The organism is Labrenzia sp. THAF35 (assembly GCF_009363595.1).
Taxonomy (GTDB): domain Bacteria; phylum Pseudomonadota; class Alphaproteobacteria; order Rhizobiales; family Stappiaceae; genus Roseibium; species Roseibium algicola.
In genome coordinates, this window is the sequence record NZ_CP045380.1 from 3530602 (window position 1) to 3989138 (window position 458537).

Here is a 458537-nt window from a genome sequence, read left to right on the forward strand (position 1 = left end):
CATGATTTCGGACGGATGGCTATAGGTCCATCCGGCACCCATGGCGTTGGCGAGCATCTGGGTGATCTCCCAGTCGGAATAGCCGTTGCGCGGCGCCATCACCTTGCGCACGCGGTTGATGCGGCGTTCGGCGTTTGTAAAGGTGCCGTCCTTTTCCAGAAACGTGGAACCGGGCAGGAAGACATGGGCGTAGTTGGCGGTCTCATTCAGGAAGAGGTCGTGAACAATGACGCATTCCATGGCTGCAAGGCCGGCCGCCACATGCTTGGTGTCGGGGTCCGACTGGAGAATGTCCTCGCCCTGGCAATAGAGCCCCTTGAAGCTGCCATCGACAGCGGCATCCAGCATGTTGGGGATGCGCAAGCCCGGCTCGGCATCGATCTCAACGCCCCAGATGTCCTGGAAGATCGCGCGGACGTCCTCGTTCTTCACATGGCGGTAGCCCGGAAGTTCGTGCGGGAAGGAGCCCATGTCGCAGGAACCCTGGACGTTGTTCTGGCCGCGCAGCGGGTTCACGCCGACACCCTTTCGCCCGACATTGCCGGTGAGCATTGCAAGGTTGGCGATGCCCATGACCGTGGTCGAACCCTGGCTGTGTTCCGTCACGCCGAGGCCGTAGTAGATCGCGCCATTGCCGCCGGTCGCGAACAGGCGAGCCGCCTTGCGCAGTTCTTCCGCCGGAACGCCGGTCAGGCCTTCGCTGGTTTCCGGGCTGTGGCGCGGATCGCGAACGAAGTCGGCATAGGTCAGGAACTCGTCCCAGTCGCAACGATCGCGAATATAGTCTTCGTCGAAAAGACCTTCGGTAACGATGACATGGGCGAGGGCGGTTACCACGGCAACGTTTGTGCCGGGGCGCAGCTGCAGATGGTGGGACGCCTCGATGTGAGCCGATTTCACCAGATTGATGCGGCGCGGGTCGATAACGATCAGCTTGGCACCGGCGCGCAGACGCTTCTTCAGGCGGGAGGCAAAGACCGGGTGACCGTCGGTCGGGTTGGCGCCAATCACGATGACGACGTCGGTATGTTCGACGGAATCGAAATCCTGCGTCCCTGCAGAGGTCCCAAAGGTCTGGCCGAGGCCGTAGCCGGTCGGCGAGTGGCAGACACGGGCACAGGTGTCGGTGTTGTTGTTGCCGAAGACCGCCCGGGTCAGCTTCTGCACCAGGAAGGTTTCCTCGTTGGTGCAGCGGCTGGAGGTGATCACGCCGATGGACTTGCGGCCGTGCTTTTCCTGCAGGCCGCGCAGGCGGTTGGCGGCGAAGCTGAGGGCCTCGTCCCAGGAAACTTCCTGCCAGGGTTGATCGATGCTATCGCGGATCATCGGGTTGAGGATCCGGTCCTTGTGGGTCGCATAGCCATAGGCGAAGCGGCCCTTGACGCAGGAATGGCCGCGATTGGCCTTGCCGTGCTTGTAAGGCACCATGCGCACCAGTTCGTCGCCGTTGAGTTCAGCCTTGAACGAGCAGCCGACGCCGCAATAGGCGCAGGTGGTGACGACGGAACGTTCCGGCGTTCCCAGTTCGATGACGGATTTTTCCTGAAGCGTGCCGGTTGGGCAGGCCTGCACGCAGGCGCCACAGGACACGCAGTCGGAAGACAGGAAATCGTCGAACGCCGCCCCCGGCGAAACACGGCTTTCAAAACCACGGCCCTCGATGGTCAGGGCAAAGGTACCCTGAACCTCTTCGCAGGCCCGCACACAACGCGAGCAGACGATGCATTTGGCCGGATCATAAGCGAAATAGGGGTTGGACACGTCCTTCGGGATATACTCCGGGTTCGGCCCAACAGAGGTACGCTGTTCGAAGTGGTTGCGGCCCGGCTCGTAACGGACATCACGCAGACCAACCATGCCGGCCATGTCCTGCAGCTCGCAATCGCCATTGGCAGCGCAAGTCAGGCAGTCCAGCGGATGGTCGGAGATGTAGAGCTCCATCACACCCTTGCGGATCTGCTTGACCCTGGAGGACTGGGTGTGAACGACCATGCCCGGCGCAACCGGTGTGGTGCAGGAGGCGGGTGTGCCGCGCCGGCCCTCGATTTCGACCACGCAAAGGCGGCAGGAACCGAAGGCGTCGATGCTGTCCGTTGCGCAAAGCTTGGGAACCTGAAGACCGATTTCAGAGGCCGCGCGCATCACCGAGGTGCCTTCCGGCACAGTGACCTCGAAGCCATCGATGGTCAGCGTGACCGGAGCGCCTTCCTTTGCCGGAGTGCCCATGTCGCGATCATCATGGATGTTGGCGAGATCCGTCATTCGGCGGCCTCCTTCTGGCGGGCAAAATCTTCAGGGAAGTGGGTAAGGGCGCTCATGACCGGATAGGGCGTGAACCCACCAAGGGCACAAAGCGAGCCGTCTTTCATCGTGTCGCAGAGATCCGTCAGGAGGTGGACAGCCCCTGCATCGCCAGCATCGATCCGGTCGATTGTCTCGACACCGCGCACAGCGCCGATCCGGCACGGTGTGCATTTGCCACAACTTTCCACAGCGCAGAATTCCATGGCGAAGCGGGCCATCTTCAGCATGTCCGCCCTGTCATCGAAGACGACAATGCCGGCATGTCCAATGAGGCCACCCTGGCCGTCGAATTCTTCATAACCGAACGGCGTGTTGAACTTGGAGACGGGCATATACGCCCCGAGGGGGCCACCAACCTGGACAGCCTTGACCGGCCGGCCACTGGCGGTGCCACCGGCAATATCGTTGATCAGCTCACCCAGAGGCATGCCGAAAGCGGTCTCGAAAAGACCGCCGTAGCGGACATTGCCGGCGATCTGGATCGGCATGGTACCCTTGGAGCGGCCGAGGCCGAACCCGGCATAGAACTCCGCGCCTTTTTCCATAATGACCGGAACAGTTGCCAGCGAGAGCACGTTGTTGACGACGGTCGGCTTGCCGAAGAGGCCTTCAAGCGCCGGCAGCGGCGGCTTGGCCCGCACGATGCCGCGCTTGCCTTCCAGGCTGTTGAGGAGGGACGTTTCCTCACCGCACACGTATGCGCCTGCGCCAGTGCGAATTTCCAGGTCGAAAGCCTTGCCGGACCCGAGAACGTTCGTGCCGAGCAGGCCGGCCTTGAGACCGATCCTGACAGCGGCTTCCATGACTGCGATGGCGTCCGGATACTCGGAGCGAATATAGACGAAGCCCTTGGTGGCCCCTGTGGCGAGGCCGGCGATGATCATGCCTTCGATCAGCGTGAAGGGATCGCCTTCCATGAGCATGCGGTCGGCGAAGGTGCCGCTGTCACCTTCGTCCGCATTGCAGACAATGTATTTGCGTGCCGAAACTGCCTTGCGGACGGTGTCCCACTTGATGCCCGTGGGAAACCCTGCGCCACCACGGCCGCGCAGGCCGGAGTTGGTGACTTCCGTAACGATCTCTTCTTCGCCGAGAGCAAGAGCGCGTTTCAGGCCGACAAGTCCGCCATGGGCTTCGTATTCGGCGAGGTTGAGCGGATCGATCAGGCCGCAACGGGCAAAAGTCAGCCGGGTCTGGCGGGCGAAAAAGGGGATGTCTTCCACCGTGCCGAGACTTTCCAGCGTGCCATCCAGAAGAGAAGGAACGTCTTCGGCTGTGACGGCGCCAAAAGCCTTGCGGGTGTCGTCGATTTCGATTTCGACAAGCGGTTCAAGCCAGACCATGCCATGGCTGCCATTGCGCACCACGGTGACATCGAGACCACGGTTGCCGGCTTCGATTTGAATTGCTGCGGCAACTTCATCGGCACCCAGTGCCTTGGCAGCGCTGTCGAGGGGAACGAAGATCTTCATGCACCGGCCTCCTGGAGGATACGTGTCATGCGATCTTCGGTGACACGGCCGATGACCTTGCCGTCGACCATCGCGGCAGGGGCGCAGGCACACAGGCCAAGGCAGTAGACAGGTTCGAGACTGACGGCACCGTTGCGGGTTGTGCCGTGCCAGTCCAGGCCGAGTTTGGCCAGAACCGCCTCGCCAAGGGCTTCGCCGCCGACGGCCTGGCAGGCCTCTGCCCGGCAGATCTTGACGACGTGGCGCCCGGCGGGAGCCTTGCGGAAATTATGGTAGAAGGAAATGACGCCGTGAACTTCCGCCTTGGACAGATTGAGCGCCTCTGCAATCAGCTCGACCGCTGCCTGGGGCACATAGCCGAATTCCGCCTGCAAGCCGTGCAGCATGGGCAGAAGTGGACCTTCCAAGGTAATAAAATCTTCCATCACGGCCGAGATCTGTTCGGCCGTGGGCTCTCCCGTCGCATACGGCATGCGCGTCCTCCCGTATATTTCGAGGCGCATCACACCATTAAGTTTGATTTGATATCAATAATGATTTTCCGTTGATCGATTGGAAATCATGATCGAACATCATTTGACCGTTTCGGCTAACTTCCGGTCAGACCTCGGAAATACGCCTTGCTTCGGACAGAAGAGCCCGCAAAACCGGGGTGTGCGGTTCGCGATAGGGGGCCACGAGGCCGACAGTGTGACCGGTGTGAACGCCGATAAGAGGGATCGTCTTCAAGGGTTTTCCGGCTGTCAGAAATTCTGCGAGATCCGCTGGCAGGACGGTTATCCAGCCGCCGTCCAGCACATTTGCCACCAGCACGACCGTGGAATTGGACTCGATCCGGGCTTCCGGCATGATTCCGGCTTCACCGAAATGACGGTTGATGATCCGCCGGTTCTGCATGTCGGGCGTCAGAAGGCAGATCCGTTCCTCGGCCAGCTCCTTCCATTTGACCGACTTTCTGCCCGCGAAGGACGAAGCTTCATTGCAAACCAGCATATAGCTTTCATTGTAGAGCGGTTCGGTGCTGACCCTGCCGGTCGGTTCGTTGTCGAGGTAGGAAATGCCGGCATCGATATCGAGGTTCTCCAGCATCGACAGGATTTCCATCGAATTTCGCGACAGGATGGTGAAACGCACGTTCGGGTGCTTGTTGCCGAACCATGTCGTCAGTTTGGCTGCCCAGGTGAGGGCGGTCGGGATGACGGCTATGCGCAATTGTCCCGTCAGGCCGTCGCGGGAGAACCGCATCTCCTCGCGCAACTGGCGGGCATCCCCCACGATCTGTCGGGCCCAGACCAGGGCACGCTGGCCTTCCGGTGTCAGACCGCCGAACCGGGAGCCTCTGAAAAACAGCTGAACACCAAGCTGATCCTCAAGCTGCTTGATGCCGGTCGAGAGTGTCGGCTGGGCGATGCCGAGGCTTTCGGCCGCACGGCCGAAATGTTCTTCCCGGGCCACGGCGAGAAACATCTCCAGTTTTTCGATCATCACAAAGGCTCCGAACCGGTCAGTAATGGGTAGGTCCATGCTTCATGACATTTGACCAGGAGAATTGAAAGTGGCGTTTTCAATCAGAATTTTCGATCGATGTCTGCTCGTAGCTGCCCACGCCAGGTTGAACAATCTCGCTTGCGCTGCCGCCACCTGCTAAAGGTTGGTCATGAGTGGCACGGTCAGATTTGAAAAATGGCATCACCGGATCGACACAGCGGAAAATGCGCTGATCTTTCCGGATGGTTGCCGGGATGTGCTGGTGGTGCGTGAGCAGGGCAAGCGGGAAAAGGTTCTGCTGACGGACCTGGATTTCCAGCCACGCATCGCCGGACTCGCGGCCGGGACGCATATCATGGGGTTCCGGTTGCGCCCGGGTGGCGTCGTTGAGGACGAGGTTCTTCAGGCCATTGAACGCGACTGCGAGCGAGTGGAAGACATCCTCGGCAACGCACTTGACGAGACCAATGACCTGGATGACGTGATCGTTGCCCTGACGTTGCCACAGTCGACCGTCGAGCGGGCATCGAAACAGGCAGGCGTGTCGGTGAGAACGTTGCAGAGGCGGTTTCGGGAGCAGGGCCTGCCACCACCGGAATACTGGCGCTTGCTCGCACGAGCGCGCAGGGCTGCAGGACTGCTGGCGACGGAGGTGCCGTTGGTGGAGATCGCCGCTGTGTGCGGTTTCAGCGATCAGGCCCATATGACGCGCGACCTGCAGCGCTGGTTCGGACGGTCACCGGCGCAATTGCGCCGGGACCCTGATAGCCTGTTGCTGTTGTCTCAACCAGCACTGGGCAACTGGATCGGCGAGCAGATCTCCACGAGGTAGCCGAAAGGATCGCTCACATAGGATGTGATCTGCCCCCAGGGTTCCTCGCGTGCATCCTGCAACTTGTTTGCACCGGCGGCGACTGCACGGGCAAGGGAGGCTGCAACGTCATCCGTCTCGAACGCCAGTTCGAACACAGGTGACTTCGGGTTGGGGGTGCCGGGTGTCTTTCCGAGCTGGTTCATCAGTGCTTTGGATGAGAACGCGAGCTTTGTCTCGCCCGTCGCCAGTTCGCCGTAGTCTCCGGATTCATGAAGGAACAGACGTTCCAGTCCGAAGGCCTTCTCGTAAAAGTCGAGAGCGGCGGCGACATTCTCAACGTAGAGGATGGTGTATCTCAGAATCACTTGGGTCTCCCGGTCGGTTGGTTTGGCGCCAGCCATAGAAGGTTGGTGCAAGGCCGTCTTGAAGGATCACGACATCAGGGCCGATTGTCAGTCTGCCAGGATGCCGGCCAATAGCTTGCGGGTCGCGGCTTCATACGCTTTCCTGTCACCGCCATTTGCAATTGCCAGCGCCGCGCGGTCGAACGCGGAAGAGAGCAGGTCCGCCAAAGGCTCCAGGGGAATATCTTTCAGTGCACCGTGATTGGCTGCATGCCGCAAACCTTCCAGAAGCGTGGCACCGCCGGTCTGGCGATCGATCTCCGCCATTTCCGACAACCCGAGCACTGTCGGTCCTTCCAGCAGCATGATCCTTGCGCGGCCCGCAACGGACATGGCCGAGAAATAAGCGCTGGCGCCGGACATGAAGGCGTCGAGCGGTGTCTGGCCAGTGTTCGTCTGGCTGTTGATCTCCGCCGCGATCGCTTCCGATTCCTGGTGGACCAGCGCCCGCATCAGGTCAGCCTTGTCAGCGAAGTGATGATAGAGCGCGCCGCGGGTGACGTCTGCCGCCTTGACGATCTCAGGTGTTCCGGTTTCCGCATAGCCTTTTTCAACGATCAGCGCCCTTGCCGCATCCAGCAGGGCCTTGCGCGTTTCCGCGCGCCTTTCCGCCTGTGTACGGCGTTCACCTGATTTCTCGGAGTTTTTGTCTTGCATACATGCAGCCTGTATGTTAGTTGAAAAATACATACAGACTGTATGTCTTTTTGTGGTGGTTGGAAAGCCTCGGAAACAGCCGTAGGCCGGATGGAACAGGCAATCCACATCCGAAATTGGCGAGGAACAGGAGAAAAACGATGAAATGCACCCAGTATTATCCGGTCCTCATGACCGACAAGGTCGCGGAGACTGCCCGGTTCTATTCGGAAAATTTCCGCTTCAAGCCGATGTTTGAAGCCGACTGGTACGTGCACCTGCAGTCGGAGGAGGACGAAAGCGTCAATCTCGCGATCCTCGACCAGAACCACGAAACCATTCCGGAAGCCGGTCGTGGCCGGGGCGCAGGAGGGCTTCTGATCAATTTTGAGGTCGAGGATGTCGATGCGGTTTATGAGGCCGCCCAGGCGAACAGGTTACCCATTCTGCAGGTGCTGCGGGACGAGGCCTTTGGCCAGCGCCATTTCATCACGTGTGATCCGAACGGAGTGCTGATCGACGTGATCAAGCCGATCCCGCCCAGCGAAGAGTTCCTGAAGCAGTTCGCCGCTGAAGCTGTGCCTGCCTGACGCGTCGACAGTCATGCCGGTGAATGCGTCCGGAGTGAGGGAAGTCTCCCACTGCTGTGATCCGCTTCGGAGTAGGCCGGCATGAAAGAGGCGTGGCCGGAAACCCGGCCACGCCTCGTCATTTTCAAGACTGACTGTTGATGCGTCAGGAAGAAACCGGCGGACAGGAGCTACCCTGTTCGGCGCGCGACTTCAGACCCTGCAGGCTCTGCATCGTGTTCGGGTTGCCCGGCAGGACGAAGCTCTGCTCAAGAGCCGTGCGCACGTTGTTGATCACGGCAAGATCCTGAACAGCCAGCGTCTGGCAAGGCGTTCCGGTAAAGCGAACCCGGATGCGGATCACGCGTTGGCCGTTGTCGGATGGGCCGAATTCGGAATCGAGCGCTGGGTTCGCGCCGGTCATCGGCCGTTCCAGAACCACCATGTTCGGCTGGTCCTGCAGTACGACGGTGCCGCGTTCCTGGGCACTGGAGACCAGTGCGGACCGCACGCTTGCCGGATCGGCTGCGATATTTACCGATTGCGCGCCGGCCGGCACGTCCAGCCTTGGCTGATCCGGCTGTGTGGGGCGCTGAGAGGACCCGGACTGGCAGGCGGCAAGAGCAAGAGCGCAAAAAGCGGATAAAACGATACGTCGCATGGGCAGTCCCAAGGTTAAAATGGTCAACTTAAGAGCCGGTCTAGAACACGTCTTCACAAAGCACAAGAAAACTGCATGTGACCGCCACCATCTTCTGCCAGTAAACTGACACAACACTCCTAACGAAGCCTTGTGGCCTCACGGGGGCAGGGATTTCAATCGGTGAAGGTCAGAATGTATCGCCTGTCTTGAAACCGCCACCACCAAAACTTCCACCGCCTTTGAAACCACCACCGCCGAAGCCGCCACTGCTGCCGGACCGTTTGCCGGAACTTCCGCCAAAGCCGCCACCGAAGCCTCCCATGGATTTGGGAAGACCCGAACCGTTGGGGAACGCGACCTGACGTCCCTTCGGTTTGCGGCGTTTGTGCGAACGTTCCGCGCGGGCCCAGTATTCGGCACCGGTAATCGCACCCTTGACCAACTCGCCCAACAGGACGGTCGTCAGCTTCTCGTCAGAGAAGGTGGACTCCCAGCTGCCATAGCCACTGGAACGGAAACGCTTGATGACGTCTGCAAGTTCCGCACGACGTCGGCCAATATCGCGTTGCAGTTCCCTGTCCTGACGGATCTCGCGTGTAACCTGGTCGATGCGCTCCTTCAGATCCTCAATCCGTTGAACGATTTTCTCGTCTTCGGGCGAGGGGGTATCGAGCGCGGCGCGCCACAAATCCTTGAGGTCATCCGCCTGCAGAGAAACGGACAGATGTTCCTCCGCCTTCTGGAAGTCGGTGTCTTCCCCGCTGGAAAATTCGGCGAGGGCCGAGGACAGCGTTTCGATCCGCCTGTCCAGATTGTCGAGTTCTCCGTCGATACGGTCGATGTCCGCGCTCAGGGTTTCGATGGTGCCGACAAGATCCGTTCCGGCAGCGTCGGTCATCGCATTGCGGCTGAACTCCGCGAGCTTGTCCTGTTCTTCCAGTGCGATTTCGGCACAGCGCTCCGCATGGCGCGCCATGCGGTCCGGAATGCTGGTCAGCATCGCAAAATTGGCGCGGGCGTCGTTGAAACCGACAAGGCCGGCCACCCATCGGTCGAGCGAGCGCACAAGACCGCGGTGCGCGTATGCCGGCGTTCCGAAACCGCGTTGCCACAGATACATGAACAGCGGATCGGCCTCATAGGCCTTGCCTTTTTCCTTTCGGTCCTTTTCGGATGTAGCCGCCTTGGAGGCGGCTGCCTCCGCAGTCGCAAGAGCGGCTTCTGTCTTCTCGCGCTGTGCCTGATAACCGGCATCGCCTTCCAGACGGCCGTCGACAGCCTCCATCAACTCGTCCATCTGGTTTTCGGCGGCATCACGGGCGCTATCGAGCTCGACGCGCTTCTTCTGCAACTGGCTGCGGTCGCTTTCGCACTGGCGCAACTGGTCGGTCAGAACCTTGTAGTCCGCATTGCGCTTGTCCAGAAGCTTGCGGGCTTCCCGTGCGGCGCTGTCGAGGCGTGTGTTGAGTGCTCCGGCACTGTCGGTATCCAGTCGGAACCGGGCAAGGTCCCGGTAGGCTTCACTCTGGCGTTCCTGCAGGTCCGTCAAAGCGCGGGTCGAACGCTCGATCCGCTTGCTCAGCTCGGCTTCTTCACGGCGCAAATCGGCAAGCGACTGCTCGATGGTGCCCAGGGTCTGGCGTCCCGTCAGCATGCCGGTGCCTCCCGGTGAGGCGGTGCAATCCTAACCGCTACCATTTCGTAATTGCTCCGTCCTGAACGCCGCTGCGCCATTTGATATCCAGCTCTCCGCGCCGCTTTTGCCCCAGGACACCTTTTTGCACGATGCCGTCTTCCATCTTGTCGCGCCGAACGGCGTTGTAGATGGTTTCCGAAACGCGCTGGCCCCATTTGTCGACAAGTTCGGCCTCGCTGCTTTCCTCCGACACGATCCTGCGCTCCAGGATCTTGCCGTCCGCGTCCACGGCTTCGACCACGATGTAGTAGTTCTCGGTGTCTGGATTGGATTCGGGAATGCGGGAAACGCCGGTCGGCACGCCTTCGCGGGAAATGATCCGGACCTCGAACACTTCCTGCAGCCGTCCGGCAAGATCGCGCAAGTCGGCCTCCGCCTTGAAGGCTGCCTCGTTGTTGCCGTCCGAAAGGGCAAGGTTGCCGTCGGTGGCCAGACGTGCGGCGTTGGCTTCGATTTCGGTATTTTCGGTCAGGGAATCGATCCGCCCGACCAATTCGGTGTAGGTCGCGGGCAGGGCCTGAAGCCTTGCCAGCAGGTCCGCTTCCGCGCGTTGCGCCGGAAGCTTGACGATGAAGTACCAGGCCGCAATGCAAACGATGACGACAGCAACGACCGCCGCCAGCCATTTTGACCAGGTGCTGCGCAAGATGTAGATCATCGCCAGGGTGCGCTGGAAGCCTGCGGAAGGTGGAGAATAGACGAAGCGGTCGCGCTTCAGGTCCTCGACACCCGCCTTCAGGATATGGTCCGGAACATCGATGCCCTGGGACGCATAGACCTGACGCAGCCGTTCGACCATGGCGGCATCGCGTTCATCGGTCTTCAGCTCGCGAGCCACCTGACCTTCTTCATGACGCAGCGTGTCGACCACGTCCATCGCCATCATCAGATCGTCAAGCGGGGCGTCGGATTTGCTTGCCATGAATGCATGTCTTCTTGAAAAAGGGCGGGCCGGAGGGTCCGGCCTGCCGGATTATCGTCAGATCAAAGGGCCTTGCCCTGGGCGGTCAGCTTGGCAAGCCGCCGCTTGCCGTCTTCCACGGCGTTGCGGATTTCCTCGGAATTCTTGGTCGACATCTCGCGCATTTCGTCGATGATTTCGCGCGACTGCACCTGGAAATTGACGACGGAGTCGACAAGCTTTTTCACCGAGGCTGCGGCAACGGTCGGTCCATAGCCGGCTTCGAGCGCCTTTTTCTGCACTTCGTCGCCGATGTCCGCCAGCGTTTCCAGGCTCTTGTTGATGCCGTCCTTCATGGCGTTCAGCGTCTCGGTGCTTTCGTGCAGGCCCTGCAGGCCGGTGAACGAGGCGTTGAGTGCGGTGAGAACGGATTCATTGGTGGAGAAGAAACTGACCGACTGGGCGTATACGCGCTCCTTGGCGTTGGTCGTCTGGACCAGACGCGCCATGATGACCTCTGACGTGTTGTAGCCGATCGTCAGGTTGTCGGAGAGGTCCTTGGCGATCTGATACCGCTTTTCCTCGTCCTGCATTTCACGCAGCTTCTCGTCGCGTGCCAGTTCAAGGCGTGCCTTCTGCGCCGGGTCGTCACCGGTGTAGGCTTCGACTTCGCTGGAGGCAGCTTCAAGGGCACCCTTGGCAGCGTCCAGTTTGCCGGTTGCGATATTCAGCAGTTCCAGTGCGGTGACTTCCGCCTGTTTCAAGGCGCCGCGGAAATCGCGATAGGCTTCCAGAATGGTCTGTTCCCGCTCGATCTGGTCCTTGGTTGCCTTTGCAACGTCCTTGTAGGTACCCCGGATATCATCGAAACGATCGGAAATGGTCCCGCGGCGGAAGTCGCGCCACTTGTTGGACAGGTTCTCGGTGAAGGAGATCTTGCCGTCGGCAAGCTGATCGACCAGCGCCTTCGCGTCATCGCGGATGGAATTGAACGCCTCGGTGATCTGCTCGTAGCGTTCGCCGATATCCATCTGCTGAACCTGCGAGCGAACAACCTCGTTGAAATTGGAAGCCTGGGCCAGGGTCCGGGTGATGATCAGCACCTTGTCGGGAGAAAGATCGGTGATCTGTTCCAGAAGGGCGTTGATCGGTGCATCCTGTTCGCTTTCCGGCGTGATGCCGATGTCGCGGAGGGTCGACAGCGCACGGTCGAGGTACTGAAGCGGGGAAATGCTTCCTGCCGGAGCCGTTGCAGTCTGCGGGGTTTCAGGGGTTGCCGCGTCTGTCATGTCTGACCTCCTTGAAGGACGCGGCTTGTTTTCAGGTATTTTGCCGCAACGTCCTGTTAACGTCATAATTTCGCATGTTAGGGCAGGCTTACGCCGCTCTGTCAACGGCTTGGCACGTATTTCGGGCCAAAGCCGGGCAGCCTTGAAACCTGCCAGAGCCTTTCCTTAGGCCCGTTTTGCGACAAATGTGTTTCCATGGTGAAAGATCTGCCGAAATTCGCAAATAAGCTGATTGTTCGAATCGGACCGTGGATGGATGCAAATGCCTTGAAGCCCACCTGGCTTCCCAGGCAACGTGGTCAGTCTGTGAACCGGAACCGGGCCTTGTCCCAAAAGTGATGGCGTCTTCATGAAGTTTCTCAAGTGTATCCTGCTGGTTCTGGCCTTATCCATCACTTTTGCCGGCGGCATGCCGGCCGGAACGCTGCTTGCCCAGGAGGCCGGGCAGGTTCCGCCGGAGCCCCTAGCGCGGTCGGCCGAATTGTTCAGCCGGGCGGCAACGGCGCTGGAAGAAAGAAGCATTTCTCCCAAGACCCTCGATCAGCTCCGGTCTCAGCTCGTTGAGGTTCGGGACGCCAGCGCGGAGATCATAGATCGCGGGAACATTCGGGCGAGCGCCCTGGAAGCCCAGCTGAACAGCCTCGGTGCACCGCCTGCAGACGGGCAGAAGGAAGCTGAAGAAGTTGCTGCAAGACGTCTTGAGCTTACCAATGCGCTGGCGGCCGCAAATGCACCGGTCCGTGTGGCCGGCGAAATCAACAATCAGGCTATCTTCTACATTCGCCAGGTCGACAGGCAGCTTCGTGCGCGGCAATTTTCAACGCTGTTGGACAGGTATCCTTCGCCGCTTGCACCGTCGACCTGGGCCGCGGGCTTTCAGGAGATCGGGGAATTCATAAAGCGGTTCGAACGTGGTGTGCAGAACGAACTGGCCCGTCCGAGCGTCTCGAAGAAACTGCATGAGACGGTGCCGCTTTCCCTCGGTCTGGCAATTTTCGGGATATTGTTCCTGACGGTTCTGCAGCATCCGATTTCACGGGCTTTGAAGGTCTATTGCGAAAAGCCGGCCACTGGTGCAAAGGCGTTGATGCTGGCGGTGCTCTACAATGCCAGCTTTATCGTGCTTCCGACCATTGGTGCCGTCGCCCTGGTCTCCATCTTTCCCATTCTCGATATCTATCCGAACTCGGTTCGCACGGCGGTTATCGCTGTGCCGGTAATGGCTCTCGTGATGATCATAGCGAACTGGCTGGGGCACACGATTTTTGCCCCCGGGCAGGATCGCTGGCGTCTCCTGGAGCTGGGTGACCGGGAAGCAAAACTCGGGTTGCGTCTCTGCCAGGGGCTGGGCGTCTTCATGGCCCTTGAAGTGGCGGTCGAGGCATTCGAACTCGATAACGCTTTCGGTACGGCAGCGATTTCGGTGCTTTCTGCTCCCCCAATCGCGATGGCGGCGGTACTGCTTTGGTCACTTGCCAGCGTCATCAGGTCCAACAAATCCGTTGAAAGCAATGCCGAGGAGAGCGAGCAGACAGCGGAAGAGCCCGAAGAGGCAACAGTAAAGCCGCAGGAATCCGGCTTTCTGCTTTTCTTGTCGCTACTCATGAAAACATCCGCCGTTCTTGCCGTCTCCGTGACGCTGGTCGGTTATGTCCAGCTTGCCCGGGTGGCGATCCTGCCGGTGATCATGACGGTTGCGCAGCTTGGTTTCGGCTTCATGCTTTACCATCTCGTGCTCGTTGTCGTGAAAACGGCTATCGGCAAGCGAGAAGACGAACCTGCTCCGGTCCTCGTTGCCTTTGGGTTAATCTGTGTTCTGACACTGATTTTCGCGCCCCTGATCGCCATGACCTGGGGCGCACGCGGAACGGATATCGTCGAGGTCTGGTATCTGCTCACGAACGGCGTGCAACTGGGCGACATTCACCTGTCGCTGGACTCCTTCATCGTCCTGGTTGCCATTTTCGGCATTGGCGTTGTCGTAACGCGCTGGCTGCAGAACCTGCTGAAGGCGACCGTACTGCCGCAGACGCGGATGGACAGCGGTGCGCAGAACGCCGTGGTCACCGGTACAGGCTATGTCGGGCTCACGCTGGCGTCGCTGATTGCGATTTCCACCGCCGGACTGAACCTGTCCAGTCTTGCAGTCGTCGCCGGTGCTCTGTCGGTCGGTATCGGTTTTGGTCTCCAGACCATCGTGTCCAACTTTGTCTCCGGCGTCATTCTGCTGATTGAACGGCCTATCAAGGAAGGCGACTGGATCGAGGTCTCCGGACAATCCGGATATGTCCGCAAGATCTCTGTCCGTTCTACGCGCATCGAAACCTTCGACCGGCATGACGTCATCATTCCGAATTCGGACCTGATTGCCGGCACGGTCAAGAACATGACGCTGACCAACAAATCGGGCCGGCTCATCCTGCCGGTTGGCGTTGCCTATGGCAGTGATCTGGAAAAGGTAAAATCCATCCTGTTCGATGCGGCACGCGGACACAACACCATCGCACGTTATCCGACGCCGCAGGTTCTCTTCATCGGGCTGGGCGACAGCTCGCTGAATTTCGAACTGAGATGTTTCCTGAAAGACATCGGCAATGTGATGATTACCAAGTCGGACCTTTACTTCACGGTCTACAACGAGCTTGGCAAGGCGGGTATCGAGATACCGTTCCCGCAGCGGGACCTGCATTTCAAGGATATCGACCGGTTGGCGGCGGCACTTGAGCGCCGTCAGGCGCCGGAAGTGCCTCAACCGGTGGAAGACAAACCGTCCTGACAAGTCTGCCGGGCTTTCACTTCAAACGGATTGAAAGCCCGGCAGATTTTTTGGGTCCAGTTGGTTTCTCGAGAAAACGTGCCGTCAGACCAGTTCAGCAGCAATACGCGCGGCCAGGCGGGCATTGTTGCGCACCAGCGCAATGTTGGTGTCGAGGCTGCGGCCACCGGTCAACTCCAGGATGGCGCCGAGAACGAACGGGGTCACGTCCTTGCCGCGAACACCCTTCGCAGTGGCATCCGCAATGGCGGCATCGATATAACCGGTCATTTCATCCCGCGGGATCTGGTCGACTTCCGGTACCGGGTTGGCGATCAGGACGCCGCCATGATCCGGGAAACGGGACCGCATCTTCAGGAGCGAACCGATTTCGGCGGCCGAATTCAGGGAGTAGGGGGCCTTGAGACCACTGGCCCGCGACCAGAATGCCGGCAGGTCTTCCGTGCCGAAAGCAATGACGGGAACGCCCTTGGTTTCCAGAACTTCAAGGGTCTTGGGAATGTCGAGCAATGCCTTGGCACCGGCGGACACTACACAGACCGGCGTGCGGCCAAGCTCATCGAGGTCGGCGGAAATGTCGAAGCTTTCTTCCGCACCCTTGTGAACGCCGCCGATGCCGCCCGTGGCAAAGACCTTCAGACCAGCGGCATGCGCCGCCATCATCGTGGCGGCGACGGTTGTCGCGCCGTAGCGTCCGGTGGCAAGTGCGAAGGTCAGGTCGGCACGTGAACACTTCATCACGTCCTTGGCCTGTGCCAGGCGGTCGAGATCCTCATCGGAAAGGCCCACCATGATCTTGCCGTCCATCAGCGCGATGGTGGCCGGAACGGCGCCTTCCGCGCGAATGTCGGCTTCCACCTCACGGGCGGTCTCAACGTTCTTCGGAAAAGGCATGCCATGAGTGATGATGGTCGATTCCAGCGCAACGACCGGCTTGCCGTTCGCAAGTACCTCGCGCACTTCATCGCTGTAAACGATCAGATCCCTGATGGCGGAGGGCGTTGTCGGAGTGGTCACGGCGTGTGCCTTTCTGTTTTCGTCCGGCAGCTCGGGCCGGGTCAATTCTGCGGGTCTTATAGGCGCAAGGCGGAGCAGCGCCAAGATTGGAATTTGTCCATATGGTCAAAAGTTGGCGAGGGCGTCCCAGGAGAGCTCTTCCGCGAGGGCGCCGGTGCTGCGCAGGGTCAGGGCTGCAGCTGCAAGGCCTATAGGGACTGCTTGCTTCAGGCCATAGCCTCTGGCGAGCGCCGCGACCGTTCCGGCGCTTAATGCATCGCCTGCTCCGGTGACATCGACGATCTCTGTTTGAAGCGGTGCGAACCGGTGAAGTTTCCCGCTTTCGAGCACCAGCACATCAGATGCTGCGCTGGTCAGGACAAAACTCTTGAGACCGGTCTGCGACAAGGCCACCGCCAGGTCTTGAGAAGACGTGCCGCGGGAAAGCCCGGTAAGCGTGACCGCTTCGCCGCGGTTCAGCATCAGGCAATCCAGTTTGTCGAGAACCCCACGCAGCCGGACTGCCTTGGCATCCGAAACGGCATTGGCAACAAGACGCCCGGGCAAGGCACGCCCCGTCAACCGGACCAGCATTGCAGCGGGCAGGTTTGCATCCAGAAACCAGATCGTATCGTCCGTCGCGTTTGCTGCAAGATCGGCAACGATACCGTCGAAGAGATCCTCCGGAGCTTCGGACAAAACACGGTCGTCAACGCAGGCGGCTGCAAGATCACCTGCCGGATTATGCAGTGCGAGGTACTGGCCCGTTGCGAAACCTCTCCGGGCCTTCACATGCAACTCGAGCCCCTCCTGGCTGAGCTGGCGGGAAAGCATGTCTGCAGCGCCGTCTTCTCCAACCGCTCCCACAAGGCGTGTTCCAACCCCGAGCCGAACCAGCGCACGGGCAATGTTCGTGGCAACGCCGCCCGGCTTTGCGTTCAGCCTCGATGGAGTCGAGGTCTCGGGGCGGATCGGCTCGCTGGCATGGGCGATCGTATCGTAATGGATCGCACCGATTGCGATAACGGGGGAGGAGATGGCTGAAGTCACGTTCTGGACTGTCTCATGAAAAGCCGGCATCAGAACAGAAGCGTTCGATGCGCCGGTACTGGCAATCGTTGAAGAGGCGGGCTAGCAGATTAAGGCCGGGGCGGCAACTGGCGGCAGGCAAGCGACGGTGATTCTGCCCGATCGCGGAATCACGGGATGTTCCGATCAATAGATTACGCTAGGTAAGTTTTAAAATCGATAAGTGAGAACATATTGGAAACAAACAGCCATTTTCATTTTAATACCAATCGGTTTTGCCGACTTGTCAAATGAGAACAAAATGTGTACAAAGGCTCTCATTGAAACGGCGCGTCCATCGTGGAATAAGGAGCGTAAGCCATGTCGCAAAGTACACTTCGTCTCGTAGAAAGCAGCCAGATGGATAAGACAAAAGCGCTGGACGCAGCGCTCAGCCAAATCGAACGCGCCTTCGGCAAAGGCTCCATCATGAAGATGGGTCAGGGCCAGGTGGTTGAGGTGCAAGCCGTCTCGACCGGGTCGCTCGGACTTGATATCGCGCTCGGGATCGGCGGTCTGCCGCGCGGCCGTATCGTCGAGATCTACGGGCCGGAGTCTTCGGGTAAAACCACGCTTGCCCTGCATGCGGTTGCCGAAGCCCAGAAGACCGGTGGTATCTGCGCCTTTGTCGATGCGGAGCACGCGCTGGATCCGATCTATGCGCGCAAGCTTGGCGTCGATATTGACAATCTGCTGATCTCCCAGCCGGACGCCGGTGAACAGGCGCTGGAAATTGCCGACACGCTGGTGCGCTCCGGCGCCATCGATGTTCTGGTCATCGACTCGGTCGCCGCGCTGACGCCGAAGGCTGAACTCGAAGGCGAGATGGGCGACAGCCTGCCGGGCATGCAGGCCCGTCTGATGAGCCAGGCTCTTCGCAAACTGACCGCGTCGATTTCCAAGTCGAAGTGCATGGTGATCTTCATCAACCAGATCCGCATGAAGATCGGCGTCATGTTCGGTTCTCCGGAAACCACGACCGGCGGTAACGCGCTCAAGTTCTATGCTTCTGTCCGCCTCGATATCCGCCGTATCGGTGCGATCAAGGACCGGGACGAAGTCGTCGGCAACCAGACCCGCGTGAAAGTCGTCAAGAACAAGCTTGCGCCTCCTTTCCGTCAGGTGGAATTCGACATCGTCTATGGTGAAGGTGTCTCCAAGACCGGCGAACTCATCGACCTTGGCGTCAAGGGCAACATCGTTGAAAAGTCGGGTGCCTGGTTCTCCTACAACAGCCAGCGTCTTGGCCAGGGCCGGGAAAACGCCAAGCAGTTTCTGAAGGATAATCCGGAAATTGCCGATGAAATCGAACTGGCGATCCGCCAGAACGCCGGCCTGATCGCCGATGCGATCATTGATCCGGACGCTGCATCGGAAGAAGCAGAGGACTGATCCTCAGCTTCCGGTCTCCGTCTGCAAGAGCTCCGGACGTTTGTCCGGTCTTCCAAGGGCCTCCTTCCGCACTCCGGAAGGGGGCCTTTTGCTTTTCGGGACCCGCAACGGAGCGAAATTGGAAGAGGTCAGATCCCGTTGGAGCGGTTGTCCTGCGCATGAGGGCAGCCTTCATTCCGGAAATCGCCTGTTTCCCGGCAGCTTTCCGTTGGGTCGGGTCCGTGCAACCGCTGGACAGGGTTGGAGGTGAAAGTTAAAAGGCTGTTCCGGCGCGGATCGGCAACCCAGATCCAGCGCCTTCAAGATTTTCAACAGGCCCTCATGTGCGGGGCTGTGACCGATGCGAGATCCGAATGACCGGCGTAAATGAAATCCGCTCTGCCTTTCTGGACTATTTCAAGACAAACGGCCACGAAGTGGTCGAGTCCGGACCGCTGGTGCCGCGTAACGATCCGACGCTGATGTTTGCGAACGCGGGCATGAACCAGTTCAAGAACGTGTTCACCGGCCTGGAAAAGCGCGACTATTCCCGTGCGGTCACGGCGCAGAAATGCGTTCGCGCCGGCGGCAAGCATAACGACCTGGACAACGTCGGTTACACCGCACGCCACCACACCTTCTTCGAGATGCTGGGTAACTTCTCCTTTGGTGACTATTTCAAGGACCAGGCGATCGAACTGGCCTGGAACCTCGTCAACAAGGAATTCGGCCTGCCGAAGGACAAGCTGCTGGTAACCGTCTTTGCCGAAGACGATCAGGCGTTCGATCTTTGGAAGAAGATCGCAGGTCTCAGCGAAGACCGGATCATCCGCATCGCGACGTCAGACAACTTCTGGTCCATGGGCGATACCGGCCCGTGCGGCCCCTGTTCTGAAATCTTCTACGACCATGGCGACCACATCTGGGGCGGCCCTCCGGGCTCTGCGGAAGAAGATGGCGACCGGTTCATCGAGATCTGGAACCTCGTCTTCATGCAGTACGAACAGACGCCGGAAAAGCGTCTCGACCTGCCGCGTCCGTCCATCGACACCGGCATGGGCATCGAGCGTATCGCCGCTGTCATGCAGGGCGTTCACAACAACTACGACATCGACCTCTTCAAGGCGCTGATCGCGGCGTCCGTCAACGCCACGGGTGTGGAAGCAGAAGGCGACGCCACCGGCAGCCACCGTGTGATTGCCGACCATCTGCGGTCCACGAGCTTCCTGATTGCCGATGGTGTGCTTCCGTCCAACGAAGGCCGCGGTTATGTACTGCGCCGGATCATGCGCCGCGGCATGCGCCACGCCCATCTTCTTGGGGCGAGCGAACCGCTGATGCACAAGCTGGTTCCGGCGCTGGTGCGTGAAATGGGCCGTGCCTATCCGGAGCTGAGCCGCGCTGAAGATCTGATCACCGAAACGCTGAAGCTGGAAGAAACGCGTTTCCGCAAGACGCTGGAGCGTGGCCTCGGCCTGCTCGACACCGCAACCGAAGGCTTTGAGGCTGGGGGGCGTCTGGATGGGGAAACCGCGTTCAAGCTCTATGATACCTACGGCTTCCCGCTGGATCTGACCCAGGACGCGCTCAGAACGCGCGACATTTCCGTTGATACGGATGGCTTCGATGCTGCAATGGAGCGCCAGAAAGCGGAAGCCCGTGCGGCCTGGTCTGGGTCAGGCAGCGCTGCGACGGAAGCAGTCTGGTTCGCACTGAAGGAAAAGCACGGTGCCACGGACTTCCTCGGCTATGAGACCGAGACGGCCGAAGGCGTCGTTGCCGGTCTTGCTGCTGACGACAAGGAAGTTGCCAAACTTTCCGCAGGTGAAAGCGGTTTCGTGGTTCTCAACCAGACGCCGTTTTACGGCGAAAGCGGCGGCCAGGTGGGCGACACCGGCTGGATGCTGGCCAATGGCGTCAAGGTTGCCGTGACCAATACGCAGAAGAAGGCCGAAGGGCTCTTCGTTCATTCGGTCACCGTGGAAGAAGGCGAGCTGGTTCCGGGCCTTGCCCTGGAGCTGAAGGTCGACCATTCCCGCCGCAAGTCGATCCGGTCCAACCACTCAGCTACGCACCTTGTGCATGAGGCCTTGCGCGAGGTCCTTGGCAATCACGTCGCTCAGAAGGGCTCGCTGGTAACGCCGGAGCGCCTGCGGTTCGACTTCTCGCATCCCAAGCCGGTGAGCGATGAGGAGCTGGCAACGGTCGAGAGCTTTGCCAACGAGATCGTGCTTCAGAACGCGCCTGTCGACACCCGCCTGATGGCAGTCGATGATGCTATCGAAGCTGGCGCCATGGCTCTGTTCGGCGAAAAATATGGTGATGAGGTTCGCGTCGTTTCCATGGGGACCGCTCTCCATGGCCCCAAGCAGGGCAAGCCTTATTCGCTTGAACTGTGCGGCGGTACACATGTGAAGCGTACCGGTGATATCGGTCTGGTGACACTGGTTTCCGAAGGTGCGGTTGCTGCCGGTGTTCGCCGGATCGAGGCGCTGACCGGCGCAGAAGCCCGTGAATATCTGGATGCCCAGGACAAGCGCATGCGCGAACTGGCCAGCCTGCTGAAAATCAGCGCCGATGATGTTCCGGCTCGCGTGGCCCAGCTGGTTGAAGATCGCAAGAAGCTGGAGCGCGAACTGGCGGACGCCAAGAAGAAGCTCGCCATGGGCGGTGGAGCGGAAGGCGGCACGCCGGTTAAGGACGCCGGCGCGTTCAAGCTGATGGCGCGTATCGTCGAGGGGATCAACCCGAAGGATCTGAAAGGCATGGCCGACGAGGCCAAAACCCAGCTCGGGTCCGGCGTGGTCGTTCTGATCAGCGTTGCCGAAGACGACAAGGCTGCCATTGTGACTGCCGTCACGCAGGATCTGACCGACAAGGTCAGCGCCGTGGATCTGGTGCGGATCGGTTCGGAAGCGCTCGGCGGCCGCGGTGGTGGCGGTCGGCCTGATATGGCGCAGGCCGGTGGACCGGATGGGTCCAAGGCCGACGCAGCCGTTGCCGCAATCGAGGCGCACCTCACGGGGCTTTGATGGTCCTTCCGGCAATCAAAATTGAAAAGGGCGGTCCCATCAGGGCCGCCCTTGTTCGTTTAAGGCGCTCGGTCACTTCTCGGGGAGAAATTACGCGAGCCTCTCCTTGGTCATCCCGGACGCAGTGAAGCGAAGATCCGGGATCGGGGGTTATTGCTCTCGGCATGGCCTCTTGAGGTCCTGCAAGGTTCGTCGCTCCCCGGTCCCGGCTCGCGCTTCGCTTGGCCGGGATGACGACGGAGGGGATATTGGTAGTTTTGTGGGGAAGGCGGCCCTACTGGCGCTTTTCCCGCTCGCCTGAAGGCATCAGGTCTCTTCCTAGCTACCGAGTTCAAACAAACCCCTCTTTGGTCATCCCGGACGCAGTGAAGCGAAGATCCGGGATCGGGGAGCCCTATCGCTCTCGGCATGGCCCCTTGAGGTCCTGCAAGGCTTGCCGCTCCCCGGTCCCGGCTCGCGCTTCGCTTGGCCGGGATGACGATGGAGGGAGGCGTCGGTTGAGGTGGCCTGGTCAGGTCTGCCTCCGGCGGCCTGCCGGTTGGTTCAGTTCAGCAAAGCAGTCACTGCCAGCGCGGCTGCTGCGAAGAACGTCGAGACCAGCAACATTTTCAGCACGATATGGTGAGGCGTGGTTTCTGCGGCGCGAACCTTGTCGGTGTCTATGGTCATGGTGTCCTCCTTCCGTTCGGTTGGCTATCCATGGAGATGGGGCCTGCGACAAAATTGCCCAATCACGTTCCGCTCACCCCTATGCACAGCTTCGTGCGGCATGGTGAGGGCTGTCCGCGTGGAGAGCTTTGTCGTAGCCTGTCTTTCGGCTATTCATGAAAACGCGAGCAAAATCAGAAACGGGGGGCTCGGTGTCCGGCCACGAATTCAAACGGGCGCTCTATGAGGTGCTTGAGGACACGGGCAAACGCCGCATCGGCGCGCGCGTGCTGCGGAACTTCCTGATCGTCCTCATTCTGATCAACATCGCGCTTGCGGTGCTGGAAACCGTGCCGGAAATCCGCGACATCCTGAGCACGCACCTGCGTCTGATCCAGTTGGGCAGCGGACTTGTCTTTCTGGCCGAATACGTCATGCGTCTTTACGTGGCCGATCTCCATCCGCCGCTGCGCCGTTACGGGCCGGTGTTTTCCAGGCTGCGCTATGCGATGCAGCCGGACGCGATCATCGATCTGATCGGGGCCCTGCCGCTTTTGTTCGTGGTGTTCTTGCCCAATCAGGCCGTCACGATGGTCGTCATCCTGAGGCTGCTGCGCTTCCTGAAGCTGGCCCGGTATTCACCCGCGTTGCGTTCGTTGATTTCCGCCGTCGGCAACGAGCGCAGGGCACTGCTCGGATCGAGCATGATCATCTGCGGTGTGATCCTGATGGCTGCCACCTTGATGTATCTGATCGAGCATGACGACCAGCCGGAAAAGTTCCGCAGCATTCTGCACGGCATCTATTGGGCAATTACCACTGTGACGACCGTCGGTTATGGCGATGTCGTGCCGGTCACCAATCTCGGCAAGACGGTTGGGGGTATCGTCATGCTGATGGGCTACGGGCTGATAGCCTTGCCGGTCGGCATCATTGCTTCGGCCTTTGCCCGGGAAATCCATAGCCGGGATTTTGTCGTCACCTGGTCGATGGTGGCACGCGTACCCCTGTTCGAAGACCTGAAGGCGACGGAGATTGCCGAAGTTGCGAAGCTGCTGCAGTCGCTTCGCGTGCGCAAGGGCGGCACGATTGCCGAGCAGGGCGATGTTGCGGACAAGATGTATTTCATTGCCGACGGAGAAGTCGAAATCCGGCTGCAGCACGACACGGTCTATCTGGGAGAAGGCAGTTTCTTTGGCGAATTGGCACTGATCAATCAGACACCCAGAACCGCGAAAGTGGTCGCTTACAAGGATTGCCAGCTTCTGGTGCTGGAGGCGGAAGCCCTCAAACACCTGATGGACAGGGATGAAGGGCTGGCCAAGAAGATCATGGATGAAGCGCGCGACCGTGTGGCGGCGGGAAAACGCGTGCTGGGCGAGCTGGCGGAAGAGGAACTTCAGCAGTCGGGCGTGTTTGCATCCTCAGAGAACACCGACCAGGAGCCGGAGCTCTTCCAGGGGGACGATTCCAAGGACGAAGCCGACTCTGAAGATGACATGATGGAGGAAGTTGCCGGAACGCAGAAGGATCCGGCAAAGTAGGCCAGTCAGAAAGGCGCTCAGTAGGGTGTCAGGCCGCGGGGTACCTGGGCGTAGAGCAGATCGCCCTGCCAGAAGACATCTGTCGGGCCGACGACAAAGTCGACCAGGTTCCATCGGTTGAACTGGTACCGCAGCAAGGCGAAGGTGACGAGGCCATCCATATAGTCCGCCTGCGAGGCGAAGGTCGTGCGGGACAGGTCAATGGCGCCACCACCTGGGCGCTGCGGCGAGACCTGGACGAAAGCCCAGCCATGGCCGGAACGCATCCAGTTGACGACGAACTCGACCGGCGGTCCCACCCTTGCCTCCATCATCGGACGCATTGCATCGAGTATGTCCTTGCGCTCGGCAGTGCCGCGGGAGGGCTCGTGGACGGTTTGTGCCGATGCTGACAAACCGGCACACATCAGCAAAAGGCTGCTCAAGAAAACAATTACAAGCTTTTGAAACCTCATCAAAAAATCCCTTTCTTCATAAAATGATTCAATGTTGCGCCTGCCAGAAGGTAAATGGAACAACGGGCGTCGTGGAACGGCAAAAGACTAACATGTTTGCAGTGGATCTGACCTGCGGAAAAGATAAAGGCCTGACGCGTAATCGCGCTCAACCAGACAATCCGGTTTTTCTGAAACTGTCGCGTTCCTTGAACATCTGTAGCCATGAAGACAGCTTCGGCGCCGAACGCAGCAGCAGCAGGCCTTCTTCTGAAAGCTCGAAGAGAGCAAGCATCGGGGCCGCATGGCAGTCGGCAAGGTTGAGCTGATCCCCCATCAGGAATGGGCCTTCCGTCACAAGCGCTTCCAGTGTTTTGACGATCGTTCTTGCCCGGCCGAGCGCCGAGGCAATCTTGACTTCATCCGCGGGGGCGCCGCCAGAGGGCTTTGACACCCGTTCGACGAAGATGTCCCAGACGAGGGTCTTGTAGGCGTAATTGTCGAGGATGGAGAGAAGCTGAGCCATGCGCGCCCGTGGTTGCGGAGAGGCTGGCTGAAGCGGAGGCCCGTCGAAGGCTTCGTCGACGTAGCGCAGGATGGCCGCTGTTTCGAACAGGGTGAAGTCGCCATGCTTCAGTGTGGGGATCTTGCCGAAAGGCTGCAGCTCAAGATAGCTTTCCGGCGGTCCGCCCGGGGCAAACACATCGATCGGGACAAGCTCGTAGGCGATCCCTTTTTCGATAAGTGCCATTCGGGCCGAGCGCACATAGACCGAATAGTCCGCGCCATAAAGTTCAATCATCGAGACCCTCCGTTCAAACGGTCGAGACGCAGCCTGTCACGGTTGTCGGTCAGGCGCCACACACTGGCGAAGGTAGCGCCAAGGACACCGAGGCCGGTAGCGCCGCCAAGCAGAAACATGATCATGAGCTGATATTTGACTGCTTCACGCGGATCGACACCGGACAGGATCTGCCCTGTCATCATTCCTGGCAATGACACGACGCCTGTTGCCGCCATGGCGTTGATGATCGGCGTGAAACCTGACCGCAGTGCCTGACGGGAGAGGGGGCGTGTCGCTTCCCAGCGGGTGCGGCCCAAGAGCAACTGGGCTTCCACATCGCGCCGCCCGCGGGCAAGCGACGTGTGAAGCGTATCAAGGCCGAGGCTGACCCCGGTCATGGTGTTGCCGAGCACCATGCCGAAAAGCGGCAGTGCATATTGCGGCATCCAGACCGGATCGGGGCGGATGAGCCCTGCCAGGGCGTAGATCGTGACGAGGGTGCCTGCGACCAGCATGACGGCAACGCCCAGCCCCGGGCCCCAGAGGCCAGCCAGGCGACGGTCTTGCCGAGCCCAGATTTCGCGCCCTGCAAAAGCCAGCATCACGGCAGCAGCCAGCAATGTCCACAACAGGGATCCGGCAAAGAAGATTGCCTTGAGGACAAGCCCAACCAGGATCAGCTGCACGCTCATTCTCAAGGCCGAGATGATGAGCGTGCGGGTGAGGCCGAGATCAAGCACGATCGAAAAAACCGCGTTCAATAGCAGGAACACCGAGGCAGCCACGAGGTCCCAATAGGTGAGGGCGAGATAACCGGTCACGCGGGTGCCTCCTGGCCAGCACCTACCGTCAGCTGGCCTTTGTCCATGACAAGCCGTCGTGCCCCGAGCCGTTCGGGCTGGCCGGGGTCGTGCGTGACGATCAGAAGGGCGCGATTGGCAGCAAGCTGGTGTTTCAGGAGAGTTTCGACCAGGTCAACGGAAGGCGGGTCCAACGCGGAGGTGGGTTCATCCAGGAGAAGAACCTGCGGTGCTGTCTGGAGAGCGCGCACAAGGGCAAGGCGTTGGCGCTCACCGGTGGAAAGCCGGGTGACCTCCCAGGCAAGCGCATCGGCAAGACCAACCTGGTGCAGCAGGTTGGGAAGGTCGGAAGTTTCGGCAAAATGATCCTGAACACGGTCCGCCCACCAGCCGCTTTCGGCAGGCACGTAAGCCACCTTTCGGCGCCATTCAGGAGCCGGTATGGATTCGCGCTTCGTGCCATCCAGGGCAACATGGCCGGCGCTTTCATCGAGATCGGCAATTGCTCTGAGAAACAGGGATTTGCCTGCGCCGGAGGGACCTGAAATCGCAACGGCTTCGCCCGCTTGCAAGGCAAGGTCCAGGGGGCCGATCAGAGGCGTCTTCAATTCGCGGATCGTCAACACCGTCCTCTCCTCTGGCTACCGGCCAGGTGAGCCTAGCGCGGGCCGGGAAGAGGGACAATCGGCAGGTTGTTGTTGGGCCGAAAAGCAAAACACCGCGGACAATGTCCGCGGTGTCGCTCCTTCGGCCTTCGCAGGCCAAGCTTTAGTGGGCGGCCATGGCCTTGGCCAGGTTCTCGTCGATCTTGTCCAGGAAGCCGGTGGTGGTGAGCCAAGCCTGATCCGGACCGACGAGCAGGGCAAGGTCCTTCGTCATGTGGCCGGCTTCCACCGTGTCGATACAGACCTTTTCCAGCGTCTGGGCGAAACGGGCAAGCTCCTGATTGTTGTCGAGCTTGGCCCTGTGCGCGAGCCCGCGGGTCCAGGCGAAGATCGAGGCGATGGAGTTGGTCGAGGTGCTCTCGCCCTTCTGGTGCTGGCGATAGTGGCGTGTGACCGTGCCGTGGGCGGCTTCCGCTTCCACGGTCTTGCCGTCCGGTGTCATCAGAACGGACGTCATCAGGCCGAGCGAGCCGAACCCCTGGGCAACCGTGTCGGACTGGACGTCACCGTCGTAGTTCTTGCAGGCCCAGACGTACCCGCCGGACCATTTCAGAGCGGAGGCGACCATGTCGTCGATCAGCCGGTGTTCGTACCAGATGCCGGCTTCCGCGTACTGGTCCTTGAATTCGGCTTCGTAGATTTCCTGGAACAGGTCCTTGAAGCGGCCGTCATAGGCTTTCAGGATCGTGTTCTTGGTGGAGAGGTAACAGGGCACCTTCCTGTTGAGCGCGTAGTTCAGCGAAGCGCGGGCAAAATCGCGGATCGAGTCGTCGAGATTGTACATCGCCATCGCGACGCCGGCGGACGGCGCGTCATAGACTTCGTGTTCGATCACCTGGCCGTCTTCCCCGGTGAAGGTGATGGTCAACTTGCCCTTGCCGGGGAAGCGGAAGTCGGTGGCGCGATACTGGTCACCAAAGGCATGGCGGCCGACGATGATCGGTTGGGTCCAGCCCGGCACCAGGCGCGGCACGTTCTGCATGATGATCGGCTCACGGAAGATGACACCGCCAAGGATGTTGCGGATCGTGCCGTTGGGCGAACGGTACATGCGCTTCAGGCCGAATTCCTCAACCCGCGCTTCATCCGGTGTGATCGTGGCGCATTTGACGCCGACGCCATGTTCCTTGATGGCGTTGGCCGCATCGACCGTGATCTGGTCGTCGGTCTCGTCGCGTTTCTGGATCGACAGATCGAAGTAGAGCAGGTCGATGTCGAGATAGGGGTGGATCAGCTTGTCCTTGATAAAGGCCCAGATGATCCGGGTCATCTCGTCGCCGTCGAGCTCGACGACCGGATTGTCGACTTTGATCTTTGCCATGGGACGCATTGCCTCGCGGGTCTGGAAAATGGGACGGTGAAACGGAAATCTGAATGGTGCGAGTTGTACCTGATTTCTATTGTGTGCGCTTGTATACAATGTTGCGCCGCGAGGCAAGGGGGCTGTTCAGTTTGCCCCGGACCATGCCTCGAAGAAGGTTCTTTAATGGAGGTCTTCACAGGTGTTCCGAAGATTGCCCAAGGTTTGCGGCTAAAATTCGGACCTAAGGTTTTTCCTGATGCTCCCGGATTTCCTGTGCATGCGGCCTTACCAGATCGGCCACCGTGACCTGCCCAAGCTTCTCCTGAAATGTTTCGCGTGCCGCCTTCAGCGCGGCTGAAGTTGCCTGGTTGGCGGCCTGTTCCAGAAGGCAGGTGGGGGCGTCGGCGGATTGACCGACGGCAAAAAGCTGTGGTGAGCCGAGGGCGGCATAGACCTCTGCCAGAGAGATGCTGTCCAGGCTCTTGGCCAGCACCCAGCCGCCGCCATGGCCCTTGGTGGCCCCGACGAAACCCGCTTCCCGCAGCCCCGCCATGGTGCGCCGGACCAGGGAAGGGTTGGTGTTGAGCATCTTCCCGATCTGGTCGGACGTCACCGGGTCTTCAGTCTGGTCCAGATGCAGGAGCACGTGAAGCACGCGCGGCAATCGGCTGTCGGTTCGCATGGAAATCTCCGTTTGGAAAACCTTATGCCGGATTCGATTACGTGACAATTCAAGGTACATGAGATTGACGTGTGTGAATATGTGACTTTATAAGTAACAAACTCGAATTCACGCCTTGCCAGGAGTTCTGAATGTCCCTTTTGTTTGACGGTGCGACCAGGGAGAGGCGCAATCGTTGGGCGGCGCTCGCCGCGCTCTACCTTGCCATGTTCATGAATATTCTCGATGTGTCGGTGGTCAATCTGGCGCTGCCGTCCATCCGCCAAGGACTTGGCGCCACGGACACCCAGTTGGAATGGGTGCTGGTTGTCTATGTGCTGGCCTTTGCCGCCGGTTTGCTGCCTTTCGGCCGGTTTGGAGACGTGGTCGGCAGGGGGCGGGTCTTCCGCTGGGGTGTCGCCGGGTTTACCGCCAGTTCCCTGGCATGCGGACTGGCGCCCGATATAGGCACCCTGATTACCGCCCGCGGCCTGCAGGGGCTTTGCGCGGCGATGATGGTGCCGCAGGTACTTGCCATTGTTCACGTGATCTTTCCGGCAGAGGAAAAAGGCAAGGCCATCGGCCTGTTCGGCTCCATCAGCGCACTTGGGGCCGTGGCGGGGCCGCTGGTGGGCGGGGCAATTGTGGCGGCCGATATCTTCGGGCTGGGCTGGCGGCCGATCTTCCTGATCAACCTGCCTGTCGGGTTGATCTCGCTGGCCGGCGCTCTTCGCTTTCTGCCGCACCTTGAAACCGAAAGCCGGGTGATGCCGGACTGGTCCGGAACGTTTCTTTTTGCCCTCGCAGTGCTGGCGCTGGTGTTTCCGCTTGTGGAAGGCAGGCAATTCGGCTGGCCGTTCTGGTGTTTTGCCTTGATGGGGCTAAGCGCAGTTCTGGCTGTCCTGTTCTACCGGTTGCAGGTTCAGAAGGCTCGCCTCGGCCAGGCGCAGCTTCTGCCGGTGCTTCTGACAGGGGACCGCGTGTTTGTTGCGGGTGTCGCGTTTGTCGCGCTGTTCTTTTCCGGTCTTGCAGGCATGTTCTTCATGATGGCGCTCTTCCTGCAGGCAGGCCTTGGACTATCGCCCATGACAGCCGGGCTCATCCTGGCGCCGCATCCGGTTGGTGTCATCCTTGCATCCGCGATGACAGGCCGCTTCGGATCCCGCTATCAGGCGGTAAGGATCAGCCTTGCCATGCTGGCGGTCTTCTGCGGTCTGGTGGCGGTGCGCCTGCTTGTTTCCGATGGACTATCGGCAAGCCTGCTGGTGGTGCCATTCCTGATTGTCGGACTTGGTACCGGAACGACGATTCCAGCATTGTTCCAGCTCGTGTTGTCGCGGGTTTCCGGACCGGATGCCGGAGCGGGGTCCGGCGTTCTCCAGGCCTTTCAGCAGATCGGCATGGCGCTTGGTATCGCAGTGCAGGGCCAGATCTTCTTCCAGGTTCTGGCGGCTGGTCGTAGTGAGGCTCTGTACCGGGATGCTGCGGCTGCAGCGTTGCTCTATCCGGTGAGTTCGTGTTTCGCGCTTGCTGTGCTTGCCGTTGGTCTTGCCTGTAAATTCCGCTCTGGATGAACTGCGTGGTCACGGCTGCTGATAGCGGACAGCAAAGGCGCGTGCGGGCAAGCGGATTTCTCCGCCGGTATCGAGTTGACCCTGGAGCTTTGCTTTCAGCTCATCACGTTTTTCCCGTGGCAGGTTCATGCAATAGCCGGGTGCGGGCCCGGCGCCGAGCGTGAAGGGATGCCAGAATTCCTCAAACGCCGGAAACACGGTGTCGACTTCAAGGGTGTGAACACTGGCACCCGGCAACCGGGCTTCAGTGCAAAGTTGGCGGAGCCCGTCCGGAGTGCAAAAGGGAAACCGAAGCGCCTCATCAAGTTCTTCGGCTGCGGGATCGATTGAAGCGGCTGCTTTCCAGAAGGCGTCAATGAAGCCCATGCCACCTCCCGGGTAGTCCCAGACATAGAAGGATATTTTTCCGCCAGGGCGGGTAATGCGACGCAACTCGGCAAGTGCCTGCAGCTTGTCCGGAACGAAGTTGAGCGCGAGCGCGGACGTTGATACGTCAACGGAGTTGTCGGGAAGCGGCAGGTCCTGTGCAGACCCGATTTCAAAGCGGGCTCTCTCGTCGGTGATTGCATCCCGCGCATGCATCACGAAACCTTCCGAAAGATCGAGACCGACAACCGATTTTGGCTTGGCCATATCGAGTATGGTTTCGGTCAAGGCTCCGGTGCCGCACCCTATGTCCGCCCAGTCTGCATCAGCAGGCGCGTTGAGCCAGGACACGAACTCTCTTGCGATCAATCGGCTCCATCTGCCCATGTAGTGATCGTAACTGCGACCTGCACTCCAGGAATCGTGTTTCGCATTGCCGGACATGTCCTTGGCCTCCCGCCCAGGATTGATATTCCAGATAAGAAAATAGTGCCTTTGAAAGTGAATTTGGACAACGGCAATCTATCTAGCGCCGGACCTAAACCGCGAGAAAACCGCTCAGATGGGGCAGGACATTCGAGAGCTGCAGCTCAGATCCTGATCGGCGGGCGAACCGGCGCACTTCGATCCGGCGATTGAAGGCCGCACCAGGTTCACCAAGCGGCAGCTGGGCTTCTGCAATCCAGGTGTCCACGTAGGGCCGCGCCTGCACTGCGCCCGTGCCAATATGCCGAATCCGGTCCCGGTAAAGTAAAAACTATTTTTAGTTGCCCTTGCTCGACAACAAACCACAAAAATTGCCCACGAACCGACAACGTCAAGAACAGTATGTTCGGAAGCTGCCCAGACGCGCGTCGATTTGGGGTGTTGGTTGAAAATCGCACCTTTCGGTACAGAAATCGGGCCACGTTGAGAGTGTGATCGATTCAAATCTTCCGTAGATGCCGGTCCGGCTTGGTAATTCTACGCGGACAGCGTTTCTCGTGAATTCAGTAGTGCCTAGGAAATTTTGACGAGCAATTTGGCCGGTGTGAAAGAAATAGATGCTCGTAGGTTCAATAGTTCCTGAATAGGGCCGTGTTTCCTCTTTCAGGTTCAGAATTTGTTGAGGCGGCTGCCGAAACACTGCTGGTATCGGGTCGCAGTTCGACCCGGGCAACGCAATGGACCGAAGGGGCTTGTTTCGTGCTCGAAACCGTTCGATCAAGAGGAAACGCGCTGTTCAAGCGCGTCTTTGTGCGGGCAACGCTTTATGGCGTGTTCGGATTGCTGGCTTTTTCGCTGGTTCTGATCGGCATCGATTATCTGACCCAGACGGACAAGATCGAGGAACGCCTTGCTCGGACTGCTCACGACAAGGCGCTGTTTGTCACCAATATTGCGGCGCGCGAAATCGCCAACAAGAACTATGGTGAAGTCGAGCGGCTTTTGAATGCGATTGCGGGCGACAAATACATTATCGCAGCCAAGGCCTATAGCCGCTTCGGTCAGGAGTTCGCCAGCGATTTTACCTCCGCAGAACCCTCCAGCGCCGTGCAGTTCAACGAAGGCGCCCTGAATGTCGCGCAGTCGGGCAAGGCTCAGTATTCGGAAACCGCCGATATGATCGAATACATCCTGCCGGTTTCCCGCAGCGGGGAAGTGGTGGGGTCCGTGCTGGTGCGTATTTCGAAGCACGAGCTTGCGGGCGTTCTGAGGGAAAAGATTGTTCAGGTGGTGTTGATCCTGGCGGTTCTTCTTCTTGCCTTCGTTCCGGTGATTGCTGCGCTGATGTACCGGGCAACGGCAGGTGTCAGCCGCGTGACGCAGGCAGCCAATGAGGCCGCTGCCGGTTACCTCGACTGCAATCTGGAAACTGATGCACCAGGCGAGGTGGGGGACCTGCAAACCGCGTTCCGCGGAATGATGGTCAAGCTGCGCGAGAATATTCTGCGGATCGAGGAACTCGCCTACACCGATCGCATTACCGGTTTGCCCAACAGGGCCAAGCTGGACAATGTCGCGATGACGCTGATCGATCTGCGCCCCAAGGAAACGGGCAGCGTTCTTTACATCGGACTGGACCGCTTCAAACTGATCAACGACATGCACGGACACGCCGTAGGCGACAAGCTGTTGCGGCTGGTCGGCAACCGGTTGGCTGTCCTGGTCGACGAGCTGGCCAAGCCACTGACGTCAAAACCCCCCTGCGTTGCCCGGTTTTCAGGCGACGAATTCGTCGTACTGTTACCCAGCGTCGATGATCTGCAGACGCTTGCCAAGTTGTCCAGAACGATGGTCGAGCGGCTGGGCGGGGCCTACAGAATTGGCCGGCTTTCCCTTTCTCTGACTGTCAGCGCGGGAATCGCGAGATACCCGGAGCACGGTACGACGGCCGAGGAAGTTCTGCGAAACGCCAACATGGCCATGTATGAAGCAAAGGGTGCCGGCAGGGCTCAGTCGATCGCCTACAACGATATCATTCGCGAACGGATGACCGAACGCGAACAGATCCGGCACAGGCTGCAAAGCGCACTGAGAGACCGCACGCTATCCGTTCACTACCAGCCGAAGGTCGACATTTCGTCCGGCAAGATTGTCGGTTCAGAAGCGCTGCTGCGCTGGAACGATGCCGAACTCGGGTCCGTACCGCCCTACAAGTTCATTCCCGTGGCAGAAGAATGCGGTCTGATCGTTCCGATCGGAGAATTCGTGCTGGCATCCGCGCTCTCCGACATGAAATCCCTGCACCGGCAGAACGTCGATGTATCTGTCGCCGTGAACGTTGCGCCGGCGCAGCTGCAGGCAAAGGGATTTACCGGCAGAATGCTCGGGATCATCGGCGAGAGCGGGTTCTCGACGGAGAAGCTGGAACTGGAAGTGACGGAATCGAGTCTTGTCGACTATTCGCAGAACCTTCTCGATCAGATCCTGCCGATCAAGAAAGAAGGCGTCAAATTTGCAATCGACGACTTCGGCACCGGCTATTCCTCGCTGCACAGTCTCGCAAGCATGCCGTTCGACACGCTGAAGATCGACCGGTCCTTCATCATGGACATTGCCAATTGCGAGGATCGCCGGACCATCGTTGAGCTGATCCTGATGCTGGCGAGGCAGCTCAATCTCAACACAGTTTCCGAAGGGGTCGAGACCCAGTTGCAGATGGATTACATCAATCTGTGGGGTGGGACTCTCGGCCAGGGCTACTTGTGGAGCCCGGCAGTGCCGTTCGGCGAGTTCTCGCGAATGGTCATGAAGCGGGAAGAAGAGGCGAATGCGGCCGAGCCCTGGAGGCAGGCAGCCTCCTGAACTCCGATGAGGGATGTCCTGATGGCTGTATGTGCCTAGTCGTGTACGTCGACCAGACCTTCAAACAGAGCGCTCTTTGATCCGTCGGACAGGCATTCCACGGTCAGCGCCTCCGTGAAGGCCTGCTGGTCAGAGGCTTCGACGGGGCTTTCTGCGAGTAGCGTCAGGATCTCGTTGCCGAGACGCAACAGCTCCGGACGGACATCCTTGATCAGGTCGGGTACGTTCTGCGGACGAGCTTCGCCGCTCTCCCAGCGTTCGATCCAGCAGGTTTGAATGTCCTTGGCCGCATCGATCTGCGCCTGGAAAAACAAGGTGACATTGTCAGCCGACAGGCCGTTTTCGACTGCCTTTTCGCGGGCAGCATCCAGCACCACCTTTTCCCTCGGCAGATCCTCGACAGGTTTGTCGTTATCCGCTTTCCAGGCTGCAACCGACTGCATGAACGACAGACGTTCGTTGATGGCGCCGAACAGCTTGTCAGGTGCCGCCCAGCCAGGAGTGACGGTGGCAGCAAGGAGGGATACCGCAAGAGCGGTCAGGGGAATCGATTTCAACATGGCCGAAGACTTTCACAGGTCACCGCCTGCGGCAAGTCTTTGGTTGTGGTCTACTTCTTTTCAACCGAGCGGCTGATCTCGGTGATCACGCCGAATGCGACGGCGGCCATGATCTTCAATAGTCCGCTGTCGAGCGCCTGTTCGCGTGTCAGATTGCCAAGGAAAAAACCCGGTCTTGGTTCAGTGACTGCACCAAGAGTAACGCCGGCCAGAAGTGCCAGCTGAATGCAGCCAAGGAAAAAGACGACACCAGCGATAAGCGTTCCCAATTTGGTAAAGGGCATTGCAAACTCTCATGATGTGCTTTGTATGCGAGTGAGGTTATCTTTCGTTAGGGTTTCTGCAAGTAAAAATCACAATTACCCTAAATACAGAAAAGTTTAATAAACAATGGTTTTGATTTTCATCTTTGATTTGGGTGCTTCAAATGTCATGTTTTTCAGGTGGCTGACGCAATTCCCTGAAGAAGTATTTTGAGATCTGAAGCTTGTTGGTAGTGCTAATTCGGCTGATTTCGGTGGTGGTCTTCAGACGGCAAAATTTCGGTGCAATGTCGCATTCAGACCGAATATGGCGAAAATTCGCTTGCAGAATATCGCCAATCCTTGCAAATCTAGACGATGCGATGGTTTCGCCCGAACAAGCGTAAGGGCGGATGAAATGGGAACACGGTGAGGCGTACCCAACAGGGACCAATACCGTGGCTGCCCCCGCAACTGTATGCGACGAGCAAAGCCCTTCAAGCCACTGGAGCGATCCGGGAAGGCGGGCAGCGCAGAGACTCGCGAGCCAGGAAACCTGCCATCCAGCGGTCCCATCGGGGCCGGTTCACACCATCTGCTCGCGCACGGAGGGTGCGCAAAGGAGAAATGACATGCATATCGAACCGGGCATCGTCGACGGTGCCAAAATCGTACTCAGCTACGGTACCGCGGCTGCTTCCTTCGGCCTTCTGGGCAAAATGGCTCTCGACACGATCCGCAAAAGCGGCGTTCTCAGCCTTGCCGTCCGCTCCGTCATCACGACGGTTGCCGTGTTCTGCTTCTTCGAAATCCTGCCGCATTACCCAGTTGGTGTTTCCGAAGTTCACTTTATCCTGGGCTCCACCCTGTTCCTGATGTTCGGCGCAGGTCCGGCAGCAATCGGCCTTGCTGCAGGCCTTCTGCTTCAGGGGACGCTGGTTGCTCCTTTCGACCTGCCGCAGTACGGCATCAACGTCACCACGCTGCTTGTGCCGCTGTGGGCTGTCAGCATGCTGGCAAACCGCATCATTCCGGAAAAGACAGCCTATGTTGACGTTTCCTACGTTCAGGCACTGGCTCTTTCCACCACGTTCCAGGCCGGTATCGTTGGCTGGGTTGCTTTCTGGGCATTCTACGGCCAGGGCTTCGGTGCCGAGAACATGGCTTCCGTCGGTTCCTTCGGCTTTGCCTACATGCTGGTGATCCTGGGCGAGCCGCTGGCCGACCTGGCTGTTCTGGCCGCTGCCAAGACATTGGCGCCGCTGACCCGGAACCTTGCTTTCGAAAATCGGCTGCACAACGCGGCTTAAGTCTTCGGGCTTTTACCGAAATCAAGTCACGAAGGGCGGCCCTGGGGCCGCCCTTTTTGTTTGTCGTTCCCACGCCTTGACAACGAACAATCAGAGCTTCGTTGCCTCGGTGGAGCGGATCTTCTTCCAGTTGGCTTCCGCCTTGGTGATCGTGCCGGACTGGTCTTTCTGGAACTCGCGGAAGATGGCCTCGTTCAGGAACAGGTAAAGCTTGCCGTCCACAACGGCCGCGAACTGCGGATCGCCGTCGAACTTCTTGCCGACTGAAACACCGAAGGTGCAGAAGCCGCCGTTTTGCGGCAGGTACTGATCCGGATGCGCGGTGAAGGCATCCATGGCTTCCTGGGATGCGAAGTAATAGGCAACACCGTCGTGGACGGCCGTATATTGCGCGGTTCCGTCAATGCGGTTGCCCAGGCTGACAAAGGCCACGGGATCGACACCATGAAGACCGAGCGGGCTGCCGGCGGCCGTCAGGCCACTGGAGGTGTTGTATTCGTCCGCGGCCATTGCCGGGGCAGAGAGAGCGGCAAGAGACAGCAGCGTTGCGGCAATGGCGGATTTCATTAAGGACATGTTCTACTCCTGAAAGGGTATGAAGGTTGAAGGCCGGATTTGCTCCGGTGCCTCTACCTTGCGTCCGAAGCTCAGGCGTCTCCATGTTCGCAAGTTCCCGAGGATTTGCAGATCGTCCGGATTGCAGTTCAAAAAAAGACACCGGCGTGAGGGCCGGTGTCATTGTGCGTGGACGGGGGCTGTCAAGCGGCCTGCGCAACCGTTTCCTGCGGTTTGGCAAGGCTGACCACTGTCAGGACGGCAATGGCGTTGACCAGGTAATAGGCGAAGTCGAGGCCGGTAAAGCCAAGTGCGAAGGGAGCTGCCAGGAACACGATGCCGACGGCAAAATCGACCGCCAGATGAACCGAATAGGGCAGAATGCGGATGATGCCGGTCTGGTGATCCGTCAGGATCGTCAGGGCCAGGGCCGCAAAGCCTGTCAGGAAGGATAGCCAGAAGGCGATCGGGTTGGATTGGCCGAGATCAAGGAATACGGGCAGGGCAATAAGGCCGATCGCGACGGGATAATCGAGATAGGCGTGCATGGTCTTGGTGACGAAGCGAACAGACATCTTTCAAGTGCTCCAGGTTGGTTTCCTGCGGGCGGATTGCCCACGAGCCCAAAGATGTTGGTCGACTTCAGTTCTATCCATGCACGAAAGTCCCTGAAAATTGACCGATCGTCCGGGAGCCTTGCGCTTTGCGGTGTTGAGGCAAAAATGCGGGAATGAGACTTCAACCGGAACCGGCCTTTCATGAAACATGACGCCCTGACCCAGATCCTGGATGCCTTGAAGCTACGGGGATCCGTCTATTTCCATACCTGTTTTTCGCCGCCCTGGGCCGTGCGGGTGCCGGCCTTCGGCAATGTCGCGCGGTTTCACATGGCAATGCGTGGTGGCTGCTGGCTCGCGGTAGACGGTGTTGACAAGCCGATCCGCCTTGCGACCGGTGACCTGGCCGTCATTCCGCACGGGGCCGCTCATATCCTGAGCGATGAACCGGGCCGTCCCGCCGCCGAAGTGGACGAGGTCGTGCGGCAATCCGGTTATACGGGGGAAGGTGCGCTCTATTACGGCGGTCCGGACGAGGAACTGGCCTGTAAACTGTTCTGTGGCCATTTCGAATTCGAGGAAGGCTCGGTCCATCCGCTGCTCGATGCCTTGCCATCGGTCATTCATCTGCCCAACACACAGACGATGAACGCCTTCTGGCTGGAAGCAGTGATGCGTTTTGTTGCCAGCGAGGTGCGCGCCGGGCAGCCGGGGTCCGAGGCGATCATCCACCGGTTGACGGAGATCATCTTCATCCAGGTGGTGCGAACGTTCGTCGACAGGGAGGGGGACAGGGCCGGATGCCTGGCGGCGGTGCTCAACCCGAAGCTCGGGCGCAGCATGTCCAAGATCCATCTGGCGCCGGAAAAGCCCTGGACGGTGGAGAGCCTTGCCCGGGAAGCCGGCATGTCCCGGACGGTTTTTGCGGACAGGTTTACGAACCTCGTCGGCATGACGCCGCTGGCCTATGTCACCCACTGGCGCATGGAACGGGCACGGCGCGACATTCGGGAGACGGATCTGCCCCTGATCGATATTGCAGAAAATATCGGCTACAGCTCGGAAGCCGCCTTCAACCGGGCCTTCAAGCGTCAATTCAACCAGACACCCGGACAGGTGCGACGGCAAGGCGCGGCGGTGCCGGCCTGATGTGAATCAGTTGGCGGCCAGATAGGCCGGCAGATCGGCAACGCTCTCCAGAACGGCATCCGCCAGGGTTTCCAGGTCGTGGCGCGCGCTTGTGCCCGTCAGGACACCGATACAAAGTCCGGCGCCCGCCGAACGGGCCATTTCCAGATCATGCGTGTTGTCACCGACAACGGCGATCCGGTCCAGTGCAAGACCTGTTGCCTCGGCAAAGCCGCGAACCATGCCCGGTTCCGGCTTCGGGCCAAAACCCGTGTCGTAACCCGTGACGAAGGCAAAACGGGGCGCAAGCCCGGTGCCGGCGAGAAAGGCCCTTATGGCCGCTTCGCTGTCGCTGCTGGCAACACCCAAAGTGAACCCGGTTCCGCTCAAGGTCTCCACAGCTTCCGGAATGCCAGCAAGGGGCGCAGCATCATGCATGCAGCCGATGAACACCCGGTCGAGGTCTGCGGTCAGCGGGCCTTCCTGAAAATCGGCACCGCAGGCAATCCAGGCAGCCGCAATTTCCGCAGAGTTGCCGGCTGCAAGCAGAGACCCGGCCGCGGACTTTCCGGTCACCAGATCCATGCCGGTCTGTTCCAGGAGCCTGTCGGCCAGGGCGCGGTCGCCTCTGGCTGCATGGAGCGAGGTTTCGCGATAGGCCGGTGCCCATGTCGCGTCGAAATCCAGGAGGGTGCCGTCCTTGTCAAACAGGATGGCGGTGATGTTGCCTGTAGGGTTGTTCAAGTCCGGTCTCCCGTGGATTTCAGGTTGGACCGCAATGTGTCGAGGGCGGATTTCAAATCCTCGAAAGCCTTTTCCGAAAGACCGGAGGCCTCGGCAACACAATGCGGCACGGCAGCCGCCTTTTCCCGAAGCGCGTTACCCTTGGCTGTCAGGCAGACATTGACGACGCGCTGGTCTTCCAGATCGCGGACGCGGGAGACAAGCTCCATTGCTTCCAGGCGCTTAATCATCGGTGTCAGCGTGTTGTATTCCAGGCTGAGTGCGTCGCCGATATCCTTGACCGTTCTCTCGTTTCTGCGCCAAAGCAGGGTCATCACCAGATACTGCGGATAGGTGAGGCCGAGCTCTTCCAGCAAAGACCGGTAAAGGTGATTGAAGGCCAGATTGGCCTCATAGACGGCAAAACAGAGAAAATCGTCGAGATCTCCGCCCAAGGCGTCCGGACCGGTGTTCTTCAAGGGCTTCGAGGCGCCTTTGTTTTCAGTGCGTTCTGACATGAAACGTTCCTAAGCAGCATTTTTTTTCTTGGCAAGCGTTGACAGAGCGAACTTGCCGATACATATACATCGCACACGATTAAATCGTGCACGAGTTAAATGGAGATCATCCGATGGGAAACAAGATCGTTGGGCCGCAGGTCAACCGTCGCCAGGCGCTGATTGGCGGCGGTGTCCTTGGGCTTGGTCTGGTGATGGCACCGAAGTTCGGTGCCGCAAAACAACTGCTTGAACAGGAGAATCTGAAAATGACGACTTTCACGACATCCGATGGTGCTGAGCTTTTCTACAAGGACTGGGGGCAGGGGCAGCCGATTGTCTTCTCCCACGGCTGGCCGCTGTCGGCTGATGCCTGGGACGCACAAATGCTGTTTTTCGGCCAGAACGGTTTTCGGGTGATTGCCCATGACCGCCGCGGCCACGGCCGCTCCAGCCAGCCATGGGACGGCAACAACATGGACCGCTACGCGGACGATCTTGCCGAACTGATCGAGCATCTGGATTTGAAGAACGTGATCCTGATCGGTCATTCCACCGGTGGTGGCGAGGTTGCCCATTATGTTGGTCGGCATGGCAATGACCGGGTCGCCAAAGTCGTTCTCGTCGGTGCTGTGCCGCCGCTGATGCTGAAAACGGCAGACAATCCGGACGGCACGCCGATGGAAGTGTTCGACGGTATCCGCCAGGGGACCGCCTACAACCGGTCGCAGTTCTTCAGGGACCTGACGGTACCTTTCTATGGTTTCAACCGCGATGGGGTCGACACCAATCAGGGTCTGCAGGAAAGCTTCTGGCTGCAGGGCATGGCCGGTGGCATCAAGGGTCAGTACGACTGTATTCGCGAGTTCTCGGAAGTCGACTACACTGGTGACCTGAAGGCCATCAAGGTGCCGACGCTGATCGTGCATGGCGACGACGACCAGATCGTGCCCATCAAGGCTTCTGCCCACCGGGCGGCGGAAATCGTCGACGATGCCACCTTGAAGATCTATGAAGGCGGTGGCCACGGTCTTGCACAATTGCAGGCCGAGGAGTTCAACAACGACGTTCTGGCATTCATCCGCGGATAAGCGGTATCGGTAAAAATGGGCGGCTCGGTGAGCCGCCCTTTTTCGTTACCAGCCTCAAATCGTCTCCCCGCACGGAGCACAGCAAAGATACAGGCCCGGAACTGCGGCTCGGGAAGGTCAACTAAGGCAACCGATCGTCATGAGCCCCCGGGATGTCCTGCACCCAGGCAATAGCGCTTTTCGGGGCTAGTGTCTGACTGTTGCCCCACGCTCGTTGAGAAGCAGATCGAAGAGAAACGGCACATTCATGGAGCCGAAACGGCTTGCGCGTGCGACACCTTCGTCGGAGATCTCCACAATGCCGAACATCTTGTAGAGGCGGAAAAGATAGTTCGAAGACTGGTCCAGATCGAAATCGTAGCGTGGATCGGAAAAGAACATCCGGAACGTGTGCAGCGCCTCGAGCGGGAAACCCGTGTGATGCTCCCGCAGATTGTCGAATTTCGTGCAGAAGTCTTCCAGCGTTTCCCTGTCGCCATCCAGCTCTTCCATCTGGATGCGCTGCGCGATTACAAAGTCGGCGATATGTTCCTTGCCGTAGTCGGTTAGCCCGCGCTCGATCAGGTGCCCCTGCATCTCTTCGGGCAGGGGCTTTTCCGTGGTCCTCATGTAGCCGAGGTGTTCCAGGCGGGCATAAAGTTCGTTCGTGACGCTGCCGGACCCGGTCAGAAAGACTGGTTCGTGCTCATCGTCCATGAGCTGTATGGCGCCGCGCAGGGTCGAAAAATCGCCATCGCTGAGCGCATGCACCAGAAAACTCGTGTCCGGCCACCATTTGGCGGATTGAGGGTCGTTTGTCGCCGAGAAGAGCGTGAACTCTTCCCCGGCTCCATTCCGGACAACCGGCTGATGGTTTTCGTTTTGAAGGACCATTTGAAATCAGCTCCCTGGCGCAAAAAAAGAGGGCGGCCGGAGCCGCCCTACTTCTACCCAAGGGTGTATTTGCAAATCAACCGATAATGGCGTTGAGCGTTGCGCTCGGACGCATGACGGCGTTCACCTTTTCCTGCGGGGCATGGTAGTAGCCACCGGTGTTGGCGGGTGAACCCTGAACGCCGTTGAGCTCGGCAACAATCGCATCTTCCTTGGCAGAGAGCGCTTCGGCGATCGGTGCGAAATGCGCCTTCAGCTCGGCGTCCTTGTCCTGTGCGGCCAGTGCTTGTGCCCAGTAAAGCGCGACGTAGAAGTGGCTGCCGCGGTTGTCCAGGCCACCGACCTTGCGGGACGGGGACTTGTCGTTGTCGAGCAGCTTCTCGACGGCCTTGTCAAGCGCGTCCGCCAGAACCTGTGCCTTGTCGTTGCCCTTGACGTTGGCCAGGTGTTCCAGCGATGCACCGAGGGCACAGAACTCGCCCAGGCTGTCCCAGCGCAGATAGTTCTCTTCCATCAGCTGCTGAACGTGCTTGGGAGCGGAGCCGCCTGCGCCGGTTTCGAAAAGACCGCCACCGTTCATCAGCGGAACGATGGACAGCATCTTTGCCGAGGTGCCGACTTCCAGGATCGGGTAGAGGTCGGTCAGGTAGTCACGCAGCACGTTGCCGGTGATGGAGATCGTGTCTTCACCGCGGGCGATACGCTCGGTGGAATACTTCGCCGCATCGGCCGGAGCCATGATCTGCAGGTCGAGCCCGGAAGTGTCGTGTTCCGGCAGATAGGCTTCCACCTTCTTGATCAGTTCCGCGTCATGAGCGCGGGTCTTGTCCAGCCAGAAGACACCCGGCATGCCGGACAGACGAGCGCGGGTGACGCCAAGCTTGACCCAGTCGCGGATCGGGGCGTCCTTGGTGCGGCATGCGCGCCAGATGTCGCCTTCTTCAACGGCATGTTCGATCAGGGTGTTGCCGGCAGCATCGACGATGCGGATGGTGCCGTCATCCGGAGCCTTGAAGGTCTGCGGATGCGAGCCGTATTCCTCGGCCTTCTGGGCCATCAGGCCGACGTTCGGCACGGTGCCCATCTTGGCCGGATCGAGCGCGCCGTTTTCGCGGCAGAAGTCAATCACGGCGGAGTAGACGCCGGCATAGGAGCTGTCCGGGATCACGCACTTGGCGTCGCCTTCCTTGCCGTCCGGGCCCCAGCCCTTGCCGCCTGCGCGGATCAGGGCCGGCATGGAGGCGTCGATGATGACGTCGGAAGAGACATGCAGGTTGGTGATGCCCTTGTCGGAGTTCACCATGTACATGGCCGGGCCGTTGTCGAGAGCGGCCTTGATGTCGGAATTGATCTCGGCGGCCTTGTCGGCCGGCAGCGTGGCGACCTTGGCTTCCAGATCACCGATGCCGAGATCCGGATTGACGCCGAGCTCGGCAAAGGTTGCGGCGTGCTTGTCGAAGACGTCCTTCAGGAACGCCCGCACACAGTAACCGAAGATGATCGGGTCGGAGACCTTCATCATGGTTGCCTTCATGTGCAGCGAGAACAGGATACCCATGTCCTTGGCATCCTGGATTTCCTTTTCCAGGAACGCGAACAGCGCCTTGGCGCTCATGTAGGTGCCGTCGACGACGTCGCCTTCGTCCAGGGCAAAGTCGCCCTTGAGAACCGTGGCGGTTCCGTCCTTGCCGACGAATTCGATCTTCGCCTTGCCTGCGGATCCGGCAGAAACGGTCACCGACTTTTCGTTGGAGAAGAAGTCGTTTTCACCCATGGTGGCGACGTGGGTCTTGGAAGAGGGCAGCCATTCACCCATGCGGTGAGGGTTCTTCTTGGCGTATTCCTTGACGGCTTTCGGCGCGCGGCGGTCGGAGTTGCCTTCGCGCAGCACCGGGTTCACGGCAGAGCCCTTGATCGCGTCATACTTGGCCTTGACGGTCTTTTCCTCGTCCGTCTTCGGCTCGGACGGATACTCAGGCAGCTTGTAACCCTGGGCCTGAAGTTCCTTGATGGCGGCGTTGAGCTGTGGCTGCGATGCCGAGATGTTCGGCAACTTGATGACATTGGCGTCCGGCTGCTTGACCATTTCACCAAGGACCGCAAGATCATCGGACTGCTTCTGTGCGTCCGTCAGATACTCGGGGAAGTTCGCCAGGATACGGCCTGCGAGGGAGATATCCTTGGTACCGACGGTCAAACCGGCTGCCTTGGTGAAGGAGCGGATGATCGGCAGGAACGAGGCGCTGGCCAGTTCCGGTGCTTCGTCGACCTTGGTGTAGATAATGTCGGCCATGACAGTCACATTTCCTAGCGTTCGAACATTGGTCAAAGGAGTGGTGCGGGACCGCTCCCGATGAATTTCGACATGCGTATACAATTGTACGCAATCAATTGAAAGCCCTCCGGAAGGCGAAGGGTGTGAAGTCCGCAGGTGTTCTAGCAAAGCCGTTGGAAAAGGCAATCAGGAGTGGAGGGAGCGGCATCGGCCATGGCCTGATTTTCAACGGGCAGACCGGCGTTCCGGCGGAGGTTGGCCGGCAGTTATGGGCAATCTGCCGGAGCTTTCCGATCGGTACCGGAATATCCATTAGGCTGACGGAAAGGACCGCCCGCGTCAGGCTGACTTGCGAACGAGGAAGCCTTGCAGGTCGGCAATGTTCATTGGTTTGCTGAAGGCATATCCTTGAACGTAGTTGACACCGAGCATGCGCAGCTTGTTGATCGTGTCTTCCGTTTCGACCCCTTCGGCAAGGGCTTCGATGCCGAGCCCGTGTGCCATGTCGACGATTGTCTTGATCAGCTTGAACTGCTCCGGATTGCTGGACAGGGGAGAAATCAGGGCCCGGTCGATCTTCAGAAGATCGGGTTTGAGCTTTGTGAGTGCGATAATCGATGCGTGGCCGGTGCCGAAATCGTCGATTTCTATTCGAATGCCGAGCTTGCGCAGGGCGTTGACGGTTTCGACTTCATCGTCCGACAGCGTATCGAAGAAGACCGACTCGACCAGCTCGAATGCGATTTCGGCACGGACCTTCGGCAGGTTCTGGATGTATTCGGCAAGTCCGGGTTCGGCCAGCCTCTGGTAGCTGACGTTGAAGCTCACCTTCGGGAAAACGACCCCCGTACGTTCCTGGGCCAGGATAAGTTCGATTGCTTTCGACATGATGTGGCTGTCGAAGGCAGCCGCCTTGCCCGCTTCCTGAACCGCGTCCAGGAAAGCTGCGGGACCCAGAATGCCCTGCTTGGGATGGTTCCAGCGGGCGAGCACTTCAATCCCGACAACAGCACCTGTCCGGGTGTCATGCTGGGTCTGGAAATAAGGCTCGAACTCGTCGTTCTCCAACCCGTAGAGGACCGCTTCGGCGGTTTTCATCAGATGCTGCGCATCTTTCTTCAGGCCCGGATTGAACATCACGGCCCTGTTCTTTCCGGCCTTCTTGGCCTCGTAAAGCGCTATGTCCGCGTCGACCATCATGCTGTCGAGCTTGCCGCCGCTTATGCTGGAATGGGTTACGCCAACCGAGGCGCCCACGCGAAGCTTGGTTTTCGAGACGACATGGGGGCGTTGCATCCAGCTTTTCAGTCCCTCAAGAAAATTGCTTTGCTGGTCTGCGCCGATCGCAGGTGACGCCACCACGAATTCATCGCCGCCAATACGAGCGATGATCGAGTTGACGGGAGCAATCGCATTCAGTCTTTCCCCCACCAGCACAAGCAGCTTGTCGCCGGCTGCATGGCCGACTGTGTCGTTGATGTTCTTGAAACCGTCCAGGTCGATCTGGAACAGGGTCATGTCGGGCAGGGTGCCGTCGTCCTGGTGCAACTTTCCGATGGCGTGGCGAAGTCCGCGGCGGTTCAGCAGGCCGGTCAGGTCGTCGTGGATAGAGCGATGGTGCGCTTCAAGCCTTGCGCTTTCCATGTGGTCAAGAAATCTCTTGAGTGAAGCGGCAATATAAATGCCCCCCAGGCAATTGATCGTTCCCAGGATGTAGTGGTTCATCAGATGCCACCAGGAATAACTGGAGGAAGGCCAGACAAGTTCCGGGTGGAGGAGCGTCAGCACCGAATGATGGACAAGGGCGGCAACAGTGGTCATCAGCACCGATCGCCAACAGACATAGGCAATGATGATCGACGTATTGATGAAATAGAGCATATGCACTTCAAGCATATACTCGCCATTGTGGATGTCGGAGGCGACGTAGAGCCCGAACATCCATGTGGAGTTGATCGCGACAGTCACGATCAGCCGCGTGCGCAAGGCCGACGCGTCGGCCATGACAGTTGCCGTCGTGACGGCACCGATCAGGGCCAGAGGAAGGGCAACAAAAAGCACTGAGCCGCCGGTAAGATAAGATGCGATAACGGCTATTGCTGCAGCCAGCCAGAAGTACCAGACGAGTATCCAGCTCACAGCCTGGCGAAGTCGCTGCACGTTCAGGGCCGAAACATCGACCCAGAAATTATTCAGAAACGAAGGTTTCATTCGACCGGTTGTGCCTCCGATAGTCTGGGGCCGTGCTGGTCGATACCGCACAACCGTGCAAATTCGGCATTGAGCAGAAAGAGTGCGTTGGAAGATTTCAGACTTTGCGACTGTTGCGCGGATTGCGGAATGGCAACCACCATCCAGTCGAAAGGTCCGGGTGCTGCGATGGGGGTTCCGGTAAGCGCTACCGAAGTGAAGCTTTGTCGTTCAGAAAACCAGGGCGGAAATACAGCCACTGCCTGCAGTCCCACCGCACCGGCGTTCTTGGTCACAAGCAGCCCCGCACTGAACAGCACGGCAACGCAAAGCATTGAAACCGCTGGACAATAAGTCCGGAAGAGGGTTGCAGATTTTCGCACGAAATACACCCGAATTGAAACGTGAAAAGCAGTATCCCATGCACTTATTGAGGGTGTGTAAAGTTGATTTTGTATCTTTCCTGCAATTTATCTCAAATATTAACAATAAGATTTTTGTGTACCTGGGTAATATTTGCAGTGTTGTTTAATCGTAGGGGTAATCGCGTGATTTCAGGATGTCTGGACTTCCCGGCCTTGGGAAAGCGTTGGGTCATCCACACGCACATGTTTCAATCTCAGGCTTTGACGCTTTCCAGCGCCAGGTTGTGGTGCCGGTGAACCGGCTTCCCCTCGGAAAACGAGAGACCTTCCGAGCAGTGGCGGAGATGCGTCTGACAAGACCAAGATGCACGGAACACAGTCGGACCTCAAAAATCATCGCATTTATCGGAGGAATGAGGCAGACCGCAGCTGTGGTGCAGGCCTTTCGGTCTTTTCATCCGACGTTCCTTCCGCTAAATCCCCGCTTCATGAGCAAGAATGCACACATCAGAGACGAAGCCCGCGCCGTGACCGCCAAGCCGCCGGCAGTGATCCTTTGCGAGCCGCAGCTTGGCGAGAACATCGGCACGGCGGCAAGGGCGATGGCGAATTTTGGTCTGGTGGATCTGCGGATCGTCAATCCGCGCGACGGCTGGCCGAGTGAGAAGGCAAGAGCCGCGGCAAGCCGGGCGGATCATGTTATCGACAAGGTGCAGGTTTTCGACAGTGTCGAGGCGGCTATTGCCGATCTGCAATTCGTCTTCGCCACCACGGCCCGCTCGCGTGAAGTGCCCAAGCCTGTGCGGGGGCCGGATGAAGCTGCCAAAAAATCCGTCGAACTTGGAGAACAGGGTGCCGCGACCGGTTATCTGTTCGGCCGAGAGCGCTGGGGCCTCAACAACGAGGAAGTGGCTCTCGCCGACGAGATCGTCACGCTGCCGGTCGATCCGGATTTTGCCTCGCTGAACATTGCGCAGGCCGTGCTGGTGTGTGCCTATGAATGGCGCAAGACCGCGACGTCCGGCGCATTGCCCTTTATCCTGTCGGAAGAAGTGCATCCACCGGCGAAGAAGGACGAAGTGCTGCGTTTCTTCGAGCACCTGGAAGGGGCACTCGACAAGGCTACCTTCTTCCGTCCGCCGGAGCGGCGGCCGCATATGGTGCGTACGCTGCGCAACATCTTCCAGAAGGCCGAGTTGACCGACCAGGAAGTGCGCGCGCTGCGCGGTGTCGTGGCCTCGCTGGAAAAACGGGAAACGCGACCGCGCAAGGACAGATCAGGTTCAGGCAGCGAAGAATAGAGGCAGATCTTGCAGGGTTCGGGGCCGGTACTCTTTTTCGATTCAGGTCTTGGCGGGCTCACGGTGCTGCGCGAAGCGCGATATCTGCTGCCTTATGAGCCGCTCCTTTATGTCGCCGACGATGCGGCCTTTCCCATCGGCCGCTGGCCGGAAGCGGAATTGAAAGAACGGATCGTATCCCTTTTCGACGATCTGATTGCCGAACACGGCCCCAAGGCGGTGGTGATTGCCTGCAATACAGCCTTCACGCTCGCAGGGGACGCCTTGCGAGAGAGACATCCAGACGTGCCTTTTGTCGGCACTGTTCCGGCAATCAAGCCGGCGGCGGAGCGCACCTCCTCCGGGCTGATCTCGGTTCTGGCAACGCCGGGCACGGTGCGCAGAACCTATACACGAAGCCTGATCGAGAGTTTTGCCAGCCAGTGCCATGTCCGGCTTGTCGGATCGGACAAGCTGGCGGAACTGGCCGAAAAACATCTGCGTGGCGACACCGTCTCCGACGCAGACCTTCTGCCGGAAATCTCTGACTGTTTCCTGGAACAGGACGGCAAGCGGACCGACATCGTCGTGCTGGCCTGCACCCACTATCCGTTTCTTGCCAACCGTTTCCGCAGGATTGCTCCCTGGCCGGTCGACTGGCTGGATCCGGCGGAAGCCATCGCCCGCCAGTTGGTCCGAGTTCTGGGGGAGGGGGCTGCAAGTGAACCTTCCCGCCATCTGCCAGATCGGGCGATCTTCACCTCGGGCACGAAGGATGCGGGGGTGTCACGGCTGCTGGCCGGGTTTGGCCTGGTACTGGACTGATTGGCAGCGTAGTCGCACGGGCCTTTTTTCCTGGCCATCGGTCGCCCGGATCGAGCCACACAGCAGCACAAGGCATCATCCCGAACGTGCCCTCCTATGAGAGGTGCGCTCAGAGCCGTGTCCCGCCGGTCAGGTGAGAACGTGCAACGTGTTCCCTGAGAAGTGTAGAAGTGTGGCTTGGCCTCACGCAGCCAGGCATTTGACGGCCAGGCCGTCGTCGGAGCGCTTGGCTGCGCGCTTCAGTTCCATGATCTCGTGGTTGAGCGTATCGGGATGCAGCGTCAGGCCCTTGGGCAGGCTGAGGATCGATATGGAACACTGCAGCAGCGGGAACTGCCGCGTCGTGCCGAAGCGGTCCTGGGCTTCGATGAAGCCGCGTTCCCGGTGTTCAGGCTCATAGAAGCTTTCGACATCCAGGCGGAATGCACGTTTCAGCGCCAGCATGCGCGCAGCAACATCTGTCTGGTCGACATTCTGGAAACCGGCGAAGAAATCGTCGCCGCCGATATGGCCGTAAAACGTGCCTGACCCCGAAATATGGCGCTGCAGCAGTTCGCTGAACAGAATGATCGCCCGGTCGCCCTGGCGATAGCCATAGGTGTCGTTGAACGGCTTGAAGTTATCGAAGTCGAAATAACACATGTGCCGGTCGTACGTGCCCTTGCGCCCGCTTTCGGCAATGAACCTGGAAATAGCGCCATTGCCCGGCAGGCGGGTCAGCGGGTTCTGGTCCTGCGCCTCCTGAAGACGCTTTTCGTGAATGATCTTCAGGAGAGACGTGGCAGACAGGAAACCGGCATAGCGGAAGTTTTCGGTGATGATGATGCCATCCGAATTGATCGAGGAGGCAAAGGTCACCAGCAGCATGTCCGCATTGGAATCGATGTCGGCGATCGGGCAGGCGCGCACAAAAGAGCGCAACGGGAAATCGAGGGCTGCCTTGGCATCGTCGTCGTCCGGTGCGCCTGCGTAAAGATAGGCTTTCAGGTCGCGTTCGTGGATCAGGCCGCGCGGCTCGTTGTTGGCATCCACAACCGGAACCACACTGGCCTCCTGGTTATGGACCACCATGTCGAGCAGATCGTTCATGGAAGCGTTCGACTGGATGGTCGGTACCTTGATCAGCTCGTTGCGGATCCGGTCCAGCTCCTCCCGGCGCTTGCGGCCGACACCCGGCGCGCGCACATGGTCATAAAAGAGCTTGGCGGAAGAAGCTTCCTGGAAGGGCTTGGCGACGAAGTAGCCCTGGATCAGGTCGCAGCCGGCTTCCCGGCAGGCCTTGAACTCGCTCTCCGTTTCAACACCTTCGGCAATTACCCTTGCGCCCAGCACGTGCGCCAGGTTGGCCACCGTGGTGACAAACAGCTTGCGCCTTGCGTCGCAATCGATGCCGTTCAGGAAGAAACGGTCGATCTTGACGTAGTCGGGCGACATGTCGTGCAGCAGACGCAGCTCGGAAGAGCCTCGGCCGAAGTCGTCAAGCGCGATCAGGAAGCCCAACTGGCGCAGATCGTTGACGGCATGGTGGGTAACGTCGGTGAAGGTCTGCTGGTGCCGTTCGGAAAATTCCAGGCAGATCTGGTTCACCTGCAAGCCGGCTTCCGCCACAAGGCCTGCCAGCCGCATGCGCGGATCGTTGTCCTGGCCGAGGTCGCGTCCATCCAGCTTGAAATAGAGTTTGGTGCCCTGGGCGATCTTCAACCTGCCGAAGCGGTTCATCGCCTTTGCCAGAAGATGGGCCTCCAACTGGGGCAGATACCCTTCGGCGTGGGCAAAATCGATCAGTTCGTCAGGAGATTGCGCACCGACAAGATCGCAGTTCCGGATCTGGGCCTCATAGCCGTAAACAACACCGGTGCCGATATCGACGACCGGCTGAAGGGCATAATCCAGTTTCGCCAGCGTGTCCTTCGGCGTACGACAGAGCAAGCCGGGCGCTTCCGGAACTGTCTGAAGAACTGGTTGACGATTCGCTGACATTCTAGATCCTATTGCCGAGGTCCGGCCGATAAGCTTCCGTTGTTTGATGGGGTCTCGGAACAGTCCGTTGCACTGATATTATTCGCTATGGTTGCAACGGCGATTGCATAGTGAAAAGCTGCAATTAAAAATCTCTAAATGTATGCATTGTTTTCCCCATTTTGTGGACGCTACGTCATAAATTATGGCAATGAATTCCATCTGAACCGTTAAATATGCCTGCTTGTCCGACAAAATAAGCAGAATTGGCCGGGTTTGGCGGGTCTTTTCCGAAGCGGACCGGGTGCACGGATTGACATTTCAAGGCTCTGCCTGTATCTCCGCGCGGTCCGGCAGACAATGTCTTCCGGATCTACGCACCCGTGGGCATCCGGCCGGCGCCGTCTAGCCGGGTCCCTGTCGATCTGACCTTTCCGTCGCAAGACGGGTTGTGACGATAAAGGAGGGCGCGTTTCCTTTTAAATAACAACGCGAATTCAAAGGAAACCGCGATGTCGAAGCGCCATAGCGTTAAGTACAAAATTGACCGCCGGATGGGCGAAAACATCTGGGGTCGTCCGAAGAGCCCGGCCAACAAGCGTGAATACGGCCCGGGTCAGCACGGCCAGCGCCGCAAGGGCAAGCTGTCCGACTTCGGTGTTCAGCTCCGCGCAAAGCAGAAGCTGAAAGGCTACTACGGCAACATTTCCGAAAAGCAGTTCCGCAAGGTTTATGCTGAAGCGTCCCGTATGAAGGGTGACACTTCCGAAAACCTGATCGGCCTGCTGGAGCGCCGTCTGGACGCCATAGTCTACCGTGCGAAGTTCGTCCCGACCGTTTTCGCAGCACGTCAGTTCATCAACCACGGCCACGTGAAGGTGAACGGCAAGCGCGTCAACATCTCGAGCTACCAGATCCGTCCGGGTGACGTGATCGAAGTTCGTGAAAAGTCCAAGCAGCTCGCCCTGGTTCTGGAAGCAACCCAGTCCGCAGAGCGTGATGTTCCGGATTATATCGACGTCGACCACAACAAGATGACCGCGACCTACTCCCGCGTTCCGGGCTTCTCTGACGTACCGTACCCGGTACAGATGGAACCGAACCTGGTGGTCGAGTTCTATTCGCGCTAATCAGCGCCGAATACGGTTTGACGGAAAGGCCCGCCTCTGGCGGGCCTTTTCTTTTGCCGGCCTTTGTTTGAGGCGGATGCCGGGCGTCAGATGTCGTTGCGCGGTATTCGAAGAACCTGGCCCGGGAAAATAACGTTTGGACTGCTCAGGATGTGCTGGTTGGCATCGAAGATCGGCTGATAGTCGCTAGTGCCATACTGGTCTTGCGCGATCTTGGTCAGGGTATCGCCCGACTTCACCGTGTAGGGCTGCCAGCCACCGTATCCCGCCAGGATCCTGGGGCCGAACAGGACAGGGACGACGACGGACGGGCCATTTTCGTTGCCGGTGTCGTCGGCCAGGGTCAGGAACAGGCGATTGAGCTGAAACTGGTTGGTGTCCGGGATATCGATAAATCCCTGGAACTGCTTGAGGCCGAGTGAGCCGACCTGGGTGAAGGAGGCATATTCGTCGTGTCCTTCGGAAACCCGAATGCTCAAGGTTCCTTCGAATGCGGTCGCATTACCCGCGATCAGTATTCTTGATCCCACCAGATCAAACGGCTGTGGTTGCTGAATATCCAGAGTTACAGTCATATCAATACCTTCCGCGTAAAAAGTCTCAGGTATCTTCCGCTGCCCCCAGCCGGCTTTGACAAGGGTACAACGTTTTGGCGGAAAAACGATAGATGCAGCTTTACCGGGGGTCTGCGCTCACGGCTGGAGACCCCCGGTCTTGGTGGATTTGCCCGGCCGCTCTTCGTCGGTCAGGGCCAACGCCGGTTATTGAACCCCGATTTCCTTGTAGTAACGGGCAGCGCCCGGGTGGAACGTGGCCGTGCCGAGTGTCTGGGCGGCATAGTCTGGCGACAAGGCCTTGGCCCAGGGGGCATCGGTTGTGATGCTGCCAAGGTTTTCCCAGAAGGCCTTGGTGATCCGGTAGACGAGTTCTTCGTCAAGGTCCGCACGCACACCGATCCCGACTGCCGTGTCGTTGGACATGACCGGACCGTCATTCACCTGGTTCTCGTAGAGACCTGCCGGAATTTCAGCCCGCTGGCGGAACTTGCCGAGGAACTTGTCGACCTCTTCACCCTGATCGTCTTCCGGTCCGATGAAGCGGACTGTCTCGGTTTCGGTGAACTGGATGAACTGCTGGCACGGGTCGATACAGCCGTTGACGTACATTTCCACCTTGCCGTCCAGGAAGGACTGGAAGCCGGTTGCCCAGTTTGCCTTGATGGCGTCGTAGTCCTCACCGGCGACTAGTCCGGTGGTGGCCTCGATCCAGCCCTTGGCTGCGTTGTAAGCACCGCCACCTTGCGGTCCGAGGAAGACCGTTGCACCTTCGATGTCGTCCAGAACGGTGATGTCGCTGTCACCACGAACGGCGAAGTGATACTGGCCGTAGGGGAACCACATCAGCACCTGCACATTCTTGGCAAGTTCCGGGGCTTCCGGCTCGTTCTTGTACATGGCCGCACCGTTGCTCATCAGGATGTGTATGGTCGGCGAGATCATGTACATGTCGAGATTGCCGCGAGCGGTTTCCATCTGGTGCAGCGTTGCCGCGCCACCGCCGGCGACTTCGATGGAAACATCATCAAGCTTGTCCGTCACGATATTGGCGAAGGTCGCCATGGTGATTGCCTGACCGAGGCTTGGCTCGATGGTCTGCATCTTGAGCGTGGTGTCTTGAGCCGACGCAGAGCCAGCCAGTATCAGGCCCGCAAGGGCTGTAAAGGCAAATCGTTTCATTCCGTCCTCCCGTGGAAAATTGCTCTTTTCATTGTGATGGATTGGGCGCGGCGGCTGGGCTCCGGTGCCGCATTGCGTGAAAGGCGAGGTCCGCCAGGGTCAGAACCGCGGCTGCACCGGCAATGGCCACGTTCGGCACCAGAACCAGCAGGCCGAGGCAAATGCGCAAAATACGCTCCCAGTACGGCAGGCGCCCCCGGTCGAACCCGGCCAAAGCGGAAGCGATCGACCACATGGCGAGCGCAAAAGCGACGATGATCCAGAAGAACGCTCCCCAGGAGACTGTCGTGAGATCGACCATCGCCTTGCTGTCCGGCGCGCCGGTGCCGAACCAGGCGAACAGCACCTGCAGCTTGTAGAGAACCGCCGGGTGATAGACGAAGACAAAGGGGATGAGGAAGCCGGCAATGCCGATCCGGGCGGCTTCGAAACCCGTGCGGATCGGGTCGGCCCCGGCAATCGGGGCGGCGGCAAAGGCGGCGAGCGCAACGGGCGGGGTAACCGTGGACATGACCGCAAAGAAGACCACGAACAGGTGCAGCGTCAGTTCGGGGATACCAACCGCATCAATGCCGGAAGAGAGCGCGATCACGATAATGAAATAGGTTGCGCCAGGCGGCAGACCCATGCCGAGCACGATGGCGCCGAGGGCAACGACCACCAGTACGAGCGGCAGCGGCCCGCTGGCGAGCTGTGTCAGCAACAGCGCAAGGCGACCGGCAAAACCGGACACCTGGATCAGGCCGACGATCAGTCCGATCGCCGTAACGATGACGACGATCGTAGCCGCCATGCGACCCGCATTGACGAACGCCTGCCAGAGGCGTGTGCGGGACCGGAATTCGCGGAACAGGACCAGCGCGGAGACGATGGCGGCAACAAAGCCGTAGAACCCCGCCTTGGGTACGGAGGGCTGGCTGAACAGGAAATAGGTAAGCACACCCAGTGGTACGACAAACACGAGGCATTGCACCCATTCCTTACCTGTGAGTGGCGGCCGTTGCTCTTTCGGCAGGGCCCCGATGCCAAGACGCCGGGCCTCGAAATAGACCGTCAGGAAGGTGGCGAAGTAGAACATGATCGCGGGCAGGATGGCGGCCACAACGATGTAGCGGTATTCCAGCCCGATCTGTCCGGCGACGAAGAAGGCGACAACCCCCATCACCGGCGGCATGATCTGACCGCCTGTGGAAGCGGCAGCTTCCACAGCCCCGGCAAAGGCCGGCTTGAAGCCGGATTTCTTGATGACGGGAATGGTCATCACGCCGGTGGAGACCACGTTGGAAATCGCGGCGCCGGAAAGCGTCCCGAATAGGGCGGAGGAGGCGACCGCCGCGTGAGCGGCACCACCGACGAGCCCGCCGGTGAGCCGGTTGGCGATCTTCAACAGCAGGTCGCCTGCACCCGAGGCCATCATCACCGCACCGAAAACGATGAAGATCAGCACGCTGCCGGAGACGACCTGCAGGGGCTGACCGAACTGGCCACCGGTCTGGGCCCAGAAGTTCAACACCATGGCGCGAAGGCTCTGCCCGAATGTGGAGTCGGATCCGGCCAGAATGCCGGTCCAGTCCGGCAGGTAACCGCGAATGAAGAAATAGACCACCCAGAACAGGCAGAAGGCGACGATGAAGCCGCCGAACATGCGCCAGGTCAGATAAAGCGTAATGGCGGTGGCGATCGGGAACATCACGAAGTCGATGGGGCTGGCGCTTGGCAGCGCACCGCCGTCAGTCGCGAAGATCTTCAGCATCCAGGACACAAAGGCGGCGAGCGCAAGCAGCGTCAGCGCCCAGTTGAGCCAGCGCCAGGCGCGGCCCCGGTGCAGTGTCAGCAGACAGATGGCAAAGGAAAAGACGATTGGCAGGCCAATGATCAGCCCGGTCGGCAGCAGGAAGGATCGTTCGAACGAGCGGTAACCAGCCCCGAGCCAGTGGTCGCGAAGCAGAGCGCGCTGATCGCGGCGCGACAGTTCATCGAAGCCTTGTGTTGTGGTCTCGATGAACCAGCGGACAAAATCCGTGATCGGGCCGGAGGCCGCATATGTAACGATCACGAGCACGAAAAGCACGGCGAGACAGTCGGCAATCCACTTGTCGCTGCGGGCAATAGCCGGGGTGTCGCCTGTTGCCGTGCTCACCTCAACGTCCTCCCTTTTCGGACGAAACATGATCCTGCAGGGCAGGGCCGCGATAGGCCTCGGTCAGTTCCTCCGGCACTTCCGATCCATCCTTCAGGAACGGAAGAATACCGCGCCGGGCGGACTTGCCGCGCATGGCGGCGATATCGGCATCCGACCGCGTCACACGCTGCGACATACGCCGACCCCAGCGGGCCAGTAGGTCGTACATGCGGGCGATCTCGGCCTCATGGCCGTCGACCTTGGCCAGGTCGTGGAATTCTTCCGGATCGTTCTCAAGGTCGAACAGAATCGGCCGGAAACCGCCTTCGGCATGGATCAGCTTGTAGCGGCCGTCGAACACCATGAAGAGACGGGCATCCCTGGTGGTGACGCCAAGGGAGGCGCACATGGGGGTGACGGAATAGTCGTATTCGCTGATGACCGCCTCTCGCCAGTCGGGCGTCTCCCCGCGCAGCCAGGGGCTCAGACTGCGGCCTTCCAGAATGTGACCGGCTTCGACCCCGCCGGCAGCTTCCAGAAATGTCGGGGCAAGGTCGATGGCTTCTACCAGCGCATCGCAGGTTGTGCCTCTTGTGGCATCGGCTTCGGAACGCGGATCGTAGACGATCATCGGGATCTTTACCGAAGGCTCGTGGAACAGGTCCTTTTCGCCGAGCCAGTGGTCCCCGAGATAATCGCCGTGGTCGGAGGTGAGCACGATCATCGTGTCCTCCATCCGGCCGGTCTCTTCCAGGTAGTCCATGAGCCTGCCGAGCTGGTCGTCGCATTGCTTGATCAGGCCCATGTAGGCGGGGATGACCTTCCGGCGCACGTCGTCCTGCTGAAAGGCGGCCGCAATCTTGTTGGCCATGAAAGCCGCGTAGACAGGGTGAGCGTTGTCGCGCTCGACATCGGCGCGGATCGCGGCGGGAACGTGGTTCTGCCCGTACATGTCGTGGTAGGGCGCCGGCACGATATATGGCCAATGGGGCTTGATGTAGCTGACATGCGCGCACCAGGGTGTAGTTGCCTGTTCGATGAATTCGAGCGTGCGGGTCGTCAGCCAGGGTGTTTCGCTGTCTTCCTCGCGGATATTGGCGGGCTTGTCCGCATTGTCGAACATCCAGCCGGACGCCTTGTCGCCGTTTTCGACGCCGGCGTTGGCGAAATCCGCCCAGGGGTTCTCTCCCGCATAGCCGCGGGACTTGAGGTATTCGTTGTAAGGCGAACGTTTTTCGTCATAAAAGCCGTCCGGCCCTTCGCCCCAGAGCCCGTCGTCCCGCACCCAGACATCAAATCCGCACTCGGCCTGCCGGGCACCTATGATGCTGTCCGGGGACAGCCCCAGCCGGGTCATGCCTTCCGCATCCACTTTCATGTGCGTCTTGCCGATAAGCCAGCAGTCCATGCCGGCCTTGCGCAGGTGATCGCCGAGCGTGTGTTCGCCGACCCGGAGCGGGAAGCCATTCCACTGTGCCCCGTGGGAGGACGCATAGCGCCCGGTGTAGAAGCTCATCCGGCTGGCGCCACATATGGGGGATTGCACATATGCGTTGGTAAAGCGCACGCCCCTGGCGGCAACCCGGTCAAAATTCGGTGTGTGCAGATACGGGTGTCCCGCGCAGCTCAGATAGTCGAAGCGCAGCTGGTCGTACATGACGAACAGGATATTCACTCAGATGTCCTCCCAAGGTGCCGCTTCTGCGGCCTTCTTGAGCGGAAGACTAGCACTCCGGAGGTATATCCCTCAATTAACTCGAACTCATGGATATAACTTCAGGTTATATCCATTCATGTCTGGGGAGCGCAATTGCGGCCTTCTTCGCGAACGATGTCTGCAAAGGCGAGGGCAGCAGGCGTCAGCAGCCTTTCCTTGGTCCAAGTAAGGGCAATATCCACCGTCAGTATGCTCAGGTCGACAGGCAGCGCCGTCACGGACCACTGTTCCCTGACCTCGTCCACAATGAGCGATGGAAACGAACAGACGATGTCGGACTGTTCCAGAACGGACAGAATACTGAGGATCGAATCGGAGCGGATGACAGGGGCGGGCCCTTGCAGACCGTGCAGGCGGAAGAAGTCCTGAAAAAGAGGGCGGCGGCTGCTCGGGCCGATAACGGCCCATCGTGCGTTCAACAGGTCTTGCGGTTTTGACAGGTCCTTCAGGTAGGACTGCTGGCCCGCAAGGAAGGTCACCGATGTCGTCAGCAGCGGTTCGACATGAAGCCCTGCCTTGGGCTGTCCGTCAGGAGCCGGGCCGATGACGAAATCCGCTTCGCCCGACCTCAGCGCGTGAAAGGCCTTCGGGGCGTGGCCTCCGGTGATGTTCAGCTCGATGCCCGGAAACCGGTTCTGAAACCGGCGCAGCACAGGAGGAATGATCTTCAGTGCGGCAAGCGGCGAGACCACCACTGAAATCATGCCGACATATTGCCCGCGTGACTGGGCGACATCTTCCGAAAGCTTCTGCAGGTCGCTCTGGATGCGGCGGCAGCGGTCGATAACGGTCTGGCCTTCCAGTGTCGGCACGATGCCGCTCGGCACCCGGTGAAACAGAACAACGCCGAGGTCGCCCTCGATCTTCTTCAACGCCTTGGTGATTGCTGGCTGAGATTTTCCAAGGACCTTCGCGGCGGCCGCCAGGCTTCCAAGGGTCGCGACAGCGTCGATCAGTTCCACATATTGGGCTTTCACGCCATGGGCCTTCCGGTTGATTTCTGGCAGTGCCAGACTGTGCCAAAGTTCGGTTGATCAGGCTACAGAACGCTGCATTTCGGCTTGGGACAAGGGGCGGAAACCGCCGTTATCGGGTTTGCAGCAGGTGCTGGTACTTGCTCTCATGGTTTTCGCAACAGGTGTGATCAATTCCATTTGGTTATCGGTCGATCCTGTCTTCCCATTATTCTTGGCAACGGACTTTCACTAGGTTCCCTTAGGTGGGAGTTGACGTCCGTCGCCGGTCGTCGGTCCCGTCAAGTGGAGGAGACATCAATGAACAAGATACACAAGGGCCTTTGTGCAGGCCTGCTCGCGTCCGTCTTTGCTTTCGGTGCGCTGCCCGCGCAGGCCGAGACCTACATCGTTGCCGTTGGCGCGGCTTCCAACAGCTTGCAGGGCCGCAGCGCGCAGAAGTTTGCCGAGGAGCTGCAGGCGCGTCTCGGCGATGCCGACAAAGTCGAATTCTATGCCGACGCGCAGCTGGGCGACGAGAAGGAGCTGATGCAGAAGCTGCGTCTCGGTACCGTGCAGTTTACCCTGATTTCGTCCATCATGACCAACGTGGCGCCGGAATTCGCCCTGTTCGACATGCCGTTCCTCGTCAAGGACCGCGAGCATCTGAAGGCCATCGACGCCAATCTGGTCAAGACGGAGCTGGCCCCCAAGGCTGAAGCCGCAGGTCTTCACGTGATTTCAACCTGGGAAAACGGGTTCCGCCAGATCACGAACAATTCCCGCCCGATCAACACACCGGCCGACCTGGACGGGCTGAAGATCCGTACACCGTCTTCCGAGTGGCGTGTCGCGATGTTCAAGGAGTGGGGCTCCAACCCGACTCCGATGGCATTTTCGGAAGTGTTCGTGGCACTGCAGACCGGCACGATGGACGGGCAGGAAAATCCGCTCACCAACATTGTCGGCGCCAATTTCCAGGAAGTTCAGAAGTATCTCAGCCTGACAGGCCACGTCTATTCGCCGACCTACCTGACGACGGGTGCCGGCACCTGGGGCAAGCTGCCGGAAAACGTCAAGACGGCCGTATCCGAAGTTGCAGCTTCGGTGCAGGACTGGTCGCTCAATGAAGGCGAGACTGCGGACAGGGAGCTGGTCGACAAGGTGCGTGCCGCCGGGGTCGAGGTGAACGAGGCCGACAAGTCCGCTTTCATCGCAGCGTCTGCGCCGATCTACGAGGCCTTTGCAGCAAAGGTTGAGGGTGGCGACAAGCTGGTGGGGCTGGCGCAGAGCCTTGCCGACTGATCAAACAAGACACTGACAAAACAGCCGGCCGGGTCAACCGGCCGGCAATTTCTCTGGGAGGAGCCATGATTGCTTTGTTCGAGCGCCTTTTGTTGCGCGCAATCGAGGCTGTCTGCATCGCACTTCTGCTCGCCTTGACGGGAGCGGTCATCTACTCGACGACAATGCGCTACCTGGGGGCTTCGCCGTCCTGGTACGACGAACTGGCCAGCGTGATGCTGGCGTGGTTGACCTACTTCGGCGCGACCTACGCTGTCTTCATGCGGCATCACATGTCCTTTTCCGGCCTGGTGACTGCCATGCCGAGAGGGCTGGCGGTGGCCTTGACAGCCTTTTCGGAACTGCTCGTCATCGCCTTCTTCGCAATTGTTGCCTGGTACGGCTATGCGGTTCTGGCGGTTGCCAAGTGGGATTCACTCCTCAGCCTTCCGTGGATGACGCTCGACATCGTGCAATCGGTCATCCCCATCACCTCAGGTCTCATGATCATCGGAACGCTGCTGACGCTGCCACGCACGCTGCGCGACGCTGCCGCCGGGGTTGATCGGGAACACGCGGAAATCGAACACGCAATTGCCGAGGCTGAAGAAGAGGCCCAGGCCATGCACGCACGGGAGGGCACGCGATGATCCTTCTTCTGACAACAATCGTCCTCATCGGACTGATCCTGATCAATGTGCCGATTGCCGTGGCAATCGGGATTGTCGCTCTCGGCGGGTTCGTCCTGACTTCGGGTACGGACCGGCTCTACGACATGGCCATCGCGCTCTATTCGGGCTCAACCTCCTTTCCGCTGATCGCCATCCCGCTGTTCATCCTTGCCGGCAATCTGATGAACACGTCAGGCATTTCCGTCAGGCTGATCAATTTTGTCACTGCTCTCATCGGCTTTGTCCGGGGCGGGCTGGGCATGGTCAACATCGGTGTTTCGATGGTCTTTGCCGAAATTTCCGGGTCAGCCGTGGCCGATGTGGCTGCCACCGGTACGGTGCTGATCCCTGAAATGAAGAAACGCGGCTATTCCCGGACGCTTGCGGCGGCAATCACCTCGTCTTCGGCGTCCCTTGCCATCATCATTCCGCCGTCCATTCCCATGATCCTTTATGGTGCAATTGCGGAAACTTCGGTGCTGAAGCTGTTCGTGGCCGGTATCGTTCCGGGCGTTCTCGGCGGCGGACTGCTGATGATCGTCACCTACATTCTGGCAGTTCGCTACAACCTGCCGCGCGCCGAAGGCTTCGACCTTCGCCACGTTGCCAGGACCTTCCGGGAAGCGTTCTGGGCGCTCACCATGCCGGTGATCATCCTGGGCGGCATATTCTCCGGTATCGTGACGGCAACGGAAGGCGCCGGGCTGGCGGTGCTGGCCGCCCTGGTGATCGGCCTGTTCATCTACCGGGATCTCGATGTCCGGCGCCTGCGCAAGACCATGCTGGAAGGTATCAGCCAGACGGGTGTGGTCATGCTGCTGGTGGCAACATCCGCCGCGCTGGGGCTGTTCCTGACGCAGGCCCAGGTGCCGCAGCAACTGGCCGCGCAGATCACCGAACTGACCACCAATCCCTTCATCGTGCTGGCCTTGCTCAACCTGCTCTTGCTGGTGCTCGGCATGTTCCTGCACGGGGCGGCAGCAATCATCCTGGTCGTGCCGGTGGTCATGCCGCTGGTGAATGCGGTTGGCATCGACCCGATCCATTTCGGCATCATGGTGACACTCAACCTTGCAATCGGTCAGCAGACACCGCCGGTCGCCTCGGTGCTGATCACGTCCTGCTCGATTGCCAAGGCGGGCATCTGGGAAACGTCCCGTGCCAACCTGCCGTTCATCGGCGTGCTCGCCCTGATCCTGCTTCTGGTGACCTACGTTCCCCAGGTTTCCCTTGCTTTGACGGAGTTTATTCAATGACGACGCCCAAACCGCGTTTGGTTCTGACCCTTGGCGACCCGGCGGGTATCGGCTCTGAACTGGTCGCCCGGCTTCTCGCCGAGGAGGAAGCCCGCCAGGCGGCGGATATCCTGATCCTTGGAGACGAGGGAGAGCTGAAAACCGGCATGGAGATCGCCGGTGTCCGTTTCGACTATCAGGTCGTCTCATCGGCTGTGCTGCCCGAGCAAGGGTCCGGGGTTCCGGCATTCCTGCAGGTTGGCAAGGCTCCGGAAGGTGGCTGGAAACGTGCCGAGGTGAGCGCGGAAGGTGGCGCACATTGCCTGGAAACACTTGGCATGGGGGTCGACATAGTTCGGGCAGGCAAGGCGGATGCGCTGGTCTTTGCCCCGCTCAACAAGGCATCACTTCATTCGGCCGGCATGAGCCAGTCGGACGAGCTGCACTGGTTTGCCGACCGGCTGGGCCACAATGGCAGTGTCTCGGAACTCAACGTGATGGACGGTCTATGGACCAGCCGGGTAACGAGCCACATCGCCCTGCGCGATGTGGCTGACCTCATCACCGAAGACAAGATCATCGAGGCTGCACGGCTGATCCATTCGGCCTTGAAGGATGCCGGGTTCGAGAGCCCGCGGATCGGTGTCTGCGGCCTCAATCCGCACAATGGCGACAACGGCAATTTCGGGACGGAAGAAATCGAGATCATCACGCCCGCAGTCGAACGGGCCAAGGCGCTTGGCCTGCCTGTGGAAGGGCCTTATCCCTCCGACACCATATTCCTGAAAGCGGTCGCCAAGGAACTCGACGCCATCGTGACGCTCTATCACGATCAGGGGCAGATCGCGATCAAGCTGCTGGGCTTCTGGCAGGGGGTGACGGTGCAGGGCGGCCTGCCGATCCCGATCACCACACCGGCACACGGAACCGCCTTCGACATTCGCGGCAAGGGAACGGCCAATGTCGGCCCGATGCGCAACGCCTGGAACATCGCCTGCGCCATGGGAACGCGGCGCCGGACTTCACGAATTTCCAATTGAGTGGATCAGTCATATGAAAATCAAATCCGTACGCACGCGCGTCTGGACCTGGAAAGGTCCGACGGTCCCGCCGCAGGGCAACTTCTGCACCAACGCTTCCGATGCCCTGTGGATGAAGGGCGATGCCATGTCGTCCTTCCGCTTTCACCAGTGGCTGACATGTGAAGTCGAGACGGAAGACGGCACAATCGGCATCGGCAACGCCGCCTTGGCTCCCTCGGTCGTCAAGAAGGCCATCGACGACTGGTATGCACCACTGGTGATCGGCGAAGACCCGTTCGACTATGCCTACATCTGGGAAAAGATGTACCGGCGCAGCCACGCCTGGGGGCGCAAGGGGATCGGCATGACGGCTATCTCGGCCATCGATATCGCGATCTGGGATCTGATGGGCAAGCTGGTCGGCAAGCCGGTTTTCAAGCTTCTGGGCGGCCGCACCAAGGAAAAGATCCCGGTTTATTATTCCAAGCTCTACGCCGGGTCGATCGAGGCGATGCAGAAGGAAGCCGAGGAGGCAATGAAGGGCGGCTACAAGGCCTTCAAGTCCCGCTTTGGCTTTGGCCCCAAGGACGGCATGCCGGGCATGCGGGAAAACCTGAAGCGGGTCGAAGCGGTTCGCGAGGTCATCGGCTACGACAATGACCTCATGCTGGAATGCTACATGGGCTGGAACCTCGACTATGCCAAGCGCATGTTGCCGAAACTTGCTCCTTACGAGCCACGCTGGCTAGAGGAGCCCGTGATCGCGGATGACGTTGCCGGGTATGCCGAACTCAATGCTATGAACATCGTGCCGATTTCCGGCGGCGAGCACGAGTTTTCGGTGATCGGCTGTGCCGAGCTCATCAACCGCAAGGCCGTCAGCATCCTGCAGTATGATACCAACCGGGTTGGCGGCATCACGGCGGCGCAGAAGATCAACGCCATTGCCGAAGCTGCCCAGATCCCGGTCATTCCCCATGCGGGCCAGATGCACAACTACCATCTGACCATGGCCAACACGAATTGCCCGATCAGCGAGTATTTTCCGGTGTTCGATGTCGAGGTCGGCAACGAGCTCTTCTATTACATCTTCGAAGGAGACCCGAAAGCCGTGGACGGCTATCTGCAGCTTGACGACGATCTGCCCGGCCTCGGCATTACGATCTCGGACAAGCATCTCCAGCATTTCGACATTGCCGAGTGACCTTTCGGGTTTCCTGCTCCGGCCCGCAAACCGAGGCAGGAAGCTCATCCATTATCCTCAAAGACAAAAGCACGTAGCCCCATGACCCCTTATTCCGGTATCTGGCCTGTCGCCCCGACACCCTTTCACGAAGACGGTTCGCTTGATGAACCGGGCATGCGCCGCGTGCTGGATTGCCTTATCGACCAGGGCGCGGATGGCATCTGCATCCTGGCGAATTTCTCCGAGCAGTTCCTGTTGTCGGATGCAGAGCGCGAGTTGCTGACACGGCTTTGCATCGAGCATATCGACGGCCGCGTTCCTGTCATCGTCACGATCAGCCATTTCGCGACACGGATCGCGGTAGAGCGGGCGCAGCTTGCCAAGTCGCTTGGCGCAGCCATTGTCATGATGATGCCGCCCTATCACGGTGCTCTTTTGAAAGGGAACGCCCAGCAGACGTTTGATCAATTCGCTGCCGTTGGCGAGGTCGGCATTCCGATCATGATCCAGGATGCGCCCCTGTCCGGCGTCGACCTGCCGGTGCCGCTTCTGGTGAAGATGGCCCGCGAGATCGAGATGGTGAAGCTCTTCAAGATCGAATGCCCGCAGGCTGCCAACAAGTTGCGGTCTCTGATTGCTGAAGGCGGCCCTGCCATCGAATGCCCATTTGATGGCGAAGAAGGCATCACGTTGCTGGCGGATCTGGACGCAGGCGCGCGCGGATCGATGACCTCGGGGATGATCGTCGACCAGATCAAGCCCGTCATCGAGCTCTATCACGCGGGCCAAACCGACGAGGCAGCAGATGCCTATGCGCGGGTTCTGCCCGTCATCAATCACGAGAACCGCTTGTGCGGCTGGCGGTCCTGCAAGGCGGCGATGGTCGAAGGCGGTGTCATCAAATCCGATTTCTGCCGGCATCCGATTGACCCGCTGCCGCAGCCGGTCCGCGAGAGGCTACTGACGCTTCTGCGCCGGCTCGATCCCCTGGTTTTGCGCTGGGGGCAGTGAGGAAAACTCCGGGGCGGTCAGCCGCCGTTTGATCCACCTTGAGACATGAGGCCGGGTATTTGACTGTCTGGAAAGGAAAAAATCCGGTATCGATTGAGACCGCCAAGCGGGTACGCAAACGACTGAGCGGATCGATCGATATGCATGGAACCTTCGACATGGCGATCCTGTCTCGCCTGCGGTTCAAACAGCTTGCCCTTGTGGCGAGCCTGGAAGTCACGACCAATCTGCACGAATCCGCGCGCGAGCTGAACCTTTCCCAGCCCGGGGCGACAAAACTTTTGAAGGAAGTGGAGGAGACGCTCGGGGTCACGCTGTTCGAGCGTCTTTCCAGGGGAATGAAACCAACGGCCTATGGCGTGGTGGTCGCCCGGCATGCCCGCCAGATCATTTCCGAGACAGGGCGGCTGAAGGCGCAATTGTCGGCGATGCAGCGCGGCGAATATGGCAAGGTGCGGCTTGGCGCGATCATGGAAGCCTTGCCGGGGCAGGTATCCGAGCTTCTGATGAACCTGATGGAAACCAATGTCGGCCCGCAGATCAGCCTGATGGTGTCGACTTCCGACAATCTCATTTCCGCGCTCAACGAAGGTGCGCTGGATATCGTACTGGGGAGGCCGGTGGAACATCTCGACATGACCGGCATCCGCTTCGAACCGCTCTGGCAGGAGAGGCTCGCTGTCGTGGCGGCGCCGTCGCATCCTCTGGTGCCAAGCAAACAGCTCAGTCTGGTGGATCTTGGCGATTTCAGCTGGATCCTTCAGCCAAGGCCCAGCCCGATGCGCATGTCGATCGAGCTTGCTTTTGCTCATGCGGATCTGCCCGCACCGCATTACGGCCTTGAAACGTCGTCGATGCTGATGACGACGCTGGCGGTCGGAAAAAGCGACATGCTGGCCGTTCTGCCGCAATCGGTTGCCGACTACTATCAGGAAAACGGCCTGATCCGGATTCTGCCGGTCAGACTGGAAGAGCACATGAGCCGATACGGGCTTTTGATCCCGAACAAGGATGAATTCGACCCGGAAGTCGAGGCCCTGGTCTCGCTCATTCGCGCCTCTGTCTGACCGGGAAGGGGAAACCCTCCCGGCCGGTCTTTTTTTGGTCAATACTCCTGGGTCAGACGATCCCGCCGCCGGCCCCGGAAACTTCCGGGCGGATCTCCGCGACCTTCTGGCGGTATCCTGCACTCCGGTAGGCCGCAACAGGGTCGACAGCGCCGCCGTTTTCCAGTCTTGCCATTGCCAGGATCGGCTCGACATCGGTGCGGAAAGCGGCTTTCAGCGTGGTTGTCGCCATCAAGGCGTCATTCGTGTCCTGAAAACCGTCCAGGGCAGACCTGTCGACCAGCAGTGCCTGGGCATAGGCGCGCTGCACCTCCATCGCGGAGACCATCAGGCTTTCGATGGGGTCGGTCACGTTGTGAGACTGGTCGAGCATATGCGCGGGATCGAAACCAGGCGCCTTCCGCGTTTCGGCGTCCACCAGTTCGTTGAACACCAGGAACAGCCGATACGGGTCGATGGAGCCCGTATCCAGATCGTCATCGCCATATTTGCTGTCGTTGAAGTGGAATCCGCCGAGCTTGCCGAACTGGATCAGCCGGGCAACGATCATCTCGATATTGGCGTTGGGGGCATGGTGGCCGAGATCGACAAGGCAGTAGGCCTTCTCACCCAGTTCCTGCGCGATCATGTAGTTGGTGCCCCAGTCCTGCACCACGGTGGAATAGAAAGCCGGCTCATACATCTTGTGCTCGGTGAACAGCCGCCAGTCGTCCGGCAGTTCCGCATAAATGGCTTTTGCCGCGTCCAGATACCGCTCGAACTGACGGGTGAAGTGGGTCTGTCCCGGGAAGTTCGATCCGTCGCCGATCCAGATGGTCAGGGCTCTGGAGCCGATGGCCTTGCCGATCTCGATGCATTCCAGATTGTGTTCGACAGCCTGTCTGCGCGTGCCGGCATCCGTATGGCTGAGCGAGCCGAACTTGTAGGAAAGAGGCTGACCGTCCTGATCCTGAAAGGTGTTGGAGTTCATGGCGTCAAAGCCAAGCCCGAGCGAACCTGCCTTGGCCTTCAGCTCCGCCGGGTCGGCCTTGTCCCAGGGAATATGCAGCGAAACGTTTGGTGTTGCGCGGGTAAGCTGCTGGATGACGCTGCAATCTTCCAGCTTGTCGAAGATATGGCGTGGTTCGCCCTTGCCGGGAAACCGTGCAAAGCGCGTGCCGCCGGTGCCGACACCCCAGGACGGCACCGCGACGCCATAGGCGGCGACCTTCGCCTTGATGGCATCGATGGAGACGCCGCGCCGGTCGAGCCTTTCGCCCAGGGTTTCATAGTCACGCTTCAGGTCGGCTGTGCGGGTCTCGTTTTCCCCGGCGACCAGCGATGTGTCGATCATCATGAGAAGATCCTTTCCTGCCCGAAGAACCTCATCCTGAGGAGGGCCGCGAGGCCCGTCTCGAAGGATGGGCCGCTTGTCTGGAGTGTGCCGCCCATCCTTCGAGACAGCGCTTCGCGCTTCCTCAGGATGAGGTCTGCTTTGTGGATGTGACGTTTACCGCGTGAAAGCCTGAACATTGCCGGCGTCGACGTTGATGATGTTCCCGGTCGACTTGGCGGAAAACTCGGAGGCGAAAAAGTAGGTTGCCTCGGCGATGTCTTCCGGCAGGACGGAGAGTTTCAGCAGCGAGCGCTGGCGGTAGTGTTCCTCCAGCTCCGACGTGTCCTTGCCGTAGGCTTCTGCGCGTTCCTTCAGCCAGTCACCGGACCAGATCTTGGACCCACGCAGGACAGCGTCCGGATTGACCACATTGACACGGATCCCCTCCGGAGCACCTTCCAGGGCAAGGCAGCGGGCAAGGTGCAGTTCGGAAGCCTTGGCTGTGCAATAGGCACTGGCACCGGGAGACGCGGCGAGGCCGTTCTTCGATCCGATGAAAACGATGGAGCCGCCGACCCCTTGCGTCTTCATCACCTTGAAGGCCTCACGGGACACCAGGAAATAACCGGTCGACAGGATGGACATGTTCCGGTTCCACAGGTCGAGCGTGGTGTCCTCGATCGGGGCGGAAGACGCGATGCCGGCGTTGGAAACGAGAATGTCGACACCGCCGAATTCCAGCGCCGCTCGGGCAAAGCTGTCTGCCACTGCGTCTTCACTGGTGACATCCATCGTCACCGTGCGCACGACGTCCCTGGAATAACGTGAGGTGAGATTGTCGGCGGCGGCCCCGAGTGCGTCCGCGTCGATGTCGGCCAGCACCACACAGGCGCCTTCGCGCAGAAAGCGTTCAGCGGTGGCTGAGCCGATGCCACCGGCGCCGCCGGTGACCAGCGCGATCTTGCCTGCAAGGCTCTTGGGTTTGGGCATGCGCTGCAGCTTGGCTTCCTCCAGAAGCCAGTATTCGATGTCGAAGGCTTCCTGTTCCGGCAGGCCGCGGTAGGTGGAAACGCTGGAAGCGCCGCGCATGACGTTGATGGCGTTGGTGTAGAACTCGCCTGAAATGCGTGCCGTCGCCTTGTCCTTGGCGAAGGTGATCATGCCAACGCCCGGCACCAGGTAGACAACGGCGTTCGGGTCGCGAAGGGCGGGGCTGTCGTCGTGCTTGCAGCGCTCATAATAGGCCGCATAGTCGTCACGGTAAGCTTCTGCAGCCTGACCGAGCCCGGCAAGCGTTGCCTCGATGTCCGGGGTCGCGGGATCGAAATCGACCACGAGCGGGCGGATCTTGGTGCGCAGGAAATGATCCGGGCAGCTTGTGCCGAGGGCGGCAAGGGCTTCCATGTCGTTGGCGCAGACGAATTCCAGCACAGCGTCGCTGTCGTCGAAATGACCGACCATATGCTGCTTGCCGGAGACCATCCCCCGGATTGCAGGCATCAGGCGGGCGGCAACGGCGCGCCGGTCGGATGGGGCCAGGGCGCGGTGTTTCGAGCCGCCGAAAGCATCTCTTCCTGCCGTCTTTTCCTCAAACCAGGCAATCGCCTTGTTGATGATTTCCAGTGTGGTTTCGTAGCAGGTCCTGGCGTCGTCAGCCCAGGTAAAAAGGCCATGGCTTTCCAGAACGACCCCGCGGGCGTCCGGATTTTCCAGGCAGAATTTTTCCAGCCACAGGCCCAGTTCATAGCCTGGACGCTTCCAGGGAAGCCAGCCGATGTCGGCGCCGAAAATTTCCTGCGTGATTGCCTTGCTGTCGCTTGCCGCTGCAATGGCGATGATTGCGTCCGGATGCATATGGTCGACATGACTTTTCGGCACATAGGCATGAAGCGGCGTATCGATGGAGGCGGCGCGCGGGTTCAGGTTGAAGGTGCAATGGGGCAGGCAGGCGACCATCTCGTCTTCGAACTCGACACCACGATAGAGCCCTTTAAGTGCCCGCAGCTTGTCCATGTAGAGCGTCGCAAAACCATCCATCTTGATGGTGCCGACATCGCCGCCGGAGCCCTTGACCCACAGTACCTCGACCTGATCGCCGGTGAGGGGATCCTTTTCCATCGCCTTGGCGGAGGTGTTGCCGCCACCGTAGTTGGTGATGCGCTTGTCGGAGCCCAGGAGGTTGGAGCGATAGAGCAGCAGCTCCGCTTCGCTCATGCCGGAAGCCTTCTGGTCATCCCACAGGTTTGCAAGCCGGGAACCGGCAGCGGAATTCAACATCTTTTCCTCCCAGGTAAGCCTGACGGCTTGCGTCTCGTTGTTTAGAAACTCGCTTGAACGGATCAGGTTGTCAATCAAAAACGATCAATATCAATCATATTGCGCTGCAAAATGATCATTTTTGATTTTTTATGATTGACATTGACCGGTGTTGGTGGAAACGTTTGATCAATGGGAGGACCAGATGCACGAGAAAGAACGCCACAGGATCATATTGTCCGCAGTCCAGGATCGTCCGGTCGTGACGGTGCAGGAGCTGGTGGCGTTGACGGATTCCTCAGAAGCGACCATCCGTCGCGACATTGCCCAGTTGCATGTGCAGAAGAAGCTGCGCCGCGTGCGGGGTGGGGCGGAGAGCATTCATCCGCCGCAGTTCGTCGGGCTGGCGGGGCGTCCGTTCAGTGTCAACGAAACGATCAACATCGCTCAGAAACGCGCAATCGCGCAAAAGGCGGTGGAGCTGTGCGAGGATGGCGATGCCATCATCATCAACGGCGGCACAACCACCTTTCAGATGGTGCATCCGCTGGCAACCAAGCGCTGCCAGGTGTTCACCAACTCGTTTCCGATTGCCGAGCATCTCCTCAAGAATTCCAAGAACACCATCATGCTCTCGGGCGGGGTGATCTATCGCGAACAGAACATCATCCTGAGCCCCTTCGACAATGACGTGACCCGGAACTTCTACGCGACGCGCATGTTCATGGGCGCTCAGGGGCTTGGGCCGCTTGGGCTCATGGAGGCAGATCCGTTGCTCATTCAGGCCGAGCAGAAGCTGATCGGCCAGGCGGATGAACTGGTGGTTCTGGCGGATTCGTCGAAATTCAGCGCACGTTCCAGCCTGATCCTGTGCCCGCTCGAGCGGATTTCCACCGTCATCACCGATGACAGGATCCCAGACAGCGCGGCCAACATGCTGGAACAGGCCGACATCCATCTGATCGTGGCGGAAACAAGCGCCGCACAGACCAAGGCAACCTCGAACGGGTAGCCGGCACACTGTCCGGACCTTGGGAGGGGCCGGCAGCACTTTAGGGAGGAAGACCATGAAATTGCTCAAGTCACTTCTGGCGGCAACAGCAGTCGCCGCCGTCTGCATCGCCGCACCGGCCAGTGCCGCGGAAAAACGCATCGCCCTTGTCGTCAAGGCACTCGGCATCGGCTTCTTTGAAGCTGCCGCCAAGGGCGCTGAAGAGGCCGCCAAGGAACTCGGTGATGTCGAGATCATCTACACCGGCCCGACCGACACGACCGCAGAAGGTCAGATCGAGGTCATCAACGCGCTGATCGCCCAGAAAGTGGATGCCATTGCAATCTCCGCCAACGATCAGGACGCCCTGGTTCCGGCACTGAAGAAAGCCATGGACCGCGGCATTACCGTGATTTCCTGGGACAGCGGCGTTGCGCCGGAAGGTCGCCAGCTTCACCTCAATCCGTCGTCCAATCCGCTGATCGGCAACATGATCATCAAGCTGGCAGCCGATCATCTGCCCGATGGCGGTGATGTCGCCGTCCTGTCTGCGTCCGCAACCGCCACGAACCAGAACATCTGGATCGAGGAAATGAACAAGGTGAAGGACAATTATCCGGGCATCAACGTGGTCGCGACCGTTTATGGTGATGACCTTGCCGACAAGTCCTACCGTGAAGCCCAGGGCCTGATGCAGACCTATCCGGACCTGAAGGCGATCATCGCGCCGACGTCCGTGGGTATCGTTGCGGCCGCTCAGGCGGTCTCCGACGCCGAAAAAGCCGGTCAGATCAACGTGACCGGGCTCGGCCTGCCGTCAGAAATGGCTGGCCACCTCGCGTCCGGTGCATCCAAGTCGTTCGCCATCTGGAACCCGATCGATCTCGGCTATTCGGCAACCATGCTGGCTTACAACCTGTCCACCGGCGCCGCGGAAGCAAAGCCGGGTGCGGAAATCCCGATGGGACGTATGGGCACGCTGACGCTCAACGACAGCAACGAAGGCGCGATGGCGGACCCGTTCGTCTATGACAGCTCCAACATCGACGACTTCAAGGACATTTTCTAAGCTGGTCGCCAGGACCGGACGATAGAAACATGTCAGACCCGGTGCCATGCGCACCGGGTCTTTGAAACCAGCAACGAAACTCCAGGCTCCGGGAAATGGTCATGCTTGCGAACACGCAGGGCATAGCGGACACGCATCCGCAAACGGAAGACGGCGCGGGGCCGGTACTGACGCTCAGCGGTATCTCCAAGTCGTTCCCGGGCGTGAAGGCGCTTTCCGAAGTATCGCTGGAGCTGTTCCCGGGGGAAGTTACTGCCCTGGTAGGCGAAAACGGCGCGGGTAAATCCACCATCGTGAAGATCCTGACCGGCATCTATCAGCCGGACGAGGGCGCAATCGCGATCAATGGCACACCGGTCTCCTTTCCCACTGCCCAGGACGCGGGCCGGGCAGGGGTGACGGCGATCCATCAGGAAACTGTCCTTTTCGATGATCTGTCGGTGGCAGAAAACATTTTCATCGGCCATGCGCCGAAAACCCGTTTCGGGCTGATTGACCGCAAGGAAATGCTGCGCAAGGCACAAGCGCTGCTCGACCGGATCGGCGCCAGGATCGATCCGAATGTCACGCTGAAGGATCTCGGTATTGCCAACAAGCACCTGGTGGCGATTGCCCGGGCGCTCTCCATCGACGCCAAGATCGTCATCATGGATGAGCCGACCGCCTCGCTGTCCCACAAGGAAATCGAGGAAACCTACGAGCTGGTGGAACGCCTGAAGGCCGAAGGCAAGGCGATCCTCTTCATCAGCCACAAGTTTGACGAGATCTTCCGCATCGCGGACCGCTACACGGTTTTCCGGGACGGCCAGATGGTCGGCAAGGGCAAGATCGAGGCTGTTTCCGAACAGGAGCTGGTCAAGCTCATGGTCGGCCGGTCGGTCGACCAGGTTTTCCCGAAACGGGCACCGCAACTGGGTGAGGAAGTGCTGAAGGTTGTCGGCTATTGCCACCCGACGGAATTCGAGGACATCGGCTTCACGCTTCGTGCGGGAGAGATCCTTGGGTTTTACGGCCTTGTGGGGGCCGGGCGCAGCGAATTCATGCAGGCGCTGTTCGGCGTGACCAGGCCTTCCAAAGGGGCAATCCGGATAGACGACAGGATCGCCGTCATTCGCGATCCGAACGAGGCCATCCGGCAGGGCATCGTCTATGTCCCGGAGGATCGGGGCAAACAGGGGGCCATCAAGGGCCTGCCCATTTTCCAGAATGTCTCGCTGCCGTCGCTCAAGGAAACCTCGCGCAAGGGGTTCCTGCGGCTTGCGGAGGAATTCAAGCTGGCCCGTGACTACACGCGGCGGCTGGACTTGCGCGCAGCAGCTCTTGACCAGGATATTGGCGAACTGTCTGGCGGCAACCAGCAGAAGGTTGTCATCGCCAAATGGCTTGCGACCAAACCTCGGGTGATCATCCTGGACGAACCCACCAAGGGCATCGACATCGGGTCCAAGGCCGCGGTGCATGAATTCATGGCGGAACTGGCCGCCGAAGGTCTGGCGGTCATCATGGTGTCGTCCGAAATTCCGGAAATTCTCGGCATGTCCGACCGGGTGATTGTCATGCGGGAGGGGCGTATCGCCGCCGAATTTGAAGGCGCTGACCTGTCGCCCGAACATCTGGTGCGGGCGGCTGCCGGCATCACGGAGGTGCGCACATGATCCGCTCGCTGATGAAATCGCGCGAGACCATTCTCGCCGGAGCCATCCTGGTTCTGGTTCTCGCTATCGCCACTCGCTTTCCCGGCTTCGTCGCGCCGTCCAACCTGGCGAATGTCTTCAACGACACGGCTCCGCTGATCATTCTGGCTCTCGGCCAGATGGTGGTGATCCTCACCCGGTGTATCGATCTGTCAGTCGCCGCGAACCTTGCGCTCACCGGCATGGTGGTTGCCATGCTCAACATGGCCATGCCCGGTCTGCCGGTGCCGGTTATCCTGGCCCTGGCGATCTGTCTTGGGGCCTTGATGGGGCTCGCGAACGGACTGCTTGTCTGGAAGCTGGATATTCCGCCCATTGTCGTCACCCTTGGCACCATGACCATCTACCGGGGCATCATCTTCGTCATTTCCGGCGGGGAGTGGATCAACGCCCATGAAATGAGTGACGCCTTCAAGGCCTTCCCGCGTGAGGTCGTGCTTGGCCTGCCGGTTCTGTCGTGGATCGCGATCGCAGTCGTGATCGGGTTTATCGTTCTGGTCGGGCGGACACCACTTGGCAGGGCTTTCTTTGCCGTTGGCGGCAATCCGCATGCGGCGGTCTATACGGGCATCAATGTCGGCCTTACCCAATGCGCGGCCTATGTCATTTCCGGCGCGCTTGCCGGCCTCACCGGCTATCTCTGGGTTGCCCGCTATGCCGTTGCCTATGTCGATATCGCCGGCGGCTTCGAGCTTGAGGTGGTCGCGGCCTGCGTCATCGGTGGGATCTCGATTGCAGGCGGCATCGGGTCTGTCGGCGGGGCTCTTCTCGGTGCGCTGTTCCTCGGTATCGTCAAGAACGCCCTTCCGGTGATCAATATCTCGCCCTTCTGGCAACTCGCGATTTCCGGCAGCGCAATCATCATCGCCGTAGCCTTCAACGCCACGTCCAACCGGACCAAGGGCCGGGTGATCCTGAAAAAAGCGGAGCACGCAGCATGAGCCTCGCCACCCCAGACACCGGCGCGCAGGGGCGTCAGATTCCGGACAGGCTGAAGTCGCCGCTGCAGCGGTTTATGGTGAGCTGGGAACTGCTACTACTCGTGGTCGCCGTCGCCGTCTTCACGCTGAACAGCTTTGCCTCGCCCTATTTCCTTGATCCGTGGAACCTCTCCGACGCGACCTTCAATTTCACCGAAAAGGCGATGATCGCCTTTGCCATGGGGCTTCTGATCATCTCCGGAGAGATCGACCTTTCGGTTGCCTCGATCATTGCACTTTCGTCCACGGCCATGGGCTTTGCCGTCCAGATGGGGGCCGATACGCCGGTTCTGGTGTTGATCGGCCTCGGCACAGGGCTGTTGTGCGGTGCCTTCAACGGCTTTCTGGTGACGGGCTTCGGCCTGCCGTCCATCGTGGTGACCATCGGCACCATGAGCCTGTTCCGCGGCATTTCCTATATCGTGCTCGGCGACAAGGCCTACACCGGCTATCCGTCCGACTTTGCCTTTTTCGGGCAGGGCTACGCCTGGTGGGTGATCTCTTTCGAGTTCGTCCTGTTCGCTCTGCTGGCCATAGTCTTTGCCGTCATCCTGCACAAGACGAACTTTGGCCGCGCGGTCTATGTCGTCGGCAACAACCCTGTCGGCGCGCTTTTTTCCGGTATTCGCGTGCCGCGGGTCAAATTCGCACTTTTCCTGCTCACGGGCCTTATGTCGGGTGTTGCCGCCATATGCCTGACCTCGCGTCTCGGGGCGACAAGACCATCGATTGCCTTCGGCTGGGAGCTTGAGATCGTGACAATGGTGGTGCTGGGCGGCGTCAATATTCTCGGTGGCTCCGGCTCTATTCCGGGCGTGGTGATCGCCGCCTTTGTGATGGGCATGGTCACCTTCGGGTTTGGCCTGCTCAACGTACCGGGCATCGTCATGTCGATCTTCATCGGTCTGCTGCTGATTGCCGTCATTGCCTTGCCGCGCATCGCCCACCGGGTTCTCGCAAAGCGGAAGGCCTGAACCATGGAAAAATATGCCTTCAAGATGAAGCTCAATCCGGGCATGGAAGCGGAATACCGGAAGCGCCATGACGAAATCTGGCCGGAACTGGTGGCCTTGTTGAAAGACGCAGGCATCAGCGACTATTCAATTCATCTGGATCCCGAGACCGACATCCTCTTCGGCGTGCTTTGGCGCCAGGAAGGCCACAAGATGAACGATCTGCCGAACCACCCGGTGATGCGGAAATGGTGGGCACATATGGCCGATGTGATGGCGACAAAACCGGACAACGAACCAGTGGCAACACCGCTCACAACCGTTTTTCACATGGATTGAGCGTTGATGGCAGCGATCCGGAATGTGGGCGTCATCGATATTGGCAAGACCAACGCCAAGGTCGCCGTGGTCGATCTGGACCAGCGCAGGGAACTTGGCGTTCTGACGCGCCCCAACTCGGTCCTGCCGGGGCCGCCCTATCCGCATTTCGACCTCAAAGGCCACTGGGATTTCATCTGCGACGCGCTGGCGGAGCTGCACAAGGCCCATGGTATCGATGCCCTGTCGGTGACGACGCATGGTGCCAGCGCCGTTCTTCTGGACGCGGAAGGAAGCCTTGCCGCGCCGATGCTGGACTATGAATTCGCCGGCCCGGACGACCTGGCGGCCGCCTATGATGTGATCCGGCCGGACTTCGCGGAAACCGGGTCACCCAGGCTCGGCATGGGCCTCAATCTGGGGGCGCAACTCCATTGGCAACTGAAAACGGACCCGGGTCTGCTTGACCGGGTGGCGACGGTTCTGACCTATCCGCAATACTGGACCTACAAGCTCACCGGGGTTCTTTCCAACGAGGTAACTTCGCTCGGTTGTCATACCGACCTGTGGTGCCCGTCCGAAAACCTGTTCTCCTCGTTAGTGAACCGGCTCGGTCTGGAGGAGAAGATGGCTCCCGTGCGCAAGGCGGGTGATCGTCTCGGGTCGGTCCTGCCGGAGGTTGTGGCCCGGACCGGATTGCCGAAGGATATTCCGGTCGCCTGCGGCATTCACGATTCCAACGCGTCGCTTTATCCGCATCTGATCCTGCGACAGCCTCCGTTTTCGGTCGTCTCCACCGGCACCTGGGTGATCGTGCTGGCGATAGGCGGCGGCCGGGTGCTCCTCGATCCGTCCCGCGACACGCTGATCAACGTCAACGCTTTCGGGGATCCCGTGCCTTCGGCAAGGTTCATGGGTGGACGTGAGTTCGACATGATCCTGAAGGGACGTGAGAAGGGCTGTTCGGAAGAACAGATTGATACCGTGCTTTCTCGCGAGATCATGCTTTTTCCCGCTGTCGACCCACGCTCCGGCCCTTTCCAGGACAGCGAGTATCACTGGAGCGTGGATGAATCGCTCCTGACCGACGGCGAATGCTTTGCGGCTCTGTCCTTCTATCTGGCGCTGGTGACGGCGGAGTGCCTGGCGATGACCGGTGCAGAAGGTCCAATTGTTGTGGAGGGGCCGTTCGCTCAGAACGGGCTTTACCTTGACATGCTGGAGGTTGCGACCGGGCGGCCGGTTGAAGCATCGGCTGGGTCGCTCACCGGAACCAGTATCGGCGCCGCGTTGCTGGTGGCGGACGGTGATACGGAAAAACGGCCGCAGGCTGGCCCACGCGGACGCGGCGGCGAACGTCTCTCTCGGCTGAAGCAATATGCAGAGAAGTGGCAAGAACAGCTCCAGTGAGCGAACTGCCATCCCCTGATACGCACGGCTTTTCCCTTTTCCCGGCAGCCTTGATCCGCTATGTCAGCGCAAAGACAGCGAACCCAACAAGCCGCCGAGCTTCTCAAATGAACGATATTGCCGACAGTACCGACATCGACGTACCCGCGTTGCTTCGCAATGCACCTGCGAGCGTTGAGTTCAAGAAGCTGAGAAAGCGCCTCTTGCGCCAGGCGCGTGAGGCGATTGCCGACTTCGGGATGCTGCCGGAAGGGGCTTCCCAGGAAAAGCGGCCGAAGTGGCTGGTCTGCCTGTCGGGTGGCAAGGACAGTTACACGCTGCTGGCGGTGCTGATCGAACTGAAATGGCGTGGTCTGCTGCCGGTCGACCTGATCGCCTGCAATCTGGATCAGGCTCAGCCCGGTTTTCCGGCGGACATCCTGCCGAAATTCTTCGAGGACAACGGTATCGAGCACATCATCGTGCGCGAAGACACCTATTCCATTGTGACCGACAAGATCCCCGAACACCGCACCTATTGTTCGCTGTGTTCGCGCCTGCGCCGCGGAATTCTCTACCGGGTCGCACGGGAGCAGGGCTGCGAGGCCATCGTGCTCGGCCATCACCGGGAAGATATTCTGGAGACGTTCTTCATGAACCTCTTCCACGGTGGCCGTCTGGCCTCCATGCCGCCCAAGCTGATCAACGACGAGGGCGATCTTCTGGTGCTCCGACCGCTTGCCTATTCTGCTGAAAGCGACATCGCACGCTTTGCCAACGGCATGCAGTTCCCGATCATTCCCTGCAATCTCTGTGGCTCGCAGGACGGCCTGCAGCGCGAGGAAGTCAAACGCATGCTGCAGGGCTGGGAAAAGGCAACCCCCGGCCGCCTTGGTGTCATGGCCCGCGCCCTCGGCCACACCCGGCCGTCGCATCTCCTCGACCGCTCGCTCTACGACTTCGTCAACCTGCGCCCTGCCGAGGGCGGGGTAGAGGTGAGCGGCGAAGCCGAAGAGCCCTGTGGCGCAAGCCTGGCGATGACGGCAAAGCTGTTCGCAGCGGAGTGATCTTCTGAGGCGCATCCGCGGTAACAACGGCGTTCAGATAGCCCTATTCCTTATCCCCCACGCTCCCCGTCATTGCCGGACTTAATCCGGCAATCCACTCCGCGGCCTTTCCAAATGGATAGGCGTTGCCGTGTCGTGTTGCATCGGCATGGATGCCATGGTCGAGCCATGGCATGACGAGGGTGTGGCACGGAAAGGGATGATCTCGCAGCTCAGCCTGCTCCGTCATTGTCACACGTCCTTGGCTTGTCATCCCGGTTTGTCGCACGAGCGACAAGACCGGGATCCAGTATGCCTTGCGATTGGACTTCTAAAAAGAAATGTATTTCAATATCTTATCGGTTTTTCGCTGGGGTGAGGCCTGTGAGCGCGGAGACGTGCATCTATTGAAAACGATATGAGCCTCTTGCCCACTTCCAGCGCGCAGGTGAGCGTTTGACCTGACCGGAATAGCCACCGGCCTATGCTGCAAACAGGTCTCGCAGCCAGGTTTCCACCCGTTGAACCGCCGGTTTTCGCGGAGAGGAATTGTCCCGGTTCAGCAGGTAATGGGTGCGCATGGAAGGCAGCCCCGGGTCCAGAGGGGTCGTCAGCCGTCCGCTTCCCGCCAGCCGGGCTGCAACCTTGCTCAGCAGCAGGGCGACACCGCCGCCGGCAGCCGCCAGTTCAACCGCCGCGAGGGAGGTGTCGACGGTGACGCCCGAGTGTCCGGATGGCTGCGTGAGGGACTGAGCTTCGAAAAAACGTGGCCAGTGATCGTCGAAGCCGAGAATGTGAATGCGTGGAAGATCCATCAGATCCGCCGGTTCCTTCAATCTCTCGGCCAGCCCCGGATGACACACCGGCACGATCTTTTCCGGTCCCAGCGGTTCTGCATGCGCACCTGGCCAATTGCCTGTGCCGAGGCGGATCTCGATGTCGGTGCCGGTCTCAAGGGCTGTGTCGGCCCAGATTGCCGACAAGAGCCGAATGTCCAGTTCAGGATGGGTCTTCTGAAATGCTGCCAGGGCAGGGGCGATGATGAGAACAGTTTCGGAAATCGGCGCCCGAATGGTTACGGAGCCGGCCGTTCGGTTGCCGAAGAGGCTGTCCGTGGAGACGGCAAGGTCCTGCAAGGCCTTGCGTACCGACGGCAGATAAGCCCGGCCGCTGGCGGTAAGCTCCAGCTTTCGCGTCGTGCGTTGGAAAAGCTGATGGCCGAGCTGGGTTTCCAGTGCGCTGATGTGCGTGCTGACAGCGGCCTGGGTGAGGCCGAGTTCCGCGCCCGCTGCGGTGAAGCCGCCCAGCCGGCTGACGGCTTCGAAGCTTCTCAGCCATACGAGATTGGGGAGTGCCGACATTCTCTTCATTCATAAAAATAGTTTGGTAATTAGCTGAATTAATATCATTTCTCTATTTCATAGGCGAGGCGCAAAGTGAAGGCATCAAACCCTGTTTCACGAAAGGCGCTTCTCATGCGGGTCGGTTTCATCGGATTGGGCAATGTCGGCGGCAAACTGGCTGGCAGCCTGCTGCGCAATGGTCTTGAGGTCATGGTGCTGGACCTCAATCCGCTGCTTATGGAAAGCTTTGCGGCCAGGGGAGCCCTACGCGGCCAAAGCCCGAAGGAGCTTGCAGAAAGCTGCGATGTCGTCATCACCTGCCTGCCCAGTCCGGCAGCCTGTGCTGCGGTCGTGGAAGGTCCGGACGGTATTCTGGAAGGTATTGGCCCGGGCAGGATCTGGGCGGAAATGTCGACAACGGATGCCGGCGAAGTGCGTCGTCTGGCAGGGCTTGTTGTCGCCAGAGGGGCGGAGGCGATCGAATGCCCGGTTTCGGGCGGCTGCCACAGGGCTGCTACCGGAAATATCTCGATCTTTGCCGGGTGTCCGCGTGAAACCTTCGAGCGCATGCTGCCGCTCCTGACCGTTCTGGGGCGGCGCGTGCTGCACACCGGCGAGATCGGCTCGGCATCTGTTCTGAAAGTCGTCACCAACTATCTGGCAACGGCCAATCTGGTGTCTTTGGTCGAAGCGCTGACCACCTGCAAGGCAGCCGGAATGGATCTTGGCACGGCTTACGAGGCAATCCGGATTTCCTCAGGTAATTCGTTTGTCCATGAAACGGAGAGCCAGGTCATCCTCAACGGCTCGCGCGACATCTCCTTCACCATGGATCTTGTTGCCAAGGACATCGGCCTGTTCCAGAAAATCGCAGACGATCATCAGGTTCCGCTGGAAGTGTCGCCGCTTCTCAACCGGATTTTTGCAGACGGGATCGACCGCTATGGTCCGCGGGAATTGTCGCCCAACATCATCAAACGCCTTGAAGATGCAACCGGTCTTGATATCCGGGCACCGGGTTTTCCGGATGAGATGGTTGACGAGGAGCCGGAAGAAGCCGGATATGAGGTTACGCCAAGAAGTGGCGACGACATGAAACTGAACAGACGGGAAGCAGCAGGCGGATGATTGAAAAGCGGCAGTTCTATATCGGTGGATCCTGGGTCGATCCGGTCGAGGCAAAAACGCTCGAGGTGATCAACCCGGCGACGGAAAAGCCGGTTGCCGTGATCTCCCTGGGCAGTGCCGCCGATGTGGACAAGGCGGTTGCTGCAGCCAAGGCCGCTTTTGCAGGCTGGTCGGAAACAAGTGTCGAGGAACGTGCCGCGCTTCTTGAGCGTGTCATCGCGATCTACCAACGCCGGTCGGAGGAAATGGACGAAGCGATCCGGCTTGAAATGGGGGCGCCGCGCAGCTTTGCGCGCGGCAGCCAGACACCTGCCGGATCCGGCCACCTGGAAGCGACACTGGAAGCCCTGAAGCATCATGTGTTCGAACGTCCGAGCCCGCGTGGCGGCAGCGTGCTGCGGCACGAGCCGATTGGCGTTTGTGGCTTGATCACACCCTGGAACTGGCCGATCAACCAGATTGCGGCAAAGGTCGCGCCCGCGCTTGCCGCTGGTTGCACCATGGTGCTGAAGCCAAGTGAAATTGCGCCTCTCTCCGGGCTTCTCTTCGCCGAGATCCTGGATGAGGCCGGCTGCCCGGCTGGTGTTTTCAATCTGGTAAATGGCGATGGACCGGGCGTCGGATCTGCAATGTCCTCGCATCCGGATATCGACATGATGTCCTTTACCGGTTCGACCCGTGCCGGCGTCGCGGTCAGTCAGAATGCTGCACCGACGGTCAAGCGTGTTGCTCTGGAGCTCGGCGGCAAGTCGGCCAATCTGCTCTTTGCGGATGCGGACCTGGAAACGGCCCTGCGCACGTCGCTGTCGGGCTGCTTTTCCAACACGGGCCAGTCCTGCGATGCACCGACCCGTCTGCTCGTGGAGCGAAGCGTCTATGACGAGGCTATTGCGCTTGCCGGAAAGATTGCGGCGGAAACCAAGGTCGGGGATCCGGCGGAGGAGGGAGATCACATCGGGCCGGTGATCAGTGACCTGCAATACGAAAAGATCCAGGGTCATATCGAGCGCGGTCTGGCAGACGGTGCCCGCCTTGTTGCCGGAGGTCCAGGCAAACCGAAGGGGTTCGAGACAGGGTATTTCGTTCAGCCGACAGTGTTTGCCGATGTTACCAACCAGATGTCGATTGCCCGTAACGAGATCTTCGGGCCCGTGTTGGTGATGATCCCGTTCGACACGGAAGAGGAGGCTGTCGCGATTGCCAACGATACGCCTTACGGCCTTGCCGCCTACATCCAGACCGGCGATCCGGAACGAGCGAAGCGCGTAGCCCGCAAACTGCGCGCAGGCAGCGTCTATATCAACGGCAACAGCCCGGACTGGGATGTGCCGTTCGGCGGTTACAAACAGTCCGGCAATGGCCGCGAATATGGCGAATTCGGCCTGGAAGACTTTCTGGAACTGAAAGCCATTACAGGCTGATACCAGGCAGCGGACGCACCAGCCATTGCTGATGGCTGGAGATGGCGAAGGGACCGGCTGGCCGGCCCCTTTTCCGCAAGCGTGTCTTGAACCTTACAAAACGACGATCTGGGATCCGTCAGCAACCCGGCTGTAAAGATCGATGACGTCCTGGTTGATCAGGCGGACACAACCACTGGAAACGGCAGAACCGATGGTCCAGTATTCGCCCGTGCCGTGGATACGGTAGAGCGTATCCTTGTTGCCCTGGAAGATGTAGAGCGCTCTTGCACCCAGCGGGTTTTCGATGCCCGGGGGCATGCCGCCGTTACGCCAGCTCCATTTTTCCAGTTCCGGCTGCCGCTGGATCATCTCTTCCGGCGGTGTCCATTTGGGCCAGGCGGCCTTGCGGGCGATCCGCGCACGGCCGGACCATTCGAACCCGGCACGACCCAGGCCGACGCCGTAGCGCATCGCCTTGCCGTTTTCCTGGACGAGGTAGAGGTAGTAGTTGCTGGTATCGACGACCAGCGTACCGACCTTCTCGCTGGTCTGATAATCGACCTGTTTGCGGTAGTAGCGTTCCGGTACCTTCTTCAAATCCGGAGCCGGGATCGGAAACTGCTCTTCCGGCATCGCACGGTACATGGCAAGGACGGACGGATCCTGCCAGGGGGCAAGTGGCTGCTGGGGAGCGGTCGTCATACAGCCGCTGACGGCGAGCCCTGTAAGGCTCGCCGACCCGGCAAGAAATGATCTTCTTGTAAGGTTCGTCATTTGAAGGCTACTGGCCTGTTTCTAGATAAGGGACGGGAGGATCGGCCGGATTCTGGCCGAGGGTGTAAACCGTGTATTGCGCCGTCGGGTCGTCGCCCATGCCGAGCGACCCCTGGGGCATGCCCGGAACCGCGATACCGCGAATGTCCGGACGCTCCGACAGCATTTTTTCAACCGCTTCCAGCGGCACGTGTCCTTCGATGATGTATTTCCGGTCACCGCCGGTCACCGCCGTGTGGCAGGCCTGCATGTCATCCGGAATGCCTGCCTGCGCCTTGATGGAGCTCAGGTCTTCCATATCGTGAACGGCGACCTTGTAGCCGGCAGCCTCGACGGCCTCGGTCCACAGCTCGCAACAACCGCACCAGGGTGACTTGTAGACCGTGATGGTGTTGTCTTCCGCAGCCCAGGCGACCGAGGACAAGGCCAGGAACCCACCGGCAAGTGCAAAAGCGAATGGTCTTCTAGACATGATCGGCCTCCTTTCGTGCGTGCGCATGGCACGGCTTGCCCATGACACGATGCAGAATCACATGCATGGCGACGCAGCCGAACATCGGCACGGCCAGCAGCAACGCTTCACCAGCCGTCAGTCCGGTCGGTGCGGAAACGATCAGCAGACCAGTCACCACCGCCATCAGCAGGCAGCAGCCGAACATGAAGAGATTGTTCCTGTTCAGATTTTTCCGAATTCGAAATGCAGGCGCGGCATAGGATGCCTGTGTACCGTTTTCCTGAAGACTCATGATTTTTTCCTGTCTTTCAGGCGAACTGTTCTCATGCCGGTCAATTGTGCCCCGGCAAGATGTCGTTCAACCTTCCAATAGTGTTGGCTAAGCCGGAACTTTGTGTTCCGTTGGATTGTCAGCCTTTAATGGGAGGTTGATCTTCCGCGTACGGCAGAGCGTCCGTCAGGACGGGAGGTGACGTGGTTTCCGGCCCGGTCACCGCGGATTGGAATTGCAGTGCCACAACGGAGAAATGAGACAGGCAATCCGGGCCGCACCCGAAGGGTTTGGTGGTTTTTCCGGTCTGGCTGTCCGGTTGGCAACATTGGGCATGATGCGCGGTAAATTGCACCGTCTTTGCGGCCAGGTCCGTTTCCACCGCCATCGAGCGTTCCAGAGCGCGAATGCTCTTTGGAACATGCGTGTAGGCTGCGGCGGTTGTGACCCCGGCAAAAAAGCAGATCAACAATGTGATCAAGACGTTGCGCATTCAATCTCAGTACCCGACAGGGGTCTCAATTTCCATACCTTGGCTGCTCACAAGCGCGTAATCGCGAATTGAGGTCAAACCGTGGCTTGCCACGAAGTCTGCCCCGGGTACCACCTATGCGTTTTTTGCAAGTGTCGGCGACTGGGGCGCGCCACACAGGTGTGAGCAGAGGGGGCGCATGCATGTGCACTGGACAGCTCGCCATGTGTTCCATATCTCTTTTTTCATGACCGTGCACGCGCAGCAAACCTCGAACGACTACGGGATCCTTGTGGAACCGCTTGCCGGCGAAGTGACGGCCTGGCGGGGGGACCAGTTGCTGGCGCGGTCTTCAAAGGCGCGGGTGATGTATGAAACCCGGCTTGCACCTGCGATCTATTTCCCGCGCGACGACGTTCTGGCAGACCTCGAACCGGCTCCGGAGCGCAGAACCTTCTGCCCGTTCAAGGGAACGGCTAGCTACAGCCACGTCCGTGTCGGCAATGAAACGCTGGAGAACGGCGCCTGGAGTTATCTCAATGCGTTGCCGGAAGGTAAGGCTGTTGATGGACTTGTGGCCTTCATGCCGGGTGTGGCGAGCCGGGTCGATTTTCAGGGCGCCCCGATTGATCCGCTGCCTGTCGGGAACATCACAGGGCCGACAGTCGATTGGCTGCTGCGCGAAGCCTGGGCCGCGAAAACGCCGGAAGAACTAACAGCCGCCCTTGGCCGGAAACTGGTGGAGGACGGGATAGCCGTCTGCCGAATCAGCATCCTGATATGGTCACTGCACCCGATGATTGCCGGCCGTCATTATGTGTGGACGCGCGACGACGATACCGTGCAGAGCTTTGCTCCGTCCTACGAGACACTGGAGAGCCCGGCCTTTCGCCTGAGCCCGCTTCAACATGTGGCCGACGGTTTGGGAGGCATTCGGCAAAAGATCGATTCGAACCCCGACGAGTTCAATTTCCCGATCATGGAAGACCTGAGGCAGCAGGGCGTTACCGACTATGTCGCCATGCCGCTGCCTTTTTCCGACGGGCGGATCAATGTGATGACCCTCGCTTCGGATCATCCTGCCGGTTTCACCACGGCAAACCTCGGACTGGTGTTCGAATGTTCGGCCCTTATCAGCCGGCTTTTCGAGGTGTTTGCGCTGACCTCCAATGCGACGTCCCTTCTGGAAACCTATCTGGGCAAGCGGACGGGCGCGCGGGTTCTAGGCGGCGATATCCGGCGTGGGGACGGTGATGTCATCGACGCGGCGATCCTGTTCTGCGACCTCAGGCATTCCACCAGGCTCGAAACGGAGCTTGGCCGGCAAGCCTATGTCGGTGAACTCAACCGGTTCTTCGAGGTCACGACCGATATCGTCAACGCGCATGAAGGCGAGGTCCTGAAGTTCATTGGCGACGCAGTGCTGGCGATTTTCCCTGCGGGCGTCGGCCTGGAAGAGGCCTGCCGGCAAGCAGTTGCCAGTGCCGAGGAGATCGTTCGCCGTCTGAAGGTGCCAGACCCGGACACAAAGGGCATCTCCATGCACTGTGCCATCGGCATCGCCTTTGGTGAGGTCACCTACGGCAATGTCGGGTCAAGGGAACGGCTTGATTTCACGGTGATCGGCCATGCAGCCAACATCGCGGCGCGACTTGGGGATTACGGCAAGGTTATCGGGCAGGAGATCGTTGCGACGGCGGAAGTGGCCCTGGAAGCAGGGCTGCCTTCGATCCCGCTCGGATCGGTCGACCTGCACAATGTCGCCGGGCCTGTGGCAGCGCATGCGGTTACGACGTTGGATGACTGAGCAAAAGACCTGAATTCCTCAAGTCGGCCAGCTTGCAAAGACCTTTGCCGCTCTTGTTTCGAAGATCTTTTCGGGAAGCCGCAACGTTTCAGGGGATGCCTGTCACCATCTGCCAAGTGCTGAGCGAGTGAACGCTCAGCCTGAAGCGCGCCTGAATTCAGCGGACGGTGTGTTCTCCGTCAAATCCGCCCATCGGCTGGTTGCGGACAAGGATTACGAGGCCTTCCTTGCTGGGCTCGGCATCCTTCAGTGCAACACCGCCGTAGTTGGCGCAAAGTTCTTCGGCGCTCTTGGCTTTGGCTGGTGTGAACATGGTGAGCGCCTGGCAGTCGACGCGGCGCAGTTCGCCGTCGGTCTTTACGCCACCGGACATGACGATTCCGGCTCCGACAAGTGCCAGAACGAAAGTGGAGGTGGCAGCAACTGCAATCTTGTTCATTGTCCCCGGTCCCATTTCCCGGCTCCGTTGTTTGATGGAGCCCTGCGATATGGTCGGAGAATGGCGGAACGCACCTGTACTCACCCTGAAATCCGCATTCACCTTGCGTTCAGCTTAGGTGATTCGGCAATTTTTGCCGAGATGGCGCCTGCATTCGACCGCAACCGATTCCGGTTAACATTGGATAAAGTGCAAGTCCAAGTGGTTTTGACGGGGTTTGAGCCCGATTGGCATCATTATGATTTACCCGGCGAATGGTTCCGGAGTGCCTTATGGCACCCGTCATTCCGGACAAGTCCGGCGAAGCTGCGCGCCGATCCGGAAACCAGATGTCATCGTGAGCAAAGCGAACTCTTTATTTCAATGGAAGGCCGCGCCTCGGGCGCGAAATATGTCTGGATTCCGGATCGGCGTTCGGCGTTGCCTCACTTGTCCGGAATGACGGGAAGGTGAGGCGCAACTCAACACGCCAAAAAGCGCATCTTGAACCGTCGCCCGGCTCTCTCCCTCACCATCGTCATCCCGGACAAGCGAAGCGCGAGCCGGGATCGGAGAGCCACCTGCGGTCAGGGATCCCGGTCGTTTCATGCCGCAGCCCGGCGCTCCATTTCCGGATTATCACCAGTGCGGGAACCCTCTGAGACACGAAAAAGGGGCGGTAGAACCGCCCCTTGAAAGCCTCGATCGGAACTTGCAGCCGGCTCAGGCGGTCTGCTGAGTGGTCTCGATGCCTTTTTCGGTGAGAAGGCCCTGCAGTTCCTGATTCTGGAACATTTCGCGGATGATGTCACAGCCGCCGACGAATTCACCCTTCACGTAAAGCTGCGGAATGGTCGGCCAGTTGGTGAATTCCTTGATGCCCTGGCGCAGATCGTCGTCTTCCAGAACGTTGATGCCTTTGTAAGGAGCGCCAACATAGTCAAGGATCTGTACGACCTGACCGGAAAAACCGCACTGCGGGAAGTTCGGCGTGCCTTTCATGAAAAGCACAACGTCGTTGGTGTCGACTTCGTTCTTGATCCAGTCCTGGATGCTCATGGGTCCGTCCTTTGTCTCTTTGCCGCCTATCTGGCGAGATCCGGCGGCAGATTCAAGTGCTCGCGCAGCCTGCGCGGCAATGTGTCAACTCAATCCGGTGCCTTGGTCTGAAGGGCGAGGGCGTGCAAAGCGCCGCCCATGTTGCCTTTCAGTGCCTCGTAAACCAGCTGATGCTGCTGCACACGACTTTTGCCCCGGAAGGATTCCGAGACAACATTCGCTGCATAGTGATCGCCGTCTCCAGCCAAATCCCGGATCTCGACCTGAGCGTCGGGCAAAGCCGCCTTGATCAGGGTCTCGATCTCATTTGCGTTCATCGGCATCGTGCGTCCGTCCTGTTGTTAAGTTCCTGAAGGTCAAACGGCTTATGCCGTTGCCATGTAATTCGGGAACCAATCTTCGTGCGCTTTTTTCAAGTTTGCAACGGATATGGTGAGAATGCCCTCAACAGTCAAATCCGTGCCACCGGTGGTGCCGATTTGTTGAACGTCGATACCGCCGTCCAGAATGTCTTCCAGAACGGCTTCCACCTTGTCCTGGGAAACGGTGACGACGTAGCGTCCCTGGTCTTCACCGAAGAGCGCGGCATGGGCCGGACCATCGATCTTGACCGTTGCGCCGATGCCGCTGGACATCGCCATCTCGGCGAGAGCGACACCCAGGCCGCCGGAAGAAATATCGTGTACAGCCGTCAGACGGGCCGCGCCGATGAGCTGGCGAACCAGCGTGCCACGGCGCTTTTCTGCCGCCAGGTCGACCGGCGGCGGAGCGCCTTCCTCACGACCCAGAATATCCGCGAGATACTGGGATGCGCCCAGATGGGTGCCCTTGCCACCGATGAGCAGGATTGCGTCACCTTCGTTTACGAAGGCCGCACCTGCGCGCACCGTGACGTCCGGAAGCAGTCCGACACCGCCAATGGCCGGGGTCGGCAGGATCGCTTCGCCGTGGGTCTCGTTGTACAGCGACACGTTGCCGGAAACGATCGGAAACTCGAGTTCCCGGCAGGCTTCGCCGATGCCTTTGATGCAGCCGACGAACTGGCCCATGATTTCAGGCTTTTCCGGGTTGCCGAAATTCAGGTTGTCGGTTGCAGCCAGCGGTTCGGAGCCGACGGCGGTCAGGTTGCGCCACACTTCGGCAACGGCCTGCTTGCCACCTTCAAACGGGTCCGCCTCGCAATAGCGCGGTGTCACGTCAACGGAGAAGGACAGGCCCTTGCGGGTGCCTTCCACGCGGATGACACCGGCATCACCGCCCGGCGTCGCGGCCGAATTGCCCTGGATCAGCGTGTCGTATTGTTCATAGACCCAGCGGCGGGACGAGCCGTTGGCGTTGCCGACCAGGGTCTTGAGAGCTTCGGCATAGTCCGCCGGTTCCTCGATTTCGGACGCGGACAGAACGGGGCGCTTTTTCGGCTCGACCCAGGGACGGTCATATTCGGGAGCTTCGTCACCGAGTTCCTTGATCGGCAGATCGGCGACGACTTCGCCCTGGTGCTTGACGATGAAGCGCAGCGTGTCGGTGGTCTTGCCGACGATAGCGAAGTCGAGGCCCCATTTCTTGAAGATGGCTTCGGCTTCGTGTTCCTTTTCCGGACGCAGAACCATGAGCATGCGCTCCTGGCTTTCCGAAAGCATCATTTCGTAGGCGCTCATCTGTTCTTCGCGCACCGGAACCTTGTCGAGGTCCAGCTCGATGCCGAGGTCGCCGCTGGCGCCCATCTCGACGGCAGAACAGGTAAGACCGGCCGCACCCATGTCCTGGATGGCGATGACCGCGCCGGTTTCCATGAGCTCAAGGCAGGCTTCCAGCAGGCATTTTTCGGTGAAGGGATCGCCAACCTGAACGGTGGGGCGCTTTTCTTCGATCGTATCGTCGAACTCCGCCGAAGCCATGGTTGCGCCACCGACACCGTCACGGCCGGTCTTGGCGCCGAGATAGACGACGGGCAGGCCGACGCCTTCGGCCTTGGCCAGGAAGATCGCATCCGATTTTGCAAGGCCTGCCGCAAAGGCGTTGACCAGGCAGTTGCCGTTGTAGCGGGCATGGAACTCGACTTCGCCGCCGACTGTCGGAACGCCGAAGGAGTTGCCGTAGCCGCCAACACCGGAAACGACGCCGGAGACGAGGTGACGGGTACGCGGATGATCGGGTTCGCCGAAGCGCAGGGCATTCATGGCCGCAACCGGTCGCGCGCCCATGGTGAAGACGTCACGCAGGATGCCGCCGACACCGGTCGCAGCGCCCTGATAAGGCTCGATGTAGGACGGGTGGTTGTGGCTCTCCATCTTGAAGACCACGGCCTGGCCATCGCCGATATCGACCACACCCGCGTTTTCACCCGGGCCCTGAAGCACGCGCGGACCTTCGGTCGGCAGGGTCTTCAGCCATTTCTTGGAGGATTTGTACGAGCAGTGCTCGTTCCACATGGCTGAAAAGATGCCCAGCTCGGTGAAGGTCGGCTCGCGGCCGATCAGTTCCAGGATGCGCTCATATTCATCCGGCTTCAGACCGTGGGAAGCAATCAGGTCGGGCGTGATCTTGATGTCGTTCGGGATCATGACGTTTCACTGTTTTTGGCCAGTGTTTCTGGCCAATGGGTGGGGCCGCGACGGCACGGGCAGACGATGATGCCGCCGTTTAGCAGATTGTCCCCCAATTTGGGAGCCTTGCGGTGCAAAGAAATTCGACAAATTTGAACGCGGGCGATGCGATTGGCCTTGCAGACGTTCTTCCACCTGACAGCGCAGTGCCTTCCAACCGGCACAAGTTCGAATTCAAGCCCGGTAGCAAGGGAAAATCCGGTTCGTAAAAGTCTCACCGGCAAAGCGGAGATGGCTGCAATGCGGGTGTTTCAGTGCATTTGGGTGCGGCCTTGACAGATTTGGACGATTGTCCTAATTCGATTTTAGGGCAATTGTCCTAATCGTGCCGGGCGCGTTTGAATGTGCCTGTTCTGAAAACCGAAAACCCTGTCAGGCAATCCGTCCTGCTGAAACGTGGAGGAGCAATCCTCCACGAACGGAATCGCCTTGCCGGTCGTTCCTGCATGCACGGGGTTTTGAGAGGAAGGAATTCCACTGGTGCAAGACTTGATGAATCAGACCCGAAAGCTTTTTGCCGCCACACTCATGGCCGCGACCCTTGCCGGTTCACCGGTTTTCGCGGCAGGCGATCAGGTGGGGGAAAGTCCATGGGGACCGGAAGACGAGATCGGCACGCTCAACATGATGAGCGATGCCTCCCGGTTGGAGATCTTGCAGCGCATCGATACGGGCAAGATTTATGATCTCGGTGTTGATCTCTTTGTCGGCATGCCAGATTGTTGCAGTGCCGCCTTCGGCGATCCGACCTACCAGATGATGATGCTTCATACGCCGGCGCGCGGGGATGGCAGCAAGGAGCTCCTTTCGCATTCCAGCGAAGCGATTTCGATGAATACCCACACGGGAACCCATATCGACACGCTCAGTCACTTCGGATTTCACGGGAAAATCTGGAACAACGTTAGCGCCGACGAGGCGCAGGGTGTGCGCGGGTGGGCGAAATCCGGTGCGGACAAGTATCCACCCATCATTGCGCGCGGCGTGCTGATCGACGTTGCGAGGGCCAAGGGTGTGGATGTGCTGCCGGCGTCCTACGCCATTACGGTGGATGATCTGAAAACCGCGCTGGATGCGCAGGGAACCAGCTTGCAGGAAGGTGATGTGGTGCTCATCCGTACCGGCCAGATGCAGCATTGGCCGGACAGGTCGAAACTGGCGCTGTTCAGCCAGTCAGGGCTTGGCCTTGATGCCGCAAGGTGGCTGGCCGAGGAGCAAAAGGCGATGGTGCTGGGCGCGGATAACCTGGGTCTGGAAAGTTTCCCGTCCACCAACCCGGACAATTTCGCACCTGTTCATTCCTATCTGCTGGCGCAGAAGGGGGTCTCGTTTATCGAGCTCCTGTGGCTGGAAGACCTGGCAAGGGACGGGGTGCATGAATTTGCCTTCATCACCTCGCCGCTGAAACTGCGTGGCGCCACCGGCTCGCCGATCCGCCCGATTGCGGTCCCCATCAGAAGCAGTCGTTGAAGTTGTCCTTCTGGCCGGTGGAGCAAAAGCCTCCGCCGGCTTGGGCTGGCAGGAGAAGATCTCCCCATTGCGCTAGGTTCGGCCTTTCTGAGGAAGTTCACCCGAGGGCGTTGTGGAGGACGTAACCTGTATAGCCGGCATAGGCCAGGAGCATGATGGCGCCCTCGCGCCGACAGATACGGCCGCCCGTCATGGCAAAGACCAGAAGGATCACTGTAGCCCCCAACAAGACCCAGATGTCGAAGCTCATGATTTCCTGCGGGACCTGGAGGGGGGTGATAACCGCGGTAATGCCCAGAATGCCCAGGATATTGAAGAGGTTGGAGCCAAGGATGTTGCCAAGAGCAATATCTGTCTGACGCTTGAGAGCTGCGATCACCGAGGTGACCAGCTCAGGCAGGGACGTGCCGACCGCGACGATGGTGACGCCGATAACCGCGTCGCTGATGCCCGCAGCCTGCGCAAGGCTGGTTGCTCCGGAGACCAGAAAGTGTGCTCCGCCCAGGATCATTACCAGTCCGCCAAATGCCATCGCCAGATTGAGTAGCAGGTTCAGCTGTCCGGCTTTGGGAGCGACCAGCTGGACTTCCCCCCTGTGCAGCTCCGCCGAAGGCGTATGCGTGCCTTTTTCCATCCGGTAGGTGACAACAAGATAGACCGCCAGTGCGAGTATCAGGACCAGGCCTGCTTCCCGTCCAATCAAGCCGGACAATGCAAGGCCCGTGAAAGCGAGAGCTGCCAGAGCGTTGGCCGGACCGTCGCGCAGCAACGCTTTGGGGTCGACCAGCAATGGTGAGATGACGGCTGTCAGCCCCAGAATGAGCAGGATATTGGCGATGTTCGAGCCGGCGACGTTGCCGACTGCAAGGCCGGCAGATCCGTTGAGTGCCGCCAGCACGCTCGTCATCAGTTCCGGTGTCGACGTGCCGAAGCCCACAAGGACCAGGCCGATCAGAAGTTCGGAGATGCCGAAGCGCTTTGCAAGGCCGACAGAACCGCGCACAAGCACGTCACCACCGGCCACGAGGAGAACCAGGCCGAGCGCAATTTCAAAGACAGTCATTTTGGAGATCCCGAGGACACGTCGCTGGCAGATGGTGTGCCGGATTGCACCGCACAATGGCTTTAGAAGTGCCGCGCAAACTTTTTTCGCGCGATAGCAAAAGGACTTACCATGGCGGCTACCGGTCTAGCCCTTTGGCGCCGGCTGGATATCCGGATTGACGTGATAACCGGGGCCGATGGTTAGCGGTTTTGACGGCATCGCCTTCGGCGCGACACTGGATTTAAGACCCTTTTCGTGGCGCTCTATTTCCTCGCCCGTCTTTGCGTCGATGACATGAAGAACTGCCGCATAGGTGCGTTCGGCTTCAACATCTCTGAGGGACGGTGTTTCGAAGCTGTAGTTCCGCTTGGCGTGGGAAACGGCCTTTTCGACCTCGATCTTGCCACCTTGCGGGCTTTCAAATTCGGCAATGAGCCGGGTGCCAAGGGGCAGGGGTTTCACGAGGCCAACCGTTATGCCCGCCCGAATGTCGGCGATGCGGTAGTTGTAGATGAAGCCACCGCCGGTGATTTCGGCGAAGCTGGCGCTTTCCAGGATGGACTGATTGTAGCGGTAGACGGTTCCGAAGACGGCAATGCAATAGACAGCCGCTGCCACGCCGGCCAGTTTCACCCACAAAGGCACAGACCCTGTCATCACAACCTCCCGGTAGTCGGTTCACATTGTCAGCAGCGCCGGTGCAGGACAAGGAAAACGTGTTTCCGGTATCAAACGGTGCGAGGCAGGCAAACCGGCGGTTTGCTTACCTGCGGAGAGCGTTGCCGTTGCCATTGCGCCTCAGACAGTCCTCGATCGCCTCGACCAACTCCGCACCGTAAAAGGACACCCGTCTTTCATTGTCGTTTCCCGTCACAGGAACTGAAAGTGTCAGCGTTGGCGCAAACCAGAGATCGCGGCGATATGCGTCCGAGACTGCGGTCCAGGGGATGAGTATCGGCTTGTGGCCGATCCTGAAGACAAAGATCGGGTACATGTGGAGCCCACCATCGGACAGGGTCACATCCACGCTGTTGCGGTAGTTGCCGAAGAGACCGAAGCGGATGGTGCGCCAGCTCCAGGTGCGGCCTTCCGGCTTCTGGCTGGCCGGGTAGGCTTTTGCCAGTCCCGCCCAGCCGCCTGTATGGGCAATGACAAAGACGATCACGGACCAGAACAGGGCGAAGACGACTGCGAAGGCTGGCAGGATCAAGAAGAGCAAGCTGGTTTCAGACATGTTTCTCCGCCTTCAGAGGGTCGCTATTCGAAACTGTCGTAGCAGGCGCCGCTGTCCTCCAGCAAATTTTGCAGGATCAGCAGACCCTTCGCGGTTTCCTGCCGGGTCATCGGGTTGGTGATGCCGATGCGAACGCGGTGATAGACCTTGCCGGATCGGCCGGTCTTGAACTCGTCTTCATCGTCAATCAGCACATTGGCGGCAGCGGCCGCCGCCTTGAAAGTGCCGGAGAGCCAGGGTTCGGGAAGCTTCAGCCAGAGAAACGGCGCGTCGGCGGCGGCAAACATGTCGTAAGCGCCGAGATATTTCTGTACCAGTTCGAAACGGGCGGAGACTTCCGCGAGGATTTTCTGGCGGAATTCGTCGGCAGCGCCGGACAGAACCAGCCGGGATGACAGTTCCGACAGGAGAAAGGATATGCCGCCGGTCAGCATCTTGTGGGCGGTGTAGATCCGCTGTGCATGAGACAGCGGGCTGGAAACCCAGCCACCGCGCACGCCTGCTGTCACGGACTTGGACAGCGAGCCGACATGAAAGGTACGCTCCGGTGCCAGTGCGGCAAGCGGGGGCGGCGAGGTTTCGCGCAAGGAACCGTAGACCTCGTCCTCGATGATCCAGAGATTGTACTGGCGGGCGATGGTTACAATGTCCGCACGACGCTGTTCACCCATCATGCCGAGGGTCGGATTATGCATGGTCGGCATCACGAACAGCAGCTTCGGGTGTTTCTGTGCGCAGACCCTCGCGAGATCTTCGGGCAGGGGACCTTCGTCGTCCCGCGCGATCTGCACCGGCCTGCGGCCGGAGAGAGCCGCGCCACGGGCGATCGAGCTGTAGGTCAGTTCCTCGAAGGCGACCTGATCGCCAGGTGCGGTCGTTGCCGCGATGATTGCCATGATTGCCGCCTGGGCGCCCGTCGTCGGCACGATGCTGCCTTCCGGTGGCTGCCAGCCGGCACGGGACAGCCAGATCCGCCCGGCCTGGCGCCAGCTTTCCGGCACGGAGCGGGTGTAGCTGGCAATTTCGTAAGGGGCATCACGGGTGATGTCTGCCGTCAGCCTTCCGATGACGCCGGCCTGGCCGATCTCGGGAGCGGATGTGCTGTCGAAGCGGATTGCCTCCGGCGAAGGCACCATGACCCTGGTGCCGCCAAAGGCGACATCCTTAGGCATGTGCATCGCGCCCTGGGTCCACGAAGAGGCGGACATGTCATGCGCGGCGGAGCCGTTGGTCTGCTGTGTCGGCCGGTCAAGGTCCGGTTTGGTGTCTTCTTCGAGTGACGGTTCATAGGTGCTGCCGAGCACGAATGTGCCGCGCCCGACTTCGCCGCTGACGAGGCCACGCTGTCGGATCAGGGCGTAGGCGCGTCCTATGGTGCCGACAGTGACACCCAGATCATACGCAAGGTCGCGCTGCGGCGGCAGTTTGGAACCGGCACCAAGCGCGCCAGTGGCAATATCCTCGGCGATGCGGTCTGCCAGGCGGATGTAGAGGGGCCCTTGGCCCTCGGGAATCTCTGGGTGCCAATTTGTCATGGTGACAATTTAATATATTGCATCCCGAATGGAGTCAATTCATATGATTGTAGCGCAACAATGCGCCCAATTGATGCAATTGTCACCCTGGAGATGTCTCAAATGAGTTCAATCGAAACAATATCCGGGCGCCCGATATCGCGGCTCCGGATTCCCGGCGGTTTTACCAAAACGGCTTTCAGCTATCTGAAGGATTGGTTTGTCAGGCGCCGGACCCGCCTGGAACTTCTGGAATTGTCAGACGCGGCCCTTGAGGACCTCGGACTGACCCGGGAAGCTGCGCTTGCCGAGGCAATGCGCCCCTTCTGGGATACCGAAAGCCGGCGCAAGGGCCGGTATTGATGCGGAGATCTTTGGCGATCCCCCCAAACAAGGACCTGCTACCCCTGGCGAGTCTTTTTTGATGCCGGACACGATGCAGCCCGTGTCCGGCATCCTTGTTTTCAATTCCGTATCAAGGTGCCGTCAGACTGCACCGGTATATTCGCCGCGTGCCGGATAGTCGTTCTTTTGAACGAAATCGAGTGCACCGACCATTTCCTGGAAGTGCGGACGCACGAAAGGCATTGTCTGGACGGAGGCGAAATAGAGCGTGCCGTCCGGTCTGACAAGAAAGACGCCCGGTTCGGAAAACAGCGCAGGCTCCTCGATGCCGATCGAGGTGGTGCCGCGGCTGGTTGAAACATAAAGTCCCCATTCCCTCGCAACACTCAGCGGCAGGCCGTAGCCAAAGCGCAGATCTGCGTGACCGACCTTTTCCGCCATCTTTTCCGTACGGTCCTTGTCGTCCGACGAAATAGCGATCGTCTTGACGCCCTTGGCCGCGAAGTCGGCGGTCAGACGGCCGAGTTCCTTAAGGTAAGTGGCGCAGATCGGACAATGAAGGCCGCGGTAGAACACTACCAGCGTTGCAAAGTCGGCGTTATCCTTGGACAGATCAAAGGTGCCTGAGCTCAGGGTTTCGACCGTGAGGCCGGGTACCGGTTGGCGTGGAACGAGCATGTTTTCCTCATTTGGCTAGGCAAGGCTTCACATTTCCCTGCGGATGGCTGTAAGGTAGTGAACGCAAGCGCTATAAACATTCAAAAAATATGCTCAGGAGTACGGAAATGTCGGTCCCATATCGCACGTCCTTTAATGGAAGGCTGGACCGGCTGTCTTCGCTCATCGACCGGCTCCGCGTTCAGGTTGACATTTCACTGGCAGCGGACGGGAGCGAAAGCGATGCCAACCTGAGGGTCTATGAAAGTCCTGAGAGAGGGCTGAGACTGGTTTTCTGCCCGGAGCGGGACGGATCTGCCGTGCGTGCCGGTATGGAAGCAGCCCCCGACGAAACGTCGCTTGTCGCTGCCCGGATCACGATATCAGGTGTCGGCAGGCAGCTGGTCAGTGCCTTGCCGGACTGCATTTCCGTGCCGATGTCGGAAGATCCATATCTCACCGCTGTCGTGACGCCGCTGATCGAGGAGGCGACTATGCCCAGGTGCGGTGGACAGGCTGCCTTCCAGCGTTTGTGCGAAGTGGTGGTGATCCGTCTGCTGCGTCATGCCATGGAAGAAGGCAAGGCCGATACCGGCCTCCTGAACGGTCTTGCAAACCCGCGGATCGCAGCCGCTCTGGTGGCAATCCACGAGGTGCCCGGAGAACACTGGACGCTGGAAAAACTGGCCGAAACCGCCGGCATGTCACGCACCCAGTTCGCAGTGACGTTTAAGGAACTCGTCGGGACGACACCCATGGGTTATCTCTCGAACTGGCGGTTGGATATTGCCCGCTCGGAGCTGGAAACCGGCAGGCAGGTCAAGGCCGTCGCGAGCCTCTGCGGCTTCGCAAGTCCGGCGGCCTTTTCCAGGGCCTTCTCCCGCCGTTTCGGCTATTCCCCCAAACAAAAGCGCAGCCAGGCGGCCTGAACCGTCTGTTCGCTGAACCTCACTAGCCCCCGTTTTTGTCATCCCGGTTTGGCGCAAATCGCCAAGACCGGGATCCAGTAGTCGCGGGAGCTGGCAGGATAATGCGATGTGACCGACGCAGTGGGTTACTGGATCCCCGCCTTCGCGGGGATGACAGGGGAGGTTAGGGCAGTTTGGGTTCGTGAAGCGCTGGCTGATTGGGGCGCGCGAGAGTACAGCATTCACTGATCGATGATCAGGCTACAGCGACTTTCCCAACCCGCTTGTCATCCCGGTTTGGCGCAAAGCGCCAGGACCGGGATCCAGTAGTCGCGGGAGCTGGCAGGATAATGCGATGTGACCGACGCAGTGGGTTACTTGATCCCCGCCTTCGCGGGGATGACAAGGGAGGTGGAGGGCGGCTCGGGTTTGTGAGGTGCTGGCGGATTGGAGTGCAGGAGGTACTGCTTTCGCTCATCGATGGTCAGGCTACAGCGACTTTCCCAACCCGCTTGTCATCCCGGTTTGGCGCAGAGCGCCAAGACCGGGATCCAGTCGCTTTCAGGGCAGAAGGAATGGGCAATGCGGTCCAGGCAGCCGGTTACTGGATCCCCGCCTTCGCGGGGATGACAAGGAAGGTTAGGGCGGCTCGGGTTCGTGAGGTGCTGGCAGATTGGAGCGCGAGTGGGGACCGCATTCATTCATCGATGGTCATGCTACAGCGAGTTTTCCAACCCCGCTTGTCATCCCGGTTTGATGCGCAGCGCCAGGACCGGGATCCAGTAGTCGCGGGAGCTGGCAAGATTATGCGATGTGACCAAGGCAGCCGGTTACTGGATCCCCGCCTTCGCGGGGATGACAAGGGAGATGAGGGCGGACTTGGTTCGTGAGGCGCAGGCTGATTTGAGCGCGAGAGTGTACCGCGTTCACACTTCGATGGTCAGGCAACTGCGACTTTCCCAACCCCGCTTGTCATCCCGGTTTGGCGCAGAGCGCCAAGACCGGGATCCAGTAGCTTTCGGCTGAAGGGATGGGCAAAGCGGTCCAGGTAGCCGGTTACTGGATCCCCGCCTTCGCGGGGATGACAAGGAGGCTGGGGGTAGGGTGCGCCCGGCGCAGCGGAAATCAATGTGGACGGTACGAACCAACGCCACGTCGCCCAGTGCAGCTCAACCGCGATCCTGAACCGGTTTTTCCAGGGCGTAGAGTTCGTCGTTGATGTCGTCGACCTTGCGGGCAAGCAGCGCCTGGGCGTCCTTGAGGCCGAGGTTGTAGAACCTGGCCCCGAGGGATGGTGTCAGGAAATCGATCAGCAATTCGGCATCCATGTTGCCGATGTCGATGTCCAGGTCTGTTTCGAGATAATGCTTGATCTCGGAGGCGAGGCGGGTTCTGGCGTCCTTGTCGAGTGTCAGGTCCGTCATGTCCGCCTCCCGGATGGCTTCAGGCTGCTTCCAGCAGGCTTTCGAACAGGAGGCGCCCGTCGAGGCCGCCATTGAGCGGCTCGATCAGGTTTTCCGGGTGCGGCATCATGCCCAGAACGTTGCCTTTGGCATTCATGATGCCGGCAATGTTGTTGATGGAGCCGTTCGGGTTGGTGTCGCCCGCATAGCGGAAAACGACCTGGCCGTTGTCTTCGATCTGCTTCAGCGTGTCAGCGTCGGCGAAGTAGTTGCCGTCGTGATGGGCAACCGGGCAACGCCAGACCTGACCTTTTTCGAACTTCGAGGAAAACCTCGTCGCGGTGTTGACCGTTTCCATCAGGACTTCGCGACAGACGAAGGTGAGGCCGGCGTTGCGCATCAGGGCGCCGGGAAGCAGGCCTGCCTCGGTCAGGATCTGGAAGCCGTTGCAAACGCCGAGTACGGCGACGCCGCTGTCGGCCTTGGCAACAAGGTCCTTGAGGATCGGGGAGCGGGCTGCAATTGCACCGGAGCGCAGATAGTCGCCGTAGGAAAAGCCGCCGGGAACAACCACAAGATCCACATCCGGCAGGGTGCTTTCCGTGTGCCAGACGCTCTGCGGCCTGGTGCCGGTGATCAGTTCCAGGGCGTGGAACATGTCACGGTCGCGGTTGGAGCCGGGGAAAACGATGACTGCGGTTTTCATGTGGGCAATCCAGTCGGTTCAGAGCAGAACAAGTACGGCAACCAGGGCCGCGATTGCGGGCACCAGGATGAATATCGCCGCTTTGGTGGCCATGAAGATCAGGGCCGTGCGGGTATCGTCATCCATCGGTGGTGCCCCGGTGTCGAAGTTTCGGTCAGGCGATCTCGATCGCGTAGTTCTCGATGACGGTGTTGGCGAGCAGCTTTTCGCACATCTGCTCCAGTTCAGCCTTGGCGGCTTCCTTGTCGGTGCCGGTCAGTTCGACATCGAACACCTTGCCCTGACGAACAGAGCCGACGTCGCCGAAGCCGAGGCCGCCGAGCGCGCCTTCGATGGCTTTTCCCTGAGGATCGAGAACACCGTTTTTCAGGGTGACGATCACACGTGCTTTCATGATTGGGATCCCCGCAGCAGACTGCAGATTCTGCAGTTGAATGACTTTGGGGCTCCCCATACACGAGGAGCCCCATTTGCGAAAGGCCTGTGTGCAGAAAACCTGCGATTTACGGCAGGCGTTTGATCGTTGTCTGCTTCAGGAAGCGGTCGAGATTTGTCTTTGCCCTGGAGCTTGATGTCGCAAAGGAGGCAACGGTGCTGCCGCGGTCGTTTTGAATGATGATGCGTGCGGCAACATAGACGTTGCCTTTGTCCGTCCGGTACCTGGCAGTCATGTCGAAGCCGGAATAGGATTTGGTGACGACACGGCGATTGGTTTTGAGACGGACCTGCCCCTTCGAGGCCACGTTCGCAATGTTGCCGACGGCATTCATCAATTCGGCAGAGATCAGGTTTTGCCGGATGGCCGATTCCGTGTCGCCCTTGACCTCGATCGGACCCACAACGACAACTTCAGGCGATTTGCAGGTGGATGGCAGACAAACATAGACGGCCTTGTTGCCGTTCTGCTTGCTGGTCCAACCCTTGGGTGCAAAGCTGGAGGATATGCTGCCGGGCTTCAGGCCCGTGGTTTGACAGGCTGCAAGAAAGCCGCACAGAAGTGCAATCGATACGGCTTTGAAAATGAAAGAAAATCTAAAAGACATAACGCCCCCTCGTTGAACAAGGGGGCGTCATAGTTTGCAATACCTTTGGTTGCAATACTGACGTTAGGGCCGTTAGCGGCGATTGCGCCGGCCTGTGTCAATACTGCATCAGCAGCGCGTCTTACTTGACCAGGGTCGGTCCGGAGCCCGCCGGACGCTCGCTGGTGATCATGATCCCCAGCCGCTTGGCAACTTCCTGATAGGCTTCCAGCATGCCGCCCATGTCGCGGCGGAAGCGGTCCTTGTCCATCTTGTCGTTGGTCTCGATGTCCCACAGGCGGCAGCTGTCCGGGGAAATCTCGTCGGCGACGACGATGCGCATCATGTCGCCTTCGAACAGACGGCCACATTCGATCTTGAAATCGACAAGACGGATGCCGACGCCCAGGAACAGGCCGCACAGGAAATCGTTGACGCGAATGGCAAGCGCCATCATGTCGTCCAGTTCCTGCGGGGTGGCCCAGCCAAAGGCGGTGATGTGTTCTTCGGCGACCATCGGGTCGTTGAGCTCATCGTTCTTGTAATAGAACTCGATGATGGAGCGCGGCAGCTGCGTGCCTTCTTCCAGGCCCAGACGGGTAGCGATGGAACCGGCGGCGACGTTGCGCACGACCACTTCCAGCGGAATGATCTCGACTTCCCGGATCAGCTGTTCGCGCATGTTGAGGCGGCGAATGAAGTGAGTCGGGATGCCGATGGCATTCAGATGATTGAAGATATATTCGGAAATCCGGTTGTTGAGCACGCCTTTGCCGTCAACAATCTCGTGTTTCTTGTTGTTGAAGGCAGTCGCGTCGTCCTTGAAGTGCTGAACCAGGGTTCCCGGTTCCGGACCTTCGTAAAGGATCTTGCCCTTACCTTCGTAAATGCGCCGGCGGCGGTTCATAGGCTATACCGTATCTTTTAGAGAAACCTTTGACGGAACATGCTTACCTTGTCTGAAAATCCACCGGGACGTTTGTCGTCAACCGGCCGATGCTTGAAGGCAGCAGGCCCTGTTTTGCGGCGCGGAACTTAACCGAAGCCGGGCAAAAGTACAATCTTATGTTTCCGGAGAGTTCGCAGGGCGGTTATGCTTTTGACGCATGAGTGTACGTACTGCGTTGATTTGATCGGCTTGCGGGGATATGCAAGAGACCAAATCAGCCCCATATGGGGGGAAGTGCATCAGCGCAGTTCAGGAGACGATGAGTATGAGCACATTCGACAAGCGCGAGCAGGGGTTTGAAAACAAGTTTGCGCATGACGAGGAGCTGCGGTTCAAGGCAACCGCACGCCGCAACAAGTTGCTGGGTTTGTGGGCGGCAGGTCTTCTGGGCTTTGAAGGCGAGAAGGCCGACGAATACGCCAAGGAAGTTGTCCGGGCCGATTTCGAAGAGCCGGGCGAGGAAGACGTTTTCCGCAAGCTTCGCGAAGATTTCGACGCAAACAAGGTCGAGCAGTCCGATCATCAGATTCGTCGCACCATGGACGAACTGATGCACACGGCTGTCGACCAGTTGCAGAAAGAAGGCTGATCGAAGCTTTCTTCGATTGTCAGTTTCAAACGCCCGCCGGAAACGGCGGGCGTTTTTGTTTTGACGGGCGTGATCATTGGCAAGTTGGGGCTTTTCCAGCCTGGCAGAAGAAAATCCCCATCTCCCTTTGCGTCAACCAAGCTCCCAGAATTGCAAAAACAGCGCTTGCGGTTGTGTCGGCGGACGGATTTGATACCTCCTCTATCGGAGGAGACGACCCGTGTCAGATAATGCCTTTCTTGCCGACAAGTTGCGTTCCGGAAAAGCCGTCATTACCGGCTGGTCCCAATTGTCCGCGCCCATGGTTCCGGAGTTGTTTGCGCGCTCGGGATACGAGGCGGTTACGCTCGATCTTCAGCACGGCATGTATGATTTTGCATCGGCGTGCGAGGCGATGGCAGCCATTGCTCTTGCCGGGGCGCACCGCATTGCCCGCATTCCCGTCGGTGACAACGCCCTTGCGGGACGGCTGATCGACATGGGGGCCGATTGCATCATCGCGCCGATGATCAATTCCCTTCGGGACGCGGAAACCTTTGCGCGGGCTGTCAAATATCCGCCGATCGGCGAACGCAGCTGGTCGCCGTTTCGGGCAGCCATGCTGAGCGGCCAGACGCGGGACCAGTATCTCGAAAACGCCAATGCACAGACCCTTGCCTTTGCCATGATCGAAACCCAGGACGCGATCGACGCGCTGGACGAGATCCTGAGCGTCGACAGTCTTGATGGCGTGTTTGTCGGTCCGAGCGATCTTTCCCTTGCGCTGTCGAAAGGCGCTTCGCTCGATCCGAACGGGGCACATACCGGCGAAGTTGCCGGTGAGATTGCGGAAAAGGCGCTCGCGGCCGGGAAACTTGCCGGGATATTCTGCCTCAACGCCGACAAGGTCGAGGAAGCCTATAATCAGGGGTTCCGGTTGATGTCACACGGCGTCGATACGCTCTTTCTTGATCATTCCGCCAGGGCTGCGCTCAAGGAAGTGGCCTGGCTGGCGGAGCAGGGCACAGGACCCGCCGCCGGATATTGATTTGCTCTTCTTGCGGAAGCTTGACCTGGGTCAATGTCATAGTTTCGATATTGCGAAAGTATTCAGATATCGAAACCGCGACGGTTCTGAGCTTCAACGGCAAAGTTGATTATGTCTCATAATCAACCATTGTTGCCGCTGTGGCTCAGGACGGAGAACCGCCGCTTTCCCGATGGGAGATCCTCATGTGGAAACTGGCAATGATCCTGTTCATCATCATCGGCCCGACGCTTGCCGGTCTTGGGGCACTGGTTCCGTTATCGATCTACGGTGTCGGCACATTCAATGCTCTGCTGCTGGTCGGCGGCGCGGCGACAGGCGCCGCGATCGCCGTTCCGGTGAGCTATTGGGTGGCCACGCGCCTCGGAGCGTTGATGGACGCTTCCTCTGCACGGACCTGACAGCCGTCAGCCGAGCTTCTTCATGAAATGGGCAAAGGACATCATGCCTTCCGGCCAGGGGCCGTGGCCGCTTTCCAGGTTGATGTGACCGGCGGCTCCGGCGTCCTGGAAGGTGGTGCCCCAGACCTTGGCGAAATGCTCGGCGCGGGCGTAGTCGCAATATGGGTCGTCCCGGCTGGCGACAAGATGCGCGGGGAAGGGCAACGGATGTTCGGGAATGGGCTTGAAGTCCCCGCCATCGAATTCCGCCACCAGCCCCTCGCGGTCCCAGTCGGAAGGAGCGACGAGATAGGCGCCGGCAATCTTGTCCTTCAGCGCATGGGCACCGTGGGCAACCAGGATGCAGCCAAGCGAGTGTGCGACAAGCACAACGGGCCGTTCGGCGGCATCAACCGCTTTCACCAGCGTTTCCAGCCATTCCTTCTTGTTCGGACGATGCAGCTCTGCCTGTTTCACGACCCGGGCTGTCGGCATCTTGTCGCGCCAGCGCAACAGCCAATGGCCCGGCAGCGTCTGACCGTAACCTGGAACAAGCAGAATATCGGTGTCTGAAATTTTCACGGGCTACACCTTTTGCGTGGCTGTCGAAGATGTGCCGCTGTCTCGCAGTTTTTCCGGGCACTTGTCAATCGCGGCAAGGAAGGAGCCGGATGTTCTGAAGGCTGGAAGAAGCAACCGGCAAGCTACCGGCCTTCGGACCTCAGCGCCGTTTGCGTTCAAAGCCGTCGAGGTGACGGCTGAGGCAAATGAAAGGAGCCGGCCCAAAGGACCGGCTCGATGTTTGTCGCCGTCAGCTTGAATCACGGCCCATAGGGCGAGACGCACACACGGCGTGGTCCGTGATAGGGCTGGAAGCTGTTGTCGCCAGGGCGGTAAGACCGATAACGCTGACCACACCACTGATAGTGCGCGGGGCTGTAGCCACGGCCGTAGCGAGGCGGGGCGGCGTAGCGCGGGGGGGCTGCGTAGCGTGGTGGGGCCGCATAGCGGGGGCCGGGAGCAACGCCGAAGCCGAAGGCAAAAGCAGCCGGCGGGAACCACCAGCCGTTATACTGGCGATAGCCTTGGCGATATTTCCGGTAACCCCGGTGCCCGTTGTAATAGTGGCGTCCGTTACGATTGTTGTAGCCACGATGCGGGTTATGACCTCTTCTGTGGTCAACCTTGAGGACGTTCGCCGGGGCTTCCGAATGCGTCTGAACCGGCGCCGGCGCGGTCTTGAGCAGTGGCAGCGGAGCGGCGAAGGCCGGCAAAGCCAGGCTCACCGCAAGACTGCCGATGGCGGCGTGACTTAAAACGGATTTCCAGATCGACATCACATACTCCATGCTAATCATGGACATAAAACGTGGAGCGCCCGGCTTCGTTCCCCGAAATGGTCATGCTCCGTCATTTGTGATCGCGAAGATCTCAGGAAAGTGGGCCGTAAAAACCGTGTTTCAGGGCCCGGGCCCAACCCGGACGCCCGTTCTTTTCTGCTTCGGCGGAGGCTGTGTCCCAATCGTATGTCAGGATCTTTTCCTGAAAGTTCCATGCTCCGTGATTGTTTGTCATCAGGGCATAGCGGGCATGCGGACTGCCGGCTTCCATGACATGCCGGTGCGGATGGTCGTCTTCGTAGGACGGCAAGCCGACGCTGCCCGGATTGAGCAGGATCTGCCCGGTTTTCTGGAGGCGGATGACCCTGGGAATGTGCGTGTGACCGCAGCAGATGACGGGAGCGGTTTCGCCCTTCAACTCGTCCAGCAAGGTCTGTTCGTCCGGCAGGTGTCCCTTCGGCCCGTCCACCTTTTCAGTCAGGTAGCGGTCATCGTTGTCCGGGGTGCCGTGGCACAGGAAAATCTCGTCTGTCAGGCGTATGGTCGGCTGGCTTGTTGCCAGCCAGTCGCGGCTTGCCTGGGAAAGACGCTCAGCGGCAAAGACGTCGGTCGGTCCCATTTTGTCGATCGGATCGTCCAGGACGATGCGGTCATGGTTGCCGCGAACGGTCGGCCAGGCAGTCTCACGCAGGATGGCGGCAGTTTCCTCCGGCCAGAGCGGACCGGAAATGCAGTCACCCAGATTGACGATCAGGTCCGGTGCTTCCAGTTTCAGGTCTGCAAACACGGCTTCAAGGGCCAGGACATTGCCGTGAATGTCCGAGACGACGGCGATTTTCATGATTCAGCTATCCTGACGGCCGATCCGGCCAAGGTGAGTGATCTTGAACCCTTCAGGGCTCTTCAGGCCGTAGCCCAGAACCCGGTCGAACGCAATGTGGGCGGTCCAGATGATCGCGATCGGAGCAAAATCCCAGAAGGCGTAGGGATCCAGATCATAATCCGTGAGCAGGACGCCAAGCCCCATCAGGAGGGCCGGGCCGATGTAGGTGTGAAAGAGATTGTAGATCACGGCGCCAACGCGTGGATTGGCCAAGTAGCCCAGCATCGACAGGTCGGGCACCAGAATGAGGATGACAAACGTCAGCCACGGCGCCCCTGTCCAGAAATAGAGGATCAGCGAAGCAATCAGGATGAAAAGCGCTTCGAGGCGCTGCCAGGCAACAAGGGATTTTTCGCCGGACATCGCTTTACCTTCCGCGGAAAGAGAAGGGGAGGCCGATGCCTCCCCGAAGCCCGACTACAGACCTCGGATCGTCATCCCGGACGCAGCGAAGCGGAGATCCGGGATCGGGGAGCCGAGGTCTATCGGTCAAACTTCCTGTGCGAATACAAAATTCTGTGGCTCCCCGGTCCCGGCTCGCGCTTCGCTTGGCCGGGATGACGACGGAAAGCAAATTTACGCCGCCAAATGGCGGAAGCCTCACGCTTCGCCGAACACCCGTTCAAAGATCACATCGACATTCTTGGTGTGGTAGCCGAGGTCGAAGCGGTCGCGGATTTCTTCTTCGGACAGATATTTGCGCACATCCGCGTCGTTCAGAAGTTCGGTCAGGAAGTCGACCGAGGCAGCACCGGCCACCTGGTAGCTGTCCCACACCTTCATGGCGTTGCGCTGGACCAGACGGTATGCGTCCTCGCGCGACGAACCAGCCTGGGTGAGGGCGAGCAGGATACGCTGGGAGTGCACGAGGCCGCCGAGACGGTCCATGTTGCCGATCATGCGCTCCGGATAAACCAGCAGCTTGTCGATAACACCGGTCAGGCGGGCCAGAGCGAAATCAAGGGTGATGGTCGCGTCCGGGCCGATCATGCGCTCGACGGAGGAATGGGAAATGTCGCGCTCGTGCCAGAGAGCCACGTTTTCCATTGCGGGAATGGAGAAGCCGCGGACGATACGGGCAAGACCGGTCAGGTTCTCGGTCAGGACGGGGTTGCGCTTGTGCGGCATTGCCGACGAGCCCTTCTGACCCTTGGAGAAGAATTCTTCGGCTTCCAGAACCTCGGTACGCTGCAGGTGGCGGACTTCCGTTGCCACGCGCTCGATGGAGGAGGCGATCACGCCGAGGGTTGCGAAATACATCGCGTGACGGTCACGCGGGATCACCTGGGTGGAGACCGGTTCAGCCTGGAGGCCCATGGCCTTGGCGACGTGTTCTTCCACGGCCGGGTCGATGTTTGCGAAGGTGCCGACCGCACCGGAAATGGCGCAGGTGGCAATTTCCTCACGAGCTGCCAGCAGGCGCTTCTTGCAGCGGTCGAACTCTGCATAGGCTTCGGCCATCTTCAGGCCAAAGGTTACCGGTTCGGCATGGATGCCGTGGGAGCGGCCGATGCAGACGGTGTCCTTGTGTTCCATTGCCCGGCGCTTGATCGCGGCAAGCAGGGCGTCCATGTCGGCCAACAGCATGTCGGTTGCCTTGACCAGCTGGACGTTGAAGCAGGTGTCGAGCACATCGGACGAGGTCATGCCCTGGTGCACGAAACGGGCATCCGGGCCAACGATTTCCGCCAGATGTGTCAGGAAGGCGATGACGTCGTGTTTGGTCTCGCGCTCGATCTCGTCGATGCGGTCGATGTCGAACGTGGCGCTGCCACCCTTTTCCCAGATGGTCTTGGCCGCTTCTTTCGGAATGACCCCGAGCTCGGCAAGTGCGTCGCAGGCATGGGCCTCGATCTCGAACCAGATGCGGAACTTCGATTCCGGCGACCAGATGGCAACCATGTCGGGACGGGAATAGCGCGGGATCATCGGCGAATGGACCTCGTATGTGGAAAATCTGGCTGCGGAATAGCAGAGGGGCGCTGCCCCTTCAATGCGGAGACGCGGTTTTTGCTTGCAGCAAAGTGCCCGAATGTGAATTTTACGGTGCACACGAGCGCGATGCGACTGTCTTTGAGGAGACACGGATGACAATCTGGCGGCCGGCTAACACGATTGCGGTCAAGGCTCTTGCCCTGATCTGGCAGGATGACGCGCTGCTTCTGTCAGACGTGCGGAACGATACGGGACGTATCACCGGCATGCGGCCGCTCGGCGGCACCGTGGAGTTTGGCGAGCCCTGGCGCGATACGCTCCAGCGCGAGTTCCTGGAAGAACTGGGAGCAAGGATCACTCTGCTCGACGAGTATATCGTCATGGAGAACATCTACGATCATCATGGCGTCGCAGGCCACGAGATCGTTTTCCTGTGCCACGCCCATTTTACCGACAACAGCTACTACCGGACCGATACCATCGTTTACGAGGTGAATGATGACACGGTCGGGACGGCACGCTGGATCACGCTTGACGAGCTGGCCGCAAAGGGTCTTGAACTCTATCCCTCCGGTTTGAAGGACAAGCTGCCAGGGCAGGCGGGGAAACCCGTGCCGGGCCGCCGTTTCAGCTAGGCTGGATCCTGAAAGGCCTCACGCGCCGTCGCCGTATTCCATCCGCTCGTCAGCCTTTTCCTCGGCCATGTAGAGATCGAACTTGTCCTGGCGAAGGCGAAGGCGCACCGCCAGGATGTAGACCGCGACTGCCAGAGCAGAAACCACGGCGATATCCGGTCCGACCGGCAGGTAGCCCGCGCCGCCGCCGAAGGAACCAAGCCAGGAAATGAGCACAAGACCTGCAAGATAGGGAGCAAGCCAGGCTGCCTCGCGCCAGTCCAGGCTGTCGAAGCCGCCTCTGCTGTTGCGGTAGATCATCAGCAGGAAACCGATGACCAGGCAGACGCCCAGATGCAGCATGGTGTCCCAGCCGCTCCAGTAGATGATCAGGCTGGCGACGACGAAGGCAAGACACCCGGTGACAGGAGCGGCCGGCAGCACGAAGGCGCGCGGGGCGTCGGCCATCAGCTGGCGGAAGGCCAGCACGGCGACAGGGCCGACGACGAAAGACAACACGATGGATGACGTGTTGAGGGCGAGCACTTCGTTGAATGGCAGAATGAAGAAGAACAGAGCCGAGACCACGAAGTTGATCAGCAAAGCGAACAGCGGCACACCGCGCGCCGAAAGAGTTTCCATGAACTTCGGAAAGAGACCGTTCTGGGCCATGGCAAGGCCGAGGCGGGCATTTGAGCCGACGGACACAAGCGCCGAGGCAAAACTGGAGATGCGGGCACTGCTGTCCAGAATGCTGACGATCCAGAGCGCGCCGACGGCGGTCGCAAGGGCCGCCATGGGGCCCAGCTCGCCCGGGAAGCTGAGCGCCGCCCAACCTTGCTTGAGCTGTGACTGATCAAGGGCGCCTAGGAAGGCGAGCTGCAGCCCGCCGTAGATCAGCAGGCAGACGACCAGGCTGATCACCAGCGCCAGCGGCACGTTCACCTTCGGATTGCGGGCTTCCCCGGCCATGTCGATCACGTGGCGGAACCCGATCAGGGCGAAGATCACGCCGCCAGTTGAGATCGCCGACAGGATGCCCTTCAGTCCCTCGGGGGCAAAGCCGCCGTATTCGCTGAAATTGGCGTATCGGAACTCGGAGGTGAGGATTACGGCGGCCAGTCCGGCCGGAACAAGGATCTTGACCCAGGTGAGCGCCGTGTTGAGACGGGCAAAGAAGCGGACGCCAAAGGCATTGAGAACCGTGAAGACCGCCAGCAGGACGCAGGCAACCGCCAGACCGGCAGGGCTGAGGAGTCCGTCTGACCCGTAAAGCCAGGGCGCAAGGCTCTTCGAGTAGCGCAGTACTGCCTCCACCTCGATGGTGGCGGTGGTGTTGTAGCCAACCCAGGCCGTCCAGCCCATTGTCATGGAGACGACCGACCCGTGGGAGAAATGCGGCACACGGCCGATGCCGCCTGCAACCGGCAGGATCGCCGCGATCTCGGCGAAGGTCGCGGCAAGAAGCAGCATCGCGAAGCCGCCAATCATCCAGGCGATGAGTGATGACGGCCCGGCAGCTTGCGCAGCCATCAAGGGCGCGAACAGCCAGCCAGATCCGAGAATTCCGCTGATTGCCACAAAGGTGAGGCTCAGCAGACCGATACTGCGTTGCATATGCGCCAAGACGATTCCCCCAGTCTTTAACGGGGAGAGCTTAACCGAGGGAATGTCTCGACGGAAAGACGCGTTGCGGAAGTAATTGCTTAGCGACCGGAAGTCGTGGGTGAAACCGGTACCTGTACCCCATCTTTCGAGACGGACCTGGCGGTCCTCCTCAAGATGAGGAAGTGCTTGTTGGAGGTCTGAGATGAAAGCTGTCTCTGAGCCTGAAAACATCAGAGCTCTAGAGCATTAGAGCGCCAAAGCGTTCCACCACCTCATCCTGAGGAAGCGCGAAGCGCTGTCTCGAAGGATGGGCCGCTTGTTCAATTTTTTGATGCGGTTTCACCCCGTTTCGACAGCGCGGGAAGCAGGTCGAACTCACCTTTGATCAAGGCTTCTTTCTTGTCACGCCGCCATCCTTTTACCTGGCGTTCGCAGGCAATTGCGTCGGTGAGCTGCTCGAACTGGCAATTGAACACCAGTTCAACCGGTCGGTAGCGCGCTGTGTAACCGTCGTACTTTCCTTGCTGATGTTCACTAACTCGGCTCGCGAGATCCTTTCGTGTGACGCCTGTGTAATAGCTGCCGTTCGAACATCTGAGGATATAGAAAGTAACCTTCATCGATGCTGGATATCATGGCTTGGACAAATAATGGACGGGCCGGTTGGGGGGGGGGCATCTTTCGAGACGGACCTGGCGGTCCTCCTCAGGATGAGGGTGTTTGTGTGGGATGTCTGAGGTGCAAGATGCCTCCCAGCCTCCCAGCCTCCCAGCCTCCCAGCCTTGATGCCTCCCTCCACCTCATCCTGAGGAAGGCCAAAGGCCTGTCTCGAAGGATGGGCCGCTTGCTCAGCCTGTGAAGGCGTTTCCTCTATAAAAACGGTTGCCTTTAGGATGCCTAGTCCACGACGTATGACCCGGGCACTCGATAAGAGCTAGCGCCGCCTTCAAGCCTCTTCCGCGGCCTTGCGGATCGCCGAGATATTGCCGGCATAGCTTTCCACCGTGCCGCCCTTGAAGACTGCGGACCCTGCCACCAGCACATTGGCACCAGCCGCTGCAACGAGGGGGGCGGTTTCGGGGGTGACGCCACCGTCGATTTGGAGGTCGATCGGACGATCGCCGATCATCTGGCGGATGCGGCGGGTCTTTTCGACCTGCGACTGGATGAATTTCTGACCGCCGAAACCCGGGTTGACCGTCATCACCAGAATGAGGTCCAGCCGGTCGAGAACATATTCAATGACGCTTTCCGGGGTCGACGGGTTCAGCGAGACACCGGCCTTCTTGCCCAGATTGCGGATTGCCTGCAGAGACCGGTCGAGATGCGGGCCGGCCTCGGCATGAACCGTGATGATGTCGGAACCTGCCTTTGCAAAGGCTTCCAGGTAGGGATCGCAGGGAGCGATCATCAGGTGGGTGTCGAAGATCTTGTCCGTGTGCGGGCGCAGCTTGGCGATGACATCCGGGCCGAAGGTGATGTTCGGCACAAAGTGGCCGTCCATGACGTCGAGATGGATCCAGTCGGCTCCCGCTTCCACCACGTCGCGGACTTCCTGGCCGAGTTTGGAAAAATCGGAGGCGAGGATGGAGGGGGCAATCTTGATGTCGCGCGGCATGGCAAACTCCCGGACAGGCCAGACGGGCCGTTATCGTCCCGTTTTCTGATGTTGCCGCCGCGCTAGCACTTCTGATGCGACTGGGCAAGATACCCGAGCCGGCCTCAATCGGTTTAGAAGCTCAAAGACGTCCCGTTATCGCCAGATATCTGCGGTCCGGTCCTTCGAAGCCGAGGCTGTCCATCTGGATGAGCACGGCAAAGACGGGCGGGGCTTCATCGGGGAAATGGGTGACGATGCGCTCGATCCGGTAAGCCAGTGGGCAACGGCGGCTTTCAGGCACGCTGTTGTCCTCGTTGAGGATGCGGGTGACACCATTGTGGACCATGGTCAGGCGGAAGCCCTTGGTCTCGGCACCGTAGCTCTGGCACTGGACATTCGGCAGGGGGTATTCCGACAGGGTGAGGTCGATTGGATCGTCACCGGACAGGAAGGTGACGCGCGGGGCAACCAGCATCTTGTGGGGATCGGATGTCAATTCGGTGCGAGGATTGAAGCCGACCGTCTGGCCTTTACCGGCAATGGCCTTGTCCTGGAGCAGCGGCTGGGCGGCAAGACGGTTCTCCGCCCTGGTCTCCGACAGGGCGTTGTCGGCTGCATCGCCCGGACCCGTGTCGACATCCTTGCGCAGGCGGAAGGGGGACGGCGGCACCCAGGTATCGCCGATCACGTCGACAACGAAGATCTCAGAATAGGGGAAGCCGGATCCGTCCTGGACGCCGAACTGCTCAAAGGCGAAGAAATCGCCGTTCCTGGAAAAGCCGAGAAGCTGAAGCTCTGCGGTGTCTCCAGCCATTGCGGCCGGGGCGAGGCTCGCACCGGCAAGCAGGAGCGTTGCGGCACACAGAAGACTGCGGCCCGCCGATGAGCACAGGGATTTGACGGTGGTTGGCAGAACGGACACGGCACTTTCCTCACGCGAAGTGTTTGACCTGGCAAGTGGTAAGCCTAGCATGTTCGCCTGTCAGGTGTGCTACGTCACAGTTTTCACGTTCAGACGGCAGAACACCCGCACAAACGGTTTCAGGAACAGGGGCAGGATGTAGATCGGAAACTGGCCGACAGCGAACCAGAGCCAGGTGAATTCCGGCAGGGTGCCACCGAAGGCGGCGACCATCAGTCCCATGTTTCTGGTGCCACAGGTATGGGCGATTGCATAGGCGTCTTCTCGGGTCGCCGGTGAGAACAGCAGCAGGCTGAGCGCAATCTGTACCAGTGCGAGGCAGAAGGTGATGGCGGTAAGGCCCAGCGTGAACAGTGGTTTTGCGGCAAAGCTTGCGGCGACACCGTCCATGGCAGCTATGGCAAAGACCAGCAGCAGCAGCACATTGAGACCGCTGATGTGGTGGGAAGAGCGAGCCAGGCGCTCTTCACCGGCCAGTTTGCGAAAGGCGATCGAGACCGCAAAGGCGCCTGCAAGCAGCAGGGAGAGCTGGATGGCTAGCCCACCGACGCTGAGAGGCAGGGCAGGCCCGAGCATCAACTCGCCGATGAAGGGGGCCGTCAGCGGGGTGATGATCAGAGCGGCAACAGAAAGCGCGAGACTGAGGGTGCCATCAAGGCCGAGCAAATAGATGAAGGCAGGAGCCGCCATCACCGGGGGAGCGGCGGTTGCGATGAAAAGGGCCAGCATCACATCGGGGCCAAGAGCCTTCAGGCCGGAGAGGTCGATCAGCAGCCACGTCAGCAGGGGCGCGCCGAGCATCATCCACAGGAGGGCGGCAATCAGAAGCGTGGGGCGACGCAGGCGCATGCGGATCGCGAAGGTGTCGACCCGCAGAAAAGCCAGGGTCAACAGGCTGAAGACGGCAACGGTCAGGTAGGGCCGCAGATAGGCGGACAGCGCCGGCAAGGCCATGCCGATGAAGATACTCACAGCAAGGGCGGCCGTTCCGTTGCGCCCGATCCATGCCAAGCCTGCACCACACCATCGAATCATCTTAAGTTGTCCTTTGAACCGCGAGTTGTGGCAGGCACTTCCGCGCCTCTTAAAGGATCCGGACCTCGGACGCCAGTATTAGGGCACCGTCCGGAACAGGCATGACAGCAAAAACCAGGCAAACGCAATCCTTCGACGTGATGGTGCTCGGCGCCGGTATCGTCGGTGTGTCAACGGCACTGCATCTGCAGCGGCTGGGCCTGTCCGTTGCGCTGATTGACCGCAAGCACCCGGGCGAGGAAGCTTCCTTCGGCAATGCCGGGATTGTCCAGCGCAACGGCTTCGTACCGCATGCGGTGCCGACGAATCCGCTCACGCTTCTGGGGATCCTTTTCGGCCGCTCAAGTGCCGTTTCGCTGGATATGGCCACCGTACTGCGGATGTTGCCGTGGCTGCGCCAGTTCCACGCAGCAGGCAATGCCCGCGGGGTTGAGGCCTATTCGCGGGCGATTGCTCCGTTGAGAGCCTTCGCCGTCGAGGAGCATCTCGACCTGGCGCATGCGACCAATGCCAACCGCTTTTACCGCCAGGGCGGCTGGCTGCATCTTTACCGCTCGGAGACTGCCTTCCAGGCAAGCGAGACCGAACGCCAATACGCGCGGGTGTTTGGCGTTTCCTATCGGGAAATGTCGGCTGGCGAGATCGGAACGCTGGAGCCTGGCCTGACGGCGCAGGGGCTGAGAGGCGTTCATTGGCCGGAAAGTTGTTCGGTGTCCAATCCCGGTGCCGTGGTCGATGCTTTCTGGCGGGGATTCGTGCATGACGGGGGCGGGTATTTCCGCGCCGATGCGATGAAGCTGAAGCAGGAGCGTGGCGGCTGGCAAATCGAGGGGGAACGCGGCACATTGTTTTCCCGCCAGGCAGTGGTTGCCCTCGGCGCCTGGACCGCGGATCTGCTGGCACGCCTTGGAGAAACCTATCCGCTTGCAGTCAAGCGTGGCTACCACATGCATTATCGTCCGTTGTCCGGGGCGTCCCTGTCACGGCCGGTTGTGGATGTCGAAAACGGCTTCGCCCTGACACCGACGGATAATGGCATTCGCCTGACCACTGGCGTCGAACTGGCCGAGCGCGATGCCGCGCCCAATCCGGCGATTGTCAAGCTGGCGAAACGACGGGCAGAGGAAATTTTTCCGCTTGGACGGGCGTTACAGGAACAGCCGTGGATGGGAAGCAGGCCATGTCTGCCGGATTCGCTGCCCGTGGTTGGTCCGTCTGCAAAGATCCCGGGCCTGTGGCTCAACTTCGGCCATGCTCATGACGGTTTCACGCTCGGGCCGGTGACGGGACGGCTGCTGGCCAGCATGATTGCGGGCAAGCAGCCTTTCCTGGACCCGGCGGGGCTGTCTGCGTTGCGGTTCGCCACCTGAGCGTCTAACCTGGTGGCCGATCAAGGTCGGATGTCAGCTCTCGCGCAAGGGCAGGGCGACGGTATCCTTCACCGTATTGACGACGATGCGAGACTGCACATCGGACACGAGCGTATTGTCCAGCAGCTTCAAACGCAGAAAATTGTCGTAGGTTTTGATATCATCCGTCACAACCTTGATAAGATAGTCGACGGCACCGGTGATGCGCTCGCACGTCACGACCTCGGGCCAATGGTGGACCAGCTTGTCGAAGGTTTCCATGTTCTCGCGGCTGGGAACCGCAAGCTTGACGAACGAGTAGGCCACGAAGCCAAGACCCACGGACTCGCGGTCGATGATGGCAGTGATCTGGCGGATGATTCCCTGTTCCTTGAGGCGCTTGATCCGGCGCCAGCAAGGCGTCTGGCTCATGCCCGCTTCCTTTGCCACTTCGGCAATGGAGAGCGACGCATCCCGTTGCAGTACACGCAGAACACGTATGTCCGACGGGTCGAGAAGATATTTATCTGTCATTGGATATTTTAGGAATTTTTGTTCTGCCTCTGGGTGATTGGCCGTGACGATAGCACAGAAATTGCCTGAGAAAAGGATGATATTACCTATTATGTGAGGTTGCCGCCGGGGGACATTGCCCCAGATGTCGGTTGAGGAGGAATTCGGATGAACGTGCACATGCCAACCGTTACCCTGGAGGACAAATACGTCGCCACGGAAGGACGGGTCTATCTGACAGGCATACAGGCGCTTGTCCGGCTGGCGCTCGATCGGGCGCGCATGGACCAGTTGGCCGGCCTGAAAACGGGCGGCTTCATTTCCGGCTACCGGGGATCGCCGCTTGCCGGTTACGACACAGAGCTGATGCGGGCTCATCGCCACCTCAAGGGGTATGACGTCGTCTTCAAGCCGGGTGTCAACGAAGAGCTGGGCGCGACCGCAGTGTGGGGAAGCCAGAAGCTGCGCGGCGAGGGCGGTGTTGGACGGGCGACCTCTTACGACGGCGTCTTCGGCATCTGGTACGGCAAGGCGCCGGGCGTCGACCGTGCCGGTGATGTGCTGCGTCAGGCCAACGCTTCGGGCACCGACCGGAACGGCGGGGTGCTTGCCTTGGCCGGCGATGACCACCTTGCTAAATCCTCCATCCTGCCGGCGCAGAGCGAGTTCTATTTCGAGCATGCGGAAATTCCGGTCCTGAACCCGGCCGATATCCAGGATGTTCTCGACTACGGCCTGCACGGCCTCGAAATGTCCCGCTTCACCAGCCTCTGGACGGCCCTGATCTGCGTTGCCGACACGATGGATGCATCGGCAACGATCAATATCTCTCCGAACAGGCTGCGCATGGTGCGTCCGCTGGAAGGCGATCCGCGCAAGGACTATCACCAGAACCGCGATCTTCTTCTGGGCAACCGCCTGGAGACAGAGCGGCTGGTGCGCGATCTTCGTATTCCTGCGGCTCAGGCCTATGTGCGGACAAACGGTCTGGACCGGGTCACCTTCGGAACGAGGACCAATCCCAAATACGGCATCGTTGCTTCCGGCAAGGCCTACCGGGATCTGCTGCAGGCACTCGACCTGATGGGCATTACAGAGGACTTTGCCAAGGCGCTGGGCCTCGGGGTTTACAAGGTGGCAATGAGCTGGCCTCTGGAGCCGCTCGGCCTGCGTGATTTCGCCCGTGGCACAGAACGTTTGCTGGTGGTGGAGCACAAGCGCGCGTTCATGGAATCCCAGATCAAGGACATCTCCTATCACTGGCCGGAAATGAGCCGGCCGGAGATCTGGGGCAAACGCCGTCCGGACGGGACACCGTTCCTGTCCGACGTTCTGGAACTGTCCGTTGCCGAGCTGATCGAAGGCCTCATGACCTGGCTGCCGGGCGATGTGGTTTCGGAAGAAATGCGCGCCGTTGCCAACCGGATGACCAAACAGGCCATGTGGGCCCAGGGCCATGCGGAACGCGCTGCCCGTATTCCCTACTTCTGCTCCGGCTGCCCGCATTCCACGTCGACCAAGACACCGGAAGGCTCCCGCTCGCTGCCGGGCATCGGCTGCCACGCGATGACGGAAATGGCCGGCCGGACAACGGAAGGCCAGATTGCGATGGGCGGCGAGGGTGTCCTGTGGGTCGGGCAGCAGCCTTTCTCCGGCGACAGCCACGTCTTTGCCAACGTCGGCGACGGCACCTACTTCCATTCCGGCATCCTGGCGATCCGGCAGGCGCTCGCCTCCAACGTTCCGATCACCTACAAGATCCTCTACAACGACGCGGTTGCCATGACCGGTGGCCAGAAGGTGGATGGCCAGCTGACCGTTCCGCAGATCACCCGTCAGCTGGAAGCCGAAGGCGTCGAGCGGATCGCGGTGGTTTCGGAGAATCCGGACAGCTACGGCTCCTGGACACCGCTTGCCCCGGGAACCAAGATTCACCACCGCGACGAACTGATGGACGTTCAGGAAGAGTTCCAGACCTTCAAGGGCGTGTCGGTGATCGTTTACGACCAGACCTGCGCCGCGGAAAAGCGCCGCCGACGCAAGCGCGGGCAGTTTCCCGATCCGGACATGCGCCTCTTTATCAATGACCGGGTATGTGAAGGCTGCGGCGACTGTTCCGTGCAGTCCAACTGCCTGTCGGTGGAGCCACTGGCAACACCATTCGGTGAAAAGCGCGTCATCAACCAGTCGAGCTGCAACAAGGACTTCTCCTGTATCAAGGGGTTCTGCCCGTCCTTTGTCGAGATCAACGGTGCTGCACTGAAGAAGCCGAAGAAGGCGGATGTCGATATCGAAACCCTGGTGGAAACCCTGCCGCTGCCGACACTTGCTTCGCTTGACCGCACCTGGAACACGCTGGTGGCCGGTATCGGTGGCATGGGTGTGACCACGATCAGCGCGATCCTGGCTATGGCGGCCCATGTGGACGGCAAGCAGGCCTCCACGCTGGACATGACCGGCCTTGCCCAGAAGGGTGGCCCGGTGACGTCTCACGTGCGTTTTGCGGCGGGCAACAGGTCGATTGAAGGTCCGCGGGTTCCGGCAGCCAGCCTCGACCTTCTGATCGCGAGTGACATGGTGGTGGCCGCGAACGCGGATCAGCTCGCGCTCGCCCATCGTGGTCACACGATGACCGTCGCCAACACCAAGGTGGCCCCGACTGCGGAATTCGTGCTGAAGCAGACGCTTTCCTTCGATGAAAAGCAGATGGACAGCGCCCTGCGCAAAGCCTCCGGCACATATCTGCCCGTCAATGCTGCAGACATTGCCGAGAAGCTTCTGGGCGATTCCATCTATGCCAACATGCTGTTGGTCGGCATGGCTTTCCAGAGTGGCGCGTTGCCGGTCTCGGACTATGCCATCGAAACCGCGCTGGAGCTCAACGGCGCGTCGGTGAAGAACAACATCAAGGCGTTCCGTGCAGGCCGCGTGCTGGCTGCAGATCCGGAAAAACTTCTCAAGGCCCTGCCGTCGGAAGCAAAACAGCGTGTCTTTACCGTCGAAGAGAAGATTGCCTTCAACGCCCAGGAGCTGACCGCCTATCAGGATGCGGCCTACGCGCAGCGTTATCTGGACCTGGTCGGCAAGGTCAAAGAGGCTGACGAAGCGCATGGTCCGGGCACGTTCCGCCTGACGCAGACTGTGTCCGACATGCTCTTCAAGTTGATGGCCTACAAGGACGAATATGAAGTCGCGCGGCTTTATAGCGATCCCGCCTTCAAGGAGAAGATCGCACAGCGCTTTGAAGACCCGAAGAAGCTGAAGGTTCATCTGGCACCGCCATTCCTCGCGCATCGCAAGGATCCGAAGACCGGCCGTCCGCAGAAGATCGCCTTCGGACCCTGGATCTTCTCCGCGTTCAGCTTCCTAGCGAAGTTCAAGGGCATGCGCGGCAAATGGTACGACCCATTCGGCCGTACGGCGGAACGCAAGGCCGAGCGCGCGCTCATCAGCCAGTATGAGGGCGATATTGCCGAGATCCTGAAGCGGCTGCCGGAAGGACACTACGGCCTGTTGGTCGAGCTCGCCCGGGTTCCGGATCTTATCCGCGGGTTTGGTCCGATCAAGGATGACAACATCGAAAAGGCGACTGAAAAGCGCCGTGTGCTTCTGGAGCAGCTCGACAGAAGCAACGACGGCGGTTCGGACAACAAGACCGGCACCAAGGAGTTTCTGGCGGCAGCCGAGTAAAGGCCGATCTGGAACAGCAAAAAACCGGCGCCGCAGGGTGCCGGTTTTTTTATGTCTTTTGCTCCGGGTGAGGGCGCTGCAATCCTGAAACAGAAGGCAAGTCCATGGACGAGCTAGCGCCAGGGGCCGCTAATGATTGGCCGTCGCCGGTTTTCTTCGCGGGCTCTCAAATCGTTGTCGCTGAGGACATCGAAAAGAAGATCATCCGGAATGGATTGATGGCTGGGTCGGCGGAAAAGGGCGTTGCCAAGTTTCCGTCGCAGGAGGGCCGCCAGTTGATAGAGACCGCGGGTGCGGGAGGGCGGTATGGCGGCGACACGGGGAAAACGGACCACGGAGGACATGGCTGGCTCCAATAAAGAAATATATTACTTCCTTTATTTAGATTGCGCCTGGTGAAGGGTCAATAAGAAAAGGAAAATATTTCTTTATCTCGTGCGCTGCCGATGGGTACGCCCCTGTCGCGGGACCTTGCGGCGCAGCGAATGTATTTAAACCAGTCGCAATTTCTGACCTTCGGAGGCTATTGAAACGGCCATTGAAAATCTTTTTTCGGAAAAAATATTCGGATTTCAACGGGATAAAAAGGTGACTTCGAGCGGGGAGCGAAGCGGTCAAAATTGTTACATTTCAATGACATGTAATGAATACATGCGATATAGTTAGAATTGTTCTCAAGTTTTAAAAAAAGACAATTACATTCTGGAAAAGCGCGTTTCGACCTTCTTTAAAACTCATCGTCATTTTCTGTACCAACGCCAAACCGGCACACTTGTGAAAATTGGTAATGGAACATGACTGAAGCGTTGAAAACAGAACTGGTGAACTTCTCGGAGCTGACCGGTGAAGCTGGCAGCGCCCGGAGGGCCGAACTGGCCCGGCATGTCGCAACCCTGTTTGCCCTGACCTCCGATCGGTGCTCCGACGAGCAGGTGGATATTTATGACTCCGTTCTCTTGCGGCTTGTCGACATGGTGGAAGACGAAGTTCGCCGTTATGTCGCTGACCAGATGTCCAGCCTGAGACGCGGTCCGGAAGAAACCATCCGCCGTCTGGCAGATGACGAGATCGAGGTGGCCGAGCCGATCCTGCTGCGCTCCACCGTGCTGCGGGAGGCCGATCTGATCAAGATCGCCGAAAAACGCGGCAATGCGCACCGGTTCGCCATCGCACAGCGTGAAGTTCTGTCTGAAGAGCTGACCGATGTGCTGGTGCGTCGCGGTGATCTGAAGGTCAAGCGCAAGGTGGCCAGCAACGACGGCGCCTGCCTGTCGGATGCATCGATCATGGCCCTGATCAGCGATGCTGCCTCCGATGCGACGCTGCAGCTTTCCTTGAGCGAGCGTGCGGATCTTGCCGAAGCGCATATCGCCAGCCTGATCTCGGTTGCCAGCGAGGAAGTTCGGCGGAAGCTACATGCGGCCGGCCGTGGTCACGAAGCCGAGCGGGTAGAGGAAGCAGCCGATATCGCGGCACAGCGCATGTCCAACCAATATTGGCTTGGCCGCTACGACTTCGAAACAGCGCGCAGCCGGGTACTGCTGCTGGCCAAACGCGGGATGGTCAATGAGGCCGCCCTGCGCCGGTTCGCCTCGGAAGATCGGTTCGCGGAAGCGGTTGCCACCTTTGCCTGGCTGGTGAGATGCGGTGTCGAGGAAGTCAGCCACTGGATGGTGCGCCCCGATCCGGAGCCGTTTGTCATCCTTGCCAAGGCTTCCGGCTTCTCCTCCATCACCGTGGGTTCCCTGCTGGCCATCGGCCCTTGGCGTCACCGCCTGACACCGGATGTGCGCAGCGACGCCATGGCCATGTTCGAGCGCATGACGATCGCCGAAGCCAAGCGCAAGATGGCTCATTGGAACAACACCGTTCTGCACTGACACAATTAAGCAAGGCGCCTCCTGCCTGCACGTAAGGCCCGGTTCGAAAGGATCGGGCCTCTTCTTTTTCAGCCCTTTGCGAAAAGCCGGCTTTCTTTCAAATGGCACAGATCCGTGCCAAGAAAGAGGGGGATCCTTTTCGCGACTCGTCCCGGGGCTGACATGCGCTTTTCACAACTAACCAATCGCCTATCCTGTCTTGCCGATGGCGGCCGCAAGAGGCCAGGCAAGGCGTTCCTTCTTCTGTCAGGTCTGCTTGCACTCTTTCTGTGTCTGGGTGGTTTGCCCTCAGGGGCGCAGGCACAGGGAATACCCGGGCTGTTTTCCGGAAAGGGCTCTACCGAGACCGGTACCGGGGCTCCGGCTGCTGAAACGACGACAGATGGAAATGCGAAGCCGGAAGCGGCTGGCTCTGAAGTGGCGCCGGCCGACGGCGCGGGTGAAGGCGCAAACCTTCTTCAGACCGTGGACGAGTTCACCGAAGATGCCGTCGAGGCCCGGGATGTCCTCAAATCCATCGTGCAGAAAATTCCCGAGATCCAGGATGTGATGGTGGAGACCCTGCGCGCCCAGGGGGGCGAACGGGGTCTCAACTGGATGTCGTCGACGCTGGTGGACATTCTGATAGCCGTTGTTCTCGGCCTTGTGGCCTCTTCCCTGGTGAACCGGTGGGGCCGGCGGCAATTCGCGTCCTGGTACCAGCCGGACGCGACGACACGGGCTGACAAGATTATCTATCTTTATGCCCGGGCGATCCTGATGTTCGTCGGTGTCGGGCTCTTCTTTGCCGTAGCGGCCGGGGTATTTCTTCTGGTCGGAACGGGCATTGATGCATCCAACAAGACCGCACTTGTGGTTGTCGGCACCATGGCGGTTTTTCTGGCGCTCCGTGTTGTCTGGCTGAATGTGCTGGCACCCGACGCGGAGAGCCACCGGTTGCTGGCGCTTTCCAATCAGGAAGCGACCGGGCTCTACAGGACGCTGCTGGTCGGCTCCGCCATTTCCCTTGCGGCGGTTGCCTTCTGCCTCTGGATGGAGCGACTGGGTCTGTCGCCTGACATTCACAAGCTGGCATTGATTGCAGCCTCCGCGCTGTCGATGGTCATCCTGTCCGGCATCGCGATTGTCTATCGCAGGGTAATCGCGCGACTGATCCGGGGAAAGAAGGGGGCTGAAGCGCCGATCTGGCGAAGGGTTCTGGCCAGCGGCTGGCACTTTGTTGCCGTTGCCTATTTCTTCCTGGCCTGGGGGATTTCGGCAGTGCGTATCCTGCTCGACTTGCCGGACGCGATCGGTCTGGTCGGTGCGCCGCTGGAAGTGCTGCTGATGGCTGCGGTTGCCTATGGGCTGCTGATCCTGCTCATCGACCGGGTTCTGTTGCCGCGGCTGGACACGGCCGCCGCACAGGAGAAGATTGCCGAGGACATCAAACGTGCCGAAGCAGGCGAGGGCGGCGAAGAGGATGTTGCCAGCACATTGGCCCAGGCGCGCGCGGAAGCTGCCGAGCGGGAAGCGAGACGCTCACCCTTCCGGGACCTGTTCGACCGGGGCGCCACTATTCTGGTCGTGTTCACCTCGCTGGACATGCTGGCTTCCAAATGGGGACTGCCGCTTGCTGGCAGCGGCTCGCTGATCGGTTCCTTCGTCGAGGTGCTTCTGGTCATGTTTCTTGGCTACATGGCCTATGAGGCCGTGAAAATCGTCATTGACCGGGAAATTGCCAAGGAAGCGCCCGCCGAGAAAGACGAAGAGGCGGAAGTGGGCGGAACCGGTGAGAGCCGGATTTCCACCTTGCTGCCGATCTTTCGCAATTTCCTGCTCATCACGATCGTGGTGATCGCCACGATGGTGATCCTGTCGCAACTGGGCGTAAATATCGCGCCATTGTTCGCCGGTGCCGGTGTCGTCGGTCTGGCAGTTGGATTCGGGGCTCAAACCCTTATCCGGGATATCTTCTCCGGAGCTTTCTATCTGATCGACGATGCCTTCCGGAAAGGGGAGTACATCGATATCGGCAGCGCCAAGGGCGTTGTCGAAAAGATCTCGATCCGGTCGATGCAGCTGCGACACCACCGCGGCGCGCTTACGACGGTTCCCTTTGGCGAAATTCAGAAGGTGGAGAATTTCTCACGAGACTGGGCGGTGATGAAACTTGCGTTCCGCGTTACCTACGACACCGACGTGGAAAAGATGCGTAAGATCATCAAGAACTTCGGTAAGGAGCTGCTGGAGGACGAGTATTTCGGGCCCATGTTCCTGGCGCCGCTGAAATCTCAGGGCATCATGTCGATGGAAGACAGTGCCATGATCGCGCGTGTCAAGTTCACCACCAAGCCTGGCAAGCAGTTCGAGCTTCGCAAGGTCGTTTATGCAGGTCTGCGCGATCTGTTCGAAAAGAACGGGATCCGCTTTGCACATCGCCAGGTGACCGTGCGTGTTGCCGGGACCGACGACGACGAAGAGGCAATGCCGCCTGCTGCCAAAGAAGCTGCTGCCGCAGGGGCTGCTGCGGCTGGACTATTGGGCGAAGAGGCCGATGGGGAAGGCCGCGAGGGAGCGGAGGACCGGCTTTAGGGTATGGCCGCTATTAAGGATCATTTGATTTGAGGCGGACCGATCCGGTCACATCCGCAGAACGCGAAAAAGGCGTCGCCCGCATCCTTGAAATCCATATAACCCACGAGAAAATTACTACTCATCCGCATATTGAAAGAGCGCCTGCAGGGACTGGTCGCCAATCTGGCCGTCAATTTTGCCATGATAGACCCCGGCTTCCTTCAACCGGCGTTGAACGGCCTTGTTGAAGGAGAGCGGGTAGGTGTCGGACTTGGTCAGAAACCAAAACTCCGCCTCGATCCTGCCGCCGGACTTGATCGCCTTCATGAGCCAATCGATGGCAATCTCCCTCCGTTCGCTCTTGAAGGTGCCGTTTAGGTATTGAAGGGTCAATTCCCGCATCGCAATCGGGTCGTCAGCCGCGGCCGCCTTTTCCAGCAGTTCCCGAGCCCGATCGATGTTCTTGTCGCCGCCGCGGCCCTTGAGATACATCCAGGCGAGGTTGGTTGCCGCCAGGCCTTCGTCGTCCGACGCCAGCGCGCGCTGGTACCAGTGGCGGGCCTTGAAATCGTTCTGCTCAATTCCTTCGCCTCTGTCATAAGCTCCGGCGACATAAAACGCGGCTTCCGGGTTGCCGGCTTCGGCTGCCTTCTGGAACCACTCGAACGCCTTCGCCTCGTCATAGTCGACGAGGTTGCCTTCGCTATAGGAATGCGCGAGCAGGTTCATGGCATTGGCGTTACCCAGACGGGCGGATTTTTCCAGAAGCCGCAGCGTTTCTCCCGGCTGCCATTCGACGCCTTTGCCGAGCTCATAGGCGACGGCCAGTTCGACCATGGCTTCGGTGTTGTTGAGCTCCGCCGACTGCCGGTACTGGCGGGATGCCTCGGCTTCGTTGCCCGAGCGGTCGAGGACCTTGCCGTAAAGCAGCCGAAGCAGGGCGGAGTTGGGAAAGAGCGCGACCGCGTCATAACAGGCTTGCACGGCCTCTTCGGGATTGCCGAGCCCTATATCTGCGTTCTCGATGGCCAGGCATGTCTTGACCGGCCTTGAAGCTGACTGCCGCGCCTTGGCATCCTGGTTGTCGGCAATCGAGGGATGCTTGTGTCCGAGGGCGTTGTTCAGCAGCTTCAAAGCGTCCTCGGCGAATTGCCCGTTCGGATAGCGTTCCAGGTATAGCCTGACTTCATCCGGATTGTCGCCGTAGCGGACGGCTTCCCACAAGGCTTCTTCGCTCGACGCAAGTGCCAGTTTGCCCTGTTCGGTGGGGTTGAAGGTGAAATCCAGAACCAGGGATGAATTTTCCCAGGGGATCTGGGCTCCTTCCGTGGTTTCAATCACATCCGTCCGCACCCGCCGCAGCATGCGGGCAATGTCCAGATCAGGGGTGGAAATGTGCGTCAGCAATGCCTTTGTAAAAGGGCTGTTTCCGTCTGTTCCGTCAAGGGCGACATTGCCTGGCTCCGTTGCGTAGGCGATAAGCGTGCCTGGTCCGGCATCGACCCGGGCGAGCCCCTGGCCTACCTCAACCGCTCTATTCCCCATGGCGCCGGCAAGGGTGAGTGCGAATGGATTGTCACGGCAGGCATCAAGCAGAATGATCCTGGTTTTTGCCGAGCCGTCCATTTGTTGTAGAAGCGATTTGACGGCGATCAGCTCGGCGCTGATGTCGCTTTCTTCCTGCAAATGGGCGTCGGAGGGGACTAGGTAGTTTTCGCCGGCAACCTGGATTCCGTGCCCGGCGTAAAAAAACAGTGCGACGTCAGCTCCTTCCAGGGATTTGGAAAACATCCGGATTGTTTCCAGAAACGAGGAACGCTGCAGATTTTCCTGCTGCAGGACCTCAAAATTCAGCTCTTTCAGGGCTTCACCAAGTTTCCTCGCGTCGTTGACCGGGTTTTCGAGCGTGCTGGCCGAGGAATAGGCCGCGTTCCCCACGATTAGCGCGACACGCTTTTCGGCATGTGCGGGAACCGTGAAAAGCAGAACGCTGAAAAAGAGGTAAATTGATCTCTTCACGGGGCCACGCTCGAAAAACAATTGAACACTCCCAGGCAAAAGCTTCTTCGATCATTTCGTCAAACATGTGTACTGGCGGAAATAAGGCGTCCGGATTTCCTGAAACGGGAAACGAAGTGGCCAGTACCAGGATTTAAGCGGCTTCCCTTGGCGGAAGCAAGCAAGCTTTCTGTGTATGGAGTGGCTATTGAAGCCTGGATGAAGGCAGCGGCTCTTTTTCTTTCGGTACGCCTGTTGGAAACGACCAAAAGACGGAAGCATACCTGCCGAATGCACTCTGCCGGTTAGAACAGGCTTCACTTGCCCGCCTAGCATGAGATTTTGAGCATTTCGCCTTGTCCTTTGTGTTCCGCAGGACAGAATCTGACACTTGCGGCGAGACCGCCATAATGGTGTGCTTCACCTATCGGATCGCAAATGTGAAGGGGGAGACTATGCTGAAACCAATGTTTCTGGGAACTGCGTTTGCGGTTGCCCTGTCATGTCAGGCCATTGCGGGGCCTTTGCAAGACAAGGCGGCTGAAGCGGAGGCCGCGCTTGACGCCGGCAAGGGCGGGGAAGCCATCTCTTTGATGCGCGAGGCCCTCTTCGACGTTTGGTCGAAAGCCACCATTTCCATTCCAACCGCCTTGTTCGTGATGGCCCCTGCCGACGGCTTCGGCATCTATAAACCCCGGGAAGATGCAGCTTTCGGATCGGACGAGCCGCTGCGCATCTACCTGGAGCCGGTTGGCTTCGACTGGAAACAGCAGGATGGCCTTTTCACATCTCTTCTGACCGTCGACTTCGACCTCGCGTCGCCCGATGGCAAGGTGCTGGCTGGGCAAAAAGGCTTTGGCCGGTTCGACTTCAAGAGCCACGTGCCCAATACCGAATACATGGCCAACCTGACCCTGAATGTCAGCGGGGCTCCGGCGGGCGACTATGTACTGGAACTCACCGTCAACGATGAATTCAGCGGCAATTCCGCGAAAGTCCGGATGCCCTTTTCAATCAAGTAGGTGCATTGGCAACGGGGTGAGGGGCGAACTATTCGCTTTTGTGCGCCAGGTCCGTGGACCTCTTGACTGAAATCCGATATCGGTCCCGGCAGGCACCAGGAAGAGGCTTGCCATGACTTGAGCTGCCAACCGGCAGCCGGGATGCGCCACCCTTCGCGATCGAGGAAACCGGGCCCAGGCATGAAGCTCTACGACTGTTTTGTCTTCCATAACGAATTCGACCTTCTGGAAATCCGTCTTCGGGAGATGGGGAACCATGTCGACAAGTTTGTCCTGGTGGAAGCGAACCAGACGCAACGCGGTGGTCCCAAGCCGTTCTACTTTGCTGAAAATCGCGAACGGTTTGCGCCCTGGTCCGACAAGATCATCGATCTTCAGGTCGAGTTTCCCGATGAATTGCCACCGGCGCTCGGCGTCTACAAGAACCGCCGGAAAGCGGACTGGGAACGCGAGAACTATCAGCGCAATTGCATTGCACGGGGACTGGACGCCTGTGCGCCGGACGACGTCATCCTTCTGTCGGATGTCGACGAGATCGTGCGGGCGGATGTTCTGAAGAAGGTGCTGGACGAGAAGCTCTACAAGGGGCGGCTGCTGGTGTTCGAACAGAGCCTGCACAAACACCATCTCGACCGTATCGTTCCCGGCAAGACCTGGCTGCTGGGGTCGCGGATGATTGAAAAGAAATACCTGACCACGCCGCAGCAACTGCGCCGGACAAAGGCCCGGATGACGAAAAAGTCCTACGTGCCGGGTTTTGTCGCCCAACCGCTTCTCAGGATCCGCAACAACAACCTGTCGGGCATCAGCCGCCCGGTGAAAATCCTGTCCGATGCAGGCTGGCATTTTTCATCCATGGGCGGCGTGGAAGCCTTCCGGACCAAACTGGCATCTGTCGTCCATGGCCAGACGGTCGATACCAGCGATATCGAAAGGCTCTATGCGAAAGAGCTTGTCGGCACCGAGATCATCCCGTGCGAAGGCCTGCCGGGCTGTGTGCGTGAGGGGCGCTTCGATCACATGCTGGATCAAGGTGCTGTGCCTGCGGAAAGCTGACGAGTTCAGCCGAATTCGGTCATTGGTAATCGGAAACCTGATCCGTTCGGGAGGGCACGCTCGATGATCGAAACCATGTGACTATTCCGATCGAGCTTCTACACGATGCGGGCTGGAGGCTTCCTCGCCCAAGGCGAAGGTTTCGTCTTCTTGTGGGAAATATTCACATGAAGCCGATTTGGAGCCTGGCCTGGAGAAGGTATCCATGAACCTTCCGCCGCTTTAGCGACTGACGGCACCGATAGGAGCGGTCACGGGAACAGTTTCAGCGGCGGACAGTTGCCGCCAGGATACTTCCAGAGAGGGTGGTCGAGCCTGCGACCGGTGTTGTTTCGTGTGCTGCCGATCCGCGATATGAGAGCAAAATATTCTCCCTCTTTCTGCATTTTTGCTCTTTCTTCTCCTGCAATCGCTTCCACATTCCGGCACTAAGGCCACTCACTCATCATGCCGGAAAGGAATTGATATGAGCTGGTTCAAAGCGATTGCCGCGGCCGCAGTGCTGCAGGTACTTACCCTTTCTCCCTCGCAGGCGGGTGACAACCTCGATGCGATCAAATCGGCAGGTGTCCTGAAGATCGGCACCGAAGGCACCTACGCGCCTTTCACCTTCCACGACGGGGAAGGCAAACTGGTCGGTTTCGATGTCGAAATCGGCGAGGCCGTTGCCGAAAAACTTGGCGTCAAGGCCGAGTTCATCGAAGGCAAATGGGACGGTCTGATCGCCGGCCTGGACGTCAAGCGCTACGACGTGGTCATCAATCAGGTCGGCATCACCGACGCCCGCAAGCAGAAATACGATTTCTCCGACCCCTACATCGCCTCCAAGGCAGTGCTGATCGTTCGCGACAGCAATGACGACATTAATGGCTTTGAAGACCTCGCCGGCAAAAAGGCGGCTCAGTCCTTGACCAGCAATTTCGGCAAGCTGGCGGAAGATGCTGGTGCGGAACTGGTCGGCACCGACGGGTTCGACCAATCCATCCAGCTGGTGCTGACACGCCGCGCCGATGCGACCATCAACGACAGCCTGTCCTATCTGGACTTCAAGAAGCAGAAACCGGATGCGCCGGTGAAGGTTGTCGCCGAGAAGGCAAATGCCGACTATTCCGGCATTCTGGTGCGCAAGGGTGATCCGGAACTTGTTGCCGCCCTGAATTCGGCGCTGGCCGACATCAAGGCGGATGGTACCTACCAGGCAATTTCCGACAAGTACTTTGGTCAGGACGTGTCCAACTGACATGATGAAGGCCGGTCCATGCAGATCTAGACCGGCCGTTCTCACCTAAACGAAAAGCGCCGGGCGTTCGCGCCGGGCGCGTTTTTTTGGAGCTTTATCGTGCCTCACTGGCTTCAGTTGATGATCGATTCCCTGCCGACGCTTCTGTGGGCTGGGGTCAAATTCACCATTCCGCTCACGCTGTTGTCCTTCGCACTGGGGCTCAGTCTTGGTCTGACCACGGCTGTCACACGCCTGTTCGCGCCGCTGCCGCTGGTGCTGGTCGCGCGCTTTTATGTCTGGGTCTTCCGGGGAACGCCGCTGCTGGTACAGCTCTTCGTGATCTTTTACGGCCTGCTCAGCATCGGTATCTTGCTGGATGCGTTTCCAGCCGCCCTGATCGGCTTTACGCTCAATGTCGGTGCCTATTCGTCGGAGATCATCCGGGCTGCCATTTCCTCCGTGCCGAAGGGACAGTGGGAAGCCGCGTTTTCCACCGGGATGACATGGCGCCAGGCGATGATGCGCACGATCCTGCCGCAAGCCGGGCGCGTGGTGGTGCCGCCACTGTCGAACACTTTCATTTCGCTGGTCAAGGATACGTCTCTGGCCGCTGCCATCACGGTGCCGGAGTTGTTCCAGTCGGCGCAGCGCATCGTTGCCACCACATATGAGCCACTGATCCTCTATATAGAGGCTGCCCTGATCTATCTTGCCATGAGTTCCGTGCTTGCCTGGCTGCAGGAGCGGCTGGAAGTCCGGTTTGCGCGATATGGCGGCATGCTGGAGACCTCAAGATGATCGAGCTTTCCAATATCAAGAAAATGTTCGGTGAGGCGCTTATCCTCGACGATATCTCGCTGCGTTTTCCCGAAGGCAGCGTCACCGCGCTTGTCGGCCCGTCGGGCGGCGGCAAAAGTACTTTGCTGCGCTGTATCAATCTGCTGGAAATACCGACCTCCGGCAGCGTTCAGGTCGGTGAACACAAGATCACGTTCAAGCCGGGCGTTTCAGTGCCGCAGGCATCGGTTCAGAAGATCCGCTGCGAGACGGGCATGGTGTTCCAGAACTTTCAACTCTTTCCGCACAGGACAGTGATCGAGAATGTGATGGAAGGCCTGCTGGTGGTTCAGAAATGGCCCCGTGAAAAGGCCCGGCAGCGGGCATTGGATCTGCTCGACAAGGTCGGCATGTCGCACAAGACCGACGCCTGGCCGGCCAATCTTTCCGGCGGTCAGCAGCAGCGTGTTGCGATTGCCCGTGCTCTTGCACCTTCGCCCAAGGTGCTTCTATGCGACGAGCCGACTTCCGCGCTGGATCCGGAACTGGCCGGTGAGGTGGTCGACGTACTCGGTCAGCTTGCCCGGGAAGGGACCACCATGGTGATGGCGACGCACGACCTGCGACTGGCATCGCAGATCGCAAATCATGTCGTCTTTCTGGAGGCCGGGCAGGTGGTGGAAACCGGAGACGCGGACGCGATCTTCCGTCATCCCGAGCGCGAGCGCACCCGCCGGTTTGTTTCCTCCATCAACGCCGCACAGACGCTCTAGGTCAGCGCTCCCGCATAGCTCAGATGCGGGAGGTGGTGCAATTCGGCGTGTCACGCGAGGGCTGGGCTAGTGCCCTTGCCCGAACTCAAGACCGCGTAAGGCAGCTCACCTGACCTGAAGTGGCTCGTTCCATTTGTGCTGATGGCCCGCTCAGCGGATGCGAGGTGGTGCGCAGGTCGGCTCTCGTTTTTCTCCTGCGGGCGTAATTTCGACGAATACGGACCAATCAGTGTCGTATTTGTTTTGATCCCTTGCATGGCGCTTCGATTTCATATAAAGATATCTTTATATCGACATTGATGGCGAAGCGCATGACCGAAGAACAGACCCTGTCCGTTGACGATACCCTGGCCGCCCTGAGGGCTGTCGGCGAGGCGACGCGCCTGAGGCTGATTGCGCTTCTGGCGGAAAGCGAGCTGACGGTGAAGGATGCCACGGCGATCCTCGGACAGAGCCAGCCGCGTATCTCCCGTCATCTGAAGCTGCTTGCCGAAGCGGATCTCATTCAGCGGTTCCCGGAAGGGGCCTGGGTCTACTACCGGTTGGCGGATGGTCCTGAAGGCCAGCTTGCACGCGATCTTGTTGCCCGCATTTCCCTGGAAGACCCGGTGCTGGCGGCGGACCAGGAACGGTTCCGGGCGATCCGCAAGGCCAAGGCGGACGAGGCGGCTGCATATTTTGCAGCTCGCGCGCTCACCTGGGACCGGGAGCGTTCGCTGCATGTTTCCGAAGACGATGTCGAGAAGGCGATGCGCAAGGCACTGGGCGACAAGCCGTTCCAGTCGTTCCTCGACCTTGGCACCGGCACCGGCCGGTTGCTGGAAGTGTTTGCAGACCAGTATGCGACGGCACTCGGTGTCGATGCCTCGCATGACATGCTTGCCGTTGCCCGCGCGAACCTCGCCAAGGCCGGGCTTTCAAACGCCCAGGTACGCCATGGCGATGTTTACGCACTGAATGTGCCGCCACGGTCCTTCGATGTCGTGGCGATCCACCAGGTGCTGCACTTCCTTGAGGAACCGGCAAGGGCGCTCAACGAGGCTGCTCGTGCGCTACGTCCCGGCGGCCGCCTGTTGATCATCGATTTTGCTCCGCATCAGCTGGAGTTCCTGCGCGAAAAACACGCGCATCGTCGCCTGGGCTTTGCCCATGACCAGATGGAGCGCTGGCTTGAAGCGCTCGAACTGGACCTGGAACAGGTCACCGATCTTGTTCCGGGAGACGGCAACGACACCAACCTTACCGTAACCCTTTGGCTTGCGCGTGACCGCCGAATTGTCACCGACCTGCCTGCCCGAGACACGTCCCGAGAGGTCGCCTAACATGACAACCTGTTCCAACCGCCGGTCTCACCAGGCCGCACCTTCGCCAATCACGGCTTCGTTCGAATTTTTCCCGCCGAAGTCCGACAAGATGGCGGAGACGCTGTGGCAGACGGTTCAGCGACTGGCGCCGCTCAGCCCGTCCTTTGTTTCCGTGACCTATGGTGCCGGCGGTTCCACCCGCGAGCGTACGCATCGCACTGTCGAGCGGATCCTGAAGGAAACCGACCTTGCACCGGCGGCACACCTGACCTGTGTCGGTGCGGCACGCAGCGAAATCGATGCGATCGTCAAGGACTACTGGGATCTGGGCGTGCGTCATCTGGTGGCGCTGCGCGGTGACCCGCTCGACGGCATCGGCTCGCGTTATGTGCCGCATCCGGAGGGCTATGCCTATGCGACCGACCTGGTTGAAGGCGTCAAGAAGATCGCCAATTTCGATATTTCCGTCTCCGGCTATCCGGAAAGGCATCCGGAAAGCGGCAATTGGCAGAAAGAGATCGACAATCTGAAGCGCAAGGTCGACGCCGGTGCGGACCGGATCATTACCCAGTACTTCTTCGACAATGACCTGTTCGATGATTACCTGGACCGGATTGCGGCCGCCGGCATCAATATTCCGGTGATCCCGGGCATTCTGCCGATCCACAATTTCGAACAGACGATGGTGTTCTCCGCCAAGTGCGGCACCTCCATTCCGCAGTGGCTGGCTCGGCGTTTTGCCGGCCTGACCAACGATCCGGAAACCCGGAAGCTGGTTGGCGTTTCGGTTGCCTGCGAACAGGTGATGGACCTGGTCGACCGCGGCATCAACGACTTCCATTTCTACACCATGAACCGGGCCGACCTGACCTTTGCCATCTGCCACATGCTTGGCATGGGGCAGCCGGAAACCAAGGAAACCCTGGCGGCCTGAGGGAGGCGAGGCGGCCGGGCCGGGCGCAGAAACGAGCCAGTTGTTTTTGATTTAGAGCGGATGCCCCCACACTTGACCCCTAACCGTTACTTGGGTGGGGCAGGGTTGGGGGTATCGGCGCAGCCGGGACACGCTGCTGTCTTCAGGACAGGAACGGCCGGAAACCAAGCGGGAAGCGGAGCGAGATGATCAAGTTAAGCACTGCCGATGCCATTGAATCGACCGCCTATGCGGTGTTGCGCGAGAAGGGCTTCGAGCTTCATGTCGTCGACATGGGCGCGGACAACAATCGTCTGATCGTCGCCACCGATAAGGACCACGAGTTCCGCGGGCATTCGGCCCTCGAAATTCTCGGGCTCCTGGCCGTTTATGAGGCACGCGGCGAAGACTGGCACCCGACCGAAGACGACGTTCACAGCCGCACCAAGTTCTGGGACGCCTCCTACAACGATACCGACCGGGACAGCTGACGCGCTGTCCGGTTGCACAGTTAAATCACGCCGGCTTCCGCCGGCCAAACCAACAGAAATTTCCGGAAGGAAACCCCGTGATCAAGTCAGACGCCTTCGAGCGCCTCCGTGACCTCGCCAAGACCCGTATTCTCGTCCTTGACGGTGCCATGGGCACGGAAATCCAGCTTCTGAAACTGGATGAAGCGGCCTACCGCGGTGACCGCTTCAAGGACTGGCCGAGCGACATCAAGGGCAACAACGATCTGCTGAGCCTAACGCAGCCGGACGCGATCCGGAAGATCCATGTCGATTATCTGGAAGCCGGTGCCGACATCGTCGAGACCAACACCTTCTCCTCCACGACGATCGCTCAGGCCGACTACGGCATGGAAGAGCTGGCCTATGAGCTGAACTTCGAAAGCGCGAAACTCGCGCGTGAAGCCTGCGACAAGGTCATGGCACAGGATTCGTCCCGGCCGCGTTTCGTCGCCGGGGCGCTTGGCCCGACCAACCGGACAGCGTCGATCTCGCCGGATGTGAACAATCCGGGCTACCGTGCTGTTTCCTTTGATGATCTGCGCATTGCCTATGCCGAAGCTACCCGCGGCCTCATTGCGGGTGGTGCCGATATCATCCTGGTGGAGACCATCTTCGACACGCTCAACGCCAAGGCGGCGCTGTTTGCCATTGACGAGGTCTTCGAAGAAACCGGCAAGATCCTGCCGGTGATGATTTCCGGTACGATCACCGATCTTTCGGGCCGGACGCTTTCCGGACAGACACCGGAAGCCTTCTGGAACTCCGTCCGTCACACCAGCCCGCTGACCATCGGTCTCAACTGCGCACTTGGCGCCAAGGAAATGCGTGCGCATGTGGACGAGCTCGGCCGCGTCGCCGACACGCTTGTCTGCGCCTATCCGAACGCCGGCCTGCCGAACGAATTCGGTGAATACGACGAGAGCCCGGAACACATGGCCGGCCTGATCGAGGAATTTGCCTCGGCGGGTCTCGTCAACGTTGTCGGCGGCTGCTGTGGTACCACGCCTGCGCATATCAAGGCGATTGCGGACGCCGTTGCGGACAAGAAACCGCGCGAGATCCCGGACATCGATATTCACATGCGTCTGTCGGGCCTGGAGCCGTTCGTGGTGACGAAGGAGACCAACTTCGTCAACGTGGGCGAACGGACCAACGTGACCGGCTCGGCCAGGTTCCGCAAGCTGATCAAGGAAGGGGACTACCCAACTGCGCTCGAAGTAGCCCGTCAGCAGGTCGAAAACGGCGCGCAGATCATCGACATCAACATGGACGAAGGCCTGCTCGATTCCGAGGAAGCCATGGTCACCTTCCTGAACCTGGTGGCCGCCGAGCCGGATATCGCCAAGGTTCCGGTGATGATCGACAGTTCCAAGTGGACGGTCATCGAAGCGGGCCTCAAATGTATCCAGGGCAAGGGGGTCGTGAACTCCATCTCGATGAAGGAAGGCGAAGAGGAGTTCATCAAGCACGCGACGCTGGTCCGCCGTTACGGTGCTGCCGTTGTGGTGATGGCGTTTGATGAAAGCGGACAGGCCGACACCTTCGAGCGCAAGACAGAGATCTGCGCGCGCTCCTACAAGATCCTGACCGAAAAGGTCGGCTTCCCGCCCGAAGACATCATTTTCGACCCGAACATCTTTGCCGTCGCGACAGGCATCGAGGAACACAACAACTATGGCGTCGACTTCATCGAGGCGACTGGCTGGATCCGCGAGAACCTGCCGCACGCCCAGGTGTCAGGCGGCGTATCGAATCTGTCGTTCTCGTTCCGCGGCAACGAAGCCGTGCGCGAGGCGATGCACTCGGTGTTCCTCTATCATGCCATCAAGCGTGGCATGGACATGGGCATCGTGAATGCCGGTCAGCTTGCGGTCTACAATGATCTCGATCGCGAGCTGCGCGAGCTTTGCGAGGACGTTGTCCTCAATCGGCGGCAGGACAGCACCGACCGGTTGCTGGAAGCGGCCGAGCGCTGGAAAGGCGAGGGGGGCAAGAAAAAGGAAGCCGATCTCACCTGGCGTACCTGGGGTGTTGCCAAGCGCCTGGAACACGCGCTCGTTCACGGCATTGCCGATTACGTGGAAGAAGATACCGAAGAAGCCCGCCAGGCCTTCGACCGGCCGCTGCACGTGATCGAAGGCCCGCTGATGGACGGTATGAATGTCGTCGGCGATCTCTTCGGATCCGGGCAGATGTTCCTGCCGCAGGTGGTCAAGTCTGCCCGCGTCATGAAGAAGGCGGTCGCCTATCTGATGCCGTTCATGGAAAAGGAAAAGGAAGAGCTTGGCCAGACAGGTCATTCTTCCGCCGGCAAGATCCTGATGGCGACAGTCAAGGGCGATGTGCATGACATCGGCAAGAACATTGTCGGCGTCGTGCTCCAGTGCAACAACTTCGAGGTGATTGATCTCGGCGTCATGGTGCCGGCAGCGAAGATCCTCGATACCGCGCGTCAGGAAAAGGTCGACATGATCGGGCTGTCCGGCCTGATCACACCGTCGCTGGACGAAATGTGCCACGTTGCCGCCGAGCTGGAACGTGAAGGGCTTGATGTGCCGCTGCTGATCGGCGGGGCGACCACGTCCAAGATCCATACAGCGGTGAAGATCCACCCGAACTATGCCCGCGGCCAGGCAATCTATGTCACCGATGCGGGCCGGGCTGTCGGTGTTGCCTCCAAGCTGATGAGCGAAGGTGGCCGCGCGCCTTACTATGCCGATGTGCGTGCCGAATATGCCGATATTGCCGAAAAGCATGCAGCCGGCAGGGGCTCTCAGCAGCGCACGTCGCTGAAAGCCGCGCGGGACAATGCCTTCAAGGCCGACTTTAATGGCAAACAGCCGGTTGCGCCGAAGAAGCCAGGCACCACTGTCTATGACGATTTCCCGCTGGAGGAACTGGTGCCGTTCATCGACTGGACGCCGTTCTTCTCCACCTGGGAGATCAAGGGCCGTTATCCGGCGGTACTGACCGACAATCGCTACGGCCCGGCGGCCAAGGCGCTTTTCGACGATGCCCGGCGGATGCTCGATGAAATCGTTGAAAAGAAGCTGCTGACGGCACGCGGTGTTGCAAGCCTGTGGCCGGCCAATGCGGTTGGTGACGATGTGCGTGTCTTCACCGACGAAAGCCGGAGCGAAACGCTGGCGACCTTCCACACGCTGCGCCAGCAGATGAGTCGGACTGCAGGTGGCCGCGCCAATATCGCCCTCAGCGATTTCGTTGCGCCCGAGGCCAGCGGCATTGCCGACTGGATTGGCGGATTTGCCGTTACCTCGGGTCATGGCGAGGACGAGCTGGCGGCGCGTTACGCCAGGGAGTCGGACGACTATAACAAGATCCTCTCCCAGGCCCTGGCAGACCGGCTGGCGGAAGCCTTTGCCGAGAAGCTGCACCAGATCGTACGCAAGGACATTTGGGGCTACGCTGCCGCCGAAGACCTGTCCATCGACGATATCATCGCAGAAAAATATCAGGGTATTCGTCCGGCACCGGGCTACCCGGCCCAGCCGGACCATACGGAAAAGGATACCTTGTTCCGGCTGCTCGATGCGGAACGCCTGACAGGCATCCAGCTGACAGAGAGCAGGGCCATGTTGCCGGGGTCTTCCGTTTCCGGGCTCTATTTCGGTCATGCCGACAGCCATTATTTCGGTGTCGGCAAGATCGAGAGGGACCAGGTGGAGGACTACGCCGCACGCAAAGGTTGGGATCTGGCCTACGCGGAACGCTGGCTTGCTCCGATTCTCAACTACGATCCGGCGCGGATGGTCGCTGCCGAGTAGAGCCCGCACCACCAGAACCGACTGGAAACAGATGGCCTCCCGCGTGTCGCACGCGGGAGGCCATTTATTTTCTCCAATGAATTAAATGACGTAAGGAAAATAACACAAATTTTTGAGAATATGCACACTGTGCACTCTTGTAATGTGCACGCAGTGCGCTAACATATGCTCTATCAGGTGAGCGCCGATAAAGGTTCTGCGCACACCAAAGGAGAAAAAAACATGACTGTGCAAATCGCTAGAATTTTGCTGGTTCAGCATCGCCAGGATTACAACCGGGACCGCCTTGCGTGGTTGCCGGCGCGGCTTTATCGCTCCTGGCGTGAAGCCCTTCCGAAGGTTCAGGAGACCATCCGGTCTCTTTGAGCTGGGCCCACCCCGAAATTGGCCCCAAGAAACAAGAACAAGATCACTGGGCGCCTCGTTTGCCCCTGGCGTCTGCCCACTTCCTTACAAAGCCCGGCTTCGGCCGGGTTTTTTGTTGATCTGTGGATGAGCAGAAAGGGGCAGGGGTGTTGCTCAGGGTACCGGAAACAGTTTCTTCAGTTCCGCTTCACCTTTCGGCGAAATATGAACGATGCGTCCCGCCGGTTCGCGGCGCAGCCAGCCGCTTTCTGTGAAGCGCGTCAGAAGAGCGGCCCCCAGACCTCCCGCCAGATGATTGCGCCTTTCGCTCCAGTCCAGGCAGGCACGGCACATCGGGCGACGGCTTGCTGTGAGGGCACCCAGGTCAATGCCGATGCCTGAGACGAAACCTTCACCATCTGCGGTCAGGGCGAGGCCGCCCTTGTCCGTCGAGACGGCAAGGAACCCGCGCTTCTGCAGGCTGTCGAAAATACGCACCGCCATATCGCCGGCCAAATGGTCGTAGCACACACGGGCGGCCCGCATCTGCGGGTCTCTGGGGCCGGTGCGGGTGCGCAGGTGACCCTTGCGGGCGGCAAGGCCCATCACGGCTTCCAGCACGGCTCCAACTTCCGGGCCCGCGAGCGTGAAATAGCGATGCCGGCCCTGCTTGGCCTGGGTCAGCAAGCCGCCTTCCATCAGTTTCTTCAGGTGCGAACTGGCGGTCTGGCCGGTGATGCCGGCTTCGGTTGCCAGTTCCGTCGCCGTCAGGGCCTTGCCGCTTAACAGCGCGCTCAGAATGTTGGCGCGGGCCGGGTCACCCATCAAGGCGCCGATGCGGGCAATGTCCGGTCCATCCTTCATCGGATCTCCTTCATGGTTCGATCTGTGTCGAAGCATTGCAGACATGGACCGTGGCACACAAGCGCAATCGACACAGCCTTGAAGGAGACCTTGGTGATTACCTGTTTCATCCGCTATCACATCGACCCGACGAAAAAAGCCGCCTTTGAGCAATACGCGAGAAACTGGGGGCAGGCGATCCCGCGTTGCGGTGCGGGTCTCATCGGCTATTTTGCACCCCACGAAGGCTCGACGACGCTGGCGTACGGTGTTTATTCCATCGAGAACCTTGCGGCATATGAAGCCTACCGGGCGCGGCTTGCCGCGGACCCGTTGGGGCAGGAGAACTATGCTTTTGCCATGAAGGAAAAATTCATCTTGCGGGAAGACCGCACGTTTCTGAAACTGGCGTCCGCACCGCATGGCATGGGAGAGAAACTCAAATGATTGCCGTCATCTTCGAAGTGATCCCGCATGCGGACAAGAAACAGGCTTATCTCGACATGGCTGCCGAGATGAAGCCCCTGGTCGAACAGATCGACGGGTTCCTGTCCGTCGAGCGATTCCAGAGCCTCACCAATCCGGAGAAATTACTGTCGGTCTCCTTCTTTCGCGATGAAGCCGCGCTGAATGAATGGCGGCAGCTCACGCAGCATCGCAAGGCGCAGCGTGCCGGACGGAACAGCTATTTCAAGGATTATCGGTTGCGGGTGGCGCAGGTGCTGCGCGACTATGGCATGGACGAGCGCGACGAGGCTCCCGCCGATAGCCGCGACGTGAACGGTTAAGCCGGCAGCCATGCAAAACAGATCCATCGAACTGGCGCTTTTGGGCGTGCTCGCCCTGCTCTGGGGCTCGTCCTACATGTGGATCAGCCTGGCGCTGCCATCGTTTCCGCCTGCGACGCTGATTGCCATCCGTGTGTCTCTTGCTGCGCTGGCGCTGCTGGCCATCATGGCTGCAAGGGGCATTCGCATGCCGCTGGACAGGCAAAACTGGAAGCAGTTCTTCATCCAGTCCCTGGTCAACAGCACAGGACCCTGGCTGATGCTGGCCTGGGGCCAGCAATATGCCGGGACGGCCGTCTCCAGCGTTCTGAATTCAACCTCGCCGCTCTGGGTCTTCGCCTTTTCGTTCCTGCTGCTGAACCATGGCGAAAGGCCAGGTGCCCGGCAACTCACCGGCGCCTTGTTCGGCTTTGCCGGTATCGTGCTGATCGTCGGTGTCGGTGCGCTTGAGGATATCGGCAGGAACCTTGTGCCGCAGCTTGTCGTCCTGTTCGGGGCTGCGCTCTATGGCATCGCGGCCCTGCGCGGCCGTGTCTTTGCGGGTCTGCCGCCCATAGTGCCGGCTGCGGGAACGCTCATCTGCGCATCGGTTGTGCTGGTCCCGGCAAGCCTCATCGTCGACCGGCCCTGGCAGTTGACGCCGGATACGACCGGCATCGTTGCCGCGCTGACGCTCTCGCTCGCGTGCACCGCGCTGGCATTTCTGATCTATTTCCGTCTGCTGTCGACCCTTGGGGCAATGGGAACGGCCAGTCAGGCTTATCTGCGCTCAGGCGTAGGTGTCTTTCTCGGTGTCGTATTCCTGTCGGAGACACTGGATCTGGAGACCTTTGCCGGAATTTGCCTTGCCATTTTCGGTGTTGTTCTGATCAACTGGCCACGTGCGGTGAAGCGTCAAGACGTTTCGGCTCCAGTATCTGCCGCCAAGTAAGAGGGCATTCGGTCGGCAGGAAACTGGGCGGCCCAATCCGTGCGCATGGTGGCAGAGACTTGCGAGGAGGTGTCCATGAGTGTCCTGACCGTATTCGAGGCCGGTTCCAGGCCATCGCGACGTGCAAATCCGGATTATTTCACTGGAACGGTCTGGCAGGACCCGGTGATCGAGGCGCCCGCGCCAGCCCGCGTGCGCGCACTGCGGGTGACGTTCGAACCGGGGGCACGTACTCACTGGCATACCCATCCGCTCGGGCAGACCCTTCAGATACTGGAGGGGGCAGGTTTTGTGCATCTGTGGGGGCAGGAGAAACTGTCGATACTGCCAGGTGATGTCATCTGGATCCCGCCTGGCGTCAAACATTGGCATGGTGCCGGACCGAACACCTCACTTGTCCATCTGGCCATACAGGAAGAACAGGACGGTGCGACGGCGGAGTGGCTCGAACCGGTCGATGAGGCCACTTACGCCGGTGGCCTTCAGGCAAGGCGTTGAGCACCCGGTGCCGAAGTTGCCCCGGCTCCTCTCGGCGAATGCCTTGCGTTCATCCGCGGCACGGGTGCCGGAGCATATTGTGCTTGCCGGCAGACTCTGGTCAAAAGGATGTTTCCATTCATGAAGTGATTGCCCGATGAACATTGCCATTGTCGGGGCCGGGATTGGAGGACTGGCCACAGCCATTCTTCTGGAGCGTCTGGGCCACCGGATTTCCCTGTTTGAACAATTCCGCAAACCGGTTCCCATCGGTTCGGGCTTGATGATCCAGCCTGTCGGGCTTGAAGTCCTGGAACTGGCTGGTGTCGCGGATGTGGTGCAGAAGCACGCAACGCCGATCAAGCGTGTGCTTGGCAGGTCATCGCAAACCGGCAGACGGGTTCTTGACGTGGACTATGGCGCAGTGCCGGGGCTTGGTATCCACCGGGCCGCTCTGTTTTCCGCGCTTTATGAAAAGGTGCTGACCCGTGCGCTTTACTGGCACACGGATTGCCGGATCACCGGTCACCAGGACGGGAAACTGCGTTTCGCCGATGGCAGCTTTTCCGAGGCCTTCGACCTGATCATCGATGCGTCGGGTGCAAATTCGGTTCTGTCGCCGCTGAAAGCACGCGCACTGTCGTTCGGTGCGATCTGGGGAACTGTCGACTGGGTTTCCGGCGGTCTGCCCGAGGATCATCTTTCCCAGCGCTATCGCGGTGCAGACCACATGATTGGTGTGTTGCCTGTCGGCCTCATGCCGGGACAGGACCGGCGGAAGGCTGCGTTCTTCTGGTCACTTCGCCACGACGCTTATGAAGACTGGCTCAAGGGCGGGCTGGCAGCCTGGAAGGACACGGCGCTGTCGATCTGGCCCGATGCCGGACCCTTTCTGGAGCAGATCACGGATCCGGAGCAAATGACCATGGCGCGCTACAGCCATGGCACCTTGCGCCAGCCCTGGGGTGACAGGATTGCCTTTGTCGGCGATGCCGCCCACCGGGCGAGCCCGCAGCTCGGGCAGGGCGCGAACATGGCTCTGCTGGACGCTGCCGCCCTGGCAAAGGCATTGGAGACCCTGCCACTTGACCAGGCTCTCCCTGCCTACGGCAAGGCCAGACGTTGGCATGTGGGTGTCTATCAGGCGTTCAGCGCGATGTTCACGCCGGCCTATCAAAGTGACAGCAAGTTGCTGCCCTTTTTGCGCGACAATGTGCTGTTTCCTGTCAGCCGGATCCCGCCCGTTCCATCGGTGCTGTCGCATCTGATCTCTGGAACGCTTGTGCCACGCGGTATTTGACCCAGTCTATTTGCCCGCCCCGAGCGGCAATCTGACGTCGGCCTGAAGACCGCCTTCCGGACGGTTCTTCAACTCGATCCGGCCGCCATGTGCATGGATGATCGAACGGGTGATCGCCAGACCCAGACCGATGCCGCCTGTTTCTTCGCTGCGGGATTCTTCAAGCCTGACAAAGGGTTCGAAGACGTCCTTCAACTTTTCCTCGGGAATGCCAGGACCCTTGTCGGTAATGCGGATGATGGCTTCGCCGGCGGATCTGGCCGCGTGGACCGAGACGCCGTCTCCGTAGCGGATCCCGTTCTCTATCAGGTTCCTCAGGGCCCGTTTCAAGGCCACCGGACGGCAAGGAAGCACGATGCGTTCTTCCGTTTCAACGGTGCATTTATGGCCAAGGTCCTGCTGGTCGCCTGCAAGTGCCTCCAGGATCGCACCAAGATCGGCGTTTTCCGCTGTTTCCGCCTGGGCGTCGTCCCTGGCGAAACGTAGCGCGGCTTCCGTCATTGCGGCCATTTCTTCCAGGGTTTCGATCATCTTGTCGCGGTTTTCCTCGTCCTCGATGAACTCGGCCCGCAGGCGCAATGAAGTGATCGGGGTTCTGAGATCGTGACTGATGGCGGCCAGCATCCGTGTGCGGTCCCTGACAAACCGTGTCAGGCGGTCCTGCATGTCGTTGAAGGCGTTCGTCAGCGAGCGGACTTCGCTCGGCCCGCTGGGTGTCAGTGGCTTCTGTTGTTCGCCGCGGCCGAACTTCTCGGCAGCCACGGACAGTTCCTTCAAGGGCCGGGTCACTCGGCGGACGGCAAAACCGATAATGAGCACCATCAGCAGGGCCGTGATCGACAGCTGCACGACCAGAGGCAGAAAATCGCCAGCTGGCGGGCGATAGCTGGTGGCGACATTCAGCCAGCGCCCGTCACTCATCTGGATAGACAGCGACAGGTCTTCCGGCTTGTTCATGATCTTGCGCAGTTTCGAAGGGCGTTCGTGCCGCGGCTCGTCGCGCCACTTCGGATGATCATCGTCGTCTGCCTCGCGGCCACGCGGTCCACGTTTTTCGTCGGCAAGAATGTTGAGATGCACAGTCTGGCCGTGTTCCAGCCTTTCGGCCATGTAGCCCTGCAGGCGTTTTTCGAAACGCGAGTTGCCGGGCGCCGGTGCCAGCGGCTTGTCGCCAAGCCAGAACACTGCGAACCGGCTGCTGCTGGCCACAAGGATCCTGTCCTGCAGGTTTGCAGGTGTATCTTCCATCAGCTCCGCCAGGGAAACAGCGCGCGACAGAAGGTTGTCACGGGCCGCCGCCACGAGCGCGATGCGCCGCTCGTCCTGGAAGATCCAGATGCTGAAGGCCTGTGCCGCGACGATGGCTGCGAGCAGCAGAATGATCAGCTGCGAGGCGAGGGTGCTCGGCCAGAGACGGGACAGGATCGGGCGGGGCGTCGGACGTGTCGTCATTCGGCCGTGTCTCTTACTTCCGCGGTGAACATGTAGCCGCCGCCCCAGACGGTCTTGATGAGTTTGGGGTCTTTCGGATCGATCTCGATCTTGCGGCGCAGGCGGGAGACCTGGTTGTCGATGGACCTGTCGAAGACAGCGGGTGTCCGGCCGGTTGTCAGGTCCATCAGCTGGTCGCGGTTCAGCACCATTTTCGGACGTTTGAGGAAGGCGCACAGCAACTGGAATTCACCGCTGGAAAGGGCCACGGAAGTCCCTTCCGGGTCCAGAAGCTCTCGACGCGAGACATTCAGCGACCAACCGTCGAAATGAAGCCTGTCGTGCTCGATCGGATCGCGTTCCTTCGGCACAAGCGATGTACGGCGCAGAACCGCGCGAATGCGCGCGAGCAGTTCGCGGGGGTTGAAGGGCTTAGTAACATAATCGTCGGCACCGATTTCCAGACCGATCACCCTATCCGTGTCGTCTGCCATCGCGGTCAGCAGGATCACGGGCATGGAGCCGGTTTCCACCAGATGACGGCACAGGGACAGTCCGTCCTCGCCCGGCATCATGATATCCAGCACGACAAGATCGATGGACGCTGCCTTTAGGGTCTTGCGCGCCTGTGCGGCATTTTCCGCCACGGTTGCGCGCAGTCCGTTCTTGACGAGGTAGCGTGCAAGGGTTTCGCGGATGTCGCGGTGATCGTCCACCACCAGGATATGCGGGCTCGGATCGCTCAAGTGTCTCTCCAATCTGGCCTGCCGGGAATGGTCTCAAACCGGCCGGGCGCTGTGATCCTACTGTTTCTAAGGTAAAAATAGTCTCCGAAACGCGCTTGCGCGACCGGAACTTGTAACAAAGTGTGTCGCAGTGCCCATCCGGGACAGATGGCGACACTTCGGGCCCATTCGGACGGTATTCCTGCGACAATTGCTGCCTACCTTCAGCTCATCAACGAACCAAGGAGTTGTTGGAATGAAACCGTTCAAGAAGATTGCAATTGCCGCCCTGGCTGCGAGCGTCGCGGGTACCGCGCTGACGGCCGGCCTGTCCGCTTCCGCCCAGAACGCGACTGCAAACCAGGACGGGGGGCAACAAATTCAGCAGACCGACGGACAGCGTGTCGCGCTTATGGATGGGCGCGGTGGTCCGGGATACGGCTTTGGCCGGGGTCATGGCATGCGCGGTGGCAAGGAACGCGCCGAGCGGCTGTTCGAACGTTTCGATGTCAATGAAGACGGTGTCATCACCAAGGCTGAAATCGAGGAAGTCCGGACGCAGGAGTTCACATCGGCCGATACAGATGGCAACGGCGAGATCAGTCTGGAGGAATTCAAGGCCGAATTTCTCACCCGCTCGAATGACCGCATGGTCAGGGCATTTCAGTTCCTCGACCGTGACGGCGATGGCACTGTAACACAGGAAGAAGCGGATTTTCTCGCCAACCGCATGTTCAACATGCTGGATCGTGACGGCAACGGAACCGTTGAACGTGTTCGCGGTCCGCGTGGCCCTATGGCCGACGATGACGACGATGATCGTGGCCCGCGCGGCGAAAGAGCAGAGCGGGGTGAGCGCGGAGAGCGAGCAGAGCGTGGCGGCCGTGGTGAGCATGGCTGGCGCGGTGGTCCGCAAATGAGACAAGGCGGACACCACATGGGTCGTGGTGGTCACGGCGGCCCGGGAGGCATGTTCCTGGGCATGTTCGACACCGATGCGGACGGCAAGGTGAGCCGCGAGGAATTCGATGCAAGGCGCGGTGAATTGTTTGCTCTGGCCGACACCAACGGCAACGGCTCGTTCACGCTTCAGGATTTCGGTCCGCTGTGGCTTTCGATCAACGAGAACCGGGTGGTCGACATGTTCCAGCGTGCCGATGCCGACGGCAGCCTCGGGATTACCGCGGAAGAACAGAGCAAACACCAGGACCGCATGCTGGAGCGCGCCGACCGAAACAACGACGGCGTGATCACCAAGGCGGACTTCAAGGGTGGCCGGAAAGGTGGCCATGGTCCGGACAAGGGCCACGGCTGGAAGAAAGGTCACGGCCATGGTGATGGCGAAGGTCGTGGTCAGGGGCAAGGTCAGGGCCAAGGTCAGGGATGGGGTAAACACCACCGCGGCTGATCTGGCGCAGAACACCTGAAAAACTCCGGCCGATCACACCGGCCGGAGCCGTTTCCCACCCCCGGCGGCCCACCCCGCGCACGGGAAACGGATAAGGGAGCCGTCCCTCGCGGCTCCCTTTTTTTGTCGGTTCGGTTTTAGGGTAACTTCAAGAAATTTCGGCAATAGTCGTTCCGGTTTTCAAGGGGGACAGCATGGCCAAACCGACGTTGAATGAATTCGTGACTGCCAGAATAGCAGCGGGACATCTCAGTGAGGATGATGTCATCAACGTACGCCGCTACGTTTACGGCGACATGGCTGTGTCCGTTGAAGAAGGCGAGGCTCTTTTTCGACTGAACAATGCCGACATCACCTATCACGGCACCTGGTACGAACTCTTTCCCGAAGCCATCCTCGATATCCTGGTGCACCAGGCAAAACCCGAGGGCTATGTTTCCGAGGACAAGGCTGCCTGGCTGGTCACCCAGATCATGGCGGACGGTCATATCTGTGGCAAAACCGAGCTGGACGCCGTACTGCATGTGCTGGAAAAAGCCCGCGAAGCACCGGAAAGTCTCGAACAGTTTGCACTGCGGGCTGTGGCGGACAGCGTGATTTCGGGGAAAGGGCCGACGCGCTCGGGCCTGGACCTCAAGCCCGGCGTCATTGCCGAGGCTGAAGTGGAGCTGCTGCGTCGGGTGCTCTATGCCGGTGCCGGCAGTCGCGGCGTTGCCATTTCGAAGGCTGAAGCCGAGGTACTGTTCGATCTCAACGACGCGACAATAGAGGCGGAAAATGCTCCCGGCTGGTCGGAGCTCTTTGCCAAGGCAGTTGCCAATTACATGATGGCGATGTCCGGTTTCACGCCACCCTCGCGCAAGATTGCCCTCGAGCGTGAAAACTGGCTGGAACAGCCCGGCGGATTTGAAGGTGGGCTCGGCGGTTTTTTCAAGAAGATGTTCAGCGGTGGTGTCGGCGGCATTCGTGACGCCTATGGCGACACGCCTGACCCGTTCACCGCCCGCGGAAATGAGATGCTTGCGGAGATTGCCGCCAATGAGGTGGTGACGGAAGACGAAGCCAGCTGGCTGGTGGAGCGCATAGGCCGCGACGGTATCCTGCATGAAAACGAGAAGGCCCTGCTGCGGTTCATCCGGGAAGAAAGCCCGAACATTCATCCCTTGCTCCGGCCATTGCTGGAGAAAGTTTGACCGGGTACCAGTCCGGCCAACGTTTTTTGTTCCATCCCGGCTTCTTGGCACGTCGTCAATATTGCAAGGATGCCGCGGTCCGGTTACCTGAAGGTTGTCGAAAAAGGCGTGACCGGTTGGGCCTGTCGCCCGGGTAAGCCCCGGTCCCTTCACACGTGAAGGCTTTGTTCGGTCAGGCGGCATAAACGCCGTCCGGCAAGAACCCCCGACTGTGGCGGCGGAGGTGCCGCCCCCTTCGCGTTTGCGAAGTCGAGGGAGCATGTCATGACGATCCCATTTGAAACGCAGGGTTCCACGCGCCCGATCGGGTACTGGATCCGCTCTGCCGATAGATGTCTTACCAAGGCGATCGAGGCCATCCAGTCTGAGCTGGGGCTTGAGCAAGCCGACTGGCAGGTGCTCAATACACTTGCCGAAAGTGCAGCAGGAATGCCGTTTGGCCGGCTGAGAGAGACCTTTGATCCCATGCTGGAGGTAAGGGACTTGCACAAGGTTCTGATCAGTCTTGCAGACCGGCGGCTTCTTCGGTCCGAGGAACATTTCTGGCGGCTTACCGACAAGGGCAGGGATGTCCACAGAAGTGCGAGGGAACGCCAAACCGCCTTGCGGAGAAAGGCGATGCAGGGAATCTCCGAGGCTGATTACAGCCTTGTGGTGAATGTTCTGGCCAGGCTCGTCAGCAATTGCCAGAGGCCAGAAGACACTTGAATGGAGACGCGAACCTCTGCAAGTTGCCGTCGCCACTGGCCAAACGGCCAGCCGAACCAGATGGAGCCGGACATGACGCAAGAGACTTTTTCACTCAAGGGGACATGCCGTTGTGGTCACACGAGCTTCGAGGTTTCCGCGCCGCCGCTGATCACCTGTGCCTGCCATTGCAGAGGGTGCCAGCAAATGAGTTCCAGCGCCTATTCCCTGACTGCGATCATGCCGGCGCCCGCGTTCAAGGTGACCGAAGGTACGCCGGTCAAAGGGGGATTGCAGGGACCAGAGGCGGATCATTACTTCTGCCCGGACTGCAAGACCTGGATGTTCACGCGTATTCCCGGGTACGACGAAATCGTCAATGTCCGCTCGGTCCTGCTCGACGACCTCCACTGGACAGAACCCTTCATGGAAACAATGACTGCCAGCAAGTTGCCTTGGGCGGAAACGCCTGCAAGGCACCGTTATGAAGGCTTTCCGCCGCCGGAAGACTTCATGAAGCTGATGGGCGAATTCGCCGCCCACCAGCTGGCAACCAGATAGCAGGTCGGCCAGGTCAGATTTCCTCGGCAACGTCGATCCGGTTGCCGTCCGGATCGGCGAAGACGAAGGCTCTGAGGCCGTAGTCCTTGTTCTGGAGGCGCTTGACGATGCGCAAACCATGGTGCTCGCAGGCCCGGCAGGCGGCGTCCGCGTCGGACACCATGATGTGGGCCTGATTGAATGGCGGAGCCCGGTAACCTTTCTGGAGTGTCAGGTGCAATTCGGCCTCGTCCTTCTTCAGGATCATGAAGCCAACCGGACTGCCGTTTTCGAACACTTTTTCCAGGCCGAAGATTTCCCGGTAGAGCGTACGGGAACGTTCAATATCGCTGACGCCCAGTGTTGCGGCGATGCGGCCGAGCCGCAGCTGCGAGGAAGTGTCGGTGGTCATGGCTTACCCTTCTGTTTTCAATGACGGACAGCAAGGCAACCGGTCGGTGCCGGTGAGAACCCGCCTATCCGCAATCTCAGGGCGGTGCCTGTGGGGGAACGGCTTCCGTTCAAGCGGAAGCCGAACGGTTTTCTAGTCGAGGCCGTAAATGCCGGCAATGTCGTGAAGCATCAGCTTTGCAGCCAGAATGCCACCGGCGGTGTTCCAGATCGCATCGCTGACCTGGTGCACCTTGCCCGCCTTGACGGCAGACAGGGACTGCCACAACGGATCGGCAAGCACTTCTTCTTCCAGAGACGTGCCTTTGCCATCGCCTGTGTCATAGGTGAAATAGAAGATCCGGTCGCCGTCCATATCCGGAATGCTCTCCTTGCCGGTGCGGATGGCAAATTCTTCCACATTCTGGTTCGCCGGCCGGTGAAAGCCGATGTCTTTCAAAAGCACACCGGAGAAACTGTCGAGCTGATAGATGCGGATCTGGCCGGGCACGAAACGGATCACGGAAACTTCCTCGTTGAGGTGGTCACCAAGTTTCTCGCGAAGGTCTGCGACTGAAGCATCGTAATCGGCGATGGCTGCATCCGCTTCCTGCTCCTTGCCGAGTGCTTCGGCATAGAGGCGGAAGTTGATTTTCCAGTCACCACGAAGCTCCTTGGACATGACGGTCGGGGCGATTGCAGTCAGCTGCGGATAGATTTCCTCGTGCCGCTGCTTGTTTGCCAGGATCAGGTCGGGCTCCAGAGCCGCGATCAGTTCCAGGTTCACCGCGCTTTCCTTGCCGACAGGTTCTGCTCCGTCCATGGCATCGGAAATATGGTCCCACCAGGGATCGCCATTCCAGGAATTGGCCGCGCCCACCGGCGTCACGCCCAGTGCCAGCAGCGCTTCCGTGCCTTCATTGGTAAGGACGACAATCCGTTTCGGGGCGTCCGGAACCGTGACGGTGCCCATGCTGTCGGTGACATCACGAGCAATCGCAGGGGCCGATGCCAGCATTGCAAACAGCGGCAGGGCGCACAGCAGGCGTGACCAGATCTTCATTAGAACGACTCCAAAAAGTTGAATATTTGCCTCCAGTATTAAACCCGTGTATGGACGGGCCGTTGATTTGTCAATCGGAGGGGAGAGGGCGCATGAGGCGGCCGGCGATTGCATTGTGTCTGGCGCTGTGCGCGGCTGTCATTTTCAGCCTGCATGCCGGATTGACCTTCTATGCGCCTCATACGGTCCTTTCCGCGCTCTTGGGGGGGGAGGGCGCAGATGCGCTGATCGTGACGACGTTGCGTCTTCCAAGAACCGCGATCGGGGTGGTTTGCGGGGCCTCTCTCGGCCTTTCCGGCCTGTTGATGCAATCGGTTACGCGCAATCCGCTGGCAGAGCCGGGACTGCTCGGGGTCAATGCAGGCGGTGCGCTTTTCGTGACCTTCGGGGTGACGGTCTTCGGCGTGGCAAGCCTTGCCGGTATCGGCATGGCAGCAGTGATGGGCGCATTGGCGGCAACGGCCCTGGTTTTTTCGATTTCAGCGTCTACTGGCGGTGCAGGCAATCCGGCAACCACGTTGCTGGCCGGATTTACCGTCGCCGCCCTGCTGGCGTCCTTCACGCAGACCTTGCTGCTGATCGACGAAAGCGCTCTTGAGACACTGCTGTTCTGGCTGTCGGGCAGTTTTTCCGACAGGCCGATCGGGTTGTTGCAACTCGGGTTGCCGTTGCTTGCCATCGGGGTCGCAGGCAGCCTCCTTCTGGCAACACCGCTGGATGTGTTGCGCCTCGACGATGCCAGTGCCCGGGCTGTGGGTGTCAATGTTGGCGCAGTCCGATTGACGGCGCTCGGTCTTGCAGCCCTGCTTGCGGCGGGGGCGGTGGCGATGGCAGGGCCGGTGCTGTTTCTGGGGCTGGTTGCGCCGCATCTTGCCCGGCGCCTGACAGACGGCGCCCTGCCGTCGACACGGCAGTTGATCGTGCTTTCCCTTCTGACCGGTGCCCTGATCGCAGTCCTTGCCGATATTCTTGCGCGTATTGTCGTTGCGCCCGGTGAAGCGCCGATGAGTGCCGTTCTTGCGCTTGTCGGTGTGCCGATGCTGGTACATCTGCTTCACAGGCGGAAAGGGCTGGCAGCGTGATGGCAGGCGCATTTCCACTTTTCAGGCTGCTGCCGGTCATGCTGCTCGTGTTTGCGTTGACGCTGGCAGCAACGGGCATCGGGTCCAGCTTCATGCCGCCGGAACGTGTTGTCGCGGCGCTGGCCGGGCAGGGCAGCCGCATGGATGAAGTAATCGTCTGGACCCTCCGCTTGCCCCGTGTTGCCCTTGCCATACTGGCCGGAGCGGCGCTTGCCCTTGCGGGCGCCTTGCTGCAGCGGGTCGTGCGCAATCCCATGGCGTCGCCCTCGGTTCTGGGCATTACCGACGGCGCGGCGGTTGGCGTCGTGCTGTTCTTGTGGCTGTTTTCTGATCAGGCGAACAATCTGACAGTCTCCATTCACTGGCAGCCTCTGGCCGCCATCGCCGGGGCGGCCGTCTTCGGTGCCCTGGTGATCGCATTGGCATCGCTCGATCGGGCAGGCAGCAAGCCGCTGAAGATCATCTTGTACGGTATTGCCCTCGCGGCACTCGCAAAGGCCGCGGTCACGCTGTTGATTATTCTCGGGCCTGTCTACAGGGCAAGTCAGGCACTGACCTGGCTGACGGGCTCGGTTGGTGCAGCCCACTGGCAGGACGTTCTGGCGGTCGGTGTCGGCCTTGTCGCAATCATCCCGGTGTTGTTGTGGCAACGGCTCACACTGCGGCAACTCGTACTTGATCCTCAAAGCGCTGCCGTGACCGGTCTGTCGCTGGACAAGGCCCAGTTCTGCCTGCTGGCAGTTGCCGTTTTCCTGACGGCCATCGCAACGGCCCATGTCGGTGCCATCGGTTTTGTCGGTCTGGTCGCGCCGCACGTCGCGCGGATCTTCCACGGTCAGTTCCGGTCCGGATATCTGGTTTCCGTGGCTCTGACCGGGAGCTTCCTGGTGCTGGCAGCCGACACGCTGGCCCGGATTATCGCGCCGCCGCTGGAATTGCCCGCAGGCGCGTTGACTGCGCTCGTCGGTGCGCCGCTGTTTCTCTATCTGCTTGTAAAAGGACGGCAATCCCATGCCTGACACTTTGGCCAGTCTCGATCGTGTCAGTGCCGCATATGACGGCGCCCTTGCGCTGGACGAGGTCTGCCTCGACCTGCCCGACGGCAGGATCATTGCCTTTTGCGGACCGAACGGCAGCGGCAAATCGACTGCCCTGAAAGTGATGCGCGGTCTGCACCGGCCGGATGCCGGCAATGTGGAAATCGTAGGCAGGGCGATTGGCGACTGGTCGCAGAAGGATCTTGCGCGCCAGGTCGCCATGTTGTCCCAGTCGCCCGATGCCCCGTCGGATCTTTCGGTTGAGGATCTGGTGCTGATGGGGCGGTTTGCGCATCGAAGCCGGTTCGGCGGCCCATCGGCAGCGGACAGGGCTGCCTGCGACCGTGCGCTTGAAATCACCGAAATGGCCGAGCTGAAAACCCGGGCTCTCGCCCAGCTTTCCGGCGGGCAGCTGCAACGTGCCTGGGTTGCCATGACGCTGGCGCAGGATACGCCCCGGATCTTTCTGGACGAGCCGACCAACCATCTGGACATTGCCCATGCGTTTGAGTTGCTAGACCTCGTCAAGCACCTGAGCCGCTCCGAGGACCGAAGCTTCGTCATTGTCCTGCATGATCTCAACATGGCCATGCGCTACGCCGATCACGTTGTGCTGTTCGAAAAGGGACGGATCGCCGCCAATGGGCCGACAACGGAAGTGCTGACGGAAGCGACCGTCTCTTCCGTATTTGGCATCGCCTGCAGGATTATGCCCCTGGACGGGTTGGAACGACCGGTCATCGTTTCCTGGGGCAAGGCCACCGGGGCGGGCGTTTCCGGCCAGTCGCCCGGCAAAATGCGCAAAATCTGCACATAGGCTGACAAAGGCCTGCAAGCGGGTTTGGCACAACAGGTGCCATGACCCGCCTGGCAACCTCTTCCCCGACCTCACTGGCCTTCCTCCTGGCCTCGCTGATCCTTGCCTATGAGCCGCTACGCTGGCTGGTCGGCACATGGACTGACCCGTCCTACCCATCGACCGGCGCGCTCTATCTGATCGCGGTGGCAGCCCTGGTGCTCTGGTCGATGACGAGCCCGGTTCGGCAGAATTCGATCGGGCACCGGCAAATGGCAGTGCTGCTCCTGTTGGGGGCGGCGTTGATCCGGCTGGCAAGCCAGGTTCTGGCGATCAACGTGGTCGGCGGGTTGGCGCTGGCAATTGATGTCTTCGCGCTGGCGACCCTTTTGCGGACAGGGGAGAGGCAGCGTGCCGTTTCCCCCTTCTGGCTGTCCGTCCTGTTTCTGCTCACTCTGCCGGTCGAGCGCATTCTGCAACGGCTGCTCGGCTATCCGCTCCAGGAACTGTCGGCCAAGCTTTCCTGCAGCGGTCTCGGCCTCTTCTTTTCGGACCTCTCGTGCTCAGGCATCCGGATCGGTCTTGCCGGCAAGGACGTTCTGGTGGACCTGCCTTGCTCGGGCACATCCGGGCTGATGCTCGCCATGGCCTTCCTGGTCATCCTGACTGCGCTATACCGGCCAAACCTGCTGACTGCCGTGCTCTGGATTGGCATCACGCTCGGGCTGGCTCTGATCGGCAATTCTCTGCGCATCGCTTTGCTTGCCGTCGGCATTGCCTATCCGGAAAGTGTCCTTGAGGCCGATGTCATGGCGCAGCCGCTTCACGACATTATCGGTTATCTGACGCTTCTTCTGTCGATGGCACCGGTGCTGGCGTTTTACAAGCCACGTCCCGCTGAGTGGCGAGCTGTCCAGGCTGTCTTCAGCTTGCCGGTGATGTCGCGGCCCTTGCAGAAGATGTCTGCACTGGTGTTCCTGAGCCTGGCCTTGTTCATCGTCAGCCTGCCGAGGCACGCGCTTGATGTCTCGGCTTCATCCCGGCCGCAGCCATTGCCTTTGACACTGGCGGGTGAGGTCGGTGTCGACGAGGCGCTGTTGCCGATCGAGGAGCAATACTTCCTGCAATATGGTGGCCACGCCCAGAAGCGGCGCTACGGGCCGATGGCACTGACGCTGGTGCACACCTCTTCGCCGCTGCGCCATCTGCACGCCCCGGACGATTGCCTGCGCGGACTCGGCTTCGACGTGGCCTTTCTCGGCAGCCGTTTCGAACCGGTTCCGACAGCGCTCTACCGGGCCCGGTCGAAAACCGGAGGTGACTGGCGCGTTGCCGTCACCTTTACCTCCAGCACCGGCGAGACGACCCACAACATCGCCGAGGCGATCTGGCTGTGGCTGAAACGGCCCGGCACCACCTGGACCAGCATTCAGCGAATTACCCCGTGGACACTAGACGAGCCGCAACGCGCCGCCTTTGAGGCCGCCGCAGGGGCTGCGCTCGATCTCAACACCCGCACTTCCGGTATTTTCCCTGCCCAAAAGGAGAAACGCATATGACGTTCCTGTCCCCATTGGCGTCTGCCAGTTCTCTAAAACCAACTCTGAAAGCCACACTGAAAGCCACTTTGGCAGCCTCACTGGCCATCGTCTTTGGCACGCTTTCAGCGCTGCCGGCTTCAGCTGAGCCAGACCTCGACGATCTGTCCGGCACCGTGGTTGCCACTGCCGGTGGCAAGGAGATCCATCTGCCGCTTCTGAAGGCCGATTACAAGGTCGAGGTTGAAGGCGATGTTGCCCATGTGGAACTGACGCAGACCTTCCTGAACCCGACCAAGCTGCCGCTCAATGCGACCTACCTGTTTCCGCTGAACCAGAAGGCGGCCATTCACGCCATGCGGATGGATCTCGACGGCGAGACCATCGTGGCGCGGATGAAGAAGAAGGAAGATGCCAAGGCAACCTTCGAGAAGGCGAAGCGGGAAGGCAAGGCCGCTGCCCTTCTGACGCAGCACCGGCCCAACATGTTCACCCAGGATATTGCACATCTGATGCCCGGTCGCCCGGTGAAGGTGACACTGGAATACGCCCAGACCGTCCCCAAGATCGACGGCGCCTATGAGCTGGTAATGCCGATGGTGGTGGGGCCGCGTTACGAGGGGCTGGGCGCGCAAGCCGCCCTGAAGCATTCGCAAAACATCGCGGACAAGAGTGTGCCGAGGGACGACAGTCCAGGATACGGCGATACCGAATATGCGAGCGATGAACCCGCCTTTGCGAAACCTGCTGCCTTCAAGCACAGTGAAACAGTCTCCGGCTGGCAGATCGACAAGCTTCCGGCCTATCCGGAGGTCATCGGGCAGAATGCTCCGAAGGAAATCGATCCGAGGCGGGTGTCGCTGGAACTTGCTCTCAAGGCACCGATGCCTGTCTCGCGGCTGTCGAGCGATACCCATGCACTGGAGGTTTCCAGCCAGGGCGAAATGCGGACAGTCCGCTTCAAGTCCGGCAGGGCCATCGACAATCGGGATTTCGTTTTGCGTTACGAGCTTGCCGCACAAAGCGATGTTGCTGCCGGTGTCTCGTCCAGGTACGAAGCCGATGGCGGGGGCTATTTTTCGCTGCTGATCGAGCCGCCGAAACTGCCGGCTGAAGACATGATTGGCCAGCGCGAGCTTGTCTTCGTGCTGGATACATCAGGGTCCATGAGCGGGCAGCCGATCGAAGCGAGCAAGACCTTCATGACGGCAGCGATCAGGTCTCTGCGCCCTGATGACTATTTCCGCATCCTCCGCTTTTCCAATAACACCTCCCAATTTGCCGCAAATGCCGTTCTGGCAACGGAGCGAAACAAGCGGCAGGCCTTGAAGTTCGTGGCTGGCCTTTCGACCGGTGGCGGGACGGAAATCAACCAGGCCGTAAACACCGCCTTTGATCAGGCACAACCGGAAAACACCACACGCATCGTTGTCTTTCTGACCGACGGTTATATCGGCGACGAGGCGACCGTGATCTCGAGTGTCGCGAGCCGTATCGGCAAGGCGCGTATCTATGCCTTCGGCGTCGGCAACTCGGTCAACCGGTTTCTGCTGGATGCGATGGCCACGGAGGGCAGGGGCTATGCCCGCTACGTGGCTTTGGGAGAAGACGCGGGCGAAGCGGCGGAAAGCCTTGCCGCAAACCTGAAAACACCGCTCCTGACAGACATCGCCATCGACTGGAACGGTCTCAAGGTCGAGGGACAGAGCCCGGCCAGGATACCCGATCTGTTCGAAGGCGGCTCGGTGCGCGTGATGGGGCGATACGCTGCCGGCGGCAAGCATACGATTTTCATCAACGGTCTGGTCAACGGACATGCTGCCAGACTGCCGCTTGAAATCGACCTGAAGTCTTCTGTCGACGGCAGTGCGGTTTCCAGTCGGGCCCTGCCGCTGATCTGGGCGCGTGAGCAGATATTCGACAAGGAGCGCGCCTATACGATCGGTGGCAGTACCGACATGCAACTGAAGCAGGAAATCGTCGATCTGGGCCTGACCTATTCGCTTCAGACCCGGTTCACGTCCTTTGTCGCCGTCTCTGAAAAGGTGATGAACGGCGCACCGGCGACCGCCTCCCACCGAAACGTGCCCTTGCCGCTAGTTGCAGGCGTTTCGACCAATGCCTATCCGTCCTTGAACCTTTCCGGCAGTTCCGCGCCGGAACCGGAAGGCATATTGGGAGTGATGCTGGTCCTCCTGGCTGTGGCTGCCCGGTTCCGGCTTAAACTGGCAAATAGCTTCCGCAAGTTGCGGGAAAGGGTTCGGGGGTTCCGGTCACGCGACGAGGAAGCTGCGTCTGGCGAGCTGGATCTTGCCTTGCCCCGTACGTTGCGCCGGGACGGTTGGTGGCTGGAAACCTGATCCGTGCTTCGCTATTGGTAACGCTCCCGCAGGCAACTGCGGGGGCCATTTTTCGGGAAGAGACATTTGCCAGGTCAAACCATTCTTGTTGTCGATGACGACCCGCATATCCGGGACGTCATCTGTTTCGCGCTTCAAAAAGCGTCCTATGTGTTCGAAGTTGCCGCTGACGGGAAGGAAGCGCTCGACAAGGCGCTTTTATGCAATCCATCCCTGATCGTTCTGGACATCGGCCTGCCGGAAATGGACGGGCTGGATGTCTGCCGGCACCTGCGCCGCACGTCGGAGGTTCCGATCCTGTTTCTGTCGGCACGCGATGACGAGATCGACAGGATCGTCGGCCTGGAACTGGGTGCCGATGACTATGTGACCAAACCTTTCAGCCCGCGCGAACTGATCGCCCGCGTCGGCGCGATCCTGAAGCGCTATGGCGCCCCCGCGGCAGCCGAAACGGTTGAAGACCTGCCAGCGCTGCGTTTCGGTGCGGTCGAACTTGACCGGTCGCAGCGCCATGTGACAGTCGGTGGAACGCCTGTCACGCTCACGGCCATCGAGTTCGATATCCTGGCTACCCTGCTGGCCCGGCCGAAGATCGTCTTTACCCGCGAGCAGATCCTCCAGAATGCCTACCGGGACAATATCCACGTCTCCGATCGCACCATCGACAGCCACATCCGCAACATCCGCGCCAAGCTTGGAACCGTTGGATGCGGCGATGCCATCGAGACCGTGCACGGCGTCGGATTCCGGCTTGGGCCCTGCCGGGTCGAGAATGGAAACGGCGGATGATCCTGTCGCGCACCTTCCGAGACAAATGGCGTCCGCCGCTGTCGCTCGTGGTGGCGGGGGTTCTTGGCATCATGCTGCTGGTGCCTCTCGCAGGTGTCGCCTTCTTTCGCGTCTATGAAAACCAGCTCATTGAGACGACAGAAGCGGAGCTGATCGGGCAGTCGGCGGCAATTGCCGCGGCAATGGCGCAGCGCCTTGAGGAGATCGGTGGCGCCGACCTGCCTTTGGGGCCGGAGGTTGCGAAGGCTACGGAGGTGCCAGGCAGTCGCAGCATCTATCTGCGAAACCCGGGCGGAAGCTGGACGCCGCAACTTCCGGAACTCGATCTCACGCGCACAAATGTCTTGCCCGGGAGAGGGGCGCCACGGCCGGCTGCCGAACCACCGCTTCTCGAATATCTGAGTGCCGGACAAGCCGTGGACCGCATCCTGCAGGAAACTCAGAAGAAGACCCTGGCCGGATTCCGGGTGCTGGATTTCAATGGCGTGATCATCGCCGGACGTGAGGATATCGGCCTGTCGCTTGCCCATGTGGAGGAGATCAAAAGAGCGCTTTCGGGTCATTATGCCAGTGCGCTGCGCGAGCGCATCGTCGACAATCCGCAGCCGATCTATTCCATCAGCCGGGGAACCAGTGTTCGCGTTTTTGTCGCGATGCCGATTATCGTGAGCGACCGGGTCGCGGGCGTTGTCTATGCCTCGCGAACACCCAGCAACATTCTCAAGGAAATGTTCGTTAAGCGCGAGGCCGTCTTCTGGGTCGTGGTCTTTGTGCTGGCTGCGACTTTTGTCGTCGGTTTCATTTTCGCGCGCGCCATCACCGGACCAATCAAGGCACTGACACGGCGTTCTCTGGCGATCGGTAATGGCGAGCGGGAGGCATTGGTGCCGCTTGCCATTCACGGCAACCGCGAGATCCATGCGCTTTCAGAAAGCATGCTGGACATGTCGCGCAAGCTGTTCGATCGGAACGACTATATCTCCACCTTCGCCAACCACGTGACTCACGAGTTGAAGACGCCGCTGACCTCTATCCAGGGTGCGGCGGAGCTGTTGAAGGACGAAGGGGCAGAACTGAGCGAAGCGGACAGGGAGAAGTTCCTGGGCAATATCCTGCACGATACCGAACGTGCCTCGAAGCTCTTGAACCGACTTCGAGATCTCGCCCGGGCCGACAGCGTCGAGATCGGCGGGAGTTGTCGGCTGAGCGAAGTTGCCACCGCGCTCAGGAGACGCTTCGAAGGGCTGGAAATCGACCTGTCCGGCGATGCGGATCTGCCGATGTCGGCGGAAAACGCCCGGATCGTTTTTGAAAACCTGATCGACAACTCCCGCCGCCACGCCGCGTCCAGGGTATCGATTGTTGCCGTGCCCGACGAGAAAGGTCTGACGGTTCAGGTGCAAGACGATGGCGAGGGCATTTCCGAAGGCAATCAGGACCAGGTCTTCGAACTCTTCTTCACCACCCGGCGGCAAAGTGGGGGCACCGGCATGGGGCTTGGCATCGTCCAGGCGCTCTTGAAGGCCCATGGTGCAGCGATCCGACTGCTGCCGGGTGCCGGTGGCGCAACCTTCGAGCTCTCCTTTCCGGTGAGGCCGCCTGCCATTAGTCCGGCCAGCGGGAGCTGAACACTGCGGCCAGGTGATCGAGCAGTGCACGCACACGGCGGGTCAGGTGCCGGTTGGGTGGGTAGAGTGCATAGAGGCCGAACGTGTCGGTCTTGTATTCCGGCAGCACGCGCTCTAGCCGTCCGTCTGCCAGGGCGTCCTCGATGGCATAGAGCGGCGCGATGGTGAGGCCGAGACCGCCCATTGCCATACGGGCCAGGGCTCCGGGCGAGTTGGAGCGGACGGCACCATGCAGCCGGATGACCTGCTCTTCATCCCCGGAATGAAACCGCCAGGTGTTGAGTTCGGTCTGATTGCTGTCGACAAGGCAGACATGGGTTGAAAGGGCTCTTGGGTCCTGCGGTCTGCCGTGCCGCTTCAGATAATCCGGTGAGGCACAAAGAACCAGCGGCATGCCGGCCAGCTTGCGAGCGATCAGGGTGGAATCCCGCAAGGCTCCGATGCGGATCGCCAGGTCTAGACCTTCCTCCACCAGGGCAAGCCGGTGATCGGTCAGGCGCATATCCACTTCGACATCCGGATGCTTGCGCAGGAAAGGGACAAGCGCCTCGCTCAGCCTCGTGCTGCCGAAGCCGGTCGGGGCCGTCAGTCTGATCTGGCCGGCCAGGGCGCCCTGACGTTCACGCACAAGCGAATCCAGATCATCGATCTGCTCCAGGATCGGCCGGCAATGCTCCAGATAGGCTGCGCCGACGTCGGTCAGGGACACACTGCGCGTGGTCCGGTTGAAAAGCTGGGTCTTCAACTGGCCTTCCAGATGCTGGACATATTTGCTGACAAGCTTGGTCGATAGGCCCAGCCGTCGCCCCGCGCTTGTGAAGGACCCTTCCTGCGCGACGGCGATGAAGGCTCGCATGGTTTCGATCTTGTCCATCACTATTGTCCTCGGCGGGTCCTGCTCTCGTCAGCTGTTTATCCCTCATTTGTACATAATCATTGAATGAATTCGAAGATTATTTCCATTCAAGTCAGGAGGCATATTGCAGGCAGCGGACCGGACCAAGACGCTTCGGCCGCAGAAAGATCCTTCAAGGCAAGAGGAAGCTGGCGATGTCCAACGCAATCAAGATCCACCGTTTTCCGCTCTCCGGTCACTGCCACCGGGTGGAACTCTTTTCCAGCCTCACCGGCATCAATTACGAGTTGGTCGAGGTCGACCTGGCCAATGGCGAGCACAAACGCGATCCGTTTCTGAAACTCAATCCTGTGGGCCTGGTTCCGGTCATCGAAGATGGTTCGACCGTGCTTTCTGACTCCAACGCGATCCTCGTCTACCTGGCACGCAAATATGCGCCGGACTGGCTGCCGACAGATCCGTATCTGGAAGCGGAAGTTCATCGCTTCCTGGCCTTTGCCGCCGGTGAACTTGCCAGCGGCCCGGGTGCGGCGCGGTTGATCACGGTCTTCGGACGGCCGCTTGATCCGGAACGCGCGAAGTCTGTCGCCAAGGTGGCTTTCGATAATCTGGAAGCCCATCTGGATGGCCGCGAGTGGCTCGTTGGCGATCGGCCGACGATCGCTGACATCGCCATCTACAGCTACACGGCGCATGCGCCGGAAGGCAACGTTTCGCTGGAGCCCTATCCGCGCATCCGCGGTCTTTTGAAGCGCATCGAGGATTTGCCGGGCTTTGTGGCCATGCCGGCTACCAAGGCAGGCCTTGCCGCGTAACGTTTCCCGGAGCTGCAGGTCCTTGCGAGCAAGGGCCTGCGTCTGGCGTTCTCGAAGGTACCGAAAGGATTTGACGATGGCTGAGATCGATGAGACTGCAAACCGGACGGTCATCCCTTCTCCGTTTCATGACGGCGAACGCCAGGTGCAAGAACGACTTGGCGACAGGGACGTGGAGCGCTGGGCGCGTGGTGCCATCCGCGGCTTCATGCCTGATCAGCATCGGGCCTTCTTCGAGGACCAGCCATTCATGATCGCCTCGGCGCGCGATGCTGCCGGTCGCCCCTGGGCGACAGTGCTGGAGGGCTGGCCCGGATTTGTGCGCTCACCCGATCCCGGGTCGTTGACGATTTCAGCGCGTCCTGTCGCAGGAGACGCTCTGGAAGAGGCATTTGTCGCAGGTGCGGATGTCGGGTTCATCGGGATCGAACTTGCGACCCGGCGGCGCAACCGCGTCAACGGGACAGTCGCGTCAGCAGGGTCCGACGGTTTCCGGTTTGCTGTCGGGCAGTCGTTCGGAAATTGCCCGCAATATATCCGGGCACGGGATGTGCGCTGGAGCACGGAGGCTGCCTCGGGAGAAGCAGTTCGTGGATCGCGTTTGAGTGCGACGCAAGCAGCGTGGATCAGGTCTGCCGATACGTTCTTCGTCGCAACCGGGTACCGGGGAGAGGGAGATGACGAGGCCTTTGGCATGGACGTGTCTCACCGGGGTGGTGAACGCGGCTTCGTGCATGTTCTGGATGATCGCCGGCTGATGTTCCCCGACTATGCGGGCAACAGGTTCTACAACACGCTCGGCAACATTCTGGCGGATGCGCGAACAGGGCTGTTGTTCCTGGATTTTGCAAGCGGCAGCCTGTTGCAGGTTACCGGCCGGGCAACGATCGTTTGGGATGCGGAAGAAGTGGCGAAAGTGCCTGGTGCACGTCAACTCGTGTCCTTCGAGGTCGACGAAATCGTTGAGCTGACGTCGGTCTTGCATTTGCGCTGGCAGAAAGATGCATCGACAATCCGGTCATTGAGGCTTGCAGAGAAAATCCGGGAAAGTTCCGACGTGACCTCGTTTGTGTTCGAGGCTCGCGACGAGGGAGCTTTGCCTTCGTTCAAGGCCGGTCAGCATTTGCCGATCGAACTCAGCCTTCCTGCCGGCCATGGCAAGATCCAGCGAAGCTATTCGCTTTCCGGCGATCCGTCCGAAGGCCGCTATCGAATATCCGTGAAGCGCGAGCCGAACGGACTTGTCTCGCGTCTCCTGCATGACGTGCTTCAGGTTGGCGGATACATAGACGCTGGAAGGCCGGCTGGCGATTTTTCGCTGCCGGAGACGAATGACCCGGTGGTGCTGGCAAGTGCGGGCATCGGTATCACGCCGCTCCTGAGCATGCTGCATCATCTGGCAGGTGAGGATGGGAGCCGTCCTGTGTGGTTTGTCCAGAGTGTCAGGGATGGCGATCATCATCCCTTCCGGCAGGAAGTCGAAAGCCTGACGGCGGGGAGGCCGAACATTCGGCACGAGATCCGATATAGCCGCCCACAGACTTCGGACGTTTCAGGTCGGGATTATGATGCGGTCGGCCGGATAACGGCACAAGAGCTGCTGGACTTGTCACCCAAACTGCAGACGCAATACTTCCTGTGCGGTCCGTCTGCCTTCCTGGCTGATCTGAAGTCCGGGCTGGAACAGCTTGGTGTTTCGCAGGAGCGGATCCACTTCGAAGCCTTCTGAGGGCGATCCGGGCGTATCAGTCCGGTCGTCAACCTTCCGGGGTGAAGTCGACATGGATATGGTTGCCGTCCGGGTCCCAGACGTTGATGGCAACCGTCCCCGTGCCGGGCTGAACGGAGCGGCGATAACGTTCGCCGCGTTCGTTCAGTCTTGCTTCGAAAGCCTCCAGACCGGAAGCGGTAAAGGCGAAATGTTCCAGTTTCAGCTTGGCTTCGGATCCGGTTGCTTCCGGCCCCTCAACGCCGACCAGATGAATGGCTGCATCGTTACCTGCGTAGAGCCAGGCGCCTGGAAAGAGAAAATCGGGACGCGGTCCGGGTTTCATCCCGAGTATGTCGCCATACCAGGCGATCAGTTCGTCGAGCCGCGTGGTGCGAAGATTGACGTGGTCTAGCTTTCCGATCTTCATGCGCTGGCCTTTCCAGAGCGGTCCGTTTGGTCCGGTAAGTGGTGATTTGCTGTCTGACCCTCGAGGGCTGGCAAGTCAATGCCGGTCGGCATCCAGGGAACCGGGCAAGGCACCGCGAAACACCTGCCGAGACTGTCACAATTTTTAGCAAATAGTTAAGGTCAGGCAAGGCTTTCGGCTCCGAAGACCACTCGTCCGGTTCAGCGTGAAAAAAACCTTCTGCAACTGAAAATTTCCTATTGCATCGGGGGGCGAACGGGCGCATATACGCCTTGCCCAAATTCGCACGTGCCCGTGGTCGTCCATGGGATGTTCAACAAGACATCTCTTAAGGGGCCGCTGCCAGACAATCCGCCAAGGGGCGGGGCAGTTGAGATCCGGACGGCTTAAAGCAACGACGTAAGAGGGCTTTTTTGGTCTCTGCCGGGGTTTCCAACCTCCGGCGTCACTGAAGAGGCACTTGTTACATCATTGCCCGACGTGCGGTTCGGTTCTCCCGATCCAATCAACGGCATTTCCCGACGCGGGAAAGCTTTGTGCTGCTTGGCAGTCGCATAGCCCAACCGTCGCTGCAGTCAACCCGGCCTCCGGTTCCATCCCGGGGGAGGCCCGGTGCGCATTGCAGCACACTGCGACGTGAACGCAGCGCGCACGCCAAGGATTAGCGCGCCTGCGGCTGAGATTGAGAAAGAGGGGAGCCCCCCAATGAGCGACCGTATCCGCGATTTCCTCCGCCGACGTGACGAAGATGGCCCGTGCGTTGTTGTCGATCTCGACATCGTGCGCGACAACTTTGAAGCTTTTGCCAAGTCCCTGCCGGACACCTCCGTCTACTACGCAGTGAAAGCCAACCCGGCACCTGAAATCCTGTCGCTCCTGGAAAGCCTCGGCTCCTCCTTCGATTGCGCCTCCGTCGGCGAAATCGAAATGGTGCTGGCAACCGGCGCATCCGCCGACCGCATTTCCTACGGCAACACGATCAAGAAGGAGAAGGATATTGCGCGTGCCTATCAGTATGGCGTCCGCCTCTTCGCCGTCGACTGCGTCGAAGAAGTTGAAAAAATCGCCCGCGTTGCCCCTGGCTCCAAAATCTTCTGCCGCGTCCTGTGCGACGGTGTCGGCGCCGAGTGGCCGCTCTCCCGCAAATTCGGCTGCGACCCCGAAATGGCGCCCGACGTCCTCGAACACGGGCACCGGCTCGGCCTTGTCGCCCATGGCGTTTCCTTCCATGTCGGCTCCCAGCAAGCCAACCTCACGGCGTGGGATCTCGCTCTCGCCATGGCAGCAGGCGTTTTCCAGGAAATGGCGCTCCGCGGCATCGAACTGAAAATGGTCAACATGGGTGGGGGCTTCCCGACCCGTTACCTGAAGGACGTCCCGGGCGTTTCGACATACGGCGAAGCGATCTTCCAGGCGCTGTGCAAGCACTTCGGCAACCGTCTGCCGTCCACCATCATCGAGCCGGGCCGCGGCATGGTCGGCAATGCCGGCATGATCGAAGCTGAAGTCGTGCTGATTTCCCGCAAATCCGCAAGCGACGAAGTACGCTGGGTCTATCTCGATATCGGCAAGTTCCACGGCCTGGCCGAAACCATGGACGAGGCGATCCGTTATCCGATCCGCACCCCGCGCGACGGCGACACCACCGCACCTTGCGTGCTGGCTGGCCCGACCTGCGACAGCGTCGACGTTCTTTACGAAAAGACGCCGTACGAACTGCCGGTGAGCCTGTCCATTGGCGACAAGGTGCTGATCGAGGCCTGTGGTGCCTACACCACGACCTATTCCACGGTCGGCTTCAACGGCTTCGCGCCGCTGGCGTCCTTCGTCATCTGAGGCAAGTGCCATGATTGATATTGTGGACGAGGCGCCGGATCACACCGGCGCCCGCGAGGGTCTGGTTGACCTTTGTTTCGGCGAGGACCGCTTCAGGAAAACCTCCGAGCGTCTGCGTGAAGGCCGGCTTCCGGTCTTCGCATTTTCTGCAATCGACGAATCTGGCAAGCTCGTTGGCACGGTAAGGCTCTGGTCTGTGGCGGACCGCAACGGCTCGCAAAGCCTGTTGCTCGGACCCCTTGCCGTCGATCCGGGTTGCCGGGGGCTGAAGGTCGGAGACCGCCTGATGCGGCACGCCCTCAACCAGGCTGCCGTGCTTGGCCATGGATCCGTGATCCTGGTCGGCGATCAGCCGTATTATACCCGCTTCGGTTTTGCTGCGGGCCTTCTCGACAAGGTCGGGATGCCGGGACCGGTGGACTATCACCGTTTCCTCGCACTGGAGTTCACTCCAGGGCACATTGACGGCCTGGAGGGTGTGCTTTCGGCATCCGGTGTAATGGATCCAATGGCAGTGCCGGCTGCCCGGGAAGACGTCTTCTCGGTTTCGCAAGCAATTTGAAGCTTTAGACTTGGAGACGGCGGCGAAGTTTTTCGCCGCCGTCTCTTGTTTTTTAAGCACAGGCTTGATTGTTTAAAAATAACAGGGTTTGAGACAGTCATTTGTCTTTCCTTGAACGGGCTTTCACCGAGAAGACTTGAAATTCCTGCGGAAACCAGCCACACCTAACGAAGGCGCAATAAGTGCGCCTTGCTGTTTGAAGGATTTCCCAACGGGCCGGACCCTCTGGAAGCGATGTGGGCGGCATATCGGATAGGATTGGAGTTACGCATATGACCGACGACACCAACGACGGTGCGCCGAAGAAGCCGGCAGTAAAAGCTGCCGCAAAGCCAACAACACGGCGCAAGACCACATCGCGTACGCCTGCTTCCAGAGCCGCATCGGCAAAGCCGGCAAGCTCCAAATCGACACCTGCCAAATCACCGTCTGCGAAGCCGGCTGCAGCCAAGGCTGCGCCCGCCAAACCTGCTGCCGCGAAACCGGCGGCTGCGAAACCGGCTGCTGCAAAATCTCCGGCCAAAACGGCCTCTGCAAAGCCTGCTGCTGCGAAACCCGCAACCAACAAACCGTCCGCTTCCGCCACCAAGGCAGCTGACGCGAAAGCGCCCGCAAAGTCTGTGACGGCCACAAAACCTTCGACAAGCAGGACACCGAAACCTGCTGCGGCAAAAGCGGCGGCCAAGCCGGCTGCCAAAAAAGCGGCTCCGGTGAAACCGGAAGCAGCGAATGCTTCCAAGGCGAAGACAGCCGCTCCTAAAGCTTCTGCACCGAAGGCAGCAGCTTCGAAGGCCGCTGAACCGAAAGCAGGTCCCACAGCATCAGCAGGCGCTGTTCACGGAACAATCACCGGCCCGCTTGTGATGATCGGTCTCGGTTCCATCGGCAAGGGAACGCTGCCGCTGATCGAGCGTCATTTCAAATTCGACAAGAGCCGGTTTACCGTCATCGACCCGGTTGATGGTGATGCCAAGCTGGTGACCGACCGGGGATACCGGTTCGAAAAAGTCGCCCTGACGCCTGAAAACTACAAGGACATACTCACGCCTTTGCTCACGGAGGGCGAGGGGCAGGGTTTTGTCGTTAATCTGTCTGTCGACACTTCATCGCTGGACCTGATGAAATTCTGCCGCAAGCTTGGCGTGCTCTATATCGACACTGTGGTTGAACCCTGGCCGGGGTTCTACTTCGACGACACCGCAACGGCAGCCGACCGGACCAATTATGCACTTCGTGAGGCCGTACGACGCGAAAAGAAGAAACATCCTGGCGGCACTACGGCAGTTTCCTGCTGCGGCGCCAATCCTGGCATGGTCTCGTGGTTCGTGAAGAAGGCGCTGGTGGATATCGCCACCGATACCGGCGTCAAGTTCAAGGAACCGTCCAGCCAGAAGGGCTGGGCCAAGCTGATGAAGAAGGTGGGTGTCAAGGGCATCCATATTGCCGAGCGTGACACCCAGCGAGCCAAGGAACCGAAACCTTTCGGCGAGTTCTGGAACACCTGGTCGGTGGAAGGTTTCCTTTCCGAAGGTTTCCAGCCTGCGGAACTCGGCTGGGGCACGCATGAAACCTGGAAGCCTGCGAATGCCAAGAAGCACAAGAAAGGCTGCAAGGCGGCGATCTATCTGGAACAGCCGGGCGCCAACACCCGTGTGCGGACCTGGTGCCCGACGCCAGGCGCGCAATATGGCTTCCTCGTCACGCACAATGAAGCGATCTCCATCGCCGACTACTTCTCCGTGAGCGACGGCAAGAAGGTCAGCTACCGCCCGACATGCCACTATGCCTACCATCCTGCGAACGTGGCCGTGCTCTCGCTGCATGAACTGTTCGGCTCCGCAGGTAAGGTTCAAGAGACGCTGCACGTTCTCGACGAAAGTGAACTGCAGGACGGCATCGATGAACTCGGCGTCCTACTCTACGGTCACAAGAAAAATGCCTATTGGTATGGCTCCCAGCTGTCTGTCGAGGAGGCCCGGGACCTTGCGCCGTATCAGAACGCGACCGGTCTGCAGGTGACTTCGGCCGTTCTGGCCGGAATGGTCTGGGCGTTGGAGAACCCGGAAGCGGGCATCGTCGAGACGGACGAGATGGACTACAAGCGCTGCCTCGAAATTCAGCTGCCGTATCTTGGCCCGGTCAAAGGCTATTATACGGACTGGACACCTTTGGAAGGGCGGCCTGGCTTCTACAAGGAAGATATCGACACCAAGGATCCCTGGCAGTTCCGTAACATTCTGGTGCGATAACGAAAAAGGGCAACCTTTGGTGAAAATAGCCGCCGGATAACTCCGGCGGCTTTTTTGTTGTTTGTTGGAATTCGGAAAGTCGCCGAACGCGAAAACTTTGTGATCTACATAACATTCTTGAAATAGATCTTGGCAGAATATACGTCATAGGGTGCAACCATTCGGCGAGGACAAGTTGAAAGTCGATCAGGCAAGACTGAACGCTGCCATCCGGGGCCTTTATGAGGCCGCGGTTACGGCGGAGCTCTGGAAGCCGGCGATGGAAGAGGTGACTGACGCCCTCCAGGCAAAGAGTTGTCACTTCTTCTCCAACAACCTGACAGATGCGGGGGACGACCTCTTCGTCACGGTTCGCATGGATCCTGATTTTCACAAGGATTACATGGGCACTTACGCAGAGCTTGATGTCAGGTATCCGCGCATCCTGGATGCACCGGTCGGAAGAGTTCTGCACGGAGATCTCCTGTGGACTGACGAAGAGCGGATGGCCAGTCCCGTCTATCACGAGAACTTGCTGCCTTTCGAACTCTACGAGGTAACTGGCGCTCAACTCGCCATGCCCGATCGCTTGAGCTGGCTTGGCTTTTCTCTCTATGAAGAGGAGCCTTGGGAAAAAGATCAGCTCGAGGCTCAGCAGCTGATCCTCGGCCATACACGGCAGGCCTTGCGGATCCATCTGACACTGGCTGAAGCAAAAGCGAATACGGAAACGCTCGGCAATCTCCTGACGGCACGCGGGCAAGGGATAATCCTGGTGAACGCAGGGGGCAGGATCGTCTTCGCGAACGATCAGGCCGAAGCCTTGCAGCAAGAACAGGTTCTGAAAATGAGCAGCCGGGGTCTTGTCTTCCGGGACAGGGCCTTGAACCGGCGTCTTGCGCTTGCACTGGATGCCCTTCACTTCCGTTCGAGCGTCCCTTCGGGCGAGACCGTTACGCTCACCGATACAACGGATCATCAGATCGGGGTCCGCTTCCTGCCCGTTCCCGGAGGGATCGGTGGTGGCGGCTCGATGCTGGCTGTCCTGTGTATTCCGCTCCACATGCAGCATGGGCCGGACCCATCGGAGATCAGGCAATTTGCCGGATTGTTCCGCCTGACACCTTCCGAGGAGCTTGTGGTTGGCGCAATCGCTTCCGGGCAGGATCTGTCGCAACATTGCGTTGAGCGCGGCATTTCACTCGACACCGCAAGAAAACACCTGAAGAATACAATGGCCAAGGCCAACTGCCGCTCGCAGAAAGATCTTCTGCGGCTGGTCGAGCGGTTCTGCTTCTTCCGTCTTCGCTGACCTGCGAAGCTCTTGCCATCCGGAATGCCTGACAGATTTATCCTGGATCCGTTGTCGCTGATCTTGCCGGACCCGGGCCGCCTTGCCTTGTTTCCCCCGGTTCATGTCAAGACCGTTTGCGCCTGCTGTTCGGGCAGTGTCGCTGGTCACAGGAGGCCGGGAAGGGGATGAGCTAACAAGAGACGGTGACAGGGCTCGTGTCAGGTTCAAACGCTGGTGACAACGGTTGCCATCTACCCGAACCTGACGGGCAGCCGACCGTGAAGGAACCGGGCGCAAAACGAACCCGGGCTGTTGAGACATAAAAAGGACAATGACAGTGCTGAACTCCATGGAAACGACTTCGCGAACCGATGCGCATCCTCTTGGACCGGAAAGCCGTCATGCCGGAACCACCAGGATCCTGCACTGGATGATTGCCGCTTTGGTTCTTGCGACATGGCCACTGGGTTACGTGATCAAGTTCGTGAAAAGCGATGTGTCCCTGGATTTCTACCTGCTGCACGAAAGTTTCGGCTTTCTGGTGCTCTGGCTGATGCTGGTTCGTGTCGGCAACAAGCTTGTTGCTCGAAAGCCGGCGGAAGAGGGCCCGGCTCTGGAACGACTGGCGGCCAGCGTCGTTCACGGGCTTCTCTATCTGTTCCTGATCGTCATGCCGGTCAGCGGGTTTCTGGCAACAAACGCCCACGGATTTCCGCTGAGCTGGTTCGGCCTGGTTCCGGTCTGGAGCCCGATCGGCAAGTCACCAGACATTGCGGGGACACTGTCGGCCATTCATTCCTGGAGCGCATGGGCGTTGCTGGCACTGTTTGCCCTTCACATTGGCGCGGTACTGTTCCACCACGTTCTGAGGCGTGACCGGACACTCTACCGGATCCTCTGAACCGAACAGCCAGTGCTGGGTAGCGCTGGCCGCTTCCTCGTGTGGTAAGCGTCAATCGATGAGCCGGACCACCTCCAGGGGCTCAACTCTGCCTTTTACCTGATGCTGGCCGATGGACCGGTACTCAACGGTATTGCCAAGTCGCTTGGCGATCTCGCTGGAGACGAGGATCACTACATCGGAGCTGCCGTCGATCTCCTTGCCGAGGCTCTCCAGCCGGGAAGCGGCGTTCACCGTGTCGCCGATGACCGTGTAGTTGACCCGCTCCGGTGCGCCGATATCGCCGACCACGAGCGGGCCCATGTGAAGGCCGATGCGAATACGCACAGGCGCTTCACCGCGGGCAACGCGTGCCGTGTTGTCCTCCCGGATGGCACGGGCCATGCCGATTGCCGCTCGGGCGGCAGGCTCTGCCGGATTTTCCAGCCGTTCCGGAGCACCCCAGAATGCCATGACACTGTCGCCGATGTATTTGTCGATGGTGCCACCTTCCTTTGTGATTTCGGCGCCGAGCAGGGACAGGTGATGATTGACGAAGGCAGCTGTTTCGGTTGCCGTCATGCCTTCGGAGGCCGAGGTGAAGCCGGCAATGTCGGTGAACATCACCGCGACTTCTCGTTCTTCCGGCGGCGCATACGCCCGGCCTTCACGCAGGAGTTTCCTGACCAGTGTTTTGGGTACGTACCGGCTGAAAGCGGTCAGGCCGCTGACCATGGAATTGAAACCGTTGGCCAGGTCGTCCAGTTCGCGCACGAAGCTGCCTGGCAGGTGCTCGGCAGAGTCCAGTTCAAGATCCGCGACGGCCCTTGCCCCAAGCGCTGCCCGACGGATCGGCTGGCCGATGCGGTGGGCAAGAAAGCCGGCGCCGATCAGCGACAGTCCGAGAAGGGCGATGCCGATCAGTATCGCATCGCTCAATTGCTCAAGCGGCTGCTCGAGAACCTCCGCCGGAAAATGGGCGCCGATTGAAATCGGCAACCCTGTCGGGCCGAGGTCCGGGCTTTGGAGGACGACAAACCGCTTGTTGCCAAGGGCATCATAGCCGGCACGCATTTCGTGTCCCTGGCGTATCCCGTATCCTGATGCATCGACTGTTTCAGTCGATTTGAGGGTTTGCAAAAAAGTGTCCGGGACGTTCTCGAGTTCAATCAGCGGACTTGTCGGCGACAGAAGGTTGAAGACCTCCGACAACGCAGGATGAGCAATCAGACCGTAGGTCTGCGGGTTGATCATGAACACCTGAACCAGGCCGGTGGAGATGTCGCTTGTGACTTCCGACAAGCGCTCCATGGACATGGCCATCAGGACGAGGCCTTCGTAATCACTGCCGTCAGGGCCGTCGGACAGGATCGGTTGAACGTGAGCGATATAGGTGTGCTGGCGCTGAGGATAAAAGGCAGGGCCAGACCAGAAGGGGGCTGTCTTGCCCCTTGAAGACGAGATCAAACCCGCAAGGGCATGCGTTTCGTCGGCCTTCGGCACGAATTGGGGTACGAGAATTCCGTCAGCACGGCCCCGGTCGACCTGGATGAAATTGCCGTTCCTGTCGGCGACGATGACAAAGGAGACATGCTCCATGGCCGACAGCGCACCGAACATGTAGTCGGCGACTTCCTGAGGACGGCGCAACAGGATGCTGCCGGTGGAAAGCGCTGCCGCGGTAAAGGAGCTTGCTTCCTCGACGGCTTCTATCTGGGCGGAAAAGGCCTGCTCCAGGGAGTGCATGCCCGAGTTGATCAGCGAGCCGCCCAGGTTGCGCACGACCTTTTCGGACGTGGCCGCCTGAACGATCAGGACAAGCGCAGCGGTGATGAAGACAAAACCACCGATGACCGTCGTGAGCGTCGGCGTGATGTGAAGGCGCCTGTTAAAGGGCAAGTGCTTGGCCTGCGTACTGAATTTCGACGCAATACCCATACCCTGATAACGTGGCGAGGCAAAGCGCGGGTGACCGGATGAAACCGTGAGGATTGCAACGGATGATCGGCTCGGTGCTAGCCACGCAGCCGAACGACCTCGACCGCTGCCGATTTCCCCTTGACCTTGTGCAGTCCGATGGCCTCCTGCTCGATGCTGCTGTCGAGACGCTTGGCGATCTCGCTGGAGACGAGAATCACAACATCGGCGTCGCCGTCGATCTCCTTGCCGAGGCTCTCCAGCCGGGAAGCGGCGTTTACCGTGTCGCCGATGACTGTGTAGTTGACCCGCTCCGGTGCGCCGATATCACCGACGACAAGCGGTCCCATGTGAAGGCCGATGCGAATACGAACAGGCGCTTCACCGCGGGCAACGCGTGCAATGTTGTCCGCCCGGATGGCACGGGCCATGCCGATTGCCGCACGGGCGGCAGGCTCTGCCGGATTTTCCAGCCGCTCCGGTGCGCCCCAGAATGCCATGACACTGTCGCCAATGTATTTGTCGATGGTGCCGCCTTCCTTTGTTATCTCGGCCCCGAGCAGGGACAGGTGATGATTGACGAAGGCAGCTGTTTCGGTTGCCGTCATGCCTTCGGAGGCAGAGGTGAAGCCGGCGATGTCGGTGAACAGCACTGCAACCTCCCTTTCTTCCGGCGGGGCATCCGCCCGGCCTTCGCTCAGAAGTTTCCTGACAAGTGTGCCCGGAACGTAGCGATTGAAGGCTTTCAAGCCGCCTAACATGGCATTGAAGCCCTTGGACAGGTCGTCCAGTTCCCGGATGATGCTGGAAGGCAGCGGGGCTACGGTCGAAAGGTTCAGGCCCGCCACTTCTCTTGCCGCGACCGAAGCACGTTGAACCGGTCTTGCAATCCGTCTCGCCAGCAAAACCGCGCCAAGCAGCGACAGCACGAGCAGTCCGCCACCAACAAGTAGCGCCATCAGCAGTTGTTTCAGCGGCTGGGAAAGGTATTCGGCCGGAAAGTGAACACCGATCCTGACCGGAAGCCCCAAAAGGTTTTCGTTCTTCTGTTCAAGGATCACGAACCGTTCGGCGCCGTCAGGGGCAGTGCCGGAATAGACAGCCAGTTTCTCGGAAATGTCGAAGGACTCATTCTTGACCCTCGGCATGTCCTTGAAGCCGGCCAGAAAGGCATCGGGCAAACGATCGACATTCAGAAGAGGCATTTCTGCTGTCAGGTCATCGAAGGATTTGTGAAGGTCGGGATGGGCGACGATTTCGTCTGATCCCTCCTTCATGAGAAAGACGGTTATGTCGTCTGTCGAAACGTGCCAGGTGATCTCGGACATTCTGTCGAGCGACATGCCGATCATCAGGCTGCCACGGTAGGTCTTGCCTTCGTGCAGCGGGCGCACAAAGACGTAATAGGTGTGCTCGCGGTTCGGCATGTAGAACGGCTCGCTCCAGAAAGCGCCAGACTGGTTTTTCGCGCGTTCCGCCAGCGGAGCCAGGATTGGGATATCCTTTGCCAGATTGACGTTGCCACCCAGCAGCTTGCCGTCCGCATCGCCTCTGTCGACATCAACGCCTTCGCCATTTTCGTCTACCAGAACCAGAAAGGAGACCTGCTCCATCGGGGCGAGTGCGCCGTAAAGGTAAGACAGGATGAGATCGGGGTCGTCGACCGGCAGTTCCTTGCGCTCATAGGTCAGTCGGGTGAATTCGGCAGTTTCGGTGATGGCATGAAGCTGCTCGACAAACGCCGTTTCGGCTGCATCCATGCCGATATCGACCAACTCACCGCCCATTCTCCTGACGACTTCCGAAGAAGTGACAGCCTGGATGAAGAGGATCGCAGCCGCGGTCACCAGCACGAAACTGCCGATGACGGAGGCAAGGGTCGGTGTGATGAAGAGTTTCCTGCGTGCTGGCACCGTGACGTCCCGATTGTGAGTTGTGTCGTCGTAAGCCGATATCTCTTTCAAATTACGCCGCGCGTAGCAATCGGGGAACAGCACAGGAAGCTTGAAACCTGTTTCAGATACAAAAAGACCCGCACGGCGAAACCGTGCGGGTCTTGTCTTATCGTCTCTGAAAAAGCTTGCGTCAGGAGGTCTTTTCTGCCCGGTCGAACGTGTGACCGTAGTCCACGGCAATCTCGTAATCCGGATCTTCAAGGACCGAGACTTCGACAAGGTCGCCAGCCTTGGCCAGCAACTTCTTGCAGTCCGGCGACAGGTGGCGCAGGTGCAATCGCTTGCCAGCAGCAAGGTATTTCGAGGCGAGGGCGTCAATTGCTTCCAGGCCGGAATGATCGACCACGCGGCTGTCGATGAAGTCGACGACAACGTCCTCGGGATCGTTCAACGGATCGAAGAGATCGGCAAAGCCGGTGGTGGAGCCGAAGAACAGCGGGCCGGTCAGACGATAGACCTTCCAGCCTTCCTTGCTGGTGCCGATACGGGCACGGATCCGGCTGGCTGCATTCCAGGCGTAAGCAAGCGCGGAGATGATCACACCGACCACAACAGCGACCGCGAGATCCGAATAAACGGTGACGCAGGTGACAATGACCATCACAAGTGCGTCGATCGGCGGGATCTTGTGCATGATCTTCAGGCTGGTCCACGCGAAGGTGCCGATGACCACCATGAACATTACGCCGACCAGGGCTGCGACCGGGATCCGTTCGATCAAGGGCGAGGCGATGACGATGAAGGACAACAGGAAAAGAGCTGCGGCAATGCCGGAAATCCGGGTGCGTGCACCGGATTTCACGTTGATCATGGACTGGCCGATCATGGCGCAACCACCCATGCCACCGAAAAAGCCGGTCACGACGTTTGCCGTGCCCTGTGCAAGGCATTCCTTGGACGCGCCGCCCTTGGTGCCCGTCAGGTCAGCCACGAGGTTCAACGTCAGCAGGGATTCAATGAGGCCGATGGCTGCCAGGATCACGGCATAAGGCAGGATGATCTGCAATGTGTCGAGCGTCAGCGGCACCATGGGAATGTGAAAATCCGGCAGGCCGCCGGCGATCGAGGCGAGATCGCCAACCGAGCGGGTGTCGAGGTTGAAGCCGAGCACGAGTGCGGAGACAACCAGAATGCCTGCAAGCGGCGCAGGGAAAGATGATGTGATCTTGGGCAGGAACCAGATAACAGCCATGGTGAGGGCTATCAGGCCGAGCATCAGATACAGCTGGGAGCCTTCCATCCATGTCAGTCCGCCAGCGCCATCTGGAACCTTGAACTGGCCGAGCTGTGCAAGGAAGATCACGATCGCAAGGCCGTTGACGAAACCAAGCATGACCGGATGGGGCACCATGCGGATGAACTTGCCCCACTTCAGCAAGCCCACCACGATCTGGATGAGGCCCATCAGCACGACGGTGGCGAAAAGGTATTCCACCCCGTGCTGGCTGACGAGGGAGACCATCACCACGGCCAGTGCGCCGGTCGCACCGGAAATCATGCCGGGACGACCACCGATACAGGCCGTAATCAGACCGACAAAGAACGCCGCATAGAGACCTACCAGCGGATTGACGCCGGCAACAAAGGCAAAGGCCACGGCTTCGGGAACGAGCGCCAGGGCAACTGTAAGCCCGGCCAGAAGTTCGGTTTTGATGCGGGACGCATCCATTTTCAACGGTTGTTCAGGCGCAACGGCCTCCGCGCGTGCTGACACGGGCTGCTCCGGATATTTGGTGTGGTTTTTTAGGTCAGCGCCAATCCCTGCCCGGATTTCCACTTTTGACCTGGATCAAGTTGCCACCTTCTAATCGATTTTTTGCAACGCAGCAAGGCGGGCCAGGCAGGAGCAGCCATGCGTTGACCGGGGTTCTTCCTTGATAAAGGTTCGATGGTTGCCTGTTGAGCCAGTAAAGCGCGTGTATGACAGGAGTTTTCCGTTAAGGAAGAAGGGTTAGTTCTTTCTGGATACAATTTACGATATTGCAATAATACGAGCGATAATATTTGATGAAATTGGGTAACAACTTTAATTCTCTGATTATTTGGGGTTGTTGTTGTGTCAATTTCTCGTATCTGTTGCGTTGCTTTTTCCTTTTTGCTTGCGGTGTCAGCAGGCGCCGCACACGCGGACGAGATGATCATGGCCACCGATGACTGGCCGCCCTTCCGGATTTCGGAGGGAGATACCTTCATCGGGCTGGATCTGGACCTGATGGACGAAGTTGCCAGGCGCACAGAAGCCGAACTCCGGATTGCCAAGATGCCCTGGGGGCGGGCGCTCACCGAAATGCAAGGGGGCGGCGTCGATGTCATGACCGGGCTGGCTTTCCGTCCGGACCGGGCGGAATATATCGCCTATACCGATACGCCTTACTTCAGATGCACGACCGCCTTCTACACCATCAAGGGACAGGCCGATAAGATCCGGAGCTACGAAGACCTGGCGCCATACCAGGTCGGCTACGTGTTGCATTCGGCCTACTTCGAAAGGTTCGACAAGGACCGGTCTTTGGACAAGGTCGGCGTTGCGCAGGAGCAGATCCTGATCGACATGCTGATGAAGAGGCGTTTCGGTATCATGATCGGTACGGATTGCCAGGTGGATTACCTGATCAAACGTCAGGGGTTCGCCGACAAGATTGAAAAGGCGCCGTATAATCCGGGAAACTCGGTCGACCTGTATCTCGGTGTTTCCAAGAAATCGGGTTGGGCGGCAAAGCTTGATGAACTGAACCGTGTCATCAAGAAACTTGTCGACGAAGGCTTCATCGACAAGATTGCAAAGGACTATTACGGCTCGCACTCCTAGCGTTGCCAACTCCTCTGATCCTTGAAGTCTTTTCCTGACTGGCAGAAGGAGAGACATGCAAGCGCACGTTATTGGTTATTCTCAATAGATTGTACAACCGCATTGCAATCAGCTTGGAAAGTCTGCAAATTGTCCCGTAGGGTTATTGCTCTAGATACGGGACTGCGGAGGACGTGGCCGCAGTCAGACGGCTTGTTGTGAACGAAATTGTCGTGCAGGCAGCTTAAGGAGGGCGGAATGCATCGGCTCATGTTTTGCGCCATGCTGAGCGTTCTTCTTCTGATGTCCAGCGCCCGGGCACAGGACGTTCTCAAGCTGTCCGGTTTTGAAGCCCCAAACCTGACCCCCGTTGCCGAGAGTATTCTAAGTCAGGCCTATGGGGAGTTGGGCATCCGCATCCAGACGATTATCACCAGCCCTCGCAGGGCACTGCTGGATTCAGCTTCCGGCAAGACCGACGGTGAACTGGTGCGGATCAGGACCATCGAAGCCGATCACAGCAGCCTGTTGCGTGTCGATGTTCCGATTATCCTGGCTCGGACCTTCGCCTATGCGAACAAGCCTCAGCTTCGCGGCAAGTCCTTCAAGCAGCTCCAGCATTTGCGGGTTGGCCATGTGGCGGGCGCACGGTTCGCCGCTGAACTGGCAGATGGGTTTGCCGAGGTATGGACCGCAGATACGCCCGAACAATTGTTCGAGATGCTCCAGCGAGACCGGATCGACCTTGTCATTGCCGGGGAGGGCACGGGGCGGCGCATTATCCGCGACCGAAAACTGGTGGGTGTCTTCCCGTTGCGACCGTCTTTGCAGGAGGTCGCATTCTATCATTATCTGCATGAAAAACATGCGGATCTGGTGCCCAGGATCGAAGCAGTTCTGAAAAGAATGCTGGCGGTGCCAGTGGGTGAGGAAACCGACGGTGTCGGTGAGACGACGCCGGAGAAAGATGGACACGTTCTGCACAAGACCGGCTTGAGCTGAAGGTTTTACGCAGGCTGCACGGCTGACGAGACGCTGCGAGGAACACTATGCGCACGAAGAGGCTCATCTGTCTGCTGGTCGGGTTCCTTCTGGCTACTGCCGCTTCCGCGGGCGAGAGAATTGTGCTGTCCGGGTTTGAGGCTCCCGGTTTGACCCCGGTGGCGGTCGGTTATCTGCAGAAAGCCTATTCGAGCCTTGGGATCGAACTGGAGATTGTCGAAAACACGCCAAGCCGGGCTCTGGTGGAATCCACCTCCGGCAAAACCGATGGTGAAGTGATCCGGATCGGCTCTGTGGGGGACCGTTATCCGACCCTCGTCAGGGTGGATGTGCCGCTGCTTTCTGTTGTGGCCTACGGTTACACCAACCGCGCAGACCTGAAGGACAAATCCCTGGAGGAGCTTAAATCCCTGCGGGCAGGGCATGTGCGTGGGGCTGTCTTTGGCGAAATGGCGGCCAGCGGGTTTGCAGAGGTCTGGTCGGCTGAAGAACCGGAGCAGCTGTTTCTCATGCTGAAACAGAAGCGGCTCGATCTGGTTTTCGTCCGCGAGTTGAGGGCGAAGGAGATGATAGAGAGGTTCGGTCTTGAGGATGCTTATTCTCTCCCGTCCAGCCGCAAGGAATATGCCTTCTACCATTACCTTCACGAGCGGCACCGGGATCTTGTGCCTCGGGTGGAGGAGGCCTTGCGCGCCGTCCTGAGTGACGAGGACAACGATACCGGGGATGGCCCGAGCTAGGCGGGCCAATCCGCTGATCCGGATTACTGCCCGCCGGATGTCCGGTTAGCTGCCGGTTGCTGGGCCTGGCCCAGGCTTGCACCGAGAAGGGCGGCCGCACCGGCAAAGCCGCTGTCTCCACCGACAACTGTATTGGGAACAAGCTTGCCGACGAGGCCAACCAGCTCCGGTTTGCGTTCCAGCGAGGTCAGCAGTTTCTCCAGCGCCTGCAGCAGAGCTACGCGGTCCTGGCCGAGAACGTCGACCTGCGCTCTCTGGCCTCGGGCAAGTTCCTCCAGATACTGGCGCTCGGCGCGGCCGAGGGCAGCGCGTTCCTGTTCGCGCTGATTGGCCACCTGCACAGCTATCTGGGCCTCCACGAGGCGGGGCTGTTCGTCCGCCGTGGAACGTGCCTGTTCCGTTTCGATGCGTTTTTGCTGCGCATCCGTTTCGCGTTCGTAGGCGGTGGATAGCTGATCGGCCAATTGCACGCGCAGGCGGGAGACCAGCAGTTCCGGCGGGATGGCCGGTTCACCGAGACGGATCTCGCGAATGTCGACGCCGGCCTTGTTGCCTTCGATCTTGATCTGCTGCTCGATGGTCTGTTCCAGGGCATCGCGGTTTTCGATGAGATCAAGAACCTTGGTCGGGCGCACGGTGTAGGTCGCGGGCTGCACCGGCGTTCCGTCGGCATTCTTGTCCTGCACGCGGATCGAGGCACCGGCGACGTTCCTCACGATCGAGCGGATGGCCGGTGTCAGGATGCGGTTTTCAATCTCCTCCAGTCCGCCGACGGAGCCGACGACCACGGGTGCATTGTCAGGGTCGACCTGGACGAGGGCGCGCAGTTCCAGGGGAATGTCCCAACCTTCCACCTTGACATAGACCGCCCGGTCGGCGGCGTCGCTGGGGATCTGTTCCTGCACGGACCGTTCGTTCTGCTGGATATTGCCCTGTTGATCGACCGAGAGATCGATGATGCGTTTTACGTAGCCGCCCTTGTATTCCCAGGTCTGGACGCGGGTATCGACCAGCGTCACTTCATAGGCCTGCCGGTTGAGGTAATAGGCCCCGGGGAAGAGCGGGTCTTTCCAGATGCCGACGCAGCCTCTGGGTACCAGGGGAACGGTAAGCGCCTCGCGGGAAACAGAGGAGGCAGAGACTTCTTCCTCGATGCAATTGATGCCGGGCTGACTGACATTGGACTTGACCACCCCCACGTGCCCGGCGGGGATAATCGTCGCGTTGGTATTCTCATCGAGGCGAATGTCGAAGAGATACCGGTTCAGACGGTATTGCCCGGGCTTCAGCACCGTTTCCTGCGGTCCGCGCAAACCGCCCTTTGTCAGGAAGCTGTCGGCCTTCAGCATGTCGCCGACATCCGCATCTGCAATTGCCGGTGCCATGAACATGCCGGAGGGCATGGCGTCGCCGTCGAGTGCGGTCAACTGGCCATAATAGCCTTCGGGAATGGTGACGACGTCCCATTCCTCGAAATCGTAGAGCACCCGGACAAGCGGAATGAAATGAAAGCCGGGCCCGAGGATCTGGGCCTGCGGGCCTTTTTCGCCGTCCAGGGCAAGGATGCGGCCCTCAGGCAACTCCTCGAACGCATAGATCCTCTTCAGGTGACCAACACTGTTGGCGTCCACCAAGATGAAGGAAGAGGACAGGAGCATGAAGCCGCCGATCAGCACCAGAATGATGCCCATGAACCGGCTCGAAAAAATTTGAACCAGCCTGTGACCGCCGGCTGGAACTCCGGCTCTTCGAAGAATGATGCTGGCTCCCAGAAGGATTGCCACAATTCCAATAATCACGCCGAGCATCACGTTTCCTCCGCCAAGGTTCCGATGCGGAACCTATCTGACTGCGGGTGATGGACTGAGTCAACGACACTCATATGACATGTGGTGGTCGAACTGCGCCTGAGCCTCGTTCAAATGAAAAAGCTCGACGGCAAACGCGGGTAGGATTAGAACCGGCGAAAAGACGCTCGGGAGGAACCATGAAGCCGACCAATCCGGTCTTCACCGGCATTGCCACCACCGTGTTCGAGACCATGTCGCGCTTGGCAATGGCGCATGGGGCCGTGAACCTCGGACAAGGGTTTCCAGATGTCGAGGGGCCGGTGGATATCCGGCAGGCGGCGGCTGATGCGTTATTGCAGGGGCCGAACCAATATCCGCCCATGCTGGGAATACCGGACCTTCGCCAGGCCGTTGCCGAGGCCAATCGCCGTTTCTACGGTCTCGAGGTCGATCCGCAAACCGAAGTGATGGTGACTTCCGGTGCGACCGAGGCGTTGGCGGATTGCATTTTCGCGCTGGTATCCCCGGGTGACGAGGTCGTGCTGATCGAACCGCTCTACGATTGCTACCTGCCGCTGGTGAAGCAGGCCGGCGGCATTCCCGTGCGCGTCCGGGTGACCCCGCCCAACTGGTCGCTGGATGCTGAAGCTCTCAAGGCAGCCTTCTCCGACAAGACCAAGGCAGTTCTCATCAACAACCCGATGAACCCGACGGCCAAGGTGTTTTCAGACGAAGAGCTTGAGTTGGTCGCCTCTCTCTGCCGCCAGTATGATGCCTATGCGATCTGTGATGAAGTCTACGAGCACCTCGTCTTTGACGGTCATCGGCACACACCGCTGATGGCGCTTGACGGCATGCGCGAGCGCACGGTGCGGATCGGCTCTGCGGGCAAGACCTTCTCGCTCACCGGCTGGAAGGTCGGCTATGTCACCGGGCCTGCCGCGCTTATGGACCCGATTGCCAAGGCGCACCAGTGGGTGACCTTCACGACACCGCCACATCTGCAAAAGGCTGTTGCCTATGGCCTGCGCAAGGACGACAGCTACTACGATGGCCTGTCGCAAGACCTTGCCGCAAAGCGCGACCGCATGGCGGCAGGCCTTGCCGCCCTCGGATTTTCCGTTCTGCCTTGCAATGCAACCTACTTCCTGACATGCGGGTTCGAAGGGTTGGGGCTTGGACGGACCGATGTCGAGGCGTGTGAAACCCTGGTCACGGCCGCCGGTGTTGCGGCAGTTCCCGTGTCTGCCTTCTATGGATCGGATGCGCCCGAGGGCTACATTCGCTTCTGCTTCTGCAAGCAGGATGCCGTGATCGACGACGCGCTCGCCCGTCTTTCCGCATTTTTGACTGCGGCCCGGGCCGAATCCGCTTAGCCTGATAGTGTGAAACCTTGGAAATGAGAAACTTCATGGACAATCCGGCTCTGGTCGACGTCACCCGCGGCACCGTGATCGAAAGCCTGCATCGGGGCAGCATCGCCATCGTCGATAGCGCCGGAAAGCTGGTTTTCGGTATCGGCAATGTGGAAGCCCGGGTGTTTCCGCGCTCCGCCATCAAGGCACTTCAGGCATTGCCCCTGGTTGAATCGGGAGCGGCGGAAGCGCTCGACTATTCAGATGCCGAACTGGCACTTGCCTGTGCGTCTCATAACGGCGAGGAAGTTCACGCCAATTCGGCAAGGGTCATGCTGATGAAGGCAGGCCTTGCCGAAGACAATCTCGAGTGCGGCCCGCAGTGGCCCCAGCGGATGGAAGATGCAGCCAAACTTATCCTGGCTGATGAATCGCCCTGCGGCCTGCACAACAACTGCTCAGGCAAACATGCCGGTTTCCTTGGCCTGGCAAAGGTGATGGGTGTCGAGACACGCGGCTATGTAAACGCGGAACACCCCGTGCAACGTGAAGTTCGCAATGTGATGGAGCAGATGACCGGCGACACTCTGTCCGAGGATGTCTGCGGAACAGACGGCTGTTCAATCCCGACCTACGCTTCACCTTTGCGCAGCTTCGCGCGCGCCTTTGCCGCCTTCGGAACCGGTGAGGGGCTGGAGCCGCTTCGGGCAGAGGCTGCCGAACGGCTGTTTGATGCCTGCATCAACGAACCTTACATGGTTGCCGGGACAGGCCGTTTCTGCACCAGGGTGATGGAAGCTTTCCGTGGCCGAGTGTTCGTCAAGACCGGAGCCGAAGGTGTCTTCTGTGCTTCCATTCCCGAGCTTGGTTTCGGTGTCGCGCTGAAATGCGACGACGGAGCAACCCGGGCGTCCGAAGTGATGATGGCAACCGTTCTGGAAGCGATGCTGGAGCTCAATGATGATGAGGCAGCTCTGCTTGACGGACTGGTGAACCCGCCGATCCTGACCCGGGTCGGTATCCAGGCCGGACACATCAAGCCGCGCGAAGAGTTCCTGACCGAGTTGAAAGCAGCGCTGCCTTAACAAGCCGGCGCACTCTCAGGCTTCATTCCTGGCTCTCACCTGTTTCCGTCTAGTTTCAGATGCCGCTATTGCGGCTCTTGAATCAGAAGCGTGTGACGGGTGCTTATGATCTGGCTCAAAGATCTTTTTTCATCAGCACCTTGTTGCCGTTTCTTTCCAATTCACTCCAGCCCAGGTGCGCGTAAAGAGCAACGTTCTCAGGCATGGCGACATGGGTTGCCAGATGTATCTCGGTGGCTCCGCTCTCACTGGCGAAGACCTCGATGGTTTCCATCAACAGACGCCCGATGCCCATGCCCCTGCTATCCGGATCGACGGCTATGTTCATGAGATGAGCACTTTGGCCGTGGAGCCCCAGGATTGCGCAGCCGACAATGCGGCCATCCGTTTCGGCGACGAAGACCTGGTTTTGCTCGATGTCTTCCTTCAGGCCGGAGGAGACGTCCGGCAGGTCCGGCAAGGTTGATTTTACCGGTGCATAGGCCCTGTCGATGCATGTTTTCAGGGCCGGGACGTCTTGCAATTTGGCCATGCGGATGGCTGGTTGAGCGCTTGGTTCTGTCACAGGAGTTGTCTCATGGCACATCGTCCCGATTTGTCTTTCCGTTTCACCCACGCGATCACGCGCACGCCCGCCGACAGCGTGGCCGACGGCATCCGTGCGGTGGACACGGGCAACCCGAGTGGCGAAAAATTCAGGGCAGAACATGAGCGTTATGTCTCGGCCTTGCAAGAAGCCGGCTTGACGGTTGACGTTCTGCCGCAGCTTGAAACCTACCCGGACAGTTGTTTTGTCGAGGATCCTGCCTTTTGCCTTCCTGAAGGCGCCATCCAGCTTCGGCCGGGCACGGCCAGCCGGGAAGGCGAAGGCGCGGAGATCCGTGCGGCGCTGGAAAGCCGGTTCGGCAAGGTTGTTGACCTGCCAGGGAACGGTCATGTCGACGGCGGCGATGTCCTGATGCTCGACGACGTCATCCTGATCGGCCTGTCCGCCCGCACTGACCGGGAGGGTGCCGATGCCTTTGCCGGATTGCTGGGCGAGTGGGGCTACAAGGCCGAAGTCTGCGAGACGCCCGATGGCGTGCTGCATTTCAAGACAGCCTGTTCCACACTTGGCGACGGCGTCATCCTGGCGACCAAGGTCATGGCAGACAGCGGCTTTTTCGGTGACCGGGAAATCGTGGTCGTTCCGGAAGGGGAAGACTATGCTGCCAACGTCATCCGTGTGAATGATGTCGTGATGGTGCCGGAAGGCTACCCGAAGACATTGGCAGCCATCGAGGCGGCCGGTTTCACGACCGTCGTCCTGCCGACCCACGAAGCCCGCAAGGTCGATGGTGGCCTGTCGTGCCTGTCACTGCGGTTCGCCCTGGACTGATTGCTCCAGAGCTTTGCAGTTCTGACAGCGGTTTGTCTTGGGCCTGGGAACGCGCGTAAGTGCGTTCTCGGGATGAGTTCATTGAGATGTATCTGGCTTTCGAAGTCCATGGCATCCATGCCGTTCCGTTTCTGCTCGTAGGGTTTTTACCCGAGGCATGGAGAGAGCGGTCGACAGGATGTCTCAGAGAATAAGCGCGTTTGTGCCGGGCGGTCGGGTCAGTCAGACCGCTATCTGGTTGCCGTGAACGGTAAGATTGTCGAATTCCGAAACATTGTTCAGTTCACCGGTCGCTTTTTCGAGCCAGCGGTAGCCGTTGATCGCGCCCTGATGCGAACCTTGAACGATGTTGTTGGTGATGACGGCAGCGCCCGCGCCATCGACCACGGTTACGGCGATACCGGTGCCGCAGTCCCGAACAACGTTCTGGGAGGCTGCGATGTTGCGCATATAGGGACCCCAGCCGAGCATCAGGCCGAATTTCGGTGCGCCCTCCACCACATTGCCGGTCAATGTCGTATCCGCTTCAACGGCAATGCCGATGCCGAAGCCGGCCACTTCCGGCGGGTAGGGGCCTTCCTTCTTGATGTTGCGGATCAGGTTGCCGGAGCAGACCGCCATACGGCCGCCATCCATGAAGTTGGCGATGGATATGCCGATCGTACCGCCGTCAACGATATTGTTGGCAATGACCGCTCCCTGGAAACCGAACTCGGAATAGATCGCCGTTTCTCCGGAGCGCAGGCAGGAATTACCGATGATCTGGACGTTGGAACCTGCATTGGAGCGGATTGCGGAGAAGGCGCAATCCGCCACGCGGTTGTTGGAAACCATGACGCCATGAGCGCGGAATACATTGATGCCGTTGCCGAACTGGCCGGTGCCGCCGTAGCGGGCGCCGATACGTTCCACCCGGTTGCCGGAAACGATGGTTCCGTCCTCGCCTTCGCGCCAGCGGTGCACCCAGATGCCGCCGTTGGCGCAGTCGGTCACCGTGTTGCCGGTTATGGCAAGGCCGTTGGCCTCGTTCGAGCGCAGTCCCGCTTCTGCGGCACCGGAGATCCGGCAATTTTCGACCCGGCCTGAACAGCGGTCCAGCAACAGTCCCATCTTGGAAGAACCGGTGATCTCGCAATTGTCCAGCGTGACGTTCTTGACGTTGATGAAATGCAGCAAGCCCTCGGTGAAATCGCCGATGGATCGATTGGCGCCATCGAAGGTAATCCCGGTCAGGCCGACATTGGCAACATCCTCGGCACGGATCAACTGACCACCGCCACCCTGGTAGACGAGCCGTGTTCTGCCGGGAACCCCGACAATCAATGTGCCAGAGGGAAGACGCAGATTGGCGACCGGATAGGTGCCGGCAGGCAGGAACAGCGCGCGGCCACGCTCAACGGCACGATTGACGGCATTCTGGAATTGAGCGGTCTGGTCATCTGCCGCGTTGGGCAGAAGACCAAGATCTTCTGAGTCGATAGAACCGCGCAGGTCGGCAACCTTCATCTGCGCCGTGGCGACTGTCCCGGAAAGACACAATGCTGTCCCGGCAAGAAACGCGCGTCGGTTCAGTTTTGAAAGATTACGTGTCATCGATCCGGCCAATTGCTTTCCGACGTCCCGGATTGGGATGCGTCTCAAGTGTCTATGGCTGAAATCGCAAGAGCCGTGCCGGATTGGCATTTGCGAGATCACACACTGTAACCGGCGGAAAAAAAGAGACCGGCCAGGCATATGGCCTGGCCGGTCAGGTAACCGGTCTACAGGGGCAGAAGAGACCGGTCAGAGGCGATTAGAGGCTGCTCGGGTCAACGCTTTCCAGACCAACCCAGTTTTCGTCAGCCTTGGAAATGAAGCCCGGTACGTCCTTGTTCCAACGTTCCTGGATCGACGGTGCGAGGTTCAGGTAAAGCTTGTTGTCGACGATCTTCCACAGGTCCGGGTCACCATCGACCTTCACGCCCATGGCAGCACCGAAGGCGCAGAAACCGCCGTATTGCGGAAGATATTTTTCCGGGTTCTGCTTGAAGAGATCGCGGTTCTCTTCAGAGGCGAAACGGTAGGTGGCGCCGTTGTGAACTTCTGTAATGGCAATGTCGCCGTCCTGCGGAGCGCCGTTGACGAAATAGGAAACCGGATCGACACCGCGTAGGGCCAGGCCGGTGATGGTGGCGTTGACGTCAAAACCGGCACCGAAAGCGCTGGAAACAAGCCCGGTGACGACGACCAGGGCGGCAACTGAGCCGCGAATGAGGTTTGCAAACATCTGGAGACACTCCCAAGGGGTTGAATTGGTCCGGCAAAGACGTGTTCAAGCGATCTTGAAATAGGAACCGATTGGTTCCTAATCGGTCGCACTTGACCAACCCTGCCGGTGGTTCCTAAATAGAGTTGGGAACCGAATGGTACAAAACACAAGCGCGTGACACGCGGTTGAGTTTTTTGTGAAGTGGCTTGACGGGAGATCGCATGGCAAGACCTCGGGAATTCGACGCCGATGAGGCATTGGAAAAAGCCATGGAGCTGTTCTGGGACGTTGGCTATGACGAAGCCTCGCTGTCCGAACTGCTCGATGCCATGGCCATTACGAAGGGTTCTTTCTACAAGGCGTTCCAGGACAAGCAGTCGGTCTATCTGGCGGCACTCGACAGGTACAACGATCAGGTTGTCAGCAACACGGTCGCTTTTCTTGGTGCCCCTTCAGAAGGGGCGGGACGGGACCGGATACTTGCCCTGTTCGGCCGCATTGCCGACCTCGCCCAGAAAGATGGCGACAGGCTTGGCTGCTTTCTGTGCAATGCCCTGGTCGACAAGGCGGGGGGCGCAGAGGCAGAGGCAAGGCTGCAGGCGATGACAAGGCGTCTGGAAAACGGTTTTTACCGCGCGCTTCGGGACGATGGGCTTGAGGGGACAGAAGCTCGCGGCACCGCGCGCGGCGTACTGACAGCCTATTTCGGCTTGCGGGTTCTCGGCCGGGCGGGATTGTCCGCCGACATGGCGGCCGACTGCATCCGCCAGGTCGAGAGATTGCTTGGCCGTGTGCATTGAGGCAGGGGCAGGAGCTGGAGCAAGTGGTATATTGAAGCTCGGGGACTTTTAAGCCGCGAAATACTGAATTTCAGATAACCCCATACCACCTCATCCTGAGAGAGCACGAAGTGCTGTCTCGAAGGATGGACGACACATTCCGGAGCAAGCGGCCCATCCTTCGAGACGGGCTTTCAGCCTTCCTCAGGATGAGGGAGATGGGATGAGGGGAAAGTTCTTCAGGAGCGTGTCCCGAGCTTCCCCCTATCGCAGGCGCCTTGCCAGTTCGCGCAGAATGCGGACCGCGGCTTCCTCAATGACAGGGTAGGCCGGTCTCGTATCGCGCGGACCTTTCGGCAAAGCCGGAACGTGAACGAAGATGCTGGCAATGCCTGAGCCGATGGAATCCCATAAGGTGGCATTGCAGAGATAGGTTCCGGCGTTGGTGGAAAGCTGTGCGGGCGCACCTGCGGCAAGCGCAGCATCGCGCAGGGCTTTGGCAGGCAGGGTTGAGCTCCGCGCGCGCTCTTGAGAGATTGCCAGTTCCGGCCTCGCCGGTGCTCTGCCCAACGCATCCGGACGCACACGTACGGCTTTGTTGACGGCCCTTGTTTCAATATTGATCGTTCGCCGCGTCCCGTCGACGCCGAAGTGCACGATGGCGTCCGGTGAAAGGGTGGTGCGGAGCCGGTCTGTGACAACCTCACGCCCTGCCCAGGTTGTCGGCAAGACATGGAAGACGAAGTCGACACCTGACTGATGCGCCCCAATGCGTTTGGCGAGCCGTCTCATGAGGCGCTCCGTCGGATTGACGGGTGCCCCCGGGAACGGCGAAAAACCGGTCACAAGAACGGTCTTGCGTCCTGAAGTGTTCATTCGCCAAGCCCCATCAAGGTCGCTAATTCGTCCACCGCGAGCGAGACAGCGGTCTTGCCGCCGCGCACTTCCTCCTCCAGGGATTTGAGACGGTCGGCGGTACGCGTGTTCGATGTCAGGGCTTCCATCATGCGCTGCTGAAGCATGTCCCACATCCAGGCGACTTGTTGGCCGCTGCGTTTTTGATGCCATTCACCGCTGGCCTGCATGCGCTCGCGAAACACCGTGATCTGCTCCCACAGGTGGTCCAGCCCTTCATTGGCGAGGCCAGACACCGTGATGACAGGCGGCGTCCATGTGGGCGACTTGGGAGCAAGAATATGCAGGGCTGCGCGATAGTCCGAGGCAGCGGTACGGGCACGGGTAGCGCCGTCGCCGTCGGCCTTGTTGACGGCGATCATGTCGGCAATCTCAAGAACGCCCTTCTTGATGCCCTGAAGCTCGTCACCGGCGCCAGGCAGCATCAGGACCAGAAAGAAGTCGACCATGTCGGCAACCGTGGTTTCCGATTGCCCGATGCCGACGGTTTCAACCAGGATCACGTCGTACCCGGCGGCCTCGCACAACAGCATGGTTTCGCGCGTCTTCGCGGCGACCCCGCCAAGTGTGCCGGCGGAAGGCGAAGGGCGGATGAAGGCGTTCGGATCCACCGCAAGCTGCGCCATTCGTGTCTTGTCACCCAGGATCGACCCACCGGTACGGGTGGATGACGGATCGACCGCCAGAACGGCGACCTTGTGCCCTGCGGCTGTCAGGTTGGACCCCAGCGTGTCGATGGTCGTGGACTTGCCGACACCTGGCACGCCGGTGATGCCGACCCTGAGAGCCTTTCCTGTGAGGGGTAGCAGTTCTTGAATCAGATGCTGGGCAAGGCGGCGATGCTCGCGCTTGCGCGATTCCACGAGCGTGATGGCGCGGGCAAGCGCAGCGCGCTGTCCGGCTTTCAGACCGTCCGCCAGCTTCGCGGGGTCGAGATTTCGTGCCGTTGTCATCATGCCTCAAGGTGTTAGCGCAGGATTCGGCAAACGTCACTGCCGCCAAAGGGTGAAGACGCCTTCGCGACGCGTACTGACGGCGCAAAACAGCGCCGAAACGGATGGAAACATTGAAACCCGCAGGCAAAAACGTGTTAGATACACGCCACTTCGATGAAATTCATTTTTGGTGCTGCATGACACCCTTGTCCTATCTGAAAGCCCCGTTCTGGGTTCTGGGTCTCGCCGGAACCGACAAGTCTCCGCGCAAGAATCCGCTTCTGGGAAGCGAGAGGCTGAATACCTGGGGCCTGCACAAGAAAAGAGTGCAGCTTGCGGCCGATCTTGCAGCATACAGACGCGCGAAGCTGGCGCATCTGGTTGATCGGGACCAGCAGGCTTTCTTCGATGAGAACGGCTATTTCCTGGTCAAGAACTTCCTGCCGGAAGAAACTTTCCGCCAGCTCAAGGAAGAAGTGTTCAACCAGCCGTTCGAATCGCGGGAGATGCGCCAGGGCCAGGCAGTGACGCGGATGACCTTGCTGCCGCCGGAGGTGTTGCGCAAAAACGCTGCGTTGGCTCAGGCGGTGCGTGATCCGCGTGCGATCAACATGATCCGCTATGCCGCCTCGCAGGGCGGACAGCCACTCAACTTCATTCAGACGGTCCTGGTAGAACCGTTGAAGGTGAAGAAAAAAGATCCGCAGTCCGATGCTCACGCCGATACGTTTCACGCGACGTCCAAGGCCTGGCTATTCCTGCAGGACGTCGGCGAGGAAGACGGGCCCTTCTTCTTCGTCCCGGGCTCACACAAGCTCACGAAGGAGCGGCTGGAATGGGAGTATGAATGCTCCCTGAGCGCAGCCAAGGACCTGAGGTCTCACCATGCCAGCGGGTCTTTCCGGATCAAGGCGGATGAGCTTGCCTCCCTTGGCCTGCCGCAGCCCAAGAAGATGGCGGTGCCGGAAAACACGTTGATCGTGGCCGATACTTTTGCCTTTCACGGCCGTACGCCGTCCGACAAACCGACAGTCCGTTCGGAAATCCACTGGCACATGCGCCGTAATCCGTTCCTGCCGTGGACCGGCGGCGACCTTAAATCCATGCCGGGTTTAAAGGATCGCGGCATGCCAGTTCTGATGGATCTTGCGGATGTGGCTGAAAAGACGCTGAAGCAGCGCAACGTGTGGCGCAAGGTGGGCGAAGTCATGGTGCGCTCGCAGCCGCACGTGTGAGGGCTGAGGTGTCTTCTGATTTCTTCGTTTCAAAGATCCGATAGTCAATTGTTCCCATCCAACCTCATCCTGAGGAGGACCATCAGGTCCGTCTCGAAGGATGGGACACCTGCTCAAGAGTGTGCCGCCCATCCTTCGAGACAGCGCTTTCGCGCTTCCTCAGGATGAGGGGGAAATTGGGGGTGATCTGTCGGAATGAACCTGGCCGGCCGTGTAACCGTCAGCTCTTCGGCGTCCAGAGGATCCGCTGGAGCTGTGCATCGAACAGGTCGTTTTCAGCCGGAAGGCGGTCAAACGGGCCGTCGTAGCCCGGGATCGCGTAAACCAGTTCCACGTTCGGATGGCCATCGGAATGGCAGATTGCCATACCACGCCACAGGTTCTGGCCGACACGGCAATCGGCACGTGAGGAGCCGATTTCGGAGAAGGTCATGCCGATCCGTTCGCCGTTCGGGCCCTGCAGGTGGTGTGTCACACCGTGGACGGTGCGGACCTTGCCGTTCTGACCCTTGAACACCTGCAACACCTGAAAGCCGTCACTGTTGAAAGCTGCAAGTGCCCACTCGGTGGAGTTTTCGTTGGCGGTTTGAATGCCTTCGGTGGTGAAGCCGGGCAGGGCTGCCTCAATGGCTTTCTGGCCGTATTGGGTTTCACCTGTAATGCCGCCGACATGATCTTCGGCGATTTGCACCAGCGTGATGTTGGATGTCCGCACCAGGCGCCCGGAAGTGCCGTCCAGATCCGCCGTCGGTGCGCAGGCCGCTCCCGTAAGTGCGAAAAGGCAGGCAAAACCGATAGCAGTTAGACGCATGATGATACTCGGGCTGATTGGGCTGCGCCGAAGTGCGCAGAAGCGATACGGGATTTACCAAGTAACGTCTTGTTTGCAAAGAGAGCGATGCCCCCTGTGGACAGTTCCCGAAAGTTGCAGGCAACTGCCGCAGGGGCATCAAGGCTTGCGTTTCAGCGTGCCTGTCAGGTCTCGTCCCGGTTGATCCATTTGGGTGCGGAAGGGGGCGTATAGTTTTCGAACTGGCGGATCATATCCAGCGGAGAACTGGCGATCTGCGCCATGTCGCGCATCACCTGTTTGGTGAAACCCTGCTCTGTCTGGTGATCTAGGAAGGCGATCAGGTGATCGTAATAGCCTTCGGCATTGAGGAAACCGCAGGGCTTCTTGTGATAACCGAGCTGGCCCCAGGTCCAGACTTCGAAAATTTCTTCGAGCGTACCAACGCCGCCCGGAAGGGCTATGAAGGCGTCGGACAAGTCTGCCATCATCGCCTTGCGCTCATGCATCGAATCCACGAGATGCAGTTCGCTCAAACCCTCGTGGCCGATTTCCTTGTCCTGAAGAGATCGCGGCAGCACACCAATCACCTTGCCGCCGGCTTCAAGTGCCGCGTCGGCAACGGTGCCCATCAGGCCGACCTTGGCGCCGCCATAGACAAGCGTGTAGCCCTGTTCGGCGATGGCGCGTCCCGTTTCGCGCGCAATATCCGCATATGCCTCGAGAGCGCCGTAGCTGGAGCCACAAAAGACGCAAATGGATTTCATGTCTGTTCTCCGGTCACTGAGGTGGCAGGCTCTGCCCTCAGGAATTTCGATCGTGTTCGATCCATGACACGCGGGCCCGCGGGCCCGCGTGTCATCTTCAAGGTCAGTCTTTGGCCAACTCGTCCAGAACCCGGGCCCAGGAACGGATGCCCTTGTGGAAGCTGGTCAGGTTGTATTTTTCGTTCGGCGAATGGATCTGGTCATCTTCCAGACCAAAGCCGATCAGCAGCGAATCCATGCCCAGCATGCGCTTGAAATCACCCACGATCGGGATCGAACCGCCCATTCCGATCAGCGCAGCATCCTTGTCCCATTCCGCCTTGAGGGCTGTCTTGCCCTTCTCCAGCGCAGGCATCGCAAAGTCGAGCCTGACGGCAGGGCTGCCTTCCTTGGCAATGAAATCCACCGTGCAGTCTGCCGGGATCTTCGAGCGCACGTAGGCGCGGAAAGCTTCCTGGACCTTGTCCGGGTCCTGATCGCCGACAAGGCGGAAGGTGAACTTGGCATGTGCTTCGGCCGGAATCACGGTCTTGGAACCGGCACCCTGGTAACCGCCCCACATTCCGTTCACTTCAACGGTCGGGCGGGTCCAGAGGTGTTCAAGCGGCATGCGGTCCTTTTCACCGCGCGGATATTTCAGGCCGACCTCGCCGAGGAATTCCTCGACCGAGAAACCGAGCTCGTCCCACATCTTGGTGACTTCTTCCGGCATGTCGATGACGCCGTCGTAGAAACCGGGCAGGGTCACCTTGCCGTTCTCATCGTGCAGGCCGGCAATGATCGAAGCGACGATGTGGTTCGGGTTTTGAGCCGAGCCACCATAGGAGCCGGAATGCAGGTCGCGGCTGGCCGCCTTGACGATGATCTCGTCGCCGACCATGCCGCGCAGCATGATGGAGATTGCCGGTGTTTCAGCGTCCCACATGCCGGTGTCACACACGAGCGCAAGGTCGCAGGACAGTTCGTCCTTGTTGGCTTCAAGGAATGGATGAAGCGACGGCGAACCAGACTCTTCCTCACCTTCGAACAGGATCGACACGTCGAGCGGCAGATCGCCGGTTTCTTCCAGGTAGGCGCGGGCCGCTTCCACGAAGGTCATCAGCTGACCCTTGTCGTCGGCGGAACCGCGGGCAACGATGATCTTGCTGCCGTCCGGCTTTGTCTCGATGGCAGGATCGAACGGATCGCGCTTCCACAGGTTCAGCGGATCGACCGGCTGAACGTCGTAGTGGCCGTAGAACAGGACATGTGGTCCCGGCTTGCCGGACTTGCGATGACCGACAACCATCGGATGGCCGGTCGTGTCGCGTACCGATGCTTCAATGCCGATGTCGTTCAGTTCTCTTGCCAGCCATTCCGCAGCCTCGCGGCACGGAACCTTGAAAGCCGGGTCGGTGGAAATGCTCTTGATCTTGAGGAGGTCGAACAGTCGGTCGAGGCTGTTGTCGAGATTGGCATCGATGCGCGCCAAGACCTTGTCGATGGAACTCATGACGGATCCTTGAATTTTTGAACAGATAGGAGCAGGCCCGATGGACTCGGGCAATGTGAGAAGGCCCTAACAGGCCATATCGGCGCGCGTAGCGCAATTGCTTATTCAGGAAGCAGAAGACGGCCCGCAAAGCGCCAGCCGCCGATCCATCAGGCGGCGTGGATCTCTTTCTCACCGGTGGCAGGTGCTGTGTCACCGGCCGTCTGTTCGTCCTGCAGACCCTTGTCTTGCGACAGATAGACGGTCGAGGAGGGATAGGCGATTTCAGATCCGTTGGCCTCGACGATCTCCCTTATGCCGAAGAGCAGTTCTTCCTGGATTCCCTGAAACGCTGCGACGGTGGCTGCCTGCACATAGGCATAGACGTCGACCGTGACAGCGTAATCGTCAAAACCGATCAGACGCACGCGAAGCGGATCTTCGATTACCTTTTCGTGGACGAGGAGATAGTCGTGGATCGCTGCCAGAACGCGCTTCAGCGATGCCGGGCTCGTCTCATACCGCAGTTTGAGCTTGTGTCGGAAGTGAAACTGGTCGCGATAGCTGTAGTTGATGATCTTTCGTTTGGCGAGATCGGCATTGGCAACGGTAATGAGTGTTCGGTCGAGCGCCCTGATACGGGTTGAACGGATGCCGATGGATTCCACGGTGCCCGCCAGATCGTCGAACTGGCAGAACTCGCCGACGCGCACCATCCGGTCAGCATAGAGAATGATACCGCCGATCAGGTTTTCGATTGTCGGCTGGGCGGCAAGGGCAATTGCAAGACCGCCCACACCGAGACCGGCGATGACACCGTAGATCGGAATGCCGATCTGAGTTGCGCCATACCCGAGCACGATCAGCGCGATGGCAAGGGAGAAGACCCGGAAGCCGGTGCGCAGAAGGCTGACGTCAAGTCCGTCTCTTGCAGCCCCGGCACTGCTGGAAAACCAGACGTAGAACAGCTGCAGAAGCTGATAGACCATCCAGGCGGTCGCCGACCAGATGATGGCTGTCGTCGACGTTCCGACTGCCACCAAAGGCATGCCTGTGATGTTGATCTGATCTTCGCACACATAGCGGAAGAGACTTGCGGCAAGGATCACGACAACCGGATTGAGGATCGCGTGGACGATGCGGGTACCTTCGTTAACGGAGACCGCACGCCACCTGCGCCAGCGAACGTAATATCCGAACACGACCGCGTAGAGGACGAGAAGTCCTCCAAGCGCCAGCCACTGCCAATACGCCTGATCGGCAAAATGGTACTGAAGCAGGTCAGGCCCGGCTTCAATGACGTCATACCAGAGCGGTGCAATCAGGTTGCCGGGGGTGTAGGTGTAGTATTCAAAGAGGTCTTCCCCGCGATCCGCGGTGATGGGCAGAACCCGTACAACTGCATAGTCTTCGGGAATGCGTTCAACGGAGGACCTGGAAAACAAGTACTGTCCGCGCAGTTCCCCTTCATCCTGGCGCAGCAGGTTGATGCTGGTGCCGGGAATGGTCCAATGGTCAGGCAAATCCGCCGCGTTGCCGGCCTTTCGCGAGCTGCCTGCAGGCGAGCCGGGAATGTCTTCGAAAAGCGGCGCCGGGATCCTGTCCAGGATCTCCTGAAGCTGCAGTGCAATCTCGACGCTGGCATTTTCCCGGGAAGTCACGGGAATGCCGCTGAGGTCGAAAGTCTGCGCGGCTTTTGAAAGTAGCGCACGTACCAGAACCAGTTTTTCCTCTTCGCTGTCCGACAGGAACAACCGGTTGCTGTCATCATAACTGTCCCGAACCGACATCCAGAGCGTGTTCACTTCGTTCATGATGTAGACGAAGCTTTCCAGTGTCGCACGCGGACTGGACGTGTCGGGTGGAGAAATCGGGTTGTCGCGCAGGTACTCCCGGGCGCGGGCCACCCGATTTTGATCCAGTGATCCTGCCCGCTCTTCCGTACTGGTGGGGGCTGCGCCGGGCTCCTGTGCACGGGCCATCGGTGCGCCGGTCAGGAGAACAGCAACCAGGGACAGCAGGAAAAGCAATTGCAGAGCCGAACCGAAGAGGCGCTGTTGCAAGCACTCAGCTTTGTATTGCGGTTGTGGCCGATTTTCTCGGTAACGCATGTTGCCCCGTCTGCCGTTGTTTCAATTGCAGCCTTAACGGGAAGGGGTAACTATCCTGTTACTCAGGGGATAATGGGGGGCGCATCACTCCTGAACCGGATTGGTGTAATCGCTTGCGGTGAGGACAATTTCCACCCTTGCAGGCCCGATGACATCTTCCAGCCGGGCGGAGAGAATGTCGCGGAACGTGTCTATGTCTTCGGCACGAACGGGTTTTTCGGGGTCGAGATAGACGGCCACCCAGTGCATGCGCCCTGCCTGAAGGACAGCTGCCCGATGCAGGCGATAGCCTTTTTCGCGGGCAAGGTCCCTGGCAGCCCGGGCGACCTTGGCATAGGTGCTGCTGGGGGCGCTGACGCCGGCAAGGTCTGCCAGCGTCGTGCGGAAGGTCGAAAGCGGCTGCCAGATGATCGCCAGGATCAACACCAGAACGATGACGGCATCACCGATCGGGACAAATGGTCCGAGAACCGTATCTTCCAGATAGGGCAGCGACAGAAGGGCTGCTCCCGATCCGACGCTGAGCGCACCGTCGATGAGGGCGGCGCGGGCTTCGGTCTTCAGGATGGCGCTGCGCTTGCCGGTTTTCCGGTAGGCACGGTGAAAGTTGAATGCAAGGCCAAGGCAGATGCTGACGATGACGACTGCGTAGACCGCGATCGGACCAAACACCAGTTCCGGGACAACGCCTCCGGAAAAGAAGGTCCAGATTTTCGAGATGGAGACAAAGGCTGCGAAGACCAGCACGCCGATGAGGATGAGGCTCCGGAAGGTGACATAGAGTACCTCGTCGAAATCGTGTCCCCAGGGTCTGGAGCGAGTTGGTGGCAGGCCAACCCTTGCCCCGATACGAGCGGCCGCAATGGCGGAGATGAAGTTGACCGCCGAATATAGACCGTCCACCAGCATGGCGTCAGACCGGGATACCCAGGCGGTCAGAAGGCCGGCAACGGCCATGAACAGGTTGGCCCATTTGCCGATGACAAGCGCCTTGCGCTCGGTCTCCAGATTTTGGGCCGCGGTTGCCGGCATCGCTTTGTCTAGTTGCCTCTCTTCAGCGAACCGAGCAGGCCCCGAACCAGCGCACGGCCGAGCGAGGAGCCGAGACTTCTGGCTGCGGACTTGAGCCCGGCTTCCAGGGCCGTGTCACGCTGGCCACGGCGGTTGCTGCGCCGTTCCCGGCTTTCCTGACGCGGCCTGTCATCGCGTCCGAAGTCGGGCAGCTGAAAACCGGATCGCGAGCGCCGTGGCTCGCCATGTTTCCTGGCGTAGCTGTCTTCCTTTTCCTGACGCCGCTGTTCCTGTCTCTGCGCTTCCTGCGCGCGTCCCATCAGGACTTCGTATGCCGACGTCCGGTCGCGGGTGCGCTCATAAGTGCCAAAGACGGGGCTGGACTGGATCAAGGACCGTCGTTCGGCCTGAGTGACGGGACCCAGCCGCGAACAGGGTGGACGGATCAGCGTGCGCTGAACAACGGACGGAATGCCTTTGCCTTCCAGGGTCGAGACCAGTGCTTCGCCGACACCGAGTTCCGTGATGACCCGTTCGGTGTTGAGATCCGGGTTGGGACGGAAAGTTTCCGCAGCTGCTCTGACAGCCTTCTGGTCACGCGGCGTGAACGCGCGCAGGGCGTGTTGAATGCGGTTGCCAAGCTGGGAAAGAACGGTCTCCGGTACGTCCAGCGGGTTCTGTGTAACAAAATAGACGCCGACACCCTTGGAACGTATCAGCCGGACTACCTGTTCCACCTTCTCGATAAGTGCCTTGGGAGCATCGGAAAACAGAAGGTGGGCTTCGTCGAAGAAGAACACCAGCTTCGGCTTTTCCGGATCACCGACTTCGGGCAGTTCCTCAAAGAGTTCAGATAGCATCCAGAGCAGGAAGACGCCATAGAGCCGGGGAGCGGACATGAGCTTGTCCGCAGCGAGGATGTTGACGACACCCCGGCCGTCCGGCGCGGTGCGGATGAAGTCACGGATGTCGAGGGCCGGTTCTCCGAAGAAGTGTTCTCCGCCCTGGCGCTCCAGCACCAGAAGCCTGCGCTGAATCGCCCCGACGGACGCCTTGGAAACGTTGCCGTAGATCGTGGAAAGCTCGGAGGCACGTTCTGCCACGTGGGCAAGCATTGCCCTGAGGTCTTTCAGATCCAGCAGCAGCAGGCCTTCATCGTCGGCCAGCTCGAACAGGACGTTCAGTACACCTTCCTGCGTATCGTTGAGTTCCAGCAGTCGGGCGAGGAGCAGGGGCCCGATCTCGGAAACGGTGGTGCGGATCGGATGGCCTTGCTCGCCGAGCAGGTCCCAGAACACCGTGGGGAACGCTTCGTAGGTGTATTCGTCGGCGATCCCGACATCGCTGGCGCGTTTTTCAAGAAAGTCCTTGGAAACACCCGCGGTTGCAAGTCCGGACAGGTCGCCCTTGATATCGGCGCAGAACACGGGAACACCGGCCTTGGAAAAGCCTTCGGCAAGGATCTGCAGCGAAACGGTCTTGCCGGTGCCTGTTGCTCCGGCAATCAAGCCATGGCGGTTTGCGAGCTTGAGCGTGAGGGTTTCTTCCCTGGTGCTGGCGCCGATGAAAATACTGTCTTTGACCGTCACGATTACCCCCGAATCCCTGCATCTTGCCGCAGCCTAGAGCCTTTCGCTGCCAGATTGAAACATTCTGTTGCCGGGCGGCATTGGACGAGCGTGCGGGCTGCATGCGGCATAGTCGAGCAGAAAAGACATTGCCCATCGACGTGGGCACCTCGAGACTTGTATAGAGAAGCCAAACGGGCGCCGGATGACAGGGCGTCAGTCATTTGATCAGGAGATTTTCATGGACGAGCTCATCCAGCGGATCATGGCAGCAGCAGGCATCGAGGAAGATGTCGCCAAGAACGCCATCGGCATCATTCTGGGCTTCTTGAACAAGGAAGGTCCGGAAGACAAGATGCAGCTCATCTTCGACGCTTTGCCCGGAGCGAAGGATCTTGTCGATGCGCGTGCGGAAGCCGGTTCCGGCGGCGGGTTTTTGAGTGGTCTTGGAAGCATGATGGGCGGTGGCATGGGCGCCATGGCGGCACTCAATGAATTGACAAATGCGGGCCTCGACATGGATGGCGTGCAAAGTGTTGTCAAAGAACTCGTCTCCTATGCTAAGGAAAAAGCAGGGGACGATGTTGTGAATGAAGTGGTTTCACAAATTCCGGGACTGAGCCAGATCGTCTGACTGTCCCAGGTTCGGTTGCCGGTTGATTAGGGAGTTCTGAGCGCATGTCTTATTCCATCGATGAAATCGAAGGTATCGGCCCAACCTATGCTGCAAAGCTGGGTGAAGTCGGCATCAAGACAACGGAAGCTTATCTGGAGCGTGCGAAGGACCCGAAAGGTCGCAAGGCGCTGGAAGAAGAAACCGGCATCGACGGCAAGCGGATCCTGAAATGGGCCAACATGGCGGATCTGATGCGCATCAGCGGCGTTGGTGAGGAATATTCCGAACTCCTGGAAGCTGCCGGCGTCGACACGGTGAAGGAACTGAAGCATCGCAATGCCGCCAACCTTGCGGAGAAGATGCAGGAAGTGAACGAAGCCAAGAAGCTTGTTCGCCAGGTCCCGAGTGAAAGCCAGGTTACCAAATGGGTCGATCAGGCCAAGGAATTGCCGCCGATGATGACCTACTGAGGTCGGCAAGCCGAAAAATGAAATGACAAAAAAGGCGTGCGGAAAGCGCGCCTTTTCCTTTTGGTGATTGGCATTTTGACCTTGTTGCCCGGCGTGCGTGCCTGGCGTGGTCTCATCTGACCCATGTTGTTTTGCATCCGAGCCAGAACAAAAAAGGCGCACCGAAGTGCGCCTATTGTTAGCCCCTGGAAGCTGTTGGCTGGAGAAGCAGCGTTACACGCTGATCTGGCCGTAACGAAGCGCTTCGACCACGGTGTGGGTCTTGTTGGAAGCGTTCAGCTTGACACTGGCATTCTGCAGGTGAGCGTGGACAGTGCGCTGGGAGATGTCGAGCACGTCTGCAATTTCGCCGGCTGTCTTGCCATAGGCTGTCAGTTCCAGAACCTTGCGCTCACGGGTCGACAATGCGCCCGGTCGCTGTCCGGAAATCACGCCAAGTTCGCGCAGGCGCGAGAAGGCAGCAGCTGCTAGTGCTTCCAGATTGGAAAGATCGTATTTGTTGACCTGAAGAGCAGGGCCGCTTGCAAACACGAATGCCTGGAAAGGATAGAGTTCCGTTACCGGGATGACGAGAACCTGACTTCCTTCCCCGGCTGACGCGAGAAGGTCGGAATGTTCCATGTCACCGGCGGAGATTGTCCAGACGCGAGCCCGGTTTGAACCGAGGCCAAGCATCAAGGCGCTGTCATTTGCAGAAAGCGAAGTGCTTTCAATTCCGTCATTGCGTTGATCGGGCCACCGGAACCGTTGTACGAGGTTGTCGATCGGGCGGTTCGGCATCGGCAGGCCGGTAATGAGGATATGCGTCGCCCCCATGCGTCGAAGGTTCGATTCCAAAATATCGAGAACATGATGGGCGGCATTTGCTTCCGAGATTGCTCTCAGCTTGCTCTTCAATTCCGTTTGATCAAGCATTGTGCACATCCTTTGCGGCTTGGGTGGCCGCGTCTTTGCGGGTGTCCGTACGCGAGCCGGAACATCCGCTGATGGGTGAAACCCGTTCCCGCCAAACCTATTCAGGTAAGTGTCGGATCCGGACGCCGCGCATTTCTTATGAGGGTAGAATTTCCCATGCGTCAGCACCTATACGCTACAATACAATTGATGATCGTACCAATAGGGAAAACTGGCAAATTTAGCTTATTCCGCCAAAAAATTGACAAGTTGGCGCCTAGAAGAGGCCAAATTGTCTTTCTGAGAAGTGTTTAACGTCTTCGTAAGTGTAAGTCGAAAAACGCAATTTGTAGATAAATTTTTATTTTGCGCGTCTAATTAATTCTACGAGCGAATCGCAAGTCGGAACTGGCTCCCGGTTTCACCTGATTCAACTGTCCGAGACCTTGTGATCTTCAAATCCTTACCCATTCTGCTGAGTTGCCAAGCTTCGGGCCCAGGGACTAAAACGGGGCCAGGGAGTACGTGCGATGCCGAACAGCTTTACTGGACCTGAAAGTTTTTATTCTGCCGACGCGGAGGCCTGGTGGGCTGCCGTCGACAAAGCCCTGAAGGGGAGCGCCCGGCAGAAGCTTTACGGGAAAACCGAAGATGGACTGGATATCGCGCCGCTTTATGAGCGCAGGACAGACAGTCCGGCGCGCGCCCTTCGGGCTGCCGCAGGCGACTGGTCGGTGGTCCAGCGGATCGACATTCCCGATCCTGCCGCCGCAAACGCACAAATTCTGGAAGATCTGGAGGGTGGCGCGAGCGGCCTTGACCTGATTTTCCGCGGTGCTGCCGCATCATACGGCAATGGCATCCGGGTAGACGATCTATCCGGTGTCGACCGCCTCCTGAAAGACGTCGAACTGGATCTGATTGACCTGCGCTTTGAGGCGGGACGGGAAAATGTCGAGATTTTCGCCTCCATTCTGGCATTGCTCGAAAAACGCAAGATCGATCCGGCAAGCGTTCGCCTGACGGCCGGGATCGATCCCTATGGCTGGGTGGCAGTCAATGGTGTCGCACTTGCCGACATGGAAAACGCCTACAGGCATTTCCGCGATCTGGTGGTCGCAGCGCATGATTTTGGCAGCCCGGCACGGGTAATGAAGGCCGATGGCCGCATATGGCACGAAGCGGGGGCAACGCCTGCGCAGGAGCTTGCGCTTGTTCTGGCTTCCGCCACAGCTCACATGCGCTTGCTGGAAGGCACGAGACTGGAACCCGAACAATGGGCTGACAGAATTTCCTTCAGCCTGATCGCGGAAGCCGACCAGATCGGAACTATTGCCAAGGCCCGCGTGATCCGCTCGCTCTGGGCGTCGGTACTGGACGGTGCAGGACTGCCGCAAGCGGCCCTGCCGTTGCATATGTCGACTTCCTACAGAATGCTGACTCGCCGGGATCCCTGGGTCAATCTGCTGCGCAACACCGTGGCAACCTTTGCAGCCGGTGTCGGTGGTGCAGACAGTGTCTGTGTCCTGCCGCATACGCTGGCTGTCGGTTTGCCCGACGGCTTTGCCCGCAGGCTGGCGCGCAATACGCAGTCTATCCTTCTGGAAGAAAGCAACCTTGCGAAGGTGACCGATCCGGCCGCCGGCTCTGGCGCCATTGAAGACCGGACGGATACAGTTTGCGAGGCTGCCTGGAGCCTCTTCCAGGATATCGAGGCGGCCGGTGGCCTGTTCGAGGCGGTGCGCACGGGCCTCGTGCATGATCGCATCGGGGCTGCCAGGGCCGGTCTTGCCAAGAACATCGCCACCAGAAAGCGTCCTATCACCGGCGTAAGCGAGTTCCCGGACCTTGCTGAAAAGCCTGTTGCGGTGCTGAAATCGAGCAAGGAAGATCTTGCAGGCGTGAGCGCACCGCGTGAGGACCTGCCGGAACCGGGAGACGGCGAGCGCTTTGCGACACTGCGCAAGCTAGCCCTTCAGGGAGTGCCCCTGAGCGAGCTGGGCATGCGGCTTGACCTTCTGCCGCGCGACTATTCCCTTCCGAAGCTGGAAACGGCCCGGATAGCGGAGCCCTTCGAACAGCTTCGTAGCAGGTCAGAAGCCTTCGAGCAGGCCGCGTCGACAACGCCAGCGGTATTCTTGGCGTCTCTCGGCAGTCTGGCCCAGTTCTCGGCGAGAGCCACCTGGACGGCAAACGCCTTTGCGGCGGGCGGGTTGAAACCCGTCGGACCGGCTGTCTATGGTTCGCTTGAAGATCTCGTTGAGGCCTTCCGGCAAAGCGGGGCGATGCTTGCCTGTCTCGTCTCTACGGACGATGTTTACGAGGCACAGGCGGAAAAAGCAGCTCAAGCCCTGAAAACGGCAGGGGTGGATTACCTCTACCTTGCAGGGCGCCCTGGAGACCGGGAAGATGCCTATCGCAAAGCCGGTGTCGACGCTTTCGTCTTTGCCGGATGCGATCTGCTTGCACTCTTGAAGGATGCATTTGACCGGCTGGAGACCCAACAAGGGGTCGAGCCGAAAGATCTGGAGGTCCAATCATGAGCAGGATCCCGAATTTCGCTGACAAGCCGTTCCGGAAAATCGTGAAGGCTGCGGACGCCGGCTCGCAGGAGAGCTGGCAAACGCCGGAAGACATCGTTGTGCCGCCTGTCTATGGGGCGCAGGATCTTGAGGGACTGAAACATCTGGATACCTGGCCGGGCCTGCCGCCATTTCTGCGTGGTCCTTACCCGACGATGTATGTCCAGCAGCCCTGGACAGTGCGCCAGTATGCCGGGTTCTCAACGGCCGAAGATTCAAACGCCTTTTACCGGCGTAACCTTGCCGCCGGTCAGAAGGGCCTTTCGGTGGCCTTCGACCTTGCCACGCACCGCGGCTACGACAGCGATCATCCGCGTGTTTCGGGTGATGTCGGCATGGCAGGGGTGGCGATCGATTCCATCTATGACATGCGTACGCTCTTTTCCGGCATTCCGCTGGACAAGATGAGCGTCTCCATGACCATGAACGGCGCGGTGCTGCCGGTGCTGGCGCTTTACATCGTGGCGGCGGAAGAGCAGGGCGTTGCCCAGAAGGACCTGTCAGGCACCATTCAGAATGATATTCTGAAGGAGTTCATGGTCCGCAACACCTATATCTATCCGCCCAAGCACTCCATGCGGATCATCTCGGACATCTTCAAATACACGTCCCAGAACATGCCGCGCTTCAATTCGATCTCCATTTCCGGCTACCACATGCAGGAAGCGGGGGCGACGGCGGATCTGGAGCTGGCCTATACGATTGCCGACGGCATCGAATATGCCCGCGCTGGTGTCGCCGCCGGCATGGACATCGACCAGTTCGCACCTCGGCTGTCCTTCTTCTGGGCGATCGGCATGAACTTCTTCATGGAAGTTGCCAAGCTGCGTGCCGCGCGCCTGATCTGGGCGACCCTGATGGAAGAAAACTTCCAGCCGAAAAACCCGAAATCCCTGTCGCTGCGCACCCATTCGCAGACCTCCGGCTGGTCACTGACGGCACAGGACGTCTTCAACAATGTCATTCGAACCTGTGTGGAAGCCATGGCGGCAACGCAGGGGCATACGCAGTCGCTGCACACGAATGCGCTGGACGAGGCGCTGGCTCTGCCGACCGATTTCTCCGCACGTATCGCCCGCAACACGCAGTTGTTTCTGCAGCAGGAAAGCGGCACGACGCAGGTGATCGATCCCTGGGGCGGTTCCTATTACGTGGAGAAGCTGACGGCAGACCTTGCCGAGAAGGCCATGGCGCACATCCGCGAAGTGGAAGAGCTTGGCGGCATGGCGAAGGCCATCGAGAAGGGCATTCCGAAGCTGCGGATCGAGGAAGCAGCCGCCAAGACACAGGCGCGCATCGACAGCGGTGCGCAAACCGTGGTCGGCGTCAACAAGTTCAAGCCTGAAAGCGAACAGGCGATCGACGTTCTGAAGGTCGACAACGCCCAGGTGCGCGCCGCCCAGATCGATAAGCTCAAGCGCCTGCGTGAAGAGCGCAACGAGGCCGAGACCCAGGCCGCCCTGGAAGCGTTGACCCAATGTGCCGCGTCCGGTGACGGCAATCTGCTGGATCTTTCGGTCAAGGCCGCACGGGCCAAGGCGACCGTGGGAGAAATCTCCCTGGCAATGGAGAAGGTGTTCGACCGGCACAAGGCCGAGATCAAGTCGATTGCCGGTGTCTACAAACGGGAGGCCGGAGCCATGTCCGGAACCATCGAGAAAGTCCAGAAGCTGGTGGAAGCCTTTGAAGACAACGATGGCCGCCGACCACGTATCCTGGTCGCCAAGATGGGGCAGGACGGACACGACCGCGGTCAGAAGGTGATTGCTTCGGCGTTCGCCGATCTCGGTTTCGACGTTGATATCGGGCCCTTGTTCCAGACCCCGGAAGAAGCTGCCCGCCAGGCGGTCGAAAACGATGTTCACGTGGTCGGCGTGTCATCGCTGGCGGCGGGCCATCTGACACTGGTGCCGGCTCTGAGGCGGGCGCTGGCGGAAGAAGGCCGGGAAGACATCATGATCGTCGTTGGCGGTGTCGTGCCTCCGCAGGATTATGACGAACTCTACAAGTCCGGGGCGGCGGCGATCTTCCCACCGGGAACCGTGATTGCGGAAGCGGCCATCGGTTTGATCGGCAAACTCAACGAGCAATTGGGATATGGCTCCGCTGAAGCAGCTGAATAAGGCCCGTGTCGGCAGTCGTCAGGTATCCTGGAACTTGCTCACCGGGACCGGTGGTTCCAGGTACATGCCGAAGAGGTAAGGACCCATGCGCCAACGGATTTCCGTAAAGACCCGGGTCAATTCCTTGTCGTCATCGATCAGCACCCGGTCCGGCACCGGCAGGTCCGGGTCCTGAACGACGATGCCGATGTCGCCGTTCTCAAGGTCGTAAAGCGTGCATTCGCTCAGGTGCGTGCTGTCGAGATTGAGCAGCTTGCCTGATCGCAGCCGCGCTCTTGTTGCAGGCACCGGCCTGCCTTCAAGGGGGGAATTTGATCGCGTCATGGCTAAAGACTGCTCGCTCCGTCGGACCTGTTGAAATTACGGAGGATGTTCTAGGCAGCGTAGCTTGCGCAGGACTGGAAGGTGTTTCGGGCCCGATGACCTTCCGGCCGACACTGCCCAGGGCCTGCGGTGTCGCAGGGACTGTTTCCAATTCACGCGGGCTGACATGCTGAAGGACACCATCAAGACCTGGGCAAAACGCATCAAGCGAGATCTCCATGCCCTTTATCTGGCTGGAAGGGACCCGAGGGTTCCCTGGTATGCGAAGGCCCTGGCCATCGCAACCGCAGCCTATGCTCTGTCACCCATTGACCTGATTCCGGATTTCATTCCGGTGATCGGATATCTCGACGATCTGCTTCTCGTGCCGCTCGGCATCTACCTGGTGGTGAAGCTCATTCCACCGCAGGTGATGGAGGACTGCCGGGTGGAAGCTGACAGGAGATCGGAAAAGCTGCCTGCCAGCAAAATGGCGGCAATCCTGGTTCTACTGATCTGGATCGGTGCGGCGTTGGCTGCACTTTTGTGGTTCTGGCGGCGTGTTTCTGTCTAATCTTCCGGAGTTTTTTCGGGCTCGTAAATCAGAATGTCGCCGGGTTGGCAGTCGAGCACGTCGCAGATCTTTTCCAGGGTCTCGAAACGGACACCCTTCACTTTTCCGGACTTGAGCAGCGAAACATTCTGCTCGGTGATGCCAATGCGTTCGGCAAGCTCCTTGGACCGCATCTTCCTGCGGGCGAGCATTACGTCCAGTTCAATGATGATGGGCATGAAGGGACCCCCGGCGCTGTCGCTTGCTTATTTTTCGATTTTCTTCTGCGAGCTGGACGGCCTTACGCAAGAGAGAGATGAGCAAGGCATGAGTGTCCCGAGAATCATGCCTGATATTTCACTGCCATCAGCCACGGCGTCAACAATCCTTTGTTCTTGTGAAAGCTTCCGGCGCGCAAACGCGACTGGCCGTGGATGACCGGGAGCCTTGTTGCTTGCAAAGGCTGAGAGAAGGTGCGGAGGCTGAAGACATCTGCCCATCTCGGTGCCACCGTGCATGAGGCCGAGTTGCCGGAGACAGGCAACGCCATTGATGTTCAGCATTCGCAACGCTCCATGGTCCACCTCAAATGAACTGCTGGTTCTCGTCTGCAATCAGGGCAGCCTCGCGAAGGATCCAGCCGAACAGCAGCATCAAGGCACCAAGGACGAGAAAGAAGATCTCGCCACCGTCCAGACTGATGTCGACTGTGCGCTGGCCCGGGGGAAAGTCATAGGTCAGGAGGACCGAGCCGATCGGATCGCTGATCAGGTCGAAGACCGCGAACACGATAAGCCAGATGCCGAAGGAAAACACGTTTGCAAGCGTCTTCGGCGAGAAGAACTCCATCTTCTGAAACCGCTTGAAGACCTGGCGGATATTCCAGCCCACCGCCAGCAGCAGACTGAAGGCAATGGCTGCCAGTATGGATATTCCGATGCGCTGCACCTGCGGAATGTCACCCAGCATGCGTTCGGTATCGGCGACATCAAATGTTTCTTGCGCACCGATCATCAACTCGTTCGGCAGGGCGATACCGATCGTGACGACCACGCCCAGACCCAGCAGGATCAACAGGATGATGGTGACAGCCCATTTCATGAACGCGGATACACGCCGGATCCGCGTCAGTCGCTTCTCCCGTTCCGCCCATTCGAGTTCGCTCATCGGTTACTCCGCATCGTGTCATTGCGGCATCGTATCTAGTTCATCTGTCGGGAAAACACAAATTCAAAAACATTGCTATTGACAAAAAAATTATTGCAATCAATTTTCAAATTATCGTTTTACATTAATTTTTTGAATTTGTGAGGCGATGAGATTGTCATACATGAAGTGAGATCACTGATGGTAAGTTCCTTTGCCAATTATGTTTTTCGTGCGCCGCCGGCCATCGGGCGCGGTCGCTCCAGGCAACGCCCCGGTGTGATCAGGCGTGTTCTGCGGAGCCACTGGCTGTTGGAGCCGCTGGTTCTGTGCGCCGTTCTTGGTGTGCTTGTCGTTGGGGCGAGTGCTGCCGATCTGGAGACTTTTGACGCTCCTGTCTATTCGCAAGCGCCACAGTCGCTCTGGGCTGGGCCTTATCTCGGCTTTGAAGCAGGTGTTTCGCAGACCGTGACAGACGTCAAATCAGGCGGTCGATCGAAGGATTTTTCGCGGGTCGACGCATCGTTCGGTCTTTTCGGCGGCTACAACTGGGAAGTCTCCCGCTTCGTCTTGGGTGTCGAAGGCGGTGCAGCCTATCTCGGCGGCCGTGAAAAAGGCAACCATCCGACGCTGGGCACCATCGAGACAGGATCCAAGTGGACGATCAATGCCAAGGCCCGGGTCGGCGTGCCGATCAACAACGTCATGCCTTATCTCAGCCTCGGTATTGCCGCGACAGAACACAGCCTCAAGGCGAACGGGACGGAGAGAAACTCCGTTTCGATTGGTCCGGTGATCGGCGGGGGTGTCGAGGTTGCGGTAACGGATGCGTGGCATCTCAGGGCCGACTACTCGATGACCGGGATCCTGGACGAGAAGGCCGGATATGGCGGTGCGAAGGTAGATCGGACGGCCGGTAACCATCGGCTCATGATCGGGCTCTCCCGTTCGTTCTGATCTGTCTCCTGACAAGCCAACCCTGTCGGGCAATTTGTCCGGCAGCGTGGAACGGCTGCGCTTTTCCCACTGAGCGCAGCCGTTTCCCTTTGTCTTTGTGGGCTCTGCTATCCGTAGACCAGGTTCGGCAACCAGGTGATCAGTCCGGGGAACAGCATGCACAATGCCAGTCCAAGCACCTGAAGCGCCAGGAAGGGCAGGGCAGATTTGAAGATGTCTGTCATCGGAATGTCCGCCGGAGCGACGCCTCGCAGGTAGAAGAGTGCGTAGCCGAACGGTGGTGACAGGAAGCTCATCTGCATGTTCACCAGATAGAGAACACCGAACCACAGCACCAGATCGTCCGGGCTGTCGAGCCCGAAGGAGGCTGCTCCGAGCGCCTTGATGATCGGCACGAAGATCGGCACGCACAGGAGCAGGATGCCGACCCAGTCCAGGAACATGCCCAGGACGACAAGCACGATCTGCATGATGATCAGAATGCCCCATGGGCCGAGGCCGGTGGCTTCCAGCGCGCCTTGCACGAACTGCTGACCGCCTTCCAGTACATAGAGACCAACGAAGATGGTCGCGCCGAACATGATCCAGATCACCATGGCCGAAGCCTTCAAGGTGGTCAGCGAGGCTTCGCGCAGTGTCTGCCAATCGAGATTGCGGTGGATGGCGGCCACGACAATGGCGCCGAAGGTGCCGATGCCGGCTGCTTCCACCGGAGTTGCGACGCCGGTGAAGATCACGCCCAGCACGATCACGATCAGCGCGATCGGCGCAGACATGTTCGACAGCAGCCGGACCTTTTCCTTGAACGGAATACGTTCTTCCTCCGGGATCGGCGGGCCTTTTCTGGGGTCGATCATGCAGCTGACGATCACATAAAGGATGTAGAGCCCGGACAGCAGCAGGCCGGGAATGACCGCGCCGATGAAGAGCTCACCAACGGATTGTTCGGCCACGACGGCGTAGATGATTGCCAGGATCGACGGCGGGATCAGGATGCCAAGCGTTCCTCCGGCCATGATCGAGCCCATGGCGATCTTCGGATCGTAGTTTCGCTTCAGCATGGCGGGCAGGGCGATGATGCCCATCGTGACAACAGCCGCCCCGATGACACCCACCATGGCCGCCAGTACGGTGGAGGCGATGATGGTGGCAGCCGCCAGGCCGCCCTTCACGCCGCCAAGCACCTTGTAGATGACATCGAACATGTCGTTGATGATGCCAGCCCGTTCCAGCATCGATGCCATGAATATGAACAGCGGGATTGCCGATAGCTGGTAGTTGGTCATCAGCGGAAAGATGCGCGACGGCACGATGTTGAGCGCCCGCTCGTCACCCAGGACGAACAGGAACACACAGGCGAGCCCTCCCGTAACGAAGGCCAGCGGCAGCCCTGCCATCAAGAGGACCAGCAGCGAGCCGAACATGATGAGTGTCAGCCACTCGATTCCGATTTCAAGTCCCATCGATCAAGCCCTGCCCATCACTGCGCGGATGTCCTGCGCGAATTTGGAAATTCCCTGGAGCACCAGCAGCAAACCGCCGAGCACCATGACCCACTTCATTGGCCAGAGCGGCACTTCCCATTCGTTGAAGCTGATTTCGCCCCAGCGGATGTTCGGATCGGTCCATTGGGCCAGGTTCCAGCTTGCAACGACATCGCTGAAGCCGATTTCACCGCGCGCCCAGTCAGATACCAGCGAGTTGCCGGAGGGAACCGCGATGGCATCGAAGGCGAAGATCCACGAAGTCACCAGCAGGGTGCCGGCGAAGATGAAGAAGAAGACGGATGTAAGCAGATCGACAATTGCCTTGCGGCGCGGCGACAGCGGCGCATAGAAGACATCGACCCGTACGTGGGATTCCGTCAGCATGGCGTAGGAACCGGCGATCAGGTACTGCATGCCGAACATGAGGTACATCGCCTCGTGAGCCCAGTTGGTCGGGCTGCCGAAGACGTAGCGGCTCATGACCTCGAAGTAGTAGACAAGAACGGCGATCACCGCCCAGTAGCTGACAAACTCGCCACAGTAGAGCGAGAGCCGGTCAATCCAGCCGGTCCAGCCGGAAGAGACGTGATCCGCATCGTCCTTGCGCTCGGCTTCTTCAAGCTCCTTGAGCTTCTTTTCCGCCTCGCTGAGTTCCGGGTCCGGTGGCAGGTTTTCGTTCGCTTTGGAAACCAGCCGGGGCAGGAGGAGTGCGTCGACCGCCACACCTGCAAGCAGGAGCCAGAAGGCGTACTTGGCAACATTGCCCCAGAAATCGAGGGTTTCGCGAGCTGTTACGGCAGCTGGGCGGGCGGTCTCCAGAGTTGCTTCGGCCTCGGCCACCCGGGCCTTGCCCTGTTCGACACGTTGTTCGGCGCGCTGGACATCCCGTTCCGCGCGGCGCTTGGCAAAGCTGCCTTCTTCGGCCTGCGCTTCCGCCTCGGCGAGCTTTTGGCGCAAGGCAGGAAGATCGGCCTCTGCGGTCTTCACCCTTTCGCCTTCGCGCTCGAGCGTCCGCTCCGCCTGTCGCACTGCGTTGGCCATATCCGAGACAACCGCGCGCGCATCCTGGCTTTGTGCGTTGGCGTAGAGGATCAGCACGAACACCGGGATATAGACCAGGCCGATCAGGCTTTTCAGGTAAAGCCGATGCAGGCCCAGGATGCCGCCGGTGACGAGAATGAAATAGCCGAGCACCAGCGAGTAGCGCCGTTCAGTCGGCTTCGGCCGCTTGGCAAGGGCAGCGGCGATCAGCGGAAAGATGATCAGCCCCAGCCAATAGGCCCAATGCGGCAGGGTAAAGTCCAGATGAGGCATGCCTCTCCCTTCCCCAGGGGAAACAAGCCCCTGTTGAGTTGAACAGGACCCGCGCGGCTGGCCGCGCGGGTCCGTTTCCCGAGACGTCGTCTGGGATCAGAGGTCGAGTTCGAGGCCTTCGACCTGCTCCGGCGTGACGTAGCCGAGTGAACCGGACATCATGTAGTCGAGCTGAATCTTGAAGAGGCGCGCGCTGTCCTTGTCCCGGTTCGCATAGTTGAACCAGATCGGAACGGCGACTTCGGTCATCAGTTCGACATCGTCCTGGCTGAGCCGGGTGATTTCGGTGCCGTCGGCCTCGAACTTCGCCCAGGCTTCCTGGTCTGCCTTCTGGATGGCTGCATGGTGCATGTCGGAATAGACGTGTGTTTCCATCTCGACGAATTGCTGCATCTGCGGGCTGAGCGCATTCCAGGCATCCATGCCGACGGTGATGTCCATAAGGTCGACCGGCTGATACAGCGACATGAAGCCCGGAGGGCCCATGGAGATGTATTTGGTGACCTGGCTGAAACCGAGGGCATAGTTGACCGCCGGACCGACATAATCGGCGACGTCGATGGTGCCTTTTTCAAGTGCCGGGAAAATCTCCGATCCCGGAAGCACCGTCGTTTCCGCGCCGATCTCGGTGAAGACTTCGGCGACCATGCCGCCGGGCAGGCGCATCTTGCGGCCGCGGAAGTCATCGATGGAGCGGATCGGCACCTTTGAATGGATGATGTTGGGGCCGTGATGCACCGGTCCGACAAACATCATGTTCTGTGCGGCGTAGAGTTCACGGGCGATTTCGAGACCGCCAAGGGAATAGTAGAACACGTCCCATTCGTGCGGGTTGCGCATACCGAGCGGATAACTCGTCAGGAAGGTGGCCGCGGGGATGATGCCCTGCGCATAGATCGTGAACGGGTTGACCGCGTCCAGAACGCCATTCTTGACGGCGTCGAACAGCTGGAAATCGCCAACGACGTCGTTGGCGCCGAATGGCTGGAAGGCGAGCTCCCCGCCTGTCTTTTCGGCAATGGTTGCGCACCAGTCCTTGAAGATCTGCAAACCGGCACCGCCTGGCCAGGACGTCTGGATTTTCCAGGTCGTCGTCTGGCCTTGTGCCGAAGCGATATGCGGCGCAGCGAGTGTCGCTGCTCCGACCGTGCCGGCACCTGCGAGCGTCCGCAGGGCCTGCCTGCGTGTCGTAAGTTGTTTCATGGTATCCTCCCAAATAGGTCTGGGAGCAAATGAGCGCTCGCGCGGGGAGTGTTTCAACGCCCCTTCTTCTTCGCGGAGACAAACCAGCTGTTTGTGTTCTTAAGCAGTTGTTTTGTAACTGGTTCGGGATGACCTCGAGGAAGTCTGTCGCTCTTCTTTTCCTCCCAACCAAGGGAAGGATATTACACTTACAGAATCCTGCAACCTTGCCGGACGCTCAAAACATCTTTTCCTTTTTGGAAAAAATGGCCGGAACTGTTTTGAAAATAGAGAAACACAAAGCTGACGCTGTCTCCTCTTCCTGAAGGGAAGTGGTGTCAGGTCAGCCGAGTGTGGCGAGCCCTGTCAGATCCGCCAGAACCGCCTTGGGAGAAAGGTCCGGATATTCGTCAGGCATGCCCATCCGGTTCATCCACACGGTACGGAACCCGAATGCGGTAGCACCGGCAATATCCCAACGGTTTGAAGACTGGAAGGAAACCTCTTCCGGATAGATCCGGAAATGGGTCGTGACCATTTCATAGACCTGCGGATCGGTCTTGAAGGTTCGAAGCGCGTCGACGGAAAAGATCTCGTCGAAAAGTTCCGTCAATCCGGCGGCCTTGGCGGCAGCTTCGAGCATGGCCGGAGATCCGTTGGACAGGATCGCGATTTTAGCGCCGGTTGCCTTGAGGTTGGTCAGCACCTGCGGCACTTCCGGGTAACAATCAAGTTCCCAATAGGCGCTGAGAAGATCTTCGCGCAACGACTTGTCAGCGGAAGGCACCAGGGCGAATGCGGTGTCCAGGCCTTGCTGGGTCAGTTCCCAGAAGTCCAGATACTTGCCCATGAGGGCACGCACCCAGGAATATTCAAGCTGCTTTTCCCGCCAGAGAGACGACAGTCTCTGGGCATCCGGTCCGAGCTTCTCCGCATGTTTGCGGACGGCGGCATGCACATCGAACAAGGTTCCATACGCATCGAACACGTAAGCTGCATGCGCCATCTTCAAGACCTCCAAGCCCTTTCACGAAACCGCGGAAGAGAACAGCCTGCGGCCTCCTGCGTCAAGCGCAGCTATCTGCGACAAAGGTCGCAGGCAGGACTTATACAACAATTGTGCCCTGCTATTGGACTGGAGGCAGGGTGATTGCGCCATCCTCTTCCACCGGCCAGAACGGGTTATAGGCAATCTCGAGCAGGTGACCGCCGGGGACTTCCACGTAAGAGGAATACCCGCCCCAGAAGGCTTTCTGGGGTTCCTTGACCGATCGGGCACCCGCGGCGAGCGCTTTCAGGAAGCTTGTGTCCACCTCGGCTTCCGACCTGCCGTTCCAGGCGAGCGTCACCGCACCGGTGGGGCTGCCGGTAACAGAGCGTCCGATTTCCTCTTCCAGGGAGGCGCGGCCATAGAGGGCAAATACACTGCCGGGAACCTGGAAAAAGACCACTTCTGGGCCCGGCGAGGAATGAACCTGCCATCCCAGGCCGTGTTCGAAGAAGCGGCGTGCCTCGGCAACGTCTTCAACCACGAGCGTCGTCACTGAAATGCGCTGTTCCATCCTGAACTCCCAAAATTGTAGCGGGAACATATAGTGAACTTTGTGTAACGAGAGTCAATGGTCCGAGGGCGGGGGCATTGTTTCCAAGCCAAAGGTCGGTGAGGGGATCCACATCTTGTCATTGCAGAACCCGACTTGAAAAATTGATGTCGCTCAAGTGGGTGTTTTGGTGATTTTTATCCTGATTTCACCGTATCTTGCGAAGAATGACAGCAACTTTCCTCAATTTCGCGGTAAGCTATTGACCTGCCGGGATGAGCGGTGTTGTTTCGGCGGACAGACTGCACAACCGCAGCGCAGAAAAGGGAAGAGACATGAGCGGATGGAGTGACACCTGGACCTGGATCGACGGGACTTGGCACGAGGGCAATCCGCCGATCATGGGCCCGCGCACACACGCTTCCTGGCTCGGTTCCAGCGTTTTTGACGGGGCCCGCTTCTTTGAAGGTGTGATGCCGGACATCGATCTCCACTGCAAACGCGTCAACGACAGTGCCGTGGCGCTGGGCATGAAGCCGACCATGAAGGTTGGTGAAATGGTCGAGCTCACCAAGGAAGGCTGCGCCAAATTCGGTGGTGACCAGCAGATCTACGTCAAGCCCATGTACTGGGTCGAAAGTGACGGACCCGGGGTGATCGTGGGCGATCCGGACAGCACGCGGTTCTGCCTGTGCCTGTTCGATGCGCCGATGGCACCCAAGGATGCGGCGATGAGCATCACGCTGTCTCCATTCCGCCGTCCGACTGTTGAATGCATGCCTGTCAACGCCAAGGCCGGCTGCCTTTATCCCAACAATGCGAGAGCGATGCTGGAGGCCAAGGGGCGCGGCTTCGACAACGCGGTCGTTCGCGACATGCTGGGCAATGTCGCTGAACTGACATCGGCCAATATCTTCATGGCCAAGGAAGGCAAGGTACACACGCCGGTTCCCAACGGCACCTTCCTGAACGGCATTACCCGTCAGCGCGTCATTCAGCTGCTGCGGTCCGTTGGCTATGACGTTTTCGAGCGCACCATGGACTATGGCGAATTCCTGGAAGCCGACGAGATCTTCTCGACAGGGAACTACAGCAAGGTAACGCCGGTCAAGCGGATCGAGGACCGCGACCTGCAGCCGGGTCCGATCGCGGCTCGCGCAAGAGAACTCTACTGGGAATTCTCCCACGCCTGAGTGGAGAGTGTCATCTGACGACCAGAGCCGCGGCTACCACAAGCGCCGCGGCGGCTGCCAGGGATGAAGCAGTAAAGGACCCGGTCAGATGGTGCATCTGACCGGCAACCCAGGGCCCGGCCATCTGCCCGACGCCAAAGCTTGCCGTCAATACCGCAAGCATCTGACGGATTGCTGCCGGTCCGTCCCGGCTGACTTCGCGCCGTGCCTCCATCAGGCCAAGCGCAGTGATACCCATGAAGGTTGCCCCGAGGAGCGCTGCTCCGAAGAGGAAGAGCGCAGGCGCTGTGCTCACCGCCGTCAAGGCAACCCCTGCCGCTTCCAGCACGCAAGCAAGAGCGAAGCCCTTTCGAGTGCCCATGCGGGCGGCAATCCTGTTCCAGACGTAAATTGAAGGTGCAGCGCACAGCCCAACTGTCAACCAGACGAAGGCTTCGGTTGATTGAAGCGCCGGATTGGCGCGTGCGATCGTATTGACGAAGGTCGCGGTGATGACATAGCCGAAACCGAACAGACCGTAGGCCAGAATGAGGCGGATGCGACTGGCAGAGCCAAACGGAGATGCCGGCGGAGATGCCGGGGCTTCGTCGGGGGAGCTTTGCGCAGGTGTGGTAACCGGCTGGGGAGACGGCTCGGACGGCACCAGAAATGCAGCCACCAGAAGAAAGCAAAGCGTGGCAGCGCCACTGGCCAGCCAGAGCCCACGCCAATCTGCCCCCAGATGCGCCAGAAGGGCGACCAGAACAGCGGAAAAGGCAATGCCGCAGCCGACCCCGGCAAAGTGGAGGGCGCTCAAACCGCCGCGACCGGCTGCCGTCAGCCGCTCCAGGATCAGGCTGGTTGAAAAGACCAGCGCAAAGGCGCTTGCGACCCCGCTGGCGAAGCGGATCAACAGAAACAGCGACAGGGAAGTGGTCAGCGCCATGGCGGCACTGGTCAGGGCGCTGGCAAGAAGCCCACCGAGAAACCACAGCCGGGGATTGCCGGGCAGGGACCTTGAGGCGCCGGCAAGAGCTCCGGCCAGGTATCCGAGAAAATTTGCGGACGCGATCAGGCCGGCATCATCAGGTGGCAACCGCAGGCCGTCGGTCATGAAGGGCAGGATCGGTGTATAGACGAACCGGCCAATGCCCATCGCGGCTGCAAGGGCGAGCAGACCACCGAAAGCCAATGCGGCAGGAGAGCGCGAGATGGGTGACATGGGGTTCCGGTCGTCAGGCGATTGGTGAAAACTGACATGCAGTCGTTGCTATCTTGCACGATCGCCCTGCTTTGTCATTTCCAGGAACGAGTTCCGGTTGCGTTGGTCTAGGGCAGGGTGAAGGCGATCAGTTTCCGGTGCGGACACCAGGGGCGACAAGCCGAGTATTGGTGCGCATTGCCTTTCGCAGGGCATTGGTTCGCACCGACTGGACCTTGGAACCGGGAGCCCGGGTCATGCAGGCCTTATGGATACAGTCGCAATGAACCATGCTCCACCGTAGCAACTGTTCGGGTAGCCGCAGGTCTTGTCGTTACATCATCAAATCCAGTTGTTTTAGCATTCGCCGAGATCACTGCCGTTTCAGAGCCTGGTCTGAGAGGTGTGTTGGTGGTAGGGAGAATGTTTCTTGAGAAAATAAGTGATATTTTCTATTTATTATTCAATATAATACTAGATATAAATTAAATAATGATCGAAATATGCTGAATATTATTAGATAATTCTATATTTTTTAAGTGATTTCGTTAAAAATGACGATGATTTTCTTTGGAAAATTACTGGTCACATTCCCGTGAATGGCGCAACTGCAGCCGCGTGGACGCGTTCCCCTCGTGGGAAGTGTCAATGGCAGATCGTACGTCCTAAAATAAAAAGAAAAAATTTCTTTATTTTAGGGATCGGCGCTTGCCGTGACGGCCCAGCAATCCTATTTTGCCGCTCGACGCGGCCGTTCCTGAATTCATTCTTGAGGCAGGAACGTCGCCGCCGGTCACCGACCTTTTAAGGAGTTTGTCATGTCTTTCGAATTGCCTGACCTGCCGTATGCATATGACGCGCTGGCCCCTTACATGTCTGCTGAAACTCTCGAGTTTCACCACGACAAGCACCACCAGGCCTATGTCACCAAAGGCAACGAGCTGCTCGCCGGCAGCGGCCTGGAAGGCAAGTCCCTGGAAGAAATCGTGAAGGATAGCTTCGGCAAGAACGCTCCGCTGTTCAACAACGCCGGTCAGCACTACAACCACATTCACTTCTGGAAGTGGATGAAGAAAGACGGTGGCGGCAGCTCGCTTCCGGGTGCGCTGGCTTCCGCTATCGACAGTGATCTTGGTGGTTTCGACAAGTTCCGCGCCGACTTCATCGCCGCAGGTGTTGGCCAGTTCGGCTCCGGCTGGGCCTGGCTCGCAGTCAAGGACGGCAAGCTGGAAATCATGAAGACCCCGAACGGTGAAAACCCGCTGGTACACGGCGCAGCGCCGATTCTCGGCTGCGATGTGTGGGAACACTCCTATTACATCGACTATCGCAATGCGCGCCCGAAGTACCTCGAAGCTTTCATCGACAGCATGGTCAACTGGGACTACGTGCTGGAAATGTACGAAGCTGCAACGAAGTAATTCGGGATACATCCCGTTTTGCGGAACCCCGGCCTGAACAGGCCGGGGTTTTTTGTTTGGCTGTTTCGTCAGCGTTGACGCTGTGTTCACCGAACATGGCGCACTTCACGCGACCGTGATTTTCAGACCGAGCGGTACATGGGCTGTACTCGCACTGGTGAATCATTGCCGAAGGCAATTTCCACGAGAGGGAGAGAACGATGCGAATGATCAAATCGGCTGTTGTATTGGGTCTTGCGGCCGGGATTGGCCTTGCCGGTTCCATTGCTCAGGCGTCTGACGATCCGATTGCGACCCGGCAGGCCATCATGTCGTCGGTCGGCGCGGCTGCCGGGCTCGGTGGTGGCCTGATGAAAGGGGAGATCGCCTATTCTCCTGCTGCCGGTAAGGCTGCCATCGCAACGATGAATGCAGCAGCCCTGACATTCGGAGACTATTTCCCTGCTGGCTCCGATCAGGGTGAAACCGGAGCCGCTGCGGCCATTTGGGAAGATCCGGACGGATTTTCCGCTGAGCTGGCCAAGTTTGCGGACGCGACTGCAAAAGCCTTCGAAGCATCCGGCAAGGACGGTCCTGCGGATGTCGAGGCTTTCAAGGCTGCGATGGGCCCCGTGTTCGGCTCTTGCAAATCGTGCCACGAAACTTACCGTAAGAAAAACTGACCGGCGGCATTCCGGGGTCTACCGCACACAGACTGCAACAGGCAGGCTCCAGACTGTGAGACAGATCAGCGGCTTTTCACCTTGCCCGGGTTGAAGAGCCGCTGTTTTGGCGTTTCGGTGCCAGGAAGACCCAGGGAGACCTCATGAAAAAGGCTGTCATCGTCCTCGTCGTTCTTGCGGTTGTTGCGGCAGGTGCGGGTTGGTTCCTGTCCGCGCCGACGAAGCTGAGCGAAGCCCAGCTTGCCGCCATTGCCCAAGGGGATGCGTCGCAAGGGGAACTTGTATTCTGGGCCGGCGGTTGCACGTCCTGCCATGCGGCCAAGGATGCCGCAGGAGACGACAAGCTGAAGCTTGGCGGCGGCCTTCGCCTGGAGACGCCGTTCGGGGTGTTTGTTGCCCCGAACATTTCGTCCAGTACGACAGACGGTATCGGAGCCTGGTCGCTTGCTGATTTCGCCAATGCCATGACGCATGGCACATCGCCGGACGGGCAAAACTATTACCCGGCGTTCCCTTATACTTCCTATGCCCGTATGTCTGGCGAAGACATCGGCAATCTATTTGCCTTCATGAAAACGCTGCCGTCCGTCAACGGCAAGACGCCACCTCACGAGCTCGGTTTTCCGTTCAATATCCGTCGGGGGTTGGGGCTGTGGAAACGGCTGTTCCTGGATCCGTCACCCGTCATAGCCGCCCCTTCAAGCGGGAACGAAGTCGACCCTGCCCTTTGGGACCGCGGGCGGTATCTGGTGGAAGGGCCCGGCCATTGCGGTGAATGCCACACGGCTCGAAATTTTGCAGGGGGACTGGATCTGGCGAAATGGCTCGGTGGCGCACCGGCTCCCACAGGAAAAGGCCGTATTCCGGACATTACGCCGGTTGATGGTGGTTTCGGCAGTTGGAGCGCAAGCGATATTGCCTATTATCTGGAAAGCGGCTTCACGCCTGAATACGATTCCGTCGGCGGTGAAATGGTGCATGTTCAGGAAAACATGGCCAAGCTTCCTGCCAGTGATCGTGAAGCGATAGCCGCCTACCTGAAAGCCATCCCGCCCGTTGCGCCGACAGCCAACTGACGACACCACGCGGACATTTTGTCATTCCATGATTCAATCGCAGCAAATTTCAATCGTACCCGTTTCAACCGAAAGCGACCTGGCGCCGATCCGGCACCTGTTTCGGGCCTATGTCGACTGGCTCGGCATCGACCTTTCCTACCAGGGCTTTGAAGAAGAGCTTGCAGGTCTGCCGGGGAAATACGCGCCGCCGTCCGGGGCGCTTTTCCTGGCGAAGGATGAGGAAGGCTCGGTTCTCGGTTGTGTTGGCCTGCGAGCGTTCGGAAAAGACGGCGCGTGTGAAATGAAGCGGCTCTACGTCCTGCCGGACGGACGCGGCAAGGGTGTGGGTGGTGCGCTGGTGGAGGCTGTAATTGCAGCGGCGGTTGCCGCCGGCTACCGGGAGATGCTGCTGGACACGCTGCCAAGCATGACGGGTGCCATCAAGCTCTATAAAGCCGCGGGGTTTGAGCAAGTTGGCGCCTATTACGATACGCCGATCCTGGAGACGGTTTTCTTCAAAAAGCAACTGAACGGGTGAACAACTGACGCTTTCAAACAAAACCACCTGCGAGCAGGTGGTCAAGTTTCGCTTTTTATTATTGGGTCGTTTTGCCCGTGCACAGTTATTCAAGAAGTTGGAACGGGTATCTCCATCAAGTTGTAGAGCCGGTCCATTGCTATTCAACTAAGGTATAATACGTATTTCTCAATCCGGTTGCAAGTCGTTCATCGATCAGGTTGCAATGATCGCTTCAACTTCGACCCTCAACTGTGGGTGAAACAGAGCGGCAACACAGACCAGCGAGCTGGCAGGAACCTCATTTTCATAGAGTTCTGCAAGGGCTGACCGGATTTCCGGCAAGTCGGTCATGTCGGTGACGAACACGGTTACTTTCACCAGATCTTTCAGTGATCTTCCATAGTGGGCGGCGATCGTGTGCAGCTGAGCGAACACCGCCTTGATTTGCGGGCCGGCCGAATCGGCCTGAGCAGGTGTGCCGAAAGCTGTGAAACCGGATGTATAGACCGTCTGTCCATGCCGAACGGCGTGAGTATAGGGGCCTGCCGGCAGGCCCAGTTCCTCGAAATTCTGTCGGGCAAGAGGCATCGTTTTTCCTTTTCTGATTACGGCAGGCGGGCTGAAAGGAACAGCGTTGCCCTTTGCACGGGCGGGCCAAGAAAGAAGGCGATGACGGCAGCAGCGGGCCAGGCCAGACGGAAGGCATTCATCCATTGCCAGAAGAACCTGTCGCTCCAGCCGAGGTTCAGGAATGTGACCCAGCACGACATCAAGAGCGACAGACCCAGTGACATCAGCAACGTCGCGATCAATCGGTTCTTCATGACTGACTACCTTTTGATCGCTTCGCTGGTGCCGATTTCGCCCAGTTCTTCAATGTAGCTGACCTGTGTCAGGTTCTGCGCGAGATAGGCCTTGGTGTGCGGCATTTCGAAATGGGCGGCCAGGGCGTCCTTGTCAGTCCAGCTTTCCCACAGGGTGAACTTGTCGGGATCCTGCAGGTTCTGCCGGATTTCAAAGAAATTGCAACCGGGTTCGTGTTGGGTTTCAGCCACAAGTCGGCGCAGTTCCGTCTCTGCCCTGGTCCGCTCCGCACCTTGTTGCAGTTCGATACCAGCGCTGATGAAGTAATTGCCCATGAGTGTCTCCGTTGCGTTTAAGGACGAAGACAGATTTATTGATTTCTCTAATCTCAATCTATATCGAATAATGAGAGTTTAAATTTTGAAAATGAAATCATGCTCGACGACATCGCTTTGTTTGTTCATATCGCGCGTAATCGAAGCCTGGCAAAGGCTGCCGCGCATCTCGGATTGCCTGCGGCAACGGTGACCCGGCGCCTGGCGAAGCTGGAGGAAACCATAGGCACGCAGCTGGTCTTCCGCTCCGCGCGGAAGTTCGATCTGACGGTGGCGGGTGAGGCGTATTTCGAGGCCTTTGCCGACCTGGTTCAAAACGCTGAGACGACATTGGACGGGTTAAGCACCGATCTGCACGGTCTTCGGGGAGCGTTGAAGGTGGCGGCGCCTACCAATATTTCCATCGGCATCCTGCAGCCCATGTGGTCGGATTTTCTCAAGACCTATCCGGAGATCCAGCTGACGCTGACGCTCAGCAACGAGAACAAGGATCTGCTGGAACACAGGGTCGATATTGCCCTCCGGGCCGGACCCCAAACCGATGAGCGGCTTTACCAGAAGCGTCTCGGGGTGGTGGCAACGGTTCTCGTTGCGGCGCCTGCTTATCTTGAACAGGCGGGTGCCCCGGAAAGTCCGGACCAGATCGGCCGGCACAAGGTGGTGCGGGTGTCCACGCTTCCGCAATGGCAACTGACAAATCGGGAAACAGGCTGCCGCGAAACCGTGCCTGTCGATGCACGTGTGGTTGTCGATGACATCAGTCTTGCCCGGCAGCTGGCCGGCGACGGTCACGGGCTCGCACTGTTGCCTGTGAGCGAGATTTCCGATGACCTGATTTCAGGCCGCCTCACACCTGTGCTCGCAGACTGGCAAGGGCAGCAACGGGATATCTTTGCGGTATGGCCCACCGGGCGGCTGCTCAACGCCCGGGCGCGCTGCCTGCTTGATTACATGGAACCGTTCATGGCAGCGCTTCCCGTGTTTCAGGGAACTGTCGTCCAGCGTGATCCTGCAAGATCCGCTTGATGTCCTACGCTGTGTAGGGATTGCAGCGGATGTAGCGCGGCTGATCGATGTAGCTGGACATGACCGCAAGCCATGCGTTGCATTCGCCTTGAGTCTTGAAGCAACCGGCCTGGGAGATGATGTATTTCTGGCTGAAATTGAAGACCTTGCCACCGGCAATGCCTTTCCAGCCGCTGCCGGTAAAGGTGCGGCAGTCATAAGCTGTGTTGTAGGTGCTGGGGATGTCCTGCCGGTTCTTGGTGAAGGTGGGGGAGAACAGCAGCGTTTCCACTACGTTGCCGCCGGTCGTGTCATAGGACTGGCATGCGGCAAGGCTCAGCGTGGCGGCCATGACCGGAACCAGGCGCAACCCCTTTTTCAGCCCATCAGCAAGGCGGTGCGGAAGTGTGCGGTAGCAGGTCATCACGGGCTCCAGTGAACAGCATCGGTACGGTCCAGGACCGTTCAATTGATTGATTTGCAACAACTCTCACATGAGCCGAAGACTTGGTCAAAATCAAGTCACGTTCGCTCGGGTGGTACCCGCAAGGGCGTGTGAAAGGAATTTAGGTTCCCGGGCGTGCGAACTGCTCCGCACGCCCGGAAAATCCTCGGGTCTGACGAAGTGTCAGGCCTTGTCGGTCACCAAAAGGGCAAAGGCCTGGGTTTCGGCGACTTCCTTCAGCCGGTCGAAACGGCCGGAAGCGCCGCCATGACCGGCTTCCATGTTGGTTTTCAGCATCAGCAGCTTGTCACCTGTGCCGGTTGCCCGCAGCTTGGCAACCCATTTGGCCGGCTCCCAGTAGGTCACGCGCGGATCGGTCAATCCGCCTACCGCCAGGATGGCCGGATAGGCCTTTGCCTCGACGTTGTCATAGGGCGAGTAGGACGCGATGTAATCGTAGGCTGCCTTGTCCGTGATGGGGTTGCCCCATTCCGGCCATTCCGGCGGCGTGAGCGGCAGCGTGTCGTCCAGCATGGTCGACAGAACGTCGACAAACGGAACTTCGGCAATGATGCCGCCGAATTTTTCCGGTGCCAGATTGGCAATCGCCCCCATCAGCATGCCGCCGGCCGAGCCGCCCTGAGCGACGATACGGTCGTGCGATGTGAAGTTTTCCGCAACAAGATGGTCTGCTGCGGCTATGAAGTCGCTGAAGGTATTCTTCTTGTTCTCGCGCCGCCCATCCTTGTACCAGTGGAAGCCCTTGTCCTTGCCGCCGCGAATATGGGCGATGGCGTAGACGAACCCCCGGTCGACCAGCGACAGGCAGTTGGTGTTGAAGCTCGCCGGAATGGTGATGCCGTAGGAACCATAGCCGTAAAGCAGCAGAGGTGCGGAGCCGTCGAGCCTGGTGTCCTTGCGGTAGAGCACAGACACCGGCACGGTTTCGCTGTCGGCTGCGGGAGCCATCAACCGGCGGGTGACATAATCGTCCGCATCATGGCCGGAAGGCACTTCCTGTTCCTTGCGCAGAACACGCTCGCGGGTCTCGACATTGTAGTCGAAGGTCTGCGATGGCGTTGTCATCGAGGAATAGGTGAAGCGGATCGTGCTCGTGTCGAACTCGTAGCCGCCGCCAAGGCCGAGCGAATAGGCTTCCTCGTCGAAGGCGATGGAGTGCTCGATGTTGTCTGCAAGCCGGCGGATCACGATGCGCGGCAATCCGTCTTCGCGCTCCAGCCGCGTCATGAAGGACTTGTAGACGCAATGCGACAGGATCAGGCATCCTGCCTTGTGAGGCACAAGATCGGACCAGTTTTCGCGGCCGGGATTGCCTTTAGGCGCAGTGACGATCTTGAAGTCCTCGGCGCCGCCTGCGTTGGTCAGGATGTAGAGTGTGTCGCCGTGATCGTCGATGGAATACTCGATACCGGTCTCGCGCTCTGCGACAAGCACCGGTTCGGCGGTCGGGTCGGTGGCCGGGATCATCCAGACTTCGGAGGTCTCGTGATCATGAATGTCGATGACGATCGTGTCGCCCGACTGGGTCTTGCCGACGCCCATGAAGAAGCCGGCATCCTTTTCCTCGTAGACGAGAACGTCGCTCGCCGGATCGGAACCGACTTCGTGACGGAAGAGTTTCGAGGGCCGGTGGTTGGCGTCGAGGCGAACGTAGAAGACATAGCGGCTGTCTTCCGAGAAGACGCCGCCGCCGCCCGTATCCTCGATGGCGTAGTCGAAATCCTTGGCAGACTGGGCGTCGCGCAGCTTCAGTGAATAATATTCCGAGCCCTTGTCGTCATAGGCCCAGGCGATGAGCTTGTGATCCGTCGACTGGCTGACGCCGCCGATCCGGAAATATGTCGTTCCTTCGGCTTCCTTGTCGCCATGGAGAAGAACCGTTTCCGCGCCGCCGTCACGCGGGGTGCGAAAGAAAACCGGTTGCTGGCCGCCGGTTTCATACTTGAGGCCGTAAGCGAAGGGGCCGTCGGGAGCAGGAACCGAGCTGTCGTCTTCCTTGATGCGGCCGCGCATTTCCGCAAAAAGCTTCTCCTGCAGAGCCTTCGTCGGCGCCATCTGCGCTTCGTGATAGGCATTCTCCGCTTCCAGATAGCTGCGGATGTCGGCATCCAGCACGGACGGGTCTTTCATGACCTCCTGCCAGTTGTCCGCCCTCAGCCAGGCGAAATCGTCCTGGCGGGTAATGCCGTGGGTCTCAAGGGTGAGGGGGCGCGCTGCGGCGCGCGGGGGAAGGGCATCCTGTTTCATGGATCGGAGGTAAGATTTTTGAGCCTTGAAGGCAAGGGTCAATACTGCCGAGGCGGCAGGGTGTTTCCGCCTCCTGGCCATCCTGTCGTGCTTTCGGACAAGAGCGGCGACCCGCAAAAGTCTTTGACATTTTTCAGGCGTTCGCGCACTTAGGAAGAGATGGTTCCCGACTCCGAACTCCGGACCGGGATTAAAAGGGAACACGGTGCGACGAGCCCGAAAGGCTGCAAATCCGTGACTGCCCCCGCAACTGTGAGCGGTGAGCAAACCTGAAAGCGCCACTGGGGAGACCCCGGGAAGGATCAGGCAAGCAATGACCCGCAAGTCAGGAGACCTGCCATTTCACCTTAAACCTTAACCCGGGCGGGGTGCCCCGGAGGAGTGAGTGACATGGCCAATCGGCACCTGCCGGCAAAGTTGCACATTCGGTTCCTGACTGCCCCGCGAAATCGCGGAGGGCGATATGAACCGGAAATTTTCTGCTGAATTCTCAAGACTTGCCAACCTCCTGACCGAGGCTGATCCGCTGGCGACGCGCGCAGCACGCGCGATGGTTCCCGATGGGCTTCAAAAATCTGTTGTCAGCAAGAACATGGGTAATGTAATAACATTACATGATGATTGTGCCAAACGTACCCGATCCGGCCGTGCCCTGTGCAACGAGGAAAGCAATGCCTTTGCTTTTCCGCAGCCTCCTGTCGGTTCACTGGCAGAAGCCGTGGAGGCGCGTCATGAGCAATGATCCGCACAAGATATTTGTCTGCACGACCTGTCGTCACAATGGGCAGACTTGCCATCCCGGATATGGGCTGATCTGCAAGCTGAAGAGTGCAATGGCACAGGCAGTGCCTGTCGTTGGAGACGAATTCGAAATCAGTGGAACAGCCGACATGGAGAGCTGTTCGAGACCTTGCACGCTGGCATTCAAGGCCACCGACAAGGCGATCTACCTCTTTGGGGACATTGAGGACGATACGGACATCGACGACCTGGTCGACTACGCCAATCGGTATCGCCAGATTGAAAATGGATGCGAGGTGACCGAGGAAAGCCACGGCAAGCGCTGGAGCGCATCGCAAGGCCGGCTTCCGGCAGCGATGATCGTTTCGGAAGCTGACGGGACGGCGTTCTCATGACGGGGATCGATCTGTTTGTCCGGGAGGTCAGCTGGAAGACGGGGCAGGGCAAAACCATTCTGCATCCGCTCAGCTTCGGTCTGCCTGCCGGTGAGGTTCTTGGAATTGCCGGCGCCAATGGTGCCGGCAAATCCACCCTGTTGCGGCTGCTCTATCGCTTCCTGAAACCGAAAACGGGCGAAATCCTTCTGGATGGCACGGATCTCTGGCACATCAGTGCCAGGGAGGCCGCCAAAACGATCGCCGCCGTGCTTCAGGAGCAGCCGACCGACTTTGCCTTGTCCGTGCGCGAGATCGTCACACTCGGTCGGCGTCCCCATGCAACCGGTATTGCCGGCGCAGGCAAGCGGGACGCCGAGATCGTCGATGACTGTCTCGGGAAAATGGATCTGCTGTCCTATGCAAAAAGAGCCTTCGGCACATTGTCCGGGGGGGAAAGGCAACGGGTGATGGTGGCCCGGGCGCTGGCGCAAGAACCAAGGCTTCTGGTGCTGGATGAGCCGACGAACCATCTGGACATCCGTCATCAGCTCGAGATCGTCGAGCTGATTGCCGATCTGGACATTACCATTGTCACCAGCCTGCACGACCTCAACCTGGCAAGCCGTGTCTGCGACAAGGTCTTGCTGTTGCATGAGGGCCGACTGGTTGCCCAGGGAATGCCGGAGACGGTGCTGACCCCCGGCAACATTGAGCAAGCCTATTCGGTACAGGTCCGTCTGGAGCAACTGTCTGCCAGCCGCGAGCGCTACCTGACCTTCCATCTTTGAATTTCTGGAGACTTAATATGAAAAAAATTGCCCTGGGCCTCGCGCTCACCTTTCTGTCTGTACCGGCAATTGCGCAAACGACGGTGGAAAGCTGCAACCGCACGGTGACCTTCGACACGCCGCCCAAAGCAGCCGTTTCGAATGACGTCAACCTGACCGAGATGATGCTGGTACTTGGCCTGCGCGACCGCATGGTTGGATATACCGGCATTTCAGGCTGGAAGACGCTGGACGCGGAAATGCGTGAGGGCGTTGCCGAACTTCCCGAACTCGCGTCGAAATATCCGAGCAAGGAAGTGCTGATCGGGGCCGACGCCGATTTCTTCTTCGCCGGCTGGAACTACGGCATGAAGGTGGGTGGTGAAGTGACGCCTGAAACGCTGGAGCCGTTCGGCATCAAGGTCTACGAGCTGACCGAATCCTGCATTCATATCGGCGACAAGCCGAAGGCGTCTCTGCAGGATCTCTATAACGACCTCCTCAACCTCGGAAAGATCTTCGGTGTTGAAGACACCGCGCACGATCTTGTTGCGGCCTACAAGCTGGAGCTGGACCGGATCGCGGCAACGGTGCCTGCTGGTGAAGAGCCGCTGCGGGTCTTTGTTTACGACAGCGGCGAGGACAAGCCCTTCACCGCCGGACGATATGCCATGCCGACAGCGCTTATCGAGGCAGCCGGCGGCGTCAACGTGATGGACGATTTTGAAAAGAGCTGGGCGACCGTCGACTGGGAAACCGTGGTGGAAAAAGACCCGGACATGGTCGTGATCGTCAACTACGGCGAAGTGACGGCTGACCAGAAACGCGACTTCATGAAACACAATCCCGCCCTGGCCAATATTGCAGCCGTCAAGAACGACCGTTTTGTCGTGCTGGACTATGTCGAGGCAACCCCGGGGCCGCGGAACCTCAAGGCCATCGGAAAGCTCACCGAAGCGTTCTGGGGAGAGTGAGCCTTGCAGAAGATGCTTCGAACTGCCGTTGCAGGCAGAAACGATAGACCGGCATGAGCCTGCTCACGGCCAAAAGCGCTGGCCTGCGCCGGTTGCGGGGGAATGGGGTATTGCTTCTGGCCGGCGTGCTGGTGTTGGCTATTTCCATTGTAGCCGCCATCGGTGCAGGTGCGGTGCCGATCCCGGGCAGCACTGTCTTCAAGGTCCTCGTCAACGGCGTGGTGCCCGGCTATTTCGACGTGGACTGGTCCAAGGGCCGGGAGGCTATCGTCTGGGAAATCCGGTTTCCGCGGGCGCTGCTGGCCGGGTTTGTCGGTGCCGGTCTGGCCGTTGTCGGGGCCGCCCTGCAATCTGTCACGCGCAATCCCCTGGCCGATCCGCATCTGCTCGGCATTTCGTCCGGTGCAGCGGCTGGCGCCATTCTTGCGCTGTTGCATACTGGTCTTTTCCTGGGGCTGATGACCGTTCCGCTGATGGCATTCGCCGGAGCATTGGCGGCAACTTTTCTGGTGCTCGGGGTGACGCGGTTTGCATCTGCAACCAGTGCCGACCGGCTGGTGCTGGCCGGTGTGGCCGTGTCCTTCATCATCATGGCGATCGCCAATATCCTGATTTTTCTGGGAGATCCGAGGGCAACGCATACGGTTGTCTTCTGGATGTTGGGCGGTCTCGGTCTTGCCCAATGGGCTCAGCTGCCGTTTCCGCTTGGCATTCTGCTGCTGGTGGCGCCGTATTTTCTGCTGCGGTCTGCCGATCTCAATGCGATGACCATCGGCGATGAAACCGCGTCGACGCTCGGCATTCCGGTTGCCCGTTTCCGTCTCACGGTATTTGTGCTGGGTGCTCTGATCACCGGTGTGATGGTAGCCTTTTCAGGCATCATCGGCTTTGTCGGGCTGATGGTGCCGCATATTGCCCGCTTCCTAGTAGGGGGCAATTATAGCCGGGTTCTGCCGGCATCGATGATGCTTGGCGCAATCTTTCTGATCTGGGCGGACATCATCGCACGAACGCTCCTGTCCCCCGAGGATATGCCTATCGGCATTGTCACCGGGTTGATTGGCGGCATTTTCTTCGTGCTCCTCCTGCGCTCCCGCACGGGTCAGGCACACTAGACCCTCGCACGGACCGCTTTCGGCCGTTCAGCCGGTCCTGGTTGAACGGCCGCTGGTCAGAGCGAGGCTCAAGGTTCGTTGTGGCAGATCTCGACGGTTTCCATCAGGCAGCATTCGTATAGTGTTGCTTTATCGAGACCAAAACGGACCCACATGGACAAACTTCCCACCAATCTTGCGGAATTCACCCACATCCGGATCATTATCGGCATGGTGATCGGGTTGGGTGTTGCGCGGCTGCTCAATGGCCTTGCGCGGTATGTTCAGCATCCCCAACGCGAAGAGATCTACAGCGTGCACCTTGGGTGGTCGTTGTTCATGCTTTTGTCCGTCGTTCACTTCTGGTGGTTCGAATTCGCACTTGGCCGCATTCAGGTCTGGACGTTCGAAAGCTATCTGTTCGTCATCGCCTTTGCCGCACTCTATTTTTTTATTACCGCCGTGCTTTATCCGGACAAGATGGGCGAATACGCCAGCTACAAGGATTATTTTCACGCCAGGCAGACCTGGATCTACGGCTTGCTTGCCCTGATGTTCGTGCTCGACATCGTGGACTCACGGCTGAAGGGGATCGATTATTTCAACGATCTTGGAACCGCGTATCTGGTGCGTCAGATCGTGATGATCGTGCTGGTGCTGGCCGCGACGAGGATCCGCAAGTCCGCTTATCACATCGGTCTCGTCAGCGTTGTCCTGCTGTCGCAGATCTGGTTGATCACCAGCAACTTCAGCGTCCTGAAGTAACTGGCGTCCGCTGGCCGTTCATCGGAACCTCGGCCTCAAGCGGCTGCGCCCGTCGGCCTCATCTTGCCGCGCATGAAGATGAAGATCATCACTGCCATGTTAAGGAAGTTCCAGGCGATACCGTTCAGGAACGCGGCCTGGTAGGAGCCTGTGAGGTCATAGATCCAGCCGGACAGCCAGCCCCCGAGGGCCATGCCGAGAATTGTCGCCATGATCACCAGGCCGACACGCTGTCCAGCTTCGCGGGCCGGCAGGTATTCTCGCACGATCACGGCATAGCTGGGCACGATGCCGCCCTGCGACAGACCGAAGATGAGGGACACGAGGTAGAGCGAAGCCAGGCCGTTGAAGGGAATGAACAGGAACAGCGCCGCACATTGCAGCACGGAACCGATCAGCAGGGTCATGACACCGCCGATCTTGTCGGCAATATATCCGGATGCCAACCGGCTGATGACACCGGCACCGGTCATCAGTGCGATCATGTCCGCTCCGGGGGCAACGCCATAACCCAGATCGACGCAATAGGCGACGATGTGAACCTGTGGCATCGACATGGCGACGCAGCATGCTAGACCCGCGACCACGAGAAGAGCCTGCAGGACGGCAGGCGGCAGGCCGGTGTCCTGGCGACCGAAACGGGCCGTGGCCGCACCGGTGCTCAGGGATGTGTCCGGAGGCGGCCGGCGCAGCAAAAGGGCCAGCGGCACCATGGCGACAAGGCAGATGACGCCGATGAGGATATAGGTCTGGCGCCAGTCGGACGTCGCAAGGCTCCACTGGATCAGCGATGGCCAGAGCACACCGGCAAGATAGTTTCCGCAGGCGGCGCAGGCGACCGCAAAACCGCGCCGTTTCAGGAACCAGTGGGAGATATCGGCGATCAGCGGGCCGAATGTGGCCGCGGTGCCCAGACCGATCAGCAGACCCTGCGCCAGAGAGAAGCTCCAGACATCCGGCGCAAAGGCGGCCAGAACGAAGCCGGCACCGAGTGATAGAGCAGAGCCTATGACGGGTATGACAATACCGTAGCGGTCGACGACGCGGCCAAGCAGGTAGTTGCCCGCAGCAAACCCGAACATCGTCGCGGTGTAGGGCAGGGACGCTCCGGCACGATCGATCCCGAAATCCGTCTGGACGGCGGGCAGAACGATGACAACCGCCCACATGCCGGCACCACCAAGGGTGCTCAGCAAAATCGAAATCGCCAACCGGAACCAGGCGTAAGGCCCGTCCTGGACGTATGGATCGGATGCGTTGGCAAGGGACATGATCGGGTACCGGGAAAGTGCAGAACCATCTGCCTAACAGGTTCGCCGATGGGGAACCAACAAATATCCTTGAACCAACCGACCACAAATTCAAATGATTGCACGAAGGCGGAGAGGCCGCCTTCGTGCAGGAGCAGACGTTTAGCGGACGTCAGGCGTTCGCTTTCAGACTTTCGGAGATGAAATCACTCAACGAGCGGGTCGGATGACCTATCAGGTTCTCCAGGGCCGTGGAAGTCGTGAAGAGCTCGCCTTGAGACGCGCCTCTGTCGGAATCAGCGAGGACATTTGCAAAGCCTTCCGGCAGACCTGCCTGAACCAGGATGCCGGCATAGGTTGCTTCTGGCAGGTTGTTGAACGGTATCTCACGGCCGGACTGGCTGGAGAGCTCTGCTGCCAGGTCGGCAAGACTGAACGCAGGTGATCCGCCAAGTTCCAGTGCTCGCGTGCTCAGGTCGCTGCCGGCAACGGTGCGGGCTGCGGCTTCTGCGTAATCTTCGCGTCCAGCGGCGGAAAACTTGCCGTTACCGCTTGCGCCCGCAACGGCACCATGGGCAAGGGCGGCCGCTACAGTGCCGCCGAAATTCTCGATGTACCAGCCGTTGCGCAGCACGGCATGGGCAATGCCGCTTTCGCGCAGCATCCGTTCCGTTTCGGCATGTTCCACACCCAGCTGGAGGCTGGACTGCGGAACGTTGAGAAGGCTGGTGTAGACGATGAAACGGACGCCGGCTGCCTTGGCTGCATCGATGACGGCCTTGTGCTGCGGCGCCCGCTTGCCGACCTCCGATCCGGAGATCAGCAGAAGACGCTCAACACCTTCCAACGCAGCCGGCAGGGTGGCGCTATCATCGTAATCAGCCTTCACCACCGAAACCTGGTCCGTGGCAAGATCGCCGGCTTTTTCCAGTGAGCGGACAAGCGCGCGAACTGGCTCGGCGGTGAGGCCGGCAAGATGTTTGAGGACAAGACGGCCCAGCTGACCATTGGCACCCGTGACTGCGATCATTGTGTTTCTCCTTGAAGGTTGATCGTTCGAAAATGCATCGGATGCTGCCCATGTAGACGGATCACTTACTTTTTGTTAGTACGTACAAAAAGGTTAGTTTTGAGATTTATCGGATCTCGGACAAAAAATTGGAAAACAGGATGAGTGATACGGCAGAAATACCCCCCAAGTGCGTGCTGAACAGCGGCGCGCCCTTGTCCGACTTGATGCAGCAGGGGGAACTGCTCAACCAGAACTGTCCATCACGCGAAATCCTGCGGCATCTGACGAGCCGTTGGGGCGTGTTGGTGCTGATTGCGCTTCTGGATAAAGATCAGCGGTTTTCAGAACTTCGCCGCACCGTTGGCGGCGTCAGTGAAAAGATGCTGGCGCAAACGCTGCAGACATTGGAGGCCGACGGGTTCGTCAACCGGTATTCCCACCCGGTGGTGCCACCGCATGTCGATTACAGCCTGTCCCCGATCGGCCGGGAGGCTGCAGAGAAAGTGCGAGAATTCGCTGACTGGATCGAGGTCAATATTGCCAGGATCCTGTCCGCCAAGTCCGGCCATCGGGAGGCCGTGGCAGCGGAATAAGGATTTGAGGCGTTTTTCCTGCCCTTGATGGGGAGATGAACCGTCAGTGGGTATAGCGGTCGACGATCTGCCAGTATCTCGGATCGCGCCACACCCTGGAGACGGCAGCCGACAGTTGGCCTCTGATCTGCGGGTCGAGATCCTTGTTGGCCGCCAGCCACTGGATGCCGTGGGTAACCGGAGCGCCGATGACGAGACTTCCCGGGTCGTATCCCTGCTGGCGGAACATGTAGCTCGCCCGAACAGACATGGTGTACCAGGCATCGATCCTGCCGGTCTTGAGCATGACGCTCATCTGTTCGGCTGATGGTATTTCCTCAACGTTGCGAACACCGAACCGCTGGAGGATCTGGCTGCGCTGGCTGCCGAGATGCACCCCGATGACCTTGCCGCTCTCAATAGCCTTTTCAAAGGTATCCAACGGCTGGTCGAGCGTTACGAATGCGCTTTCCGTATAAAGCAGGGGGGCGATGTACTGGAATTTCTCACTGCGGTTCCTGGAATAGGCAGCAGTGAAGAGAAGTGAACCGGGCGTGTTTTCAGCCAGCAGCTGCGCGCGCCTCCAGGGGGCGAAGCGGATCTTGATATCCAGGCCGGCCTCTTCTGCAACAAGCTCCATGAGCTCGACTGCAATGCCCTTCTCCTGCTCATTGATGGAGAGAGGGGGCAGATATCCGGTGAATGCGACCAGCTCTTCTGCGGCGGCTGGTGAAGACAGGACCGGTTGGCTGGCAAGTCCCAAACCGAGGCCGAAAACCAGTGCGCGCACGCAGGTGCAAGCAAAACTCCGTAGTACAGACAAGTCCCACCCCGATGTTCTTGAAGTTTGTGATGCTATTATTATCAGGGGTGTGTAACTGAAATCTAAAACTGGAAACTGTTCTTGAAACGGGCTTTTTAATGCATGCATTAGATCTGCCCGCCCCGAAGCTGTAGCCGAGGCGGGCAGATGAACGGTCTATTCTGACTTGGCGGGTGGCCGGCCGCCGTGAACGAAATTCATTGCATGGCCATTGAGGCAATAGCGCAAGCCTGTCGGCGGTGGCCCGTCCGGGAAGACGTGACCCAAATGCGCGTCGCAACTGCTGCAACGGATTTCGGTTCGGACCATGCCATGGGACTGGTCTTCAAGTTCCCGGATCGCATTCGGGTCGACCGCCTCGAAAAAGCTGGGCCAGCCGCAGCCGGAATCGAATTTTGTATCCGACATGAACAGCGGCGTTTCACAGCACACGCAATCGTAACGGCCGATGAGCTTGTTGTCCCAGTAGGGACCGGTGAAAGGGCGCTCGGTGCCGGATTGGCGGGTCACATAGAACTGCTCGGGTGTAAGCTGCTCCATCCATTCGGCGGTGGTCTTCCTGATGGGGGGAGATGCTTTTTCGTGGCGGGTGGTTTCGTCGCTCATTCGGCATTCCTTATTTGATGTTTTTCCCAGAAATAGGGGCGTGCACAGGTTGCTGCAAGCCGGAGCAGATAACGGTTTCGTCAATCGTCACCTGCGGAGCCAGGCCGGGTTTCATCCGTTCATGGATTGGAAGGTGCTCTTGATTGTCGCCGTGAAAGGTCCGGGGCTAGCGAGCCAGGTGGCTTAAGGACGTCTTCACCCGGTTACCGCCTTCCTGTCTCGCCTGAAAAACGCAGTTTTCGGCAGCGGCGAGGAGAAATTCCGAGCTTTCCGAGACCCCCGTCTGTTCCACGACCGCGCAAGCCGCACCGACGGAGGCCGTCATGACGCCATTGCCGGCGGTATTTTCCGGGTTGGGAATGCCAAGGTCCTGAATGGCCACGTGCAGATACGCACTGATAGTCTCGGCGCCCATTTCGTGAGTTCTTGGCAGGAGGAGAGAAAATTCCGCCGTTGCCGTTCGTGCGGCGATATCTGCCGGACGGCGCGCGGTCTCCTTCAGGGTATCGGCTACCCTGGTCAGGCAATCCTCGGCAGCGCTCGGTCCGAACCGCTCGACCAGAGCTTCGAAACGGTCGAGAGACACCTTGATCAGACTGGTGTGGGTCTTTTCACGCAAGGCGATTGCCCATTCCCGTTTCAGGCCATCCTCGAAGGCACGGCGGTTGAGAAGTCCGGTGAGCGGATCCGTCTGGGTTGCCGCATCCAGCAGGCTTTCCAGCTCCTTGCGTTTGGAAATGCTGCGGAAATAGACCGCGAATGCGTAAGGCTTGCCGGCGGCATCTTCCAGAAGATGCGTGGTCACCTCCGCCCAGACCATCGGGCCGAAGGCGGAACGGAGCTGAAGATCGGCATGGGGAAGGGGGGCGTCGGCATCACCGCTGCCGGAAAGGATCCGGTGCAGAAGATCTGCATCGGTGTTCGGGCTGGCCAGATAGACCAGGTCGCTCAGGTGATCGACCAGTTTGTCCGCACTCCATCCGAACATGCGCTCGGTTGCGGGAGAGATGAAAGCAGGCGTGCCGTCCAGTCCGATCAGAACAATGGCTTCATTGCCAAGTTTGACGAGCGTTTCAAAGTCGATGTTGGACGGACGGAGCAGATCCGTTCCCGAAGGCGTATCCCTATTGCTACCCAACACCATCTTCTGTGCCTCGCTCGAATTCCGTGGCAACGCATTCCCGAATTGAAACTGAACGGTATTCACGCTTTGAAATCAAGTGGCAAGCTGACTTTCTTGGGTGCAGACGGAGGTGGTTTGACCCGAGTGTGAATGTTGTCGGGTGTATTGCGGGCGCGGATACCTCAAGTTTCGGCCGTGATACGTTTTCAGCACAGAATAAATCTGTGAGATCCCCACTTGTCAGTCCTGCCCCTGACAAAAGCGCTCATGTGACGCGGGTGAATTTACCGAAAATCGACAGACATACGCTTGAACACGTAAATTCAACTGCCTAAGACATGTCATAACCCATCGGGACCGTTATTATCCGGCGGATCGGGGCTGATTCGAGCAGGCCCGTTTCCGTCGTTTCTTTAAAAACCGTGACGAAAGATCAGCATGACGCCAGCCTTGATCGACGACACCACTCTCTATGCCGTCCTCGCGCCCTTTGCTGCGGCTGTGGTTGCGCCTTTTCTGACCCGCTGGTTCAAGCACAATGCGGCCTGGCTGCTTGCAATCGTGCCGGCCTTGATCTTCCTGCATTTCACAGGGTTCGTCGAACCCGTGTCAAAAGGGGAAAGCTTCGTTGCGGCAAAGGCCTGGGCGCCCAGCTATGGCGTGAACTTTTCCGTCTATGTCGACGGATTGTCGACGCTGTTCGCCTTGCTGATTTCAGGCATCGGAACCTTCATCATTCTGTATGCCGGCGGCTATCTCAAAGGCCACCCGCAACAGGGCCGGTTCTTCTCGTTCCTGTTGATGTTCATGGGGTCGATGCTCGGCCTCGTGCTCGGCAACAACCTGATTTCCCTGTTTATCTTCTGGGAACTGACGTCGATCACGTCCTTCCTGCTGATCGGCTTCGATCACCTGCGCGCCGCGTCCCGCCGGGCCGCGCTGCAGGCGCTCGTGGTCACGGGCGGCGGCGGTCTGGCCCTGCTGGCCGGTTTCATCCTGATCATCTCCGCCACGGGCGAAATCGAGATGTCGGTGCTGCTGGCCTCGCCGGACATCATCAAGGATACCACGCTCTACGTGCCGATCTTCCTGCTGGTTCTGGGCGGCGCGTTCACCAAGTCGGCGCAGTTTCCGTTCCATTTCTGGCTTCCCAACGCCATGGAAGCGCCGACACCTGTTTCCGCCTATCTGCATTCGGCAACCATGGTGAAGGCCGGCGTCTATCTGTTGATGCGCATGCATCCGCTGCTGGGGGGGACAGAACTCTGGACAACGGTCCTGCCGCTGTTCGGTGGCATAACACTGCTGGTGGGCACGGTCCTGGCGGTGCGCCAGACCGACCTGAAGCTGATGCTTGCCTACACGACCGTGGCATCGCTCGGGCTCCTTGTCATGTTGACCGGGACCAGCCAGGAAAAGGCGCTCGAAGGCGCTGTCCTTTATCTTCTCGCGCACTCCCTGTTCAAGGGCGCGCTCTTCATGGTCGCCGGCACGATCGATCACGAAGCCGGTACGCGTGACATCACGAAACTGGGCGGCTTGCGTTCGGCCATGCCGATCACGTTTGCAGCTGCCTGTCTTGCGGCGCTTTCCATGGCCGGCCTGCCGCCTTTCATCGGCTTCATTGCCAAGGAAGTACTTTATTACGGCACCTGGGGCTGGCTGGAACTCGGTCTGCCCATCACCATCACTGCTGTCATCGGCAATGCCTTGATGCTGGTGATTGCCGCCGCGGTTGCAATCAAGCCCTTCCTGGGTCCGAAAGTGGAAACGCCGAAACATGCGCACGAGGGACCTGTTCTGCTGTTCGCCGGTCCGGTGTTCCTGTCTGTGACCGGCCTCGGGCTGGCCCTGATTGCGCACACCACTGGTGAACTGTTCATCGGGCCGACCCTGTCTTCACTTCTCGGCAAGACGACGCAAATCGAACTTCATCTGTTGCCGACGTCGATCAACGCGCCGCTGCTGTTGTCGCTGGTCACCATCGGTCTCGGGATTGCTCTGTTTACCCAGATCGACCGCCTGCGCGGGCTGATCGGCTCCGTCCTGACAACGATCGGTTGGGGACCGGACAAGGGGTTCGACCAGTTCGTGGCCGGTATTGTCGGATTGTCCTGGCGGATCACACGCCTGCTGCAGTCGGGCAAGATGCAGACCTACATGATGCTGACCTTCATCTTCACGGGCGCTGCGGTGTTGTTGCCGGGCTTCCTGACGGACAGCCTGCCGGCGATGCCGAAGATGCCCGACTATCGCTTCTATGAATGGGGCATCCTGCTGATCGCCTTCTTCGGGTTGATCGCCGTACTTGTCGCCAACACCCGCCTGACAGCCATCGTGTCTCTTGGCATCCAGGGCTTTGCAGTTGCCTTGATCTTCATGATGTTCGGCGCGCCGGATCTGTCCTTCACCCAGTTCATGGTGGAGACGCTGTCGGTCGTCATCCTTGCTCTGGTCATGACCAGACTGAACCTGTCGCCCAGTGACCACCGGCATGGTCTTGCCGCGATTGTCACGGGGATCGTCGCGATCGGTGTCGGTCTCGGCCTGACGCTGACGCTGCTTGCAATCACGCAGCAGCCCTTCGACAGCCGCTTGTCCGACTTCTTCGCCCAGTTCAGCCGCTCCATTGCCCATGGCCGGAATATCGTCAACGTGATCATCGTCGACTTCCGCGGCTTTGATACGCTGGGTGAAATCGCCGTGGTGGTTCTGGCCGGGCTTTGTGTTCTGGCGCTCATCCGGGTGCGGACGAAGCCCGAAAAACCGATCGAGAAACCGAAGACGGTCGCACCGCCCACACCGGCCCAGACTGGGGAGGCTCACTGATGCGTACGATCATCTTCCGCACCATTGCGCCCTATCTGTCCGCGCTGATGGTCCTGTTTTCGATCTTTGTGCTGCTGCGCGGCCATAACGAGCCGGGTGGTGGATTTATCGGCGGCCTGATTGCCGCATCGGCGTTGGCGATTTTTGGTATCGCCTGCGGTGTTGCTTCCGTTCGCCGCGCCATCGTGTTCCACCCGATGGGGGTATCCGGTTTCGGACTGTTCCTGGCGGCTGTGGCAGGCATCCCGTCGATATTCAAGGCGCAGGCCTTCATGACCAGCCAGTGGCTGGAGGTACATGTTTTCGGCGTGGAGATCGCCTTGTCGACGCCGTTGTTCTTCGACATTGGCGTTTACCTGGTGGTGGTGGGTGCCATCGGCTCCATTGCATTGGCGCTTGAAGAAAGGGAGGCCGACTGATGGAAACCGGCGTTGTCATCCTGATTGGCCTGTTCTTCACCGTGGCCGTCTACCTGATGCTGTCCAAGCAGCTTGTGCGCATTCTTCTGGGTATCGCCATTCTGGGCAATGCCGTGAACATGCTCATCTTCACCAACGGGCGCCTGACGCGCGAGGTTCCGCCGCTCATTCCGGAACATCTTTATGCTCCGGAAACCGCGACGGCCAATCCGCTGCCGCAGGCGCTGGTGCTGACGGCAATCGTCATTTCCTTCTCGTTCTTTGCGTTCCTGCTGGTGCTGGCCTTCCGGGCCTACCAGGAACTTGGCACTGATGAAGTCAACGAAATGCGCATCGCCGAACCCGAACACGACCAAACTCCGCCGCAAGGGTACTAAGCTACATGGCCGGTTCTTCCGTTTCCGTCGATCTTTCCCAGGCCATGGTCACTACGCCCGTTGCGGCGGGTGACTGGCTGGTGGTCGCGCCTTCGCTGATCACAATCCTGGGCGGTGCGCTGTGCCTGATGCTGCGCAAGAACACCGATCTGCAGCCGAAAGTCGGCATAGGTTTCCTGGCACTGCTGGTGCTGGCCAACCTTGCCCTGCTGATCCGGGTGCTCGATCAAGGTGTCATCACCATGGTGATGGGCAGCTGGCTGCCGCCGTTCGGCATTGCCTTCACAGTGGATACGCTTGGTGTCACGCTGTCACTGATCGGCTCAATCGTGGCCTTCTGTGCGGGTGTTTTCGGCGCTGCCACCGTTGACAGCACTGGACGCAGATATGGTTTTTATCCATTCCTGCTACTGCTGATGACGGGTGTTTGCGGCGCTTTCCTGACCGGGGATGTGTTCAACCTCTATGTCTGGTTCGAAGTACTGCTGATTTCGTCCTACGGACTTCTGGTCCTCGGCAACGACAGGATCCAGCTTGACGGCGCGGTCAAATACGGTGTCCTGAACCTGATCGGCACGAACCTTTTCCTGATCGCGACAGGTCTGCTTTACGGAATTTTCGGCACGCTCAACATGGCGGACCTCGCCATGAAGGTTGCCGCCCTGGAAAACCCGGCTTCCGGCACACTGGCAACGGTTGCCGCGCTCTATTTCCTCGCCTTTGCCATGAAAGCGGCCGCGTTCCCGGTCAATTTCTGGCTGCCTGCGTCCTACCACACGCCCAATGTGGTGGTGTCGGCGGTATTTGCAGGCCTTCTGACCAAGGTCGGCGTTTATGCGCTGATCCGCATCTTTGTTCTGATCCTGCCGGCCTCCCGCGGCTATATGGCCGATGTGATCGCGCTGGTTGCCATCGCCACCCTGCTGACAGGGGCGATCGGAGCTCTGGCGCAGAGTGAAGTACGGCGGCTGCTCGGCTACGTGGTCATTGCCGGTATCGGGTCGATGCTCGCCGGTGTTGCTGTTGGTTCGACGCTGGCAGTCTCGGGTGCCATTTTCTACGCGGTCCATTCGATCATCGTCATGACGGCACTTTATATGGCAGCGGGCATCATGAACATGATGGGTGGTTCTTACGACCTGAGGCAGCTGGGTGGGCTCTATCAAAAGAGTGCGGTGTTCGCAGCCGTATTCCTGGTACTTGGTTTTGCCGTTTCGGGTCTGCCACCATTCTCCGGTTTCTGGCCCAAGGTCATTCTTGTGGATGCGGCCTTCGCAGACGGCCGGACCTGGCTGGGTGCTGCCATTCTTGTCAGCGGGTTCCTGACAACCATGGCGATGGGCCGGGTCTGGATCTTCGCCTTCTGGCGTGGTGGACCTGAAGGCACTACTGACGGGCAGGCCGTTGCCGTGACGGGCGAGGGCGGCGCGCAACTTTCTGGAGCCGCAGTCTGGTTGCCACTCGGCATCCTAACTGCGCTTGTTGTCTATTTCGGCCTGCAGCCGGAATGGATGCTGGAGCTTTCAACGCGAGGGGCAAGCGGTATTGTTGAACCGCTCGGCTACCTGCGTTCAGTCTTTGGGGGCCAGGGATGACCAGTCTCTTTCTCATCAACATTCTTCTGATGCTGGCTTGGGGAGCTGTCACGGGCAGCTTCTCTGAAGTCAATCTGGCCTTCGGTTTCGTGCTCAGTTTCGGCGCGCTTTACCTGATCCGGGAACAGGTCGGTACTGCCGCCTATTTCCAGCGGGTTTCCAAGGGCTTCGGTCTGGCTGTGCTCTTCGTCTATGAACTGGTGCTGTCGGCCTGGCGGGTTGCGATCATCGTGCTCAAGCCGAAGATCAAGTTGCAGCCGGGCATTATCGCGTTTCCGCTGACAGTGGACAGGGACTTCGAAATCACGATGCTGGCCAATCTGATCACCCTGACGCCGGGCACATTGTCCGTTGATGTCTCCGACGACCGGAAGACGCTTTATGTGCACTGTATCGACGTGCCTGACCCGCAAGCCACGATCGACGACATCAAGAATGGTTTTGAACGCAAGATCCTGGAGGTGTTCAGATGACACCGTTTGAGACCTTTTCTTCCGGTTTCCTGGAAATCAGCGTCAAGATCGCGCTGGCTCTGTTGACGATTTCCTTCATCATCATCGTCGTGCGGACGGTCAAGGGACCGAGCCTTCCGGACCGTGTTGTCGCCCTGGACATGCTGGTCGCGGTGGGGATCGGCTTTATCGCGGCCATCGGCGTTTCCACCGGCTTTTATCTTTACATCGACATTGCGATTACGCTCGGCCTCGTCGGCTTCCTGGCAACCGTCGCTTTCGCACGCTTCGTCCTGAACCGCGGCCTTGCCGGCGACAAGACGATCATGGACGAAGTCGAAGAGAGCATTAAGCGCAGGGAGGCGGGACAATGAATGCTGCCGTTGAAATCATCACCGGTATTATGCTGGTCGTCGGTGCTTCCTTCGCACTGGTCGCATCGATCGGTATCATCCGTCTGAAAGATGTTTACATGCGAATGCATGCGGCCTCCAAGGCGGGTACTCTGGGGTCGGGAGTGATGTTGCTTGCGCTGGCAGTTCATGCTGGCGATCTGGCCGTTGTCACACGGGCAATCGCCGGAGTCGTATTCTTCCTGCTCACCGCCCCAATTTCGGCTCATTTGTTGGCAAAAGCTGCATACGCAGCCGGCTACCGTCCCTGTGCCGATACCAAGGAAGATGCCCTTGCAAAAACTGTCCGGCCGAAAAGCTGAGGCATGGTGTGCGGCAATGGTCCTGAAAGACAGATTTCCTGACAATACTATCGGTTCATTGTCGAAATAGGTGCGTTAGGTATAGCCAATATTTGTACAATTTGATTTTTATTGCTTCTGATCGATTTTTATTTGAATTACGGGGTTGTCGTTCAACGAAAGCGGCGATATAAGGCTGTGACGATTGCCTGCAAAGTAGAATCGTTTTTGATTTCTGGGCCCGCAAGTAACTGAATTTCTAGTTCCGCTTTCGGCAGACATTTTTTGCAGGTAAACCACAAAGCTAATTTTGAAATCAGTAGAGAACGGGTGAAATATGACTGACAGTCCGGTGGATGCGAATCTGATTGATCTTACGGCAGACATCGTCTCAGCCTATGTGAGCAACAACACCGTTGCGTCAACAGATCTGCCAGGCCTGATCAACGAAGTTTACGGCGCGCTGCAGAGAACTGCCAGCACTTCCACCGAGCCGGAGCCGGAGCCGCTGAAGCCTGCCGTGCCGGTGAAGAAGTCGGTCATGCCGGACTACATCATCTGCCTGGAAGACGGCAAGAAGTTCAAGTCGCTGAAGCGCCACCTGCGCACGCACTACAACATGACCCCGGAAGAGTACCGCGAGAAGTGGGACCTGGGTGCCGATTACCCGATGGTTGCACCGAACTATGCGGCTGCCCGTTCGGAACTGGCCAAGAAGATGGGCCTCGGCCAGCAGCGCAAGCGCTCCAAGTAAATCCTTCGGCCCAGGTCGAGTACAAAAGAGCTGCCCATGGGCAGCTCTTTTTTTGTTTTGTGATGGAGATCTTCAGCTGATTGCGGAGGGCGCTCGGTGTGAGCGCAACTGAAGCACTTGCCGAAAGAGCAGAGTGATCAAATTGAAGGGTTCTCAGGCTGCTGCCAGAGCTCCTTGCGCGTCGCTGCGGATGCGCCCGACCATCGATTTGAGACCGTTGGAGCGCTGCGGTGTCAGGTGCTCCTGCAGACCCAGTTTGGCAAAAATACCTTCGACGTCGGTGTCAAGAATGTCCTGCGCGGTCTTGCCACTGAACAAAGAGGTGACGATGGCCACGAGCCCTTGCACGATAAGCGCATCGCTGTCGCCCCGGAAACTGAGCACAGGTGTGCCGTCGCCTGTCTTGTCGATGGAGGTGATCAGCCAGACCTGTGACACACAACCGCGCACCTTGTTGGCATCGGTCTTTTCGGCGTCGGCAAGATCAGGCATCTCCTTGCCAAGGTCGATGAGGTATTTGTAGCGATCTTCCCAGTCGTCGAGAAAATCAAACGTCTCAAGGATTTCGCTCAAGTTTGTGGTCATGGCACCGGTCTTTGAAGGTCTTGTCCGCCTTCATATAACTCGTGAGCGGCAAAGTGCAAATGCCGGCAGGTGCGAGAGAGGGGGGAGAATAAAGATACGCCGCAGATGAAATGGGCAGCTTTCCATCTGCGGCGCAGCGGAACAATCCGCTGAAGTGAAGCCGTCTTTGCGTTGCTGCCGTGCAGCAGCGCTCCAGCGGGGGCGCAATCGGCCGTTTTCAGATCCAGGAGGTCGTAGGATCTTGAACGACCAGTGTGCTCAGGTCTTTTGGCCTGAGCGTGGTTTGGGCCGTGGCACCGGCCCAAGCACTGCCTCTTTGGAAGAGACGTTATCAAAGACCGGCTGCCAAGATGGTGTGCCGGCGAAAACCTGGGGTTCCTGGCCAGAAGGCTGGCCGGACGTCGTGCCAGCACTCGGTACGGGCGTCGAGCCGGTCACCAGCTGTTCGCTTCCCGATTTCTCGGCAATCTGCGTGTCGAGAAACTCATAGACAATCCGAGCGCCGTCGCGTGCGCGGCTGCCGATTGCCGTCAGTGCATCGCCTCCCGTTTCGCAGGCCTGCGGATTGCGTCCGCAAAAGCCGCCGATGTCCGACATCGTTGCCTGTGCCGCCAGGAAGGCCGACACCGGATCGATGTTTTCCGTCGAAGTGTCTTCCTGATCTGACCCGAGGGGAATCAGGACGAGCACCAAGGTGAGCCAAAAGGCCGTCCTCAAGAGAAAGAACATGTCGCTACCCATAGTCTGTTCTGTCTTGCGTGCCTTTGTGCCGTTGGCACGCTTGTTATGAGGACACATTACCAGCGACATGAGAATCCCCGGTTGAGCGGGAAAAGCCAATTTTCATAAAATAAATCAGGTATTTAAATCGTATTTTCTGAAATATTGATTCAAATTTTAGCTAATTCCGGTCAAGATATTGAGGCCAATGGGTTTTTCGGAAAAAAACGCAATTTGGATTCATCCTTTATCGTTCCTTAAGTGCTGCAACCGACAATGGCCGTACAAAAGGTGCGAGCGGATGTTTCCGCGATTGTTGTGTGGTAGAGTAGATTGCGTAACCTTCTGAAAAACATGCAAAATATCTGGGGGCATTGGGTGGCTCGCGTGGATGGAATGATTCATCCCGAAGCTGCTTCTGATCCTTTTCTTGCACCGTTGCATCGTTCGTTTCTGCTCAGCTGTTTCGTCAGCGGCGCTGCGGCTCTGGTGGTACTGCCACTGCATCTGGCGCTGGCCGGACCGCCTCAGGCAGCCACTCTTCTCGCGCTCGCCTGGATGCTGAGCCAATGGCCTCTGGCACTTTATCTGTCCCAGTCGGGGGCGCTGTCCAAGGCTGCCGGTCTTTCTGCTTCCCTGTTCGCGGTGTTTGTTGCCGGCGTCTGCGCGGTTACCGGCGGTGCGCTGTCCTTTGCGCTGGCTTGGTTGCTGGTGCCGCCGATGGAGGCTGCGCTCGCAGCAAGCCGGCGGACGGCACTCGCCGTGACGGGGCTTTGCGGTGCCCTGGTCCTTGCCCTGATGTTTGTTCCGCTGCCTGTCCTTCCGGCTTCCGGATTTCCAGGGCTGGCGACGCCGTTTGCGACGCTGGCGGCTCTGCTTTATGTCGGTTTGCTGTCGCTACGCATCGCGCTTGACCGGTCTCTTGCGCAAAAAGTTGTGAGGGCAACGGAGGAAAGACGCCTCCAGATCAGTCAGAGTGTCTCCGACATCTATTGTGAACTCGGGCCTGACGGTGGCCTCAAGGTCATTGGTGGCCCGGTGAAGGATGTGCTCGGGCACCTGCCGGTCGAAAGCGGGGAGGACTGGCTGTTTCCGCGCCTTCACGTTGCGGACCGGCCGCTTTATCTGACCTGTCTTTCCGAAGCCCGTTTGAGTGGCGCCACAAGAACCTTCGAGGCACGTTTGAGGATTGGCGCAAATCGTCCGGGTGAAGCAGGGCAGGCCGACTACCGGCGTCTGGAGGTGCAGCTGCGCGCCAGCCGGCAGAACAGCCCGTCTTCTGCAAACGGAGCGGCACTTCTGCTGACGCTTCGTCCTCTTGAACCCATCGATCCGTCGGCAGGCAAGACCGCGGGATTCGCCACAGACGGAAGCGCACGCGCGGACCGAATTTCGCGGGACATGCTTGAAACGGCGGGCGTTGAAGCTTCGCAGGCGCTGTCGGACATTCTGGCGCAATCCGAACGTCTCGAGCGCCTGGGGCGTGATACTTCCGATCCTGTGCTCAAGTTGGCGGTACAGTCCCTGCGGCAAACCGGCGAACGGGGCCTGGCCTCGCTCACTGCGGCTCTGGATCTGGTTCCGGCCGACAGATCTCCCGGCGAACCGGAGATTACCGGTGTTGATGTCGAAGCCTGTCTGGTTCAATGCATGGACATGGTCGCAAGGGTGGCCGTGCGTCGCGGTGTTGCTCTGGAAATGGAGCCCGGCCAGGACAGTCCGCTGGTTGCTGCCGACAGAAAATTGCTGCGGCAGGCACTGTGTTTCCTGCTGGTGGATATGGTGGAAACTTCCGAGGCTGGCGCCGTGGTGAGCGTTGGTGTCGATCTCGGTACAGGCTACACCGACTATGTGTTTTCGGTGAAGAACCGCCAGTCCAGCCTTTGCTGGAGCGCCGAGGCCGCGGCAACCGTGCTGGGCGTTTCCAGGGCCCTTCTGGAGCGCATGGGCGGCAGCCTGACTGTTCAGACCATTCTGGGACAGGGGGAAAGCGTGACTGTGACCCTGCCGCTTCGGACGCAAGCGCAGCAGAGCGCCGGTCGGACCGGCGAGGTGCTCTGTGTCGAGCAATTGGCAAGATCGGCATAGGCGCAATGGCAAGAGCAAAGAAAACGACAAAGCAGACCAAGGCGCAGCAAGCAAAGTCGTCGGAATCCCTGATGGCGAAGGCCGGTCATATGGCGCTCGACAATCCTGTCGCAGCGGGTGGTACTGTGGTGATGGGGCTGACGGCATGCCTGATCGTGGCCAATGCGGTCGGCTTGCAGCCTGGCCGGCATCCCGCGCCGCTGTTCACGACACGAGATCGACCGGATACAATGCAGCTGCCGGAACCGGATGGCAGAAGTCCCGGGCTTCAGGTGCAGGAGATCTCCACCCTTGTACTCGACCTGCAGATCTCCCTGCGCAAGATCGGCCTGTACGAAGGCCCCCTGGACGGACTGAACGGCCCGGCGACCGAGCGTGCCATCCGTGGTTTTGAACGTCACGCCGGACAGATCGAGACCGGAGAGGCAACGGAAGCGCTGCTTGCTCTGGTGCTGATGCAGGGAGAAAGCCCCGTAACGTCCGTGAATGGTCCCGTGCCTCGTCCGAAGCCCGGGTTCTCGGGTACGACAAGACAAGACGGCGCTGAAGTTCTTGATGCCGGTGCCGACGACAGTGCCGATGCCGGTGTAGAGTCCGATCCGAAGTTGATGAAGATTCAACAGGCGTTGTCCGAACTCGGCTACGGTCCGCTGAAGGCGGACGGCGTGATGGGAGCCAATACCACCGCTGCCATCAGGCGGTTTGAATTTGACAGGGGCCTGCCGTTGACGGGCGAACCCGGCACCAAGGTCATCGAGCGCCTGGAAATGGTCAGTGGCCGGTCGCTGTCCGGCTAGATTGCCGGACGGCAAGTTGCCGCGTAAGCGCAACTGTCGTAGAGCAGGGCCTTCCTTCTCCATCTTCGGGAGTGCCGGCGGGTTCGGCAGAGGCGGTCAGCATGCGGGTTACATCTGAGTTTTTCGTCAGTGCACTGGTCCGGCGCGTATTCGGCGAGGGCGGCTTTGCAGCTGTTTCCAGGAAAGGGGCTCCCGAAGCCGGTGCGGTCTTTATCTGTGTGGACCGTCTTGACGGTAGCTTCGACTTCTATGGCCCGGCGCCGCAAGCCATGTTCAGCAGTCTGCCGCAGGGGCGCTTGTTCGAAAGTGTCTTCGAACGGGCGGACAGGGAAACGATAGACGCGCGGCTGGCAAGCGAAGCGCGAATGGATCCGGACTATTGGCTGGTGGACATCGAAGCACGCGACGGCAGGATTGACCTGCCATTGGTGCAGGATGAGCCGAAGCCCGACACGAATCTCTTCCGCTTTTAGTGCAGATTTAAATATGGGCGTTCAGCCCTCCCGCAACACAGTGCTTGAGCGGGTGTTCTCAGGAACGGTTCGACTTGCGAGTGGTTTCGGCTTGAGCGAAACCAAACTTCTGTCCGTCCGTTGTCGCCGTATCGCGGCGCGAACCGTCCTGATATTGCGAGTCAAGCTGTGCAGATACGGGCTGAGTGACCTGGTCATGCAGGATCCACTGGCCGACCAGCACCTCGGCAGCGCCCTGGCTGAGCGTGCGATGGAGGCGCAGCAGGCCGCGCAGTCTTTCCAGTGACAGGTTTTCACCCAGCATGCGGATCATCACGGTCGTGACTTCGGACGCCGACATACCAAGCGCTTTCAATGCAACGGTCAGACCTTCGGCCTGATCGTCATGCATCAGCAGATCGCAAGTGGTCTGTGGCAGTCCGAGCCCCTGGCCCAGGAGATCCGCAAAACGGGACCGCTGCTGGAAAAGGGCTTCGCTCACCAGTGCGTCCCGCAATTTGAGGCGCGCGGTGTCCGTGCGTCTGTCGGTTGCGGAACCAGGGGTTTGTGCCTGTTTGACCAGGCTGGTCATCTCCGCCGCGGCGATCGCTTTCGATTTGAGCGGAGCTGGTAAATGCAGGAATTGTCCCATAAGTCCATCCGGGTTTAATGCGTCCTGACCTGCCAATTCTAAACCAAGAGTGGCAACGATGTCACTACGACAACTGAGTTTTGCCTGATGAGCTTGTGTCAGGGTGACGTCTTCCCGGTCGAGAAGGATGCGGATTACAGGGGCTCCGGCGTGTTCGCACAATGTCGTGATCACCGATTCGCGCAAGGATGGCCGGTTGGCGACCGCTTTGCGGAGGGAATCCGGACCAGCCTCCGCAACCTTCAAAAGGAGATCCACAGAAAGCCTCGGACTGTAACGAAGGGCCGGATAGGCCGTCAGTTCGTCTTCGTCGGATGCGAGCTGCGTCAGGAGGTCGTCGGGTATTTCCGGATGCGCAGCCAGCAGATTTGCGATCCGGCGCCTGTCCGGCAGTGAGGTTTTAGGCAGGAAGTTTGACGCCAACTCCAGAAAAATGCGTTTTTCTTCAACATCATGCCGAGTGCGCCCGGCAAACAGCTCACTTGCGGCAAGAAGGACACCACGATCATCGCCCTTTGTGGACGCGGATTTGTCCGGAGAAGCGGAATTCGGCAAAGACTGACTGAAATGTTGGGTTTGGCGCATGACACCCGTCTACAAAATACGAAAGACCGGACCACCGGAGGAACTTGCTTCGTTCAAATTGCAGGAAAAGCGTTAGCATGCTGTTAACCCTGACAGCTTCTTAATGAAGAGCAGGAAGTAATGCGTCGCCCGTTTGACCGTTCCCCGCCGGTAATACGCCGTCAGGGGAGATCGGAACCGAAGGAGGAGACGATGGGCACCTTGTTGGACTTTACATCAGCTCAACGCCCCGCAGCACGTGTGGGCTATCGTTCCAATCAGCGCCGTATGGCAAGCCGAGAGACCTTTGGAGAAGTTATCCTCTTCCCAGGTGTCCGGTACGAGCGCCATGACCTTGATCTTGCCGCACGAATCGCGACCATCGGAAAAGCGGCCGGACCTGCTGGCTCCGACAAGGACTGACGGTCCAAGCCTCTCCAGCCGCGCAGGAGAAGTTTCTTTTTAGCGGCCTGGAGAAGCGCCCGATGGGCAAAGGCAAAGCGGAACAATCCGCCACCGCATCCCTCGCGGAGAGCGGTCGCAGATCAGGGCAGGGCGCCATTGTCGTCGCTGCCGTGCTGATTGCCGTCAGCCTTGCTGCCTGTACGCGCCCGACAGGGGATTTTGATCGTGCCAGGCCTTCCGTCATTCATGACAGGGTGATGCCGGCGGCGGGCGACGAAGCGGCACGCCTGCGCGGTGATCCGGTTTCCAAGTTCAACTACACGAACGACGAAAAGCTGATGCGCAACCGCGGCTGGACGCTGATCCGTCCGCCATGGACCAAGGACTGGATCGGCGGGACCATGGTTGAACTGTCGCGAACACGCGTTCTTCCGGAAGTTGAGGGGCGCGTGCCGTCTGATCTTTACCTGATCTATCTGCGCTCAGACAAATTCCAGTCTTCCGATGCCCGCTACGACAAGATTGCCGCTGACGCATCCGGCGATGCGGAGTTGGTGATGCCTTTCTGCGAAGTGGCCTTGCGCGTGAAGGCCGCTGACGACGAGCGGCTGCGAGTTCTGCAGAACAAGCCTGTGAAGTCCGAGGAAACCTATGAGGGCGCGAAGGCGCGCGTCTGGGAAAACCGGGTGATGATCAAATGGGTCGGTCAGGCGCTGCGGTATCGGATCATCGCCTACAAGAAGGCGCTCGACGGACTGGAGATCGAAACGCCGACCCGCGATCGCGTCTGGAAGGTCAATAACGCCATTCGGGAACTGGAAGGCCAGGTTCGCATTGCCGAAGCCGGTTGCGATCCGGACAAGCGTTATGGGGACGACAAGCCTGTTCGCAGGTCCCGGATCTATACCGGGTGGGGAACTGAACGCGCGCCGGTCGTGAAATAGCCCGCTCCCGAATTTCAGACCCGAATTCTGACATTTTATTGAGTGCTATATTCTGCCCACGTCAGATCTACTGATGCGCGGATACATTTTCGGCTGTAAAGGCGGTACTGCTTTTCCACAGGCTGCAGGCGCGGTCGTTCAAGGTCTGACAAAACATCTTTGAGAAGACTTCTGCACGGGTTCTTTTGCAAGAAACCGACCAGAATATATTTCGTAAGCTAAGCGTATTCAAAATTTTTAAACGATACCGCTCGGTATTATTTTTTTACCAAACCACGACATTCAAAATCTCGTTTTACTTGTTCTGCTTCACTTTTTATCAGATTGACTTGCCTTTAGGGCATGCGCGCATAAGTTTTGTTTATTGCAATGCAAAAAAATGTGAACACTGAAAAAAGAGACGTGATCACAAACTCTTAGCCTAATTTTCGTCGTTTTTCCGGCAAAAGGATGTCTTTGAAGGGGTTTTGTGGCTTGCCGTTCTTCAGGCGTCGAACTAAACCGTTTAGTTTACAGGGTAGTCACTCCCGGGAACCTGAAGGTGGTCGAATGAGTCCGAACATCACGCTTCTCGTCAAAGAAGCGCTCTCCCATCAACATGCCGGACGCATTGGAATCGCGCTCAGCATGTTTGAGGAGATACTGAAGCTCGACCCCAAGAACCCGCAGGCAAATTTTTCGCTGGGCATTGCTGCTTACCAGAACGGTGACGTGGGGCTTGCTATCGAGATGCTGCGGAAGGCTGAGCGCAAGGCCGGCAAGCACCCGCAGGTGCATCAGTTGCTCGGTCTGGCCCTCATGAACGCTGGCGATCTGGCCGGCGCGCTGAAATCGCTGAAAAAAGCCGTGGCCCTTGCACCTAAAGCCGCTGATTTCCATGCCCATCTCGGTGACCTCTACACGCTCAAGCGTCAGCCGGTGCTGGCACGACAGAGCTTTCAGCGTGCATTGGCGATCGATCCGGAAAATGGTTATGCCCTTGTCGGCATGGGCCAGCTCGATATCACTGTCGGCCAGATTGACGAGGCTGTCGCCTGGTTCGAAAAAGCCATCGCATTGGGCAAGGAACTGCCCTCCGCCCTTCACTGCCTGACGATGGCACGCACCTACAGGGAAGAGCCGGCTGAACTTGCCAAGATCGATGACCTGTTGAAACAGGCAAGCGCACTGCCTGCTCCGGAGCACGCTCACCTGCATTGGGCGGCCGGCAAGATCCATTACGACCTGGGAGACACCGCGCGCGCTGCCCAGCACTACCGCTCCGCTCGCCGGTTGCGCTACCAGTCGTTCGATCAGCAAGCTCATGAAGAACGCATCGCCTTCATGAAGGAGGTGTTCAACGAGGCATTTTTCGCCGAACGGACGGAATTTGAGGATCCCTCGGAGCGGCCGGTTTTCATTTTCGGCATGCCGCGATCAGGCACGACCCTGGCCGAGCAGATCGTGAGCCGGCACTCGCGCATCGTCAGCGGTGCGGAAATTCCGTATTTCCGCTTGCTGCAACAGGACCTGGGTTTGCGGGGGGCGCCAAGTGTTGCCCTGGAAAACCGGTTGAAGAGCCTCGGGCCGCGTGAGTTCAAGCAGTTTGCAAGGCAGTACCTTGCAGAACTGAGTGCAATCGACCGGCGAGCAGACCGTGTCACCGACAAGATGCCGCATAATTTCGAAGTGCTCTGGCTTATGAGCCTTCTGTTTCCGAAAGCGGCTTTCATCCATTGCGTTCGCTGTCCTGCGGACACATGCGTTTCGCTCCTGTCGCATTCGCTTTCGCCCGCGCATAACTACGCCATGACGCAGAAGTCATTGGGCAGCTATTTCGTCGCCTACGACGGTCTGATGAAACATTGGGAAAAGGTGCTGCCGGTCCGCATCCACACGCTTTCCTACGAAGACCTGGTTCATAACCAGGAAAAGGAAAGCAAGGCGCTGCTGGCGTGCACAGGAATGGACTGGGAAGAACAATGCCTGGAGTTCTATAACGGCGACAGTCCCGTGACGACGTTCTCCAATCTCCAGGTACGGAAGCCGATGTTCAGATCATCGATCGGCCGCTGGAAGCGTCACAAGGATCTTCTGGGAGACCTGTTCGAGGCGCTCGGTCCGTTGTCACCGCTCAATGAGGCAGCACCGGTTGGCAATAGTTCCAGCTACGGTCAGCAACAAACGCTTGCAACCGGTATGCCCGACAACGACATTTCTCACCTGCGGAACGCGGTTTCTCCGATATCGTGACCAGTTGCGGCGTCGGGGCGTGACAGCGTCCCGGCCTGACCGGTTTTCATGATTGCAGGTATCTTAGCGAATGGAGCCGCAGCTTGCGGCCCTGAGAGCGCGGTCGATGCTGTCCGCCCGTGTCGGGTGGGGCACATAGGCCCGTAACAATGCAAAACCGCTTAGCGGCTCTTCCGTTTCAATGACGATGAGATCTTCCAGGTTTTCCGGTGGGTTCTCCCGCAGGATCGACAGCTGTTCCGTTGTCAGCACCAGCATTGACAGGCGCTCGGCACCCGCGGTGCGGTTGTTGAGGCTGTAGACGGCCTCTCCAGCCGCATTGAACAGTCCTATGGACCAGAAGGGAACCGGAATGCTGGCATCAAAGAGAACCGGCCCGTCAGCGAGCTGAAACCGGCAGGCAGCGTGCTTCATGGCCGGATCGAGATCGGGCAGGGCTTCCTCGCCGGGGTGGACGTCCGGCAGCAGATTGAACTGCCGGTCCGGCCCGTGGTTGCCGATGTTGTCATAGGCACTGTGCAGAACGTTCTGGGGGATGCTCAACACAACCAGGATGTGAATGATGGCAGCAAGACATAGCGTGGCCAGCAGGCCAACCGACAGGGAAAAACGTGAAGAAAGGGTCATGGGCAGCCCAACCTGTCGATGGTCGGCATGCTGACGCCATCTAGGGCTGCACCTGTCGTGACCGGAGCGTCATAGACCCTGAGCACGAAGCGCAGACCGTCGGCGGCCCTTGCATCGCTCGCCAGGGGCAGCCAGTTGCCGGAGTGGGGGCGGGTGGCAGCGACGATCTCGAAAGTGCCGTCCGCGTTTCGCAGCAAGGTGTCACTTGCAAGGTTCACCCGGCCAGATATCGTCTTGACCAGGTGGCCGTGGCCATCGACCGCGGTCATGGTCCAGAGCCGTGCAGACGGGGTCTGGCCTGCGATACGGTACTCACATGTTGGGTCAAGCTGGTGGCCGTTGCTGTCTTCGCGCGCGACCAGAGCAAGCCCTTCGCCCGATGCCAGGGGAATGACGGCGCCTCTTGTGTAGATCGCCACGGAATAGGGATCGGCTTCGGAGGTGCCGGCTTTCGGATAGGCGTGCCACGGGCCGATGGTGACCGCATTGAGCGGTTGTTCCCGCTCGATGATCAGATAGGCGGAGCTGATGCCGAGCAAGGAGGCCAGAACGACGACAAGCGTCACCGTGGCGAGTGTGCGAAAAGGATTGCCCCGATGCGAGCGGATGGCACGGGGAAGCCTTTCGTCATACCAGTCTGCCTCGCCATGTGCGGGCCGGAATCCTGTATCGCTCATTGCACCGCCGCGACATCGGTGTTGGCAGGCCCTTGAGCGGGGGCGGCATCGGCGCTCTTTTGTTCAAGCAGCAGGCGCAGATCCTGGCCGATCTGCAAGAGGAGATCCTGGGTGCGCCGTTTCAGGACCCGTGGCTGCGCAGTGTCGCTGGTGTCTGTAGCCAGCCTTGCCGGTGCGGTTCGGGCCAGACGCGGCAGGCTTTCCGGATCGACACCGGGCATCCGGGCAAGCTCGATGCCATTGTGGGCAAAGGCGTTGTATTTCTGCCAGGCCATGGCAGGAAGGCTGCCGCCGGTGACACGCCGCGTGGAGGTAAAATCGTCGTTGCCGAACCAGACGGCCGTGGCAAAGTTGCCGGTGTAGCCGACAAACCACGCGTCACGGTAAGCGTTGGTGGTTCCGGTCTTTCCGGCTGCGACCACACCGTCAATCTGCGCCCGGCGTGCCGTGCCGGCCTCAACCACATTGACCAGGATCTCGTTCATTTCCTGAACTTTCTCCTCCGGCAGGACACGAACTGCAGGCGGCTCGTCGCGTTCACGCCGGTAGAGAACCTTGCCGGCGCTGTTCTTGATCTCCAGAACCGCATAGGCCGCTGCCTTGGTTCCGCCATTGGCGAAAACGGAATAGGCCGATGCCATGTCGATGACGGAGACTTCAGATGAGCCGATTGGCAGCGACACGGAGTTTTCCAGTTCGTGGGTCAGGCCCATGCGATACGCCGTATCGATGATTTTTTGCCGGCCGAAATCAAGCGAAAGGATCACCGGAATGGTGTTGATGGATTTGGTGAGCGCGGTTTTCAGCGTGACGGCACCCCGGTAGCTTCTGGAGTAGTTCTTGGGCGACCAGTTGCCGATCCAGACCGGCCGGTCGGAGACCACGCTGTCCGAGGAATAGCCGTTCATGAAAGCCGTCATGTAGACGAAGGGCTTGAATGAGGATCCCGGCTGGCGCAGCGCGTTGACGGCGCGATTGAACTGGCTTTCGCCATAGGAACTGCCACCGACCATGGCAACGACGGCCCCGTCCGGGATCATCGAAACCATCGCCGCTTCGCGAGCGTCGCGCAAATTTCCGTTTTCCCGAAGCACGGTTTCCACTGCCAGATCCGCCTGGCGCTGCAGCGCCGGGTCCAGTGTGGTGCGTACGGTCACGATGCGGTCGCGGGCGAGTGCCGGATACCGGCGTGCAAGTTTCTTGACCTCTTCAAGCGCCCAGTCGAGGAAGTATTCCGGCAACTGTTCCTGAGACCTGTCGACAGCCAGGGCCGGATTACGGCGCGCGCCGATCACCTGGCCTTCGGTCAGGAAACTGGCCTGTACCATGTTGGACAGGACTTCGTTGGCACGCGCGCGGGCTGCAGGCAGGTTGATGTGTGGGGCGTATTTGGTCGGTGCCTTGTAGAGACCTGCCAGCATGGCACTTTCAGCAAGCGTCAGCTCACGCACATTCTTGTTGAAATAGAATTCGGAAGCGGCCGTCACCCCGAAGACGCCGCCGCCCATGTAGGCGCGGTCGAGATAGAGCTTGAGGATTTCCTGCTTGGAAAGGTTCGCTTCCAGCCACAGCGCCAGGTAAGCTTCCTTGATCTTGCGGCTGAGACTGCGCTCGTTGGTCAGGAAGAGGTTTTTGGCCAGCTGCTGGGTGAGCGTCGAACCGCCCTGGACAACACCGCCTGCGCGTGCGTTTTCGACCATGGCCCGGAAGGTGCCGAAAAAATCAATTCCGAAGTGGCTGAAGAAACGGCGATCTTCGGTGGCGAGCGTCGCCTTTATCAGGGAGTCTGGAATTTCCTCAAGCGGGACGCTGTCGTTGAGAACGATCCCGCGTCGGCCGATTTCCTTGCCGAAGCGGTCCAGGAAGGTCACCGCGAAATCGTCCGTGGTCTTCCAATCGGCATAGCGGGTTGCCTCGAAGGCTGGCTGGGCGAAGGCCAGCACCACGATGAAACCGGCAAGACCGTAAGTCAGGCCGTCAGACGAAAGCTCGGCAAGAACGCGCCAGATGCCCTTGGCCCGGAACCGCCGCAAGAAGGCGTCATAGCCTTCGAATATCCGGCGGATAGCTGTTCCGCTCTTCCACAGGGCCGTGTCGATAAGGGCATCGATCGCCAGGAAAAAGCGGCGAATACGATTGCGCTTTTTCGGCGGCTTCTGCTCCGGCGGATTGCCGGTTTCGACATCATCTGATTGCGGTTTGTCCGTCACGCGAACAAGGTCTCCGGATCAAAAAGGACCGGCCCAAACTAGCCGTTTTTCGAGGTCGTGCAAACTGGTTGCCAACGTGCCCCTTTCATTGGAACAGTTTACCTAAAGTTCTTGCAATTTCATTGAGGAAAAACAGCCCGTTTTTTCGCCCGGGTTGCCCGACAGCCTGTAGCATGATAGGCGCCGATTGTTCCGGCCCAAGAAAGGCGCACAAGACTTCATGATTGTGGACGATACCTCACGCGAGCTTCCGTTCTGGAAAACCCGCACACTGGAAGACATGACGCAGTCCCAGTGGGAAACGCTTTGCGACGGCTGCGCACGCTGCTGTCTCAACAAGCTTGAGGACTGGGACACCGGCGAAATCGTCTGGACGGATGTTGCCTGCACGTTGCTTGATGGCACCAGCTGCCGCTGCAAGGATTACGACAACAGAGCAACCATCGTGCCGGACTGCATTCAGCTCACACCGGGTGAGGTGAGGACACTGACCTGGCTGCCGCCAACCTGTGCCTATCGGCTGGTGCGGGAAGGCAAGGATCTCTACTGGTGGCATCCTTTGGTGTCGGGAGATCCTGAAACAGTCCATCAGGCGGGCATTTCCGTTCGCGGGCGGACGATCCCCGAAGACGGCATGGCTCTGGAAGACTACGAGAACCACGTCGTGTTCTGGCCGGGGGAAATGCCGGAAGACCGGAAGGGTTGAGCTAACCCTGCCGCTCAAGATGCGGTCACACTATTCGAGCCCGCTTTGATCACTCTCATTGTCTGATCAGGAAAGCTTCGACATGGCGGTGGAGCCGGTGTTCCAGTTCCGCCCTGTCAGTCAGTTGATGGCTTTTGACCAGGATGGCTCCATGGATCATGAAGGCAATCAAGCCATCGACCATTTCCTTGGGTGACCGGTCCTGCCTCAGCTCCGGCTTCAGGCTGGCCCCCTGTTGCCAGAACGTCAGGAAATGCTCCAGTTCCGCATCGAGGGCGTCCAGAGTTTCGACAAATTCAGCAGCGCAATTGGGTTTGGTCACACCGATATTGTCCAGGAACAGCCGCAGGATTGTCGGGCTGTCGGTGATGACGTCGATCAGGGCCATCATGCGCCGGGTCAGCAGTCCGACAGGGTCGGACAATTGGTCGGGTTCTGCTGCTTCGTCGGACGTCGCCGCACGCAGGGCATTCAGCCGGTCCAGCAGCACGTAGGACAATAGGCCGTCCATATCGCCGAAATGCGAGAACACGGTCCCCTTTGCGACACCTGCCTCCTGAGCAACCGCTTCCGCGGTAACCAGGTCCAATCCGTGTTTTTGACTGAGATCGCGTGCGGCAGCCAGTACCCGTGCCCTTGTGGCAATGCTCCGCTGTTGTGGTTTGCGTGTCATGATTTTCCGTTAAAATGACCGTGGTCAAAAAATATCTTGACGGATGTGATGCGGAATGTCAAAAAATGACCACGGTCAATTTTGGCGTTTGACGCCTGCAAGCTCACAAGGTTGGACATGACAAGAGTACTGGTATTGGAGGGACACCCGGCCAAGGACACGTTTTGCGGCGCCCTCGCGGCGGAATATGCAAATCATGCGCAAAAGGGTGGAAACGAAGTGCGGGTCAGGCATCTGGCCGACCTGGACTTCGACGCGGATTTCGGAGTGTCATCCTTCAAGGATGCGAAGCCTCTGGAGCCTGACCTCGAAGCACTGTGGCAGGATATCCTGTGGTGTGAACATTTCGTGCTCACGCACCCATTGTGGTGGGGTGGTCTGCCGGGCAGGTTGAAGGGGTTGTTCGACCGGATCCTGCTGCCGGGCATGTCCTTTCAATACGTGAAAGGCAAGCCTCTGCCTGAGAAACTGCTCAAGGGCCGCACCGCGCAGGTTCTGGTGACTTCCGACACACCGGGTTGGTACTTCACCTGGATTTACGGTGCCGGTGCCAAAAAGCAGACCGAGAAGCAGATCCTCGATTTCTGCGGTCTCAAGCCCAAAGGCTACCATATGTTCTCGCCGATCCGCGGCTCGAGCGGCGAGGCAAAGCGGAAGATGCTGGCGCGGGCCGCTGCTCTTGGTCGCAAGGTTGCCTGAAGCGTTTTGCATCGGTCATGGTGGACGTTCAAACGGCCTTCGTTGAACGTCCTCATGTTGCCCGCGAGTGATCCTAGTTTCCAGCTGCCGCCTTCTCGGCGGCTTCCGTTTGCCGACGCTGCTGTTCGTTGAAGAACACGACGTAATACTGGTAGATGTTGCCGACGTAATCGACAGGTTCCCGGCCGATTTCGGAAGCCACGATCCATTCGACGTTGTCAAACCACTTGTCCGGGTCAAAGCCCTGTTGCTTGGCTTTCTCGCGCAGCTTGGCAAACCGGCTGGGGCCGGCGTTGTAGGCCGCAAGCGCAAAGAAGGTCTGGTTGGCATCCCGTGTCTGAAGACCGGCAAAATACTGGTTGGCAAGGTACCGAAGATATTTGACGCCTGCCTGAACGTTCTTGTCCGGATCTGCATCAATGCCGCTGATGTTGATCGGGTCGCCCTTGGCCGTAGCCGGCTTGATCTGCATCAGTCCAACGGCGCCCGCGCGGCTGTGCGCTTTCTGGTCGAAACGTGATTCCTGAAAGCTTTGCGCGGCGATCAAAAGCCAGTCGATCTCATACTCGTCGCCGTACTTTTGAAAAATGGTTTGCAGACTGGCGAGGTCGTTCTTGTAGTCCGCGCTGCGCATGTCCCGGAGGTAGTCGGCCTCTTTCAGATATCGCTTGAGGATGATGTTGCCGAGCAGGGTGCCTTTTGTCACGGTGGCGGCGAAGGCATCGACTTCCTTCAGGAGCTCCGGCGCATTGTTGCGAACGGCTATGGCAATCTCTCCATCCGTGCGCACGGCTGCCGAGGGATGCATCTTCAGGCCGTCCAGAACTTTCAGCCAGAGTTCGGCCTTGTGCTGGTCCACGATCACCATGGAAATGGCGCCGGCTGACACCATTTCCAGAAGATCCTCGTCTTCCATGTGCTCGTCAGCGGTCACAATGTCGACCGGCTTGGCGCCTTTTTTGCCGAGCGTATCGTTAAGTGCCTTGAGGCTCTGATAATAGGAAGATGAAGCGCGGACGTGAACGGTCTGACCTGACAAGGCTTCAGGTGAGGGAAGGTCGGCAACCCCTGCGGCGGTGACCGGTACTTCGTGCACATCCTTCAGCAAAGGGGACGAAAAGGCGACCAGATCTTCCCGTTCGCGGGTAATGGTCAGATTGCCGATCGCGATGTCGCCTTTGCCCGCGGCAAGATCTGAAAACAAGTGATCTCTCGGGGTCGGGACAAGTACCAGCTTTGCATCCTTCGCCTTCTTCTCGTGGATCTTGTCCAGGTATTTGTCGAACTCGGTCATGAGATCAACCGAGCTGCCGCGCTGAACGCCCTTGTCGATGAAGTAACCGGTCTTTGAAAACGGGATCAGGACCCGAATGTAGCCACGCTTGAGCAAGGCGTCGAAGTCGCCGTCGAACGGTTCAAGCAGTTTGTTTTCAAGCGTTTCGGCAAGGCCCGTGCCCATCGCGCTTGCCAAGGTTGACTGGCTTGCAAGGCCCGCTACCACAAGAGCCATTGAAAACATCAGGTTCAGGAGATGTGGCAGGAAGTGCCGGATCGGTATCATGAAGCCCCCACGGACAATTTCATCCGCAGAGTAAAGGCTTGAAATCACTCCCGATCAAGCGCCAAGTCGTACCTGAGCCCTGGAAGCTTTACCTTTTAAATGTCAGCGAAACCGTACCGACCGTAATCCCGGCCTTCATGACCTTGGCGGTGTTCCTGACCGTGTTTCTGTCGACCTGTGTCAGCGTGTCGTCAAAACGAAGCAGCAATGGCCCGTTCTCAGTCTCCAGGCTCGCGACGTAGGAGAAACGAAGGTCTCCATTTTCATCCGTACGAACGTTTGCCGGACCCAGTACGTCGGCTCTCTGGCCGATGTATCGGTCTTCGGCAACCTTCTGGAAGAACCAGGTCTTGGTATCACGTTCACCGTCTTCGTAGACGAAGTCCTCGCGAAGCCGGAGCGTAAAGGTCTTGCTGTTCCAGGTTCCTGTCAACGTGACGGTGAATGGTCGGTAGACACCGGTGATCTTGCTTTCAAAAACGCCCTTGCCCACCGTTTTTCCGCGGAAGAATTCTTCCAGCACCAGGGATTTGGCGTCGGCCGGAACAGAAGCAGCGACACCTATGGCGAACATGGCGAGAAGCAGAAAACGGTGAACGCGGGTCATGATGGGCAGAACCTCCTTCAGGAAAATCTGCCCAGTTTACGCAGGTCGGCGCGCGCCGGATCTGGTGACTAGCTTCCGAACCGCTCTCGCCACGTTGGGACCGGATCGTCGGTTGCCGGGGACGCATTATAGACGCCGCGAGCGATGGCACGTGCCAGGCACGAAGCGGCTGCCGCACCGAGCTGAACCATGTCTTCCAGTCCGTTTTCCATTCGGCGTTGGCCCGTGGAGAGGGCGAAGACGAGATCGCCATCAAGCGGTGTGTGGGCGGGCCAGAGAGCCCGCGCGAGCCCGTCATGCGCCATGACCGCGAGGCGTTTCGCTTCGCCCTTGGTCAGGATGGCATCGGTCGCGACAGCTGCGATCGTGGTGTTGGCACCGGCCTTGAGGCCGTCAAGTTTGGTGCGGACCGTGATGCTGTCCGGCGGCAGCGGATGCGCCATTCCCAGGCCACCGAACTCATCGCCGATTTCAAAGGGGGCCGCCCAGAAGTGCGCGCTGTCCCCCACGGTTGCCCGCCCAAGCGCGTTCACCGCGACAATGGCGCCGACCGTAATGCCGTTTTCCAGTACATGGGAGGCAGACCCGAGGCCGCCTTTCAGATTTGCGGTGGTGGCTCCGGTGCCGGCACCGATGGAGCCTAGGGAAAAATCATGGCCGATTGCATCAAGTGCAGACCGGCCGAGATCCCGGTAAGGCGCTGCCTGTCCCCAGCTCTTGTCGCCGCCGTTCAGGAGGTCGAACAGGATGGCGGTGGGAACGATCGGAACGCGGACCGGGCCGACCTGGAACCCGTAACCCAGTTCGGCAAGGCGTCCCTGGACACCTGCGCCGGCATCCAGACCAAAGGCGGACCCACCGGCCAGCACGATGGCGTCGATCTTCTCGACGGTCTGCTCCGGCTCCAAGAGCGCGATTTCACGGGTGCCAGGTGCACCGCCGTGAATGGCCACCGAGGTGACCGCGGGTTCGTCCGGCACGAGCACGGTCGCCCCGGATTTCAGTTCAAGATCGGAAGCATTGCCGACCTTGAGGCCCGGGACATCGGTGATCAGGTTGCGTAAACCGGCCATGGGCAGACGGTCCTCGATTAAAGGTGGACGATAAGGAGTGTGATCGGCTGCGTGTCAGGTGTCGAGGCTTTTGTAGCCGCGGCGGACATAGAGAAGGGATTTGCCGGGATCGGTCATCCGAAGGTCGGTCACGGTGCCGACGATGATCGAATGCGTCCCCATTTCGGTGACTGAATAGACCTCGCAATCGACGCTGAGACGCGCGCTGTCGAGGGCGGGGCAGCCTGTGGCCAGGCTTGTCCAGTCGCCTTTCTCGAACCGTTGCGGCATGTCCAGCTTGTCTCGCCCGGCAAAGGTGTCGGAAATTTCCTCGTGATCGTCGCTGAGCGTGTTGAGGCAGAAGCATCGGTTTTCGAGAACCGCGCCATGAATGCGTGTTTTCCTGTTCAGGCAGATCAGAATGCTGGCGGGCTCGTCGCTGACTGAACAGGCAGCCGAAACGGTTGCACCCATGCGGCCTCCGGGGCCGTCAGTGGTCACCACGTGAACGGCAGCTGCAATCCGGCTCATGGCTTCCCGAAAAATGGCGGTCTCCAGAGGAAGCCTGTCCTGGTCTTCGGATTCTGAAGAGGTTGGGGACATCAAGTCGGCTCCTGGGCGGCTCAGCGGGAATCATTCGTCTGTCGGACGCGGACGGGAGTTTAGGCGGCCACGGAAAGGATGCCTAGACCATGCTGTGCCCGACATGAGGCAGACGGGTTTTTCTGATATTTCAAGGTCAACACCTTATGAACGCACGTCGGAAGGTCTCGTAAACCCCTCCAACCGAAGTCGTGGGCCGGAAAGCTCATGAATTCATATGGGGCAGGTGTTCCGCATTTGCCACCTAAGCCACAAGTGCGGATTGAGCTGCAGACCGGGCCGCGCTAGGGGTAGGGGGCGATCACCGGATCTTGGGGAGACGAATGACCTTTCAGCAGTTTCTGGCCAGTGCTGGCCTCCTGGCTTACAGCGTCGTTGCGACACCTGCTGTCGCCGACATCCGGATCGCTGTTGCCGGGCCGATGAAAGGGCAGTTTGCTGCTTTCGGCGAAGAAATGCGTATCGGCGCGGAAAAGGCGGTTGCCGACCTCAATGCGGCCGGCGGGGTCAATGGCGAGACGCTGGTGCTGGAAACTGTCGACGATGGCTGTGATGCGGACCAGGCTGTGGCCGTGGCCAACCAGTTGATCGGCAGAGACGTTGTCTTTGTTGCCGGCCACCTTTGCTTCAGCAGCTCTATTGCAGCCTCTGAAGTCTATGCCGGAGCGGGGATCGTTCAAATGTCACCGGCAACGACCTTGCCGAAATTCACCGATGAACGGCAAGGCGAAGGCATTTTTCGTCTCGCCCCGAGGGATGACCGGCAGGCGGACGTGGCCGGCAGGTTGCTGGTGAATGAATTCGGCGACAAACGAATTGCAATTCTGCATGACAAGACAGCCTACGGCAAAGGTCTTGCCGACGCGGTCAAGGCGGTCGTGAACGAGCTGGGAACCAGCGAGAGCATGGCGTTGGGGTTTGACGCAGGCGGTGACGATTTCCGCAGCCTCGTGTCGCAACTGAAGCTTCAGGCTGTCGATGTTGTTTACCTTGGCGGTTATCACCCGGAAGCGGGGCTGATAAAGCTGGAGATGGACCGTCAGCGGTTGGGCGCGGTGCTGGTGGCCGGTGATGCACTGATGACGGAGGATTTTTGGTCCGTCACAGGTGAGGCGGGGAATGGAACCTTGCTGACCTATCCGGAGATCCCCCGGGATCGCCCCGAAGCGCAGGAACTGGTTGCTGATCTGGAAGCGGCGGGAGGTTCCGCGGATCGCTTCACATTGACGACCTATGCCGCAATTCAGGCCTGGGCACAGGCTGTCGAGGTCGCTGGTGGTACGGCGTTGCAAGGCGTGGCGACTGCTCTTCAGGAAGGAACCTTCGACACGGTGCTTGGAGATGTAACTTTCGACGGCAACGGCGACAGCAATCTGCCGGACTACATTGTCTATGAGTGGCGCAATAGTGTGCCAGAAGCCCGCTAGATCTGCCCCATAATGCAAGAGCACGCGGCCCTTGCAGGCACGCGTGCTTCTCAGGAATACAAGGCAAATGGTGTAGGTCAGCTACGTTTTCCGGTGCCTCTGATCTCGAGATTGACCTTGTCGGCGTAGATCGGCAAACCGGCATCCATGCCATAGAGACTGCGGAAAAACCCGCCTGACACTTCGAACCCGACCTGACCGTTTGCCTTGCTGTCGGTAATCTTCACCGAAAGCTTGGTGCGTTTCTGCTTTCCGCGAAGGTTCAAGACGCCTTCGACTTCCGCCGTGTTCTGGCCGGTAATATGAACCCGGGTGCTCTGGAATGTGGCCACCGGGTGGTTGGCGACATCAAACATGGCAGAACTCTTCAGGAAACCTGTAACCTTGTCGTTGTTAGTGTGAACACTTCTCAGGTCGACCTTTACGACGACACGGCTCTTCTCCGGGCGGTTTTGATCAAGTGTCATCTTGCCGGATACGGTCTTGAATTCACCCGTTACAGGACCGCGTCCAAGGACCCGGACAGAAAAGCCGGTGGCCAGTTGAGCCGGTGACAGCAGGTAGGTGCCAGTCAGGGATCCGGCGAATGAAGGCAAAGGTGCCGCGGCGAGTGCGACAAGACAGGCGAAGGTTGCGACGGTTTTTCGAAAGGGGCGTTTGAAGCCGCGTGTCGTGGCAGATGTTTGGGTCATTCGACAGGTCCTTGAACAAGATCAACGATGCAACTGGTGCGGCCATGTTCCGCAAGTTTTTCAACTCAGGCTCTCTCTCCGAGCCATGGACGCACTATCTCATGAGGCTCCGTCAGACGCGGTGACGCCTGTCACAGGCAAAGATGCGGTTGTTCGACCGGTATTCGCTCGCCCCCAGATACCAGTTGGCTGGCCGTATTGTCTCTTCACGTTGGAGTGCTGATTAACCTTTTGGTAAGAAAATAGGCCTGTCCCGGTTCTTTCAAGGGAAGGGGCAAGGTAATCTCGGCGCAACTGCACGGAGTTTGTAATGCGCCTGGTCTCCTTGTTCCGCGTTTTCATACCTTTGGTGATGCTTGTTGCAATTAGTGTCGCGCCGAAGTCTGCCAATGCCGCCGAAGTGGTGGGCTTTTCCGATGCCCGCTTTCGCGCTGGAACAATCGTCATCAAGAATTCCGAAAAACGGCTTTATCTGGTGCTCGGCGCCAACAGGGCGATCCGCTACAAGGTTGCAGTCGGCAAACGGCAAAAATCCTGGACCGGACAGGCATTCATAACGGCTAAATATGTGAAGCCCGACTGGGCGCCGTCGGACGAAGTCCGTCGAGACTTTCCGCATTTGCCAACGGTCATTCGCGGTGGTGCGCCCAACAACCCGATGGGCGTTGCCGCCATGACGCTGTCCAACGGAAACTACGCCATTCACGGCACCAATCGGCCTGGCTCCATCGGGCGCGCGGTTTCTTATGGCTGCATCCGGATGGCCAACCACGACATCGAGGACCTGTTTCAAAGGGTAACGGTTCGCACACCTGTGGTGGCATTGCCCTGAACCAGCCGAGTGCACTCGTTGGCTAGCCGGTAACTGGCGAGGAGATCAGTCTTACCTGTCCCGCTTGCGGCTGCGTCCGGACGACGGTGCCGACCAGGCATTTTCGGGGGGCTTCTTCCGGTCCAGATAGGTTCCCAGCATCAGGACGACACCCAGCAGCAGGCAGCTTGTTCCCGCGAAGAACAGCTCGAACGGGGCCTGCTCGGAGGGGGAAATCTGCATTTTATGAAGCACGACCGTGCCGATGATCATGGGCAGCAGGTAAAGAGCAAGCGCGGTGAACTGACGGTGGAAATTTGATCTGCCCGGTTGCATCACACTCTGGAAAGGAGCCTGATTGCGCATCTGGACCAGGAGGTCTACCGACACCAGCCACATGCCGAATTGCGTGATCATCGACAGTTCGTTCCCCCACAGAAAGAATGCATAGACTGTTTCCGCAAAGCCGAACGACAATACGGCCAGGCAGACAGACACCAGAAGCAGCCTGACGACCGTATGCCGTTCCTGGGAAAGCTCGAAACTGAAGCAGCAAAACAGGAACAGAGCCGTTTCAATCGAGAACCGGCCGTACATATTGACCGATTCCAGTGAATGGGACAGCCAGCTGTCGGCAAATAGCGTGATCTGATCCGGAAACAGGCTCTCGGCAATACGAAGGCCCGAGAGCAGGATCATCAGGCAGCACAAGGTACCCCTGAGCCAGACCGAGCGCGCCCATTGCTGGCGAAAGAAGATAGCTCCGGCCAGAATGAGAAAACCAAGTGCTGTGATTGGATGAGTAGACGGTTTTGGGCCGGAAAAGGGATCGCCGGAAGAAAGATAGACGTTGTGTCCGAGACCAAACAGGATGACGAGCAGAAGCGAACAGCCAATCACTTGATGGTAGACTGTTTTGTCGAGATCCTGATTATTGTTCCTGGTCATAACGCGGTAGCAAATTCAAGAAGTAACGGTTGTTTCACACCACAAAAGTGTAGCGCAGTTTAATCGCGGTTTCGAGGCCAAGTTCATGCGGCAGCGCACACCCTGCCGCAGAGGCAGCATGTCGCATTTAGTTTCATGAAATTGAATATATGGTGGATCCGAGGCCTGTAAACGACCTCTCAAATGACCCTGTCAACTTCCAGTGCCCCAACACGAAGCTGGCAGGGTCTCTTTGTTAGTGCCGTCATTTTAAGGCAGAAAATCACCTGCTTCCAACCTGCATGAAACCAGGCCAGTCAGGCGCCGTCATCCTGACTTTTGAATGTCAATTGGACACGTCTGCGCAATGGGCTACCAGTTTACGGTTTCAGCCAACGCTTCGGATTGGCACTGCTGTCGCGACCACCTGAACCTGTCAACGCAGCGACAAGATCGGCAACCGCGTCGAGCGAATGAACCGCCCTGAATTCGTCCACATTCGGCAGCATGGCGCGGATACCCTTTGCCTTTGCTTCGAAACCTTCGAAGCGCAACAGGGGATTAAGCCAGATTAGACGACGGCAAGAGCGGTGCAGCCGGTCCATTTCCCGCTCAAGATCCTCGTCCGTATCACGCTCCAAACCGTCGGTGATCAGCAGTACGGTCGGCTGCCCCGACAGGACGCGGCGAGACCAATGCCGGTTGAAATCATGCAGCGCAGAGGCGATGCGGGTGCCACCCGACCAGTCCTCGACACCTGACGAGCAAGCTTCCAGGGCCTCGTCAGGATCCTTCATGCGCAATTGTCTCGTGACGTTCGTCAAACGTGTGCCAAACAGGAATGTGTGTACATCCCGCCGTTCCACGGTCAGACCATGCAGGAAATGCAGCAGAAGCCTGGAATACTGGCTCATGCTACCGGAGATATCGCAAAGGGCGACAAGCGGTGGCCGCTTTTCCGCAGGTTTGCGGAATTTCAGATCAATTATGTCGCCACCGGCCCGCATGGAGGCGCGCAAGGTACGGCGTGGATCGACTTTTCCTCTGGACGACGGCTTGAGGCGACGAAGCCTGATCTTGTCCAACGGCATTGTCATGGCCCTTAGCGCCAGCTTGGCCTCGGTAATTTCATCCGACGTCATCTGGGCGAAGTCCTTGGTCTGCAGCAATTCCTTGCCGGAGACGGTGAACTTTGCATCGATCTCGATCTGGGGAACGGTTTCCTCGGCGACGCGCTCCTGCGCTGCCTGAAACGCCTGCGAGACCCGTGTCTGGCCGGCTTTCGGTTTTTCAGGCTCACCTCTGGGCGGGGCGACCGGCGACAGGATCGCCAGCATCTTCTCGATCAATCCACGGCTTTGCCAGTAGATCCGGAAAGCCTCGTCGAACAGCACCTTCTGTTCGCGTTTGCGCACGAAGACCGCATGCAGTGTCCAGTAGAGGTCCTCACGGTTTTCGATGCCGGAGACTTCCACGGCCGCAACCGCATCCACCACGGAGGCGGGGCCGACGGGAACGCCCGCCTTGCGCAGCGTTCGCGCGAAATAGACGATGTTGTCCGTGATCCGCGATCGCAACTCAGGAGAGGGTGTCATTGCAGCCTCCCGGATGAGTGCGATGGGCCCCTTGTACTCTTGTCACCTGTTCAAACCGCCGGCATGGATTGCTGGTGAGGAGCGTCCTTGCGGATGTCGTCGATCATCTGGCGCACTTTCGAGCCACGGACGCGTTCGATGTCGTCCTGGTATTTCAACAGAACGCCAAGCGTGTCGGATGCCATGTCCGGATCGAGCGCCATTTCGTTGAGTTCGGAAAGAGCTGTTGCCCAGTCCAGCGTTTCGGCGACACCCGGCTGTTTGAAGAGATCCTCGTCGGCGCGCAGCTTCTGCACGAAGGCGACCACTTCGCTTGCAAGGCGCTGGGCGGCGCCGGGAACCTTGCGGCGGACAATCTCCAGTTCACGCTCGGCATCGGGGTAGTCGACCCAGTGGTAGAGACAGCGGCGTTTCAGGGCATCGTGAATTTCACGCGTGCGGTTGGTGGTGATGATGACGATGGGCGGCTCTGCTGCCTTCACGGTGCCGAGCTCGGGAATCGTCACCTGGTTATCGGCCAGAACTTCCAGAAGAAAGGCTTCGAACGCTTCATCCGCCCGGTCGAGTTCGTCGATCAAAAACACCGGCGCGCCTGCCAGCGAAGGTTCGAGCGCCTGCAGCACGGGGCGCTTGATCAGGAAGCGTTCGTCGAAAATCGATTTGGAAAGCTCGGAGTGGTCAGTGTCACCGGCTGCTTCCGCGACACGGATTTCGACCATCTGAGCGGGGTAGTTCCACTCATAGACCGCGGAGGCGACGTCGAGGCCTTCATAGCATTGCAGGCGGATCAGGTCTCTTCCGAGTGTCGACGACAGGACCTTGGCAATTTCCGTCTTGCCGACACCGGCTTCGCCTTCCAGAAACAGGGGGCGTTTCATCTTCAGGGCCAGATGCAGAACGGTGGCAAGCGACCGGTCGGCCACGTAGCCCGCCTGATCCATCAGGGCGAGAGTGTCGTCAATGGAAGCCGGCAGCTGGTTCATGTTTCCTCCGGTGAACGGGTGCTGATCCCGGTTATATAGAGATACAGGCGTCGAGAACATTGGTGTTGAAGGCACATTTTCCGTGGCCACCGTGTTCCCCCTAATGGGTTTCTGTTTCCGAACCTTCTATAAAAGCGAAACTGATTCAAGGGAGGGAAGTAGAGTGTCGCGCAGCAAGCCGTTTTTTGGTGTCGCCGTCATCCTGTTTGCAACATCGTCTGCCTTGGCTTCTGACGGAGCTTATCCGACGGATCCGGTGAGCGTTGCGACCGGCCGGGAGCTGGCGGAAATCCATTGTGCTACCTGCCATGCAGTCGGCAGGGACGACCAGAGTGCACAGGCTGGTGCGCCTGCCTTTCGTGATCTTTCCAGCCGGTATCCGCTGGAAAGCCTGGAAGAACCATTGGCGGAAGGCATCGTGACGGCACATGACAACATGCCGGAATTCGCGCTGGAACCGGATGACATCGACGCCTTTCTGGGGTATCTGACCACCATTCAAGTGAAATGATGCTCCTTGCGGCCCAAGGCTCTTGTTGTTAGCAGTGCCTGTAGAGTGCTGCTAAATTGCTGTTTTTAAACAGCAAATATCCAAAAGTCGGGTTTGGTTAACCAGATTTCCGTGACAATCTTTCTTTGCACAGAAGAAAGGATTGGCATGAAAACCAGCTCCAACTTTGAAAAGCGCCTTCTCGGCTATGGACTGATGACGGCGGAAATCCTCTACCGTCTGCCTGATCATCCGAAGTTGCTGCAGAGTTTCCTGTGGCAAACGGAAGATCTGGCGCCGAAATTTCCCGAACTGACCAGGTTTCTCGTGTTCTGGGAACGGGAGATAGAAGGTCGCATCCATTCCGTTCGCGTTGCGCATCAGACCCTGATCTCGCCGGTTGATTTCCGCTACGCGGACGGAGAAATCGTGGTGCACTGAGATAGGCGGGACAGGAATCAGCGCGCGCTGAGGCCAAGTCCTTCGCCATCACGCATGATGGCTTTTGACTGAGGGGTAAATTCGGATCCGTCCCCCTCATGCAATACGAACCCCGGCATCAGCCGTAAGGGGGCCTTGCTGGCGCGAATGGCGCGCAGCAGAACACGTGTTGCTGCCGCTTCCGGTCTTGGACGAAGCGGAATGACTTCGATTGCGCCGAACCGGCCCTTGAGAACGCTCAACAGTTCCTGCAGACCGTCGGCCCGAAAGATGACGGTCAGGCTGCCGCCTTCCTTGACAATATCCGTTGCTGTTTTCGCCCATGGCTCCAGTCCCCGGTCATCGAGCATATGCGCGCCGGCACGAGCACTGTTGGGCGATGCCCGGAAACGGTCCGCCTCATAGTAGGGTGGGTTCATGATGGCATGGTCCGCCATTGCGGGGGTAAGACCGGCTGCGTGGCGCGCACTTCCCTTGGCCGTAATATCAGCCTCCAGAAGGGAAACACGGGCGGAAAACGCGCCATTGGCGGGGTCTTCAAGGCCGCGACGGGCAAGGGCAAGCACGGTCTCGTCTATATCGACCAGCGTTACCCGAATATCCGGCAAGCGCGCCGCGGCGCAAAACCCGGCGGTGCCGACACCTGCGCCAAGGTCTATGACATGCCCCCGGGTACCATCGGGCAGGGCCGCCGCCAGATAGACCGCGTCGAGGCCCGCCCTGTGCCGGCCACGCTTGGGCTGATGCACATAGACCTTGCCGCCAAGAAAAGCGTCATGGGTTGTTTCCTGAGATGTGCATTCGGTGCTGTCCGTCGGCGAAGTCATGTCAGGCCCGGTCGCTTTCCGGACGCAGTTCATGTTCCAGACCGGCGTCTCGCACCAGCTTGCGCGCCATCTGGATCTGGTCTGAATCGACAAGAATGCGGCGCGGGATCATGGCCAGCGAACCTTCCAGAATGCTCATGTTGCCGTCTGCGACAAAATGTTTGATGCCGGCATCTTCAAGAATCGATTCCAGAAAGGAAATCAGGACGGGATCGTTTGTTCTGACTAGTTCTTCCATAAGATTCCCGGCGTTAGCGGTCCATGTCCTGCGGTCGAACGGAAAGCCCCATCCGACCGGTTTACAGCAAAACCAGCTGATTGCGGCATTTCAACAGTTTGTCAATGGATTGGCGGCTTGCCCCGAAGGCGTTCGCAACATATTGTCCGCACAAATATTCAGGGAGTGCCATTAGTGGCCGTTGTTGCAACTTATACAGACGATCAGCCGCGCCGTCCGAGCATTCAGCCGCTCGTTGATCTGGTGTCCGGCGGCATGGGCGAGGTCAACGATCTGATCCTGTCGAAGGCAGGGTCGAATGTTGAATTGATCCCGGAAATCGCCAAGCACCTGATTTCCTCCGGCGGCAAGCGGCTCCGGCCGATGCTGACGCTGGCCTGTGCCGAGATGTTCGGCTACCAGGGCGATGGTCATGTCACGTTGGCGGCCAGCGTGGAATTCATGCATACCGCCACGCTGCTGCATGACGATGTCGTGGACGAAAGCGACATGCGTCGGGGCAAGCTTGCAGCGCGCAAGGTCTGGGGGAACCAGGCAAGTGTTCTTGTCGGCGACTATTTGCTTGGACAGGCCTTCAAGATGATGGTCGATGTCGGTTCGCTGGAAGCGCTGCGCATCCTCTCCACGGCATCCGCAGTCATTGCGGAAGGCGAAGTGCTGCAGCTTGGCGCAGCAAAGAACATCGCCACGACCGAAGCAGACTATCTGCGGGTGATCGAGGCCAAGACCGCCGCTCTGTTTGCCGCTGCTGCCGAAGTCGGCCCCGTGATTGCCGGGCAGTCAGTGGAAATGAAGCGGGCCGCGCGGACCTACGGCATGGAACTCGGCTATGCGTTCCAGCTAGTTGACGACGCGCTCGACTATGGTGGCTCTTCCGCAGATCTCGGCAAGGATGTCGGCGATGATTTCCGCGAAGGCAAGATCACACTACCGGTGGTGTTGGCCGTTGCCCGTGGCACTGATGCAGATCGCGACTTCTGGAGACGTTGCCTGGAAGGCGAGGAAATCCAAGATGGTGATCTGGAACAGGCCATCGAGCTTTTGAAGAAATACGACGCCTTGTCTGAAACGGTCGAGCGGGCGAAGGACTACGGCAACAAGGCTCTTGCTGCACTGGACACGTTGCCGTCCGGTGCGCATAGCGATGCGCTGGGTGATGCTGTTGCCTTCTGCATCTCGCGTGTGAGCTAACGCTTACAAGTATTTGTTTTTCTGACGAAATTGAAACGCCGCCATTTTTGAAATGGCGGCTTTTTCTTTGTTTTCTAAAAGCCAACTCTGCGTTCTGTCAGGAGAGCGGCCCGGAGGCGATCCACCAGTCGGGATGGCTGCTGCGCAATGCACGTTCGACGTCCATGGCGGCATTCAACTCACACAGGCCGAAGCAGGTCGCACCGGAGCCGGACATCCTTGCAAGGTCGACGCGGGTATCGGCTTCAAGTTCGGACAGAACCTGACCGATTTCAGGACACAGACCCTTGGCCGGGTCCTGCAGATCGTTGCGGCAGCTTGCCAGATAGGCGACTAGCGAGGCCAGCGTTTCAAACTTTTCCGGCATGAGATCCATGGGAGCGTTGTCCCGCTGTTCCATGGACTTGAAGACTTCCGGAGTGGATACGCCAACCCTCGGGTTTACAAGCACGATACCGCAAGGCGGAAGGTCCGGACCGGCACTCAGGTCGCCGCCGATGCCGCGCATGATCTGGGGTTCCGGAAACAGGCAAACCGGTACATCCGCCCCAAGCGTCAGCGCCAGCGCGTGCAGATCTTCCTCGGCAAGATAGGTGCCGGTGAAGTCCTCCAGAAGGCGCAAGGTGGTAGCGGCATCGCTGGAGCCGCCGCCGATGCCGGAAGCGACAGGCAGGCGTTTGGTCAGTGTCAGACGAACCTGTGGAACATCAATACAGGCCTTTTCGGCGAAGCTGCGCACGGCCTTCAGGATAAGGTTGTCTTCGACCGGGCCCGTCAGGTCTCGCGCAAACGGGCCTTCGACTTGCAGGTCGAGCTCACCGGCAGCTTCTATTGCCAGTCTGTCGCCGATCTGGGGGAAGACCACGAGCGAATCCAGCAAATGATAGCCGTCCGGCTGCTGACCTGTAATATGCAGTGCCAGATTCACCTTGGCCCGGGCCAGCTCCACCCGGGGGGAAGACTTTGAGGCGAGGGCCATGGGTGTGTCCGGTTAGCCGCCGTTTTTGCCGGTCTCGGCTTTGGCGGCATCCGTTCCCGGAACCTCCTTCAGGCCTTCGGCAATCTTTTCCAGAATTTTCGGCAATTCCTCTGCGTCCGGACCCAGGTCGCGGGCGTGGTTCCACTGGAACCTTGCCTCGTTGCGACGACCAACCATCCAGTAGGCATCGCCCAGGTGATCGTTGATGACAGGATCCGCCGGGCGAAGCTCGATAGCCCGCTCGAGTTCCTTCACCGCTTCTTCGTAGCGACCAAGACGGAAATAAACCCAGCCAAGGCTGTCGACGATGTATCCGTCTGTTGGCCGCAGTTCGACGGCTTTCTTGATCATGCCCAGGGCTTCATCCAGCTTCAGACCCTGGTCGACCAGGGAATAGCCGAGATAGTTGAGCACGAGTGGCTGATCCTCGTTGAGTTCAAGCGCCTTGCGGAAGTCGGCTTCGGCAAGTTCCCATTTTCCCAGTCTTTCCCGGGCGATACCGCGGAAATAAAGCATCAGCCAATGCTGACTTTGCAGTTCGGAAATGGTGTCGATGCCCTTGGTGTAGGTTGCCTCGGCGTCCTCGTAGATTTCGTGTGCACGCAGGATGTTGCCAAGTGCGATCACGGCCTCAAGATCCGAGGGATCCTGTTTGATAAGCTCTTCCAGATGGCTGCGGGCTTCATCCACCATCTCCAGGGCATTGTAGTTCATGCCAACCTGGATTTCGGCTTCGCGCTTCAGCACGCTGTCATCGGGCACCATCATCAGGGCTTCGATGGCCCGTTCCGGCTGCTCCATCCGCTCAAAGACACTGCCGAGAGCAATGGCTGCAAATTCAGCCTTCGGATCGAGGTAGAGGGCAAGCTGCAGATAGGAGGTGGAAAGCTCTTCACCGCCATCGCGGCCGATTACGGCACCAAGGCCATAGAGGATTTCCGCCATGCCGGCTGCCGGATCAGTAACGAGCGGCGGAATGATCTCACCGCTGCTGATAGCCTCGCGGGTCTGGTCAAGCTTGGGGTGACCGCGGAATTGCGCATCGTATTGATCGAGTACATCAAGTGCTTCCTTCTGGCGTCCGTTGGCGGCCAGAAGGCGGGTGTAGGCGTCCACGACGCGCAAGGCACCCTGGTCAATGGCATAGGCGCTCTCGGCGGCTTCCAGTGCTTCCTGGTTACGCCCGGCGGCAAACAGAAGATGTGCCTTGTGGGTGGACTTGAACACTTCGAACCAGTCCGGTCCCTCAAGTCCGTCAATCATCGCGACGGCTTCGTCGATCTTGCCGCTGCCATAAAGCGTCCAGGCGCGGGAGATGCCGATGGAAAGCTGCGCGAGCGGGCCGTTCCGGCCCCGCTCAAGTTCTTCGTTGGCCTTTTCATAGCGGCCGTCCAGCATCTCCTGCGCACCGAGCGTCAGCTGTGCGAGGAAATTCTGCAGACCGGCGCTTTCCAGCTCCTTGGAGTAGACAACGGCCTGTTCGACATCGCCGTTGGCCAACTTCAGGAGGAAGGTGCGTTCGAGCAACATCGTATTGCTCGGGTCGGCGGCCAGGGTTTCTTCGTAAAACGCCGCTGCCTGGGCGTAGTCTTTCTGGAAACCGGCGAGGCGGCCGGAAAGGTAGCTGCCGGACAGCGTGAACGGCAGATCGGACGGTGTGCCAAGAGTTTCCGGTTCGGTGCTCGTTTCGGCAAGTGCGGTAGCGGGAAGAAGGGCGAGCACGCTGACCAGCGCAAGCAGTTTCCGGCGGAGAGGACTGCGATCCCTGGTCGAAACGGCACCGGTCGGATTTGTCATCATTGTTCGCACTTCTGTCCCTGAATCTGGTGGGTTTACTGCTTATTACCTTTGACAATGGCGTCTTTAAGGCTGACCGGCAAGGCGCCCGGGATAACTTTCTGCGGGTTTAAATCCTTTTGATTTTGCTCAACGTCGGAAATGCTAAGACTTACGACCAATCATAACCGGTTTCGCTGAAAAAGGGCTTGAAGACAAGCAGTTGCCGTAGCAGGAATGTGCGGTGCAAAAAGATCTGGTGCCGGTGCGGCCCGATTGCTGCCGGAATGATAATGCGAGTTGGCTGCGTGCGAGACGCCGCAGACCGAACTAGGCGAGGAGAGTATCAGATGACCAAGTGGGTCTACAGTTTCGGCAATGGTGCTGCAGAAGGTGCAGCGAATATGCGTAATCTTCTCGGTGGGAAGGGCGCAAACCTGGCCGAAATGAGCAGCCTGGGTCTGCCCGTGCCGCCGGGCTTCACCATCACCACGGAAGTCTGCACCTGGTACTACGAGCATGACAAATCCTATCCGGACGCTTTGACGGCACAGGTTGCCGAAGCGCTGGACAAGGTCGGCGAGGCGACCAACCGGAAGTTTGGTGACCCGGAACGGCCGCTGCTGGTTTCCGTCCGCTCCGGCGCCCGTGTTTCCATGCCCGGCATGATGGATACCGTCCTGAACCTCGGCCTTAACGACCAGACAGTCGAAGCGATCGCACAAGAGGCGGGAGACAGGCGTTTCGCCTACGACAGCTACCGCCGCTTCATCCAGATGTATTCCGACGTGGTGCTGGGCCTCGACCACCATGAGTTTGAAGAAATTCTGGAAGAGTACAAGGAACGCAATGAACTGACGCTCGATACCGAAATCGATGCGGATGCCTGGCTGGGCATCATCGAGAAGTTCAAGGCGCTGGTGGAAGAAGAACTGGAAAAGCCGTTCCCGCAGGATCCGCAGGAGCAGCTCTGGGGCGCGATTGGCGCGGTCTTCAGTTCCTGGATGGTGCCGCGTGCCGTGACGTATCGCCGCCTGCACGATCTGCCGTCGTCCTGGGGAACTGCCGTCAACGTTCAGGCCATGGTGTTCGGCAACATGGGCGAGAGCTCCGCGACCGGCGTCGCCTTTACCCGGAACCCTTCCACAGGCGAAAACGCCCTTTATGGCGAGTTCCTGGTCAATGCACAGGGCGAGGACGTGGTTGCCGGCATCCGGACACCGCAGGATATCACCGAGAAGGCCCGCATCGGGGCCGGGTCTTCCAGCCCGTCGCTGGAAGCGCTGATGCCGGAGGCATTTGCCGAATTCCAGACCTATTGTGCCAAGCTGGAAGCCCATTACAGGGACATGCAGGACCTGGAGTTCACGATCGAGAAGGGCAAGCTTTGGATGCTGCAGACCCGGTCGGGCAAGCGCACCGCCAAGGCGGCGCTGAAGATCGCGGTCGACATGGTAGCCGAAGGGCTATTGGGTGAGGAAGAGGCCATTGGCCGCGTGGAGCCTGCTGCGCTCGACCAGCTCCTGCACCCGACAATTGATCCGAAAGCAAAGCGCGATGTGATCACGACCGGCCTGCCGGCCTCTCCCGGCGCAGCATCCGGTGCCATCGTCTTTTCCTCCGACGAGGCGGAAAAAGCCAAGGCGGAAGGGCGCAAGGTCATTCTTGTTCGCGTGGAAACCAGCCCGGAAGACATCCATGGCATGCATGCGGCCGAGGGTATTCTGACCAGCCGGGGCGGCATGACAAGCCACGCGGCCGTAGTGGCGCGCGGCATGGGCAAGCCTTGTGTCGCCGGGGCTGGGATGCTGCGGATCGACTATCGCAACGGTGTGATCAATGCTGCCGGACGGCAGTTGAAGGAAGGTGACATCATCACCATCGATGGAGCCACCGGACAGGTTCTGGTTGGTGAGGTCGAGATGCTTCAGCCGACGCTCTCCGGCGATTTCGGCACGTTGATGGGCTGGGCCGACAAGGTGCGCCGCATGCGCGTGCGCACCAACGCGGAAACGCCGCAAGACGCCAAGGTTGCGCGGGAGTTCGGCGCTGAAGGTATCGGCCTTTGCCGCACCGAGCACATGTTCTTCGAAGGCGAGCGTATCATTGCCGTGCGCGAGATGATCCTGGCCGAGACCGAAGCCGGACGCCGGACAGCACTTGCAAAACTCTTACCGATGCAGCGGCAGGACTTTACCAATCTCTTCGAAATCATGCACGGCCTGCCGGTAACGATCCGTCTGCTGGATCCGCCACTGCACGAATTCCTGCCGAAATCGGAAGAGGAACTGGCGGACGTCGCAAAAGCCATGGGTGCCGATCCGGAGTTGCTTCGCGACAGGGCGCTGGCACTGGAAGAATTCAACCCGATGCTCGGCCATCGCGGCTGCCGTCTGCTGGTTTCCTATCCGGAGATCGCCGAAATGCAGGCCCGGGCCATCTTCGAGGCGGCTGTCGAGGCTGCCAAGGTAACCGGCGCACCGGTGGTTCCGGAAATCATGGTTCCGCTGGTCGGCCTCAAGGGAGAACTCGACCTCGTACGCCAGAGCATCGAGGCCATGGCAAAAGCCGTGATGAGCGAAACCGGAGCGGAACTGACATACCAGATCGGCACCATGGTGGAACTGCCGCGCGCCGCCCTGAAAGCGGCGGAAATCGCACAGTCTGCCGAGTTCTTCTCCTTCGGTACCAACGATCTGACGCAGACCACCTTCGGTATCTCGCGCGATGATGCGGCTTCCTTCCTGGGGACGTATCAGACGCGCGGCCTGCTGGAGCAGGATCCGTTCGTCTCTCTCGATCAGGAAGGCGTGGGTGAGCTTATCAAGATCGGCGTTGAACGCGGCCGCTCGACCCGTCCCGACATCAAGCTTGGCATTTGCGGGGAGCATGGCGGTGATCCGGCCTCGATCTCCTTCTGCGAAGGCGTCGGTCTGGACTATGTCTCCTGCTCACCGTTCCGTGTGCCGATTGCCCGCCTCGCAGCAGCTCAGGCGGCCTTGAAGTTCAAGTCCGGAAGCTGAATGGGGCGGAAAACTCCGGTCGAGGCCAAGGGGAGTGCGGTGTGAGCGATGCCTACCCCAAGCTGGACGTCTTGCGCGCGGGTGGTAAGAGGCAGCTCGCGCGGGTTCTCAGCCGGCTGGAAAGCCATGCGGAGGATGCCGAAACCGCCGCTTTTCTGGATTCGGCCGCCGGTGAAGCCTCCGCGAAAGTGTTGGGCCTCACCGGTCCGCCCGGCGTTGGCAAATCCAGCCTGACCGACGCGCTCATCAAGGCATGCCGGACGGCAGGACAGACTGTGGCTGTGCTGGCCATCGATCCGTCTTCCGCGGTGACCGGTGGCGCCCTTCTGGGTGACCGAACCCGCCTGAAAACCGATCCATCCGACGATGGCGTCTTCGTCCGCTCCATGGCGGCGCGGGATCGCCTCGGGGGCCTCTCCGATCATGCAGTTGCGGCAATTGCCGTTCTCCGGTGCGTGTGCGACTGCGTGATCGTTGAAACCGTTGGTATCGGACAATCGGAAGGGGATCTGAAGCAGGCTGTCGACACGGTCGTTCTGTGTATCCAGCCCGGATCGGGTGACAGTCTGCAGTTCATGAAGGCCGGCATCATGGAGCTGCCGGATATCGTGGCTGTCACTAAGGCAGATATGGGTGTGCTTGCCCGTCGGGCTGCCTCGGATGTCGCGGGCGCCCTGTCGTTGAGCGATACCGACAGCACTGCAGGGTGGAAGGTGCCTGTGTGCGAAGTCTCCGCGCAAACCCTCAGCGGTGTTGATGATCTGGTTGACCACTGGACGCGCCACCATGCGCACATCGCGTCAGGTGATGCCTTGCAACGCCAACGCAAAGCGCAGCATGTTGCCTGGTTCAAGGATATGGTGCGTGCGGAATTCGGTCACGCTGGCCTGAAGCTGGCTGCCGGGGTAGAGCAGGACTGGCTGACATTGGCCGAGACGGCTCCCTTTGCGAGCTTTCACGGGTTTGCCGCCAGGCTCCGTCCGTTGCTGGGTCTTTGAGCCTGGTAGCGTTTAAAGGTCGTTCCAGAACAAATCGAAGGGCTGACGGGCAGGCATTTGCCCGTACGAAGTGTCGTCAAGCTTCCGCCGCGCGTACCTGATAGCTCAGGTCTGTACCGTAACCGGGCGTACCGACGCGGTGAAATTCGTCCAGGAACGCCGTCAGGGCGGTGTCCGTCAGCGGGCGGGAAATGTAGTAGCCCTGCATTCGGTTGCAGTCGTGTGCCTGCAGGAAACGGATCTGTTCCAGCGTCTCGATGCCTTCGGCAACAATGGTCATGCCAAGCGCTTTGCCGAGCTGGATGATCGACACCAGAATGGCCTCGGCTTCGGCGTTGCCGTTCATGTCGGAAACGAAATCCCGGTCGATCTTGAGCGTGTCGAAAGGGAAGCGGCGCAGGTAGCTGAGGCTGGAATAACCAGACCCGAAATCATCGAGCGCAACCTTCACGCCCAGGTTCTTCAGCCTGCGCAGGGCCTTCAGCACCGAATCGTTGCGGCCCGCGAAAACACTTTCGGTGACTTCAATTTCCAGGCGCTGTGGCGGCAGGTTGTTGGCGGCAAGGATCGCCATCACCTTTTCGACGAACCGCGGATGCTTGAACTGGTTTGGCGAAACGTTGACCGAAACGGTGATGCCGGGCCATTCGTGCGCCTTGGCACAAGCCTTGTTGAGCACCCAGATACCCAGTTCGTTGATCAGGCCGGTTTCCTCGGCCACCGGAATGAACTGCGCCGGGGAAATGACGGTGCCGTCTTCCTTGGTCCAGCGGGCCAGCGCTTCGACGCTGACGATCCGCTTGGCCGATGTGTCGGACTGCGGTTGGTAGGCAAGTGTCAGTTCGTCGTTCTTGAGCGCCAACCGAAGTTCGCGGGACAGCCGGTCCTTGGACTGGACGTGATGTTCCATGTTCGGTTCGAAGAAGGAACGGCGGTTCCGGCCGTTCGCCTTGGCATCATAAAGCGCGATATCGGCCTTGCGCAGCAGCTCGTCCGGATCGTTGCCGTCGCGCGGGGCAATGGCAGCGCCCATCGAGAGGCTGGCGTGAAGTTCACGGCGCCCGATCATGATCGGACGGCCGATTTCGTCCTGCACCTGGTCGAGGATGTATTCCAGCCAGACATCATCTTCGCAGTTCTTGATGACCATCGCGAATTCGTCGCCGCTGATGCGCGCAACGATCCCGGTTTCGGGAATGACGCGTTGCAGTCTCTGGGCGACCGCAGTGATCACCTTGTCGCCGGCGGAATGGCCAAGCGTATCGTTGATGTCCTTGAAATGGTCGAGGTCGATGTAGACGACGGCCGTATTCGTTCCCTTGGCAACGCTTTCGTCCAGCGTGTCCGTCAAAAGTGCATGGAACCGCGCGCGGTTCGGCAGTCCGGACAAGGCATCATGACGCGAGGAGTGGACTGCCTTGGCTTCGCTGCGTGCAAGACGTTTGGTCATCTGGCGGGTGAAGATGGTCACGGCGATGACCACGGCCGCAATCATGAACGCCGCCAAGGCCAGGAACGGATTGATCCGGCGTATCATCTGGCTGCCGGGCTCGGTTGTCTGCCAGGCGATCAGGCCGACATCCTGTCCAAGCGGGGACTTCAGCTGAAACCTGCCGACGCCATCGCGCTGGGTCTGGTTGTTGGCGAGAACAAACCCGTCAAGGCGAGACATTTCCGAGATTTCCGTCAGCTTCTCACCCCTCAAGGGTACCAGACTTACCAGCACTGACGGCGGGAAACGGACCCGGGAGATCGACTGGATCTGCGGCATGATGGCGGCGGCACTGAAGAGATACGGTTCGCCCGCCAGGGAGACGAGGCCGGTTTCGGCAATCGACCGGCGCGCGTCGCTGCTTTGCGGAATGAAACTGTAGAGCCCGGATGGTGTGCGGCGGAAGGAAATGATGTAGCGGGCGCGCACCTTGGCAACGGCGGGCTTCAGTTCCTGAAGCAACTCCTGCGTCATCCACTTGTTGGTGTGGTTCTGCGCGTAGACATATTGCACGCCGTAATCGCGGTTGATCAGGATCGACTTGGAAAAACCGTGGTTCTGAAACAGCCAGTGCATCAGGTTGTTGTAGATCCAGCCTTCGTCCGGGTTGATCTGATTGACCCGGTGATAGGCTTCGTCCCAGATCACGACGCCGTTCTGCTGCTTGACCATGTAATTCTGGGTCAGCTGCAAAGCGCCGGAAATGAGCTTGTTCTGGGATTCGACAGCGGTTTCGTCCGACAGGCGGGCAGACCAGTGCAACAGGCCGAAAATACCGACAACGGATATCATGACGATCACGACCATCGGAATAATGATCGCGTTTGCTATCTGTCCGCCGGAGTTTTTAGACGAATTGTACATATACGAGCCCGATTTCTTTGGCCCGAGTATTGTCGATCTGGGTTAAGGAATGCCGCAAATTCTAAGTAAATTAAGGGTAAAGTCTCGAAACTCCCGATCCGGTTTTGCAAACAGTCTTAAAGAGCTTAGCTGTACGGGCCCCAAGACTTGGCCTGCCGGTTGCTCGAACAGCTCAAATCAGCTGTAAGCTGCGGAAGCTGACGTTTGTACGCAGACCAACGATGATATGGTCATGCACCTCGATCCCGAGTGGGCCGGCAATATCGACGATTTTCTTGGTCATCTGTATGTCGGCGCGTGATGGGGTCGGATCGCCCGACGGGTGATTGTGGACAAGGATCAGGGCCGTTGCCGAAAGCTCCAGGGCACGCCGGATCACTTCGCGCGGATAGACCGGGGTGTGATCAACCGTGCCTGTCTGTTGAACCTCATCTGCGATAAGCGCATTTTTCTTGTCGAGAAACAGGATCCTGAACTGCTCTACCGGGGCCAGCCCCATGGAAACCTGCAGGTAGTCCATGACCTTCTGCCAGCTGTCGAGCACCTGCCGTTTTTCCAGACCGGCCTTGTGAAAGCGGATGACCGATGCATGTACCGCCTGAAGCGCATCTATGCTGATGTCGGACAGCCCCGGAATTTCCTTGAGCCGTTCCCTGGGGGCGGCAAGGGCTGCCGGAAAGGAACCAAAGCGCTGAAGCAGTGCTTTGGCGATCGGCTTTGTATCCTGGCGGGGCAGGGCGGAAAATAACAGGAATTCCAGGAGTTCATAATCGGCGAGACCCTGCTCGCCGGTTTTACGAAATCGTTCCCGCAGCCGCTGGCGGTGTCCCTTGTGGTCGCTGCCGGTTGCGGCCGGTGCTTCACTGGCGGTCGTCGTCTCTTTCATGAGCTCCTGCGTCAGCCGCTGTCAGATGACGGCGCATCGCCGGTAAACGGATCTCAGGCCGAACAATCAGTCCGTCTGCAGGCCCGGCTTGTGGATGCCTTTGGGGGACGTGGTGAAGATCTGGCAACCTTCAGGCGTGATGCCGATGGAATGTTCGAACTGTGCGGACAGGGACCTGTCCCGCGTGACGGCCGTCCAGCCGTCGCTGAGAACCTTCACGTGCGGACGGCCCAGATTGACCATCGGTTCGATGGTGAAGATCATGCCCGGCTTCAGTTCGACGCCTTCGCCAGGACGCCCGTAATGCAGGATGTTGGGGGTGTCGTGGAACAGAAGACCAAGACCGTGCCCGCAGAAATCGCGCACGACCGAACAGCGTTCAGCCTCGACAAAGGTCTGGATGGCAGCACCGATATCACCGGTGGTGTTGCCCGGCTTGGCAGCCTCGATACCGCGCATCAGCGATTCATAGGTCACGTCGATCAGGCGCTCGGCGGCGCGCTTCAACTGGCCGACCGGATACATGCGGCTGGAATCGCCGTGCCATCCGTCCAGAATGAAGGTCACGTCGATGTTGACGATGTCGCCCTCGCGCAGGGCCTTGTCGTTGGGAATGCCGTGACAGACGACATGGTTGATCGACGTACAGGAGGACTTGGTGTAGCCGCGATAGTTCAGCGTCGCCGGAATGGCGTTGTGATCCATGCCGTACTGGTAGACGAAGTCGTCGATTTCCTGGGTGGTCGTGCCCGGTTTGACGATGTCGGCCAGCTCGTCCAGACAGGCAGCTGTCAGCTGTCCGGCGCGCATCATGCCTTCAAAATCTTCAGGGCCGTACAAACGTACCTGACCCGTGTTTTTCAAAGGGGCTTCCGAAGCGTCGATATAGCTGACCATGGGGTTTACCGTGTCTCACAATTATCCGGTGCCATTCTAAGCCCACAAGGCCCCGTTCGGCACCAATTATCCGTTACCTGTTCTCATACCGCCCAAAGCGCCTATTTTCCAGCTTCTGTTCCCGCAAAATCAGGCTGACGGGGAAACTTCCCGCCTATGCGCTGAAAAGCGGCAGTGCCTTCTTGCGCTTTTCGGGCAGGAGAGCTAGGGGAAGGGAAAAGCGGGCGTGGTGGAATTGGTAGACACAAGGGACTTAAAATCCTTCCAGTATCGGTTCGACTCCGATCATGGGCACCATGAATTCAATAACTTAGTCTCTTTTTCGTGATCATTTTCATCCGTATCTGACTTACACATCTGTTACACAGTCTGGTAGAATAAAAGCCGGAAAGTGAGGGTGAGAGTCAAAGATGGAAAAGCACACCATTTTGGGCGGAAAAGTCAGCATCTACCGGCGGGAAAACAGCCGGAAATGGCAATGTTCCACTTACCTCATGGGCAAGAACCGGCGCGTCAGTACGGGAGAGGAAAGCCTTTCTCTGGCCAAGGAGATCGCCGAGGACTGGTTTTTCCGGCTGAAGGCCAAGGAAAAAGGCGGAACGCTTAAGGACGAGCGAACCTTCAAAGAAGCGGCGAAACGCTACCTTGAGGAATACGACGTTGTGACCGGGGGAGCCCGCAACCGGGTTTATGTAGCGGGGAACGAACGCCGCCTGCGGCTTTACCTATTGCCGTTTTTTGGCGAGTTGGGGTTATCGGAAGTGACGTCAGGCAAGGTGCAGGAATATCGTGTCATGCGCCACAACACAGCCTCGGAAGGTAAACCACCCGCGAAGAATACGTTGCATCAGGAGATCGTCACGCTTCGTCAGGTGCTCAAGACGGCCATACGGCACGGCTGGCTCACCCACCTGCCGGATCTGTCTATGCCGTATCGCTCCGCCGAGAAAATTTCTCACAGGGCTTGGTTCTCAGCAGACGAATACAAACAGCTTTACACCGCCACGCGAAAACGTGCCGAACGGCACCGCGATGGGCGGTATCAATGGCATGCTGAACAGCTGCACGATTATGTACTATTTTTGGCCAATACTGGCCTCAGGCCGGACGAAGCCAAACGGCTTCAGGTCCGGGATGTCGAAATCGTCCACGACGAGGAAACCGATGAAACCATCCTGCTCATTCAGGTAAGGGGCAAACGTGGGGTCGGGTACTGTAAGAGCACGCCCAATGCAGTCTTTCCGTTCGAGCGGTTACTGAAACGCAACCTGCCGAATCCGGATGATCCGGTATTTCCGGGTAACCACGTGATTATGTTCAATGCCATTCTGGACGAAGAAAAGCTCAAGTTCGACCGGGAAGGGAATAGGCGAACGGCTTATAGCCTGCGGCACACCTACATCTGCCTGCGTTTAATGGAAGGTGCAGACATCTACCAGATTGCCAAAAACTGCCGGACCAGCGTGGAAATGATCGAGAAGTACTACGCGTCACACATCGCCACCAGCATCAGCGCAGCAGCTGTGAACGTGAAGCGTAAGGCCAAATCGAAGAAACAGATCATCGAGCACGCCAAGCGGAATGCGCACCGGTCGGTTCATTTGGCTGAGTAAGGCTTTTGGATTGGCGAAACCTTCCTAATAAGTGACGAAAATTGCGCACATCGGCATTCCAAGGTTCAATGGGTACCTTTTCACGCGTTCCGAAACTGCCTTTTCATCCGATCATTTATGTATTCACACTGTCAAACTATATGTGGTAGCTTTACAATCTCAAATTGTGAAGTCACTCCAGCTGTGGAGCCAATGCATGAGCGATCTAAAAGAAATATTGTCTCGTCTTTTGGATAAGGAGCAAGAGTTAGAGAATGAGATTTCAGAATTAGAGGATAGGTTGTCGGATGAGGATAACGAATCCGGTGAGGCCTTGCTTGACGATTTAAGAGACCAATTGGAAAAAGTAAGAGAAACCAAAGATGATCTTATGCAGGACATCTTGGATGAGGACACAGATTACGAAGCATAAACCTTGGATAGTAATATAGCCCGCGCAATGAAGATAATCGATGAGCTTCGAAGCTTAGTGCGTGAGCTTGAAGGGTGTAAGGGAAACAATAAGGTTCGCGACGAGGCAATAGATAAACTCATAGTGCTCAAAACCAAGGAATTAGATATTCAAGAGAAAATCATAAGATTCTACAGAAAGAGAGCATTTTCAAAGGCGAAATAGCGTTCTTTGGTTCGAGTTATTTCCCATATTTACTGCTTTTGATGCTCGGCGCCGGATTGTAAGTTTCAAACAATTCTTCGTAGTCGCGAGATTTGTGCAGGACACGCATAATGGCTGTTTCGCCCTGCCACTCCATAAAGAAAACAACATGAGAGCCGTGGGGGAGGCTTCGAATACCGTCCCCGAGTTCGCGACGTAAGCGCCCCATTCGGGGATTGTCACCTATCGTGTTGAAGGCCTCATAAAGATCGTAAACATAGGTCTGAGCCTGTTGCTCGCCCCACTTTTCTTCTGAGAAAATATAGATGTCCTGGATGTCGGTTTCGGCGTCTATTGAAAGGAAGAAATTCCGCACTAAGCCTGCTTTCGTTGCTTGGCTTTGGCAATCACTTCGTCGGCGCTTGCGCGGCTGACCCGACCTGATTTTACGGACTGGACGCCTTGTTGAACATCGCGACGCAGGACTTCCAGCTTCAGATAATGCTCTTCGTGCAGCCGCAAGGCATCACGGACAACTTCGCTGGCATTGTTGTAAGGACCACTGGCAATTTGCTCAGCGACATACTCCTCCAGTTTTTTCCCAAGTGAAAAATTCATGTCAACACCTCCATATTTTCTCTATGAATCTTGACACAAGTAAAAACTATTAGCAACTATTTACATAATATAGCTAGTCGACAGAGAGCCGAACACGCTCGAAAGCGTTGTTCGTTGCAACGAGCGATTTAGAGAAATGCAGGTTTTTTGAAGATTGGTGCGGACGGCGGGACTCGAACCCGCACAGCCTAGGGCCGAGGGATTTTCTTACCAGCTACGGCTTTCGCCGCCGCCTTCCGGCGTTTGTGGTCTGGACTATACCTTCACCGTAGCAAATGCCTTAGGTGCTGCCCGTCTAGTCTCTACACCTTCCTCTTGCGAGGCTTGGCTCGGGATTGCCATCTGACAGGGTTCCCCGAATTTGAGCAGTTCTACATCCGGTGTTTCCACCGGAGCACTCAATTTTGACTTAAGTCCCTTGTGTCTACCGATTCCACCACGTCCGCGTGATGCTTCCTGCTAGCAGAGCGCTCTTTTAATCTCAACTCGAAATTGGCTGAGGCGAAGGCTCCGGCAGTTGCTGTGGTTGTTCCTCGGTGCTTGTCGCTATCAACGAGGCTTCAAGTTTCGCAATGCGAGCATCGAGTGTTGGGTGTGTCGAAAGCCATGTACCAACGCTGGGCGCTGACATCATGACTATTGCCTGGTGATGAGTTTGCGGAGCTATTTCTGATGCCTTCAACTTTTGAAGAACAGCAATCATCGCCTCTGCCGAGGTGAGGCGAGCGGCAATCGCATCAGCTGTAAACTCTCTGTTGCGGGAGAATCTCAGCAGTTCCAACTCGGAAAAGGGTGTGAACACCCATCGGGCTATTTTCTTCAGTCCCCGGAAAATCAGGAAAAACGTTAAAGCATCGCGTATCCCGCAGGCATAGGTCATGCGCGCCATATCCTTACTGGCGATGTGGCCAAGCTCATGTGCCAGCACGGCGTCCATCTGTTCGCGAGAAAGCTTTTCGATGGCTCCCTTGCTGACAGCGATCATCGCATTGTTGGGATTGGTTCCCATTGCAAAAGCATTGATATCGTCGCTTGCGTACCAGCCTACGTAGGCAATCGGAGGTAAGCCGAGCTTCTGTGCCATATCCTGAACCGTTTGTGCCAGTGGATGATCTTTGGTCATGAACATCATGCCAAGCCTACTGGCCGGGGTTCCGGTTTGCCCTATCGTCAGCTCGGTAAACAGCAGTCCACCGACGAAGGCCCAAATTGGGGTGCCAACCAGCACAAAGACGGTTCCCACTCCATAAAACGCGATCACAAGGGGCCCCAGTATGAGCATTGCAACAGGGCCTCCCACTGTCAGAGCGGTAATAGACGCGAGAAACGTGAGGACCAGAGCCCAGACAGCACCCAGTTCAGCTCCGGCGATCATAATCAAGACGGTCGGCCAAACAGGATGGCGGCTAACTTTAATAGGAGTTGGCGTCATTGTGGCTCCTCGACGGTTTGCTGATGAAACCAGGGTGTTAGATCGGTCTGAAGTGGATGGCTGAGATCTCGCAAAAAATGGATGGCCTTACGCCCTTGGGCCGAACCTCGGAGAAAACCAATAACTTCGTCCGGCGTTAGCAATCTTCTGGCCGTCAGATGAAGGTTTTCAGAAATGGAATAACCGGCGGAAGGAGAGGCTCCCGCTGTTGTCGTGCTTGAGATATTCGGAATGTCGTAGGCGATTGTGCGGTCACTGAGATAGGTCGAAATCAGGTCTGCAGTGTAGGGATCGTCCGTGCCAAAAAACGTCTTGGCTTCGACCTGCAGAAATGATTTCCACGTCGTCGGATATTTCTGCTCCAGCGTTGGCAGGTCCTGGAGAAAGAACCACAGGCGCACTCCAGCGCTGGCGTGGGTTCTGAGAGCCGAGACAAATCGTTCATCCGGTGCGAGTGACAGGAACTCATCAAGCACGAACAGGACCGGTGTGTGCGGTTTCTTCGGTGTGAGAACCATCGCATCTAGCGCTGCGGCGAACACCATCCGGACAAAGGTGGAGAAGGGAGTGATCTTCGAGAACGGCAGGACGAGGTAGACGGTTGCCGTTTGGTCTTTGAGCTTCGCAAAGTCAAATCCTGAGCGGCTGGTCGCCTTTCGAAGTCCCGGCGTATCCCAGATGCGTAGATGGGTGTTCAGGCTGTCCAGCACACGGGGTTGTCCCGTATCGCGCGACTTTGTCTGAAAATTTCGGGCGGCATTCCGGATTGAAGGCGGCAAAATCTCGTTGCTCATCGCTTTCAAAAGGCCATGAAACTGCCCATCCAGTGTGGATAGCGCATCACGCAAGGTGCCGAGATTGCGATGACTTGGCGGTGCAAATCGTGCGGAGAATTCTACCGCTGCCGCTAAAAACCCAACTGCCTCGTTTTCGAAGAATTGCTGCTTGTCGTCGTTGGTGCGTGGATAGAGGATCTCGGCTATTTCAAGCGCTGATTGGCTGTCAATCACGCTATCGAGCGGATTGTACGCGTCGGTTTCCGGAATGCCTTCGACCGCAAACGGGTTCAGCACGTAAACAGGACCCATCTGAGATCGCCAGGCAGCGGTGTGCTCGTAAATCTCTCCTTTGGGATCGAGAACCACCGCCGAGCCGCCGTGTGTTCGCAGGTTCGGGATAACCTGCATGGCGCTCTTGCCAGTTCGGGTCGGGGCGACGGTCAGAAGATGGCTTTCGCCGTCCCAATTGATCGGCATGCCATCGAAACGACCAAGATTGAGGGTTCGTCCGCTTGCCTGCCTGAACAGGCCGGCTTGCACAACGTCCTCCCGTGTTGCCCAGCGGGAAGACCCGTGGATGGGCGGCGGATTGCGCCGCATGGCCTCCTGTTTATCCCTGAGGGCGTAAGCCTGTTGCGCTTGTTCCAGAATGGGTCTGGGATCGCGGCCAGCGGCTACAGCCTCTGTCGCCGCCTCAATGGTGATCGGATCAAAGCCTTCCTGTTGAAGTCGGCGTTTGAGATTCCAACTGGCCAGCCCACGACCGAATTTCATTCCGAATTTCGCTCCGGTGGTCACACCTCGCATTTCGTTGCCAAGCATGTCCCCGAGGTCAAACGGGTTCTTCGCCATGAACACCCCCAGTTAGCTCATGGATTGCAATGCGATTATTCGACAACCTTGAAAAGAGTCAACAAATACGTGTAGCTAGTTGTACAGCGCACTTACATGTTGCCCGACCTGTACTACAGGTTGGCCAACATTGCGGCGTTCAGAGCGCGGCGAGGGCTTAAGGCCGCGCTCCAAACGCCGAAGTGCGGCAAGGGGGAATCCCCCTTGCAACCCCCGCGCCGTGCAAACCGGAACGGATTTGGGATAGCAGAGGGTGGTGTGCATGCAGGATGGCAACATCCATTGCCACATTGACAATCTTGCCCGGCGCAACACGGACGGGAACGAACGGATCGCGGTTGCCACAGCAGCCTACAATGCCGGAGAGCGTTTGTGGTCCGAGCGGGAACAGCGGCACGTCGATTTCAAGAACCGCGAAGACGTGGTGTACACGAAGATCCTCCTGCCGGAAGGAGCGCCGCCGTGGGCGGCGCGACGAAACGATCTCTGGAACAGGGTGGACATGACCGCCAAACGGCGCGATGCGCGTTTGGCCAAATCCATTGAAGCGGCCATCACGCGAGATGTCCCCGAGCGGCTGCGTCCTGCCCTGTTGGAGGCCTTCGTCAAACCTTTCGTAGACCTTGGCTGTGTGGCGGACATAGCCATCCACGAAGACGGCACGGACCACAATCCCCATGTCCATATCCTGCTGACAACCCGAGTTCTTGAGGAAGACGGGTTTGGCGGAAAGATCGTCGCGCTGGAACAGCGGGCGTTCGTCAAACAGGTGCGCAAGAACTGGGCGGACCTGACCAACACTATTCTGGAAAAGATCGGATCGGCCCACAGGGTCGATCACCGCAGCTACAAGGCCCGAGGCATAGGGGCGGTACCGACCCGGCATCGCGGCCCTGATCCGATGGAGCGCCGGAACAAGCGTGAACACGCGCGGCGCGTAAGAGGGGAAAAGGAAATGAAGAGTCCCGACAGTTTTGAGGGTCAGCAATACCCTTTGCTTTCGCGTCGGGAGACCTGGCCACCGGAACCGGTGGTGTCTCCCGATATGACGCCCGAGGAGCGGGATGAACATCACCGCTACTGGCAAGACAGGAAACTCGACCGGCTGGAAGCCGCGTCTCTATCTGAACCTGCTTATGAAGCTCCGCGTAGCGGTCCTGAGACCAACAGGAAACCCGCCACGCCCGAACATTCCGAAAAACCCTGGTACGAGCAGGCGCTGGACAATGCTTATGGAGAAATCGGCGACGGGGTGAACAGCACCCGGATTGCCGCTTTCGAGCAGAGCGTCGTTGAGCGTGCCGTCATGCAGGAGTACTCAGATCGAGAGATCGAAGCGCTTCAGGCAGCTGGGAAGATCTCACCGGAGGTGCAACGCATCGCCGGGGATCTCATTCTTAACCAGCGCATGCAGGAAATCCGCGAGCAGGATCAGCGAGAAAAGATGCGCGTCTTGCCGACCGAAGTCCGCGAGAAGATCGAAGCGCTTCGTCCTGACCGACAGGATTATGATCCTGATAGACCCGTCCCCGGACCCAACGGCGAGATGATTTCGCAGCGGGAACGCGACATCGCCTATGAAAGGATGCTCGACGAATATCTGCGCGAAGAATCCGAGCAGGAGCATGAGCGTTAGAGGAGGCGCCGGATCTCGGCAGTTAGCGGTGCAAGCTCACCATCGAAGCTTCGGATCATCGCGTTCAGAAACTCCTCGGGCCGTAAGTTGTCTTCATTCAACTCGAAGCCCGCATTGCGGGCGAGCATGGTGAGGAACACCAGTTGGATGCGTCCGTTTCCTTCGCGAAACGCGTGAATAGCGTTGATTTCCGCAAGGAACCAGGCCGCACTTTCGGCAAATGCATCCTCATCCGCTTCGTTCGCAAGGAACTCGCGATCCGCTAGCTGCTGAAAAAGCCGGTTGGCTTGCTTTTCAATGTATTCGGGATAGCAGAACCAGTTTTGACCCTTACCGGTACGGATTTTTCGGCATTCGCCGGCCCATTCGTAAACGTCCTGGAAAAAATGCCTGTGCAGGGACTTGTAGTGCTTGAAATCGAAATTGCCTTCCGGCAGGTCTTCCTGAGCCCGTGAATCGAACATCAGCTGCTCGAATTCATCGAGTTCGTCCTGGTCCTGAATGTCCGGAATATTCCTGAGGACGTGTGTGCCGGGATAGCAGAGTGGATCTTCGACCGCGTTGTAACGTACCACGTTCAGCCTTTCTTGAAGGCCTTGGTGATCTCACTGCGGTAGGCGTCGCCCTTCAGCCCTTTGGCGGATGCCTTTTGGGTGAGCACTTTTGAAGCCAAACTCATTTTAAGCCCTTCGACTTCAGAAAACTTGGCGGCTTTGTTACTGCCAATCGGTTTTGTTACGAATTGGCCGTTTTTTGCCGACCGCATGCCTGTCTTTTCTACTTTCGCCATACCTGATTCTACCATTTCTGCCGCTTGGTTGCCTACAGATTTATGGCGTCTCGCACCAGTGTTCCTGTCTACCCGATTCCTGAAGAGGGCACGAAGCGTCTTTCTCGCGTGATGGGCGCGGTCAGTGGGCATCGGAGCGTGCGCAGGTGATTTCACAGGGTTTCCCATTCCTTTGAATTCCGTCCCCCCGCTGGCCGGATCAGTCGCCAGACTGGGCCGAGCCGTGCCGCTGTCAAGAGATCTTCCGCCGCAAGCGGTCTCCCGAGAAGATCTCTTGACAGCGTCCCTTGAGGCTCGACCCGAAGCGTCGGCGACCGGCCGCACGGGGTGGCCGGACAAACGAACAAGGGACACCACCAATGGCAAAATCCAATGCACCCAAAGCTCCGACCCACGAAGTTTTCCACGTTGTCGGCGAGAAAGAGAAAGCCCGCTGGACCAAGATCGGGATCGGCTGGAGCCACGCAGACGGCGACGGGTTCAACCTCATCATCAACTACACGCCGCTGGTCCAGGGCCGCACCGTGGTCCGGAAAATCAAGGCCGAACAGGAGCACGCAGCATGAGCGCGGTCCTGACCACCACCGGGGCGAAGGCATCGTACTTCGCCCAGCCTTACAACCTCGGTGCCGTCGGCTTCTATTTCGAGGATCTGGAAGATTATCAGTCTAAAGCCGAAGGACTCCGGGACGACTGCGGGAACCCGGTCGAGGAGTTCGAACTCCAATACATCGATGGCGATCATGCCCGTTTGTTCAGCGCCCTGAACATCTCTCAGGCATACCTCTCCGACTGGTTCGACCTGCTGGACGAGCTTGGTGACGACGAAGACCGCTATCTCATCGCCTGCCATCTGGCCGACATGGGGTACGACATCGGTGAACTGTCCCGGCGCTGGGACGACTATCGCGTCTATCGCGGGACAGCGGGGGATTATGCCGAAGAGATCGTCTCCGAGTGTTACGAGGTCCCCGGCAACCTCGCGTTCTATATCGATTACGAACGGTTGGGTCGTGACATGGTGCTTGGTGGCGACATCACCGAGCTTGAGCACGATCTGATCCTGATCGGAGGGTGACGCTATGGCTGTCACCTTCCAAGGCTACTGGCCGTCACATCCCCGGTATTACTTCCTCGGTGGCCCCATCGTTATGCCGTGCGCGATCAAAGCGCTTGCGACGTCATCGGACTGTCACGGCTATCGTACCAACGAGATTAACGAGGCAAACTGCCTTGCCGAACCGAAACGTTCCTGGACACTTGATGTCATTGAACGGGACGTACTTGCGCAGTTGCGTGCCGATCTATCTCGTTATCGAATGTTGGCACATCGACTGCGTCTTCGTCGGTCTGCGAAAGGTCTGTCAGACACTCTGGTTACCTGCGACGACCTTGATATGTCTCTGAGTATCGTATTCTCGCATGTCTACAACGGGTACGCGCACGTTGTGGCACTTGAAGAGATACGCAACCGTCAACTGACCTTGTTGTGAACCTTGCTCCGGTCCTGAAAGCCGTGGAAGCGGGCATGTGAGCGTTGCTGCTTTCGCGTAAAGCGTGCATCATTACTTGCATGATACACGTGGCCCGCCGCATATCGAGATAACTGAATCGCATCTGGTCTGTTGGATCGCAGAGCGGACGACGTGTCCAACCACAACAATTGAACGTACTTACATACAATGGATAGTGAGCAGACACCAAGTATCGAAAAGGATAAGTCAGAGGACGCATCAATTTCCGAGAAAAGGCCAGTGCCGAAGTGGAAGCAGCGAGCGCGGAAGATGGTTTGGCCGCTTCACGCCCGCTTCCCTAATTCCATCCCCAACCCCTACGGTGAAGATAAGGCCTACGATAGCAAGTGTGATGCGGAAGGAAATGCCAAATCAGCAATTGATGCGGGGGTTTCGCTCAAACTCGGCTGTATCATGGTCAGCGAGATATTTGGCCCGAATGAAATCGAGGCTTTATATGAAGGGCTTGAGAAGATCGGCTGGGACAGAGAAAGAGTGCCGGTGCGCGATGACTCTAACATTGCCTGGCTGAAGAAACAGCGTTTCTACGGAAGCGAAGGGACGATGCCGCTGGGTTGGGTGCATCGCCCCGAAGATGCCAAGAAATATGTTGGCGTAAGATATACAGCCGAATTCCCGAAGGAATTTTCTTCCCTTCTAGTCAACATCTCGCAGCTAACGCCTTCAACTACCTGCTTGAGTGTCGGATTTATTCTCACAGAGGATGCGTCTCTCGAATACGCAAATGCAATAAACGAGCCTGCGAAGACGACTCGCGTTCCCAAAAGACGCTCCAACGCATATTCAATCATGCAGGTCGAGCATGTGAAGGAAGAACGCGTTCGGCACATAAGAGAAAAATACCGGAAGGTCGGCATCTCGTGGCTGTCTAAAAACTTTCCCGGTTTTTTCAGTGAGCATTGTGAGAGCAGCCACTCTCCAACGGTAGAATTTCTGTTGTTGGACGGATTCACGCCATTCGACAAAGACGCAGCGAAAGACCGAGGCTGGGGCCACTGGTCTCGCTTCGTCAACATTGATAATGACTTCGGCAGTTGGACGTCTTCATCTGCGCCATCCTTGAGATTTTCGTTCGATGCTGGACGTCGCGACAACATCCCAAATCATATGACTGTTGCACTTCGCTGGGACGTATTGACCGAAGAGGATCTAAAGATCTACAGCGGCGACTCTTTGGGCAACCGAACCTATTTCGCCACACAACACCTTAATGGCATTATCGCCAAATATGCGCTTGCGAGCTATCTTCGTGAACTATTGCGGAGCTTGAAGGAAACTCGTCAGTCCTTGTCGGTGCGTTCGAAGGCGCGTCCTTCCGCAAGTGAAGTCGAGCAGATTAGTGCCTTCTTTAGGCGATCCATCGGCGTTCCATCTATCGCGCGCGAAGTTCTGGCACTTTCCGAGAACGATGCGTCTTTCCGGTGGAACGCGAGTGGCTTTACGCAGGTAAGTCACTGGGATGAAAAGAAGCCATACGAAATCAAGGAAGGCTTGAAATCGTTTCTTGGTCGGCTCTCGCGGCAGCTTCTGGAAGAAGATCAAGATACTCGTGAATTCCTAAATCAACTTTCATCAGCTATGGGAACCAAGGAAAGCATCGCGGCTCAACGGCGGATGGAGCGGGTTACGAAAATCGCACTGGCTGTAGCAGTGGTTTCCATGATCGTTGCGATTTTCACAGCTATTGACGCAAAGACGTTTCCGGAAGGAACGCCCTTTTCGAAGGTAGTGTGCGGACTCCCAATTTTAGAAAAGTATTTACCTGAGTGTCCCATATAAAAATTGCAACTGCAGGTTTTATTCTATTATAGCAATTTCTGCTTAGGGCTGGAACCTTCCAGAGCCTCCATCGACGTGAATGTCCACTCGTCTGGTTTCATGACCGAAAGCTGACATTCCGGACGTGGCCGAAGACTTCGTTCTGAAAACAATTATTTTTTGAAGACCTGTTTCATGGTCATCAGACTTTAGGTGAAAGAGTGAAAAGCGGGATGCTAGTGTGGCATCTCTACGACGGAAACCCCGGGAATGCTCTTACGCGCCAGCTCCACCAAATGCTCATGGTGCGTGAAAATGATGGCCTGTCCGCTGCGACCGATTTCCGCGCAGAGGTTCAATGTGGCAGACGCACGCGCGTTATCAAAGGTCTCCATAATATCATCAAGGACCATGGGAAGAGGGCCTGGATCGCGGGCGAAACTGCGATACCCGGCAAGACGCAGAGCAAAATACAATTGGCCCATGGTCCCGGTGGACATACTTGCAACCGGGACAGGATCGCTGCCGGGCTTTATGCCGACGAGCTTCTCGCCCTCGGTTTCACTCCAGACCACGACTTTTTCCCATTCCTTGGCTGTTATGGTGACGAAGGCTTCTTCCACATCCTTGAGCATAGTGCTGCGACGTTCGGCGGCCAGGCTTCTCAACGCGCCCCGTGCTGCCAGAACCCCGAGTTTTGCGGCAGCGGCCTGGCGGGCACTGCTTCGCAACTCTTCGAGGATCGTGGCCTGTTCCGTGATTAACGCGCTGTTGTCAGCGGCGTTGTAGGCCTCGTCATAGAGGCGTTTCTTTTCATTGGACTGATCGCGAGCGGCATCTCGTACTGTTTGCGCATCGTCGAGTTCTTGTTGCAGTTCTGCCTCTCGCGTTGCGTTCGGCAAACGCGCCAACTCTTCGTCGAAGAGCGTATGGTCCACGCCGTTGCGTGCTTCACTGCGAAGCTGATCCGCATTCGCGCGCTGTTGTCGCAATTCGTCGCGTTCTGCCAAATGTTCAGCTCGCTCCGTTGGGGGGAGTTTGCCACCGCCTTGCCCTTCAAACAGGTTCTCCAACTGGGTTTGCGCTTCGTCACGCGCGGCAAGTGCACGCGTCCGGCCTGTCACTTCCTTGTCGAGAAGCTCCTGTTCTCGTTTTCTCAATCGATCCGCTTCAGCGGCTGTGGTTACACGCGCACGAGCGCGATTGATCACGGGGAGGGGATCGTCTTTTGGACTGAAAGTCTCCCCGAGGATCTCCGCCAATCGTGTGGCACTCTTTGCCAGGGTGGCAACGGCGCGTTCGAGGGCATCAACACGCCCCGCCAGGCTTTTGTGATTGCCGTGAAGCTGTTGCAGCGTTCGCAGCTGCGGCAGCGCTGTCTTTATGCCGGTGGCCGAGCGATCCGGAAGAGGCAGTGCCGAGGTCAGCGTTTCCAAGCGGTTCAAGGCTGCTTTATGATCTGTCTCGGCTTGAGATATGGCTTTCTCGTAGTCGGCAATGTTACGTTCCCCGCGACGCCAGTTCTCCCATGTCTGACGGACATTCTCCTGAAGTGTGAGAGCCTTGCCAACCCGCTTAGGAAGGTCACTTTCTTCACCTTCGATGTCGACAAGGCGGGCTGCTGCCTGCAGATCGTCGAAGGCTGCCTTGCGGCGCTTAGTGCCGTCTTCCAAGGCATTTTCTGCAATCGTAACATCCGTTGCGATCTCAGCTGCTGCCGTCAGGTCGGGAAGTCTTGCGGCGAACGCGGCCGGCCCCGTATCGGCGGGAAAGCCCAGGGCTGTTGCAAGTGATCCAACTCGCTTCGTCAAGGCGTCGCGTTTCTCGGTAAGGGCTTCGAGCTTGTCTTTTGCCGTCTCACGTGCGGCTTTTGCGGTGCTTTCCAGCTCGCGCGAGTTGGCAAGTTGTTTTCGCGCCTCCGTGCCCATCAGATAATTCGTTCGGGCGCCATCATCAGCATGCATGGCCTCCTCAAAACGCTCTGCCGTTTCGTCGGAGAGACTTCCACGATGGGATTGCCAGGCTGTGTCACGCTGACGACGAGTTTCTTCCGTTGCTGCCGCGTCAATCGAATCCGGTGCGCTTTCGTCGGCTTCGCGTTTCGCGCGCGCTGCTTTGTAGTCCGCTTCGCGGCCTTCCAAATCTTCGGTGGCGGACGCGATGTTGGCAGTCAGGGTGTTCCATTCCCTGAGGACCTCATCGAGACTTTCACGAGCAGGCAGGCCGTTCTCAATAAGTGTCTGCCAGGAGGCTGGCAGGCCAGACACCGCTTTGGCAAGTCGGGCGCGTTCCGAGGCGAGGTTGTGTTCAAGGCCTGACACGTCTGACACTTTCTGCCATGCGTCAAACGCGATCTGCAGGTGAGACAAGTCCTTCGGTTCGGCTGGAGCATCCCCCAACTGATCGCGTGCTGTCTTCAACACGTTTGATGCCGCTCGCAGCTCGCCTTCAGTGGTCTGACACGCCTGTACCGCATCTGCGAGTGTCTCCAGTTCTTCGGTCGTCAGGACCAGGGCCTCTACAGGCTCGTCAAATAGCGCCAACGCCGTCAGAATCTGTTTTATCTGGCGTGCCGCGTCATCGCGCTCACCCGTGCGCTTTTCCAGATCCGATCTGGCCGTGTCCGCCCGCGAGGTGAGGGAAGCTCCGTCGATCCTGATTTGGTCCAGCTCTGCGAGTTCCGCCACAAGATGTCCGGCAGCCGGATCAGCCTCGTTTTCTGAAATAACCGCTTCATGGCGCGCAATTCTGTCATCGGCGCTTGCGATACTCTCTGCTTTCTCCGACAGGGTTGTCACGAGTGTGGCTACGTTCCCAACCATGCCCTTTTTCAGATCCGGGCCTGCGGGATAATCAGCAAGGGTTTCGTCGATGTTGCGAATTTTTTCAGTCTGCTCGTACCATGTCTGAGAAGCTTTACCCGCTGCCTGGCGATTTCGGGCACGGACAAGTTCGACGTCCGCCTCTTCGAATGCTTTTCGGGCCTCATCTCGGTCTTGGCGAAGGCTTTTTTCACGATCCGGGGTCAATCGCGTTGTTTTCAGGGCATCACTGATTTCTTTCAACCGGTCTTTGCCGGTTTTGAGCGCGGTACTCCGCCCGCCTTTCTTGTGAAACTGCTCGGCACGTGCCGTCATGGCTTCCAGCGTCTCTGCCATATTGGTCAGTCCCGACACACCTGCGTGCAACAGCTGTCCCAGGTCGCCCTTGGCGCCAGCGATCCGCTCACCACCTTCGCGAAGACCTTTGTCGTTCAGTGAGAAACGTTCGACATAGTCATCCTCTCCTAGCCCGTGGAGCGCGCTCGATAGAATGGTTTCTTCGACAGGGCGGTCCTGATGATCAAGCAGGGACTGGGCGCGCTTGCCGTTGCGGCGCAGGACTGTTGCTCCACGTCCGGGTATTTCCAGTTCTGCACCAACGAGAAGATCACTGCGGTCAAATTTGAAAGCGTAGGGGTGGGTTCCGGATTTCATACCAAAGAGAAGTTCCAGAAACCCGTTGAAGGCCGTGGATTTTCCGGATTCATTCGGCCCGTAGATGACCGTGACGTCAGGGTTGCCGTCGGTAGGACGAGGGAGCAAAATCTCCGCACCGTCAAAGCGGCCATAGCGGATGAGATCAAGTCGGTTCAGTCTCATTTCGCGGCTCCCGCGTGCAGAGACAGCGTGACTTCGCCTATGGCTTCCTGCAGAAGGTCATCCAAAGCGTCTTCTGCCAATTCGTCGGTGATTTCGCGAGGCAGGGCATTTCTGAGTTCTTCGAGGATCTCTTTGCTGGCGAGCTGGAAGCCCGGTTCGGTAAGCTCTTGCTGCATCAGGCGCACCAGGTCATCCGCCCTTGCATCGACCAGCTGCTTCGGGGTCGTCACTTTGTTTTTGTCGACAAACACGCGATCGATGTTGTCGAGCACTTCGTCGGCAAGGGCCATCAGCATGTCAGCCGTGTGATGAGCTGTGGTCGCCCGTAGGCGGACCGCCGTGTGGTGATCGGGATCCCGAAGGCCTTCAAGCTCGCTCCTAAGTAATCTCAGAATTTCCGGGGCATCGGAACAATCGGTCAGATCCAGCGGGCATTCCACGAACCTCAGGTGTCCGACCTGATGTCGCTCAAATTCGGGTGTGTCGTCACCAAGTTCGACAATCGCGACAGTGCCCCCCGTGCGTTCCCCGAAATGGCGTGGCTGCGGGATACCCGGCATGACAGCGAGAACCGAACCAGACGACCGCTCGAATGGTGCATGGATGTGTCCCAGGCACCAAAGATCATAGCCATGGACCAACAGATCCTGCTCGGAGCAGGGGGCATAAGGATCATGTCCGGGGGAGCCATCAAGGGATGTGTGCATCAGCCCGACGTTTTTCTTCCCTACTACAGGTGCAGGGTAGTCGGGCAGGAAACTCTTTGACAAGTGGGCTTTGTCGAACGACAGCCCGTGGAACCACACGCCGGCGATTTCAACGCTGGGTTCACCCTTGTGCAGCAGATGAATATTCGGGCCCAAGTCTCCGTGGGCATGGTGATCGAGAAGCGCATCGTGGTTGCCACGGATCAGTACCGAAGAGATACCGGCGTCGGCAGCCCGCGTCAGTTGCGAAATCAGGAAGGCTCGGGTTTTCAGGTCCGGCTGGTCGTTGTCAAAGATATCGCCCGCGAGGACCAGCACGTCGACGTTCTCCGAGATGGCCAGATCGACAATGCGAATGAACGTATCACGGCTTGCCTGTTTCAATTGATCGCCGAGTTCCGGATTGCGCATCGCGGCCGAGCGGATCGGCGATCCAAGATGAATGTCGGCTGAAACGAGGACACGCATTTAAATTCAGTTATTTCCCAATATCAATTAGCCAGACCAAAGTCCGTTTCTAAAACGATAGGTTGTGGAAGCTTTTTTGTCCAAGCCAAATGTCAGATTTCTAAGCCGATAAATTGTCAACTCGCTAGTGCTAATGCGAACGAAGCACCAACCAAACCCACCTCATAAGGCGGGCTTTGGCGGTAAGGGCCTGGAGGATGTAGATCCAAATCGGGAACAGGGTGGGCATCACCAGGCGATGATCAGTTCGGGGGCTAAGTCCAACTGAAGCGGAAACTGTTCCGCCTAATCAGAAGCGCGTTTCACCTGAACTGACTTTGGAAAATATGGAGATATTCGGTCTAACTCTGCTTTATCATTCATCAATCTGACGCAAACAAGGTTCTTTTTCGTTCGGGAAGCTGCCACATATAGAAGCTTCCTCGACGCAATATCTCTTTTCGTAGATGGGGCCTCATCCGTAAAACAATTTACAAAATCGTATTCCGTCGTCCATCCGTACTCGTCTATTACGAGCAGTACGTTCTCTATACCGGTCCCTTTCGTCTTATGCATCGTGGCGAAGCCACCGTCATTTTCCTCATAGTCATAGAAGGACAAAACTTCATCAAAGCGAAGTTCGTCTGAAAACAATGCAGTGAAGAATGCCTTTTGCTTAAGTTCGGTGGCTCGGTCGTCGTATTCGGATTCGATTAGATCTGCATCGAGGTTCTTTTTGGGCGCAGCCTCAATTTCCTTGAGCATCTGCGGTTTAGTTCGATGACCGCTAGCGTGTAGCGCTTCAAAAGCCGCGAATACGGGATCGTCCTTAAGGCGTGCCAACAACTCGTCACGGCGCGTTAGAAAAGCTGCGTGGCTTTCTGAAATTTTTATCAACCCGGCCTTTGCGGCGAATTCGACAGCTTTGTAAGCGGCAAGGTCTTCGGCAGTGAATGCACGTAGCATCTCGTCAAGCTTGGTTTTGTCAGAGACCGAGGAAATCGAAAATCCCCGCTTTCGAAGACCAGTGATCAAGCGATTGTAGGCGCGCCTGTCCCCGGGTAAACTCTGATGAAGTGTCGTTAGATTAACTATTTCGTCGAACTGCAGTCTATCAAGCGTTTTGCGTATTTGGTCTCGGGGCTCGGAGTACCGATCGTCAAATATCTGATAGAGCCGTCCAAACCCCACATCGTTGGCAATCGATTTGTTCGTGAGCTTTAACTGTACGTAACCCGGAAAATCTTGGCTGACTTGTGCAACAAGCTCATCGAGTGCTTTACGAAACAACGCGGCATTGGTCGCTTTATCTTGTGCCTTATCGCCCGTGTCGACTTTTTCTGGAGCGAAATCATAGAGCAGCATTACGCTACCCTGTCGGCTTTCTCGGGTTTCAACCGTCCCGTCATCGAGAATTTTGAGAGCTATCTCTTGATTTAGCCCGTCTGTGCGAAACTTATTGGCAAAGGTTATGACCTGAGGAGAGCAACGGTAATTATCGTCCTTCTCGACAAGAACAACTTCCTCTGCATCTATGTGTGCTTGAGCGCTCCCTATACCGCTGGAGTAAATTGCCTGTTCGGAATCTCCAAACAAACCAATAGTCGCTCTTTTTTCTTTGGGTAGGCAGCGTAATAACACGCGAATAACGTCTGCGTTCGTATCCTGATATTCATCAATGAAGACGCAATCATGTCGATCCGACACAATCTTTCCCAGTATTGGGAACTCATCAAACATCTTGCAGGCAATAACGATTAAGCCGTCATGCCCGAATGATGGCTCGTTGAAATTGTCAAATTTGGTTTCGTTGTAAAAGAATTCATCGGGTTTTCGGGCTGCGAGTTTTGCGCGGATTTCGTGGTTCAGCTCAGCGATCAACTCGTTCATCTGTGCGATGTATGTCTCCGGGTCCTTATCGTAATCCCGTTTCCCGGTTACCTTCGGAGTTAGTTCGCTTAGGACAGTTTGGCGGCGGCTCTCCAATTTCTCGTAAGCCTTCTTGTAGCGCTTATGCTCCTCGGACTTTCTGAGCTTTTCGTCTCCGCCATAGTTTTCGTCTCCCAAGCCAACAAAAACAGGAAGCTCGAACAGGGTCGGGAAAACATGCTGAATGTTCCGCTTGTATGGCGAGATTATCCCGCCCAGAAATGAGTGGATGGTTGAGACCTTTATGTCAGCTGAAATACGCTCAGCGATCTCGTCGGCAGCTTTATTCGTATGCGTTATGCATGCGATTTTGAGCTTCTGATCGACAGATAGCACCTTTTGGACAACTCTTTTAAGGCTCTCGGTTTTACCGCTTCCCGCGCCGCCCTGAAGGAGAAAGTTCTCACCACCGAAAACGAGTTCGGCAATTCGATCTACCGGACTCATTTTTTGTGAATCCATTCCAGACCATCCATTATATATTGGGGCGTTTCCCAGGTTTCGCCTTCAACCAGCGCTGCATATAGAAGCGATCCCGCAAAATCAGATTTTTTACTTAGAATTCTTTCCGTGAGGGCGTAATAATCGCTCCCGCCAAAATTATCGATGTCCTGGACGTTTTTGAGCCCTTCCAACTCATCTTTTTTATTTTTTATTTTCTCAAAATTCTTTGCGATGAATGCGTCTTCGAAGCTTCTTGCATGATAGCCGTTCTCTTCCATTTGGTAGGCAAGTTTGATGTGCCCGTCATTAGGTGCGGCTTTGCCATTCAGCAGATGCTTGTGCCATTCTTTGTACTCATCGACCTTGTCAATTGCCGGAGCCGAAAAGAAGTGCTTGAGGGTTTCATTTGAGGTGTGCGTGGAGCCTTCGACCTTATGCGCTTTATAGGTCGGCTTGCCGGTATTTTCATTCGGCTCGGCTTTGGTCGTGTCGATATCTGTAATGATGAGGGTACGGACACCAATGAACTCAAGGAAAGGTGCAAACGCTCGCGCGTTCGCACCAACTTCCAGTACGGAGATGTTCTGAGAGGACAAGCCACCTGTCTCGGCGGCTTCTTCATTCTCTTTATCGTGCATCTCAATAAACAACGGGAGCAGGATGCGTTCGGTTGTACCTTCGATGAAAATTGCCTTATTCGCAAAAAACAGCTCTGCCGAGTTGATGGTAAGGTATTGCTTCAAGAACTTGAACAACGCTTTTCCGTCTGCGCCAAGCTTATCGTATTCCTTGCTGAGGTCGGTATGAAAGTTCTTGATAGAGACCGGCCCAGTGGCCGACGATCTCGATAGATAGCGAATGTCCTCAAAGTCGGATTTCGATACAATATGTGAGGAGTGCGTGGTTACTAGTGCCTGTAAGCTGGGTATGGTTGATACGAGGCCACGGATTTTGTCCGCAAACACATATTGCATCTGCGGGTGCGTATGAGCTTCGGGTTCCTCAATCAACAAGAGGTTCAACGGCGCCCCCCGCTTTGCAAAGTCGTCACGGCAAAGTTCGATTTGCAGGAGCAGATACAAGATATTCAGATAGCCAAGGCCGCTATAGTGCTCTGGAAGAAAATTGTCTGTGTCGCCGTAAATAACTTGCGATGAACTCTCTATTAGAGACTGAGACTGAATATTGGAGACCACTTTCAAGTCGCCGAGGTCTAGAAAATCGCGTGAATTCTTTAGAAAACTGCCGAAAACCTCCTCATACTGCTTGCCCAACTGTGTGTCAATTTCAGCCAAAGTTGATCTAAGCTTTTCTATGCTACCAGCTTCGGGCTTGTCTGCGCTGGCGTCCACTTCAGTCTCATCGTCAGCATCTGCTTCAATATCTCGCTTACGGAAGAATTTGGTCGATATGGCAGAAAGCGGTTTTGCACCACGCCCGGCATCTTCTGAGCTTGCAACGTTTCGACGTGCGTGGATGACTTGGAAATTTAAGAGGGCGCGAAGGCTGGTGCGCTCCTTCTCCTCAAGCTGATTGCGGTGAGACAAATAGTACGCTTGTTCACCCTCATGTCCGTCATCGTCAAATGCATAGACTTTTACGTCGAGGAATTTTCCGGAAAGGTTGTTTTCGATGAACTTCTTGCGCTCTGTTTCGTTTGCCGGGAGAACGCGAAGAAGCTTTTTCTTTTCAATGGTGCATTCGAAAAGAATGTTCGCGTGTCGCCTGTCTGGATCGAGGTCCAGCATAAACTCAGAGAGAATTCCCAGATCATCTGTCTCGGTATAGGCAATTCGAAGAACCATTCTTATTGTGAGTTCTTCGACGTTCGTCTCGGCGTCTATCTTGAAAATAGCTTCGCGCAGGCCAAGCGGGAAGTCTGTGAATGAAAACGTGTCCGGTCTTTCGAGAAATTTTTCCAGCAATACTGCGAACGAAGTCTTTCCAGTATTGTTTTTTCCTACGAGCAAAGTGGTTTTTTCTCGCAAATCAATGCAGCAATCCTGCAGCAACCGGAAATTTTCAATTTTAATCTGCTCGATATGCATGTCTCTAACGCAATTTTTTGCTCGCCGAAGCGCTTTAATATATTTGATTCAACTTACAATAGCACCCGGGGTTCGGTGGAGCAAAGGTTAGTCGCTCTCTTTAGTTGTGCCTTATTGATCAGTGGCTGGGGCCCCCGAAAACTCACCCCTTTCCAGAATTCGTCGCCGGTTGACACAAAACTGATGCTAGCAAAGGCGTGAATGTCACCAAGCAGACAAAAGCAAGACACCAGCCACACCTAACCAAACCCACCTCATAAGGCGGGTTTTGGCGGTGAGGGCCTGGAGGATGCAGATCCAGATCAGGAACACGAGGGGCATCACCAGGTGATGACCAGTTCGGGATACTCGGTGACGATGGAGGGACGGAACGGGTCCTGAACGACAAAGGCCGGGCGCCACATGTAGTGGAACTGTTCCCGGTCCAGCCACTCTTCGAGGGCTTTGGCGGCATCGGTGTCGGACAGGTCGAACGGGGCGTCCTGCGTGATGCGACAGTTCCGGAATCCCAGCGATGCGGCTTCGTGGATGGTGGCGGCGACGCTAGCGGGTTCGAACAGCAGGTCAGCGAGTTCGTTACGTTGGTCGGTGGCCATCAGGTAAGAGCTTTCGGCACGTTTCATCAGAACGCCCTCCCGAGATACGTATCCGTGATCTTGAGGCGTGCGTGGCCCAACTCGGCAGAAATCTGGCGTCGGGCGGCGCGGTCGGCAGCCTGTTCGGCTTTGGTCATGTCCTTCCAGAGTTTGCCGCCGGCGAGCGGGCAGGGCAGGCCAGTCAGGGTCTGATAGCGCTTTTGGGCATAGGCATGCCGGAACCCATGAATGTTACGGTACCCCGCCTTATGGGTTTGGTACTCGTAGCGTTTCATATGCTCGACGTAGCTGAGGTTCGGCGGGATCAGCGAGCCACGTCCCTTGATGAACGTGGAAATCCGGTAGAGGGCTTCACGCTGTTGCTGCGTCGTGATGGGGATCGTGCGGGCACGGCCCCCTTTGGTCCAACTGGCCTGCAGGGCAATGTGGTCCGCACGCATGGCCTTGTGCGGCTGGAACTTCATGGCCTCTTCGCGCCGCAGTCCGAAGGCGACCTGCAGGATGATGGCCGCGCGGACATAAGGGCAGTCCAGTTTCCGGAATTTCGTATGATCGAAGGTCTTGGCACGGTTGCGTTGGGATTCATTGCGTTCGGCGACCCCGTAATGGGAATTCTCGCGGTGAACCACGTTGGGTTTACCGATCTTCTCCGCCCACCAGCGCAGCCAGGTCAGGCGGTTGCGGATGCTCGCTTCCGACTTGTCGTCATCCAGCCAGCGTTCGACCAGGGCGTCGATGTGTTTGGGTTTGAGGGATGCGGCTGCGGGAAGGCGGTAGCCGATATCCCGGAGTTCCTTTGCCATCGCGGTCAGGCCGCGACGTCTGTTGGTCTGCGTGCCAAACGAACCGTCCCGGTTCCGGTGGCACAGGTGTACTAAGCTCATGGTCAGGTCGTCCATCGTGCTCAATTCCTCGTAAGGTGAGTGTTGATGGCGATGGACCTGTCCGTAGACGTGGTCATCCCGCGAAGGTCATTCGCGGCAGGGCCGGAATGCTGCATAGTCTCCTTGTGCGGTTAGAGCCTCCCGAACTGGTCGGGTGACCAGTCGATGTGGTGTGCCCTGTTGGGCAACCGTCACCGACAGTCGGTGACGGGAATAGGTGCCTCGCCGCGGCGGGGCGCGAATATCGTGTGTGAGCATGGTGCTCTCCTGTTGGTTGGGAAAACGGTGAGGTCAGATGGATCAGGCAGTTGCGTGATCTGGAGGAATTGTGAACGCAAGCGAGCAGGAAGTTCCAGCAGGTCGTGCAGAAAATGACCACGTCCGCAAGCTGTTGGAAGGGTGGTCATTTGTGTGTCGTGTGGGATCGTTTGGCGGAAAGTGGCGGCTTGCTTGGGGTTGGGCGGGGCCGTCACTCCCCGACAGGTCGGCGAGTGACGGCCCCTCTACCGCCGCACGATCGGACATGGGATGTCCGATGTCGTCCCGCTGGTGCTTCGCCTTTCACAGGCGTATCACGCCCTCAAATCGTGAACCCCACGGCGGGATATCGGCACTGTGACCTGCCTCCGACGTTCCGCAAGCCGTGTGCCGCCGCTGCGCGGTCTCCCGAGCACAGGCGTGCAGACCATCGTTTCCGGCAGGTCGTATGGTGCCGTCCGCCTCAGGGGGCTCACGGGTTGCCGGCGGGCAGGGGACAGGTTGTGCTCCGCGTGGCAGGACGACGCGGCGGCCGGTGCCGCTGAAGGTCGTAAGAACGTTTTGAGAGTGTGGGGGGATTTTGGGGAGGGAAACGCCTTTCCCTGTCTTCAACCCACTGGCGCGGTTTTACGTCCCTCCCTTCTACGGGAGGGCCCGCAACGCCCCGGAAGAGGGTGTTGAAAAGACTACTATAATTCAACGGTTGTGTGGATTGTCAGATCCTGAAACGCCCCGGCTTTGTTTAGAGACCGTTACAGTCTGCGATGCGCCTGTGTACTCCATCGCCTCAACGCGAAAGCCACACCTGCCCCTTGTGAAAAGCCTTTTGAGAGGGGCGGCGCGAGATTTCTTGCTTGGAACACGCTAAAGTAGATTTTGTTATTGCAGCGCAAACGGCAAGCAAGGAAGTGCAGCCCATGTCCGAGATTATCTTCTACACAAACCCAATGTCTCGGGGGCGTATCGTGCGCTGGATGCTTGAAGAATTGGGACAGCCTTACGAAACGCGCGTGCTGGACTACGGCCCGCAAATGAAGTCACCTGACTTTCTGGCGATCAATCCGATGGGCAAGGTGCCAGCTGTGCAGCACGGACAGTCCGTAGTGACCGAAGCCGCAGCCTGCTGCGCGTATCTCGCCGCAGCCTTTCCCGATGCGGGCCTCGCCCCTGAGCCTGGTACTCCTGAGAGCGCTGCTTACCTACGTTGGATGTTCTTTGCTGCTGGACCCTGCGAGGCAGCGATCACCAATACCGCTTTTGGCTTCAATTTGCCCGACACCCCGCAGGCGCGGGGACGAGCCGGGTATGGCTCGCTGGAGGCGGTTTCCGATGCGCTTGCCGTGATGCTGTCGGACGGACGGAAATATGTCGCAGGAGAGAGGTTCAGTGCTGCAGATGTCTATGTGGGTTCGCAGATCCTTTGGGGAACGATGCTTGGTTCTCTACCCGACAGACCAGGGTTTGCAGAATATATTGAGCGCTTAACAGCACGCTCTGCGGCGGTTCGGGCGCGGGAAATTGATGCTGCACTGATGCCGACGTCGAACTGATCGGTCGAATTTGGAATTCCAAAAATTATCGCCGTGACACAAGTATCCCCAGATACAAAAGTGGCCACAGTGACTGATGTCACCGTGACCAGTTGAAAACAGCATCGGTGGGTGATGCTGTTGTGTTATCTGCAAGATTGGGGGCTGTTCAAAACGGCCCGCACGTTCATCACCCGCATTGCCGGGCTCACGGAATAGCCTCGCGGTAGCGCTTCGATGATCAGGTTATAACGGGTTGCGTTGCCCGTACTTCCTTCGTGCACGATAAAGCGTTCATATCCCGCTGCTGCGACACGTTCAGCTGCTTTGCGGTCGAGGAACGCGGCATATTCTTCATATCCGGCGCAGGCGGCAGGTCTGCGACCTTCCACGGTAAAGGTGGCAGCATGTACGGCAACGGTTGAGAGACCAAGAGCAATCAAACACGACGGCAAACGCATTGGAGGTCCTCCGAGAAATCGGGTGGGGAAGGGTGAAGCAAGCTAACTATGCGAAAACCATAATTCGCATATATACGCGAAAATCGCGTATAAGGTGATATATTGCATTTTTCCGGCTGTCAACGCGCACGCGAGTCAGCCATGTCAAAAAGCCTGTACAGCGATAACAATCAGCGTCTGTGCGCGATTCTTCGTCGGGAACGGGTCAGGAAAGAACTGCACCAGAAAGACCTGGCGGAGCTGATCTCACGGAACCAGAGTTTCGTGACCCGGTACGAGTCTGGTCAGAAGACACTCGACGTGCATGAGTTTCTGTCGATCTGCCAGGCGTTGGATTACGATCCACATCTGGTCATTGATGAATTGCTGTCCTGGTCGGCAGGTCAGTATGGAGACAAGTCTCCGCGCGCAATGTCGGATTGAGTGCCAATAAGCTGCCGTTAGGTGAGAGCGATGCCTGGGGAGCGTGTAAAAGAGACCCTTGCTTTACCCCACCAACCACGCCTGAGCGAACCGATTTTTGGGAGGAAAAATATTGTTCCAAAGGCTTTTTAGGAGAGTGTTCTGGTCCGCTTTAGCCATTCTGTGGTTATTGTCACCTGTTCATGCGGCAGCGACCATTCGCGTTATCGATGGCGATACGATTGAACTATCCGGTACCGTATATCGACTACACGGTATTGATGCACCCGAAGCTGGGCAAACCTGCAAGACGCCAAGTGGTGGATCCTGGAAATGTGGTCAGGCGGCGATCGATGCCATTGAACGCCTCGTTTCTGGGAAGCTTATTGTTTGCGATCGGCGGGATCGAGATGTCTACGATCGGATAATCGGTGTTTGTACGGCTGACGGACGGGACATTAACGCGGACATGGTCTCCATGGGCCTGGCCCGGGCGTTTCGAAATTTTCCACGGATTATGTGAACGAGGAAGAAGAGGTGCGAAAAAGGTAAGCTGGCGTATGGCAAGCGGAATCGATGACACCATGGGACTACCGGGCTGTACGCTGGACCGAGACCGAACAAGCGTCGCCTAATGGCTGTCCGATAAAGGGTAACATTTCCAAATCTGGGAAAATCTATCGCGCTCCATGGTCTCCTTGGTATACGAGGACCAAGATAAGCGTCAGCAAAGGTGAGCGTTGGCTCTGTAGCGAGGCAGAGGCAATCGCTGCCGGATGGCGCGCTCCCTACTGGGGAAACTAGTGCTACTGCACGGAGGTTTCGTTGCGACGTCCGATGCTAATTTCAATGCGCCGTCGCGACTCCACGTCACCAGCCTGGCCCGTCGTCAGCAGGTCGCCGGGCAAGACCAGTTGAGCATCTGACATCGGTAGAATGGCAGCTCCTTTGAGTTTGCCGCTGTTCTTGAGAACGTTCACTATCGCAAGCGCACGGGCCATTCTTAATGCGGCGAATGGATGAATGCTGGACGGGAATAAGAAGGGGTATGCAAGAGTACATTGATCCCCCCCGATTGGTTGCCTGAAGCAAGGCATGCGCGCAGTGGCCTGGTGATTAGGGGATAGGATCTGAGGCGTGATTTGTAAAAATACCGTTTTCTTGTTTTGAACTCAAAGATTTTAGCTCTGGAAAAAAACGACGCCGGTTGATTTTACAAGGACCCATTTTTTGATGCAGGAATAGGTTGCGTGGCAGTTCGTTGTAACTATCTGATATTTATTGTATATTTTTCTGTTAGGAAATCGAATTTACATAGGTCTCTTATTATACGGGAACTTTACAACCATACCGGATGCATGTAACAAATTATATCTGCTAGTTTAAAATGTTGCGAGTCTTCATATTTTTTCGTAATGCGTCTCGCTCCCAAATGAAAAACCTAAATAATAACAGGTGTAAATATTGAGTTTTTAGAAATGAATTATGACGAAATAGTTTTCTTGATGAGTTGATAAATTAAAGTTAAAGGTAGATTTTTCCTACTTGCGGAAAGATATATTTCAAATTTACCTATATGGGGGTATTCAAAGCACAATATTCTAACAAAAGTTGTAGTGACTTATTGAGGAATTGGCAATTGAGAGCCCTAGTGAATAAGGCAATATTGAAATCAGCAGGCGAAAGCGCATTTCCATGTGTCAGGGGCTGGTTGTGGGTTGTTTCGCTTTTAACAACTGCTGTTTTTGGGGTGACCGCGGGAAACACGCAGGAACCAGAGATTGCATTGGGCCATGAGACTCGCGAATCCGCGGGAACATACTTTCATCTTTATGCCGAGTATCAAGTGGGGGAAGCGGAGAGGCTTGTATTCGATCTACAGGTTTCCTGCGGCAAACATACCTTTGAAAATGGACGGGTTGTTCGAGGTTATTTGCCCGCTCTTTATGCCAAAAAGACCGCATCCAATTCCGTGGTAATGCTGGCAATTCCTCGCGCGTGCGATGCAATTCGGTTTTCTGAAACAGATAAAGAATTTAGTGCAAGCGAAATGCATGCCTCTTGGGAACTTGTTCTCGACGGTAATTTTATTCCCTTCACGATCTGGTTTGAGGATGCAGAAGATCTGACGTACGGCGTCGGTTATGCCTTGGCAGAGTCGTTCGAGAATTTATCGTCTCCTCTAAAATTAATCGACGCTCGCATAGAACCATCAAACGAACACGCCTTTTCAAAATGGCTCCAGTCTGATAGCGGCAATCTTCTCGAGGAGTACCATATAGGTCCTCAATTTGTCACCACAGATGCGAACCAGTCTTACTGGGCAGTGTTCGATCCTGGCAAAGCGATTGTTCCGACAAAGTGCTATGGTGTAGCTGTTGTTTCACATTATGAGAAGGCTAGTTTATGGCTAGCGAGGCGCTTATTCCCCGGCAACGGGAGACGGTATTGGCTCGCACCTCAAGATCTTCCAAATACCAAAGCTCAAGGAAGTCCCAGCAAAGAAGAACTTTTTCCTCACTCTTCGGATCAATTTTACGGAAACAGTCCCTCAGTTGAATTTCAACTGGGTATTAATTTTATACGCCGCAAGAAGATCCGGAAAAAAAATGAATATTCTGTTCGGTTTTGGTCTATTGATGTACCAGAGTACTATCCTGCGATACGCTCGGACGCTTACCCTGTTGCTGGAAAGAACTCTTTTCAAAATAATGGGCTGAAAATTACAGTGGAACTTTTACCGGAAACGCGAGGTTTGCTCGCTTGTTACTCGAAATTTAATCCGATCGAATATGGTGACGCAAATCCACAAGATCTCTACGAATATTACTTCGGTCCGAATTACCAGTCGAAAGTGAAGAAATTCGGTAGGCTTGTCGACCTAGAAATCCGGGACGGTGGTGAGCCAATTCTATTCCATGCAATCCCTGCTCTTTCATTTTTGCCACATTTTCTTATAGCGGACGAAAGCGCTGCCGAGTTCGTCACGTTCGAATTTTTTGGAGGTGGCCATGTCCGCTAAGTCTGAAAAATGGTTTGGCATTCTAATGGTTGCACTTTTTTTAATACCAGTTCTAGTGGTGGGATTTGTATTTTTTATGGGCTTGTTTCCCTATATTTATATTGGAATCGGATTTTCTTCTTGGTCTGGCGGAGAAAGAAACTATGTGAATCAAGGTAATTTTTATAGAATTACAATTGAATACATTGTTGATGATGTTGAACCACTTTCCTTTAATTTAGTTGCTGCATGTGGGTATGATGATTTCGAAGGGGCCACTTATTTGGACAGAGTGCTACCCGCTCTGTATGGTAAGACAACGCGAGACAATCATGCCGTCGTTGTAAAGATTCCAGACTTTTGCAGTGAAGTTTCGGCCCGAACTCTTGGAAAAGCAGGAGGTGGGGATGGCTCTTTCTTGCCTTTTACAATGTGGTTTGACGATGCAAACGACATGGCTGTGGGTCTTGGTTATTCCTCAATCTTCGCCTTTCAAAACTCAGCTGCGCGGCTGAGTTTCGTTAGTTCGCGCGTTCGCTACGCAACACGGGAAGAATTTGAAGACTGGTACGAATACAACAACAACAATTTACTCTCACCCAAATCGTTTCGCGTTGCCAAAGAACAAAGAGCAGAAAGAAAATCCATTTTCCCTGATCATTGCTTCGGGATTGGCTTTGCTCATGGGAACGATCAAGTACAATCACTTTTGGAAGCTTATTGGCCTGAGGATCACCCAAAATACTGGTCACGGTTGCAAGTTGGGGATGAAAATTGGCGCGAGTTGAATTCGGAACTTTGGGGTTCCGAAGTGGCGCAGTTTCAGATGTACAATTTGGTTGGAATACGAGCTAAAGATATGATTGGCCATGCTGATTGGTCAGCTTCTAATGCTAGAAGAGGATATTCCAGCCTTAACCTTAGTAAGTTAAGTCAATACTTCCTTTTTCGTGAAAAGCCGACTGAGCAGTATCCTGTATACTTCTACAGAGTGACTTCCGGTATGAAAAACATACCTTCTGATTCAAAGGTTTCAGCAAAAGTCGATTTAACGCCAGAACTCAAGGGATTCGTGAGTTGTTATGCATCTCAGCTTTTGCCTTTGCCGAAAGTCTACGAGAGCGCAGAATCAGAGTTAACTAATAAGCCAACTCATCATGCGCCTGTATTCCTAGTCGACGTGAACGGTGAATTTATTCTTTCCCTAAAGAATCGGCACTCCTTTTCAGATTACATCATCGTAGAAGATCGGTCGATCGGAAAGCTTATCGATTTCTCCATTGCTCATAGCACTTGGGTTTACTAGAGGTGGTCCATGTTTACACTTAAGTCTTCGAAAAAAAGCGCACTTACTCAAGAGATATTTCCAAATTACGAATTGATATACTCAGAATATGGAAAAACCTCTGGTAATTTTCTTTCCAAAGAAGATTTTATCCGATTTGACAATGCAATAGATAGTCGAATGCTGAGTTCGTTTCAAATATTCTATACTCCCGCTTATCAGAGCAGAGAGGAAGAGTTATTCCGGAAAAACAAATTCCTTTTTGCCAACATAGAACATCTTTTGCGACATACTTTCTCAGATGACTTTACAGACCAAAATATTGGCCGAACTACGCAAAACTCGAATGATACTACTGAACGTAATATCACAAAGGATTCCGAAAGAGACTACAGCGATACACCCGTATTCCGAGATAGTGGTTCTCTTGTAACTGCTGAAGCAGCTGCACCTTCATCTCACGACGAAGTTCACTTGAAGAATTCAATTGCTCCTATAAAAGTGTCAGACTTCAGTGCGGAAGCACAGAGCCATGTTGGCGGAAATAAACTCCAGGACAATGCGGTTGACGGAAGTGTTATAAACGCTGCTAATCCTGAACCGGTGTTGGTCAAATACAGTACCAGCAAATCAGGGAAGATTTACCAAAAAAATGATGGAGCTTCGCTTGAAATCTTGGAATTTGACGCGGTTAGCGAAAGGAGTAACTTTTCAAAAAACGTTACTGAGCAAGAACTAAATATTGCAGAACAGAGGTTGTTTATTGCAGGCGAAGAAAACTCATTCTCAACGATTTCAGCCTCAGTTACCTCGCCGGTTAACTTCACTTTTCAAGACAAAGCAATTACTTCCTTGTTGGCCGAGCAGGTTTATAGAAGAAATATACTTGACATTGAGATTACTGATGGTGACTTCCACACTCTATTTGACAAAGAACTACGTTCTTACTCTGGTTTTCAAGATATACTGAACCCAGAGGACGTTGCACTCGAAAATCGAAGGTATGAATTTGATAACGGATACGTCTATGCAGTCGATGCAGCTGACGGCTCTGGGTATGATAATGGGTTTGTTGCACGTGTCGTCGAAATTGGCGGGATTCATTATATTGTTTTCCGAGGTTCCGATGCTTCCTATGGAAGCATTCTCGGACCGGTTTTGGCTGGCGCGTGGCATGCGCAAGGCAGCGAAGTTGAGGCTGAACCTGGTGATTTCCAGGACCCATCGCGTGCGATCAATTACGCAGACTGGTATTGGAATGGCGCCCAAGGTGTGGGAACCATCGATAGAAATGCTCAGATTTTTAACGCGCTCGAGGTTGCCGAAGCCGTACGGGAAGCCGTTGGCAACGACGACAATATTGTCGTTACAGGGCAAAGTTTAGGTGGCGGTCTTGCTGGGGTTGTTGGCGCTGTTACTGGCCTCAAGACAATTACTTATGCTGCGGCATTTTTTGGGAAGCAAATTAACGAAATTGCACGCTTGAATGCAGCGGAAATGTTTTTAACGACTTTCGATGAAAGTGTTTTTACTGATGATTTCAATAATCTTGATTTATATGAGAAAAAAGTTGTACTTTATTACTTCTTTGAGAACCTGATCTCAGCGGGAAATTTTGTTGACGATTTTTCGTCTATCTCACTTTGGGGTGGGGTTCTGAATGCAAGGGTTGACCCGACACTAGTGTTCTCTAGTGATAGCCAGTCTTCAGTAGATTTTTTTAAGCAGTATTATTCCGACAATTATCAAATTTTTGTTCAACAGTACCAACAGAATGTTGATAATAGTCAAATTTCAATACGTAATGAGGGGGAAATATTAAGCCATGAAGCAATTGCAGATAAATTAGGATTTGGAGATATATTTAATCTTGGAGCGGAATATATAATAAGCACAGGAGAAGATATTTCTTACTCCTTCGGCCCAGATGGAGGGGTTAATCTTTCAGTAGCTGCTTTTGACGTTTTAAGCGTAACTACAGGTCTTCATTCTTCCGTTCTGCACGCAATTGCAACAGTAACTGCAGAAAGTGAAGACAGAAATATATCCTATCTTTATCAGACAGATGAAGCATTTTGGGACAGTATGCTGGTTCACACTGGTATTGCGGGGGCACAGGATCACGAGAGAGCCGATATTAATGTATCAAGTAAATTGGAGCCTTCGGGGGCGAATGTAGGTATACTTCTGCGTGCATTAATTCAAACGATAGATGTTGATGCAAATGGTACAATTAATAAAAATAATGATTTTTACGATTATTTTTACGAAATTTTCGGCGAAAGGATGCGCGCTGGTATTGCGGCAGATGGCTTGAAAGAGGCAACCGGAAATGCACTTGGTTCGGATGTCTTGTCTTTGCATGCTGGCTTGGTCAAGCTTGGATTGCAGACTATACGCGATGGCCTACAGAACCAAACTACAGTGGATGCCTTTAAAGCTAGGTTCGCTGAGCTGAATGAGATCACCGATGAAGAAAAGACCTACTATTTCGCTGGCGATAACGAGAATGCTGTAATTTTTAATAAGTCGGCAATAGACGTCAATAGAGATAGTAATTCTGAAGATCCAGTATTTGTAGAGAAGTTAGACAGCGGTGTTACGCAAGCGTTTGGTGTCACAGATATCGAGTCTGAAATCGTTAAAGTATTGATTTCAGGCGATATAGATAACGTTCACGATATAGTTTTTGGAAATACGCTTTCTGATTGGTTTGAGGGCACTCAACACATCTCAAATTTTGCAGACGATTTAAATTTGATACGAGATTTATTTGTTGCCGGTACAATTACGCTCAATCTCGACTGGGAAATCGTTGTGGCCCAGGCTGGAGAAGACAGCCGTGGATTGATTTTTGACGCAAGCATTGATCACGAACTCGCTCCAACTTGGTCAAGTAAGTCACATATAATTTTTGGAGGAGAAGGGTACAACCATTTAATTGGTGGTATTCTTGACGATATTATTATTGGACGTGACGATGGAAATAATCTTGTAGGTGGAGCAGGAAAGGATTTTCTCATCGGTGGCGCTGGAGTAGATGAATTTGATGGTGAAGAAGGTGACGACCTCATCGTTGGTGGCGCCCAGAATGACGTTATCTTCGGAAGTACCGGCAATGATATAATTTTTGGTGGCGATCTTGCCAGCAAGCTGCATGCCGGAGTGGACCGGTTGGATTTTACACAGATTGGTCGCGCACTAACTGTATCGTTTATTCAGGAAAATGAAAGTAGTTTGCACGGTATCGCTGTAACAGGCGAAGAGATAGGTAGCACGGCTTACTCTATCGACGAACTCTTTCTAGGACATCTAGACGATATTGTTACCGTTGAAGATCTTGAGATTGCTGCTCAAGACTTTGAGTTGATCATAGACGGTGGCGATCAGGAAAATACTGATACGATCAATTTTTCGGCTCTTTCAGAAGGTGTTACCTTGACCTCAAACGGTGTGGGTAGCGTGAAACTTGATGACAAGAACCTGACCTTCACAAACTTTGAGACGTTTAATCTTACCTCGAAAAATGATGTCTTCAACATCATCAGCGCCAGCGATGACACAAGCCGAGGGTCTGTCCTCCAAATCAACACAGGTGCCGGTCAAGATATCGTAAATGTTACGAATAGTGTTGATGTTACGGCGCTGCAGTCCCTTGGTGAAGAGGCTGAAGAGGTTTTGGTTGAAACCGGTTCCGGAAATGACGTTGTTACCGTGGTTGGTGCCGCTACCGTTAATCTGGGCGATGGACATGACCTGGTGCTCGGAGCCGGAAAAGGGACTGTTATCAATCTTGGTCCTGGCGGAAGTAGTGACCGTGATGCGGTTGACCTAGCCAATACACGTGGTGCGCTCATCCAACAGGCTGACGGATTTGATACCGTATTTGCTTACGGCTTTCTTTCGACATCGGGTAGTTATTTGCGCCATGTCGATTCAGAAAGTGCGTTTTTGTACGCAAAAGGTGGGGCGGTAAAAGTAGGTCTAACCAGCGATGGTGGAATAGCTGTAGGCGATATCACTTCAAGCTACGGTGACGACGACAGTTTCCTTTACATCGCCAATTACAATAACAACCCCCTCGCAGCGACCGCGGATTTGACAGCCGGCATTCGCACAGGAGAATTTGAATTCCACTCTTGGCGACTTGCCGATTTTCCCGAAAGCGGGATCGGTGCCGCAGGGCAAATGAGTATGTGGGATTACCTGCATGCTCTCATCAAAGATATTTTTTCCGACGCCGCCGTAGGGGGCGTTGACCCTCTCGTCTTCGATCTCGACGGCGACGGGCTCGAACTCTCTGCTATGGTCACAGGTGTCAGCCCTATGTTTGACATGGACGGGGATGGATTTGCGGAACATAGCGGATGGGTTTCACCTGACGACGGTTTCCTTGCTCTCGATGCAAACGGCAATGGCAACATCGACGATATCAACGAACTGTTTGGCGGAGCCGGCCAATCAGGATTTGAAGCGCTTTCTGCTTACGATCTGAATGAAGACGGTGTCATTGACAACCAGGACGCGGTTTATTCCGACCTTCGAATCTGGCGGGACCTTGATGGTGATGCGGTCACAGACGAAGGCGAGCTATTTACGCTTGCCGAACTCGACATCGCGTCAATCAACTTGACGGCGACCGACGATGGTAGTCAGAACGCTTCGAATGTTGTCGCACGCACCGGAAGCTTTACACGCGGAGATGGCTCAACCGGGACAGTTGGAGACGTGGAATTCCGTGTCAACAACTACGACACCACCTTTACAGGCGATACCTCCATCGACACGGGCGTCGCTGCGACCATGCCGCAGCTCAAAGGGCACGGCACGCTCGCTGATCTCCAAGTGTCGATCACGCTGGATGGAGCTGGTGGATCACTGGCGCAGACAATCAACAACGTTTTGCCAACACTTAACGTGGTCGATACCGATCTGCTGACAGAACGCGCGTTCGCCATATTGACGGCCTGGATGCAAGCCCCACCCGCAGGACAAACCTTTGGCCCCAATCCTGATACGCCAGTACTGATCAATCGATCGGATAGTGGCGTCGAAGCAATTGATTTCGCGATCCACGTCACGGAAGAAATTACTCATCAGGACGGTTCCACAGAAACCGTGACCTATTGGAAGAGAGCAGGTGGCACGACAATCACCGATGAAAACGGCGATATCATCGACTATCCGTCCTTCGAGCAGGTCATGGCTCATCAACCTGGCGGAGAGGAGGTCTCCTGGGAAATCGTCTCCAGTGACGAACTCGACTTCATGGAGCGGTATTTCGGCGAAGACATCCCGATCGACCGCGCGGAGGCTTTAACGGGATCCGCCATTGCAGGTCTCGGTAACTTGCTGGGGCGCACCGAACTTCTCGTTGAACAGCTTGCGCTTCGCCTGGCGATGCAAGGGGGGCTGAAAGATTACTTTGTCGGAGTGGAATATTCTGTCGAAACAGACAGGTTCTCACCCACCACAGACCACGAACTTATCCCTTTTTTCAAAAAGATCTTTGAAGCTTCACCTAGTGACGCCGCTGGCACCGATGCCTGGCTCGATGCCTGGAAGCCGCTGATCGACACACTTCTTTCCGACTATGACAGGCCTGGAGGCAACCGGATCACCGAACCGTTCCTGTTCACAAATGTTGTGGCAGCCTACGAGACAATCGGGCTTCCGGTCAGTCTTGCTGTAGCAGCTGAAAGTCTCGGCATTTCACAAGACGTAGTCGATTACGGTTCTGGGGAGCGTACTGGCACCAACGACAATCAGATCTTCTATATGTCCTCAGGAGATGATGTTGTCGAAAGCAAATCTGGAAGCGACGTATTTGTCTTCGGTGAGAATTTTGGTCATGACGTTATAAATGACTATGAAGAAGGCAGTGACAGTTTCGATACGATCCGCTTTGCCCATTTGACGCCAGACGATATAATCGCAACGCGTGAAGACAAGGATTTGATCCTCACGGTTATCGAAACTGGTGACACCGTTCGCGTGACCGGACAATTCCACAATCTGAATTACTCCCTCTTTGGGGGGATGGTCGGCCCATATCAAGGCATTGAGGAAATCGTCTTTGCAAATGGCGAAGTGTGGGGGCAGGGAGAAATAGCCCAAGCCGTTTCTCATCCTCTCGAGAGCGACGATAGCCTGATTGGCACAGATCACATGGATGTTCTGGACGGAGGTGCCGGCGACGACTTCCTGCAAGGGGGCAACGGCTTTGACATCTATAGGTTTGATGTAGGCTATGGAAACGACACCATTCGCGATAGCCAAATGAATGTGCTGTCACCGGGAGAGGATCTCGTGCAGTTCGGCGCAGGGTTCTCCCGGGACGACATTTCGTTTTACAGAAACGGCAATAGTAGCGACCTGATCATCAATACCTCGAGTGGCGACACTCTCACCATCAAAGGCCAGTTTAACGGCGGTCTCGCTCTGGGAGAGGAAATTTGGATCGAACGGATCGAGTATTTCCAGTTTACAGGGGGAGATCAGGGTTTCGACCATGCCGACATCATGCGGGAGCTTGTTAGCCAGGGAAAAACCGATGGTGATGATGTCATTTACGGCTTTACCTTCGATGACGTGTTGGACGGCGGAGCTGGTAACGACTTCCTGAGTGGCGGCGACAAGAACGACACCTACATCTTCGATTTCGGCTACGGCTCTGACATTTTCGATGAGGGTATTCTCGACCTCAATTTCGACAGCGTTGATAAGGTTCAGCTTGGGGCGTCTGTAACCCAAAACGATCTGACTCTCGAACGTGACGGCAACAGTGCCGATCTCGTTGTAAAGCTGTCTGATGGTAGTCAGTTCACTATTCAGGGCCAGTTCTACGGTCTTAATACCTCCGGGAGCCACATTCGCGCGATCGAGACAATCGAATTCGCCGATGGCTCCTACTGGAACCAGGAATACATCTATAATCATTTCCTGGAACACACAGACGGTGACGATACCATCTATGGGTTCTGGCGCGATGACGTCATGGACGGTGGTGCTGGCAACGACTATCTGAACGGTGGAGATGGCAACGACACCTATCTGTTCGGTCTTGGCTATGGACAAGACGTCATCTACGACGGTTTCGTGTCGGTCTTTACAAATGATAACGACCGATTGCTGTTTGGTGAGGGGATTGGCAAAGACGACGTCGTCTGGTCCCGAAATGGATCGTCTCACGACCTGATCGCAACCCTGGTGGACGGTAGCCAAGTTACAATCAAAGATCAGTTCGGCTACAACAACTTTGGTCACCGTCAATTCGATATAGAACAATTCGAATTCGCGGATGGCCAGACAATGACCATTTGGGACATCCAACCTCTGTTACTGCAAGGGACAGAGAGTGATGATGTTCTCTATGGTTTCGCCTCAGAAGATGTGTTCGATGGCGGTGCTGGCAACGATACCTACTATGGCGGTGAATACAGCGATACGTATCATTTCGGCGTTGGCTACGGCCACGACCGAATTATTGACCAACAAGTCTCTATTTTCATCGACAACACCGACAAGATTGTCTTTGGCGACGGTATTACAGTCGCAAATGTGACTGTCAGTTGGGCTGACAACAATTTCAGAGACCTGAAACTCTCCCTGAGCGTCGACGATAGCATCACCATCGAAGATTATCGCTCCGGGTCGTTGCTATTCAACGTTGTCGAGGAATTCCACTTCCAAGACGGGACTGTCTGGCAAACCTCAGACCTCTTTGCCAAGTACCTTCAAGACGGGGTCACGGGCGGCGATGATGTCGTGTCCGGATTCTCGGTTGCAGATGTCATCGATGCAGGGGCAGGCAATGACACTATTTACGGCCAGAACGGTGATGATGTCCTCATCGGCGGTCTCGGGGATGACACGCTGTACGGCGGGAAGGGCGATGACACCTATCGCTATGCTCTTGGAGATGGTCATGACCGTATCATTGAGGCTTGGGGGAATGGGTTAGCTGACACGCTTGAATTTGGGGCAGGCATCACAACAAGCAATATTACGGTGTCCCGTACCCCAGGTGATCTCGAAGATATTCTGCTAACATTCGGTGACGGCGGTACGATCCTGCTGGAACAACAATTCTCATTGCTGCCAAGCAACGGTATCGAGTTGTTCAAATTCTCCGATGGTACCGTTTGGACCGCGGACGACTTGGCCGTTCAACTCGCTGACAACGCCTGGACTGAGGGGGATGACACTATTTATGGGTTCAGCGGGCAAAACGACTTCCTGTATGCGGGCGCCGGCAATGACATAGTTTACGGGTATAGTGGCTCCGACACCATCATCGGGGGGCTTGGAGATGATACTCTTGAAGGTGGTAGTTACTCGGACACTTACCTTTATGACTTAGGCGATGGAAACGATACCATCGTCGAAAACTACAGCAATGGATCGGCGGATAAACTGATCCTCGGAAGCGGTATTCTGGAAAGTGACGTCATAGTCACCCGTGGCACGAGCGACTTGAACGAAGCGACACTTACGTTCAGCGATGGTGGCTCCATTCTGCTCAAGTACCAATTCCAGAGTATTACAGACAGCGGTGTCGAACTGATTGAGTTTGCTGATGGAACCCAATGGAACCGTTCCGCTCTTCAGGCGAAGTATTTCGAGAGTTTCGACTACAGCCTTGAAAACACCATCTATGGATTTGGGGATGCCGCCGGTGACACAATTGATGCCGGTGCCGGGAACGATACCGTCTACGGATACAGTGGCACAGATACCATCCGAGGTGGGGCGGGGGACGACTACCTCGATGGTGGAAAATACTCAGACACGTACCTGTATGACCTAGGGGATGGAAACGATACCATCGTCGAAAACTACAGCAATGGATCCGCGGATAAGCTAATCCTCGGAAGCGGCATTCTGGAAAGTGATGTCATTGTCACCCGTGGCACAAGCGACTTGAACGAAGCGACACTTACGTTCAGCGACGGTAGCTCCATTCTGCTCAAGTACCAATTCCAGAGTATTACAGACAGCGGTGTCGAATTAATTGAATTTGCTGACGGAACCCAATGGAACCGTTCCGCTCTTCAGTCGAAGTATTTCGAGAGTTTCGACTACAGCCTAGAAAACACCATCTATGGATTTGGGGATGCCGCCGGTGACACAATTGATGCCGGTGCCGGGAACGATACCGTCTACGGATACAGTGGCACAGACACCATTCGTGGTGGAGCGGGCGATGATTACCTCGACGGTGGTAGCTACTCCGACTCCTACATTTACAAGCGAGGTGATGGCCACGACACGATCTCAGAAGGGATCAGCAACGGTTCTAACGATACGTTGGTTCTCGAGGACATTAATCCCAATGAAGTTCGCATTTCATTGAATGGCAATCACGTGACAATCGTCATCTCTGAAAGTGCTCCAGGAACTGGTGATGGCGGGTCAGTTCTGCTGGAAAACTCCTTGAACGACTTTTATTCTAGAGGTGTGGAAGAAGTCGTCTTCGCCGACGGTACGATTTGGAACCGCGCCGATCTATTGACAGTTCTCAATACTGGAACTCCTGGTGACGACACCCTGAATGGCAGCAATGGAAATGATGTCATAAACGCGGGTGCCGGAAACGACACAGTGTCGGGCGGCGCAGGCAACGACGCCCTCCACGGAGGCGACGGAAACGACGTTCTCAACGGGGGCGACGGTGACGATGCCCATTATGGCGGCGCCGGCGATGACATTATCATTGGCAATGGTGGTGCAGATACATTTGACGGGGGGGACGGTACCGACACCCTCGAATTTACCTACGCCTCTAGCAACATAAACTTCGACTTGGCAGCTGGTCTGGTCACTTTCACGAATGGCGATCAGGAAAGTATCGTCAATTTCGAGAATCTCATTGCCGGTAGCGGTAATAATATTATCGCTGGCACAGTTGGAGACAACATCTTCACCGGCGGAGCGGGGTCGGACACCTTTGTCTTCCGTGCGGCCGAAACTGGCCATGATACAGTGACCGACTTTGCTGCAGGCGCTGGCTCGGCAGATGTTCTGGAGTTCGAAACAGGCATTTTCGCGGACATCGCGGCGGTCATAGCTTCTGCCTCTGACGATGGCACGGACACGACAATTGCGATTGACGACGATACGTCAATCACTCTGCAGAACGTGCTCGTTAGTCAGTTGCATCAGGATGACTTCCAGTTCGTGTAAACGAAGCTGAACCTGTCAGACGCTTTTCAAGCCTTGAGGAGCGTCTGACTTCTTCCTCAGGAATATCCCTCCACGGGCGCCTTCTCGCACGTCTGAGTGCCATGTTCCCCCTGAATTCTGCCTGAATAGGCCCCCTGAAGACCTTTGAAACCCATGCCAAACTCCAAGCAATCTTCTTCCGGTTCCCAGGCGTCGAGGGAGAACCCGGTTACCTCGGCCTTCCGCCCGGTCTATGCGGCCTTCTGGGGTGTCGCGCTCGTCAGCTTCGTCATCAACATCCTGATGCTGACCGGACCTGTCTTCATGCTTCAGGTCTATGACCGGGTCCTTGCCAGCGGATCCATTCCGACACTTGTGGCGATCGGTGCGCTGGCCATAGTGCTCTATGCTTTTTACGGCCTTCTTGAGGGTGTGCGCAGCAGGCTCTTGGCCCGGTTGGGGCAGCGGGTCGATGCGAGACTGTCCGGGATCGTCTACCGCATCTCGAATGTCCTTCCTGTACGCCTGGGACGCAAGGCCGCCAAACTGCGTCCGGTGCAGGATCTGGATACGGTAAGGCAATTCCTGTCCGGACCTGGGCCCGCGGCTATTTTCGATATTCCATGGCTGCCGCTGTATCTCGGGATCGTGTTTCTATTCCACCCGGTCCTTGGGTTTGTGGGGCTTGGTGGCGCATTGGTGATCGTTGTCCTGATCGCCTTGAATGAACTGATGTCCAGGACGCCGGCACAAGAGGCTGCCAGCCATGCAGGGCGTCGCTCCGCCGATGTGGAAATTGGACAGCGCAATTCCGAGGTCGTTACCGCGATGGGCATGCAGGATGCCCTGACATCAAGGTGGGAGACGCAGAACAGCGACTATCTGGAAACCCAGCGGCGGGCTGCCGATCGTACAGGTTTATTCGGCACAGCGATCAAAACCATCCGCTTCATTCTCCAGTCAGCCATTCTTGGTGTCGGCGCGTGGCTGGCAATCAAGCAGGAAATTACACCTGGCGTCATGATTGCCTCTTCCATCATGACCTCAAGAGCACTGTCGCCTATCGAGCAAGCCGTTTCCCAATGGCGCGGGTTTGTTGCTTGCCGCCAATCTCTAAGGCGTTTGCGTGAGGTTTTGTCGGTTGCTGAGACCGAGGCCGACAAGATGGATCTGCCGTTGCCGACAAAGAAGATTTCCGTTGAGCAGGTGTTTTGCGGCCCATTCGGTGAAACCGTGCCCTTTGTCCAAGGTGTATCGCTCGACCTTGAGGTCGGGGAGGGTCTTGGAGTGATCGGTCCTTCCGGATCCGGCAAATCTACTTTTGCGCGGGCGCTGGTGGGGGCTCTCGCGCCACTCAAGGGTGTCATCCGTTACGACGGGGCCGAGCTTGGCCAGTGGCCGAGTGCGAAACGCGGAGAGTTCATTGGCTATCTGCCTCAGGATCTTCAGCTCTTTGATGGCACCATCGCCGACAACATTGCCCGGTTCCGGACAAATGCATCGCCTGACCTCATCATTGAGGCGGCACAGCTGGCTGATGTGCACGATCTGATCGTCGGCCTTCCGGAAGGCTACAACACTGTTATTGGCCGCAGCGGTCGCATGCTGTCTGCTGGGCAGCGGCAACGCATCGCACTGGCTCGGGCACTTTATGGCAATCCCTTCCTTGTCGTTCTGGATGAGCCGAATTCCAACCTGGATGCAGAAGGCGACGGAGCCCTGTCGGGAGCCATCAAGGCCATGCGGGACAAGGGATCCATTGTCGTCGTGATAGCCCATCGTCCAAGCGCAATTGCAACGGTTGACAAGATCCTTTGCCTGAAAGACGGCAAGATGGCCGGGTTCGGACCGAAGGACGAAGTGCTCAAGCAAGTGGTCCAGCCTGTTCCCAACACGCGCACCAGTGTCGGTGCGAGGGGATGACGATGTCTGATCAGATCGAGGCTCCAGAACAAACCAGCTCTACCAACGCCGACGACATGCTGCGTCACACGGTGCGCAATCACATGCTGTTTGCGCTCCTATTGACCATCGTCATCATCGGCGGGATCGGTGGCTGGGCAGCCTTTACAGAAATCTCCGGAGCGGTTGTGTCCTCCGGCACAATTGTCGTTGAGAGCAACACCAAACAGGTCCAGCACCGGGAAGGCGGAATTGTTCGTGATATCCGCGTGAAAAATGGTGACGTTGTTGAGGCCGGGGATCTTTTGATCAGACTGGACGACACGGTGACCCGCGCCAATCTCGCAGTCGTCACGAAACAGTTGACTGACCTGACTGCGCAGGAACTGCGCCTCGCGGCGGAACGAGATGACTTGCGAGCCATTGAATGGCCTGAACAGCGGATCGCCAGTCTTGGTGACGTTGAAAGAGGTCAGCAGCTTCTACTGGAAGCCCGGCAAAATTCCAAGGAAGGCCGAAAGAACCAGCTTGAAGAGCAGATCCGTCAGTTCAACAAGCAGACCGAAGGCCTCGAAGCGCAGGTTGCCGCGAAGACATCAGAAATTGAACTGATCGGGGAAGAACTTGGTGATCTAGGTGGCCTTCTGGACAAGCAACTCGTTTCAAAGAGCCGCGTAACGGCGCTTCGCCGCGAAAAGGCGCGTCTGGACGGGGAATATGGAGACCTGATTGCGCAAATCGCTCGCACCAGGGAAGCGATCAGCGAGCGGCATATTCAGATCCTTCAAATCGAAGAAACCTATCGGGCCGAAGTCCTGGAAAACCTGCAGGAAGTCCGCTCCCGGATCGCGCAACTTGAAGAACAGAAGATCGCAGCGGAAGACGAGCTGACCCGTGTCGATATTCTGGCCCCGCGCAACGGTTATGTGCATCAGCTCACCGTCCACACGATCGGCGGTGTCATCGCTCCCGGTGAAACCATCATGCAGATTGTGCCGCGTGAAGACCAACTCATCGTAGAAACCCAGGTTCGTCCGGTCGATATCGATCAAATGTCCCCAGGCCAACACGCGAGGGTTCGCTTTCCCAGCTTCGATCAGCGAACAACGCCGGAATTGAATGCGGAGCTGCTGACCATCTCCGCAGATTTGAACCAGGACGAGCGAACGGGCATGAGTTTCTACGTTGCCCGGCTTGTGATCGATGAGAGCGAACTCACCAAACTTGGTGACCAGGCCCTTGTGCCGGGCATGCCTGTCGAGACGTTCCTGCAGACCGGGGACAGGACCGTGCTCAGCTACCTGGTGAAACCAATCCGCGACCAGATAGCCCATGCTTTGCGGGAGAGGTAAACAATCTAATCTGTAAGCCTTTTGGCTAAATTTTCGATCTATGTCCGATGCTGGGTTAAGCCGTTTATGCGTCGTGTTTTTGTTTCCCGAGAACTTTTCGCATGAACAACTCGTTCTCCACCATGATCTCCTGATGGACCTTGTCGTTCGGAAAGGGCTTCGCTGCGGTGAGGACGTTTTGGCGAAGAAACTCGGAGATTGGCAGCTCCGGCTCCTGGTCGCGCTGGAAGACCTTCCGAAGCAGCGGAAGGTTTTTCAGTTTGGCAATCCAGCGGATCATGCAACCATCTTGCGGGAGAATTGGCATGTCGGCAAACAAAACGTCACAATCTTACATTGAACAATCTCTGGAAGAGACACGTGCCAAGCGTGAAATCGCCACCGAGCGGCTTGTTCGACTCTTTCACGAAACCTTCGAGGATGGCGACCGGGCTGTTCGTGCTTACGGCCAACAGGTCGGTAAGCGGGGTATCGAACACGTCGTGCGTAAGGTGCAACTGGATGACGGGTTTTTCGGCAGGCATTGGCACTTTGGCTGGATACGCGGAGGTCTGTTTGCAGAAGGAAACCGCAAGAAAGCGCTCGAACACCTGCAGCAGCTCCCAGATGCCATGCGAGACCACCACAGTCTTGTGACGCAGGAGTGGGATCTGGAATACGCATTGGAGAGATCGCGCGAGCGGGAAACTGGAAAGCGGGATCGGGAAGAGGAGTTGTTCAGGCGGGAGCCGGAGAGGGAGCGGGATAGGTAAGCTCGTTCTAAATTTCGTGAATTTTCTCGACAACACGGAGTGTGTTTGCCCATAATAATACTACTTAGACGATAGATTGTTAGGGAGTATTATGGACGAGTTCGAGCAACAACCTTTTAGTGATGTAGAGTTCGCGGAAAATCCGGAGCAAAGATGTCCGGTTATTCTGCTGCTGGATACCTCGTACTCGATGTCGGGCAGGCCGATCTCCGAGTTGAACGAAGGTTTGGCAACTCTCCGCCAAGAATTGCTCAATGATCCCATGGCAGCCAAGCGCGTTGAATTGGCGATGATTACCTTCGGCCCTGTCGAGGTGAAGTCGGATTTTGCGACCGTTGATCATTTTTACCCGGAAACTTTGGAAGCTGATAACGCAACACCCATGGGCGAAGCGATTGTCACCGGGCTGGACATGCTGCGCCAGCGCAAGGACCGGTACCGCGAGTACGGCATAAAATACTACCGGCCTTGGGTTTTTCTTATCACGGACGGTGCCCCGACCGATAGCTGGGCGGAAGCGAAAAAGCGTGTTCATGCGGGGGAAGAACGTAAGGAATTTATGTTTTATGCGGTCGGGGTCGAAGATGCCGACATGGGCGTTCTCGGTGAGATCGCTACACGTGAACCGCTGAAACTCAAAGGTTTGGCGTTCAAGGAATTGTTCAAGTGGCTTTCCAGCTCGCTGAGCGCCGTTTCGCGCTCTAATCCCGGCGATGCCGTTCCTCTGGAAAATCCGACAGCGCCCGATGGCTGGGCAGTAGCAGGTTAAAAACGTGGCGTGGAAGTGGGCGTCCGCGTCCGTCATCGGTACATCACACGTTGCGAATGGCGACAGGCTTCAAGATGCCTATACCCTTGCGCGGGTTGGCGAAGATGGTCTGCTTGCAATCGTTTCGGACGGCGCCGGTAGCGCTGAATTCGGCCATTTTGGCGCCTGGCTTGTCTGCCGATTTTTGAAGGTCCGATTTCGCGAGCATTTTCAACAGCAAAGCGACTTGCCGAACGATGACCTGATCTCGGACTGGGTTGATGAACTCAGAGATCAGATTGCCGCGATAGCTCGCCAGCGCGAGAGTACGCAAAGGCAGTTTGCGGCAACCTTGGCCGCAATTCTGGTTACCCCGGAAGAAGAGTTGACATTGCACATCGGGGATAGTGCGGTTGTCGGTCGAAATGGCGATGAATGGGACGTTCTCTGCTGGCCCGAAAACGGGGAATATGCCTCCAGTACGTATTTTGTGACTGACGATCCAGAGCCGCGAATGACAATCCGGCGTCAACCTCGGACGCATGATGCCTTTGCCGTATTTTCAGACGGTGTTGGCGATCTCGCGTTGTCACACGCGGATCAAGTTGCCCACACAGGGTTTTTCAAGCCGATGATACGTCCGGTGGACGCAGCGCAGGACGAAGGGCGACTTAGAGACCTATCTGTGAAACTATCCTCATATCTCGGTGGTCCGTCGGTTTGCGAACGCACAGACGATGACAAGACGCTGCTCCTGATTTCCGGAGTCTGACCGTGCCAGAAATCGTCATCGGAAAGGACCGTGCTTCAGTCTCCGAACTTATCGGTAAAGGGGGGGAGGGCGAGGTCTATGCCGTAGAAGGCCAGGCCGGATTAGCCGTCAAGATCTATAACCCGAATTTACGCTCCAAACGCGAAGAAAAAGTCCGTGCGATGGTGGGCGAAAAGCTCGCGGTTCAAACGGATCTGGTAGCCTATCCCGGCGACATCGTGACGGACCGTCAGGGCTACTTTCTTGGCTTCGTAATGAGGCTTGTGTCCGGCTACCGACCGCTGCACGAGTTGTACAGCCCGAAATCGCGTCAGCAGCACTTTCCGAAAGCCGACTACAGGTTCCTGGTGCATACCGCTCTGAATGTCGCGCGGGCGGTCGGGAAGGTCCATCAAACGGGATGCATCATTGGAGACCTGAACCATTCGGGCGTGCTGGTCGCGCAGAATGCGACCGTCGCACTGATTGACGCGGATAGCTTTCAATTCCAACTGAACGGCAGGTCATACCCTTGTGTTGTTGGCGTCCCGGACTTCACACCACCCGAGTTGCACGGAAAGAGTTTAGCCAACGTCACGCGCACCGTCGAACACGATAATTTTGGCCTGGCAATTGCGATTTTCCATCTTCTGTTCATGGGACGTCATCCCTATGCCGGGCGGTATAGCGGCCCCGATATTTCGATGGGTGATGCGATTGCACAAAACCGATTTGCTTTCTCGCTGGCTCGTCAGGCTGCAACGCAAACGTCACCACCACCCGGCGCGCTGACGCTCGACCTATTTCCTGCGTCGATTGTTCAAAGCTTTGAGAATGCCTTTGGGGTAAACCCGGCAAAAAGGCCGAATGCCATTGAATGGATCCAGGCGCTTACCAGCTTGGAAACGTCTTTGAACCGTTGCGGCCGGGTGAAGACGCATTTCTACCCGACACAGGCGCAGGGTTGTGTTTGGTGCAGAATGGCGGCGAACAACGGTTTCGACATGTTCCCCGACTTCTCTGTCGCTATGCCCAATATTCCGTCGGATTCCCGAGGCACGGAGCAGGCCATCCGAGAAATCCAGGCCTTTCGTTTTCCTGCTGCTGCAGATCTTCTTCCCAATTTGGGTGCACCTTCAGGCGCAAGCAGTACCTTGCTTGCAGCCAAGAACAGCAAACAGGGACGAACTTTTTTCGGATTGCTCATACTGGCAGGGGCGGTCGCAGGCTTTGCATATGCGCCGGCTGCGTTCATTTTCTGGATCGGCATCGCGTGGTGGGGATGGGTCACCCTTTCCGACCGTAGCATCAATGAAGCTCCGTTTTTGCAGGCGTTTAGAAGCGCTGACGAGCGGGTACAGCGTGAATTGAAAGCCTTCTTGCAACGGAATGGCCTGACTGAGGTTGTGAAAGTGCGCGGCGACCTCGACGCAGCGATTGCGGCATATAAAGGGCACGATGTCGCCTTGAACGCTGAGCTGGTTGTCTTGAAGTCCAACCGTGAATCCCGCCAGCGACAGGCCTATCTTGATCGGTTCTCCGTGCGTCGGGCAGGTATATCGGGAATTGGTCCTGCGAAGACAGCGACTCTCGTGTCCTTCGGAATTGAGACTGCGGCGGATGTGAACAGCCACGACGTTTTGCGAGTGCCAGGTTTCGGTGCGGTTACGACCCAGAAGCTTGTTGAATGGCGGCGAGGGCTTGAGTCACGCTTTCGGTATGATCGAACACCGAATGCTCAGGACGTTGCGGATGAACGGGCTTTGCGCGGACGCTTCGCGGCCGAAAAAGCCAAACTCGAATCCACCATTCGCAATGGTCTGGGAATACTCCGGAACGCGAAGGCCCGCCTTGATGCACTTCCCGCCAAAGCACGTGGTGACCGAGTACTCCTAGAAGCTCTACAAGCTCGGGGGCAGGCGGAACAGGACTTAAAGATTTTGGGTGCGGCGGTTCCGGCGTCGACGGTGACACTGACAGTCACGCCGCCACCACAACCAAGGCCGCAGCCGACAAACACGCCGCGTTCCAGCGCAAATACTGCAACGCGTTCGGCGGGGACAGGCAACGTCCGAAACTGTCCGCGTTGCGGCTCAGTCATGCGTCGGCGATCCGGGCGGTATGGACAGTTTTGGGGGTGTTCGCGTTATCCTCAGTGTCGAGGGACACGTAACTAAAGTAGAAAATACAAACCAGATTAGTATTGCATAGCCTGCACAGGCTTTAGCTACGCAAAAGATCAAAGATCTCATCTGCGATTTCGTCAACTGTATGCATTGCTGTGCTGCGTGCAACTTTATCAGCTAACGACGGGCTGAAATCCATCACCTGCTGCTTCGTGATTTCATGCCATATAGGCAGCAATATTTGCTCTCCGGTGACCGAGCGCGTGACAATTCCATCTAATTCGTAGTTCGTCCAACCTTTGTTTATAAAAGAAGGCGAAATGACAACAAGTCCAACGCGACTACGGGCTAAACCTGCATCAATTTTCCTTCTCAGGCTGTCGCCAATCTTCAGTGCAAATTCATCGTACCAGACCGAAAGCCCTTTCTGCTGAAGGGCTTCTGCCAAAGAACGAACAATCGCATCTTTATCCTCAGAGGCGTGTGAAATGAAAACATCGTAAGCTTCCGAACTTTCTGAAACAGCCGGTGGTGTGTCACGTACAAGTTCAGGCAAGGAATCCAAAGGAGCTTCACGAATTTCAGGGAGAGGGCCAGGAAGAATACGGACAGACGCTCGCGTTGACCCGCGAAGTCCTTGCATGTCAATCGCCACATGCCAATGACCGCTGCTCGGCATTTGAAGGCGAACTGGCGATTTCCGTGCTAATCCGCCAATAAATTGGTGGCGACGTCCGTTTCGATAGTTCGAAAAATTGGAACTGTTCATGAGGCGAACATTTGCACCGCTCGTGAGACTGATTTCAACAATTTCTCCACGTTGCCTGTTCCCAAGGTCATTATGAATGAATTGCATAAAATAGCCTTCCTTTCTTGCTCGAAAATATCCTTTGAAAACCAGCATTGGCGGAAGTGGACGCTGCTCTGCATCTCAGGATAGTAGCAGCTTCGCATTGCTCCGGATTTCATTGATCGTTCGGTCGGGTCGGGCGAGCCTAACAATCAACAGAATAGTAGCGCCTAGATGAGAACAAAAAAAGAACAAAAACTTCTTTGATCAACGGCGCAAGGGCCACTTACCTAGGCTTCAGCAAATCATACGGCCTAAACCACGCTCCTTGGTTGTCCGTTCATGCAAATGATATCCCAAAGCGTGTGCCTCAAGGTCTAAAGTAGTGACCTTTCCTTCGGTTAGTCGAGTTTCTTCACGAGTGATTGGCGAGCAATTTCGAACCCCTCGCTGCTGGCTTCTCCCATTTCTGTTCGAAGACGCTTTTTCTTTTCATCTGATGGGCCATGGATGATCGCGGACCGCACGTCGTAGAAGTGTTTGACGGTCTTTCTGAGAAGGTCTTTGGAATTATCGTCGGTTCCCAGCAGATCCGCGATCGCATCTTGCAGGTCACCGCTTATGCGTTTGGGGGAGGGTTTGAACAGGCGTTCAAACACGACGGCCAGGTCCAGAACTTTGTCTTCTTCCCCGTAGCGACCATCGCGGCTGAGCGCTTCGGCCAAACGTTGGATGCATGGTGCGAGGTCAGGGTAAGCGGTGTCCCGTCGTTTTGCGAACAGGGACAGGGTCTCTTCAATCACCGCCGTGTCGGTGATGTCGTCTTTCTGGAAGGGATCGTACAGATGATTGATGGGGCGGCCTCTGTGGGTGGTTCCCGCACGGTGGGGGACGCCAAGCAAGTCACATGCAGAGCGTTGAACAGCGCCTTCCATCGAAGTGATCCAGGTGAGGGGCTTGCCGGTGCACACGGCTAACAAGTTCGCGAACTCCTGTGTCCACCGATGAAACAAAGGCGGGGGCATCCGTGGGGGTCCCATTAGCTCGGAGTTTTTGGGGCGGATCGAGGGTTGCCACCGGAAAGGATGGACAACGGCGCAGATCGTCTGCCAGCGCCGGCTGCGCATGTGATCGGGAGCAAATTCCTCAAGCCACTCCTTGTCGACGTATTCGGTGAGCAGCGCGTAGGGCATCAGGACATAACCTTCACCAAGCTCGACATTGTCGCGGATATGAAGCCCGTGAAAGAGGGCGATATCCATACCAAGATCCAGATCACTGGAAAGCGGGGAGGGACGTGTTGCGGATGCAAGTTGCAGGAACGCGTTCAAATCGGCGGCGGTTTCTTCAAAGGATCGCTTTTTCCGGGCTTTCCTAAGTTTCATCTGGCCGACGATGATCTGGGATAATCCGGTCAAGGAGCTGCCATTGAGGACGCAGATATGAATATCATCGTTGCCGATCAACCGGCCGAGCGCATGGGCTAGTACCGGGTGAGAGCGTAAGACCCCGCGCACTGTGTTGAGGGCAGCACGGAGAGGTTTGTAGTATTCGGTGTTTCCGAACTGTTCGGCGTGTCGTGCGGATTCGTAGAGGTCGAAGAGATCGTCAGCCGGAAAAGGGGTCTCGTCCTGACCGTTAAAGGTGTTCTGTGTCGGAAAGCCGTTTGTTCGCCAATAGTTTTCGAGGAAGGGTTTTTGAATCGAGGAGAGGCGTTCGAGCGCTGAGACGAGGCAAGTTTGCCATTCAATTTCGTCGAAAGGTTGTGCGCTCAAAACTTTCCTATCCTAATCTGCAAAGACCTCGTCATTCGGACAGTTGTCGGTAGAAATGTCACAGTAGTTTTTTCTCCCGCGCCGTCTGTATGTGTGTTTACATAAAACTTGGTGTTTTATAGCTGATCTCAAAACGGTTAATTTGTGCTCGGTGAGTAATTTAGCGCTTAGTATCATGACGGTATTAGCGAAAATCTAATTTGATACCGTTCATCTAGCAATCAATAGAGGCCGCAGACGCTCTTGATACGCCTTGAATTCGCTCAAGAGCCTTTCGACGTCGTTTCACGCCTGCGGTACCTCATTCTAAATTGAAACGAGCCACAAATTCTTGCTATTGTTTGACGCAGTACAGAAGCACAACGTGCTTTGGCGCAGTTTCAGCTCCGCCGACTTCATGTGTGAATTGTGGGGAGTCATACTCAACACCAATTCTGCCGTGTGCACCTGCTGGCCAAAGTGACTGGGCTTTCCCGTCGGTCGGCTCAGCTCCGATTTCAAGATGACCTCCATGACTGTGCGCTCTGAATGTATCATCCCATTGAGTCCCTACGGGTTTCCAAGTTGACGGCTCATCTGCTTTTACCCTCGGGTCGTTTGTCCCGTTTCTGTCGTAACCGCGTACGAACATGCCCTCAGCTGGTGCGTACACCGCCCAGCCAGGAGGGCAAGAAGGGTGTAGTGCAGTCTTTCCGGGCATCGTTGAAAAGCCAACCACAGCGCCATTTAAAGCCTCAAGCTTTTGCGTTAGGTCAGCTATCCGATTTGCAATTATCTCTTCTTCATACCCTTTTATGGCTGTAGTGAATTCCAAATTTCGACAGTCGTTAGCTGCATTGCAGAACGACACAACTCCCTTTACTGCTTTGTGAACCTTAATAACGTCATCTGATAATGAGCATGAAATGGCAATTTCAGAAACAAGTTCTTTGCCGACAGCATTTTTCCCGCCAGTTGTACAGTTCACAAAATCATTTGTTGGTTCGATACCTTGAAACTTGAGTGCCCCTGGTGCAGCGCCGCCTACCCGATTGATATCGAGAATTAGTTTGTTGCCCGAAAAATTCGTTGTCACACTACCGTAGATGTAAGTTATATTCTTTACAATATTTGCGCAGTCTACAACATTCTTGGCAAGAATGCCTCCAGTGGAAATGTCAACGCTATTATAATAATCGTCTCGTAAAGATTCTCGATGATCTGAGCAAATTTTCTCAAAATCAGATTTAGTATAACCGGAATTTGAGCCAGAACTTCCGCCAATTCCAAAACTGCTAGCAACCCTCTTGAATGAGGCGCTAAACCCTCTGGATCTTGAAGAGAAGTTTGATTCAAATTTGTCTTTTTCACTGCAGAAAAGATCAATTTCAATTCTTGCTTGCTCGCGCTTCGTGGTGGACGATGAAGTGTCAATCAGTCCTGAGAGTGCGAGGTTATTGCAAACCGCAAAAGCATCTTGACCGTTTGCTGGGTTGTTTAGAGCAAGAAACGAAATAATCGCTGGAATTCCCATGTTTTTTATAAAGCTCTTCATGTTTACCTCCTCAATGAAGATGCCTTAAGGATAATTACTTAAAGGTGTTTCTTCTCACGCTAGGTTTCCCATTTCTGTAGGTGGGTAGAGAAAAAAATATATCTTCTTTTACTGCGAAAATCTGTTGGGGAGTGCTGAGGCGTTTGAAGCACCAAAAAGTTGTTCAAGTTTAGCGAGTAATTTCCTCAAAGGCAATTCCGTAAGTAATGGCTGAAAGCATAGAGTTGCAGAGCAATTTACTTCGGTGCATTGATTGAAGCGTGTTGTGTCGGCGTAGGCTGGGTATCCGAGCTATTGCGTGTCTATAGGTTGGTTCATTTGCCTGATTTTTAAGTTACAGGCCCGTTGTCAGCGTCAAGGCGGCCGTTCGGCCCCGCTGCGCGGCAAGGCCTTGACCCTGCCTGCCGGAGCCTGTGTCTGGCTTGGGAAGGGCAAATGGATTGGTGACGGCGCGCGCGCCGTGCGCCTTCTTATGAGAAGGTCCGGGCATACCGTCAGGCGTGCGGGGTGATGAAATTTGAGCTAACGTCAAGTCTATGGAAAATTCCCGAGAAAAGGTCGCCATCGTCATAACTAGCCTGCAGCAGGCTGGTATTGATTGTCATCTGTTTGGTGGCTGGGCAGAGGAAGTGCTTGGTTTGCGTGCTCCATCTGCGCACGGTGATATCGATCTGCTTTATTGCGGAACGGACTTCAAAGAATTCGACACCGCATTGCGTGAACTACCTCAATTTGAAGAGGTGCCGCAGAAGCGCTTTCGCCATAAAAGGGCGTTCCAGTTCAGTGGAACGCTCTGCGAGTTCACGCTTGTGCAGGGAGCCGATAAGCAACCTCTCACCTTGTTTTGGGGTGACGTTCCATTCGTGTGGGAAAGTCCGCTGTTGCATGCTTCCTCCATAGAAGTTGGAGGGCAACCGGTGTCAGTGGTCTCGGCTGCGAATCTCAAGCGATACCGCGAACACCATAAAGAAACAGAACCTCATCGGTGGAGTGAGCCCCAAGCTCTTGAGCCTCACGAGTAGCCACCTCAGAAAACTCAAGCCTTTGGGTGCCGCTTAATGCGGCAACTTTCTGATTTTTGTGTTAAAACTCTTACACAGTATCTTACACATACACACAAAAAATAGAAAAAAAGATAAATAAAACAATTCATTAGAAGACGGTAACTAGGACTTAAAATCCCTCGGCCCTAGGCTGTACGGGTTCGAGTCCCGTCGCCCGCACTACCGGCCTTTGGCCCACTTGAGCGGCGGCCTGGTTCGAGGGTCCCTTTTGCACCTGTCCTTCTTCCCTGTGCTCTTGCCTTTTCAGCCGGTTGAGCGCAGATTTTGTGTCCGACCCTGCTAATCCATCCCTTCGCCTGCAATCTGCAGATTTTTCCGGATTGTCACGGATCCGTTGAACGACTGTCACAATTTGCGCCCGAAAGAGCGCTAGATCATCGGTCGATCAACCGGAAACGCGTTTGCTTCCGGCCCCAGTTCACTCCCGCTCTCGCGGTGTCATATCTCATTGCGGTCCGCTACCGGGCCATCCTTGAATTCGTTCGACCTGCTCGCCGGAAGGAGTTTCCATGACTTATGCCGACAATCGCGTGCCCTCCGGCAGTGCCCTGACAGTTCTGAAAAACGCCCGGCTGGTGCTCGCCGATGAAGTCGTCAGTGGTCACATTGCCTTTTCCGAAAGTGGGATCGTCTCGGTGGACCAAGGCAGCGCGCCGCAAGCCGGGTTCGATCTCGAGGGTGATTACCTGCTGCCAGGGCTGGTCGATATTCACACCGACCACTTCGAAAAGCATGTCTTTCCGCGTGCACACGTGCGCTGGGATCCGCTCAGAGCGGCGATGGCCCATGATGCTCAGATTATCGGCAGCGGCATCACCACCGTGTTCGACAGCCTCTGCGTGGGGGCGACGATCAAGAACCCGGAGCGCCGCGAAATCCTGGCGCCAATGATCGACGCCCTGGAAACGCTTCAGTCCGGAGGCATGCTCAAATCGGAGCATCTGGTGCACCTGCGCTGCGAGATTACAGATGGCGAGACCACGCGCCTGACGGAAGAAAACATCGGCAAGGACATTGTGCGCATGGTGTCGGTGATGGAGCACCTGCCAGGCCGGCGCCAGAGCAAGGACGTCGAGGCCTATATTCACCGCCGCATGGCCGACACGGGCGAAACACGTGCCGTTGCCGAGCGTGAGACGCAGGAGCTGTTGAACTTCTCCGACGAAATCAGCTCGAAGGTTCGTCCGGCTGTGGTCGCGCTGGCGCATGCACACAAGCTGCCGCTGCTCAGTCACGACGATACGGAACTCGAGCACATCGATGAAGCCCTCGGCGAGGGCATCAGTGTTTCGGAATTTCCCTGCACACTGGAGGCAGCCCGCAAGGCCAAGAGCCACGCAATGCACGTCGTCGGTGGTGCGCCCAACGTCATTCGCGGCGGGTCCCAGTCGGGCAACATCGCGGTCAGCGCACTGTTGGCGGAAGATCTCGTCGACATCCTGGCTTCGGACTACGTCCCGCGCTCGCTGCTCGACTGTGCGTTTCTTGTGGGGCTGGACGATGCGTTCCACGCCGACCTTCCGGCAGCTATCCGGATGGTTTCGAAAACCCCGGCCGAGGTTGCCGGACTGTCAGACAGAGGCGAGATCGCAGAAGGAAAACGCGCCGACCTGCTTCACGTCGGCGTCCTCAACGGACATCCCTTCATCAAGCAGGCCTGGCGGAACGGACAGCGGGTGCTCTGATCATTCGACTAAAATTCCTCCTCCGTCATGCCATGGCTTGACCATGGCATCCATGCCGTTTCCGAGGTGAGCATGAGGCGCTGATCAGGATTTTCCGAGGTCTTGCTGATTGGGAGGCATGCAGCGGAAAAAGGAAACTCGGCGGGAGGAGAAAAACGCTGCTTCTCCCCCAGGTGAAAATTACTTTCGCCCCGGTTCCGGGCCGATGATCCGCCGCCGCAGGAAACCGGAGAAGCCGTCGATCAGATAGACCATGAAGATGATCAGGAAAATGATCGTCCAGGCTTCCGGCCAGCGGTAGGCGTGGATGCGGTCGGCGAGGAGGAAGCCGATGCCTCCGGCGCCGACAATGCCCAGGATGGTGCCGGTGCGTGTGTTGGATTCAAAATTGTAGAGGATGATCGACAGGATCACCGGCAGGGCCTGCGGCAGAACCGCAAAGCGGATTGTCTGCAGGCTGCCGCCGCCGGAAGCGCGCACGCCTTCGACCGGCTTTTGGCTGGTGTTCTCTATGGCTTCCGAAAAGAGCTTCGAAAACGTGCCGACTTCCGAAACCGCGATGGCCAGAATGCCTGCCAGCGGCCCGAGGCCGAAGGCGCGGATGAAGACGAGTGCGAGGATCAGCTGTTCGATCGCCCGCAGAGCGTCGAAACCGCGCCTGACACCGAGCCGGAGCCAGGACAGTGGCAGGATGTTCTTGGCGCCCAGGAATGCCAGTGGAAACGCAACCAGGGCTCCCAGAAGCGTGCCCATGAATGCCATGGCGACGGTTTCTCCCAGGCCTTTCAGAACTTCCTGCCATTCCGCCCAGCTTGTCCAGATGTGAGGTGGAAACATGAAGGCGAGCACATCGCCAAAGCGGGTCGCCCCGTGAAGGAGTTTTTCAGGCGCAAAGCCGAAATCCCACAGGCACCAGCCGGTCAAAAGAAGGAAAGCCGACCAACCGGCGAGACGGATCAGGCGCGTCCGGCACGGCGTTGAAAAGGCGCCTGGAACGAGCGTTCTGGCGCGGGCGATATCAGGAGATTGTGCGGTCATGATCAGATGCCTTTTCCGGTCAGGCCGATGATGCGGTGACGCACCTTTTCGCTCAGCATGTCGATGACGATCACGGTGAGGAAGACGATCAGGAACAGCGCCGAAAGATCGGTGTATTCCTGCAGGGACATTGCCACGCGGATCTCCTGGCCCAGGCCACCTGCGCCGACGAAGCCGATGATGGAGGAGGACCGAACGTTGATCTCGAACCGCAGCAGCGTGTAGCTGATGATGTTCGGGACAACCTGGGGAACGATGCCGTAGCGGATCTGGTCGAACCAGGTGCCGCCCGATGCCTTGATGCCTTCGAGCGGGCGCATGTCGGCATTTTCGTTGGCTTCGGAATAGAGCTTGCCGAGAGCGCCGGTGGCATGAAGACCGATGGCGAGAACACCGGCCAGCGGGCCGACGCCAAAACAGAAAACGAAAATGAGTGCCCAGACGAGATCCGGAACAGTCCGGATGATTTCCAGGAACCGGCGGGTGACGTTCAGGACCAGTCTGTTGGGGGAGAGGTTTCGTGACGCCGGGAAACTGAGAAGAAATGCACCGACGATGCCAAGCAATGTTGCCATATAGGCGATCAGGATCGTTTCCAGGAGCAGCCAGAGCCAGACCTTCCAGCGCCAGAACCAACCGGCAAGATCCGCCCCGAGTGTCTCGCGGTGAAGCTCCGGCAAGGTCTTGTAGAGATATTCTCCAAGCCGCGGCAAACCTGCCCAGATCTTCCACATGGACACACGGTCGCCATCGGGCAGGGTGACGTCGGTCATGTCGAAGAAACCGCCTAACCACGCTGTTGCGAAGAAGCAGAGTGCGAAGACCGTGGTCGAGACGAGGTTTACCCGGAGGGCTGACCGGCGGGCGGCAGCATAATCGATTTCGAACCGGTCAATGGCAGGGGAGAGCGCTGTCATGCCTCTAGTTCCAATGATTTTGGGCAGGAGGCGCTGACGCCGCAGCTTTCTGCGCCACAAGTTTTTCCTGGCGTCATCCCGGGAGACGCGAAGTGCCGCCCGGGATGACGATGGTCGGGTCGTCGGGAGAAACCCGGATCAGCCGGTTTCCTCCCTCGCTCTGAAAAGTCAGCCGCCGCGGCGCTGTTTCTTCAGCCAGTCCCGCATTTCGACGATCCACTGGTAACGGTCGTGATCAACCTCGATCCACGCTTCCTGGGTGCTGTCTTCGCCGCCGGTCATTTCGATGAATGCCAGCGTATCCTTTTCCGGGATTTCCATGACCGCGGTGCGCATGGCATCGATCAGGCCCTGGGGCAGGTTGCTGCGGGCAGCCAGCGGACCGGAAGTGATTTCCGGTGATTTCCAGATGGTGCAGATCGCGTCCTTCTCGATCATGCCCTTGGTGACCATGCGCTGCGGAATGCCGTCTTCCTCGTTGGTGATGTAGGTAGCGGCAGCGTCATACTGCTTGTTGTAGACACCAAGCACACCGGTTTCATGGGCCCCGGAGAAGGGAATGGCACCGAAATAGGTTTTCGGCTCGTAGCCCTGTTTGCTGAGGTTGAAGTAAGGCACGGCATAACCGGACGTGCTGTCCGGATCGGCAAAAGCCAGTGTCTTGCCCTTCAGGTCGTCAAGGGTCTTGTAGCCGCTGTCGCAACGCACGGCGACGACCGAGAAATAACCGGTGGAACCGTCCTTCTGCAGGCGGGAGACAAGCGGAACGACACCGCCGTTGGTTTCGGTGTAGGCAGCGGCATAGGAAGACGAACCGAAGAAGGAAAATTCGATCTGGTCGGCCGCCATGGCCTGGATCACGCCGTCATAGGATCCGGCGGTGAAGATTTCGACATCGACGCCGAGTTCGTTCTCCAGGTACCTTTCGAAAGGCGTGTAACGGGCAATCCGGTCCTTTTCGTTTTCACCGGAAAGGATGCCGAACTTGACTGTCTTGTACTGGTCCTTCCAGCTGTCCGCCAGGGCCGGGGAGGCTGCAAGAACGGCAGCGGAAACGGCTGCTGCAAAAATGGCCTTCATCTCAAGTCTCCTTTGGTGCCGGCAGATCCGGCGATTTGCGCGGCAAAGGCCGCTTCAAGAGCGAGAGCGGATGATCCGCTTCGCGAAGGTCAGGCCCCGACAGCCTTCATCGGTGGCCGGGAAGTGGTTGTCGAAAGGGAGGTGGAGGTGACTGCTTCGTTGATGTCACCGGAAAGATCGTCGGATCCGTAGATTTGCCGAACCCTTTCACTGGTCAGGGTGTCCGGCGTGCCGTCGAACTGAACCCGCCCGTCCTTCATTGCGATGATCCGATCGCAGTAGGCACGGGCGGTGTCGAGCGTGTGCAGATTGACCAGCACCGTGAGACCGTCCGTCCGGTTGATTTCGCGCAAGGCGTCCATCACACGGCTGGCGTTGGCCGGATCAAGTGAAGCAATCGGTTCGTCGGCCAGCATGATGCGCGGGTTCTGCACCAGCGCCTTGGCGATGGCGACGCGCTGCTGCTGCCCGCCGGAAAGGGTTCCCGCGCGTTGCAGCGCCTGGGGCACAAGGTCCAGCCGGTCCAGGGCTTCGATGGCGCGGGCGCGGTCTTCGTCAGTGAAGGATCGTGTCATGGAGCGCAGGAACCCAGTGTGGGCGATGCGGCCAACCATGACATTGGTCAGCACATCCATGCGCTCGACGAGATTGAACTGCTGAAAGATCATGGCGCAGGACGCGCGCCAAAGCCGCAGATCGCGACCCTTCAGGGCCGTGATGTTCTGTCCCTCGTTGAGGATCGTCCCCCCGCTGGGGTCGGCCAGCCGGTTGATCATGCGCAGGAACGTGGACTTGCCGGCACCGGACCGGCCGATCACGCCGACCATCTGTCCCTTGGGAATGGCGAGGGAGACACTGTCCACCGCGGTCAGGTCTCCAAAGACTTTAGATAATTGCTCAATGACCAGCATCGGGCCCTCCGAAAAACGGAGAGCGAACTAGCAGACATGTGCCGAGAACAGATGTCTATACGATTATACTTTTATGAAGTTTTACGACAGAGGCATCGAGAAAATTTGCCGGAAAACAAATAAGATCAAGATTTGTTTGGAAGTTCGAAGTTAAAGAAATTTTCTGCTTCGTAGATCCATCTTTCTCTGATGTAAATTTCGTAAAATTTACATAATACAGTCACGTTCCGCGGTGCGCTTGTCGTTACGCTCCTGTTGCCTTGCCGGCTTTGTTTCGGCTGTCTGAGGAGTTCCTGTCATGCGCTTTTTGAAATCCGCCGCACTCGCGGCTGCCGTTCTTGCCGTTTCCCTGTCTTCTTCCCTGGCCGACACGTTCAAACTGGCCGTTACCGACGTGGAGGGCCTGGAGCGGCTGCAGGTTGAATGGGGCCCGTTCAAGAACGCCCTTGAAAATGCAACAGACCACACCTTCGAGTTTTTCCCGGTTACCAGCCGGACCGCGGCGGCTGAAGCCTTGCGCGCCAAACGTGTCGACTTTGTCGTAACCGGTCCTGCCGAGTACATCGTGATCAACAAACTGACCGAAGCCCGTCCCCTCATAGGTCTTGGCCGTCCGGATTATTTCTGTGCCGTCGTCGTACGAGCCGACAGCGGTTTCACGCGGCCGGCCGATCTCAAGGGCAAGAAGGTGGCCTTCGGTGATATCGGTTCCACCTCGAACATGCTGTGCCCAATGCAGCTGATGGCCGATTATGGCGTCGATCCGGTCAAGGACATCGAGAAGCTGCATACTTCGCGCAACATTGCGCATGAAGCCTTGAAGAAGGGTGATGTAGCCGCCATCGGGATCAATCACAATTCGTGGATTGGCACCCGCAACAAGGATGACAGCGTCCCGAACGGCTTTTTCCGGGTAATCGCCCGTTCCGGCGATCTGCCGAACGACATGATCATGGCCGGAGCCCATGTCGATCCCGCGACAGCGCAGAGCCTGCGTCAGGCGATCCTCGACAACAAGAAGTCGATCATCGCCGCGATACTGCAGCACGAGGAAAACGACAAGTATTCGGGCATGGATCTGGTGGCGATCGAAGATGGTGCCTACGACCTGGTGCGGTCCATGTACACCACCGCCGGTTTCCCGCAATACGACAAGTTCATCGGCGAATAATGGCGCAGCCTCTGCTCCAGTCCGCCGGCGCAATTGCGCCGGCGGTCCCAGCCCGACAGCCCGTGACGGAGACGCCGTGTGACCTGAAGGTCGAAGGCCTTTGCAAGTCTTTCGGCAAGGACCGGAGCGTGCTGCGCGAAGTTTCCTTCTCCGTGGGCCGTGAGGAAGCGGTTGCCTTGATCGGTTCAAACGGTGCCGGAAAATCGACCGCTTTGCGCTGCGCGCTGCGCCTGATCGAGCCGGAAGCCGGTTCGGTTGTGTTGTTCGGTGAAGACATTTCCTCCGCGCGACAGCGCCAGCTCAGGCGGGTTCGCGTCGAAGTCGGTTTTGTCTTTCAAAAGCACAACCTGGTGCCTCGTGTTTCGGCGTTGACCAACGTAATCCATGGTAATCTGGGCCGCACTGGTGGCATGCGCGGCTGGTCGCAGTTTCTCGCCAAAACGGCCTTGCGAGACCGGGCTATGGCGTGCCTCGAAAGGGTAGGGCTCGCGGACCATGCATTGAAAAGGGCGGACCAGCTCTCGGGCGGTCAGTCCCAGCGGGTTGCGATCGCGAGAGCCTTGATGCAGCAGCCCAGAATGATCGTCGCGGACGAACCCGTTGCCAGCCTTGATCCGGTTGCCGGCCAGGAAGTGATGGACCTTTTCCGCCAACTCACCCGGGAGGAGGGGATCACGCTCCTGTTCACCTCGCACAACGTGCAACAGGCGCTCGCCTACTCCGATCGGGTCCTTGCAATCCGGCAAGGGGAAGTCGTTCTGGACGAGAAGAGCAGCAACCTGAGTGTTGCGGATCTGGGAAGGCATTATGGCTGATCTCCTGACATTGAAACGCTCCCGCATGCCGGGTCGGTTCGAACGCCCGGGTGCATTTCATTTTGTCGCCTATGTCGCGCTGCTGGCCTTCGTTGTCTGGTCGTTTCAGGGGGCAGGCTGGTCGCTTTCCGCGCTGGTTTCTGGTGGTCCAGCGCTGGTCGACTTCCTGTCGAGGGCCTGGCCGCCTTCGCTGGAAAGGTTGCCGCAACTGTCAAAGGCGTTGCTGGAAACGTTTCAGATGGCGCTCGCGGGCACACTTATCGGCATCGTCCTCAGCCTGCCGTTGGCGATCCTGGCCGCAAAAGGCCTGACGCGGCCGTCGATGTTGTCCCGGGCTGTCTATACCTGTGCCCGTTTGCTGGTTGCCCTCTTCAGGACGGTGCCGGATCTGGTCTGGGCATTGGTCTTTGTCATTTCGGTTGGACTTGGCCCATTCGCGGGCACGCTTGCGATTGCCGTCGACACCATCGGTTTTTGCGGACGCTTCTTCGCAGAAGCCATGGAGGATGTGGAGAAAGGACCAACCGAGGCGCTGACAGCGGCCGGTGCAGGGCGTTTCGACACGATCTTCTGTGCAGTGGTACCTGCCGCGATGCCCTCCTTTATCACCACCTCGCTGTTCGCGCTTGAAAAGGCGACACGGTCCTCAGTCGTGCTTGGTCTTGTCGGGGCAGGGGGTATCGGCATCGAACTCAAGGTGGCCATGGACTTTTTCGACTACCAGCTCGCGATGACCATCATCCTGATGATCTTCGTGCTGGTTCTTTGTGTTGAGCGGCTTGGCACAATCGCCCGCAGCCGGATACTGGAAGGATCGTCTCAATGAGCGACACACACACTCTGGAAAAAACCGATACCGCCCATCTCGCGTGGGACAAGCGCTGGCAGACAGAAGAAGGCCGCGCGGATTGGCTGCGTCCGGAGGCGGACGTTGCCGGTCTGATCGAAAGACTTCAGAAGCAGGGGCCGGTGAAGGCCCTGGATCTGGGCTGCGGGGTTGGCCGACATGCGCTTTCCTTTGCCCGCGCCGGGTTCGAGACCCACGCGATGGATCTTTCCGAAGCCGGGCTGGCCGAGCTGAAAAAGAGCGCGGCACTGGAAAGCATGCAGATTGCGACGCATCTGGCGCCGATGACGTCGCTGCCTTTTGAGGACGACAGTTTCGACTATGTCCTGTCCTTCAACGTGATCTATCACGGTGATCCGTCGATCGTCAGTACAGCCATTTCGGAGATTGCCCGGGTGTTGAAACCCGGCGGAATCTACCAGGGAACCATGTTGTCAAAGCGCAACGCGAACTTCGGGATCGGGACGGAAATTGCCGCGGACACGTGGGTTCGTGAGGGGGATGACGACAAGGATCACCCGCATTTCTATTGCAATGCGAGTGAGCTGGTGTCGCTTTTCGACCGGTTTGAGCTGAGCTACCTGGAAGACAAGGTGCACTCGAAGCCCGGGTCGTGGCACTGGCACATGATCGCGGAACTCAACCGCTGAACGAGCCGGTCTCGGCGGCGGGCGTTATTCGCCCGCCGGTTCCGGCAGCGGTTCGTCCGTCTCCGGATTGAGTGTCTGGTCGGCATCGGCGGTCGGCTGACGGGTAAAGCCCTTGAGGTCCGCAAATTCGCGGGCGTCCCGCTGGATTTCCACCGGGCTGAGGGCATAGCCGGTCGCCAGTTCGGCGAGCGAGCGCAGCGCGTGCATGTGGATGCGCTCGTAGCCGTGGCTGGCATCAACACCAAATGTGATCAGCGCCGTGCGCACGTCCGCACCCGCCTCGATGGCGGTTGCCGCATCCGAGCGATAGAAGCGGAAGACATCCTTCTGGAACTTGATGTCGTTGTCCCGGCAGAGTTGGACCATCTTGCGGGTGAGATGATAGTCGAATGGTCCGGTCTGGTCCGCCATGGCGATCGTGACGCCGAATTCGTCCGAATTCTGCCCTGGGGCAGTGGTGCCGTTATCGATGGCAACCAGCGACGCGATGTCTGGCGTCAGGATGGACTGAGCGCCATGACCGGTTTCCTCTGCAATCGTGAACAGCCAGAACACGTCGACCGTCGGTTCGATGTCGGATTCCACCAGCGCCTTGATCGCCGCCAGCATCACCGCAACACCTGCCTTGTTGTCCAGGTGGCGGGAAACGATGAAGCCGTTTTCCAGGAACTCCGGCGCCGGGTCTATGGAAACAAAATCGCCGACGTCGATACCAAGCCGGTGCAGGTCGTCTACCGACTTGGAATAGGCGTCTACGCGAAGTTCGACATAGGGCCAGCCGACCGGAAGTTCATCCACGCCGTTGTTGTAGGTGTGCCCCGACGCCTTCAGCGGCAAGATGGTGCCGGTGTAGGCGCCGCTTTCGGAAAAGATCGTCGTGCGGGCTCCTTCCGCGAAGCGAGCGGACCAGTGGCCGATAGACACCAGCTCCAGTCGGCCGTTGTCTTTCAGCGATTTTACCTGGGCGCCAAGCGTATCGAGATGCGATACGAAGGCCCGCGCGGGACGGCGCGACTTGCCGGACACTCTCGCCCGAACACCGCCACGGCGGGTAATTTCGTAAAATACCCCAAGCGCCTCCAGTTCCTTGGAAACGTGACGGACAATTTCGTCCGTATAGCCCGTCGGGCTTGGGATTTTCAGAAGTTCCTTCAGTCGATCGTTCAAATAGGAAATATCGATATTCAGCAAGGTCATGTTCCGGCCCGGTTCAAGGTCGTCCTGACGGGTTGAGGCACCGACAGGGGAAACAGGAAGTCCACGAAGCGTTCTGCGGTTGGCTGAGGTTCGTGGTTGGCGAGCCCCGGCCGCTCGTTCGCCTCGATAAAGCGGTACTCCGGTTGTCGCGGGTCTTTGACCATCAAGTCAATGCCTGTCACCGGAATTTCAATTGCGCGCGCTGCCTTGATCGCGGCTTCGATCAGGGTGTGATGGGTTTCACCAGTCACATCATGAATGGTGCCACCGGTATGAAGGTTGGCCGTACGGCGGACCGGCAAGGTCTTGCCTTCTGGAAGAATATCTTCCAGCTGAAATCCGTTGGCCGTGAGGCAGCGCAGAACCTCGTCGTCCACTTCGATCCTTGATTCCCCGCCTGTTGCCGCAGATCGGCGGCGGGACTGGATTTCGATCAGTTCTCCTATCGTGGCCTTGCCGTTTCCGGTGACTTCGGCCGGTTTGCGCAGGGCGGTCGCAACTACCTTGTAGTCGATCACGACAAGCCGCAGATCCTGACCGGTCACGAATTCCTCCACCAGAACATCATTGGAGTAGGTACGGGCGACTTCGACCGCAGCCATGACGTCTTCGGTCGTTGTCAGTCCGATGGCGATGCCCTTGCCCTGTTCTCCGCGAGCGGGCTTGACCACAACCGAACCGTACTGGTCCAGAAACGCGGCGATCTCATCAGCGGATCCTGCCAGGATCTGGTCAGGCACGTTTACACCGGCCCTTTCGACGATCCGGCGCGTGGTGGCCTTGTCGTCGCAGATGGACATGGCGACGGCGCTGGTGAATTCGCTCAAGGATTCCCGGCAGGCAACCGAACGGCCCCCGTAGGACAGGCGGAAGAAGCCGCCTTCCGCGTCGATGATCTCCGCCTGGATACCGCGCCGCCGTGCCTCGTTCACGACAATGGTGGCGTAAGGGTTGAGCTTGTCTTCAACGGCAGGGCCGGCGAACAGGGCCTCGTTGATGGTGTTCTTGCGCTTGATGGTGAAATAGGGAACCCGCTCGAAGCCAAGTTTGTCGTAAAGGCCAATGGCAAGTTCGTTGTCGTGAAGCACCGACAGGTCCATATGCGGTGCGCCTTTGCCCTTGAAGACCTCCGCCATGCGCCGGACCAGGGCTTCCCCTATGCCCGGAAACCGGGCCTGTGGGGAAACTGCAAGGCACCAGAGCGAACTGCCGAGATCGGCATCATTGGTGGCCCGGCTGTGGTCGACGCCCATTGCCGTGCCGACGATGACCCCGGTCTCGTCTTCTTCCGCCACGAGTACCGTAATGGTGCGCGGATCGAGTTGCGACCAGAAGAACTCCGGCGGCACCGGCACCATGCCGCGGGTGAGATAAAGTTCGTTGATCGCCTCCGCATCACTGCGGGAAGACAAGCGCCGTACCGTAAAGCCCTTGCGACGATTGCGCGCCGGCCGGTAGGTCGCGAGGTCCAGGCGGAACGTATGCGAGGGGTCAAGGAACAGCTCCTGCGGGGCCGAGCCGACCAGTACATGCGGATCACGCACATAGAACGCGATGTCGCGTCTGTCCGGTCGCTCGTTGCGCAGGACCTCGACCAGTTTCTCGGTTTCGCCATAGGTGTTGGCAAACACCAGCCGTCCCCAGCCGCAATCGATGAACCGGTTCTTCTGGGCTTCCGTCTCGTCCAGCCGGTATTCCGGTTTGAGCCCATGCTGGCGCATGCGCTTCAAGCGGTGGTCAAACGCGCCCTTCGGTCGCGAAGGTTCATTCTCGGCCATGTTCAGACCTCCTGTGCCTGCAGCCACATTTCCAGAAGCGCAACCTGCCAAAGCTCTGAACCACGCAAAGGCGTGATGTATTTGGTCGGGTCGGCATACAGTTTCTGCAGGTAAACCTCGTTGAAGAGGCCTCGTTCCCTGGCGGCCTGACTGGAAAGCGTGTCGCGCACCATGTCGAGGTAGTCACCCTGGATGTATTTCAGCGCAGGCACCGGGAAATAGCCCTTCGGACGGTCGATGACGGCGCTCGGAATGACCTTGCGCGCAGCTTCCTTCAGGACGCCCTTGCCTTCCTGTGCGAGTTTGAACTCGGCAGGAATGCGTCCGGCGAGCTCGACCAGTTCGTGATCGAGGAACGGAACGCGCGCCTCAAGGCCCCAGGCCATGGAGTGGTTGTCGACACGCTTGACCGGGTCATCCACCAACATGACGTTGGTATCGAGCCGCAGGGCCTTGTCGACCGGATCGGCAGCGCCGGAGCGGGCGAAATGCTCTTCGACGAAGGCAAGGCTTTCATCCCTGGCACAATGGTAGGCGGGGGAAACAGCCTCTGTCATCTGAGCTTCGGTCCGGTCGAAAAAGGCCGTGGCATAATCGGAAACCGGACTGTTTGAGCCGCTGAGCTTCGGATACCAGTGGTAACCGGCAAAGACTTCGTCGGCACCCTGGCCGGACTGGACCACGGTGATGTGCTTGGAGACCTCACGCGACAGCAGATAGAAGCCGATATTGTCATAGGAGACCATCGGCTCGGACATCGCCTTGATCGCTCCGGGCAGGTTTTCCTGAAGCTCCGAGGAGGGGATGAAGATCTGATGGTGATTTGTTCCGTAGTGTTCGGCAATCAGGTCCGAATACTGGAATTCGTCGCCCTTTTCGCCATGTGCTTCTTCAAAGCCGATGGAGAAGGTCGCAAGACCCTTCTGGCCTTCCTCGGCCAGCAGGCCGACGATCAGGCTGGAATCGACGCCGCCGGACAGGAGAACGCCGACAGGCACGTCGGCCACCATGCGGCGGCGAACGGCTGTGCGCAGGCTTTCCAGAACTTCGTCGCGCCAGTCGTCGGCGCTGCGGGCAAGATCTTCCGCCGTCTTTTCAAAACGCGGTTCCCAATAGGTGTACTCGGAAGAGGTGCCATCAGCTTCAAGCGTCCGCACCGTGGCCGCGGGCAGCTTGCGCACGCCGTTCAGGATCGTGCGCGGCGCGGGAACGACAGCGTGCCAGCTCATGTAGTGATGCAGCGCCACCCGGTCGATCGACTTGTCGATGCCACCGCCTGCCAGAAGTGCAGGCAGGGAGGAGGCGAAGGCAAGACGCCCGTTCGCTTCGCTCAGGTAAAGCGGCTTGATGCCGAACCTGTCGCGGGCAAGGTGAATGCGGCCGCTGTCATGCTCGTGTATGGCGATGGCGAACATGCCATGGAACCTGGAAAAGCAATCCTTGCCCCACTCGGCCCAGGCCTTGAGGATGACCTCGGTGTCGCTGGTGGAGAAGAACGAATAGCCGCGGCCAATCAGGTCGGATCGCAGTTCCTGATAATTGTAGATGCAGCCGTTGAAGACCAGGGACAGGCCAAGCGCCATGTCGGTCATTGGCTGCGTACCACGTTCGCTCAGGTCAATAATCTTCAGGCGCCTGTGGCCAAAGGCGACCCGGCCGCGCTGCGTTACACCCATACCGTCGGGGCCGCGCGCCGCCATGGCGTCCGCCATCCGGCTGACCCGGACAACGTCTGCCTGACTGCCATTGAAAACCACTTCGCCGCAAATGCCGCACATATTGAAAAAAATCTCCGTTTTGTAACTGGACGTGCACTATATAGAGGTCTAATCATTAGAGTTCAAATTAATAGAGGTGTAATAATGCAGGCGATGCAGGCATCGCAAGTGGTCAAAGCTATCCGGAAGATCGTCCGGGCCATTGACTTGCGCTCCAGAGAAGTGTCCAGACTGACCGGGCTCACGATCCCGCAAATCGTTGTTTTGCAAGGGATTCGGGATCTGGGTGAGGTGACGACCAAAGCCCTTTCGGACAACGCTGACCTGAGCTCGGCGACCGTGGTAACCATTCTCGACAAGCTGGAAGAAAAGGGTCTTGTCGAGCGGTACAGATCCGTCTCGGACCGGCGAATCGTCCATGCCAAGCTGACGAAAAGTGGAAAAGAGGTTGCCTCAAACCTGCCTGGCCTTCTGCATGAAGAGTTCGTGCGAAAGTTCGATGATCTGAATGCCGAGGACCGGATGCACCTCGTTTCTTCAATCGAGCAGATTGCCGAAATGATGAACGCGCACAAGCTGGATGCGGCACCCATCCTGATGACGGGAAAGCTCTCGGGGTAAGACACCCGGGCAAGATCAGGCTCGTTTTTTGGATGACCGGTCGGAGTCGTTCATGATGCCGGATGCTTTCAAGGTCGCCCTGAAGCTCTGCAGCTGCGATTGAATGAGGTTTGCCGGTACGGCCGGGGAGCAATAATAACCCTGAAGACCGTCGCAGTGATGGGTCACTGTCAGCGCGAATTCTCCTGCAGTCTCGGCACCTTCCGCTATCACACGCAAGCCCAGGCTGCGTCCAAGCCGAACGATCGCCTCAAACAGCTGTTCGCGTTGCGGGTGCGTATCCGCCCCGGAAATGAAGGCTCGGTCGATCTTCAGCTCCTGGAATGGCAGCCGGTGCAGATAATTCAGGGAAGAGTAACCCGAGCCGAAATCATCCAGGGAAAGCTGGACACCAATCTGCTGAAGTTCTGAAAGGATGTTCAGAACCAGCTGCTCCCTGGTGTCGACAAAGACGTTTTCCGTCACTTCAAGACACAGGTAGCTAGCAGGCAGGCCATAGTCGTTCAGGGTCTGGCGAACCGTGTCGGCAAAATTGGACTGGCGGAATTGAAGTGGTGATACGTTGATGGAAACCTGGCCGAACTCGAAACCGGCCTGCCGCCACTCTGCGGCCTGCTTGCACGCCGATTCCAGAACATATTGGCCAAGGTCCAAGATAAGGCCGGTCTTTTCCGCAATCGGAATGAACTCTCCCGGCGGGATGAGGCCACGTTTTTCGTGTGGCCAGCGGAGCAGGGCTTCCAGGCCAATGAGACGGCCGTCGGCAGGGCAAACCTGGGGCTGATAATGCAATACAAGCTGGCGGGTTTGAAGTGCAGCACGCAACAGCGTCTCCGTGAGCATTTCACTCTGGACGCGGTCGTTCAGGGGCGGAGAAAAGAATTCGTATCGTGCACCTGCGTTCCGCTTTGCTGCCCGCAAGGCAAGTCCCGCCATACGGTGAGCCGTTTCAGCGTCCTCTGCATCTTGCGGCAAAAGGGCTATGCCGATGCTTGGTTCTACACGGATTTCGCCTTCTTCCAACTGGAAGGGGACGGACAGCATGTCGATTGCCTGCACCGCGTAGTCTTCTGCAATCGCGCCCTTGCTGTCAAAGGGCAGGAGAATGCAGAAATCGTCTGCCGAAATTCGAGCAATCTGCGCGCTCGGGCCGAAGATATTTGCAAGACGTGCGTAGGCCTGTAACAGGACCCGGTTACCTACCTGCTGGCCGAAGGTGTCGTTCACCTTGGCAAAGCCATTGAAATCCAGATGGATCAGTGAGGCCGAATAGGTGCCGGACCTTGCCCGTTGCAAGGCTTCGCTCAGATCCGAGAAGTATCTGGCACGGTTGCCTGCGGTGGTCACAGGGTCCGTATAGGCAAGCTTGTGAAGCTTGTCCTGCAGGTCGGTGACCCTCTCCAGACCATGCGCCAGATCACCGATCTCGTCCCGCCGGTCCGTGAAGGGAATGCGTTTTGGCTGGGTGCCGGTGGCCAGTTCATCCGCTGTCTTTGCCAGGCGGCGCAGTGGCCGCAATTCGAAACGCAGGAACAATCCACCCACGAGGATGACAGCAAACAGGATGACAATGGCTGCAGAGGCCATGCGTGTCTTCAGTCGGTTTTCTGCCAATGTCAGGTCGTCTGCCCAGCCGACATCAACTGCGATTGCACCGACAAGCTTACCGCCATCGGTGACAATCGGCGTCATATAGGCGAGGCGGAACCTGCCCTGAACCGGAACATTGCCAGCAAATGGCTGGCCTGCAGATAGACTGGCAAATGCGGGGTGGCCTTCACTGATGGAAAAAGCCGGCGGGGGCTCACCCTTGGGGTGGCTGAAGGTTGTGGCGAAGCGGTCGAAGGATCTGGTCTCGCTCGACCAGCTGAACAAGTTCGCCGCGCCCTGATTGGTCTTGCCTATGGTTTCGATCAAGCCGTCCAGCTTTTCGCTCGGCTGGAGCAATTGTTTGGCAGAAGCTTCGGAAACGCGAATGACGATCGGCTCACCGCTATCGGCGAAAACCGGATTGAAGCTTTCATTCGTGCCGTAATGCAGCATTGAAGCAGCGGCACGTGCGGCCCGGTCCAGCCTGATGGTGGCATTTTCCTGAGTGCTTCTGGACAAATCGAGATAGGCAAGCCCTGAAACCAGCCCGATGCTGCAAAGCACCATCACAACCAGGGTGAGGCTGATCCTGAATACAAGCGAATGTAGTCCGAGCCGTTCTATTGCACCAAATCCTTGTCAATTTCACGTATAGGAAGCTGGATTGGCAATTAGCACGTAAAAGTAATTCTTATTCGCTACGAAATCCTGAACAGGGCTAAAAAAATTGGCAGTTTCCCGCGCTGTTCCTGCGTAACGTGCCCGTGCACAGACGCCAATCAACTTCGCCAGGCGGTTCCTAAATGGAAGGACAAGCTCTATTGGCGGTGTGAGACATGCCTTTTGTTGACCGAGACCCGGATGGTCATCCCCGTCATCTTCCGGGGAACGCGCGCCAAAGCCATTGGAAAATCGGCAGAAAGGCGTTAGGACGAGTGGTTGGTGCGGCAATTCGCGGATCGGCCGACCGACACAGCGTTTTTCGGGAAGACTGATACTTGATTTCTCTCAGACCAGTTTTGAATGTTCTCGGATTTCTGTATGTCGGCCTGGCAACTGCCATGCTCATTCCCGCTATCGTGGACGTTGCCCAGAAAAATGCCGATTGGCAGGCCTTTGTCTTTTCCGCACTTCTGACCGGCATGATCGGCATGCTGTTGTCTCTTGCCGTCGGCGGATCGCTGCGCGAGGGACTGGACACACGGCAGACCTTCGTTCTCACGACGCTTGCGTGGACGACGTTGCCGGCCTTCGGCGCGCTGCCGTTCCTGTGGCTTGGCATCGGCTATGCGGATGCGGTGTTCGAGGCGGTATCCGGTTTCACCACCACGGGATCCACCGTTCTGACCGGCATCGACAGTCTGCCGCCGGGCCTCTTGGTCTGGCGGTCGCTGATGCAGTGGATGGGCGGTGTCGGTATCATCGTTATGGCCATCGTGTTGCTGCCGTTCCTGAGGATCGGCGGTATGCAGCTTTTCCAGAGCGAGAACTCCGACCGGTCTGAGAAGATTGTCAGCCGGTCGGTTGAACTGATCCGGTTGATCGGTCTTGCCTACCTGTTCCTGACATTCCTGTGCATCGTCGCCTATCTGGTCACGGGGATTGAGCTGTTCGATGCCTTCAATCACGCCCTGACCACGATCGCGACGGGCGGTTTTTCCACCCATGATCAATCCTTCGGCTATTTCACCAATCCGGCCTCGGGTTGGGTTGCGATCGTTTTCATGATCATCGGTGCCTTGCCGTTCGTGCTGATCGTCCAGGCCTTGCGCGGTCATCCGCTGCAGCTCTGGCGAGATCCGCAGGTAAGGGCGTTGCTGGGGTTTCTGGCTGTCGTGGCTTTGACGCTGACCGTCTATCTCGGCCTCAACATGCACTTTCCCTTCGATGAAGCGCTGTTGAGGGCCACCTTCAACGTGGTTTCCATCGTGACTGGAACCGGATATGCGCTGGGCGACTATTCGCAATGGGGCGCGCCGGTTGTCGGGATCGCGTTGCTGCTGATGTTCGTTGGCGGTTGTACCGGTTCAACGACCGGCGGCATCAAGATTTTCCGCTTCCTGGTCTTCTTCGGTACCGTCCGCGCGCATCTGCGCCGCATGGTGCGTCCGCACCGGATCATGTCGGAAGAGTACGGCGGAACAAGACTGACGCCTGAACTGTCCTTCTCGGTTCTGGCCTTCCTTGTTGTCTACATGGGGTCGGTGGGCATCATCACCGTTGCCTTGTCCTTCTTCGACCTGGATCTGGTTACCGCCATTTCCGCCGCGGCAACATCCGTGGGCAACGTCGGTCCGGGCCTGGGGCCGGTTATCGGCCCGGCAGGTCATTTTGCTCCGCTGCCGGATGGCGCCAAGTGGCTGTTGTCCTTTGCCATGCTGGTCGGCCGCCTTGAGCTGTTCACAATCCTGGTTCTTCTTGATCCGGATTTCTGGTCAAAGTGACCTTTAAGCTCACCTGAACGAACGGGGCCGTCCGGCCCTGATCTGCACGAGAGAGATCTGCCATGAAGTTTTCCGCGCCCCTTGTCAGTGGCCGTCTGGTCAAGCGCTACAAGCGTTTCCTTGCCGATGTTCTTCTGGACGACAATGGCGGTGCGATCACGGCCCATTGCGCCAACCCGGGCTCGATGCTCGGCTTGAAGGAGCCGGGATCTCGTGTCTGGCTGTCGGCGTCGGACAACCCAAAACGCAAGCTCAAGTATTCCTGGGAAGTGATCGAGGCTGACGGGGCTCTGGTCGGCATCAACACGGCACACCCCAACAAGCTGGTGGAAGAAGCGCTGGAGGCAGGGCGTATTGCCGGACTTACAGGCTATCAGACGCTGCGCCGTGAAGTGAAATACGGCAAGAACTCACGTGTCGACATTCTGCTGGAAGGTGCAGACGGCGCGAAGACCTACGTGGAAGTGAAGAACGTCCACCTGATGCGTAAAGCAGGACTTGCTGAGTTTCCGGACAGTGTCACTGCCCGCGGGGCCAAGCATCTTGTGGAACTGGGCGACATGGTGGCCGAGGGGCACCGCGCGGCAATGGTGTTTCTGGTCCAGCGGCCCGATTGCAGCCGGATGAGCCTTGCGGACGACATCGACCCTGCCTATGCAGCCGCCTTTGCCGAGGCCCGACGCGCCGGAGTGGAGGCCTTTGCAATCGGTTGCGATGTCCGGCTGGACGGCATTGATGCAGTCAAGCCGGTCGAAATCATCGCCTGAGCGAAGCCAAGCCAAACCAAGCCAAATTGGGCGGCAGCTGTTACGCCTGCCGCACGACAATCGGCGTGCCGTTTGGCACACGGTTATAAAGATCGATAATGTCCTGTTGGAGCAGGCGCACGCAGCCGGACGACACGGCCTTGCCAATGGACAACGTTTCCGACGTGCCGTGCAGGCGGTAGAGCGTGTCGCGATTGCCTTCAAAAATATAAAGTGCTCGCGCACCCAGCGGGTTGTCGAGACCCGGCGGCATGCCGTTCCTGTATTTCTCCAGTTCTGGCTGACGGTCGATCATTTCAGCCGGCGGCGTCCACTTGGGCCAGGCCGCCTTGCGTGCGATGCGTGCACGGCCACCCCAGGCGAATCCTTCCCGGCCTATGCCGACGCCATACCGCATTGCCTGGCCGCCCTCCATGGTCAGGTAGAGAAATCGGTTGGGCGTATCGACGATGATCGTGCCCGCAGGTTCGGGAGCGGCATAGGTGACCAGTTGGCGGTAGTAGACCGGATCGATCTTCGACAGATCCACTGCCGGTATAGGGTAGGGCTCTTCCGGCATTGCCCGGTACATCTGAAGGTACTCGGGCGAGATGCGCACAGCTCTTCCCAGACCATCGGCTGGGTAGCCAGGTCCTGCAAGTTGTCCGGTTCTTTGGCTGGATGCGCAACCGGTCACAAGAGCGGCAGCAGCGGAGGCGAGGAACAAACGTCTGTTGAGCATTCCGTTTTCCGAAATAAGCTTTCGTAGCGTGTAACGACTATGTTTTCGGAAGGGAAACGCATGACAGGCGACAAAGTTCTGATTTGCCGAATTTTTGTTTCGGCGAGCCGAGAGATCTAGCCGGAATGACTTGAAGGCAGACGCAAAAAGACCGGCCAAACGCCATGTCTGACCGGTCGATTGTCGATTTACAAACAGGGTTCCAGCCGAAACGTGGCAGGACCTTCAAAAGTTCGCGAAGTCTGGATCAGCCCGCGGTTTCTTTCGAAAGCGGCGGCTGGAACTGCCAGCCCATGTCCCAGGGGAAATAGATCCAGGTGTCCTGGGATACTTCGGTGATGAAGGTATCGACCATGGGCACGCCGACCGGCTTTGCGTAAACAGTCGCGTAGTGTGCCTTCGGCAGCATTTCACGAACCACTTTCAGGGTCTTGCCGGTGTCGACCAGATCGTCGATCACCAGAACACCGCTGCCTTCACCGTCTTCCAGGTCGATGACCTTCGGGTCGATCGGCTTGATGACCTTGAGCGAACCCTGGCTGTCGTAGTCGTGATAGGACGCAATGCAGACGGTTTCGATGGTGCGGATGCCAAGCTCACGCGCAACGATCCCGGCCGGTACCAGTCCGCCACGGGTGATGCAGACGATCGCCTTCCATTCGCCTTCGCTAGAAAGGCGCCAGGCAAGTGCGCGGGAATCTCTGTGAAACATGTCCCAGGAAACGGGGAATGCTTTGTCTTGGGCTGGGTTTTCCATTTCTAGTCCTTCAGATTATCCCGACAGGTCGGCGACAGCTTCCGCGACATCCCTGACCGCGGCCATCAGTATCGCCTCGTCCCGCGAGCGGATCACGATTTGTGTGGTGAACTTGCCGTCCGTCGCTCTCGGATAAGAGCCAATCAAGGTTTGCGGATGCGCGTCCTGAATGGCAGCGAGGCGCTCGGCGATGCGGCTTTCAGGCATGTCTGCGGCAACGGTTTCCGACAGCATCTTCTTGCCAGTCTTCAGCGAGGGCGCAAGCGCGTCCATCATCGCCTGCATGATCGACGGCACGCCTGCCATCACGTGGACGTTCTCGATCCGGAAGCCCGGTGCCTTCGAAACCTTGTTTTCGATGAGGTCCGCGCCTTCGGGGATTCGTGCCATCCGCTGGCGAGCCGGGGTGAATTGGCCCGGCGGGTAGTGGGGTTCCATGATTGCGACAGCGCGCGGATCAAGGTTCAGTGCAACACCAAAGGCGTCGGCGATGCTTTCGGCCGTGATGTCGTCGTGTGTCGGGCCAATGCCGCCGGACGTGAACACGTAGTCGTAGCGCGCCCGCAGCGCATTGACGGCACCGATGATTTCCGGCTTTTCGTCCGGAACAATGCGCACTTCCTTGAGGTCAATGCCAAGCGCAGTCAGGTAGTCGGCGAGGAAGCCGATGTTCTTGTCCTTCGTGCGGCCGGACAGGATCTCATCCCCGATGACCAGAAACGCAGCGGTTACAACGTCATCTGCCCTCTGACCGGTCATCTTCACACTCCCTGACACATGGATGGGGATTGGCTTTATCCCAGCTTGACGCCGGGCTCAAGCGAAAGCGGGTCTATTGCCCGGGAGTCCAGCCATAAATATCGTCAAACCTGGCAGCCAGACTGGTTGGTTTCGACAGGCGCAAAACGGTGTCGCGGGCGAAGGCCATCGCGCCACCGTAGTGGAATGTTCGGGCATTTCTGAAAGAAATACCCTGAATGTGCTGGACCCGTTGTTTGCGTTGCCGCTCAAACGCCCTGAAGGCAGCGGGAATGTTTTCGACGTCCTGATGCATATGCTCAGCCAGGATTGCCGCGTCCTCGATGGACATTGCCGCCCCCTGCGCCATGAACGGCAGCATCGCATGAGCGGCATCACCGATCAGCGCAATATTGCCATGGGTCCAGGGGCCTCCAGCGTCCACGCTGCACAGGGCCCATTTCAACCAGGCGTCAGGAAACGTGAGAAGATTGCGAACTTCCGTTGGCCAATCCCGGAAAATCTTCAGAAGGGTTTCCTTGTTGGCCTTTGCAGACCAGGTCTCGTCCTCCCAGGCCTCTTCGACCAGCCCGACGATGTTCAGTTCCCGCCCACCACGAACCGGGTAATGCACCAGATGGGCGCTCTTGTGGAACCAGAGGCCGGCATCGCGGCGCCAGCGCTCGGGCACCGCATCGATCGGGACCGTGGCCCTGTAGGCGACCTGGCCGCTGTAATGAGCGTCTTCATGTCCGGGAATGAGCCGCCTGGTCCTGGACCAGACCCCATCAGCGCCAACGAGAGCCCTGCAATGAAGATTTCCCGAGATCTCATCGTCCTGGAACACGCAGGTCAGGTGCTCGTAGGGCGAGGATTCCAGATCGATAACTTCGCTTGAAAGGCGGAGGGAGATACCGTCACTGGCCTGGACTTTCTCCAGAAGCACGCGCTGGAGATCTGCCCGGTGGATTTCCCAGAAAGGATAGCCGTGTCGCTCTTTAAGGAAAGTACCCATGGTCACTCTGGCGAGCTCTTCGCCAGATTTTGCCGAGAAAATTTTTACGAAGTCCGGGGCGTAGGCATGTGGGGTGAGGTCTTCCAGCAAGCCAAGCTGATCGAGCACCGAGCAGGCGTTGGGAGAGAGCTGAAGGCCGGCGCCAACTTCCGAAAGTTGCCGAGCCCTGTCCATGAGAACAATTTCATGCCCTTGAGCATGCAGGCAAAGGGCGGCCGTAAGACCGCCAATCCCTGCGCCGGCAATAATGATCGGAAGACCGGTCTCACCATTCGTGCTCATGGACAGACCAATAAATTACGCCGCTACAGGCGTCCAGGTGCAGTCTGAAGGCGAGGATTCGGTTGCCTGCAGTGTCTTGTCGAACTTGTAGAGCGTCGAGCAATAGGGGCAGACCACTTCGTTCTCACTACCCATGTCGAGGAAGACATGGGGATGATCAAACGGAGGATTTGCACCGATGCACATGAATTCCCGTGCGCCGATCGCCACCGAATCGTGTCCGCTGGAGTTCTGGAAATGCGGGACGACATGATCCGCCATGTTGAAATTCCTCTGTCTCTAAAGGGTTGAACCCCGATAGCAAATTTTGCGGACCATATCCATTTGTAAAATATATGGGTAGACCCGGAATCTGCGATCCACAACCGCAGCAAGGCTCCACCTGGAGCCGGAAATGGGCTTTACCTTCGCTGCCCAAACCCCTTACTCTACCGTGAAATTGTGTTTTCCGTTTACGTAAGGGTTAATGTCTTAGATGCCTCAGTTCGAGTTCGATGGTGTTAGGATCGCCTATGAGGATAAAGGTGAGGGGGACCCGATCCTGCTGATCCACGGGTTCGCGTCCAACAAGCAGGTGAACTGGCAGTATCCCGGTTGGGTCGATTTGCTGGTCGGCGATGGTAGGCGCGTGGTTACCATCGACAATCGCGGCCACGGCGACAGTCAGAAGTTCTACGACCCGGCAGCTTATGGTGCACCGGTGATGGCGGAAGATGCCAAACGCCTGCTCGACCATCTTGATATCGAACGTGCCGATGTCATGGGCTACTCGATGGGCGCAAGAATCTCGGCATTCCTGACACTCAATCACCCGGGCAGGGTGCGTCGTGCGATCTTCAGCGGTCTGGGCTACGGCATGATTTCCGGCATCGGAGATCCGGAGCCGATTGCGACAGCCCTTGAGACCGACCGCATCCAGGACATTTCCGATCGCACTGGACGTGCCTTCAGGGCCTTTGCGGAGCAGACAGGGTCCGATCGCCGGGCGCTGGCGGCCTGCATGCGCTCCTCGCGGCAGAAAATCAGCGAGGAAGACGTCGCGCGCATCGAACGTCCGGTATTGATTGCCGTCGGTACGAAGGACGATATCGCCGGGTCACCGCACAAGCTGGCGGCCTTGATTCCGCATGCGGAAGTTCTGGAGATCCCGGGCCGAGATCACATGGTTGCGGTGGGCGACAAGGTGCACAAGCAGGGCGTTCTGGCGTTCCTGAACAACATTGAAGCGTAAGGCTTGATGCCACCGGAGGCGCAAGCCGCGCTGTGGTGTGCTGATCGGGTATCGAGGGAGGTTGCATGGGTCCGAAGCGTGTTGAATTCCAGGGCGCGGAAAAGAACGGTCTGGTGGCAGATCGCTACGGGGTAGGGGACTTGCCTGTGATCATGCTCCACGGCGGCGGCCAGACCCGGCATTCCTGGGACGGTGCTGCACGAAGGATCGCGGATCTCGGGCACCCGGTCTATTCACTGGATCAGCGCGGACATGGCGAAAGCGACTGGGTTGCCTCGGGAAACTATGCATTCGACGATTTCGCCAGGGATCTCGTGGCTGTCACCAGTCAGGTTGAGGCCTTGCACAAGGCGAACCCGGTTGTCGTTGGTGCGTCGCTTGGCGGCTTTGCCGGTATGCTGGCGGAGGGACAGGAAAACAGGGGCGGTCTTTCCGCGCTGGTTCTGGTGGACATCACGCCGCGGATCGACATGGGTGGTGTCGCCAAGATCCTGGGCTTCATGGGAGACAGGGTCGATGACGGCTTTGCCGATGTGGAGGAGGCCGCTGATGCGATCGCCCGCTATCTGCCCAACCGCTCGCGGCCCAAGGACCTGTCCGGCCTCTCAAAGAACCTTCGCCTCCATGCAGATGGCCGCTACCGCTGGCATTGGGACCCGGCTTTCCTGAAATCAAAGCATCATCAGGACGAAGACAGGGCGGTGGAGTCGCAAGAGCGCATGCTGGCTGCGGCGGGCAATCTTTCCGTGCCTGTTCTCCTGATCCGGGGGCAGAACTCCGAATTGGTGTCCATGGACCATGTTCGCGAGTTCCAGGCGCTGGTGCCTCACTCGAAATTCACCGATATCCGTGATGCCGGACACATGGTTGCCGGTGATCGCAACGACGTTTTCGCCGGGGCGGTAGAGGACTTCCTGATCGCACTCAAAACCGATGCCGCGATGGCCTGAGGCAGGTTTGCCGACAAGTCGTCGTGACGCGTTCGGGTGTTCGCTGTGAAGTGAAAACGGGAGTCGTTTCAACTGGCTGGCAGAAGAGGTTGAGAGGTTGATTCAGCTTCGGGGCTTGGCTTGCGATCCTGTCAGACGCCAGTGAACACCGGCGATCTCTTTTCCAGAAAGGCCCTGCAGCCTTCGCGGTAGTCGGCACTGTCGATACAGACCTGCGCATTTGCAAGGTCAGCCGTTGCGTCCGCCTGACTGCCGGGCTGGGCGAGGCGATTGATGGCTTGCTTGGCTGCCTTCAGTGACAAAGGCGCATTGGCGCAGAGTGCCTTGCTCAGCGCGTTGATGTGCTGGTTCAGATCCATGTCATCCACCACTTCATTGACAAGGCCCATGTCCAGCGCCTTTTCGGCCATCAAGCGCTCGGCCGAAAACAGCAATCTCTTGGCGTTGGAAGGTGAAACGGCTTCCAGAAGATCCCCGAGCGCTTCGGGCGGATAGGCAAGACCGAGCCTCGCTGCAGGAATGGCGAAAAAGGCGGAACGGGCCGCGATGCGCAGATCGCAGGCGAGCGCAAGGCCCAGGCCGCCGCCAAGGCAGGGGCCTTCAATTGCCGCAATGACCGGGACAGGCAGCGCCTTAAGCGCCTTGAAGGCGGCAACATTTATGTCGTCGTATCTCTTGGCGGCTTCCGGCGTCGAGCGGATAGCTTCGAATTCCGATATGTCAGCGCCCGCGCAAAAGCTCTTGCCACCGGCACCGCGCACGATGCAGACGCGCAGGTCCGGATCCCGTGCCAGCTCTGCCAGAAGACCGGGAATTGCCTGCCATGCGGCAAGAGGCAGCGCGTTTTTTCTGTCGGGCGCATTCAACACAAGCTCTGCAATCTGACCGTTGCGGATCACCATCGGGTTGCCGGAAGGGGCTGATTGGGACGTTTGTGTTGGCATGATTTAACCTCAAATTGCGATTTTAGTTAGCAAGATGCTGAAAATCTTCAGGTATCGGGGTTCATTCGAAACGGTCATATCTGATATCAGGAAGTTTGATTTGGGAATATCAGACGACAGTCCTATTTTAAGGACCACTCGTGACGGCTTGAAAAGGAGACAGGCCATGTCGGCACCGATCAGCAAGACCGGTTTGAAAGAAGTTCCGACCCATGATCCGGTCTGGCATCAACTGAGGGATGAAGCACAAGCGATGGTCGCGGCAGAGCCGGCCCTGTCGTCCTTCGTCTACGAAACGGTTCTGAACCATGACAGCCTGGAAGAGGCCGTCGTTCATCGCCTTGGCGACCGGCTGGGCCGGGACATTGTTTCCGCATCATTGATCCGGCAAACCTATCTTGAAGCCCTGGCAGACGAGCCGGAGCTGGCAAAGATTTTCCGGGTCGACATCGTTGCCGTCTTCGACCGCGATCCGGCATGCTTCCGTTTCCTGGAGCCGGTCCTTTACTTCAAGGGCTTCCATGGCCTGCAGACGCACCGGCTGGCAAACTGGCTGTGGCGTCGTGGCCGGAAGGATTTTGCCCTTTATCTGCAAAGCCGCAGCTCTGAAGTTTTTCAGATCGACATCCATCCGGCAGTTCCTGTCGGGCGCGGTATCTTCATCGACCACGGTACCGGCATTGTTGTTGGCGGAACCGCGGTGATCGAGGACGATGTCTCGATCCTGCAGGGCGTCACCCTTGGCGGCACCGGCAAGGAAGATGGCGACCGCCATCCGAAGATCCGCCGCGGTGTCTTGCTGGGGGCGGGAGCCAAGGTGCTCGGCAACCTGGAAATCGGACATTGCTCGCGCATTGCCTCGGGGTCCGTGGTGCTTCAGGACGTGCCTGCAAACACGACGGTTGCCGGGGTTCCGGCCAAGATCGTCGGCAAGGCAGGGTGCGCAGAACCGGCCCGCAGCATGAATCAGCTGCTCGGTGAAGACGCCGGCCAGACGAATTGAAATTCCGGTTTCAGGAAGACGGGGAAAGCTTGCGGAAAGGCTTTGGCATTTCCGTTGGCTCCTGTAGGGTCCGCGCCAGATTGATGCTGAAGGCAAAGAACAGGAGAGCGCCGTGAAACCCGATGAAATCCGAAAGATCGAAGCCTATCTGCGTTCGAAGTTCGAGAACAAGACCATCAAGGTGCAGGCCCGCCCGCGCAAGGACGACTCTGCTGAAGTTTACATCGGTGATGAATTCATCGGTGTCATCTTCCGGGACGATGAGGATGAAGATCTGAGCTGGAACTTCCAGATGGCAATCCTTGAAATTGATCTGGACGAAGTCTGAGTTTCAGACTTTTCGATCGTAAAGTGAAAAGGCGGCTCCCCTGGTGAGCCGCCTTTTTCATTTCTCCGCCATTCGCTCAAGTCAGGTCATTGCATCCGGTAACCTTCGATGCTGGCAACGATGTCGCCGTCGAGACGGCGCCAGTCCGGCAAAAGCGATTGATCGAAGCTGTAGCGCAGCTCCAGACCCGAGGCGAACACGATGGCACGGTGGCAACCGGCTTTTCCGGAAGTGCTGTCTTTGCGGCATCGTGCGATGAAGCCGTTTTGAACGGTTGGATCGTAGACGATGAGATCCGTCGCAGGCGCGCCACGCGCCGACAATTTCAGCACCTTCAGTCCAGAAGGCCCCTTCATCTCGCCGCCGCGTGCAAGACGCCTGTAGAACGGATCAAGCCTTGCCCGCAGGCTCTCCCGGCCGGGATTGCTCTCAAGGTCAACCTGGATCGTCGCAGGGGTGTCCCATCCCGTATCGCTGTTTTTCGTGGCGCTGGAAGACCAATGCAGGTTCAGGCGAAGTGTTTCAAACGCGGCTTCGGAACCAAGGGCCTGCCGTTTCTGCGAAGCCGTCGCGATCAGGTTCAGGGGAAGCTCAAAGCGGGTCGTGCCAACCGCAAAGCGGACGGGCTGGTCCTGTCTGATGCCTGCCTCCATCGGCCAGCCGGATGACCAGGAGTAGATCTTCCCGCCAACATGAGCCGTGCCCAATACACACATTGCCAACGCCAGCCAAGTGAAGTGGCGGGGATCGGTTCTGATCGGGCCTGGCAAGGAGACAGGTATCACGACTTCAGTCCCTTGATTGGCTGTGCACATATATGGGACAGGTTGTCCTGAAACGGCACAGGTGTCCCGCTTGGGGAAGGCGTTGACGCTGCTCGAAGTGGCTCAATTGAGGGGATTTCGCTCATTTGCCGTTCCGGCACAGTCTTTGCTCTTGACCCTTTACGAATTCTTAATCACTTTCCGTGCGAAAGAGTTAACAAGGGGTTAACGGGCGTGCTGTTCAATCTTCTAATCGTTGGATATATCGCATGCGCCGGATTTGTTGCGTCCGGTGTGCTGGGCAGCCTTTATCAGCTGATCACGAAGCAGCCGCCGAAGTTCGCCTTTGACGGAGAGGGCATCCTGTCGTTTATCGCCGGCGTTTTTGTCTGCGTGTTCGCTGGACCCTTCATCATCATGCGCAATGCCATTCGTGGACGCAGGATCGAAAAGCGGCCGTTGGGTTGGCTGGTCGCGTCTTCGACGATTGCCGGCATGTGGAGCATGTGTTCCGGTGTTATGGTGATCAACGTTGCCCTGATCATGATTGGTTACACCTGAGGTCTCATGCCGGTCTTTGCTCTTGATGGACGTACCCCTGTTTTTCCGGAAAACGGAGAATACTGGATCGCACCGAATGCGACGCTGATTGGCGATATCATTCTGCAGGAAGCTGCAAGCGTCTGGTTCAACGCGGTCCTGCGTGGTGATAACGAGCCGATTACCGTCGGCATGCGCTCCAACGTCCAGGACGGTTGCGTCTTTCATACGGACATGGGTTACCCGCTGACCATCGGCGCCAACTGCACGATCGGCCACAAGGCAATCCTGCATGGCTGTACGATCAAGGACAATTCGCTGGTCGGAATGGGCGCGACAATTCTGAACGGCGCTGTCATCGGCTCCAACTGTATCATTGGTGCCAATGCCCTTATTGCCGAAGGCAAGGAAATTCCGGACAATTCTCTTGTGGTGGGCGTGCCAGGAAAGGTCGTGAAAACGTTGCCGCTGGAAGCAGCGAACGGGATTGCGAATTCCGCCGACGGATATGTGCGCAACTGGCGACGCTTCAAGGCCGGCCTGCGGGAACTCTGATCCGCTTTGATCTTGACCCCTTCGACCCGATCCCGATTGAGCTGGGCCTGAAAAGGCGGGAACCGGCCTGCGGGGGGCGGGCCGGTTCCCTGGATCCGGTCGTGGTAGGGATGGGGAGGGTGGGGACGCGACCGGATCGTCCTAGAGGCCGGCTGAAGCCGGACCAATCCCAATCCTAGTTGGACACGCTACTGACAGTCGTCACGCGCGTGTCTGCAATACCTGTCCACTGCACAGGCGAGCTGGCGGACTGGCGTTTGATGTAACGGTAGGGTGTCGAATACCAGGGCAGCACTGCCTCGATCTGGTTGTCGAGGATCATGTCGCCATGGTCCGTACGTACCGTCAGAACGGCATGACCCGAGTTCTGGGTATCTTTTGCAACGGTGATCAGAAGGGCGCTTTTCGGCCAGCCGGCTTCGATCAGGACCCGTTGCTTTTCAAGGACGTATTCTTCGCAGTCACCGTATCCGTTTACCGGATAGGTCCAGTATTCTTCCTGGCCGAACAGGTCCTGGTCGGTCATAGGATGAATCCGGCGATTGACTTCCTTGTTGATTGCAATGAGTTCGTTCCAGCGGGCTTCGTCCAGCTTCACGACAACCGGCTTGTATGTTTCCTTCGGACAAGCCGAGACGTTGTCACGGCAGAACTGGTCATAGCCGACGGGTGCCTTGACAACCATTTGCATGTCCATAAAGCGGCCCGGTTCTGCCTGTGCAACCGATCCCATGGCGGTGCAAGACAGCAACATTGCAGATGCGAGTAGAGTTCTGTGAAGTAATTTCATCGTAACGCCCTCCCCAAGGCTGACGCAACGATGACTCAATGATTTTTACTTGGAGAAAATCTCCAAAGTAAAACTTTATTTGTATTTTATGTGTGTTTGAGTTTCTTTTTATCGTTATTTGAATTTACTTTAATTCAAGTTGGAGGAAAATTTTCGTAAAATTTGATGCATCCTCCAGAAGTCATTGAATTAGCGAGAAATTGGTGTTTTTCGAGTGGTGCGAAATCGGTTTTCAATCGCCTGGTTTTCGGTCTGGAGCGGGCCTTGTGCCCGTCCTCAAGGGTGAGAAAAGGGCATGAAAGTTTTTTGATTTTTTTGGATCTGGCCACCAGAAAAGAAACGCGACTACCCGGAAAATTGCGCAGAAACGAAAAGACCCGGCAAAAAGCCGGGCCTGTCTGAATGGTTTTAAGCACTTGCGATTGATGAGAAAGCTAAAGTCAGCTTTCCTCTGGTGCCGATATGTGATGTTCCAGCAATTCGCGGCTTTGAACAGCAGCAAATTCGACGGCTATGCCACCTTCGATGCGGCGAATGACGCGTGCATGCATCTTGCCGAGCGTGATGGCGTCGCCCATCTCCGGTACGATGTCCGTGGCGATGGCCGCGCCGGACAGGGATACGTCTATGATGCGGCAGACATGTTCCGAGCCGTCCGGCAGGATCATCTTCGTCATCGGGTTTTTGGGCACGAAGCGGTCGTGGCGGCGGTCTTCGGGAAGATTGAGTTCGTCCCGGTTCGCAAGCCACGTCAAAACATTGGCGATCTTGTCGCGTTTGCGGACCGTATTGCGCAGTTCAACCGCAAAGCCACCATCGATCAGGCGGGAAATCCTGCCTTCGACGCGGCTCAGGTGGTCAAGATAGGCAATCACGCGTTCGCCGACCCTGCCGGTGACCGGTGTAATCATGGCCATGCCGCCCGGCGACATGTCGATAACCTGACAAGGATATTCGCGCCGATCTTCAAGCATGAAGCGGCCCAGTATATTGACCTGGACCCGTTGATGGCGCCGGCGGTCAGTGACTTGAAGCGATCTGCTTCCTTCGGTTGCTGTTGCCACTCCGGCGCTCATGCCTGTTCTATCCAAAACGGTGCGCAAATCGCATTGTCCCCGGCTGAGATGCGATTCAAAAGACGTCTTTCAAAGCACTTTAGATAGCTGGGGTTAACGATGTGTAAGAGTGTAGCTCAGAAGGCGCACAGGTCCAGACTTGTGATCGATAAAAATGCGGGTACGGCCGTGATGTTCGGAATTCGAGCGCTCTCTGGCGAGAAAGCACAATAACGCGAGAGTAAAAATCCGGAAGGAAGGACTTCTTTTCAGCTGAATAGAGGCTGCAAACCAGCCGGTGCCGAACATGAATTCGGGCCAGCTGATTCTTGGCCGGCCCGATTTCGTAGGTGAACAGGGATGTTACCAGACTTGCTATGTTGTGCGGGTCAGGACTTGCCGCCGGAATAGACGGTCAGATGTCCGACCTTGCGCTCCGCACCGCTCGGCAGGGGCGGTGTCGGCATGGCGATGCCCTCGGCGGTAAACCGCGGCAGGATCGGGTTGAGCGTGGAAGCAGGGGAATCCACGAAATAGGGGCGCTCGTCCGGCCAGACCAGGCGCAGGCTGCTGATCGACTGGCTCAAAATGGGATGCAGGCCGATCCAATAGGGTTTTTCCATCGGAGTACAGCTTCCCAGGACACGGATCCTGCCTTCACCTGGAACATTCAGCGGCACCAGCAGCATTTCCATCTGCAGGATCTGTCCGCGTTCCGTATGGCCGTTGATGCCGATTACGGCCGCGGCCGCATCTTCGGTGATGGCGGCGATCAGGCTTTCCAGGGCTTCACGGTCTTTCACGCTCCAGCCGCGCAGGAAGTTGCGGCCCTTGAGTTCCCGGCAATGTGCGGAACACAGACGTGTACCGGCGAGGCGGTAGCGCACATCCCTCGAACCGTTCGTCTCCAGAATGAAGGTGTCACCAAGAAGGCCGCGGATCTCACCCGGATCGACTTCACTGCGGTTCGGTGCAGGACGGGCGCCACGAAGATTGTCCCAGTAGTTGTAAAGAGTTTGCGTTACGCCGTGTTTCATCTGGTTCGCCTCTTTGCCATTCTTGCGCCCGGTGTTTCGTCTCAAGACAGTTCTTGTTTCAAAACGGGACGAAAATGCTTCCCTGTTGGTTTTTGACCTTTACAAAGCAGGGCGCGTGCCAAGTGCTTGTTGGCGCGAAAGCTTGAGAGGCGGTCAGAAATTAAGGTTAATTTTCGGTAAAACTTGTATTGAAGGCGGTTGCCTGTCAGCTTAACACTCAGTTCACATAGACAGCGGGTGGGAGGAAACTGTTGTTGCAGGTCAGGCCGCGGGCCGATAGGTACAGCCGCCAAGAGCTGCCTCGGTAAAACAAGCGCCGGCCAAAGTGAACAACTGTCCTGAACGGGCGTCGTGGGGACGCGACCGGTTTTGGGGGGCATCGCAAAGCGCTGGTCACCTTTAGGTGGCCGGCGCTTTGTATTTTCAGGCTTTTTGGGGATTGTGACCGGTGAAGTCGAAGTCACTATTTCCCGGTTTCGCATGTTCTGGCGGTCGAACCACTCTTGTTTTGTCTTCGATCTGGCTTAGAAGAAAGACAGGAAAGGCAGAGGGTCCATGAACGTTTACCGCATTGATGAAGAACGCGCCCGGCGCGAAAAAGCCCAGAAGGAACAACCTCCCCAACGGCCGTCCGGTCCGCCCGTGTTCAATCTGCCCGGGATCATCGTCTGGCTTGGCGGTATCTTGATTGCGATCCATGTTCTGCGTGGGATGATCCTTCCGGCGAACCTGGACAATCTGATCATCGAACTTTTTGCATTCTGGCCGGTAAAATATGCCTATCTCGGCAGTCTGCCGCCTTTTGATCTTCTCTCCAGCCTCTGGGCCTTCGTCACTTACAGCCTGCTGCATGGTGGCGCCATGCACATCATCTTCAACCTGCTCTGGATGGCGATTTTCGGCAGTGCGGTTGCCAGGCGGTTTGGCGTAGGCCGGTTTCTGCTGTTTTCGGCGGCCTGTTCCGTTGGCGGAGCGCTGGCTCATCTTGCCACCCACTGGGGGGAAGGGGCGCCGATGATCGGAGCATCCGCTGCCATCTCCGGCCAAATGGCTGCGGCCATTCGCTTCGTTTTCGAGCGTGGTGGCCCGCTGGGTGCGATCCGCAGCAACGATCCGACGGCCTACTTCGTACCGGCGCAGCCGCTTGCGGAATGCCTTCGCAATCAACAGGTTCTGGTTTTTGTCGCGGTATGGTTCGGGCTCAATCTTTTCTTCGGTCTGATGAGCGGTCCCGTTGCGGGACAGCCGGCAAGTGTTGCCTGGCAAGCTCATATTGGTGGATTTGTCGCCGGACTTGCCCTGTTCCCGCTGTTTGACCCCGTGCCGCAGCGGCGGAATTCCTGACGCGGAGCGAAAGTACCTTTAAGACGCAAGGTCAACAGTTTGCGCGATCTGATTTTTTTGCCATGATACCTGACGACTGGAGGTCGTCCTGTCGGATTCGAATGGACGTCCGGCCCCAGTCGGTGCGAAAGTGGTCGAGCAGCAGGAACATCTCCTTCCGGAGACCGGCTGGCAGACTACATTAAGGTCGATCAACTATTGACGTTTGATCGCTTCCGATTGAGCGTCGGTTGATCTGGTCCGGTAAAACGGACCGATTGATGCCATGGGAGGTGATTGAATGACCGTAGCCGCTATCCTGAGTGGGAAAGGCCACGATATTATCACAGCGCGCAGCGACGCGTTGCTCAGCGAAATTTGTGAAACCCTGGCAAAACACAAGATCGGTGCCGTGGTCGTTTCCGACAAGGAAGGTGCCGTTGACGGCATTGTGTCAGAGCGGGACATCGTTCGCGTGGTCGGTACGCAAGGCGTGTCGGCGCTGAAAACACCGGTTTCCAGTGTCATGACCAAGAACGTGGTTACCTGCTCCGAAGAGAACAACATCAACGAAGTCATGGCTCGCATGACACAGGGCAGGTTCCGCCATATGCCGGTCGTGAAGGACGGCAAGCTGACCGGTGTGATCTCCATCGGCGACGTCGTGAAGTTCAAGATTGCGCAGGTTGAACTCGAAGCCGAGCAGATGCGCAGCTACATTACGATGGCCTGACGTGAAAAAGGCTGGCTTGTCAGCCAGCCTTTTTGTTTCGACGAGTGATTTATCAATCTTGCCGTGTTGCCAGAAACGCGGTGGCTTCCTTCAGCATTTTTTCGGGTTTTTCCCCGTGCCATGCCGACTGGGACATGTCCGGCAAGCGATGCGCAATGCCCTTGTGGCAATCGATGCAGGTCTTTTCACCCGTGAACAGGAAGCGTTGGTGCGCCTCAGAGGCCCTCCCACTCTGACGGGTTATGTCCATGGAATCGGCGGAATGGCAGTTGCGGCATTCCAGAGAATTGTTCGCCTTGAGCCGGGCCCATTCGTGCTGGGCCAGTTCAAGCCGGTGTTCCAGAAACTTTTCCCGCGTATTGATCGTCCCGAAGATCTTGCCCCAGACCTCTTTTGAGGCCTGCATCTTGCGCGCGATCTTGTCTGTCCATTCATGGGGGACATGACAATCCGGGCACGTGGCTCTCACGCCCGAGCGGTTGGAGTAGTGGATTGTCGTTTTAAGCTCGGCAAAGACGTTGTCGCGCATCTCGTGACAGCCCGTGCAGAACTTCTCGGTATTGGTCAACTCCAGCGCGGTGTTGAAACCACCCCAGAAAATTATGCCCATGATGAAGCCGCCGAGGGTCAAAAAGCCGAGGCTGTAGTGCACGCTCGGGCGGCGGATGGTGGTCCAGAGCCTTTTGAGGAAGGCCAGCATCATTTGGCCCCCTCTTTGGATTTCACATATTCGAGCACTTCATCGACATCGACAAAGTCGTTCTCGACCAGAGGCCGGGCGTCGGTCTGCGGCACGTGGCACTGATTGCAGAAGTACCGCCGAGGAGTGACGGACGCCAGGAACTGGTTGTCCCGGTTCATGAAATGCGTGATCGACACCATTGGCGCCTGGCTGACTTCGATGGCTGTACGGGAGTGACAGCTCAGGCACTTGTTGGAGTTCTTGTCGATCTGATAGCCCTCGATCGTGTGAGGGATAAGCGGTGGCTGCTCGGGATAGTTCCGCACCTGGCGAATGTCGGAGTTCACCGGCTTTGGCATCGGGGCAGGCGTCCCGTTTTCCGCCAACGGCGTTGCGGGGCGCATGGTGGCGATGTGTTCCTGGGCGGCTGCGGCAGCTGCGGCAACCAACAGGGCGGCGCAGGCAAGGCCGATTGCAAAGCGTTTCATGGCTCACCTCACACTGCTTCTACGCGCACGGCGCATTTCTTGAAATCGGTCTGCTTCGACAGTGGATCGGTCGCGTCCAGCGTGACCTTGTTGATCAACTGGCGGGCATCGAACCAGGGCACGAAAATCAGCCCCTTGGGCGGTTTGTTGCGGCCTCTGGTTTCGACGCGGGTGAGAATTTCCCCACGTCTGGATTTGATGCGCACTTCCGCACCGCGCCTCAGGCCTAGAGCCTCGGCATCGTCCGGATGCATGTAGCAGAGGGCATCGGGCACGGCCTTGTAGAGTTCAGGCACGCGCTGCGTCATCGATCCGGAGTGCCAGTGCTCCAGAACCCGGCCGGTGGACAGCCAGAAGGGATACTCCTCATCCGGGCTTTCGGCGGGCGGTTCAAAGGGCAGGGCGAAGGCGACCGCCTTGCCGTCCGGTTTCCCATAGAAATCGAACGCGGCTCCTTCTTTCACATAAGGGTCGTATTTGCCGTTGTAGCGCCAGCGGGTTTCCTTGCCGTCCACCACGGGCCAACGGAGCCCGCGTACTTGGTGGTAGGTGTCGAAATCCGCCAGGTCGTGGCCGTGTCCGCGGCCGAACTGGGCGTATTCCTCAAACAGGCCTTTCTGGATGTAGAAGCCGAACTCGTCGGATTCACGGTTTTCGTAGTCTTCCGCCCGCTCGCTGTTGGGGAAGGCGTTGACGTTGCCGTTTTCGAACAGAACCTCGTACAGCGTCTTTCCCTTGTAATCGGGATTGTCGGCCAAAAGCTCGGGCGGCCAGACTTCGTCTGTTGTGAAACGTTTGGAAAACTCAACCAGCTGCCACAGGTCGGACATCGCCCCTTCCGGTGCGTCGACGAGCTGGTGCCAGAACTGGGTGCGGCGCTCGGCGTTGCCGTAGGCACCTTCCTTTTCCACCCACATTGCGGTTGGCAGCACAAGGTCGGCGGCTTCTGCCGTCACAGTCGGGTAGGCATCGGAAACGACGATGAAGTTTTCCGGATTGCGATATCCGGGCAGGCCTTCTTCCATCATGTTCGGGGCGGCCTGCATGTTGTTGTTGACCTGCACCCAGTAGCAGTTGATTTCGCCGTCCTTGAGTTTCCGGTTCTGCAGAACGGCATGTGCACCGATCCAATCAGGAACGGTTCCTGCCGGCAGTTTCCAGATCTTTTCGGCTGTTGCCCGGTGCTCCGGATTTGAAACCACGAGGTCGGCAGGCAGGCGGTGAGCGAAGGTGCCGACTTCGCGGGCGGTGCCGCAGGCAGACGGCTGGCCGGTCAGGGAGAAGGGGGAATTGCCGGGCTGGGCAATTTTACCGGTCAACAGGTGGATGTTGTAGATGAGGTTGTTCATCCACACACCGCGGGTATGCTGGTTGACGCCCATGGTCCAAAGGGACATCACCTTGGTGTCCGGATCTGCGTAAAGCTCAGCGATCTGCTGAAGCCGCTCCTTTGAAATGCCGGACTTCTCCGCGGCGAAATCCAGTGTGTAGGGTTTCACGAATTCGGCGAATTCCTCGAGAGACATCGGCTCGGAATCGCCGCTGCCGGCATTTGCTGCAGCGGCTTCAAGCGGATTTTCCGGTCGCAAGCCATAGCCGATGTCCTGTGCGCCCTTCCGGAAATTGACGTGGTTTGACACGAACTCCTGGTTCACCGCGCCGGACTGGATGATGTGGTTCGCAATATAATTGGCGATGATCAGATCCGTCTGGGGAACGAATACGCCGGGAATGTCCGCCAGATCGAAGCTGCGATGTTCGAAGGTGGAAAGCACGGCAACCTTGACATGGGGATGGCTGAGGCGCCGGTCGGCGATCCTGGTCCACAGGATCGGGTGCATCTCGGCCATGTTGGAGCCCCAGAGCACAAAGGCGTCCGCGTTTTCAAAGTCGTCGTAGCAGCCCATGGGCTCGTCAATGCCGAAGGCACGGATGAACCCGACGACCGCAGACGCCATGCAGTGGCGAGCGTTGGGGTCGATATTGTTGGAGCGGAAGCCGGCCTTCATCAGCTTGGAAGCCGCATACCCTTCCCAGACCGTCCATTGGCCCGAGCCGAACATGCCGACAGCCTTCGGGCCCTTGGCCTTCAGTGTCGCCTTCCATTTCTCGGCCATGATGTCGAAGGCCTCGTCCCAGGATACCGGTTCGAAGTCGCCGTCCTTGTCGAACTTGCCGTTCTTCTTGCGCAGGAGAGGTGTCGTCAGCCTGTCCTTGCCGTACATGATCTTCGACAGGAAGTAGCCCTTGACGCAGTTGAGGCCCCGGTTCACCTCCGCTTCAGCGTCGCCGTGGGTTGCAACCACGCGTCCGGCCTTGGTCGCGACCATGATGGAGCAGCCGGTGCCGCAGAAGCGGCAGGCTGCCTTGGACCACTTCAGGTCGGTCAGATGCGCATGGGTAACAAGGTTCTGTGCGGCCGCAGGCACCGGTAGTCCCGCTGCCGCGGCGGCGGCCGCCACAGCCTGCGCCTTGATGACATCACGTCTGCTAATTCCGCTCATTGTGTGTCTCCTTGAAGGGAGGTCGGTGCCGCCTCGGGCGCACCGTCTGTCTGGTGGTAAACAAGGGATGCGCTCACAACGCCGGTGAGCAGCTGGATATCCGTGAGGGCCTGTACAATTTCCGCTTCGTTCGCGGTTTCCAGTGTCACGATCAGGCGTCCCTGATCATCGGAATGGGCGATCTCGGCGCCGCCGAGTGCAAGAATGTCCCGCTCGACATCGGATATCGCTTCGGTCCGCGCATGAACGAGAAGACTGGCTATGTGGACTGTTGTGCTCATGCTGTCTGGGCATCCTCTTTGGGATGGACAATGGCCAGTGCATCCTGCGGACAGACTGGGAGACAGGCTCCGCAGCCCGTGCAGGCATCTGTTTCGATGCGAAGCCGGCCAAAGGGGCGTTTGGTGAGATCTATGCGGATTGCCGAAGTGGGGCAGATATCCCGGCACACCTGGCAGGCAATGCCGTGATCCTGCAGGCAACCCGGCTGAAATTCAGCCTTCATCGGCCAGGCCGGCGTGCGCTTCGTGTCAAAGACGTCCTGTGCGCAGGCTTCTGCGCATTTGCCGCAGAAAGTACATTCGCCGCCGTCGAAGACAACTTCCGGCCGCCCGGTGTCGTCCGGCCTCAAGATGGATTCGGGGCAAGCTTCGCTGCAGGCGTTACAGCTTGTGCAACGCGCAGCAACCAGGGCTTCGTCCGTCCAGGGTGGGCGAAGTCTCTGGATCTCCGGTTGGCTGGGCAGTTTCAGGAATGCTCTGCGGCTGGCCGAAAAATGAGGGTCGGGAGACATGGCATCAGCCCGTCGGCGGCCCAAGGACCAGCTGTGACATCCAGATGATAAAGCCGTAGCCGCCAACAATTGCGACGGAAAGCGCCGGGGCAAGCAAAACGGCCAACAGGATGAACGCAATCCGTTCGTCCCGCTTGCTTGGAACAGTATTGTCCGCCATAGCCTCTCCCTCAGCTTGCGGTCGATAGGGAATCAGGCACGGGGTTTTGATCTTGTTGTTCGCGCCTGATGAAAACTTAGGCGCAAGAGAGGTGGTTGAGATATACGTGATACTACTTAAAAGTTTGTTTCAAAAATTCGCAACTTAATATGTTTCAATGACTTGCAGCAGGGGGGCGGCAAGGTTGCTGGCCCTGGAGGCCAGGTTCAACTCTTGCCGTAAACTTCGTCGGGATCGTAAACCCGTTCGGTTTCTACCCGTTCCAGACGCACCGTTCCGTCGTCGCTCTTCACGGTTTTTCTGTAGAAACAGGAGCGATATCCGACGTGGCAGGTTGCGCCATTGCCGGCAACCGAAACCTTCAGGACCAGGGCGTCCTGGTCGCAATCGGTCAGGATTTCATGCACGGTCTGGATCTGGCCGGAGGTTTCGCCCTTCTTCCAGAAGCTCTGGCGAGAACGGCTCCAGTACCAGGCCTTGCCGGTCTCGATCGTCCGCTTCAGGGCCTCGGCGTTCATGTAGCCAACCATGAGCACTTCGCCTGACGCCACATCGGTGACGACAGCCACAATCAGGCCGTCCCGGTCAAACTTCGGCATCATCAGATCGCCGTTTTCGACCGTTGCCTTGTCGCCGCGCTCAGTCAGGTGGGTATTGCACATGGGAAGAAAGCCCTTGTCGTCTTGATAACGCAAGGGCTGAAAAGTCAGAGACCCTTGCCACGTACCAGAGACATGAATTTCGCCTGTTCGGCGGGATCGTCCTGGAATACGCCGGTAAACTGGGTGGTGATCGTGGAAACACCGGGTTTCTGGACACCGCGCATGGTCATGCACTGGTGTTCGGCTTCCAGCATCACGGCCAGGCCACGCGGGGCCAGAGCGTCGTCAATGACCGATGCGATCTGCGCAGTCAAGTTTTCCTGCGTTTGCAGACGCTTGGCGTAGATGTCGACAACACGTGCCAGTTTGGAAAGACCAACGACGCCTTCTGCCGGGTAATAGGCGATATGAGCTTCGCCGATGAAAGGCAGCATGTGGTGTTCGCAATGGGAATGGAACGGGATGCCGCGCACAAGGACGATATCCTTGTAGCCGCCAACATCTTCGAACGTCCTTGCAAGATGCTCTGCCGGATCTTCGAAGTAGCCACTGTAAAGCTGGCTCAGTGCCTTGACCACGCGCTTCGGTGTTTCCACCAGACCTTCGCGGTCCGGGTCGTCGCCGGTCCAGGCCAGAAGCGTGCGCACTGCAGCTTCTGCTTCTTCACGGCTTGGCCGATGCAACTGATCCGGCGACTTTCTTTCGAAGGTTTTTTCTACCGGCTTGAGGACAGCGTCCATGGGGATCCTCGCAATTTTACCCTTGTCACTCGTCATACGGCGCCCGCTGGTGCACAGATCAGAAGGTTCGGGCTTTTCAAGCCGCGGACCCTTATCATACTCCAGGCAAAAAGCGAACGCACAGTTTCTGAGCGGGAGGAGCCGGTTTCTAGCGTGCAAACGTCATGCGAAAGACCAACTGCGACCACTCTGCCCCTTGCGAATTTGCCGTGGCGTCTGATGTATATATATGAAAGCAGTGCGCCATCAATGTGTCGCGCATCACAGGCATTCACGAAGAGGCGAGTTATGCTCGACGACATTTATAACGCGAAGATCCTCGAATTCGCCGGAAATATCCCGCGGATCGGCCGTCTCGAGCATCCGGACGCAAGCGCAAAAGCTCATTCCAAATTGTGTGGCTCCACCGTCATTGTCGACCTTTCCATGAAGGACGGCGTCGTCACGGATTTTGCTCACGACGTCAAAGCCTGCGCGCTTGGCCAGGCGTCTTCGTCAATCATGGCTCGAAATATCATCGGCGCGCGCGCAGATGAGTTGCGCGAAGTGCAACAGACCATGCGCGCCATGTTGAAGGAAGGTGGCGAGGCCCCCACAGGCCGCTTCGAAGACCTGAAGTTTCTGGAACCGGTCCGCGAATACAAGGCGCGCCATGCCTCGACGCTTCTGACCTTTGATGCCGTTGTCGATGCGCTCGACCAGATCGAGGCGAAAGCCAAGGAAGACAGTGCGGTCGCGTGACCGCAGTTCTGCGTCCGATGTGTTCTTGCCATAACGAACCGCGAAAGCCGGATGGCCGATTGTCACCAATCGGATATGCAGCGATTGGGCTTATCTGGCTTTACCGCCATTCCCTGTCGCTCTTCATGGGGCGCACCTGCCGCTACGCGCCGACTTGCTCCGATTACACCGAGCAATCCATTCGCCGCTTCGGTTTTTGGGCCGGGGGGTGGGTTGGCTTGTCCCGGGTTCTTCGGTGTAATCCCTGGGGCTCCTCTGGTTTTGACCCGGTTCCCGACACCTTGCCGCCAGATGCGCACTGGTTTTTGCCCTGGCGTTACGGTCATTGGACCGGCAAGCACATACCGCCGGAACATCGTCTGGACTAATCTCTCATCTGATCTGTTATTGACCCAACGTCAGGTTGGTGCAACGCTTGCCTCTCATGCCAGAAGGCGGAGGGAAGAATGAGCGGACGCGACTTCCATTTCGTGATGATCAAGCCGACCCATTACGACGACGACGGTTATCCGATCCAGTGGCTTCGCTCTGCAATTCCTTCCAACACGCTCGCCAGCCTGAACGGGCTCGCAGAAGCGGCCCGCAACCGTCTGGTTCTAGGGAAGGATGTCCGCATCCATCTTCATACCTACGATGAAACCAACAAGCGGGTTAGTCCGGAAAAGATTGCCCGGGATATCCGAAAAGCAGGCGGAAAGGCCCTGATCGCGCTGGTCGGTGTTCAGTCAAACCAGTTTCCCCGGGCGACCGACCTTGCCCGCAGGTTTCTAGGTCTTGGTCTGCCGGTTGCCATCGGCGGATTTCATGTCTCCGGCTGCATATCCATGCTGGATGAAATGCCGGAAGAGATGGTTCGGTTGCAAAAGGAAGGTGTCGTCTATTTTGCCGGAGAGGCCGAGGATGGGCGGCTGGACGATGTCTTCCGCGATGCCTTTTCTGACGATCTGAAGCCGCTTTACAATTTCATGGCGGACTTGCCGTCGCTGGAGGGCGAGCCGACCCCGATCCTGCCCACCCAGCACATTCGCTTCACGGCCGGATCGCATTCCAGCTTCGATCTTGGCCGCGGTTGCCCTTTCCAGTGTTCCTTCTGCACCATCATCAACGTGCAAGGTCGCAAGAGCCGGTTTCGGTCCGCCGACGATCTGGAGCAGATCATTCGCGATAACGTTGCACAGGGGATCGACCGATTTTTCATCACCGACGACAATTTCGCCCGCAACCGGGAATGGGAGCCGCTGTTCGACCGGCTGATTCAGCTTAGGGAGCAAGAGAGTTTCGACATCAAGTTCATCATCCAGGTGGACACGCTCTGTCACCGGATTGACGGTTTCATCGAGAAAGCGACGAGGGCAGGGGTCAACCGGGTCTTCATCGGGCTGGAAAACATCAATCCGGACAATCTCATGGCCGCAAAGAAGCGGCAGAACAAGATCACCGAATACCGGGAGATGCTGCAGAAATGGCGGGCCCACGGGGCGACCACCTATGCCGGTTACATCATCGGTTTTCCGGGGGATACCAAGGAGTCGGTCCTGCATGATGTCGAGATCATCAAAAAGGAGCTTCCGCTCGATCTGCTCGAGTTCTTTTATCTGACGCCGCTTCCGGGATCCGAAGATCACAAGGTGCTTTTAAGCAAAGGCATCTGGATGGATCCAGACCTCAACAAGTACGATCTCAATCACCGGGTGAGCCATCACCCAAAAATGAGCGATGAGGATTGGGAGGAGGCCTACCGGCAGGCCTGGGCAAGCTACTATTCGGATGGCCACATCGAAACGGTGCTGCGCAGAGCCGCGGCGCATCCCAAGGGGCGTCCGGGCAACAAATTGTTCCTGATGATGTGGTTCAAGCTGATGGTCGAACGCGAAGGCGTTCATCCGCTTGAGGGAGGTTATTTTCGCCTGAAATTCCGCACAGACCGACGCGGTGGGCTGCCGCTTGAAAATCCGCTGGTGTTCTATCCGCGGTATCTTGCCGAAATCGTCGCCAAACATTGGGTCTATCTATCTGCCGTCTGGCGGGTTTACCGGATCTACCGGAGGGTCAAGGCATCGCCTGACAGGCGGACGTATTCCGATCTTGCCATTGCCCCCATGAACCGGAGCGAAGAAGAGGATCTGGCGATGATCCGGGAAACACGCGGCGGCGCGGAAGCGGTTGCCAAACAGCTTCGCGATGCCGCGCTTTCGAAGGCCGGAAAAGACAGGGCGAAGGCAGCTTCGGCCCTATGATGGAGAGGCCGTAGCCTTGCGCCGAAGCAGCCGCCAGCCGAAGGTCATGCCCATCGCGGCAATGATGATCGCAGCCGCTCCGACAAGCTGCAGCGGTTTCAGCTGATGGCCGAAGGCTACATAGTCGACAAGGATCGCCACCACCGGATAAATGAAGGAAAAGGCACCTTGCAGATAGGTCGGCAGCTTCTGCACGGCGCCATACATGAGGATATACATCCCCCCCGTGTGAACGGCGCCAAGCGTGACAAGCGAGCCCCAGGCCATTGTACCTTCCGGCAGAACGTTCCAGCTGACGAATGGGGCAAGCATCAGGATGCCGACACAGACCTGTACCAGGGCGATCAGCTGTGGAGGCGTTCCCGTCAGCTTCTTGGTCAGCAGGGCTGCGACAGCCCAGAAAAAGGCTGCGCCGAGCGAGAGTGCTATGCCGAGTGCATAATTTGAACCGGCGTATTCGACAGCGCCGGGTTTTGCCTGGACGATCAGCAGGACACCGGCAAAGGCAATGACCAGCCAGCCGAGCTTGTTGACGGTGATCCGTTCTCCCAGAAACAGAATGCCGAAGCCGACCAGGATGAACGGCTGGGTATTGTAGACAGCGGTTGCCACGCCGATGGATGCCTCGGAATAGGCAGTGAAGAGCATTGCCCAGTTCACGACGATGGCAACGCCCCCTATGGCGGCAACGGCCAGTTTCTTCCAGGTCAGGTGCCGGCGGAGTAGGCCCTGGGCAGAACAGATGACAAGCAGTGCCAACGCACCGAAGGCGCAGCGCCAGAACACAACGTCGATGGCGCCCTGGCCGGAAAGGACCACGAAAAGTCCTATCGTTCCCAGAATGGTCATGGCGGCGGTCATTTCGGTGGCGCCGCGCAATGTCTTGTCCATTTTTGCCTCCAAGCGTTTCAGGATGGCCTTCATTCTGCCAAGGAGATGGATGCGAGTACTTTTGATAAATCAACAGAAACTGGTATTGTTTTGTGAAATGTAAGCTTATCTGCCGATTGGTGTTTCGAAATGAAGATGGATGAGACGGACATCAAGATCGTTGAAGCCTTGATTGACGACGCGCGCATGTCGTTGAAAGACCTGGCCACTCACGTGGGATTGTCGTCGCCCGGTGTTTCGGAGCGGATCCGCCGTCTGCAGGAGCGCGGCGTCATTCGCGGCTTTACCGTGGATATTGATCCAAAGGTGCTTGGATACAGTCTGCAGGCGATCGTGCGCATTCGACCGCTGCCTGGAAAGCTGCATATTGTGCAGCAACTCATTCAGGAAATTCCCGAGTTTTGCGAGTGCGACAAGGTCACGGGAGAAGACTGTTTCGTCGCCCGACTTGCCATTCCTTCCATCGATCAGCTCGACGGAATTCTGGACCGGATTTCGGACAAGGCGGAAACCAGCACCTCGATTGTCAAATCCCAGCCGATCCGCCGCCGTCCGCCGCCCTTGGCTGTGGCTGAGAAGGCCTCTTGAGGCCTGCGTTTCCGGGCCGTTAAGGCCTGAATGCAAAATGTGTTGCCGCAACGAAAATTCTCAAAGACAGCACCTGCAAATCGGTGTATTCCGCAAAGGCCGCCGACCGGTCCGTGCAGTCTCTAAACTGCCTCAGGGCCGTCGCCAATGTTGGATGGAGACCGGGTGCGGCGCACCGGCCTTTGGGTCTTTCAAGGCACCATGGACAAGGCTTCGCCCCAGGCCGAAACCGGGGATATTCTCATTCGCACTGCCGAGCCCGGCGATCTCGCCGAGCTGTTTCGCATTGAAAACGCTGCCTTCGCTGGAGATCGCATTTCCCGGCGAAGCTTCAGGCGATTTCTGGAGAGCCCTCGTGCACGCCTTTTGGTCGCAACCGGTCCAGACGGACTGGTTGGGTACGCGCTGCTGCTCTTGCGCCAGGCAACCGCGCTGGCGCGGCTCTATTCGCTTGCTGTGGATCCGGGCTGCCGGGGGCAGGGGCTTGGCGCAAAGCTGCTGGAAGCGTCCGAAGTTGCCGCTTTCGACAGCGATCGCATTGTGCTGCGGCTTGAAGTGCGTGCGGACAATGAGGCGGCCATCGCACTCTATCAGCGCAGCGGCTACCGGATGCTGGGCAGGGTAGAGGCCTATTACGAGGATGGCTGCGCAGCGTTGCGCATGGAAAAGCTGCTCCATGGTCCGGTGCTGGGCACCGGCAACGCGCCATATTACTCGCAGACAACCGAATTCACCTGCGGCCCGGCCTGTGCACTGATGGCGGCCCGGCATTTCGACCGGTCGGTTCCGGCAGAACCTTTGACGGAACTCACCCTCTGGCGGGAGGCAACGACGATCTATCTCGCCTCCGGTCATGGCGGCTGCGGTCCCTTCGGCCTGGCCAATGCGCTTGCGCGGCGCGGGCTTTCGGTCGAGGTCAGGCTGTTTCCCGACGAACTCCTGTTTCTCAATTCGGTTCGGAACCCGGAAAAGCGCAAGGTTCTGACCCTAGTACAGGAAGGCTACCGCTCGGAAGCCGCGCAGCTTGGTGTTGCCCGTTCGGAAAACCCCTTGGAAGCAACAGCACTGGCGACCGAGATATCAGCCGGTACGCTCGCGATCGTGCTCATTTCGGGCTACCGCATGTTCGGCCAGAAAGTGCCACATTGGGTGCTTGTGCATGATGCGGACGATCGCCACCTCATTATTCATGACCCGTGGCTTGAGCGCGAGCGCCATGAAAGTCCGGCAGATGCTGCCAATCTTCCAATTCCCTTTGCCGAATTCGACCGCATGGCCCGCTGGGGCCGCAGCGCGGTACGTGCCCAAATCCTGATACGAAAGGACGCCTGATCCAATGTCTTCCTGGGTCATTCTGGTCGACAACCTCAAAGACCTCTCCAACACGGAAACGCCGCACAAGGTCATGACCGTGCGGGAGTATCTGACGCACCCGAAACTGTTTACCGGTGCCAAGCCGACCATTCTCAATCTGTCACGCTCCTACGCTTACCAGGGGGCAGGCTATTACGCGTCGCTTCTGGCTGAAGCACGCCAGCACCGTGTGGTGCCGGTTGTCGAGACGATGATCGAACTGTCCCGCAAGCAACTCTATCAGCATGCCTTGCCGGAGCTTGAAGACCGGCTGAACCGCTGCCTTCGCAAGATAGCACCGGAGGCCGCTGGTGCGGTCTCTCGGCTGCTGATCTATCTCGGCCAGGTTGGCGACCCTGCACTTGAACCCTTCGCGCGGCTCTTGTTCGACTGGTTCCGCGCACCTGTGCTGGAGGTTCTGCTGGAAGAGGGCGAATGGCGCAGCATCAGGCGCATCCGCGTGCTGGCGGTAAATGACCTCGAAGCGGAAGAGCGCGCGCAATTTCTGGCAGCGGTTGAAAGCTATACGACACGTCCCTGGCGGGCGCCGAAACAGCGCGCCCTGATGAAGTACGCGATGGCTGTTCTGTCCGATCCCAAGGAAGAGTTGCCGCCATCCTCCATCGCCTCTTTGAAGCATATGGCCAAGGTGGCGGCGCGCCACGGGGTTGAAGTCGTGCCGATCGGCAAGGGTGATCTCGACAAGCTGGCGCAGTATGATGCGCTGTTCATTCGCGAGACCACCAACATCGACAATCACACCTACCGTTTTGCCCGGCGCGCCGTGCAGGAAGGTATGCCGGTGATCGACGATCCGGTGTCGATGATCCGCTGTACCAACAAGGTCTATCTGACCGAGCTTCTGGCAAGTCATGGCATCGCGACGCCCAAGACCATCGTCCTGTCTACCCTGAAGGAGGCGGGTGACCTGGAAGCCAAGCTCGGCTCTCCAATCGTTCTGAAGATCCCTGACGGTTCCTTCAGCCGTGGCGTGTTCCGGGTGACGGGTGCTGAACCCATCAAGGAAAAGCTGAAAGAGCTTTTCCAGGAAAGCGCCATCCTGCTGGCGCAGGAATACTGCCCGACGGACTTCGACTGGCGCATCGGTGTGCTGGACGGAGAACCGCTGTTCGCCTGCCAGTATCTGATGGCCAAGAAACACTGGCAGATCGTGCGGCACGAGACCGGCAAGAAGGCCGTCGAAGGCGGGTTCAAGACAGTTTCCATGGCCGAAACGCCGCCAGCAGTGATCGATATCGCGGTTCGGGCTGCGCGGCTTATCGGTGATGGTCTTTACGGCGTCGATCTGAAAGTGATCGGCGAGCGGGTGGTGGTCATCGAGATCAACGACAATCCCAATCTTGATCACGGGGTTGAAGATCTGGCGGAAAAGGACGCTGTCTGGGATCAGCTTATCCGTTGGTTCGTACGCCGCCTGGAGGCGCGCTAGGGCAACACCGCCGGCCAAATCAAGGGAAATGCTTCGGAAAAGGTTGCCGGATTAGTTTGAATCCCGTATGCCCGGCCCGTTCCATTTCCTTTGAACAGCTTACCTGCCTTGTCTGCAGGAGTGAGCAGGAGAAAACCGATGATTGAACTTACTTTCCCCGACAATTCCGTGCGCGAATACGCGGCAGGCACCACCGGTCTCGCCGTCGCCGAAGGCATTTCCAAGTCGCTGGCCAAAAAGGCCGTGGCAATGGCTCTCGACGGGGAACTGAAAGATCTCACCGACCCGATCAGCGGCAATCACCAGATCGAGATTGTCACCCGCGACGACCCGCGCGCCCTTGAACTGATCCGCCACGATGCGGCCCACGTCATGGCCGAAGCCGTGCAGGAACTTTGGCCCGGTACCCAGGTGACCATCGGTCCGGTGATCGAAAACGGCTTTTACTACGACTTCAAGCGCGTTCACCCGGACACGGGCGCCGACTGGCCGTTCACGCCGGAAGAGCTACCGGTTATCGAAAAGAAGATGCGCGAGATCATCGGCCGCGGTGCGCAGTTCACCAAGGAAGTGTGGAGCCGCGACGAAGCGAAGCGCTATTTCGCAGCCAAGGGCGAGGACTACAAGGTCGAGCTCGTTGATGCGATTCCGGAAGATCAGGAACTCAAGATCTACAAGCAGGGCCAGTGGCTGGACCTGTGCCGGGGGCCGCATATGGTCTCCACCCGGCAGATCGGCGATGCCTTCAAGCTGATGAAGGTGGCCGGGGCCTACTGGCGCGGCGACAGCAATAACGAAATGCTGACGCGCATCTACGCAACGGCGTGGCACAGCGAGAAGGAGCTCAAAGCCTACCTTCACATGCTGGAAGAAGCTGAAAAGCGCGACCACCGCAAGCTGGGCCGGGAAATGGACCTGTTCCACTTCCAGGAAGAAGGCCCGGGTGTAGTCTTCTGGCACCCGAAGGGCTGGGACATGTTCCAGAGCCTGATCGCCTACAAGCGCCGGGTTCTGAAGGACACCTACAAGGAAGTGAACGCACCGCAGGTGCTGCATACGTCGCTTTGGGAAACTTCCGGTCACTGGACCTGGTACAAGGAGAACATGTTCTCCGTGCAGTGTGCCGATCCGGAAGCCGAGGACGAGCGTGTCTTCGCGCTGAAGCCGATGAACTGCCCTGGTCACGTGCAGATCTTCAAGCACGGGCTGAAGAGCTACCGCGATCTGCCGATGCGCCTTGCCGAGTTCGGTGCGGTGCACCGCTACGAACCGTCTGGTGCACTTCATGGTCTGATGCGCGTGCGCGGCTTCACCCAGGACGATGCCCATGTGTTCTGTACCGAAGAGCAGATGGCGGATGAGTGTCTCAAGATCAACGACCTGATCCTGTCTGTGTATGAAGACTTCGGCTTCGACGAGATCGTGGTGAAACTGTCCACCCGTCCGGAAAAGCGCGTCGGCACCGACGAGGCATGGGATCATGCCGAGGCGATCATGTCCGATGTGCTGAAGCAGATCGAAGCCCAGTCGGGCGGCCGGGTTAAGACCGACATCCTGCCGGGTGAGGGTGCTTTCTACGGTCCGAAGTTCGAGTACACCTTGCGCGATGCCATCGGCCGTGAATGGCAGTGCGGCACGACGCAGGTCGACTTCAACCTGCCGGAACGCTTTGGTGCCTTCTACGTCGACAAGGACGGCGAGAAGAAGACACCGGTGATGATCCACCGCGCGATCTGCGGGTCCATGGAACGGTTCCTGGGTATCCTGATCGAGAACTTCGCCGGTCACTTCCCGCTGTGGTTTGCGCCGCTGCAGATCGTGGTGGCAACGATCACTTCGGAAGCCGACGATTACGGCCAGGAAGTGGCGGATCTGCTCAAGGCGAAAGGCCTCAAGGTCGAGACCGATTTCCGCAATGAGAAGATCAACTACAAGGTCCGCGAACACTCGCTGGCCAAGGTGCCGGTGATCATCGTGTGCGGCATGCGTGAAGCCGAGGAGCGGACCGTGAACGTTCGCCGTCTCGGTTCCAAGGACCAGACCCCGATGGGCCTCGACGAGGCGATTGCAGCGTTCGTTGAAGAAGCGACGCCGCCAGATCTGAAGTAAGGTTTTCCCTGGCATTAAGGGAAAATCTGACAGCTTGCACATTGCCCTGGCATCAGGGCAATGTGCTGTCACAATCATGAAACAGGGTGTCTGGTATTGGGTTCCGGATTTGCCACCGTTTCATCAGGGTCAAGACGACTGCCGTGAACTACGCTGAATTCAGTTATGCCAATCCTGAGCATCCACCGCTGAAGCGTTGGACCATCCGCACCATTGAAGGTCTCTCCGGCCGGCGAAAGCTGGTCAACATCTACGAGGTGTGGAAGGAAACGATGGTCGGCACGTCCGACTATATCTGGAATGACCTTCTCGGCCTGATCAACCTCAACGTTTCGGTTGCAGATGGCGAATGGCCGCCGAAGGATCTGCCGGAAGGTCCACTGGTGCTTATCGCCAATCATCCCTACGGCATTGGCGATGGTCTAGCGATCCTGGCACTCGCGGAACAGCTTGGCCGCCCGTTCAAGATCCTGATCAACAACGAGTTGCTGAAGGTGCCGGAAGTCCGGCCGTTTTCGCTGCCGGTCGATTTCGAGGAAACCAAGGAAGCGCTCAAGACCAATATGGCCACTCGCAAGGAGGCTCTGCGCCTGCTGCAGGAAGGCACGACCATTATCGTTTTTCCTGGTGGTGGCGTGGCAACGGCTGCCAAGCCATTCGGCCGTGCGGAAGAACTGCCCTGGAAGACTTTCACGGCAAAAATGATCCGGTCTTCGAGAGCAACCGTCCTTCCGCTTTATTTCGACGGGCAGAATTCCTGGCTGTTCCACCTGGTCAGCAAATACTCGCTGACCCTTCGTCTCGCGCTGCTTGTGCGCGAGTTTCGCCGTATCCTCGGGTCTGTGATGACCGCACGCGCGGGCAGGGCAATTCCGTTCGAAACGCTTTCGGGATTTGGCGATCAGAAGGAGATCATGGATTTCCTGCAGACCAAGGTCATGGAGATGGCGCCGCCCACACGGACCCGGCGTTTGCTTGGCCGACGGCGTTAGACGTCGCTACCTGGTCAGATCTTAAAGTCGCCGGGAACACGGCGCAGGTCAGTTGTTGATGCTGGACTGCTGCTGGCTGGCCAGTTCGCTGATGGAAGTGACCACTTCAACTTCCCGGTCTTCACCCGGTTCCACCTGGAACGTGTGAAGGTAGGTGCGGCCATTGTTGCGGGCGAGGGCTTCGTACTCGCCTTCTGCCAGCACGAAATCAGGGAAGGCGCCTGTCGCCTCGACCACGACATCCCCCCCCGGGCTCAGGACGGACCATGTCGTGTTGGCAATTGCTTCGCCGCCACGTTCGTTGACCAGTTTGAGCGTGATACCGGCGGCCTTGTGGAAGATTGTCGCTTCAGTGAGCTTGCCCGGCAGCACCTGAATATCGGCCCGGACGACAGCGTTCACATCGCCGTATTTGCTGACAACATGATAGGTGTTGGCGCTGAGACGGAGAATGGAGCCCGGCTTGACGTTGCTGGCAATCAGGTTGCGTTCGCCGCGCTGATTGAACTCCATGCCATAAAGATCGAAGGCCACGGCGCGCCCGTCGAGGTCTTCACCATCCTTGAGTGCCGCACCGAATTTGATGCCGCCCGCATTGAGCGTCACCATCTTCGACTGGACTTCCTTGCCGATGACGATGCGGTTGGTTGCCTGGGAGAAGCCGTAGGCGGTGTGAATCAGGTAGGTGCCTGGGTCGAGCCGGAATTCGGCATCACCACCTTGCGACGTTGCAACAAGTTGCAGGCGCCCGTCGGCATTGGTCGTTTCCGAATAGATCCGCCAGATGAGCCCTTCGTTCAGCGGAGGGCTGTCGGGCGTCAGCTTTGCCATCAGGTAGAGAGCGCCCTGCCGCAAGCCGCCCTTGATACCGGGGGATGATGCCCTGGCCGGCGCGTAGGGGACAAGCGTATCGGAAAAGAGGGGTTCCGGCTCGCGGTCGAGCAGGTTGATGATGGGTTCTTCAGGGGCAGCAGACGGTGCGTTCGGGTCCGGTTTTTCCGCAGGGGCCGGCGGTACGTCAGATGTCTGCGCCAAGGTCGCAGGAGCAAGGCCCATCGAAAGGACGGCGCTCAGCATTATCGAAAATGCAGTGCATCTGACTGCACGCTTCAAAGCCGATTGGCCGGAGAGGGGGGCTGAATTCACCATGCCTACGTCGTTATCATTTTGACTCGCAGACTTTTACCAGTCTTTTGAGGCATTCGTCACCCGAAACTGACCTTGGAGATCCGGTCCGGTTTGCCTGGTGCAAGTGCACCGGATGCAGGGTAACGACTATGTTTCTGTTTCCAGTGCGTTTTTTGGAATTCTCGGTGCAATCTGACCGATCACGGGCCAAGGACGATTTTCCCGAGATTCACCGCACTGCAGCGTTGTCCCTTAATGCGCCCGGAAATTGGGCAAATTCAAGACGCCGCGATCAAAGTTGACAATTACGGTCAATGAATTAGGTGGATCGTACGATTGCAACAGGCCGACAGGATCTTTTCATGCCGAGTAACAGCGCCGGATCGCCGGCAACTCTGGACTTTCTGCGACAGCGGCGCTCCCACCCCTCTGTTACCATGACAGCCCCGGGGCCGAACGAAGAACAGATCAACGACATTCTGACCATTGCAGCGCGTGTGCCAGACCATGGCAAACTGGCGCCCTGGCGTTTCGTTCTCTACAGGCCGGAACAGGGACGCACGATCGGTTCCTGGCTGGCGGACCGGTATGAAGCACTCAACGGACCGCTCGACGGCGAGCAACGCCAGAAGGAACTGACCCGCTTCACCCGTGCGCCATTGGTGATCGGTGTTCTCAGCCAGGCAGCCGAGCATCCGAAAATCCCGATCTGGGAACAGGAGCTTTCTGCCGGCGCCGTCTGCATGAACCTTCTGACAGCCGCGGCAGCTTCAGGATTCGCGTCGCAGTGGCTGTCCGAATGGTTTGCCTTCGATGAAGATGCAGCCCGTTACCTTGGCGCGCGAGACGGAGAACGGTTTGCGGGGTTCGTACATATCGGAACTCCGACACAGCCACCTTTCGAGCGTCCGCGCCCCGACCTTGCCGATATTGTATCCACCTGGACAGAGACCGACTGACCCATGTTCTACGAAACGGAAAAAAACGACCACGGCCTGCCGCATAACCCGTTCAAGGCTATTGTCGCACCCCGGCCGATTGGCTGGATCTCCACACTCGACAAAGACGGCAAGGCCAACCTTGCACCCTACAGTTTCTTCAACGCGGTCTGCGATACACCGCCGATCGTGATGTTCTCTTCCACCGGCTACAAGGACAGCGTCTCCAACATCGACGCGACAGGGGAGTTCGTCTGCAACATGGCGAACCTCGGCCTCAAGGACGAGATGAACCAGTCCTCCGCCTCCGTCGCACATGAGATCTCCGAGTTTGATCTGGCCGGATTGGAGATGGCTGCCTCAAGACTGGTGAAAGCGCCTCGCGTTGCAAAGGCCGTCACTGCGCTGGAGTGCAAGCACCTTCAAACCCTGCGATTGAAGACGCTGACAGGAGACGACACCGACAGCTACGTCGTTTTCGGTCAGGTTGTCGGTGTCCACATCGATGAAAGCGTCATTGTCGACGGCAAGGTGGATGTAACGCTCTACAAGCCGCTATCCCGGCTTGGCTACATGGACTACGCCGTGGTGAACGAGGTGTTCCAGATGGGCCGACCCAAAGTTTAACGATTATCCGAACGATCATGACCGAAAAGGGCGCCGGCAAAGTCGGCGCCTTTTTATTGTGACTTGCCGACTCATGGAAAACGGCGTTATTCGAATGCAGTAGTCGATGTTTTTCCTGGTGCGTTTTTCCAAAGGAAATGGCCGGTAGCCTCTTGTCTGTCCACATAACCGGCTTTCGACATAAGTAGTTCTGACCAGGCACAAAAGAAAAAAGACTCGCCTGTAGTTGCTTAGATCCCCACCTGTGTGTTGTTAAGGTTTTGTTAACCTTTTGGGCGTGAAAGTTAACGCTGAAAGTTAACGAAGTGATAATTTGGTTCCGTCGAGGAGACAGGGTCATGCGAGTTGCTGACACCGCCTCGATCGCGTCTAGGATCGAGCTTGCGTTTCAGTCTGCGAGTACTTCAACGGGGACGTCATTCGACTACCTGGTGAAGACAGCTGCGCGGGAATCGTCATTCAACCCAACGGCAAAGGCCAGAACATCCAGCGCCACCGGGTTGTTCCAATTCATTGAATCCACCTGGCTGGAGACAATGAAGGAAGCTGGTCCGAAACACGGTCTTGAAAAATACTCCGATCAGATTCAACGCTCCAAGAGCGGAAAGTTCTATGTAAGCGACCCGCAAATGCGGCGGGAGATTCTCGACCTTCGGAAGGATCCGGAAATCTCGTCCATGATGGCAGGGGCGCTCACGCAGAAGAATTCCCAGTACCTGGAACGCAGAATCGGGCGCGAACCGAGCGACGGCGAGCTCTATATGGCTCATTTTCTTGGTGCCAACGGCGCAAGCAGATTGATTGATGCGGCCGGCGCCAGCCCGGACATGCGAGCCGACAAGGTTTTTTCCGCTCAGGCACGCGCCAACAAACCGATCTTCTATCATTCGAACGGCAAGGCCCGCTCGATGCAGGAAGTTTACGAGGTTATCGTTTCCAAGCACGATGCCGTCACGATGATTGCGCAGGCCAGCACCAACAAGGACCTGCGGACATCGGGAGAACTCACGCAGGTCGCCACGCTGCCGAATGCAAAGCCTGCGGACGGCGCTGCGACGATCAACCAGAAATCCTTCGATCATCTCGCGGGAGATCCGGCAGCCGCCTTCGCAATGCGAACGAAACCCGCTGGCCCGGGCCAGATCGCGAGAGCTGACAACACAGGCCCTCAATTGCCTCAGGGCGAACTGTTTCAATTGGCAAAGACGGATGTGCCGCTGCCTGAGCGCACTGCAGAGCAGGGGGCAACCACAACGGCAAGCGCAGCTTTTCTGGAAGAAAGTGTCGGCTCTGTGACCCCGGACCGTCCGGTGCCGCAAAACACACGCGAAGCAGCCATTGATGGTGATGATTTCGACGCAAGCAACAGGGTTCTGTCGGCCTTCCAGGCGACGGAAACAGCCAATCCGTTCGAGGCTCTGTTCCGCAATGACGCGGCTTCGAACCAGGCAGGCGTCAACCCGCGCTTTGCGTCGGCTTTCGCCGCTGTGGAAGAAGCTGCCCTTGTCAGCGCCCTGTCCGGAGCTTCCAACCAGGTGCAGGCACAGGAACTGGCGCTGGTGAATCAGGGCGGACCGCTGGACCTGACGCGTTTCCTGCGCCTGAAGGCAGAAGAGGAACAAAAGGACCTGCTGCCACCGGCTTGAGCATGGGCAGTTGAAAGACCCGTCTGAAAGCCTGATGTCTCATGTCCGCCACCATCGGGAAAGGCGGGCATTCGCCAGAGAACCTGGCAAAATTATGGTGAACCGATCGTTAAGCCTTTGATGTCAGACTCACACTCGACTCTTGGGAAGATTGTTTTACCGCCATGAACGCACATGACTTTCACCCTCTGAACGAAGTTGACGAGCGCACCTTGGATATACGTGCCGCGGAAGAATTCGCGGAACGTTATTTGGCAGCCGAACCTGGCAGCCAGGAACAGACCAGCATGGCTGCAGCCTTGACGATTCTTCTCGATGACCCCAGCCGCGCCGTTCGCAAGGCGATAGCGAACCTGCTTGCGCCAAGCGCCTACGCTCCCGGTCACGTTGTCCGCTGCCTCGCAAGTGATGTCGACGAAGTGGCTTTGCCGGTTCTCAAGCACTCTCCCATATTGACGGATGTCGAACTGGTCGACCTTCTTGCCGAAGGCAGCGATGCCGTTCAATGCGCCATCGCCTCGCGTGAGGGATTGCCGGCTTCTGTCTGCGCCGCCATCTGTGAGGTTGGCTGCGAGCAGGCCTGCAGGCAGCTTCTGGAAAACAGAAGCGCCCGCATCCTGCAGTCCTCCCTCCTGCGTATCGCGCAAAGATTCGAAGACCGGCCGGACCTCTGCGACCAGCTTCTGAAAACCCGGGACCTGCCGCTGACCACGCGCTATCAGTTGCTGATGCGGCTCGCGCAGAACCTCGACGACCATCCGATCGTGCTGGAGCGCGTTCCGGAAAACCAGCGTCATACGTTCCTGAGCGATGCGGAAGACAAGGTCGTGCTGCGGCTGGCTCTCGAAGCCGGTGCAGACGATCTGCCGGAATTCGTCGAGCATCTTCGTGTCAATGGTAAGCTGACCACCCGGTTGCTGCTGCGCGCGGTCTGCTGTGGACGCTTGCGGTTTTTCGCTGCCGCTCTTGCCAACCTTGGCCAGGTGCCGCTGCCGAGGCTGTGCAAGCTTCTGGTGACGGTTCGCCGGTCGGCGCTGCAGGCCATGCTCCGCAAGGCCGGTTTGCCTCTACGGGCTCACCAGGCCTTTCTGCTGGCCATTGATATTGCCCGGCAGGCGGATGCCGACTTCACCTATGATCTGGCGCTGGACGAAGCCCGCATGCTAACGGAAACACTGCTTTCCGAAATGCAGGACGGCGCCCTGGGAGCGGACGAAGACGTGACTGCGTTCCTACGCCGTTTCGCCATCGACGTTGCACGTCTCGAGGCTCGGCTATTGGTGAAGAACAGCGGCCTTCAGGTGACAGCCGCTGCTTAGGCCGCAGTCCACCTCTTAGCGGATTACTTCCAGAAACATTTGAACGGATGAACGTTGCTCTGCGGCTTGTTGCAAATCACCTGCCGACCGCACGGATGTGTCGCAACAGCGGTGATCTGCCTATAGTTGAAACTGACCAGCCTTCTGGACGAGGCTGTTGGATCAGCCGGGCAAGCGCCGCTAGATTGTGCCGTCTTAGTGGAGTTGGACTTCTCGTTCGATTTGGAGGGTGTCTCCTGCCGAACGGCGATGCACTTGCCGTTCTTCAGTTCCTGATTTCGGCCACATGTCAGCGGGCACACTCGGCCTGTCGATTGCTTCAGACGGTCTAGAATTGAAGGGTCCGGGTCGAGCGAGGCAAGATCGACACCTGCTTCGCGGCTGAAAGTCCTCAAAGCCTGCCGGCTACGGTTGCCCCAATCACCATCAACACGACCAACCGAACACCCAAGGCGGTTCAATTCGGTTTGCATTGCAGTGGCGAGTTCTTCAGGCGAGAGTGACAGGCTGCTTGTTGATGGAACAATTGCTGGAGCAGGTTCGGTTGATACTGTTTCCTGCTGCGGCAGGGCAGCAACGGTTATCTCCTGCGCAGGGGACGTGCTGTTGGAGGCGTCCGCAGCCTTGGCTGCCTTTGCCGCAGCGGCGGCAGTAGCTGCCGCTTCCGCCTGCTGTTGCAGTGAAGATATATTCAGTCTTGCCAGCTTGGCGTAGATCCCGTCCGGATATTGCTCCAGATAGGTTTCATACATTTCCGGCCGGGTGGCGTTCTGGATTGATTGCCAGAAAGCGATTTCAGCGGAGGTGTCGGGCTTCGCGTTGCGGGCTGCTTCTGCCTCGCTACGGTTCTTGAGCTCATCGATCCGGATCTTGGCGATATCCGCGAATTGGCCCTCGGGATATCGGGTCAGGTAGGTTTCGAAATAGGCAATAGATTCGCCGGATTTGATGGAATCCCAGTAGGCCAGTTCGATTTGCGGGTTGATCGCCGGCTTTTCCGGTTCGACGGGCTGCACCATCTCAAGCTGCTTGAGGATGACTTCACCAGTCAGTGAGGAATTGTCCCAGGGAACCTGCTGGCCCTTGGTGGCTTCCAGAACGTCCCGGCGCACCATTACCAGGTCGCGGGTGATGTCCTGACCGGGCGTGCCGAGATGCTTGATCAGGGCAGTTGTAAACGGGCTGTTCTCGCCATCGCCGTCAAGCGCGACATTGCCCGGCTGGGTGGCGAAGGACACCAGGGAACCGACACCGGAGCCGATCTTCGCAAGTCCACGACCGACTGCGCTTGAGCGCGTCCCCATGGACCGGGCAAGGTTTTCCGTAAACGGGTTGTTCCGGCAGGCATCCAGAAAGACAAGGTTGACCTTCGTGCTCTGTTCCATGGCATTGAGCACGAGATTTGCGGGCAGGGCCTCGAAATCAAGGTCGAGATGGGTGCTGAGTTCAGCGTCGACCGGGACGAGATAATTCTCGCCGTTCACCTGGATGCCATGGCCGGCATAGAAGAACAGGGCAAGGTCAGCGTTGTCGAGCTTCTTGATGAACTCGCGCACGGTCTGGCGCATGTCCCTCAAGCTCAGGTCGAGACCTGTGACAACATCGAATCCGAGGTCCGTCAGCTTGTCCGACATGCCCTTGGCATCATTGTAGGGATTCTTCAGCTCCGCGACATTCGCGTAGCCGGAATTCCCTATTACGAGAGCTACCCTTCGTTCGGCATGTGCCGCGCTTGCGGCAAACACAAGAAGCAACAGGCATGCGATTATCTGCTTCACAGGCGGTTCTCCAAACCTACCGGCCCTCGGGAGTAGCCGGGGAAAACTGTTCCGGGTACTCAACTGCAGGGCGCTCCGACGGGCAATGATCATCATTCTGATCACGGATACGCCGGAACATCTCAACTTCGAAAGTCTAAAATTCAAGCCTTAGCCAACTGCTTAAAGCCAGTTACAGGTCAGAACCCAACTGGAATGGTTGCCCACACAGGAGAGCTTTCTGCCACAGGGATGGGTTAATGTCTGGCGGCCCAGGCCGTGAGATTTTCCAATTATCTTGTTGCCATAAGAGCTCGGGTTATTCGGGCAACTGTCGGCGGTCTTCGCCTGTGTGCTCGGTTTTGTGCTGTTGCCGGAAGGTTCAGGCGTTCTGGTCGCGACACAGCGACCGTTCTTCAGTTCCTGGTTCCGTCCACAGGTGAGTGGGCAAACGCGTCCGGTCGACTTCTTGAGCTGGTCCAAAATGGAAGGATCCGGGTCAAGTGAGGCAAGATCGATCCCGGCTTCGCGGCCATAGGTTCTCAGTGCCTGCCGGCTTCTGTTGCCCCAGTCACCATCAACACGGCCGACCGAACAGCCAACCCGGTTGAGTTCTGTCTGGAGAGCCGTTGCAAGCTCTTCAGGCGATAACAACGATACCGGGGACGGCGAGGCCGTTGACGGCGCTTGATCAGGCGTCAGGGCGGCAACGGTGATTTCGTCTGCAGGCTTGGCTGTCGTTCTTTCTGGCGATGCATTCGCTGCTGCCGAAGCGATGGCTTGGGCTTCTGCCTCTGCCTTGCGGCGCGCATCCGCTTCCGCCTGGCTCTTGATCGACTGAATTTTCAGCTGGGCAAGGTCGGCATAGATCCCGTTCGGGTATCTGCCGAGATAACTCTCGAACATCTCCGGCCGGGTCGAATTCTGGATTGTCTGCCAATAGGTGATTTCAGCCGTGGCGTCCGGTTTTGCCTGCTTGGCCTTGTCGCTTTCGGCCTTTGCCTTGATCTCGTCCAGACGGATCCGGGCGATGTCGGCGAACTGGCCTTCCGGGTAGCGAGACAGATAGGTTTCGAAGTAGGCCGCATTCTGTCCGGACTTGATCGAGTCCCAATAGGTCAGCTCGATCTGCGGATTGATCGCGGGCTTCTCCGGTTCGATGGGCTGCACCATCTCAAGCTGTTTGAGGATGACTTCGCCAGTCAGCGAGGAATTGTCCCAGGGAACCTGCTGTCCCTTGGTCGCTTCCAGAACGTCCCGGCGCACCAATACCAGGTCGCGGGTGATGTCCTGACCGGGCGTGCCGAGATGCTTGATCAGGGCAGTTGTAAACGGGCTGTTCTCGCCATCGCCGTCAAGCGCGACATTGCCCGGCTGGGTGGCGAAGGAAACCAGGGAGCCGACACCGGAGCCGATCTTCGCAAGTCCACGACCGACTGCGCTTGAGCGCGTCCCCATGGACCGGGCAAGGTTTTCCGTAAACGGGTTGTTCCGGCAGGCATCCAGAAAGACAAGGTTGACCTTTGTGCTCTGTTCCATGGCATTGAGCACGAGATTTGCGGGCAGGGCCTCGAAATCAAGGTCGAGATGGGTGCTGAGTTCAGCGTCGACCGGGACGAGATAATTCTCGCCGTTCACCTGGATGCCATGGCCAGCATAGAAGAACAGGGCAAGGTCTGCGTTGTCGAGCTTCTTGATGAACTCGCGCACGGTCTGGCGCATGTCCCTCAAGCTGAGGTCGAGACCTGTGACAACATCGAATCCGAGGTCCGTCAGCTTGTCCGACATGCCCTTGGCATCGTTGTAGGGGTTCTTCAGCTCCGCGACATTCGCGTAGCCGGAATTACCGATCACGAGCGCCACACGGCGTTCGGCATGTGCCGCGCTTGCGGCAAACACAAGTAGCAACAGGCATGCAATTATCTGCTTCACAGGCGGTTCTCCAAACCTACCAGCTCTCGGGAGCTGCCGTGCAAAACTATTCCGGTTACTCTGCTGTAGGGCACTCCGGCAGGCCGGGATCATAATTCAGATCGCGGCTCGCCGGCACACTTCAACTTTAAACGTACTTAAATCTGGCTTTAGCCGTGTAGCTAAATCCAGTTACAGCTCAATATCCAGCTGGCCTTTGAACCTTTGCAAGCGAGCTTCCTGCCGCAGGGGTGTGTCAACGTCTGTCGTCCGACACCGGGCACTCTGCCGATGATCTTGTTGCCGTAAATAGTCGGGTTTTTCGGGCAACTGTCGGCGGTCTTGGACTTGGTGCTCGGCTTGGAGCCGTTGCCGGAAGGTTCAGGTTTTCTGGTTGCGACACAGCGACCGTTCTTCAGTTCCTGGTTCCGTCCACAGGTGAGCGGGCAAATGCGTCCGGTTGATTTCTTGAGCTGATCCAAAATGTCGGGGCTTGGGTCGAGTGAGGCAAGGTCGATGCCCGCTTCGCGTCCATAGGTCCTCAGTGCCCGACGGCTCTTGTTGCCCCAATCGCCATCAACCCTGCCAACCGAACAGCCGACGCGGTTAAGTTCAGTCTGCAGAGCCGTGGCCAGTTCTTCAGCGGAGAGCGTTGTGACTGGCGAAGGTATGACGCCTGCCGGTGTTTCGTCAGGTGTCAACGCGGCAACGGTGATTTCCTCGTCGCGTTTGGTAGCAGTTCTTTCAGGCGCCGGGTTAGGCGCGGCCGCTGAAGCCTGGGCCTTGCGACGGACTTCGGCTTCGGCCTGGCGTTTGATCGATTCGATCTTCAACCGCGCAAGGTCGGCGTAGATGCCTTTTGGATACCGGGTAATGTAACTTTCGAACATCTCCGGCCGGGTCGAATTCTGGATTGTTTGCCAGTAGGTGATCTCAGCCGTTGTATCCGGCTTGTTCTGCTGGGCCTTGTCACGTTCGGCCTTTGCCTCGATTTCGTCGATACGGATCCGGGCGATGTCGGCAAACTGGCCGTCGGGGTAACGGCTCAGGTAGGTTTCAAAATAGGCAATGGATTCGCCGGACTTGATCGAATCCCAGTAAGCCAGCTCGATCTGCGGGTTGATCGCTGGTTTCTCCGGTTCAATGGGCTCCACCATCTCAAGCTGCTTGAGGATGACTTCGCCAGTCAGCGAGGAATTGTCCCAGGGAACCTGCTGACCCTTGGTGGCCTCCAGCACATCCCGGCGGACCATCACGAGATCCCGGGTAATATCCTGTCCGGGTGTGCCGAGATGTTTCAGCAGGGCCGTGGTGAAAGGGCTGTTCTTGCCATCACCATCAAGTGCGACGTTACCTGGCTGGGTGGCGAAGGAAATCAGGGAGCCAACCCCGGAGCCGATCTTGGCAAGGCCCCGGCCAACAGAACCGGAACGGGTGCCCATGGACCGTGCGAGGTTTTCAGCCAGCGGATTGTTCCGGCACGCGTCCAGAAACACCAGATTGACCTTGGTGGAATGCTCCATGGCGTTGAGAACAAGGTTCGCCGGCATCGCCTCGAATTCAAGATCGACATAGGAATTCAGCTCGGCATCAATCGGCACCAGATAGTTCTCGCCACTTACCTGCAGGCCATGCCCTGCGTAGAAGAACAGGGCTATATCAGCGCCTTCAAGCTTGGCGATGAACTCCCGAACTGTCTTTCGCATATCGCGAAGCGACAGATTTGTTCCAGTCACGACCTCGAAATCCAGACTGGTCAGTTTTTCGGCCATGCCTTTGGCGTCGTTGTCCGGATTGGTGAGCTGAGTGACGTGCTCATAACCGGAATTACCGATCACGAGTGCTACACGGCGTTCGGCATGTGCCGCGCTTGCGGCAAACGCAAGAAGCAAAAGGGACACGAGGATCTGCTTCACAATCGATTCTCCAGAGCTACCTGATCTCGGGAGCAATCGGGCAATAAACCGGCTGCTCCCCCGAAGGGTAATCCGGCGATTCGGGATCGGAAATCAGATCGCGGGCTCACCAGAAAAATTCAACTTCAAACATTCATAAATCGGACTTCAACCGAACGGCTAAAGCCAGATGCAGTTCTTTACCCAGCTGGCCCTAGAACCTCTGCAAGCAAGCTTCCTGCCGCAGGGGTGTGTAAGGGTCTGGCGGCCGAGGCCATGAGATTTTCCAATTACCTTGTTTCCATAGGCAGACGGGTTTTTCGGGCAGCTGTCCGTAGTCTTCGTCTGTGTGCTCGGTTTTGTGCTGTTGCCGGAAGGTTCAGGCTTTCTGGTCGCGACACAGCGACCGTTCTTCAGTTCCTGGTTCCGCCCACAGGTCAGCGGGCAAACGCGTCCGGTCGATTTCTTGAGCTGATCCAGAATGGAAGGATCCGGGTCGAGCGAGGCAAGATCGATCCCGGCTTCACGTCCATAGGTTCTCAATGCCTGCCGGCTTCTGTTGCCCCAGTCGCCGTCGACACGGCCGACCGAACAGCCGACCCGGTTGAGTTCTGTCTGAAGCGCCGTTGCAAGCTCTTCAGGCGATAACAACGATACCGGGGATGTCGAGGTCGTTGAGGGCGCCTGATCAGGCGTCAGGGCGGCAACGGTGATTTCGTCTGCAGGCTTGGACGTCGTTCTTTCAGGCGATGCATTCGCTGCTGCCGCAGCGATGGCTTGGGCTTCTGCCTCTGCCTTGCGGCGCGCATCCGCTTCCGCCTGGCTCTTGATCGACTGGATTTTCAGCTGGGCAAGGTCGGCATAGATCCCGTTCGGGTATCTGCCGAGATAACTCTCGAACATTTCCGGGCGGGCGGAGTTCTGGATTGTCTGCCAATAGGTGATTTCAGCCGTGGCATCCGGTTTCGCCTGCTTGGCCTTGTCGCTTTCGGCCTGTGCCTTGATCTCGTCCAGACGGATCCGGGCGATGTCGGCGAACTGGCCTTCCGGGTAGCGAGACAGATAGGTTTCGAAGTAGGCCGCATTCTGTCCGGACTTGATCGAGTCCCAATAGGTCAACTCGATCTGCGGATTGATCGCGGGCTTCTCCGGCTCGACGGGCTGCATCATCTCAAGCTGTTTGAGGATGACTTCGCCAGTCAGCGAGGAATTGTCCCAGGGAACCTGCTGACCCTTGGTGGCTTCCAGAACGTCACGTCGCACCATTACCAGGTCGCGGGTGATGTCCTGACCGGGCGTGCCGAGATGCTTGATCAGGGCAGTTGTAAACGGGCTGTTCTCGCCATCGCCGTCAAGCGCGACATTGCCCGGCTGGGTCGCGAAGGAAACCAGGGAGCCGACACCGGAGCCGACCTTCGCAAGGCCACGACCGACTGCGCTTGAACGCGTCCCCATGGACCGGGCGAGGTTTTCCGTAAACGGGTTGTTCCGGCAGGCATCCAGAAAGACAAGGTTGACCTTCGTGCTCTGCTCCATGGCATTGAGCACGAGATTTGCGGGCAGGGCCTCGAAATCAAGGTCGAGATGGGTGCTGAGTTCAGCGTCGACCGGGACGAGATAATTCTCGCCGTTCACCTGGATGCCATGGCCGGCATAGAAGAACAGGGCAAGGTCTGCGTTGTCGAGCTTCTTGATGAACTCGCGCACGGTCTGGCGCATGTCCCTCAAGCTGAGGTCGAGACCTGTGACAACATCGAATCCGAGGTCCGTCAGCTTGTCCGACATGCCTTTGGCATCATTGTAGGGGTTCTTCAGCTCCGCGACGTTCGCGTAGCCGGAATTCCCTATTACGAGAGCTACCCTTCGTTCGGCATGTGCGGAAGTCAAAGACAGCAATAAAAGAAAAAAGAAACAAAAAAAATGTTTCACGGCCATTCTCCATGAATAGGCCAGATGCTATGCGCGCTTGAAATCTGAGTCAATCAACTCTTTGACGTTGCGGCATAAACCTTGTTGGCAATTGGTCTACTGGTCCGTCAGACGTCATCAGGTTTCGGCGGAAATTGCGCCAGATATTCTTCCGTCACGCCTTGCAGGGTTTTCAGAAGTTCGACGCCGGTCTTGTTCGCTTCGTCCTTTGCACCTTCGGCGACCATTGCGCGAATGGCTTCGACGTAGCGTTCGACGAGGGACAGGGGCAACTTGTCGGGAGACGGCACGGTTTCGATCAGGTGACAGAAGCTGGCGGCGACTTCGCCAACCAATGGAAAACCAAGTGTCAGGGCCTGTCCCTTGATGTTGTGAGCAGCCTGAAACAGGGCGCCGAGGGTGTCGTCGTTCAATCCCTGTGCGCGAACAGCTTCCCAGGCGTGAAGCAGGGTGGCGCTCTCGTTGTTCATCCAGGTTCCGAAATGGGAGGACAAGCGTTCGAGTGCTGCTTCAGCCGCCTTGACCGGATCGAATTTCTTGGCCTCGCGAGGTGTCAGTTCCCGCACCTTGCTGCGCAGGTCCGAAGGCGGGGACAAGATTTCATATTCCTGGTCCTTGGCAGTGTCGGCCATGACGGCAAATGTCCTCGTTATCCTCGCTCAGTCCTGACTTCAGAACACCCCGGTGGCAAAGCCTTCGGGCATTCAGCCGGAGCCTGTGGCTGGCAGTATCGGCAATCATACTTAACAGGGTGTTTCCGCCAGGATGTTTCGAAACTAATAGCGGAACATTTCAGTGAGGATGCGTTCGTCCCAACCGTGATCGGAATCAAACATGATCACGCCTTCCGCTTCGGCCGCCTCCCGGACTGCGACATGGGTGACGTGACGGATTTCAGTGTGGTCGGCCGATGCGCTGACAGGGCGTTTGCCGGGATCCAGTATCTCGATATCGACCTTTGCGCCGTTTGGCAGGATCGCGCCGCGCCAACGCCGTGGCCGGAAGGCGCTGATGGGGGTCAGCGCGAGCAGCTGTGCGGTGATTGGCAGGATCGGGCCATGCGCAGATAGATTGTAGGCAGTGCTGCCCGCCGGGGTCGCGACAATGATGCCGTCGCACACAAGTTCTTCCAGCCGGACGCGTCCATCGACGGAGATGCGCAGCCGGGCGGCCTGCGATGTCTGGCGCAGGAGTGACACCTCGTTGATGGCAAGGGCGTGATGGATGCCTTCAGAGGTCGTTGCCGTCATTTCCAAAGGCCGGATCGTCGTGATGTCGGCCAGCGCTAGCCGGTCCTTCAGGTCGTTTTCCCGGTATTCGTTCATCAGGAAGCCGACCGAACCACGGTTCATGCCGTAGATCGGCTTGTTGCTGCCCATGTGCTTGTGAAGTGTCTGCAGCATCAGGCCATCGCCGCCGAGAGCCACGATGACATCGGCTTCAGCCACTGGAACATTGCCGTAGCGGGCGGACAGGTCTTCCTGAGCCTTGAGTGCTTCCTCCGTGTCGCTGGCGACAAAGGCGAGCTTGTCGGTGGAAACCGGACGGAAGTGTTCGGCACTGGAAGGAGGCGCAGATTGGTACATGAGCCAAGGGGTCTTTGCGTCTGGCAGTCTGCCGGCCAAAAAGCTGCACGCGTTGCGAAGCTGCTCCGGGCCGAATTCAGGGAATAGCACCATAACCGGGCAACCGGCGTTGGTGCAGAGAAAATTTGTCTTTCAGTTCAGATTATGCCCGTCGGCTGGATTGTCGTCAGTTGTCCGTATCAAGCGATGACCGGAGTGGCGGGGTTGCCGGAGCACTGTCATCGTTACAGCTCGGATTGGCCAAAAGGTCCTGCCATTCCAGGAAAGGCACAATGGCTGAGCGGACGGCGTCGATCTTGGCCGACATGATGCCGGCAACACGGAGCCCGTTCGGCGTTTCCACCAGGAGCGGGCCGCCCGATGCACCGGCTTCCGATGCGCAATCCGTTACCCAGCTATCCTCGGCGGTTCCCATGACCCTGCACGCGGGCACGACGGTTGGCAGAAACCGGCGGCTGCGGCGGTACCCTGCGGATTGAAACCGTGTGTCCTTGGTCAGAACTGTTGCCTCATCCAGGGAAAGCACCGGAACGGGTGGTAATGTGCTGGGTTCCTTCAGCAAAATGATCCCGACATCCTTGTGTACCTCCCGCAACCTGGGTTTCTGCCGTGGCTCGTATCCTGCAGCGGTGATGGTGCAGGCAGGTTCCAGGCGGGCGGAGTATTCGTCCCGCCGAACACCGGCCATGAACAGAAGGTCTTCGATCGGAAAGGGCTTGCGGGTCGTCTTGTTGTAGAGGCAATGGGCGGCTGTGAGCACGATATCGGGTGCGATCAAGGTGCCGGTACACATGGCAGTCGACCTGAAGCCGGCAACGTTTACCCGTCCAATGGACGGCCAGGGTGGATCGATCGAGTCAATGACCTTGAGCTCAATCGGGGCCGCGGACACATGCTGGTGCGAGAGCAGGGCGACGAGAGCCAGTCCCATGGTCCGGAGAACACTCCGTCCAATCCCGGTGAAAAGCTGATTTTTCCGCAAAGTCTGACGCATTCTTCAGAGCCCCTATGGAGGGTTCATTCTGTCGTTCGACGCTTAACGTCACGCTAAGCAGACCTGCGAAAGTACACGCTATTCCCGATAGTAGTCCCAGACCAGGGTGCTGGCCAGGGTCTCGTCGTTGTGGCGCATCCGGGTTGCCACAAGGGCATCAAGGTTGGCGATCACCAGGTCCGGGTGACTGGCCGCCTCGTTGACCGGCGCGGTGGACGTGCAGGCGGCCTTCATCAGAATGTTGGGCATTCCGGAGAAATGCACGAACTGCCATTCCGGCCCGAGGCGGCAAAGTGCTGTGGAGGATCCTTCATGGGCAGATGCCGGGAACTTCTCCGGCCATTTCTTCAGAAATTGCCTGTAATCGAACTCCCAGAGGGCAGCATCTCGCCAGGACAGAGGCGTTTGTCCGCTGAGGTACGGCAGCAGGCTGGCTCCGTCCGGGGCATGCTCGGGTTCGATATCCAGCAGATCCAGGAGCGTCGGGAAGATATCGGTCGAGGACGTGAAGGCGGAGACCCGGTTCGCTGCACCGCCACCCGGTGCCCGTATCATGAGGGGGATGTGGTAGCTCTCGCGGTAGAACCCGCTTTTGCCGAGCATCCAGTGATCGCCCATCATCTCCGCATGATCGGAGGTGAAAATAACCAACGTGTTTTCGAGTGGTTCCAGCGCCTCGAAGATCCGGCCGAGCTGTGCGTCAACTTCGGTTATCATGCCGTAATAAAGTGCTCGCAACCGCCTGAGATCGCGCTCCGTCAGATCACGCACGAAGTCAGTGGTTCCAGGTAAATGGGAGGCTAGCTGCTGATAATCCTGCAGGGCTTCCATGAAGGGATGAAACGCAGCTTCCTCCGCCGCAGTTGGCGCCCCGGAGAAACCCGGCCCGTCATCCGGATGGTAGAGGGTGTTATAGGGGGCAGGAGCGGCAATCGGCGGATGCGGACGCAGGAAGGAAACATGCGCCATCCATGGCCGGTCTTCTTCCTGTTCTCCAAGCCAGGTGAGGAAGGCATCCGTCATGAAGGCGGTCTGGGTTTCGTCCTTCGAATACCTGGCTGCCTTGAGGCTGACTTTTTCACCTTCTTCGGGTTCCACGTGATGGATGGTAGGCAAACCTGCGGGATCGTGGCCGCGTGAGACCATCCAGGAAAGCCATTGCTTTTCGTCCTCGGCAAGAGGCTGGCGTACCCAGAAGCCGGGCAGAACACCTTCATAGGAAGTCAGGACGGGATCGTTCGGGTGATGCAGGCGCGGATCGGGTGAGGTATCGGTGTAGCCGAACAACGTTGGCGTATACCCGGCCCGGCGGGCAGCACGGGCGATATTGTCGAACCGATCATCGAGTGGTGCCCCGTTCCACACGACCCGGTGGTTCATCTGGTAAAGTCCGGTATAGAGCGAGGCCCGTGCAGGAGAGCACGGAGCCGTTGCTGCATAATGCTGCTCGAAAACTGTTGCCGTTTCGGCGAAGGCATCAAGGTTCGGCGTCCTGACAACAGGGTGTCCAACTGTGCCGAGACAATCGCCCCGCCACTGGTCCGCGGTGATCAGCAGGATATTCGGACGTGTCATTCCGCTTCCAGTTTCTCGATCAGGGCTGGCAGATCCGCGACCGTATCAATCACGTAGTCGGCGCCGGCTTTTTTCAGCTCTACCGTTGCATGCTGGCGCAGGACGTCAACCTGATCTTTCGAAAGTGCAGCGAGTTCCTCCGGTGTCTTGCCTGCATAGTTGCCCGACAGCGCAAGACCCACAGTCAGGCAGCCGGCTGCAACACCCTCGGCAATGCCCGGTTCAGTGTCGTCCACCTTGATGACCGCGCTCGGCGGATAGGCCACCAGATCGACGAAGCACTGATACATGCCGAGCGGACCGGGACGGCCTTCCGGCAGGTCGTCGGCACAGATGAGATTGTCCGGCTCATACCCCTGTTCGGCGGCTTTCGGCAGCACGCGTTCCATGATCGAGCGGGTATAGCCGGTGGTCGAGCCGATTTTCATGCCCTTGGCGCGAAGCAATCTGACAACCTCGGCAGCACCTGGAACGAGATCGGAGAAATCGGCGACGACTTCCTCGTTCATTGGAACGAAGACCTTGTAGACCTTGTCCACATCGGCATCAGTTGGTGCGTGGCCGTATTTGGCGATCCATTGGGCGCAGATGTCCGGATCATCCATCATGGAGCGGATGTGGTCCCACTTCGGTTTGCCCATCGGGCCGCGTGCCTGGTCGATGGTTGCGGTAATGCCGAAGGTCTCGAAGGCCTTTACGAAGACACCCATCGGGGCAAAGGATCCGAAGTCGATCATGGTGCCGGCCCAGTCGAAGACCACGGCTTTGAATTTGCTCATCTTGTTTCCTCACGCATAGAGATCGGCAATGGTTTCCTCGCCGATGGCGAAGGCGGTGGAGGCACCGCAGCCGGCCGTGACGACGACAATGCGGGTACTATCGTCCGGCGCATCGGTGAAGCGCCAGCGGTCCGGGGCAGAGGCGTAGGTGCCGATCCAGGTTTCAGAAATGTCATAGGGGCCAAGATCGAGGATCGTCTCCATCTCGCCCAGGATCAGGTCGTTCACTGTCTTGTCGATGAAAGGATCGGGTGTCGCGCTGTAATGATGGCTGTCGCCGACAACGAGACTGCCGTCTTCGGACTGGACAACGATCAGGTGAATGCCGTTTTCTCGATGATCAGCCATCTCCCTATCCAGCCGGGCTTTCAAAGGCTCTGCTTGGGGGAGTTCGGCATAGCCAAGATATCGCGCAAGGCCGAGGTCAGACATGACTGCGGTGCCAAGGTCGATACGATTGCGAGGGGCGACGCGCAACATCTGCAGTTTGCAGCGTGTGACTTTGTAAGTGGCGATCCGGTCAGAAAAAAGCGTCGTGCCATCGTCGCCGGGGCAGACGATCACGGTCTCCGCGTGCACCGTCCCGCGCGAGGTTTGAAGCTTCGGCGCCTCGACAGAATTGACGCTTGTCTGCCAGAGGAAATCGACGGCATGGGCTTCTTTCAGCCAATTGGCGATCCGGGGCAGGGCATCTTTCGATTCCACGCGCACTTCCAGCGGCGAATAGAGCGCGCAGGTGATTTTCTCCTGTCGCAAACAGGGAACCTTGAGGGCGGCCTCAGCGGGTGTAAGGCGCCGACACTCCGCACCCATTTCTGTCTTCAGAAACGCGTCGATAACAGCTTCCGACTCCGGGAGCCTTGCGGTCATGGTCAGACCTTTGTGCAGCAGCGGTATGCGGGCGGCTTTCGCAACTTCTGCCCACACCTGTCGGCTGCGCGACGCTTTTTGCCAGCAGTCGCCTGCCTGTTGGCCGGTAACGGTCACAAAGCCGAAGTTGCGGATCGAGGCGCCATTTGCCTGGCTGTCGCGATCAATGACGACAACTTTCTTGCCGCGCCTGACTGCTGCGAGGGCGTGCGCAAGCCCAACGATCCCGGTACCGACGATCGCAAGGTCATAAGATCTCTGTTTCATTCAGGCGGTCTCTGGAAATGTGCTGGAGCCGTTCGAAGTCAGTATCACGCTTTTATCGCGGGCGATGGAATCGACTCTGGTGCAGTGGTTTTGAAAGCGTCAGGCGCCAGTAATCACGGAAGTGCCTCTCGGTCTATCAAAGATCAGAATGTATAGGTTTTAATTATCAAATGACGGGTGACTTCAATTTGTCATGAAGCGGGCAAACCGGCTCGAAATGCCTCTATGGCGGCAACCGTACCCATATCTTTTTGCCAGACTGCAAAGTGGTTTGCGTTGAGGTTCGCGTCTTCGATCCTGATACCGACACAACCGTCGCGCTCGGTGATTTCCGCTTCCAGAGCGACACCGATACCCGAGCCGGATCTGACCAGCGTTGCGATTGACCCCCACGAGCCAAGAGCGAGCACGGTCTTGGGTCTTGTCCCGGCAAGCGTGGCAGCGGCTTCGAACAGTCTGCGGGTACCCGAACTTCCTTCTCGTTGGAGGAGGGGGAGCTCGGCGACGTCTTTCCAGGAAGCGCTGTCCTTTTTCGCCAGCGGGTGTTCGGGAGGAACCGCCAGGACAATGCGTGTCTTCAGGATCAGTTCGCCTTCGAGACCTGCCGGAATTTCGCGTCCGGTAATGAAGCCGATATCGAGAGAGCCTGTTTCGATCAGGTTGATGATGTCCTGGCTTGCAAGGGCGCGTGCCTCGATCGAGATGGTCGGGTGTTTCGCCATGAAGGCCGAGATGATCGGGATGGCGAGCTGATAGGTTGAATAGCCAATCCTGAGTTCACCAGCCGCAAGGGCACGGTGGTGAGACAGCTCGGTTTCCAGATCGCCTGCCAATGCCAGCAAGGCCCTGATGCGGGGCAATAGAGAGACCAGAACCGGCGTCGCGGAAACTGAATATCCGGACTTTACCAGCAGTTTTGTCTTGAAGCGGCTTTCCAGACCCTGAATGTGATTGGAGATGGAGGGTTGGGAGACGCCGATTTCCTTTGCGGCTTCTGTGAAGCTCCCGGTGCGCACCACAGCTTCCAGCGCTCGCAACTGCGCCAGGCTGAGATTTCCTGTGGTGCGGGCCAGTTCCCTTTTCACCGGGCTTCAGGCCGTCAAATTGGCGACGGGAGCGCGGCAGATACCTGTCTGTTCCAGGTGGTGAGCGACACGAAGCGCCAGATCCTCGCGCCAGGCAGGGGCGATCACCTGAACACCGATCGGCAATGTCGCCCCTTCCAGCCAGACCGGTACCGTCACCGCGGGAAGGCCGATGAAGGAGATTGGCTGAGTAAACAGGCCGATGTTGGGCCGGGCCGGCATGGTCTCGCCGCCGATCGTGAAGGTCTTGGTACCTGACGGCAGGGCCGGGAAGGGCGTGGCCGGGGCCAGAAGAACATCGACATTCTCGAAGATCTTGCGGAAGAGGTCGCGAAACCAGCTCCGGAATCGCTGAGCCTGCTGGACCCAGATTGCCGGTACCATGGTTCCCGCCAGGAAGCGGTCACGCGTTTCCGGGTCAAAGTCCTGCGGCCGTTCCAGGATGCGGCCGAGATGCAGGGTAGAGCCTTCGGTCGCCGTGATGACATAGGCCGCGGCGCGGGCCCGGGCAGCTTCCGGAATGTCGATTTCAAGGCTTGCCCCAAGCGCCTTGGCGACAAGATCCACTGCATTCAGGGCATCCGGCAGGGCCTTGTCGCGGAAATAGCCACCTGCCACGGCAATGCGCAGCGGGCCGATATCTTCCTGCAGCCGGTTATGGGTCTCGATTTCCGGATGGTTTGCCTGGGCCGGGTCCGCGGGGTCGTGGCCCTGCAGGACGTCAAAGATCAGGGCAAGATCTTCTGCCGATCGTGTGAGTGGGCCTAGGTGATCGAGACTGCCGACAAACGGATATGTGCCTGCACGGCTGAGACGGCCATAGGTCGGTTTCAAGCCGAACAGGCCGCAGAACGAGGCCGGCACGCGGATGGAGCCATTGGTATCGGAGCCCATTGCCAGCGGCACCATGCCGGCAGCCGTTGCCGCGGCAGATCCGGAGGAAGACCCCCCGGTCATATGACCCGTATCATGAGGATTGCGGCAGATGCCGTCGTGCGCGCTCTCGCCGGTAAAATCATAGGCGTATTCGCCCATGTGGGTCGCGCCGACCAGAACTGCGCCAGCGTCTTTCAGCTTGCGGACCAAAGTCGCATCGGCAGAAGCAGGCGGGTTTTCGCGATTGATCTTCGCGCCGGCGCGCGTTGTCAGGCCTTCGACATCATACAGGTTCTTGACCGCATATGGGACACCGGCGAGTGGCAGTGTTCGACCCTCTGCAATCGCGTCATCGACAGCACGCGCTTCAAGAAGTGCACGCTCCCCCAGAACGTCGGTAAAGGCGTTGACCGTTGGATTGAGACGTTCAATAGCCTCGAGAGAAGCGTAGGCAACTTCCAGAGCCTTGATGTCGCCGCTGTTGACGGCTGTGGCCGTCTGAGCCGCCGAGCGGGTGTTCAGTTTGCTGTTGTCCTGGCTCATGGAACAAAGACCGGTGCGGCTTCGGCGTGGTCTTCCAGCGGAAAATCCAGGACGGCTTCGGCAGCTTTCTCGATCGCGGCGATATGCATTTCCACAACAGGGCGCCAATCTTCTTCGATCGTCAGCCCCAACATCTTTTCCATGTGGGCCACATGCGCCTTGGGCTCAAACGTGTCCGCCATCCCGCTTTCCTTCATCCTGAATTTTCCCGGTGCATCATTCTAAGGCTGTGGGGTTCTGTCCAGAGGAGAAATCTTCTTTTGGTTTCCGCCTTTCGCAAGTCCGGTTTCAAGCGCTCCAGGGTCACTTCAGAATGTCTACACAGGACAGCGTTGTTGCGGCGCAGCATTTTTGTTGCATAAAAAATAGCCCTGCGCATAATGGCGGCATGAGCGGCGGGCTTTCCATTCTGGTTATAGATGACAACAAGATCCGTGCCTCGATCATCGAGCAGGGATTGCACGATGCCGGGCACGATAAGGTCATTCTTGTTCACCAGATGGAAGGACTGGTTCGTCAGATCGCCGATATCAATCCGGATGTGATTGTCATCGATCTGGAAAACCCGAATCGCGACCAGCTGGAACACATGTTTCAGGTGTCTCGCGCGGTGCGGCGACCGATTGCGATGTTCGTCGACAAGTCGGACAGCCATTCCATCGAGGCGGCCGTCGATGCGGGGGTGTCGGCGTATATCGTCGACGGGCTCAAGCGGGAGCGGGTCAAATCGATCCTTGATATGGCGATCAGCCGCTTTCGCGCGTTTTCCAGGCTGACAGAGGAGCTGGAGGAAGTGCGCTCTGAACTTGCAGACCGGAAAACCATCGATCGGGCCAAGGGCATCTTGATGAAATCGAAGGGGCTCAGCGAGCAGGAGGCCTATGACCTGTTGCGTCGTACGGCCATGAACCAGAGCCGGAAGATCATTGAAGTGGCGCAGAGCCTGGTGATCGCCAGCGGACTTCTGGGAGACTGACGCGATGACAACAAAAAACACCGAGTGGGGAGAAGCGGCCAACCAGGGGACTGGAGGATCATGGATACGAATTTGAAGCCTGTCATTGCGGGTTTTATTCCGCTTCTGGACAGTGCCGTTGTCGTGGCAGCTGCCGAACTCGGTTTTGCCGAGCAGGAAGGCATCGCGCTGAAGCTGATCCGCGAAACTTCCTGGGCCAATATTCGAGACAGGATTTCGGTCGGTCATTTCGACGTGGCGCATATGCTCGCCCCGATGCCGATTGCATCCAGCCTCAACCTGACCAGTCTTGCCGTGCCCATGCTGGCGCCCATGCTTCTGGGGCTAGGTGGCAACGCAATTACGGTTTCCAACGCACTCTGGGCGGACATGTCGGCTGTCGGAGCCGATCCGGAAGGCGATCCGATGTCGACCGGTGCCGCGCTCGCGCGGGTGATTGCCAACCAGCAGGAGGCGGATGCGCCGCTGCTTCATTTCGGGGTTGTGCATCCATTTTCAGGCCATGCCTATGAATTGCGCTATTGGCTCGCCGCCGCCGGAATTGATCCGGACCGGGATGTCGAGATTACCGTACTGGCGCCGCAGGTCATGGCGGATGCCCTGACCGCCGGCCAGCTCGATGGATATTGCGTTGGCGAGCCCTGGAACACGGCTGCGGTCGACGCGGGAACGGGGCGCATTGCAACCTACAAACAGGCCATCTGGCCGGACAGTCCGGAAAAAGTGCTGGGCGTGACGCGCAAATGGGCCGAAGCCAACCCGGAAACGCTGGCTGCGCTGATGCGTGCCTTTTCGGCAGCCGCCGACTGGTGTGCCGATCCGAAGAACAATGCAGAGCTGGCCGACATGCTCGCAAGGCCGGACCTTCTGGCTTGCCCCGCTGAAATCTGCCTAGCAGCGCTATCGGGCCGCATCAGGCTGGGCCCGGTCTCGGTGAAGAACGTTCCGGACTTCCTGACCTTCTCGGGTGGGCTCAAGGCAGCGCCAATGCCGGTTCATGGCAAATGGTTCTACGAGCAGATGGTTCGCTGGGGGCAGGTGGAGCGTTCGCGAGCGGCGGAAAGCGAAGTTGAAAAGGTCTTTTCTCCGACCGCCTATCTGGAGGCTCTGGAGCTGACCGGCGAAGCGACAGACATGACCATCGAAATGTTTGACGGCGCCCGTTTTTGACTTCCGAGACAGCTTGCCTGGCGCCGAGGCAGTCTGGTTGCGTTGCACAAAATTCGTTCAGTTGCCTGCAAGCTTCGATGATCAAATATGCAGCTTGAGCATATGGTCAAAATTTTTACAAAGAGTAAGTATCTGTAAATAAAGAGAAAAGCCAATTTCTCCAAATTGGCACAGTTCGTGCTTTTAAGCAGGTGAGGCCGACGCTGGCCTACCAGATATCGCACCCACTGCCGGGTGCACAGGCAAAGCCGCCGATCTGAACCGCATGGGAATTCCTCCCGTCATGCGGTTCGGTCGGCGGCTTTTTTATTGCTCCTGTGCCCGGCTGAAGAGGGCGCAGGACGAACGAGGGACAGGACGCGACAATGAAAAAGACCCTGAATATCACCCGCCGGACCGCATTTGGCGCCCTGATGGCAGCCACGGCACTTGTGTCCGCTTCCAGCGCATATGCCGAGATGCTGGATGTCGAAAAGGACGAACTCACCTTCGGCTTCATCAAGCTGACGGACATGGCTCCGCTCGCGGTTGCCTATGAGCTCGGCTATTTCGAGGAAGAAGGCCTTTTCGTAACCCTGGAGCCGCAGGCCAACTGGAAGGTTCTGCTCGACCGGGTCATCACGGGCGAACTGGATGGGGCGCACATGCTGGCCGGACAACCGCTGGCGGCCACCATCGGTTTCGGCACGAAGGCACACATCGTGACGCCGTTCTCCATGGACCTCAACGGCAACGGCATCACCGTTTCCAACGAGATCTTCGAGATGATGAAGCCGCACCTGGAGATGCAGGACGACGGCAAGCCGGTTCACCCGATCAAGGCAACCGCCTTGAAGCCGGTCGTCGACAAGTTCAAGTCCGAAGGCAAGCCCTTCAACATGGGCATGGTCTTCCCCGTCTCCACCCATAACTACGAACTGCGCTACTGGCTGGCATCCGGTGATATCAACCCGGGCTTCTATTCCAGTTCGGATATTTCAGGCCAGATCCAGGCAGACGCTCTGCTGTCGGTCACTCCGCCTCCGCAGATGCCTTCGACGCTGGAAGCCGGCACCATCTATGGCTATTGCGTCGGCGAACCCTGGAACCAGCAGGCAGTCTTCAAGGGCATCGGCGTTCCGGTCATCACCGATTACGAGATCTGGAAGAACAATCCGGAGAAGGTCTTCGGTCTGACGCAGGAATTTACCGAAGAATATCCGAACACCACGCTTGCGCTTACCAAGGCGTTGATCCGCGCGGCCAAGTGGCTGGACGAGAACGACAACGCCAATCGTATGGAAGCCGTCGAGATCCTGTCCCGCTCGGAGTATGTCGGTGCGGACGCTGAAGTGATCGCCAACTCCATGACCGGCACCTTCGAGTATGAGAAGGGCGACAAGCGAGACGTTCCCGACTTCAACGTCTTCTACCGCTACTTCGCGACCTATCCCTACTATTCCGATGCCGTCTGGTACCTGACCCAGATGCGCCGCTGGGGGCAGATTTCCGAGTACAAACCCGACAGCTGGTACGACGAAGTCGCGCGGTCGGTCTATCGCCCGGACATCTATCTGAAAGCCGCAGAAATGCTGGTCGAGGAAGGGCATGTGGCCAAGGAAGACTTCCCCTGGGAAACGGACGGCTACCGCGCTCCAACCCCGTCGGCGGACATCATCGACGGCATTCCCTACGACGGCAAGCAGCCGAACGCCTACATCGACAGCCTTCCGATCGGCCTGAAAGGCAAGCAGGTGGTTGACGGCAACCAGGTCGTGGGCGGCTGATCTTCCCCAAACTTGAGCGGCGGTCTGCAGCCCCGCCGCTCGTTTTTCTCATTCGACACGAACCGACAGAATTCGAACAAGGATTGACGACATGGCCAATGCCGATACCGCAGGCAGTCAGGACCTTGCCCGTGCCGCACGCCGGGAAAAGCTCTTCACACGGATCAACAAAGCCGCCGGCTGGCTGGATGCGCTTGGCCTTTCCTGGACCGTGCCGCTCCTGAAAATTGCCGCAGGCGACAGCCCCAAGGAGCAGCTGGGGGAACTCAAACGCGTTCTCGTGATTCCTCTCCTGGGCATCATCGCCTTTCTCGTCCTCTGGGGAGCGCTGGCGCCCCAAGTGCAGACATCCCTGGGCGCAGTTCCCGGGCCGGCGGCCGTCTGGAGCCAGGCGGTCAACCTCTGGGACGATCATGAGCGCGAGCGTGACAAGGCCGCTGCGTTCTACGATCGCCAGGAACAACGCAACGCCAAATACGAAGCTGAAGGCAAGACCGACAAGATCAAGTGGCGCGACTATACCGGCAAGCCGACCTATATCGACCAGATCGGCACCTCGCTGAAAACCGTTGGCCTCGGCTTCCTGATCGCAACGCTGATTGCCGTGCCGCTTGGCATTGCCTCCGGTCTGTCGCGCTCCTTCAACGGCGCAATCAATCCGCTGATCCAGATCTTCAAGCCGGTGTCGCCGCTGGCATGGTTGCCGATCGTCACGATGATCGTTTCGGCAACCTATGCCGATCCTGTCGACTGGCTGTCTAAATCTCTGCTGATCTCCGCCGTCACCGTGACGCTCTGCTCCATGTGGCCGACCCTGATCAACACCGCGCTGGGTGTGGCCTCGGTCGACAAGGACCTGATGAATGTCGGCCGTGTTCTGCAGCTGCCGACCTGGAAGACCGTTACCAAGCTGGTTCTGCCGTCCTCTCTGCCGCTGATCTTCACCGGGCTGCGCCTGTCGCTGGGTGTGGGCTGGATGGTGCTTATTGCGGCAGAAATGCTGGCGCAGAACCCGGGGCTCGGGAAATTCGTCTGGGACGAATTCCAGAACGGTTCTTCCCAGTCGCTCGCAAAGATCATGGTCGCAGTCCTGACCATCGGCATCATCGGCTTCATGCTCGACCGGCTGATGTTTGCCCTGCAGCGAGCCTTCACATTCTCGGCCAATCGCTAAGGAGACGGATATGTCCTTTCTGGAAATTTCCGGCGTCTCCAAATCCTATGGCGAAAATGCCACCCGGACGGATGTGCTGGACGATATCAATCTGAAAGTGGAAGAGGGCGAGTTCATTGCCATCGTCGGGTTTTCCGGCACCGGCAAGACCACGCTGATCTCCCTGCTGGCCGGTCTCATCGAGCCGGACAAGGGCGGCATCATCTTCAAGAACAAGGAAATTGACGGGCCGCACCAGGATCGGGGCGTCGTGTTCCAGTCCTATTCGCTGATGCCGTGGTTGTCGGTGTTCGGCAATGTGGCGCTGGCCGTCGACAGCGTTTTCAAGAAGAAGAGCACCGCAGAGCGCAAGGCGATCTGCGACAAGTACATCGAGATGGTCGGTCTGGGGCATGCCAGGGACCGCAAGCCGTCGGAACTTTCCGGTGGCATGCGTCAGCGCGTTGCCGTGGCACGGGCCCTTGCCATGCAGCCGGAACTTCTGTTGCTGGATGAGCCGCTGTCCGCTCTTGATGCCTTGACCCGCGCGAAGCTGCAGGACGAATTCGCCGCGATCTGCGACGAAGAGAAGAAGACCATCATTCTCATCACAAACGATGTCGATGAGGCAATCCTTCTAGCAGACCGGATCATACCCCTGAAGCCCGGCACACCGGCAACGCTCGGTCCGGAGTTCAAGGTGTCGTTTCAGCGGCCACGCGATCGCGGTGAACTCAATCACGATGACGACTTCATTCGGCTGCGTGCCGAAGTCACCGAATACCTGATGGAAGCAGGTGCCGAGCGTGGCGCTGATCTGGAACGGGAAATCGTTCTGCCGGACATCGTTCCGATTACCCAGCGTCCGAAGCCTGCCGACAAGCTTCCGGCGGCCTATGAGCGGGCATCGGAATCCGCGGTTCAGGACCGTTATCTCGACTTCTCTCAGCTCAAGAAGGTCTACCCGACGCCGAAGGGGCCGCTGACGGTTGTCGACGGTTTCGATCTGAAAATGAAGAAGGGCGAGTTCATCACCCTGATCGGCCATTCCGGATGCGGAAAGTCGACGGTCCTGTCCATGGTGGCCGGTCTCAACAAGATCACCGAAGGTGCCATCGTCTTGGACGGCACTCATGTGACGCAGGCCGGTCCGGACCGTGCCGTCGTTTTCCAGGCGCCGAGCCTGATGCCCTGGCTGACAGCTTACGAGAATGTCGAGCTTGGGGTCGACAAGGTCTATCCGGATGCGTCCAGGGCCGAAAAGCGGGACGTGATTGAATATTACCTCGGCAAGGTCGGTCTGTCGGACGCCATGCAAAAGGCTGCTTCGGAGCTTTCCAACGGCATGAAGCAGCGCGTCGGCATTGCACGGGCCTTTGCCCTGTCGCCGAAGCTCCTGCTGCTGGACGAACCCTTCGGCATGCTCGACAGCCTGACCCGCTGGGAGCTGCAGGACGTCCTGATGGATGTCTGGAAACGCACCCAGGTGACGGCCGTCTGCGTCACGCATGATGTCGATGAGGCCATCCTGCTCGCCGACCGGGTGGTGATGATGTCGAACGGGCCCAATGCCCGCATCGGCAACATCATGGAAGTGGACCTGCCACGGCCGAGGTCGCGCAAGGAGCTGCTCGCCCACCCGGATTACTACGCCTACCGCGAGGAGCTTCTGGACTTCCTGGAAGCCTATGAGGGCGGCGCAGACCCGAGCGAAGACCAGTTGAAATCCATTCAGGAAAAGCGGGCCGCACGGATGGCCCGTCAAACCGCGGCAGCCGAAGCAGCCGAATGAAAGTCTGGAGAAAAGCCATGACAAAACAGAAACTTGTCATCGTCGGCAACGGCATGGCACCCGGGCGGATGCTCGAAAACCTGTTCGAAAAAGACAGGGATGCTTATGACGTCACCATTTTCAATGCAGAGCCGCGGGTCAACTACAACAGGCTGATGCTGTCGCCCGTACTGTCAGGCGAGAAGTCATACGAGGACATCATCACCCATGGCGACGACTGGTATGCCGAACATGGCGTGACGCTTCACAAGGGAGCCCGGGTTGCCGAGATCGACCGGGACGCGAAAACGGTGACCTCGGAAAACGGCGTCACCGCCTCTTACGACAAGCTGGTGATCGCGACGGGATCTTCCCCCTTCATCATTCCGCTTCCTGGCAAGGACCTGGACGGGGTTCTGACCTATCGTGATCTGGACGACGTGGAAAAGATGCTGGATGCGGCCAAACGCGGCGGTCGCGCTGTTGTTATTGGTGGCGGGCTCCTGGGTCTTGAAGCGGCGGCCGGTCTCAAGATGCAGGGCATGGACGTAACCGTTCTGCACCTGATGCCGACCCTGATGGAACGCCAGCTCGACCCGGCTGCGGGGTTCCTGCTCGAAGCGGAATTCAAACGTCGCGGCATCGACGTGCGCACCAAGGCAAACAGTCATGAAATCCTGGGTGATGATGCAGGCAAGGTGAGGGGCATCCGCCTTGACGACGGCACCGAGATCGAAGCCTCGATCATCGTCATGGCCGTCGGCATCCGCCCGTCGGCCGACCTTGCCAGGGAGGTCGGGCTGGACGTCAATCGCGGTGTGCTGGTTGGCGATGACATGCGCACCAGCGATGCGGACATCTTCTCGCTCGGGGAATGCGTCGAACACCGCGGCATGTGTTACGGGCTTGTCGCGCCGCTTTATGAAATGGCGGGTGTGATTGCCGACAATCTGCTTGGCGCTTCTTCCGAATACACGGGCTCGGTCACCGCGACGAAGCTCAAGGTGACAGGTGTCGATCTCTATTCGGCAGGCGATTTTTCCGAAGGCGACGACCGGGAAGAGATCGTGCTGCGTGATGCGTCGGCCGGCGTCTATAAGCGCATCGTCCTGAAAGACAACAAGATCGTCGGTGCCGTCCTTTACGGAGAGACCTCCGATGGTCCGTGGTTCTTCGACCTCCTCAAAAAAGGTACCGACGTCTCGGACATGCGCGAGACGCTGATCTTTGGCCAGGCTTACCAGGGAGGGTCCCCGCTGGACCCTACGGCGGCCGTTGCAGCCTTGCCGGATGATGCGGAAATCTGCGGCTGCAACGGCGTATGCAAGGGCAAGATCGTTACGACGATCAAGGAGAAGGGCCTGACGACCCTGGACAGTGTTCGGGCCCACACAAAGGCCTCGAACTCCTGCGGCACCTGCACGGGACTGGTCGAGCAACTGATGCAGGTGACCTTGGGCGATGCCTATAACCCGGCGGCCGTGACGCCGATGTGTGGTTGCACGCACCTGGGCCATGACGAGGTCCGCCGCCTGATCAAGTCCAAGGAGCTGAAATCCATTCCTGCAGTGATGCAGGAACTGGAATGGACCACGTCCGGCGGCTGTGCAAAGTGCCGACCGGCGCTCAACTACTATCTGGTCTCCGACTGGCCGGATGAATATGCGGATGATTACCAGTCCCGTTTCATCAACGAGCGTGTCCACGCCAACATCCAGAAGGACGGCACCTATTCGGTGGTCCCGCGCATGTGGGGCGGGATGACCTCGTCCAAGGAACTGCGGGCGATTGCCGATGTGGTCGACAAGTTCAACATTCCGGCGGTGAAATGCACCGGTGGCCAGCGCATCGACATGCTTGGCATCAGGAAGGAAGACCTGCCGGCGGTCTGGGCGGACCTCGGCAAGGCCGGGTTCGTTTCCGGGCAGGCCTACGCCAAGGGCCTCAGAACCGTGAAGACCTGCGTCGGGACGGACTGGTGCCGGTTCGGCACGCAGGATTCCACCGGGCTCGGCATCAAGCTGGAAAAGTTCATGTGGGGTTCCTGGACCCCGGCGAAGTTGAAGATGGCGGTGTCCGGCTGCCCGCGAAACTGCGCGGAAGCAACTTGCAAGGATATCGGCATCATCTGCGTCGACAGCGGTTACGAGATCCACTTCGCCGGAGCTGCCGGTCTCGACATCAAGGGCACGGAAGTTCTGGGCCTGGTGAAGACCGAGGAGGAGGCGATCGAGCATGTTGCTGCGCTCACCCAGATGTACCGCGAGCAGGGCCACTACCTGGAGCGGATCTACAAGTGGGCGAAACGCATAGGCCTGGAGGAGATCCGTCGCCAGATCATGGACGATGAGGCGATGCGCGTGGCGTATTTCGACCGTTTCGTCTTCTCCCAGAAATTCGCCCAGGTCGACCCATGGTCGGAGCGTGTCTCCGGCAAGGACAAGCATGAATTCAAGCCGATGGCTGTTCTGACGAAGGAGGCTGCCGAATGACTGCCGACATCCGTAACTGGGTCCATATCGGCACCCTTGAAGACATTCCCAGGGAGGGAGCGCGGTGCGTGAAGAATGGCGACATGACCATCGCCATCTTCCGCACCGCCAAGGACGACGTCTTTGCGCTGGAAGACAAGTGCCCGCACAAGAACGGGCCTCTCAGTCAGGGCATTGTGCATGACGGATGTGTGACCTGCCCGTTGCATAACTGGGTGATCTCCCTGGAAACGGGAGCCGCGCAAGGAGCTGACGAAGGCCGCACCGCAGCTTTCCCCGTCCGGCTGGAGGACGGCCGGATCCTTATCGACCTTTCCTATTCCCACGAAGCCGTCTGACCGGCCGAGCACTCTCGCGAAAGGAATTCAGATGTCATATGTAACGCCACAGGAATTTGCCACCAAGATGATCGACGCCGGTGAAGCGAAGATCTTCATGTCCACAAAGGACACGCTCATCCGGGCCTATATGGCAGGCGCCATCCTTGCCCTTGCCGCCGCCTTCGCCGTGACCATCGCCGTCAATACCGGCAATTTCCTGGTCGCCTCGATCCTGTTCCCGGTCGGCTTCTGCATGCTCTATCTGCTGGGCTTCGACCTTCTGACGGGCGTGTTCACGCTGGCGCCGCTGGCCGTGATCGCTAAACGTCCGGGCTGCACCTGGGGCGGTGTGTTCCGGAACTGGGGCCTGGTCTTTACCGGCAACTTTGCAGGTGCCCTGACCACGGCGGTGTTCATGGCGATCATCTTCACCATGGGTTTCAGCCAGGAACCGAACGCCGTCGGCCAGAAGATTGGCCAGATCGGTGAAACCCGGACGCTCGGCTATGCCGCCGCTGGCTGGGCGGGACTGCTGACGGTCTTTATCCGCGCAGTGATGTGCAACTGGATGGTTTCGACCGGTGTCGTGGCCGCGATGATGTCGAACTCTGTCTCCGGCAAGATCATGGCGATGTGGATGCCGATCCTGGTGTTCTTCTATCTCGGCTTCGAGCACTCCATCGTGAACATGTTCCTGTTCCCCTCGGGCATCATGCTCGGCGGCAACTTCACCTGGTTCGACTACTTTGCCTACAACGAAATTCCGGTTGTTGTCGGCAATCTGGTCGGCGGGCTGACCTTCGTCGGCGGCATGATCTACGCCACCCACTACAAGACGTCGCCATCCCGCAAAGCAGGCTACGAAAAGGCGCCGGTCGCAGCGCCTGCCGAATAAGTGCGACGCTCCGCCGTCACTGGCGGCGGAGCGTCTTTTCCCGAGGAGCCTTTTCCCGTGCTGATGCAAGTCCGCCATACCACCTTGAGCGTCGAAACCGGCCAGTATTCGTCTGCCGGACGGAAAGCCCTGAACCAGGACTTTCATGGCGCCATGGTGCCGGACGGCCCGGCCCTGGTGCACAAGGGCATCGCACTTGCTGTCGCGGACGGCATTTCCTCCAGTCCGGTTGCGCATGTCGCAGCCGAAACGGCCGTCAAATCCTTTCTCTCCGATTACTATTGCACCTCTGAAGCCTGGACAGTGAAGACCTCTGCCGTCCGGGTGATCTCTGCCGCCAATTCGTGGCTTTTCAGCCAGACGAAACAGGTCGACGATCTCGACAGGGGCCATGTCTGCACCTTTTCTGCCCTGGTCCTGAAGGGGCGTAAGGCACATCTCTTCCATGTCGGTGACAGCCGCATCTGGCGTCTTTCCGGCCAGAGCCTGGAACAGCTGACGGAAGACCACACTGTCCGGATTTCCGAACAAGAGAGTTATCTCGGCAGAGCTCTGGGGGTCGGGCAATCTGTCGATATCGATTATGCCGTGTTCGATCTTCGTCCGGGCGATCTGTTTGTTCTCACGACGGATGGCGTCCATGGCTTCTTGCGGGCTAAGGATATGGCCGACGCCGTGCTGGCTGGCGAAGTTCTCGACCAGACAGCCAGGACACTTGTCGAAAAGGCGCTGGCTGCAGGCAGCAACGATAATCTGACCGTTCAGATCGTGCGGGTGATCGACATTGCGGAACCCGGTGCAGATGATCTCTTGAACGGGGAAGGCACCTTGCCACCGGCGCCGCTGCCGAAGGTGCCTGGCACCCATGAAGGGTTTCGTTTGATGCGCGGCCTGCACGCCACCAGCCGCAGCCACATCTATCTGGCGGAAAATGAAGAAACCGGCGAACCGGTGGCGCTCAAGTTTCCGTCGCTCGATTTACGCGGAGAGGAAGACTATCTGCGCCGGTTCGCGCTGGAGGAGTGGGTTGCACGCCGGATTTCATCGCCGCATGTGTTGAAGGCTTCCACCTATCCGCAGGGCCGTCAGACGCTTTTTCTGGCAACGGAATTTGTCGAAGGCCAGACGCTTCGCCAGTGGATGATCGACAATCCTCACCCCAGCCTTGAGACCGTGCGCGGGATTCTGGAGCAGGTGGCCAGGGGATTGATGGCCTTCCACCGCAAGGAAATGGTCCATCAGGACCTGCGGCCGGAAAACATCATGATCGACACGTCCGGCACGGTAAAAATCATCGATTTCGGGTCGGTGCGGATCTCCGGCGTGATGGAAGCCGCTCCTTCGCTCGACAAGGGTGAGATCCTCGGCACTCACCAATATACCGCGCCAGAGGTGTTTCTCGGCTACCTCGGGACTGAGTACAGCGACCAGTTTTCGCTCGGTGTGATCGCCTATGAAATGCTGACTGGGCGTTTGCCCTATGGTGCGGCCGTTGCCAGGGCAACGAGTGAGCGGGCTCAGGCTGCACTGCGCTATCGCAGTGCGACAGCTGTCACGGAACGTGTTCCGGACTGGGTCGATGGTGCGCTTTGCCGCGCGGTTCATCCCGTGCCGGGCAAGCGCTACGAAGCGCTGAGCGCCTTCCTGGAAGATCTTCGTCGCCCGAACCCGGCCTTCAGTTCAGATCGTTTTGTCCCTCTGGCGGAACGGGATCCGGTCCGCTTCTGGCAGATCGTCTCTGCTGTTCTGGCGGTGCTCTGCGCCATCCTCTTGTTTCAACTCTTCGGCAATTCATAGGAGATTTTCATGACCGCTCTTACCCGTGAAGACGTTACCAGCATGATCCTGTCGGCGAAGCGCCAGGCGGGGCTCACATGGGAAGGCATTGCCGAAGCGATCGGCATGTCGCCTGTCTGGACCCATTCGGCGGCCATGGGCATGAACGCCATGCCGGAAGACAAGGCAAAGGCAATCACGGAGACACTCGGTCTGCCGCAGGAAGCGGCGCTAGTACTGCAGGAGAGCCCAACAAAGATCTGGTCGCAGACCGTGCCGACGGATCCGTGCATCTACCGTCTTTATGAAATCGTCGGTGTCTACGGCCCGACAATCAAGGCTTTGATCCATGAGAAATTCGGCGACGGCATCATGTCGGCCATCGATTTCGACATGTCGGTAACCCGTGTTGAGAACCCCAAGGGAGACCGGGTGAAGATCGAGATGTCGGGCAAATACCTTGGCTACAACGCCTGGTAAATCAAGAACCGGGATTGATGGCATGACCGAACAAGAAAAAACAATCCGGACCACCTGTCCCTATTGCGGTGTCGGCTGCGGCGTCCTCGCGACCCGGCACCCGGACGGGACGGTGACTGTTGCAGGTGACCCCAAGCACCCATCAAATTTCGGCCGGCTTTGTTCCAAGGGTTCGGCCCTTGGAGAAACGCTTTCGCTGGATGACAGACTGCTCTATCCGGAAATCGACGGCGAACGCGCCAACTGGAATGACGCGCTCGATCTTGTCGCGCGCAACTTTCAGGATGCCATTCGGGAACATGGACCAGATAGCGTTGCGTTTTATGTGTCCGGCCAGATCCTGACCGAAGACTATTACGTCGCCAACAAACTGATGAAAGGGTTCATCGGTTCGGCGAATATCGACACCAATTCCCGCCTTTGTATGGCATCTTCGGTTGCCGGGCACCGCAGGGCATTCGGCTCGGACACGGTTCCGGGAACCTATGAAGATCTTGAACTGGCAGACCTTGTTGTGCTGGTCGGCTCCAATCTCGCCTGGTGTCATCCGGTCCTGTTCCAGCGCCTTGAAGCGGCCAAGGCTGCAAACCCGGCGTTGCGGGTGGTCGTAGTGGACCCGCGCAAGACAGCGACCTGCGCCATCGCCGATCTGCACCTGCAATTGAAGCCCGACACGGACGTTGCCCTCTTTAACGGGCTGCTCGCCTTTCTGGCGGAAGCGTTTGTCGTGAATGACAGCTATGTCAATCGCTTCACTCAAGGACTTGAGAAGGCAGTTGAGGCTGCAGGACCCTGCGAGATCGGCCAGATCGCCGAAAAGACCGGCCTGTCACGTCAGGATATCGCACTCTTTTACAAGATGGTTGCCCGGACGGAAAAGACGGTCACCGTCTATAGCCAGGGTGTCAACCAGTCGGTCGTCGGGACTGACAAGGTCAATTCCATCGTCAACACACATCTGGCAACTGGACGGATCGGAAAGCCCGGCATGGGCCCTTTTTCCGTCACGGGTCAGCCGAACGCCATGGGCGGCCGGGAAGTCGGTGGACTGGCCAATATGCTCGCCGGCCACATGGCTTTGGAAAATGCCGAGCACCGCGGGATCGTGCAGGACTTCTGGCAAAGCCCGGTCGTGGCTGATCGGTCCGGCTTGAAAGCTGTTGAGCTTTTCAAGGCCGTGCGGGAAGGCCGGATCAAGGCGCTCTGGATCATGGCGACAAGCCCGGTAGACAGTCTGCCGGATGCAGATGGTGTGGCAGAAGCCCTTGAAGCATGTCCCTTTGTTGTCGTTTCGGAAGTAACGCGGGCAGCCGACACGGTTCCCTATGCGAACGTGTTGCTTCCTGCAGCCGCATGGGGTGAAAAGGACGGGACGGTTACCAACTCCGAGCGCCGGATCTCAAGACAGCGTGCGTTCCTGGAGCTTCCCGGTGAGGTTTGCCCCGACTGGTGGCACCTGAGCGAAGTCGCAAGGCGCATGGGCTTTGCCGGGGCCTTTTCCTATGAAGGGGCTGCGGCGATTTTCCGTGAGCATGCAGCACTCTCCGGGTTTCGGAATGAAGGTAGCCGGGGTTTCGATATCGGCGCTTATCGGGACGTGTCCAATGCCGATTTCGATGCCATGGAACCCTTTCAGTGGCCGCAGCCGGCGGGGGCACTACCAGCTGATACGAGGTTCTTTGCCGGAGGAGGATTTTTTACCGAAAGCGGCAAGGGGCAGTTCGTGCCGGTCGTTTTCAAGGCACCGCGGCAAACAGAGCGCCGCTATCCGTTCTCCCTGAATACGGGCCGGATCCGCGATCAGTGGCACACCATGACGCGCACCGGCAAGACGCCGCGCCTGACCGCGCATTTTGCCGAACCTTTTGCCGAACTCAACCCGATCGATGCCGAAAAGCTCGGAATCGACCCGGCAGATCTGGTAACGGTCAAAAGCCCTTATGGGGCTGTAATTGTGCGGGCGCTACTGACAGACCGGGTCGCCCCGGGAGAAGTCTTCGTGCCGATGCATTGGACCGACCAGCTTGCATCGAAAGCCCGCATCGATGCGGTTATGGCGCCTGAGACAGACCCTCATTCCGGACAGCCAGGATCCAAGTTCACGCCTGTGGCTGTGGCAAAAGCGAAAATGGCCTGGTTCGGTTTTGCCGTCTTGCGCCAGCGACCGGAGAAGATCGCTGCCGACTACTGGGCCCTTGCTCCTGTGCCTGGCGGTTACCGGCTTGAGTTCTCGGCGAAAGCCGACGCGGATTTCGCGGAAATCGCAGCTGCGTTGACCTCGTCCAGCAACGAGACGACCGATATATCGGACGGTGCCGCTGGCTGGAGACGTTTGGCTGAGTGGCGGGACGATGTGCTGCAGGCAGCGTTCTTCTTTTCCGCATCCCCGGTGGAAGTTTCGCGCCAATGGGCTTGTGGGCTGCTGGGTGAGGGGCCCGTTTCGCCGCAGGAGCGGGCACGGGTTCTTGCTGGACGGGTGCCGGCAGACAGGCCGGATCCGGGGGCGCTGGTCTGCTCCTGCTTCCAGATCGGCTGCAACCAGATTGCCGAAGCCGCACGCTGCGGTGCGACAAGTGTCGGTGCAATCGGTGAAACACTGAAAGCCGGCACAAATTGCGGCTCCTGCCGCTCGGAAATCCAGACGCTTCTCGATGAAATTGCAAAGGAAAGCCTCGATGATGCCGACATTGCGCAAGCCAGCTGAGGTAAAGCGCCGGAGCCGTCCGGCACGCGTGGGGGCTCTTGCAAGCCTGCCGCTGTTCTTTCCGCTTGAAGGAAGAAAAGTCCTGCTGGCAGGCGGAACGGAAGCTGCCGCCTGGAAGGCGGAGCTGCTGGCCGCTGCCGGGGCAGACGTGCATGTTCATGCACAGGAGCTGGAGCCGGCTTTCGAGGCACTTCTTGTGGCCGGCAGCATCAAGGGGCGTTTCATACATCACCGGTCCTGCTGGTCGCAGCAAGACTTCGAGGGCGCAGCCCTTGCGATTGCCGATGCAGAAAGTGACGAAGAAGCTGAAGCGTTTGTTTTGGCCGCGCGGCGCTCGGGAGTTCCGGTCAATGTGATCGACAACCCCGCCTATTGCGACTTCCAGTTCGGGTCCATCGTCAACCGGTCACCGGTCGTCATCGGTATCTCGACCAATGGGGTCGCGCCGATCCTTGGCCAGGCGATCCGACGGCGGATCGAGACGCTGATGCCTGAAAGTCTGCAAGGATGGGCGCAGCTGGCAAGCCGGTTGCGGGAAAAGACGCTTTCCCTGCTGGACGCGGGGGCACAGCGGCGCCGATTCTGGGAGCGGATCTCCGATCTTGCTTTTTCGGGCAAGTCGGCGCCTGAAGAGGAAGACCATCTCGCCGAAGCACTTCTGGAGGATGCAAGGACATCTGCCGCAGGCAAAGTCACCCTTGTGGGGGCAGGGCCGGGCGATGCCGAATACCTGACGCTGAAAGCCGTGCGTGCGCTGCAATCGGCTGATGTCATTCTCTTCGATGATCTGGTCGATGACGCGGTTCTCGAACTTGCGCGTCGAGAAGCCAGGCGGATGCTGGTCGGAAAAAGAGGTGGCCGGCAAAGTTGCCGCCAGGAAGACATCAACGACATGATGGTTTTGCTGGCACGACAGGGCAAACACGTGGTGCGGCTCAAATGCGGAGATCCGATGATCTTCGGCCGTGGTGGAGAGGAACTCGACCGTCTTGCTGCTGAAGGCATCCCGGCAACCGTTGTTCCCGGCATCACAGCGGCCTCTGCCATGGCGGCACGCCTGGGCGTTTCCCTGACGCACCGTGACCATGCTCAGTCGGTCAGGTTTGTCACCGGCCACTCGCGCAAGGGAGATTTGCCGGAAACCGTAGATTGGGCTGCGCTTACCGACCCAGCGACTACGACCGTTTTCTACATGGGGGCGCGCATGGCCGGCCGTATCAGAGACCGGCTTATTGCCGAAGGCTTGTCCGCTGCGACCCCCGTCGTTGCCGTTTCGGGAATATCCCGCACCGACGAAAAGCGTTGGTCGGGAACACTGGACGAACTTGAACGCGGTGTCGATTTGCTCGGACTGGAAGGTCCGGTCCTCATCGGAGTGGGGCAGGTCTTTCGGGCAACAGGCCGTCAGATCGGGCAAGGTGAAGGATTTGAATTCAATCAGGCTTTCTCTGTGCGAGGGGAAATAGCCGGAGCTGAAAATCGAGGCATTCGGACACTTGGCAAATCTGCAGCTATTTGATTTGTTTGAGCGGCAAATCAGCTGGTGATCCGAAGCACTGATGAATCGTTCCGAACAAATTTGCGCAGCCCTGCGCAGTGCCATCCTTGAGCGTGCCCTGTTACCGGGCATGAAACTGCCGGAAGATTCGCTGGGTGAGCGTTTCGGGTCGAGCCGGACGATCGTGCGCCAGGCACTGGAACGGCTCGCAGCGGAAGGCCTTGTCGAACTGCGACGGAACAGGGGAGCCGTTGTCGCAACCCCCAGCCTGGAAGAGGCGCGGGATCTGTTTGATCTGCGATGCCAGATCGAAGACCTCGTGGTGTCCCGGCTGAGCGCTGAATTTTCGCAGAAGCACCTTGATGCGCTGAATGCGCATCTCGACAAGGAAATTGCCGCTGAAAAGGGACCTGAGCCTGTCTCCATACGGCTTGCCACGGAATTCCACATTCTCATGGCGCAGCTCACGGAAAGTCCGGTTCTGATCCGCTACGTGGAAGATGTCGGCTATAGATGCGGGTTGACGCTGGCGCTTTACTCGCGGCCGCATTCCACTGATTGCGGGATCCAGGAGCACCGGGAAATTATTGATGCTCTTTCCAAGGGCGATGAGGATCGGGCCAGGGATCTCATGCGACACCACCTGGGGGCCGTGGCGGACCGGGCGCTGATCAAGCCCGAAAACAAGGGGCAGGGCATCTATCTTGATGCCCTGGAACCTTACGTCCGCGCCGTTCGAGGAGACGACTAGGCTTCAATGCCCATGCGGGTGAGAATTCGCTCCGCGCTGTCGTTCCAGACATCCATCTTTGTGATCTTGCCGTCATGCACTTCGAACCGGTCGACATACCGGTTGCCTTCGAAGGCGGTTCCGTCCGGCCATTCACCGTAAAGCGTCCCGACAGAGTAGACGACAACCCCGTCCGCCCCGCGGGCAACGTCGAAACGGTCCATCTTCTTTTTCACCCACTTGTACCGCTTCGCGTTAAAGCCGGTCGGACCTGACGGATGGTTGAATACCCGTCCGCCCGTAAACGTGATCGTCACATCGTCGGCAACGTATGTCGCAGCGAGATCCGGATTGGGTTTCATGGAAGCGTCGAGATATTCCCTGACGATCTGCGCTTCCTCGGGAAGGGTGTCTTTGTTTTCGTCCAGCATGGGGCGTCCTTTTCAAAATGGCCTTCCGGAGCATAAATCCTGTCCGGTTTTTTGCATGCAAGTTTTGTATGCAAAGATTGCATGCAATTTAAGCGGAATTCTGATGTCATCGAAGGTCTGTAAAGGCTGAAATTAGATAAGTAATTGAAATGTATAGAGATCAGTAAACTGGCATCTGACTTGCTCTTGATGTGGCGTTCGGACGTGTCGTCCGGAAAACCAGAGGAGCCGTTCATGAAATCCGCTTGCAAATTTCCGAAGGTGACACGTCGCGTCCTGATGTCAGGTGCTGTCGGTCTCGCCCTGGCCACCAGCCTTCCGGCCTTCGCCGCCGATACAATCAAGATCGGCCTTGTTGCCGCGCTCAGCGGTCAGTCTGCCAAGTCCGGACAGGCAATTACACGTGGCCTGACAATCGCGATTGATGAGATCAACGAGAAGGGCGGTGTCCTTGGCAAACCGCTTGAACTTGTAAGCCGCGACGACGAAAGCAACCCGGGCAAGGGGCTTGTCGCCGCACGTGAGCTTGTCCAGCGCGAAGGCGTTGCGGCTCTGATCGGCGGTCTGGACACACCGGTCTCCTTTGCAATCGTTCCCTTTGCAAACCAGTCAAAAGTGCCTTTTGTCGGCCCGTGGGCTGCAGGCACCGGCATCACCAAGAACGGTGCTGAAGAGAACTACATCTTCCGCGTTTCCGCCGTTGATGAATATGTCGATGAAGCGATCACCGAGTATCTGGTCACCAAATACGGCTCCAAGAAACCGGGCATGATCCTCATCAACAACCCATGGGGCGAGTCCAACGAGAAGGGGCTTTTGAAAGCGCTCGAGAAGCGCGGCATGGAGCATGCGGGTATCGAGAAGTTCGAGTCCAATGACGTCGATGTCGTACCGCAGCTCACGCGCCTCAAGGAAAACGGCGCGGATGGCCTGTTTGTGGTGGCAAACGTTGCCCCGACCGCACAGGTGGTGAAATCACTCGACCGGATGGGCTGGGATGTTGCCATGGCATCGCACTGGGGCCCGGCAGGCGGACGGTTCACGGAACTGGCCGGCAAGAGCGGCGAGAAGCTCCACTTCATCCAGACCTACCTGTTCCGGGAGGGCGATGCGAAGGGCGAGGCCATGTTCTCGAAGCTTCAGGAAAGCTTTCCCGAAATCAAGACCATGGCCGATGTGACACCCGCAACCGGTATCGCCAATGCCTATGACGCCATGCTTCTGCTGGCTGCTGCCATCGAGAAGGCCGGTTCCACCGATGGTCCGGCTATCCGACAGGCGATGTACGACATCGAGAACATCGAAGGCCTGATCAAGACCTACACCGATCCGTTCTCGCCGGAAGACCAGGATGCGATCGCGCCTGAAGACTATGTCTTCGCGCAGTTCGTCGAAGGCGAAATCATCCCGATCGAAGATTGATGATGTCACCTCCCGCGGCAGGCCCGCGGGAGGTTTCTTTCCTTTGAATTAGCCCTGATCCCGTTTCACCCGCCAGGACCTACCCATGACCCTCTTGATCGCCGCCCTTGTCACCGGCATTGGCCTTGGAAGCATGTACGGGCTGATCGCGCTCGGCTTTCAGATCACCTATTCCGTTTCTTCCACCGTCAATTTCGCGCAAGGCAGCGTTGTCATGCTGGGCGCGGTTCTGGGCTTTGTCTTTACCGAACGGCTCGGCTTGAACTGGCTGATCGCTTATCCGCTTGCGATCGCCTGCTGCGGCCTTTTTGGCGTGCTTGTTGAAATACTTCTGGTTCGTCCCTTCGTGGAACGCAATTCGGAGGCCTGGCTGATGGCGACCGTCGCGGGCGGCATCTTTCTCGACAACGCCGTTCTCTTCAGCTTCGGCAACGAACCGCGGACATTGTTTTCGCCTTTGGCGCAGACCACCTGGCAGTTCGCCGGCACGGGCATCTATCCGCAGCAACTGCTTATTCCGATTGCCGCCATCGGTGTTGCTCTGGCGCTGCACTTCCTGTTCCGCAAGACCTTGCAGGGCAGGGCGCTGCTTGCCGTCGTCCAGAACAATCAGGCAGCACGGCTCATGGGGATCAACACAACCATGATGGTGTCCGGTTCCTTTGCGATTTCGGCGATGCTTGCCGGATGTGCCGGTCTTTTGATCGCGCCGCTGTTTTCCGTGCATTCGGACATGGGAACGCTCTTTGGGCTCAAGGCCTTCGCGGTGGCAATCCTGGGCGGCATGACATCGGCAGCCGGCGTCATGCTGGCAGGCTTTCTCTATGGAGTGACGGAAGCCCTGGTAACGGCCTACCTGGGCTCATCTTCTACCTACATCGTTGTCTTTGCGCTGATCATCCTTGCACTGACATTGAAGCCGGACGGTCTCTTCGGTCGTCCCGCCGTAAAGAAAGTCTGAGGAAGAGCCGTGCCCTTTCTGAACCAGCGAATTCTTCTCGATAGCGCGTTGCTCGTTCTGACTGTTGCAGCCTGTGCGATGGCCGTGACAAGCGGTGGCTACACGCAGTTCGTCATCGGCCTTGTTGCAATCACGACCATCCTGGGGACAGGTCTCAACGTTCTTTATGGTTTGACTGGTCTGGTCTCACTTGGCCAGGTGGGGTTCTTTGCCATCGGCGCTTATGGTGTGGCGGTGATGACGCTGTCTGGCCTGAGCTTCTGGCTGGCACTGCCCTTGTCCGCACTCGTGGCGGGGATCGCGGGCGTTCTGCTGGCGGTGCCTGCCGTCCGTATGGCGGGGCCGTTCCTGGCAATGGTCACGATTGCCTTCGCGTTCATTGTCGAACACGGCGCGGTGGAATGGCGTTCGCTGACCGGCGGTCAGAATGGCCTCATGGGCTTTCCGATGCCGGAGATCCTGGGCTTCGTGTTCAGCGAGCGGGAACTGGTGGTGCTGGCCATCCTGCTTGCCGGATTGTCTCTTTACCTGTTTCGCCGATTGGCCGAAAGCGGCTGGGGCATGGCAATGACGGGCGTACGCGATGCTGAAACCGCAGCTGCCTCGCTTGGATATCGGCCGTTTGCGGTCAAGGCGGCCGCGTTTGCCATTGCGGCGGCGATGGCCGGGCTTGCGGGCGGTCTGTTTGCACCGTTGATGATGTTCATCGCGCCGAGCAATTTCCCGTTCTCGCAGTCGATCCTGTTTCTCTTCGCAATCCTGATCGGCGGCGCCGGCACCGTGCTGGGGCCACTCGCCGGTGCGCTGGTAACCGTCCTGCTGCCGGAGTTCCTTTCAGATCTTGCAGAATACCGGCTGCTGTTCTTTGGCGGTTTGCTGGTGGGCGTGCTGCTGATTGCGCCTCGCGGGCTGGTTGGCACGGTGGCGTCTTACATTCCGAGGTCGAGCCGAAGCGTGGCACCGGTTTCTTCCGCAGACATCGAGCAGTTCCTCCAGGGCGGGCTTACCTCGAGTGCACTGGAAATTGAAGACCTCGGCATTTCATTCGGCGGTGTTCAGGCAGTCGATGGTGTCAGCTTCCGGATCGAGCCCGGCGAGGTAACATCCATCATCGGTCCGAACGGTGCGGGCAAGACAACGGTTCTCAACATGATAGGCGGGTTCTACCGTCCAACGCAGGGAAAGATCGTGCTTGGAAGCCGGGACCTTGCCGGGCTGCCTGCCCATGCGGTTGCCCGATCCGGGATTGCCCGGACCTACCAGACGACTAAACTTTTCGAGAACCTGACGGTGCTTGCAAATGTCGTCTCCGGGCTGGGGCGCGGTGCCTTCGGCGACCCGTGGTCCGACATTCAGTCGCCAGATCGTTTGTCGCTGGCGGCAGGACTTTTGCGATACTGCGGCTATGAAGGTGACTTCGACAAGCGTGCCGGTGATTTGCCGCATGTCGACCGCAGGCTGGTGGAGATCGCACGCGCGCTTGCCCTGAAACCTGACATCCTTCTTCTGGATGAACCGGCAGCCGGACTGATGCGTGCCGACAAGGACAAGCTCGCCATGCTGCTGCGGGATATTGCCGACCTGGGACCTGCAGTTGTGCTCGTCGAACATGACATGGAGCTGGTCATGGGGATTTCGGACCGGATCCAGGCAGTTGACGCCGGCAAGCCTATTGCCTTTGGTTCTCCGACAGAGATCCAGGCAAACGATACTGTGATTGCAGCCTACCTCGGCACCGGTGGCGCCACGGCCTTCCCGCGCATAAAACCGCTGCATACGGAAGAAACGCCTGTTCTTTCGACACAGAAGCTGACCGCAGGATATGGCGCGGCTCCGGTGTTGAAAGAGGTATCACTCAAGGTGCGGCCAGGTGAAATGGTGGCTCTGCTCGGGGCGAATGGTGCAGGAAAATCGACGTTTCTTTCTGCCGTTTCGGGTCTGCACAGGCCGGTCACCGGAAGCATAATCCTGAACGACGAGCAGACACAGGCCATGCAGCCGCATGAACTCGTCGGGCGTGGTCTTGTGCTGGTTCCCGAAGGCCGCCAGGTATTTCCGGAACTGACGGTGCGCGAGAACATCGAACTGGGTGCCTACAAGAGACATTCGGATGTCAACAGCTCGGAACTGGAAGCTCATCTGAAGCGGTTTCCGCGCCTGCGTGACAGGTTGCACAGCCGCGCAGGGCTTCTTTCGGGCGGTGAGCAGCAGATGATGGCAATTGCCCGCGGTCTCATGGCGAAACCCAAGATCCTGCTCCTGGACGAACCTTCGCTTGGTTTGGCTCCGGCGATGGTTGAGGAGCTTTATGCGATCCTTGGTGAGTTGCGGGACGAAGGCATCACCATTCTGCTTGTCGACCAGATGGCAACGCTTGCTCTCGCCGTTGCAGATTACGCCTACGTATTGGAGCAAGGCCGTATCGTGATTGAAGGCAAGGCTGCGGATCTGGCTTCGGACCCGCGGCTGACGGCTGCCTATCTCGGCGCCACCAATGAACAGGAAACTCGCATGGAGGCGAGGGTATGAGCGGGCTAGTAATCCGGAACGTCCTGCTGGATGGCGCTGATGCGGCTGTCGATATTGCTGTTAGGGCCGGAAAGATTTCGGCGATAGGAGCCGACCTGCCCACGAGTGCGGAAGAACTGAATGGCAACGGCGTTCTCCTGGTGCCGGGATTTGTCGAGAGCCATCTTCATCTCGACAAGGCCTGCATTCTCGACCGCTGTCGGAACGAGACAGGCACGCTGGAAGGAGCGATCTCGTCAGTTGCGGAGGCAAAGAAAGGGTTTTCGGAAGAAGACGTCTACGACCGTGGTCGAAAGGTTCTCGAAAAGGCCATTACCCAGGGTACCAACGCCATCCGGACGCATGTGGAGATCGATCCGGGCATCGGCCTGACGGGGTTTCACGCCATTCAGCGGCTGAAGCAGGATTTCGCCTGGGCGCTGGACCTGCAGATATGTGTCTTTCCGCAAGAAGGGCTGATCAACAACCCGGGTACTGCCGAATTGCTGGAAGAGGCGCTCAAAGCCGGAGCGGACCTGCTGGGCGGGTGTCCCTATACGGACAGCGATCCGAATGGCCAGATTGCCTGTCTGTTCGAAATGGCCGAACGCCATGATGTCGATCTCGATTTCCATCTGGATTTCGATCTCGATCCATCCTGGCGTCATCTTGATGAAATCGCCCGTCAGACAGTCGCTTTCGGATGGCAGGGTAGGGTCGCGATCGGCCATGTCACCAAGCTGTCGGCCCTTTCCCGAAAGGACCTTCTGGAGGCGGTGCAAATTCTGAAAAACGCTGAAATCGCGCTTACCGTCCTGCCGTCGACGGATCTGTTTCTGATGGGGCGTGGCAGCGAAAGCCTGGTGCCGCGCGGGGTTGCTCCGGCGCATGTCTTTCATGAACACGGCGTTTGCTGCACGGTCGCAACAAACAACGTGCTCAATCCCTTCACGCCCTATGGCGACTGCTCCTTGCCGCGCATGGCCAATCTTTATGCCAATGTTCACCAGCTCGGATCAGCGGAAGACCTGAAGGCCTGTTTTGACATGGTAACGGCTGCACCACGGAGGCTGATCAACAAGGCTCACAGGATCGAAGTCGGCGAAGCGGCCACCTTCGTGGCGCTGCCGGCCATGAGCGGACAACAGATCGTTTCGGAAATCATCCGGCCGGTCTGGGGGATGAAGAATGGAAAATTCACCTTCGAGCAGGCTCCGGCCAGGTTGATGGGCCCATTGGCAGCGCAAGGCCGGACCGAGGAAAGGCAAGCGGCCCTTGTGCCCTAGCTGCTCGTGGACGAGATCACTTGCGCCGTCGTGCTGCCGCGTGTGCGCATGGCGGCACGTTCCTTCATGTATTTTTCCGCCTCGATCATATGACCACGCATGATCATGCGGCAGAGCTCGGCATCACCCGATTTTATCGCCCGCAGCAACTGCACCTGATAGTGCAGTCCCGTTTCGCGCAGGGCAGGGTTCGGTTCCTTGTAGATCGAGCGGCAGACCGTCATGTCGCGTAGCAGGCTGAGCAGGAAGGAACATGTGAAGGCCAGGATCGGGTTCTTGCAGTGCCGGGCCAGTTCTTCGTGAAAATCCAGCTCGGCCAGGCGCTGCGAATATTCTTCTTCCGCCGTCTTCGGCTCGTCCTCGTAAAGCCGGATGCAGCCCTGCAAGGCCTGAAAACCGTCGTCTGTCAGTGTTCCGGCAACCGAGGCGGCAAGTTCCGGCTCAAGCTGTTTCCGGAGCGTGTAGATGTCGGCAATCGTCGGCTGGTCGAACAGGAACAGATTGTCCAGCATGCGGATGGCTTCACCTGGCTCCACCGATGCGACGAAGACACCGCCGCCCGGACCGCTGCGCGTTGAAATCAACCCCTGGAACTCCAGAACCTTCAAAGCCTCACGCAGTGAACCACGTGACACCCTGACCGTTTCCGGCTGAAGCCATTCGGCGGGGATCCTGTCACCGGGGCGCAGACCGGCTTCGACGATCTGTTCGCGGATCTGCTGGGCAACCATGTCGGGCCGCCGCAGGCGTTTCCGTGTCTTGGGATCTGTCGCTCCTTCGGGAATTCTCATGGCCGGTTAAACTGCATTGCCTTGTTTTTTGGGGAGCCTATGCCTTCCCGAGTGGGTGATAGCAAGCCGCAACGTGATTGTTGCCGCCTTTGGCCTCGTCTGGTGACGGTTTGCCGGCAACGCAGATATCCGTGCGGTGCGCACAGCGCGCGGCAAAGGCGCAGCCTTCAGGGGGATTGTAGGGATCCGGCAATTCGGCAGAGGCGTCTTCCGACATCAGGTCGTGCCGCCCGGGGGCGGGCGCGGAGCGCATTAGCAGATCCGTATAGGGATGTAGCGGCTTGCGGAAGATTTCTTTAGCTGGACCCAGTTCGGCCATCCGGCCGAAGTACATCACCGCCACGCGGTCGCTGACACTTTCCACCACCGAAAGATCGTGGCTGATGAAGATGTAGGTGAGGCCGAAGTCGTCCTTCAGCTTGTCCAGCAGGTTCAACACCTGGGCTTGCACCGACACATCGAGGGCAGACACGGGCTCATCAAGCACGATCAGCTCCGGCCCGGCCGCAAGGGCCCGCGCAATGCCGATCCGCTGCGCCTGGCCGCCGGAGAATTCATGGGGGTAGCGTTCCAGAAACTCCGGCGCCAGGTTGACCGCCTGCAGCAGCTCGGCAAGGCGCTTCTCGCGACCATCGGAATTCAGGTTTGTCAGGTGCTTGAGCGGCGCTTCCAGGATGGTCCTGATGGTCTTGCGGGGATTGAGCGAGGCAACCGGATCCTGAAAGACATATTGAACCTTGCGGGCGAGAGCGTTGCGGTCCTTTTTTGCCAGTGCCGCAAGATCCTCGCCGTTGAAGGTGATCGAGCCGGATGTCGGCAGATCGAGACCGACGACGAGGCGTGCGAGGGTGGACTTGCCGCAGCCCGACTCTCCGACGACACCGAGGGTCTCTCCCTTCTTTACATCGAGACTGAGACCCTGAACCGCGTGCACGGCGGGAAGATGACCGCCAAAGAGCTTCCGACCGCCGCCGAAAATGCGCTCGACATCCTGAATGGTCAGAAGGGCTTCGCTGTCCAAGTGGTTCTGGCTTATCTCGTTCATGCGGTCGCTCCGGAATTCAGCGGAAAGAGGCAGCGCACACCGCGGGTTTCGGAAGACATCTCAAGCTTGATCTCGCCGGTCCGGCAGGAGGTCTGTGCGTGCGGACACCGTTCGGCGAAGGCACAACCGTCCGGCAGGTTATTGACCACGGGCGGGCGGCCCTCGATTGCATCCAGACGACGGTCCGGCTCGCCCAGAACAGGCACGCATTCGATCAGCTTGGCGGTGTAGGGATGACGCGGGTTCGCCAGAACCTCCTCCGTCGTTCCCGTTTCGACGATCCGGCCCGCATACATCACCGCAACACGGTCACAAAGGGCGGAGACAACGCCGAAATCATGGGTGATGAACAGGATTGCAGCATTTCGTTCGCGGCGCAGGCCGTTCATCAGCGTCAGGATTTGCGATTGCACGGTGACGTCGAGCGCGGTGGTCGGCTCGTCCGCAATCAGCACCTTGGCATCGTTGGCGAGCGCCATGGCAATGCAGACCCTTTGGCGCATGCCACCGGAAAGCTCGTGCGGGTAGGCGGACAATCGTTCCTTCGCATTCGGGATCCGCACAAGCGAAAGCAGTTCAACGGCCTTCTCCCGTGCTTTCGAGCCGGACATGGGCTGGTGGGTGGTGATCGCTTCCGTCAACTGATCACCAACGGTGAAGAGCGGGTGCAGCGTCGACAGCGGATCCTGGAAGACATAGGCAACCGAACCGCCTCTGAGGTCCCGGATACGCCGGTCGCTTGCCGCAAAAAGATCTTCGCCGTCGAGATAGGCGGCACCGCCGGCAATCCGGCCGGGTGGTGTCGGCACAAGGCCCATGATGGACATGGCCGTTACCGACTTGCCGGATCCGGATTCTCCGACAACGCCCAGGCATTCGCCCTCTTTCAGGTTCAGATCAACACCGCCGACTGCCTTGTAAACGGAGCTGCCGATCTGGAATTCGGTGCGCATCTGACGGACATCCAGCACACCGCCCTTTTCCGAAGGCGCGGGGATCTCGTCTGCCTTGCGATGCACCGCTGTTCGAGAGACCGGCCGGGTGAGGGACCCGGCACGCAGGCGCGGGTCGAGGATATCGCGAACACCGTCACCGAAGAGGTTGATACTCATGACCAGCGCAAAGATCATCAGGCCCGGAATGATGGAGACATGCGGCGCAGTGAAGAGGATCTTGCGGCCTTCACCCAGCATGGAGCCAAGGTCTGCCTGTGGCGGCTGGGCACCCAGGCCGAGGAAGGACAGGCCGGCCGTTTCGAGGATCATCCAGCCGACGGTCGTCGACATGGTGATGACGATGACCGGCAAGACGTTGGGCAGAATTTCCAGAAACAGAATTTGTACCGGCGACTTGCCGGACAGCCGTGCCGCATCAACATACTCTCTTCGGGATAGCCCGAGCGTAATACCGCGAATGTTGCGGGCAAAGAACGGTATGTTGACGAGCGCGATGGCGTAAAGCGCGTTGAGCAGCCCAGGGCCAAGCACGGCGACGATGGCCAGTGCCAACAGAATGTAGGGAAACGCCATCACCATATCGATGCCGCGCATGATCAGAGTGTCTGTACGACCGCCGGCGTATCCGGCGACCAGTCCCAGAAGCGAGCCGAAGAAGGCAGCGATTATTGTTGCCGACAGACCGACGGCAAGCGATATGCGTGTCCCCCAGATCAGCCGCGAAAGGATGTCCCTGCCCAAGTGATCGGTGCCAAGCAGGTGTCCTTCGGTAAGGACCGGCAGAAGACGGTCTGCCGGGGCGGTAACGTCCGGGTTCGCCAGCGGCAGGATCGGCGCTGCCAGAGCGATAAGACAGATCAGCACCAGAACGACAAGGCCGCTGGTTGCCAGCGAATTGTTGAGCAGAAGCGCAAGTGTTCCCGGGCGCGAGGACTTTGCCTTCTCCTTGGAAGGGGCGCTCATGGTCGTGTCACTCATCAGCGCAACCTCGGATCAAGAATGGTCTGCACCACGTCTGCGAGCAGATTGAAGAGAACATAGGCGGCGGCGACCACCAGAACCCCGCCCTGGACCAGCAGCAGATCGCGGGTGGAAATGGCGGTCACGAGCATGGATCCGATGCCCGGCCACTGGAACACCGTCTCGATATAGACAGCACCGCCGATGACAAAGCCGGCCTGGATGCCGATGACCGGCACCACGCCGACGAGGGCCGACTTGAATGCGTGCTTGTAGATGACCTTGCGTTCCGACAGGCCCTTGGCGCGGGCAGTGCGGATATAGTCCTGACGCAGCACTTCCAGCATGGCGGTGCGCGTCAACCGGGCGATGACGCCGGTCGCGACCACCGAAAGCGTCAGCGCGGGCAGGGTGAGGTGATGGATCAGGTCGGGCAAGTCGCCGCCACCATAGATCGCGTACATGCCGGAAGCCGGAAACAGGCGCAGATTGACGGCAAAGACCAGGATCAGCAGCAGGCCGAGCCAGAAAGACGGGGTCGAGATACCGATCAGAACGAGCAGCGTGATGATCTTGTCCGCCCAGCCGTACTGACGGACGGCGGACACAATACCGGCAAGAAGGCCGAAGATCGAGCACAGGATGAGCGATGTTCCGGCCAGAATGAGGGTTGCCGAAAAGCGCTCCATTACTTCATCCAGCACCGGACGATTGAGCGTGTAGGAGCGGCCGAGATCACCCTGGAACAGGTTGCCGATCCAGATGACGTATTGCTCGAACAGGGTTTTGTCGAGGCCGAGATCGCGGTTGAGCTTGGCGACATTTTCCGGTGTCGCGTAGGAGCCGAGAATGGCAGTTGCCGGGTCTCCCGGGATCATCGCCATGATCAGGAAGACGATGATCGTCAGCCCGAACAGGACCGGGATGGCAGCCAGCAGACGCTTGGCGATATAGGAAGCCAATGGTCTCTCCCTCTTTCTGAGTGCGGCCGGCCATTTCCTGAAGCCTTGCCGCCTCCGCAACCTCATCCTGAGGAGCGCATTTATGCGCGTCTCGAAGGATGGGCGGCACACTCCGGAGCAAGTGGCCCATCCTTCGAGACAGCGCCTTGCGCTTCCTCAGGATGAGGGAGTGTTGTGTCGCCGGGGTGCGCCTTTACGTTTCCTTCGGCACTTGCTGCGTGCAGGTCCGAATACGAAAATCCCGGCGAACCGTTCAAGGTCCGCCGGGAGACGTGTCGTCTTATTGAGGCTTCTTGACGTCCTGAAGCATCAGGAAGAAGGAGGGCTGCAGCTTGAAGTCTTCAACCGATGCCTTGGTGACGGCATTCTGTTTCCAGTTGGCAACGAAGACCCAGGGGGCGTCCTCCTGGACGATTTCCTGCATTTCCTTGTAGAGCCTTGCACGTTCTTCCTGGTTGGTTTCCTCGCGGGCATTTTCCAGAAGCTCGTCCACCTTGGCGTTGGAATAGTAGCCGGAGTTGAACCCGCCCTGTTCGGGCATCGCTTCGGTGCGCAGGGCCAGGAACGGAAGCGTGTCCGGGTCATTGGTCATCCATGCCATTTCCGCCATGGAAGCCTTGCCTTGCAGACCCGGGTTCACCTTGCCGAGGAAGGTGTTCCATTCATAGGTCTCGATCTTGACCTTCATGCCGACGGCTTGGAGATCGGCCTGGATGGCCGTGCCCATGGCAACCGGGTCGAGCATGCCGGAGCCGCCTTCGGTGACATAGAAAGTAACTTCCTGTCCGGCGTATTCAGCTTCCTTCAGGAGTTCCTTGGCCTTTTCCGGATCGTAGGGATAGGGCTCCAGGCTCTCGTTGTAGGCCCAGGCAAAGGCAGGAGGTGTCGGCCCTGCTGCGACGTCAGCCGTACCTTGCAGGATGTTTTCCACCAGAGCCTTCTTGTTGATGGCGTAGTTGGCGGCCTGGCGTGCAGCCTTGACGTCAAACGGTGCTTCGCGGGTGTTCAGGATCAGGAACCAGACGTGAGGTCCGGCCTGTTCCAGCACCTTGAACGTTGAATCGTCCTTGAACTGCTGCAGGCTGTCCGGCGGAACTTCAACCATCACGTCCAGTCCACCGGACAGCATTTCGGCGATCCTTGTGTTGGCATCGGTGATCGGACGGTAGATCAGCGCTTCCAGGTCCGGAGCGCCATCCCAGTAGTCTTCGTTCTTGACGGCAACCACCTTGGCGTTGGCTTCCCATTCGGCAAACTTGTAGGCGCCGGTACCGGACGGATTGCGGCCGAAATCCTTGCCGTATTGCTTGACGGCCTCGGGCGAGACAATCAGACCCGTCGGATAGGCAAGGTTCGACAGGAACGGCGCGTAAGGGGCACTAAGGTTGAAGGTGACGGTGGTTTCGTTGTCGACGACCACGTCCTCAACAGTGGAGAAGAAGAACGCGAGAGGGAAGGGACCCGTATCGTGATAGGGGTTTTCCTCGTTCAGCATACGGTCGAAGTTGAACTTCACCGCTTCCGCGTTGAAGGGGGAACCGTCGTGGAACTTGATGCCTTCACGCAGCTTGAACGTGTAGGTCTTGCCGTCCTCCGAAATGGTCCAGCTTTCGGCAAGGGACGGTTCGACTTCCAGGGTGCCGTCCTTGTAGCGCACAAGTCCGTCATACAAGTTCACCAGAATGCGGAAATCGTTCACCGCGGTGACTGCGTGCGGGTCGAGTGACTTGGGTTCCGCGATCTGGCCGACAACCAGAACATTGGGCGGAGTCTGCGCCTGCACCTGGGGTGCAAAGGCGAGGAAGGCCGAGGCGAAAGCCGCGGCTAGGAATCTTTTCATGACCATTCCCCTCGTTGTTTCTGACGAATAATTAATCATGATTAATTGCAATGCTGCAATAATTATTTCATATTTATTTTCGCTCGAGGGTTGTGCTCTCGATGCCAGATAAACGCTTAAGCGCTGATAAATAAGGGGGAAACAAGGATGCCGCAGCACGCAATCCGTATCGACCCGGAGCGTCTCAAAACGCTTCTCAACGGAGTGAATCGCTTCGGCTTTGTTCCTGAAACCGGCGGCTACACGCGACCAGGCTTCACTCGGGTCGATCTGGAGTGCAGGGATTGGTTCGAGGCACAGATGAGGGCCGACGATCTGCAGGTGTGGAGAGACGGCGCACTCAACCTGTTTGGCCGGTATGGACCTGAGGACGGGCCGTGCGTCATGGCCGGATCGCATCTCGACACCGTGGTCAATGGCGGGGCTTTTGACGGAGCACTCGGCGCCTGTGTTGCGCTGGAATGCGTGCGAACGATGAAGGATGCCGGAATAACGCCCCGGACAGCGATCGAAGTTGCCGCGACTTCCGAAGAAGAGGGCCGTTTCGGGGGCATGCTCGGCTCACAGGCCATAGTCGGGGCGATCACTCCGGCATGGATCGAGCAGGCGATTGATGCCGACGGGGTCCGGCTGCGTGATGCCATGAACAGTCTGGGTCTCGAGCCGATGGACATCCTGAAAGCAGCCCGTCCGGCCGGTTCGATAAATGCCTTTCTGGAACTCCATATCGAGCAGGGGCCGGTTCTTGAAGCCGAAGAATTTCCCATCGGCATCGCCGAGGAGGTTTCCGGTGTCTGTTATCTGGAGTTGGAACTGACGGGAATCGCCAATCATTCCGGGACAACACCCATGCATCTGCGGGCGGATGCATTTGCCGGGCTTTCCGAGCTTGCCGGGACAATTCCGGATCTGATCCAGATGCACGGCACCGACCAGAGCCGGTTTACCATTGGTCATGTCGAACTTTCGCCGAACCATCCCCACACGATTCCAGGTCGTGCAGTCTTTTCGGTGATTCTGCGTGACACGTCGGAAGAGATAATGGTCGGGCTGAAATCGCGTTTTCTGGAAAGCGCCGACATTGTCGCCAACCGGCACCGACTGAAATTGAACAAGACCGAGAGGAGCTGGTTGTCACCGGTTTCGCTGGATAGCGAGCTTGCCGACAAGCTCGCCGACCTTGCCGAACGCAACGAATTACCGGCGCGGCGTATGCCTTCCGGAGCCGGTCACGATGCCCAGACAATGCAGTCTTTCTGCCCTTCCGGGCTGATCTTCGTTCCCAGCCGGGCCGGCATAAGCCATGCTCCCGAAGAACTCAGCGACTGGTCGGATATCGAGAAGGGGGCGAACCTCATGCTGCAGGCGTTGCTCGACTTGTCCGGCTAACCTGTTTGCTGGTGTCTGCCGGCTTCTGCAACTTTCGCTCTTTCAATGCCGCGCGGGCTCGGCTAGGCTTTTCAAAAGTAAAGCATATCGTTCCTGGCGGGCGCGCCGCCACAAGTGTTGCAAACAGACAGTCCCTATCCATTTTTCAACGGGGGTGCCATGGTTGATCGGATTGCCGGACTAAGGGTCCGTATTGCCTTGAGGTCTGCCGCGACGGTCGGCCTCGTATGCCTTTTCCCGTTGTTACAAGGTTGTGCGCTTTCCGATGCGCCGGTGCTCTTCCCGAAAGGGCCTATCGCGTTGGCGGAACGGGATCTGCTGTTCACGGCATTCGGCATCATGATGATCGTCGCCATTCCCGCGATCATACTAACGCTGCTGTTCGCCTGGCGATATCGCAAGCGTAATGGCAACACCGCGGATTATGCGCCCGAGTGGGATGGTTCCTGGGGCATTGAAGCCGTGGTCTGGCTGGTTCCAGCTGCGATCGTGATTGTCATCGGAACCATTGTCTGGGATGCGACCCACAGACTTGACCCTTACAAGGCCCTGGCGTCCGACAAGCCGGCTTTCAAGGTGCAGGCCGTCGCGCTCGACTGGAAATGGCTGTTCTTATACCCGGAACTCGGCACGGCCAGCGTGAATGAACTTGCCTTTCCCGCAGACAGGCCGCTGACCATCGAGATCACTTCCGACACGGTCATGAATTCGCTGATGATCCCCGCACTTGGTGGCCAGATCTACGCCATGGCGGGCATGCGCTCCGAACTTAACCTGATCGCAGATGGTCCAGGCACCTTCAACGGCCGCAACACAATGTATTCCGGCGACGGTTTTTCCGACCAGCACTTCAAGGCTCATGCCATGAACGAAGCGGATTTCGCCGCCTGGAAGGAAAAGGCAACAGGATCCGCTGACGTGCTGGACGCCAAGACGTATGTGGACCTGCACAAGCAGAGCGTTGCCGATCCAGTCCGGCATTATTCGTCTTACGAGACGGATCTCTTTTCGATCATCCTGCGCAAATACGCGCCGATTGTCGGCCCTTACGAAAGCAAGGCCGCCGAACTCATCTGCCGGGGGGCTGTTTGATGCTGGGACGTCTTACGATTGAGGCCCTGCCGTTCTATTCCTGGGTGGCCATGGGTGGGGCGGCAGTAACCGTTGGCGGCGGCATTGCCGTGTTCCTGCTGATCACCTGGCTGCGCGCATGGAAAGTTCTCTGGACAGACTGGCTGACCAGTGTCGATCACAAGAAGATCGGCATCATGTATGTGGTGCTGGCTCTGGTGATGCTGGTGCGCGGGTTTGTCGATGCTCTCATGATGCGCGCGCAACAGGCGGTTTCCCTGAACAGCGAAGGTTACCTTCCGCCGGAGCATTTCGAGCAGATCTTTTCCTCTCACGGCACCATCATGATCTTTTTCGTGGCGATGCCGTTCCTGACCGGGCTCATCAACATCATCGTGCCGCAACAGATCGGCGCGCGGGATGTCGCCTTTCCGTTCCTGAATTCCGTCAGCCTCTGGATGACGGCCGCCGGTGCGGCTCTGGTGCTGATATCGCTTGTGGTCGGCAAGTTCTCTCAAGCCGGCTGGACCGGGTATCCTCCATATTCCGGGGCTGAATATAGTCCGGGTGTGGGGGTCGACTACTGGCTATGGGCGCTGATCATCAGCGGGGTGGGCAGTACGCTCTCAGGCATCAACTTCATCGTGACCATCGTCAAGAACCGCTGCCCGGGCATGACTTTCATGCGCATGCCGATGTTCACCTGGACGACACTGTGCATTTCCATCCTGATTGCCTTCGCCTTTCCGGCGCTGACGGTGGTCGCCGGTCAGTTGACACTCGATCGCACGCTTGGCTTCCATTTCTTCACCAACGGTGACGGCGGCAACATGATGATGTTTGCCAACCTGCTGTGGATCTGGGGTCATCCGGAGGTCTACATCCTGATCTTGCCGGCCTTCGGTATCTTTTCCGAAGTGGTGGCGACATTCTCGCGCAAGCGGCTGTTCGGTTACACTTCACTGGTCTATGCGACCGCCTGTATCGCGCTGCTGTCGTTCACAGTCTGGCTGCACCACTTCTTCACGATGGGCTCGTCTGCCAATGTGAATGCCATATTCGGCATCGCAACGATGATCATCGCGGTGCCGACGGGGGTGAAGATCTTCGACTGGCTGTTCACCATGTACAAGGGCCGGATCGAGTTTCACACGTCCATGGTCTACACCATCGGCTTCATGGTGACCTTCGTCATCGGTGGCGTGACTGGGGTGCTGCTGGCCCTGCCGCCCGCCGACTACCTGATGCACAATTCCACCTTCCTGGTGGCGCACTTCCACAACATGCTGATCCCGGGCGCTCTTTTCGGTTATTTCGCCGGCATGAACTACTGGTTCCCCAAAGCCTTCGGTTTCAAGCTGGACGCCAAATGGGGCATGCGGTCCTTCTGGTGCTGGATCATCGGTTTCTATCTCGCCTTCATGCCGCTCTACGTCCTTGGCTTCAAGGGCATGAGCCGGCGGATGGAGCATTATGCCGACCCCACTTGGCAACCCTATCTGATCGTCGCTGCGATCGGGGCTCTGTTCGTCCTGTGCGGCATCGCCTGCATCGCCATCCAGCTTTACGTTTCGGCCAGGAAATGGGGATCCGCCAGGGACATCACGGGGGACCCGTGGAACGGTCGTACCCTGGAATGGGCGACGTCCTCTCCGCCAGCTGCCTATAACTTCGCGGTTCTGCCCGAGGTGACCGACATTGACGCGTTCCACGACATGAAGATCCGGGGGGAGGCCTATCAGCCGCCGCAGCATTACGAAGACATCGTCATGCCGAAAAACACCTGGATCGGCCCGGTGCTTGGTGCGCTGGCCTTTGTGCTCGGTTTTGCCTTCATCTGGTACATCTGGTGGCTCGTCGCCCTGAGCTTCGTGCTGTCTCTCGTATGTGTTGGTATCCGGGCGTCCGACGACAACAGCGAATTCGTGTTGCCCGCAGCAGAAGTCGCCCGGATCGAGCGTGAACGCCTCGCTCAGATCTCGCCGGCCGACCTGCACGACATGCGCGATTTTGTGCCGCGCGGTGCCGCCTCTGGCGCACCGTTGTCCGGAACGGTTTGAGGGAGGGGCCGATGTCTGCTGCAACCATCCTTGAAGAGGAAGAGAAGCACTCCCTTCATTCCAGGGAGTTCGGGTTCTGGATCTATCTGATGACCGACGCGGTCATCTTCGCGCTGTTGTTTGCGACCTACGCTGTCCTTTCGGAAAATTCCGCAGCCGGTCCGACGTCAAAAGAGCTCTTCGATCTCAGCAGGACTGCCGTTGAAACCGGCTTGCTGCTGGTCTCCAGCCTGACGTTCGGGATGGCGAGCATTGCGCTGATGAATGACCAGAAGGGCCGCGTGGTCCAATGGCTCTTTGTGACCTTGCTGCTCGGCTTCGCGTTTCTGGCAATGGAGCTGAGTGAATTTGCCGGCATGATCGAAAAAGGTGCGGGGCCGGAAGTAAGCGGCTTCCTGTCTGCCTTCTTCACGCTGGTGGGTACACACGGACTGCACGTTGCGTTCGGGGCACTCGGGATCGTGGTTATGATTGGCCAGATCATGGTCAAGGGCCTGACGCCGCCGGTTCGTTCCCGGTTGATGCGGCTCGGGCTATTCTGGCATTTTCTCGATATTGTCTGGATCGGGATCTTTTCGGCGGTCTATCTGCCGGGCGTTCTATAGGGGGCACATATGAACCATTCCGCTGAACGCAGCCTGTCTACCTATCTCACCGGGTTTGTGCTTGCAGTTGTGCTGACGGCAATTCCCTTCGCCCTGGTCTGGGGCGGACTGCTCACAGGCAGTGCCGTATATTTCGTCATCGCTGTTGCCGCGGTTCTGCAGGTGATCGTTCACCTGGTATTTTTTCTACACATCGACCTGAAATCCACCCCGGTCGAAAACCTGTTCTTTCTGGCCTTTGCCGCGGTGCTCATTTTCATCATGGTCGGTGGCAGTCTCTGGATCATGATGGATCTGCATCACCGCATGCAGTGAATGCCTGGTCGCCATTGAGGCGTCTCGCCGCAATCGACGACCAGCCTGTCCGAAAGGGAGAATGACATGAGATGCAATCGCAATCCGCTCGCCGGAAGTCTTCTGGCCGCAGGGCTGATGCTGGCCGCTACCAACGGTGCACTTGCCGACTGTCAGGCGGACATCGACAAGGTTGAAAATGCCGTTACCCACTCCGAGAGGGAGGGTATCGACATCACTGTTGCAGAGAAGATGCGCGCACTGCTCCAGGAAGCGAACAAGGAACGGCACGCAGGCAACGAAGCAAAATGCCAGGAGCTGATCAACCAGGCAAAATTCATCGGCGACGTGGAATGACGACCGATAACGTGATTGTTCCACTGGTCGGTTGGCTGCGATTGAGGTAAGAGAACCCGTTCCGGAACAGGTGTGGGGAAACATGATTTCGGTCGTTCTTGGATGAAATCGTGCCGGGACATAGCGATAGTGGGGGCCGGCATTGCCGGCTCGATCGCAGCTCTGGAACTTGCTGATCGCGGTAACCGGATCGTGCTTTACGATGCCGGAGCTGAACCGCTGACTGCGGCATCGCTGGTAAACGAAGGCAAGATCCATCTCGGGTTCGTTTACGGCGGGGACAGGTCAGGTCTGACCGCACGGCGCATGATCGATGGCGCGCTGCATTTCCGGTCCATCGTGTGCCGATGGATGGCGCAAGACCTTTTCGCTTCTTCCGTAACGCAGCCATTCGACTATGCCGTTCCTGAGGGGTCTCAGCTTTCCGCGGGTGCGGTAGAACAGCACTTCGTGCTGGTGCAGGATATCCTCCGCGAGCGGCTTGCCGCACCAAATGCAGACTACCTCGGCGAAGTGGATCTGCCGGCCTTCCAGCGCCTGACCTCCCATTCTTATGGCTCTGAAGCTGGCAAGATCGAGGCGGCCTTCGGAACGCCGGAACGATCCGTCGACACGCGAGCCATTGCTGCTTCACTGCGCGCAGCGGTTCTTTCTCACCCGCGAATCGAATTCCAGTCCAATCACAGGGTGACGCGTTTCGAGACAAGCCGCTCCGGTTGGCGCGTGGTTGGTGAACATCGCGCTGACGGACCATTCGACCGGGTGCTCAACGCCGCCTGGGAGCAGCGCCGCTTTCTGGATCATGCCAGCGGCTTTGCTGATAATGCCCCGTGGTTCCTGCGCTACAAGATGGCAGTGCTGCTGCCGGATGTTGTCGAAGATCTGGCGAATGTTACGCTCATGTTGGGGCGATACGGAGATGTTGTGCGGTATGAGTCAGGCCGGGTGTATCTGTCCTGGTACCCGTCGATGATGCTCGCCAGCACACGCGACCTTTTGCTTCCGCACCCAGAGATCGGTTCTTCCCGAAAGGCCGAAATTGTGCGCAGTTCCGTTGCCGCACTTGCGGCCTACTATCCGAAGTTAGCTGAATTCCTGCGCTTTCCCGAGGCGGACGAAGCACCGTTGATCGGCGGAGTTATCGACGCAAGGGGTGCAAGTGATATCGACGATCGCGTGAGCGATCTGCACAAGCGCAGCAGAATAGGCCCCAGCCTCCTGGCCGATGGTTATTGCAGCCTTGATCCGGGCAAATACACGACCGCACCGATGTTTGCGCTTGAAGCGGCGGACGCGCTGGCATCTTCAAGCCAGGTTCATCAAGTCATTGCCTCATGAAGTTTCCTGCAATATGGCCATGGAAACGGCCTCGTCTGACAATCTGTATTCCTGCCTACCGGCCGAACGGGTTTCTTGAACGGGTGCTTGCGTCGGTGCAGGAGCAGAGCTTTCGCGACTTTCGTGTTGTCATTTCCAATGATGGCGGTTTCGAACGGGAAACCTTCGAGCCGTTCCGGTGCATGGCAAACGTGCGTATCTACCATCAGCGGAGACGACTCGGCTGGGTGGAAAACGCAAATTGGCTGATCAGAAGGGTAAGGACGCCGTATTTTGCCATCCTGCCGCAAGACGACACCATTGAGCCGGACTATTACGCCGCGCTTGTGGATCTTCTGGAAAAGACACCCTCTGCCGGAAGCGCTTGCACCGCAATTCAGACCGTGGGCAGGCCGGATGAACACATCATCCGCAGCAAAAGCGTGAGCGGAGACCTGGAAGCGCGGGTCAGGCAGGTGTTCGGGATGAGTTATGCCGGCGTCAGTTTTCGGGCGGTCAACCGGACACCGCCAAACCTTCGTGATCTGACCGTTCCCGGAAACCGGTTCGACAACATGTTCGCCGACAGTACCTGGATCATGCGCCAGGCGATCCAGGGAGAAATGCTTTATCTCGACCGGCCGCTCTACAGGAAGCTCTACCACGACGGCAACACTCACACGAGTTGGCTGGAAACACCGGCGAAAACCCTTGCATCCGCCTGGATGCGTTATTGCCAGCAAATGGCACTCTATGCGGCACGGTCCGTGGCTGACGAGTACCAGCACGAGGCCATATTCGATCTTGCCTGCGAGCGGGTCTTTTCCAGAAACAGCGAGTTGAGACCGCTAGCCGTCGGCACGGCATTCGACGCGATCTGGAGCCAGAGTGAACTGGATCTGCGCCAGGAGGGTATGAAGAAGATGCTGCAGCGTTCATTGATGCAGCGCCAGGGCAGCTGCAACGCGTGGCGAAAACATATGGTCCGCGTCGCCTGAAGCACGCGATAGCACAGTGCCTGCGGCGAGCGGCACAATAGAGTTTCAAGCTGAATGGGGAAGATGGTGCCGGCAGCAGGATTCGAACCCGCGACCCCGAGATTACAAATCACGTGCTCTACCAGCTGAGCTATACCGGCGCCGGGGATGGCTTCTACCAGATTGGGCGCACTTGTCCATGCCCTGATTTGCATTTTTCGATTCTGATTCCGAAAAACCAGCTAAACCCCTCTGATAATTTCGAAAATTGGTTGGCCTCTGTGGATAGTTTCGCGTGCGCAGAGTTTCTGCGACCCAGAAATTCAGTATCGCGACGTCTCGATTCCAATGTCATTCCTGCAAATTGACGGAAGCATTTGTGGCGTAGGCGCAATCAAGAGGCATCGTGTTCGTTCAGTGGGGCAGCGCTCGGCCATCTTGCAAGTTCCCTGGAACCGAATCATTTCCTTGCCTTGGCATAATATGCTCGCGCAGCACATCCAGCACTGATCCGCATAGCCGATATGCCCCTGATCAAGGTGGACGCTTGGCGACGTCCAACTGCGGCATCCGCCAATCCAGCGTTCGCAAGCGCTGAAGGGGCTCCGCGAAGAGGGGGCGGCAGCTTGCATGAACCGGGTTTTGCACCCATAAATGCGCAATCTGAATATCAGCCTGTCGCTTTCTGCGCGGGCTTCTCTGGTTTTACCGGAAGGCAGGCTGGATAGACCAAACACTGTTCGGTCCCGTCATCACTTCCGTTTCACCCTCAGTGGAAAATCTGCCGTGACACATGTGGTTCTGCTCGAAATCATGTGCGCCAATTGGATCGATTTAAATGACTGAAGCGCAGCGCATCTGCCTCATTTTCTATCTGCAGCCGATCGCACTCGGGGCTTGGCTGCCGCATATTCCAGGTGTCCAGACCACGCTCGGACTGACCAATAGCGAGTTGGCGATTGCGCTCGTCGGGGCGCCGGTCGGTACTTTGACAACCTTGATGATCGCGGGGCGCATTGCAGGCTGGATCGGCGCCAAGTGGATCACGCTGATCTTTTATCCGGTCTTTCTTCTCGCCATGCTGTTGCCCTTCATGGCGACAACCCAGTGGCTTTTGATGGCCGCACTCGCGCTTGTCGGCGGATCGATGTCCATCCTGGAACTCGGGCTCAACGTTCTGGCTGACGATTACGAGACGCGCACCCACCACAAGATCATGAGCAGAGCACACGGTTGCTGGAGCTTCGGACTGCTGTCTGGAACGCTGATTGGCTCGGCTGTGGCGGGTCTTGCCCTGTCGCCCCTTCTGGCCGGTATCGCGATCGCGATCCTGGTTCAGGCCCTGGTGCTGCCTGTAATCCTGCGGTTGCCTTTGCCGCCCGAAGGGCAGTCGACCAAACCCGAGCAGCGCGGTTTCCGGTTGCCACATCCGGTTTTGCTTGGCGTCTGTTTTTTCACTTTCGGAACGACATTGGTTGAAGGGGCCGTTGCGGATTGGGCTGCGGTCTATCTCCGGGATGCCTTTGCCGCCAATCCGGGCCTCGCCGGGCTGGGCATCTCGATCTTTTCACTGTGTCTGGCTTCGACCCGACTCATGGGAGACCGCTTGCGCCAGGTTGCGGCGCCAGGACGCCTGGGGCAGGTGCTTGCGCTCATCGGACTGATTGGTCTGAGCCTGATATGGCTTGCACCGAACGCGCCGATTGCACTTCTCGGTCTGGGAGTTCTGGGATCGGGAGCAGCGCTCGCGTTTCCCCTTGGAGTGACCGCGGCATCCGCAGCGCCAGGAGGAAGTGCGGCTTCCAATGTCGCCGTGCTTTCCTTTGTGGCTCTGCTTGGCTTTCTGGTCGGGCCGCTCACCATCGGGCCGCTCGCCGATGCCTTCGGTATTCGGGCGGCTCTCATGGTGCTGGCACCGATGATCGGTATCAGTCTGCTATTGGCGCCTTGCCTGACCCGGTCGGAGGCGACGCGGGCGAACAGAACTGCCGCCAGCTCTGTGACTGCAGCGCGCGGAGAGGTGCTTTGAATCGGATGGTGAAAGGAGAGGGGCCTTACAGCCCCATTTTCATCCGCGCCACATAGAGTGACAGTACAGCGGCATTTGAAACATTGAGCGAGCGAATCTTGCCCGGCATGTCGAGGCGGGCTGTCAGGCCGCAGGCTTCGCGCACACCCTGACGCACGCCTTTTCCCTCCGAGCCCAGCACCAGAACTGTCCTGTCGCTGAACGGTGTCTGTTCAAGACTTGCCGGGCCATCGCTGTCGAGGGCAATGCAGGAAAAGCCTTCGTCCTTCATCTCGGCAATGAAGCGGGCCATGTTTTTCACCCGGACATGTTTGATCATGTCGAGTGCACCGGACGCGGATTTCGCCAGAACGGAGCCTTCTTCCGGTGCATGGCGTTCGGTTGTTACCACCGCATCGGCATCGAGCGCGACAGCCGAGCGCAGGATTGCGCCGACATTGTGCGGATCCGTGACCTGGTCAAGTGCGAGGACGAGCCGCGCACCTTTCAGATGCTCGGCGCCATAAGCGGGCAGGGGATCGGCTTCCAGGATCATGCCCTGATGGACAGCATCCTTCGTCACCATCCGGTCCAGCGCGCGGGGCATCATGGATTCGACAGGGACATCGATCTTCACGCCACGTTCTTCGAGGCGGCGAACGGCATTGTCCGTTGCGAACAGCTTCAGCCGCTTGCGATCCTTGTTGGCAAAGGCTGCTTCAACGGTGTGGAGGCCGTAAAGCAGCACCGGGCCTTCCGGGGGGAGGCCCGGACGGCGCGGCGCAGGTTTGCCACCGAACTTCTTGTTGCCACGAAAGCCCGGCTTGCCGGCTGGGCGCGAAGGTTTCTTGTCGTCACTCATGGCGCAGCTCTACCGGGATTTCCACGTCAGGAAAAGAGGGAAAGACAGTGCGACTGTTCCATATCCATTGCCTCAAGAGGGCTTCAGGATCATGCAGCTGACAGTGCCATGGGCTATCAGTTTGCCGTTCGCGTCCCGCAGATCGCCTTCGGAGGTCGCCAGGCGGGAGCCGCGGTGGACGATCCGCCCCTCGCAAACCACTTCTCCACTGGTTTCAAGCAGCGGGCGAACCATGTTCACGTTGAGCGATGTGGTGGTGTAGAATTCGCCGGGCTGCAGCGTGGTGTGTACCGCGCAGCTCAGCGCCGTGTCGATCAGCGTCGAAATCCAGCCACCATGGACCGTACCGAGCGGGTTCAGGAACTCGCGTGCTGGCTGGCCGGTGAAGACGGCCCGGCCTTCGGAAAATTCCTTCATCCTGATATTGGAATGCACCATGATCGGGGGGGCAGGCAGATCGCCTGCCATCATGCGCTCGAAGATATCAAGCCCGGTCATGGTGGCAAAGGCTGCCTTTGGAAGCGCGCCAAGGGTGTGGGTCTTGCCGTTTTCGGTCAGGGTCTGGGGATCGCTCATGATTGGTGTCCTGAAAGGGTGGTCTCGTCGGGGGCTGATTGGGAGGCAGTGTCTGCGGCAGGTTTTTGCTGGCTTTCCAGAATGTGAACCGCCTTGCGCAACGTGGACATCTGGGTGCGAACGGCATCAGCGCCGTCCGGGCCAAGCAATGCGCTGACCTCTTCTTGCGCCTTGAGCCAGGTGCGGTGGATCTCAATGACCTTTGCCTCGCCCAGTTGTGTCAGCACCGGAAGAACCTTTCGGCCTTTGCCATCTTGCCGGGTTACAAGACCGGCAACTTCCAAAGGCTTGAGGTTTCGGGCCAGCGTGGATCGGTCTATGCCGAGGAAACGGGCGATCTCTGCCGCCGAACTTGCAGATCCGTCGGCTATGGCTGCCAAAAGCTGGGCCTGGGTCAGTTCAAGGCCGAGAACTGCCATGTGCCTATTATAATGACGGGTCAGAAGATTGGCGGTGCGCCGGGCAGCGTGTCCGAGGCAGGTTCGGCCCATGTGCTGGAAATCGATATCTTTGAGAGAAGATGACATTTGTTGTAGATACAACAACAAAGGAATCTGCTCAAGAGTGCAGTCGCGTCCGACTGGTTTTTCAAAAGGGCAGCAGGTGCAGGCATTGGCACAAATGGCCTCGTCAAAGGAACGGGCGCGTTGATGAAAGTTGTCCACAGGCTGGGGTCGCGTGATGCCGGATTTTCAGCAAAACGCAGGGGAACCGTGACATCGCGGCCGTGCTGCGGCAATCTGGTGGTGCCATCGGCCTTGGCAATAGCTCACGTTCGAAGCGTCTGTTTCGAGCGTCCTGCTGATTTTGTTCAATTCTTTGCAAAATCGGCGTTGACAGGGCGGGGCCCTATCTGCATAACACGCGCCACGGGATTGCTCGCCCCTTCCGGGCGGGCTCTTCGGTAAGCCATCCTGATCGCTTCGGCGTGAAGCAGGACGAGATGGAGGAGTGCCCGAGTGGCTAAAGGGGACGGACTGTAAATCCGTTGGCTATGCCTACGTTGGTTCGAATCCAACCTCCTCCACCATCGTTCCTGGTTCTCTCGTTGTGCGGGTGTAGCTCAATGGTAGAGCAGCAGCCTTCCAAGCTGACGACGAGGGTTCGATTCCCTTCACCCGCTCCATCATGGGTGCTGATCGGAGTGTCCGGAACGGAAGGCTCTTTCGCCCGGAAATCCTGACAAGAAGTTCAACGGGAAGCAATTCGTCGCTCGCGGATCTGTCCAAGGCGCCGGAACGCGTCCCGCCTCGACCTAATTCGACCGAACCGAGTATTGGACAGAGAGCGACGCCGATGGCGAAGGAAAAATTTGAGCGCAACAAGCCGCACGTTAACATTGGCACGATTGGCCACGTTGACCACGGCAAGACGACGCTGACCGCAGCAATCACCATGACGCTGGCTGAAACCGGCGGTGCGACTGCAAAAGCTTACGACGAAATCGACGGCGCGCCTGAAGAAAAGGCTCGCGGCATCACCATCTCCACGGCCCACGTTGAGTATGAGACGGAAAACCGTCACTACGCACACGTCGACTGCCCTGGTCACGCCGACTACGTGAAGAACATGATCACCGGTGCAGCGCAGATGGACGGCGCGATCCTGGTCTGTTCTGCCGCTGACGGCCCGATGCCGCAGACCCGTGAACACATCCTCCTGGCTCGCCAGGTCGGTGTTCCGGCTCTGGTCGTGTTCATGAACAAGGTTGACCAGGTCGACGACGAAGAGCTTCTCGAGCTCGTCGAAATGGAAATCCGCGAACTGCTGTCTTCCTACGAATTCCCGGGCGACGACATTCCGATCGTCAAGGGTTCTGCACTGGCAGCCGTTGAAAACCGCGATCCGGCCATTGGCCGCGATGCGATCCGTGAGCTGATGGCTCAGGTCGACGCGTACATCCCGACCCCGGAGCGTCCGAAGGACCTTCCGTTCCTGATGCCGATCGAAGACGTCTTCTCGATCTCCGGCCGTGGTACGGTTGTGACCGGTCGTGTTGAGCGCGGCATCGTGAAGGTTGGCGAAGAAGTCGAAATCGTCGGCATCAAGGACACGCAGAAGACCACCGTCACCGGCGTTGAAATGTTCCGCAAGCTGCTGGACAGCGGCGAAGCAGGCGACAACATCGGCGCGCTGATCCGCGGTATCGCTCGTGAAGACGTTGAGCGCGGCCAGGTTCTTTGCAAGCCGGGTACTGTTACCCCGCACACGAAGTTCAAGGCCGAGGCTTACATCCTCACCAAGGAAGAAGGTGGTCGTCACACCCCGTTCTTCACCAACTACCGCCCGCAGTTCTACTTCCGTACGACGGACGTGACCGGTGTGGTGTCCCTGCCGGAAGGCACGGAAATGGTGATGCCGGGCGACAACGTCTCCGTCGAGGTTGAGCTGATCGTGCCGATCGCCATGGAAGAAGGCCTGCGCTTCGCTATCCGCGAAGGTGGCCGTACCGTCGGCGCTGGCGTCGTCGCATCCATCATCGAATAAGATGATTTCGGGCTGCCGGGCCTTGTGCCCGGCAGTCCCGCCTCTTAAGTCTTGCGATGTGCGGCTTCAGAGGGTATCAGGAGCAAGTTCGCCCAGGCGGACTTCTGAAGGGGTATAGCTCAGCTGGTAGAGCGACGGTCTCCAAAACCGTAGGTCGCGGGTTCGAACCCTGCTGCCCCTGCCAATTTGCTCTTGATTAATCTGCCTCGAGGGCTTAAAGAGTTTCCTCGAGTGAGGCGCGCGAAGTTTTTCGCGCGCCCACTCGTATTTAACAGACCGGAATCGGAATGGCGAAGACCAATCCCTTTAAATTCATCCAGGAAGTACGCGCGGAAACGTCCAAGGTAACTTGGCCGACGCGCAAAGAAACAGCAGTGACCACTGTCATGGTTTTCATCATGGTTGTGATCGCGGCGATCTTTTTTCTCGTGGCAGATCAGTTGATGGGCTTCGGGATCGGCTATCTTCTGGGTGTCGGCGGCTAATTTCAGTCAGCCGCCCGGGCGACTGTCCGGTTTGAAGACAAAGAACAAGAAACGGAACTGAGATCCATGGCCAAGCGCTGGTACATTGTGCACGCCTACTCCAATTTCGAGAAGAAGGTCGCCGAGTCCATCCGTGAAAAGGCCGAGCAGAAGGGTCTGTCCGACCTGTTCGAAGAGATTCTCGTTCCGATGGAAAAGGTCGTTGAAGTGCGCCGTGGCCGCAAGGTCGATGCAGAGCGCAAATTCTTCCCGGGCTACGTCCTGGTGAAGATGGAAATGACCAACGAGGCTTTCCACCTCATCAAGGATACTCCGAAGGTAACCGGGTTCCTGGGCGCGGATCAGAAGCCGATGCCGATCCCGGAAAAAGAAGCAATGCGCATCATCAACCAGGTGCAGGAAGGCGTGGACCGGCCGAAGCCGTCCGTGACTTTCGAGGTTGGCGAGCAGGTGCGTGTTTCCGACGGTCCGTTCGCGTCCTTCTCCGGCCTTGTCGAGGAAGTGGACGACGAGCGTGCGCGTTTGAAGGTGGCCGTGTCAATCTTCGGCCGTGCAACGCCGGTGGAACTGGAATTCGGTCAGGTCGACAAGCTCTGATCGTTTGCTGCCCCGAGGGGTGGCTTGAGAGCCCGGTCGCAGTGTCCACAAGGATGCGGCATCCGGGATGAAAGGGTGGAAGGTTCCGGAACTCTTCGCCGGGTTCCAACAGGGCCGAACCACCAACTCCCAATCAGCTGAAGAGCCATTCAGCTGTTAATGACTGGAGAGAAACATGGCGAAAAAAATCGAAGGTTTCCTGAAGCTTCAGGTACCGGCAGGTTCCGCTACTCCGTCGCCGCCCATTGGTCCGGCGCTCGGTCAGCGTGGTCTGAACATCATGGAATTCTGCAAGGCCTTCAACGCCGCTACGCAGGATGCTGAAAAGGGCGCGCCGTGCCCGACCGTGATCACCTACTACTCCGACAAGTCCTTCACGTTCGAAGTGAAGACGGCTCCGGTCAGCTTCTTCCTGAAGAAAGCTGCCAAGCTGCAGAAGGGCTCCCAGACCCCGGGCCGTGGCACGGTTGGTTCTGTGACCAAGGCGCAGGTGAAGGAAATCGCCGAAGCCAAGATGAAGGACCTGAACGCCAACGACATCGACGCAGCGATGCTGATGGTCGAAGGCTCCGCCCGCTCCATGGGCCTAGAGGTAACGGAGTAAGATCATGGCGAAGGTTGGAAAGCGCATCCAGGCAGCTCGTGAAGGTATCGACCGCAACAAGCTGTATTCCCTGAACGAAGCCATTGGCCTCGTGAAGGACCGTTCCAAGACCAAGTTCGACGAAACCATTGAGGTTGCGATCAATCTCGGCGTTGATCCGCGTCACGCAGACCAGATGGTCCGCGGCGTGTGCATCCTGCCGAACGGCACCGGCAAGACCGTTCGCGTTGCTGTGTTTGCTCGCGGCGACAAGGCCGAAGAAGCCAAGGCTGCTGGCGCCGACATCGTCGGTGCAGAAGAGCTGGTTCAGGAAGTTCAGGGCGGCAAGATCGACTTCGATCGCTGCATTGCAACTCCGGACATGATGCCGCTCGTCGGTCGTCTCGGTAAGGTTCTCGGCCCGCGCGGCCTGATGCCGAACCCGAAGGTTGGTACCGTGACCCCGGACGTCAAGTCCGCCGTCAACGACGCCAAGGGCGGCGCTGTTCAGTTCCGCGTTGAAAAGGCCGGTATCGTTCATGCTGGCGTTGGCAAGGTGTCCTTCTCTGAAGAAGCGATCACCCAGAACGTCAAGGCTCTGCTGGACGCCGTTCAGAAAGCCAAGCCGACTGGCGCAAAAGGCACCTACCTGAAGCGCATCGCCGTGTCCTCCACGATGGGCCCGGGCGTAAAGGTCGATCTCGCCACCGTTGCTGGCGAATAATCCGGTCTTTCCGGATTGATACGAGATTTCGGCTGAAAGGCCGAATAGACCCGGCGGCTTGCTGCCGGGTTGCCCTGTCCGAGACTGCAGGTGCCGGGAGACCGGCTTAAGCCGAACAAGGCCTGCATAGATGGGTGAGAACCGAATTTCCCACCGATCCGGTGGAAAACCTGGTTCGAACCAGACCTTGCCGAGCGCTTCTGGCGCGAAGGTGAGGGGACAGGACCCTGAGCGTCGCCAGGACAGGCGGTTACCGGGTTCGGGACCATCTGCCAGGCGGCAAGGTAAACCGGCGGCGTCACAGCCGCCAAATGGAGAAGGCAAGTGGAAAGAGCGGAAAAGCACGAGTTCGTGTCGGCCCTCAACGCCGAGCTGGGTAACACCGGTGTTGTCGTCGTCGCGCACTATGCAGGCCTTTCGGTAGCTCAGATGACCGCACTGCGGGCATCCGTGCGCGAAGCCGGCGGCACTGTAAAAGTCGCAAAAAACCGCCTTGTCAAACTCGCCCTTCAAGGCACCGACCTTGAGCACATCTCCGACCTGTTTCAGGGCCCGACCGTTATCGTCCATTCCGACGATCCGGTAGCCGCTCCGAAAGCAGCCGTCGATTTCGCCAAGGCAAACGAGAAGTTTGCGATCCTTGGTGGTGCTCTTGGCTCGACCAACCTGAACCCGGATGGGGTCAAATCTCTGGCAACCATGCCGTCGCTCGATGAGCTGCGTGCGAAACTGGTTGGCATGATCCAGACCCCGGCTTCCCGGATTGCACAGGTTGTCAACGCTCCGGCCGGGCAGCTTGCCCGCGTCTTCGGCGCTTACGCCAAGAAGGACGAGGCCGCATAAGGCGTCCAAAACACACTGTCTCACGTAACCAAAACTGGTTCGAACTTAAGGTACTGAAAAATGGCTGATCTTGAAAAGCTCGTTGAAGAACTGTCCGCACTGACCGTTATGGAAGCTGCTGAACTCAGCAAGCTTCTGGAAGAAAAGTGGGGCGTTTCTGCTGCTGCTCCGGTCGCAGTTGCTGCTGTTGCTGCTGGTGGCGGCGATGCAGCTGCTGCTGAAGAAAAGACCGAATTTGACGTTATCCTGGCTTCTGCCGGCGACAAGAAAATCAACGTCATCAAGGAAGTCCGCGCAATCACCGGTCTTGGCCTGAAAGAAGCTAAGGAGCTCGTCGAAGGCGCACCGAAGCCGGTCAAGGAAGGCGTTGGCAAAGACGAAGCAGAAGAGCTGAAGAAGAAGCTCGAAGAAGCTGGCGCATCTGTCGAGCTGAAATAATAAAGGCCTACCGGCCTTTTGAACGGTCCCGGGCAACCGGGACCGTACCTAGCCCCGGCGGGATTTTCCCGTTTCCGGGGCAAACGTACCACTAGGGCATCCTGCTTTCGCAAGACGGCAGATGAAGATGTTCTAGGCCCCTAAGACCGGTCAACTTGTCTGGTTTCAGGTGAGGGCACCTGAAGCAGGTTGATCCAGGGGGGACGGTTTTCCGAAGCGCCCGGGCGCTCGCCCGATTGGAAAAGGGGCGTTTCGGGAAGCCGTTACCCGGCCGATACGAGGAGCGACAATGACCCAAACGTTCAACGGTCGCAAAAAGGTCCGTAAATATTTCGGATCGATCCGCGATGTCGCGGCTATGCCTAATCTCATCGAGGTTCAAAAAGCATCCTACGACCAGTTTCTGCAGGTCGACGAGATGCCGGGCGGTGGCCGCAAGAATGAAGGCCTTGAAGCGGTCTTCCAGTCCGTATTTCCGATCTCCGATTTTGCGGGCACTTCCCTTCTGGAATTTGTTTCCTTCGAATTTGAAGCTCCCAAATACGACGTCGATGAGTGCCGCCAGCGCGACATGACCTTTGCGGCTCCGCTGAAGGTTACCCTGCGCCTGATCGTGTTCGATGTCGATGAAGACACCGGCGCAAAGTCCGTGAAAGACATCAAGGAACAAGATGTCTACATGGGCGACATGCCGTTCATGACCGACAACGGCACTTTCATCGTCAACGGCACCGAGCGCGTCATCGTTTCCCAGATGCACCGTTCTCCGGGTGTGTTCTTCGACCATGACAAGGGCAAGACCCATTCTTCCGGCAAGTTGCTGTTCGCAGCACGCGTGATCCCGTATCGCGGTTCCTGGCTCGATATCGAATTCGACGCCAAGGACATCGTGCATGCGCGCATCGACCGTCGCCGCAAGATCCCGGTTACGTCCCTGCTTATGGCGCTTGGCCTCGATGGTGAGGAAATCCTCAACACGTTCTACAAGCGTATCGATTACACCCGTCAGAAGGACGGCTCCTGGCGCATGCCGTTTGACGGCAACCGTCTGAAGGGCACCAAGGCGTCCTACGACCTGATCGACGCCGACAGCGGCGAAGTGGTGATCGAGGGTGGTCGGAAGATCACTCAGCGCACCATCAAGCAGCTTGAGGAAAAAGGCGTCACCGCCTTGAAAGTGACCGACGAAGACCTTCATGGTCAGTACCTGGCTGAAGACATCGTCGACATGAAGAGCGGTGAAATCTACGCTGAAGCAGGCGACGAGATTTCCGGAAAGCTGCTGGAAGAACTGGTCGATCGTGGTTACCACGAGCTGCCGATGCTCGACATCGATCATGTCAACACCGGTCCGTACATCCGCAACACCCTGTCGGTCGACAAGAACGAGTCTCGTGAAGATGCTCTGTTTGACATCTACCGCGTGATGCGTCCGGGCGAGCCGCCCACCATCGACACTGCCGAGGCGATGTTCCAGTCGCTGTTCTTCGACGAAGAGCGCTATGACCTGTCCGCCGTTGGCCGCGTGAAGATGAACATGCGTCTCGACGTGGAGTGTGCCGACACCGTTCGCACGCTGCGCAAGGACGACATCCTGGAAGTCATCCGGGTTCTTCTTGAACTGCGCGATGGCAAGGGCGAAATCGACGACATCGACAACCTCGGCAACCGCCGTGTTCGTTCTGTCGGCGAGCTGATGGAAAATCAGTACCGCGTCGGTCTGCTGCGCATGGAACGTGCGATCAAGGAACGCATGAGCTCTGTCGAAATCGACACGGTCATGCCTCAGGACCTGATCAACGCGAAGCCGGCTGCTGCTGCCGTTCGTGAATTCTTCGGCTCCTCGCAGCTGTCGCAGTTCATGGACCAGACCAACCCGCTGTCGGAAGTCACCCACAAGCGCCGCCTGTCGGCACTTGGCCCGGGTGGTCTGACCCGCGAACGCGCAGGCTTCGAAGTCCGCGACGTTCACCCGACGCACTACGGCCGTATCTGCCCGATTGAAACGCCGGAAGGTCCGAACATCGGTCTGATCAACTCGCTGGCAACTTTTGCCCGTGTGAACAAGTACGGCTTCATCGAAAGCCCGTACCGGAAAGTGAAAGACGGCGCCGTTACCAACGAAGTCGTTTATCTTTCTGCCATGGAAGAAGCCAAGCACTACGTGGCCCAGTCCAATGCCGTCTACGACGACGAGGGCCGGTTCACCGAAGAGCTGATCACCTGCCGTCACGCCGGTGAAAACATGATGGTTCCGTCCGACAAGGTCGACCTCATGGACGTTTCGCCGAAACAGCTCGTGTCCGTCGCGGCCGCGCTCATTCCGTTCCTTGAGAACGATGACGCCAACCGCGCACTGATGGGCTCGAACATGCAGCGTCAGGCCGTTCCGCTGGTTCGTGCCGAAGCACCGTTCGTCGGTACAGGCATGGAGCCGATCGTGGCACGCGATTCCGGTGCTGCCATCGGTGCCCGCCGTGCTGGCGTTGTCGACCAGGTGGATGCGACCCGTATCGTTATCCGTGCGACCGAAGACCTCGATCCGGGCAAGTCCGGCGTCGATATCTACCGGCTGCAGAAGTTCCAGCGGTCCAACCAGAACACCTGCATCAACCAGCGTCCGCTGGTGCGTGTCGGTGACCGGATCCACAAGGGCGACATCATTGCCGACGGTCCGTCGACCGATCTCGGTGATCTGGCGCTCGGCCGGAACGTGCTCGTCGCGTTCATGCCTTGGAACGGCTACAACTTCGAGGATTCTATCCTCCTGTCCGAACGCATCGTCTCCGATGACGTGTTCACCTCCATCCACCTCGAGGAATTCGAAGTGATGGCGCGTGACACCAAGCTTGGGCCGGAAGAAATCACCCGCGACATTCCGAACGTTTCGGAAGAAGCGCTGAAGAACCTCGACGAAGCCGGTATCGTCTACATCGGTGCCGAGCTGAACCCGGGCGATATCCTGGTCGGCAAGATCACTCCGAAGGGCGAAAGCCCGATGACGCCGGAAGAAAAGCTTCTGCGCGCCATCTTCGGTGAAAAGGCATCCGACGTTCGCGATACGTCCCTGCGCCTGCCGCCGGGGGTTTCCGGTACCGTTGTCGAAGTGCGCGTCTTCAACCGCCACGGCGTTGAAAAAGACGAGCGCGCGATGGCGATCGAGCGTGAGGAAATCGAGCGTCTCGCAAAGGACCGCGACGACGAGCAGGCGATCCTCGACCGCAACGTCTATGGCCGTCTGGCCGAGATGCTGATGGACAAGACCGCCATTGCCGGCCCGAAGGGCTCCAAGAAGGACACCGTACTGACCGGGGACGTTCTCAACGACTTCCCGCGCTCGCAGTGGTGGCAGTTTGCCACCGACGACGAGAAGTTCATGTCCGAAATCGAAGCTCTGCGTGGTCAGTATGACGACAGCCGCAAGCGTCTCGAGCAGCGTTTCATCGACAAGGTCGAGAAACTGCAGCGCGGTGACGAACTGCCGCCGGGCGTCATGAAGATGGTCAAGGTCTTCGTTGCCGTGAAGCGCAAGCTTCAGCCGGGCGACAAGATGGCCGGCCGTCACGGCAACAAGGGCGTGGTCTCCAAGATCAACCCGTGCGAAGACATGCCGTTCCTTGAAGACGGCACGCATGTCGATATCGTGCTGAACCCGCTCGGCGTTCCGTCGCGCATGAACGTCGGTCAGATCCTTGAAACCCACCTGGGTTGGGCCTGCCGCGGCATGGGTAACCGGATCGGCGAAATGTACGACGAGTACAGGAAGTCAGGCGAGATCGGCGAATTGCGTGGCAAGATTGTCGAGATCTACGGCGACAACATGAAGGGCGACAACGTCAAGGAATACGATGACGAAGGTATCGTACGCCTGGCGGAGCAGCTGAAGAAAGGCGTCAGCATCGCGACGCCGGTCTTCGATGGTGCTCGTGAACCCGATGTCGTCGAGGCGCTCAACATTGCCGGCTACGACCCGAGCGGCCAGTCCGTTCTGTATGATGGCCGGACCGGTGAAGAGTTCGACCGCAAGGTAACCGTGGGCTACATCTACATGCTGAAGCTCCACCACCTTGTCGACGACAAGATCCATGCCCGTTCCATTGGCCCGTACTCGCTCGTCACCCAGCAGCCGCTCGGTGGTAAGGCACAGTTCGGTGGCCAGCGCTTCGGGGAAATGGAGGTCTGGGCGCTTGAAGCTTACGGTGCAGCCTACACGCTGCAGGAAATGCTCACCGTCAAGTCGGATGACGTTGCCGGCCGTACGAAGGTCTATGAGGCCATCGTTCGTGGCGACGACACCTTCGAGGCAGGCATTCCGGAAAGCTTCAACGTGCTTGTGAAGGAAATGCGGTCCCTGGGTCTCAACGTTGAACTGCAACGAACCGATGTCCCCGTGATCGGCGAGGAAGAAACTGCGGACGCCGCAGAATAACCCCGCCTACGGACCACAAATGACTTGGAATGCCGGTTGCGGGGAGGGGCGCAAGAGCTCGCTCCCCCACCGCGCATCGAAGGAGATGGATCATGAATCATGAGGTCATGAACCTGTTCAATCAGCAGGCTCCCGCACAGACCTTCGACAATATCCGGATTTCGCTTGCGAGCCCGGAAAAGATCTTGTCCTGGTCTTTCGGCGAAATCAAAAAGCCGGAGACCATCAACTACCGTACGTTCAAGCCTGAGCGCGACGGTCTGTTCTGCGCGCGTATCTTTGGCCCGATCAAGGACTACGAATGTCTTTGCGGCAAATACAAGCGCATGAAATACAAAGGCGTCATCTGCGAAAAGTGTGGCGTTGAAGTCACCCTGTCGCGGGTTCGCCGTGAGCGCATGGGCCACATCGAACTGGCTGCGCCTGTTGCGCACATCTGGTTCCTGAAGTCCCTGCCGAGCCGTATCGGCCTTCTGCTCGACATGACGCTGAAGGATCTGGAACGCGTTCTGTATTTCGAGAACTACGTTGTTCTCGAGCCGGGCCTGACCCCGCTCAAGCAGCACCAGCTTCTGTCGGAAGAAGACTTCATCGCCGCTCAGGACGAGTATGGCGAAGATGCCTTCACCGCCATGATCGGTGCCGAGGCGATCCGCGAGATCCTAATGAGCATGGATCTGGAGCGCGAGAGCGAGAAGCTGCGTCAGGAAATCGCCGAGGCGACCACCGAACTGAAGCCGAAGAAACTTGCCAAGCGCCTGAAGGTTATCGAAGCATTCATGGAATCGGGCAACCGCCCGGAGTGGATGATCATGACCGTGGTTCCGGTTATCCCGCCGGATCTGCGCCCGCTGGTACCGCTTGACGGTGGCCGTTTCGCGACGTCCGATCTGAACGATCTCTACCGCCGCGTGATCAACCGTAACAACCGTCTGCGCCGCCTGATGGAACTGCGTGCTCCGGATATCATCATCCGGAACGAAAAGCGCATGCTTCAGGAGTCCGTTGACGCCCTGTTCGACAACGGCCGCCGCGGCCGCGTCATCACCGGCGCCAACAAGCGTCCGCTGAAGTCGCTGTCCGACATGCTGAAGGGCAAGCAGGGCCGGTTCCGTCAGAACCTGCTCGGCAAGCGCGTCGACTATTCCGGCCGTTCGGTTATTACCGTGGGTCCGGAACTGAAGCTGCACCAGTGCGGTCTGCCGAAGAAGATGGCGCTTGAGCTGTTCAAGCCGTTCATCTATTCGCGCCTCGACGCCAAGGGCTTCTCCTCGACCGTCAAGCAGGCCAAGAAGCTGGTTGAAAAGGAACGTCCGGAAGTCTGGGACATCCTCGACGAAGTCATCCGAGAGCACCCGGTTCTCCTGAACCGCGCGCCGACGCTGCACCGTCTTGGTATCCAGGCCTTCGAACCGACGCTGATCGAAGGCAAGGCCATCCAGCTGCACCCGCTCGTCTGCTCGGCCTTCAACGCCGACTTCGACGGTGACCAGATGGCTGTTCACGTACCGCTTTCGCTGGAAGCCCAGCTCGAAGCGCGTACGCTGATGATGTCGACCAACAACATTCTGCATCCGGCAAACGGTGGCCCGATCATCGTTCCTTCGCAGGATATCGTTCTGGGTCTCTACTATCTGTCCATCATGGCAGAAGGTGAGCCGGGCGAAGGCATGGTCTTCGGCAACACTGGTGAGATCCACCATGCGCTGGCCAACAAGGTCATCACGCTGCACACCAAGGTGAAGGGCCGGTATCGGTCCATCGATGCAGAAGGCAATCCGACTTCCGAAATCATCGAGACCACTCCGGGCCGCATGCTCATCGCGGAGCTTCTGCCGAAGCACCATGAAGTGCCGTTCGAGGTCTGCAACAAGCTGATGACCAAGAAGGACATCTCCAAGATGATCGACACGGTTTACCGTGCCTGCGGTCAGAAGGAGACGGTTATCTTCTGTGACCGGATCATGCAGCTTGGCTTCAAGAACGCCTGTAACGCCGGCATCTCCTTCGGCATGGACGACATGGTCATTCCGGACACCAAGCACAAGCTGGTGGCCGAAACCTCGTCGCTCGCGACCGAATACGAGCAGCAGTACAACGACGGTCTGATCACCCAGGGCGAAAAGTACAACAAGGTTGTCGATGCCTGGGCGAAATGTACCGACAAGATTGCTGACGAGATGATGGCCCGCATTAAGGCGGTCCAGATCGATGAGGAAACCGGTCGTCAGAAGCCGATGAACTCGGTCTACATGATGTCGCACTCCGGTGCTCGTGGTTCGCCACAGCAGATGAAGCAGCTGGCCGGCATGCGCGGCCTGATGGCCAAGCCGGACGGTTCCATCATCGAGAACCCGATCATCTCGAACTTCAAGGAAGGCCTGTCGGTTCTGGAGTACTTCAACTCCACCCACGGTGCCCGTAAGGGTCTGGCCGATACCGCTCTGAAGACCGCAAACTCCGGTTACCTGACCCGCCGTCTGGTGGACGTCGCCCAGGATTCCATCATCCTGGAACCGGATTGCGGATCCACGCGCGGCATCACCGTTGCTCCGATCGTCGATGCCGGTAACGTCATCGCTTCGCTCGGCATGCGCGTTCTGGGCCGTACGACTGCGGAAGATGTCTACAACAACCAGACCGGCGAACTGCTTGTCCCCAAGGGCACGCTGATCGATGAGAAGGATGTTGATGCCATCGAGGCTGCCAAGGTTCAGCAGATCAAGATCCGCTCGGTTCTTACCTGTGAAACCGAAACCGGCGTCTGCGCGACCTGTTATGGTCGTGACCTTGCTCGCGGTACGCCCGTGAACATGGGTGAAGCTGTCGGCGTCATCGCCGCACAGTCGATCGGTGAGCCTGGCACGCAGCTGACCATGCGTACCTTCCACATTGGCGGTACCGCACAGGTTGTCGACAGCTCGTTCATCGAGTCCAACGTCGATGGCACGATCAAGATCCGGAACCGTTCGGTCAATCGCGACAGCGACGGCAACCTGATTGCCATGGTTCGCAACATGTCCATCGTTGTCATCGACAGCGACGGCAACGAGCGTGCCGTGCATCGTGTGGCCTACGGTTCCAAGCTGCATGTCGATGAAGGCGATGCGGTCAAGCGCGGTCAGCGGATTGCCGAATGGGATCCGTATACCCGTCCGATGCTTGCTGAAGTCGATGGTATCGTGGACTTCGAGGATCTGGTCGATGGTGCGTCCGTTCAGGAAACGGCCGACGAAGCGACCGGCATCACCAAGCGTGTCGTCATTGACTGGCGTTCTTCGCAGCGTGGTCAGGATCTCAAGCCGGCTATCGTCGTCAAGGACGAAAAAGGCAGCATTTCCAAGACCGATCGCGGCTCCGATGCCCGTCTGATGCTTTCCGTTGACGCGGTTCTGTCCGTTCAGCCGGGAGCTTCGGTCAAGGCTGGTGACGTTCTGGCCCGTATTCC

The 458537-nt window shown here is 58.3% G+C and carries 414 protein-coding genes, 5 tRNA genes and 2 riboswitches (2 of these 421 only partly in view); of the genes, 214 read left to right on the forward strand and 205 right to left on the reverse strand.

Annotated elements, in window-relative coordinates; all coding sequences use genetic code 11:
- The 4 genes from fdhF to FIU93_RS16160 all read right to left on the reverse strand — a co-directional run.
- Positions 1-2226, reverse strand: partial view of a formate dehydrogenase subunit alpha gene (fdhF, locus tag FIU93_RS16145; RefSeq protein ID WP_209009370.1) — the 5' portion only. It extends 618 nt beyond the left edge of the window; only the first 2226 of its 2844 coding nucleotides appear in the window; the start codon lies at positions 2224-2226; the stop codon falls past the left edge of the window.
- Positions 2227-2258: 32 nt separating this feature from the next.
- Positions 2259-3776: an NADH-quinone oxidoreductase subunit NuoF gene (locus tag FIU93_RS16150; RefSeq protein ID WP_152506156.1), complete on the reverse strand. Its 1518-nt coding sequence runs from the start codon at positions 3774-3776 to the stop codon at positions 2259-2261.
- Complete coding sequence (locus tag FIU93_RS16155) at positions 3773-4201, reverse strand: formate dehydrogenase subunit gamma (RefSeq protein WP_286202444.1); 429 nt, start codon at positions 4199-4201, stop codon at positions 3773-3775. The genes FIU93_RS16150 and FIU93_RS16155 overlap by 4 nt, the downstream gene beginning before the upstream one ends.
- 175 nt (positions 4202-4376) lie before the next feature.
- Positions 4377-5261: a LysR family transcriptional regulator gene (locus tag FIU93_RS16160; protein WP_152506158.1), complete on the reverse strand. Its 885-nt coding sequence runs from the start codon at positions 5259-5261 to the stop codon at positions 4377-4379.
- A gap of 172 nt (positions 5262-5433) precedes the next feature.
- Here FIU93_RS16160 and FIU93_RS16165 point away from each other — a divergent pair, with 172 nt between their 5' ends.
- Complete coding sequence (locus tag FIU93_RS16165) at positions 5434-6096, forward strand: helix-turn-helix domain-containing protein (RefSeq protein WP_152506159.1); 663 nt, start codon at positions 5434-5436, stop codon at positions 6094-6096.
- Here FIU93_RS16165 and FIU93_RS16170 read toward each other — a convergent pair.
- Together FIU93_RS16170 and FIU93_RS16175 are read right to left on the reverse strand one after the other, a co-directional pair.
- Positions 6048-6443 carry a VOC family protein gene (locus tag FIU93_RS16170; protein WP_152506160.1) on the reverse strand — a complete coding sequence of 132 codons (396 nt, stop codon included), beginning with the start codon at positions 6441-6443 and terminating at the stop codon, positions 6048-6050. The genes FIU93_RS16165 and FIU93_RS16170 overlap by 49 nt on opposite strands.
- A gap of 87 nt (positions 6444-6530) precedes the next feature.
- On the reverse strand, positions 6531-7139 hold the full coding sequence (locus tag FIU93_RS16175) for a TetR/AcrR family transcriptional regulator (RefSeq protein ID WP_152506161.1): 609 nt from the start codon (positions 7137-7139) through the stop codon (positions 6531-6533).
- A 140-nt stretch (positions 7140-7279) separates the two neighbouring features.
- Here FIU93_RS16175 and FIU93_RS16180 point away from each other — a divergent pair, with 140 nt between their 5' ends.
- On the forward strand, positions 7280-7708 hold the full coding sequence (locus FIU93_RS16180; RefSeq protein ID WP_023000796.1) for a VOC family protein: 429 nt from the start codon (positions 7280-7282) through the stop codon (positions 7706-7708).
- Positions 7709-7853: 145 nt separating this feature from the next.
- Here the strand turns inward: FIU93_RS16180 and FIU93_RS16185 are convergent, their stop codons facing one another.
- The 4 genes from FIU93_RS16185 to FIU93_RS16200 form a co-directional block, all read right to left on the reverse strand.
- Positions 7854-8348, reverse strand: coding sequence for a hypothetical protein (locus tag FIU93_RS16185; RefSeq protein WP_023000797.1), 495 nt, complete (start codon positions 8346-8348; stop codon positions 7854-7856).
- 169 nt (positions 8349-8517) lie between these two features.
- Positions 8518-9984, reverse strand: coding sequence for a hypothetical protein (locus FIU93_RS16190; protein WP_023000798.1), 1467 nt, complete (start codon positions 9982-9984; stop codon positions 8518-8520).
- A 37-nt stretch (positions 9985-10021) separates the two neighbouring features.
- Positions 10022-10948: a DUF6384 family protein gene (locus FIU93_RS16195; RefSeq protein WP_152506162.1), complete on the reverse strand. Its 927-nt coding sequence runs from the start codon at positions 10946-10948 to the stop codon at positions 10022-10024.
- A 62-nt stretch (positions 10949-11010) separates the two neighbouring features.
- Complete coding sequence (locus tag FIU93_RS16200) at positions 11011-12216, reverse strand: cell surface protein (protein ID WP_152506163.1); 1206 nt, start codon at positions 12214-12216, stop codon at positions 11011-11013.
- Positions 12217-12565: 349 nt separating this feature from the next.
- Here FIU93_RS16200 and FIU93_RS16205 point away from each other — a divergent pair, with 349 nt between their 5' ends.
- Positions 12566-14992 (forward strand): DUF3772 domain-containing protein, encoded by a 2427-nt coding sequence (locus FIU93_RS16205; RefSeq protein ID WP_055655149.1) that lies wholly within the window; start codon positions 12566-12568, stop codon positions 14990-14992.
- An 84-nt stretch (positions 14993-15076) separates the two neighbouring features.
- Here the strand turns inward: FIU93_RS16205 and FIU93_RS16210 are convergent, their stop codons facing one another.
- On the reverse strand, positions 15077-16009 hold the full coding sequence (locus tag FIU93_RS16210) for a pseudouridine-5'-phosphate glycosidase (protein ID WP_152506164.1): 933 nt from the start codon (positions 16007-16009) through the stop codon (positions 15077-15079).
- Positions 16010-16114: 105 nt separating this feature from the next.
- Positions 16115-17038 carry a PfkB family carbohydrate kinase gene (locus tag FIU93_RS16215; RefSeq protein ID WP_209010144.1) on the reverse strand — a complete coding sequence of 308 codons (924 nt, stop codon included), beginning with the start codon at positions 17036-17038 and terminating at the stop codon, positions 16115-16117.
- A gap of 339 nt (positions 17039-17377) precedes the next feature.
- On the opposite strand from FIU93_RS16215, the gene recA reads away from it, so the two are divergent.
- Together recA and alaS are read left to right on the forward strand one after the other, a co-directional pair.
- Positions 17378-18448 (forward strand): recombinase RecA, encoded by a 1071-nt coding sequence (recA, locus tag FIU93_RS16220; protein WP_031269221.1) that lies wholly within the window; start codon positions 17378-17380, stop codon positions 18446-18448.
- A gap of 353 nt (positions 18449-18801) precedes the next feature.
- A complete protein-coding gene (gene alaS / locus FIU93_RS16225; protein WP_152506166.1) occupies positions 18802-21459 on the forward strand; it encodes an alanine--tRNA ligase in 2658 nt (885 codons plus the stop codon).
- Between the two features lie 543 nt (positions 21460-22002).
- On the opposite strand, the gene FIU93_RS31710 is transcribed toward alaS, so the two are convergent.
- Complete coding sequence (locus tag FIU93_RS31710) at positions 22003-22128, reverse strand: hypothetical protein (RefSeq protein WP_023000808.1); 126 nt, start codon at positions 22126-22128, stop codon at positions 22003-22005.
- A 191-nt stretch (positions 22129-22319) separates the two neighbouring features.
- On the opposite strand from FIU93_RS31710, the gene FIU93_RS16230 reads away from it, so the two are divergent.
- Positions 22320-23651, forward strand: coding sequence for a cyclic nucleotide-gated ion channel (locus tag FIU93_RS16230; protein WP_208993906.1), 1332 nt, complete (start codon positions 22320-22322; stop codon positions 23649-23651).
- 17 nt (positions 23652-23668) lie between these two features.
- Here the strand turns inward: FIU93_RS16230 and FIU93_RS16235 are convergent, their stop codons facing one another.
- The 6 genes from FIU93_RS16235 to FIU93_RS16260 all read right to left on the reverse strand — a co-directional run bounded on the left by FIU93_RS16235 (position 23669) and on the right by FIU93_RS16260 (position 28319).
- Positions 23669-24106 carry a hypothetical protein gene (locus FIU93_RS16235; RefSeq protein WP_152506167.1) on the reverse strand — a complete coding sequence of 146 codons (438 nt, stop codon included), beginning with the start codon at positions 24104-24106 and terminating at the stop codon, positions 23669-23671.
- A 148-nt stretch (positions 24107-24254) separates the two neighbouring features.
- Positions 24255-24887 carry a glutathione S-transferase family protein gene (locus FIU93_RS16240; RefSeq protein WP_152506168.1) on the reverse strand — a complete coding sequence of 211 codons (633 nt, stop codon included), beginning with the start codon at positions 24885-24887 and terminating at the stop codon, positions 24255-24257.
- Entirely contained in the window at positions 24884-25690 is an 807-nt protein-coding gene (locus FIU93_RS16245) for an ABC transporter permease (protein WP_152506169.1), read from the reverse strand. The genes FIU93_RS16240 and FIU93_RS16245 overlap by 4 nt, the downstream gene beginning before the upstream one ends.
- Positions 25687-26295, reverse strand: a complete 609-nt coding sequence (locus FIU93_RS16250; protein WP_152506170.1) for an ABC transporter ATP-binding protein — start codon at positions 26293-26295, stop codon at positions 25687-25689. Before FIU93_RS16250 ends, FIU93_RS16245 begins: the two co-directional genes overlap by 4 nt.
- A gap of 142 nt (positions 26296-26437) precedes the next feature.
- Positions 26438-27655 carry an NADP-dependent isocitrate dehydrogenase gene (locus FIU93_RS16255; protein WP_023000814.1) on the reverse strand — a complete coding sequence of 406 codons (1218 nt, stop codon included), beginning with the start codon at positions 27653-27655 and terminating at the stop codon, positions 26438-26440.
- 223 nt (positions 27656-27878) lie between these two features.
- Complete coding sequence (locus FIU93_RS16260; RefSeq protein ID WP_152506171.1) at positions 27879-28319, reverse strand: Rrf2 family transcriptional regulator; 441 nt, start codon at positions 28317-28319, stop codon at positions 27879-27881.
- A gap of 131 nt (positions 28320-28450) precedes the next feature.
- Here FIU93_RS16260 and FIU93_RS16265 point away from each other — a divergent pair, with 131 nt between their 5' ends.
- The gene (locus FIU93_RS16265) at positions 28451-29872 is read left to right on the forward strand and encodes an MFS transporter (protein WP_152506172.1); all 1422 of its coding nucleotides are present in this window, start codon (positions 28451-28453) and stop codon (positions 29870-29872) included.
- A gap of 9 nt (positions 29873-29881) precedes the next feature.
- On the opposite strand, the gene FIU93_RS16270 is transcribed toward FIU93_RS16265, so the two are convergent.
- Both FIU93_RS16270 and FIU93_RS31440 read right to left on the reverse strand, forming a co-directional pair.
- On the reverse strand, positions 29882-30682 hold the full coding sequence (locus tag FIU93_RS16270) for a class I SAM-dependent methyltransferase (RefSeq protein WP_152506173.1): 801 nt from the start codon (positions 30680-30682) through the stop codon (positions 29882-29884).
- 94 nt (positions 30683-30776) lie between these two features.
- Positions 30777-30932: a hypothetical protein gene (locus FIU93_RS31440; RefSeq protein WP_173017343.1), complete on the reverse strand. Its 156-nt coding sequence runs from the start codon at positions 30930-30932 to the stop codon at positions 30777-30779.
- Positions 30933-31423: 491 nt separating this feature from the next.
- Here FIU93_RS31440 and FIU93_RS16275 point away from each other — a divergent pair, with 491 nt between their 5' ends.
- Complete coding sequence (locus FIU93_RS16275; protein WP_152506174.1) at positions 31424-33526, forward strand: EAL domain-containing protein; 2103 nt, start codon at positions 31424-31426, stop codon at positions 33524-33526.
- Between the two features lie 35 nt (positions 33527-33561).
- On the opposite strand, the gene aroQ is transcribed toward FIU93_RS16275, so the two are convergent.
- Positions 33562-34086 (reverse strand): gamma subclass chorismate mutase AroQ, encoded by a 525-nt coding sequence (gene aroQ / locus FIU93_RS16280; protein WP_062488344.1) that lies wholly within the window; start codon positions 34084-34086, stop codon positions 33562-33564.
- A 50-nt stretch (positions 34087-34136) separates the two neighbouring features.
- Entirely contained in the window at positions 34137-34370 is a 234-nt protein-coding gene (locus FIU93_RS16285; RefSeq protein WP_023000821.1) for a hypothetical protein, read from the reverse strand.
- Positions 34371-34695: 325 nt separating this feature from the next.
- Positions 34696-34907, forward strand: a riboswitch (cobalamin riboswitch).
- 53 nt (positions 34908-34960) lie between these two features.
- Between FIU93_RS16285 and FIU93_RS16290 the strand changes: the two genes are divergently transcribed.
- Complete coding sequence (locus tag FIU93_RS16290; protein ID WP_023000822.1) at positions 34961-35638, forward strand: energy-coupling factor ABC transporter permease; 678 nt, start codon at positions 34961-34963, stop codon at positions 35636-35638.
- 90 nt (positions 35639-35728) lie between these two features.
- Here the strand turns inward: FIU93_RS16290 and FIU93_RS16295 are convergent, their stop codons facing one another.
- Positions 35729-36214, reverse strand: a complete 486-nt coding sequence (locus tag FIU93_RS16295) for a YHS domain-containing (seleno)protein (protein WP_075283922.1) — start codon at positions 36212-36214, stop codon at positions 35729-35731.
- A gap of 182 nt (positions 36215-36396) precedes the next feature.
- Positions 36397-36768, reverse strand: a complete 372-nt coding sequence (locus FIU93_RS16300) for a hypothetical protein (RefSeq protein WP_023000824.1) — start codon at positions 36766-36768, stop codon at positions 36397-36399.
- Between the two features lie 183 nt (positions 36769-36951).
- Here FIU93_RS16300 and FIU93_RS16305 point away from each other — a divergent pair, with 183 nt between their 5' ends.
- Entirely contained in the window at positions 36952-37899 is a 948-nt protein-coding gene (locus FIU93_RS16305; protein WP_023000825.1) for an AraC family transcriptional regulator, read from the forward strand.
- 6 nt (positions 37900-37905) lie between these two features.
- Here FIU93_RS16305 and FIU93_RS16310 read toward each other — a convergent pair whose 3' ends face one another.
- Complete coding sequence (locus tag FIU93_RS16310; protein ID WP_152506175.1) at positions 37906-38622, reverse strand: HAD family hydrolase; 717 nt, start codon at positions 38620-38622, stop codon at positions 37906-37908.
- The gene (locus FIU93_RS16315) at positions 38619-39119 is read right to left on the reverse strand and encodes a MarR family transcriptional regulator (protein ID WP_152506176.1); all 501 of its coding nucleotides are present in this window, start codon (positions 39117-39119) and stop codon (positions 38619-38621) included. The genes FIU93_RS16310 and FIU93_RS16315 overlap by 4 nt, the downstream gene beginning before the upstream one ends.
- Positions 39120-39367: 248 nt before the next feature.
- On the opposite strand from FIU93_RS16315, the gene FIU93_RS16320 reads away from it, so the two are divergent.
- The gene (locus FIU93_RS16320) at positions 39368-40189 is read left to right on the forward strand and encodes an alpha/beta hydrolase (RefSeq protein WP_031269231.1); all 822 of its coding nucleotides are present in this window, start codon (positions 39368-39370) and stop codon (positions 40187-40189) included.
- Between the two features lie 186 nt (positions 40190-40375).
- On the opposite strand, the gene FIU93_RS16325 is transcribed toward FIU93_RS16320, so the two are convergent.
- The 4 genes from FIU93_RS16325 to FIU93_RS16340 all read right to left on the reverse strand — a co-directional run bounded on the left by FIU93_RS16325 (position 40376) and on the right by FIU93_RS16340 (position 45862).
- Positions 40376-41062, reverse strand: a complete 687-nt coding sequence (locus FIU93_RS16325; RefSeq protein WP_152506177.1) for a hypothetical protein — start codon at positions 41060-41062, stop codon at positions 40376-40378.
- Between the two features lie 76 nt (positions 41063-41138).
- The gene (locus FIU93_RS16330; protein WP_353621954.1) at positions 41139-43364 is read right to left on the reverse strand and encodes an NADP-dependent isocitrate dehydrogenase; all 2226 of its coding nucleotides are present in this window, start codon (positions 43362-43364) and stop codon (positions 41139-41141) included.
- 312 nt (positions 43365-43676) lie between these two features.
- Positions 43677-45548: a bifunctional diguanylate cyclase/phosphodiesterase gene (locus FIU93_RS16335; RefSeq protein WP_152506179.1), complete on the reverse strand. Its 1872-nt coding sequence runs from the start codon at positions 45546-45548 to the stop codon at positions 43677-43679.
- Positions 45545-45862, reverse strand: a complete 318-nt coding sequence (locus FIU93_RS16340) for a hypothetical protein (protein ID WP_152506180.1) — start codon at positions 45860-45862, stop codon at positions 45545-45547. Before FIU93_RS16340 ends, FIU93_RS16335 begins: the two co-directional genes overlap by 4 nt.
- A 518-nt stretch (positions 45863-46380) precedes the next feature.
- On the opposite strand from FIU93_RS16340, the gene FIU93_RS16345 reads away from it, so the two are divergent.
- The gene (locus FIU93_RS16345) at positions 46381-47193 is read left to right on the forward strand and encodes an RNA methyltransferase (RefSeq protein WP_023000834.1); all 813 of its coding nucleotides are present in this window, start codon (positions 46381-46383) and stop codon (positions 47191-47193) included.
- A gap of 9 nt (positions 47194-47202) precedes the next feature.
- Positions 47203-47997, forward strand: coding sequence for a glutamate racemase (murI, locus tag FIU93_RS16350; protein ID WP_152506181.1), 795 nt, complete (start codon positions 47203-47205; stop codon positions 47995-47997).
- Positions 47998-48180: 183 nt separating this feature from the next.
- On the opposite strand, the gene FIU93_RS16355 is transcribed toward murI, so the two are convergent.
- Positions 48181-49977: an EAL domain-containing protein gene (locus FIU93_RS16355; protein WP_023000836.1), complete on the reverse strand. Its 1797-nt coding sequence runs from the start codon at positions 49975-49977 to the stop codon at positions 48181-48183.
- A 491-nt stretch (positions 49978-50468) separates the two neighbouring features.
- Between FIU93_RS16355 and rpsD the strand changes: the two genes are divergently transcribed.
- Positions 50469-51086, forward strand: coding sequence for a 30S ribosomal protein S4 (rpsD, locus tag FIU93_RS16360; protein WP_023000837.1), 618 nt, complete (start codon positions 50469-50471; stop codon positions 51084-51086).
- 86 nt (positions 51087-51172) lie between these two features.
- Here the strand turns inward: rpsD and FIU93_RS16365 are convergent, their stop codons facing one another.
- From FIU93_RS16365 to FIU93_RS16385, 5 genes are all read right to left on the reverse strand, one after another.
- Positions 51173-51661: a LysM peptidoglycan-binding domain-containing protein gene (locus tag FIU93_RS16365; protein WP_152506182.1), complete on the reverse strand. Its 489-nt coding sequence runs from the start codon at positions 51659-51661 to the stop codon at positions 51173-51175.
- A gap of 186 nt (positions 51662-51847) precedes the next feature.
- Positions 51848-52822: a TAXI family TRAP transporter solute-binding subunit gene (locus FIU93_RS16370; RefSeq protein ID WP_152506183.1), complete on the reverse strand. Its 975-nt coding sequence runs from the start codon at positions 52820-52822 to the stop codon at positions 51848-51850.
- A gap of 28 nt (positions 52823-52850) precedes the next feature.
- Positions 52851-54962, reverse strand: coding sequence for a TRAP transporter fused permease subunit (locus FIU93_RS16375; RefSeq protein WP_173017344.1), 2112 nt, complete (start codon positions 54960-54962; stop codon positions 52851-52853).
- Position 54963: 1 nt separating this feature from the next.
- Complete coding sequence (locus FIU93_RS16380) at positions 54964-56601, reverse strand: sulfatase-like hydrolase/transferase (RefSeq protein WP_209010423.1); 1638 nt, start codon at positions 56599-56601, stop codon at positions 54964-54966.
- 134 nt (positions 56602-56735) lie between these two features.
- Positions 56736-57638 carry a LysR family transcriptional regulator gene (locus FIU93_RS16385; protein WP_152506186.1) on the reverse strand — a complete coding sequence of 301 codons (903 nt, stop codon included), beginning with the start codon at positions 57636-57638 and terminating at the stop codon, positions 56736-56738.
- Between the two features lie 297 nt (positions 57639-57935).
- Between FIU93_RS16385 and FIU93_RS16390 the strand changes: the two genes are divergently transcribed.
- The 7 genes from FIU93_RS16390 (at position 57936) to FIU93_RS16420 (ending at position 65090) form a co-directional block, all read left to right on the forward strand.
- Complete coding sequence (locus tag FIU93_RS16390; protein ID WP_023000843.1) at positions 57936-58919, forward strand: TRAP transporter substrate-binding protein; 984 nt, start codon at positions 57936-57938, stop codon at positions 58917-58919.
- Between the two features lie 65 nt (positions 58920-58984).
- The gene (locus FIU93_RS16395) at positions 58985-59548 is read left to right on the forward strand and encodes a TRAP transporter small permease subunit (RefSeq protein WP_023000844.1); all 564 of its coding nucleotides are present in this window, start codon (positions 58985-58987) and stop codon (positions 59546-59548) included.
- Positions 59545-60825, forward strand: coding sequence for a TRAP transporter large permease (locus FIU93_RS16400; RefSeq protein WP_023000845.1), 1281 nt, complete (start codon positions 59545-59547; stop codon positions 60823-60825). The genes FIU93_RS16395 and FIU93_RS16400 overlap by 4 nt, the downstream gene beginning before the upstream one ends.
- On the forward strand, positions 60822-61844 hold the full coding sequence (locus tag FIU93_RS16405) for a 4-hydroxythreonine-4-phosphate dehydrogenase PdxA (protein WP_152506187.1): 1023 nt from the start codon (positions 60822-60824) through the stop codon (positions 61842-61844). The genes FIU93_RS16400 and FIU93_RS16405 overlap by 4 nt, the downstream gene beginning before the upstream one ends.
- A 13-nt stretch (positions 61845-61857) precedes the next feature.
- A complete protein-coding gene (locus FIU93_RS16410; protein WP_152506188.1) occupies positions 61858-63030 on the forward strand; it encodes an L-rhamnonate dehydratase in 1173 nt (390 codons plus the stop codon).
- An 81-nt stretch (positions 63031-63111) separates the two neighbouring features.
- Positions 63112-64023 carry a dihydrodipicolinate synthase family protein gene (locus FIU93_RS16415; protein ID WP_152506189.1) on the forward strand — a complete coding sequence of 304 codons (912 nt, stop codon included), beginning with the start codon at positions 63112-63114 and terminating at the stop codon, positions 64021-64023.
- A gap of 59 nt (positions 64024-64082) precedes the next feature.
- Positions 64083-65090, forward strand: coding sequence for a LysR family transcriptional regulator (locus FIU93_RS16420; RefSeq protein ID WP_152506190.1), 1008 nt, complete (start codon positions 64083-64085; stop codon positions 65088-65090).
- Between the two features lie 52 nt (positions 65091-65142).
- On the opposite strand, the gene rhaI is transcribed toward FIU93_RS16420, so the two are convergent.
- Together rhaI and FIU93_RS16430 are read right to left on the reverse strand one after the other, a co-directional pair.
- Positions 65143-66426, reverse strand: coding sequence for an L-rhamnose catabolism isomerase (gene rhaI / locus FIU93_RS16425; RefSeq protein ID WP_152506191.1), 1284 nt, complete (start codon positions 66424-66426; stop codon positions 65143-65145).
- 153 nt (positions 66427-66579) lie between these two features.
- Positions 66580-68682 (reverse strand): bifunctional rhamnulose-1-phosphate aldolase/short-chain dehydrogenase, encoded by a 2103-nt coding sequence (locus tag FIU93_RS16430; RefSeq protein ID WP_152506192.1) that lies wholly within the window; start codon positions 68680-68682, stop codon positions 66580-66582.
- Positions 68683-68866: 184 nt separating this feature from the next.
- Between FIU93_RS16430 and FIU93_RS16435 the strand changes: the two genes are divergently transcribed.
- The 8 genes from FIU93_RS16435 to ttcA all read left to right on the forward strand — a co-directional run bounded on the left by FIU93_RS16435 (position 68867) and on the right by ttcA (position 77122).
- Positions 68867-69673 carry a DeoR/GlpR family DNA-binding transcription regulator gene (locus FIU93_RS16435; protein WP_031269240.1) on the forward strand — a complete coding sequence of 269 codons (807 nt, stop codon included), beginning with the start codon at positions 68867-68869 and terminating at the stop codon, positions 69671-69673.
- Positions 69674-69728: 55 nt separating this feature from the next.
- Entirely contained in the window at positions 69729-70721 is a 993-nt protein-coding gene (gene rhaS, locus FIU93_RS16440) for a rhamnose ABC transporter substrate-binding protein (protein WP_152506193.1), read from the forward strand.
- 101 nt (positions 70722-70822) lie between these two features.
- Entirely contained in the window at positions 70823-72376 is a 1554-nt protein-coding gene (locus FIU93_RS16445; RefSeq protein WP_152506194.1) for a sugar ABC transporter ATP-binding protein, read from the forward strand.
- Positions 72373-73356 carry an ABC transporter permease gene (locus FIU93_RS16450; RefSeq protein WP_055655090.1) on the forward strand — a complete coding sequence of 328 codons (984 nt, stop codon included), beginning with the start codon at positions 72373-72375 and terminating at the stop codon, positions 73354-73356. The genes FIU93_RS16445 and FIU93_RS16450 overlap by 4 nt, the downstream gene beginning before the upstream one ends.
- A complete protein-coding gene (locus FIU93_RS16455) occupies positions 73353-74369 on the forward strand; it encodes an ABC transporter permease (RefSeq protein WP_152506195.1) in 1017 nt (338 codons plus the stop codon). The genes FIU93_RS16450 and FIU93_RS16455 overlap by 4 nt, the downstream gene beginning before the upstream one ends.
- Before the next feature lie 3 nt (positions 74370-74372).
- On the forward strand, positions 74373-74687 hold the full coding sequence (gene rhaM / locus FIU93_RS16460) for an L-rhamnose mutarotase (RefSeq protein ID WP_152506196.1): 315 nt from the start codon (positions 74373-74375) through the stop codon (positions 74685-74687).
- Between the two features lie 6 nt (positions 74688-74693).
- Complete coding sequence (locus tag FIU93_RS16465) at positions 74694-76076, forward strand: FGGY-family carbohydrate kinase (RefSeq protein ID WP_152506197.1); 1383 nt, start codon at positions 74694-74696, stop codon at positions 76074-76076.
- Between the two features lie 107 nt (positions 76077-76183).
- Positions 76184-77122: a tRNA 2-thiocytidine(32) synthetase TtcA gene (gene ttcA / locus FIU93_RS16470; protein WP_152506198.1), complete on the forward strand. Its 939-nt coding sequence runs from the start codon at positions 76184-76186 to the stop codon at positions 77120-77122.
- Positions 77123-77583: 461 nt separating this feature from the next.
- On the opposite strand, the gene FIU93_RS16475 is transcribed toward ttcA, so the two are convergent.
- A complete protein-coding gene (locus tag FIU93_RS16475; RefSeq protein ID WP_152506199.1) occupies positions 77584-78462 on the reverse strand; it encodes a LysR substrate-binding domain-containing protein in 879 nt (292 codons plus the stop codon).
- Between the two features lie 114 nt (positions 78463-78576).
- Between FIU93_RS16475 and FIU93_RS16480 the strand changes: the two genes are divergently transcribed.
- Positions 78577-79572 (forward strand): NAD(P)-dependent oxidoreductase, encoded by a 996-nt coding sequence (locus tag FIU93_RS16480; RefSeq protein ID WP_152506200.1) that lies wholly within the window; start codon positions 78577-78579, stop codon positions 79570-79572.
- The gene (locus FIU93_RS16485) at positions 79569-80993 is read left to right on the forward strand and encodes an aldehyde dehydrogenase family protein (RefSeq protein ID WP_152506201.1); all 1425 of its coding nucleotides are present in this window, start codon (positions 79569-79571) and stop codon (positions 80991-80993) included. The genes FIU93_RS16480 and FIU93_RS16485 overlap by 4 nt, the downstream gene beginning before the upstream one ends.
- A gap of 93 nt (positions 80994-81086) precedes the next feature.
- Here the strand turns inward: FIU93_RS16485 and FIU93_RS16490 are convergent, their stop codons facing one another.
- The 4 genes from FIU93_RS16490 to FIU93_RS16505 all read right to left on the reverse strand — a co-directional run bounded on the left by FIU93_RS16490 (position 81087) and on the right by FIU93_RS16505 (position 82967).
- Positions 81087-81749, reverse strand: a complete 663-nt coding sequence (locus FIU93_RS16490; protein ID WP_062488371.1) for a L,D-transpeptidase — start codon at positions 81747-81749, stop codon at positions 81087-81089.
- Between the two features lie 7 nt (positions 81750-81756).
- Complete coding sequence (locus FIU93_RS16495; RefSeq protein ID WP_055655078.1) at positions 81757-82221, reverse strand: DUF411 domain-containing protein; 465 nt, start codon at positions 82219-82221, stop codon at positions 81757-81759.
- A complete protein-coding gene (locus FIU93_RS16500) occupies positions 82214-82495 on the reverse strand; it encodes a hypothetical protein (RefSeq protein WP_055655077.1) in 282 nt (93 codons plus the stop codon). Before FIU93_RS16500 ends, FIU93_RS16495 begins: the two co-directional genes overlap by 8 nt.
- Before the next feature lie 118 nt (positions 82496-82613).
- A complete protein-coding gene (locus FIU93_RS16505; RefSeq protein WP_077292539.1) occupies positions 82614-82967 on the reverse strand; it encodes a hypothetical protein in 354 nt (117 codons plus the stop codon).
- A gap of 205 nt (positions 82968-83172) precedes the next feature.
- On the opposite strand from FIU93_RS16505, the gene FIU93_RS16510 reads away from it, so the two are divergent.
- Entirely contained in the window at positions 83173-84753 is a 1581-nt protein-coding gene (locus FIU93_RS16510) for a DUF427 domain-containing protein (protein WP_209010145.1), read from the forward strand.
- Positions 84754-84910: 157 nt separating this feature from the next.
- Here FIU93_RS16510 and FIU93_RS16515 read toward each other — a convergent pair whose 3' ends face one another.
- Entirely contained in the window at positions 84911-85192 is a 282-nt protein-coding gene (locus tag FIU93_RS16515; RefSeq protein ID WP_023000868.1) for a hypothetical protein, read from the reverse strand.
- A gap of 60 nt (positions 85193-85252) precedes the next feature.
- On the opposite strand from FIU93_RS16515, the gene FIU93_RS16520 reads away from it, so the two are divergent.
- Entirely contained in the window at positions 85253-85645 is a 393-nt protein-coding gene (locus tag FIU93_RS16520; protein WP_152506202.1) for a hypothetical protein, read from the forward strand.
- A gap of 249 nt (positions 85646-85894) precedes the next feature.
- Here the strand turns inward: FIU93_RS16520 and grxD are convergent, their stop codons facing one another.
- The 3 genes from grxD to purL all read right to left on the reverse strand — a co-directional run bounded on the left by grxD (position 85895) and on the right by purL (position 88794).
- Positions 85895-86230 carry a Grx4 family monothiol glutaredoxin gene (gene grxD / locus FIU93_RS16525; RefSeq protein ID WP_023000869.1) on the reverse strand — a complete coding sequence of 112 codons (336 nt, stop codon included), beginning with the start codon at positions 86228-86230 and terminating at the stop codon, positions 85895-85897.
- An 89-nt stretch (positions 86231-86319) separates the two neighbouring features.
- Entirely contained in the window at positions 86320-86553 is a 234-nt protein-coding gene (locus FIU93_RS16530) for a BolA family transcriptional regulator (RefSeq protein WP_006932469.1), read from the reverse strand.
- A gap of 42 nt (positions 86554-86595) precedes the next feature.
- Complete coding sequence (gene purL / locus FIU93_RS16535) at positions 86596-88794, reverse strand: phosphoribosylformylglycinamidine synthase subunit PurL (protein ID WP_055655071.1); 2199 nt, start codon at positions 88792-88794, stop codon at positions 86596-86598.
- A gap of 534 nt (positions 88795-89328) precedes the next feature.
- Between purL and FIU93_RS16540 the strand changes: the two genes are divergently transcribed.
- Entirely contained in the window at positions 89329-90306 is a 978-nt protein-coding gene (locus FIU93_RS16540) for a cyclase family protein (RefSeq protein WP_152506203.1), read from the forward strand.
- Between the two features lie 97 nt (positions 90307-90403).
- Here FIU93_RS16540 and FIU93_RS16545 read toward each other — a convergent pair whose 3' ends face one another.
- From FIU93_RS16545 to FIU93_RS16560, 4 genes are all read right to left on the reverse strand, one after another.
- Positions 90404-91369, reverse strand: a complete 966-nt coding sequence (locus tag FIU93_RS16545; protein WP_023000873.1) for a calcium/sodium antiporter — start codon at positions 91367-91369, stop codon at positions 90404-90406.
- Between the two features lie 126 nt (positions 91370-91495).
- Positions 91496-92008, reverse strand: a complete 513-nt coding sequence (locus FIU93_RS16550) for a hypothetical protein (RefSeq protein WP_152506204.1) — start codon at positions 92006-92008, stop codon at positions 91496-91498.
- 106 nt (positions 92009-92114) lie between these two features.
- Positions 92115-92585 carry a hypothetical protein gene (locus FIU93_RS16555; RefSeq protein ID WP_152506205.1) on the reverse strand — a complete coding sequence of 157 codons (471 nt, stop codon included), beginning with the start codon at positions 92583-92585 and terminating at the stop codon, positions 92115-92117.
- Between the two features lie 23 nt (positions 92586-92608).
- Positions 92609-94120 carry a PLP-dependent aminotransferase family protein gene (locus FIU93_RS16560; protein WP_077292545.1) on the reverse strand — a complete coding sequence of 504 codons (1512 nt, stop codon included), beginning with the start codon at positions 94118-94120 and terminating at the stop codon, positions 92609-92611.
- Between the two features lie 102 nt (positions 94121-94222).
- Between FIU93_RS16560 and FIU93_RS16565 the strand changes: the two genes are divergently transcribed.
- The gene (locus FIU93_RS16565) at positions 94223-94462 is read left to right on the forward strand and encodes a DUF1127 domain-containing protein (protein WP_208992478.1); all 240 of its coding nucleotides are present in this window, start codon (positions 94223-94225) and stop codon (positions 94460-94462) included.
- Positions 94463-94585: 123 nt separating this feature from the next.
- Here FIU93_RS16565 and FIU93_RS16570 read toward each other — a convergent pair whose 3' ends face one another.
- Positions 94586-95122, reverse strand: a complete 537-nt coding sequence (locus FIU93_RS16570; protein ID WP_152506206.1) for a peroxiredoxin-like family protein — start codon at positions 95120-95122, stop codon at positions 94586-94588.
- 107 nt (positions 95123-95229) lie between these two features.
- Here FIU93_RS16570 and FIU93_RS16575 point away from each other — a divergent pair, with 107 nt between their 5' ends.
- A complete protein-coding gene (locus FIU93_RS16575) occupies positions 95230-96030 on the forward strand; it encodes an AraC family transcriptional regulator (protein ID WP_152506207.1) in 801 nt (266 codons plus the stop codon).
- Positions 96031-97178: 1148 nt separating this feature from the next.
- Here FIU93_RS16575 and FIU93_RS16580 read toward each other — a convergent pair.
- From FIU93_RS16580 to purC, 6 genes are all read right to left on the reverse strand, one after another.
- Entirely contained in the window at positions 97179-97433 is a 255-nt protein-coding gene (locus FIU93_RS16580) for a DUF2164 domain-containing protein (protein ID WP_006932460.1), read from the reverse strand.
- A gap of 19 nt (positions 97434-97452) precedes the next feature.
- On the reverse strand, positions 97453-98118 hold the full coding sequence (gene purQ, locus FIU93_RS16585; RefSeq protein WP_023000880.1) for a phosphoribosylformylglycinamidine synthase subunit PurQ: 666 nt from the start codon (positions 98116-98118) through the stop codon (positions 97453-97455).
- Between the two features lie 18 nt (positions 98119-98136).
- Positions 98137-98244, reverse strand: coding sequence for a phosphoribosylformylglycinamidine synthase-associated small membrane protein (locus FIU93_RS31715; protein WP_152506208.1), 108 nt, complete (start codon positions 98242-98244; stop codon positions 98137-98139).
- A gap of 28 nt (positions 98245-98272) precedes the next feature.
- Entirely contained in the window at positions 98273-98515 is a 243-nt protein-coding gene (purS, locus tag FIU93_RS16595) for a phosphoribosylformylglycinamidine synthase subunit PurS (RefSeq protein ID WP_031269246.1), read from the reverse strand.
- Between the two features lie 106 nt (positions 98516-98621).
- Entirely contained in the window at positions 98622-99161 is a 540-nt protein-coding gene (locus tag FIU93_RS16600) for a hypothetical protein (protein ID WP_152506209.1), read from the reverse strand.
- 121 nt (positions 99162-99282) lie between these two features.
- Entirely contained in the window at positions 99283-100047 is a 765-nt protein-coding gene (gene purC / locus FIU93_RS16605) for a phosphoribosylaminoimidazolesuccinocarboxamide synthase (RefSeq protein ID WP_006932454.1), read from the reverse strand.
- A 307-nt stretch (positions 100048-100354) separates the two neighbouring features.
- On the opposite strand from purC, the gene FIU93_RS16610 reads away from it, so the two are divergent.
- From FIU93_RS16610 to FIU93_RS16620, 3 genes are all read left to right on the forward strand, one after another.
- Positions 100355-100678, forward strand: coding sequence for a DUF1476 domain-containing protein (locus tag FIU93_RS16610; protein WP_023000884.1), 324 nt, complete (start codon positions 100355-100357; stop codon positions 100676-100678).
- 220 nt (positions 100679-100898) lie between these two features.
- Positions 100899-101705, forward strand: coding sequence for an aldolase/citrate lyase family protein (locus FIU93_RS16615; RefSeq protein WP_075284785.1), 807 nt, complete (start codon positions 100899-100901; stop codon positions 101703-101705).
- A gap of 185 nt (positions 101706-101890) precedes the next feature.
- Complete coding sequence (locus FIU93_RS16620) at positions 101891-102106, forward strand: hypothetical protein (protein ID WP_075284786.1); 216 nt, start codon at positions 101891-101893, stop codon at positions 102104-102106.
- A gap of 6 nt (positions 102107-102112) precedes the next feature.
- On the opposite strand, the gene FIU93_RS16625 is transcribed toward FIU93_RS16620, so the two are convergent.
- From FIU93_RS16625 to purB, 5 genes are all read right to left on the reverse strand, one after another.
- The gene (locus tag FIU93_RS16625) at positions 102113-102667 is read right to left on the reverse strand and encodes an alpha/beta fold hydrolase (protein ID WP_062488384.1); all 555 of its coding nucleotides are present in this window, start codon (positions 102665-102667) and stop codon (positions 102113-102115) included.
- 239 nt (positions 102668-102906) lie between these two features.
- Complete coding sequence (locus tag FIU93_RS16630; RefSeq protein ID WP_152506210.1) at positions 102907-103422, reverse strand: BA14K family protein; 516 nt, start codon at positions 103420-103422, stop codon at positions 102907-102909.
- Between the two features lie 94 nt (positions 103423-103516).
- On the reverse strand, positions 103517-104266 hold the full coding sequence (locus FIU93_RS16635) for a metallophosphoesterase family protein (RefSeq protein WP_152506211.1): 750 nt from the start codon (positions 104264-104266) through the stop codon (positions 103517-103519).
- 3 nt (positions 104267-104269) lie between these two features.
- Positions 104270-104671: a DUF4260 domain-containing protein gene (locus FIU93_RS16640; protein WP_152506212.1), complete on the reverse strand. Its 402-nt coding sequence runs from the start codon at positions 104669-104671 to the stop codon at positions 104270-104272.
- Positions 104672-104908: 237 nt separating this feature from the next.
- Positions 104909-106237, reverse strand: a complete 1329-nt coding sequence (gene purB / locus FIU93_RS16645; protein WP_023000891.1) for an adenylosuccinate lyase — start codon at positions 106235-106237, stop codon at positions 104909-104911.
- A gap of 158 nt (positions 106238-106395) precedes the next feature.
- Here purB and FIU93_RS16650 point away from each other — a divergent pair, with 158 nt between their 5' ends.
- Positions 106396-106878, forward strand: coding sequence for an NUDIX domain-containing protein (locus tag FIU93_RS16650; RefSeq protein ID WP_031269247.1), 483 nt, complete (start codon positions 106396-106398; stop codon positions 106876-106878).
- An 18-nt stretch (positions 106879-106896) separates the two neighbouring features.
- Here FIU93_RS16650 and FIU93_RS16655 read toward each other — a convergent pair whose 3' ends face one another.
- From FIU93_RS16655 to FIU93_RS16675, 5 genes are all read right to left on the reverse strand, one after another.
- Positions 106897-108474 (reverse strand): APC family permease, encoded by a 1578-nt coding sequence (locus FIU93_RS16655; RefSeq protein WP_023000893.1) that lies wholly within the window; start codon positions 108472-108474, stop codon positions 106897-106899.
- A gap of 311 nt (positions 108475-108785) precedes the next feature.
- On the reverse strand, positions 108786-109085 hold the full coding sequence (locus FIU93_RS16660; protein WP_152506213.1) for a GIY-YIG nuclease family protein: 300 nt from the start codon (positions 109083-109085) through the stop codon (positions 108786-108788).
- 326 nt (positions 109086-109411) lie between these two features.
- Positions 109412-110083: a ribulose-phosphate 3-epimerase gene (rpe, locus tag FIU93_RS16665; RefSeq protein ID WP_152506214.1), complete on the reverse strand. Its 672-nt coding sequence runs from the start codon at positions 110081-110083 to the stop codon at positions 109412-109414.
- A 121-nt stretch (positions 110084-110204) separates the two neighbouring features.
- A complete protein-coding gene (locus FIU93_RS16670; RefSeq protein WP_152506215.1) occupies positions 110205-110987 on the reverse strand; it encodes a DUF2259 domain-containing protein in 783 nt (260 codons plus the stop codon).
- A gap of 69 nt (positions 110988-111056) precedes the next feature.
- Positions 111057-112022 (reverse strand): sodium:proton symporter, encoded by a 966-nt coding sequence (locus FIU93_RS16675; RefSeq protein ID WP_031269250.1) that lies wholly within the window; start codon positions 112020-112022, stop codon positions 111057-111059.
- A gap of 101 nt (positions 112023-112123) precedes the next feature.
- Between FIU93_RS16675 and FIU93_RS16680 the strand changes: the two genes are divergently transcribed.
- Positions 112124-113392, forward strand: a complete 1269-nt coding sequence (locus FIU93_RS16680; protein ID WP_152506216.1) for an FAD-binding oxidoreductase — start codon at positions 112124-112126, stop codon at positions 113390-113392.
- 33 nt (positions 113393-113425) lie between these two features.
- Here FIU93_RS16680 and FIU93_RS16685 read toward each other — a convergent pair whose 3' ends face one another.
- Positions 113426-113905, reverse strand: coding sequence for an Lrp/AsnC family transcriptional regulator (locus FIU93_RS16685; RefSeq protein WP_006939550.1), 480 nt, complete (start codon positions 113903-113905; stop codon positions 113426-113428).
- Positions 113906-114052: 147 nt separating this feature from the next.
- Between FIU93_RS16685 and FIU93_RS16690 the strand changes: the two genes are divergently transcribed.
- Entirely contained in the window at positions 114053-117574 is a 3522-nt protein-coding gene (locus tag FIU93_RS16690) for an indolepyruvate ferredoxin oxidoreductase family protein (protein ID WP_152506217.1), read from the forward strand.
- 113 nt (positions 117575-117687) lie between these two features.
- Here the strand turns inward: FIU93_RS16690 and FIU93_RS16695 are convergent, their stop codons facing one another.
- Positions 117688-117918 (reverse strand): hypothetical protein, encoded by a 231-nt coding sequence (locus tag FIU93_RS16695; protein WP_152506218.1) that lies wholly within the window; start codon positions 117916-117918, stop codon positions 117688-117690.
- 450 nt (positions 117919-118368) lie between these two features.
- Between FIU93_RS16695 and FIU93_RS16700 the strand changes: the two genes are divergently transcribed.
- Both FIU93_RS16700 and FIU93_RS16705 read left to right on the forward strand, forming a co-directional pair.
- Positions 118369-119454, forward strand: a complete 1086-nt coding sequence (locus tag FIU93_RS16700; RefSeq protein WP_077292557.1) for a DUF2336 domain-containing protein — start codon at positions 118369-118371, stop codon at positions 119452-119454.
- A gap of 162 nt (positions 119455-119616) precedes the next feature.
- A complete protein-coding gene (locus FIU93_RS16705) occupies positions 119617-122028 on the forward strand; it encodes a mechanosensitive ion channel domain-containing protein (RefSeq protein ID WP_152506219.1) in 2412 nt (803 codons plus the stop codon).
- Positions 122029-122145: 117 nt separating this feature from the next.
- Here FIU93_RS16705 and FIU93_RS16710 read toward each other — a convergent pair whose 3' ends face one another.
- Positions 122146-124029, reverse strand: coding sequence for a caspase family protein (locus FIU93_RS16710; RefSeq protein ID WP_173017345.1), 1884 nt, complete (start codon positions 124027-124029; stop codon positions 122146-122148).
- A gap of 434 nt (positions 124030-124463) precedes the next feature.
- Here FIU93_RS16710 and FIU93_RS16715 point away from each other — a divergent pair, with 434 nt between their 5' ends.
- From FIU93_RS16715 to FIU93_RS31445, 10 genes are all read left to right on the forward strand, one after another.
- On the forward strand, positions 124464-125030 hold the full coding sequence (locus FIU93_RS16715; RefSeq protein ID WP_152506221.1) for a hypothetical protein: 567 nt from the start codon (positions 124464-124466) through the stop codon (positions 125028-125030).
- 180 nt (positions 125031-125210) lie between these two features.
- Entirely contained in the window at positions 125211-126086 is an 876-nt protein-coding gene (locus FIU93_RS16720; RefSeq protein ID WP_173017346.1) for a hypothetical protein, read from the forward strand.
- A 466-nt stretch (positions 126087-126552) separates the two neighbouring features.
- Complete coding sequence (locus FIU93_RS16725) at positions 126553-127326, forward strand: amino acid ABC transporter substrate-binding protein (protein ID WP_152506223.1); 774 nt, start codon at positions 126553-126555, stop codon at positions 127324-127326.
- A 99-nt stretch (positions 127327-127425) separates the two neighbouring features.
- Entirely contained in the window at positions 127426-128106 is a 681-nt protein-coding gene (locus tag FIU93_RS16730; RefSeq protein WP_152506224.1) for an amino acid ABC transporter permease, read from the forward strand.
- The gene (locus FIU93_RS16735) at positions 128103-128858 is read left to right on the forward strand and encodes an amino acid ABC transporter ATP-binding protein (protein WP_152506225.1); all 756 of its coding nucleotides are present in this window, start codon (positions 128103-128105) and stop codon (positions 128856-128858) included. The genes FIU93_RS16730 and FIU93_RS16735 overlap by 4 nt, the downstream gene beginning before the upstream one ends.
- Positions 128859-129169: 311 nt before the next feature.
- Positions 129170-130180, forward strand: a complete 1011-nt coding sequence (locus FIU93_RS16740) for a metalloregulator ArsR/SmtB family transcription factor (RefSeq protein WP_031269253.1) — start codon at positions 129170-129172, stop codon at positions 130178-130180.
- A gap of 1 nt (position 130181) precedes the next feature.
- Positions 130182-131096 (forward strand): methylenetetrahydrofolate reductase [NAD(P)H], encoded by a 915-nt coding sequence (gene metF, locus FIU93_RS16745; RefSeq protein ID WP_023000909.1) that lies wholly within the window; start codon positions 130182-130184, stop codon positions 131094-131096.
- A 185-nt stretch (positions 131097-131281) separates the two neighbouring features.
- Positions 131282-131566, forward strand: a complete 285-nt coding sequence (locus FIU93_RS16750) for a hypothetical protein (RefSeq protein ID WP_077292563.1) — start codon at positions 131282-131284, stop codon at positions 131564-131566.
- Positions 131567-131643: 77 nt separating this feature from the next.
- Entirely contained in the window at positions 131644-135372 is a 3729-nt protein-coding gene (metH, locus tag FIU93_RS16755) for a methionine synthase (RefSeq protein WP_152506226.1), read from the forward strand.
- Between the two features lie 222 nt (positions 135373-135594).
- Complete coding sequence (locus FIU93_RS31445; protein WP_156912470.1) at positions 135595-135738, forward strand: hypothetical protein; 144 nt, start codon at positions 135595-135597, stop codon at positions 135736-135738.
- Between the two features lie 153 nt (positions 135739-135891).
- Here the strand turns inward: FIU93_RS31445 and FIU93_RS16760 are convergent, their stop codons facing one another.
- Positions 135892-136581 carry a winged helix-turn-helix domain-containing protein gene (locus tag FIU93_RS16760; protein ID WP_055655020.1) on the reverse strand — a complete coding sequence of 230 codons (690 nt, stop codon included), beginning with the start codon at positions 136579-136581 and terminating at the stop codon, positions 135892-135894.
- A gap of 93 nt (positions 136582-136674) precedes the next feature.
- Here FIU93_RS16760 and FIU93_RS16765 point away from each other — a divergent pair, with 93 nt between their 5' ends.
- The 5 genes from FIU93_RS16765 (at position 136675) to FIU93_RS16785 (ending at position 140056) form a co-directional block, all read left to right on the forward strand.
- Positions 136675-137007: an NIPSNAP family protein gene (locus FIU93_RS16765; protein ID WP_152506227.1), complete on the forward strand. Its 333-nt coding sequence runs from the start codon at positions 136675-136677 to the stop codon at positions 137005-137007.
- The gene (locus FIU93_RS16770) at positions 137004-137348 is read left to right on the forward strand and encodes an antibiotic biosynthesis monooxygenase (RefSeq protein WP_023000915.1); all 345 of its coding nucleotides are present in this window, start codon (positions 137004-137006) and stop codon (positions 137346-137348) included. Before FIU93_RS16765 ends, FIU93_RS16770 begins: the two co-directional genes overlap by 4 nt.
- A gap of 10 nt (positions 137349-137358) precedes the next feature.
- Entirely contained in the window at positions 137359-138279 is a 921-nt protein-coding gene (locus tag FIU93_RS16775) for an EamA family transporter (protein WP_062488402.1), read from the forward strand.
- 75 nt (positions 138280-138354) lie between these two features.
- Positions 138355-138777, forward strand: coding sequence for a cupin domain-containing protein (locus FIU93_RS16780; protein WP_023000917.1), 423 nt, complete (start codon positions 138355-138357; stop codon positions 138775-138777).
- Positions 138778-138913: 136 nt separating this feature from the next.
- The gene (locus tag FIU93_RS16785; protein ID WP_152506228.1) at positions 138914-140056 is read left to right on the forward strand and encodes an NAD(P)/FAD-dependent oxidoreductase; all 1143 of its coding nucleotides are present in this window, start codon (positions 138914-138916) and stop codon (positions 140054-140056) included.
- Positions 140057-140062: 6 nt separating this feature from the next.
- Here the strand turns inward: FIU93_RS16785 and FIU93_RS16790 are convergent, their stop codons facing one another.
- Complete coding sequence (locus FIU93_RS16790) at positions 140063-141508, reverse strand: ATP-binding protein (RefSeq protein WP_023000919.1); 1446 nt, start codon at positions 141506-141508, stop codon at positions 140063-140065.
- On the reverse strand, positions 141505-142233 hold the full coding sequence (locus tag FIU93_RS16795; RefSeq protein ID WP_023000920.1) for a response regulator: 729 nt from the start codon (positions 142231-142233) through the stop codon (positions 141505-141507). The genes FIU93_RS16790 and FIU93_RS16795 overlap by 4 nt, the downstream gene beginning before the upstream one ends.
- A 235-nt stretch (positions 142234-142468) precedes the next feature.
- Here FIU93_RS16795 and FIU93_RS16800 point away from each other — a divergent pair, with 235 nt between their 5' ends.
- From FIU93_RS16800 to FIU93_RS16815, 4 genes are all read left to right on the forward strand, one after another.
- Positions 142469-143620: a calcium-binding protein gene (locus FIU93_RS16800; protein WP_152506229.1), complete on the forward strand. Its 1152-nt coding sequence runs from the start codon at positions 142469-142471 to the stop codon at positions 143618-143620.
- Positions 143621-143814: 194 nt separating this feature from the next.
- The gene (locus FIU93_RS16805) at positions 143815-144813 is read left to right on the forward strand and encodes a hypothetical protein (protein WP_152506230.1); all 999 of its coding nucleotides are present in this window, start codon (positions 143815-143817) and stop codon (positions 144811-144813) included.
- 264 nt (positions 144814-145077) lie between these two features.
- Positions 145078-145521, forward strand: a complete 444-nt coding sequence (locus FIU93_RS16810) for a MarR family winged helix-turn-helix transcriptional regulator (RefSeq protein ID WP_152506231.1) — start codon at positions 145078-145080, stop codon at positions 145519-145521.
- A 72-nt stretch (positions 145522-145593) separates the two neighbouring features.
- Positions 145594-146061, forward strand: coding sequence for a GFA family protein (locus FIU93_RS16815; RefSeq protein WP_031269258.1), 468 nt, complete (start codon positions 145594-145596; stop codon positions 146059-146061).
- A gap of 13 nt (positions 146062-146074) precedes the next feature.
- Here the strand turns inward: FIU93_RS16815 and FIU93_RS16820 are convergent, their stop codons facing one another.
- On the reverse strand, positions 146075-146452 hold the full coding sequence (locus tag FIU93_RS16820; RefSeq protein WP_152506232.1) for a VOC family protein: 378 nt from the start codon (positions 146450-146452) through the stop codon (positions 146075-146077).
- 132 nt (positions 146453-146584) lie between these two features.
- Positions 146585-147493 (reverse strand): iron-siderophore ABC transporter substrate-binding protein, encoded by a 909-nt coding sequence (locus tag FIU93_RS16825; protein ID WP_055655002.1) that lies wholly within the window; start codon positions 147491-147493, stop codon positions 146585-146587.
- Between the two features lie 92 nt (positions 147494-147585).
- Between FIU93_RS16825 and FIU93_RS16830 the strand changes: the two genes are divergently transcribed.
- The 7 genes from FIU93_RS16830 to FIU93_RS16860 all read left to right on the forward strand — a co-directional run bounded on the left by FIU93_RS16830 (position 147586) and on the right by FIU93_RS16860 (position 156723).
- Positions 147586-148575 carry an iron ABC transporter permease gene (locus tag FIU93_RS16830; protein WP_152506233.1) on the forward strand — a complete coding sequence of 330 codons (990 nt, stop codon included), beginning with the start codon at positions 147586-147588 and terminating at the stop codon, positions 148573-148575.
- Complete coding sequence (locus tag FIU93_RS16835) at positions 148575-149594, forward strand: iron ABC transporter permease (protein WP_209010146.1); 1020 nt, start codon at positions 148575-148577, stop codon at positions 149592-149594. Before FIU93_RS16830 ends, FIU93_RS16835 begins: the two co-directional genes overlap by 1 nt.
- The gene (locus FIU93_RS16840) at positions 149587-150429 is read left to right on the forward strand and encodes an ABC transporter ATP-binding protein (protein WP_152506235.1); all 843 of its coding nucleotides are present in this window, start codon (positions 149587-149589) and stop codon (positions 150427-150429) included. Before FIU93_RS16835 ends, FIU93_RS16840 begins: the two co-directional genes overlap by 8 nt.
- 41 nt (positions 150430-150470) lie before the next feature.
- Complete coding sequence (gene xrtT / locus FIU93_RS16845; protein ID WP_152506236.1) at positions 150471-151967, forward strand: exosortase T; 1497 nt, start codon at positions 150471-150473, stop codon at positions 151965-151967.
- Entirely contained in the window at positions 151964-154306 is a 2343-nt protein-coding gene (locus FIU93_RS16850) for a VIT and VWA domain-containing protein (protein WP_152506237.1), read from the forward strand. Before xrtT ends, FIU93_RS16850 begins: the two co-directional genes overlap by 4 nt.
- 66 nt (positions 154307-154372) lie before the next feature.
- Positions 154373-155095 carry a response regulator transcription factor gene (locus tag FIU93_RS16855; protein WP_152506238.1) on the forward strand — a complete coding sequence of 241 codons (723 nt, stop codon included), beginning with the start codon at positions 154373-154375 and terminating at the stop codon, positions 155093-155095.
- Positions 155092-156723: an ATP-binding protein gene (locus FIU93_RS16860; RefSeq protein WP_152506239.1), complete on the forward strand. Its 1632-nt coding sequence runs from the start codon at positions 155092-155094 to the stop codon at positions 156721-156723. Before FIU93_RS16855 ends, FIU93_RS16860 begins: the two co-directional genes overlap by 4 nt.
- Here FIU93_RS16860 and FIU93_RS16865 read toward each other — a convergent pair.
- Positions 156701-157597 (reverse strand): LysR family transcriptional regulator, encoded by an 897-nt coding sequence (locus tag FIU93_RS16865; RefSeq protein ID WP_062488416.1) that lies wholly within the window; start codon positions 157595-157597, stop codon positions 156701-156703. The two genes, FIU93_RS16860 and FIU93_RS16865, sit on opposite strands and share 23 nt — an antisense overlap.
- A 176-nt stretch (positions 157598-157773) precedes the next feature.
- On the opposite strand from FIU93_RS16865, the gene FIU93_RS16870 reads away from it, so the two are divergent.
- Positions 157774-158394: a glutathione S-transferase gene (locus FIU93_RS16870; protein ID WP_023000935.1), complete on the forward strand. Its 621-nt coding sequence runs from the start codon at positions 157774-157776 to the stop codon at positions 158392-158394.
- 76 nt (positions 158395-158470) lie between these two features.
- On the forward strand, positions 158471-160123 hold the full coding sequence (locus tag FIU93_RS16875) for a pyridoxamine 5'-phosphate oxidase family protein (RefSeq protein ID WP_152506240.1): 1653 nt from the start codon (positions 158471-158473) through the stop codon (positions 160121-160123).
- A gap of 28 nt (positions 160124-160151) precedes the next feature.
- On the opposite strand, the gene FIU93_RS16880 is transcribed toward FIU93_RS16875, so the two are convergent.
- Positions 160152-160532 (reverse strand): VOC family protein, encoded by a 381-nt coding sequence (locus FIU93_RS16880; protein ID WP_152506241.1) that lies wholly within the window; start codon positions 160530-160532, stop codon positions 160152-160154.
- Positions 160533-161237: 705 nt separating this feature from the next.
- On the opposite strand from FIU93_RS16880, the gene FIU93_RS16885 reads away from it, so the two are divergent.
- The 5 genes from FIU93_RS16885 (at position 161238) to FIU93_RS16905 (ending at position 167353) form a co-directional block, all read left to right on the forward strand.
- Positions 161238-162368, forward strand: a complete 1131-nt coding sequence (locus tag FIU93_RS16885) for a type III PLP-dependent enzyme (protein WP_152506242.1) — start codon at positions 161238-161240, stop codon at positions 162366-162368.
- A gap of 10 nt (positions 162369-162378) precedes the next feature.
- Positions 162379-162930 carry an N-acetyltransferase gene (locus FIU93_RS16890; RefSeq protein ID WP_152506243.1) on the forward strand — a complete coding sequence of 184 codons (552 nt, stop codon included), beginning with the start codon at positions 162379-162381 and terminating at the stop codon, positions 162928-162930.
- Positions 162931-163793: 863 nt separating this feature from the next.
- Positions 163794-165179: a homospermidine synthase gene (locus tag FIU93_RS16895; RefSeq protein ID WP_023000941.1), complete on the forward strand. Its 1386-nt coding sequence runs from the start codon at positions 163794-163796 to the stop codon at positions 165177-165179.
- A gap of 175 nt (positions 165180-165354) precedes the next feature.
- A complete protein-coding gene (locus tag FIU93_RS16900; RefSeq protein ID WP_152506244.1) occupies positions 165355-166470 on the forward strand; it encodes a hypothetical protein in 1116 nt (371 codons plus the stop codon).
- Between the two features lie 412 nt (positions 166471-166882).
- Positions 166883-167353 (forward strand): cytochrome b/b6 domain-containing protein, encoded by a 471-nt coding sequence (locus FIU93_RS16905; protein WP_228866661.1) that lies wholly within the window; start codon positions 166883-166885, stop codon positions 167351-167353.
- A 51-nt stretch (positions 167354-167404) separates the two neighbouring features.
- Here the strand turns inward: FIU93_RS16905 and FIU93_RS16910 are convergent, their stop codons facing one another.
- The 4 genes from FIU93_RS16910 to FIU93_RS16925 form a co-directional block, all read right to left on the reverse strand.
- Positions 167405-169231 (reverse strand): adenylate/guanylate cyclase domain-containing protein, encoded by a 1827-nt coding sequence (locus FIU93_RS16910; RefSeq protein WP_209010147.1) that lies wholly within the window; start codon positions 169229-169231, stop codon positions 167405-167407.
- 116 nt (positions 169232-169347) lie between these two features.
- Positions 169348-171162 (reverse strand): adenylate/guanylate cyclase domain-containing protein, encoded by a 1815-nt coding sequence (locus tag FIU93_RS16915; protein ID WP_152506246.1) that lies wholly within the window; start codon positions 171160-171162, stop codon positions 169348-169350.
- Between the two features lie 172 nt (positions 171163-171334).
- A complete protein-coding gene (locus FIU93_RS16920; RefSeq protein WP_055656639.1) occupies positions 171335-172873 on the reverse strand; it encodes a SulP family inorganic anion transporter in 1539 nt (512 codons plus the stop codon).
- Positions 172874-172947: 74 nt separating this feature from the next.
- Complete coding sequence (locus FIU93_RS16925; protein WP_145903475.1) at positions 172948-173352, reverse strand: hypothetical protein; 405 nt, start codon at positions 173350-173352, stop codon at positions 172948-172950.
- Between FIU93_RS16925 and FIU93_RS16930 the strand changes: the two genes are divergently transcribed.
- The 3 genes from FIU93_RS16930 to FIU93_RS16940 all read left to right on the forward strand — a co-directional run bounded on the left by FIU93_RS16930 (position 173345) and on the right by FIU93_RS16940 (position 175734).
- Entirely contained in the window at positions 173345-174013 is a 669-nt protein-coding gene (locus tag FIU93_RS16930) for an ABC transporter substrate-binding protein (RefSeq protein WP_209010148.1), read from the forward strand. The genes FIU93_RS16925 and FIU93_RS16930 overlap by 8 nt on opposite strands.
- Before the next feature lie 237 nt (positions 174014-174250).
- Positions 174251-174994 (forward strand): hypothetical protein, encoded by a 744-nt coding sequence (locus FIU93_RS16935; protein WP_152506248.1) that lies wholly within the window; start codon positions 174251-174253, stop codon positions 174992-174994.
- A 47-nt stretch (positions 174995-175041) separates the two neighbouring features.
- Positions 175042-175734 (forward strand): ABC transporter substrate-binding protein, encoded by a 693-nt coding sequence (locus FIU93_RS16940; protein ID WP_152506249.1) that lies wholly within the window; start codon positions 175042-175044, stop codon positions 175732-175734.
- A 23-nt stretch (positions 175735-175757) separates the two neighbouring features.
- Here the strand turns inward: FIU93_RS16940 and FIU93_RS16945 are convergent, their stop codons facing one another.
- A complete protein-coding gene (locus tag FIU93_RS16945; RefSeq protein ID WP_023000950.1) occupies positions 175758-177542 on the reverse strand; it encodes an SPFH domain-containing protein in 1785 nt (594 codons plus the stop codon).
- Positions 177543-177721: 179 nt separating this feature from the next.
- Between FIU93_RS16945 and FIU93_RS16950 the strand changes: the two genes are divergently transcribed.
- On the forward strand, positions 177722-178900 hold the full coding sequence (locus FIU93_RS16950; protein WP_152506250.1) for an aminotransferase: 1179 nt from the start codon (positions 177722-177724) through the stop codon (positions 178898-178900).
- 35 nt (positions 178901-178935) lie between these two features.
- A complete protein-coding gene (locus FIU93_RS16955; RefSeq protein WP_062488426.1) occupies positions 178936-179964 on the forward strand; it encodes an asparaginase in 1029 nt (342 codons plus the stop codon).
- 115 nt (positions 179965-180079) lie between these two features.
- On the opposite strand, the gene FIU93_RS16960 is transcribed toward FIU93_RS16955, so the two are convergent.
- Positions 180080-180529, reverse strand: a complete 450-nt coding sequence (locus tag FIU93_RS16960) for a GNAT family N-acetyltransferase (protein ID WP_209010149.1) — start codon at positions 180527-180529, stop codon at positions 180080-180082.
- Positions 180530-180541: 12 nt separating this feature from the next.
- Between FIU93_RS16960 and FIU93_RS16965 the strand changes: the two genes are divergently transcribed.
- Positions 180542-181342, forward strand: coding sequence for an arginine deiminase-related protein (locus FIU93_RS16965; protein ID WP_023000954.1), 801 nt, complete (start codon positions 180542-180544; stop codon positions 181340-181342).
- Between the two features lie 222 nt (positions 181343-181564).
- On the opposite strand, the gene FIU93_RS16970 is transcribed toward FIU93_RS16965, so the two are convergent.
- The gene (locus FIU93_RS16970) at positions 181565-182935 is read right to left on the reverse strand and encodes a TIGR03808 family TAT-translocated repetitive protein (protein ID WP_209010150.1); all 1371 of its coding nucleotides are present in this window, start codon (positions 182933-182935) and stop codon (positions 181565-181567) included.
- Positions 182936-183134: 199 nt separating this feature from the next.
- On the reverse strand, positions 183135-183608 hold the full coding sequence (locus FIU93_RS16975; RefSeq protein WP_023000956.1) for a YHS domain-containing (seleno)protein: 474 nt from the start codon (positions 183606-183608) through the stop codon (positions 183135-183137).
- A gap of 203 nt (positions 183609-183811) precedes the next feature.
- On the opposite strand from FIU93_RS16975, the gene FIU93_RS16980 reads away from it, so the two are divergent.
- Positions 183812-184390 carry a TetR/AcrR family transcriptional regulator gene (locus FIU93_RS16980; protein ID WP_152506251.1) on the forward strand — a complete coding sequence of 193 codons (579 nt, stop codon included), beginning with the start codon at positions 183812-183814 and terminating at the stop codon, positions 184388-184390.
- Positions 184391-184633: 243 nt separating this feature from the next.
- Here FIU93_RS16980 and FIU93_RS16985 read toward each other — a convergent pair whose 3' ends face one another.
- On the reverse strand, positions 184634-185245 hold the full coding sequence (locus tag FIU93_RS16985; RefSeq protein ID WP_152506252.1) for a peptidase C15: 612 nt from the start codon (positions 185243-185245) through the stop codon (positions 184634-184636).
- Positions 185242-186240: a methylmalonyl Co-A mutase-associated GTPase MeaB gene (gene meaB / locus FIU93_RS16990; RefSeq protein WP_023000959.1), complete on the reverse strand. Its 999-nt coding sequence runs from the start codon at positions 186238-186240 to the stop codon at positions 185242-185244. The genes FIU93_RS16985 and meaB overlap by 4 nt, the downstream gene beginning before the upstream one ends.
- 176 nt (positions 186241-186416) lie before the next feature.
- On the opposite strand from meaB, the gene FIU93_RS16995 reads away from it, so the two are divergent.
- Positions 186417-187454 (forward strand): phytanoyl-CoA dioxygenase family protein, encoded by a 1038-nt coding sequence (locus tag FIU93_RS16995; protein ID WP_152506253.1) that lies wholly within the window; start codon positions 186417-186419, stop codon positions 187452-187454.
- Between the two features lie 220 nt (positions 187455-187674).
- On the opposite strand, the gene FIU93_RS17000 is transcribed toward FIU93_RS16995, so the two are convergent.
- The 6 genes from FIU93_RS17000 to FIU93_RS17025 all read right to left on the reverse strand — a co-directional run bounded on the left by FIU93_RS17000 (position 187675) and on the right by FIU93_RS17025 (position 195193).
- A complete protein-coding gene (locus FIU93_RS17000) occupies positions 187675-188265 on the reverse strand; it encodes a DUF1131 family protein (RefSeq protein WP_023000961.1) in 591 nt (196 codons plus the stop codon).
- Between the two features lie 164 nt (positions 188266-188429).
- The gene (locus tag FIU93_RS17005) at positions 188430-189011 is read right to left on the reverse strand and encodes a TIGR00730 family Rossman fold protein (protein WP_023000962.1); all 582 of its coding nucleotides are present in this window, start codon (positions 189009-189011) and stop codon (positions 188430-188432) included.
- Between the two features lie 103 nt (positions 189012-189114).
- Positions 189115-190503: a dipeptidase gene (locus tag FIU93_RS17010; RefSeq protein WP_152506254.1), complete on the reverse strand. Its 1389-nt coding sequence runs from the start codon at positions 190501-190503 to the stop codon at positions 189115-189117.
- Between the two features lie 149 nt (positions 190504-190652).
- Positions 190653-192545, reverse strand: coding sequence for a mechanosensitive ion channel family protein (locus FIU93_RS17015; RefSeq protein WP_209010151.1), 1893 nt, complete (start codon positions 192543-192545; stop codon positions 190653-190655).
- A 132-nt stretch (positions 192546-192677) separates the two neighbouring features.
- Positions 192678-193625 carry a cation transporter gene (locus tag FIU93_RS17020; RefSeq protein WP_152506256.1) on the reverse strand — a complete coding sequence of 316 codons (948 nt, stop codon included), beginning with the start codon at positions 193623-193625 and terminating at the stop codon, positions 192678-192680.
- A gap of 8 nt (positions 193626-193633) precedes the next feature.
- Positions 193634-195193: a helicase HerA-like domain-containing protein gene (locus FIU93_RS17025; RefSeq protein WP_152506257.1), complete on the reverse strand. Its 1560-nt coding sequence runs from the start codon at positions 195191-195193 to the stop codon at positions 193634-193636.
- 220 nt (positions 195194-195413) lie between these two features.
- On the opposite strand from FIU93_RS17025, the gene FIU93_RS17030 reads away from it, so the two are divergent.
- Positions 195414-195806, forward strand: a complete 393-nt coding sequence (locus FIU93_RS17030) for a DUF2780 domain-containing protein (protein WP_055656631.1) — start codon at positions 195414-195416, stop codon at positions 195804-195806.
- 44 nt (positions 195807-195850) lie between these two features.
- Positions 195851-196258: a DUF4332 domain-containing protein gene (locus FIU93_RS17035; protein ID WP_023000968.1), complete on the forward strand. Its 408-nt coding sequence runs from the start codon at positions 195851-195853 to the stop codon at positions 196256-196258.
- 213 nt (positions 196259-196471) lie between these two features.
- Here the strand turns inward: FIU93_RS17035 and FIU93_RS31720 are convergent, their stop codons facing one another.
- Positions 196472-197173 carry a helix-turn-helix domain-containing protein gene (locus tag FIU93_RS31720; RefSeq protein ID WP_006939443.1) on the reverse strand — a complete coding sequence of 234 codons (702 nt, stop codon included), beginning with the start codon at positions 197171-197173 and terminating at the stop codon, positions 196472-196474.
- A 509-nt stretch (positions 197174-197682) separates the two neighbouring features.
- On the opposite strand from FIU93_RS31720, the gene FIU93_RS17045 reads away from it, so the two are divergent.
- Positions 197683-199695, forward strand: a complete 2013-nt coding sequence (locus FIU93_RS17045; RefSeq protein WP_152506258.1) for a methylmalonyl-CoA mutase subunit beta — start codon at positions 197683-197685, stop codon at positions 199693-199695.
- On the forward strand, positions 199692-201857 hold the full coding sequence (gene scpA, locus FIU93_RS17050) for a methylmalonyl-CoA mutase (protein WP_077292598.1): 2166 nt from the start codon (positions 199692-199694) through the stop codon (positions 201855-201857). Before FIU93_RS17045 ends, scpA begins: the two co-directional genes overlap by 4 nt.
- An 18-nt stretch (positions 201858-201875) precedes the next feature.
- Here the strand turns inward: scpA and FIU93_RS17055 are convergent, their stop codons facing one another.
- Positions 201876-202145, reverse strand: coding sequence for a hypothetical protein (locus FIU93_RS17055; RefSeq protein WP_077292599.1), 270 nt, complete (start codon positions 202143-202145; stop codon positions 201876-201878).
- A gap of 202 nt (positions 202146-202347) precedes the next feature.
- On the opposite strand from FIU93_RS17055, the gene FIU93_RS17060 reads away from it, so the two are divergent.
- The gene (locus FIU93_RS17060; RefSeq protein WP_055654947.1) at positions 202348-202734 is read left to right on the forward strand and encodes a YkvA family protein; all 387 of its coding nucleotides are present in this window, start codon (positions 202348-202350) and stop codon (positions 202732-202734) included.
- Here FIU93_RS17060 and FIU93_RS17065 read toward each other — a convergent pair.
- Complete coding sequence (locus FIU93_RS17065; RefSeq protein ID WP_023000973.1) at positions 202731-202952, reverse strand: helix-turn-helix transcriptional regulator; 222 nt, start codon at positions 202950-202952, stop codon at positions 202731-202733. The genes FIU93_RS17060 and FIU93_RS17065 overlap by 4 nt on opposite strands.
- Positions 202953-203298: 346 nt before the next feature.
- Positions 203299-203880, reverse strand: coding sequence for a hypothetical protein (locus FIU93_RS17070; protein ID WP_023000974.1), 582 nt, complete (start codon positions 203878-203880; stop codon positions 203299-203301).
- A 180-nt stretch (positions 203881-204060) separates the two neighbouring features.
- Here FIU93_RS17070 and FIU93_RS17075 point away from each other — a divergent pair, with 180 nt between their 5' ends.
- Complete coding sequence (locus FIU93_RS17075; RefSeq protein ID WP_152506259.1) at positions 204061-204816, forward strand: outer membrane beta-barrel protein; 756 nt, start codon at positions 204061-204063, stop codon at positions 204814-204816.
- A gap of 107 nt (positions 204817-204923) precedes the next feature.
- Here the strand turns inward: FIU93_RS17075 and FIU93_RS17080 are convergent, their stop codons facing one another.
- The 5 genes from FIU93_RS17080 to FIU93_RS17100 all read right to left on the reverse strand — a co-directional run bounded on the left by FIU93_RS17080 (position 204924) and on the right by FIU93_RS17100 (position 210361).
- Positions 204924-206279, reverse strand: a complete 1356-nt coding sequence (locus FIU93_RS17080; protein WP_023000976.1) for a TRAP transporter large permease subunit — start codon at positions 206277-206279, stop codon at positions 204924-204926.
- Between the two features lie 3 nt (positions 206280-206282).
- Complete coding sequence (locus FIU93_RS17085; protein WP_152506260.1) at positions 206283-207617, reverse strand: TRAP transporter small permease subunit; 1335 nt, start codon at positions 207615-207617, stop codon at positions 206283-206285.
- Positions 207618-207713: 96 nt separating this feature from the next.
- Positions 207714-208820 carry a TRAP transporter substrate-binding protein DctP gene (gene dctP / locus FIU93_RS17090; protein ID WP_023000978.1) on the reverse strand — a complete coding sequence of 369 codons (1107 nt, stop codon included), beginning with the start codon at positions 208818-208820 and terminating at the stop codon, positions 207714-207716.
- Positions 208821-209142: 322 nt separating this feature from the next.
- Positions 209143-209805, reverse strand: a complete 663-nt coding sequence (locus FIU93_RS17095; protein WP_023000980.1) for a haloacid dehalogenase type II — start codon at positions 209803-209805, stop codon at positions 209143-209145.
- Positions 209806-209926: 121 nt separating this feature from the next.
- Positions 209927-210361: a VOC family protein gene (locus FIU93_RS17100; protein ID WP_152506261.1), complete on the reverse strand. Its 435-nt coding sequence runs from the start codon at positions 210359-210361 to the stop codon at positions 209927-209929.
- Between the two features lie 314 nt (positions 210362-210675).
- Between FIU93_RS17100 and FIU93_RS17105 the strand changes: the two genes are divergently transcribed.
- Complete coding sequence (locus tag FIU93_RS17105; protein ID WP_152506262.1) at positions 210676-211533, forward strand: branched-chain amino acid aminotransferase; 858 nt, start codon at positions 210676-210678, stop codon at positions 211531-211533.
- A 10-nt stretch (positions 211534-211543) separates the two neighbouring features.
- Here the strand turns inward: FIU93_RS17105 and FIU93_RS17110 are convergent, their stop codons facing one another.
- On the reverse strand, positions 211544-212734 hold the full coding sequence (locus tag FIU93_RS17110) for a YbfB/YjiJ family MFS transporter (RefSeq protein WP_152506263.1): 1191 nt from the start codon (positions 212732-212734) through the stop codon (positions 211544-211546).
- A gap of 797 nt (positions 212735-213531) precedes the next feature.
- On the opposite strand from FIU93_RS17110, the gene FIU93_RS17115 reads away from it, so the two are divergent.
- The 4 genes from FIU93_RS17115 to FIU93_RS17130 all read left to right on the forward strand — a co-directional run bounded on the left by FIU93_RS17115 (position 213532) and on the right by FIU93_RS17130 (position 216392).
- Positions 213532-214134 carry a superoxide dismutase gene (locus FIU93_RS17115; protein WP_152506264.1) on the forward strand — a complete coding sequence of 201 codons (603 nt, stop codon included), beginning with the start codon at positions 213532-213534 and terminating at the stop codon, positions 214132-214134.
- Positions 214135-214340: 206 nt separating this feature from the next.
- Complete coding sequence (locus FIU93_RS17120; RefSeq protein ID WP_152507621.1) at positions 214341-214796, forward strand: cytochrome c; 456 nt, start codon at positions 214341-214343, stop codon at positions 214794-214796.
- Positions 214797-214939: 143 nt separating this feature from the next.
- The gene (locus FIU93_RS17125) at positions 214940-215872 is read left to right on the forward strand and encodes a cytochrome c (RefSeq protein WP_152506265.1); all 933 of its coding nucleotides are present in this window, start codon (positions 214940-214942) and stop codon (positions 215870-215872) included.
- Between the two features lie 28 nt (positions 215873-215900).
- A complete protein-coding gene (locus FIU93_RS17130; RefSeq protein ID WP_152506266.1) occupies positions 215901-216392 on the forward strand; it encodes a GNAT family N-acetyltransferase in 492 nt (163 codons plus the stop codon).
- 195 nt (positions 216393-216587) lie between these two features.
- On the opposite strand, the gene FIU93_RS17135 is transcribed toward FIU93_RS17130, so the two are convergent.
- From FIU93_RS17135 to FIU93_RS17145, 3 genes are read right to left on the reverse strand one after another with little or no spacing between them, the layout of a single operon-like run.
- A complete protein-coding gene (locus FIU93_RS17135) occupies positions 216588-216962 on the reverse strand; it encodes a RidA family protein (protein ID WP_152506267.1) in 375 nt (124 codons plus the stop codon).
- Positions 216963-216979: 17 nt separating this feature from the next.
- Positions 216980-217198, reverse strand: a complete 219-nt coding sequence (locus FIU93_RS17140; protein ID WP_152506268.1) for a DUF2798 domain-containing protein — start codon at positions 217196-217198, stop codon at positions 216980-216982.
- Between the two features lie 6 nt (positions 217199-217204).
- Positions 217205-217513: a putative quinol monooxygenase gene (locus tag FIU93_RS17145; RefSeq protein WP_023000990.1), complete on the reverse strand. Its 309-nt coding sequence runs from the start codon at positions 217511-217513 to the stop codon at positions 217205-217207.
- Between the two features lie 99 nt (positions 217514-217612).
- Between FIU93_RS17145 and FIU93_RS17150 the strand changes: the two genes are divergently transcribed.
- The gene (locus FIU93_RS17150) at positions 217613-218539 is read left to right on the forward strand and encodes a LysR family transcriptional regulator (protein WP_152506269.1); all 927 of its coding nucleotides are present in this window, start codon (positions 217613-217615) and stop codon (positions 218537-218539) included.
- A gap of 4 nt (positions 218540-218543) precedes the next feature.
- On the opposite strand, the gene FIU93_RS17155 is transcribed toward FIU93_RS17150, so the two are convergent.
- Positions 218544-218942: a hypothetical protein gene (locus FIU93_RS17155; protein WP_023000992.1), complete on the reverse strand. Its 399-nt coding sequence runs from the start codon at positions 218940-218942 to the stop codon at positions 218544-218546.
- Between the two features lie 204 nt (positions 218943-219146).
- Positions 219147-221231, reverse strand: coding sequence for a S9 family peptidase (locus tag FIU93_RS17160; RefSeq protein ID WP_152506270.1), 2085 nt, complete (start codon positions 221229-221231; stop codon positions 219147-219149).
- A gap of 143 nt (positions 221232-221374) precedes the next feature.
- Positions 221375-221588: riboswitch (cobalamin riboswitch) on the forward strand.
- 106 nt (positions 221589-221694) lie between these two features.
- On the opposite strand from FIU93_RS17160, the gene FIU93_RS17165 reads away from it, so the two are divergent.
- From FIU93_RS17165 to FIU93_RS17190, 6 genes are all read left to right on the forward strand, one after another.
- On the forward strand, positions 221695-221973 hold the full coding sequence (locus FIU93_RS17165) for a hypothetical protein (RefSeq protein ID WP_152506271.1): 279 nt from the start codon (positions 221695-221697) through the stop codon (positions 221971-221973).
- Positions 221963-222367 carry a DUF1636 family protein gene (locus FIU93_RS17170; RefSeq protein ID WP_031269287.1) on the forward strand — a complete coding sequence of 135 codons (405 nt, stop codon included), beginning with the start codon at positions 221963-221965 and terminating at the stop codon, positions 222365-222367. The genes FIU93_RS17165 and FIU93_RS17170 overlap by 11 nt, the downstream gene beginning before the upstream one ends.
- The gene (locus FIU93_RS17175; RefSeq protein ID WP_152506272.1) at positions 222364-223137 is read left to right on the forward strand and encodes an ABC transporter ATP-binding protein; all 774 of its coding nucleotides are present in this window, start codon (positions 222364-222366) and stop codon (positions 223135-223137) included. The genes FIU93_RS17170 and FIU93_RS17175 overlap by 4 nt, the downstream gene beginning before the upstream one ends.
- A 17-nt stretch (positions 223138-223154) precedes the next feature.
- Complete coding sequence (locus FIU93_RS17180; protein ID WP_055654923.1) at positions 223155-224090, forward strand: ABC transporter substrate-binding protein; 936 nt, start codon at positions 223155-223157, stop codon at positions 224088-224090.
- 53 nt (positions 224091-224143) lie between these two features.
- On the forward strand, positions 224144-225205 hold the full coding sequence (locus tag FIU93_RS17185; RefSeq protein ID WP_062488452.1) for an iron ABC transporter permease: 1062 nt from the start codon (positions 224144-224146) through the stop codon (positions 225203-225205).
- A gap of 153 nt (positions 225206-225358) precedes the next feature.
- Positions 225359-225949 carry a hypothetical protein gene (locus FIU93_RS17190; RefSeq protein WP_023000998.1) on the forward strand — a complete coding sequence of 197 codons (591 nt, stop codon included), beginning with the start codon at positions 225359-225361 and terminating at the stop codon, positions 225947-225949.
- 35 nt (positions 225950-225984) lie between these two features.
- Here FIU93_RS17190 and FIU93_RS17195 read toward each other — a convergent pair whose 3' ends face one another.
- Together FIU93_RS17195 and FIU93_RS17200 are read right to left on the reverse strand one after the other, a co-directional pair.
- Positions 225985-227220: an MFS transporter gene (locus tag FIU93_RS17195; protein ID WP_023000999.1), complete on the reverse strand. Its 1236-nt coding sequence runs from the start codon at positions 227218-227220 to the stop codon at positions 225985-225987.
- A 151-nt stretch (positions 227221-227371) separates the two neighbouring features.
- The gene (locus FIU93_RS17200) at positions 227372-228229 is read right to left on the reverse strand and encodes an SDR family oxidoreductase (RefSeq protein ID WP_152506273.1); all 858 of its coding nucleotides are present in this window, start codon (positions 228227-228229) and stop codon (positions 227372-227374) included.
- A 140-nt stretch (positions 228230-228369) separates the two neighbouring features.
- Between FIU93_RS17200 and FIU93_RS17205 the strand changes: the two genes are divergently transcribed.
- Entirely contained in the window at positions 228370-228804 is a 435-nt protein-coding gene (locus tag FIU93_RS17205; protein WP_152506274.1) for a helix-turn-helix domain-containing protein, read from the forward strand.
- 43 nt (positions 228805-228847) lie between these two features.
- Here the strand turns inward: FIU93_RS17205 and FIU93_RS17210 are convergent, their stop codons facing one another.
- The 3 genes from FIU93_RS17210 to FIU93_RS17220 all read right to left on the reverse strand — a co-directional run bounded on the left by FIU93_RS17210 (position 228848) and on the right by FIU93_RS17220 (position 231356).
- Positions 228848-229606, reverse strand: coding sequence for a transporter substrate-binding domain-containing protein (locus tag FIU93_RS17210; RefSeq protein WP_209010152.1), 759 nt, complete (start codon positions 229604-229606; stop codon positions 228848-228850).
- Between the two features lie 156 nt (positions 229607-229762).
- Complete coding sequence (msrB, locus tag FIU93_RS17215; RefSeq protein ID WP_152506275.1) at positions 229763-230212, reverse strand: peptide-methionine (R)-S-oxide reductase MsrB; 450 nt, start codon at positions 230210-230212, stop codon at positions 229763-229765.
- Between the two features lie 166 nt (positions 230213-230378).
- Positions 230379-231356 carry a diguanylate cyclase gene (locus FIU93_RS17220; protein ID WP_075282418.1) on the reverse strand — a complete coding sequence of 326 codons (978 nt, stop codon included), beginning with the start codon at positions 231354-231356 and terminating at the stop codon, positions 230379-230381.
- 417 nt (positions 231357-231773) lie between these two features.
- Between FIU93_RS17220 and FIU93_RS17225 the strand changes: the two genes are divergently transcribed.
- The 8 genes from FIU93_RS17225 to FIU93_RS17260 all read left to right on the forward strand — a co-directional run bounded on the left by FIU93_RS17225 (position 231774) and on the right by FIU93_RS17260 (position 238455).
- Positions 231774-234164: a putative monovalent cation/H+ antiporter subunit A gene (locus FIU93_RS17225; RefSeq protein ID WP_152506276.1), complete on the forward strand. Its 2391-nt coding sequence runs from the start codon at positions 231774-231776 to the stop codon at positions 234162-234164.
- Complete coding sequence (locus FIU93_RS17230) at positions 234164-234583, forward strand: Na(+)/H(+) antiporter subunit B (RefSeq protein ID WP_023001006.1); 420 nt, start codon at positions 234164-234166, stop codon at positions 234581-234583. Before FIU93_RS17225 ends, FIU93_RS17230 begins: the two co-directional genes overlap by 1 nt.
- A complete protein-coding gene (locus FIU93_RS17235; protein ID WP_023001007.1) occupies positions 234583-234960 on the forward strand; it encodes a Na+/H+ antiporter subunit C in 378 nt (125 codons plus the stop codon). The genes FIU93_RS17230 and FIU93_RS17235 overlap by 1 nt, the downstream gene beginning before the upstream one ends.
- A gap of 5 nt (positions 234961-234965) precedes the next feature.
- Complete coding sequence (locus tag FIU93_RS17240; RefSeq protein ID WP_055654914.1) at positions 234966-236555, forward strand: Na+/H+ antiporter subunit D; 1590 nt, start codon at positions 234966-234968, stop codon at positions 236553-236555.
- Positions 236552-237028: a Na+/H+ antiporter subunit E gene (locus FIU93_RS17245; protein ID WP_023001009.1), complete on the forward strand. Its 477-nt coding sequence runs from the start codon at positions 236552-236554 to the stop codon at positions 237026-237028. The genes FIU93_RS17240 and FIU93_RS17245 overlap by 4 nt, the downstream gene beginning before the upstream one ends.
- Positions 237025-237381 carry a cation:proton antiporter gene (locus tag FIU93_RS17250; RefSeq protein WP_023001010.1) on the forward strand — a complete coding sequence of 119 codons (357 nt, stop codon included), beginning with the start codon at positions 237025-237027 and terminating at the stop codon, positions 237379-237381. The genes FIU93_RS17245 and FIU93_RS17250 overlap by 4 nt, the downstream gene beginning before the upstream one ends.
- The gene (gene mnhG, locus FIU93_RS17255; RefSeq protein WP_023001011.1) at positions 237378-237722 is read left to right on the forward strand and encodes a monovalent cation/H(+) antiporter subunit G; all 345 of its coding nucleotides are present in this window, start codon (positions 237378-237380) and stop codon (positions 237720-237722) included. The genes FIU93_RS17250 and mnhG overlap by 4 nt, the downstream gene beginning before the upstream one ends.
- Positions 237723-238038: 316 nt before the next feature.
- Entirely contained in the window at positions 238039-238455 is a 417-nt protein-coding gene (locus tag FIU93_RS17260; RefSeq protein ID WP_006939826.1) for a MucR family transcriptional regulator, read from the forward strand.
- A gap of 153 nt (positions 238456-238608) precedes the next feature.
- Here FIU93_RS17260 and FIU93_RS17265 read toward each other — a convergent pair whose 3' ends face one another.
- Complete coding sequence (locus tag FIU93_RS17265) at positions 238609-239040, reverse strand: SufE family protein (RefSeq protein ID WP_152506277.1); 432 nt, start codon at positions 239038-239040, stop codon at positions 238609-238611.
- Positions 239041-239298: 258 nt separating this feature from the next.
- Complete coding sequence (locus FIU93_RS17270; protein ID WP_081713271.1) at positions 239299-239850, reverse strand: DUF5330 domain-containing protein; 552 nt, start codon at positions 239848-239850, stop codon at positions 239299-239301.
- Between the two features lie 297 nt (positions 239851-240147).
- Between FIU93_RS17270 and FIU93_RS17275 the strand changes: the two genes are divergently transcribed.
- The 3 genes from FIU93_RS17275 to FIU93_RS17285 all read left to right on the forward strand — a co-directional run bounded on the left by FIU93_RS17275 (position 240148) and on the right by FIU93_RS17285 (position 243118).
- A complete protein-coding gene (locus tag FIU93_RS17275) occupies positions 240148-241848 on the forward strand; it encodes a HAMP domain-containing histidine kinase (RefSeq protein WP_152506278.1) in 1701 nt (566 codons plus the stop codon).
- A 71-nt stretch (positions 241849-241919) separates the two neighbouring features.
- Positions 241920-242645, forward strand: coding sequence for a peptidoglycan-binding domain-containing protein (locus tag FIU93_RS17280; RefSeq protein ID WP_209010153.1), 726 nt, complete (start codon positions 241920-241922; stop codon positions 242643-242645).
- Between the two features lie 101 nt (positions 242646-242746).
- A complete protein-coding gene (locus tag FIU93_RS17285) occupies positions 242747-243118 on the forward strand; it encodes a DUF1491 family protein (protein ID WP_031285039.1) in 372 nt (123 codons plus the stop codon).
- Between the two features lie 58 nt (positions 243119-243176).
- Here FIU93_RS17285 and FIU93_RS17290 read toward each other — a convergent pair whose 3' ends face one another.
- Entirely contained in the window at positions 243177-244334 is a 1158-nt protein-coding gene (locus FIU93_RS17290) for a DUF2336 domain-containing protein (RefSeq protein ID WP_152506280.1), read from the reverse strand.
- 192 nt (positions 244335-244526) lie between these two features.
- Between FIU93_RS17290 and FIU93_RS17295 the strand changes: the two genes are divergently transcribed.
- The 3 genes from FIU93_RS17295 (at position 244527) to FIU93_RS17305 (ending at position 247894) form a co-directional block, all read left to right on the forward strand.
- Entirely contained in the window at positions 244527-244736 is a 210-nt protein-coding gene (locus tag FIU93_RS17295) for a hypothetical protein (RefSeq protein ID WP_031269292.1), read from the forward strand.
- A gap of 62 nt (positions 244737-244798) precedes the next feature.
- Positions 244799-245662, forward strand: a complete 864-nt coding sequence (locus FIU93_RS17300; RefSeq protein WP_152506281.1) for a hypothetical protein — start codon at positions 244799-244801, stop codon at positions 245660-245662.
- Between the two features lie 549 nt (positions 245663-246211).
- Positions 246212-247894, forward strand: a complete 1683-nt coding sequence (locus FIU93_RS17305; RefSeq protein ID WP_173017347.1) for a tetratricopeptide repeat-containing sulfotransferase family protein — start codon at positions 246212-246214, stop codon at positions 247892-247894.
- Between the two features lie 63 nt (positions 247895-247957).
- Here FIU93_RS17305 and FIU93_RS17310 read toward each other — a convergent pair whose 3' ends face one another.
- The 3 genes from FIU93_RS17310 to FIU93_RS17320 are packed head-to-tail and all read right to left on the reverse strand — an operon-like array spanning position 247958 to position 251408.
- Positions 247958-248521, reverse strand: a complete 564-nt coding sequence (locus FIU93_RS17310) for an N- anchored protein (protein WP_023001021.1) — start codon at positions 248519-248521, stop codon at positions 247958-247960.
- Positions 248518-249198, reverse strand: a complete 681-nt coding sequence (locus tag FIU93_RS17315; RefSeq protein WP_152506283.1) for a DUF1214 domain-containing protein — start codon at positions 249196-249198, stop codon at positions 248518-248520. The genes FIU93_RS17310 and FIU93_RS17315 overlap by 4 nt, the downstream gene beginning before the upstream one ends.
- Positions 249195-251408, reverse strand: coding sequence for a PBP1A family penicillin-binding protein (locus tag FIU93_RS17320; protein WP_152506284.1), 2214 nt, complete (start codon positions 251406-251408; stop codon positions 249195-249197). The genes FIU93_RS17315 and FIU93_RS17320 overlap by 4 nt, the downstream gene beginning before the upstream one ends.
- A gap of 220 nt (positions 251409-251628) precedes the next feature.
- Here FIU93_RS17320 and FIU93_RS17325 point away from each other — a divergent pair, with 220 nt between their 5' ends.
- Entirely contained in the window at positions 251629-252114 is a 486-nt protein-coding gene (locus FIU93_RS17325; RefSeq protein ID WP_152506285.1) for a YcgN family cysteine cluster protein, read from the forward strand.
- 55 nt (positions 252115-252169) lie between these two features.
- Here the strand turns inward: FIU93_RS17325 and FIU93_RS17330 are convergent, their stop codons facing one another.
- Entirely contained in the window at positions 252170-252787 is a 618-nt protein-coding gene (locus FIU93_RS17330) for a TetR/AcrR family transcriptional regulator (protein ID WP_152506286.1), read from the reverse strand.
- A 117-nt stretch (positions 252788-252904) separates the two neighbouring features.
- Between FIU93_RS17330 and FIU93_RS17335 the strand changes: the two genes are divergently transcribed.
- Positions 252905-253486, forward strand: coding sequence for an NAD(P)H-dependent oxidoreductase (locus FIU93_RS17335; protein ID WP_152506287.1), 582 nt, complete (start codon positions 252905-252907; stop codon positions 253484-253486).
- Between the two features lie 73 nt (positions 253487-253559).
- On the opposite strand, the gene FIU93_RS17340 is transcribed toward FIU93_RS17335, so the two are convergent.
- The 4 genes from FIU93_RS17340 to FIU93_RS17355 all read right to left on the reverse strand — a co-directional run bounded on the left by FIU93_RS17340 (position 253560) and on the right by FIU93_RS17355 (position 257309).
- Entirely contained in the window at positions 253560-255047 is a 1488-nt protein-coding gene (locus FIU93_RS17340; RefSeq protein ID WP_152506288.1) for a transporter substrate-binding domain-containing protein, read from the reverse strand.
- An 88-nt stretch (positions 255048-255135) separates the two neighbouring features.
- Positions 255136-255654, reverse strand: a complete 519-nt coding sequence (locus tag FIU93_RS17345) for a DUF3833 family protein (RefSeq protein ID WP_152506289.1) — start codon at positions 255652-255654, stop codon at positions 255136-255138.
- Positions 255655-255722: 68 nt separating this feature from the next.
- Positions 255723-256733, reverse strand: a complete 1011-nt coding sequence (locus FIU93_RS17350; protein WP_189640135.1) for a P1 family peptidase — start codon at positions 256731-256733, stop codon at positions 255723-255725.
- Positions 256734-256781: 48 nt separating this feature from the next.
- Positions 256782-257309, reverse strand: a complete 528-nt coding sequence (locus FIU93_RS17355; protein WP_023001030.1) for a flavin reductase — start codon at positions 257307-257309, stop codon at positions 256782-256784.
- Between the two features lie 323 nt (positions 257310-257632).
- On the opposite strand from FIU93_RS17355, the gene FIU93_RS17360 reads away from it, so the two are divergent.
- The gene (locus tag FIU93_RS17360) at positions 257633-258736 is read left to right on the forward strand and encodes a branched-chain amino acid ABC transporter substrate-binding protein (RefSeq protein ID WP_152506290.1); all 1104 of its coding nucleotides are present in this window, start codon (positions 257633-257635) and stop codon (positions 258734-258736) included.
- Between the two features lie 77 nt (positions 258737-258813).
- Here FIU93_RS17360 and FIU93_RS17365 read toward each other — a convergent pair whose 3' ends face one another.
- A complete protein-coding gene (locus FIU93_RS17365) occupies positions 258814-259428 on the reverse strand; it encodes a YceI family protein (protein ID WP_152506291.1) in 615 nt (204 codons plus the stop codon).
- 352 nt (positions 259429-259780) lie between these two features.
- On the opposite strand from FIU93_RS17365, the gene FIU93_RS17370 reads away from it, so the two are divergent.
- Entirely contained in the window at positions 259781-260260 is a 480-nt protein-coding gene (locus FIU93_RS17370) for a L,D-transpeptidase (protein ID WP_209010077.1), read from the forward strand.
- 51 nt (positions 260261-260311) lie between these two features.
- Here FIU93_RS17370 and FIU93_RS17375 read toward each other — a convergent pair whose 3' ends face one another.
- The 3 genes from FIU93_RS17375 to FIU93_RS17385 form a co-directional block, all read right to left on the reverse strand.
- Positions 260312-261187, reverse strand: a complete 876-nt coding sequence (locus FIU93_RS17375) for a hypothetical protein (protein WP_152506293.1) — start codon at positions 261185-261187, stop codon at positions 260312-260314.
- A gap of 359 nt (positions 261188-261546) precedes the next feature.
- Positions 261547-262761, reverse strand: coding sequence for a VWA domain-containing protein (locus FIU93_RS17380; protein WP_152506294.1), 1215 nt, complete (start codon positions 262759-262761; stop codon positions 261547-261549).
- 50 nt (positions 262762-262811) lie between these two features.
- Entirely contained in the window at positions 262812-263744 is a 933-nt protein-coding gene (locus FIU93_RS17385) for a MoxR family ATPase (RefSeq protein WP_023001036.1), read from the reverse strand.
- Between the two features lie 163 nt (positions 263745-263907).
- Between FIU93_RS17385 and FIU93_RS17390 the strand changes: the two genes are divergently transcribed.
- Together FIU93_RS17390 and FIU93_RS17395 are read left to right on the forward strand one after the other, a co-directional pair.
- Positions 263908-264255 (forward strand): cytochrome c, encoded by a 348-nt coding sequence (locus tag FIU93_RS17390; protein ID WP_152506295.1) that lies wholly within the window; start codon positions 263908-263910, stop codon positions 264253-264255.
- A 147-nt stretch (positions 264256-264402) separates the two neighbouring features.
- The gene (locus tag FIU93_RS17395; protein ID WP_152506296.1) at positions 264403-264675 is read left to right on the forward strand and encodes an usg protein; all 273 of its coding nucleotides are present in this window, start codon (positions 264403-264405) and stop codon (positions 264673-264675) included.
- A 17-nt stretch (positions 264676-264692) separates the two neighbouring features.
- Here the strand turns inward: FIU93_RS17395 and FIU93_RS17400 are convergent, their stop codons facing one another.
- Both FIU93_RS17400 and FIU93_RS17405 read right to left on the reverse strand, forming a co-directional pair.
- Positions 264693-265502 (reverse strand): methyltransferase, encoded by an 810-nt coding sequence (locus FIU93_RS17400; protein ID WP_152506297.1) that lies wholly within the window; start codon positions 265500-265502, stop codon positions 264693-264695.
- 1 nt (position 265503) lies between these two features.
- A complete protein-coding gene (locus FIU93_RS17405) occupies positions 265504-265740 on the reverse strand; it encodes a DUF2007 domain-containing protein (RefSeq protein ID WP_152506298.1) in 237 nt (78 codons plus the stop codon).
- A 255-nt stretch (positions 265741-265995) separates the two neighbouring features.
- Between FIU93_RS17405 and FIU93_RS17410 the strand changes: the two genes are divergently transcribed.
- Positions 265996-266931 (forward strand): polyprenyl synthetase family protein, encoded by a 936-nt coding sequence (locus FIU93_RS17410; protein ID WP_209010425.1) that lies wholly within the window; start codon positions 265996-265998, stop codon positions 266929-266931.
- Positions 266932-267028: 97 nt separating this feature from the next.
- Here the strand turns inward: FIU93_RS17410 and FIU93_RS17415 are convergent, their stop codons facing one another.
- Positions 267029-267910 (reverse strand): 4-(cytidine 5'-diphospho)-2-C-methyl-D-erythritol kinase, encoded by an 882-nt coding sequence (locus tag FIU93_RS17415; RefSeq protein ID WP_173017348.1) that lies wholly within the window; start codon positions 267908-267910, stop codon positions 267029-267031.
- Between the two features lie 12 nt (positions 267911-267922).
- A complete protein-coding gene (locus FIU93_RS17420) occupies positions 267923-269710 on the reverse strand; it encodes a tetratricopeptide repeat protein (RefSeq protein WP_082444449.1) in 1788 nt (595 codons plus the stop codon).
- A gap of 326 nt (positions 269711-270036) precedes the next feature.
- Here FIU93_RS17420 and ppdK point away from each other — a divergent pair, with 326 nt between their 5' ends.
- Both ppdK and FIU93_RS17430 read left to right on the forward strand, forming a co-directional pair.
- Positions 270037-272709, forward strand: coding sequence for a pyruvate, phosphate dikinase (gene ppdK / locus FIU93_RS17425; protein WP_152506300.1), 2673 nt, complete (start codon positions 270037-270039; stop codon positions 272707-272709).
- A 41-nt stretch (positions 272710-272750) separates the two neighbouring features.
- Complete coding sequence (locus FIU93_RS17430; RefSeq protein ID WP_152506301.1) at positions 272751-273707, forward strand: methylmalonyl Co-A mutase-associated GTPase MeaB; 957 nt, start codon at positions 272751-272753, stop codon at positions 273705-273707.
- A 76-nt stretch (positions 273708-273783) separates the two neighbouring features.
- Here the strand turns inward: FIU93_RS17430 and FIU93_RS17435 are convergent, their stop codons facing one another.
- From FIU93_RS17435 to map, 3 genes are all read right to left on the reverse strand, one after another.
- Positions 273784-276063 carry a bifunctional diguanylate cyclase/phosphodiesterase gene (locus FIU93_RS17435; protein ID WP_055654868.1) on the reverse strand — a complete coding sequence of 760 codons (2280 nt, stop codon included), beginning with the start codon at positions 276061-276063 and terminating at the stop codon, positions 273784-273786.
- A gap of 172 nt (positions 276064-276235) precedes the next feature.
- Complete coding sequence (radC, locus tag FIU93_RS17440) at positions 276236-276949, reverse strand: DNA repair protein RadC (protein WP_023001048.1); 714 nt, start codon at positions 276947-276949, stop codon at positions 276236-276238.
- Positions 276950-277015: 66 nt separating this feature from the next.
- Positions 277016-277846 carry a type I methionyl aminopeptidase gene (gene map, locus FIU93_RS17445; RefSeq protein ID WP_023001049.1) on the reverse strand — a complete coding sequence of 277 codons (831 nt, stop codon included), beginning with the start codon at positions 277844-277846 and terminating at the stop codon, positions 277016-277018.
- 226 nt (positions 277847-278072) lie between these two features.
- Here map and FIU93_RS17450 point away from each other — a divergent pair.
- The 3 genes from FIU93_RS17450 to FIU93_RS17460 all read left to right on the forward strand — a co-directional run bounded on the left by FIU93_RS17450 (position 278073) and on the right by FIU93_RS17460 (position 279871).
- Positions 278073-278143, forward strand: a tRNA-Leu gene (locus tag FIU93_RS17450).
- Positions 278144-278256: 113 nt separating this feature from the next.
- Complete coding sequence (locus FIU93_RS17455) at positions 278257-279459, forward strand: site-specific integrase (protein ID WP_152506302.1); 1203 nt, start codon at positions 278257-278259, stop codon at positions 279457-279459.
- 196 nt (positions 279460-279655) lie between these two features.
- The gene (locus FIU93_RS17460) at positions 279656-279871 is read left to right on the forward strand and encodes a hypothetical protein (RefSeq protein WP_152506303.1); all 216 of its coding nucleotides are present in this window, start codon (positions 279656-279658) and stop codon (positions 279869-279871) included.
- Between the two features lie 220 nt (positions 279872-280091).
- Here the strand turns inward: FIU93_RS17460 and FIU93_RS17465 are convergent, their stop codons facing one another.
- The 4 genes from FIU93_RS17465 to FIU93_RS17480 all read right to left on the reverse strand — a co-directional run bounded on the left by FIU93_RS17465 (position 280092) and on the right by FIU93_RS17480 (position 283705).
- Complete coding sequence (locus tag FIU93_RS17465) at positions 280092-280430, reverse strand: type II toxin-antitoxin system RelE/ParE family toxin (protein ID WP_173017349.1); 339 nt, start codon at positions 280428-280430, stop codon at positions 280092-280094.
- Complete coding sequence (locus tag FIU93_RS17470; RefSeq protein WP_152506305.1) at positions 280430-280672, reverse strand: type II toxin-antitoxin system ParD family antitoxin; 243 nt, start codon at positions 280670-280672, stop codon at positions 280430-280432. Before FIU93_RS17470 ends, FIU93_RS17465 begins: the two co-directional genes overlap by 1 nt.
- 481 nt (positions 280673-281153) lie before the next feature.
- Positions 281154-282104, reverse strand: a complete 951-nt coding sequence (locus tag FIU93_RS17475) for a M48 family metalloprotease (protein ID WP_152506306.1) — start codon at positions 282102-282104, stop codon at positions 281154-281156.
- Complete coding sequence (locus FIU93_RS17480) at positions 282101-283705, reverse strand: type IV secretory system conjugative DNA transfer family protein (RefSeq protein ID WP_173017350.1); 1605 nt, start codon at positions 283703-283705, stop codon at positions 282101-282103. The genes FIU93_RS17475 and FIU93_RS17480 overlap by 4 nt, the downstream gene beginning before the upstream one ends.
- Positions 283706-283997: 292 nt before the next feature.
- Here FIU93_RS17480 and FIU93_RS17485 point away from each other — a divergent pair, with 292 nt between their 5' ends.
- Positions 283998-285371: a MobA/MobL family protein gene (locus FIU93_RS17485; protein WP_152506308.1), complete on the forward strand. Its 1374-nt coding sequence runs from the start codon at positions 283998-284000 to the stop codon at positions 285369-285371.
- Here the strand turns inward: FIU93_RS17485 and FIU93_RS17490 are convergent.
- Complete coding sequence (locus FIU93_RS17490; protein WP_152506309.1) at positions 285368-285946, reverse strand: Fic family protein; 579 nt, start codon at positions 285944-285946, stop codon at positions 285368-285370. The genes FIU93_RS17485 and FIU93_RS17490 overlap by 4 nt on opposite strands.
- Positions 285947-285948: 2 nt before the next feature.
- A complete protein-coding gene (locus FIU93_RS17495; RefSeq protein WP_152506310.1) occupies positions 285949-286161 on the reverse strand; it encodes a hypothetical protein in 213 nt (70 codons plus the stop codon).
- A gap of 359 nt (positions 286162-286520) precedes the next feature.
- Between FIU93_RS17495 and FIU93_RS17500 the strand changes: the two genes are divergently transcribed.
- The 4 genes from FIU93_RS17500 (at position 286521) to FIU93_RS17515 (ending at position 289475) form a co-directional block, all read left to right on the forward strand.
- Positions 286521-286727, forward strand: coding sequence for a hypothetical protein (locus tag FIU93_RS17500; RefSeq protein ID WP_152506311.1), 207 nt, complete (start codon positions 286521-286523; stop codon positions 286725-286727).
- Positions 286724-287239 carry an antirestriction protein ArdA gene (locus FIU93_RS17505; RefSeq protein WP_152506312.1) on the forward strand — a complete coding sequence of 172 codons (516 nt, stop codon included), beginning with the start codon at positions 286724-286726 and terminating at the stop codon, positions 287237-287239. The genes FIU93_RS17500 and FIU93_RS17505 overlap by 4 nt, the downstream gene beginning before the upstream one ends.
- Before the next feature lie 4 nt (positions 287240-287243).
- Complete coding sequence (locus FIU93_RS17510) at positions 287244-287654, forward strand: hypothetical protein (protein ID WP_152506313.1); 411 nt, start codon at positions 287244-287246, stop codon at positions 287652-287654.
- Between the two features lie 291 nt (positions 287655-287945).
- Positions 287946-289475 carry a hypothetical protein gene (locus tag FIU93_RS17515; protein ID WP_152506314.1) on the forward strand — a complete coding sequence of 510 codons (1530 nt, stop codon included), beginning with the start codon at positions 287946-287948 and terminating at the stop codon, positions 289473-289475.
- A gap of 215 nt (positions 289476-289690) precedes the next feature.
- On the opposite strand, the gene FIU93_RS17520 is transcribed toward FIU93_RS17515, so the two are convergent.
- The 6 genes from FIU93_RS17520 to FIU93_RS17545 form a co-directional block, all read right to left on the reverse strand.
- The gene (locus FIU93_RS17520; RefSeq protein WP_152506315.1) at positions 289691-293095 is read right to left on the reverse strand and encodes an AAA family ATPase; all 3405 of its coding nucleotides are present in this window, start codon (positions 293093-293095) and stop codon (positions 289691-289693) included.
- Positions 293092-294270, reverse strand: a complete 1179-nt coding sequence (locus FIU93_RS17525) for a DNA repair exonuclease (RefSeq protein ID WP_152506316.1) — start codon at positions 294268-294270, stop codon at positions 293092-293094. The genes FIU93_RS17520 and FIU93_RS17525 overlap by 4 nt, the downstream gene beginning before the upstream one ends.
- Positions 294271-294555: 285 nt before the next feature.
- Positions 294556-296640 carry an ATP-dependent helicase gene (locus FIU93_RS17530; RefSeq protein ID WP_152506317.1) on the reverse strand — a complete coding sequence of 695 codons (2085 nt, stop codon included), beginning with the start codon at positions 296638-296640 and terminating at the stop codon, positions 294556-294558.
- Complete coding sequence (locus tag FIU93_RS17535) at positions 296622-298670, reverse strand: AAA family ATPase (protein ID WP_152506318.1); 2049 nt, start codon at positions 298668-298670, stop codon at positions 296622-296624. The genes FIU93_RS17530 and FIU93_RS17535 overlap by 19 nt, the downstream gene beginning before the upstream one ends.
- Positions 298671-298990: 320 nt before the next feature.
- Positions 298991-299293, reverse strand: coding sequence for a hypothetical protein (locus FIU93_RS17540; protein ID WP_152506319.1), 303 nt, complete (start codon positions 299291-299293; stop codon positions 298991-298993).
- Positions 299293-300165: a phage integrase N-terminal domain-containing protein gene (locus FIU93_RS17545; protein WP_152506320.1), complete on the reverse strand. Its 873-nt coding sequence runs from the start codon at positions 300163-300165 to the stop codon at positions 299293-299295. The genes FIU93_RS17540 and FIU93_RS17545 overlap by 1 nt, the downstream gene beginning before the upstream one ends.
- Before the next feature lie 1160 nt (positions 300166-301325).
- Here FIU93_RS17545 and FIU93_RS17550 point away from each other — a divergent pair.
- Positions 301326-301958, forward strand: coding sequence for a glutathione S-transferase family protein (locus FIU93_RS17550; protein ID WP_152506321.1), 633 nt, complete (start codon positions 301326-301328; stop codon positions 301956-301958).
- A gap of 125 nt (positions 301959-302083) precedes the next feature.
- Here the strand turns inward: FIU93_RS17550 and FIU93_RS17555 are convergent, their stop codons facing one another.
- Positions 302084-302398 (reverse strand): hypothetical protein, encoded by a 315-nt coding sequence (locus FIU93_RS17555; protein WP_152506322.1) that lies wholly within the window; start codon positions 302396-302398, stop codon positions 302084-302086.
- A 141-nt stretch (positions 302399-302539) separates the two neighbouring features.
- Here FIU93_RS17555 and FIU93_RS17560 point away from each other — a divergent pair, with 141 nt between their 5' ends.
- The 7 genes from FIU93_RS17560 (at position 302540) to FIU93_RS17595 (ending at position 320504) form a co-directional block, all read left to right on the forward strand.
- Complete coding sequence (locus tag FIU93_RS17560) at positions 302540-302821, forward strand: helix-turn-helix transcriptional regulator (protein WP_152506323.1); 282 nt, start codon at positions 302540-302542, stop codon at positions 302819-302821.
- 136 nt (positions 302822-302957) lie between these two features.
- Positions 302958-303323 carry a thermonuclease family protein gene (locus tag FIU93_RS31725; protein WP_286202445.1) on the forward strand — a complete coding sequence of 122 codons (366 nt, stop codon included), beginning with the start codon at positions 302958-302960 and terminating at the stop codon, positions 303321-303323.
- 1128 nt (positions 303324-304451) lie between these two features.
- On the forward strand, positions 304452-305822 hold the full coding sequence (locus tag FIU93_RS17575; protein WP_152506324.1) for a hypothetical protein: 1371 nt from the start codon (positions 304452-304454) through the stop codon (positions 305820-305822).
- The gene (locus FIU93_RS17580) at positions 305812-307107 is read left to right on the forward strand and encodes a hypothetical protein (RefSeq protein WP_152506325.1); all 1296 of its coding nucleotides are present in this window, start codon (positions 305812-305814) and stop codon (positions 307105-307107) included. The genes FIU93_RS17575 and FIU93_RS17580 overlap by 11 nt, the downstream gene beginning before the upstream one ends.
- A gap of 9 nt (positions 307108-307116) precedes the next feature.
- Entirely contained in the window at positions 307117-317271 is a 10155-nt protein-coding gene (locus FIU93_RS17585; RefSeq protein ID WP_152506326.1) for a calcium-binding protein, read from the forward strand.
- A 153-nt stretch (positions 317272-317424) separates the two neighbouring features.
- Entirely contained in the window at positions 317425-319173 is a 1749-nt protein-coding gene (locus FIU93_RS17590) for a type I secretion system permease/ATPase (RefSeq protein ID WP_152506327.1), read from the forward strand.
- Between the two features lie 2 nt (positions 319174-319175).
- Positions 319176-320504: an HlyD family type I secretion periplasmic adaptor subunit gene (locus tag FIU93_RS17595; protein ID WP_152506328.1), complete on the forward strand. Its 1329-nt coding sequence runs from the start codon at positions 319176-319178 to the stop codon at positions 320502-320504.
- 64 nt (positions 320505-320568) lie between these two features.
- Here the strand turns inward: FIU93_RS17595 and FIU93_RS17600 are convergent, their stop codons facing one another.
- A complete protein-coding gene (locus FIU93_RS17600; RefSeq protein WP_152506329.1) occupies positions 320569-320823 on the reverse strand; it encodes a hypothetical protein in 255 nt (84 codons plus the stop codon).
- On the opposite strand from FIU93_RS17600, the gene FIU93_RS17605 reads away from it, so the two are divergent.
- The 4 genes from FIU93_RS17605 (at position 320810) to FIU93_RS17620 (ending at position 324932) form a co-directional block, all read left to right on the forward strand.
- Positions 320810-321256: a hypothetical protein gene (locus tag FIU93_RS17605; RefSeq protein ID WP_152506330.1), complete on the forward strand. Its 447-nt coding sequence runs from the start codon at positions 320810-320812 to the stop codon at positions 321254-321256. The genes FIU93_RS17600 and FIU93_RS17605 overlap by 14 nt on opposite strands.
- A gap of 91 nt (positions 321257-321347) precedes the next feature.
- Positions 321348-322025, forward strand: coding sequence for a VWA domain-containing protein (locus tag FIU93_RS17610; protein WP_152506331.1), 678 nt, complete (start codon positions 321348-321350; stop codon positions 322023-322025).
- 4 nt (positions 322026-322029) lie between these two features.
- The gene (locus FIU93_RS31885; protein WP_152506332.1) at positions 322030-322776 is read left to right on the forward strand and encodes a PP2C family serine/threonine-protein phosphatase; all 747 of its coding nucleotides are present in this window, start codon (positions 322030-322032) and stop codon (positions 322774-322776) included.
- Positions 322777-322778: 2 nt separating this feature from the next.
- A complete protein-coding gene (locus FIU93_RS17620; protein ID WP_173017351.1) occupies positions 322779-324932 on the forward strand; it encodes a topoisomerase DNA-binding C4 zinc finger domain-containing protein in 2154 nt (717 codons plus the stop codon).
- Positions 324933-324978: 46 nt separating this feature from the next.
- Here the strand turns inward: FIU93_RS17620 and FIU93_RS17625 are convergent, their stop codons facing one another.
- The 3 genes from FIU93_RS17625 to FIU93_RS17635 form a co-directional block, all read right to left on the reverse strand.
- Entirely contained in the window at positions 324979-325785 is an 807-nt protein-coding gene (locus tag FIU93_RS17625; RefSeq protein WP_209010154.1) for a DUF1883 domain-containing protein, read from the reverse strand.
- A gap of 287 nt (positions 325786-326072) precedes the next feature.
- Positions 326073-327446 carry a HEPN domain-containing protein gene (locus FIU93_RS17630; RefSeq protein WP_152506334.1) on the reverse strand — a complete coding sequence of 458 codons (1374 nt, stop codon included), beginning with the start codon at positions 327444-327446 and terminating at the stop codon, positions 326073-326075.
- Between the two features lie 334 nt (positions 327447-327780).
- On the reverse strand, positions 327781-328980 hold the full coding sequence (locus FIU93_RS17635; RefSeq protein WP_152506335.1) for a hypothetical protein: 1200 nt from the start codon (positions 328978-328980) through the stop codon (positions 327781-327783).
- A gap of 536 nt (positions 328981-329516) precedes the next feature.
- Here FIU93_RS17635 and FIU93_RS17640 point away from each other — a divergent pair.
- Together FIU93_RS17640 and FIU93_RS17645 are read left to right on the forward strand one after the other, a co-directional pair.
- On the forward strand, positions 329517-330002 hold the full coding sequence (locus tag FIU93_RS17640) for a hypothetical protein (protein ID WP_152506336.1): 486 nt from the start codon (positions 329517-329519) through the stop codon (positions 330000-330002).
- Positions 330003-330553: 551 nt separating this feature from the next.
- The gene (locus FIU93_RS17645) at positions 330554-331729 is read left to right on the forward strand and encodes an alpha-D-ribose 1-methylphosphonate 5-triphosphate diphosphatase (RefSeq protein ID WP_152506337.1); all 1176 of its coding nucleotides are present in this window, start codon (positions 330554-330556) and stop codon (positions 331727-331729) included.
- Between the two features lie 180 nt (positions 331730-331909).
- Here the strand turns inward: FIU93_RS17645 and phnE (FIU93_RS17650) are convergent, their stop codons facing one another.
- The 4 genes from phnE (FIU93_RS17650) to phnC (FIU93_RS17665) form a co-directional block, all read right to left on the reverse strand.
- The gene (phnE, locus tag FIU93_RS17650) at positions 331910-332767 is read right to left on the reverse strand and encodes a phosphonate ABC transporter, permease protein PhnE (RefSeq protein ID WP_152506338.1); all 858 of its coding nucleotides are present in this window, start codon (positions 332765-332767) and stop codon (positions 331910-331912) included.
- A 2-nt stretch (positions 332768-332769) separates the two neighbouring features.
- A complete protein-coding gene (gene phnE, locus FIU93_RS17655; protein ID WP_075282440.1) occupies positions 332770-333684 on the reverse strand; it encodes a phosphonate ABC transporter, permease protein PhnE in 915 nt (304 codons plus the stop codon).
- Positions 333685-333852: 168 nt separating this feature from the next.
- Positions 333853-334764 (reverse strand): phosphonate ABC transporter substrate-binding protein, encoded by a 912-nt coding sequence (gene phnD / locus FIU93_RS17660; protein WP_152506339.1) that lies wholly within the window; start codon positions 334762-334764, stop codon positions 333853-333855.
- Positions 334765-334853: 89 nt separating this feature from the next.
- Entirely contained in the window at positions 334854-335675 is an 822-nt protein-coding gene (gene phnC, locus FIU93_RS17665; protein ID WP_152506340.1) for a phosphonate ABC transporter ATP-binding protein, read from the reverse strand.
- A gap of 298 nt (positions 335676-335973) precedes the next feature.
- Between phnC (FIU93_RS17665) and FIU93_RS17670 the strand changes: the two genes are divergently transcribed.
- The 4 genes from FIU93_RS17670 (at position 335974) to FIU93_RS17685 (ending at position 339158) form a co-directional block, all read left to right on the forward strand.
- Positions 335974-336846: a PhnD/SsuA/transferrin family substrate-binding protein gene (locus FIU93_RS17670; RefSeq protein WP_152506341.1), complete on the forward strand. Its 873-nt coding sequence runs from the start codon at positions 335974-335976 to the stop codon at positions 336844-336846.
- 62 nt (positions 336847-336908) lie between these two features.
- A complete protein-coding gene (phnC, locus tag FIU93_RS17675; RefSeq protein ID WP_209010155.1) occupies positions 336909-337661 on the forward strand; it encodes a phosphonate ABC transporter ATP-binding protein in 753 nt (250 codons plus the stop codon).
- Positions 337654-338487 carry a phosphonate ABC transporter, permease protein PhnE gene (phnE, locus tag FIU93_RS17680; RefSeq protein ID WP_152506343.1) on the forward strand — a complete coding sequence of 278 codons (834 nt, stop codon included), beginning with the start codon at positions 337654-337656 and terminating at the stop codon, positions 338485-338487. Before phnC (FIU93_RS17675) ends, phnE (FIU93_RS17680) begins: the two co-directional genes overlap by 8 nt.
- A complete protein-coding gene (locus FIU93_RS17685; RefSeq protein ID WP_152506344.1) occupies positions 338484-339158 on the forward strand; it encodes a class I SAM-dependent methyltransferase in 675 nt (224 codons plus the stop codon). Before phnE (FIU93_RS17680) ends, FIU93_RS17685 begins: the two co-directional genes overlap by 4 nt.
- A gap of 24 nt (positions 339159-339182) precedes the next feature.
- Here FIU93_RS17685 and FIU93_RS17690 read toward each other — a convergent pair whose 3' ends face one another.
- Genes FIU93_RS17690 through FIU93_RS17700 form a run of 3 tightly spaced genes read right to left on the reverse strand, consistent with a single transcriptional unit; the run spans position 339183 to position 343911 of the window.
- Positions 339183-340355 carry an osmoprotectant NAGGN system M42 family peptidase gene (locus FIU93_RS17690; RefSeq protein ID WP_023001059.1) on the reverse strand — a complete coding sequence of 391 codons (1173 nt, stop codon included), beginning with the start codon at positions 340353-340355 and terminating at the stop codon, positions 339183-339185.
- Positions 340352-342133, reverse strand: a complete 1782-nt coding sequence (ngg, locus tag FIU93_RS17695) for an N-acetylglutaminylglutamine synthetase (protein ID WP_152506345.1) — start codon at positions 342131-342133, stop codon at positions 340352-340354. The genes FIU93_RS17690 and ngg overlap by 4 nt, the downstream gene beginning before the upstream one ends.
- A gap of 2 nt (positions 342134-342135) precedes the next feature.
- Positions 342136-343911: an N-acetylglutaminylglutamine amidotransferase gene (locus tag FIU93_RS17700; protein WP_152506346.1), complete on the reverse strand. Its 1776-nt coding sequence runs from the start codon at positions 343909-343911 to the stop codon at positions 342136-342138.
- Positions 343912-343995: 84 nt separating this feature from the next.
- On the opposite strand from FIU93_RS17700, the gene FIU93_RS17705 reads away from it, so the two are divergent.
- Positions 343996-344472, forward strand: coding sequence for a MarR family transcriptional regulator (locus FIU93_RS17705; protein ID WP_152506347.1), 477 nt, complete (start codon positions 343996-343998; stop codon positions 344470-344472).
- Between the two features lie 15 nt (positions 344473-344487).
- On the opposite strand, the gene FIU93_RS17710 is transcribed toward FIU93_RS17705, so the two are convergent.
- Complete coding sequence (locus tag FIU93_RS17710; protein ID WP_152506348.1) at positions 344488-346629, reverse strand: EAL domain-containing protein; 2142 nt, start codon at positions 346627-346629, stop codon at positions 344488-344490.
- Positions 346630-347081: 452 nt separating this feature from the next.
- Here FIU93_RS17710 and FIU93_RS17715 point away from each other — a divergent pair, with 452 nt between their 5' ends.
- A complete protein-coding gene (locus FIU93_RS17715) occupies positions 347082-348506 on the forward strand; it encodes a TrkH family potassium uptake protein (protein WP_023001064.1) in 1425 nt (474 codons plus the stop codon).
- 62 nt (positions 348507-348568) lie between these two features.
- Complete coding sequence (gene sfsA, locus FIU93_RS17720) at positions 348569-349273, forward strand: DNA/RNA nuclease SfsA (RefSeq protein ID WP_152506349.1); 705 nt, start codon at positions 348569-348571, stop codon at positions 349271-349273.
- Positions 349274-349313: 40 nt separating this feature from the next.
- On the opposite strand, the gene FIU93_RS17725 is transcribed toward sfsA, so the two are convergent.
- The 5 genes from FIU93_RS17725 to FIU93_RS17745 form a co-directional block, all read right to left on the reverse strand.
- Positions 349314-349994 (reverse strand): L,D-transpeptidase, encoded by a 681-nt coding sequence (locus FIU93_RS17725; protein WP_075282450.1) that lies wholly within the window; start codon positions 349992-349994, stop codon positions 349314-349316.
- A 247-nt stretch (positions 349995-350241) separates the two neighbouring features.
- Positions 350242-350751: a xanthine phosphoribosyltransferase gene (gene gpt, locus FIU93_RS17730; protein ID WP_023001067.1), complete on the reverse strand. Its 510-nt coding sequence runs from the start codon at positions 350749-350751 to the stop codon at positions 350242-350244.
- A 15-nt stretch (positions 350752-350766) separates the two neighbouring features.
- Positions 350767-351510, reverse strand: a complete 744-nt coding sequence (locus FIU93_RS17735; RefSeq protein ID WP_023001068.1) for a molybdopterin-binding protein — start codon at positions 351508-351510, stop codon at positions 350767-350769.
- A gap of 73 nt (positions 351511-351583) precedes the next feature.
- Positions 351584-352786 (reverse strand): FAD-dependent monooxygenase, encoded by a 1203-nt coding sequence (locus tag FIU93_RS17740; protein WP_152506350.1) that lies wholly within the window; start codon positions 352784-352786, stop codon positions 351584-351586.
- A gap of 15 nt (positions 352787-352801) precedes the next feature.
- Positions 352802-353047, reverse strand: coding sequence for a zinc-finger domain-containing protein (locus FIU93_RS17745; RefSeq protein ID WP_023001070.1), 246 nt, complete (start codon positions 353045-353047; stop codon positions 352802-352804).
- Positions 353048-353261: 214 nt separating this feature from the next.
- Here FIU93_RS17745 and FIU93_RS17750 point away from each other — a divergent pair, with 214 nt between their 5' ends.
- Complete coding sequence (locus FIU93_RS17750) at positions 353262-354017, forward strand: alpha/beta hydrolase (protein WP_152506351.1); 756 nt, start codon at positions 353262-353264, stop codon at positions 354015-354017.
- A 65-nt stretch (positions 354018-354082) separates the two neighbouring features.
- Entirely contained in the window at positions 354083-354967 is an 885-nt protein-coding gene (locus FIU93_RS17755; RefSeq protein ID WP_055654838.1) for an alpha/beta hydrolase, read from the forward strand.
- 131 nt (positions 354968-355098) lie between these two features.
- Here FIU93_RS17755 and FIU93_RS17760 read toward each other — a convergent pair whose 3' ends face one another.
- Positions 355099-355911 carry an enoyl-CoA hydratase gene (locus FIU93_RS17760; RefSeq protein ID WP_152506352.1) on the reverse strand — a complete coding sequence of 271 codons (813 nt, stop codon included), beginning with the start codon at positions 355909-355911 and terminating at the stop codon, positions 355099-355101.
- A 166-nt stretch (positions 355912-356077) separates the two neighbouring features.
- On the opposite strand from FIU93_RS17760, the gene cysE reads away from it, so the two are divergent.
- Together cysE and FIU93_RS17770 are read left to right on the forward strand one after the other, a co-directional pair.
- Positions 356078-356914, forward strand: coding sequence for a serine O-acetyltransferase (cysE, locus tag FIU93_RS17765; protein ID WP_023001074.1), 837 nt, complete (start codon positions 356078-356080; stop codon positions 356912-356914).
- Between the two features lie 112 nt (positions 356915-357026).
- Positions 357027-357242 carry a DUF3126 family protein gene (locus tag FIU93_RS17770; protein ID WP_006940479.1) on the forward strand — a complete coding sequence of 72 codons (216 nt, stop codon included), beginning with the start codon at positions 357027-357029 and terminating at the stop codon, positions 357240-357242.
- Between the two features lie 86 nt (positions 357243-357328).
- On the opposite strand, the gene FIU93_RS17775 is transcribed toward FIU93_RS17770, so the two are convergent.
- Positions 357329-357958, reverse strand: coding sequence for a hypothetical protein (locus FIU93_RS17775; protein ID WP_145903469.1), 630 nt, complete (start codon positions 357956-357958; stop codon positions 357329-357331).
- A 282-nt stretch (positions 357959-358240) separates the two neighbouring features.
- On the opposite strand from FIU93_RS17775, the gene FIU93_RS17780 reads away from it, so the two are divergent.
- Together FIU93_RS17780 and FIU93_RS17785 are read left to right on the forward strand one after the other, a co-directional pair.
- On the forward strand, positions 358241-358567 hold the full coding sequence (locus tag FIU93_RS17780) for a hypothetical protein (protein WP_023001076.1): 327 nt from the start codon (positions 358241-358243) through the stop codon (positions 358565-358567).
- Between the two features lie 6 nt (positions 358568-358573).
- A complete protein-coding gene (locus FIU93_RS17785) occupies positions 358574-359101 on the forward strand; it encodes a gamma carbonic anhydrase family protein (protein ID WP_023001077.1) in 528 nt (175 codons plus the stop codon).
- A gap of 175 nt (positions 359102-359276) precedes the next feature.
- Here FIU93_RS17785 and FIU93_RS17790 read toward each other — a convergent pair whose 3' ends face one another.
- The 3 genes from FIU93_RS17790 to FIU93_RS17800 form a co-directional block, all read right to left on the reverse strand.
- Positions 359277-359786, reverse strand: a complete 510-nt coding sequence (locus FIU93_RS17790) for a transglutaminase-like cysteine peptidase (protein ID WP_208993515.1) — start codon at positions 359784-359786, stop codon at positions 359277-359279.
- A 545-nt stretch (positions 359787-360331) separates the two neighbouring features.
- Positions 360332-360967 carry a PilZ domain-containing protein gene (locus tag FIU93_RS17795; protein WP_055654833.1) on the reverse strand — a complete coding sequence of 212 codons (636 nt, stop codon included), beginning with the start codon at positions 360965-360967 and terminating at the stop codon, positions 360332-360334.
- Between the two features lie 368 nt (positions 360968-361335).
- Positions 361336-361983, reverse strand: a complete 648-nt coding sequence (locus FIU93_RS17800; protein ID WP_031269307.1) for a PAS domain-containing protein — start codon at positions 361981-361983, stop codon at positions 361336-361338.
- Between the two features lie 555 nt (positions 361984-362538).
- On the opposite strand from FIU93_RS17800, the gene FIU93_RS17805 reads away from it, so the two are divergent.
- Positions 362539-363327, forward strand: a complete 789-nt coding sequence (locus FIU93_RS17805) for a rhomboid family intramembrane serine protease (protein ID WP_152506353.1) — start codon at positions 362539-362541, stop codon at positions 363325-363327.
- A 280-nt stretch (positions 363328-363607) separates the two neighbouring features.
- Positions 363608-364039, forward strand: coding sequence for a CBS domain-containing protein (locus FIU93_RS17810; protein WP_055654829.1), 432 nt, complete (start codon positions 363608-363610; stop codon positions 364037-364039).
- Positions 364040-364091: 52 nt separating this feature from the next.
- Here the strand turns inward: FIU93_RS17810 and FIU93_RS17815 are convergent, their stop codons facing one another.
- The 8 genes from FIU93_RS17815 to folE form a co-directional block, all read right to left on the reverse strand.
- Positions 364092-364739 (reverse strand): cytochrome c3 family protein, encoded by a 648-nt coding sequence (locus FIU93_RS17815; RefSeq protein ID WP_031269311.1) that lies wholly within the window; start codon positions 364737-364739, stop codon positions 364092-364094.
- A complete protein-coding gene (locus tag FIU93_RS17820; RefSeq protein ID WP_023001084.1) occupies positions 364739-365209 on the reverse strand; it encodes a nitrate reductase cytochrome c-type subunit in 471 nt (156 codons plus the stop codon). The genes FIU93_RS17815 and FIU93_RS17820 overlap by 1 nt, the downstream gene beginning before the upstream one ends.
- Before the next feature lie 8 nt (positions 365210-365217).
- A complete protein-coding gene (gene napA, locus FIU93_RS17825) occupies positions 365218-367713 on the reverse strand; it encodes a periplasmic nitrate reductase subunit alpha (RefSeq protein ID WP_152506354.1) in 2496 nt (831 codons plus the stop codon).
- On the reverse strand, positions 367710-367994 hold the full coding sequence (locus tag FIU93_RS17830; protein WP_023001086.1) for a chaperone NapD: 285 nt from the start codon (positions 367992-367994) through the stop codon (positions 367710-367712). Before FIU93_RS17830 ends, napA begins: the two co-directional genes overlap by 4 nt.
- The gene (gene napF / locus FIU93_RS17835; protein ID WP_055654825.1) at positions 367991-368506 is read right to left on the reverse strand and encodes a ferredoxin-type protein NapF; all 516 of its coding nucleotides are present in this window, start codon (positions 368504-368506) and stop codon (positions 367991-367993) included. The genes FIU93_RS17830 and napF overlap by 4 nt, the downstream gene beginning before the upstream one ends.
- A 4-nt stretch (positions 368507-368510) precedes the next feature.
- Positions 368511-368666, reverse strand: coding sequence for a periplasmic nitrate reductase, NapE protein (napE, locus tag FIU93_RS17840; RefSeq protein ID WP_023001088.1), 156 nt, complete (start codon positions 368664-368666; stop codon positions 368511-368513).
- Between the two features lie 206 nt (positions 368667-368872).
- The gene (gene hisI / locus FIU93_RS17845; RefSeq protein ID WP_152506355.1) at positions 368873-369328 is read right to left on the reverse strand and encodes a phosphoribosyl-AMP cyclohydrolase; all 456 of its coding nucleotides are present in this window, start codon (positions 369326-369328) and stop codon (positions 368873-368875) included.
- A gap of 44 nt (positions 369329-369372) precedes the next feature.
- Positions 369373-370008, reverse strand: a complete 636-nt coding sequence (gene folE, locus FIU93_RS17850; protein ID WP_023001090.1) for a GTP cyclohydrolase I FolE — start codon at positions 370006-370008, stop codon at positions 369373-369375.
- A 288-nt stretch (positions 370009-370296) separates the two neighbouring features.
- Between folE and FIU93_RS17855 the strand changes: the two genes are divergently transcribed.
- The 3 genes from FIU93_RS17855 (at position 370297) to FIU93_RS17865 (ending at position 372986) form a co-directional block, all read left to right on the forward strand.
- Positions 370297-370749, forward strand: a complete 453-nt coding sequence (locus tag FIU93_RS17855; protein ID WP_023001091.1) for an iron-sulfur cluster assembly scaffold protein — start codon at positions 370297-370299, stop codon at positions 370747-370749.
- A gap of 17 nt (positions 370750-370766) precedes the next feature.
- The gene (gene yidD, locus FIU93_RS17860; protein ID WP_208984189.1) at positions 370767-371117 is read left to right on the forward strand and encodes a membrane protein insertion efficiency factor YidD; all 351 of its coding nucleotides are present in this window, start codon (positions 370767-370769) and stop codon (positions 371115-371117) included.
- Between the two features lie 78 nt (positions 371118-371195).
- Complete coding sequence (locus FIU93_RS17865; protein ID WP_152506356.1) at positions 371196-372986, forward strand: radical SAM protein; 1791 nt, start codon at positions 371196-371198, stop codon at positions 372984-372986.
- Here FIU93_RS17865 and FIU93_RS17870 read toward each other — a convergent pair.
- Positions 372981-373877: a DMT family transporter gene (locus FIU93_RS17870; RefSeq protein WP_152506357.1), complete on the reverse strand. Its 897-nt coding sequence runs from the start codon at positions 373875-373877 to the stop codon at positions 372981-372983. The two genes, FIU93_RS17865 and FIU93_RS17870, sit on opposite strands and share 6 nt — an antisense overlap.
- 129 nt (positions 373878-374006) lie before the next feature.
- Between FIU93_RS17870 and FIU93_RS17875 the strand changes: the two genes are divergently transcribed.
- The 5 genes from FIU93_RS17875 to FIU93_RS17895 all read left to right on the forward strand — a co-directional run bounded on the left by FIU93_RS17875 (position 374007) and on the right by FIU93_RS17895 (position 380369).
- Positions 374007-374465, forward strand: a complete 459-nt coding sequence (locus FIU93_RS17875) for an Lrp/AsnC family transcriptional regulator (RefSeq protein WP_286202365.1) — start codon at positions 374007-374009, stop codon at positions 374463-374465.
- 147 nt (positions 374466-374612) lie between these two features.
- On the forward strand, positions 374613-375797 hold the full coding sequence (locus FIU93_RS17880; RefSeq protein WP_209010156.1) for a GNAT family N-acetyltransferase/peptidase C39 family protein: 1185 nt from the start codon (positions 374613-374615) through the stop codon (positions 375795-375797).
- Between the two features lie 4 nt (positions 375798-375801).
- Complete coding sequence (locus FIU93_RS17885; RefSeq protein ID WP_152506359.1) at positions 375802-377268, forward strand: RimK family protein; 1467 nt, start codon at positions 375802-375804, stop codon at positions 377266-377268.
- Positions 377269-377406: 138 nt separating this feature from the next.
- Complete coding sequence (gene thrS, locus FIU93_RS17890) at positions 377407-379377, forward strand: threonine--tRNA ligase (RefSeq protein WP_023001097.1); 1971 nt, start codon at positions 377407-377409, stop codon at positions 379375-379377.
- 143 nt (positions 379378-379520) lie between these two features.
- Entirely contained in the window at positions 379521-380369 is an 849-nt protein-coding gene (locus FIU93_RS17895) for a lysophospholipid acyltransferase family protein (RefSeq protein ID WP_023001098.1), read from the forward strand.
- 48 nt (positions 380370-380417) lie between these two features.
- Here the strand turns inward: FIU93_RS17895 and FIU93_RS17900 are convergent, their stop codons facing one another.
- Entirely contained in the window at positions 380418-381446 is a 1029-nt protein-coding gene (locus FIU93_RS17900) for a hypothetical protein (RefSeq protein WP_023001099.1), read from the reverse strand.
- 488 nt (positions 381447-381934) lie between these two features.
- Between FIU93_RS17900 and FIU93_RS17905 the strand changes: the two genes are divergently transcribed.
- The 4 genes from FIU93_RS17905 to FIU93_RS17920 all read left to right on the forward strand — a co-directional run bounded on the left by FIU93_RS17905 (position 381935) and on the right by FIU93_RS17920 (position 386027).
- Complete coding sequence (locus FIU93_RS17905) at positions 381935-382456, forward strand: nitroreductase (RefSeq protein WP_228872758.1); 522 nt, start codon at positions 381935-381937, stop codon at positions 382454-382456.
- Positions 382457-382459: 3 nt separating this feature from the next.
- Entirely contained in the window at positions 382460-383062 is a 603-nt protein-coding gene (locus FIU93_RS17910) for a flavin reductase family protein (RefSeq protein WP_023001101.1), read from the forward strand.
- A 338-nt stretch (positions 383063-383400) separates the two neighbouring features.
- A complete protein-coding gene (locus tag FIU93_RS17915; protein WP_152506360.1) occupies positions 383401-384708 on the forward strand; it encodes a transglycosylase SLT domain-containing protein in 1308 nt (435 codons plus the stop codon).
- A 164-nt stretch (positions 384709-384872) separates the two neighbouring features.
- Entirely contained in the window at positions 384873-386027 is a 1155-nt protein-coding gene (locus FIU93_RS17920; protein ID WP_055654815.1) for a DUF2336 domain-containing protein, read from the forward strand.
- Positions 386028-386050: 23 nt separating this feature from the next.
- On the opposite strand, the gene FIU93_RS17925 is transcribed toward FIU93_RS17920, so the two are convergent.
- The 13 genes from FIU93_RS17925 to FIU93_RS17985 form a co-directional block, all read right to left on the reverse strand.
- Positions 386051-387805, reverse strand: coding sequence for a caspase family protein (locus FIU93_RS17925; RefSeq protein WP_152506361.1), 1755 nt, complete (start codon positions 387803-387805; stop codon positions 386051-386053).
- A gap of 162 nt (positions 387806-387967) precedes the next feature.
- Positions 387968-389716 carry a caspase domain-containing protein gene (locus FIU93_RS17930; protein ID WP_209010157.1) on the reverse strand — a complete coding sequence of 583 codons (1749 nt, stop codon included), beginning with the start codon at positions 389714-389716 and terminating at the stop codon, positions 387968-387970.
- 161 nt (positions 389717-389877) lie between these two features.
- Positions 389878-391611 (reverse strand): caspase family protein, encoded by a 1734-nt coding sequence (locus FIU93_RS17935; RefSeq protein ID WP_152506362.1) that lies wholly within the window; start codon positions 391609-391611, stop codon positions 389878-389880.
- Between the two features lie 159 nt (positions 391612-391770).
- Positions 391771-393525, reverse strand: a complete 1755-nt coding sequence (locus tag FIU93_RS17940) for a caspase domain-containing protein (RefSeq protein ID WP_152506363.1) — start codon at positions 393523-393525, stop codon at positions 391771-391773.
- Between the two features lie 101 nt (positions 393526-393626).
- Entirely contained in the window at positions 393627-394151 is a 525-nt protein-coding gene (locus tag FIU93_RS17945) for an Hpt domain-containing protein (protein WP_152506364.1), read from the reverse strand.
- A 144-nt stretch (positions 394152-394295) separates the two neighbouring features.
- Entirely contained in the window at positions 394296-395105 is an 810-nt protein-coding gene (locus tag FIU93_RS17950; RefSeq protein WP_031269325.1) for an NAD kinase, read from the reverse strand.
- Positions 395106-395271: 166 nt separating this feature from the next.
- Positions 395272-396036 carry a trypsin-like serine protease gene (locus tag FIU93_RS17955; RefSeq protein WP_209010159.1) on the reverse strand — a complete coding sequence of 255 codons (765 nt, stop codon included), beginning with the start codon at positions 396034-396036 and terminating at the stop codon, positions 395272-395274.
- A 141-nt stretch (positions 396037-396177) separates the two neighbouring features.
- Positions 396178-397674, reverse strand: a complete 1497-nt coding sequence (locus tag FIU93_RS17960) for a sulfatase-like hydrolase/transferase (protein WP_152506366.1) — start codon at positions 397672-397674, stop codon at positions 396178-396180.
- Entirely contained in the window at positions 397671-398453 is a 783-nt protein-coding gene (phnX, locus tag FIU93_RS17965; protein WP_055654807.1) for a phosphonoacetaldehyde hydrolase, read from the reverse strand. Before phnX ends, FIU93_RS17960 begins: the two co-directional genes overlap by 4 nt.
- 9 nt (positions 398454-398462) lie before the next feature.
- Entirely contained in the window at positions 398463-399590 is a 1128-nt protein-coding gene (locus FIU93_RS17970; RefSeq protein ID WP_152506367.1) for a TIGR03364 family FAD-dependent oxidoreductase, read from the reverse strand.
- 191 nt (positions 399591-399781) lie between these two features.
- Positions 399782-400675 (reverse strand): LysR substrate-binding domain-containing protein, encoded by an 894-nt coding sequence (locus FIU93_RS17975; protein ID WP_152506368.1) that lies wholly within the window; start codon positions 400673-400675, stop codon positions 399782-399784.
- Positions 400676-400681: 6 nt separating this feature from the next.
- On the reverse strand, positions 400682-402094 hold the full coding sequence (locus FIU93_RS17980) for an AtzE family amidohydrolase (RefSeq protein WP_152506369.1): 1413 nt from the start codon (positions 402092-402094) through the stop codon (positions 400682-400684).
- The gene (locus FIU93_RS17985; protein WP_200863770.1) at positions 402091-402276 is read right to left on the reverse strand and encodes a DUF4089 domain-containing protein; all 186 of its coding nucleotides are present in this window, start codon (positions 402274-402276) and stop codon (positions 402091-402093) included. The genes FIU93_RS17980 and FIU93_RS17985 overlap by 4 nt, the downstream gene beginning before the upstream one ends.
- Positions 402277-402482: 206 nt before the next feature.
- Between FIU93_RS17985 and FIU93_RS17990 the strand changes: the two genes are divergently transcribed.
- The 13 genes from FIU93_RS17990 (at position 402483) to FIU93_RS18050 (ending at position 419846) form a co-directional block, all read left to right on the forward strand.
- On the forward strand, positions 402483-403070 hold the full coding sequence (locus FIU93_RS17990; RefSeq protein WP_152506370.1) for an ANTAR domain-containing protein: 588 nt from the start codon (positions 402483-402485) through the stop codon (positions 403068-403070).
- Positions 403071-403130: 60 nt separating this feature from the next.
- The gene (locus FIU93_RS17995; RefSeq protein WP_152506371.1) at positions 403131-404240 is read left to right on the forward strand and encodes a CmpA/NrtA family ABC transporter substrate-binding protein; all 1110 of its coding nucleotides are present in this window, start codon (positions 403131-403133) and stop codon (positions 404238-404240) included.
- A gap of 365 nt (positions 404241-404605) precedes the next feature.
- On the forward strand, positions 404606-406006 hold the full coding sequence (locus tag FIU93_RS18000) for a CmpA/NrtA family ABC transporter substrate-binding protein (protein ID WP_023001119.1): 1401 nt from the start codon (positions 404606-404608) through the stop codon (positions 406004-406006).
- 91 nt (positions 406007-406097) lie between these two features.
- Positions 406098-407180 carry an ABC transporter permease gene (locus FIU93_RS18005; RefSeq protein ID WP_023001120.1) on the forward strand — a complete coding sequence of 361 codons (1083 nt, stop codon included), beginning with the start codon at positions 406098-406100 and terminating at the stop codon, positions 407178-407180.
- A gap of 10 nt (positions 407181-407190) precedes the next feature.
- A complete protein-coding gene (locus FIU93_RS18010; RefSeq protein WP_152506372.1) occupies positions 407191-408951 on the forward strand; it encodes a nitrate ABC transporter ATP-binding protein in 1761 nt (586 codons plus the stop codon).
- Positions 408952-408968: 17 nt separating this feature from the next.
- On the forward strand, positions 408969-411422 hold the full coding sequence (gene nirB / locus FIU93_RS18015) for a nitrite reductase large subunit NirB (protein ID WP_152506373.1): 2454 nt from the start codon (positions 408969-408971) through the stop codon (positions 411420-411422).
- A complete protein-coding gene (gene nirD / locus FIU93_RS18020; protein WP_173013879.1) occupies positions 411419-411760 on the forward strand; it encodes a nitrite reductase small subunit NirD in 342 nt (113 codons plus the stop codon). Before nirB ends, nirD begins: the two co-directional genes overlap by 4 nt.
- A 31-nt stretch (positions 411761-411791) precedes the next feature.
- Entirely contained in the window at positions 411792-412637 is an 846-nt protein-coding gene (locus FIU93_RS18025) for a formate/nitrite transporter family protein (protein ID WP_055654787.1), read from the forward strand.
- Between the two features lie 63 nt (positions 412638-412700).
- Positions 412701-414434 carry a bifunctional protein-serine/threonine kinase/phosphatase gene (locus FIU93_RS18030; protein ID WP_152507627.1) on the forward strand — a complete coding sequence of 578 codons (1734 nt, stop codon included), beginning with the start codon at positions 412701-412703 and terminating at the stop codon, positions 414432-414434.
- 9 nt (positions 414435-414443) lie between these two features.
- The gene (cynS, locus tag FIU93_RS18035; protein ID WP_023001126.1) at positions 414444-414893 is read left to right on the forward strand and encodes a cyanase; all 450 of its coding nucleotides are present in this window, start codon (positions 414444-414446) and stop codon (positions 414891-414893) included.
- A gap of 22 nt (positions 414894-414915) precedes the next feature.
- On the forward strand, positions 414916-417597 hold the full coding sequence (locus FIU93_RS18040) for a nitrate reductase (protein WP_152506374.1): 2682 nt from the start codon (positions 414916-414918) through the stop codon (positions 417595-417597).
- A complete protein-coding gene (gene cysG / locus FIU93_RS18045) occupies positions 417572-419116 on the forward strand; it encodes a siroheme synthase CysG (RefSeq protein ID WP_152507628.1) in 1545 nt (514 codons plus the stop codon). Before FIU93_RS18040 ends, cysG begins: the two co-directional genes overlap by 26 nt.
- A 40-nt stretch (positions 419117-419156) precedes the next feature.
- Entirely contained in the window at positions 419157-419846 is a 690-nt protein-coding gene (locus tag FIU93_RS18050) for a GntR family transcriptional regulator (RefSeq protein WP_023001129.1), read from the forward strand.
- On the opposite strand, the gene FIU93_RS18055 is transcribed toward FIU93_RS18050, so the two are convergent.
- On the reverse strand, positions 419843-420256 hold the full coding sequence (locus FIU93_RS18055; RefSeq protein ID WP_152506375.1) for a nuclear transport factor 2 family protein: 414 nt from the start codon (positions 420254-420256) through the stop codon (positions 419843-419845). The genes FIU93_RS18050 and FIU93_RS18055 overlap by 4 nt on opposite strands.
- A 234-nt stretch (positions 420257-420490) precedes the next feature.
- Between FIU93_RS18055 and FIU93_RS18060 the strand changes: the two genes are divergently transcribed.
- The 4 genes from FIU93_RS18060 (at position 420491) to FIU93_RS18075 (ending at position 426433) form a co-directional block, all read left to right on the forward strand.
- Entirely contained in the window at positions 420491-421678 is a 1188-nt protein-coding gene (locus FIU93_RS18060) for an ABC transporter substrate-binding protein (protein WP_055656609.1), read from the forward strand.
- 85 nt (positions 421679-421763) lie between these two features.
- Entirely contained in the window at positions 421764-422639 is an 876-nt protein-coding gene (locus FIU93_RS18065) for a branched-chain amino acid ABC transporter permease (protein ID WP_023001132.1), read from the forward strand.
- Between the two features lie 78 nt (positions 422640-422717).
- Positions 422718-425168 carry an ATP-binding cassette domain-containing protein gene (locus tag FIU93_RS18070; RefSeq protein WP_152507629.1) on the forward strand — a complete coding sequence of 817 codons (2451 nt, stop codon included), beginning with the start codon at positions 422718-422720 and terminating at the stop codon, positions 425166-425168.
- Positions 425165-426433: an amidohydrolase family protein gene (locus FIU93_RS18075; protein ID WP_152506376.1), complete on the forward strand. Its 1269-nt coding sequence runs from the start codon at positions 425165-425167 to the stop codon at positions 426431-426433. Before FIU93_RS18070 ends, FIU93_RS18075 begins: the two co-directional genes overlap by 4 nt.
- Here the strand turns inward: FIU93_RS18075 and FIU93_RS18080 are convergent.
- The 5 genes from FIU93_RS18080 to FIU93_RS18100 form a co-directional block, all read right to left on the reverse strand.
- Complete coding sequence (locus FIU93_RS18080; protein ID WP_152506377.1) at positions 426430-427224, reverse strand: FCD domain-containing protein; 795 nt, start codon at positions 427222-427224, stop codon at positions 426430-426432. The genes FIU93_RS18075 and FIU93_RS18080 overlap by 4 nt on opposite strands.
- A 37-nt stretch (positions 427225-427261) precedes the next feature.
- Entirely contained in the window at positions 427262-428269 is a 1008-nt protein-coding gene (locus FIU93_RS18085) for an oligopeptide/dipeptide ABC transporter ATP-binding protein (protein ID WP_152506378.1), read from the reverse strand.
- Entirely contained in the window at positions 428266-430203 is a 1938-nt protein-coding gene (locus tag FIU93_RS18090; RefSeq protein ID WP_152506379.1) for a dipeptide/oligopeptide/nickel ABC transporter permease/ATP-binding protein, read from the reverse strand. The genes FIU93_RS18085 and FIU93_RS18090 overlap by 4 nt, the downstream gene beginning before the upstream one ends.
- Positions 430203-431147 (reverse strand): ABC transporter permease, encoded by a 945-nt coding sequence (locus FIU93_RS18095; RefSeq protein ID WP_023001138.1) that lies wholly within the window; start codon positions 431145-431147, stop codon positions 430203-430205. Before FIU93_RS18095 ends, FIU93_RS18090 begins: the two co-directional genes overlap by 1 nt.
- 280 nt (positions 431148-431427) lie before the next feature.
- Positions 431428-432987, reverse strand: coding sequence for an ABC transporter substrate-binding protein (locus FIU93_RS18100; RefSeq protein WP_035908743.1), 1560 nt, complete (start codon positions 432985-432987; stop codon positions 431428-431430).
- Between the two features lie 147 nt (positions 432988-433134).
- Between FIU93_RS18100 and FIU93_RS18105 the strand changes: the two genes are divergently transcribed.
- The 8 genes from FIU93_RS18105 to FIU93_RS18140 all read left to right on the forward strand — a co-directional run bounded on the left by FIU93_RS18105 (position 433135) and on the right by FIU93_RS18140 (position 441078).
- Positions 433135-434376: a Zn-dependent hydrolase gene (locus tag FIU93_RS18105; protein WP_152506380.1), complete on the forward strand. Its 1242-nt coding sequence runs from the start codon at positions 433135-433137 to the stop codon at positions 434374-434376.
- Positions 434377-434535: 159 nt separating this feature from the next.
- Positions 434536-435468: a ubiquinol oxidase subunit II gene (cyoA, locus tag FIU93_RS18110; RefSeq protein ID WP_075284754.1), complete on the forward strand. Its 933-nt coding sequence runs from the start codon at positions 434536-434538 to the stop codon at positions 435466-435468.
- On the forward strand, positions 435468-437507 hold the full coding sequence (cyoB, locus tag FIU93_RS18115) for a cytochrome o ubiquinol oxidase subunit I (protein ID WP_152506381.1): 2040 nt from the start codon (positions 435468-435470) through the stop codon (positions 437505-437507). The genes cyoA and cyoB overlap by 1 nt, the downstream gene beginning before the upstream one ends.
- Positions 437508-437518: 11 nt before the next feature.
- A complete protein-coding gene (cyoC, locus tag FIU93_RS18120; protein WP_023001143.1) occupies positions 437519-438112 on the forward strand; it encodes a cytochrome o ubiquinol oxidase subunit III in 594 nt (197 codons plus the stop codon).
- Positions 438113-438121: 9 nt separating this feature from the next.
- Positions 438122-438427, forward strand: coding sequence for a cytochrome o ubiquinol oxidase subunit IV (gene cyoD / locus FIU93_RS18125; RefSeq protein WP_023001144.1), 306 nt, complete (start codon positions 438122-438124; stop codon positions 438425-438427).
- 66 nt (positions 438428-438493) lie between these two features.
- Positions 438494-438763 carry a hypothetical protein gene (locus FIU93_RS18130; RefSeq protein ID WP_152506382.1) on the forward strand — a complete coding sequence of 90 codons (270 nt, stop codon included), beginning with the start codon at positions 438494-438496 and terminating at the stop codon, positions 438761-438763.
- 129 nt (positions 438764-438892) lie between these two features.
- A complete protein-coding gene (locus FIU93_RS18135) occupies positions 438893-440101 on the forward strand; it encodes an FAD-dependent oxidoreductase (protein ID WP_173017352.1) in 1209 nt (402 codons plus the stop codon).
- Entirely contained in the window at positions 440098-441078 is a 981-nt protein-coding gene (locus FIU93_RS18140) for a glycosyltransferase family A protein (RefSeq protein WP_152506384.1), read from the forward strand. The genes FIU93_RS18135 and FIU93_RS18140 overlap by 4 nt, the downstream gene beginning before the upstream one ends.
- 64 nt (positions 441079-441142) lie before the next feature.
- Here the strand turns inward: FIU93_RS18140 and FIU93_RS18145 are convergent.
- Positions 441143-441218: transfer RNA gene (locus tag FIU93_RS18145), tRNA-Thr, on the reverse strand.
- A 677-nt stretch (positions 441219-441895) separates the two neighbouring features.
- On the opposite strand from FIU93_RS18145, the gene FIU93_RS18150 reads away from it, so the two are divergent.
- A complete protein-coding gene (locus FIU93_RS18150; protein WP_152506385.1) occupies positions 441896-443086 on the forward strand; it encodes an MFS transporter in 1191 nt (396 codons plus the stop codon).
- Between the two features lie 25 nt (positions 443087-443111).
- On the opposite strand, the gene FIU93_RS18155 is transcribed toward FIU93_RS18150, so the two are convergent.
- The 3 genes from FIU93_RS18155 to FIU93_RS18165 form a co-directional block, all read right to left on the reverse strand.
- Positions 443112-443927 carry an RNA methyltransferase gene (locus FIU93_RS18155; RefSeq protein ID WP_152506386.1) on the reverse strand — a complete coding sequence of 272 codons (816 nt, stop codon included), beginning with the start codon at positions 443925-443927 and terminating at the stop codon, positions 443112-443114.
- Positions 443928-443999: 72 nt separating this feature from the next.
- Positions 444000-444503 (reverse strand): PaaI family thioesterase, encoded by a 504-nt coding sequence (locus tag FIU93_RS18160; protein ID WP_055654727.1) that lies wholly within the window; start codon positions 444501-444503, stop codon positions 444000-444002.
- A complete protein-coding gene (locus tag FIU93_RS18165; protein WP_152506387.1) occupies positions 444500-444922 on the reverse strand; it encodes a MarR family winged helix-turn-helix transcriptional regulator in 423 nt (140 codons plus the stop codon). Before FIU93_RS18165 ends, FIU93_RS18160 begins: the two co-directional genes overlap by 4 nt.
- A gap of 526 nt (positions 444923-445448) precedes the next feature.
- Between FIU93_RS18165 and FIU93_RS18170 the strand changes: the two genes are divergently transcribed.
- The 12 genes from FIU93_RS18170 to rpoC form a co-directional block, all read left to right on the forward strand.
- Positions 445449-445533: transfer RNA gene (locus FIU93_RS18170), tRNA-Tyr, on the forward strand.
- 22 nt (positions 445534-445555) lie between these two features.
- Positions 445556-445629 (forward strand) — tRNA-Gly (locus FIU93_RS18175).
- 170 nt (positions 445630-445799) lie between these two features.
- A complete protein-coding gene (gene tuf / locus FIU93_RS18180) occupies positions 445800-446990 on the forward strand; it encodes an elongation factor Tu (RefSeq protein ID WP_006936456.1) in 1191 nt (396 codons plus the stop codon).
- 108 nt (positions 446991-447098) lie between these two features.
- Positions 447099-447174, forward strand: a tRNA-Trp gene (locus tag FIU93_RS18185).
- 103 nt (positions 447175-447277) lie between these two features.
- Complete coding sequence (secE, locus tag FIU93_RS18190) at positions 447278-447475, forward strand: preprotein translocase subunit SecE (RefSeq protein WP_006936470.1); 198 nt, start codon at positions 447278-447280, stop codon at positions 447473-447475.
- A 66-nt stretch (positions 447476-447541) separates the two neighbouring features.
- Positions 447542-448072, forward strand: coding sequence for a transcription termination/antitermination protein NusG (nusG, locus tag FIU93_RS18195; protein ID WP_006936469.1), 531 nt, complete (start codon positions 447542-447544; stop codon positions 448070-448072).
- 175 nt (positions 448073-448247) lie between these two features.
- Positions 448248-448676, forward strand: coding sequence for a 50S ribosomal protein L11 (gene rplK / locus FIU93_RS18200; protein WP_023001581.1), 429 nt, complete (start codon positions 448248-448250; stop codon positions 448674-448676).
- 4 nt (positions 448677-448680) lie between these two features.
- Positions 448681-449379, forward strand: coding sequence for a 50S ribosomal protein L1 (gene rplA / locus FIU93_RS18205; RefSeq protein ID WP_152506388.1), 699 nt, complete (start codon positions 448681-448683; stop codon positions 449377-449379).
- A gap of 324 nt (positions 449380-449703) precedes the next feature.
- Positions 449704-450222 carry a 50S ribosomal protein L10 gene (rplJ, locus tag FIU93_RS18210; RefSeq protein ID WP_023001583.1) on the forward strand — a complete coding sequence of 173 codons (519 nt, stop codon included), beginning with the start codon at positions 449704-449706 and terminating at the stop codon, positions 450220-450222.
- A gap of 60 nt (positions 450223-450282) precedes the next feature.
- Positions 450283-450660, forward strand: coding sequence for a 50S ribosomal protein L7/L12 (gene rplL / locus FIU93_RS18215; RefSeq protein ID WP_023001584.1), 378 nt, complete (start codon positions 450283-450285; stop codon positions 450658-450660).
- 289 nt (positions 450661-450949) lie between these two features.
- Positions 450950-455089, forward strand: coding sequence for a DNA-directed RNA polymerase subunit beta (gene rpoB / locus FIU93_RS18220; protein ID WP_031269576.1), 4140 nt, complete (start codon positions 450950-450952; stop codon positions 455087-455089).
- A gap of 92 nt (positions 455090-455181) precedes the next feature.
- Positions 455182-458537: the 5' portion of a DNA-directed RNA polymerase subunit beta' gene (gene rpoC / locus FIU93_RS18225; RefSeq protein ID WP_055654721.1), read on the forward strand. 844 nt of this gene lie beyond the right edge of the window; only the first 3356 of its 4200 coding nucleotides appear in the window; its start codon is at positions 455182-455184; its stop codon lies off the right edge, out of view.

Coding starts and splice junctions, on each gene's coding strand:
- FIU93_RS16150 (WP_152506156.1), bottom strand. CDS start 3,776: ATGAAGATCTTCGTTCCCCTCGACAGCGCTGCCAAGGCACTGGGTGCC.
- FIU93_RS16155 (WP_286202444.1), bottom strand. CDS start 4,201: ATGGAAGATTTTATTACCTTGGAAGGTCCACTTCTGCCCATGCTGCAC.
- FIU93_RS16160 (WP_152506158.1), bottom strand. CDS start 5,261: ATGATCGAAAAACTGGAGATGTTTCTCGCCGTGGCCCGGGAAGAACAT.
- FIU93_RS16165 (WP_152506159.1), top strand. CDS start 5,434: ATGAGTGGCACGGTCAGATTTGAAAAATGGCATCACCGGATCGACACA.
- FIU93_RS16175 (WP_152506161.1), bottom strand. CDS start 7,139: ATGCAAGACAAAAACTCCGAGAAATCAGGTGAACGCCGTACACAGGCG.
- FIU93_RS16180 (WP_023000796.1), top strand. CDS start 7,280: ATGAAATGCACCCAGTATTATCCGGTCCTCATGACCGACAAGGTCGCG.
- FIU93_RS16185 (WP_023000797.1), bottom strand. CDS start 8,348: ATGCGACGTATCGTTTTATCCGCTTTTTGCGCTCTTGCTCTTGCCGCC.
- FIU93_RS16190 (WP_023000798.1), bottom strand. CDS start 9,984: ATGCTGACGGGACGCCAGACCCTGGGCACCATCGAGCAGTCGCTTGCC.
- FIU93_RS16195 (WP_152506162.1), bottom strand. CDS start 10,948: ATGGCAAGCAAATCCGACGCCCCGCTTGACGATCTGATGATGGCGATG.
- FIU93_RS16200 (WP_152506163.1), bottom strand. CDS start 12,216: ATGACAGACGCGGCAACCCCTGAAACCCCGCAGACTGCAACGGCTCCG.
- FIU93_RS16205 (WP_055655149.1), top strand. CDS start 12,566: ATGAAGTTTCTCAAGTGTATCCTGCTGGTTCTGGCCTTATCCATCACT.
- recA (WP_031269221.1), top strand. CDS start 17,378: ATGTCGCAAAGTACACTTCGTCTCGTAGAAAGCAGCCAGATGGATAAG.
- alaS (WP_152506166.1), top strand. CDS start 18,802: ATGACCGGCGTAAATGAAATCCGCTCTGCCTTTCTGGACTATTTCAAG.
- FIU93_RS31710 (WP_023000808.1), bottom strand. CDS start 22,128: ATGACCATAGACACCGACAAGGTTCGCGCCGCAGAAACCACGCCTCAC.
- FIU93_RS16235 (WP_152506167.1), bottom strand. CDS start 24,106: ATGAGGTTTCAAAAGCTTGTAATTGTTTTCTTGAGCAGCCTTTTGCTG.
- FIU93_RS16240 (WP_152506168.1), bottom strand. CDS start 24,887: ATGATTGAACTTTATGGCGCGGACTATTCGGTCTATGTGCGCTCGGCC.
- FIU93_RS16255 (WP_023000814.1), bottom strand. CDS start 27,655: ATGGCAAAGATCAAAGTCGACAATCCGGTCGTCGAGCTCGACGGCGAC.
- FIU93_RS16260 (WP_152506171.1), bottom strand. CDS start 28,319: ATGCGAACCGACAGCCGATTGCCGCGCGTGCTTCACGTGCTCCTGCAT.
- FIU93_RS16265 (WP_152506172.1), top strand. CDS start 28,451: ATGTCCCTTTTGTTTGACGGTGCGACCAGGGAGAGGCGCAATCGTTGG.
- FIU93_RS16270 (WP_152506173.1), bottom strand. CDS start 30,682: ATGTCCGGCAATGCGAAACACGATTCCTGGAGTGCAGGTCGCAGTTAC.
- aroQ (WP_062488344.1), bottom strand. CDS start 34,086: ATGTTGAAATCGATTCCCCTGACCGCTCTTGCGGTATCCCTCCTTGCT.
- FIU93_RS16285 (WP_023000821.1), bottom strand. CDS start 34,370: ATGCCCTTTACCAAATTGGGAACGCTTATCGCTGGTGTCGTCTTTTTC.
- FIU93_RS16290 (WP_023000822.1), top strand. CDS start 34,961: ATGCATATCGAACCGGGCATCGTCGACGGTGCCAAAATCGTACTCAGC.
- FIU93_RS16295 (WP_075283922.1), bottom strand. CDS start 36,214: ATGTCCTTAATGAAATCCGCCATTGCCGCAACGCTGCTGTCTCTTGCC.
- FIU93_RS16300 (WP_023000824.1), bottom strand. CDS start 36,768: ATGTCTGTTCGCTTCGTCACCAAGACCATGCACGCCTATCTCGATTAT.
- FIU93_RS16305 (WP_023000825.1), top strand. CDS start 36,952: ATGAAACATGACGCCCTGACCCAGATCCTGGATGCCTTGAAGCTACGG.
- FIU93_RS16315 (WP_152506176.1), bottom strand. CDS start 39,119: ATGTCAGAACGCACTGAAAACAAAGGCGCCTCGAAGCCCTTGAAGAAC.
- FIU93_RS16320 (WP_031269231.1), top strand. CDS start 39,368: ATGACGACTTTCACGACATCCGATGGTGCTGAGCTTTTCTACAAGGAC.
- FIU93_RS16325 (WP_152506177.1), bottom strand. CDS start 41,062: ATGGTCCTTCAAAACGAAAACCATCAGCCGGTTGTCCGGAATGGAGCC.
- FIU93_RS16335 (WP_152506179.1), bottom strand. CDS start 45,548: ATGAAACCTTCGTTTCTGAATAATTTCTGGGTCGATGTTTCGGCCCTG.
- FIU93_RS16340 (WP_152506180.1), bottom strand. CDS start 45,862: ATGCTTTGCGTTGCCGTGCTGTTCAGTGCGGGGCTGCTTGTGACCAAG.
- FIU93_RS16345 (WP_023000834.1), top strand. CDS start 46,381: ATGAGCAAGAATGCACACATCAGAGACGAAGCCCGCGCCGTGACCGCC.
- FIU93_RS16355 (WP_023000836.1), bottom strand. CDS start 49,977: ATGTCAGCGAATCGTCAACCAGTTCTTCAGACAGTTCCGGAAGCGCCC.
- rpsD (WP_023000837.1), top strand. CDS start 50,469: ATGTCGAAGCGCCATAGCGTTAAGTACAAAATTGACCGCCGGATGGGC.
- FIU93_RS16365 (WP_152506182.1), bottom strand. CDS start 51,661: ATGACTGTAACTCTGGATATTCAGCAACCACAGCCGTTTGATCTGGTG.
- FIU93_RS16370 (WP_152506183.1), bottom strand. CDS start 52,822: ATGAAACGATTTGCCTTTACAGCCCTTGCGGGCCTGATACTGGCTGGC.
- FIU93_RS16380 (WP_209010423.1), bottom strand. CDS start 56,601: ATGTACGACCAGCTGCGCTTCGACTATCTGAGCTGCGCGGGACACCCG.
- FIU93_RS16390 (WP_023000843.1), top strand. CDS start 57,936: ATGAACAAGATACACAAGGGCCTTTGTGCAGGCCTGCTCGCGTCCGTC.
- FIU93_RS16395 (WP_023000844.1), top strand. CDS start 58,985: ATGATTGCTTTGTTCGAGCGCCTTTTGTTGCGCGCAATCGAGGCTGTC.
- FIU93_RS16400 (WP_023000845.1), top strand. CDS start 59,545: ATGATCCTTCTTCTGACAACAATCGTCCTCATCGGACTGATCCTGATC.
- FIU93_RS16405 (WP_152506187.1), top strand. CDS start 60,822: ATGACGACGCCCAAACCGCGTTTGGTTCTGACCCTTGGCGACCCGGCG.
- FIU93_RS16410 (WP_152506188.1), top strand. CDS start 61,858: ATGAAAATCAAATCCGTACGCACGCGCGTCTGGACCTGGAAAGGTCCG.
- FIU93_RS16415 (WP_152506189.1), top strand. CDS start 63,112: ATGACCCCTTATTCCGGTATCTGGCCTGTCGCCCCGACACCCTTTCAC.
- rhaI (WP_152506191.1), bottom strand. CDS start 66,426: ATGATGATCGACACATCGCTGGTCGCCGGGGAAAACGAGACCCGCACA.
- FIU93_RS16430 (WP_152506192.1), bottom strand. CDS start 68,682: ATGTTGAATTCCGCTGCCGGTTCCCGGCTTGCAAACCTGTGGGATGAC.
- FIU93_RS16435 (WP_031269240.1), top strand. CDS start 68,867: ATGCACGAGAAAGAACGCCACAGGATCATATTGTCCGCAGTCCAGGAT.
- rhaS (WP_152506193.1), top strand. CDS start 69,729: ATGAAATTGCTCAAGTCACTTCTGGCGGCAACAGCAGTCGCCGCCGTC.
- FIU93_RS16445 (WP_152506194.1), top strand. CDS start 70,823: ATGCTTGCGAACACGCAGGGCATAGCGGACACGCATCCGCAAACGGAA.
- FIU93_RS16450 (WP_055655090.1), top strand. CDS start 72,373: ATGATCCGCTCGCTGATGAAATCGCGCGAGACCATTCTCGCCGGAGCC.
- FIU93_RS16455 (WP_152506195.1), top strand. CDS start 73,353: ATGAGCCTCGCCACCCCAGACACCGGCGCGCAGGGGCGTCAGATTCCG.
- rhaM (WP_152506196.1), top strand. CDS start 74,373: ATGGAAAAATATGCCTTCAAGATGAAGCTCAATCCGGGCATGGAAGCG.
- FIU93_RS16465 (WP_152506197.1), top strand. CDS start 74,694: ATGGCAGCGATCCGGAATGTGGGCGTCATCGATATTGGCAAGACCAAC.
- ttcA (WP_152506198.1), top strand. CDS start 76,184: ATGAACGATATTGCCGACAGTACCGACATCGACGTACCCGCGTTGCTT.
- FIU93_RS16475 (WP_152506199.1), bottom strand. CDS start 78,462: ATGTCGGCACTCCCCAATCTCGTATGGCTGAGAAGCTTCGAAGCCGTC.
- FIU93_RS16480 (WP_152506200.1), top strand. CDS start 78,577: ATGCGGGTCGGTTTCATCGGATTGGGCAATGTCGGCGGCAAACTGGCT.
- FIU93_RS16485 (WP_152506201.1), top strand. CDS start 79,569: ATGATTGAAAAGCGGCAGTTCTATATCGGTGGATCCTGGGTCGATCCG.
- FIU93_RS16490 (WP_062488371.1), bottom strand. CDS start 81,749: ATGACGAACCTTACAAGAAGATCATTTCTTGCCGGGTCGGCGAGCCTT.
- FIU93_RS16495 (WP_055655078.1), bottom strand. CDS start 82,221: ATGTCTAGAAGACCATTCGCTTTTGCACTTGCCGGTGGGTTCCTGGCC.
- FIU93_RS16500 (WP_055655077.1), bottom strand. CDS start 82,495: ATGAGTCTTCAGGAAAACGGTACACAGGCATCCTATGCCGCGCCTGCA.
- FIU93_RS16505 (WP_077292539.1), bottom strand. CDS start 82,967: ATGCGCAACGTCTTGATCACATTGTTGATCTGCTTTTTTGCCGGGGTC.
- FIU93_RS16515 (WP_023000868.1), bottom strand. CDS start 85,192: ATGAACAAGATTGCAGTTGCTGCCACCTCCACTTTCGTTCTGGCACTT.
- FIU93_RS16520 (WP_152506202.1), top strand. CDS start 85,253: ATGGCGGAACGCACCTGTACTCACCCTGAAATCCGCATTCACCTTGCG.
- grxD (WP_023000869.1), bottom strand. CDS start 86,230: ATGAGCATCCAGGACTGGATCAAGAACGAAGTCGACACCAACGACGTT.
- FIU93_RS16530 (WP_006932469.1), bottom strand. CDS start 86,553: ATGCCGATGAACGCAAATGAGATCGAGACCCTGATCAAGGCGGCTTTG.
- purL (WP_055655071.1), bottom strand. CDS start 88,794: ATGATCCCGAACGACATCAAGATCACGCCCGACCTGATTGCTTCCCAC.
- FIU93_RS16540 (WP_152506203.1), top strand. CDS start 89,329: ATGAATCAGACCCGAAAGCTTTTTGCCGCCACACTCATGGCCGCGACC.
- FIU93_RS16545 (WP_023000873.1), bottom strand. CDS start 91,369: ATGACTGTCTTTGAAATTGCGCTCGGCCTGGTTCTCCTCGTGGCCGGT.
- FIU93_RS16550 (WP_152506204.1), bottom strand. CDS start 92,008: ATGACAGGGTCTGTGCCTTTGTGGGTGAAACTGGCCGGCGTGGCAGCG.
- FIU93_RS16555 (WP_152506205.1), bottom strand. CDS start 92,585: ATGTCTGAAACCAGCTTGCTCTTCTTGATCCTGCCAGCCTTCGCAGTC.
- FIU93_RS16560 (WP_077292545.1), bottom strand. CDS start 94,120: ATGACAAATTGGCACCCAGAGATTCCCGAGGGCCAAGGGCCCCTCTAC.
- FIU93_RS16565 (WP_208992478.1), top strand. CDS start 94,223: ATGAGTTCAATCGAAACAATATCCGGGCGCCCGATATCGCGGCTCCGG.
- FIU93_RS16570 (WP_152506206.1), bottom strand. CDS start 95,122: ATGCTCGTTCCACGCCAACCGGTACCCGGCCTCACGGTCGAAACCCTG.
- FIU93_RS16575 (WP_152506207.1), top strand. CDS start 95,230: ATGTCGGTCCCATATCGCACGTCCTTTAATGGAAGGCTGGACCGGCTG.
- FIU93_RS16580 (WP_006932460.1), bottom strand. CDS start 97,433: ATGACGGACCTGACACTCGACAAGGACGCCAGAACCCGCCTCGCCTCC.
- purQ (WP_023000880.1), bottom strand. CDS start 98,118: ATGAAAACCGCAGTCATCGTTTTCCCCGGCTCCAACCGCGACCGTGAC.
- FIU93_RS31715 (WP_152506208.1), bottom strand. CDS start 98,244: ATGGATGACGATACCCGCACGGCCCTGATCTTCATGGCCACCAAAGCG.
- FIU93_RS16600 (WP_152506209.1), bottom strand. CDS start 99,161: ATGTCTTTTAGATTTTCTTTCATTTTCAAAGCCGTATCGATTGCACTT.
- purC (WP_006932454.1), bottom strand. CDS start 100,047: ATGAACCGCCGCCGGCGCATTTACGAAGGTAAGGGCAAGATCCTTTAC.
- FIU93_RS16610 (WP_023000884.1), top strand. CDS start 100,355: ATGAGCACATTCGACAAGCGCGAGCAGGGGTTTGAAAACAAGTTTGCG.
- FIU93_RS16620 (WP_075284786.1), top strand. CDS start 101,891: ATGTGGAAACTGGCAATGATCCTGTTCATCATCATCGGCCCGACGCTT.
- FIU93_RS16630 (WP_152506210.1), bottom strand. CDS start 103,422: ATGTCGATCTGGAAATCCGTTTTAAGTCACGCCGCCATCGGCAGTCTT.
- FIU93_RS16635 (WP_152506211.1), bottom strand. CDS start 104,266: ATGAAAATCGCCGTCGTCTCGGACATTCACGGCAATGTCCTGGCCCTT.
- FIU93_RS16640 (WP_152506212.1), bottom strand. CDS start 104,671: ATGTCCGGCGAAAAATCCCTTGTTGCCTGGCAGCGCCTCGAAGCGCTT.
- purB (WP_023000891.1), bottom strand. CDS start 106,237: ATGATCCCGCGCTATTCCCGTCCCGACATGGTTGCCATCTGGTCGCCG.
- FIU93_RS16650 (WP_031269247.1), top strand. CDS start 106,396: ATGACAATCTGGCGGCCGGCTAACACGATTGCGGTCAAGGCTCTTGCC.
- FIU93_RS16655 (WP_023000893.1), bottom strand. CDS start 108,474: ATGCAACGCAGTATCGGTCTGCTGAGCCTCACCTTTGTGGCAATCAGC.
- FIU93_RS16660 (WP_152506213.1), bottom strand. CDS start 109,085: ATGAAGGTTACTTTCTATATCCTCAGATGTTCGAACGGCAGCTATTAC.
- rpe (WP_152506214.1), bottom strand. CDS start 110,083: ATGCCGCGCGACATCAAGATTGCCCCCTCCATCCTCGCCTCCGATTTT.
- FIU93_RS16675 (WP_031269250.1), bottom strand. CDS start 112,022: ATGATTCGATGGTGTGGTGCAGGCTTGGCATGGATCGGGCGCAACGGA.
- FIU93_RS16680 (WP_152506216.1), top strand. CDS start 112,124: ATGACAGCAAAAACCAGGCAAACGCAATCCTTCGACGTGATGGTGCTC.
- FIU93_RS16685 (WP_006939550.1), bottom strand. CDS start 113,905: ATGACAGATAAATATCTTCTCGACCCGTCGGACATACGTGTTCTGCGT.
- FIU93_RS16690 (WP_152506217.1), top strand. CDS start 114,053: ATGAACGTGCACATGCCAACCGTTACCCTGGAGGACAAATACGTCGCC.
- FIU93_RS16695 (WP_152506218.1), bottom strand. CDS start 117,918: ATGTCCTCCGTGGTCCGTTTTCCCCGTGTCGCCGCCATACCGCCCTCC.
- FIU93_RS16700 (WP_077292557.1), top strand. CDS start 118,369: ATGACTGAAGCGTTGAAAACAGAACTGGTGAACTTCTCGGAGCTGACC.
- FIU93_RS16705 (WP_152506219.1), top strand. CDS start 119,617: ATGCGCTTTTCACAACTAACCAATCGCCTATCCTGTCTTGCCGATGGC.
- FIU93_RS16715 (WP_152506221.1), top strand. CDS start 124,464: ATGCTGAAACCAATGTTTCTGGGAACTGCGTTTGCGGTTGCCCTGTCA.
- FIU93_RS16720 (WP_173017346.1), top strand. CDS start 125,211: ATGAAGCTCTACGACTGTTTTGTCTTCCATAACGAATTCGACCTTCTG.
- FIU93_RS16725 (WP_152506223.1), top strand. CDS start 126,553: ATGAGCTGGTTCAAAGCGATTGCCGCGGCCGCAGTGCTGCAGGTACTT.
- FIU93_RS16735 (WP_152506225.1), top strand. CDS start 128,103: ATGATCGAGCTTTCCAATATCAAGAAAATGTTCGGTGAGGCGCTTATC.
- FIU93_RS16740 (WP_031269253.1), top strand. CDS start 129,170: ATGACCGAAGAACAGACCCTGTCCGTTGACGATACCCTGGCCGCCCTG.
- metF (WP_023000909.1), top strand. CDS start 130,182: ATGACAACCTGTTCCAACCGCCGGTCTCACCAGGCCGCACCTTCGCCA.
- FIU93_RS16750 (WP_077292563.1), top strand. CDS start 131,282: ATGATCAAGTTAAGCACTGCCGATGCCATTGAATCGACCGCCTATGCG.
- FIU93_RS31445 (WP_156912470.1), top strand. CDS start 135,595: ATGACTGTGCAAATCGCTAGAATTTTGCTGGTTCAGCATCGCCAGGAT.
- FIU93_RS16760 (WP_055655020.1), bottom strand. CDS start 136,581: ATGAAGGATGGACCGGACATTGCCCGCATCGGCGCCTTGATGGGTGAC.
- FIU93_RS16770 (WP_023000915.1), top strand. CDS start 137,004: ATGATTGCCGTCATCTTCGAAGTGATCCCGCATGCGGACAAGAAACAG.
- FIU93_RS16775 (WP_062488402.1), top strand. CDS start 137,359: ATGCAAAACAGATCCATCGAACTGGCGCTTTTGGGCGTGCTCGCCCTG.
- FIU93_RS16780 (WP_023000917.1), top strand. CDS start 138,355: ATGAGTGTCCTGACCGTATTCGAGGCCGGTTCCAGGCCATCGCGACGT.
- FIU93_RS16785 (WP_152506228.1), top strand. CDS start 138,914: ATGAACATTGCCATTGTCGGGGCCGGGATTGGAGGACTGGCCACAGCC.
- FIU93_RS16790 (WP_023000919.1), bottom strand. CDS start 141,508: ATGACGACACGTCCGACGCCCCGCCCGATCCTGTCCCGTCTCTGGCCG.
- FIU93_RS16800 (WP_152506229.1), top strand. CDS start 142,469: ATGAAACCGTTCAAGAAGATTGCAATTGCCGCCCTGGCTGCGAGCGTC.
- FIU93_RS16805 (WP_152506230.1), top strand. CDS start 143,815: ATGGCCAAACCGACGTTGAATGAATTCGTGACTGCCAGAATAGCAGCG.
- FIU93_RS16810 (WP_152506231.1), top strand. CDS start 145,078: ATGACGATCCCATTTGAAACGCAGGGTTCCACGCGCCCGATCGGGTAC.
- FIU93_RS16815 (WP_031269258.1), top strand. CDS start 145,594: ATGACGCAAGAGACTTTTTCACTCAAGGGGACATGCCGTTGTGGTCAC.
- FIU93_RS16820 (WP_152506232.1), bottom strand. CDS start 146,452: ATGACCACCGACACTTCCTCGCAGCTGCGGCTCGGCCGCATCGCCGCA.
- FIU93_RS16825 (WP_055655002.1), bottom strand. CDS start 147,493: ATGAAGATCTGGTCACGCCTGCTGTGCGCCCTGCCGCTGTTTGCAATG.
- FIU93_RS16830 (WP_152506233.1), top strand. CDS start 147,586: ATGAGGCGGCCGGCGATTGCATTGTGTCTGGCGCTGTGCGCGGCTGTC.
- FIU93_RS16835 (WP_209010146.1), top strand. CDS start 148,575: ATGGCAGGCGCATTTCCACTTTTCAGGCTGCTGCCGGTCATGCTGCTC.
- FIU93_RS16840 (WP_152506235.1), top strand. CDS start 149,587: ATGCCTGACACTTTGGCCAGTCTCGATCGTGTCAGTGCCGCATATGAC.
- xrtT (WP_152506236.1), top strand. CDS start 150,471: ATGACCCGCCTGGCAACCTCTTCCCCGACCTCACTGGCCTTCCTCCTG.
- FIU93_RS16850 (WP_152506237.1), top strand. CDS start 151,964: ATGACGTTCCTGTCCCCATTGGCGTCTGCCAGTTCTCTAAAACCAACT.
- FIU93_RS16860 (WP_152506239.1), top strand. CDS start 155,092: ATGATCCTGTCGCGCACCTTCCGAGACAAATGGCGTCCGCCGCTGTCG.
- FIU93_RS16865 (WP_062488416.1), bottom strand. CDS start 157,597: ATGGACAAGATCGAAACCATGCGAGCCTTCATCGCCGTCGCGCAGGAA.
- FIU93_RS16870 (WP_023000935.1), top strand. CDS start 157,774: ATGTCCAACGCAATCAAGATCCACCGTTTTCCGCTCTCCGGTCACTGC.
- FIU93_RS16875 (WP_152506240.1), top strand. CDS start 158,471: ATGGCTGAGATCGATGAGACTGCAAACCGGACGGTCATCCCTTCTCCG.
- FIU93_RS16880 (WP_152506241.1), bottom strand. CDS start 160,532: ATGAAGATCGGAAAGCTAGACCACGTCAATCTTCGCACCACGCGGCTC.
- FIU93_RS16885 (WP_152506242.1), top strand. CDS start 161,238: ATGAGCGACCGTATCCGCGATTTCCTCCGCCGACGTGACGAAGATGGC.
- FIU93_RS16890 (WP_152506243.1), top strand. CDS start 162,379: ATGATTGATATTGTGGACGAGGCGCCGGATCACACCGGCGCCCGCGAG.
- FIU93_RS16895 (WP_023000941.1), top strand. CDS start 163,794: ATGATCGGTCTCGGTTCCATCGGCAAGGGAACGCTGCCGCTGATCGAG.
- FIU93_RS16905 (WP_228866661.1), top strand. CDS start 166,883: ATGATTGCCGCTTTGGTTCTTGCGACATGGCCACTGGGTTACGTGATC.
- FIU93_RS16920 (WP_055656639.1), bottom strand. CDS start 172,873: ATGGATGCGTCCCGCATCAAAACCGAACTTCTGGCCGGGCTTACAGTT.
- FIU93_RS16930 (WP_209010148.1), top strand. CDS start 173,345: ATGGCCACCGATGACTGGCCGCCCTTCCGGATTTCGGAGGGAGATACC.
- FIU93_RS16935 (WP_152506248.1), top strand. CDS start 174,251: ATGCATCGGCTCATGTTTTGCGCCATGCTGAGCGTTCTTCTTCTGATG.
- FIU93_RS16940 (WP_152506249.1), top strand. CDS start 175,042: ATGCGCACGAAGAGGCTCATCTGTCTGCTGGTCGGGTTCCTTCTGGCT.
- FIU93_RS16945 (WP_023000950.1), bottom strand. CDS start 177,542: ATGCTCGGCGTGATTATTGGAATTGTGGCAATCCTTCTGGGAGCCAGC.
- FIU93_RS16950 (WP_152506250.1), top strand. CDS start 177,722: ATGAAGCCGACCAATCCGGTCTTCACCGGCATTGCCACCACCGTGTTC.
- FIU93_RS16955 (WP_062488426.1), top strand. CDS start 178,936: ATGGACAATCCGGCTCTGGTCGACGTCACCCGCGGCACCGTGATCGAA.
- FIU93_RS16965 (WP_023000954.1), top strand. CDS start 180,542: ATGGCACATCGTCCCGATTTGTCTTTCCGTTTCACCCACGCGATCACG.
- FIU93_RS16970 (WP_209010150.1), bottom strand. CDS start 182,935: ATGACACGTAATCTTTCAAAACTGAACCGACGCGCGTTTCTTGCCGGG.
- FIU93_RS16975 (WP_023000956.1), bottom strand. CDS start 183,608: ATGTTTGCAAACCTCATTCGCGGCTCAGTTGCCGCCCTGGTCGTCGTC.
- FIU93_RS16980 (WP_152506251.1), top strand. CDS start 183,812: ATGGCAAGACCTCGGGAATTCGACGCCGATGAGGCATTGGAAAAAGCC.
- FIU93_RS16985 (WP_152506252.1), bottom strand. CDS start 185,245: ATGAACACTTCAGGACGCAAGACCGTTCTTGTGACCGGTTTTTCGCCG.
- meaB (WP_023000959.1), bottom strand. CDS start 186,240: ATGATGACAACGGCACGAAATCTCGACCCCGCGAAGCTGGCGGACGGT.
- FIU93_RS16995 (WP_152506253.1), top strand. CDS start 186,417: ATGACACCCTTGTCCTATCTGAAAGCCCCGTTCTGGGTTCTGGGTCTC.
- FIU93_RS17000 (WP_023000961.1), bottom strand. CDS start 188,265: ATGCGTCTAACTGCTATCGGTTTTGCCTGCCTTTTCGCACTTACGGGA.
- FIU93_RS17005 (WP_023000962.1), bottom strand. CDS start 189,011: ATGAAATCCATTTGCGTCTTTTGTGGCTCCAGCTACGGCGCTCTCGAG.
- FIU93_RS17010 (WP_152506254.1), bottom strand. CDS start 190,503: ATGAGTTCCATCGACAAGGTCTTGGCGCGCATCGATGCCAATCTCGAC.
- FIU93_RS17020 (WP_152506256.1), bottom strand. CDS start 193,625: ATGCCGGCAACCGCGGCCCAAAATCTGGAGACCGAGCGCAAGGCGCTT.
- FIU93_RS17030 (WP_055656631.1), top strand. CDS start 195,414: ATGGACGAGCTCATCCAGCGGATCATGGCAGCAGCAGGCATCGAGGAA.
- FIU93_RS17035 (WP_023000968.1), top strand. CDS start 195,851: ATGTCTTATTCCATCGATGAAATCGAAGGTATCGGCCCAACCTATGCT.
- FIU93_RS31720 (WP_006939443.1), bottom strand. CDS start 197,173: ATGCTTGATCAAACGGAATTGAAGAGCAAGCTGAGAGCAATCTCGGAA.
- FIU93_RS17045 (WP_152506258.1), top strand. CDS start 197,683: ATGCCGAACAGCTTTACTGGACCTGAAAGTTTTTATTCTGCCGACGCG.
- scpA (WP_077292598.1), top strand. CDS start 199,692: ATGAGCAGGATCCCGAATTTCGCTGACAAGCCGTTCCGGAAAATCGTG.
- FIU93_RS17060 (WP_055654947.1), top strand. CDS start 202,348: ATGCTGAAGGACACCATCAAGACCTGGGCAAAACGCATCAAGCGAGAT.
- FIU93_RS17065 (WP_023000973.1), bottom strand. CDS start 202,952: ATGCCCATCATCATTGAACTGGACGTAATGCTCGCCCGCAGGAAGATG.
- FIU93_RS17070 (WP_023000974.1), bottom strand. CDS start 203,880: ATGAGCGAACTCGAATGGGCGGAACGGGAGAAGCGACTGACGCGGATC.
- FIU93_RS17075 (WP_152506259.1), top strand. CDS start 204,061: ATGGTAAGTTCCTTTGCCAATTATGTTTTTCGTGCGCCGCCGGCCATC.
- FIU93_RS17080 (WP_023000976.1), bottom strand. CDS start 206,279: ATGGGACTTGAAATCGGAATCGAGTGGCTGACACTCATCATGTTCGGC.
- FIU93_RS17085 (WP_152506260.1), bottom strand. CDS start 207,617: ATGCCTCATCTGGACTTTACCCTGCCGCATTGGGCCTATTGGCTGGGG.
- dctP (WP_023000978.1), bottom strand. CDS start 208,820: ATGAAACAACTTACGACACGCAGGCAGGCCCTGCGGACGCTCGCAGGT.
- FIU93_RS17095 (WP_023000980.1), bottom strand. CDS start 209,805: ATGGCGCATGCAGCTTACGTGTTCGATGCGTATGGAACCTTGTTCGAT.
- FIU93_RS17100 (WP_152506261.1), bottom strand. CDS start 210,361: ATGGAACAGCGCATTTCAGTGACGACGCTCGTGGTTGAAGACGTTGCC.
- FIU93_RS17105 (WP_152506262.1), top strand. CDS start 210,676: ATGAGCGGATGGAGTGACACCTGGACCTGGATCGACGGGACTTGGCAC.
- FIU93_RS17110 (WP_152506263.1), bottom strand. CDS start 212,734: ATGTCACCCATCTCGCGCTCTCCTGCCGCATTGGCTTTCGGTGGTCTG.
- FIU93_RS17115 (WP_152506264.1), top strand. CDS start 213,532: ATGTCTTTCGAATTGCCTGACCTGCCGTATGCATATGACGCGCTGGCC.
- FIU93_RS17120 (WP_152507621.1), top strand. CDS start 214,341: ATGATCAAATCGGCTGTTGTATTGGGTCTTGCGGCCGGGATTGGCCTT.
- FIU93_RS17125 (WP_152506265.1), top strand. CDS start 214,940: ATGAAAAAGGCTGTCATCGTCCTCGTCGTTCTTGCGGTTGTTGCGGCA.
- FIU93_RS17130 (WP_152506266.1), top strand. CDS start 215,901: ATGATTCAATCGCAGCAAATTTCAATCGTACCCGTTTCAACCGAAAGC.
- FIU93_RS17135 (WP_152506267.1), bottom strand. CDS start 216,962: ATGCCTCTTGCCCGACAGAATTTCGAGGAACTGGGCCTGCCGGCAGGC.
- FIU93_RS17140 (WP_152506268.1), bottom strand. CDS start 217,198: ATGAAGAACCGATTGATCGCGACGTTGCTGATGTCACTGGGTCTGTCG.
- FIU93_RS17145 (WP_023000990.1), bottom strand. CDS start 217,513: ATGGGCAATTACTTCATCAGCGCTGGTATCGAACTGCAACAAGGTGCG.
- FIU93_RS17150 (WP_152506269.1), top strand. CDS start 217,613: ATGCTCGACGACATCGCTTTGTTTGTTCATATCGCGCGTAATCGAAGC.
- FIU93_RS17155 (WP_023000992.1), bottom strand. CDS start 218,942: ATGACCTGCTACCGCACACTTCCGCACCGCCTTGCTGATGGGCTGAAA.
- FIU93_RS17160 (WP_152506270.1), bottom strand. CDS start 221,231: ATGAAACAGGATGCCCTTCCCCCGCGCGCCGCAGCGCGCCCCCTCACC.
- FIU93_RS17165 (WP_152506271.1), top strand. CDS start 221,695: ATGAACCGGAAATTTTCTGCTGAATTCTCAAGACTTGCCAACCTCCTG.
- FIU93_RS17170 (WP_031269287.1), top strand. CDS start 221,963: ATGAGCAATGATCCGCACAAGATATTTGTCTGCACGACCTGTCGTCAC.
- FIU93_RS17175 (WP_152506272.1), top strand. CDS start 222,364: ATGACGGGGATCGATCTGTTTGTCCGGGAGGTCAGCTGGAAGACGGGG.
- FIU93_RS17180 (WP_055654923.1), top strand. CDS start 223,155: ATGAAAAAAATTGCCCTGGGCCTCGCGCTCACCTTTCTGTCTGTACCG.
- FIU93_RS17185 (WP_062488452.1), top strand. CDS start 224,144: ATGAGCCTGCTCACGGCCAAAAGCGCTGGCCTGCGCCGGTTGCGGGGG.
- FIU93_RS17190 (WP_023000998.1), top strand. CDS start 225,359: ATGGACAAACTTCCCACCAATCTTGCGGAATTCACCCACATCCGGATC.
- FIU93_RS17195 (WP_023000999.1), bottom strand. CDS start 227,220: ATGTCCCTTGCCAACGCATCCGATCCATACGTCCAGGACGGGCCTTAC.
- FIU93_RS17200 (WP_152506273.1), bottom strand. CDS start 228,229: ATGATCGCAGTCACGGGTGCCAATGGTCAGCTGGGCCGTCTTGTCCTC.
- FIU93_RS17205 (WP_152506274.1), top strand. CDS start 228,370: ATGAGTGATACGGCAGAAATACCCCCCAAGTGCGTGCTGAACAGCGGC.
- msrB (WP_152506275.1), bottom strand. CDS start 230,212: ATGAGCGACGAAACCACCCGCCACGAAAAAGCATCTCCCCCCATCAGG.
- FIU93_RS17220 (WP_075282418.1), bottom strand. CDS start 231,356: ATGGTGTTGGGTAGCAATAGGGATACGCCTTCGGGAACGGATCTGCTC.
- FIU93_RS17225 (WP_152506276.1), top strand. CDS start 231,774: ATGACGCCAGCCTTGATCGACGACACCACTCTCTATGCCGTCCTCGCG.
- FIU93_RS17230 (WP_023001006.1), top strand. CDS start 234,164: ATGCGTACGATCATCTTCCGCACCATTGCGCCCTATCTGTCCGCGCTG.
- FIU93_RS17235 (WP_023001007.1), top strand. CDS start 234,583: ATGGAAACCGGCGTTGTCATCCTGATTGGCCTGTTCTTCACCGTGGCC.
- FIU93_RS17240 (WP_055654914.1), top strand. CDS start 234,966: ATGGCCGGTTCTTCCGTTTCCGTCGATCTTTCCCAGGCCATGGTCACT.
- FIU93_RS17245 (WP_023001009.1), top strand. CDS start 236,552: ATGACCAGTCTCTTTCTCATCAACATTCTTCTGATGCTGGCTTGGGGA.
- FIU93_RS17250 (WP_023001010.1), top strand. CDS start 237,025: ATGACACCGTTTGAGACCTTTTCTTCCGGTTTCCTGGAAATCAGCGTC.
- mnhG (WP_023001011.1), top strand. CDS start 237,378: ATGAATGCTGCCGTTGAAATCATCACCGGTATTATGCTGGTCGTCGGT.
- FIU93_RS17260 (WP_006939826.1), top strand. CDS start 238,039: ATGACTGACAGTCCGGTGGATGCGAATCTGATTGATCTTACGGCAGAC.
- FIU93_RS17265 (WP_152506277.1), bottom strand. CDS start 239,040: ATGACCACAAACTTGAGCGAAATCCTTGAGACGTTTGATTTTCTCGAC.
- FIU93_RS17270 (WP_081713271.1), bottom strand. CDS start 239,850: ATGTCGCTGGTAATGTGTCCTCATAACAAGCGTGCCAACGGCACAAAG.
- FIU93_RS17280 (WP_209010153.1), top strand. CDS start 241,920: ATGGCGAAGGCCGGTCATATGGCGCTCGACAATCCTGTCGCAGCGGGT.
- FIU93_RS17285 (WP_031285039.1), top strand. CDS start 242,747: ATGCGGGTTACATCTGAGTTTTTCGTCAGTGCACTGGTCCGGCGCGTA.
- FIU93_RS17290 (WP_152506280.1), bottom strand. CDS start 244,334: ATGCGCCAAACCCAACATTTCAGTCAGTCTTTGCCGAATTCCGCTTCT.
- FIU93_RS17295 (WP_031269292.1), top strand. CDS start 244,527: ATGGGCACCTTGTTGGACTTTACATCAGCTCAACGCCCCGCAGCACGT.
- FIU93_RS17300 (WP_152506281.1), top strand. CDS start 244,799: ATGGGCAAAGGCAAAGCGGAACAATCCGCCACCGCATCCCTCGCGGAG.
- FIU93_RS17305 (WP_173017347.1), top strand. CDS start 246,212: ATGAGTCCGAACATCACGCTTCTCGTCAAAGAAGCGCTCTCCCATCAA.
- FIU93_RS17310 (WP_023001021.1), bottom strand. CDS start 248,521: ATGACCCTTTCTTCACGTTTTTCCCTGTCGGTTGGCCTGCTGGCCACG.
- FIU93_RS17315 (WP_152506283.1), bottom strand. CDS start 249,198: ATGAGCGATACAGGATTCCGGCCCGCACATGGCGAGGCAGACTGGTAT.
- FIU93_RS17325 (WP_152506285.1), top strand. CDS start 251,629: ATGATTGTGGACGATACCTCACGCGAGCTTCCGTTCTGGAAAACCCGC.
- FIU93_RS17330 (WP_152506286.1), bottom strand. CDS start 252,787: ATGACACGCAAACCACAACAGCGGAGCATTGCCACAAGGGCACGGGTA.
- FIU93_RS17335 (WP_152506287.1), top strand. CDS start 252,905: ATGACAAGAGTACTGGTATTGGAGGGACACCCGGCCAAGGACACGTTT.
- FIU93_RS17340 (WP_152506288.1), bottom strand. CDS start 255,047: ATGATACCGATCCGGCACTTCCTGCCACATCTCCTGAACCTGATGTTT.
- FIU93_RS17345 (WP_152506289.1), bottom strand. CDS start 255,654: ATGACCCGCGTTCACCGTTTTCTGCTTCTCGCCATGTTCGCCATAGGT.
- FIU93_RS17355 (WP_023001030.1), bottom strand. CDS start 257,309: ATGTCCCCAACCTCTTCAGAATCCGAAGACCAGGACAGGCTTCCTCTG.
- FIU93_RS17360 (WP_152506290.1), top strand. CDS start 257,633: ATGACCTTTCAGCAGTTTCTGGCCAGTGCTGGCCTCCTGGCTTACAGC.
- FIU93_RS17365 (WP_152506291.1), bottom strand. CDS start 259,428: ATGACCCAAACATCTGCCACGACACGCGGCTTCAAACGCCCCTTTCGA.
- FIU93_RS17370 (WP_209010077.1), top strand. CDS start 259,781: ATGCTTGTTGCAATTAGTGTCGCGCCGAAGTCTGCCAATGCCGCCGAA.
- FIU93_RS17375 (WP_152506293.1), bottom strand. CDS start 261,187: ATGACCAGGAACAATAATCAGGATCTCGACAAAACAGTCTACCATCAA.
- FIU93_RS17380 (WP_152506294.1), bottom strand. CDS start 262,761: ATGACACCCTCTCCTGAGTTGCGATCGCGGATCACGGACAACATCGTC.
- FIU93_RS17385 (WP_023001036.1), bottom strand. CDS start 263,744: ATGAACCAGCTGCCGGCTTCCATTGACGACACTCTCGCCCTGATGGAT.
- FIU93_RS17395 (WP_152506296.1), top strand. CDS start 264,403: ATGAAAACCAGCTCCAACTTTGAAAAGCGCCTTCTCGGCTATGGACTG.
- FIU93_RS17400 (WP_152506297.1), bottom strand. CDS start 265,502: ATGACTTCGCCGACGGACAGCACCGAATGCACATCTCAGGAAACAACC.
- FIU93_RS17405 (WP_152506298.1), bottom strand. CDS start 265,740: ATGGAAGAACTAGTCAGAACAAACGATCCCGTCCTGATTTCCTTTCTG.
- FIU93_RS17410 (WP_209010425.1), top strand. CDS start 265,996: ATGGGCGAGGTCAACGATCTGATCCTGTCGAAGGCAGGGTCGAATGTT.
- FIU93_RS17415 (WP_173017348.1), bottom strand. CDS start 267,910: ATGGCCCTCGCCTCAAAGTCTTCCCCCCGGGTGGAGCTGGCCCGGGCC.
- FIU93_RS17420 (WP_082444449.1), bottom strand. CDS start 269,710: ATGATGACAAATCCGACCGGTGCCGTTTCGACCAGGGATCGCAGTCCT.
- ppdK (WP_152506300.1), top strand. CDS start 270,037: ATGACCAAGTGGGTCTACAGTTTCGGCAATGGTGCTGCAGAAGGTGCA.
- FIU93_RS17435 (WP_055654868.1), bottom strand. CDS start 276,063: ATGTACAATTCGTCTAAAAACTCCGGCGGACAGATAGCAAACGCGATC.
- radC (WP_023001048.1), bottom strand. CDS start 276,949: ATGAAAGAGACGACGACCGCCAGTGAAGCACCGGCCGCAACCGGCAGC.
- map (WP_023001049.1), bottom strand. CDS start 277,846: ATGGTCAGCTATATCGACGCTTCGGAAGCCCCTTTGAAAAACACGGGT.
- FIU93_RS17455 (WP_152506302.1), top strand. CDS start 278,257: ATGGAAAAGCACACCATTTTGGGCGGAAAAGTCAGCATCTACCGGCGG.
- FIU93_RS17460 (WP_152506303.1), top strand. CDS start 279,656: ATGAGCGATCTAAAAGAAATATTGTCTCGTCTTTTGGATAAGGAGCAA.
- FIU93_RS17470 (WP_152506305.1), bottom strand. CDS start 280,672: ATGAATTTTTCACTTGGGAAAAAACTGGAGGAGTATGTCGCTGAGCAA.
- FIU93_RS17475 (WP_152506306.1), bottom strand. CDS start 282,104: ATGACGCCAACTCCTATTAAAGTTAGCCGCCATCCTGTTTGGCCGACC.
- FIU93_RS17480 (WP_173017350.1), bottom strand. CDS start 283,705: ATGCTTGGCAACGAAATGCGAGGTGTGACCACCGGAGCGAAATTCGGA.
- FIU93_RS17485 (WP_152506308.1), top strand. CDS start 283,998: ATGCAGGATGGCAACATCCATTGCCACATTGACAATCTTGCCCGGCGC.
- FIU93_RS17495 (WP_152506310.1), bottom strand. CDS start 286,161: ATGGCGAAAGTAGAAAAGACAGGCATGCGGTCGGCAAAAAACGGCCAA.
- FIU93_RS17500 (WP_152506311.1), top strand. CDS start 286,521: ATGGCAAAATCCAATGCACCCAAAGCTCCGACCCACGAAGTTTTCCAC.
- FIU93_RS17505 (WP_152506312.1), top strand. CDS start 286,724: ATGAGCGCGGTCCTGACCACCACCGGGGCGAAGGCATCGTACTTCGCC.
- FIU93_RS17510 (WP_152506313.1), top strand. CDS start 287,244: ATGGCTGTCACCTTCCAAGGCTACTGGCCGTCACATCCCCGGTATTAC.
- FIU93_RS17515 (WP_152506314.1), top strand. CDS start 287,946: ATGGTTTGGCCGCTTCACGCCCGCTTCCCTAATTCCATCCCCAACCCC.
- FIU93_RS17520 (WP_152506315.1), bottom strand. CDS start 293,095: ATGAGACTGAACCGACTTGATCTCATCCGCTATGGCCGCTTTGACGGT.
- FIU93_RS17525 (WP_152506316.1), bottom strand. CDS start 294,270: ATGCGTGTCCTCGTTTCAGCCGACATTCATCTTGGATCGCCGATCCGC.
- FIU93_RS17530 (WP_152506317.1), bottom strand. CDS start 296,640: ATGGATTCACAAAAAATGAGTCCGGTAGATCGAATTGCCGAACTCGTT.
- FIU93_RS17535 (WP_152506318.1), bottom strand. CDS start 298,670: ATGCATATCGAGCAGATTAAAATTGAAAATTTCCGGTTGCTGCAGGAT.
- FIU93_RS17540 (WP_152506319.1), bottom strand. CDS start 299,293: ATGAAACGTGCCGAAAGCTCTTACCTGATGGCCACCGACCAACGTAAC.
- FIU93_RS17545 (WP_152506320.1), bottom strand. CDS start 300,165: ATGGACGACCTGACCATGAGCTTAGTACACCTGTGCCACCGGAACCGG.
- FIU93_RS17550 (WP_152506321.1), top strand. CDS start 301,326: ATGTCCGAGATTATCTTCTACACAAACCCAATGTCTCGGGGGCGTATC.
- FIU93_RS17555 (WP_152506322.1), bottom strand. CDS start 302,398: ATGCGTTTGCCGTCGTGTTTGATTGCTCTTGGTCTCTCAACCGTTGCC.
- FIU93_RS17560 (WP_152506323.1), top strand. CDS start 302,540: ATGTCAAAAAGCCTGTACAGCGATAACAATCAGCGTCTGTGCGCGATT.
- FIU93_RS17580 (WP_152506325.1), top strand. CDS start 305,812: ATGTCCGCTAAGTCTGAAAAATGGTTTGGCATTCTAATGGTTGCACTT.
- FIU93_RS17585 (WP_152506326.1), top strand. CDS start 307,117: ATGTTTACACTTAAGTCTTCGAAAAAAAGCGCACTTACTCAAGAGATA.
- FIU93_RS17590 (WP_152506327.1), top strand. CDS start 317,425: ATGCCAAACTCCAAGCAATCTTCTTCCGGTTCCCAGGCGTCGAGGGAG.
- FIU93_RS17595 (WP_152506328.1), top strand. CDS start 319,176: ATGTCTGATCAGATCGAGGCTCCAGAACAAACCAGCTCTACCAACGCC.
- FIU93_RS17605 (WP_152506330.1), top strand. CDS start 320,810: ATGTCGGCAAACAAAACGTCACAATCTTACATTGAACAATCTCTGGAA.
- FIU93_RS17610 (WP_152506331.1), top strand. CDS start 321,348: ATGGACGAGTTCGAGCAACAACCTTTTAGTGATGTAGAGTTCGCGGAA.
- FIU93_RS17625 (WP_209010154.1), bottom strand. CDS start 325,785: ATGCTGGTTTTCAAAGGATATTTTCGAGCAAGAAAGGAAGGCTATTTT.
- FIU93_RS17635 (WP_152506335.1), bottom strand. CDS start 328,980: ATGAAGAGCTTTATAAAAAACATGGGAATTCCAGCGATTATTTCGTTT.
- FIU93_RS17640 (WP_152506336.1), top strand. CDS start 329,517: ATGGAAAATTCCCGAGAAAAGGTCGCCATCGTCATAACTAGCCTGCAG.
- FIU93_RS17645 (WP_152506337.1), top strand. CDS start 330,554: ATGACTTATGCCGACAATCGCGTGCCCTCCGGCAGTGCCCTGACAGTT.
- phnE (WP_152506338.1), bottom strand. CDS start 332,767: ATGACCGCACAATCTCCTGATATCGCCCGCGCCAGAACGCTCGTTCCA.
- phnE (WP_075282440.1), bottom strand. CDS start 333,684: ATGACAGCGCTCTCCCCTGCCATTGACCGGTTCGAAATCGATTATGCT.
- phnD (WP_152506339.1), bottom strand. CDS start 334,764: ATGAAGGCCATTTTTGCAGCAGCCGTTTCCGCTGCCGTTCTTGCAGCC.
- phnC (WP_152506340.1), bottom strand. CDS start 335,675: ATGCTGGTCATTGAGCAATTATCTAAAGTCTTTGGAGACCTGACCGCG.
- FIU93_RS17670 (WP_152506341.1), top strand. CDS start 335,974: ATGCGCTTTTTGAAATCCGCCGCACTCGCGGCTGCCGTTCTTGCCGTT.
- phnE (WP_152506343.1), top strand. CDS start 337,654: ATGGCTGATCTCCTGACATTGAAACGCTCCCGCATGCCGGGTCGGTTC.
- FIU93_RS17685 (WP_152506344.1), top strand. CDS start 338,484: ATGAGCGACACACACACTCTGGAAAAAACCGATACCGCCCATCTCGCG.
- FIU93_RS17690 (WP_023001059.1), bottom strand. CDS start 340,355: ATGACCTTGCTGAATATCGATATTTCCTATTTGAACGATCGACTGAAG.
- ngg (WP_152506345.1), bottom strand. CDS start 342,133: ATGGCCGAGAATGAACCTTCGCGACCGAAGGGCGCGTTTGACCACCGC.
- FIU93_RS17700 (WP_152506346.1), bottom strand. CDS start 343,911: ATGTGCGGCATTTGCGGCGAAGTGGTTTTCAATGGCAGTCAGGCAGAC.
- FIU93_RS17705 (WP_152506347.1), top strand. CDS start 343,996: ATGCAGGCGATGCAGGCATCGCAAGTGGTCAAAGCTATCCGGAAGATC.
- FIU93_RS17710 (WP_152506348.1), bottom strand. CDS start 346,629: ATGGTGCTTTGCAGCATCGGGCTGGTTTCAGGGCTTGCCTATCTCGAT.
- sfsA (WP_152506349.1), top strand. CDS start 348,569: ATGAAGTTTTCCGCGCCCCTTGTCAGTGGCCGTCTGGTCAAGCGCTAC.
- FIU93_RS17725 (WP_075282450.1), bottom strand. CDS start 349,994: ATGCTCAACAGACGTTTGTTCCTCGCCTCCGCTGCTGCCGCTCTTGTG.
- gpt (WP_023001067.1), bottom strand. CDS start 350,751: ATGGAAAACCCAGCCCAAGACAAAGCATTCCCCGTTTCCTGGGACATG.
- FIU93_RS17735 (WP_023001068.1), bottom strand. CDS start 351,510: ATGACCGGTCAGAGGGCAGATGACGTTGTAACCGCTGCGTTTCTGGTC.
- FIU93_RS17740 (WP_152506350.1), bottom strand. CDS start 352,786: ATGAGCACGAATGGTGAGACCGGTCTTCCGATCATTATTGCCGGCGCA.
- FIU93_RS17745 (WP_023001070.1), bottom strand. CDS start 353,047: ATGGCGGATCATGTCGTCCCGCATTTCCAGAACTCCAGCGGACACGAT.
- FIU93_RS17750 (WP_152506351.1), top strand. CDS start 353,262: ATGCCTCAGTTCGAGTTCGATGGTGTTAGGATCGCCTATGAGGATAAA.
- FIU93_RS17755 (WP_055654838.1), top strand. CDS start 354,083: ATGGGTCCGAAGCGTGTTGAATTCCAGGGCGCGGAAAAGAACGGTCTG.
- FIU93_RS17760 (WP_152506352.1), bottom strand. CDS start 355,911: ATGCCAACACAAACGTCCCAATCAGCCCCTTCCGGCAACCCGATGGTG.
- cysE (WP_023001074.1), top strand. CDS start 356,078: ATGTCGGCACCGATCAGCAAGACCGGTTTGAAAGAAGTTCCGACCCAT.
- FIU93_RS17775 (WP_145903469.1), bottom strand. CDS start 357,958: ATGTGTGTATTGGGCACGGCTCATGTTGGCGGGAAGATCTACTCCTGG.
- FIU93_RS17785 (WP_023001077.1), top strand. CDS start 358,574: ATGCCGGTCTTTGCTCTTGATGGACGTACCCCTGTTTTTCCGGAAAAC.
- FIU93_RS17790 (WP_208993515.1), bottom strand. CDS start 359,786: ATGGTTGTCAAGGCACCCGTCGGCTATGACCAGTTCTGCCGTGACAAC.
- FIU93_RS17795 (WP_055654833.1), bottom strand. CDS start 360,967: ATGAGCGCCGGAGTGGCAACAGCAACCGAAGGAAGCAGATCGCTTCAA.
- FIU93_RS17800 (WP_031269307.1), bottom strand. CDS start 361,983: ATGAAACACGGCGTAACGCAAACTCTTTACAACTACTGGGACAATCTT.
- FIU93_RS17805 (WP_152506353.1), top strand. CDS start 362,539: ATGAACGTTTACCGCATTGATGAAGAACGCGCCCGGCGCGAAAAAGCC.
- FIU93_RS17810 (WP_055654829.1), top strand. CDS start 363,608: ATGACCGTAGCCGCTATCCTGAGTGGGAAAGGCCACGATATTATCACA.
- FIU93_RS17815 (WP_031269311.1), bottom strand. CDS start 364,739: ATGCTGGCCTTCCTCAAAAGGCTCTGGACCACCATCCGCCGCCCGAGC.
- FIU93_RS17820 (WP_023001084.1), bottom strand. CDS start 365,209: ATGAAACGCTTTGCAATCGGCCTTGCCTGCGCCGCCCTGTTGGTTGCC.
- napA (WP_152506354.1), bottom strand. CDS start 367,713: ATGAGCGGAATTAGCAGACGTGATGTCATCAAGGCGCAGGCTGTGGCG.
- FIU93_RS17830 (WP_023001086.1), bottom strand. CDS start 367,994: ATGAGCACAACAGTCCACATAGCCAGTCTTCTCGTTCATGCGCGGACC.
- napF (WP_055654825.1), bottom strand. CDS start 368,506: ATGTCTCCCGACCCTCATTTTTCGGCCAGCCGCAGAGCATTCCTGAAA.
- napE (WP_023001088.1), bottom strand. CDS start 368,666: ATGGCGGACAATACTGTTCCAAGCAAGCGGGACGAACGGATTGCGTTC.
- hisI (WP_152506355.1), bottom strand. CDS start 369,328: ATGTGCAATACCCACCTGACTGAGCGCGGCGACAAGGCAACGGTCGAA.
- folE (WP_023001090.1), bottom strand. CDS start 370,008: ATGGACGCTGTCCTCAAGCCGGTAGAAAAAACCTTCGAAAGAAAGTCG.
- FIU93_RS17855 (WP_023001091.1), top strand. CDS start 370,297: ATGCTCGACGACATTTATAACGCGAAGATCCTCGAATTCGCCGGAAAT.
- yidD (WP_208984189.1), top strand. CDS start 370,767: ATGTGTTCTTGCCATAACGAACCGCGAAAGCCGGATGGCCGATTGTCA.
- FIU93_RS17865 (WP_152506356.1), top strand. CDS start 371,196: ATGAGCGGACGCGACTTCCATTTCGTGATGATCAAGCCGACCCATTAC.
- FIU93_RS17870 (WP_152506357.1), bottom strand. CDS start 373,877: ATGGACAAGACATTGCGCGGCGCCACCGAAATGACCGCCGCCATGACC.
- FIU93_RS17875 (WP_286202365.1), top strand. CDS start 374,007: ATGAAGATGGATGAGACGGACATCAAGATCGTTGAAGCCTTGATTGAC.
- FIU93_RS17880 (WP_209010156.1), top strand. CDS start 374,613: ATGTTGGATGGAGACCGGGTGCGGCGCACCGGCCTTTGGGTCTTTCAA.
- FIU93_RS17885 (WP_152506359.1), top strand. CDS start 375,802: ATGTCTTCCTGGGTCATTCTGGTCGACAACCTCAAAGACCTCTCCAAC.
- thrS (WP_023001097.1), top strand. CDS start 377,407: ATGATTGAACTTACTTTCCCCGACAATTCCGTGCGCGAATACGCGGCA.
- FIU93_RS17900 (WP_023001099.1), bottom strand. CDS start 381,446: ATGCTGAGCGCCGTCCTTTCGATGGGCCTTGCTCCTGCGACCTTGGCG.
- FIU93_RS17905 (WP_228872758.1), top strand. CDS start 381,935: ATGACAGCCCCGGGGCCGAACGAAGAACAGATCAACGACATTCTGACC.
- FIU93_RS17910 (WP_023001101.1), top strand. CDS start 382,460: ATGTTCTACGAAACGGAAAAAAACGACCACGGCCTGCCGCATAACCCG.
- FIU93_RS17915 (WP_152506360.1), top strand. CDS start 383,401: ATGCGAGTTGCTGACACCGCCTCGATCGCGTCTAGGATCGAGCTTGCG.
- FIU93_RS17920 (WP_055654815.1), top strand. CDS start 384,873: ATGAACGCACATGACTTTCACCCTCTGAACGAAGTTGACGAGCGCACC.
- FIU93_RS17940 (WP_152506363.1), bottom strand. CDS start 393,525: ATGGCCGTGAAACATTTTTTTTGTTTCTTTTTTCTTTTATTGCTGTCT.
- FIU93_RS17945 (WP_152506364.1), bottom strand. CDS start 394,151: ATGGCCGACACTGCCAAGGACCAGGAATATGAAATCTTGTCCCCGCCT.
- FIU93_RS17950 (WP_031269325.1), bottom strand. CDS start 395,105: ATGTACCAATCTGCGCCTCCTTCCAGTGCCGAACACTTCCGTCCGGTT.
- FIU93_RS17955 (WP_209010159.1), bottom strand. CDS start 396,036: ATGGGACTGGCTCTCGTCGCCCTGCTCTCGCACCAGCATGTGTCCGCG.
- FIU93_RS17960 (WP_152506366.1), bottom strand. CDS start 397,674: ATGACACGTCCGAATATCCTGCTGATCACCGCGGACCAGTGGCGGGGC.
- phnX (WP_055654807.1), bottom strand. CDS start 398,453: ATGAGCAAATTCAAAGCCGTGGTCTTCGACTGGGCCGGCACCATGATC.
- FIU93_RS17970 (WP_152506367.1), bottom strand. CDS start 399,590: ATGAAACAGAGATCTTATGACCTTGCGATCGTCGGTACCGGGATCGTT.
- FIU93_RS17980 (WP_152506369.1), bottom strand. CDS start 402,094: ATGAGCCAGGACAACAGCAAACTGAACACCCGCTCGGCGGCTCAGACG.
- FIU93_RS17985 (WP_200863770.1), bottom strand. CDS start 402,276: ATGGCGGACACGTTTGAGCCCAAGGCGCATGTGGCCCACATGGAAAAG.
- FIU93_RS17990 (WP_152506370.1), top strand. CDS start 402,483: ATGAGCGGCGGGCTTTCCATTCTGGTTATAGATGACAACAAGATCCGT.
- FIU93_RS17995 (WP_152506371.1), top strand. CDS start 403,131: ATGGATACGAATTTGAAGCCTGTCATTGCGGGTTTTATTCCGCTTCTG.
- FIU93_RS18000 (WP_023001119.1), top strand. CDS start 404,606: ATGAAAAAGACCCTGAATATCACCCGCCGGACCGCATTTGGCGCCCTG.
- FIU93_RS18005 (WP_023001120.1), top strand. CDS start 406,098: ATGGCCAATGCCGATACCGCAGGCAGTCAGGACCTTGCCCGTGCCGCA.
- FIU93_RS18010 (WP_152506372.1), top strand. CDS start 407,191: ATGTCCTTTCTGGAAATTTCCGGCGTCTCCAAATCCTATGGCGAAAAT.
- nirB (WP_152506373.1), top strand. CDS start 408,969: ATGACAAAACAGAAACTTGTCATCGTCGGCAACGGCATGGCACCCGGG.
- nirD (WP_173013879.1), top strand. CDS start 411,419: ATGACTGCCGACATCCGTAACTGGGTCCATATCGGCACCCTTGAAGAC.
- FIU93_RS18025 (WP_055654787.1), top strand. CDS start 411,792: ATGTCATATGTAACGCCACAGGAATTTGCCACCAAGATGATCGACGCC.
- FIU93_RS18030 (WP_152507627.1), top strand. CDS start 412,701: ATGCAAGTCCGCCATACCACCTTGAGCGTCGAAACCGGCCAGTATTCG.
- cynS (WP_023001126.1), top strand. CDS start 414,444: ATGACCGCTCTTACCCGTGAAGACGTTACCAGCATGATCCTGTCGGCG.
- FIU93_RS18040 (WP_152506374.1), top strand. CDS start 414,916: ATGACCGAACAAGAAAAAACAATCCGGACCACCTGTCCCTATTGCGGT.
- cysG (WP_152507628.1), top strand. CDS start 417,572: ATGCCGACATTGCGCAAGCCAGCTGAGGTAAAGCGCCGGAGCCGTCCG.
- FIU93_RS18050 (WP_023001129.1), top strand. CDS start 419,157: ATGAATCGTTCCGAACAAATTTGCGCAGCCCTGCGCAGTGCCATCCTT.
- FIU93_RS18055 (WP_152506375.1), bottom strand. CDS start 420,256: ATGCTGGACGAAAACAAAGACACCCTTCCCGAGGAAGCGCAGATCGTC.
- FIU93_RS18060 (WP_055656609.1), top strand. CDS start 420,491: ATGAAATCCGCTTGCAAATTTCCGAAGGTGACACGTCGCGTCCTGATG.
- FIU93_RS18065 (WP_023001132.1), top strand. CDS start 421,764: ATGACCCTCTTGATCGCCGCCCTTGTCACCGGCATTGGCCTTGGAAGC.
- FIU93_RS18070 (WP_152507629.1), top strand. CDS start 422,718: ATGGCCGTGACAAGCGGTGGCTACACGCAGTTCGTCATCGGCCTTGTT.
- FIU93_RS18075 (WP_152506376.1), top strand. CDS start 425,165: ATGAGCGGGCTAGTAATCCGGAACGTCCTGCTGGATGGCGCTGATGCG.
- FIU93_RS18080 (WP_152506377.1), bottom strand. CDS start 427,224: ATGAGAATTCCCGAAGGAGCGACAGATCCCAAGACACGGAAACGCCTG.
- FIU93_RS18085 (WP_152506378.1), bottom strand. CDS start 428,269: ATGAACGAGATAAGCCAGAACCACTTGGACAGCGAAGCCCTTCTGACC.
- FIU93_RS18090 (WP_152506379.1), bottom strand. CDS start 430,203: ATGAGTGACACGACCATGAGCGCCCCTTCCAAGGAGAAGGCAAAGTCC.
- FIU93_RS18100 (WP_035908743.1), bottom strand. CDS start 432,987: ATGAAAAGATTCCTAGCCGCGGCTTTCGCCTCGGCCTTCCTCGCCTTT.
- FIU93_RS18105 (WP_152506380.1), top strand. CDS start 433,135: ATGCCGCAGCACGCAATCCGTATCGACCCGGAGCGTCTCAAAACGCTT.
- cyoA (WP_075284754.1), top strand. CDS start 434,536: ATGGTTGATCGGATTGCCGGACTAAGGGTCCGTATTGCCTTGAGGTCT.
- cyoB (WP_152506381.1), top strand. CDS start 435,468: ATGCTGGGACGTCTTACGATTGAGGCCCTGCCGTTCTATTCCTGGGTG.
- cyoC (WP_023001143.1), top strand. CDS start 437,519: ATGTCTGCTGCAACCATCCTTGAAGAGGAAGAGAAGCACTCCCTTCAT.
- cyoD (WP_023001144.1), top strand. CDS start 438,122: ATGAACCATTCCGCTGAACGCAGCCTGTCTACCTATCTCACCGGGTTT.
- FIU93_RS18130 (WP_152506382.1), top strand. CDS start 438,494: ATGAGATGCAATCGCAATCCGCTCGCCGGAAGTCTTCTGGCCGCAGGG.
- FIU93_RS18140 (WP_152506384.1), top strand. CDS start 440,098: ATGAAGTTTCCTGCAATATGGCCATGGAAACGGCCTCGTCTGACAATC.
- FIU93_RS18150 (WP_152506385.1), top strand. CDS start 441,896: ATGACTGAAGCGCAGCGCATCTGCCTCATTTTCTATCTGCAGCCGATC.
- FIU93_RS18155 (WP_152506386.1), bottom strand. CDS start 443,927: ATGAGTGACGACAAGAAACCTTCGCGCCCAGCCGGCAAGCCGGGCTTT.
- FIU93_RS18160 (WP_055654727.1), bottom strand. CDS start 444,503: ATGAGCGATCCCCAGACCCTGACCGAAAACGGCAAGACCCACACCCTT.
- FIU93_RS18165 (WP_152506387.1), bottom strand. CDS start 444,922: ATGGCAGTTCTCGGCCTTGAACTGACCCAGGCCCAGCTTTTGGCAGCC.
- tuf (WP_006936456.1), top strand. CDS start 445,800: ATGGCGAAGGAAAAATTTGAGCGCAACAAGCCGCACGTTAACATTGGC.
- secE (WP_006936470.1), top strand. CDS start 447,278: ATGGCGAAGACCAATCCCTTTAAATTCATCCAGGAAGTACGCGCGGAA.
- nusG (WP_006936469.1), top strand. CDS start 447,542: ATGGCCAAGCGCTGGTACATTGTGCACGCCTACTCCAATTTCGAGAAG.
- rplK (WP_023001581.1), top strand. CDS start 448,248: ATGGCGAAAAAAATCGAAGGTTTCCTGAAGCTTCAGGTACCGGCAGGT.
- rplA (WP_152506388.1), top strand. CDS start 448,681: ATGGCGAAGGTTGGAAAGCGCATCCAGGCAGCTCGTGAAGGTATCGAC.
- rplL (WP_023001584.1), top strand. CDS start 450,283: ATGGCTGATCTTGAAAAGCTCGTTGAAGAACTGTCCGCACTGACCGTT.
- rpoB (WP_031269576.1), top strand. CDS start 450,950: ATGACCCAAACGTTCAACGGTCGCAAAAAGGTCCGTAAATATTTCGGA.